Source organism: Salipaludibacillus keqinensis (assembly GCF_003226325.1).
GTDB classification, from domain to species: domain Bacteria; phylum Bacillota; class Bacilli; order Bacillales; family Salisediminibacteriaceae; genus Salipaludibacillus; species Salipaludibacillus keqinensis.
The window spans coordinates 1-461,373 of the sequence record NZ_PDOD01000001.1 but is presented as its reverse complement, the minus strand read 5'-3'; the positions used below and the strand labels follow the sequence as shown (position 1 = coordinate 461,373).

At 38.4% G+C, this 461,373-nt stretch carries 463 protein-coding genes, 21 tRNA genes, 1 rRNA gene, 2 other RNA genes, 3 riboswitches and 2 other annotated features; of the genes, 128 read left to right on the top strand and 359 right to left on the bottom strand.

Annotation, left to right across the window (positions count from 1 at the left end; all coding sequences use genetic code 11):
• Positions 1 to 107: 107 nt before the first annotated feature.
• The 3 genes from CR194_RS02395 to CR194_RS02385 all read left to right on the top strand — a co-directional run bounded on the left by CR194_RS02395 (position 108) and on the right by CR194_RS02385 (position 2,380).
• Positions 108 to 923, top strand: a complete 816-nt coding sequence (locus tag CR194_RS02395; RefSeq protein WP_110608034.1) for an ion transporter — start codon at positions 108 to 110, stop codon at positions 921 to 923.
• A gap of 159 nt (positions 924 to 1,082) precedes the next feature.
• Positions 1,083 to 1,382, top strand: a complete 300-nt coding sequence (locus CR194_RS02390; protein ID WP_110608033.1) for a MerR family transcriptional regulator — start codon at positions 1,083 to 1,085, stop codon at positions 1,380 to 1,382.
• 167 nt (positions 1,383 to 1,549) lie between these two features.
• A complete protein-coding gene (locus CR194_RS02385) occupies positions 1,550 to 2,380 on the top strand; it encodes a divergent polysaccharide deacetylase family protein (protein ID WP_233254197.1) in 831 nt (276 codons plus the stop codon).
• A 112-nt stretch (positions 2,381 to 2,492) separates the two neighbouring features.
• Here CR194_RS02385 and CR194_RS02380 read toward each other — a convergent pair whose 3' ends face one another.
• Together CR194_RS02380 and CR194_RS02375 are read right to left on the bottom strand one after the other, a co-directional pair.
• On the bottom strand, positions 2,493 to 4,112 hold the full coding sequence (locus CR194_RS02380; RefSeq protein WP_110608032.1) for a M20/M25/M40 family metallo-hydrolase: 1,620 nt from the start codon (positions 4,110 to 4,112) through the stop codon (positions 2,493 to 2,495).
• A gap of 135 nt (positions 4,113 to 4,247) precedes the next feature.
• Complete coding sequence (locus CR194_RS02375) at positions 4,248 to 4,487, bottom strand: hypothetical protein (RefSeq protein ID WP_110608031.1); 240 nt, start codon at positions 4,485 to 4,487, stop codon at positions 4,248 to 4,250.
• 228 nt (positions 4,488 to 4,715) lie between these two features.
• Here CR194_RS02375 and cbpB point away from each other — a divergent pair, with 228 nt between their 5' ends.
• Both cbpB and namA read left to right on the top strand, forming a co-directional pair.
• Positions 4,716 to 5,171 carry a cyclic-di-AMP-binding protein CbpB gene (gene cbpB / locus CR194_RS02370; RefSeq protein WP_110608030.1) on the top strand — a complete coding sequence of 152 codons (456 nt, stop codon included), beginning with the start codon at positions 4,716 to 4,718 and terminating at the stop codon, positions 5,169 to 5,171.
• A 148-nt stretch (positions 5,172 to 5,319) separates the two neighbouring features.
• Entirely contained in the window at positions 5,320 to 6,336 is a 1,017-nt protein-coding gene (gene namA, locus CR194_RS02365; protein WP_110608029.1) for an NADPH dehydrogenase NamA, read from the top strand.
• Between the two features lie 85 nt (positions 6,337 to 6,421).
• On the opposite strand, the gene CR194_RS02360 is transcribed toward namA, so the two are convergent.
• The gene (locus tag CR194_RS02360) at positions 6,422 to 6,853 is read right to left on the bottom strand and encodes an SRPBCC family protein (RefSeq protein WP_110608028.1); all 432 of its coding nucleotides are present in this window, start codon (positions 6,851 to 6,853) and stop codon (positions 6,422 to 6,424) included.
• A 99-nt stretch (positions 6,854 to 6,952) separates the two neighbouring features.
• Here CR194_RS02360 and CR194_RS02355 point away from each other — a divergent pair, with 99 nt between their 5' ends.
• Positions 6,953 to 8,176 (top strand): DUF4236 domain-containing protein, encoded by a 1,224-nt coding sequence (locus CR194_RS02355; protein ID WP_110608027.1) that lies wholly within the window; start codon positions 6,953 to 6,955, stop codon positions 8,174 to 8,176.
• Here CR194_RS02355 and CR194_RS02350 read toward each other — a convergent pair.
• The 8 genes from CR194_RS02350 to CR194_RS02315 form a co-directional block, all read right to left on the bottom strand.
• Positions 8,173 to 9,150, bottom strand: coding sequence for a LacI family DNA-binding transcriptional regulator (locus CR194_RS02350; RefSeq protein ID WP_110608026.1), 978 nt, complete (start codon positions 9,148 to 9,150; stop codon positions 8,173 to 8,175). The genes CR194_RS02355 and CR194_RS02350 overlap by 4 nt on opposite strands.
• 86 nt (positions 9,151 to 9,236) lie before the next feature.
• Positions 9,237 to 10,697: a sucrose phosphorylase gene (gtfA, locus tag CR194_RS02345; RefSeq protein ID WP_110608025.1), complete on the bottom strand. Its 1,461-nt coding sequence runs from the start codon at positions 10,695 to 10,697 to the stop codon at positions 9,237 to 9,239.
• 186 nt (positions 10,698 to 10,883) lie between these two features.
• The gene (locus tag CR194_RS02340; RefSeq protein WP_110608024.1) at positions 10,884 to 11,324 is read right to left on the bottom strand and encodes a YaaR family protein; all 441 of its coding nucleotides are present in this window, start codon (positions 11,322 to 11,324) and stop codon (positions 10,884 to 10,886) included.
• A gap of 130 nt (positions 11,325 to 11,454) precedes the next feature.
• Positions 11,455 to 12,270, bottom strand: coding sequence for a flagellin N-terminal helical domain-containing protein (locus CR194_RS02335; protein WP_110608023.1), 816 nt, complete (start codon positions 12,268 to 12,270; stop codon positions 11,455 to 11,457).
• A 15-nt stretch (positions 12,271 to 12,285) separates the two neighbouring features.
• Positions 12,286 to 12,702, bottom strand: coding sequence for a flagellar export chaperone FliS (gene fliS, locus CR194_RS02330; protein ID WP_110608022.1), 417 nt, complete (start codon positions 12,700 to 12,702; stop codon positions 12,286 to 12,288).
• Between the two features lie 95 nt (positions 12,703 to 12,797).
• The gene (locus tag CR194_RS02325; RefSeq protein ID WP_110608021.1) at positions 12,798 to 13,097 is read right to left on the bottom strand and encodes an EscU/YscU/HrcU family type III secretion system export apparatus switch protein; all 300 of its coding nucleotides are present in this window, start codon (positions 13,095 to 13,097) and stop codon (positions 12,798 to 12,800) included.
• A complete protein-coding gene (locus CR194_RS02320; protein WP_110608020.1) occupies positions 13,094 to 15,508 on the bottom strand; it encodes a hypothetical protein in 2,415 nt (804 codons plus the stop codon). The genes CR194_RS02325 and CR194_RS02320 overlap by 4 nt, the downstream gene beginning before the upstream one ends.
• Before the next feature lie 111 nt (positions 15,509 to 15,619).
• Entirely contained in the window at positions 15,620 to 16,888 is a 1,269-nt protein-coding gene (locus CR194_RS02315; RefSeq protein WP_110608019.1) for a DNA polymerase IV, read from the bottom strand.
• A gap of 204 nt (positions 16,889 to 17,092) precedes the next feature.
• Between CR194_RS02315 and CR194_RS02310 the strand changes: the two genes are divergently transcribed.
• Complete coding sequence (locus tag CR194_RS02310) at positions 17,093 to 17,290, top strand: hypothetical protein (protein ID WP_110608018.1); 198 nt, start codon at positions 17,093 to 17,095, stop codon at positions 17,288 to 17,290.
• Between the two features lie 236 nt (positions 17,291 to 17,526).
• Here the strand turns inward: CR194_RS02310 and CR194_RS02305 are convergent, their stop codons facing one another.
• The 4 genes from CR194_RS02305 to CR194_RS02290 form a co-directional block, all read right to left on the bottom strand.
• Positions 17,527 to 18,645, bottom strand: coding sequence for a M20/M25/M40 family metallo-hydrolase (locus tag CR194_RS02305; RefSeq protein WP_110608017.1), 1,119 nt, complete (start codon positions 18,643 to 18,645; stop codon positions 17,527 to 17,529).
• Between the two features lie 93 nt (positions 18,646 to 18,738).
• Positions 18,739 to 20,286: an acyl-CoA carboxylase subunit beta gene (locus tag CR194_RS02300; protein ID WP_110608016.1), complete on the bottom strand. Its 1,548-nt coding sequence runs from the start codon at positions 20,284 to 20,286 to the stop codon at positions 18,739 to 18,741.
• 2 nt (positions 20,287 to 20,288) lie between these two features.
• Entirely contained in the window at positions 20,289 to 21,140 is an 852-nt protein-coding gene (mce, locus tag CR194_RS02295; protein WP_110608015.1) for a methylmalonyl-CoA epimerase, read from the bottom strand.
• A 26-nt stretch (positions 21,141 to 21,166) separates the two neighbouring features.
• On the bottom strand, positions 21,167 to 22,804 hold the full coding sequence (locus CR194_RS02290; protein WP_110608014.1) for an acyl-CoA mutase large subunit family protein: 1,638 nt from the start codon (positions 22,802 to 22,804) through the stop codon (positions 21,167 to 21,169).
• Between the two features lie 229 nt (positions 22,805 to 23,033).
• Here CR194_RS02290 and prli42 point away from each other — a divergent pair, with 229 nt between their 5' ends.
• The gene (prli42, locus tag CR194_RS20155) at positions 23,034 to 23,123 is read left to right on the top strand and encodes a stressosome-associated protein Prli42 (RefSeq protein ID WP_158282148.1); all 90 of its coding nucleotides are present in this window, start codon (positions 23,034 to 23,036) and stop codon (positions 23,121 to 23,123) included.
• Positions 23,124 to 23,192: 69 nt separating this feature from the next.
• Here prli42 and CR194_RS02285 read toward each other — a convergent pair whose 3' ends face one another.
• The 15 genes from CR194_RS02285 to CR194_RS02215 form a co-directional block, all read right to left on the bottom strand.
• Positions 23,193 to 23,699 (bottom strand): L,D-transpeptidase, encoded by a 507-nt coding sequence (locus tag CR194_RS02285; RefSeq protein WP_110608013.1) that lies wholly within the window; start codon positions 23,697 to 23,699, stop codon positions 23,193 to 23,195.
• 54 nt (positions 23,700 to 23,753) lie between these two features.
• Positions 23,754 to 24,722, bottom strand: coding sequence for an aromatic acid exporter family protein (locus tag CR194_RS02280; RefSeq protein ID WP_110608012.1), 969 nt, complete (start codon positions 24,720 to 24,722; stop codon positions 23,754 to 23,756).
• A gap of 246 nt (positions 24,723 to 24,968) precedes the next feature.
• A tRNA-Arg gene (locus tag CR194_RS02275) sits at positions 24,969 to 25,043 on the bottom strand.
• 90 nt (positions 25,044 to 25,133) lie between these two features.
• The gene (locus CR194_RS02270; protein ID WP_110608011.1) at positions 25,134 to 25,484 is read right to left on the bottom strand and encodes a hypothetical protein; all 351 of its coding nucleotides are present in this window, start codon (positions 25,482 to 25,484) and stop codon (positions 25,134 to 25,136) included.
• Positions 25,485 to 25,601: 117 nt separating this feature from the next.
• The gene (locus CR194_RS02265; RefSeq protein WP_269845701.1) at positions 25,602 to 26,015 is read right to left on the bottom strand and encodes a BrxA/BrxB family bacilliredoxin; all 414 of its coding nucleotides are present in this window, start codon (positions 26,013 to 26,015) and stop codon (positions 25,602 to 25,604) included.
• Between the two features lie 128 nt (positions 26,016 to 26,143).
• On the bottom strand, positions 26,144 to 27,352 hold the full coding sequence (locus CR194_RS02260; protein ID WP_110608009.1) for a metal ABC transporter solute-binding protein, Zn/Mn family: 1,209 nt from the start codon (positions 27,350 to 27,352) through the stop codon (positions 26,144 to 26,146).
• Positions 27,353 to 27,635: 283 nt separating this feature from the next.
• The gene (locus tag CR194_RS02255; RefSeq protein ID WP_110608008.1) at positions 27,636 to 28,088 is read right to left on the bottom strand and encodes a hypothetical protein; all 453 of its coding nucleotides are present in this window, start codon (positions 28,086 to 28,088) and stop codon (positions 27,636 to 27,638) included.
• Between the two features lie 146 nt (positions 28,089 to 28,234).
• Positions 28,235 to 29,536 (bottom strand): dihydrolipoamide acetyltransferase family protein, encoded by a 1,302-nt coding sequence (locus tag CR194_RS02250; protein ID WP_110608007.1) that lies wholly within the window; start codon positions 29,534 to 29,536, stop codon positions 28,235 to 28,237.
• A 20-nt stretch (positions 29,537 to 29,556) separates the two neighbouring features.
• A complete protein-coding gene (locus CR194_RS02245) occupies positions 29,557 to 30,540 on the bottom strand; it encodes an alpha-ketoacid dehydrogenase subunit beta (RefSeq protein ID WP_110608006.1) in 984 nt (327 codons plus the stop codon).
• Between the two features lie 4 nt (positions 30,541 to 30,544).
• Complete coding sequence (locus CR194_RS02240; protein WP_110608005.1) at positions 30,545 to 31,540, bottom strand: thiamine pyrophosphate-dependent dehydrogenase E1 component subunit alpha; 996 nt, start codon at positions 31,538 to 31,540, stop codon at positions 30,545 to 30,547.
• Between the two features lie 47 nt (positions 31,541 to 31,587).
• Entirely contained in the window at positions 31,588 to 33,012 is a 1,425-nt protein-coding gene (gene lpdA / locus CR194_RS02235; protein ID WP_110608004.1) for a dihydrolipoyl dehydrogenase, read from the bottom strand.
• A 35-nt stretch (positions 33,013 to 33,047) separates the two neighbouring features.
• Positions 33,048 to 34,148 carry a butyrate kinase gene (gene buk / locus CR194_RS02230; protein WP_110608003.1) on the bottom strand — a complete coding sequence of 367 codons (1,101 nt, stop codon included), beginning with the start codon at positions 34,146 to 34,148 and terminating at the stop codon, positions 33,048 to 33,050.
• A gap of 115 nt (positions 34,149 to 34,263) precedes the next feature.
• Complete coding sequence (gene bcd, locus CR194_RS02225; protein WP_110608002.1) at positions 34,264 to 35,364, bottom strand: branched-chain amino acid dehydrogenase; 1,101 nt, start codon at positions 35,362 to 35,364, stop codon at positions 34,264 to 34,266.
• A gap of 40 nt (positions 35,365 to 35,404) precedes the next feature.
• Positions 35,405 to 36,310 (bottom strand): bifunctional enoyl-CoA hydratase/phosphate acetyltransferase, encoded by a 906-nt coding sequence (locus CR194_RS02220; RefSeq protein WP_110608001.1) that lies wholly within the window; start codon positions 36,308 to 36,310, stop codon positions 35,405 to 35,407.
• A 263-nt stretch (positions 36,311 to 36,573) separates the two neighbouring features.
• The gene (locus tag CR194_RS02215) at positions 36,574 to 38,634 is read right to left on the bottom strand and encodes a sigma-54 interaction domain-containing protein (protein WP_110608000.1); all 2,061 of its coding nucleotides are present in this window, start codon (positions 38,632 to 38,634) and stop codon (positions 36,574 to 36,576) included.
• A gap of 167 nt (positions 38,635 to 38,801) precedes the next feature.
• Here CR194_RS02215 and CR194_RS02210 point away from each other — a divergent pair, with 167 nt between their 5' ends.
• The gene (locus tag CR194_RS02210; RefSeq protein ID WP_110607999.1) at positions 38,802 to 39,041 is read left to right on the top strand and encodes a DUF2627 domain-containing protein; all 240 of its coding nucleotides are present in this window, start codon (positions 38,802 to 38,804) and stop codon (positions 39,039 to 39,041) included.
• A 247-nt stretch (positions 39,042 to 39,288) separates the two neighbouring features.
• On the opposite strand, the gene spo0A is transcribed toward CR194_RS02210, so the two are convergent.
• The 7 genes from spo0A to CR194_RS02175 all read right to left on the bottom strand — a co-directional run bounded on the left by spo0A (position 39,289) and on the right by CR194_RS02175 (position 47,541).
• Complete coding sequence (gene spo0A, locus CR194_RS02205) at positions 39,289 to 40,080, bottom strand: sporulation transcription factor Spo0A (protein WP_110607998.1); 792 nt, start codon at positions 40,078 to 40,080, stop codon at positions 39,289 to 39,291.
• 300 nt (positions 40,081 to 40,380) lie between these two features.
• Positions 40,381 to 41,664 carry a SpoIVB peptidase gene (spoIVB, locus tag CR194_RS02200; RefSeq protein ID WP_332888653.1) on the bottom strand — a complete coding sequence of 428 codons (1,284 nt, stop codon included), beginning with the start codon at positions 41,662 to 41,664 and terminating at the stop codon, positions 40,381 to 40,383.
• 138 nt (positions 41,665 to 41,802) lie between these two features.
• Positions 41,803 to 43,530: a DNA repair protein RecN gene (recN, locus tag CR194_RS02195; protein WP_110607996.1), complete on the bottom strand. Its 1,728-nt coding sequence runs from the start codon at positions 43,528 to 43,530 to the stop codon at positions 41,803 to 41,805.
• Between the two features lie 41 nt (positions 43,531 to 43,571).
• Positions 43,572 to 44,021 (bottom strand): transcriptional regulator AhrC/ArgR, encoded by a 450-nt coding sequence (gene ahrC / locus CR194_RS02190; RefSeq protein ID WP_110607995.1) that lies wholly within the window; start codon positions 44,019 to 44,021, stop codon positions 43,572 to 43,574.
• Positions 44,022 to 44,220: 199 nt separating this feature from the next.
• Positions 44,221 to 45,024, bottom strand: a complete 804-nt coding sequence (locus tag CR194_RS02185; protein ID WP_110607994.1) for a TlyA family RNA methyltransferase — start codon at positions 45,022 to 45,024, stop codon at positions 44,221 to 44,223.
• Positions 45,025 to 45,027: 3 nt separating this feature from the next.
• The gene (dxs, locus tag CR194_RS02180) at positions 45,028 to 46,917 is read right to left on the bottom strand and encodes a 1-deoxy-D-xylulose-5-phosphate synthase (protein ID WP_110607993.1); all 1,890 of its coding nucleotides are present in this window, start codon (positions 46,915 to 46,917) and stop codon (positions 45,028 to 45,030) included.
• A gap of 9 nt (positions 46,918 to 46,926) precedes the next feature.
• On the bottom strand, positions 46,927 to 47,541 hold the full coding sequence (locus CR194_RS02175) for a hypothetical protein (protein WP_110607992.1): 615 nt from the start codon (positions 47,539 to 47,541) through the stop codon (positions 46,927 to 46,929).
• A 522-nt stretch (positions 47,542 to 48,063) separates the two neighbouring features.
• Here CR194_RS02175 and CR194_RS02170 point away from each other — a divergent pair.
• A complete protein-coding gene (locus tag CR194_RS02170) occupies positions 48,064 to 48,273 on the top strand; it encodes a hypothetical protein (RefSeq protein ID WP_110607991.1) in 210 nt (69 codons plus the stop codon).
• A 134-nt stretch (positions 48,274 to 48,407) separates the two neighbouring features.
• On the opposite strand, the gene CR194_RS02165 is transcribed toward CR194_RS02170, so the two are convergent.
• The 22 genes from CR194_RS02165 to CR194_RS02060 form a co-directional block, all read right to left on the bottom strand.
• On the bottom strand, positions 48,408 to 49,298 hold the full coding sequence (locus CR194_RS02165; protein WP_233254196.1) for a polyprenyl synthetase family protein: 891 nt from the start codon (positions 49,296 to 49,298) through the stop codon (positions 48,408 to 48,410).
• A gap of 2 nt (positions 49,299 to 49,300) precedes the next feature.
• A complete protein-coding gene (locus tag CR194_RS02160; protein ID WP_110608948.1) occupies positions 49,301 to 49,543 on the bottom strand; it encodes an exodeoxyribonuclease VII small subunit in 243 nt (80 codons plus the stop codon).
• A 13-nt stretch (positions 49,544 to 49,556) separates the two neighbouring features.
• Entirely contained in the window at positions 49,557 to 50,903 is a 1,347-nt protein-coding gene (xseA, locus tag CR194_RS02155; protein ID WP_110607990.1) for an exodeoxyribonuclease VII large subunit, read from the bottom strand.
• A gap of 12 nt (positions 50,904 to 50,915) precedes the next feature.
• Complete coding sequence (folD, locus tag CR194_RS02150) at positions 50,916 to 51,770, bottom strand: bifunctional methylenetetrahydrofolate dehydrogenase/methenyltetrahydrofolate cyclohydrolase FolD (RefSeq protein ID WP_110607989.1); 855 nt, start codon at positions 51,768 to 51,770, stop codon at positions 50,916 to 50,918.
• A 49-nt stretch (positions 51,771 to 51,819) separates the two neighbouring features.
• Positions 51,820 to 52,218 carry a transcription antitermination factor NusB gene (gene nusB, locus CR194_RS02145; RefSeq protein ID WP_110607988.1) on the bottom strand — a complete coding sequence of 133 codons (399 nt, stop codon included), beginning with the start codon at positions 52,216 to 52,218 and terminating at the stop codon, positions 51,820 to 51,822.
• A 192-nt stretch (positions 52,219 to 52,410) separates the two neighbouring features.
• Positions 52,411 to 52,827: an Asp23/Gls24 family envelope stress response protein gene (locus CR194_RS02140; protein ID WP_110607987.1), complete on the bottom strand. Its 417-nt coding sequence runs from the start codon at positions 52,825 to 52,827 to the stop codon at positions 52,411 to 52,413.
• A 22-nt stretch (positions 52,828 to 52,849) separates the two neighbouring features.
• Positions 52,850 to 54,208 carry an acetyl-CoA carboxylase biotin carboxylase subunit gene (gene accC / locus CR194_RS02135; protein WP_110607986.1) on the bottom strand — a complete coding sequence of 453 codons (1,359 nt, stop codon included), beginning with the start codon at positions 54,206 to 54,208 and terminating at the stop codon, positions 52,850 to 52,852.
• A gap of 12 nt (positions 54,209 to 54,220) precedes the next feature.
• Positions 54,221 to 54,733 carry an acetyl-CoA carboxylase biotin carboxyl carrier protein gene (gene accB / locus CR194_RS02130; protein WP_110607985.1) on the bottom strand — a complete coding sequence of 171 codons (513 nt, stop codon included), beginning with the start codon at positions 54,731 to 54,733 and terminating at the stop codon, positions 54,221 to 54,223.
• A gap of 266 nt (positions 54,734 to 54,999) precedes the next feature.
• A complete protein-coding gene (locus CR194_RS02125) occupies positions 55,000 to 55,323 on the bottom strand; it encodes a hypothetical protein (protein WP_110607984.1) in 324 nt (107 codons plus the stop codon).
• A 270-nt stretch (positions 55,324 to 55,593) separates the two neighbouring features.
• Positions 55,594 to 56,193: a SpoIIIAH-like family protein gene (locus tag CR194_RS02120; RefSeq protein WP_110607983.1), complete on the bottom strand. Its 600-nt coding sequence runs from the start codon at positions 56,191 to 56,193 to the stop codon at positions 55,594 to 55,596.
• A complete protein-coding gene (gene spoIIIAG / locus CR194_RS02115) occupies positions 56,190 to 56,852 on the bottom strand; it encodes a stage III sporulation protein AG (RefSeq protein WP_233254195.1) in 663 nt (220 codons plus the stop codon). The genes CR194_RS02120 and spoIIIAG overlap by 4 nt, the downstream gene beginning before the upstream one ends.
• Positions 56,845 to 57,489: a stage III sporulation protein AF gene (spoIIIAF, locus tag CR194_RS02110; protein WP_158282147.1), complete on the bottom strand. Its 645-nt coding sequence runs from the start codon at positions 57,487 to 57,489 to the stop codon at positions 56,845 to 56,847. Before spoIIIAF ends, spoIIIAG begins: the two co-directional genes overlap by 8 nt.
• A 24-nt stretch (positions 57,490 to 57,513) precedes the next feature.
• Positions 57,514 to 58,698 (bottom strand): stage III sporulation protein AE, encoded by a 1,185-nt coding sequence (gene spoIIIAE, locus CR194_RS02105; protein WP_146035900.1) that lies wholly within the window; start codon positions 58,696 to 58,698, stop codon positions 57,514 to 57,516.
• Positions 58,692 to 59,099 (bottom strand): stage III sporulation protein AD, encoded by a 408-nt coding sequence (gene spoIIIAD / locus CR194_RS02100; protein WP_110607980.1) that lies wholly within the window; start codon positions 59,097 to 59,099, stop codon positions 58,692 to 58,694. The genes spoIIIAE and spoIIIAD overlap by 7 nt, the downstream gene beginning before the upstream one ends.
• Positions 59,100 to 59,114: 15 nt before the next feature.
• Positions 59,115 to 59,321 (bottom strand): stage III sporulation protein AC, encoded by a 207-nt coding sequence (gene spoIIIAC, locus CR194_RS02095; RefSeq protein WP_013488303.1) that lies wholly within the window; start codon positions 59,319 to 59,321, stop codon positions 59,115 to 59,117.
• Between the two features lie 28 nt (positions 59,322 to 59,349).
• Positions 59,350 to 59,862, bottom strand: coding sequence for a stage III sporulation protein SpoIIIAB (gene spoIIIAB / locus CR194_RS02090; RefSeq protein ID WP_158282146.1), 513 nt, complete (start codon positions 59,860 to 59,862; stop codon positions 59,350 to 59,352).
• Positions 59,859 to 60,791, bottom strand: a complete 933-nt coding sequence (spoIIIAA, locus tag CR194_RS02085; RefSeq protein WP_110607978.1) for a stage III sporulation protein AA — start codon at positions 60,789 to 60,791, stop codon at positions 59,859 to 59,861. Before spoIIIAA ends, spoIIIAB begins: the two co-directional genes overlap by 4 nt.
• A gap of 227 nt (positions 60,792 to 61,018) precedes the next feature.
• On the bottom strand, positions 61,019 to 61,426 hold the full coding sequence (locus tag CR194_RS02080) for a hypothetical protein (protein ID WP_110607977.1): 408 nt from the start codon (positions 61,424 to 61,426) through the stop codon (positions 61,019 to 61,021).
• Between the two features lie 220 nt (positions 61,427 to 61,646).
• Entirely contained in the window at positions 61,647 to 62,204 is a 558-nt protein-coding gene (efp, locus tag CR194_RS02075; RefSeq protein ID WP_110607976.1) for an elongation factor P, read from the bottom strand.
• A 32-nt stretch (positions 62,205 to 62,236) separates the two neighbouring features.
• Positions 62,237 to 63,307: a M24 family metallopeptidase gene (locus CR194_RS02070; RefSeq protein ID WP_110607975.1), complete on the bottom strand. Its 1,071-nt coding sequence runs from the start codon at positions 63,305 to 63,307 to the stop codon at positions 62,237 to 62,239.
• Positions 63,304 to 63,738: a type II 3-dehydroquinate dehydratase gene (aroQ, locus tag CR194_RS02065; protein ID WP_233254193.1), complete on the bottom strand. Its 435-nt coding sequence runs from the start codon at positions 63,736 to 63,738 to the stop codon at positions 63,304 to 63,306. Before aroQ ends, CR194_RS02070 begins: the two co-directional genes overlap by 4 nt.
• A gap of 102 nt (positions 63,739 to 63,840) precedes the next feature.
• A complete protein-coding gene (locus CR194_RS02060; RefSeq protein ID WP_199228112.1) occupies positions 63,841 to 64,368 on the bottom strand; it encodes a YqhR family membrane protein in 528 nt (175 codons plus the stop codon).
• 354 nt (positions 64,369 to 64,722) lie between these two features.
• Here CR194_RS02060 and CR194_RS02055 point away from each other — a divergent pair, with 354 nt between their 5' ends.
• Both CR194_RS02055 and CR194_RS02050 read left to right on the top strand, forming a co-directional pair.
• The gene (locus tag CR194_RS02055) at positions 64,723 to 65,103 is read left to right on the top strand and encodes an SA1362 family protein (RefSeq protein ID WP_110607972.1); all 381 of its coding nucleotides are present in this window, start codon (positions 64,723 to 64,725) and stop codon (positions 65,101 to 65,103) included.
• 120 nt (positions 65,104 to 65,223) lie between these two features.
• Complete coding sequence (locus CR194_RS02050; protein WP_110607971.1) at positions 65,224 to 66,030, top strand: hypothetical protein; 807 nt, start codon at positions 65,224 to 65,226, stop codon at positions 66,028 to 66,030.
• Positions 66,031 to 66,045: 15 nt separating this feature from the next.
• On the opposite strand, the gene CR194_RS02045 is transcribed toward CR194_RS02050, so the two are convergent.
• From CR194_RS02045 to CR194_RS02030, 4 genes are all read right to left on the bottom strand, one after another.
• Positions 66,046 to 66,936 carry a patatin-like phospholipase family protein gene (locus CR194_RS02045; RefSeq protein WP_110607970.1) on the bottom strand — a complete coding sequence of 297 codons (891 nt, stop codon included), beginning with the start codon at positions 66,934 to 66,936 and terminating at the stop codon, positions 66,046 to 66,048.
• Between the two features lie 212 nt (positions 66,937 to 67,148).
• Positions 67,149 to 67,577 carry a transcriptional regulator MntR gene (gene mntR, locus CR194_RS02040; RefSeq protein WP_110607969.1) on the bottom strand — a complete coding sequence of 143 codons (429 nt, stop codon included), beginning with the start codon at positions 67,575 to 67,577 and terminating at the stop codon, positions 67,149 to 67,151.
• A 146-nt stretch (positions 67,578 to 67,723) separates the two neighbouring features.
• A complete protein-coding gene (locus CR194_RS02035; RefSeq protein WP_408640733.1) occupies positions 67,724 to 70,279 on the bottom strand; it encodes a vitamin B12-dependent ribonucleotide reductase in 2,556 nt (851 codons plus the stop codon).
• A 483-nt stretch (positions 70,280 to 70,762) separates the two neighbouring features.
• On the bottom strand, positions 70,763 to 71,593 hold the full coding sequence (locus tag CR194_RS02030; RefSeq protein ID WP_110607967.1) for a lipoate--protein ligase family protein: 831 nt from the start codon (positions 71,591 to 71,593) through the stop codon (positions 70,763 to 70,765).
• A 189-nt stretch (positions 71,594 to 71,782) separates the two neighbouring features.
• On the opposite strand from CR194_RS02030, the gene CR194_RS02025 reads away from it, so the two are divergent.
• On the top strand, positions 71,783 to 72,157 hold the full coding sequence (locus tag CR194_RS02025; RefSeq protein WP_110607966.1) for a rhodanese-like domain-containing protein: 375 nt from the start codon (positions 71,783 to 71,785) through the stop codon (positions 72,155 to 72,157).
• Positions 72,158 to 72,379: 222 nt separating this feature from the next.
• Here CR194_RS02025 and gcvPB read toward each other — a convergent pair whose 3' ends face one another.
• The 3 genes from gcvPB to gcvT are packed head-to-tail and all read right to left on the bottom strand — an operon-like array spanning position 72,380 to position 76,304.
• Positions 72,380 to 73,843 carry an aminomethyl-transferring glycine dehydrogenase subunit GcvPB gene (gene gcvPB / locus CR194_RS02020; RefSeq protein WP_110607965.1) on the bottom strand — a complete coding sequence of 488 codons (1,464 nt, stop codon included), beginning with the start codon at positions 73,841 to 73,843 and terminating at the stop codon, positions 72,380 to 72,382.
• Complete coding sequence (gene gcvPA, locus CR194_RS02015; RefSeq protein WP_110607964.1) at positions 73,840 to 75,186, bottom strand: aminomethyl-transferring glycine dehydrogenase subunit GcvPA; 1,347 nt, start codon at positions 75,184 to 75,186, stop codon at positions 73,840 to 73,842. Before gcvPA ends, gcvPB begins: the two co-directional genes overlap by 4 nt.
• Positions 75,187 to 75,209: 23 nt before the next feature.
• Positions 75,210 to 76,304: a glycine cleavage system aminomethyltransferase GcvT gene (gcvT, locus tag CR194_RS02010; RefSeq protein ID WP_408640716.1), complete on the bottom strand. Its 1,095-nt coding sequence runs from the start codon at positions 76,302 to 76,304 to the stop codon at positions 75,210 to 75,212.
• Between the two features lie 312 nt (positions 76,305 to 76,616).
• A riboswitch (glycine riboswitch) is annotated at positions 76,617 to 76,732 on the bottom strand.
• A gap of 302 nt (positions 76,733 to 77,034) precedes the next feature.
• On the opposite strand from gcvT, the gene CR194_RS02005 reads away from it, so the two are divergent.
• Both CR194_RS02005 and CR194_RS02000 read left to right on the top strand, forming a co-directional pair.
• Positions 77,035 to 78,711 carry a DEAD/DEAH box helicase gene (locus CR194_RS02005; RefSeq protein WP_110607962.1) on the top strand — a complete coding sequence of 559 codons (1,677 nt, stop codon included), beginning with the start codon at positions 77,035 to 77,037 and terminating at the stop codon, positions 78,709 to 78,711.
• The gene (locus CR194_RS02000; protein WP_158282145.1) at positions 78,698 to 79,510 is read left to right on the top strand and encodes a YqhG family protein; all 813 of its coding nucleotides are present in this window, start codon (positions 78,698 to 78,700) and stop codon (positions 79,508 to 79,510) included. Before CR194_RS02005 ends, CR194_RS02000 begins: the two co-directional genes overlap by 14 nt.
• Positions 79,511 to 79,512: 2 nt before the next feature.
• On the opposite strand, the gene CR194_RS01995 is transcribed toward CR194_RS02000, so the two are convergent.
• The 7 genes from CR194_RS01995 to comGC are packed head-to-tail and all read right to left on the bottom strand — an operon-like array spanning position 79,513 to position 82,192.
• Positions 79,513 to 79,698, bottom strand: coding sequence for a YqzE family protein (locus CR194_RS01995; RefSeq protein ID WP_110607960.1), 186 nt, complete (start codon positions 79,696 to 79,698; stop codon positions 79,513 to 79,515).
• A 47-nt stretch (positions 79,699 to 79,745) separates the two neighbouring features.
• Positions 79,746 to 80,264: a shikimate kinase gene (locus CR194_RS01990; RefSeq protein ID WP_110607959.1), complete on the bottom strand. Its 519-nt coding sequence runs from the start codon at positions 80,262 to 80,264 to the stop codon at positions 79,746 to 79,748.
• Positions 80,255 to 80,641, bottom strand: a complete 387-nt coding sequence (comGG, locus tag CR194_RS01985) for a competence type IV pilus minor pilin ComGG (RefSeq protein WP_110607958.1) — start codon at positions 80,639 to 80,641, stop codon at positions 80,255 to 80,257. Before comGG ends, CR194_RS01990 begins: the two co-directional genes overlap by 10 nt.
• The gene (locus CR194_RS01980; RefSeq protein ID WP_158282144.1) at positions 80,638 to 81,141 is read right to left on the bottom strand and encodes a ComGF family competence protein; all 504 of its coding nucleotides are present in this window, start codon (positions 81,139 to 81,141) and stop codon (positions 80,638 to 80,640) included. Before CR194_RS01980 ends, comGG begins: the two co-directional genes overlap by 4 nt.
• Entirely contained in the window at positions 81,104 to 81,436 is a 333-nt protein-coding gene (locus tag CR194_RS20150; protein ID WP_158282143.1) for a hypothetical protein, read from the bottom strand. Before CR194_RS20150 ends, CR194_RS01980 begins: the two co-directional genes overlap by 38 nt.
• The gene (gene comGD, locus CR194_RS01975; RefSeq protein ID WP_110607956.1) at positions 81,423 to 81,875 is read right to left on the bottom strand and encodes a competence type IV pilus minor pilin ComGD; all 453 of its coding nucleotides are present in this window, start codon (positions 81,873 to 81,875) and stop codon (positions 81,423 to 81,425) included. The genes CR194_RS20150 and comGD overlap by 14 nt, the downstream gene beginning before the upstream one ends.
• Positions 81,876 to 81,877: 2 nt before the next feature.
• A complete protein-coding gene (gene comGC, locus CR194_RS01970) occupies positions 81,878 to 82,192 on the bottom strand; it encodes a competence type IV pilus major pilin ComGC (protein WP_332888652.1) in 315 nt (104 codons plus the stop codon).
• A gap of 129 nt (positions 82,193 to 82,321) precedes the next feature.
• Here comGC and CR194_RS20145 point away from each other — a divergent pair, with 129 nt between their 5' ends.
• A complete protein-coding gene (locus CR194_RS20145; RefSeq protein ID WP_158282141.1) occupies positions 82,322 to 82,462 on the top strand; it encodes a hypothetical protein in 141 nt (46 codons plus the stop codon).
• Positions 82,463 to 82,501: 39 nt separating this feature from the next.
• Here CR194_RS20145 and comGB read toward each other — a convergent pair whose 3' ends face one another.
• The 3 genes from comGB to CR194_RS01955 form a co-directional block, all read right to left on the bottom strand.
• Positions 82,502 to 83,524, bottom strand: a complete 1,023-nt coding sequence (comGB, locus tag CR194_RS01965) for a competence type IV pilus assembly protein ComGB (protein ID WP_110607955.1) — start codon at positions 83,522 to 83,524, stop codon at positions 82,502 to 82,504.
• 3 nt (positions 83,525 to 83,527) lie between these two features.
• Positions 83,528 to 84,598, bottom strand: a complete 1,071-nt coding sequence (gene comGA / locus CR194_RS01960; RefSeq protein WP_233254192.1) for a competence type IV pilus ATPase ComGA — start codon at positions 84,596 to 84,598, stop codon at positions 83,528 to 83,530.
• A gap of 205 nt (positions 84,599 to 84,803) precedes the next feature.
• Positions 84,804 to 85,256 (bottom strand): YtxH domain-containing protein, encoded by a 453-nt coding sequence (locus tag CR194_RS01955; protein WP_110607954.1) that lies wholly within the window; start codon positions 85,254 to 85,256, stop codon positions 84,804 to 84,806.
• Positions 85,257 to 85,545: 289 nt separating this feature from the next.
• Here CR194_RS01955 and CR194_RS01950 point away from each other — a divergent pair, with 289 nt between their 5' ends.
• Together CR194_RS01950 and CR194_RS01945 are read left to right on the top strand one after the other, a co-directional pair.
• Positions 85,546 to 86,253: a helix-turn-helix transcriptional regulator gene (locus tag CR194_RS01950; RefSeq protein WP_110607953.1), complete on the top strand. Its 708-nt coding sequence runs from the start codon at positions 85,546 to 85,548 to the stop codon at positions 86,251 to 86,253.
• Positions 86,254 to 86,410: 157 nt separating this feature from the next.
• Positions 86,411 to 86,656 (top strand): DUF2626 domain-containing protein, encoded by a 246-nt coding sequence (locus CR194_RS01945; protein ID WP_093047725.1) that lies wholly within the window; start codon positions 86,411 to 86,413, stop codon positions 86,654 to 86,656.
• 181 nt (positions 86,657 to 86,837) lie between these two features.
• Here the strand turns inward: CR194_RS01945 and CR194_RS01940 are convergent, their stop codons facing one another.
• The gene (locus CR194_RS01940; RefSeq protein WP_110607952.1) at positions 86,838 to 87,995 is read right to left on the bottom strand and encodes a class I SAM-dependent methyltransferase; all 1,158 of its coding nucleotides are present in this window, start codon (positions 87,993 to 87,995) and stop codon (positions 86,838 to 86,840) included.
• A gap of 211 nt (positions 87,996 to 88,206) precedes the next feature.
• Complete coding sequence (locus tag CR194_RS01935) at positions 88,207 to 88,848, bottom strand: MBL fold metallo-hydrolase (protein WP_110607951.1); 642 nt, start codon at positions 88,846 to 88,848, stop codon at positions 88,207 to 88,209.
• Between the two features lie 238 nt (positions 88,849 to 89,086).
• On the opposite strand from CR194_RS01935, the gene CR194_RS01930 reads away from it, so the two are divergent.
• Complete coding sequence (locus tag CR194_RS01930; protein ID WP_110607950.1) at positions 89,087 to 89,269, top strand: DUF2759 domain-containing protein; 183 nt, start codon at positions 89,087 to 89,089, stop codon at positions 89,267 to 89,269.
• A gap of 70 nt (positions 89,270 to 89,339) precedes the next feature.
• Here the strand turns inward: CR194_RS01930 and CR194_RS01925 are convergent, their stop codons facing one another.
• The 7 genes from CR194_RS01925 to CR194_RS01895 all read right to left on the bottom strand — a co-directional run bounded on the left by CR194_RS01925 (position 89,340) and on the right by CR194_RS01895 (position 94,511).
• Positions 89,340 to 90,416, bottom strand: coding sequence for an MTH1187 family thiamine-binding protein (locus CR194_RS01925; protein WP_110607949.1), 1,077 nt, complete (start codon positions 90,414 to 90,416; stop codon positions 89,340 to 89,342).
• A gap of 15 nt (positions 90,417 to 90,431) precedes the next feature.
• Positions 90,432 to 91,007 carry a hypothetical protein gene (locus CR194_RS01920; protein ID WP_110607948.1) on the bottom strand — a complete coding sequence of 192 codons (576 nt, stop codon included), beginning with the start codon at positions 91,005 to 91,007 and terminating at the stop codon, positions 90,432 to 90,434.
• A 13-nt stretch (positions 91,008 to 91,020) separates the two neighbouring features.
• A complete protein-coding gene (locus CR194_RS01915) occupies positions 91,021 to 91,791 on the bottom strand; it encodes an ABC transporter permease (protein ID WP_110607947.1) in 771 nt (256 codons plus the stop codon).
• Between the two features lie 6 nt (positions 91,792 to 91,797).
• Positions 91,798 to 92,502, bottom strand: a complete 705-nt coding sequence (locus CR194_RS01910; protein ID WP_110607946.1) for an ABC transporter ATP-binding protein — start codon at positions 92,500 to 92,502, stop codon at positions 91,798 to 91,800.
• Between the two features lie 181 nt (positions 92,503 to 92,683).
• Positions 92,684 to 93,655 carry an ROK family glucokinase gene (locus tag CR194_RS01905; protein WP_110607945.1) on the bottom strand — a complete coding sequence of 324 codons (972 nt, stop codon included), beginning with the start codon at positions 93,653 to 93,655 and terminating at the stop codon, positions 92,684 to 92,686.
• A gap of 86 nt (positions 93,656 to 93,741) precedes the next feature.
• Complete coding sequence (locus CR194_RS01900) at positions 93,742 to 93,942, bottom strand: YqgQ family protein (protein ID WP_233254191.1); 201 nt, start codon at positions 93,940 to 93,942, stop codon at positions 93,742 to 93,744.
• 56 nt (positions 93,943 to 93,998) lie between these two features.
• Positions 93,999 to 94,511 (bottom strand): hypothetical protein, encoded by a 513-nt coding sequence (locus tag CR194_RS01895; RefSeq protein ID WP_110607944.1) that lies wholly within the window; start codon positions 94,509 to 94,511, stop codon positions 93,999 to 94,001.
• A gap of 134 nt (positions 94,512 to 94,645) precedes the next feature.
• Here CR194_RS01895 and CR194_RS01890 point away from each other — a divergent pair, with 134 nt between their 5' ends.
• Positions 94,646 to 95,038 carry a YueI family protein gene (locus tag CR194_RS01890; protein ID WP_110607943.1) on the top strand — a complete coding sequence of 131 codons (393 nt, stop codon included), beginning with the start codon at positions 94,646 to 94,648 and terminating at the stop codon, positions 95,036 to 95,038.
• A gap of 84 nt (positions 95,039 to 95,122) precedes the next feature.
• On the opposite strand, the gene CR194_RS01885 is transcribed toward CR194_RS01890, so the two are convergent.
• A complete protein-coding gene (locus CR194_RS01885; RefSeq protein WP_110607942.1) occupies positions 95,123 to 96,583 on the bottom strand; it encodes a spore germination protein in 1,461 nt (486 codons plus the stop codon).
• Positions 96,584 to 96,750: 167 nt separating this feature from the next.
• On the opposite strand from CR194_RS01885, the gene CR194_RS01880 reads away from it, so the two are divergent.
• Entirely contained in the window at positions 96,751 to 97,674 is a 924-nt protein-coding gene (locus CR194_RS01880; protein WP_110607941.1) for a hypothetical protein, read from the top strand.
• Here the strand turns inward: CR194_RS01880 and CR194_RS01875 are convergent.
• The 9 genes from CR194_RS01875 to CR194_RS01840 form a co-directional block, all read right to left on the bottom strand.
• Entirely contained in the window at positions 97,656 to 99,242 is a 1,587-nt protein-coding gene (locus tag CR194_RS01875) for a rhomboid family intramembrane serine protease (RefSeq protein WP_110607940.1), read from the bottom strand. The genes CR194_RS01880 and CR194_RS01875 overlap by 19 nt on opposite strands.
• 2 nt (positions 99,243 to 99,244) lie before the next feature.
• On the bottom strand, positions 99,245 to 99,991 hold the full coding sequence (locus CR194_RS01870) for an HAD family hydrolase (protein ID WP_158282140.1): 747 nt from the start codon (positions 99,989 to 99,991) through the stop codon (positions 99,245 to 99,247).
• A 107-nt stretch (positions 99,992 to 100,098) separates the two neighbouring features.
• A complete protein-coding gene (locus tag CR194_RS20365) occupies positions 100,099 to 100,275 on the bottom strand; it encodes a hypothetical protein (protein ID WP_199228111.1) in 177 nt (58 codons plus the stop codon).
• A gap of 212 nt (positions 100,276 to 100,487) precedes the next feature.
• Positions 100,488 to 101,444 carry an L-lactate dehydrogenase gene (locus CR194_RS01865; protein ID WP_110607938.1) on the bottom strand — a complete coding sequence of 319 codons (957 nt, stop codon included), beginning with the start codon at positions 101,442 to 101,444 and terminating at the stop codon, positions 100,488 to 100,490.
• 144 nt (positions 101,445 to 101,588) lie between these two features.
• On the bottom strand, positions 101,589 to 102,611 hold the full coding sequence (locus CR194_RS01860) for a ThiF family adenylyltransferase (protein WP_110607937.1): 1,023 nt from the start codon (positions 102,609 to 102,611) through the stop codon (positions 101,589 to 101,591).
• A gap of 15 nt (positions 102,612 to 102,626) precedes the next feature.
• A complete protein-coding gene (locus tag CR194_RS01855; RefSeq protein ID WP_158282139.1) occupies positions 102,627 to 103,451 on the bottom strand; it encodes a DUF92 domain-containing protein in 825 nt (274 codons plus the stop codon).
• Positions 103,452 to 103,467: 16 nt separating this feature from the next.
• Positions 103,468 to 104,061, bottom strand: coding sequence for a 5-formyltetrahydrofolate cyclo-ligase (locus CR194_RS01850; RefSeq protein ID WP_110607935.1), 594 nt, complete (start codon positions 104,059 to 104,061; stop codon positions 103,468 to 103,470).
• A 266-nt stretch (positions 104,062 to 104,327) separates the two neighbouring features.
• Positions 104,328 to 104,477, bottom strand: coding sequence for a 50S ribosomal protein L33 (rpmG, locus tag CR194_RS01845; protein WP_026696706.1), 150 nt, complete (start codon positions 104,475 to 104,477; stop codon positions 104,328 to 104,330).
• Between the two features lie 88 nt (positions 104,478 to 104,565).
• Positions 104,566 to 105,189, bottom strand: a complete 624-nt coding sequence (locus CR194_RS01840; protein ID WP_110607934.1) for a hypothetical protein — start codon at positions 105,187 to 105,189, stop codon at positions 104,566 to 104,568.
• 311 nt (positions 105,190 to 105,500) lie between these two features.
• Between CR194_RS01840 and CR194_RS01835 the strand changes: the two genes are divergently transcribed.
• Positions 105,501 to 105,827 (top strand): hypothetical protein, encoded by a 327-nt coding sequence (locus CR194_RS01835; RefSeq protein ID WP_110607933.1) that lies wholly within the window; start codon positions 105,501 to 105,503, stop codon positions 105,825 to 105,827.
• 54 nt (positions 105,828 to 105,881) lie between these two features.
• The gene (locus tag CR194_RS01830; RefSeq protein ID WP_110607932.1) at positions 105,882 to 106,373 is read left to right on the top strand and encodes an MltG/YceG/YrrL family protein; all 492 of its coding nucleotides are present in this window, start codon (positions 105,882 to 105,884) and stop codon (positions 106,371 to 106,373) included.
• Positions 106,374 to 106,473: 100 nt separating this feature from the next.
• Here the strand turns inward: CR194_RS01830 and CR194_RS01825 are convergent, their stop codons facing one another.
• From CR194_RS01825 to CR194_RS01785, 9 genes are all read right to left on the bottom strand, one after another.
• Positions 106,474 to 108,525, bottom strand: coding sequence for a peptidoglycan D,D-transpeptidase FtsI family protein (locus CR194_RS01825; RefSeq protein ID WP_110607931.1), 2,052 nt, complete (start codon positions 108,523 to 108,525; stop codon positions 106,474 to 106,476).
• 91 nt (positions 108,526 to 108,616) lie between these two features.
• Positions 108,617 to 108,804: non-coding RNA, 6S RNA (gene ssrS, locus CR194_RS01820), on the bottom strand.
• A gap of 76 nt (positions 108,805 to 108,880) precedes the next feature.
• Positions 108,881 to 110,119, bottom strand: a complete 1,239-nt coding sequence (locus CR194_RS01815) for an MFS transporter (protein WP_110607930.1) — start codon at positions 110,117 to 110,119, stop codon at positions 108,881 to 108,883.
• A gap of 191 nt (positions 110,120 to 110,310) precedes the next feature.
• On the bottom strand, positions 110,311 to 110,919 hold the full coding sequence (locus CR194_RS01810) for a superoxide dismutase (protein WP_110607929.1): 609 nt from the start codon (positions 110,917 to 110,919) through the stop codon (positions 110,311 to 110,313).
• 183 nt (positions 110,920 to 111,102) lie between these two features.
• Positions 111,103 to 111,444: an iron-sulfur cluster biosynthesis family protein gene (locus CR194_RS01805; protein WP_110607928.1), complete on the bottom strand. Its 342-nt coding sequence runs from the start codon at positions 111,442 to 111,444 to the stop codon at positions 111,103 to 111,105.
• A gap of 149 nt (positions 111,445 to 111,593) precedes the next feature.
• Positions 111,594 to 111,686, bottom strand: a tRNA-Ser gene (locus tag CR194_RS01800).
• A 12-nt stretch (positions 111,687 to 111,698) separates the two neighbouring features.
• Positions 111,699 to 111,775 (bottom strand) — tRNA-Ile (locus tag CR194_RS01795).
• A 28-nt stretch (positions 111,776 to 111,803) separates the two neighbouring features.
• A tRNA-Met gene (locus tag CR194_RS01790) sits at positions 111,804 to 111,880 on the bottom strand.
• A 204-nt stretch (positions 111,881 to 112,084) separates the two neighbouring features.
• Positions 112,085 to 113,683: a Na/Pi cotransporter family protein gene (locus CR194_RS01785; protein WP_199228133.1), complete on the bottom strand. Its 1,599-nt coding sequence runs from the start codon at positions 113,681 to 113,683 to the stop codon at positions 112,085 to 112,087.
• A gap of 281 nt (positions 113,684 to 113,964) precedes the next feature.
• Here CR194_RS01785 and CR194_RS01780 point away from each other — a divergent pair, with 281 nt between their 5' ends.
• From CR194_RS01780 to CR194_RS01770, 3 genes are all read left to right on the top strand, one after another.
• Positions 113,965 to 114,750 carry a DUF1189 domain-containing protein gene (locus CR194_RS01780; protein ID WP_110607927.1) on the top strand — a complete coding sequence of 262 codons (786 nt, stop codon included), beginning with the start codon at positions 113,965 to 113,967 and terminating at the stop codon, positions 114,748 to 114,750.
• A gap of 216 nt (positions 114,751 to 114,966) precedes the next feature.
• Positions 114,967 to 115,302, top strand: coding sequence for a helix-turn-helix domain-containing protein (locus CR194_RS01775; protein ID WP_110607926.1), 336 nt, complete (start codon positions 114,967 to 114,969; stop codon positions 115,300 to 115,302).
• 334 nt (positions 115,303 to 115,636) lie between these two features.
• Positions 115,637 to 115,879 carry a helix-turn-helix domain-containing protein gene (locus CR194_RS01770; protein ID WP_110607925.1) on the top strand — a complete coding sequence of 81 codons (243 nt, stop codon included), beginning with the start codon at positions 115,637 to 115,639 and terminating at the stop codon, positions 115,877 to 115,879.
• A gap of 156 nt (positions 115,880 to 116,035) precedes the next feature.
• Here the strand turns inward: CR194_RS01770 and sinI are convergent, their stop codons facing one another.
• From sinI to CR194_RS01750, 4 genes are all read right to left on the bottom strand, one after another.
• Positions 116,036 to 116,170, bottom strand: coding sequence for a DNA-binding anti-repressor SinI (gene sinI, locus CR194_RS01765; RefSeq protein WP_110607924.1), 135 nt, complete (start codon positions 116,168 to 116,170; stop codon positions 116,036 to 116,038).
• A 39-nt stretch (positions 116,171 to 116,209) separates the two neighbouring features.
• Positions 116,210 to 116,316: riboswitch (cyclic di-GMP riboswitch) on the bottom strand.
• Positions 116,317 to 116,569: 253 nt separating this feature from the next.
• Positions 116,570 to 117,199 carry an NfeD family protein gene (locus CR194_RS01760; RefSeq protein ID WP_110607923.1) on the bottom strand — a complete coding sequence of 210 codons (630 nt, stop codon included), beginning with the start codon at positions 117,197 to 117,199 and terminating at the stop codon, positions 116,570 to 116,572.
• A 122-nt stretch (positions 117,200 to 117,321) separates the two neighbouring features.
• Entirely contained in the window at positions 117,322 to 118,233 is a 912-nt protein-coding gene (locus tag CR194_RS01755) for a DUF1002 domain-containing protein (RefSeq protein WP_110607922.1), read from the bottom strand.
• A gap of 80 nt (positions 118,234 to 118,313) precedes the next feature.
• Complete coding sequence (locus CR194_RS01750) at positions 118,314 to 119,531, bottom strand: MFS transporter (RefSeq protein WP_110607921.1); 1,218 nt, start codon at positions 119,529 to 119,531, stop codon at positions 118,314 to 118,316.
• A gap of 98 nt (positions 119,532 to 119,629) precedes the next feature.
• Between CR194_RS01750 and CR194_RS01745 the strand changes: the two genes are divergently transcribed.
• Entirely contained in the window at positions 119,630 to 119,989 is a 360-nt protein-coding gene (locus CR194_RS01745; RefSeq protein WP_110607920.1) for a hypothetical protein, read from the top strand.
• A 94-nt stretch (positions 119,990 to 120,083) separates the two neighbouring features.
• On the top strand, positions 120,084 to 121,184 hold the full coding sequence (ispG, locus tag CR194_RS01740; RefSeq protein WP_110607919.1) for a flavodoxin-dependent (E)-4-hydroxy-3-methylbut-2-enyl-diphosphate synthase: 1,101 nt from the start codon (positions 120,084 to 120,086) through the stop codon (positions 121,182 to 121,184).
• A 108-nt stretch (positions 121,185 to 121,292) separates the two neighbouring features.
• On the opposite strand, the gene CR194_RS01735 is transcribed toward ispG, so the two are convergent.
• Positions 121,293 to 121,712, bottom strand: coding sequence for a DUF4190 domain-containing protein (locus tag CR194_RS01735; protein WP_110607918.1), 420 nt, complete (start codon positions 121,710 to 121,712; stop codon positions 121,293 to 121,295).
• A 106-nt stretch (positions 121,713 to 121,818) separates the two neighbouring features.
• Between CR194_RS01735 and CR194_RS01730 the strand changes: the two genes are divergently transcribed.
• A complete protein-coding gene (locus CR194_RS01730; RefSeq protein ID WP_110607917.1) occupies positions 121,819 to 122,382 on the top strand; it encodes a 5' nucleotidase, NT5C type in 564 nt (187 codons plus the stop codon).
• 30 nt (positions 122,383 to 122,412) lie between these two features.
• On the opposite strand, the gene CR194_RS01725 is transcribed toward CR194_RS01730, so the two are convergent.
• Genes CR194_RS01725 through CR194_RS01710 form a run of 4 tightly spaced genes read right to left on the bottom strand, consistent with a single transcriptional unit; the run spans position 122,413 to position 125,427 of the window.
• Positions 122,413 to 122,862 (bottom strand): Fur family transcriptional regulator, encoded by a 450-nt coding sequence (locus CR194_RS01725; protein ID WP_110607916.1) that lies wholly within the window; start codon positions 122,860 to 122,862, stop codon positions 122,413 to 122,415.
• 33 nt (positions 122,863 to 122,895) lie between these two features.
• Positions 122,896 to 123,741, bottom strand: a complete 846-nt coding sequence (locus CR194_RS01720) for a metal ABC transporter permease (RefSeq protein ID WP_233254190.1) — start codon at positions 123,739 to 123,741, stop codon at positions 122,896 to 122,898.
• Between the two features lie 22 nt (positions 123,742 to 123,763).
• Complete coding sequence (locus tag CR194_RS01715) at positions 123,764 to 124,597, bottom strand: metal ABC transporter permease (RefSeq protein ID WP_110607915.1); 834 nt, start codon at positions 124,595 to 124,597, stop codon at positions 123,764 to 123,766.
• Complete coding sequence (locus CR194_RS01710; protein WP_110607914.1) at positions 124,594 to 125,427, bottom strand: metal ABC transporter ATP-binding protein; 834 nt, start codon at positions 125,425 to 125,427, stop codon at positions 124,594 to 124,596. The genes CR194_RS01715 and CR194_RS01710 overlap by 4 nt, the downstream gene beginning before the upstream one ends.
• 157 nt (positions 125,428 to 125,584) lie before the next feature.
• On the opposite strand from CR194_RS01710, the gene ppx reads away from it, so the two are divergent.
• Positions 125,585 to 127,123, top strand: coding sequence for an exopolyphosphatase (gene ppx, locus CR194_RS01705; protein ID WP_110607913.1), 1,539 nt, complete (start codon positions 125,585 to 125,587; stop codon positions 127,121 to 127,123).
• Between the two features lie 104 nt (positions 127,124 to 127,227).
• Positions 127,228 to 129,339 carry an RNA degradosome polyphosphate kinase gene (locus CR194_RS01700; protein ID WP_233254189.1) on the top strand — a complete coding sequence of 704 codons (2,112 nt, stop codon included), beginning with the start codon at positions 127,228 to 127,230 and terminating at the stop codon, positions 129,337 to 129,339.
• A 302-nt stretch (positions 129,340 to 129,641) separates the two neighbouring features.
• On the opposite strand, the gene CR194_RS01695 is transcribed toward CR194_RS01700, so the two are convergent.
• The 4 genes from CR194_RS01695 to CR194_RS01680 all read right to left on the bottom strand — a co-directional run bounded on the left by CR194_RS01695 (position 129,642) and on the right by CR194_RS01680 (position 133,773).
• A complete protein-coding gene (locus CR194_RS01695; protein ID WP_110607912.1) occupies positions 129,642 to 130,358 on the bottom strand; it encodes a lytic transglycosylase domain-containing protein in 717 nt (238 codons plus the stop codon).
• 210 nt (positions 130,359 to 130,568) lie between these two features.
• Complete coding sequence (locus tag CR194_RS01690) at positions 130,569 to 131,408, bottom strand: metal ABC transporter permease (RefSeq protein WP_110608940.1); 840 nt, start codon at positions 131,406 to 131,408, stop codon at positions 130,569 to 130,571.
• A gap of 32 nt (positions 131,409 to 131,440) precedes the next feature.
• On the bottom strand, positions 131,441 to 132,196 hold the full coding sequence (locus CR194_RS01685; protein ID WP_110607911.1) for a metal ABC transporter ATP-binding protein: 756 nt from the start codon (positions 132,194 to 132,196) through the stop codon (positions 131,441 to 131,443).
• A gap of 245 nt (positions 132,197 to 132,441) precedes the next feature.
• Positions 132,442 to 133,773, bottom strand: coding sequence for a two-component system sensor histidine kinase NtrB (locus tag CR194_RS01680; RefSeq protein ID WP_158282138.1), 1,332 nt, complete (start codon positions 133,771 to 133,773; stop codon positions 132,442 to 132,444).
• A 133-nt stretch (positions 133,774 to 133,906) separates the two neighbouring features.
• On the opposite strand from CR194_RS01680, the gene CR194_RS01675 reads away from it, so the two are divergent.
• The gene (locus CR194_RS01675) at positions 133,907 to 134,170 is read left to right on the top strand and encodes a DUF2624 family protein (RefSeq protein ID WP_110607909.1); all 264 of its coding nucleotides are present in this window, start codon (positions 133,907 to 133,909) and stop codon (positions 134,168 to 134,170) included.
• 225 nt (positions 134,171 to 134,395) lie between these two features.
• Here the strand turns inward: CR194_RS01675 and CR194_RS01670 are convergent, their stop codons facing one another.
• Together CR194_RS01670 and CR194_RS01665 are read right to left on the bottom strand one after the other, a co-directional pair.
• Positions 134,396 to 135,292 carry a deoxyribonuclease IV gene (locus CR194_RS01670; protein ID WP_110607908.1) on the bottom strand — a complete coding sequence of 299 codons (897 nt, stop codon included), beginning with the start codon at positions 135,290 to 135,292 and terminating at the stop codon, positions 134,396 to 134,398.
• Positions 135,293 to 135,327: 35 nt separating this feature from the next.
• On the bottom strand, positions 135,328 to 136,632 hold the full coding sequence (locus CR194_RS01665) for a DEAD/DEAH box helicase (protein WP_110607907.1): 1,305 nt from the start codon (positions 136,630 to 136,632) through the stop codon (positions 135,328 to 135,330).
• A gap of 191 nt (positions 136,633 to 136,823) precedes the next feature.
• On the opposite strand from CR194_RS01665, the gene vrrA reads away from it, so the two are divergent.
• The 3 genes from vrrA (at position 136,824) to CR194_RS01650 (ending at position 139,134) form a co-directional block, all read left to right on the top strand.
• Positions 136,824 to 137,357 (top strand): VrrA/YqfQ family protein, encoded by a 534-nt coding sequence (vrrA, locus tag CR194_RS01660; RefSeq protein WP_110607906.1) that lies wholly within the window; start codon positions 136,824 to 136,826, stop codon positions 137,355 to 137,357.
• A 131-nt stretch (positions 137,358 to 137,488) separates the two neighbouring features.
• Entirely contained in the window at positions 137,489 to 137,980 is a 492-nt protein-coding gene (locus CR194_RS01655; protein ID WP_110607905.1) for a CarD family transcriptional regulator, read from the top strand.
• A 197-nt stretch (positions 137,981 to 138,177) separates the two neighbouring features.
• Complete coding sequence (locus tag CR194_RS01650; RefSeq protein ID WP_110607904.1) at positions 138,178 to 139,134, top strand: 4-hydroxy-3-methylbut-2-enyl diphosphate reductase; 957 nt, start codon at positions 138,178 to 138,180, stop codon at positions 139,132 to 139,134.
• An 84-nt stretch (positions 139,135 to 139,218) separates the two neighbouring features.
• Here the strand turns inward: CR194_RS01650 and CR194_RS01645 are convergent, their stop codons facing one another.
• The 27 genes from CR194_RS01645 to rpsU all read right to left on the bottom strand — a co-directional run bounded on the left by CR194_RS01645 (position 139,219) and on the right by rpsU (position 164,223).
• A complete protein-coding gene (locus CR194_RS01645; RefSeq protein ID WP_110607903.1) occupies positions 139,219 to 140,340 on the bottom strand; it encodes a Nif3-like dinuclear metal center hexameric protein in 1,122 nt (373 codons plus the stop codon).
• The gene (locus CR194_RS01640) at positions 140,334 to 141,041 is read right to left on the bottom strand and encodes a tRNA (adenine(22)-N(1))-methyltransferase (RefSeq protein ID WP_110607902.1); all 708 of its coding nucleotides are present in this window, start codon (positions 141,039 to 141,041) and stop codon (positions 140,334 to 140,336) included. Before CR194_RS01640 ends, CR194_RS01645 begins: the two co-directional genes overlap by 7 nt.
• A gap of 68 nt (positions 141,042 to 141,109) precedes the next feature.
• Complete coding sequence (locus tag CR194_RS01635) at positions 141,110 to 141,478, bottom strand: c-type cytochrome (RefSeq protein ID WP_110607901.1); 369 nt, start codon at positions 141,476 to 141,478, stop codon at positions 141,110 to 141,112.
• Between the two features lie 133 nt (positions 141,479 to 141,611).
• On the bottom strand, positions 141,612 to 142,334 hold the full coding sequence (locus CR194_RS01630; RefSeq protein ID WP_110607900.1) for a glycerophosphodiester phosphodiesterase: 723 nt from the start codon (positions 142,332 to 142,334) through the stop codon (positions 141,612 to 141,614).
• A gap of 78 nt (positions 142,335 to 142,412) precedes the next feature.
• Positions 142,413 to 143,054 carry a DUF2157 domain-containing protein gene (locus CR194_RS01625; RefSeq protein ID WP_110607899.1) on the bottom strand — a complete coding sequence of 214 codons (642 nt, stop codon included), beginning with the start codon at positions 143,052 to 143,054 and terminating at the stop codon, positions 142,413 to 142,415.
• Between the two features lie 125 nt (positions 143,055 to 143,179).
• Positions 143,180 to 144,295 carry an RNA polymerase sigma factor RpoD gene (rpoD, locus tag CR194_RS01620; RefSeq protein ID WP_110607898.1) on the bottom strand — a complete coding sequence of 372 codons (1,116 nt, stop codon included), beginning with the start codon at positions 144,293 to 144,295 and terminating at the stop codon, positions 143,180 to 143,182.
• A 47-nt stretch (positions 144,296 to 144,342) separates the two neighbouring features.
• Positions 144,343 to 146,154 (bottom strand): DNA primase, encoded by a 1,812-nt coding sequence (dnaG, locus tag CR194_RS01615; RefSeq protein ID WP_110608939.1) that lies wholly within the window; start codon positions 146,152 to 146,154, stop codon positions 144,343 to 144,345.
• Positions 146,155 to 146,610: 456 nt separating this feature from the next.
• On the bottom strand, positions 146,611 to 147,429 hold the full coding sequence (locus tag CR194_RS01610) for a pyruvate, water dikinase regulatory protein (protein ID WP_110607897.1): 819 nt from the start codon (positions 147,427 to 147,429) through the stop codon (positions 146,611 to 146,613).
• Positions 147,430 to 147,444: 15 nt separating this feature from the next.
• Positions 147,445 to 148,089: a helix-turn-helix transcriptional regulator gene (locus CR194_RS01605; RefSeq protein WP_110607896.1), complete on the bottom strand. Its 645-nt coding sequence runs from the start codon at positions 148,087 to 148,089 to the stop codon at positions 147,445 to 147,447.
• Positions 148,090 to 148,363: 274 nt separating this feature from the next.
• A complete protein-coding gene (gene glyS, locus CR194_RS01600; RefSeq protein WP_110607895.1) occupies positions 148,364 to 150,451 on the bottom strand; it encodes a glycine--tRNA ligase subunit beta in 2,088 nt (695 codons plus the stop codon).
• Positions 150,444 to 151,334, bottom strand: a complete 891-nt coding sequence (gene glyQ / locus CR194_RS01595; RefSeq protein ID WP_110607894.1) for a glycine--tRNA ligase subunit alpha — start codon at positions 151,332 to 151,334, stop codon at positions 150,444 to 150,446. Before glyQ ends, glyS begins: the two co-directional genes overlap by 8 nt.
• A gap of 142 nt (positions 151,335 to 151,476) precedes the next feature.
• Positions 151,477 to 151,655 (bottom strand) — a binding site (T-box leader).
• Positions 151,656 to 151,717: 62 nt separating this feature from the next.
• Positions 151,718 to 152,461 carry a DNA repair protein RecO gene (gene recO / locus CR194_RS01590; protein ID WP_110607893.1) on the bottom strand — a complete coding sequence of 248 codons (744 nt, stop codon included), beginning with the start codon at positions 152,459 to 152,461 and terminating at the stop codon, positions 151,718 to 151,720.
• Between the two features lie 35 nt (positions 152,462 to 152,496).
• Entirely contained in the window at positions 152,497 to 152,646 is a 150-nt protein-coding gene (locus CR194_RS01585; protein ID WP_110607892.1) for a YqzL family protein, read from the bottom strand.
• A gap of 112 nt (positions 152,647 to 152,758) precedes the next feature.
• Positions 152,759 to 153,670, bottom strand: a complete 912-nt coding sequence (gene era, locus CR194_RS01580; protein WP_110607891.1) for a GTPase Era — start codon at positions 153,668 to 153,670, stop codon at positions 152,759 to 152,761.
• Complete coding sequence (locus CR194_RS01575; protein WP_110607890.1) at positions 153,663 to 154,061, bottom strand: cytidine deaminase; 399 nt, start codon at positions 154,059 to 154,061, stop codon at positions 153,663 to 153,665. Before CR194_RS01575 ends, era begins: the two co-directional genes overlap by 8 nt.
• A 34-nt stretch (positions 154,062 to 154,095) precedes the next feature.
• On the bottom strand, positions 154,096 to 154,488 hold the full coding sequence (locus tag CR194_RS01570) for a diacylglycerol kinase family protein (protein WP_110607889.1): 393 nt from the start codon (positions 154,486 to 154,488) through the stop codon (positions 154,096 to 154,098).
• A complete protein-coding gene (ybeY, locus tag CR194_RS01565; RefSeq protein ID WP_110607888.1) occupies positions 154,472 to 154,936 on the bottom strand; it encodes an rRNA maturation RNase YbeY in 465 nt (154 codons plus the stop codon). The genes CR194_RS01570 and ybeY overlap by 17 nt, the downstream gene beginning before the upstream one ends.
• Positions 154,933 to 157,149, bottom strand: a complete 2,217-nt coding sequence (locus CR194_RS01560) for an HD family phosphohydrolase (RefSeq protein ID WP_110607887.1) — start codon at positions 157,147 to 157,149, stop codon at positions 154,933 to 154,935. Before CR194_RS01560 ends, ybeY begins: the two co-directional genes overlap by 4 nt.
• A 77-nt stretch (positions 157,150 to 157,226) precedes the next feature.
• Positions 157,227 to 158,198 (bottom strand): PhoH family protein, encoded by a 972-nt coding sequence (locus tag CR194_RS01555; protein WP_110607886.1) that lies wholly within the window; start codon positions 158,196 to 158,198, stop codon positions 157,227 to 157,229.
• Between the two features lie 5 nt (positions 158,199 to 158,203).
• A complete protein-coding gene (yqfD, locus tag CR194_RS01550; RefSeq protein ID WP_110607885.1) occupies positions 158,204 to 159,391 on the bottom strand; it encodes a sporulation protein YqfD in 1,188 nt (395 codons plus the stop codon).
• 22 nt (positions 159,392 to 159,413) lie between these two features.
• Positions 159,414 to 159,713, bottom strand: a complete 300-nt coding sequence (gene yqfC / locus CR194_RS01545) for a sporulation protein YqfC (protein ID WP_110607884.1) — start codon at positions 159,711 to 159,713, stop codon at positions 159,414 to 159,416.
• A 177-nt stretch (positions 159,714 to 159,890) separates the two neighbouring features.
• The gene (locus CR194_RS01540) at positions 159,891 to 160,463 is read right to left on the bottom strand and encodes a hypothetical protein (RefSeq protein WP_110607883.1); all 573 of its coding nucleotides are present in this window, start codon (positions 160,461 to 160,463) and stop codon (positions 159,891 to 159,893) included.
• Positions 160,464 to 160,516: 53 nt separating this feature from the next.
• Positions 160,517 to 161,527 carry a flotillin-like protein FloA gene (gene floA / locus CR194_RS01535; RefSeq protein ID WP_110607882.1) on the bottom strand — a complete coding sequence of 337 codons (1,011 nt, stop codon included), beginning with the start codon at positions 161,525 to 161,527 and terminating at the stop codon, positions 160,517 to 160,519.
• Complete coding sequence (locus CR194_RS01530; protein WP_110608938.1) at positions 161,524 to 162,876, bottom strand: NfeD family protein; 1,353 nt, start codon at positions 162,874 to 162,876, stop codon at positions 161,524 to 161,526. Before CR194_RS01530 ends, floA begins: the two co-directional genes overlap by 4 nt.
• 199 nt (positions 162,877 to 163,075) lie before the next feature.
• A complete protein-coding gene (locus tag CR194_RS01525) occupies positions 163,076 to 163,396 on the bottom strand; it encodes a hypothetical protein (protein WP_110607881.1) in 321 nt (106 codons plus the stop codon).
• 190 nt (positions 163,397 to 163,586) lie between these two features.
• On the bottom strand, positions 163,587 to 164,030 hold the full coding sequence (locus CR194_RS01520; RefSeq protein WP_110607880.1) for a GatB/YqeY domain-containing protein: 444 nt from the start codon (positions 164,028 to 164,030) through the stop codon (positions 163,587 to 163,589).
• 19 nt (positions 164,031 to 164,049) lie between these two features.
• Positions 164,050 to 164,223, bottom strand: coding sequence for a 30S ribosomal protein S21 (rpsU, locus tag CR194_RS01515; RefSeq protein WP_110607879.1), 174 nt, complete (start codon positions 164,221 to 164,223; stop codon positions 164,050 to 164,052).
• A gap of 205 nt (positions 164,224 to 164,428) precedes the next feature.
• On the opposite strand from rpsU, the gene CR194_RS01510 reads away from it, so the two are divergent.
• Positions 164,429 to 165,358 carry a Na/Pi symporter gene (locus CR194_RS01510; protein ID WP_110607878.1) on the top strand — a complete coding sequence of 310 codons (930 nt, stop codon included), beginning with the start codon at positions 164,429 to 164,431 and terminating at the stop codon, positions 165,356 to 165,358.
• Between the two features lie 28 nt (positions 165,359 to 165,386).
• On the opposite strand, the gene mtaB is transcribed toward CR194_RS01510, so the two are convergent.
• From mtaB to gpr, 12 genes are all read right to left on the bottom strand, one after another.
• Positions 165,387 to 166,727 carry a tRNA (N(6)-L-threonylcarbamoyladenosine(37)-C(2))-methylthiotransferase MtaB gene (gene mtaB, locus CR194_RS01505; protein WP_110607877.1) on the bottom strand — a complete coding sequence of 447 codons (1,341 nt, stop codon included), beginning with the start codon at positions 166,725 to 166,727 and terminating at the stop codon, positions 165,387 to 165,389.
• 5 nt (positions 166,728 to 166,732) lie between these two features.
• Positions 166,733 to 167,485, bottom strand: coding sequence for a 16S rRNA (uracil(1498)-N(3))-methyltransferase (locus CR194_RS01500; protein ID WP_110607876.1), 753 nt, complete (start codon positions 167,483 to 167,485; stop codon positions 166,733 to 166,735).
• Between the two features lie 8 nt (positions 167,486 to 167,493).
• Complete coding sequence (gene prmA, locus CR194_RS01495; RefSeq protein WP_110607875.1) at positions 167,494 to 168,435, bottom strand: 50S ribosomal protein L11 methyltransferase; 942 nt, start codon at positions 168,433 to 168,435, stop codon at positions 167,494 to 167,496.
• A 26-nt stretch (positions 168,436 to 168,461) separates the two neighbouring features.
• The gene (gene dnaJ / locus CR194_RS01490) at positions 168,462 to 169,580 is read right to left on the bottom strand and encodes a molecular chaperone DnaJ (protein ID WP_110607874.1); all 1,119 of its coding nucleotides are present in this window, start codon (positions 169,578 to 169,580) and stop codon (positions 168,462 to 168,464) included.
• Between the two features lie 156 nt (positions 169,581 to 169,736).
• A complete protein-coding gene (dnaK, locus tag CR194_RS01485; protein ID WP_110607873.1) occupies positions 169,737 to 171,578 on the bottom strand; it encodes a molecular chaperone DnaK in 1,842 nt (613 codons plus the stop codon).
• Positions 171,579 to 171,609: 31 nt separating this feature from the next.
• Positions 171,610 to 172,224, bottom strand: a complete 615-nt coding sequence (grpE, locus tag CR194_RS01480; RefSeq protein WP_110607872.1) for a nucleotide exchange factor GrpE — start codon at positions 172,222 to 172,224, stop codon at positions 171,610 to 171,612.
• 107 nt (positions 172,225 to 172,331) lie between these two features.
• On the bottom strand, positions 172,332 to 173,366 hold the full coding sequence (hrcA, locus tag CR194_RS01475; RefSeq protein WP_110607871.1) for a heat-inducible transcriptional repressor HrcA: 1,035 nt from the start codon (positions 173,364 to 173,366) through the stop codon (positions 172,332 to 172,334).
• A 117-nt stretch (positions 173,367 to 173,483) separates the two neighbouring features.
• Positions 173,484 to 174,626: a radical SAM family heme chaperone HemW gene (gene hemW, locus CR194_RS01470; RefSeq protein WP_110607870.1), complete on the bottom strand. Its 1,143-nt coding sequence runs from the start codon at positions 174,624 to 174,626 to the stop codon at positions 173,484 to 173,486.
• A 59-nt stretch (positions 174,627 to 174,685) separates the two neighbouring features.
• Positions 174,686 to 176,512, bottom strand: coding sequence for a translation elongation factor 4 (gene lepA, locus CR194_RS01465; RefSeq protein ID WP_110607869.1), 1,827 nt, complete (start codon positions 176,510 to 176,512; stop codon positions 174,686 to 174,688).
• A gap of 105 nt (positions 176,513 to 176,617) precedes the next feature.
• Positions 176,618 to 177,013 carry a hypothetical protein gene (locus tag CR194_RS01460; RefSeq protein ID WP_110607868.1) on the bottom strand — a complete coding sequence of 132 codons (396 nt, stop codon included), beginning with the start codon at positions 177,011 to 177,013 and terminating at the stop codon, positions 176,618 to 176,620.
• A gap of 14 nt (positions 177,014 to 177,027) precedes the next feature.
• Positions 177,028 to 178,140, bottom strand: a complete 1,113-nt coding sequence (gene spoIIP, locus CR194_RS01455) for a stage II sporulation protein P (protein WP_233254187.1) — start codon at positions 178,138 to 178,140, stop codon at positions 177,028 to 177,030.
• A 136-nt stretch (positions 178,141 to 178,276) separates the two neighbouring features.
• Positions 178,277 to 179,395 (bottom strand): GPR endopeptidase, encoded by a 1,119-nt coding sequence (gpr, locus tag CR194_RS01450; RefSeq protein ID WP_110607866.1) that lies wholly within the window; start codon positions 179,393 to 179,395, stop codon positions 178,277 to 178,279.
• A 143-nt stretch (positions 179,396 to 179,538) separates the two neighbouring features.
• Here gpr and rpsT point away from each other — a divergent pair, with 143 nt between their 5' ends.
• Positions 179,539 to 179,805 carry a 30S ribosomal protein S20 gene (gene rpsT / locus CR194_RS01445; protein ID WP_110607865.1) on the top strand — a complete coding sequence of 89 codons (267 nt, stop codon included), beginning with the start codon at positions 179,539 to 179,541 and terminating at the stop codon, positions 179,803 to 179,805.
• Positions 179,806 to 179,880: 75 nt separating this feature from the next.
• Here the strand turns inward: rpsT and holA are convergent, their stop codons facing one another.
• Positions 179,881 to 180,906, bottom strand: a complete 1,026-nt coding sequence (gene holA, locus CR194_RS01440) for a DNA polymerase III subunit delta (protein ID WP_110607864.1) — start codon at positions 180,904 to 180,906, stop codon at positions 179,881 to 179,883.
• 284 nt (positions 180,907 to 181,190) lie between these two features.
• Here holA and CR194_RS01435 point away from each other — a divergent pair, with 284 nt between their 5' ends.
• Positions 181,191 to 181,322 (top strand): YqzM family protein, encoded by a 132-nt coding sequence (locus CR194_RS01435; RefSeq protein WP_110607863.1) that lies wholly within the window; start codon positions 181,191 to 181,193, stop codon positions 181,320 to 181,322.
• 74 nt (positions 181,323 to 181,396) lie between these two features.
• On the opposite strand, the gene CR194_RS01430 is transcribed toward CR194_RS01435, so the two are convergent.
• The 3 genes from CR194_RS01430 to CR194_RS01420 form a co-directional block, all read right to left on the bottom strand.
• Positions 181,397 to 183,682 carry a DNA internalization-related competence protein ComEC/Rec2 gene (locus CR194_RS01430; protein WP_110607862.1) on the bottom strand — a complete coding sequence of 762 codons (2,286 nt, stop codon included), beginning with the start codon at positions 183,680 to 183,682 and terminating at the stop codon, positions 181,397 to 181,399.
• Between the two features lie 129 nt (positions 183,683 to 183,811).
• Positions 183,812 to 184,381: a ComE operon protein 2 gene (locus tag CR194_RS01425; RefSeq protein ID WP_110607861.1), complete on the bottom strand. Its 570-nt coding sequence runs from the start codon at positions 184,379 to 184,381 to the stop codon at positions 183,812 to 183,814.
• 112 nt (positions 184,382 to 184,493) lie between these two features.
• Entirely contained in the window at positions 184,494 to 185,120 is a 627-nt protein-coding gene (locus CR194_RS01420; protein WP_110607860.1) for a helix-hairpin-helix domain-containing protein, read from the bottom strand.
• A gap of 108 nt (positions 185,121 to 185,228) precedes the next feature.
• Here CR194_RS01420 and comER point away from each other — a divergent pair, with 108 nt between their 5' ends.
• Positions 185,229 to 186,065, top strand: a complete 837-nt coding sequence (gene comER, locus CR194_RS01415) for a late competence protein ComER (RefSeq protein ID WP_110607859.1) — start codon at positions 185,229 to 185,231, stop codon at positions 186,063 to 186,065.
• 46 nt (positions 186,066 to 186,111) lie between these two features.
• Here the strand turns inward: comER and CR194_RS01410 are convergent, their stop codons facing one another.
• The 8 genes from CR194_RS01410 to CR194_RS01375 all read right to left on the bottom strand — a co-directional run bounded on the left by CR194_RS01410 (position 186,112) and on the right by CR194_RS01375 (position 191,293).
• Positions 186,112 to 186,843 carry a class I SAM-dependent DNA methyltransferase gene (locus tag CR194_RS01410; protein WP_110607858.1) on the bottom strand — a complete coding sequence of 244 codons (732 nt, stop codon included), beginning with the start codon at positions 186,841 to 186,843 and terminating at the stop codon, positions 186,112 to 186,114.
• 15 nt (positions 186,844 to 186,858) lie between these two features.
• On the bottom strand, positions 186,859 to 187,215 hold the full coding sequence (rsfS, locus tag CR194_RS01405; RefSeq protein WP_110607857.1) for a ribosome silencing factor: 357 nt from the start codon (positions 187,213 to 187,215) through the stop codon (positions 186,859 to 186,861).
• Between the two features lie 25 nt (positions 187,216 to 187,240).
• Positions 187,241 to 187,801, bottom strand: a complete 561-nt coding sequence (yqeK, locus tag CR194_RS01400; protein WP_110607856.1) for a bis(5'-nucleosyl)-tetraphosphatase (symmetrical) YqeK — start codon at positions 187,799 to 187,801, stop codon at positions 187,241 to 187,243.
• On the bottom strand, positions 187,794 to 188,369 hold the full coding sequence (nadD, locus tag CR194_RS01395; RefSeq protein ID WP_110607855.1) for a nicotinate-nucleotide adenylyltransferase: 576 nt from the start codon (positions 188,367 to 188,369) through the stop codon (positions 187,794 to 187,796). The genes yqeK and nadD overlap by 8 nt, the downstream gene beginning before the upstream one ends.
• A gap of 31 nt (positions 188,370 to 188,400) precedes the next feature.
• Positions 188,401 to 188,691, bottom strand: coding sequence for a ribosome assembly RNA-binding protein YhbY (gene yhbY, locus CR194_RS01390; RefSeq protein WP_110607854.1), 291 nt, complete (start codon positions 188,689 to 188,691; stop codon positions 188,401 to 188,403).
• 2 nt (positions 188,692 to 188,693) lie between these two features.
• On the bottom strand, positions 188,694 to 189,527 hold the full coding sequence (aroE, locus tag CR194_RS01385; RefSeq protein ID WP_110607853.1) for a shikimate dehydrogenase: 834 nt from the start codon (positions 189,525 to 189,527) through the stop codon (positions 188,694 to 188,696).
• A 144-nt stretch (positions 189,528 to 189,671) separates the two neighbouring features.
• Positions 189,672 to 190,790, bottom strand: a complete 1,119-nt coding sequence (gene yqeH, locus CR194_RS01380) for a ribosome biogenesis GTPase YqeH (protein ID WP_199228110.1) — start codon at positions 190,788 to 190,790, stop codon at positions 189,672 to 189,674.
• Positions 190,763 to 191,293 carry a YqeG family HAD IIIA-type phosphatase gene (locus CR194_RS01375; protein WP_110607852.1) on the bottom strand — a complete coding sequence of 177 codons (531 nt, stop codon included), beginning with the start codon at positions 191,291 to 191,293 and terminating at the stop codon, positions 190,763 to 190,765. Before CR194_RS01375 ends, yqeH begins: the two co-directional genes overlap by 28 nt.
• 482 nt (positions 191,294 to 191,775) lie before the next feature.
• Between CR194_RS01375 and sda the strand changes: the two genes are divergently transcribed.
• The gene (sda, locus tag CR194_RS01370; RefSeq protein ID WP_408640715.1) at positions 191,776 to 191,931 is read left to right on the top strand and encodes a sporulation histidine kinase inhibitor Sda; all 156 of its coding nucleotides are present in this window, start codon (positions 191,776 to 191,778) and stop codon (positions 191,929 to 191,931) included.
• 20 nt (positions 191,932 to 191,951) lie between these two features.
• Here the strand turns inward: sda and CR194_RS01365 are convergent, their stop codons facing one another.
• Entirely contained in the window at positions 191,952 to 192,179 is a 228-nt protein-coding gene (locus tag CR194_RS01365; RefSeq protein WP_110607851.1) for a hypothetical protein, read from the bottom strand.
• Positions 192,180 to 192,498: 319 nt separating this feature from the next.
• Between CR194_RS01365 and CR194_RS01360 the strand changes: the two genes are divergently transcribed.
• The 7 genes from CR194_RS01360 to mnhG are packed head-to-tail and all read left to right on the top strand — an operon-like array spanning position 192,499 to position 198,253.
• The gene (locus CR194_RS01360; protein ID WP_110607850.1) at positions 192,499 to 194,922 is read left to right on the top strand and encodes a Na+/H+ antiporter subunit A; all 2,424 of its coding nucleotides are present in this window, start codon (positions 192,499 to 192,501) and stop codon (positions 194,920 to 194,922) included.
• On the top strand, positions 194,919 to 195,344 hold the full coding sequence (locus CR194_RS01355; RefSeq protein ID WP_110607849.1) for a Na(+)/H(+) antiporter subunit B: 426 nt from the start codon (positions 194,919 to 194,921) through the stop codon (positions 195,342 to 195,344). The genes CR194_RS01360 and CR194_RS01355 overlap by 4 nt, the downstream gene beginning before the upstream one ends.
• Positions 195,344 to 195,682, top strand: coding sequence for a Na(+)/H(+) antiporter subunit C (locus tag CR194_RS01350; RefSeq protein WP_110607848.1), 339 nt, complete (start codon positions 195,344 to 195,346; stop codon positions 195,680 to 195,682). Before CR194_RS01355 ends, CR194_RS01350 begins: the two co-directional genes overlap by 1 nt.
• Positions 195,675 to 197,156 carry a Na+/H+ antiporter subunit D gene (locus CR194_RS01345; protein ID WP_110607847.1) on the top strand — a complete coding sequence of 494 codons (1,482 nt, stop codon included), beginning with the start codon at positions 195,675 to 195,677 and terminating at the stop codon, positions 197,154 to 197,156. Before CR194_RS01350 ends, CR194_RS01345 begins: the two co-directional genes overlap by 8 nt.
• Before the next feature lie 5 nt (positions 197,157 to 197,161).
• Positions 197,162 to 197,638: a Na+/H+ antiporter subunit E gene (locus CR194_RS01340; RefSeq protein ID WP_110607846.1), complete on the top strand. Its 477-nt coding sequence runs from the start codon at positions 197,162 to 197,164 to the stop codon at positions 197,636 to 197,638.
• Positions 197,638 to 197,919 (top strand): Na(+)/H(+) antiporter subunit F1, encoded by a 282-nt coding sequence (locus tag CR194_RS01335; RefSeq protein ID WP_110607845.1) that lies wholly within the window; start codon positions 197,638 to 197,640, stop codon positions 197,917 to 197,919. The genes CR194_RS01340 and CR194_RS01335 overlap by 1 nt, the downstream gene beginning before the upstream one ends.
• Positions 197,900 to 198,253, top strand: coding sequence for a monovalent cation/H(+) antiporter subunit G (gene mnhG / locus CR194_RS01330; protein ID WP_110607844.1), 354 nt, complete (start codon positions 197,900 to 197,902; stop codon positions 198,251 to 198,253). The genes CR194_RS01335 and mnhG overlap by 20 nt, the downstream gene beginning before the upstream one ends.
• Before the next feature lie 118 nt (positions 198,254 to 198,371).
• Here the strand turns inward: mnhG and CR194_RS01325 are convergent, their stop codons facing one another.
• From CR194_RS01325 to CR194_RS01310, 4 genes are all read right to left on the bottom strand, one after another.
• Complete coding sequence (locus CR194_RS01325; RefSeq protein ID WP_110607843.1) at positions 198,372 to 199,718, bottom strand: (Fe-S)-binding protein; 1,347 nt, start codon at positions 199,716 to 199,718, stop codon at positions 198,372 to 198,374.
• Positions 199,715 to 201,127 (bottom strand): glycolate oxidase subunit GlcD, encoded by a 1,413-nt coding sequence (glcD, locus tag CR194_RS01320; protein ID WP_110607842.1) that lies wholly within the window; start codon positions 201,125 to 201,127, stop codon positions 199,715 to 199,717. The genes CR194_RS01325 and glcD overlap by 4 nt, the downstream gene beginning before the upstream one ends.
• 132 nt (positions 201,128 to 201,259) lie before the next feature.
• Positions 201,260 to 202,393 (bottom strand): CdaR family transcriptional regulator, encoded by a 1,134-nt coding sequence (locus CR194_RS01315; RefSeq protein ID WP_110607841.1) that lies wholly within the window; start codon positions 202,391 to 202,393, stop codon positions 201,260 to 201,262.
• Positions 202,394 to 202,399: 6 nt separating this feature from the next.
• Positions 202,400 to 203,185, bottom strand: coding sequence for a phosphatidylserine decarboxylase (locus CR194_RS01310; RefSeq protein ID WP_110607840.1), 786 nt, complete (start codon positions 203,183 to 203,185; stop codon positions 202,400 to 202,402).
• A gap of 113 nt (positions 203,186 to 203,298) precedes the next feature.
• Here CR194_RS01310 and pssA point away from each other — a divergent pair, with 113 nt between their 5' ends.
• The 4 genes from pssA (at position 203,299) to CR194_RS01290 (ending at position 207,950) form a co-directional block, all read left to right on the top strand.
• On the top strand, positions 203,299 to 203,841 hold the full coding sequence (gene pssA, locus CR194_RS01305; protein WP_110607839.1) for a CDP-diacylglycerol--serine O-phosphatidyltransferase: 543 nt from the start codon (positions 203,299 to 203,301) through the stop codon (positions 203,839 to 203,841).
• Positions 203,842 to 203,959: 118 nt separating this feature from the next.
• The gene (locus CR194_RS01300) at positions 203,960 to 206,554 is read left to right on the top strand and encodes a CBS domain-containing protein (protein WP_110607838.1); all 2,595 of its coding nucleotides are present in this window, start codon (positions 203,960 to 203,962) and stop codon (positions 206,552 to 206,554) included.
• Positions 206,555 to 206,842: 288 nt separating this feature from the next.
• The gene (locus tag CR194_RS01295) at positions 206,843 to 207,388 is read left to right on the top strand and encodes a peroxiredoxin (protein WP_110607837.1); all 546 of its coding nucleotides are present in this window, start codon (positions 206,843 to 206,845) and stop codon (positions 207,386 to 207,388) included.
• A 109-nt stretch (positions 207,389 to 207,497) separates the two neighbouring features.
• A complete protein-coding gene (locus CR194_RS01290) occupies positions 207,498 to 207,950 on the top strand; it encodes a TlpA disulfide reductase family protein (RefSeq protein WP_110607836.1) in 453 nt (150 codons plus the stop codon).
• Positions 207,951 to 208,046: 96 nt separating this feature from the next.
• On the opposite strand, the gene CR194_RS01285 is transcribed toward CR194_RS01290, so the two are convergent.
• Complete coding sequence (locus CR194_RS01285) at positions 208,047 to 209,132, bottom strand: HD-GYP domain-containing protein (RefSeq protein WP_158282136.1); 1,086 nt, start codon at positions 209,130 to 209,132, stop codon at positions 208,047 to 208,049.
• Between the two features lie 244 nt (positions 209,133 to 209,376).
• Between CR194_RS01285 and deoD the strand changes: the two genes are divergently transcribed.
• Positions 209,377 to 210,084 (top strand): purine-nucleoside phosphorylase, encoded by a 708-nt coding sequence (deoD, locus tag CR194_RS01280; RefSeq protein ID WP_110607834.1) that lies wholly within the window; start codon positions 209,377 to 209,379, stop codon positions 210,082 to 210,084.
• A gap of 75 nt (positions 210,085 to 210,159) precedes the next feature.
• Here the strand turns inward: deoD and CR194_RS01275 are convergent, their stop codons facing one another.
• Positions 210,160 to 211,146, bottom strand: a complete 987-nt coding sequence (locus CR194_RS01275; protein WP_110607833.1) for a lipoate--protein ligase — start codon at positions 211,144 to 211,146, stop codon at positions 210,160 to 210,162.
• 143 nt (positions 211,147 to 211,289) lie between these two features.
• Between CR194_RS01275 and CR194_RS01270 the strand changes: the two genes are divergently transcribed.
• Genes CR194_RS01270 through CR194_RS01260 form a run of 3 tightly spaced genes read left to right on the top strand, consistent with a single transcriptional unit; the run spans position 211,290 to position 215,028 of the window.
• Positions 211,290 to 212,804, top strand: a complete 1,515-nt coding sequence (locus CR194_RS01270; protein WP_110607832.1) for a spore germination protein — start codon at positions 211,290 to 211,292, stop codon at positions 212,802 to 212,804.
• Between the two features lie 12 nt (positions 212,805 to 212,816).
• Positions 212,817 to 213,914, top strand: a complete 1,098-nt coding sequence (locus tag CR194_RS01265) for a GerAB/ArcD/ProY family transporter (RefSeq protein ID WP_110607831.1) — start codon at positions 212,817 to 212,819, stop codon at positions 213,912 to 213,914.
• Positions 213,915 to 213,918: 4 nt separating this feature from the next.
• Positions 213,919 to 215,028, top strand: a complete 1,110-nt coding sequence (locus CR194_RS01260; RefSeq protein ID WP_110607830.1) for a Ger(x)C family spore germination protein — start codon at positions 213,919 to 213,921, stop codon at positions 215,026 to 215,028.
• A 120-nt stretch (positions 215,029 to 215,148) separates the two neighbouring features.
• On the opposite strand, the gene sigK is transcribed toward CR194_RS01260, so the two are convergent.
• The 3 genes from sigK to CR194_RS01245 form a co-directional block, all read right to left on the bottom strand.
• A complete protein-coding gene (gene sigK, locus CR194_RS01255; protein WP_110607829.1) occupies positions 215,149 to 215,874 on the bottom strand; it encodes an RNA polymerase sporulation sigma factor SigK in 726 nt (241 codons plus the stop codon).
• A 126-nt stretch (positions 215,875 to 216,000) separates the two neighbouring features.
• Complete coding sequence (locus tag CR194_RS01250; protein WP_110607828.1) at positions 216,001 to 216,213, bottom strand: hypothetical protein; 213 nt, start codon at positions 216,211 to 216,213, stop codon at positions 216,001 to 216,003.
• Positions 216,214 to 216,238: 25 nt separating this feature from the next.
• A complete protein-coding gene (locus tag CR194_RS01245; protein WP_146035897.1) occupies positions 216,239 to 216,514 on the bottom strand; it encodes a hypothetical protein in 276 nt (91 codons plus the stop codon).
• A gap of 433 nt (positions 216,515 to 216,947) precedes the next feature.
• Between CR194_RS01245 and CR194_RS01240 the strand changes: the two genes are divergently transcribed.
• A complete protein-coding gene (locus CR194_RS01240) occupies positions 216,948 to 217,772 on the top strand; it encodes an aldo/keto reductase (protein WP_110607826.1) in 825 nt (274 codons plus the stop codon).
• 59 nt (positions 217,773 to 217,831) lie between these two features.
• Here the strand turns inward: CR194_RS01240 and CR194_RS01235 are convergent, their stop codons facing one another.
• The gene (locus tag CR194_RS01235; protein ID WP_110607825.1) at positions 217,832 to 218,671 is read right to left on the bottom strand and encodes an STAS domain-containing protein; all 840 of its coding nucleotides are present in this window, start codon (positions 218,669 to 218,671) and stop codon (positions 217,832 to 217,834) included.
• Between the two features lie 116 nt (positions 218,672 to 218,787).
• On the opposite strand from CR194_RS01235, the gene CR194_RS01230 reads away from it, so the two are divergent.
• The gene (locus tag CR194_RS01230) at positions 218,788 to 219,168 is read left to right on the top strand and encodes a winged helix-turn-helix transcriptional regulator (RefSeq protein WP_110607824.1); all 381 of its coding nucleotides are present in this window, start codon (positions 218,788 to 218,790) and stop codon (positions 219,166 to 219,168) included.
• 46 nt (positions 219,169 to 219,214) lie between these two features.
• Here CR194_RS01230 and dapF read toward each other — a convergent pair whose 3' ends face one another.
• From dapF to CR194_RS01200, 7 genes are all read right to left on the bottom strand, one after another.
• Positions 219,215 to 220,183 (bottom strand): diaminopimelate epimerase, encoded by a 969-nt coding sequence (dapF, locus tag CR194_RS01225; RefSeq protein WP_110607823.1) that lies wholly within the window; start codon positions 220,181 to 220,183, stop codon positions 219,215 to 219,217.
• A 170-nt stretch (positions 220,184 to 220,353) separates the two neighbouring features.
• Entirely contained in the window at positions 220,354 to 220,530 is a 177-nt protein-coding gene (locus tag CR194_RS20140; protein WP_158282135.1) for a hypothetical protein, read from the bottom strand.
• Positions 220,531 to 220,709: 179 nt separating this feature from the next.
• Complete coding sequence (locus tag CR194_RS01220; protein WP_110607822.1) at positions 220,710 to 221,630, bottom strand: metal ABC transporter substrate-binding protein; 921 nt, start codon at positions 221,628 to 221,630, stop codon at positions 220,710 to 220,712.
• Positions 221,631 to 221,954: 324 nt separating this feature from the next.
• Positions 221,955 to 222,683, bottom strand: coding sequence for a PRC-barrel domain-containing protein (locus tag CR194_RS01215; RefSeq protein WP_110607821.1), 729 nt, complete (start codon positions 222,681 to 222,683; stop codon positions 221,955 to 221,957).
• A 77-nt stretch (positions 222,684 to 222,760) separates the two neighbouring features.
• On the bottom strand, positions 222,761 to 223,573 hold the full coding sequence (locus tag CR194_RS01210; RefSeq protein WP_110607820.1) for a flagellin N-terminal helical domain-containing protein: 813 nt from the start codon (positions 223,571 to 223,573) through the stop codon (positions 222,761 to 222,763).
• Positions 223,574 to 223,718: 145 nt separating this feature from the next.
• Positions 223,719 to 225,407, bottom strand: a complete 1,689-nt coding sequence (locus tag CR194_RS01205; protein ID WP_110607819.1) for a glycoside hydrolase family 13 protein — start codon at positions 225,405 to 225,407, stop codon at positions 223,719 to 223,721.
• Between the two features lie 16 nt (positions 225,408 to 225,423).
• Positions 225,424 to 226,452, bottom strand: a complete 1,029-nt coding sequence (locus tag CR194_RS01200; RefSeq protein WP_110607818.1) for a substrate-binding domain-containing protein — start codon at positions 226,450 to 226,452, stop codon at positions 225,424 to 225,426.
• Positions 226,453 to 226,589: 137 nt separating this feature from the next.
• Between CR194_RS01200 and CR194_RS01195 the strand changes: the two genes are divergently transcribed.
• Entirely contained in the window at positions 226,590 to 228,581 is a 1,992-nt protein-coding gene (locus CR194_RS01195; RefSeq protein WP_110607817.1) for a S9 family peptidase, read from the top strand.
• Positions 228,582 to 228,711: 130 nt separating this feature from the next.
• Here CR194_RS01195 and CR194_RS01190 read toward each other — a convergent pair whose 3' ends face one another.
• Positions 228,712 to 228,957, bottom strand: a complete 246-nt coding sequence (locus tag CR194_RS01190; protein ID WP_110607816.1) for an HPr family phosphocarrier protein — start codon at positions 228,955 to 228,957, stop codon at positions 228,712 to 228,714.
• A gap of 258 nt (positions 228,958 to 229,215) precedes the next feature.
• Here CR194_RS01190 and CR194_RS01185 point away from each other — a divergent pair, with 258 nt between their 5' ends.
• On the top strand, positions 229,216 to 229,869 hold the full coding sequence (locus CR194_RS01185; protein WP_233254185.1) for an NUDIX hydrolase: 654 nt from the start codon (positions 229,216 to 229,218) through the stop codon (positions 229,867 to 229,869).
• Between the two features lie 46 nt (positions 229,870 to 229,915).
• Here CR194_RS01185 and CR194_RS01180 read toward each other — a convergent pair whose 3' ends face one another.
• Both CR194_RS01180 and mtnN read right to left on the bottom strand, forming a co-directional pair.
• On the bottom strand, positions 229,916 to 230,260 hold the full coding sequence (locus CR194_RS01180; RefSeq protein ID WP_110607815.1) for a YrhC family protein: 345 nt from the start codon (positions 230,258 to 230,260) through the stop codon (positions 229,916 to 229,918).
• On the bottom strand, positions 230,261 to 230,962 hold the full coding sequence (mtnN, locus tag CR194_RS01175) for a 5'-methylthioadenosine/S-adenosylhomocysteine nucleosidase (protein WP_110607814.1): 702 nt from the start codon (positions 230,960 to 230,962) through the stop codon (positions 230,261 to 230,263). It abuts the gene before it with no gap.
• A gap of 129 nt (positions 230,963 to 231,091) precedes the next feature.
• Here mtnN and CR194_RS01170 point away from each other — a divergent pair, with 129 nt between their 5' ends.
• Complete coding sequence (locus CR194_RS01170) at positions 231,092 to 231,310, top strand: DUF2536 family protein (protein ID WP_408640714.1); 219 nt, start codon at positions 231,092 to 231,094, stop codon at positions 231,308 to 231,310.
• Between the two features lie 268 nt (positions 231,311 to 231,578).
• Here CR194_RS01170 and CR194_RS01165 read toward each other — a convergent pair whose 3' ends face one another.
• The 21 genes from CR194_RS01165 to CR194_RS01065 form a co-directional block, all read right to left on the bottom strand.
• Positions 231,579 to 232,448, bottom strand: a complete 870-nt coding sequence (locus CR194_RS01165) for a DUF1510 family protein (protein WP_158282134.1) — start codon at positions 232,446 to 232,448, stop codon at positions 231,579 to 231,581.
• 282 nt (positions 232,449 to 232,730) lie between these two features.
• Complete coding sequence (gene greA / locus CR194_RS01160; protein WP_146035920.1) at positions 232,731 to 233,204, bottom strand: transcription elongation factor GreA; 474 nt, start codon at positions 233,202 to 233,204, stop codon at positions 232,731 to 232,733.
• Positions 233,205 to 233,640: 436 nt separating this feature from the next.
• Positions 233,641 to 234,276, bottom strand: a complete 636-nt coding sequence (gene udk, locus CR194_RS01155; protein ID WP_110607810.1) for a uridine kinase — start codon at positions 234,274 to 234,276, stop codon at positions 233,641 to 233,643.
• On the bottom strand, positions 234,276 to 235,556 hold the full coding sequence (locus CR194_RS01150; protein WP_110607809.1) for a peptidase U32 family protein: 1,281 nt from the start codon (positions 235,554 to 235,556) through the stop codon (positions 234,276 to 234,278). Before CR194_RS01150 ends, udk begins: the two co-directional genes overlap by 1 nt.
• A gap of 52 nt (positions 235,557 to 235,608) precedes the next feature.
• Positions 235,609 to 236,538 (bottom strand): peptidase U32 family protein, encoded by a 930-nt coding sequence (locus tag CR194_RS01145; protein WP_110608934.1) that lies wholly within the window; start codon positions 236,536 to 236,538, stop codon positions 235,609 to 235,611.
• Positions 236,539 to 236,567: 29 nt separating this feature from the next.
• A complete protein-coding gene (locus tag CR194_RS01140; protein WP_110607808.1) occupies positions 236,568 to 237,215 on the bottom strand; it encodes an O-methyltransferase in 648 nt (215 codons plus the stop codon).
• A gap of 126 nt (positions 237,216 to 237,341) precedes the next feature.
• Positions 237,342 to 238,472 (bottom strand): endolytic transglycosylase MltG, encoded by a 1,131-nt coding sequence (gene mltG, locus CR194_RS01135; RefSeq protein WP_110607807.1) that lies wholly within the window; start codon positions 238,470 to 238,472, stop codon positions 237,342 to 237,344.
• 224 nt (positions 238,473 to 238,696) lie between these two features.
• On the bottom strand, positions 238,697 to 239,008 hold the full coding sequence (locus CR194_RS01130; RefSeq protein ID WP_110607806.1) for a DUF1292 domain-containing protein: 312 nt from the start codon (positions 239,006 to 239,008) through the stop codon (positions 238,697 to 238,699).
• 16 nt (positions 239,009 to 239,024) lie between these two features.
• Entirely contained in the window at positions 239,025 to 239,441 is a 417-nt protein-coding gene (ruvX, locus tag CR194_RS01125; RefSeq protein WP_110607805.1) for a Holliday junction resolvase RuvX, read from the bottom strand.
• A complete protein-coding gene (locus tag CR194_RS01120) occupies positions 239,438 to 239,710 on the bottom strand; it encodes an IreB family regulatory phosphoprotein (RefSeq protein WP_110607804.1) in 273 nt (90 codons plus the stop codon). Before CR194_RS01120 ends, ruvX begins: the two co-directional genes overlap by 4 nt.
• 98 nt (positions 239,711 to 239,808) lie before the next feature.
• Positions 239,809 to 242,445 carry an alanine--tRNA ligase gene (gene alaS / locus CR194_RS01115; protein ID WP_110607803.1) on the bottom strand — a complete coding sequence of 879 codons (2,637 nt, stop codon included), beginning with the start codon at positions 242,443 to 242,445 and terminating at the stop codon, positions 239,809 to 239,811.
• Between the two features lie 343 nt (positions 242,446 to 242,788).
• Complete coding sequence (locus CR194_RS01110) at positions 242,789 to 243,877, bottom strand: AI-2E family transporter (protein ID WP_158282133.1); 1,089 nt, start codon at positions 243,875 to 243,877, stop codon at positions 242,789 to 242,791.
• A 139-nt stretch (positions 243,878 to 244,016) separates the two neighbouring features.
• Positions 244,017 to 244,208, bottom strand: a complete 192-nt coding sequence (locus tag CR194_RS01105; protein ID WP_110607801.1) for a hypothetical protein — start codon at positions 244,206 to 244,208, stop codon at positions 244,017 to 244,019.
• A gap of 27 nt (positions 244,209 to 244,235) precedes the next feature.
• A complete protein-coding gene (locus tag CR194_RS01100) occupies positions 244,236 to 244,424 on the bottom strand; it encodes a hypothetical protein (protein ID WP_110607800.1) in 189 nt (62 codons plus the stop codon).
• A 58-nt stretch (positions 244,425 to 244,482) separates the two neighbouring features.
• Positions 244,483 to 244,953, bottom strand: a complete 471-nt coding sequence (locus CR194_RS01095; RefSeq protein ID WP_110607799.1) for a PRC-barrel domain-containing protein — start codon at positions 244,951 to 244,953, stop codon at positions 244,483 to 244,485.
• Between the two features lie 24 nt (positions 244,954 to 244,977).
• Positions 244,978 to 247,293 (bottom strand): SF1B family DNA helicase RecD2, encoded by a 2,316-nt coding sequence (gene recD2, locus CR194_RS01090; protein ID WP_110607798.1) that lies wholly within the window; start codon positions 247,291 to 247,293, stop codon positions 244,978 to 244,980.
• Between the two features lie 13 nt (positions 247,294 to 247,306).
• Positions 247,307 to 247,972: a tetratricopeptide repeat protein gene (locus tag CR194_RS01085; protein WP_110607797.1), complete on the bottom strand. Its 666-nt coding sequence runs from the start codon at positions 247,970 to 247,972 to the stop codon at positions 247,307 to 247,309.
• A gap of 78 nt (positions 247,973 to 248,050) precedes the next feature.
• The gene (mnmA, locus tag CR194_RS01080) at positions 248,051 to 249,157 is read right to left on the bottom strand and encodes a tRNA 2-thiouridine(34) synthase MnmA (protein WP_269845689.1); all 1,107 of its coding nucleotides are present in this window, start codon (positions 249,155 to 249,157) and stop codon (positions 248,051 to 248,053) included.
• A gap of 24 nt (positions 249,158 to 249,181) precedes the next feature.
• The gene (locus CR194_RS01075) at positions 249,182 to 250,324 is read right to left on the bottom strand and encodes a cysteine desulfurase family protein (RefSeq protein WP_110607796.1); all 1,143 of its coding nucleotides are present in this window, start codon (positions 250,322 to 250,324) and stop codon (positions 249,182 to 249,184) included.
• A 21-nt stretch (positions 250,325 to 250,345) separates the two neighbouring features.
• Positions 250,346 to 250,765, bottom strand: coding sequence for a cysteine metabolism transcriptional regulator CymR (cymR, locus tag CR194_RS01070; protein ID WP_110608931.1), 420 nt, complete (start codon positions 250,763 to 250,765; stop codon positions 250,346 to 250,348).
• Positions 250,749 to 251,405, bottom strand: a complete 657-nt coding sequence (locus CR194_RS01065) for a YczE/YyaS/YitT family protein (protein WP_233254184.1) — start codon at positions 251,403 to 251,405, stop codon at positions 250,749 to 250,751. Before CR194_RS01065 ends, cymR begins: the two co-directional genes overlap by 17 nt.
• A 208-nt stretch (positions 251,406 to 251,613) precedes the next feature.
• Here CR194_RS01065 and CR194_RS01060 point away from each other — a divergent pair, with 208 nt between their 5' ends.
• Together CR194_RS01060 and CR194_RS01055 are read left to right on the top strand one after the other, a co-directional pair.
• Positions 251,614 to 252,945, top strand: coding sequence for an AAA family ATPase (locus tag CR194_RS01060; protein WP_110607795.1), 1,332 nt, complete (start codon positions 251,614 to 251,616; stop codon positions 252,943 to 252,945).
• A 101-nt stretch (positions 252,946 to 253,046) separates the two neighbouring features.
• On the top strand, positions 253,047 to 253,691 hold the full coding sequence (locus tag CR194_RS01055) for an RsfA family transcriptional regulator (protein WP_110607794.1): 645 nt from the start codon (positions 253,047 to 253,049) through the stop codon (positions 253,689 to 253,691).
• A 77-nt stretch (positions 253,692 to 253,768) separates the two neighbouring features.
• Here the strand turns inward: CR194_RS01055 and CR194_RS01050 are convergent, their stop codons facing one another.
• From CR194_RS01050 to CR194_RS00965, 19 genes are all read right to left on the bottom strand, one after another.
• Complete coding sequence (locus tag CR194_RS01050) at positions 253,769 to 254,488, bottom strand: LutC/YkgG family protein (protein ID WP_110607793.1); 720 nt, start codon at positions 254,486 to 254,488, stop codon at positions 253,769 to 253,771.
• Positions 254,485 to 255,918 carry a LutB/LldF family L-lactate oxidation iron-sulfur protein gene (locus CR194_RS01045; protein ID WP_110607792.1) on the bottom strand — a complete coding sequence of 478 codons (1,434 nt, stop codon included), beginning with the start codon at positions 255,916 to 255,918 and terminating at the stop codon, positions 254,485 to 254,487. The genes CR194_RS01050 and CR194_RS01045 overlap by 4 nt, the downstream gene beginning before the upstream one ends.
• A complete protein-coding gene (locus tag CR194_RS01040) occupies positions 255,909 to 256,649 on the bottom strand; it encodes a (Fe-S)-binding protein (protein ID WP_110607791.1) in 741 nt (246 codons plus the stop codon). The genes CR194_RS01045 and CR194_RS01040 overlap by 10 nt, the downstream gene beginning before the upstream one ends.
• Positions 256,650 to 256,889: 240 nt before the next feature.
• Positions 256,890 to 258,476 carry an L-lactate permease gene (locus CR194_RS01035; RefSeq protein WP_110607790.1) on the bottom strand — a complete coding sequence of 529 codons (1,587 nt, stop codon included), beginning with the start codon at positions 258,474 to 258,476 and terminating at the stop codon, positions 256,890 to 256,892.
• 479 nt (positions 258,477 to 258,955) lie between these two features.
• Entirely contained in the window at positions 258,956 to 259,723 is a 768-nt protein-coding gene (locus CR194_RS01030) for a tRNA threonylcarbamoyladenosine dehydratase (protein WP_110607789.1), read from the bottom strand.
• Positions 259,724 to 259,923: 200 nt separating this feature from the next.
• A non-coding RNA gene (gene ssrS / locus CR194_RS01025) (6S RNA) lies at positions 259,924 to 260,110 on the bottom strand.
• Positions 260,111 to 260,482: 372 nt separating this feature from the next.
• On the bottom strand, positions 260,483 to 262,270 hold the full coding sequence (gene aspS, locus CR194_RS01020) for an aspartate--tRNA ligase (RefSeq protein WP_110607788.1): 1,788 nt from the start codon (positions 262,268 to 262,270) through the stop codon (positions 260,483 to 260,485).
• 29 nt (positions 262,271 to 262,299) lie between these two features.
• Entirely contained in the window at positions 262,300 to 263,562 is a 1,263-nt protein-coding gene (hisS, locus tag CR194_RS01015; RefSeq protein WP_110607787.1) for a histidine--tRNA ligase, read from the bottom strand.
• 139 nt (positions 263,563 to 263,701) lie between these two features.
• Positions 263,702 to 263,933, bottom strand: a binding site (T-box leader).
• 72 nt (positions 263,934 to 264,005) lie between these two features.
• Positions 264,006 to 264,176 (bottom strand): hypothetical protein, encoded by a 171-nt coding sequence (locus CR194_RS20135; protein ID WP_158282132.1) that lies wholly within the window; start codon positions 264,174 to 264,176, stop codon positions 264,006 to 264,008.
• Positions 264,177 to 264,243: 67 nt separating this feature from the next.
• Complete coding sequence (gene dtd, locus CR194_RS01010) at positions 264,244 to 264,687, bottom strand: D-aminoacyl-tRNA deacylase (RefSeq protein WP_110607786.1); 444 nt, start codon at positions 264,685 to 264,687, stop codon at positions 264,244 to 264,246.
• A 21-nt stretch (positions 264,688 to 264,708) separates the two neighbouring features.
• The gene (locus tag CR194_RS01005; protein ID WP_110607785.1) at positions 264,709 to 266,892 is read right to left on the bottom strand and encodes a RelA/SpoT family protein; all 2,184 of its coding nucleotides are present in this window, start codon (positions 266,890 to 266,892) and stop codon (positions 264,709 to 264,711) included.
• Positions 266,893 to 267,250: 358 nt separating this feature from the next.
• On the bottom strand, positions 267,251 to 267,763 hold the full coding sequence (locus tag CR194_RS01000) for an adenine phosphoribosyltransferase (RefSeq protein ID WP_110607784.1): 513 nt from the start codon (positions 267,761 to 267,763) through the stop codon (positions 267,251 to 267,253).
• 99 nt (positions 267,764 to 267,862) lie between these two features.
• Positions 267,863 to 270,214: a single-stranded-DNA-specific exonuclease RecJ gene (gene recJ, locus CR194_RS00995; RefSeq protein WP_110607783.1), complete on the bottom strand. Its 2,352-nt coding sequence runs from the start codon at positions 270,212 to 270,214 to the stop codon at positions 267,863 to 267,865.
• A 70-nt stretch (positions 270,215 to 270,284) separates the two neighbouring features.
• Positions 270,285 to 270,614, bottom strand: coding sequence for a LapA family protein (locus tag CR194_RS00990; protein ID WP_110607782.1), 330 nt, complete (start codon positions 270,612 to 270,614; stop codon positions 270,285 to 270,287).
• Complete coding sequence (locus CR194_RS00985) at positions 270,611 to 271,528, bottom strand: cation diffusion facilitator family transporter (protein ID WP_110607781.1); 918 nt, start codon at positions 271,526 to 271,528, stop codon at positions 270,611 to 270,613. Before CR194_RS00985 ends, CR194_RS00990 begins: the two co-directional genes overlap by 4 nt.
• A gap of 266 nt (positions 271,529 to 271,794) precedes the next feature.
• A complete protein-coding gene (gene secF, locus CR194_RS00980) occupies positions 271,795 to 272,727 on the bottom strand; it encodes a protein translocase subunit SecF (RefSeq protein ID WP_110607780.1) in 933 nt (310 codons plus the stop codon).
• Positions 272,717 to 274,042 carry a protein translocase subunit SecD gene (secD, locus tag CR194_RS00975; RefSeq protein ID WP_110607779.1) on the bottom strand — a complete coding sequence of 442 codons (1,326 nt, stop codon included), beginning with the start codon at positions 274,040 to 274,042 and terminating at the stop codon, positions 272,717 to 272,719. Before secD ends, secF begins: the two co-directional genes overlap by 11 nt.
• 153 nt (positions 274,043 to 274,195) lie before the next feature.
• The gene (locus tag CR194_RS00970; protein ID WP_110607778.1) at positions 274,196 to 274,513 is read right to left on the bottom strand and encodes a post-transcriptional regulator; all 318 of its coding nucleotides are present in this window, start codon (positions 274,511 to 274,513) and stop codon (positions 274,196 to 274,198) included.
• 33 nt (positions 274,514 to 274,546) lie between these two features.
• On the bottom strand, positions 274,547 to 275,362 hold the full coding sequence (locus tag CR194_RS00965) for a DUF368 domain-containing protein (RefSeq protein ID WP_146035895.1): 816 nt from the start codon (positions 275,360 to 275,362) through the stop codon (positions 274,547 to 274,549).
• Positions 275,363 to 275,515: 153 nt separating this feature from the next.
• On the opposite strand from CR194_RS00965, the gene spoVB reads away from it, so the two are divergent.
• Positions 275,516 to 277,069, top strand: coding sequence for a stage V sporulation protein B (gene spoVB / locus CR194_RS00960; RefSeq protein ID WP_110607776.1), 1,554 nt, complete (start codon positions 275,516 to 275,518; stop codon positions 277,067 to 277,069).
• Positions 277,070 to 277,140: 71 nt separating this feature from the next.
• Here the strand turns inward: spoVB and CR194_RS00955 are convergent, their stop codons facing one another.
• Together CR194_RS00955 and CR194_RS00950 are read right to left on the bottom strand one after the other, a co-directional pair.
• Complete coding sequence (locus tag CR194_RS00955) at positions 277,141 to 277,800, bottom strand: DUF421 domain-containing protein (protein ID WP_110607775.1); 660 nt, start codon at positions 277,798 to 277,800, stop codon at positions 277,141 to 277,143.
• Positions 277,801 to 277,885: 85 nt separating this feature from the next.
• Entirely contained in the window at positions 277,886 to 279,175 is a 1,290-nt protein-coding gene (locus CR194_RS00950) for an ArsB/NhaD family transporter (protein ID WP_110607774.1), read from the bottom strand.
• 164 nt (positions 279,176 to 279,339) lie between these two features.
• On the opposite strand from CR194_RS00950, the gene CR194_RS00945 reads away from it, so the two are divergent.
• Positions 279,340 to 279,729, top strand: coding sequence for a TIGR04086 family membrane protein (locus CR194_RS00945; protein WP_110607773.1), 390 nt, complete (start codon positions 279,340 to 279,342; stop codon positions 279,727 to 279,729).
• Positions 279,730 to 279,795: 66 nt separating this feature from the next.
• Here CR194_RS00945 and yajC read toward each other — a convergent pair whose 3' ends face one another.
• The 14 genes from yajC to CR194_RS00875 all read right to left on the bottom strand — a co-directional run bounded on the left by yajC (position 279,796) and on the right by CR194_RS00875 (position 292,669).
• On the bottom strand, positions 279,796 to 280,059 hold the full coding sequence (gene yajC, locus CR194_RS00940; protein ID WP_110607772.1) for a preprotein translocase subunit YajC: 264 nt from the start codon (positions 280,057 to 280,059) through the stop codon (positions 279,796 to 279,798).
• Positions 280,060 to 280,265: 206 nt separating this feature from the next.
• A complete protein-coding gene (gene tgt / locus CR194_RS00935; protein ID WP_110607771.1) occupies positions 280,266 to 281,405 on the bottom strand; it encodes a tRNA guanosine(34) transglycosylase Tgt in 1,140 nt (379 codons plus the stop codon).
• 64 nt (positions 281,406 to 281,469) lie between these two features.
• Positions 281,470 to 282,498: a tRNA preQ1(34) S-adenosylmethionine ribosyltransferase-isomerase QueA gene (gene queA, locus CR194_RS00930; RefSeq protein ID WP_110607770.1), complete on the bottom strand. Its 1,029-nt coding sequence runs from the start codon at positions 282,496 to 282,498 to the stop codon at positions 281,470 to 281,472.
• A 19-nt stretch (positions 282,499 to 282,517) separates the two neighbouring features.
• On the bottom strand, positions 282,518 to 282,736 hold the full coding sequence (locus CR194_RS00925; RefSeq protein ID WP_199228109.1) for a DUF2905 domain-containing protein: 219 nt from the start codon (positions 282,734 to 282,736) through the stop codon (positions 282,518 to 282,520).
• Positions 282,733 to 283,734, bottom strand: a complete 1,002-nt coding sequence (ruvB, locus tag CR194_RS00920) for a Holliday junction branch migration DNA helicase RuvB (RefSeq protein WP_110607769.1) — start codon at positions 283,732 to 283,734, stop codon at positions 282,733 to 282,735. Before ruvB ends, CR194_RS00925 begins: the two co-directional genes overlap by 4 nt.
• Before the next feature lie 27 nt (positions 283,735 to 283,761).
• A complete protein-coding gene (ruvA, locus tag CR194_RS00915; protein WP_110607768.1) occupies positions 283,762 to 284,379 on the bottom strand; it encodes a Holliday junction branch migration protein RuvA in 618 nt (205 codons plus the stop codon).
• A gap of 243 nt (positions 284,380 to 284,622) precedes the next feature.
• The gene (locus CR194_RS00910; protein ID WP_233254183.1) at positions 284,623 to 285,195 is read right to left on the bottom strand and encodes a BofC C-terminal domain-containing protein; all 573 of its coding nucleotides are present in this window, start codon (positions 285,193 to 285,195) and stop codon (positions 284,623 to 284,625) included.
• A gap of 259 nt (positions 285,196 to 285,454) precedes the next feature.
• A complete protein-coding gene (locus tag CR194_RS00905) occupies positions 285,455 to 286,270 on the bottom strand; it encodes a YhcN/YlaJ family sporulation lipoprotein (protein ID WP_158282131.1) in 816 nt (271 codons plus the stop codon).
• Between the two features lie 167 nt (positions 286,271 to 286,437).
• Entirely contained in the window at positions 286,438 to 287,553 is a 1,116-nt protein-coding gene (gene safA / locus CR194_RS20095) for a SafA/ExsA family spore coat assembly protein (protein WP_158282130.1), read from the bottom strand.
• A gap of 341 nt (positions 287,554 to 287,894) precedes the next feature.
• Positions 287,895 to 288,797, bottom strand: coding sequence for a prephenate dehydratase (gene pheA / locus CR194_RS00895; protein WP_110607766.1), 903 nt, complete (start codon positions 288,795 to 288,797; stop codon positions 287,895 to 287,897).
• A 50-nt stretch (positions 288,798 to 288,847) separates the two neighbouring features.
• Entirely contained in the window at positions 288,848 to 289,297 is a 450-nt protein-coding gene (locus tag CR194_RS00890; protein WP_110607765.1) for an ACT domain-containing protein, read from the bottom strand.
• A gap of 233 nt (positions 289,298 to 289,530) precedes the next feature.
• Complete coding sequence (gene obgE, locus CR194_RS00885; protein ID WP_110607764.1) at positions 289,531 to 290,814, bottom strand: GTPase ObgE; 1,284 nt, start codon at positions 290,812 to 290,814, stop codon at positions 289,531 to 289,533.
• 24 nt (positions 290,815 to 290,838) lie between these two features.
• Positions 290,839 to 291,399, bottom strand: coding sequence for a Spo0B domain-containing protein (locus tag CR194_RS00880; RefSeq protein ID WP_158282129.1), 561 nt, complete (start codon positions 291,397 to 291,399; stop codon positions 290,839 to 290,841).
• A gap of 118 nt (positions 291,400 to 291,517) precedes the next feature.
• Complete coding sequence (locus CR194_RS00875) at positions 291,518 to 292,669, bottom strand: sensor histidine kinase (protein WP_110607762.1); 1,152 nt, start codon at positions 292,667 to 292,669, stop codon at positions 291,518 to 291,520.
• A gap of 364 nt (positions 292,670 to 293,033) precedes the next feature.
• Here CR194_RS00875 and CR194_RS00870 point away from each other — a divergent pair, with 364 nt between their 5' ends.
• On the top strand, positions 293,034 to 293,993 hold the full coding sequence (locus CR194_RS00870) for an agmatinase family protein (protein ID WP_110607761.1): 960 nt from the start codon (positions 293,034 to 293,036) through the stop codon (positions 293,991 to 293,993).
• Positions 293,994 to 294,342: 349 nt separating this feature from the next.
• Here CR194_RS00870 and hemY read toward each other — a convergent pair whose 3' ends face one another.
• The 4 genes from hemY to CR194_RS00850 all read right to left on the bottom strand — a co-directional run bounded on the left by hemY (position 294,343) and on the right by CR194_RS00850 (position 300,246).
• Positions 294,343 to 295,755 carry a protoporphyrinogen oxidase gene (hemY, locus tag CR194_RS00865; protein ID WP_110607760.1) on the bottom strand — a complete coding sequence of 471 codons (1,413 nt, stop codon included), beginning with the start codon at positions 295,753 to 295,755 and terminating at the stop codon, positions 294,343 to 294,345.
• A gap of 3 nt (positions 295,756 to 295,758) precedes the next feature.
• A complete protein-coding gene (hemH, locus tag CR194_RS00860) occupies positions 295,759 to 296,691 on the bottom strand; it encodes a ferrochelatase (protein WP_269845688.1) in 933 nt (310 codons plus the stop codon).
• Between the two features lie 12 nt (positions 296,692 to 296,703).
• On the bottom strand, positions 296,704 to 297,756 hold the full coding sequence (hemE, locus tag CR194_RS00855) for a uroporphyrinogen decarboxylase (RefSeq protein WP_110607758.1): 1,053 nt from the start codon (positions 297,754 to 297,756) through the stop codon (positions 296,704 to 296,706).
• 321 nt (positions 297,757 to 298,077) lie between these two features.
• Entirely contained in the window at positions 298,078 to 300,246 is a 2,169-nt protein-coding gene (locus CR194_RS00850; RefSeq protein ID WP_110607757.1) for a transglycosylase domain-containing protein, read from the bottom strand.
• Between the two features lie 197 nt (positions 300,247 to 300,443).
• Between CR194_RS00850 and CR194_RS00845 the strand changes: the two genes are divergently transcribed.
• The 4 genes from CR194_RS00845 to CR194_RS00830 all read left to right on the top strand — a co-directional run bounded on the left by CR194_RS00845 (position 300,444) and on the right by CR194_RS00830 (position 304,062).
• A complete protein-coding gene (locus CR194_RS00845) occupies positions 300,444 to 301,190 on the top strand; it encodes a cytochrome c biogenesis CcdA family protein (protein WP_110607756.1) in 747 nt (248 codons plus the stop codon).
• Positions 301,191 to 301,345: 155 nt separating this feature from the next.
• On the top strand, positions 301,346 to 302,530 hold the full coding sequence (locus tag CR194_RS00840; protein WP_110607755.1) for a M20 family metallopeptidase: 1,185 nt from the start codon (positions 301,346 to 301,348) through the stop codon (positions 302,528 to 302,530).
• A gap of 166 nt (positions 302,531 to 302,696) precedes the next feature.
• Complete coding sequence (locus CR194_RS00835) at positions 302,697 to 303,527, top strand: DUF4397 domain-containing protein (RefSeq protein WP_233254182.1); 831 nt, start codon at positions 302,697 to 302,699, stop codon at positions 303,525 to 303,527.
• Between the two features lie 76 nt (positions 303,528 to 303,603).
• On the top strand, positions 303,604 to 304,062 hold the full coding sequence (locus CR194_RS00830) for a class F sortase (protein WP_158282128.1): 459 nt from the start codon (positions 303,604 to 303,606) through the stop codon (positions 304,060 to 304,062).
• Between the two features lie 44 nt (positions 304,063 to 304,106).
• Here the strand turns inward: CR194_RS00830 and CR194_RS00825 are convergent, their stop codons facing one another.
• From CR194_RS00825 to CR194_RS00815, 3 genes are read right to left on the bottom strand one after another with little or no spacing between them, the layout of a single operon-like run.
• Positions 304,107 to 304,835: an EcsC family protein gene (locus CR194_RS00825; protein ID WP_110607753.1), complete on the bottom strand. Its 729-nt coding sequence runs from the start codon at positions 304,833 to 304,835 to the stop codon at positions 304,107 to 304,109.
• Positions 304,836 to 304,872: 37 nt separating this feature from the next.
• Positions 304,873 to 306,093 carry an ABC transporter permease gene (locus CR194_RS00820; protein ID WP_110607752.1) on the bottom strand — a complete coding sequence of 407 codons (1,221 nt, stop codon included), beginning with the start codon at positions 306,091 to 306,093 and terminating at the stop codon, positions 304,873 to 304,875.
• Positions 306,086 to 306,832 (bottom strand): ABC transporter ATP-binding protein, encoded by a 747-nt coding sequence (locus CR194_RS00815; protein WP_110607751.1) that lies wholly within the window; start codon positions 306,830 to 306,832, stop codon positions 306,086 to 306,088. Before CR194_RS00815 ends, CR194_RS00820 begins: the two co-directional genes overlap by 8 nt.
• Positions 306,833 to 306,995: 163 nt before the next feature.
• On the opposite strand from CR194_RS00815, the gene CR194_RS00810 reads away from it, so the two are divergent.
• From CR194_RS00810 to CR194_RS00795, 4 genes are all read left to right on the top strand, one after another.
• Positions 306,996 to 307,424 carry an HIT family protein gene (locus CR194_RS00810; protein WP_110607750.1) on the top strand — a complete coding sequence of 143 codons (429 nt, stop codon included), beginning with the start codon at positions 306,996 to 306,998 and terminating at the stop codon, positions 307,422 to 307,424.
• A 115-nt stretch (positions 307,425 to 307,539) separates the two neighbouring features.
• Positions 307,540 to 308,625 carry a 3-phosphoserine/phosphohydroxythreonine transaminase gene (gene serC, locus CR194_RS00805; protein ID WP_110607749.1) on the top strand — a complete coding sequence of 362 codons (1,086 nt, stop codon included), beginning with the start codon at positions 307,540 to 307,542 and terminating at the stop codon, positions 308,623 to 308,625.
• A 402-nt stretch (positions 308,626 to 309,027) separates the two neighbouring features.
• Positions 309,028 to 309,630, top strand: coding sequence for an HTH-type transcriptional regulator Hpr (locus tag CR194_RS00800; RefSeq protein WP_110607748.1), 603 nt, complete (start codon positions 309,028 to 309,030; stop codon positions 309,628 to 309,630).
• A gap of 355 nt (positions 309,631 to 309,985) precedes the next feature.
• Entirely contained in the window at positions 309,986 to 310,537 is a 552-nt protein-coding gene (locus CR194_RS00795; protein ID WP_110607747.1) for a DUF3267 domain-containing protein, read from the top strand.
• A 51-nt stretch (positions 310,538 to 310,588) separates the two neighbouring features.
• On the opposite strand, the gene CR194_RS00790 is transcribed toward CR194_RS00795, so the two are convergent.
• A complete protein-coding gene (locus CR194_RS00790) occupies positions 310,589 to 311,176 on the bottom strand; it encodes a YpmS family protein (protein WP_110607746.1) in 588 nt (195 codons plus the stop codon).
• A 562-nt stretch (positions 311,177 to 311,738) separates the two neighbouring features.
• Here CR194_RS00790 and CR194_RS20455 point away from each other — a divergent pair.
• Positions 311,739 to 311,918 carry a hypothetical protein gene (locus CR194_RS20455; RefSeq protein WP_110608927.1) on the top strand — a complete coding sequence of 60 codons (180 nt, stop codon included), beginning with the start codon at positions 311,739 to 311,741 and terminating at the stop codon, positions 311,916 to 311,918.
• 208 nt (positions 311,919 to 312,126) lie between these two features.
• Here CR194_RS20455 and CR194_RS00780 read toward each other — a convergent pair whose 3' ends face one another.
• Positions 312,127 to 312,213 carry a YjcZ family sporulation protein gene (locus tag CR194_RS00780; protein ID WP_110607745.1) on the bottom strand — a complete coding sequence of 29 codons (87 nt, stop codon included), beginning with the start codon at positions 312,211 to 312,213 and terminating at the stop codon, positions 312,127 to 312,129.
• Between the two features lie 200 nt (positions 312,214 to 312,413).
• Between CR194_RS00780 and CR194_RS00775 the strand changes: the two genes are divergently transcribed.
• The gene (locus CR194_RS00775) at positions 312,414 to 313,325 is read left to right on the top strand and encodes a peptidylprolyl isomerase (RefSeq protein WP_110607744.1); all 912 of its coding nucleotides are present in this window, start codon (positions 312,414 to 312,416) and stop codon (positions 313,323 to 313,325) included.
• Positions 313,326 to 313,598: 273 nt separating this feature from the next.
• A complete protein-coding gene (locus tag CR194_RS00770; protein ID WP_110607743.1) occupies positions 313,599 to 313,697 on the top strand; it encodes a type II secretion system protein in 99 nt (32 codons plus the stop codon).
• Between the two features lie 3 nt (positions 313,698 to 313,700).
• On the opposite strand, the gene CR194_RS00765 is transcribed toward CR194_RS00770, so the two are convergent.
• Complete coding sequence (locus CR194_RS00765; RefSeq protein ID WP_110607742.1) at positions 313,701 to 313,940, bottom strand: sporulation YhaL family protein; 240 nt, start codon at positions 313,938 to 313,940, stop codon at positions 313,701 to 313,703.
• Between the two features lie 126 nt (positions 313,941 to 314,066).
• Here CR194_RS00765 and CR194_RS00760 point away from each other — a divergent pair, with 126 nt between their 5' ends.
• A complete protein-coding gene (locus CR194_RS00760; RefSeq protein ID WP_110607741.1) occupies positions 314,067 to 314,381 on the top strand; it encodes a hypothetical protein in 315 nt (104 codons plus the stop codon).
• A gap of 153 nt (positions 314,382 to 314,534) precedes the next feature.
• Here the strand turns inward: CR194_RS00760 and yhaM are convergent, their stop codons facing one another.
• The 6 genes from yhaM to CR194_RS00730 form a co-directional block, all read right to left on the bottom strand.
• Positions 314,535 to 315,494, bottom strand: coding sequence for a 3'-5' exoribonuclease YhaM (yhaM, locus tag CR194_RS00755; protein ID WP_110607740.1), 960 nt, complete (start codon positions 315,492 to 315,494; stop codon positions 314,535 to 314,537).
• Between the two features lie 88 nt (positions 315,495 to 315,582).
• Entirely contained in the window at positions 315,583 to 316,965 is a 1,383-nt protein-coding gene (locus tag CR194_RS00750) for a sensor histidine kinase (protein WP_110607739.1), read from the bottom strand.
• Positions 316,962 to 317,633 (bottom strand): response regulator transcription factor, encoded by a 672-nt coding sequence (locus CR194_RS00745; protein WP_110607738.1) that lies wholly within the window; start codon positions 317,631 to 317,633, stop codon positions 316,962 to 316,964. The genes CR194_RS00750 and CR194_RS00745 overlap by 4 nt, the downstream gene beginning before the upstream one ends.
• 231 nt (positions 317,634 to 317,864) lie before the next feature.
• Positions 317,865 to 320,870, bottom strand: coding sequence for an ATP-binding protein (locus tag CR194_RS00740; RefSeq protein ID WP_110607737.1), 3,006 nt, complete (start codon positions 320,868 to 320,870; stop codon positions 317,865 to 317,867).
• Positions 320,867 to 322,102, bottom strand: a complete 1,236-nt coding sequence (locus CR194_RS00735) for a metallophosphoesterase family protein (protein WP_158282127.1) — start codon at positions 322,100 to 322,102, stop codon at positions 320,867 to 320,869. The genes CR194_RS00740 and CR194_RS00735 overlap by 4 nt, the downstream gene beginning before the upstream one ends.
• 111 nt (positions 322,103 to 322,213) lie before the next feature.
• Positions 322,214 to 322,591 (bottom strand): hypothetical protein, encoded by a 378-nt coding sequence (locus CR194_RS00730; protein WP_110607735.1) that lies wholly within the window; start codon positions 322,589 to 322,591, stop codon positions 322,214 to 322,216.
• A gap of 141 nt (positions 322,592 to 322,732) precedes the next feature.
• Between CR194_RS00730 and CR194_RS00725 the strand changes: the two genes are divergently transcribed.
• Positions 322,733 to 322,918, top strand: coding sequence for a YhzD family protein (locus CR194_RS00725; protein WP_110607734.1), 186 nt, complete (start codon positions 322,733 to 322,735; stop codon positions 322,916 to 322,918).
• Between the two features lie 88 nt (positions 322,919 to 323,006).
• Here CR194_RS00725 and CR194_RS00720 read toward each other — a convergent pair whose 3' ends face one another.
• The 4 genes from CR194_RS00720 to CR194_RS00705 all read right to left on the bottom strand — a co-directional run bounded on the left by CR194_RS00720 (position 323,007) and on the right by CR194_RS00705 (position 326,246).
• Positions 323,007 to 323,432, bottom strand: coding sequence for a PaaI family thioesterase (locus tag CR194_RS00720; protein ID WP_110607733.1), 426 nt, complete (start codon positions 323,430 to 323,432; stop codon positions 323,007 to 323,009).
• A gap of 236 nt (positions 323,433 to 323,668) precedes the next feature.
• Positions 323,669 to 324,523, bottom strand: coding sequence for a Cof-type HAD-IIB family hydrolase (locus CR194_RS00715; RefSeq protein ID WP_110607732.1), 855 nt, complete (start codon positions 324,521 to 324,523; stop codon positions 323,669 to 323,671).
• Between the two features lie 113 nt (positions 324,524 to 324,636).
• The gene (locus CR194_RS00710; RefSeq protein WP_110607731.1) at positions 324,637 to 324,996 is read right to left on the bottom strand and encodes a YlbF family regulator; all 360 of its coding nucleotides are present in this window, start codon (positions 324,994 to 324,996) and stop codon (positions 324,637 to 324,639) included.
• Positions 324,997 to 325,130: 134 nt separating this feature from the next.
• On the bottom strand, positions 325,131 to 326,246 hold the full coding sequence (locus CR194_RS00705) for a DUF445 domain-containing protein (protein ID WP_158282126.1): 1,116 nt from the start codon (positions 326,244 to 326,246) through the stop codon (positions 325,131 to 325,133).
• Positions 326,247 to 326,509: 263 nt separating this feature from the next.
• Between CR194_RS00705 and CR194_RS00700 the strand changes: the two genes are divergently transcribed.
• From CR194_RS00700 to CR194_RS00690, 3 genes are all read left to right on the top strand, one after another.
• On the top strand, positions 326,510 to 326,728 hold the full coding sequence (locus CR194_RS00700; protein WP_110607729.1) for a DUF5342 family protein: 219 nt from the start codon (positions 326,510 to 326,512) through the stop codon (positions 326,726 to 326,728).
• A gap of 41 nt (positions 326,729 to 326,769) precedes the next feature.
• Positions 326,770 to 327,663 (top strand): PucR family transcriptional regulator, encoded by an 894-nt coding sequence (locus CR194_RS00695; RefSeq protein ID WP_110607728.1) that lies wholly within the window; start codon positions 326,770 to 326,772, stop codon positions 327,661 to 327,663.
• A 156-nt stretch (positions 327,664 to 327,819) separates the two neighbouring features.
• Positions 327,820 to 328,911: an ABC transporter ATP-binding protein gene (locus CR194_RS00690; protein WP_110607727.1), complete on the top strand. Its 1,092-nt coding sequence runs from the start codon at positions 327,820 to 327,822 to the stop codon at positions 328,909 to 328,911.
• Positions 328,912 to 329,044: 133 nt separating this feature from the next.
• On the opposite strand, the gene CR194_RS00685 is transcribed toward CR194_RS00690, so the two are convergent.
• The 13 genes from CR194_RS00685 to nadB all read right to left on the bottom strand — a co-directional run bounded on the left by CR194_RS00685 (position 329,045) and on the right by nadB (position 342,108).
• Positions 329,045 to 329,248: an alpha/beta-type small acid-soluble spore protein gene (locus CR194_RS00685; protein WP_110607726.1), complete on the bottom strand. Its 204-nt coding sequence runs from the start codon at positions 329,246 to 329,248 to the stop codon at positions 329,045 to 329,047.
• 201 nt (positions 329,249 to 329,449) lie between these two features.
• Positions 329,450 to 330,769 (bottom strand): globin-coupled sensor protein, encoded by a 1,320-nt coding sequence (locus CR194_RS00680; RefSeq protein ID WP_110607725.1) that lies wholly within the window; start codon positions 330,767 to 330,769, stop codon positions 329,450 to 329,452.
• Positions 330,770 to 331,082: 313 nt separating this feature from the next.
• Entirely contained in the window at positions 331,083 to 331,730 is a 648-nt protein-coding gene (locus tag CR194_RS00675) for a 3-oxoacid CoA-transferase subunit B (RefSeq protein ID WP_110607724.1), read from the bottom strand.
• 16 nt (positions 331,731 to 331,746) lie between these two features.
• A complete protein-coding gene (locus tag CR194_RS00670; protein WP_110607723.1) occupies positions 331,747 to 332,439 on the bottom strand; it encodes a CoA transferase subunit A in 693 nt (230 codons plus the stop codon).
• Positions 332,440 to 332,453: 14 nt separating this feature from the next.
• The gene (locus CR194_RS00665) at positions 332,454 to 333,983 is read right to left on the bottom strand and encodes an acyl-CoA carboxylase subunit beta (RefSeq protein WP_110607722.1); all 1,530 of its coding nucleotides are present in this window, start codon (positions 333,981 to 333,983) and stop codon (positions 332,454 to 332,456) included.
• A 30-nt stretch (positions 333,984 to 334,013) separates the two neighbouring features.
• Positions 334,014 to 334,790, bottom strand: coding sequence for an enoyl-CoA hydratase (locus CR194_RS00660; protein ID WP_110607721.1), 777 nt, complete (start codon positions 334,788 to 334,790; stop codon positions 334,014 to 334,016).
• Positions 334,791 to 334,792: 2 nt separating this feature from the next.
• Positions 334,793 to 335,695 carry a hydroxymethylglutaryl-CoA lyase gene (locus CR194_RS00655; protein WP_110607720.1) on the bottom strand — a complete coding sequence of 301 codons (903 nt, stop codon included), beginning with the start codon at positions 335,693 to 335,695 and terminating at the stop codon, positions 334,793 to 334,795.
• A gap of 15 nt (positions 335,696 to 335,710) precedes the next feature.
• Positions 335,711 to 335,923, bottom strand: a complete 213-nt coding sequence (locus CR194_RS00650; protein WP_110607719.1) for an acetyl-CoA carboxylase biotin carboxyl carrier protein subunit — start codon at positions 335,921 to 335,923, stop codon at positions 335,711 to 335,713.
• A 27-nt stretch (positions 335,924 to 335,950) separates the two neighbouring features.
• A complete protein-coding gene (locus CR194_RS00645) occupies positions 335,951 to 337,282 on the bottom strand; it encodes an acetyl-CoA carboxylase biotin carboxylase subunit (RefSeq protein ID WP_110607718.1) in 1,332 nt (443 codons plus the stop codon).
• A gap of 43 nt (positions 337,283 to 337,325) precedes the next feature.
• The gene (locus tag CR194_RS00640; RefSeq protein ID WP_110607717.1) at positions 337,326 to 338,477 is read right to left on the bottom strand and encodes an acyl-CoA dehydrogenase; all 1,152 of its coding nucleotides are present in this window, start codon (positions 338,475 to 338,477) and stop codon (positions 337,326 to 337,328) included.
• Between the two features lie 191 nt (positions 338,478 to 338,668).
• Positions 338,669 to 339,772, bottom strand: a complete 1,104-nt coding sequence (gene nadA, locus CR194_RS00635) for a quinolinate synthase NadA (RefSeq protein ID WP_110607716.1) — start codon at positions 339,770 to 339,772, stop codon at positions 338,669 to 338,671.
• Positions 339,765 to 340,616, bottom strand: coding sequence for a carboxylating nicotinate-nucleotide diphosphorylase (gene nadC / locus CR194_RS00630; protein WP_110608926.1), 852 nt, complete (start codon positions 340,614 to 340,616; stop codon positions 339,765 to 339,767). Before nadC ends, nadA begins: the two co-directional genes overlap by 8 nt.
• A complete protein-coding gene (nadB, locus tag CR194_RS00625; RefSeq protein ID WP_110607715.1) occupies positions 340,582 to 342,108 on the bottom strand; it encodes an L-aspartate oxidase in 1,527 nt (508 codons plus the stop codon). The genes nadC and nadB overlap by 35 nt, the downstream gene beginning before the upstream one ends.
• 90 nt (positions 342,109 to 342,198) lie before the next feature.
• Between nadB and CR194_RS00620 the strand changes: the two genes are divergently transcribed.
• Both CR194_RS00620 and CR194_RS00615 read left to right on the top strand, forming a co-directional pair.
• Entirely contained in the window at positions 342,199 to 343,329 is a 1,131-nt protein-coding gene (locus CR194_RS00620; protein WP_110607714.1) for an IscS subfamily cysteine desulfurase, read from the top strand.
• 11 nt (positions 343,330 to 343,340) lie between these two features.
• Entirely contained in the window at positions 343,341 to 343,892 is a 552-nt protein-coding gene (locus CR194_RS00615; protein WP_110607713.1) for a transcription repressor NadR, read from the top strand.
• 1 nt (position 343,893) lies between these two features.
• Here CR194_RS00615 and CR194_RS00610 read toward each other — a convergent pair whose 3' ends face one another.
• Positions 343,894 to 344,622: an urease accessory protein UreH domain-containing protein gene (locus CR194_RS00610; protein ID WP_110607712.1), complete on the bottom strand. Its 729-nt coding sequence runs from the start codon at positions 344,620 to 344,622 to the stop codon at positions 343,894 to 343,896.
• 190 nt (positions 344,623 to 344,812) lie between these two features.
• Between CR194_RS00610 and CR194_RS00605 the strand changes: the two genes are divergently transcribed.
• The gene (locus CR194_RS00605) at positions 344,813 to 345,451 is read left to right on the top strand and encodes an NAD(P)-dependent oxidoreductase (protein ID WP_110607711.1); all 639 of its coding nucleotides are present in this window, start codon (positions 344,813 to 344,815) and stop codon (positions 345,449 to 345,451) included.
• A 78-nt stretch (positions 345,452 to 345,529) separates the two neighbouring features.
• Here the strand turns inward: CR194_RS00605 and CR194_RS00600 are convergent, their stop codons facing one another.
• The 3 genes from CR194_RS00600 to CR194_RS00590 form a co-directional block, all read right to left on the bottom strand.
• Positions 345,530 to 347,545 carry an ABC transporter ATP-binding protein gene (locus tag CR194_RS00600; RefSeq protein WP_110607710.1) on the bottom strand — a complete coding sequence of 672 codons (2,016 nt, stop codon included), beginning with the start codon at positions 347,543 to 347,545 and terminating at the stop codon, positions 345,530 to 345,532.
• Positions 347,542 to 349,308, bottom strand: a complete 1,767-nt coding sequence (locus tag CR194_RS00595) for an ABC transporter ATP-binding protein (RefSeq protein WP_110607709.1) — start codon at positions 349,306 to 349,308, stop codon at positions 347,542 to 347,544. The genes CR194_RS00600 and CR194_RS00595 overlap by 4 nt, the downstream gene beginning before the upstream one ends.
• A 465-nt stretch (positions 349,309 to 349,773) precedes the next feature.
• Positions 349,774 to 350,376 carry a response regulator transcription factor gene (locus CR194_RS00590; RefSeq protein WP_110607708.1) on the bottom strand — a complete coding sequence of 201 codons (603 nt, stop codon included), beginning with the start codon at positions 350,374 to 350,376 and terminating at the stop codon, positions 349,774 to 349,776.
• Between the two features lie 512 nt (positions 350,377 to 350,888).
• Here CR194_RS00590 and CR194_RS00585 point away from each other — a divergent pair.
• Genes CR194_RS00585 through cydS form a run of 3 tightly spaced genes read left to right on the top strand, consistent with a single transcriptional unit; the run spans position 350,889 to position 353,432 of the window.
• Positions 350,889 to 352,235: a cytochrome ubiquinol oxidase subunit I gene (locus CR194_RS00585; protein WP_110607707.1), complete on the top strand. Its 1,347-nt coding sequence runs from the start codon at positions 350,889 to 350,891 to the stop codon at positions 352,233 to 352,235.
• An 18-nt stretch (positions 352,236 to 352,253) separates the two neighbouring features.
• On the top strand, positions 352,254 to 353,267 hold the full coding sequence (locus CR194_RS00580) for a cytochrome d ubiquinol oxidase subunit II (RefSeq protein WP_110607706.1): 1,014 nt from the start codon (positions 352,254 to 352,256) through the stop codon (positions 353,265 to 353,267).
• Between the two features lie 27 nt (positions 353,268 to 353,294).
• Positions 353,295 to 353,432, top strand: coding sequence for a cytochrome bd oxidase small subunit CydS (gene cydS / locus CR194_RS20130; protein WP_158282125.1), 138 nt, complete (start codon positions 353,295 to 353,297; stop codon positions 353,430 to 353,432).
• A gap of 169 nt (positions 353,433 to 353,601) precedes the next feature.
• Here cydS and CR194_RS00575 read toward each other — a convergent pair whose 3' ends face one another.
• On the bottom strand, positions 353,602 to 355,302 hold the full coding sequence (locus tag CR194_RS00575; protein WP_110607705.1) for a glycoside hydrolase family 13 protein: 1,701 nt from the start codon (positions 355,300 to 355,302) through the stop codon (positions 353,602 to 353,604).
• Between the two features lie 154 nt (positions 355,303 to 355,456).
• On the bottom strand, positions 355,457 to 356,344 hold the full coding sequence (locus CR194_RS00570) for an NAD-dependent epimerase/dehydratase family protein (protein WP_110607704.1): 888 nt from the start codon (positions 356,342 to 356,344) through the stop codon (positions 355,457 to 355,459).
• Between the two features lie 232 nt (positions 356,345 to 356,576).
• On the opposite strand from CR194_RS00570, the gene CR194_RS00565 reads away from it, so the two are divergent.
• The 11 genes from CR194_RS00565 to splB all read left to right on the top strand — a co-directional run bounded on the left by CR194_RS00565 (position 356,577) and on the right by splB (position 366,863).
• Positions 356,577 to 357,413 carry a substrate-binding domain-containing protein gene (locus CR194_RS00565; protein WP_110607703.1) on the top strand — a complete coding sequence of 279 codons (837 nt, stop codon included), beginning with the start codon at positions 356,577 to 356,579 and terminating at the stop codon, positions 357,411 to 357,413.
• An 18-nt stretch (positions 357,414 to 357,431) separates the two neighbouring features.
• Positions 357,432 to 358,130, top strand: coding sequence for an ABC transporter permease (locus CR194_RS00560; RefSeq protein ID WP_110607702.1), 699 nt, complete (start codon positions 357,432 to 357,434; stop codon positions 358,128 to 358,130).
• Positions 358,127 to 358,906, top strand: coding sequence for an ATP-binding cassette domain-containing protein (locus CR194_RS00555; RefSeq protein ID WP_110607701.1), 780 nt, complete (start codon positions 358,127 to 358,129; stop codon positions 358,904 to 358,906). The genes CR194_RS00560 and CR194_RS00555 overlap by 4 nt, the downstream gene beginning before the upstream one ends.
• 128 nt (positions 358,907 to 359,034) lie before the next feature.
• The gene (locus CR194_RS00550; RefSeq protein ID WP_110607700.1) at positions 359,035 to 359,430 is read left to right on the top strand and encodes a GntR family transcriptional regulator; all 396 of its coding nucleotides are present in this window, start codon (positions 359,035 to 359,037) and stop codon (positions 359,428 to 359,430) included.
• Positions 359,420 to 360,295 carry an ABC transporter ATP-binding protein gene (locus tag CR194_RS00545; RefSeq protein ID WP_110607699.1) on the top strand — a complete coding sequence of 292 codons (876 nt, stop codon included), beginning with the start codon at positions 359,420 to 359,422 and terminating at the stop codon, positions 360,293 to 360,295. Before CR194_RS00550 ends, CR194_RS00545 begins: the two co-directional genes overlap by 11 nt.
• Positions 360,285 to 361,295, top strand: a complete 1,011-nt coding sequence (locus CR194_RS00540) for a hypothetical protein (RefSeq protein ID WP_110607698.1) — start codon at positions 360,285 to 360,287, stop codon at positions 361,293 to 361,295. Before CR194_RS00545 ends, CR194_RS00540 begins: the two co-directional genes overlap by 11 nt.
• Before the next feature lie 460 nt (positions 361,296 to 361,755).
• Entirely contained in the window at positions 361,756 to 363,171 is a 1,416-nt protein-coding gene (gene treP / locus CR194_RS00535; RefSeq protein ID WP_110607697.1) for a PTS system trehalose-specific EIIBC component, read from the top strand.
• Between the two features lie 172 nt (positions 363,172 to 363,343).
• Complete coding sequence (locus CR194_RS00530; protein WP_158282124.1) at positions 363,344 to 364,981, top strand: ABC1 kinase family protein; 1,638 nt, start codon at positions 363,344 to 363,346, stop codon at positions 364,979 to 364,981.
• 22 nt (positions 364,982 to 365,003) lie between these two features.
• A complete protein-coding gene (locus CR194_RS00525) occupies positions 365,004 to 365,339 on the top strand; it encodes a phasin family protein (RefSeq protein WP_110607695.1) in 336 nt (111 codons plus the stop codon).
• Positions 365,340 to 365,553: 214 nt separating this feature from the next.
• Complete coding sequence (locus CR194_RS00520) at positions 365,554 to 365,835, top strand: transcriptional regulator SplA domain-containing protein (protein ID WP_110607694.1); 282 nt, start codon at positions 365,554 to 365,556, stop codon at positions 365,833 to 365,835.
• On the top strand, positions 365,835 to 366,863 hold the full coding sequence (gene splB, locus CR194_RS00515) for a spore photoproduct lyase (protein ID WP_110608925.1): 1,029 nt from the start codon (positions 365,835 to 365,837) through the stop codon (positions 366,861 to 366,863). Before CR194_RS00520 ends, splB begins: the two co-directional genes overlap by 1 nt.
• Positions 366,864 to 366,945: 82 nt before the next feature.
• Here the strand turns inward: splB and CR194_RS00510 are convergent, their stop codons facing one another.
• The 9 genes from CR194_RS00510 to CR194_RS20125 all read right to left on the bottom strand — a co-directional run bounded on the left by CR194_RS00510 (position 366,946) and on the right by CR194_RS20125 (position 373,222).
• The gene (locus tag CR194_RS00510) at positions 366,946 to 367,278 is read right to left on the bottom strand and encodes a hypothetical protein (RefSeq protein ID WP_110607693.1); all 333 of its coding nucleotides are present in this window, start codon (positions 367,276 to 367,278) and stop codon (positions 366,946 to 366,948) included.
• Positions 367,279 to 367,588: 310 nt separating this feature from the next.
• On the bottom strand, positions 367,589 to 368,446 hold the full coding sequence (locus CR194_RS00505; RefSeq protein ID WP_158282123.1) for a GNAT family N-acetyltransferase: 858 nt from the start codon (positions 368,444 to 368,446) through the stop codon (positions 367,589 to 367,591).
• A 76-nt stretch (positions 368,447 to 368,522) separates the two neighbouring features.
• Positions 368,523 to 368,984, bottom strand: a complete 462-nt coding sequence (locus CR194_RS00500; RefSeq protein ID WP_158282122.1) for a GNAT family N-acetyltransferase — start codon at positions 368,982 to 368,984, stop codon at positions 368,523 to 368,525.
• Positions 368,985 to 369,196: 212 nt separating this feature from the next.
• Positions 369,197 to 369,868: a CAP domain-containing protein gene (locus CR194_RS00495; RefSeq protein WP_332888651.1), complete on the bottom strand. Its 672-nt coding sequence runs from the start codon at positions 369,866 to 369,868 to the stop codon at positions 369,197 to 369,199.
• Between the two features lie 115 nt (positions 369,869 to 369,983).
• Entirely contained in the window at positions 369,984 to 370,826 is an 843-nt protein-coding gene (locus CR194_RS00490) for an STAS domain-containing protein (protein WP_110607690.1), read from the bottom strand.
• A gap of 204 nt (positions 370,827 to 371,030) precedes the next feature.
• Positions 371,031 to 371,528 carry a hypothetical protein gene (locus tag CR194_RS00485; protein WP_110607689.1) on the bottom strand — a complete coding sequence of 166 codons (498 nt, stop codon included), beginning with the start codon at positions 371,526 to 371,528 and terminating at the stop codon, positions 371,031 to 371,033.
• A gap of 184 nt (positions 371,529 to 371,712) precedes the next feature.
• On the bottom strand, positions 371,713 to 372,483 hold the full coding sequence (gene map / locus CR194_RS00480) for a type I methionyl aminopeptidase (RefSeq protein ID WP_110607688.1): 771 nt from the start codon (positions 372,481 to 372,483) through the stop codon (positions 371,713 to 371,715).
• A 97-nt stretch (positions 372,484 to 372,580) separates the two neighbouring features.
• A complete protein-coding gene (locus tag CR194_RS20820) occupies positions 372,581 to 372,754 on the bottom strand; it encodes an ATP-binding domain-containing protein (RefSeq protein WP_408640732.1) in 174 nt (57 codons plus the stop codon).
• A gap of 306 nt (positions 372,755 to 373,060) precedes the next feature.
• Positions 373,061 to 373,222 (bottom strand): hypothetical protein, encoded by a 162-nt coding sequence (locus CR194_RS20125; RefSeq protein ID WP_158282121.1) that lies wholly within the window; start codon positions 373,220 to 373,222, stop codon positions 373,061 to 373,063.
• Positions 373,223 to 373,386: 164 nt separating this feature from the next.
• Here CR194_RS20125 and CR194_RS00470 point away from each other — a divergent pair, with 164 nt between their 5' ends.
• Both CR194_RS00470 and CR194_RS00465 read left to right on the top strand, forming a co-directional pair.
• Positions 373,387 to 373,983 (top strand): GNAT family N-acetyltransferase, encoded by a 597-nt coding sequence (locus CR194_RS00470; RefSeq protein WP_110607687.1) that lies wholly within the window; start codon positions 373,387 to 373,389, stop codon positions 373,981 to 373,983.
• Between the two features lie 112 nt (positions 373,984 to 374,095).
• A complete protein-coding gene (locus tag CR194_RS00465; RefSeq protein WP_110607686.1) occupies positions 374,096 to 375,202 on the top strand; it encodes a peptidoglycan-binding protein in 1,107 nt (368 codons plus the stop codon).
• A gap of 51 nt (positions 375,203 to 375,253) precedes the next feature.
• Here CR194_RS00465 and CR194_RS00460 read toward each other — a convergent pair whose 3' ends face one another.
• Both CR194_RS00460 and CR194_RS00455 read right to left on the bottom strand, forming a co-directional pair.
• Positions 375,254 to 376,174: a ketopantoate reductase family protein gene (locus tag CR194_RS00460; protein ID WP_110607685.1), complete on the bottom strand. Its 921-nt coding sequence runs from the start codon at positions 376,172 to 376,174 to the stop codon at positions 375,254 to 375,256.
• Positions 376,175 to 376,266: 92 nt separating this feature from the next.
• On the bottom strand, positions 376,267 to 377,454 hold the full coding sequence (locus CR194_RS00455; protein ID WP_110607684.1) for an MFS transporter: 1,188 nt from the start codon (positions 377,452 to 377,454) through the stop codon (positions 376,267 to 376,269).
• 151 nt (positions 377,455 to 377,605) lie between these two features.
• Here CR194_RS00455 and CR194_RS00450 point away from each other — a divergent pair, with 151 nt between their 5' ends.
• A complete protein-coding gene (locus CR194_RS00450) occupies positions 377,606 to 379,297 on the top strand; it encodes a M3 family oligoendopeptidase (RefSeq protein ID WP_110607683.1) in 1,692 nt (563 codons plus the stop codon).
• A gap of 72 nt (positions 379,298 to 379,369) precedes the next feature.
• Here the strand turns inward: CR194_RS00450 and CR194_RS00445 are convergent, their stop codons facing one another.
• On the bottom strand, positions 379,370 to 380,353 hold the full coding sequence (locus CR194_RS00445; RefSeq protein WP_110607682.1) for an aldo/keto reductase: 984 nt from the start codon (positions 380,351 to 380,353) through the stop codon (positions 379,370 to 379,372).
• 225 nt (positions 380,354 to 380,578) lie between these two features.
• Complete coding sequence (locus CR194_RS00440; protein WP_110607681.1) at positions 380,579 to 380,881, bottom strand: hypothetical protein; 303 nt, start codon at positions 380,879 to 380,881, stop codon at positions 380,579 to 380,581.
• Between the two features lie 566 nt (positions 380,882 to 381,447).
• Between CR194_RS00440 and CR194_RS00435 the strand changes: the two genes are divergently transcribed.
• The 3 genes from CR194_RS00435 to pgeF all read left to right on the top strand — a co-directional run bounded on the left by CR194_RS00435 (position 381,448) and on the right by pgeF (position 383,927).
• On the top strand, positions 381,448 to 382,710 hold the full coding sequence (locus CR194_RS00435; RefSeq protein ID WP_110607680.1) for an MFS transporter: 1,263 nt from the start codon (positions 381,448 to 381,450) through the stop codon (positions 382,708 to 382,710).
• Between the two features lie 88 nt (positions 382,711 to 382,798).
• Positions 382,799 to 382,987 (top strand): hypothetical protein, encoded by a 189-nt coding sequence (locus CR194_RS00430; protein ID WP_110607679.1) that lies wholly within the window; start codon positions 382,799 to 382,801, stop codon positions 382,985 to 382,987.
• Positions 382,988 to 383,096: 109 nt separating this feature from the next.
• Complete coding sequence (gene pgeF / locus CR194_RS00425; RefSeq protein WP_110607678.1) at positions 383,097 to 383,927, top strand: peptidoglycan editing factor PgeF; 831 nt, start codon at positions 383,097 to 383,099, stop codon at positions 383,925 to 383,927.
• Positions 383,928 to 383,988: 61 nt separating this feature from the next.
• On the opposite strand, the gene CR194_RS00420 is transcribed toward pgeF, so the two are convergent.
• The 3 genes from CR194_RS00420 to CR194_RS00410 form a co-directional block, all read right to left on the bottom strand.
• Positions 383,989 to 385,416 carry a dihydrolipoyl dehydrogenase family protein gene (locus tag CR194_RS00420; protein ID WP_110607677.1) on the bottom strand — a complete coding sequence of 476 codons (1,428 nt, stop codon included), beginning with the start codon at positions 385,414 to 385,416 and terminating at the stop codon, positions 383,989 to 383,991.
• Between the two features lie 49 nt (positions 385,417 to 385,465).
• Positions 385,466 to 386,119 (bottom strand): TVP38/TMEM64 family protein, encoded by a 654-nt coding sequence (locus tag CR194_RS00415; RefSeq protein ID WP_233254181.1) that lies wholly within the window; start codon positions 386,117 to 386,119, stop codon positions 385,466 to 385,468.
• Positions 386,120 to 386,321: 202 nt separating this feature from the next.
• The gene (locus CR194_RS00410) at positions 386,322 to 387,743 is read right to left on the bottom strand and encodes a SpoVR family protein (protein ID WP_110607676.1); all 1,422 of its coding nucleotides are present in this window, start codon (positions 387,741 to 387,743) and stop codon (positions 386,322 to 386,324) included.
• Positions 387,744 to 388,283: 540 nt separating this feature from the next.
• Between CR194_RS00410 and ilvE the strand changes: the two genes are divergently transcribed.
• From ilvE to CR194_RS00345, 13 genes are all read left to right on the top strand, one after another.
• Positions 388,284 to 389,195 (top strand): branched-chain-amino-acid transaminase, encoded by a 912-nt coding sequence (ilvE, locus tag CR194_RS00405; RefSeq protein ID WP_110607675.1) that lies wholly within the window; start codon positions 388,284 to 388,286, stop codon positions 389,193 to 389,195.
• A gap of 442 nt (positions 389,196 to 389,637) precedes the next feature.
• On the top strand, positions 389,638 to 391,356 hold the full coding sequence (ilvB, locus tag CR194_RS00400) for a biosynthetic-type acetolactate synthase large subunit (RefSeq protein ID WP_110607674.1): 1,719 nt from the start codon (positions 389,638 to 389,640) through the stop codon (positions 391,354 to 391,356).
• Positions 391,353 to 391,874 carry an acetolactate synthase small subunit gene (ilvN, locus tag CR194_RS00395; protein ID WP_110607673.1) on the top strand — a complete coding sequence of 174 codons (522 nt, stop codon included), beginning with the start codon at positions 391,353 to 391,355 and terminating at the stop codon, positions 391,872 to 391,874. The genes ilvB and ilvN overlap by 4 nt, the downstream gene beginning before the upstream one ends.
• Before the next feature lie 50 nt (positions 391,875 to 391,924).
• Positions 391,925 to 392,953 (top strand): ketol-acid reductoisomerase, encoded by a 1,029-nt coding sequence (gene ilvC, locus CR194_RS00390; RefSeq protein ID WP_110607672.1) that lies wholly within the window; start codon positions 391,925 to 391,927, stop codon positions 392,951 to 392,953.
• Complete coding sequence (locus tag CR194_RS00385; protein ID WP_110607671.1) at positions 392,940 to 394,493, top strand: 2-isopropylmalate synthase; 1,554 nt, start codon at positions 392,940 to 392,942, stop codon at positions 394,491 to 394,493. Before ilvC ends, CR194_RS00385 begins: the two co-directional genes overlap by 14 nt.
• 11 nt (positions 394,494 to 394,504) lie before the next feature.
• Positions 394,505 to 395,611, top strand: coding sequence for a 3-isopropylmalate dehydrogenase (leuB, locus tag CR194_RS00380; protein ID WP_110607670.1), 1,107 nt, complete (start codon positions 394,505 to 394,507; stop codon positions 395,609 to 395,611).
• Between the two features lie 47 nt (positions 395,612 to 395,658).
• Complete coding sequence (gene leuC, locus CR194_RS00375) at positions 395,659 to 397,074, top strand: 3-isopropylmalate dehydratase large subunit (RefSeq protein ID WP_110607669.1); 1,416 nt, start codon at positions 395,659 to 395,661, stop codon at positions 397,072 to 397,074.
• A 26-nt stretch (positions 397,075 to 397,100) separates the two neighbouring features.
• Positions 397,101 to 397,685 carry a 3-isopropylmalate dehydratase small subunit gene (gene leuD, locus CR194_RS00370; protein WP_110607668.1) on the top strand — a complete coding sequence of 195 codons (585 nt, stop codon included), beginning with the start codon at positions 397,101 to 397,103 and terminating at the stop codon, positions 397,683 to 397,685.
• Positions 397,686 to 397,901: 216 nt separating this feature from the next.
• Positions 397,902 to 399,446 carry a peptide chain release factor 3 gene (locus tag CR194_RS00365; RefSeq protein WP_110607667.1) on the top strand — a complete coding sequence of 515 codons (1,545 nt, stop codon included), beginning with the start codon at positions 397,902 to 397,904 and terminating at the stop codon, positions 399,444 to 399,446.
• A gap of 569 nt (positions 399,447 to 400,015) precedes the next feature.
• Positions 400,016 to 400,708, top strand: coding sequence for a DUF1538 domain-containing protein (locus CR194_RS00360; protein WP_110607666.1), 693 nt, complete (start codon positions 400,016 to 400,018; stop codon positions 400,706 to 400,708).
• The gene (locus tag CR194_RS00355) at positions 400,705 to 401,436 is read left to right on the top strand and encodes a DUF1538 domain-containing protein (protein WP_110607665.1); all 732 of its coding nucleotides are present in this window, start codon (positions 400,705 to 400,707) and stop codon (positions 401,434 to 401,436) included. Before CR194_RS00360 ends, CR194_RS00355 begins: the two co-directional genes overlap by 4 nt.
• Complete coding sequence (locus tag CR194_RS00350) at positions 401,433 to 402,143, top strand: P-II family nitrogen regulator (RefSeq protein WP_110607664.1); 711 nt, start codon at positions 401,433 to 401,435, stop codon at positions 402,141 to 402,143. Before CR194_RS00355 ends, CR194_RS00350 begins: the two co-directional genes overlap by 4 nt.
• A 110-nt stretch (positions 402,144 to 402,253) precedes the next feature.
• Positions 402,254 to 403,153, top strand: a complete 900-nt coding sequence (locus CR194_RS00345) for a DMT family transporter (RefSeq protein ID WP_110607663.1) — start codon at positions 402,254 to 402,256, stop codon at positions 403,151 to 403,153.
• Between the two features lie 72 nt (positions 403,154 to 403,225).
• On the opposite strand, the gene CR194_RS00340 is transcribed toward CR194_RS00345, so the two are convergent.
• The 13 genes from CR194_RS00340 to CR194_RS00280 form a co-directional block, all read right to left on the bottom strand.
• Positions 403,226 to 403,429: an aspartyl-phosphate phosphatase Spo0E family protein gene (locus CR194_RS00340; RefSeq protein WP_110607662.1), complete on the bottom strand. Its 204-nt coding sequence runs from the start codon at positions 403,427 to 403,429 to the stop codon at positions 403,226 to 403,228.
• A 526-nt stretch (positions 403,430 to 403,955) separates the two neighbouring features.
• Positions 403,956 to 405,689 carry a phospho-sugar mutase gene (locus CR194_RS00335; protein ID WP_110607661.1) on the bottom strand — a complete coding sequence of 578 codons (1,734 nt, stop codon included), beginning with the start codon at positions 405,687 to 405,689 and terminating at the stop codon, positions 403,956 to 403,958.
• An 80-nt stretch (positions 405,690 to 405,769) separates the two neighbouring features.
• Positions 405,770 to 407,434: a glycerol-3-phosphate dehydrogenase/oxidase gene (locus CR194_RS00330; protein WP_110607660.1), complete on the bottom strand. Its 1,665-nt coding sequence runs from the start codon at positions 407,432 to 407,434 to the stop codon at positions 405,770 to 405,772.
• Positions 407,435 to 407,819: 385 nt separating this feature from the next.
• Entirely contained in the window at positions 407,820 to 409,319 is a 1,500-nt protein-coding gene (glpK, locus tag CR194_RS00325) for a glycerol kinase GlpK (protein ID WP_110607659.1), read from the bottom strand.
• Positions 409,320 to 409,332: 13 nt separating this feature from the next.
• A complete protein-coding gene (locus CR194_RS00320; protein WP_110608921.1) occupies positions 409,333 to 410,178 on the bottom strand; it encodes an MIP/aquaporin family protein in 846 nt (281 codons plus the stop codon).
• Positions 410,179 to 410,371: 193 nt separating this feature from the next.
• Positions 410,372 to 410,929, bottom strand: coding sequence for a glycerol-3-phosphate responsive antiterminator (locus tag CR194_RS00315; RefSeq protein WP_110607658.1), 558 nt, complete (start codon positions 410,927 to 410,929; stop codon positions 410,372 to 410,374).
• Positions 410,930 to 411,062: 133 nt separating this feature from the next.
• Positions 411,063 to 412,064 carry an aldose epimerase family protein gene (locus tag CR194_RS00310; RefSeq protein WP_158282120.1) on the bottom strand — a complete coding sequence of 334 codons (1,002 nt, stop codon included), beginning with the start codon at positions 412,062 to 412,064 and terminating at the stop codon, positions 411,063 to 411,065.
• Positions 412,065 to 412,165: 101 nt separating this feature from the next.
• Entirely contained in the window at positions 412,166 to 413,701 is a 1,536-nt protein-coding gene (locus tag CR194_RS00305; RefSeq protein ID WP_110607656.1) for a GNAT family N-acetyltransferase, read from the bottom strand.
• A gap of 180 nt (positions 413,702 to 413,881) precedes the next feature.
• Positions 413,882 to 414,346, bottom strand: coding sequence for a chemotaxis protein CheX (locus CR194_RS00300; RefSeq protein ID WP_110607655.1), 465 nt, complete (start codon positions 414,344 to 414,346; stop codon positions 413,882 to 413,884).
• Between the two features lie 348 nt (positions 414,347 to 414,694).
• Positions 414,695 to 415,666 carry an ABC transporter permease gene (locus CR194_RS00295; protein ID WP_110607654.1) on the bottom strand — a complete coding sequence of 324 codons (972 nt, stop codon included), beginning with the start codon at positions 415,664 to 415,666 and terminating at the stop codon, positions 414,695 to 414,697.
• Positions 415,667 to 416,728, bottom strand: coding sequence for an ABC transporter permease (locus CR194_RS00290; RefSeq protein WP_110607653.1), 1,062 nt, complete (start codon positions 416,726 to 416,728; stop codon positions 415,667 to 415,669).
• Positions 416,728 to 418,254: an ABC transporter ATP-binding protein gene (locus CR194_RS00285; RefSeq protein WP_110607652.1), complete on the bottom strand. Its 1,527-nt coding sequence runs from the start codon at positions 418,252 to 418,254 to the stop codon at positions 416,728 to 416,730. The genes CR194_RS00290 and CR194_RS00285 overlap by 1 nt, the downstream gene beginning before the upstream one ends.
• 224 nt (positions 418,255 to 418,478) lie before the next feature.
• On the bottom strand, positions 418,479 to 419,636 hold the full coding sequence (locus tag CR194_RS00280; protein WP_110607651.1) for a BMP family lipoprotein: 1,158 nt from the start codon (positions 419,634 to 419,636) through the stop codon (positions 418,479 to 418,481).
• A gap of 409 nt (positions 419,637 to 420,045) precedes the next feature.
• Between CR194_RS00280 and CR194_RS00275 the strand changes: the two genes are divergently transcribed.
• Positions 420,046 to 420,438 carry a response regulator gene (locus CR194_RS00275; protein ID WP_199228106.1) on the top strand — a complete coding sequence of 131 codons (393 nt, stop codon included), beginning with the start codon at positions 420,046 to 420,048 and terminating at the stop codon, positions 420,436 to 420,438.
• Between the two features lie 187 nt (positions 420,439 to 420,625).
• Complete coding sequence (locus tag CR194_RS00270) at positions 420,626 to 420,886, top strand: hypothetical protein (protein WP_110607649.1); 261 nt, start codon at positions 420,626 to 420,628, stop codon at positions 420,884 to 420,886.
• On the opposite strand, the gene eutH is transcribed toward CR194_RS00270, so the two are convergent.
• The 6 genes from eutH to CR194_RS00240 all read right to left on the bottom strand — a co-directional run bounded on the left by eutH (position 420,860) and on the right by CR194_RS00240 (position 427,091).
• A complete protein-coding gene (gene eutH / locus CR194_RS00265) occupies positions 420,860 to 421,978 on the bottom strand; it encodes an ethanolamine utilization protein EutH (RefSeq protein ID WP_110607648.1) in 1,119 nt (372 codons plus the stop codon). The genes CR194_RS00270 and eutH overlap by 27 nt on opposite strands.
• Before the next feature lie 111 nt (positions 421,979 to 422,089).
• Positions 422,090 to 422,518 (bottom strand): hypothetical protein, encoded by a 429-nt coding sequence (locus CR194_RS00260; protein WP_146035893.1) that lies wholly within the window; start codon positions 422,516 to 422,518, stop codon positions 422,090 to 422,092.
• Between the two features lie 123 nt (positions 422,519 to 422,641).
• Positions 422,642 to 424,468, bottom strand: a complete 1,827-nt coding sequence (locus tag CR194_RS00255) for a PAS domain-containing sensor histidine kinase (protein ID WP_110607646.1) — start codon at positions 424,466 to 424,468, stop codon at positions 422,642 to 422,644.
• A gap of 172 nt (positions 424,469 to 424,640) precedes the next feature.
• The gene (locus CR194_RS00250; protein WP_110607645.1) at positions 424,641 to 425,537 is read right to left on the bottom strand and encodes a manganese catalase family protein; all 897 of its coding nucleotides are present in this window, start codon (positions 425,535 to 425,537) and stop codon (positions 424,641 to 424,643) included.
• 236 nt (positions 425,538 to 425,773) lie between these two features.
• On the bottom strand, positions 425,774 to 426,499 hold the full coding sequence (sfsA, locus tag CR194_RS00245; RefSeq protein WP_110607644.1) for a DNA/RNA nuclease SfsA: 726 nt from the start codon (positions 426,497 to 426,499) through the stop codon (positions 425,774 to 425,776).
• A 22-nt stretch (positions 426,500 to 426,521) separates the two neighbouring features.
• Entirely contained in the window at positions 426,522 to 427,091 is a 570-nt protein-coding gene (locus CR194_RS00240; RefSeq protein ID WP_110607643.1) for a hypothetical protein, read from the bottom strand.
• Between the two features lie 415 nt (positions 427,092 to 427,506).
• On the opposite strand from CR194_RS00240, the gene CR194_RS00235 reads away from it, so the two are divergent.
• Positions 427,507 to 428,154, top strand: coding sequence for an SDR family oxidoreductase (locus CR194_RS00235; protein ID WP_110607642.1), 648 nt, complete (start codon positions 427,507 to 427,509; stop codon positions 428,152 to 428,154).
• 177 nt (positions 428,155 to 428,331) lie between these two features.
• Positions 428,332 to 428,571 (top strand): hypothetical protein, encoded by a 240-nt coding sequence (locus CR194_RS00230; protein ID WP_110607641.1) that lies wholly within the window; start codon positions 428,332 to 428,334, stop codon positions 428,569 to 428,571.
• Positions 428,572 to 428,628: 57 nt separating this feature from the next.
• Here CR194_RS00230 and CR194_RS00225 read toward each other — a convergent pair whose 3' ends face one another.
• From CR194_RS00225 to CR194_RS00215, 3 genes are all read right to left on the bottom strand, one after another.
• A complete protein-coding gene (locus tag CR194_RS00225; RefSeq protein ID WP_110607640.1) occupies positions 428,629 to 429,363 on the bottom strand; it encodes a peptidoglycan recognition protein family protein in 735 nt (244 codons plus the stop codon).
• Positions 429,364 to 429,516: 153 nt separating this feature from the next.
• Positions 429,517 to 431,112, bottom strand: coding sequence for a PTS transporter subunit EIIC (locus CR194_RS00220; RefSeq protein ID WP_233254180.1), 1,596 nt, complete (start codon positions 431,110 to 431,112; stop codon positions 429,517 to 429,519).
• 123 nt (positions 431,113 to 431,235) lie between these two features.
• A complete protein-coding gene (locus tag CR194_RS00215) occupies positions 431,236 to 432,582 on the bottom strand; it encodes a 6-phospho-alpha-glucosidase (RefSeq protein WP_110607638.1) in 1,347 nt (448 codons plus the stop codon).
• A 175-nt stretch (positions 432,583 to 432,757) separates the two neighbouring features.
• On the opposite strand from CR194_RS00215, the gene CR194_RS00210 reads away from it, so the two are divergent.
• Positions 432,758 to 433,477 carry a GntR family transcriptional regulator gene (locus CR194_RS00210; RefSeq protein ID WP_110607637.1) on the top strand — a complete coding sequence of 240 codons (720 nt, stop codon included), beginning with the start codon at positions 432,758 to 432,760 and terminating at the stop codon, positions 433,475 to 433,477.
• Positions 433,478 to 433,573: 96 nt separating this feature from the next.
• Here CR194_RS00210 and CR194_RS00205 read toward each other — a convergent pair whose 3' ends face one another.
• From CR194_RS00205 to yhbH, 7 genes are all read right to left on the bottom strand, one after another.
• A complete protein-coding gene (locus tag CR194_RS00205) occupies positions 433,574 to 434,404 on the bottom strand; it encodes a carbohydrate ABC transporter permease (RefSeq protein ID WP_110607636.1) in 831 nt (276 codons plus the stop codon).
• A gap of 24 nt (positions 434,405 to 434,428) precedes the next feature.
• The gene (locus CR194_RS00200; RefSeq protein WP_110607635.1) at positions 434,429 to 435,325 is read right to left on the bottom strand and encodes a carbohydrate ABC transporter permease; all 897 of its coding nucleotides are present in this window, start codon (positions 435,323 to 435,325) and stop codon (positions 434,429 to 434,431) included.
• Between the two features lie 95 nt (positions 435,326 to 435,420).
• Entirely contained in the window at positions 435,421 to 436,734 is a 1,314-nt protein-coding gene (locus tag CR194_RS00195) for an ABC transporter substrate-binding protein (protein ID WP_110607634.1), read from the bottom strand.
• Between the two features lie 60 nt (positions 436,735 to 436,794).
• Positions 436,795 to 438,879 (bottom strand): amylo-alpha-1,6-glucosidase, encoded by a 2,085-nt coding sequence (locus CR194_RS00190; protein WP_110607633.1) that lies wholly within the window; start codon positions 438,877 to 438,879, stop codon positions 436,795 to 436,797.
• Between the two features lie 83 nt (positions 438,880 to 438,962).
• On the bottom strand, positions 438,963 to 439,982 hold the full coding sequence (locus CR194_RS00185) for a LacI family DNA-binding transcriptional regulator (protein WP_110607632.1): 1,020 nt from the start codon (positions 439,980 to 439,982) through the stop codon (positions 438,963 to 438,965).
• Positions 439,983 to 440,162: 180 nt separating this feature from the next.
• Complete coding sequence (locus CR194_RS00180; protein WP_110607631.1) at positions 440,163 to 440,291, bottom strand: anti-repressor SinI family protein; 129 nt, start codon at positions 440,289 to 440,291, stop codon at positions 440,163 to 440,165.
• A gap of 27 nt (positions 440,292 to 440,318) precedes the next feature.
• A riboswitch (cyclic di-GMP riboswitch) is annotated at positions 440,319 to 440,415 on the bottom strand.
• A gap of 425 nt (positions 440,416 to 440,840) precedes the next feature.
• Entirely contained in the window at positions 440,841 to 442,007 is a 1,167-nt protein-coding gene (yhbH, locus tag CR194_RS00175) for a sporulation protein YhbH (RefSeq protein ID WP_110607630.1), read from the bottom strand.
• 556 nt (positions 442,008 to 442,563) lie between these two features.
• On the opposite strand from yhbH, the gene CR194_RS00170 reads away from it, so the two are divergent.
• Positions 442,564 to 444,051 (top strand): glycine betaine uptake BCCT transporter, encoded by a 1,488-nt coding sequence (locus CR194_RS00170; protein ID WP_110607629.1) that lies wholly within the window; start codon positions 442,564 to 442,566, stop codon positions 444,049 to 444,051.
• Between the two features lie 83 nt (positions 444,052 to 444,134).
• Here the strand turns inward: CR194_RS00170 and lepB are convergent, their stop codons facing one another.
• Together lepB and CR194_RS00160 are read right to left on the bottom strand one after the other, a co-directional pair.
• Positions 444,135 to 444,728: a signal peptidase I gene (gene lepB / locus CR194_RS00165; RefSeq protein WP_110607628.1), complete on the bottom strand. Its 594-nt coding sequence runs from the start codon at positions 444,726 to 444,728 to the stop codon at positions 444,135 to 444,137.
• Between the two features lie 253 nt (positions 444,729 to 444,981).
• Positions 444,982 to 446,877, bottom strand: coding sequence for a PrkA family serine protein kinase (locus CR194_RS00160; RefSeq protein WP_110607627.1), 1,896 nt, complete (start codon positions 446,875 to 446,877; stop codon positions 444,982 to 444,984).
• A gap of 298 nt (positions 446,878 to 447,175) precedes the next feature.
• On the opposite strand from CR194_RS00160, the gene CR194_RS00155 reads away from it, so the two are divergent.
• Positions 447,176 to 449,044, top strand: coding sequence for a transglycosylase domain-containing protein (locus CR194_RS00155; RefSeq protein WP_110607626.1), 1,869 nt, complete (start codon positions 447,176 to 447,178; stop codon positions 449,042 to 449,044).
• Between the two features lie 29 nt (positions 449,045 to 449,073).
• Here the strand turns inward: CR194_RS00155 and CR194_RS00150 are convergent, their stop codons facing one another.
• From CR194_RS00150 to CR194_RS00115, 8 genes are all read right to left on the bottom strand, one after another.
• The gene (locus CR194_RS00150) at positions 449,074 to 449,631 is read right to left on the bottom strand and encodes a DUF5366 family protein (protein WP_110607625.1); all 558 of its coding nucleotides are present in this window, start codon (positions 449,629 to 449,631) and stop codon (positions 449,074 to 449,076) included.
• 108 nt (positions 449,632 to 449,739) lie between these two features.
• Positions 449,740 to 450,033 carry an antibiotic biosynthesis monooxygenase family protein gene (locus tag CR194_RS00145; protein WP_233254179.1) on the bottom strand — a complete coding sequence of 98 codons (294 nt, stop codon included), beginning with the start codon at positions 450,031 to 450,033 and terminating at the stop codon, positions 449,740 to 449,742.
• A gap of 345 nt (positions 450,034 to 450,378) precedes the next feature.
• The gene (gene trmL / locus CR194_RS00140; protein WP_110607623.1) at positions 450,379 to 450,852 is read right to left on the bottom strand and encodes a tRNA (uridine(34)/cytosine(34)/5-carboxymethylaminomethyluridine(34)-2'-O)-methyltransferase TrmL; all 474 of its coding nucleotides are present in this window, start codon (positions 450,850 to 450,852) and stop codon (positions 450,379 to 450,381) included.
• 83 nt (positions 450,853 to 450,935) lie between these two features.
• Positions 450,936 to 451,463, bottom strand: coding sequence for a hypothetical protein (locus tag CR194_RS00135; RefSeq protein WP_146035891.1), 528 nt, complete (start codon positions 451,461 to 451,463; stop codon positions 450,936 to 450,938).
• Positions 451,464 to 451,601: 138 nt separating this feature from the next.
• The gene (locus CR194_RS00130) at positions 451,602 to 452,549 is read right to left on the bottom strand and encodes an amidase domain-containing protein (protein WP_233254178.1); all 948 of its coding nucleotides are present in this window, start codon (positions 452,547 to 452,549) and stop codon (positions 451,602 to 451,604) included.
• Between the two features lie 175 nt (positions 452,550 to 452,724).
• Positions 452,725 to 453,258, bottom strand: coding sequence for a methylated-DNA--[protein]-cysteine S-methyltransferase (locus CR194_RS00125; protein WP_233254177.1), 534 nt, complete (start codon positions 453,256 to 453,258; stop codon positions 452,725 to 452,727).
• Positions 453,259 to 453,296: 38 nt separating this feature from the next.
• Positions 453,297 to 454,448 carry a tRNA epoxyqueuosine(34) reductase QueG gene (gene queG / locus CR194_RS00120; protein ID WP_110607621.1) on the bottom strand — a complete coding sequence of 384 codons (1,152 nt, stop codon included), beginning with the start codon at positions 454,446 to 454,448 and terminating at the stop codon, positions 453,297 to 453,299.
• Positions 454,449 to 454,578: 130 nt separating this feature from the next.
• A tRNA-Gly gene (locus CR194_RS00115) sits at positions 454,579 to 454,652 on the bottom strand.
• A 537-nt stretch (positions 454,653 to 455,189) separates the two neighbouring features.
• On the opposite strand from CR194_RS00115, the gene CR194_RS00110 reads away from it, so the two are divergent.
• The 3 genes from CR194_RS00110 (at position 455,190) to CR194_RS00100 (ending at position 457,533) form a co-directional block, all read left to right on the top strand.
• Positions 455,190 to 455,576 (top strand): DUF302 domain-containing protein, encoded by a 387-nt coding sequence (locus CR194_RS00110; protein WP_110607620.1) that lies wholly within the window; start codon positions 455,190 to 455,192, stop codon positions 455,574 to 455,576.
• Positions 455,577 to 455,610: 34 nt separating this feature from the next.
• Positions 455,611 to 456,489, top strand: a complete 879-nt coding sequence (locus CR194_RS00105; RefSeq protein ID WP_110607619.1) for an SDR family oxidoreductase — start codon at positions 455,611 to 455,613, stop codon at positions 456,487 to 456,489.
• Between the two features lie 234 nt (positions 456,490 to 456,723).
• Positions 456,724 to 457,533: a CAP domain-containing protein gene (locus tag CR194_RS00100; RefSeq protein WP_110607618.1), complete on the top strand. Its 810-nt coding sequence runs from the start codon at positions 456,724 to 456,726 to the stop codon at positions 457,531 to 457,533.
• A gap of 90 nt (positions 457,534 to 457,623) precedes the next feature.
• Here CR194_RS00100 and CR194_RS00095 read toward each other — a convergent pair whose 3' ends face one another.
• Entirely contained in the window at positions 457,624 to 457,968 is a 345-nt protein-coding gene (locus CR194_RS00095) for a hypothetical protein (RefSeq protein WP_199228105.1), read from the bottom strand.
• 209 nt (positions 457,969 to 458,177) lie between these two features.
• On the opposite strand from CR194_RS00095, the gene CR194_RS00090 reads away from it, so the two are divergent.
• Positions 458,178 to 459,185: an NADP-dependent oxidoreductase gene (locus CR194_RS00090; RefSeq protein WP_110607617.1), complete on the top strand. Its 1,008-nt coding sequence runs from the start codon at positions 458,178 to 458,180 to the stop codon at positions 459,183 to 459,185.
• 256 nt (positions 459,186 to 459,441) lie between these two features.
• Here the strand turns inward: CR194_RS00090 and CR194_RS00085 are convergent.
• The 17 genes from CR194_RS00085 to rrf all read right to left on the bottom strand — a co-directional run bounded on the left by CR194_RS00085 (position 459,442) and on the right by rrf (position 461,248).
• Positions 459,442 to 459,527 (bottom strand) — tRNA-Leu (locus CR194_RS00085).
• A gap of 28 nt (positions 459,528 to 459,555) precedes the next feature.
• Positions 459,556 to 459,644: transfer RNA gene (locus CR194_RS00080), tRNA-Leu, on the bottom strand.
• A gap of 28 nt (positions 459,645 to 459,672) precedes the next feature.
• Positions 459,673 to 459,746 (bottom strand) — tRNA-Cys (locus CR194_RS00075).
• Positions 459,747 to 459,749: 3 nt separating this feature from the next.
• A tRNA-Gly gene (locus CR194_RS00070) sits at positions 459,750 to 459,824 on the bottom strand.
• 52 nt (positions 459,825 to 459,876) lie between these two features.
• A tRNA-Gln gene (locus CR194_RS00065) sits at positions 459,877 to 459,951 on the bottom strand.
• A gap of 14 nt (positions 459,952 to 459,965) precedes the next feature.
• Positions 459,966 to 460,041: transfer RNA gene (locus tag CR194_RS00060), tRNA-His, on the bottom strand.
• 14 nt (positions 460,042 to 460,055) lie between these two features.
• Positions 460,056 to 460,129, bottom strand: a tRNA-Trp gene (locus CR194_RS00055).
• Positions 460,130 to 460,161: 32 nt separating this feature from the next.
• Positions 460,162 to 460,245, bottom strand: a tRNA-Tyr gene (locus CR194_RS00050).
• Between the two features lie 60 nt (positions 460,246 to 460,305).
• A tRNA-Thr gene (locus tag CR194_RS00045) sits at positions 460,306 to 460,381 on the bottom strand.
• Between the two features lie 10 nt (positions 460,382 to 460,391).
• Positions 460,392 to 460,467: transfer RNA gene (locus tag CR194_RS00040), tRNA-Phe, on the bottom strand.
• A 39-nt stretch (positions 460,468 to 460,506) separates the two neighbouring features.
• Positions 460,507 to 460,582 (bottom strand) — tRNA-Asp (locus tag CR194_RS00035).
• A gap of 50 nt (positions 460,583 to 460,632) precedes the next feature.
• A tRNA-Met gene (locus CR194_RS00030) sits at positions 460,633 to 460,709 on the bottom strand.
• A gap of 18 nt (positions 460,710 to 460,727) precedes the next feature.
• Positions 460,728 to 460,803 (bottom strand) — tRNA-Val (locus CR194_RS00025).
• Between the two features lie 58 nt (positions 460,804 to 460,861).
• Positions 460,862 to 460,936: transfer RNA gene (locus CR194_RS00020), tRNA-Glu, on the bottom strand.
• Positions 460,937 to 460,945: 9 nt separating this feature from the next.
• Positions 460,946 to 461,038 (bottom strand) — tRNA-Ser (locus CR194_RS00015).
• 6 nt (positions 461,039 to 461,044) lie between these two features.
• Positions 461,045 to 461,119, bottom strand: a tRNA-Asn gene (locus tag CR194_RS00010).
• 12 nt (positions 461,120 to 461,131) lie between these two features.
• Positions 461,132 to 461,248: ribosomal RNA gene (gene rrf / locus CR194_RS00005) — 5S ribosomal RNA — on the bottom strand.
• Positions 461,249 to 461,373 lie beyond the last annotated feature (125 nt).

Below are 461,373 nucleotides of genomic sequence, written 5' to 3'. Positions count from 1 at the left end.
GGGCAGCTCTTTCTAATGTCTGCAATTTTTAGTAGACTAATAGAGTATTTGTCACAGATCCTTGTGAAACTTAAGCGCAACTTAGGACAACGTTGGAGGACTTTATCATGAAAACAACGAGGAAACCACGAAAATGGAAACGTCAATTAAGCAACCTTGTAGAAAATAAATGGTTCACCACTTCGATCATCAGTTTAATTATGATTAATGCAATTATCGTCGGGATGGAAACTTATCCTTCCCTTTACAATGAATACCGGTCTGCATTTTGGACTGCCGATCGAGTATTATTATGGATCTTCACGATTGAAATTATCCTTCGTATCGCTGCCGCAAAAAACTTGAAACATTTCTTTAAAGATAGTTGGAACTGGTTTGACTTTATCATAGTGGCAGCAGGTCACATATTCGTAGGTGCTCACTTCGTGACTGTCTTACGTATTTTACGAGTACTCCGTGTCTTCAGAGCAATATCCGTGATTCCATCTTTAAGAAGGCTGGTAGACGCATTGTTGATGACGATTCCAGCTTTGGGTAATATCATGCTATTGATGGGCATTGTCTTTTATATCTTTGCTGTCATCGGTACAATGTTATTCCAACAAGTTTCACCTGAATATTTTGGAAATTTACAATTGTCATTGCTAACTCTTTTCCAAGTTGTCACGCTTGAATCTTGGGCAAGTGAAGTGATGCGGCCAATCTTTCAGGAGTTGCCATGGGCTTGGATTTATTTCGTCTCTTTTGTATTAGTAGGCACGTTCGTTGTCTTTAATTTGTTTATAGGGGTCATTGTCAACAACGTAGAAAAAGCCGATACAGCAGACGAAGAAATAGAAAATACGCACGAAGAAGTCGTTGAGCTTCGTAAAGAGGTCCATGAATTGAAGCAACTTATCAAAGATGAAGTAATTAAGAAATAATGATTGTACACTCAATAAACGTCTATGATGGTCTCCATAGTAGATGATCGACCGAAATCCCGATCCATGTAAGATAATCTCACAAAAATTCCAACGTGGCTTCTTTTCCGTGATATAGTATGTAAAAAGCGAAAAAGATTGAGAAGGAAGGGGTTTCGTTTGTCATCTACTTACAAAGATAAAAAAGTCATTAGCATAGGTATTACAAGCGAGCTAACAGGGTTATCTGAACGTCAGATCCGTTATTATGAGGAAAGAAAATTAATTTTTCCTGAACGGAGTAAAGGTGGAACACGCAAGTATTCATTCGCTGACGTAGAAAGGCTAGTGGATATTGCAAATAAAATGGAAGATGGAATGCAAACCTTTGAGATTCGGAAAGAAGAAATGAAAAAATCAGACGTTCGTGACAAAATGCTACGTGGTCAGTTGAATGCTGCTTTTAAAATGAGAAAATAAAAAGGAAAGCCATCAAGGAGTAATGAACCGTTAAGTTATACTAAACACTCCATACAAAGCCACTAAATTAAAAAATCCACCGGAAATTTTCCGGTGGATTTTTCATTTATTGATCAATTTGTCGCATACTAAGACAATAAGTCATTTGACGAAAAGGATGGTTTTCATTGACAAAGAGTAAATTCTTTTCAATCAGAATTCTTTATTTAACAGTTGCTCTCTCCCTCTTTATTTCTCCTTGTTCAGAAGTAAGTGCGTATTCCAAAATGGAAAATACGGAAAGCAAAGCGGCAATCATTATCGATGACTTTGGAGGGATCGGAAAAGGAACGGATGAATTTTTAAAGGGGAGCCTACCAATTACTGTCGCCATCATGCCCTTTATGGAAAATTCAACAGCCATTGCTGAAGAAGCACATGAGCAAGGGTTTGAAATTATGATTCATATGCCAATGGAACCGAAAAAAGGAAAGCGGTCATGGCTTGGACCTCAGCCAATCACTTCAGATCTCAGTTTAGAAGAGGTTCGCTTCAGGGTGGAACAAGCAATTGAGAATGTCCCTCATGCAAAAGGGTTAAATCAGCATATGGGATCAAAAATTGTTGAGAACAAGTCAATGATTTATACCATATTGAAAGTGGCTAAAGAACATGATTTGTATGTGATCGATAGTGGAACCAATCCTGCTTCTTGCATAGGTACTCTAGCAGAAAAAATGAAGATCCCTTATGCAGAGCGACATTTATTTCTCGATGACACCCACTCTTCACAAGATTATGTCTATAACATGACACGGAGACTTGTTGACTTAGCAGACGAAAATGGACAAGCGATTGGAATTGGCCACGTAGGCATTAAAGGGGTAGAAACCTATAAGGCTATAGAACGAGCTGAAGCATATTTTAGAGAAAAAGACGTTGAGCTCGTTCCAGCCTCTTATTTATTAGAAACAGACATTGATCAAGACCCCGTGCATTTTTGGGAACAGATAGAGTAATGTTAACTTATAGCTCTGAACGGAGTGGTTTATACTACCTAAACCTTCTCCTCTCCTTAACTTAACTCATAGTGAAAAAGAATAAGGATTTTTTCCCTTACTCTTTTTCAATCTAGCTAAAAACTTCTTGTATTCCCTGCTTCATCAATTTAGGTAGTTTATCAAACGATTTTGTCACATTCAAACGTTCCGTCCAGCTATGGGGGTCTTTTCCTACGGGCCCAAAATTAAAGATGGGCATAGTCAATTTGTCCATGGATGATAAAGGAAGATCGTAGCCTTTTCCCCAGATAGGCATATTCTCTATCATCCCTTGTAATCTCGATGCTGGTTCTTCTAATGCCGTGTAACTTAGATCTGATAGACCTGGAAAATAGTTGACAATTTCTAAGCTCATATCGCCCTCTTCCTTACCTTTTTTCAATATCGATTCAGACAAACTCTGCACTAACGTGTTTTCTGAAGATGACACTGGCGGATAATAAGGAGGTGCATAGAATAATACGATCATAGGAGTTAAATCTTTACATAATGTGGCTATTTCATTCACTGTTAAGATTGTTTTTTCTCGATCATCCCCTTTTAATTCGTGAGCATGAATAAACGAGATTCTTCGTTCAACCTCTTCCTTGCCTACCAATTTAACTGCATGACGACAAAGGTCTATAAACGTCATCACTCGAATCTCTCTATGTTGAGGCTCATAATCAAGAGAAGAAGAGAAGGTTTTTTCTCTTTCTTGATAAATCGATGAGATCTTTTTTGCGGCAGCTCTTGCCGTTTTAAGCAAATCTTCCGTCACTTGGTCAACTGACTTTTTCATTGTTAATAAATTATAAATGGCTACGGCAGTGTGAGGAATTTGCACTGAATAATCCAATTTTAAGTCTTTTTGTATGAGTGTGCTAGGCGGAGGTGTCCTTTCACCTGACACATTCTCTGAGAAAATAGGATTCAATTCAATCATCTCTGTTAGTACAGAAGTCATAAGATTCCCATTTAACCCTGAAAATGGTTCAGCGACGTGAGCTTCTTCTCCATAACAATAAAATCCAGGAAGCATTTTCCCTACTGACCCTTGATATATATATAGATTGTTGTCTCTTGGGTATTTAGCAAACATGGGCTCTGTATTCCAACAAAGCTGGTAATCCAGGCCATGCTTTTCTTGAAACTCCACTAAAACAGGCGTAGCTGTACGCATTCCCAGAGAATCTACCTCTTCATCAGGAACTCCAAGAAAGAGGAGGTTGCCGTCAAATTCATTGTTAGTTGCCGCTTCGATCATTGACATACATAACGCTATTCCTGCCTTCATATCCATAACCCCACGTCCGAAAAGCCACTCATCATTCTTGATATCTTCCTTAACGTCATTAGGTAAATGATTTTGTTGCCTCACCATTTGTTCTGTTAGCTCTTTCGGTCTAAAAGCAAGGTGTTTCCATTCTCCGTAATCATCTACATCTACAACATCTAAGTGACCCATAATAATGATTGTTTTAGCAGTGGGTTTCTTGCTTTTTACCAACGCAGTCACAAACTTTCTTCCATCGTTTGTAAAGTGATTATGTAAGTATTCGGGATTTTCCTTGAAATACGGCAGCAAAGAAAGTTCATACTCAACAAATTCCATTATACCTATCTCTTCTTCACTGCCCGTAACACTTGCATACTCTACCAAAGATATTGTTAAATCTCTGAGTTGATCCATCGTTTGCCATTTGCTCATTATAACCCCTCACTTCTATGGATATCACCATTATTCCCTCGTGGTCTTAATAATGATTTCGACGATTAATGACAAACTCCTTCTAATATCATTCATCTTTATTTGTTTACGAAGCTTTCCTAAGTATTCATTGTTTCACCCTTTTGCAAAGGGGATCACTAACGCAGGACTTTGCTTGATTTTTTCAATTTTACACTTGTATCCTTGTTTTTTTCGCATCCAGAAAGTTTTCTCTGTGATTGGACGCTCTGCTCCCCAGTATAATGAATCCAGATCTTCCCATGAGTCGAACGCAATAATTTCCTGTTTGAAGTAATAACAATTTCCAGATAAATATTTCTTACAGATATAACGAACCGTTTGTTTACTATGCATACCCTTTGCCTCCTTTTTTTCATTATGGCTTTTCTATTGCTAACTTAAACAAAATCCAGACACTATAAAAGAAGAAATGACATAACATGGAATGAAAGCGTTTTCATTTTAGTTGACTTTTTACTTATAACTAGCTACCATTAATAGTAAGGTATATGTTGGTTTGATTTGTTGTGAAAAGTGGTATTTGAATAAAGTTAAAATCTAAAACAGAAAGTGTGCATAATAATGCTTAAATTAAAAGATGACGATGTGTTGAATCGTTCTATTACTTCTTTTATTATTCCATCCGATGAAGTGGCTCACGTTCAACCTGATAACAACTTAGAACACGCGTTACTTGTCTTAGTTAAGTCAGGATATACAGCTATTCCCGTGCTTGATCACTCCTATAAACTTCAGGGATTAATCAGTAAAGCGCAAATTCTTGACTCCATTCTAGGAATTGAACGGATCGAACCAGAGAAACTTAGTCATTGGCAAGTTAAAGAAGTCATGACTAATGACATCGCCTGTGTAAGCGATGAAATCCCCTTCGAAAAAGTAATTTCTTTATCTATTAATCATCCCTTTGTTTGTGTACAAGATAATCGAGGAGCATTTCTTGGAATTATTCCTAGAAGTAAGATCCTTGCTTATTTAAATGGTTTTTTACATGAGCAAAGAAAACAGGATCGTTCTTAATTTCATAACTAACTTGAACGTCGGTTAAAACTGACGTTCTTTTTATTGATCAATTTAGAGCTACGCCTTCCTTTCTGACAAATGATCTTTCATGTGATAGAGTAATAAAGAAATTGTCAAAACATTTTAGTTTAAAGGGGTCCTTAATATGACAGCAATGCTATTTTCACCATATAAAGTAAAAGGTGTAACGATTAAAAATCGGATTACTATGTCTCCTATGTGCATGTATTCTGCAGAAAATGAAGACGGTAAAGTTCACGACTGGCATTATACTCACTACATTAGCCGAGCGGTCGGGCAAGTAGGTCTCATCATGCTAGAGGCTACGACAGTTACAAAACAAGGTCAAATTTCTCCAAAAGATTTAGGCATATGGAGTGATGATCATGTGACGGGATTGAAGAAACTCGTTGATGGTATCAAAGTGCATGGGGCAAAGACGGCAATACAATTGGGACACGCTGGCCGAAAAGCCATTTATGATGGAGAAATTATTGCTCCTTCCCCTGTCCCTTTCGACCGTGAAATGAAAGTCCCGAAAGAAATGACTGACATAAGTATTAGGGAAACGATCAAAGCCTTTAAAGATGGAGCTAGCCGTGCGAAGGAAGCTGGATTTGATATTATCGAAATTCATGGTGCTCATGGATATTTAATCAGCCAATTTTTGTCTCCATTATCTAATAAGCGAACAGATTCCTATGGAGGAACTAAAGAGAACCGTTTTCGTTTCTTACAGGAAGTTTTAGAAGCCGTAGGAGAAGAATGGGATGGCCCGATCTTCGTGAGGATTTCTGCTGATGAATACTCTCCTGAGGGCAATCAAATGGAGGATTTCGTTTATTATGCTAAAGAAATGAAGAAGCTGGGTGTCCAATTAATTGATTGCAGTACGGGGGGAATTATTCGGACGCCCATTCAAGTTTATCCTGGTTACCAGCTAACCCATGCTGAAACGATCAAGCGTGAAGCTGACATTGATACTGGCGCAGTTGGGATGATCACTTCCGGGTTACAGGCCGAAGAAATCCTGCAAAACAATCGTGCCGACTTGATATTCGTAGCAAGAGAGTTGCTTCGAGATCCCTACTGGGCAAGAACAGCCGCTAAAGAATTAGGCGAAGACATTGAACCACCCGTTCAGTACGACCGATCATGGTAGCAGTGTTCTATTGAAAGCCACGTGAAAAATGAACATCCAGTCTTGAAACAACCCCGGCTAATCATATATTAGCCGGGGTTCTAAGTTATGCAAATTTTTTCTTTAATTGCCTTTTTCGATCCGTAAACATCCCTTTAAGCATGATGTTAATTAAAAAAGGAGGAAAAAAAGATTCATATTCGACCTTATCGATCATTCTTGTCTCATTGTCATTTATTTTTTTGAACGCATGAACATGCTCCCATGACTTAAATGGAAATGGAAGTTTCACTCCTTTATCAATGAAATACGCCTCATGAACTACTTTTGTAATTTCCCCTTGCCACGTTAATTTTATAATGAAAAAATTTAATTTCAAATGCACGTTCGATCCTTCAAACACATCTTTATCACCTAAAATTTCTATTTTAGGAAATCCTGTAATTTTAGCCAAATTCTCATTCGTTTGAAAAAAAGACCAAACCGTTTCCATCGTCTGGGGGAGTTGAGTTTTGTAATAAAACGTTCCTCTGAACATAGTACATCACCCTTTCCATCTAATTCCTTCTATTTTAGAATGAAGGGAGTCATCTTACAATAAATGAAGCTTACAATAATGATAAATGAGGGATAATGAATGAGTTTTCGCTTTCAAAAAAGGGTAAGAATTGCTCCAGGTGTCCGAATTAACTTTAGTAAACGAGGAGTAAGTACTTCAGTAGGACCTCAAGGTGCCTCTCTTACAGCCGGCAAGAGAGGCTTATACGGAAACACTGGAATTCCTGGAACCGGTTTATCATATCGAACGAAATTGAATAAAAAGGGTGATCGTTCCACAAATCGTTCAACTCCGACTAATAAAGACATGCAGCAAAATGTGGAAGTTATTTGGGATGACAGTCTTCAAGATGTAAGGTTTGAAAAGAACGGTGGACATGCACTTACAGAGCATGAAGAAAAACAAGTGCGCAAACACTATAAGAACGATCTATCTAATATCTATCGGGAAAAAGCTTCTGAAATCAATTCAAAAACAGACAGGCTTTTAGTCCTTCACCACCACCTTTTCAAACCTAGTACGTCTTTAGCTAAAGCAGCTGAAGATATTCAGCAAGTGGCTATTGAAAAACCAGATAAGGAGAGAATCTATCTCCGTCTTCAGCAAAATTACAAAGCAAATCTGTCTCTTTTAGAAAAATTAAAGCTATGGTTACCTAAAAATAGAAAGAATTTTAATCAAACAGTCGAATCGAAATCTAACGAACAGTTTAATGAGGAAAACGTCCTTTACAATGAAGAAATACAGGCTCTCCTAGAAGAAACAGAATACCGTAAACAACTGGCACTCCAAGTTAAAGACGGTAATACCGACGCAATGGAGAAATGGATCAGTCTCTTCTTAGAAGAATTGGATTTCCCTTTGGAAACAGATTTGGACTTTAAGTTTCAGTCTGAAACCAATTTGTATGTAGATCTAGATCTCCCAAAGCCAGAGGAAGTACCCATAACAAAAGCCACCCTGTTGAAATCAGGCAGGTTAAAAATTGTAAACAAAACGCAACGGGACCACCGGGAACACTATGCTTTGATGGTTGGGGGCAGTGCTCTTTATTTAGCTAGTTTCTTCTTTTGTTATTTACCGACCCTGCAATCCGTTACTCTTTCCGGCTACAACCAAGTAGTCAATCGTTCTACAGGACACGAAGAAGATCAGTATATATATAGTGTAATGATTGATCGTGAAACGTTGTATTCACTAAATATGAAGAATGTTCATCCTATAGAAGCTTTTCATCATTTTCAACCCAATATAAATGTGACGAAAACCTATATTTTTAAAGAAATCATTCCTTATCATTAAGTTGTCTGTCGTTTAACTAAGCTAACAGGAAAAATGGTTTCCTTTGAAATCTCTTTCTCTTTCACTTGGTCAATAATTAGCTCCACTGACTTTTGTGCCAACAGTGAAATCGGCTGCCGAACGGTGGTTAGCTCTGGTGTGACTATGCTACTCATATTCACATCATCATACCCTATAATTTTCACATGGTTAGGAACGAGTTTATTCAGACGATGACACTCTTTCAAAATGAAGGCGGCAATGAGGTCACTGCTGGCAAAAACACCATCAATTTCTGAATAAGTAGAAAATAGATTTTCGGCTAATTGCTTATATTCATTAAGGTCAAATCCATTTGTGTTCGTCTGCATACATGTATGCCAGACATCTTTTTTTGCAAGAACATCGCGAAAGCCGTCATACCTTTTTTTGGCAAGAAGATCCAACTCTGTATTTCCTCCAATATAAGCAAGGCGTAGGCACCCTTTCTCGACTAGTTCATTAGCAGCCAATCCTCCTCCAAGATAATTGTCCGAACAAATGTATGGAATATCATCTGAGATTTTCCGATCGATTGTAACGAGAGGTTGTTTTACTAGAAGGTATTCCTTCACATCCATGGTATGGCTGCCCATAATTATTCCATCCACTTGGCTTGCTCTAAGCATATGGAGATACTCTATTTCTTTCGCCGAATCGAGCTTTGAATTGCATACTAGTAATTTATATCCTTGGCTAAATGCATACGTTTCAATCGCTGCAGTCAACTCTCCAAAAAAAGGGTGCGCCACATCAGGAACAATTAGTCCAATAATTTGAGATTGTTTTTTTTGCAGCGAACGTGCTACTTCATTTGGTTGATAATTCAGTTCTTCCATAGCTTGAAAAACTTTACTCTTTAGCTCTTCACTTAAATACCCTCGGTTATTTAACACTCTCGAAACACTTGTCACCGATGTTCCTGCTATTTTAGCTATATCTTTTATCGTCGGCACAACATTTCCCTCTCTTCATCTCTTACTTTATTCATCCGCTCTAGAAAACGCACCTGCCTTTATGGTAAAGGAGGTGCGAGTTTTCATTACTTTGATATGTTTTCTAAGTTTCTCATTTCACCTGTTTCTAGATCTTTATAAATGATTTCGTAGGCATACGTTTTAAGGTTGGCTGTTAAAACCGCCTGATAGTTCCCATGGGTCCTGATAATTTCCATAACAGAGGAATTTTCATTCTCGATCACTTCGATCTCCCCATCAAAAGCGGGATAGTTATTTCTAAACCTCATCAAATTCGAAAGATGTGTCATAATTGGTCGTGTCATATTTTCATCGATTTCCTCTTTTGTATAATAATGACGATTAATGTTACGTCCTACTTTCGTCTTCTCAAGAAGCTCAATATCATTTTCTCCAGCTAGGAGACCGACATAATATACTTGAGGAATACCTGGAGTGAAAAATTGGATCGCCCGAGCCAAAATATAAGCATCATCTCTGTTCCCTAGAGCTGAATAGTACGTACAGTTTAATTGATAAATATCTAAATTGTTATATTCCATCGTATTGTAAACGCGTTTTACGTTCGCACCTTTTGTAAAAAGATCATCTCGTGTTTCTTCCATTTCTTCGCTGCTCAGTAGATCAACCACATCGACTACACCAATGCCATCGTGAGTATCAAGAGTTGTAAACTGCTTTTTTGGGCAAGTTTTCAACCAGTGGGATAGTCGGTCAGATCGTCCACTGTATAGAGCATGGAGCACAAGCATTGGTAAAGCAAAATCATATACCCAATATCCACGCTCAGCAAGCTTTAACTGAATCGAATAATGCTCATGAATCTCAGGGAGAATCTCTACACCGTGTGGGTCTAATATCTCTTTGATTTCATCAAGCATTTCCCACGTATCAGGTTCAATAAAGAAGCAATTGGTCCCAGGTTGTTTCGTAGCGTATGCGAAAGCATCTAATCGGATAATAGAGGCTCCTTTTTTGGATAAATACTGCAAATTATCTTGGATGAACCGCTTCGTTCGTTCATGATAAACATTCAGATCTATTTGTTCTTCATCAAACGTACACCAAATTTTTTCTTTCGATCCATCGTTAAATGTCACATCAATATAGGGCGCTCTCGGCTTTCTTTTATAAATTTTATCTATATCTTCTTGAGTTGGCTCCCCGTTCGGCCAAAAGTCTTTATATTGAATAAATAACTTAGCATAATCTGATTCATCTTTCTTTTCAACGAAATCTTGAAAGTATTCTGAGCTTTTTGATATATGATTCACCATAAAATCGAACATAAGATAGAAGTTGTTTGATAACGCCTGAATATCCTCCCACGTTCCAAATGGTTCATCAACTTCCTTGTAAGTCATTGGTGCAAATCCGCGATCGGCAGACGATGGATAGAAAGGCAAAAGGTGAACCCCACCAATCGTATCTCGAAAGTGTTTCGTCAGAACATCGTTTAACTCTTGTAAATTCTTCCCCATGCTATCAGCATATGTAATCAGCATAACTTGATTTTTAATAGTCATATAGTAATTTCCCCCTCATTTATTGAAACTATCTAGTTATGATAACGTTCTCATAATATGACATAAGTATAAGATGTGTTTTATTTTATGTCAATCGTTTAACATATAATTTTTTCCAGTCTTTTTATTTCTTAAATCTGCAATCATACTAAAAACCCCACAAGGCAAATTACCCTGTGAGGTCGATCATGCATAAATATTGACGAGCAATCCGCGAATTTCCCCAACCATATTGAGAATATCCAACCCTTTCTTTTGCTCTTTAAGTACTGCATCTGTTAAATCTAAAAGTTTCCGATCCACTTCATGGACAATTTTATATACTTTCGTTCGTCCACGCCGGTTAAATCCTTTTCTTTCTTCAAGGCTTAGTCCAAGTTTAACCGCGTCATCCATGAACTCTTTGACAAGTTCTTTGTATCTGCGAAGTTCATCTACCGTACGTGATTCAGATAAAGTCTTTCCTTGATCATCAATCTTTTGCAACAACTGGCCAAGCTTTTCGTATTGAGAGTTATCCCTTCCCCGTTGCATGATTTCCTGGAATGACACTTTAGCTTCGGTACCAGTTTGTTTTTTCTGATTTAAATTATTTAACCCAGCTCTACCAACTTTATGAACGTCCATAGTCATTTCCCCTTTTCTTACCAATCCTCTATTCATTATAGTGAAATTACCTTTGGAATGAAAGGTAAGAAATTCTTTTTTATTCTCAACCGATCATAAGAAAAAGCCGCTTAAAGCGGCTTCTCTGCTTTTATTGAAGGAGCTGAAGAACTCCTTGCGGAAGCTGGTTTGCCTGAGCAAGCATCGCTGTTGCTGACTGATTTAAAATGTTATTTCGGGTAAATTCAGTCATCTCAAGGGCCATATCAGCATCACGAATTCGAGACTCCGCACTCGTTAAGTTTTCGTGCGTTACTTGAAGATTGTTGATCGTATGTTCCATGCGGTTTTGCATAGCTCCTAATTCTGAACGAGCGTCAGATACTTTTTTAATCGCTTCATCAAGACTTGTTATTGCATTATTCGCACCTGCCTGAGTTTCTACATCTATATCATTTATTCCTAACTCGTCAGTATCCATTTCCGGAATATCTACTTTAACATTTTGTTCTGCATTGGCACCAATTTGAAAGGAGAAGCCGTCATCATTCTCACCATTTAATAGTTTCTTCGTGTTAAATTCCGTTCGTTCTGCAATTTGATCGATCTCCTCTATTAACGCATCGATCTCTTTTTGAACTTGTTGTCGATCCTCTTCTGTATTTGTATCATTAGAAGCCTGTACAGCTAACTCACGCATTCTTTGCAACATAGAATGTACTTCTGTAAGGGCACCTTCTGCAGTTTGAATAAGTGATATTCCGTCCATTGCGTTTCGTTCCGCCTGCTTAAGTCCACGGATTTGTGACCTCATTTTTTCTGAGATAGCAAGTCCCGCTGCATCGTCCGCAGCACGGTTAATCCGTAGTCCAGAAGATAATTTTTCTAGATTTTTTGAGGTTTGAAATTGATTTTGATTTAAATTACGGTAAGCATTTAACGCTTGAATGTTGTTATTGATCTTCAAGTTATAGCACCCCTTTTAATGTTCGAACATTTGATTTTTTTCGTACGCATTCTTTTTTAATTTCAACATTTTTTGCTCTTGATCCACGTTTTTCTTCATAGCGTCCGACCACGCAGCATAAATGATACTTATATGGTTCACGACTTCATCGATGATCGCTGGGTCTTTTTTGTAATTAGCCTGCACAATTCGGTCAGCTAAATAATTATATAGCGAATCGAGCTGGTCAGCGACGATCCCTGCCTCATAATTTAACCCCGCACCTAATCGGTATAATATATCACTGGATTTTTGGAGTTTTTCATTAGCTACAGTGTGATTAAGTTCATTGATGGCCATTTTAGCCTCTTCTAGATGATCGAGACAAGCTTCATATAAAAGTGCTGTAATTTCTTGAGCAGTTTTTTTATGTAGCGCTTCATTTGAGATCATTTCTTCCACCTCCAGTGAAAACATGTCATATTCCTTAATGTTTTCATATTACATTGTTGTTTCTACTTGTTTTATCGGCAATCAGGCTGGAGATGTTAATAACTTCTTTCCATTTCCTCAATTAATAACAACATTTCGGCAATAACAGCGTACAGTTGTGGAGGAATATCATCTCCTAGATCCATATCTAACAGATTCTCAAGTAATCCAGCATCCTCTTCCATATGAATGTTATTTTCTTTCGCTAACTCTAGGATCTTTTCGGCGACATAACCCTTCCCTTGGGCCACAACTTTAGGTTCTTCTCCGGTTGTGTCATCGTAACGAATAACAGCCGCTGAAGGTCCATTTATTTTCCGTCTGTTCATTTGATTAAAATGTTTAGAAATCATCATATTTTATAGTCAAACCCTTCATCTGTCATGATCGGAACAATTGATTCTACTGCTTTTGAATCAGGGTTCTCGTTCGCTATCGGTTTTTCTGAAGGTGTCATCGGCGCAATTTGTATTCCCCTGATATTAAATCCTACTTCGTTTAGATTATCCAAGTATTTTTCTGTTAAAGGCTCTATTTTGTTTGAAAATTGAGGAGTGTCATTTTTCAATGTGACACTTAAGGATCGTTCAACTACATTTAACGCGATCCCTAATGGGCCTAATTTTTTAGTGTCGATATAGAAGTATAAATTGCAATTTTCCCAATCAATTTGCTGTCCTTCGTTTCTAGAACTTAGATATACCTGTAAATTCTCCGTTTCACCTTTTAACATCACAGGAATTTGAAATTGCATCATTTGCTGGTTTTGCTGAGGTTCTGTCCGGCTAAGGAGTTGTTGACCGGTTAAATTTTGAAGTGCTTGTTGAGCTTGTTGCTGTTGCCTGTTTCCCTCATCATCGCCGCCTCGAGCTAGGTTCATGAGAATAGACTTTATATTTCTTTGCTGTTGCTCTTGCTGACTTAGGTCTTTCCCGGAGGCAATCATCTGAGCCAATTCTGATTCTCGTGTTAGTCCCATTCCTCTTATTCCTTCAAAAACTTGACGGGGAGAACCTTCATGATTCACCATCGATCGGGCTGTGTGATCAAATTGATGGGACAGCCTATGAACCTGGGGTTTCGGTTGTCTCCACTCCTGTTCCTGCGATAGGAAGTGTTGCACCCTTTGATTAGATGGCTTGAATTGAATCCGGTCTATCGTCTGTTGTACTTCTCTAACGATTTGACGGGCTTCCTGATATTTTCCATTGTCTAATAATTTTTTTGCCTCAGCCAATTGACTACTGGCTCCTAACATCTTTCGCTCTGTTTTCATATCTGCAAATAACATCCAATTACTCTTCATAATTATTCTATCCATTTGTTTGATGACATTCTCAAGCATTGGCTTTGTTTGCTGTACTGCCTGATTACGAAACTGCTGAATCATTGTATCTATGCGAGTTAATTGTTTTGATGTCTCTCGTTGAAATGATTTGAATTGATCAGTTGCCTGGGCTAGTCTTTCAGTAACCTCTGTGATGAGAACATTTTTTGCAGACATCCCTGAAGTTTGAATGACTTCATTTCTCACGTACTGCTGCATTTCACTTCTTGATTCCAGAAGTGGAGTCGCCAGCTGATCTCTCGATACCACTTGTTCTAGCTGACTAAAAGCGTTTAGCAACACTTGTCTTGCTTTTAATTCTCTTCCTGTGTCCAAACGGTTCAATGACTCCTCTATCCGTTCGTTTAACTGCTGAATCACACCATTCTTCAGATTCAATTGAGAAAGTTCAGTACGAATAGTATCAATTGAAGAGGAGAGATTTGGTTCATTTTGCACCATGTTTGACCAATTAGACAGAACTGTGGCCGAAAGTCCAGATGCCTGTTGTCCCCTTTGTGCCACATTAGTATCATTAGTAGAGACGAATGAAGATTTTATTGTGGAGTTACTTTGTTGATGGAATTGCTGTGTCATATGCATTAATTTTTCAGCTGCAGCCACTCTTCCATGACTTGCTTGCGTTTGTATCATTTCTCTTAACGCTTGATTCACTTGTTGGCGAAGAGTTTCATCGCCACTTCTTTGGGCTACTTGTTGCAACTGCTCTATAGACCGCCTGACATTTTGACCAGATTGCAGACTATGACGGACTTGATCGATGGCACGAATGATTTCTGAACGGACATCTTGTCTTGAATGATGATTATTATTTGAAACGGAAGCTGATCTTGAAAGATTGGTTATTTCTTTTATTTGGTCGCTTGTTCCACGCCCATGCAATGCTTCATGCACCGCTCTTAGTTGTACTGAACTTGGCTCTAATCGTTTTTGCGCCATCATTTGAACTGTCTGAGCCCGCTGACGTTCTGTTCCTCTTCCAGACTCTATATACCGATTTAAGTCGTTAGCCGTTTCTCTTGTTAATGGCACCCCTCTATCGATCATTCGTTGCGAATGTTGAATAAGTTCCCGGCTTGGCTCTCGATGGCCTAGCTCACGTAGTACCCGTTCTGCTGAGTGAGAATTTCTCCCGGTAGTTTCGCTACCCCTCTGTTGAGATTGTTGGTTGTCGCCTTTAACTTCACGGACGCGAATTCCATCTCCTTTCCGTTCCTGCACTTCGATTTGGATCCGTTCTCTGTCAGGAACTTTCCCATCAAATTTCGCTTTGACTTCTTGTCCGCGAATGGAAAGAATTACTTCTCGATCAGATATTCTGGATTCAACTTTTGCTTTATATACTTCGCCCTCTCTTAATTGTAAATGACGATCATTGGATCTGTTTTGTACGTTCAATTGCTGTCCTTGGATCTCCATGGGTAAAGTCTCCTCCCATTGTTACGTTCATGTTCTTTATCGGCATCATGAGACGCATTGTTGAGAGATTTAACTTACTTCTTTATATACAAATAAAAAAAGCAGCCTCTGCTACTTTTTTCTAAATAATTCATCTCTAAGAAAATCTTTCTCCAGACTGGTGCCTCGTCTCTGCTTGTCCCTTAGTTCATCACTTCGATCTGAGTTCCCTGCCTGTGTTCCTTTAAGTAAAGCATTCTCGCCATACTTATTACGCAAATCGTCAACAACGCCACTTAATCGGTGTTCTTTGTCATCTTTTTCATAAGCGAATAAATCAAGTTGCTTATAAGCCGTCCCTTTTTCAACTAAATCCATGCCGGTGACTCCCAGTAAGCGAACAGGGTCTCCATTCCAATACTTTTCCCATAGCCGCCAAGCTGCTGCTAAGATATCTTCATGAGTAAATACAGGATGAGACAATTTGCTTGATCTAGTCACTGTCTTTCGATCATGATATCGGATAGTCAACTGGATATTACCTGCATACACATCTTTGCGCCGAAGTCTTCGTCCAACTGAATCGCTTAAGTTGGTGATTATTTTACGAACTTTCACTGCATCGGTTGTATCCTCAGGCAATGTTGTGGAGTTTCCAATACTTTTAAATTCGTTAACAGCATCAGGGTCTACCATGCGTAAATCAATCCCGTTTGCCCGCTCATGAATTTTCAGTCCTCCTACACCCAGTTTACGGTGTAATAAATCTTTCGATGCGTTTGCTACATCACCGATTGTTTTGATGCCCATTTTTTCAAGTTTATCTGCAGTTTTTCCGCCGATCCCGTGCATTTCTATCGAATTCATTGGCCAAAGTTTATCAGCTATTTCTCTTTTCCTTAAGACAGTAATCCCCATCGGCTTTTTCATATCACTGGCCATTTTAGCCAAGAATTTATTTGGTGCGATTCCGATACTCGAGGGGAGGTTCAGCTCTCTTTTAATTCGTTTTTGAATCTCACGGGCCATCTCTATAGGCGACATCTGTGAAGTGGCATCTGTCACATCCATATATCCTTCATCTATAGAAACAGGCTCAACTAAAGGGGTGTATTCATACAATAGTTGAAACATTTGCGTAGAAGCTAAACGGTACCTGTCAAAATTAGGCTGACGAACCACTAACTCGGGGCAGGCTTTCATTGCTTCCCACAATGGCATAGGTGGTTTAACTCCTCTTGCCCGTGCTTCATAGCTAGCAGTCACAACGATTCCTCGTCTCTCTTTTGCATTTCCAGCAATAGCAAGGGGCTTCCCTTGAAGCTCAGGTTCATAGGCTGCCTCAACCGATGCATAAAAACTGTTCATGTCTACATGAAATAATATTCGGGCTTTCCCCATGATTTGACACCCTTTACGAAAAACTCTTTCTATTAATAATGACTGTTTCTATCTTGAAAATCAATGAAAGTTACATAACGACAAAAAACCATCTTATAAAGGGGAATTAAACAAAAATTCACAATTTTTCACAGCGTGAATAAAACATAATAATTTTGAATATGTTATAATATACTGTAATCAAGTTGAAAGGTGGTCGAAATAATGACGCAATTAGTCCGAGAAGAAGAGAACCACCATTTTATTTTATTTTTAGTTGAGGAAGTTTTAACAGTCCATGCAAAAAACGAATGGCCTTCACCTACGATTAAGCAAATTTCATATAAAATTGGTTGTTCTGAAGAATCGATCCTTGAATCATTAGAATTTGGAACCTTTGAACCTGTAACCTTGCTACAATAAGCGGGGAACAGGTTCTTTTTTTATATCTATCCTACAAATAAAAAATGATCGCTTTGATAATTAATTTTGATCAAGTTGAGATGACCACTGAAACTTAATATCAAAAATGAGCGACGTATTTCCATGCCACTATGACCGCTTTACAGTATTTAACCATATATTCTGCGGTTTCTTTTGAATTGGATACTAATAGAAAACACCCTGCCTAAGGCAAGGTGTGAGAATGTCTATTTATATTATGATTTGGCTGCTTGTTTGATAATAGATACGACCAGTTCTGCTGTCTTTGTTAATTCTTCTACAGGAATCTTTTCGTTTGTAGTGTGAATATTTTCGTAACCTACTCCTAAGTTGATCGAAGGTATTCCATGACCTGCGATGATGTTAGCGTCACTACCTCCGCCACTCTGTTTAAGAGTAACCTCACGTCCAATCGCTTTGACAGCTTCTTTCGCTACTTCAACAAGATGATCCCCATCTTCATGCTTAAATCCAGGGTACGCTACTTGAATATCCACCTCGACAGATCCACCCATTTCTGTTGCGGCAGACTCAAATGCTTCTTTCATAGCTTTTGTCTGTGCTTCCATCTTTTCAGGAATAAGCGAGCGAGCTTCTGCTAAAATATCAACCCGATCGCAAACAATGTTCGTTTGACTGCCTCCCTCAAAACGACCAATATTAGCTGTCGTTTCTTCATCAATTCGTCCTAAAGGCATGTTTGCAACCGCTTTTGAGGCAATGGTTATGGCGGAGACTCCTTTTTCAGGTGCTACACCTGCGTGGGCGGTTTTACCGTACACAGTCGCTCTAACTTTGGATTGATTAGGAGCAGCTACAATAATATTTCCTACTTTTCCGTCACTATCGAGGGCAAATCCATACTTAGCTTTGATATCTTTTGGATCGAGCGATTTTGCTCCTACCAGGCCTGACTCTTCCCCCGCTGTGATGACAAATTGAATCGTTCCATGTTCAATTTTTTGCTCCTTTAAAACCTTTATGCCTTCAAACATTGCGGCTAAACCCGCTTTATCGTCTGCACCTAAAATCGTAGATCCATCCGTTTTTATGTATCCCCCTTCTATAAAAGGGCTTACTCCTTTACCAGGAACAACGGTATCCATATGAGAAGTAAAGTAAATCGGGTCTGTTTTAGATGTTCCTTGGAGAGTACAGATTAAGTTACCCGCTCCATGGCCAGTCACTTTGGCACTCTCGTCTTCTTTTACTTCAACACCTAATTCCTTAAATTTCTTCGTTAATACATCTGCGATCGTTCGTTCATAACGTGTTTCTGAATCTACTCTCGCTAATTCCATAAACTCATCAATAAGTCGTTGTTGATTTATCATGTGGACGGTTCCTCCATTGCAATTTTTCATACTTCATCATTGTAGCAAACAATTACTCCTTGTCCCAGTCAGACCTATTTTGAAATGTTTACATTATAACGGAATGTTGCCGTGTTTTTTAGCGGGACGATGTTCCTCTTTCTTTGAGAGCATATGCAAGCTTTGAATCAATTTTATTCTTGTCTCCCTTGGATCAATCACATCATCAACCATTCCATTTGCAGCTGCTATATAAGGATTGGCAAATTTCTCACGGTACAACTCAATTTTCTCCTGCCTAGTTTCTTCTGGGTGTTCACTTTCGTTTATTTCTCTAGCAAATATGACATTGGCTGCACCATGAGGACCCATCACAGCAATTTCAGCATTAGGCCATGCGAAAACAAGATCGGCTCCAATTGCCTTACTATTTAAGGCGACATAAGCACCGCCGTATGCTTTTCGAGTTATCACGGTAATTTTGGGCACAGTCGCCTCTGAATAAGCATATAAGATCTTCGCACCGTGTCGAATAATTCCTCCATGTTCTTGTTGAACACCAGGTAAAAACCCTGTTACATCTTCAAATGTAATTAAGGGAATGTTGAAGCTGTCACAGAACCTTATAAAGCGGGATATTTTATCAGAAGAATCAATGTCTAATCCTCCAGCCATCACCTTGGGCTGATTCGCAATAATCCCGACAGAATAACCATCGATCCTTGCGAAACCAACGACAGCATTTTTTGCGAACTTCTTATGAACTTCCATAAAGCTTCCCTCATCAGACACTTGCTGAATTACTTTTCGAACATCATAAGGCCTAGTTGGATCTACGGGAATATGATCTAATAAATTGTAAAGAAAATCATCTTGTTTTTCTACAGGGTGCCTCGGCGGCGTCTCCTCTTGATGTTGCGGTAAATAACTCAGTAAGTGCCTAACTTGCTCAAGAGCTTCCTCTTCAGATTCACATGAGAAATGAGCATTCCCACTCTTTGCACTATGTATGGAAGCACCTCCAAGCTGTTCAGATGATATAGATTCGCCTGTAACTGTTTCTATTACTTTCGGTCCAGTAATAAACATTTGGCTTGTTTTCTCAACCATGAAGACAAAGTCAGTAATAGCTGGCGAATAAACTGCACCACCGGCACAAGGTCCCATAATCACCGATATTTGAGGAATCACCCCTGAATAAATGGCGTTACGATAAAATACATGGCCGTATCCGTCTAGAGATAACACTCCTTCTTGAATTCTAGCTCCCCCTGAATCGTTTAACCCGACGAAAGGCGCTTTGTTTTTCACAGCTAAGTCCATTGCGTAGGAGATTTTTTTTGCATGCATTTCTCCAAGCGCCCCTCCGTAAACCGTGAAATCTTGCGCAAACAGAAAAATAGTTTTTCCATTCACTTTTCCATACCCTGTTACGACTCCTTCACCAGGGGCAGATCCTTTCGTCATACCCGGTTCATCAAACCTATGTTCTATAAAGGCATTTAATTCAACAAACGTTCCTTCATCTACTAAAATATCAATCCTTTCTCTCGCTGTTAACTTCCCTTTATCGTGTTGTTTATCTATTCGGTGATCTCCGCCACCCATTTCTATTTTTCTTCTACGATCATAGAGCTCATTAATCTTATCGTACATATCCACGTTTACTGACCTCCCTTATCATTATTGGTATGATCTAATTCCTCGCATAGTTCAAGCAACGTGCCGTGCGTACTTTTTGGATGCAAAAAGGCTATTGGATTTCCGTTAGCACCTTGCTTTGGCTGTTCGTCAATCAATCTAATACCTTCCGTTTTGAGCTGGTCCAATCTTTGTTGGACATTATCCACTTCAAAGGCTAAATGATGAAGCCCTTCTCCACGCTTCTTTATAAATGAATGAATTGAACTGGACTCATCTATCGCTTCTAGTAATTCAATTTTACAATTTCCTAGCGGCAAGAAAGCAACTCGAACCCCTTGATCAGGAACTTCAGCTATTTTCTCTACATTAATATGGAAATGGTTTGCATAAAAAGCGGCTGTTTTTTCAATGGACTCTACAGCGATACCAATATGATCTACTTTTTTAGGCGGATGAAGAAGATTCATTTTTTCTCCGCGATGTTCAGCTACTGCCTGCTTAATATAAGAAGAAACCACTTTCGTAGGTGTACCTGGAGTAAAGATTTTTAATATTCCTTTGGATTCCAATTCTTTAATGTCTACTAAAGGAATAACCCCTCCACCGAACACCAATATATCGCCTGCACCTTTTTCATTTAATTCATTTAATACTGCTGGGAAAAGCACATTATGAGCACCTGATAAACTTGATAAACCGATGACATCTACATCTTCTTGTATTGCCGCTCTAACGATTTGTTTAGGTGATTGACGTAGTCCTGTATAAATGACTTCCATTCCAGCATCTCTTAATGCTTGAGAAATAACCAGTGCTCCACGATCGTGCCCATCTAATCCTGGTTTTGCTATTAATACTCGTATTTTATCCATTTTTAGCACCCCGCCTGTTCACTATTCTAATATTCTCCGTAAACATCTCTTAACGCGTGACATATTTCTCCTACCGTAGCGTATTGTTTCACTGCTTCGATAATGAGATACATGAGATTATCGGTCCCTTTCGCTGCTGTCTTCAGTTGAGTGAGAATGTAGTCTACCTTTTCGTTATCCCTATGTTCTCGAATTTGCTGTAGTCTTTCAATTTGTGATTCAACAAATGCTTCATCCACTTTTAATAGGTCTGGCTGTTGTTCTTCTCCTACTTGGAACTTATTTACCCCAACCACGATGTCATCTTTATTTTCCAAGCGCTTCTGGGCATCATAAGCTGCTCGATGAATTTCCCGCTGCATGTATTGTTTCTCTACAGCCGATACTGCCCCACCCATTTCGTCAATCTGATTCATGTATTTCAATGCTTCTTCTTCTAATTGATCCGTTAACGTTTCAATATAATATGAACCACCGAGTGGATCCACTGTATCTGAAACCCCTGTTTCGTGAGCAATGATTTGTTGGGTGCGTAAAGCAATCCTCGCAGAGTCTTCAGTTGGTAGTGACAGTGCTTCATCTTTAGCATTCGTATGAAGACTTTGAGTTCCTCCTAAAACAGCCGCAAGGGCTTGTAAAGCAACTCTAACGACATTATTTTCAGGCTGTTGCGCAGTTAACGTAGATCCAGCTACTTGAGTATGGAAGCGAAGTTGCCAGCTTTTTGGATTTTTCGCATCGAATCGTTCCTTCATAATGTTTGCCCACATGCGCCTAGCAGCACGGAATTTAGCAATTTCTTCAAAAAATTCATTATGACCGTTGAAAAAGAAAGCCAATCTCGGAGCAAAGCTGTCTATATCCAACCCAGCTGCTAAGGCTGCTTCTACATATGCAACAGCGTTAGACATCGTAAAAGCCAATTCTTGGACTGCGGTGGATCCCGCCTCACGAATATGATAACCACTAATACTAATTGTATTGAAAGAAGGAACATGGTCTGAACAGTAGGCGAAAATATCAGTAATCAGTCTCATAGATGGCTTTGGAGGATAAATATAAGTGCCTCTTGCAATATATTCCTTCAGGATGTCATTTTGTATCGTCCCACGTATGTCTTCTTTCGCTACTCCTTGCTTTTCAGCTACGGCTATGTACATAGCAAGCAGGACTGCCGCTGGAGCATTAATGGTCATGGAAGTACTAACCTGATTAAGAGAAATCTGATCGAATAAAATTTCCATGTCTTCTAACGAATCAATCGCTACTCCTACTTTACCAACTTCTCCTAAAGCCATGGGATCGTCAGAGTCATAACCAATTTGAGTTGGTAAATCAAAGGCAACAGATAATCCTGTCTGTCCTTGATCTAATAAATAGCGAAAACGCTCATTGGTTTCTTGAGCCGAACCAAACCCTGCATATTGCCGCATCGTCCAATATTTTCCTCTGTACATCGTTCCTCTAATCCCTCTTGTGTATGGATACTCTCCCGGGAACCCTAAAGAGTCGATGTAAGCGTTGTCAATTTTGTCCGGAAAATATGTTCGCTCAATGGGAATACTCGAAGAAGTTTGAAATTCTTCTTTTCTCTCTGGACGTTTCTTAATTTGTTCTTTTATTTGTTCTTGCCATTTCAGGAAATCTTGCTTAAATTCATCCATGACTTTACCCCTTTCTTTTATCTATTCAAAAGAAATGATTTAGAATATAACCAAACAAAATATAAATAAATTACAATTTGCTCTTAATATAATATAACACATTCATGAATTAATCAGGGGTTTTGCCTTTTGTTTACGTACTTTTAACGTTCACTTATTCGATGCCTCTTGAAATGAACCCAATAACCTATTAAAATAGATATTAGTATTGTAAGAGGAGGGAAATCAAGTGCCCCGTAAATTTCGTAAAGCTATTGTTTATATGATGATCGTTGTCATGTTTTTAGGTACCGTATTAGCTGGTGTATCATATTTCTAGAATGTAAAATAAATTAAAGAAGCAGTCACTAAGCATTAGTGACTGCTTCTTTTTATACTATAGCTTTCTCTACTTAATTGCCCCATAATTTTTTCCTAACTCCTCAAACGTCTCCTCGCTGGATGTAACGAGCACTTTCGTTCCTAAAGGGACTTCATCAAACAAAATTTCTACGTCTGAATTTTTGAGGCGGATGCACCCATTTGATACACTATAGCCAATAGAAGAAGGTCGGTTCGTACCGTGAAGGCCATAAACGCGACCATCTGTGTTCTCAGCATCAAAGCCTATCCACCTTGTACCTAATGGATTCTTTACATCTCCACCTTGAATGTCTAGCTTTCGATAATAGGGATTCACCGCTTTTACAACAATCGTAAATTCACCTTCTGGAGTCTCATGGCCTCGTTTGCCTGTAGCCACTTGATACTGCTGTTTCACTTCCCCATCTTGGATATAAGCCACTTCATGAGTTGACAAATTGACAATTACATATGGATCTCCAATTAGAGGGTTCTCGCCTAAAGGCCAAATAGGGGAAATGACAGATAAAATAGATAGCAAAATCGCAATCATGGATGACCACTCCGTCTCTTTTCCCCTATCATGTGTCAGCTACCCGTTGCTTATTCAACGAAAAATTTTATATTCCTTTGTTGGTTTAAACTGTTGCTTAATCATTAAATATTGCTCTAACTCCCTAACTAAATGAGCTAAAGATGCTCTCGCTTCAAATTCTTCTCTCGTCTCAGGTAAAGGCATGTTCTTGTATGAAGTTTGTAATTCCTCCAATTTGTCGATATAAATGTAGGCTGTGTTTTTCGGATGAACCCCTTCGCTTAACTCATCCATGAAATCAGCCAACATATCTGCTTGCTCCACATGATGATCAATCGATGTTAACAATGGCATCATTCGTTCAATAATATCCAATTGTTTCTCACGCATTTTAAAATAATGATAATAAACATCTTCATACCTTAAAATATGATTTTCTAAATTTTGCAATGAATGGTTTTTAGCGTGTTGAAGAAGTTCAGTGGCTTCACTAATCTCTATACCATCCCAGTTATTGTCACCATAGCGAACGTAATAGGCGAATTCACTGAAAATTTTAGCAAAATATTGTTCGATCTCCTGTTGCATATTATCTAGTTGACTCTCATGACTAGGCATATAAATATTCATTAACAGAGCTATCCCAATTCCTATCGTAATGAGCGCAAGTTCATTCACTAATAAAGGAATGGTCAAATCTGCCACAGTATAAATATGAAAGATGATCACTGTACTTGTAACAATCCCTGATTGAAGTTTCAGTACTAATGTTGTGGGAATGAAAAGTAATAACAATATCCCGATGGAAATGGGATGATAACCGATTGTTTCGAACAAGACGATGGCATAAACAATTCCAATGATACAAGCTAAAAAGCGTACCCAAGAACTATGAAATGATTTTTTTCGAGTCTTTTGGACGCACAGGACAGTTAATATTCCTGCTGATGCAAAGAAATCTAATTGAAGGGCCTGAGCAATAGCCACTGCTAACGTTGCACCAACTGCTGTTTTTAGCGTTCTGTAACCTATTTTAAACAATGCTGTTCACCTTATTTCATTTTCTTGTATTTGAGACCCTTGTTACCCTGAAAAAAACATATAATTGCTTGTTTTTTGTGCAGCTTAAGACTTAAGATTATTATATTTTATCACATCTTGTGAAGAGTTGATCAACTCTGTAAAAATTATTGGACGCAATTTAAGTCCTTTTTATCTATAGCAGAAGAGAAGGTTTGTAAGAATACAAAAAACCTCCAAGAAAATTGGAGGTTAAATTATGTATATTGGCGCGCCTGCCAGGATTCGAACCCGGAACGCGAGAGCCGAAATCTCGTATGATATCCATTTCACTACAGGCGCAAAGAAATGCGGAATGCTGCTGTCATCCGCACTATCGTAGTATAACAACCCTACTAATATAAATCAAGACTTTCTTTTGAAATTTTGTTGTTAATTAACTTCGTCTTCAAACATCTTTTCAAATCGTTCATTCATTTGATCTTTGTTATAGCCCATTTCGCCAAGACGACTAGCAAAATTTTGCGCCCACAATGTAAGTCGTGCTGACATTTTCCCGTATTTTTTTGCTTTAGTACCCTTTTCCTCTTTAGAACGACCTTCAGCATTAGACATCACATTCTCAGAAATGAATAAGGCTTTCCATAAATCATCCTCTTCAAACTTGTCAGCTTGATCATTGAAATAGGCAATGACTTTTTTATAATATTTTTCAAATTCATCAAATGGGATTTCTTCTTCCATGTTTAAATAAACATGAATTTGTTTATAAAGTTCATTCACTTTCCAACACTCCTTTTCATCTATGTATATAAAAATAAGACCTTGAAAATTATAGCATAAAGAAGAGAAGGCTTCCACCTTCTCTTCATCTTCTTCGTTAAATACTAAGATCTTGATTTACTTGAAGTAAGTATCCACACCTTTTTCAAGCTTTTGAACAACTTCAATAGGCTCATGACCTTCAATTTCATGACGTTCTAACATCATTTTAATTTCCCCATCTTTTAACAAGGCAAAAGACGGTGAAGAAGGAGCATAACCTTTAAAGTACGATCTAGCCTTTTCAGTGGCTTCTTTGTCTTGTCCAGCAAACACCGTCAAATAGTTATCGGCTTGAACTTCGTAATTTTTCATATACGCTGCCGACGGGCGGGCGATTCCTCCAGCACAACCGCATACAGAGTTTATTAAAACAAGAGAAGATCCTGGCTTACTAAATACTTCTTCTACTTCTTCTGGAGTTGTTAATTGCTGATATCCAGCTTCAACCATATCGTTACGAGCAGCTTGCACCACATCATTCATAAACATTTGAAATTCCACTAACAGACACCCTTTCTACTTAGACTGTAGTTCTATTTTACATCTTAAGCACCATGTTTACCAACATAAAGATTAATAAGAGCACTTATTCCACAGAATAAGTGCTCAAAAGCTTTTTATTGAAGGGCTTCTTCTAACGTTTCTATATTTTGTCTCATTAGACTAAAGTAATCTTCTTCATTTTCTACATCATCTTCAGTTAATGCTTCAAGGTTGTGGATCCACAATTCTTCTGCACCAGCTTCTTCACGAACTGTCTCTGCTATATTTGTAGGTATATTTTGTTCGAACATAACGTAATTAATTTCATTCTCTTCCATATGACTAATCACTTCTTGAATTTGCTGGATCGATGGCTCATTAGTAGGGGACAAGCCAGCAATTCCGATTTGATGAATATTGTAACGGTCTTCCCAGTAACCGTAACCTGCATGGGAAACAATAATTGTATCCTTTACTTTTTCATCGGCCATATTTTGGAATTCTTCATCTAATTCTTCCAGTTCTGATTTTAACTGTTCAAAATTACTATTGAATTCTTCTTCAGCTTCTGGACGCACATCAATTAATGCATTTTTAATATTTTCTGCATATTCAATAGAGCGGATAGGGTCTAACCAAACGTGCGGGTCATAGTCCCCGTGATCATGATCGTGATTGTTCTCATCGTTATGATCATGGTTGTGGTTATTGTCATCATGATTGTGCTCATTGTTATGATCATTGTCTTCGTGGTTATGCTCGTCGTTATGATCATGGTTTTGCTCATTGTCTTCGTGGTTATGCTCGTCGTTATGATCATGGTTGTGCTCATTGTCTTCGTGGCTATGCTCGTCGTTATGATCATGGTTGTGCTCATTGTCTTCGTGGCTATGCTCGTCGTTATGATCATGGTTGTGCTCATACTCTAGAAGGTCTAATCCTTCTGTTGCTTCTAGCGTTTGGACATCGTGATCTGAAACCGCATCTTTCACGCTATCGGCAAATCCTTCAAAGTCCGCACCATTATAAATAAATAAGTCCGCATCTGCTACTTCGATCATTTGATTAGCTGTAGGCTCGAATGTGTGAGCATCCGCTCCTACTGGAACCATATTCTCTACGTTTACGTGTTCTCCACCAATTCGATTAGCAAAATCTTCGATAGGGAAAAGAGTGGTCATGATATTTACCTTTTCAATATCTTCAATTGCCTCTGAGTTACCATTATTATTTTCGTTTTCAGCTGAGTTAAGGTCTTCATTGTTATTCTCATTACCACAAGCTGCTAAAAAAGTGCTGAATGCCAATATGACAGCAAAGGTAATGGATGATTTTTTATACATATAGCTTCCCCTTTCGTAATCATTACGTTTTATTTTTGTTACAAAAGGGATTATATCGTAAAAGTGACTTTTTGTAAATCATAATCATTACGATTGTACATTTTTTTGTCTCATTTTTTATAAATGGAGTGGTTATCTGAGATAAAAGGTTTCTAATCTAGATATTTGCATCAACTTTAGGCACTTCCGAAATTGCTTTGCTTTGCTCTACTCCTTTGAAAAAGGAGCAAATCCATTTTAAAATGATTAAAATTCAGATAACCTTATTGATCAGATAAAACAATCACTCTTTTAATGCTTCCTTCATTTCAATATTCCAGCTTTTTTTCAACGACAATAGATGTGATAAACTTATTTTAATTTTTTCTGATTCCCGCTCTTTCACTGCGCTCAAAAATTGCTGTTGGACGATGGCATGCTTTGTATACCAGTTATTTGAAATACCCTCATAGACATCATCTCTTTTTTCTTTGTTGTATTCTCTAATCTTTTTATCAATCGCTTCTCTGTCTCTATCTACTTGTTTCCATTCTTCTAACAAATCAGGTCGGTGTTTTTCGATAATCAGTTCATGATAATACTTAAAGTGTGGTTGTAATTGCGCTGTATTATCCAGTTCTTCTAAGCAATACATACTTTCTATCGCCAAGTCTTTATCAATATTATTTACTTCTTCAGCATAAATTGGCGAGGCGATGATCTGAACTCCTACTAGAATTGATAAAATCATTTTCATACTGAAATTCTCCTCCTTTTAAAATTAGTATGCACAAATTATGTTAGCTCATGAGCATCATTTGCCGGTTTTAATCTTTTGTCTAAACTAAAAAAACCGATTCAACGAGATCCCCTTTTCAGGAAATAGTTGAATCGGCTTTGCAATTAGTAAACTGATATAGTCTTTTCATTCATATTCTCTAATGACTCTTTAATTTGCGCCATGAATTTGCCGCAAATTAAACCGTCTAATACACGGTGATCAAGTGACATACATAGGTTTACCATGTGGCGAACAGCTATAGCATCATTTTCAAGGACAACAGGACGCTTCACAATCGATTCTACAGACAATATTGCTGCCTGTGGCGTATTGATGATTGGTTGCGATTGAATCGATCCGAATGAACCCGTATTGTTTAATGTAAATGTGCCGCCTTGCATATCCTCTTGCTTCAATGAATTAGATCGAACTTTTTTTGAAATATCTTGAAGCTCTCGAGCTAGACCTTTAATGTTCTTTTCATCTGCGTTTTTGATAACAGGTACAAACAACTCTTTTTCCGTAGCCACGGCCATAGACAAATGAACGTCTTTGTGACGAATAATTTTATCTCCAGCCCACTTCGCATTCACTTCAGGGTACTTCTTTAATGCATCGATAGTTGCTTTCATAAAAAACGGAAGAAACGTCAATTTTAGTCCTTCTTTTTCTAGGAAGTCATTTTTTATTTTCTCCCGATAGTTGACGAGATCCGTCACATCCACTTCAATCATCATCCATGCATGAGGGGCTTCGTGCTTAGATTTAACCATATTTTGAGCAATTGCTCTTCTTACACCACTAACTGGGATTTGTTCCGTTCGATCATCAGAAGTAACTTCGTCTGAGCTCCCCTCATCATTTCGAGAAGGTTGTTTAGAAGCCGCTGGTTTCGCTTCTTGAGAAGGCGCTTTAGGAACTTCATTACCTGTTGCTTTAGGTAGGTTTCCTCCATCTATCATAGACTGTAAATCTTTTCTCGTAATTCGACCACCACGACCAGAACCTTCTACTTGATTAAGGTCAATATCATTTTCTTGAGCAAGTCGTAATACTGCTGGAGAATAGCGCTTTTTGTTTGATGTATCAGAAGAATTTGTAGCAGCATCACTTTTTTCTTCTTTTACATCATCCTTCGTGCCTTGGGTTTGCTCTGATTGATCGCTAGATTCTTGAGACTCTTCCCCTTCAACCTCTATTACACAAATCACTTTACCAACCTCAATCGTTTCATCAACCTCAGCAACGAGTTCTTTAATCGTTCCTGCAAATGAGGAGGGGACTTCAGCGTTAACCTTATCTGTCATCACTTCTGCAAGTGGATCATATTTATTTACTTGGTCACCAGGTTTCACGAGCCAGTTCGTAATCGTTCCTTCTGTGACACTTTCGCCTAATTGAGGCATGGTAATTTCGGTCGCCATTCATTAAACCTCCTTTATGATTAATACTCTGCTAACTCACGCATAGCATCTTCAACTTTATCTGGGTTTACCATGAAATTTTTCTCCATTGGTTGTGCGTAAGGCATAGCTGGGATATCTGGACCTGCTAAACGCTTTACTGGAGCATCTAAATCAAATAAACAATGCTCAGCGATGATTGCTGATACTTCACTAATAATGCTTCCTTCTAAATTATCTTCTGTCAGTAATAGGACCTTCCCTGTTTTCTTGGCAGCTTCGATAATGGATTCTTTATCTAATGGGTAAACAGTACGCAAATCTAGAACATGAGCTTGATACCCATCTTTCGCTAAGTTTTCTGCCGCTTGGAGAGCGAAATGGACACATAATCCGTAGGTGATGACTGTAATATCCTCTCCTTCTCGCTTCACTTCCGCTTTACCGATAGGAAGTGTGTAATCCTCATCAGGTACTTCACCTTTAATGAGTCGGTAAGCCCGTTTATGTTCAAAGAATAACACTGGATCATCTGATCGAATCGCCGCTTTCAACAACCCTTTAGCATCGTATGGTGTGGATGGCATCACAATTTTCAACCCTGGAACATTGGCAAATAAAGCTTCCACAGACTGAGAGTGGTAAAGTGCACCGTGAACACCGCCTCCATATGGTGCTCTGAAAGTAATTGGACAGATCCAATCATTATTAGACCTATAGCGTATCTTAGCCGCTTCTGAAACAATTTGATTCACAGCAGGCATGATGAAGTCTGCAAATTGCATTTCTGCAATTGGACGCATACCATACATCGCAGCCCCGATTCCAACCCCTGCAATAGCTGATTCCGCAAGAGGTGTGTCAATCACTCGATCTTCACCAAATTGATCATATAAGCCATTCGTAGCTCGGAACACCCCTCCACGTTTTCCAACATCTTCACCTAGAACAAATACATTATCGTCTCGTTCCATTTCTTCTTTCATAGCACGAGTAATAGATTCAATATAAGACATTACTGGCATAAGATCACTCCTCTCCGTATACGTGATTCATCATAGATTCTGGTTCTGCATATGGCGCTTTTTCTGCATAATCAGTCGCCTCGTCAATCTCACGGCGGAGTTTCGCACGGATTTCTTCTTCTTTTTCCTCAGATAAAATCCCGGTTTCCTTTAAATAAGAACCAAACGTATGAATAGAATCAATTTTCTTTGCTGCTTCTACTTCTTCTCTTGCTCTGTATGTGCTGTCGTCGTCGTCACTAGAGTGCGGAGTTAAACGATATGATACTGTCTCTATGAGAGATGGACCTTCCCCAATACGAGCTCGCTCTCTTGCATGAGAAATGGCTTCGTAAACTGCTAGAGGATCATTTCCATCAACAGAGTCTCCATAAATACCATACCCGACTGCTCGATCAGAAACTTTTTCGATATTCAACTGTTTATCGAGCGGAACAGAGATGGCATATTTATTGTTTTCACACATGAAAATAACCGGTAAATCATGAACGCTTGCAAAGTTAATTCCTTCATGAAAATCTCCTTGATTAGAAGACCCTTCTCCGAAAGTAGTGAAAGCGACGAAATCTTCATTTTTCATTTTTGCAGCAAGTCCAAATCCAACTGCATGAGGGACTTGTGTCGTCACAGGGGAAGACCCTGTGACAATTCTGTTTTTCTTTTGACCGAAATGCCCTGGCATTTGTCGACCACCGGAATTAGGATCTTCCGCTTTAGCAAAAGCTGAAAGCATAATATCTTTGGCTGTCATGCCAAAATGAAGAACAACCCCAAGATCACGATAATAAGGCAATACGTAATCTATCTCGTTATTCAAGGCCATAGCAGCACCAACTTGGGCCGCTTCCTGACCTTGACATGAAATTACAAACGGGATTTTCCCTGCTCGATTTAATAACCACATTCTTTCATCAATCATTCGTGCCATCAGCATAGTTTCATACATGCTCAGTACATCTTCATCTTTCAATCCTATCTTGTGATGACGAAGTTCACTCATTAATAAGCCTCCTTAATTCCTGATCATTCTTTGACCTGCTATATTTTTTATCCGTGGATTTCTTGACCATCAACAGCTAATGCTGCTTCACCAATGGCTTCTGATAGACTTGGATGAGGATGAATCGTTTGTGCCACTTCCCAATGGGTTGCGTCTAATACTTTCGCTAGAGCTGCTTCTGAGATCATATCGGTGACATGGGGACCGATCATATGAACACCTAGTAAATCGTCTGTGTCTGCGTCTGATACGAACTTAACAAATCCTGATGTATCACCGTAAACCAGTGCTTTACCAATCGCTTTGAACGGGAATTTTCCTGTCCTAACTTTGTAACCTTTTTCTTTCGCTGCCTTTTCAGTCAATCCAACGCTCGCTACTTCAGGAGAAGAATAGGTACACTTTGCAACCATTTCTTCTTCTACAGGGTGAGGATTATTTCCTTTAATATGTTCTACAGCAGCAATGCCTTCATGAGATGCAACATGTGCCAACTGAAGTCCGCCGATTACATCCCCAATTGCGTAAATGTGGGATTCTTTTGTTTGATAATATTCATTAACGGAAATGGTGTTGTTCTTCACTTGAATATCAGTGTTTTCAATTCCAATGTCCTGAACATTTGCTGCTCTTCCAACAGAAACTAATGCTTTACTTGTGACAGATTGTTTCGTTTCACCTTTATGTTCATAAGAAACGACCACTTGTCCATTTTCTTTTTTAACTGACTCTGCGAGAACCTTTGCGCTGGTGACCACTTTCACACCTTTTTTCTTTAATTCACGCTGAATTTCCTTTGATATTTCTTCGTCCTCTAAAGGTAAAATACGATCCAAGTACTCTAATACCGTTACATCTACTCCAAAATCAGCAAACATAGAGGCCCATTCAATACCAATCACTCCGCCACCAATGATGGTGATAGAATCCGGTAATTCTTCTAAATCGAGAGCTCCTTCTGATGAAAGAATCATTTCTTCATCAAGATCCAACCCTGGCAAGGACTTAGGACGACTTCCTGTTGCAATAATGACGTTTTTAGGAACAAGCATCTCATTGTCTGTGCCATCCAAATTCTCAACTGAAATCGTTCCAGAAGTAGGCGAAAATATAGAAGGGCCTAAAATTCGACCAAACCCTTTGTAAACATCGATTTTGCCTTTTTTCATTAAGTGCTGAACGCCTTTATATAGTTGGTCAACAATCCCGTTTTTTCTCTCTTGAACTTTCGTAAAGTTTAATGATGCTTTTTCTATACCAACGCCGAATTGATCTGCTTGGTTGACTGTCTTATATACTTCGGCACTTCGTAGAAACGCTTTGCTAGGAATACACCCTTTATGTAGACAAGTTCCCCCAAGCTTTTCCTTCTCCACGACCGCTACTTTTAAACCAAGCTGTGAAGCACGGATCGCTGCAACGTATCCTCCTGTACCAGCTCCTAATATGACCAGATCATACTCTGTAGCCATAAAACACCCTCCTGTCTGCTTGTATCCGTAATTCGTTAGCTATTAGCCATCTCATTTACATGATACAACTTCGCTTTTTCTTCTCCCCGTAATACACGTAAAGCTCCTTCAGATAAAGCCTGCATTTCATTTTCACCAGGTTTAATAATTACTTTTGATATCCATTTTACACGAGAAACGATTTTATTAACAAATTCTTTTCCGTAAGCTAAACCGCCTGTTAAAACAATCGCGTCAATCTCACCTGCTAATACAGCAGCATTGCTGCCAATTTCTTTAGCAATTTGATAAGCCATCGCTTCATATACTAGTTCTGCTTGGTCATCACCTTTAGAAATTCGATTCTCAACTTCAACCGCATCATTCGTTCCTAAATATCCAACTAGCCCGCCTTGACCGACAATCTTTTTCATAATATCACTAGCGTAATGTTCACCTGAAAAGCACATGGATACAAGATCACCAGCAGGAACAGTTCCGGCTCGTTCAGGTGAAAAAGGTCCTTCTCCGTGAAGACCATTATTCACGTCAATAACTTTCCCATTTTTATGGGCGCCAACGGTCACACCTCCACCCATATGAACGACGATAAGCTTTAACTGCTCGTAAGGTTTGCCTAACTCAACCGAAACCTTTCTAGCCACTGCTTTTTGATTTAACGCATGAAAGATACTTTTTCTTTCAAAATCCGCAAAGCCTGAAATCTTTGCAATTGGGTCTAACTCATCTACCACAACAGGATCAACAATGTAAGCATCTATGTTTAATTGACCTGCAATTTCATTAGCAATAATTCCACCTAAATTAGAAGCATGCTGACCAGAATAACCAGTGCGTAAATCTTCCAACATTTGATCGTTTACTTTGTAGGTACCACCTTCAATAGGTCTTAGCAAACCACCTCTCCCTACAACAGCAGATAACTTAGACAAATTAATTCCGCTTTCATCCAACGTCTTTAGAATCATTTCTTTACGGAAAACATATTGATCTATAATTGAATCAAACTTGCTAATCGTCTCACGATCATGTCGAATCGTTTGCTCTAAGACTTCACGCTCATTATCGAATACCCCAATTTTAGTTGAGGTTGATCCAGGGTTAATTGATAAAATTCGAAATACTTGGTGTTCCACTTTATTCCCTCCAAATTAAAGGAAATCACTTAACTAAAGTTGGTCCCCTTTTCTGCCAAATCCGCTCTCTAAAGCTTAAGTAATAGATAAAGGGACCTGGATATTAATCCACTGGTTAAGATCTTCCACGACTTAAAATATTCATTCCATTTGATAAAAATTGTCTTCTTGATTTTCTCATTGTGGCAATTCTTTCTTCAGCCATCCTATTAGCAGCAACATACGTAGGGATTTGATCTCTCTTTGAAATTTCAAATATTTTAGAAATGCTATCGTAAATCGTTTCTACTTTTTTCATAGCACGATCTCGGTTATAACCAATGAGTTCATCAGCTACGTTGATAACTCCACCTGAATTTATTACGTAATCAGGTGCATAAACGATTTCCTTCTCTTGAATAATATCTCCGTGTGTTGTTTCTTTTAATTGGTTATTCGCAGCACCAGCAATCACTTTCGCTTTCAATTGCGGAATTGTCTCATCATTAATAATGGCCCCTAAAGCACATGGAGAAAAGATGTCACATTCAACAGAATAGATATCATTAATGTCTACTGCTTTTGCCCCAAATTCTTCAACCGCTCTTCGGACTGTATCTTTATTAATATCTGTCACAATTAACTTTGCTCCTTCTTCATGAAGATGACGACACATTTGATAGGCCACATTCCCAATGCCTTGCACCGCAACAGTTTTTCCAGCTAGAGAATCATCACCAAATGCTTCTTTAGCTGCGGCCTTCATACCTACATAAACTCCATAAGCTGTAACAGGAGAAGGGTTTCCTGAAGAACCAAATGCTGGCGAAATCCCCGTAACAAACTCTGTTTCAGAATAAACTAAATCCATATCTTCAACTGTTGTTCCAACATCTTCAGCTGTAATATAGCGACCATTCAGTCCTTGAATAAATCTTCCAAACGCTCTGAACATTGCTTCGTTTTTATCTTTACGAGGATCACCAATAATAACGGTTTTTCCTCCACCTAAGTTCAATCCTGCGGCAGCATTTTTATAAGTCATCCCTTTCGCCAAACGTAAGGCATCTTCAAAAGCTGCTTCTTCTGTATCATACGTCCACATTCTTGTTCCACCTAAAGCAGGACCTAGTGTTGTATCATGAATCGCAATGATCGCTTTTAGACCTGACTCTTTGTCTTGACAAACTACCGTTTGCTCATAATCATACATTTCCATATACTTGAATAATTCCATCTCGCATTCCCCCTAATGTTTTTGTAATCATCTATATTCATTATTTAGTTGAACTTAAAGCCATCGCCATCGAGAATAACTTACTTTCAACTGAATCTGAACGTGAAGTTAAGACTATCGGTGCCTTTGCCCCTACGATCATACCCCCAACCGTCGCTTGACCAAAATAAGTTAATGATTTGTAAAGAACATTCCCGGTTTCAATAGCCGGTACCATAAGAATGTCAGCATGACCCGCCACATTTGATTTGATACCTTTTTGATCTGCTGCTTCTATGGATATTGCATTATCAAAACCTAACGGACCATCCACTTCGCAGTGAGATAATTGGTTTCTTCGATTCATTTGAGTCAATACAGCTGCATCCAAGGTTGCTTGCATCGCCGGATTCACGGTTTCAACTGCGGCAAGTACCGCTACTTTTGGAAGTGTTATTCCCATTTTTTGAACTGCTTTAGCGGCGTTCTCGATAATTTGCACCTTTTCTTTTAGTTCCGGTGAAATATTCATAGCTGCATCAGTTACAAATAATAAAGAAGAGCGCCCTGGGAAAGAAAAACCTGCTAAATGAGAAAGAATGTTGCCAGTTCTTAAGCCATATTCTTTATTCAAAACAGCTTTTAAGAGAGAAGAAGTTTCAATCATCCCTTTCATTAATACTTCTGCCTTCCCATCTTTAACTAGCTTTACAGCCAGACGAGCGGAGTCTACTTCATTTAATGTATAAAACCAATCTACGCGGTTGTCCAGATCAAAAGAAAATGAAGCTTTTTGTTTCGCTTCGATCATGGCAGCTTCTGGTCCAATGAAAATAAAAGATGCTAAATTTTGTTGCAGCGCTTTTTCTGCCGATTTAAACACTGAAGGATCGGTAGCGTGAGCAATCGCAATCGTTTGTTGTTCTCGTTGTTGTTGGATTTTCTCTAACAGAGTATCTAGATTCATGCTGTTCCACCTTTCCTAGTTCCACAGTGGGTCTCACGTTAAAATAGATGCAATAAACATGCCAACTTTTTTATTTCCGATAACGCTTCCATCAAAGGGATATCATTTGTATGAGTCTGCAAAAAACTTCATATCGCGCAATATTTTGCATGCAATTTTATTCTGGTATTTGTCTGTACTTCAAAAATTAACTGGCCCTTCTTTCTTAACCAAAGTTGAAAAGTTAGAAAGATGGAAGAATAAACTCTAATAAGGCCTAGCTCTTAAAGTCCGTACTTATCAAGTTTGTAGTATAGATTTCTAACAGAAACACTTAGCATTTGAGCCGTTTTCGTTTTATTGCCTTTATTTTGCTCTAAGGCTTGAGTTAATATTTTCTTTTCTTGATCTTCCATCATTTCTTGTAACGTTTTTTCTGTTAGCTGATGCTCAGTTTGTGGCAAAACGGTTTTATTAGCTACCTCTTTATCTGACAATAATGGAAGGTGGGTGGTCTTGATTACTTTATCAGTGTAATTCATATGTATCATCGCTCGACCTAAAATGTTTTCAAGCTCTCTAACGTTTCCTGGCCAATCATATTTCACAAGTTTGGATAACGCGTCATTAGCGACACCTTCAACATTTCGTCCATAGTCTTGATTTAATTTACTAATAAGATGTAGCGATAAATCTAATAGGTCTTCCTTTCTTTCACGCAAAGAAGGTATGTAGATAGGCATTCGATTCAATCGGTAATAAAGGTCAGACCGGAATTCTTTTTCAGCTATTCTATTCTCCATATCCACATTCGTGGCTGCAATGACTCTAACATCTATCTCTACAGGTTTCGCTCCCCCTACTCGGACAATCTCATGTTCTTGCAACACTCTCAGGAGTTTCGCCTGCATATTGGGTGATAGTTCACCAATTTCATCTAAGAAAATACTACCGTTATTCGCTTCTTCAAAAAATCCTTTCTTTCCACCTCGTTTCGCTCCAGAAAAGGCCCCTTCTTCGTAGCCAAATAGTTCACTTTCTAACAAGGTCTCTGAAATCGCCGCACAATTTACTCGAATAAACTTATTGTACTTTCGGTTGCTTTCATTATGTATAGCGTGAGCAAAAAGTTCTTTTCCAGTACCTGATTCTCCTCTAAGGAAAATAGAGGCGGGCGTCCCTGCAGCAACTTTAGCTTGTTGAATAGCGAACGTTAATTCTGTAGATCCACCGATAATATCTTCAAAATGATATTTGGCTTCTAGGGTCCGGATGATTTGTTTCGCTCGTTCTAATTCATGCGTCAACTCTTCCATCTCAGACATATCGTGAATGACGCCAACGCTCCCCTTCAACGTATCATCAACAATGACCGGAGCCACATTCACAATAACGTCCTTCCGATAGGGGCCTACTTTCATTTTAGCTCCTCGCACAGCTCTCTTAGTCTGGAGTACTTGCATATGCATACTCTCGCCTTCAGAAATATCTGTCGTGGCTGGCTTACCGATCACTTGATCTTCCGTTAATCCCGTAATTCTTGTATAAGCTGGATTAATTAATAACCCTATCCCCTTCTCATCTACGACAGATATGGCATCATCTGATGAATAGATGATTGCTTCTAACATCGTTTGAATACTTTTTAAGTTGGTTACTTCCTCTGCCATCTTAACAATTTCAGTGATATCCCTGAAAACTCCCAATGCACCAATAAGCTGACCATTGCTAAACATCGGAACGCGGGTTGTTATGATCGCCCGGTTGGAGGATAGGGTCTGCTTTCGATTCCGTTCAATCGTTTTTGTTCGTAACACTCTCGGTAATTTACTCGTAGCCATGACATCCCTGATCTTTTGGCCAATCACGTCTTTGGCGGAAAGAGAGGTCATTTCTTCCGCCCTCTTATTAATTAGGGTAATTTTCTCATCTCCATCGATAGCTATCATTCCATCATGAGTAGAGTTTAAAATATTATTCATTTTATCGTTATGGTTTTTTACTTCCTCAATTAGAATTTCTTTCTCTTCCATCAAATAAAACATGATAGAAGCAATTGAACTAGGAATGACAGTGATAGGATCGTTTTTTAAATAGTGTCTTAAATCATCGTAGACCTGTTGATCTCCAGTAACTTCAATAATGACATCTATAGGAGCCAACTTATTGACCGCCGTATGCCAGTCTTTATATAAGGGAATATTTAATTCGATACATTTCAATTTCCCCACACTATTAGGATCTTTGTCTACTACTCCCAATACCTCTAGCTGGTCGGTTTCTGAAAGAACCTCTAATAAAGCAGAACCGCCTTCACCTGCCCCGATAATGATTACTCTCTTCAATGGACAACCCCCTATACATTAAAAAAACATGCAATTTTTTTCACACTTCTAGTTTTACTATACACTTTTTTTCAAGGATTCAAAAGAGTTCACAAAATCTCTACCTCGACTTCATATTTCATATAGTATAGAATAGGGTTGCAGATTAACGAGAGAGGAATGGAAGTATGACTGTTCAACGTTTCATCGCTCTAGTCATTTTACTTATCCCTGTATTTATTGCGGGATATGGAATTAAGTTGATGAGAGACACGCTATTTCAAATATTAAATTGGCCTTACGGTTCACACTATTTTCAATTTCTTGCTGGGATTATTTGTCTTGTCGTCGGCGTATGGTTTGTTGGAGGATTTATTTTGCACCGGGATCGTAAAAACAATAAAGTGGCCCCTCGCTTTCAAAAATAAATTGTAAAGCTTAAAAAGCTATCATTGTTTGGAGCCCCCTCAACTATTTGTTAGACAGAGAACCATAAAAAAGATTGGACTTGAAAAGAGTATTCAAGGACAATCCTTTTTTTGATATATTGACCTACGGTGTCTGAACGATGTAATAAATCCCCCCATTCTGAGAAAACCACAATCACCTTTTATATTTTATCTTTTAAAAAAGAACCTGACTTTGAGCACGTTCATCAAGTCAGGTTCTTTTTATTTAGCTTACTTTATGTTCTATTCGTAATTTATCGGCGACCATCGCAATAAACTCTGAGTTTGTCGGTTTAGCCTTTGAAACGTTGACTGTGTATCCAAACATTTTTGAGATGGATTCAATATTTCCTCTGCTCCATGCGACTTCAATGGCATGACGAATCGCTCTTTCCACTCGGCTTGCAGTCGTGTTAAATTTCTTCGCAATATCTGGGTACAACACTTTAGTAATCGACCCTAGAAGCTCGATATCATTATAAACCATAGTAATTGCTTCCCTTAAGTACATGTAACCTTTAATATGAGCAGGAACCCCAATTTCATGGATGATACTAGTAATACTAGCATCAAGGTTCATCGGCTTGTTTTCCCGTCTAATTTCAGCAGCTGACATAGCTGGTCGGCGAGTATATGCAACACCTTGGCCTGCTACATCCCTAATTTTATTCATGAGCGTATCCATATCGAACGGTTTTAACACATAATAAGCCGCACCTAAATCCACAGCTTTTTTAGTCACATCTTCTTGACCAAATGCAGTTAGCATAATGATATTAGGACGCTTTTCCAGCTGAATGTCGTTTAATTTTTCCAAGACTGCTAAGCCATCTAAATGCGGCATAATAATATCTAGTATCAATACATCCGGCAGTACCTCTTCAACTACGTTCAAACATTCCTGACCGTTGTAGGCTTTAGCTACCACTTCCATATCTTCTTGAGAATGAATATAATCCTCTAACAAATGAACTAATTCTCGGTTATCGTCAGCTACACATACTTTTAATTTTTCCACGCTTCGTTCCTCCCCAATGTTATGTTAAATACTATCTTAACCTTCTTATTCGACATAGCCTATTGTAATCCTTCTATTTTTTGGATTTTTTATAAATAATCTAATGTTTCCTCTTGTTTATTCACTCATACTCGTTAATTCGACTTCATTCGATTAATAATGCAGGGATCGTGTGTATTTGTCGAATAATCTTTATGTATAAGTATAGCATAGAAATAACTATCATTCACACAAGTTCTTTGCACATACGTAGTTCAGCACCTGTAAAAATTCCACAGGTGCTGATCGTCATAAGTTTTATTAACCGGTTTTTTTCCACTCTTCGTTTTCTATATTTATACCTGCATCTTGCAACATCCATTCAATATGGCATCCATATCCTGATGATGGGTCGTTAACAAACACATGAGTGACCGCACCGATAAGACGACCATTCTGAATAATAGGGCTTCCGCTCATCCCTTGAACAATTCCTCCTGTTTTATCAAGTAACTCTTCATCTGTTACCTTGATAACCATTCCTTTTGTTGCTGGAAACTTCTGTGGAGTACTACTGACAATTTCAATATCAAACCGCTTGACCTCTTCTCCTTCAACAACGGTTAAAATTTCAGCAGGGCCTTCTTTTATTTGATGGGCCAAACCAATTTCCATAGGCTCCATCGATTCATCTACATCAATTCCTTTGTTCATTTTTCCAAAAATGCCAAAGTCGGTATTTTTCGTAATATTTCCTAGTACTGTTCGATCATTGGAAAAACGAGCTAATTTTTCGCCTGGCTCTCCTGTCAATCCCTTTTCAATAGAGGTGACATCAGATTTAATGATTTCACCATTGCCAACCTCAATTGGTTCTTTCGTTTCCATATCAGAAATGACATGTCCTAAAGCTCCGTATTTTCTTGATTGAGGTTCATAAAACGTTAAAGTACCAACTCCTGCGGCTGAATCACGTATATATAACCCTAAATGAAATCGGTGATCATTTTTAGCCTTCACTGGGGTTAACTCTTTATGGTACGTTTTTCCACGACGTCTTATTTCAATTTTTATAGGTGTCTCATTCTCTCCTGCTTCTTGCACTAGCGGCTGAATTTCACTCATTTCTCGAATGTTAATTCCGTTCATTTCAACGATCATATCTCCAACTTGAATATCCGAAACTTCTCCGGGAGATACTTTACCTGCACCTGTATCCATCAAATGATGACCTACTACTAATACTCCATCTGTTTGAACGCGCACTCCTATTGATTGGCCCCCAGGGATTACCTTTAGTTCGGGATGAATGGTTACATCAACCGCTCGAATAGGAAATCCTTTTATACCCATTACAATAGAGCTTTTCGATTGATTTATTCCCGTCAAGTTGTTGTTCAAATCTGTATCAGAATCCAATTCAACGGCCGATTCATCGTAGTTGAGAACTGATACAGTTTCTGGGAACTGAAAAGTTTGCCCTTCAAATATTGCAATTTCATGAGGAATTTGGAAATACTTTTGTATAGGTGGATAAAATGCAGCTGAGAACAGAATAACAAGGAGTAGTAATCCTATTGCTTTATGAACGCGTCTATCTCTCACTATTTCACTCTCCTCGTGTTTAACCTTCACCTCCACCATGGCTGTAATACTAATTTTGCCTTGAAGCAGATCATTTATAACCTTAACTCAAGAAAAAAACTAACCTCATTTGGTTAGTTTTTTCAAGAGAAACGACGATTAATTTTTCATTTGTTGGGCTTGCTCTAATAATTCGGTCGCATGTTGCCTTGTTAAATCAGTAATTTCTACTCCAGAAATCATTCGGCTAATTTCTTCGGCTTTCTCATCTACTGTTAAAGGTCTAACCTTCGTTCTTGTTCTTCCTTTTTTTTCATCTTTTGAAATAAACAAGTGAGTATCTGCCATGGCAGCCACTTGCGGTAAATGAGTAATGCATAATACTTGTGAGCCAACAGAAATATGTTGGATTTTTTCTGCAATCGCTTGGGCTACACGACCACTGACACCGGTATCTACTTCGTCAAATATCAACGATGTCACACCTTCATGGCGAGCCAAAATAGATTTCAAGGCCAAGATCATCCGGGAAATTTCACCACCTGAGGCAACTTTAGCTAACGGTTTTAATGGTTCCCCTTTATTTGTAGCCACCATAAAGGATACATGATCTATTCCTGAACGACGAAATGGAGATGTCTTCATTAGTTGATTGGCGGAAAAATCTGAGACTGTCTTGGAATCAAATTCAACATCAAATACGGTATCTTTCATATATAAATCATTTAACTGTTTTTGAATAGACGTAATTAATTTTTTTGCTTGATCTTTCCGTAATTTTGTTAAATGATTTGCTTCTACAAACAAATCATTAGCCACAGCTTCTAACTCTTGTTCCCACTGAACAAGCCTTTGTTCACGATTTTTCAGCATATCCATTTCTTCTTGGATAGAAGAAGCATATTCTAAAATATCATTCACTGATTCGCCATATTTTCTCTTTAATTGACTGATTTCACTTAAACGGGCTTCAATCGTGTTTAACCTTTCTGGATCAAATTCAATGCTTTCGTAATAATCCCTTAAAGAAAAAGACGACTCTTCTAGAAGGTAATAACAATTAGCAATGGTTTCTTGAAGCTTATGTAAATCTTGGTCCATGGATGCCGCCTCTTCTATTTGATTCATGGCAGCCATAACCCATTCTAAGCCTTTTCCATCTCCATATAGTGATTCATATGTCCCATGTACAGTCCGATAAAGACCTTCACTATTCGCAAGTTTTTTTCTTTCTTCATACAATTCTTCATCTTCATTTGGCTGCAATTCAGCTTCTTCAAGTTCTTTGAATTGGTATTGAATAAGATCCAGACGCTGGGCCATTTGTTGCTCACTTTCACTTAATTGCATCAGTTGTTCGCGTTTTTTTAAAAATTGCTGATACAATTTATCGTATTCGTTTCTGGTCTTTAAAAGGGAAGATTCCGCAAACCTGTCCAAAAACAACAAATGTTTGTCTGTTTGTAATAATTTTTGATGCTCATGTTGACCGTGTATATCCACGAGCAATTGACCTACCTCACGTAAAACGGCTAATGTGGTTAACTTTTCATTAACACGGCAAATGCTTTTCCCTTGCGTAGTTATGTCTCTTCTCAGAACAATTGTTTCTTCTTCATCTAAAGAGATGCCTAAATCTTCTAATAGGCGAATCAACTCTTTTGACATGTTAGGGTCTATCGAAAATAGCCCTTGAATTTCAGCTCGTTTACTTCCATGTCTAACATAGTCCACAGAACCCCGCCCACCAATAAGCAGTCCAATGGCATCAATGATAATCGACTTTCCAGCTCCGGTTTCGCCAGTTAACACAGTTAGTCCCTCTTCAAAAGAGACCGAAACTTCGTCTATGATCGCAAAATTGCGAATGGTTAATTCCATTAACAAACGTCGCACCCCCTATGATCATTATCAACTCAGCTCAATTGTTATAGCATATTTAAAAACCGTTCACTTATCGTGTTAGTATCTTCTTCGCTCCGACAAATAATAAGAATTGTATCATCTCCACAAATGTTCCCCATAATCTCTGACCAATCTAAATTATCTATCAACGCTCCAACGGCATTTGCATTACCTGGGAAGGTCTTCATAACAATCATGTTTCCCGTTTGATCAATAGAAACGAAACTGTCCATTAAAGCCCTTTTGAGCTTTTGAAGTGGGTTAAATCGTTGATCTGATGGCAAGCTATATTTATAACGACCATCCATCATCGGTACTTTTACTAAATGTAATTCTTTGATGTCCCGACTAACCGTCGCTTGAGTCACATTAAACCCTGCTCCTCTTAGCTGATCGACTAAATCGTCTTGTGTTTCAATTTCCTGATTTGCAATAATATCTCTTATTTTTATATGTCTTTGGCCTTTATTCATGTCATTTCCTCCAATAATCTCGAATAGTAACTTCTATATATTATAAACGATGACTTATAATTATACAATTCATGAATAAATTCTGTTGCTAAGGCCAATTAGATGTCTAGGGCAACACCTCTTTCAAACATCATTTTCCCTAACTTTATACAAATGAAAAAGAAAAAAGAGACATTTTCTAGAAATGTCTCTTAAGTAGTTATAGATGGTGAGCTTGGTCTACCGTTTTAATCATGTCCTCTAACGAATAAGGAGCGGATTCTTCAGGCTTTATTTGAAGATGAAGAAGAAATTCAATATTCCCTTCACCACCCCGGATTGGGGAGGGAGCAAGCCCATGAACAGTGTAGCCTAACTGTTCACTAAATTGTATAATTGTTTTTACAACTTTTAAATGAATTTTCTTGTCCCTAATAATCCCTTTCTTTCCTACTTCTTCTCGTCCCGCTTCAAATTGCGGTTTGATTAAGGCTGAAACATTGCCACCTTCAGTTAAAATTGTTTTTAAAACTGGAAGAATTAACTTTAAGGAAATAAATGAAACATCAATCGTTGCAAAATCAGGCTGTCCCTGAGTAAAGTCTTCTTTTGAACAATACCTAAAATTCACTCTTTCCATTACCACAACTCTGTCGTCTTGCCTTAATTTCCAAGCTAATTGATTGTATCCTACATCTAGAGCATAAACGAGTTTCGCTCCTTCTTGAAGGGCACAATCAGTGAATCCTCCAGTGGACGAACCGATATCTAATACGATCTTATTTTGTAAATCGAATTGGAAAACATCGATTGCCCGCTTTAATTTCAAGCCACCTCTGCTGACGTAAGGGGATATGTGACCCTTTAAAGATAAGTCTGAATCTACAGCAATTTTTTGCCCAGGCTTGTCCACCCGTTCTCCATTTGCAAGAACTAGCCCGGCCATAATGGTCCTTTTGGCCTTTTCTCTTGTTTCAATCAGCCCTTGTTCAACTAGTAATATATCTACGCGTTCTTTTTTCATCCTTTACGCTCGTTTCCTCTTTCTAGGTATGATTTGCTCCACTTGCGCCGCCACATTTTGGGAAGTAAGCCCAATTTCCTCTAACAATTCAGGTACACTGCCATGTTCAATATAACGGTCAGGAATTCCCATTCTTTCTATGACCACTGAATGATAGTGATTCTCATGGAAGAATTCCAGAACAGCGCTTCCGAAGCCACCTAACAGCGCTGTTTCTTCTAAAGTTAGTATCGGCCGCTGATTTTCCGCCAAGTCCACTAATTTATCTTGATCTAACGGTTTAATTGATCTAGCGTTCACTACTTCTACATGTATTCCTCTTTTTCCCAATTCTTCCGCAGCTTCCATAGCTACAGGAATCATTGTACCAAACGTCAATATAGTAAAATCAGATCCTTGCTTTAATACGTCCCACTCTCCAAGGGGAATTTGTTTCAAATCTTCGTCCATTTTAATACCGTACCCACCGCCTCTAGGATACCTAACCGCAATCGGCCCATCATCATGACATGTTGCCGTATAAATCATATGCTGAAGTTCGTTTTCATCTTTTGGATTAAGAATCTTCATGTTTGGTAAATGACGTAAGTAAGAGATATCAAATACTCCTTGGTGTGTTTCACCGTCTGCACCTACTAAACCTGCACGGTCAATCGCGAAAAAAACATTTAGGTTTTGCCTGCAAACATCGTGGACCAGCTGGTCATACCCTCGTTGCAAAAAGGTCGAATATACCGCAAAGACAGGTTTCATTCCTTGCGTAGCTAACCCTGCAGACATCGTTGTCGCATGTTGTTCAGCAATACCAACATCAAACATACGGTCAGGGAATTCTTTAGCAAACTTGTCAAGTCCTGTGCCACCAGGCATCGCTGCTGTTATCGCTACGATCCGTTCATCTTGCCTTGCAATTCGTTTCAGCGTCTCTGCAAATACACCGCTGTAGCTAGGAGGTCCTGGCTTTTTAACAACTTCACCTGATTCAATCTTATAAGGTCCTAATCCATGCCAAGTGCCTTTAGCATCATTCTCGGCTGGAGCATAACCCTTTCCTTTTTTCGTAATAACATGGACAAGTACAGGGCCTTTCGTCTTCTTTGCATAGTTCATATTCTTTTTTAAATCTTCTAAATCATGACCATCCACAGGACCTAAATACGTAAAGCCCATTTCCTCGAAGAACATTCCTGAAACTAGAAGATACTTTAAGCTGTCTTTAACACGCTCAGCGGTTGCAGCCAATCTCCCTCCGAAAGCGGGAATCTTTTTAATAAGCATTTCCAGTTCGTCTTTTGCTTTTTGGTATTTACCTGCTGTTCTCATTCGACCGAGCATTGAATGAAGAGCCCCTACATTCGGCGCAATCGACATTTCATTGTCGTTTAACACAACAATAACATCCGTTTGCTCATGGCCAATATGGTTAAGCGCTTCCAAAGCCATTCCTCCCGTAAGTGCACCATCACCTATCACAGGAATAACTGAATTGCTTCCACCTTTAATATCGCGAGCTAAGGCCATACCCATCGCGGCAGATAACGAGGTAGAACTATGTCCTGTTTCCCAAACATCATGTTTACTTTCGGAACGCTTCGGAAATCCACATAATCCTTTATATTGTCGAAGTTGATCAAATTGATCTGCTCTACCTGTTAAAATTTTATGGACATAAGCTTGATGACCTACATCCCATAAAAATTTATCTTTTGGGCTTTCAAAAAGCTGGTGTAGGACAAGGGTTAACTCTACTACCCCTAAATTAGGACCTAAATGTCCTCCCGTAACGGATAAGTTTTCAATTAGAAATTCTCTTATGTCTTTAGCAAGGTCTTCTAGATCTTTGTTGCTGAATCCTTTTAAAAACGTAGGTTCTTTTATGCTCTGCAAATCCAAGAAAAACCCTCACTTTCTTTTTAAATTCTTGTTGTTCTTCTTTTTACGTTTATTATCTTTGAATATGGTTATTTTTAATTTTACCTCTAATAAGTAAAATAATCTACCTACATGGTAAATGATCTCAGTAGAATACTGAATCGCCACCGTTTTTCCGACAGATTTCCCACCAACGGTGAGTGCTGCAACTATACTTGTAAATAGAACAGAAATTGCAAATTGAACCGTTGTCCCCTCAGAATACCCCATTTGAACTGCCAGTTGCAAGACGACATAGGCAGATGCAGTCCCACTAATAACACCGGCAATGTCTCCAATCACGTCGTTAGTAAAATTGGAAAAGCGGTCTGCATTCCTGGTTATTAAAACGGCATGTTTAGCGCCTGGTAATTTCTCAGCAGCCATCGCATTAAACGGTTTTTCATTTGCGGCCGTTGCAGCAACACCGATTGTATCGGATATGACCCCTAATAACACAATCAGTAAGACAATGACCATGCCAATTCCCCAAGAAACACCGCTTAATATAGCCGTTGATACAATGGAAAAAATGGCGGCCAGAACTAGAGTGATCACGGCCACGATCATGCTCCAATTTAATGATTTTTTCATGGAGTTCTTCATCTATTGATCACCTTCTTTTAAACAGATAGTAGCACCTACATACATTCCGTAGGTGCTACTTCTTGTTCTACTCATAAACTATAAATTTAATATGTAAGTGGCGAGTGGTCATTAAAAGAGTAAAAACTGCGTCTTAGGTCCAGTAGGTTTTCCCAAGTGAGTACCTCAGCGTCGCCGCTGTGACGGTTTCCCTTTAAACTCACCTTGACGCTGTCACCATACGTCAGACTGGATTGCCACTTAGAACGCACTATAATCCTCTTAAAATGTCCTGTGGAACAGTCTAGGGGTTTTCCCCAACAGTTCCTATCCATTCTCTATCCTCTTTTGCAGAGAAGATTTCATATGGAAGAGTGCTTTCACAACCTAGCATCCATAATCCCCTCTATCTCCACTCAAGGCAGGCTACGCTGCTCACAAATTCCCAAATTTGCAAAAACAGGTTCATACCCTTACACGTAATAACCGCTGGTTAACGGAACCACATGCAAGGGCCTCCGCGGCTGGAGGGTCATCGCCCACATGCCATTGTGGATCGCCCCCCAACCTTTACTCCCAGTAACGACCCAAGGCTGGGCGCCTCAAGCCATTACTAGGAACTTCATCGATGTGCCCTTTAGCGGATTTTTAGGCCCGCTTTCGAAAATGGAGAACCGACTAGAATACTGCACCACTCACCTTGACTATTATACCATGTATGAAATACGTCAGACAACATACAACGACTTGTAATTTCACCATGAATTACTAAATGACAGTGCCTTTATTCTTTAAATAAGATTTCTTTACTCAAGAGGAAGCTCATGAATTGTCGGAGAAAAAGATTTGTTGATCTTGCAAGTCTACTTATTTTCAAAGTAGCTTAACTAATTTGTTCTAGATCCGATGTAGTCTGCTAGGGACAACAGCAATTCTCGATCAATCTCTACATTATTCAAGTCGGCTTTCGCTTGTTCTAGATGAAAATCTAACTTTTCTTTTGCTTGATCTAATCCAAGAATTCTTGGATAGGTATTTTTATCATTTGATACATCGCTGCCGATTGGTTTACCTATAAGATCCTGATCTCCTTCTACATCTAAAAGATCATCCTTTATTTGAAACGCAATGCCAATATGTTTACCAAAGGACCTAAGATCCCAGATTTCCTGTGGAGATGCTGAGGATAAAATCGCACCGCACTCTAATGCCACTGACAGTAAATCTCCAGTTTTCCGATGATGAATATGCTGTAATTGTTCCACTTCTAAGCGTTTGCCTTCAGCTTCCATATCTTCTACTTGTCCTGCGACCATTCCTTCAGGCCCTGCTGCTTCAGCTATTTTACTAATCAAGGCTACTTTTACTTCTGCTGATAAATAATTCAATGAAGCAATTACCTGGAAGCTATGGGTTAACAATCCGTCTCCAGCTAAGATAGCAAGTGCTTCTCCATAGACTTTATGATTTGTAGGCTTTCCTCGACGAAGGTCATCGTCATCCATCGCTGGTAGATCATCGTGTATGAGTGAATAAGTATGAATCATTTCCAAAGCACAGGCCACATCATACCCTAATGTAAGCGGCTTGCTAAAACCTTTTAGCGTAGCTAAAAGGAGGATAGGACGTATTCTCTTTCCACCTGCTTCTAAAGAATAGATCATCGCTTCTTTTAATGTATCCGGGGCATACATTTGCTTAATACGTGATGGAAGCAAGTCATCAAGTTTATGTTTCTGCTCATTGATAAATTCATTTAATGTCGGCTGGACATCCACTATTACTGCTCCTCTTCGACCTGGAAAGAACTAATCTCTCCATCTTCAGATAGAACTTCCGTCATCTGCTTTTCTACTTTTTGTAATCGATCCTGGCATTCTTTTGAAAGCTTCATACCTTCTTGAAACATGGATATTGCTTCTTCTAAAGGAACATCCCCTTGTTCTAACTTCTCTACAAGTGTTTCTAAACTTTTCATGGATTCTTCAAATGTTTCTGATTGATTTTCTTTAGTCATTTCCATTCCTCCATCATGATTATTCTGATCTCTCAACATGTTCTTTCACTTCACAATGAAGCTGCCCATTTTGCAATTGTACGGAAATCATTGATTGAACGGGCGCCTGATGGGTTTGCTTTATCAAATTGTTATCTTTATCATAGACAAGACTATAACCACGATCCATCATTTTTAATGGGCTTAACAGGTCCAATTTGGACATTTGCAATGATAGGTGGTGCCGCTGATCTTTCACTAACTGAGTCATCGCTCTTTTTAACGCCATTTCATTTTGATTTGACCGCGTCGCTTCTTGGCTTATTCTCTCTTTAGGGTGCAGGCTATGTAATCTTTGTTTCATTGTATGCAAATGATCTTTTTTCCTGTCAACCAAACGTGCTGTCTCTTTTAAAAGACGTTCATGCAGACGATCTAGATCCTGCTCTTTTTGTTCTACAAGTTGCTTTGGGTATCTGAAAGCATAGGACTTTACTAAAAAAGCTAATCGTTCTTGCTCTTGGGCTAATTTTGTCTCTGTCGCCCTTGTAAGACGAGCTTTCCTCTCATAAACAGCAGTTAACAAGTCTGCAGTATTTGGAACAGCTAGTTCTGCAGCTGCCGTTGGAGTTGGTGCTCTAAGATCAGCAATAAAGTCGCTAATTGTCACATCTGTTTCATGTCCAACAGCCGAAATGATTGGCACCTCTGATCGAAAAATCGCTTCTGCGACGATTTCTTCATTAAAAGCCCATAACTCTTCCAAAGAGCCTCCACCCCTGCCTGAGATAATAACATCAAACCTATTAGCCTCATTTGCTTGTTTGATCGCTCTCGAAATGGAGTGAGGGGCATCTGGTCCTTGGACTAACACTGGCAAGAGTGTGACTTTCGCTAAAGGATATCGCCGTGTGATCGTCGTGATAATATCACGCACTGCCGCACCTGTTGGAGAAGTAATAACCGCAATTTGTTGAGGCATGACTGGAATTTGTTTTTTTCTGTCTTGGGAGAAATAGCCGGCGATTTCAAGCTTCTTTTTAAGGTTTTCGAAAGCTAAGTATAAATTCCCAATCCCGTCAGGTTGCATTTCTTTCACGTAGAATTGATACGCTCCGTATGGTTCATAAACGGAAATATCCCCTCTAACAAGAACTCTCATTCCGTCTTCAGGTAAAAACTTTAAAGAACGGTTATTTCCAGCAAACATGACAGACTGAACTCTTGATTTTGGATCTTTGAGTGTAAAATACATATGACCCCGGCTATGCTTTTTAAAATTAGATATTTCCGCCCTCATCCATACGTTTTGCAAATGGGAATCTCGGTCTAATAACTGTTTAATTTGCTTAGTCAGGTCGCTGACTGTTAGAAACTGTTGATTCATAGGATAAACTCCTTACTCTCTGCTTCTTTTGGCCGCTGACACCACTGTATTATGTAAAAGCATTGTTATTGTCATCGGACCCACGCCTCCGGGTACTGGTGTAATATACGATGCGACTTCTTTTGCTCGATCGTAAACGACATCGCCAATTAACTTTCCTTCATCATTGCGGTTTACACCTACATCAATAACAACTGCCCCGTCTTTAATATGAGTTTCATCTATAAAATGAGGTTTTCCAACAGCAACGACAAGAATATCCGCCGATCTTGTGTATTCAGCCATGTTTTTTGTTCTTGAATGACAATAAGTCACTGTCGCGTTCTCATTTAACAAAAGTTGTCCCACTGGTTTACCGACAATGTTACTTCTACCTACAATCACCACATGTTTTCCTTCTATATCTATGTTTTTTGATTTAATCATTTCAACAATTCCAAATGGTGTACAAGGTAAAAAAGCCTCTTGACCAGTCATCATCCTGCCAATATTAATTGGGTGGAAGCCGTCCACGTCTTTGTCTGGATCAATTGTTTCGATGACTTTTTTTTCAGAAATATGCTCAGGCAAAGGTAACTGAACAAGGATTCCATGAATATGATCCGATTTATTTAACTTGATGATCTTATCAAGCAGCTCTTTTTCGGATATGGATGAGGGTACTTCGTCTAAATCTGAATGGATACCCGTTTCTTCACAAGCTCTTTTCTTTGCTCGTACATACGATTGAGAAGCTGGATCCTCCCCCACAAGAATGACTGCAAGACCAGGTGTCACTCCTTTTTGTTTGAGGATATCCACCTGTTGTTTCATCTTTAATCTTTTTTCTTTAGCGAGCTCTTTTCCAGAAATGACTATCGCTGACATAAAAAAATCCCCCTTGAAATCTTCTCGTAATTACTTAAAAGAACACAGATTAATGATCTATTTTCTTAGCCAACTTTGATAGGACGCCGTTCGCAAACTTACCAGGTTCTTCTTCGCCAGTAAAACCTTTTGCCAAATCAATGGCTTCATTAATACTGACCGTGACGGGAATATCTTTAACGTACTTCATCTCATATACGGCCATGCGTAAAATTGCTCGGTCTACTCTTGAAATTCGTGCCAAAGACCAATGTTCAAGGACCGCTTCGATCAGTGAGTCAATTTCGTTTATATGGTCTAGCGTTCCGTTTACCAACAATTCCAAAAAGGAATCGATCACTTCCCCTTCTTCCAAAACTGAACGGATCGCCTCAATAGGTTCAACTTCAGTCATTTCAATTTGATATAATGCTTGTACAGTTTTAATTCTTGCTAATCTGCGGTTCATGATTAAATCTCCTTATTTTGTACTGGCAAAAAATTTATCTTAATTAAGGAAAGTTGTGAAATCTCAAGTTCTTTCTAATTTGAAAGCCTTTTGTTCCTCCATCTTTTAAACTCTCCCTATAAATGATAGCATATCTTTCCTACTGAATATACTTTCATATCTGCTAAAAAAAAGCCAAAGAAATTCTTTGGCTTAGACTTCTTGATCTTTTTTTGTAGAGTCTGATTCATTTTTCTCTTCAAAATGAACCCCTACTACATGAACATCAACTGACAATACATGAATAGCTGTCATGTTTTTCAACGTTTGCACGATGTTTTCTTGAATTTTCTTACATACCTCCGGGATAGCTACGCCATAATTCGTAATCACATACACTTCAATTTTCAGGCCGTTATCTCCTAGATCTACTTTGACACCTTTTCCATGAGAACTCTTTCGGCCTAAACGTTCTGCTACTCCAGACGCAAAATTTCCTCTAAGCATTCCTACACCATCGATTTCAGATGCAGCGATCCCAGCGATAATCTCGATCACCTCAGGGGATATTTCGACTTTCCCAAATTGACTATGATCTTCAAACATTTGGACGGAGTTATTTTCTGACATGTTCTTCCTCCTTTGATTCAATTTAATCCTGTTCAGGAAGTAACGAATACGTTTCTAAAAATTTCGTATTAAAATCGCCACCTACAAATACCTCATGGTTAAATAACCTTAAATGAAATGGAATAGTAGTATGAACGCCTTCAATCACAAATTCATCTAGAGCCCGTTTCATTTTGGCCATCGCTTCTTCTCGGTCTTTGCCGTACGTAATGACTTTTGCAATCATGGAGTCGTAATAAGGTGTAATCGTGTAACCTGGAAAGGCTGCACTATCGATACGAACTCCGTATCCTCCAGGAGGCAAGTACATCTCAATTTTCCCTGGAGATGGCATGAAATTCTTATCAGGATTTTCAGCATTAATCCGACATTCAATTGCCCATCCAGTAAAGGTGACTTCATCTTGAGTATAAGTAAGCTTTTCCCCTGAAGCAACTAAAAGTTGTTCTTTTATTAAGTCAATACCTGTTACCATCTCAGTGACTGGATGTTCCACTTGGATCCTCGTATTCATTTCCATAAAGTAAAACTTTTTTTGATTGTGGTCATAAATAAATTCAATGGTTCCTGCACCAGTATAATCTACTGCTTCTGCTGCTTTAACAGCTGCTTGGCCCATTTCTTCTCTAATGGAACTGTCTAAGGCAGGAGAAGGGGATTCCTCTACTAATTTTTGCAACCTCCGCTGAATTGTACAGTCTCTTTCCCCGAGATGTATTACATTTCCATAGTTATCTGCAAGAACTTGAATTTCTACGTGGCGGAAATCTTCAATGTATTTTTCTAAATATACACCTGGGTTTCCAAAGTTAGCTTGAGCTTCTTTTTGTGTAATCGAAATTCCTTTTCGAAGTTCACTTTCACTATGAGCCACGCGAATTCCTTTACCTCCACCACCAGCAGTAGCTTTGATAATGACAGGGTATCCTATTCCTTCAGCAATCTCTACCCCTTCTTCCACTGTCTCAATAACTCCTTTAGAACCTGGAACAACAGGCACGCCTGCCTTTTCCATGGTGGTACGGGCCACATCTTTTGTTCCCATTTGACTGATTGCCCATGGACTAGGTCCAATAAATGCAATATTACAAGCATCACATATTTCTGCAAAGTCAGCATTTTCAGCTAAGAAACCATATCCAGGATGGATACCGTCAACTTCTGTTAATGTAGCTACGCTCATAATATTTGTGAAATTTAAATAGCTTTCACGGGATGAAACCGGCCCAATACAATAAGCTTCATCTGCCAAACGTACATGTAAGGCATCAGAATCTGCCTCGGAGTATATCGCTACAGTTTCAATGTTTAATTCTTTACATGCCCGAATAATTCGAACGGCAATTTCACCTCTGTTTGCAACAAGAACTTTTTTTAACATTGACGTCATCTCCTACTCTGGCTTCACTAAGAAAAGTTCCTGACCATATTCTACTAGCTGTCCATTTTCAACAAGGACTTCAACTACTTCACCTTTGATCTCAGCTTCAATCTCATTCATAAGCTTCATCGCTTCGACGATGCAAACGACACTATCTTGCTTCACTTCATCACCTTTTTTCACATAAGGTGGAGAGTCTGGGGATGGAGATTCGTAATATGTTCCAACCATTGGTGAAGTTATTGTATGTAAATCTTCATCTCTTTTATCTATTTTTTGCTCTAGGTTCGATACATTTTTCACTTGTTCAGTCTCATTTTTTTCTTCTGCCGGTTGAGAAAATGCCGGTTCTGAAGTGCCTTGCACCGAATGAGTCGTTTTTTCAGCTGTATCAACTTTTGTAGTTGACTGATCAGATTGTTTTTTCATTGTTACTTTTGATCCATTTTGTTCGAACTTGAATTCATCAATACTTGATTCATCGATTAATTTGATTAGTTCACGAATTTCTTGAATTTTCAACATACCCGTCACTCCATTCATAGTTTCATCATAGATTATTCATCCATATGTTCAGAACCGATATACTTCTTTTCACTTACCTATTCTGAAAAAAAGGATTAAGAGAGATTACTAATTTTAAGCACATTTTATGACGTAGTCCTAAAAATATGCTACCTTATATTAGCTCAAATAGAAACCTTTTTTTAAAGGAAAAAGGAGAATTTTTCTCGATATTATGATAAAAGCCTTCCCAAAGAGTCGGACTCGTATAAGGAAGGCTGCGAATTTTATTCTTCTTTATTTTTATATTCTCTAAACACTGGAAACTCTGACAAGTTGTCAGGAATTTTACCTTTATCTAACAAGATAATTTTTACTACGTTTTTATTCCGGGCCATGTGATACTTTTCGTCGTATTCATTTTCTTCAGTGAATTTCTTCAGGCTAGTATAGTCCTCTTCTTGGATTGATACAGGCTCACCTTCTCCTGCTTCTTCAGCCGTTTGTTCAAAGCCGACTTCAAACTCCACAATCTGGATTTTATCATTTTTAATATTTCTCGTCTGTTCTAAAACGGCTTTCGCGCCTTCTGTTAATTCTGACCATTCCATTGATTATCGCTCCCTTAATGAAACATATAGTGCTTCTAATGTGAAAAAAGCTTTTCCAATAGGGTATTATACCACCAAACAATATAAAAATCATTGTTTACAATCGTTTTATATTGAGTATAACTCGTTTTCTCATAAATTGGGGAAGATGTATGTAAAAACTTTAAATAATTATTATATGTTAATGACAAAAGATCCTCCAGATCTGACGTAATCACCTCAATTACTGTCTATCATAGAAAACAAAAAAGAGGCCTATGGCCCCTTCCTTTATTCTGTACCGGCTTGATAACCAACTCGAATATTTTCAATTCCTAAATGTTCATATGCTAGTTGGTTCAGCTCCACGGCTTGTTCTTTCGTTAAATCACTTGCTTTCACATAGATATTCACTTGATTATTATCTGACATCACTAGAGCGTCTTCATATCCTTTAGAACGAATGATAGTTTCAATCATCTCCTCTTTTTGGGAAACAACTTGAAGAGATTCGATTTTTTCTAAAGCGTCAACTTGAATTTCGGGATCTGTTTCCGTAGAAGCTATGACGCTCTTGTATTCTTCATTTAATCTTCCGCGGGCATCTTGCCTTTGTAAACGAATCGTTTCAAACATTTCTTCGGCATCTACTTGTGATGAAAAGGCTACATCTCCTAATACTTCTTCTACATTTTCAAGCTCGACAAATGTAATATCTTCTCCCTCAATCCATTCAAATTCTACATCCTCGTCTAATGATGCCTCCTCACCCATATCAGAACCAGCTGTTTGCTGATCTTGGAACCGATCCATCGTCATGTAATAAACGGAAAGTACTACAATTAAACTCAGCATTGTTAACAACCAAACAGTTTGTCTTTTTAAAATCATGATGCATCCTCCTTTAATTTTCTTGGCATAACTGAAACACGGTGAGTTGGAATATCTAATACACGGCTTACAGCTTCAACAACCCAAGTTTTCACTTGAATATTGTCCACCCCGTTAGCAACAACCAACACCCCACTAATATCCGGTTTTTGAGAATGAATAACTAACGGCTCTTCTTTTTCTCCACTTCTTATAATAACCACTTGCTCATCTTTCGACGTATCCGAAACGTTGCGAGTACCTCCTTCACGGTCCGTTTCTTCCGTTTGCTGCTCTTTCATCTGTACATTTTTTTCATATATGTTCTTTTCGGTCCCTGCTACATTCACCATGACTGTCACATTTGAAACCCCCACCATTTGCTCTAACGCTTGTTTTAATTGCGTTTCATAATAGTATTCATAGTTATCTGTTAACTCTGTTTCCTTTTCCTTTGTTTCTGATTTGAACACGGTTGCTTCCTCTTCATCCTCCTTTTCCTCCGTTGTTAAAGTCATAGCCGGTTCAGGAATTTCATCTTCTTTCAGAATATTTCCTATCAGCATTAGACTCACTCCAACTACTACCAATATAAGAATATAGCTCAATCTAACCTTTTTCCCTTTGCTTTTTAATGAAAAGGAGTGAAACAACGACTGGTATTTCCGCTCATTATTCACTTGTCCCCCCTCCTTCTTCTCTTATAAATATCACTTCTTCAGGTACTTCCCATAGTTCTGATAAGCGACTTCTCATAAGACTATTACCCTCCGTATTCTCCTCCTGGCTACCAGGCGTTGTATTTGTCTCTATAACGATAGGCTCGATGTGAATTTCTTCCTCAGGTGGATCTGTCTCATTTCTCTGCAAAGAAGCGTCAGAAATGATTACCTCAATGCTATCTAAATTATCAAGGTCGTCTTGTTCATGAAGCGAGAGAAAAGACACAGTTAAGTCTGTTATTTCTTTTTCAAATTCATTGATAAGAACAGTTTGAGCTTTTCCTCTTAGTTGGACAGCCACTTGTTCAGAAATATATGCAAGGGATTCCGATTCTATATCTGTTTTTTCAAGTTCATTTATATTCATCTCAGTTTCATACGAATCTCCGCCCCAGGAATCCATTTGTTTTAATAACTCCTCTGGATCTTCCTGGAAAATCGATAAAACTGGTTGAAGCATCGCAACTAAAAGCATAAGGCCTACAACAAGTTTGACATACCGGTGGGTAGACGAATTGGGGAGAATGAGTTCAAGAATCGTTGCGAATAAAATAAGTAAAATAATGTTTGTTATCCAACTGCTTACGATTCCCACTATCATTCACTCCTCTTGGTCTGCTTATCTAAGCATGAGAGATAAATTACCTGAGATTACAATAATCGTTATTGATAGAAAAAACATGAGTGATACTGCTGCTAACGCAGCAAATATAAACAAAATGTTTTTACCAATAATAGATAAACACTCAATAATCGGTCCGCCGCCTAGTGGTTGAAGAACAGCGGAAGCAAAAGAGTAAATGACCGAAATTGCCAACACTTTCAAAGCTGGGAATGTGCATATAAGAAGTAAAATGAACAGTCCGAGCACGCCAATTGTGTTTTTTAACAACAATGAAGCACCCATGACAGTATCAGCCGCATCAGTGAACATTCTTCCAACAACAGGAATGAAATTACCTGTTACAAATTTAGCAGTTTTAATAGCTATACCATCCGCAACAGCGGCTGTTGCACCTTGAACAGATAGAACTCCTAAGAAAACAGTTAGAAACACCCCGAGACTACCAACAGCTATATTCCTCAATAAACTAGCTAATTTCGATACTTTGTAATGTTCTGTCATCGTACTTACAATAGATAGCAACGTGGACAATAGTAAGAGAGGAAGGATAAAATATTGAACAAATAGTCCGCTCGTATGTACGATAAACATGACCATTGGATGAAAAAGAGCTACAGATGTCAAACTTCCAACGGAAGCCATCAATACAAGCAGGAGCGGTACTAACGCTACCATAAAGTGATTCATGATCTGGATCGTCGACTCAGCTAATTGCATGGCGACGTAGAAACTATTCAAGGCAATAATAATCAAAACCATATACGTAATTGCGTAAGCTACTTTACTTACTTGATGTTTTTCAAATGCCTGTTGAAGATGAACCAACACCATGCTGAAAACAGTTAATAATATCAATGTTCCAAGGAGTTTTCCTTGTGCGAAAATTTCATGAAAAAAAAATTTCAGGAAACCTAAACCGATACTCTTGAAAGAGAACTCTTGTTCATTTTTCAATAAATCCATGAAATTATCTCTCTGCATTTCAGGTAAAAATCCATCATAGTCGTGGCGGATTCGATCCCAGAATTGCGAGATTTCATCTATATTCAATTGGTTTATCTGCCTACTCATTAGTTCTTCTTCAGTCTCAACAGGTGGATCTTCTGCCCATACGATGCTCGTCCCATCTAAACTCATGAACATTGCAAACAGAAAAATAACAATGAACTTTTTCATGATAGATCTCCCATCGCAGCTGGAATCAACGTTAAGATCGTTTCGATAATAACAGAAATGATAGGGATCGCCATGATCATAATTAATACTTTACCTGCCAATTCAATTTTTGTTGCGATGGCCCCTTGACCAGCATCACGAGCTATTTGCGCACCGAACTCAGCAATGTACGCAATTCCAATAATTTTAAAAATTGTCTGAACATAAATCAGATTGACATTTGCGTTGATCGCTAGCTCTTCAATCATTTCGATCATGATCGCGATTTTGTCTATCAGAAACAAAAATATGATGACACCAGTAAAGACCGTCAATAAAAAAGCAAAAATAGGTTTATGCTCTTTTACTACTAATGCCAGGAAGGTGGCAATCATTCCTAAACCGACAATTTGAATGATTTCCATGCGACACCCCTCCCTTTAGCTTTGAAATAGAAATACGCTTCTTATTTTTTGAAATAAATCGTCTACTACAGTAGCTACCATATATAGAACTACGACAAAAGCGATTAACGTCACCCAATTAGCGATTTCCTCTTTACCCATCTGTTTTAATACGGTATGAATCATGGCAACGACGATGCCAACTCCTGCTATTTGAAAAATCAAACTCACATCATAATTCAATTGGTCTCCTCCTTACGTCACACTTGAATTAAAGCAACATAATAACAAGCAGTATACCTCCTAATAATCCGAGACTTCGATACATTGATTGATATTTTTTCTGAGCATCGATGGCCGTTTTTTCCATGTGATCTAAATAAGATTGAGTAAGTTTTATTTGTTTTCTTTGCCCTTGTATATCCTGTTTACCGAGCGTTTGCCCGAATTGTCTTAATATTTCAATGTCTTTCTCCTCTAAATCCACATCTTCCATCCATTTAACCAATACCTCTTCCCATGCTTGAAAAGCTGACGTTTCTTCGTTTTTCAATTTCAAAGCTACTTCATAAAAAAATTCTCTTACAGGTGGAGGAAGTTGTCTCGACACTTGATCAAAAGCTTCAGCTAAGGGCATCATAGCGAATGCAATTTCAGTATCCAAGGTCTCTAAAGCAACCTTGATGTGTCTCAATAAATTTGTTCTTCGTTCAAGCCGTTTAGCAAACTCCATGCCACTAAAAGCAGAAGCAAAAATAATGAAAGAAGCTCCTAGCCAAATCATAACCGTATCCCCTGATTGGTTTTTAACGAAGATGGTAATAAGTTTTTGCATTTCCCTTTTTTTGCTACCTCTGTTAATTCAATGACAAGATGAAATGCGCAATGATCAATTAATTGTCTTATCATTGGTCTTTGCTTTACTTCACTGAGAGATGTACCATGAACCGTGGCGATCACAGCTACTCCAGCATATACCGCTTCCATCAATGCTTTCCCATCATCCTCCCGTCCAATTTCATCTACAACAAGAACATCAGGACTCATAGAACGGATCATCATCATCATTCCTTCAGCTTTAGGACAAGCATCTAAGACGTCTACTTTCATTCCGAATTGATGCTGTGGAACTCCATGTATGCATCCGGCAATTTCAGACCTTTCATCCACTATGGCAACATTTTGAGCAGCTATATTTTTTTCCAGTACTCCTTCGCTAATGTGACGCGCTACATCTCGTAATAAAGTGGTTTTCCCTGTTTTAGGAGGACCAACGATGAGCGTATTTAACCATTTTCCATTTTTATAGATTTCTTTAATATAAGGAGCACAGACACCCTTTTTTTCTTTAGCCACTCGGATATTAAATGAGCCGATCTCTCGAAGTCCTTTTACCTCACCATGCTCAACAACGACACGACCGGCTATTCCGACACGGTGTCCTCCTGCAATGGTGATATAGCCTCGTCTTAACTCTTCTTCAAGTCTGTACAAAGAGTGCTGACTCAAAAGCCCCATCATGAGCGATGCATCGTTTTTTGAAAACACGGGTGGCTGTATTCGCTTAGCAAGCTGGTTTCGGCCAGTTCGTACAATTTCTACAGGTCGACCAACTCTTAATCGTATTTCCTCAATACTAGTTGTTTCGTTGATACAATCCCTTTCTACAAATTCTCGAATTGATTTAGGCACGATGCGGAGAATTTCATCCATTGCGAGTAACCTCTTTTCGTCTTGAGACTTGATTAACAAAGGTTGTCTACAAAAAATATATGTGATCATGTCCTATTTATGACTAAAGAGCTTACAATAAGATTAGGACAGAACGGCTGAGCTTAATAAAAGCATAAAAAATCCGCCAGATCGATTCCTTCACCGATCTGGCGGATTTTTTAGTGGCTTTCCTTATTTAGTTTACCAAGACACACTCGTCATACAGTTCAAGATTTCAGCTGTGATTTAATCACTTCCGTAAGTTGTTGATCATCTTCCATCCATTCTTCAAAAGAAGACCTGTCTGCACAAAAAGAACCGATCTCCTTCCCTTGATCAAAAACTTCTACACAATAAAAATCTTCCCAATGCTTATGATACTTGATTTGCAACCCATTTTCTAAATGCTGTTCATAATCATTAGCATGGCTTTGAGAATTTTCTACTTGGACAATGTGGGTCTTTACAAGTTGGATAACTTCATCTTCGTCCCACTCCTCGAACTGCCTGAGATCTGAACAGAATGAACCTAAAGATTGATTTTTCTTCGTTACTTCTACACAAACAACATACTCGGAAAAGTTATAGTAACTGGCCGACACATCTTCAGAAATGGTTATCTGCTTCTTTTCCAACCAAACCACCCTTTCGCTTGTTGTTATCCATTACTTTACAGGAATTTAGAAAATTGCGAAAGTTTTATGCCTAAAGATTTAGCTTTTCTTATTATTCATTCACTTTAGATTATGAATGAATAAATTCATATAGGGGCCACCCTGAAAATAAAAGTTGATTTTCTTTTGCCAACTAAAAACACACGCATAGATGATGATCTATACGTGTGTTTCCAATAATTTATCCTCTTGACACATATTTTCCTTCGCGAGTATCAATAATTAATACATCACCTTCGTTTACAAAGAACGGGACTTGTACTGTAAGACCTGTTTCAACCGTTGCTGGCTTTGTACCACCAGAAGCTGTATCCCCTTTTATTCCAGGCTCAGTTTCTGTTACGGTTAATTTTACTGATTGAGGAACTTCCACTCCCAAAATCTCATCTTGATACTGCAACACTTGAACTTCCATATTTTCTTTTAAATACTTTAGTTGATCACGAATCTGATCACCAGTTAATTCCAATTGTTCATAAGAGCTTGTATCCATAAAAGAGTGGACATCGCCGCTTGAAAATAAGTAAGTCATTTTACTATTTTCCATATGGGCTTTTTCTACTTTTTCACCGGCACGGAAAGTTTTTTCCTGTATGTTAGAATTTCGCATATTCCTTAATTTAGTTCGAACAAAAGCCGCTCCCTTGCCTGGCTTTACGTGTTGGAAATCAATAACCTGGTAAATATCGTTGTCTACTTTCACCGTTAAACCTGTCTTTAAATCGTTAACAGAAATCATGTTTTTTCCTCCTTGTTTTTCAAATCAAATTCTTATTTTTCGCCGAGAATTAACAACTCTTTTGTCGATTTGGACATAATTCTATTTCCATCTTGAGTAATAACGATATCGTCTTCTATTCTAGTACCACCAACACCTGCCACATAAATGCCTGGTTCTACAGTGACCACCATTCCAGGCTCTAGTTTTCGGTCAGATTTATACGACAATCCTGGTCCTTCATGAACTTCTAGTCCCATTCCGTGTCCAGTGGAATGACCAAAATACTTGCCATACCCTTTATCAGTAATGTAGTCTCTCGTCAAAGCATCAGCCTCTTTTCCAGTCATTCCGGGTTTAATCCCTTCAACGCCTTTCAACTGAGCTTCTAATACTGTATTGTAGATAGCTTTTAATTCTTCGTTTGGAACGCCTACTGCAACCGTTCTAGTAATATCAGAACAATACCCTTTGTAGTATGCTCCGAAATCTAAAGTCACCAATTCTCCACTTTCAATCACTTTATCAGTAGCTACCCCATGAGGTAGGGCAGATCGGTAACCAGAAGCGACGATGATATCAAATGATGATGAAACAGCTCCTTGTTTTCTCATGAAGAATTCAAGTTCATTAGAAACATCTATCTCTTTCACTCCTGGGCGTATGTAAGACTGGATATGGTGGAATGCTGCATCTGCAATATCCACTGCCTCTTGAATAATCGTAAGTTCCTCAGAAGTCTTAATCAGACGCATATTTTCCACCAATCCACTGACAGGAATCAAAGCGCCTTCTAAAACTTTATTATATGTATCATATTGGCCATAAGTCATATGATCTTTTTCAAATCCTAGACGCTTAATGCCCATTTCTATAGCTTGTTTTGCCACTTCTTCATGGATCGGTGCGGTATGCTGAATGATATCAAAGCCTTCCGTTTCAGTCTGAGCTTGATCGACGTAACGAAAGTCTGTAATAAATTTCGCTTCCTTAGCGGACACGAGAGCAACACCTGCTGTTCCAGTAAATCCTGTTAAATATCTGCGATTATAATTACTAGTAATTAACATTCCATCAATACCGTTTGTTTCAAATTGCTCTGTTAATTTGGTTAGACGATTCATGATTTATGCCTCCTCAAAAAATAATCAATGGCCATTTCATAACCTGAAAAGCCGAAACCGCTAATTTGTCCTTTGCATACAGGAGCTATCACTGAAGTTTTTCGAAAGTCCTCACGAGCATGAACGTTGGAAATATGAACTTCAATAACCGGAATATCAATACTTGCAACCGCGTCCCTTATTGCATAACTATAATGAGTAAAGGCTCCAGGGTTTATCACGATGCCATCTGCTTTTTTTTCCGCCTCGTGCAGCCAATCAATGATCTGACCTTCCCAATTTGATTGTTTACTTTCTATTGTCACACCATGTTGGTTTCCGAATGTTTTCAAACCTTTTTCAAGATCTGTCAAAGTATTTGAACCATAGACATCTGGCTCTCTTTGGCCTAAACGGTTCAAATTGGGTCCATTTAGTATAAGAATGTTCAATTTTTTCTCCTCCTTTTCTTTCCCAAAGAAAACGTTAAGCAACTTCGTCTTCTTTTTGAGCAAAAAAAGAGAATGCTCCATAGAACATTCTACCACATGACCCTAATCTTGAATAGTTTCCCCTTCATGAACCGTTCTTTCGTGGTATTCATACGATACAGAATACCCTATAAATAACCCGTAAATAATGTATAGTGACAGCGTGGTTACGAGTGAATTCAAGTCTAAACGCAAAATAGGTTCCATCTCTTCAAACAGAGGGTGCAAGAATCCAAATACAATCAACCATAAGGCGATTCCGAAAAGAATTCCTGGCCAAACTTGATTTACTTTCGCAAAAATCAGTCGATACATAAAAGCGATCCCGATCGACAATATTCCGATAACTAATATTCCAATCCATTGTCCCAGTAGATCGTGTTTCCAATCTCCTAACGCCCAAGGCATTAAAATAATGGAAGGTCCGAACTTCGTAAAGCTGAAATAATATGCAAGATATCCTATAAAACTCCATAAGGTCCCACCAACAAACCCTATTAATGCTACAGTTGATTGAAACGACACACTCTCTTCTTTTTGGTCCTGTTCTAAATTCCCCATGTTAATCACCTCGGATGTTATTTTTACCATAATCCAAGTTTTTATGACTCATTCTTCTATGATTGTTATGTGTAAACTCATGTTAAATAGGGAATATTAATAGCATAAATCTATGGACATATAGAGGGAATGCTACTATTCGTGTAGAATAGTATACACATAGAAGCATTTTCTGGGAGTAAAAGTTTATGTAACAGTGTAGAGAGATTCTTTATATTAACTTTTAGCTGGAATACCTTTCATTTCAATTATAGAAAGTTAGAATCCGACGCCGAATTTCGAATAGGATATAGAAAAGCTTCACGAAACCTTTTTCAGATACATGTTTTATGAGATGATCCTACTTATTAGATTAACTAAAACTAAGAATGGAGGTGTGTAAACATGTTTCGTCATTCTTTTCACCCTGTTGTCGTGACTCTCCTTAGTTTGGCAGTCATTGGAATTGGTTATCAATTATTCTCAAACCCCGTTGGTTTTGCCACTCAAATTTTGGTCACAATCGGAGTTGTTGCAGTCATCCTTCTCGCATTTAAGCATTTTATTATGCCAAGGTTGATGCGTAATCAAACATCTTACCCGCCACAAAAAGGTGTTTACGCGCAAAAAGCTTCTCCTAAAAGAAAAAAGCCCGCCTCCTTCTCATCTAAACAAAAAGAAAAAAAGAAACACACTACAAGACCTTTAGTTAAACGACAGTCTGATGTGAAACTGACAGTGATCGAAGGAAAAAAGAACAAGAAAAAGAGCCGAGCATTATTTTAAACGCTTGGTTTTTTTCTTTATCTTCAGGAAATCTTCTCATTTTTTATACTTTCAGGTGACAACGAATATTCTAATTCAAACTAGTCGGTTGATCCTTATTACTGGAGAGGAGTGAGAGAATTGAACGACATACAGAATCCTTATTTAACACATGGTATTTGGTCAGAGTGGTTATTGCTCAGTTTTTTAATCATTGCTGGAATGATCTATTGGACCATTAGTAAGCGCATTGGTTTCCAAATTCTCTATTTAACTATTCTCTCTCTTTCCTTCGGCTTTGTTATAACCATGTATTTTCCTTACTTGAATACAGAAGATCAACTTCTACCGTTAACCCATCCGCATATTCAAGCATCCATGACATTATTTTCTTTTTTCATTCCACTAGTCCAGCGAAAGAGAGAAGTGGTTCTTTGTTTATTTCCACCAATGGTTATTAGTATAAGTTATTTATTTATCCAAGGGAGTCCCGTTTTTTCGATTGTAGGAGGTATTTTAATCGGCGGATTTATTAGCTATATGTTCTACCGAAGTTTGGATTGGATGGGGGCTATGCCTGAACCTTATTTATTTACTTTTGCCATCATATTACCTTTGTTTATTGCAGGATTAATATTTCCGGATACAGCTTTCCTTGTACTCCCAGGGATCTTACTAGGTGTTGGTATTGGGGTGACAAGTGAACAGTTCAAGGTCAGGTTAAGTATCAAGGGCAGTTCAGTCACAACCAAATTATTGTCTTTAATGGTTGGAGCTTTTGGGTTAATTATGGGCTACTTGATCTTTATCATGCTCTCAATCTCTTTTCCGTTCATGTTTCTAATCATAGGTACTCTTGCAGGTTTATGGATCTCCTTCATTGTCCCTGCATTGCTCGTGTTCATGAAAATAGCAGATCAACAAGGAAAGAGTCGCGAAATTTTTTAACGACTTCGTATATTGTTAATAAGTCCATTTAGCTAAAAAAGATTCTGTGGAAGCTCTTCCTAACTGGATAAGCTTCTCTTTTTCTTTTTTGGACATATGAAATTCTGTGGCACCTAAACCTTCGACAGGGATAAATATAATATTTTTCGCGTGAATTTTTGCCACATAACGCTGATCATGGGCAGAGCTCATCGTGTGGAACATCGATTGTAGAAACGATAATCCATTTTTTATCTCTCTAGGTGGGATTTTGTCGTATTCCGGAGACAGACGCAATCCTAAGACAGGCCTCTGCCTTTTTAATTGACCTTTTCTCATAAAGAGCCATATAGGGAAGTTACTTAATACACCCCCGTCAACAATAAGTGATACTTGCCCTTGTTGATTTTTTAACTTTACCGGTTCAAAGAAGAATGGCAAACTGGCACTCATTCGCACCGCCTTAGCAACAGAGAAAGACCGCTGCTCTATACCGTAACGAGAAAGATCATCAGGTAGTACGATTAACCTTCCATTTGTAATATCTGATGCGACCATTTTCAAACTTCCTTCTGGCAAATCACCGAATGTTTGAATCCCTTTTTTCTTTAATGCATTCTTTAACCAGCTTTCAAACGCATCACCTCTATAAAGACCCATACGCCTATATAAAGCCATCCATTTCAAAAAAGGAAATACGTCAACAATAGCTCTTGGATCTAGAAATTGTTTTAAGTCTGTGTCGTTGAATAACTGAAAGATTTCATCTGCACGATACCCTGCTTTGAGAAATGCCGCTGTTACTGCTCCTGCGCTCGTACCAGCCAGTCTTTCAAGTTCGATATTTCGCTCATTTAATGCTTGCAAGGCTCCTAAGAAAGCGAGAGCCTTCACTCCTCCTCCAGCAAAAACTGCGTCTACTTTCATCAAATGATTCCCCCTCTTCGTTCATGTTTATTTAACAACAGCTTATTTCATACCCACAGTACTACTGAATTTAAGTAGGTGAAGAATGATACGTCGGGGATTCAGATCATTACGAAATATCATGTGAAAGAGGTTTAGAAAGAAGTTCCTTTTGAATATGCTCCCATTAAAACAAAAGGGTGGATTGGATTTAAAAACCCAATTCACCCTTTTTACTGATTTATATCATCGTTTCGTTTTTGAACTTGTTTTAGATCTTTTACCCGTTTAGGATTTTCTTCAAAGTACTGAACAAGATCGCCAATTCTATCAATCGCATCCCAACTTAAATGATGCTCAATTCCTTCAACATCTTGATAAATACCGTCTTCGTTCACTCCAATAATTCTCATGAATTCCTCTAAAAGATCATGACGGTAAACTAATCGTTTACCTATCTTCTTTCCTTTCGCCGTCAAGATTAATCCACGATATTTTTCATAAACTAAATATTCTTGGGTATCTAATTTTTGAACCATTTTTGTCACAGATGATGGATGGACCTCGAGTGCATCGGCAATATCAGAAACTCTAGCATAACCTTTTTCTTCAATGAGTATATATATTCGTTCTAAATAGTCTTCCATGCTTGGTGTCGGCATTAGGGTCCCCTCCAAATTTGTTTCAACTGTCTGCTCGTTTTGGGAATATAATTCAAATTATACTATAAAAACAAAAGACACTCTACAGGCTGACATAAAAAAACCTTAAGCATTGAACTGCTTAAGGCTTTCTTCATTTTGGATAATTATAATCCACACTTTAGTTGGGCGCTGCAATTCGTGCATGTATTACATCCACCAATATCTTCAACTGTTCCTTTTCGACAAACAGGACACGTATCGCCCACTTCACTTCCATATGTTACGGAAGTAGAACGAAGATCTGCAATTGTGTCTATAAGAACCACTTGCTTCTTCTGTTCGTCTTTAGCTTCTCCACCAGTAAGGTCAACGGTATATTCGTCGTTGTCTTCGGCTTTCAGTGTTAATACTTGAGAATCTCGACTACCATCCACATAGACGGTACCACCTTTGGCACCACCTTTATAGAGGCGTTCATACACGCTCTTGACTTGATCCACCGTATAACCTTTAGGAGCATTAACGGTCTTACTTAAAGAACTGTCTACCCATCTCTGAATCACACATTGAACATCTGCATGGGCTTCTGGAGCGAGATCCATACTGGAAATAAACCATTCTGGTAAGACATTAGGATCAACTTCAGGATGCTTGTCCAAATATTCCTGAAGAATTTGTGCTTTTACTTCGATAAACTTTCCTAAGCGGCCACTACGATAATATGAAAAGGAAAAATAGGGCTCAAGACCAGTGGAAACTCCTACCATCGTGCCAGTAGACCCTGTAGGTGCTACTGTTAATAGGTGAGAGTTTCGAACGCCGTAATCTTTAACGCCTTCAATAATATCTTCTGGCATTTTCTTCATATAACCTGTTTCAACGAACTTTTCCCGAAGATGTTCTGTTTCTTTCTCATTGGCCCCCACTAGATAGGGAAAGCTTCCTTTTTCTTTAGCTAATTCGATACTTGTGCGATAAGCAGTCGTTGCGATAGTTTCAAATACTTTGTCCACAAGGTCATTGCCTTCCTCAGAACCATAGACGGTTTCTGTATAAATAAGCAAGTCATGAAGTCCCATGACACCAAGCCCTACACGACGCTCACCTTTAGCCTGCTTCGTATTATCCTCTAAGAAATACGGAGTGGCATCTATGACGTTGTCTTGCATACGGACACCTGTTGCGACAGTTTGCTTCAGCTTTTCGAAATCGACGACTTTATTCTCTTTATTGGCCATTTCGGCTAAATTTACCGCTGCTAAATTACAGACACTATATGGTGCAAGTGGTTGCTCGCCACATGGATTTGTCGCTACGACTTTTTGACCATAAGCTGAAGCATTGGTCATTTCATTAGCATTATCAATAAAGAAGATTCCAGGTTCAGCAGAGTATGTTGCACAAATATTAATCAGATTCCATAATTCTTGAGCTTTGATCTTCCGGTACGTTCTAATGCCGAAACCTAATGCTTCCCATTGTCGAACATCTCCATACTTTTGCCAATCACGGTTATAAGCTTCCATTTCTTCTTTCGTATAGTTCTCAACATCTGGGAATCTCAATGTATAATCAGCATCATTTTCAACAGCTTCCATGAATTCTTTTGTGATGCAAACTGAAATGTTTGCCCCTGTTAAGAACTCAGAATTATTGACAGAGTATGTGCCGCCAGTTCTTAATTTCTCCTGTGCTTCAGCGATAATCTTCGGATCAAATCCACCTTGACCTTCGATACTCTTGTAATTGACGATGCTTTGATACATCGCTTCTTCAAGTTCAGTTAAAGGTGTGAATTTTAATTTTTCTTGAATTAATCGCTTGATTTGGGGGTCTTCACTGTTTTCAGATAAGTACCGCAGAATTCTTGGGTTCTGCATTTTAGAAATGATGAATTCGAGTATATCTGGATGCCAGTCCGCTAACATGATCATTTGGGCTCCTCTTCTAGAGCCGCCTTGTTCTACTAAATGCGTCAATTTAGCAATATCATCAAGCCAAGAAACCGATCCCGACGATTTTCCGTTAACCCCTCGAGCCAAAGTGTTACGAGGACGTAAAGTAGAACCGTTCGTTCCTACGCCACCTCCGCGACTCATAATTTCCATCACCTGCTTACGGTGTTCGGAAATTCCTTCTCTTGAATCTTCAATATAAGGCATAACATAACAGTTGAAGTAGGTTACATCCGTTTCAGCCCCCGCTCCGTAGAGAACTCTTCCTGCAGGAACAAAATTCATATTCACTAATTCGTGATAGAACTTCTCAAACGACTCTTCTCGTTTAACCGGATCTGTTTCAACTTCTGCCAACCCTCGGGCATTACGTTTGGCAATTTGTTCGTAGTACACTTCTAAAGGCTTGTCTATCGTATCCAGTGAACGTTCTACAATTCCTGTTTTCTTTTCTTCAGGATCATCTAAAACTCCAAGGAATTCATCCTCTACAGCAATCTTGGCACGGCTTTCATCCTTATTTAGCTCAACGACATAGCCATATCCTCTCGCTGGAAATTTAGGATCTGCTTTTACTGTAAGAACGACAAAATCTCCTACTTTTAGCGTCTTTTTTTCAGTGTCTTTAAAAGTGTATCGGTCTAGCATAACTAAACGGGACACACCGCTTTGCTTCCGATTCATGTCTGGTGTTATTGGAAATACTTGTGAGAACTGCTCAATATCGCTATTAAGCTGATCCACATTAATCCCCTTTTCGGACATAAATGTTGTCACAGGCTTTCGCTCCTTTATATAAATTTCCTATGATGAACGACATCTAGTTGTCAAATGACTCAAAGAACGAAGCTTTACATCTTGCCGTAAAGCTTCGTTCTGTGCTTGCTTCAATATATCACAGCTATCTATTTTTATCAATATATAGTGTAGTAGTTTATGAATGTAGTACTATATATTGATTTTCAGTCAAAAATAAAGAAATTTGTCAACTCCAAAAGAGGCTGAGAATCAAAGAAAAAATGAGTTATAAGGATAAAGATTATCATTATTCACAGAAGACGACTATTTTTGTCACTTGCCTCTTTTTTAGCGGTGAATAGTTGAAACTGTGGGCTTTCTTGAACTTAAATAATTATCGACAAAACTCGCCAAACCTACCCGTCAATAATAATCTACCAAGAAGAAATAATACCACAAAAGGAGGCATCTTGGAACGGAAGTGAATATAGAGATCGTAACGTTATCTTTCTACCATTTATAATTCCAGCGATCCTGTCCATATTTTTCTTGTACCAACTGTTGAACTTGAGCTTCTTGGGTATCTGTAAGCGTATAATTTTGCAGTTCAATGTTTAAACCTGATTCGAACCCTTTTTTAAATGCTTCCTTTACCTCGTTCATTGAGACTGTTTCAGTTAAAAGCTCATTGATTGCTACTGCTTTCTTATGAAAACCTTGTTGCATTCGTCTCCTTACTTTTTCGCTAGGAAAAACAAAGAGATCAAATAGTTTTTCTTCATCTATTGATAGAATAATTGATCCATGCTGTAGAATAATTCCTTTTTGTCTCGTTTGGGCACTACCTGATACTTTCCGGCCTTCTACGACCATCTCATACCAAGATGGTGCATCAAAACATACCGAAGATCTAGGGTTCTTTAATCGCTGCTTCTCCTCCACTGATCTTGGAATAGAAAACTCTGCGTGTAAGTTTAGATGGCGAAACCCTTGTAACAAGCCTTCTGAAATCACTCTGTACGCTTCTGTGACCGTCTCAGGCATTGCTGAGTGATCTTCTGAGACAATGACGCTATAGGTTAGTTCATCGTCATGTAAGACACCTCTCCCACCTGTCGGCCTTCGCACGAATCCCAAATCATAGGACTTCACTGCATTTAAATTCACTTCTTTTTCAACATGTTGGAAGTAACCAACAGACAGTGTAGCTGGATCCCATCCGTAAAACCGGATAACCGGAGGAATTTCTCCATTTCGATGCCATTCCATTAACTTTTCATCTAATGCCATATTGTAAGCTGGATGCTGTTCTTTAGAATCAATAAAATACCACGTTTCCATTAGACTTCCCCCCTGCTTTGTTATTCCATTTACATATCATAACGAAATCACTAGTTAAATACAAAATGATTTTTTTCAACCGTTGCCAATTATCAATTTTACGTTTATCATTTATAGAGGATGGACAAGACTTAGCGAACAGCTGAGTGAATACTCATTAATATATTAGAGAGATAAAGGAGTGACATCATGGAGATTTGGCTGTTAATTGTTGTAACTGTTGCGCTTGTTGCCATTCTTCTTTTAAGGATGAAGAAACCAAAATACTTGAAATCCTTGGATCAAGAAGAATTTAAACAAAATTACCGAAAAGCGCAGCTGATTGACGTAAGAGAAGAGAAGGAATTTAAAACGGGACATATTTTAGGGGCAAGAAATATTCCTTTATCGCAGTTAAGACAGCGGCAATCAGAAATTCGCCCTGATAAACCCATTTACCTTTATTGTCAAAATGGTTCCAGAACTGTTCAAGCTGCAAGAATCTTGCGTAAAAAAAGAGGCGCAGAAGACTTGAATCAACTTAAGGGTGGATTCCGTAAATGGTCAGGAAAAATTAAAAAGTAACCTTTTTTACCTAAATAATCATAAATCATAAAACCTGCGTACTCACCTTGATCAAGGTAAGTACGCAGGTTTTTTAAATTCCACAAATCATGTTACTTTATATTGTAGAGGAAGAAGCAGGGGAGCGAAGTCTTTCTCTTCTTCTATAATAATGGATCATCACACGCTTCATTTTCAGTCATTATGGTTGCATGACTAAACGAAAAGAGCTCTCATAATGATTTACGACTCTTTCTGATAGCGCAATACCGGTTTACGAGCAGCAGTCGTTTCGTCTAGACGGTCAATGACGGTATTATGTGGTGCTTCTTGAACCACTTCTGGCGTTTCTTCCACTTCTTTCGCAATTTGAATCATCGCATCGCAAAATTCGTCTAGTGTTTCTTTCGATTCCGTTTCTGTTGGCTCAATCATCATGCACTCTTCTACATTAATTGGGAAATATATTGTAGGCGGATGATAGCCGAAGTCTAATAACCTCTTTGCCATATCCAGTGTTCTCACACCCAATTTCTTTTGACGCTTTCCAGATAGAACAAATTCGTGCTTACAATGTTGCTTGTATGGAGCATCGAAGTATGGTTCCAGTCTCCTTAGCATATAGTTCGCGTTCAATACTGCAAATTGTGAGACCATTCTTAAGCCAACTGGCCCCATGGTTCTGATATACGTATAAGCTCGAACATTAATACCAAAGTTTCCATAGTAAGGCTTAACTCTTCCAATTGACTCAGGAATATCATAATCCAAGCGGTAAGTATCTCCGTCTTTTTGCACCAATGGTGCCGGTAGATAAGGAACTAAATCTTGCTTTACACCAACAGGTCCGGAACCGGGTCCTCCACCGCCATGAGGTGTTGTAAACGTCTTATGGAGATTTAAATGAACCACGTCAAACCCCATATCACCTGGTCTGGTAATACCTAATATGGCATTGGAGTTGGCACCGTCGTAATATAGCTTTCCGCCAGCCTCATGAATAATTTCAGCCATCTCAACAATTTGTTCTTCAAATAAACCAAGAGTATTTGGATTAGTTAACATAAGGGCTGCAGTATCATTGCCTACAAGCTCGCGAAGGTGGTCTAAATCAACCAACCCTTGTTCGTTCGATTTTACAGTTACTGATTCAAAGCCAGCAACAACGGCCGAAGCTGGGTTCGTGCCATGGGCTGAGTCAGGTACTATGACTTTCGTTCGTTGATGATCGCCATTAGCTTCATGATAAGCTCGAATCAGCATGAGACCAGTCCATTCTCCATGAGCACCAGCAGCTGGTTGCAGTGTCACTTGATCCATACCAGTAATTTCTTCAAGAGATCTTTGCAGCTTATACATTAATTCTAATGCACCTTGAATTGTCGTTTCATCTTGGTAAGGATGCAAATGGGCAAAACCAGGATATCGGGCAACGTCTTCATTTATTTTAGGATTATATTTCATCGTGCAAGAACCTAATGGATAAAAGCCTGAGTCCACGCCGTGGTTTCTTCGGGATAAAGCAGTATAGTGTCGAACAATTTGCAATTCGGATACTTCGGGCAGTTCTGGATTTTCTTTCCGTTGGAACTGAGTTGGAATCAAGTCGTTTATATCCATTTCTTCAATGTCCATCTCTGGCAAACTATGACCAATTCGCCCTTCTTTACTTAATTCAAAAATCAATGCCTGGTTGTTTTCACTCATTTTATTCCCCCCAATACTAAAGCAAATTGATCGATTTCTTCTTTCGTGCGAAGTTCTGTAACTGCAACGAGCATTAAATGTTGTTTATCATCATAAAACCTCGCAAGATCTAATCCGCCAATAATCCCTTGCTCTAGAAGTTCTTTGTTCACTTCTTTCACAGATTTAGGTAGACGTATGACGAATTCATTGAAGAATGGCTGTTTAGACACGACTTCAATACCTTGTTGTTCTAATTGTTTTTTTGCATAATGAGATTTTTGCACATTTTGAGTCGCCATCTCTTTTAATCCTTGCTTTCCAATGGAACTCATAGCGATCGATGCTCCAAGGGCATTTAATGCTTGGTTCGAACAGATGTTACTTGTCGCCTTGTCTCGGCGAATATGCTGTTCCCTAGCTTGCAACGTTAGGACAAACCCACGTTGACCGTGATCGTCGGTTGTTTGTCCTACCAGCCGTCCTGGCACTTTTCTCATCAGTTTCTTGGTGACAGCGAAATATCCGCAGTGAGGTCCACCTAGCTGAGTTGGAATACCAAATGGTTGTGCATCTCCTACAACAACATCTGCCCCGTATACACCTGGGGGCTGCAACACTCCTAAACTTAATGGATTTGACGATACAACAAACAATGATTTCCCTTGGTGTGCAATTTTTTCAATTGCCTCCAAGTCCTCAATATGGCCGAAAAAATTAGGATATTGGACGATCACGCTAGCTGTGTCATCGTTGTATTCTGTTTCTAAGTGAGACAAATCGGTCATACCGTCTTTTTCATCTATTTCTACAACGGTTAAATTTTGTCCCTTAGCACTAGATTTCAATACTTGACGTGCTTCAGGATGAACAGTTTTAGATACAAGAATTGTTTTCTTCTTCGTTTGCCCAGCACTCATCATTGCCGCTTCTGCTAATGCAGTTGGTCCGTCATACATAGATGAATTAGCTAAATCCATCCCTGTTAACTCGCAGATCATCGTTTGGAATTCGAAAATCCCCTGTAATTCTCCTTGAGAAATTTCAGGTTGATAGGGAGTATAGGCTGTAAAAAACTCTGATCGAAGTAACATATGGTTTACGACAGAGGGAATGTAGTGTTCATACACACCAGCGCCTAAAAATGAAGGATAATCTTTCACATTGCGATTTTTATTCGCTAATCTAGTCATTTCCTTTACAAGCTTTGTTTCATCTAGCGCTTCTTCAATGTTTAAATCTCCTTGAAATCGAACGTCCTTCGGAATATCTTGAAATAAATCTTCTAATTGATCTACACCAATTTGTTCTAGCATGTCTTGCTGGTCTTTCTCCGTCATAGGTAAATATCGGAATTTTTCCATACTACTTCCCCCTTAGCTTTCTGCTATCCTCTTTTGTAAAACGGTGTTTTTACTACTTTCGCTTTTAATCGTCGTTTTCGCACTTGAACTTCCACTTCCGTATCTAACTCTTTATATTTTGCATCAATAAGGGCTAGGCCAACATTTTTTTGTAGAGTAGGAGATTGCGTCCCTGTCGTTACAAATCCAATTTTATCGCCTTCTTTAAATACTTCGTAATCTGTTCGTGGAATACCCTTGTCAATCATTTCTAATCCGACCAATTTCCTGCTTGGCCCTTCTTCTCGTTGCTCTTTTAACACTTTTTTTCCTATGAAATCTTCTGACTTATCCGTTTTAACCGCAAATCCAATCCCCGCTTCAATGGGAGAGATATCTTTAGAGAGCTCTTGACCATAAAGGCAAAGCTTTGCTTCAAAACGAAGCGTATCGCGCGCACCAAGGCCACACGGCTTTAAACCTTCAGCAGCGCCCTCTTTTAAAAGTGTTTGCCATAATTGAACCGCGTGCTCTGGTTGACAATAAATTTCGAAACCATCTTCACCTGTGTATCCAGTTCTAGAGATCAGTACTGGTTTATCAGCAAATGTAACGCCTTCTTTGAATTTAAAGAAAGTAATTTCAGATAAGTCCACTGTCGTTAGTCGCTGAGCAATTTGTTCTGCTAATGGGCCTTGAAGAGCAATTTGTGCATATGAATTAGATACATTCGTTACGACTGTATCCTCTCCAGCATGCTGTTGAAGCCACTGATAATCTTTATCAATATTAGAAGCATTCACAACTAGTAAGAAGTCTTCCTCTGAACGCTTATAAAGAACTAAGTCATCGATCGTTCCACCATCTTCATAACACATAGCAGTATATTGACAAGCTCCTGACTTAGCTTTGGAGACATCATTCGTCAATACTTTCTGCAAAAAAGCAAGGGCCCCGCTCCCTTTAACTTCGATTTCTCCCATATGAGAAACATCGAATAGGCCAGCTTTTGTTCGAACCACTTCATGTTCTTCTTTAATCCCTGTGAATTGAACAGGAAGATCCCATCCTCCGAAGTCAATCGTTTTTCCGCCTGATTCTTTATAAACAGGAAATAATGGCGTTCTTTGTCCTGACAATACTTCCACCTCCATTTAATTTGAACCTTTTTTAACTCAAAGCCTTCAGAAAGATTCCGTTAAACCCATCTACCTCTCACAGATACTAGAACCGATGAAGTTCTCACTTTTGATTTTATAATACCTAGAAACACTAGACAGCTGAAAATCGGAACCTAAAAAAAGACAGAGACATGCCTGTATATAGGCGTGTCTCTGTCTTGAGTACCTGAGAGTTTCCTCTAATAAAATGGTTTATTGATCATTTGGACAGCCACTTTATTAAAGTTTCCCCATGGGTGTTCTGCAACATGCAGATGCTTTCCAGAGCTGCGTCCAATAAGAGTCTATTTTGCCTGAGAGATTCACGAACTGGTCGTTTGCTCCTTCGGCGATGGGCACAATCTTTCTTTCAATTAAGATAACCCATTCTCTCCCCTTATTGTCATTCGCATCTTATTGGGATATCCATTCATTCATGAAAACTTATGAATTTGCTCATACTAAAGAGCAGACATCCTTCATTACTCTTATGTTACCACTTTTCTTTTTTTCAAAGCAATATTGAGTTTTCATTTTTGCTACTTTACTGAAAATTTTTTAACTTAAAGCTTTATCAGAGCGAAGGAATATGAATAAAAGGATGATAATAGAAAGTAATGGAAATTAATCAGCTATAGGTACATTTATTCGTCAGGCCGGATGACCGTTATTCAATACACAAGTTTAAAGATTAGAAAGGAAGAGTTCGATGCTACCTAAAATTCAGATTGATCAACAATGGGAAAGGGATTTTTTACAAACTTTGGAACAACCGCTTTCTTGCTCCACATGGCAACAGTATTGTATGGCTGTTCGAATTGGCCGAGAGAATATCATTTCTGAATTTCAAGGTCTGGAATCTCCTAACCACCTTCCGAATTTGACCTTTCACTCTTACCAATATGAAACTGCCCAGAAAGCCATTGAAGAAATGAACGGAAAAGCGATTTTAGCAGATGAAGTAGGTCTCGGGAAAACAATTGAAGCAGGACTCATTTTGAAAGAGTATATGATTCGCGGTCTCGTTCAGAAAGTATTAATCCTAGCTCCTGCTTCATTAGTCACTCAATGGTGTATGGAGTTAAATGAAAAATTTTATATTCCCGCCATTGAACAGCGTAAAAATCCGCAATGGGAAGCGATCGATGTCATGGTTACCTCCATTGATACCGCAAAAAGAGAAAACCATTCTGAAGTTATTAAGCAGATTAATTACGATATGGTCATTATTGATGAAGCCCACCGATTAAAAAATAAAAAGACGAAAAATTATCAATTCGTTCGAGATATTAAAAGAAAATTTTGTCTACTTCTCACCGCCACACCTGTTCAAAATAAACTATCTGAATTGTTTCATCTTATTTCTTTATTGAAACCTGGTTACTTAGGCGATGAAGAAACATTTTCACGATATTATGGCGAGGTGGAGAAACATGAAGAATTAAAAGAACTCATTCAAAAAGTGATGATCCGAAATCGCCGCCACGAAACAAAAATGAAATGGCCAAAAAGGATAGTGGAAACCATTCCCGTCCGTTTCAAAGAAGACCAGAAAAAAGTCTACGAGAACATTTGTTTATTAAAAGAACAGCTTAAACATGATTCTTCATCCATGCAAGCAGGCTTTCTCGTCCTTACTCTCCAACGGGAAATGTGTTCAAGCAGAGAAGCTGTATTTGTAACGCTGAAAAACACGTTAGAAAAACAATCAATTGCTTCTACCGATTTGTCTCAGGAGATCTCACAAATCGTCTCATCACTTAACGACCTATCTTCTCACCCTAAAGCTGAAAAAGTACTTGAACTTATTCAACAGTGGAAGGAAGATGAAAAAGTAGTGATTTTCACAGAATACAGGGCTACTCAGCTTTACTTACAGTGGTTTTTAGCACAAAATGGCATTCGATCGGTGCCATTTCGAGGTGGATTTAAACGAAGTAAAAAAGACTGGATGAAGCAACTCTTCAAAAACCAGGTTCAAGTATTAATAGCGACGGAAGCAGGCGGTGAAGGTATTAATCTACAATTCTGCCACCGGATCATTAATTACGATTTACCGTGGAATCCTATGCGGATTGAACAACGAATCGGGAGAATTCATCGCCTTGGTCAAGAGAGCGATGTATATATTTATCACCTTGCTGTGGAAGATACAATTGAAGATCATATCATTCAATTGCTCTATAAGAAGATCGGTCTGTTTGAAGGGGTTGTAGGGGAGCTAGACCAAATTTTAGAAAAATTTGGAGACCGCAGTATCCAAGAACACATCTCCTCTATTTTTTCACAATCAGATTCCAAAGGAGAAATGAAAGTAAAGATGGATCACTTAACTTCAATTATGTTTGATCAAGAAAAGGATGGATCATCCCATGCAGCAAACTGACATTCATCAATTCTTAAATGAATTCTTCACGGAATATCAATGTCCAGTAACAAATATATCGGCTACATCGATGGTTGTCCAATTAACACCCGAAATGGATAAAGCATTAATGAACCGCCCATTTTATTGGCACTATATTGAAAAAATGGGTGGTTTACCTTCACCCATGCAACTAACATTTGAAACATCATTTGAAGAAACTCAAAAATCCAAAACATCAGAAATGGTTCATTATGGATCTCCCAGACTTCATCAATTATTTTCCTTTGCTTTAAAACAGGGAAAGTTTGGTCACTATTATGAGGACATTCATTTGAAAACGGGGGCCATTCCTTTAAAGCCATGGATATGTCTCAATGGTAAATTAACCTACCAATGTCATAGAAAAAAAGAGCATTTCTTTTCTATAGCTCTAAGTCTCATTACTGGAGAAATGCTTAATAACTTTCACTCTCTCGTCGAACATTGGCCTATGAAACAAACCATTTCAAGTCTTTGCTTTCCGTTAAGTCCTTTAATAAAGCCTGCATCTGGCATCCAGAGAATTAAGAATCATCTCTTAACAACCCTTCACCAAGAAAACCACTCGTGGGCTGAAGAAGCAAACTTGAAAATAAAAGAAGAAATACGCCTCTTGGAACAATTTTATATAGATGTAGATCCTAAGCCTGATTCTTATGAAAGAGAAAAAGAGGCTATTCAGACGCAATATGATCCTGTTATTCAGTTGAATATCATTAATGGCGGATTATTCTATTTAAACAGCCACCCTTTAAACACCAACGAAAAAACGCCATGACATCATTCATGGCGTTTTCTATTCCACATTAATCTTAAGGCAAAAGGGATCATACCAAAAAGTCGAAACGACATTGGTTGTCTATGCTCTTTCTTTTCTTCTCTCTTAGCTTGTTTTACCTCTTTAGGCTGGTCAACATACGTAACAAATTGTTCTGTCATAAATTTCACATAATCATTTGTTTTCACTCATCATCACCCTCACTAAGGTTCGTTATTCCTTAGTTTAGACGCATTTACAAATTTCTATCCTTTGTTAGTAATTTAAAAATCTCAACCACCACTTCGTCTACACTTTTTCCATCAGTGTCGATGATCACTTCTGCTTGAGTGTACATGGACTTTCGATTTTCAAACCGAAGTGAAAGTGCTTCTCTCCCTTGATTGGATAGAGGACGATTGCGATCATCTTGAATTCGTTTATACATCACTTCAAATGGAGCTTTCAAATAAATGGATGTGCCATTTTCATTCATCCAAGACAAGACTCCTTCATTTTCAACTACTCCTCCTCCCGTGGCTATAACACAATGGGGTTCATTTAATTCTTTTAACATTTTCTTTTCAATTTTCCTGAAACCCGCTTCTCCAACATTTTCAAAAATAGCAGGTATGGTTATGCCCGTGTTCTTGACTATTTCTTGATCTAAATCTTTAAAAGAGTACCCAAGCTCTTCCGACAATTGTAATCCAACAGTTGTCTTTCCCGATCCCATAAAACCTATTAAATAAATACATTGATTGTTTAATTCCATATCATCATTTCTCTCCAATTCTCCATTTTTTTCGTCTCCCTATTATACGAGAATGTAGCTCGTTTCGCATAATTATCATCCGTTTCTCCTTCTAATGCCACGACATCAGCTTGCTCTGAGGAGGTAACAAAATAAAAGACTACTCCGTCATCATAAACGAGTTCACCTGAAGTTATATTATGGTCTTCATCTAATTTCAATAGATGGATGACTTCATCTTTCCCGTTTACGATTAGCCAATCTAGTTTTTGCATGCTTTTTTCTAGCCCTAAGAACTCTTTTTCTTGCTGATAAAGGACGAGGGTATGTAACGTTAACATGGACATCATAGCTAAAATAACTAACACAAGCAACAAAGCCATTCCCTTCTCATTCAACCTCCCAACCTCCCCTGCCTATCAGATGAAGAATATTCTGTTGAAGTTGAAGGATGATGAATAGACCAGTTAAGTGTTCCCTTAGGGTAGGTCAATTCAATTTCAATACCATAAGACCTTTCATAGACGCGGAAGTTTGTGACCCTCTGCATAAAAACTTCGTGGCCCACTCCTCTAACTTGCCTTCGTATTTTATCTTGATAATGTTCAAAATGTACAAGGTACTCGTCATCTGACCTCACCATGTAGAGCTTATCGTTTTTTTCACTCACCCAATAGTCGTCACTTTTTCTGAATTCCGTTTGAAGTTGCATGAGAAACAGGCTATATTCTTCATAAGTAAACTGATCCATATCGGGAGAAGAATAAGTCCAATGAAGAAGCATCGGAGGAAAGATGGTAACAATAATTAAAAGTGTAGAGAATCCAACTAAAACTTCTAATAAGCTCATTCCTTTCTGATTAAGGATTGTAACTGGATAAACACCAGGATTGGTCACGACCATTTCTCCCTTCCCATAAGAGACAATGACGAGTCTGATCATCTTGATTCTTTGTTATATACCTATAAGAATTCATTCGTCCGTTAACGATTTCTTCTTCAACCGTCATTTTTGGATCATGGGTTAATACCTTTGTTTGTATCATTGACATGGCTTCTCTCTCTTCTCTAATGCTCACTCTTTCATACTGGATTTGAACAAGAATGGGAAATAACGTGATCAAGATAATGGTTAAGAGAAGAAGGGCTAACATCCCTTCATAGAAAAGGAAGCCTCTGTTACAACTCAGCAAAATAAAACCTCCCCCTGACTAAATGAAAAATAAGCTGATAATTCTCGTCTTTAGTATAAATTTCTATTTTCCCTGCTTTTTGGACTCCTCCAGTCCCAAGGAATCTTAATTCATTTAAACTAAGGGTAGATCGACTAAACCTAATTCCGTCCGGCCCTTCTTTATGATGAATCGTTCGTACTCCTTCTACTACGGTATACCTAGGACTCGTTGCTGAAAAAACAAAGCGAACACTTCGCCCGTTACTCATTGCATACATTTGATAATAATAAAGATCATGCTCTAATTCTTTTAGAAAATAAGCTGTCTCCATTTTTGTCATTTGATGGTTCACTGATGGGATCGCAATCAATAAAATGATAGAAATGAGAAATAACACAATGACTAATTCAATCAAGGAAAAACCCTCACTAGTTCGGAGAGATTTTAGTTCTATCATACTTAATCGGCCTTTTTCACTTCAGATCCTGCTAAAATTAATTTAGATCCGTCTGGACATGTTGTCGATTGAACATAGTCGCCTTCTAGTTCGCTAATGGAAGAAGGGAGCTTATTATGTTCAATTTGATAAGCTACTACTTGTGTTTTTATTAATTCGATTGTGGCTTCACAGCCCTTATCACTAGCTAATTCTTGGTTTTTTGTTAAGTTCGGCACGACAATTAATAGTAATATTGAAATAATAACTAACACAATCATCATTTCAATAAGAGTAAACCCCTTTGATGATCGAATTATTTTTTTTATATTTTTCACTAGTCTTCACTCCTAGTTAATTTGGTTTATATACGACAAGCAGCAAAATTTTCTGTTATATTTATTGTTCATCCGTTATAATTTAGCATAGGGTTAATCCAATCCACACTCTGTCTGGGAGGTATCATATTGTCTTCTTTGATTACATGCTTATCAGAATCCCGTAAAAAAGAGATTAGTCTTGAATTAGGAAGAATATTAACCAAAAATGAAAAAGATCTCATTCAATGGTTAAGTAAACATCAGGCTTTTGAATTAACTAAAAAATAACCTCACTTAGCTTATTTTCTTTTATTGTTTCACTTACTTTTACCATCCATCTAGCATTGAAAAAATAGGAAGCATCATGGATAAAAATAACACGAGAATAAAAAATCCAATGATACAGAAGAAAACTGGTTGAAACAACTGGATAGTCCGGTACGTTTTCTCATACATTTGTTCAAATAGGAAAGTGGAAAACCTGTCCAGTTCAGCTCCTAGATTTCCTTTTCTTTCACCTAACATAATAATGGAGGATAACTGGGGTAAGTAATACTTTCTCTTTTTGATTAATTCTGTTAATGATTCACCTTCCTGTAAACTATAAGAAAGACTTTGTGCATCGTTTTGGAAAAAAGAAAGTAATGAATCTTTTTCTATCATCTTGAATGTATCGTATAAGGAAAATCCAGTTTTAAGTAACGGGGCTAGTTGTGCTGTGAAATAATACGTGAGTAAGTTTCTGAGGTAGTTCTTTACAAGAGGAACTCTTAATAATAAATGTACCTGTTCTAAAATTGGTTTACGTTTGAACCAAAAGATACTTACGGTGATCAGAAAGATGGAACTGAGGAATATTGGCAGTTGAAACCACCTGGTAAATGCTAACATCCCCTTTGTAATCATAGGGAGTTCTTGATCCATCGATTGAAAAAAATGTTCAAACTGCGGTAATACTCCTTCAATCATCACTGATCCTATGACTAACAAACCTAAAAATAGAAACAGAGGATATTGTACGATTTTTCTAATTTTTTGTTTTAATTCGTTACGTTTATTTAATATAACTGAGGCTTGAAGTAACCCTTCTTGAAAGTCTCCAAACCTTTCAACAAACGATAAATAACTAATTAATTCCTTAGGATAACCTCCAGATATGAGCTGTTCAGAAAAAAGTTCTCCTTCGAGTAAATCTTCATAAATGGTTTCCAACCAGTTTCTTTTTTTTCCTTCTGTAAACTCTATATAAAGTTGAAGCGCTTCTGAAAAAGTATATCCTTCTTTTAGAAGTGATGACAATTGAAATAGAAAATCACTGCGTGAACGATCATCTCGAAATAAACGCCCCAACTTTTAGAATCCCCCTTTCCCAAACCTTGTCCATTCTTTTTCTGAAATATAACCTAAAGCGATTCCTTTTTTAACCCAATCATTTAATTTCTTAGAAGGGTACGAAACATCGGCAATTCCCTCTAAGTTCTTGATACATTCTCTTAATTCAATTCCTGATAAAATTTCATATACAGCACCTCTTCTTCTTGACCTTCTTTTTCTGCAATGTAAGGAACATGTTTCACCGCAATATGGACAATAGAGATCCACAAGTTTTTGAGCTACTACTCCTTCCACAACTTCTTCTAGGTCTACCGTCGACACTCCTAAATCAACTAATCGTTTAAGAGCCCCCTTACTAGAGCTACTATGCAATGTAGTGAGGACAATGTGCCCCGTTAAAGCAGCCCTAACAGCCATTTGGGCCGTTTCTGCATCGCGCACCTCTCCTAACATAATTAAATCTGGGTCGTGACGGAGTAAACTTTTAAGCCCGGCTGCATAAGTAACTCCAGCTCTTTCGTTAATCTCCATTTGTAAGAACCCGGACTGTCTTTGTTCGACCGGATCTTCTAGAGTAATAATATTTTCATTTATTTCTTCTGCTCGTTTTTGTAATAGAGAATATAGGGTGGTTGTTTTCCCGGCTCCAGTTGGTCCGCATATAATAATTAATCCGTGGGGTTTTCGTATAAGCTTAAGAAGTTCTGAGGTTTGATATGGGAATAAAGAAAGTTGGTCTAAACTTTTGGAGCGATCTTGTGGGAATAATCTGATTACGAGGGTTTCAATTGAAGATGAAGGAAAAGTGGATAATCTCATGAAAACACGTTGATGATGAATGATCATTTCTAACCCTCGGTTTTGAGGTCTTCTTCGATCACCAATATCCATACCTGAAACAAATTTCAAATGGGCTAACAGTTTTTTGATCAACGGAAAGGACAACCTTTCAACGTCCAGTAATTTCCCGTCCACTCTAAACCGAACCAGAGAATCTTTTTCTCGAGGAATAAAATGAACGTCTGAAGCTCCCAACTCAATGGCTTCAGTTAGTATTAATTTTGTCTTCCGTTCGATGTCCATGTTCATAGACCACCACCTATAGAAGTATTTTAACTCTTTCAGAACATACATTCGACATATCTTCCTAAATACCTTCTTTTTTTTAAAAAAAATTTGATTTTTTTTATAGTCAACAAATTTCATTTCAAATCTGAAATGACTTCTCTTCATTTTACTGGCTAACTTTACTTTTATAATGCAAAAAAACTAGCCGGAGCGGCTAGTTTTTGTATTATTTTTCTTGTTTTTCTTTTAGTTCTTCAACGTCCTCATTTAAACGTTGCTTCGTTTCTTCAATCTCTTTGACGACTTGCTTTGCTAGTTTTTTTCCTTCTGCTTTTTCGCCTTCCATGACTTCCTTCACATCAGAAGCAAGCTCTTCACCCATTTCAGATGCTTTGTTAGTCACACTGGCAGTCTTATCAGCTACACGCCCCCATTGATCTTTAGCAATCTGGGACCATTCATCAGATTTTTCTTTTGCCAGTTGGGAGTATTCAGTTCCCTTTTCTTTAGCTGCAGTAGTTATTTCTACCGTTTTATCTTTCGCTTCTGTTGCTCTTTCATTGATGTCAGAGCGAAGTTCTCTCCCTGATTTTGGAGCTAATAGCATTGCAGATGAAGCACCTACAATTCCACCGACAACTGCACCTATAATAAAGTCTTTAGTATCCATTTTACTCATATTAAACATCCTCCTCTATTTTGTGTATATGTATTCATTCTAAGGCTATTCTACTTATTCCTCCTTTTTAATTAATTTAAACATAAAATAATAAATTTAGTACTTTGGCAGGTGAAATTCACAGAAGCGTAAATCACAATATACGTTTGTTTTATTGAAAATGGCAGTCTTTTATCTGACTAGTCTTTAGATTTTACTAGTTTAGTCACATTATTATATTGAAAAGACATTTAATTAAAAAATGATCTGTAATATAATAAAGATAGCCTGAAATTGGGAGTGAATTGCCATGGAACAGCAAACATTAAAAATAACTGGAGTTTTATCTGATCCTACCCGTTTTTCTATTTATCAATATGTTGGACGTCAGCATCGTGATGTCACCGTTCAGGAAATTGCTGATACATTTAAAATTCATGCAAATGTAGCCCGGCTCCATTTAACAAAATTAGAAGATGTTAACATGCTCGTTTCAGATACGAAAAAAACAGGCAAAGGAGGCAGACCTAGCCGTTTTTATCGATTATCAGACGAAGTTGTCAGTTTGCAATTTCCTTATCGTGACTACCAACGTCTTTCTGAAATCGCTATTGAAACATTAAGCTCGTTAGGGGAAGCTGGTGAAGAAGCTCTAATCAAAACAGGCGACCGTTTTGGCTACGAGTCAGCCAAAGCATTTGTTCAATCATTAAATCAAGACCCCAGTGAAATGGTAACCGCAGAAAAAGTGAAGTTCATCGAAAAAATCGCCCTAAATCAAGGGCTAAATCCTGAGATTCATTACAACGAAGAGCAAAAAGAAATATTATTCCGGATTTATAATTGCACATTTAAGGAAGTAGCACCAACAAGTACAGGAATCTGTCATATGCATCATGCCCTTATTAATGGAATCTTCCGGTATTTTTTTGATGAAGTCGTACTAAAAGAACAGACAAATATGTTTCAAAAAAATGAACTAGCTTGCACGTATACAACCGTAGCATTGAATCAATAATACAACTATAATTTCAAGTAAGTATAGCTAGCTGATAAATAACCATTGTTTACAAAGTAAGAAGTTAGATTTATAATAAGGTGAACTAGCTTTCATAACATGGGTTTTATAATGAACCATGTCTATTTTCATGTTACATATAAAGGAGGGGTGAGTCGTGGATCGCATGTTTCGAGTATTAGGTTTCTGGACTGGAATTTTCGCTGTATTGTTTATGGTTGGGGATATGCATGCAGCAGCCATCTTGTTCTTCGGACAAACGGGGATGTTTATTGCACTTAGTTACTTAAAACTTTCAGAACGAGTTTATGTATATATTTTCGGAGCATATTTAACTCTGTTCTTTGTTGGATTTACGTACTACACAACATTTATTATGGTTCCTGAAATTGGGGGACATTAAAAACCTTGACTTTACCGTCAAGGTTTTTTTATTTAGCTTGCTTTATTCATTGTTATGGATAATTTTATTGTTTAAGTACCATAGGAATTCATTTGAAATCGAGCTTGACCTGGCTAAGTACCTTTTCCGAGGGATTATACGCTTCAACGAAATTCTTCGTCACTAGATAATACTCGCTTAATCAATTTCCGGTTTTAGTTTCAGAGGTACTTATTTGATAAGGGTCTTCATGAAAAAAAATGTATTCATTCGTTTTATTCAATCCTTTTCCGTGAATATTCACTTGGAAAGATGTACTTATTCCACCAGGTTGAACAAATGATTGGATTGCCCTATTTTTCTTGAATTCTTCAGAGAAAGGATTCATATTAACTGCTGGTTGCAAAAAAGTGAAAAGCCCCGCTTTCAGAAGAAATTGATCTTGGCGTTCTCGACAGACCATTTCTAGCCCTTCATTCATGGCAAGCTGATTATATGCATCCCACTGGATATGAGAAGTAAGATCCATTTCCCCTGGATAACATAAAGGATTTTTCACCATTTTATGGTTCCGGTATCCTCGAATGGACCCTTCTTTTCTTTCAGGAAGAATCAATTCTTCATTGGTATAACCATAATCAACGGTAACGAGCATTCCTTTTTTAAGCCATGAAGAGACCTTAGTCAACCAATTTTTCATCTCCAAGTTCACTTCCATGCGGTGCCCCTCTGGCAACTGAGGTCCAAACTGTTCCATCCAGCGTTTTATTTCCTTGTTTTCACAAAACTTCACTGTTTCAATTAACTTCTTACCTGACTCTTCAATGAGAACTTCTTTCAAGCCATCTTTATGTTGTTCCACTACGTGAACTGGAAAAGCATCAAGTAGTTCGTTGGAAAAAAGAATGCCTTGATAATCAGGAAAATCCTCTTTCAATTCTTCAAAGCAATCATATATCTTCACTTGATGCTTGAACTCAGCTAAATGATCGCGAAGAACAGCTCGGTGATGCGGGCTTGCTTCAACAATGAGATACGTCAGATTTAAAGCTATTGTCGAATCCTGTCTTCTCAAATAAGACAGAGTGTGATAGGCAAAAGTTCCATCTCCTGCCCCCCATTCACAAAGGAAAGGTGGTAACTGCTCCTTCTCTAACACATCCGTGAAGAATCGGGCAAACGTTTCTGCGAAGACAGCGTGGACGTGGTTGCTTGTATAAAAATCGCCTTCCGTTCCTAGTTTCTGTCGTTCATTCGTATAATAGCCTATTTCAGAGTCGTAAAGGGCCGTTTCCATATAGGATGAAAAATCCCACGGAGGGTTAGATTTCTTGTTTAATTTATCAATAATGTTAGACATTTATGTCGCTCCCAGGAAAAATTTTAACACTGTTGACATAGTGTTAATGTCGAATTATAATGAAAATGTCAGTAGAACAATGAATTAGGGAGTTCCCCCTCCCCCTCAAAGTTCATTGATACTTGATTAACTCCCCAAACGACCTTCTATGTTCCCCATGGAAGGTCATTTTTTTTACTCTTTTTCATTCCTCAAGCACTAAGGCGAATATTTACCAGCCAAATCCATTTATAAAGGGATTCGTTTCTTTCTCTTCCCCAATGGTTGTTTCTGGACCGTGGCCATTAGCCACAATTGTATCGTCGGGCAGACTAAGCATTTTATCATGAATTGTATTCATGAGTGTATCTTGGTCCCCTCCAGGTAGATCTGTCCTTCCAACACCACCACGAAATAGCACATCTCCAGAAAAGATCACTTTTTCGGTTGGGAAATAAAATGAGACACTCCCTGGTGAATGCCCTGGTGTCTCGTATAATTCACACTCAAACCCACCTAGAACAACCTTTCCTTCCTTATCATAAAAATGATCAGCTTGATTTCCTTTTATTGGTTGAATACCTTGAAATAGCCCTGATCCATTAAGATTAGGATCTGTTAGCCAAGTACTTTCATTTTTATGTACATACACAGGACATTGATATTTATTTCTAACTGCTTCAACCGCACCGATATGATCAAAATGGGCATGTGTTAGAATAACAGCCGAAAGAGTTAATTGTTCCTGATTTAACCAATCAAAAAGTTTTTCTTCCTCCCCTCCTGGATCAATCATTAATGCTTCCTTGTTCTTGTTATAGATAATAAATCCATTCGTTTGTAAAGGTCCTAAAGAAATTCTTTTCCATTCCATTTAATATTCCCTCCTTGAAATAAGCACTCCTCCATATTGTACTATGGAAATCGTTGCTTTTTCAAAGACAGTTCAACTGAGACTAAAGTAATTCTTACATTTACTCGACAAATCTGAAAAAAAAAAGTAAAATAAATGATGAACTTATGATCAATGAAACGGGCATCATACATGATTGTTAATCTGTTTCAAAACTACATAGACGAAGTCATGTTTATTATGTAAAGGAGGAAGAAAGATGGTATTCGGGATTATCACTCTTTTAGTAGCAATTTTATCTTTATTAGGAGGACTCGTAGAACTTAAGCGTAAAAACTTCTTTGGCGTTGGCTTTGCTGCCATTTCTGTCCTTTTATTCGGATGGTTTTCTATTCGAACACTTATTTCAATTATTTTCATGGGTGGCGGAGGAACCGTTTAATCACTCAATAAAATAAATTATTAAAGAAGGCTTTCTCTCGTTAGTTGCGAGAGAAAGCCTTCTTTAATTTTTATTCTTTTTCAACTTTACTTGCCATTTTCTTATGGACTGAGTCTACCTTACCTTTTATAGAAGAGGGACGATCCCTTCGGTCATCAATTCGGATATTGGTTGCCACTCTCATATGGCCCATCTTAAAAGGAACCTCTTGGATCTCCTGTAAAATCTTATAAAGGTCTGTTATTTGTCCTTCAATAATTGTACTCATGGATGTGAGTTCATATTGGATGGGCAATGTTGTTTGATCTAACATGTGATGAATCTCAGCTACCACCTCAGAAACGCTCGTAGAATCTGAGCCTAGAGGCATAATAGTCACATCGGCTATAGCCATGAATGTCTCCTCCTTCTTTTTTCTTGTCTTTATCACTCTACTTGGGAATTCTTTTAAAGCTAATTTCCTGAATGATCGAATCGCGATCTTCATATGAAGTTCTTCTGGCTCCGATGTAGTGATATGTCGTTGAAGCCAATAAGATAAGTTTAGCAACACTTTATGGACTTTGGTCGGTTTCATTCGATTAAGCCAGAAAACTGTTACAGGCCATAGAACCAAAGAGATATAAGTAGCTCTTTCGAGTAAGTAAACAAATGGTCTATCAATAAACGAGAAGAACATAAATGTTGTCAAAATTAGTAATAAAAAATACACCATCACAGCATTCGTTGAACAATATCGATTCGTAATGTCTGCTTCTTTGATTGCTGTTCGATTTCTTGCTGAGATCAGGCCTTTGTAACTGAACACTTTGTGTTCCGCTCCATGATATTTTTTTAATTCTTTCGGAAACCAGAAATGAGTACCAAAGAAAAAATAGATAATCGAAAATATAGGAAGACCGCTAAAACCTTCTATCCCTGCAAACAAAAAGAAATATGGAACGATAATTAGAAGTAACCAACCTATCAGGAATAAATGAAACCATAACGGCATAGAGAGGAAGACAAGTTTTCCAGCCATGACCATCGTTTTCGGTGTGATCGGTTTTAACCAAGTTTTCATTCTGCCGTCTTCATGATAAGAGCACGCTATGTGTTTTCGGCCGAGAAACATAACCCCTTTTTGAAAAGACAAACCTTTCACCATAGACGACTCACCTTTCTAATCCTGTGAATCTACCAACCAATAGCTTTGTATATGAGCGTTAGTCAATGCAGAGTCTATATCGATCCCAGACTCTAGAGATACCGGGTGCTCTGCCCAAGTATGAAAGTAGCGAATAAAAATTTCATTTTCTTCAAGAACAGGCTCAGAGAGATGTAGCGTAACCTCTCCTCTAGGACCGACTATTTTATCATCCTGAACCTCATTAGGAAAAGCAACTGCAATTCCCCCACTGTTTGTAATAGCTGCTTCGTTGCTCTCATAGACAACTTCATTTCCTTGAGTAAGAATTGTCTTCACTTCAACCGTTTCTGCTCCACCTTCACTCCCTGTCCATGCTGGCAGTGTTATTTCGATAAAATCGTCACCACGGATTCCATCTTCCGGGAACTCTCCCCATTCCCATTCGATTTGCATGGTGTACTCATCCTTCAACTCTTCTTGAATCATCAGTGCTCCAGCAAGATCTTCATTTGAGGTCTCTTCTGTTTGCGTTAAACTGATATAACCAAAAAAGAATAGACCGATCATGACGACTGCTGGCAATAATAGGACAATGGCATTTCCTTTCATGATAAAAACTCCTTTAACTTTCTTTCATTTGAATCATTTGTTGATTTTTATTAAAAAAGAACCGGTAAAAAATGACAGTCACAAGCATCGCGCTTAATGAAACTGAAGCGAATATACTTAATGAAATGACAATTTGATAGCGAATGGCTTCAATGGGGGCTACGCCACCAAGAATTAATCCTGTCATCATTCCAGGCAACTGAACAAGACCTATCGTTTTTAATCCATCTACGTTCGGAATCATTGATGCCTTTACAATTTTCCTTACTAGTATTTTAGATGCTTGTTCTGGTTTAGCCCCTAAAGCGAGGGCTGCAATGATCTTACCTTTTCCTTCTTTAAACTCGCTTTTCATTCTTTCTAAAGCTAACCCAATAGCTACCATGCTATTCCCTATAACCATTCCACTCATAGGAATAACCTGATCTGGCTGAAAGCTGATCATATCAAATCCTAGCCACATAACTAATACGAAAATTTCGATGAGAACGATGACCAAAAATGTGATGCTACGCACAAAGGGAATTCCTTGTCCTTTTTTGCTGGCATGCAAGGCTGCTACAACAATCATTACCGTTAACATGATTGAAATACCAGTTAGGGGCTCTAGAGAAAACAAATAGGTTAGCACATAACCAATAAGAAATAGCTGTGTCACACCTCTGAACGAAGACCAAAAGATTGATTTACTTAATCCTAATGCGTAAAAATAAGACAGAGACACAGGGATCAGTACAAAGAATACTAGAAAAAACATGGAAACATTTGATATTTCAGGTGCCATGATTGATCACTCCTTTAAGAAAGCTTGTAGCGTGTTTGTTTTTGGAGCTTCAAGCACCTGGCTTGTCCTACCTTGTTCTACAATCTCTTCATTATTCATGAAAAACGTTCGATTCCCAAGTCGCTTTGCCTGTTCTATATCATGGGTGACCATCATCATTGCTTTTACTTGATTTGGAACGATTTCTTTTAAGAATCGTTCAATTAATTCTACATTCTTCACATCTAATGCACTAGTGACTTCATCTAAAAGCAGAATTTCTGGTTTATTTGCTAACGTTCTAGCAAAAGCAATGCGCTGCTGTTCCCCACCAGATAACTCTTCTACATTTTTATCAAGATATTCCTTAGGTAATTGTACAACCTCAAGCAATTCTTTGCCTCTTTCCGGTTTCCACTCGTCAAATAAGGACGGACCGAACTTCAAATTATCCTCTACCGATCCTTCAAATAATGATGAAGATTGAAACACCATACCTATTCGTTTTCTTAGTTGCTCCAAAGGATATTCATTAATATCCTTTCCTAAGTAATGAATGGTTCCTTCATTGGGGTCTTCTAACCTGTTCAGCAGCATAAGAAGACTGCTTTTTCCAGCTCCAGAAGGACCAATTAAGGTAATAATTTCACCTTCATGCAAAGTGAAATTTATGTTTTTTAATCGATCTGACTGAATATTTTTCGCTTCTAATATGACTTTTTCAATACTCATGCTGTCTCCTCCAACGAGATTTAAATACCGGAAATCCAAGCCTGCTTCTAGTTGATTAGTCTGTGAGCCATGTTTCTTGGATTTCTTTACAATGACTTGTTAGTTTCAATCAATCCTTTGATAAGTATAAATCAACAATATGGAGGATTGAAGTGTCACTTCAATCCCCCCACGCGAATAATCATACTGATGTTCTTTTTTGTTTTGCTAACCAGGCTGCTCCAATGACTCCCGCATCATTTTCCAACGTTGCAATATTAAGTATCGTTTCTTTTGCAATCTTCGGTATTGCGAAGCGGTTAAACGATTCTCTTATGTAATCAACTAAAAATGGCCCTGCTTTTGAAACTCCCCCACCTATAACGATAATTTCTGGATTTAAAGCATTCGCTAAATTAGCCAAGGCGAATCCTAAGTGCTCAGAAGATTCTTTCACAACCTCAATTGCAATTGGATCTCCTGTTTTGGCACCGTCAAATATATCTTTTGCAGATACCACCCCAAACTCATCTAACACTCTTTTAAGGTATCCATCAGGATTTCGCTGGACTGCTTCTAATCCTAAACGAGCAATTCCTGTGGCAGAAGCGACTGTCTCTAAACAACCAAATTTACCACAATTGCAAGGAGCTCCGCCAGATTTAACTGAAGTGATATGGCCAATTTCGCCTGCTAATCCTGCTTGTCCGTGAATAATTTCTCCGCCAGCAATGATTCCTCCACCAACACCAGTACCTAGAGTGACAGCCAGAAGGTTAGCTGCACCTTCTCCAGCCCCCTTCCACTTTTCACCTCCAGCAGCTAAGTTAGCATCATTATCCACAACTACGGGGATGTTCAAAAGATTTTCAAGCTCGTCCTGAATAGAATAATCCTTCCACCCTAAATTTACAGCTTCGACAATAATACCGTTTTCCACATCTATGTATCCTGGTGCACCGACGCCCGCTGCCACCACTTGACTCATTGGTATATTTAACTCTGCTGTTTTAAGAACAATAGCTTTAGCTACATCTCGCATAATAAACTTACCCTGTTCTTCACGATTTGTTACGATCTCCCATTTTTCTTGCAGAACACCCTCTTCCGTTACGAGGGCTAGTTTTACTGTTGTCCCACCTACATCAATTCCTACATACAAAGGTTTATTCATCGTATCATCCTTCACTTACTTTTTTTCTATGATCTATATTGTAACATGGCTTCAAGACATGCTAATAATGGAACTTGAACAATTCGTTAATTTTTGTCACTAAGCACTTGTCTTTCTTTTATAATGGTAAGTTTGGCATCACGAAAAAAACGAACGTCTATCATACCTAATCGAAATAGTTCTTGAATTTCTTCTTCCATTAAGTCCAAATCAGCTTCTCGGTTCCCTGTGTAAATATACGTTTGAAATGTCTTCATAAATTGGCTTAACTCAAAATACGTCATCATTATTAATCTCCTTGAAAAGCTTCTCATTTACCAAATACCCACAATGTTCATTCATATTATATCAGTTTTAAGATCCCTACGAATAAAAAAAGTCCGATCGGAACAAAATGAATCACAGATAAATATCTAAAATAGATAATCATACGAGTCATAAATATAAATCCTAACAATAACCCTACCACACTAATGGGAATCACTAGCAGTAAGAACCAAGCTGAGAAGCCGTAGCTAGCAAACTCTATCCCTAATAAGAAAAAGAAAAATGAAAGAATAAACAAATACCCTTTGCTATTATGAGGAATATAGCCATAAGAAGGGTGGTACAATTGCAAGAAATAGGCAACCATAAACAAAGATAAAATAAACAAAGCTACCTTGAACAAAAATGCAGGCAGCCAAAATAGAAATGCTGCACCTAGAACGATTCCAACAATCACCGGGACAACGGACACCAACGCAAAATAAATGAGAATGAATGGAAATGGATACCTTCCTTTCAGAGCAGGCATGGTTCCTACAGCAGTACTAGCTAGAAAAATAATAAAAATGACACCGATAAAGTTGAACATTTATCCTTCCCCCCCTCACTTAATCTATGTAGGAAAAGATAAATTAAGGACAAACAATTTATTTGTTAGAAAAGGCTTTCAATTGATATACTTGTCCATAATACGAAGCTGTACAGCTTGAAAAGAGGGAAAAAATGTCTAAACAGAAATTAGAGGATATCTTAAAACAAGGGATTTACGGGAAACCAGAAATCCGCCCAGAAGAGCGTAAGTTATTTCTGAGCACTATAGCAGAAAGGGTTTATCTCTGCTTAACGGATTCACAAGTGAGACACCGTGGGATTTACCCTGAGATGGAAAAGGCTATGAAAGAGAGAAAAAGTGCTCACCTTTATATAGATGGCAACTTGAATTATCCTGCATACAGCAATTATATCAAGGCTGCAAATAAATATTCCATCCCCTTCACCATTGTAAATGATGGTCAAGACTCACCTATCGGTATTGTTCTCGCAGCAGATACTGCTGTGAATATGGAATCTCACATGTTTGTTAAAGACGAATTATATGAAGACGATATGGCTTAAGAAAACATTTGGGTTATTATAACCCGAGCTTGCTATCAGCTAAAAGTGAGACGACTTCCTCAGAACGAAGTCGTCTCACCTTTTTTATCTATCAGGATCTGCGGGATGGATCGCCCGTGGTCTACGATTTTTCAATGGCATAGGAGCACGCAACAGAACATCTCTAGCTCCTCTCCAATTAAATGGTATAAACGGCCAAAAGTAGGGAGTTTCGTACACTTTCATGGAAGATAGTAAGATGATTAACACTAATAAACCAATCATATAGCCTGGGACATGAAATACGGAAACAGTAATCAGAAATAAAACACGTATAAAACGATTCGCTAAACTCATTTCATAACTAGGTGTAGCAAATGACCCCACCGCAGCTATAGCCAAATATAAAACGACTTCATGTGAGAACAAACCAACCTCAATAGCCACTTCACCGATAAGAATGGCGGCCACTAATCCTAATGCGGTAGCTAAAGCAGAAGGAGTATGAATTGCCGCCATTCTAAGCATTTCTATTCCCGCCTCCGCCAACAAAAATTGACCGAGTAAAGGGACACTTCCTGATTCATTAGGGCCGATGTATTCCAATGTTTCAGGAAGCAGCGCTTGATTTTCAGCAAATAAAAACCAGAGAGGGAGAAGAAAAATAGACATCCAAACAGCTAAAAATCTTACCAGCCTCAAGCCACTACCAATGATCGGTTTTTGTCTGTATTCTTCAGCGTGTTGCAGGTGATGCCAAAACGTAGTTGGAGTAATAATCACACTAGGAGAGCCATCAACTAACAAAAGAATATGTCCTTCAAACAAATGACTGGCTGCCACATCTGGCCTTTCAGTATACCTTACCAAAGGGTAAGGATTATAATGCTGTCCAAAAAGGAACTCCTCAATGGTTTTATCTCCCATTGGTAATCCATCTGTATCGATTTTTTTCAAGGATGATCGAATGTGATTTACTAGCTTTTCATCCGCAATGTCTTCTAAATAGGTTATACACATGTCTGTGTAAGAACGTTTACCTACTCTTAAGTATTCATTACGTAAAGTACGATCACGTACACGTCTCCGAATGAGTCCGGCATTGAATACGAGAGTTTCAACGAAACCGTCTTTTGCCCCCCGCACCACTTGTTCTGTATCTGGCTCTTCTGGGCCACGGACAGGATATTCTCTTGAATCAATAAGAATGATTTCATCATATCCATCTACCAGTAAAGCTGCAGGTCCCGATAAGATTTGAATAACTACTTCTTCTAAATCTTTCTCCTTTTCTAATTCTACATAAGGTATCCGCGATTGGACCAATCCATTTATAAGATTTTCATTTACATCCTCAGGAGTTAAATGATCCAATTCCCTCTGAATTTGCGTTAGTGCATCGTCTTTCGCAAAGGCATCAACAACAAATAATGCCATCTCAACACCATGATATACAAGATCTAATTGAATTAAATCAAAGCTTTTGTCCACAGCCAGTTGATCTTTCAAAAATGCTATATTCGTTGCTAAGTTCTTAGAAGCAGGTCGCTCAACTAAATCTTTCATGATGTACTCCTCCTCATAGAATAGCTTTTTCTTTTCATCAAAGAAACATACATCACCTCTACATATTAAAGAGGAGAACTCAAAGAAATATTTTATTTCCGTGGTATATATCCTCGTTTTAAAACATAAGAAAAAATAGACCGGCTTGTCTGAATGGAGGAGCATAAATGCTTAGATTAATTAATGACCATTTTTTTAAAATAGCTATAACTGCCTTGGCATTAGCTATTATTCTTTCTTTCACTTCCTTGTCTTCTTGGAAATCAATGGATGAAGTATTCATTTTTTTCCCAGAAGATGAGCATATCTTTTTCAGAGAAGCAAAAACTAATTTGGACTTATTAAGTAAAAAAGATAATGATGAGTATATTCTCCAATGGTCTTTTGCGTCAGAAACGAATGAACCAGCTTTTTTACGAAGCGATTTGTCTATTATGTTTGAAAATGGAGCGTTTGCCGCTGCTAAAAAGCAGTCTTTAAAAGACCAACTGTTTATTGAAGGAGTAGAGTCATACGATGGGGAAGATAGTGGAAGGTTTGACGTTATTACTTTCCATCATGCGGAAACTCATTATGAGGAGGACATTTACAGAAGTAAACATGCATGGAGCCAAGATCAGCTTTATGTCGTGGATTCACCTTTTAGTCAACTTCATGCTTTTAAAGAACCTTCTTCAGATGACGAAAGCCGGAGTAAACAAGTGTTAGATTCCATTATTGATCAACAGCTGTCATATGAGCTAGATGAATTAGTAGAGGAGTTTCAAATCGATGTGGATGAATATCACTTATTTACATTATTGGACTTACCTCAATACATGCATCTACCGTTACCTGGTATGACTGAAAAAGAATCCTTTGCTACTGTAGGGCAACTTTGGGAAGGGTTTTACCGATATTATGTACTTGGAATTAATACTTTCACTGAGGAGACTTACTCTCCACGTGGGAACAGTATCCCTCATATTCTGCTTCATAAAGATGGAACCCATCTTCTACTTCTTTACAAAACAAAAGACGGGTCCAAACAACAACTTTTCCAAATGATTAATAAAGATGAGGATATGACTTATCAAGACTCAATCAATTGATGAATCTCGTCACGTAGAGCTTGATAATCTTCATTTCCAGCATCAATTTCCAGTGCACTCTCAACCAGCTCTAATGCCTCGTGCAGTTCTTGATTTTCATAATAGATTAACGCCAAGTTATAATAAGCTTGATGAAAGGAAGGAGATATTTCAATAGTTATCAGGAGGTTTTCCTCTGCTTCTTCAAGTTCCTCTAAGCTCATTTGAGTATATGAAAGAAGAAAATAGGCGTTAGACAGCAATTCATCACTCAACTGTTCAGAACTGTCTATGACGTTTGCTAAATAAGTCTTTGCATCATCAAATTCTTCTTCTTCAATAGACTCGCGAGCCAACTGATAATAAATGGTACTAATTTGTTCACTATCGCTGTCCTGATCATATCCAAACCATAGAAGGATCCCTGCAATCAACACGGCAAGTGTGAGGGCTATTAATTTTAGTACGCTACCTTTTTGTTTCGGAAGGCCGACAATGGCTGAGGCCACAAACCCACCTAGTAAACCTCCTATATGGGCGCCATTATCAACCATGGGTACAATGAATCCGAACGAAAGATTTATCACGAGAATCACGATGACATTCATCCCCATCGTCCGAAAAAATAACCGACGATGAATCATACCAAAATATAAAAGAGCACCAAAACAACCAAAAATAGCTCCACTGGCGCCAGCGGATACATTATCATTAAATACAAAACTTGAAACGGAACCAAAAAAACCTGCAATAAAATAAATTAGAACGAATCGGCTCGTACCGAATATTCTTTCTACTGCTCCACCTAAATAAAAGAGGGCAAGTGAGTTCATAAATAAATGCAAAAATCCAATGTGAAGAAACATCGCACTGAAAAAACGCCACCACTCACCTTGTAATATAAGTGGATCAAATTTTGCTCCAAATTCAATGAGCGTTAATGTACTGGTAGTAGATCCTTCCATTTCTACCAAAGCGAAAATGGACAAAACCATACCTAAAAGGATGAGCGTGAAATATGGCTTACCGTAAAGGAAAATTTTCCGCTCTTTTTCCTGGCGATTTCTCATAGAGCGATTTACGTTCTTTTTTAATGTCTGAAGAAATTGTTCTTCTTGACCACTCTCTTCTAAATAGGACTCTGATAAAAATGGCGGCATTTCAGTTAATTTCCATTCAGTAGCTAAAGGAAATAACTTTTTTTTCATATCTTCTAGCGGAATAATGATCGTTCGAAAATGATTTTTTCCTCCTGCAGTAAAAGGCAGAGCTTGGGATGTTAACCGTTCATAATCATCCACGGGCATAAAGGCTGATAATATGACGCTTGTAACATTGGCTTTCTTTAAACCTAATTTTTTTCGGATTTTCTTAGCTTGATCATAATGTTGATCGATGTCTTTCTTTAATTGATTACTCCAATCATAATTTTTGTGAGCGAGACGGATAATTTGATTGGAATCTCTCCGATCATCTTCAATCCAAGCCACTTCTTCTCGTTCATTCAGATGAACAAGTCGCATTCCTTCCCGATTCACTAAGTGATCTAAAGTCTCCCAAAATCGGATAGATTCCGTGAATGCATTCATGATTAACTCCCTTCTATCATTAAGTTGATTATTTCCTTTTTCATGTCTTGAAAATGGGTGTATTCACATACAGGTTGATGAGAAGATGACCTATCTTCACGACGTGAATTAAGAAATGCTGCATCCCATCCTGCTTCAATCGCTCCTATAACATCATGCTTCCAAGAATCACCTATAAACAAGATATCTTTACTAGTGACACCTAAGGCCCGTTCTGCTGCTAAAAATATTTCTTTCCTTGGCTTGGCAAAGCCTACTTCTTCAGATACCAATATAGCGCTCCGTTCAATCCATTTGTCCACTCCGATTTTTTCAACTTTTTTATATTGAGTATCCACTGTTCCATTTGTTATTATTGCCATTTTTACATGGTGGTCATTAACCGTTTGTAACAATTCATGTACTCCTTCAAACGGTACACTAAATTCATCTACTACTCTATAATAGTGACTGTGAAAACGATCAGCCATTTCATTATTGTAAGGTAAATTTAATTCCTTCATCGTTTCATTAAAGCGCATACGGCGGTATTCATTCCCTGTCACTTCGCCATGCTCAAATTTGTCCCAAAAATAATCACTATAATATTTAAATACTGAAAAAAATTTCTGGTCATCTATTTGTTTATTTTCTGGCACATGTTTTTGCTGATATGTATGAAAACATTCTTTTATTGCCTTTTTAAACGCTTTTTCATGACTAAATAGCGTATTATCTAGATCAAATACAATCGCTTTCCACTTTGTCATATGATTATTCCCCCCGAAATTAAGTATACCAAATGAACGGTTGTTACCTCTATGTAAACCCAATTCCCTAATCATTGCATAACAAACAAAAGACCCTGATTCTGGGCCTATTTGAACGTTTCATACATCATCTTTTCTCTAACAGACGGGATTCTCATGACAAAAGAAACTGTAAGCCTCCTCATCCATTTTACAGATAGGATTTTGTTTATTACTCTGTAACGCTTTTTATAAATCATTGTAATCAGAATCATGATTGTAGCATAGATCATCCACTTCAACATGTCATCACTCTCCTTTATTTATTAGAGTGAGACAAAATGCGATTTCTTATCCTATAAGAAAAACTTGACTTATTGCAAAAACCTAAAGTAGATAGCCCCATTTAAGTAAAAATAAAGTCATTTAAAGCTATTGGAAAGAAACATTTTTAAAGTGCTCGATATAAAAAAAGAGCTGTATTGTTCAGTATACAGCCCTTGGTCGTCCGTTTATTTTATTTGACTTCAAATATTGGTTTCATAGCCTCTTTCAACACGTCCGCTGAATGATGGAGCTTGTCCATTTCTACATCAGTTAAGTCAATTTCCACTGATTTTTCTACCCCGTGCTGGCTAACAATGGCCGGAACTCCGATATATAGATCATCTAGACCATATTCACCTTTCATCAAAGTAGAAACGGTTAAAATAGAATGCTCATTACGAAGAATCGCTTTCGTTAAACGTGCTAGCCCCATAGCGATCGCATAATGTGTCGCTCCTTTACGTTCTATAATATGATAGGCTGCATCCCGAACATTAATGAAAATGTTATCCAAATCTTCTTGCTTTCCTTCTTTTTTATACTTAGACATGTAGCGATCAATCGGTTCAGAACCAATCCGTGTCTGACTCCAGACAGGAAGTTCTGTGTCTCCGTGTTCCCCCATAATATAACCGTGTATATTCCTGACATCAATGTCAAAGTACTCACTTAAAAGAAAACGAAAACGAGCTGTGTCCAAAATTGTTCCTGATCCAATGACCCGTTCCATTGGTAATCCTGAGAATTTCCACGTTGCATAGGAAAGGACATCAACAGGATTCGTAGCCACAATGAAAATACCGTTAAATCCACTTTCCATCACTGACCCGACAATTCCTTTGAAAATCTTGACATTCTTTTCGATTAAATCTAACCTCGTCTCACCTGGTTTCTGATTTGCACCTGCCGTAATAACGACAATATCTGCATCTTTACAGTCAGAATACTCTCCTGCCCAAATTTTTGTTGGTGCTCCGAAAGGAATTCCATGGTTTAAATCCATTGCGTCCCCTTCCGTCTTTTCTTTATTTAGATCAATGAGGACCATTTCGTCCGTGATATTTTGATTGATGAGAGAGAAAGCATAACTTGATCCAACATTTCCTGTTCCAATGACTACTACTCTAGAAGTTTTTGTTCCGTACATATTAATTTCCACCTTTCAAGTGATAATTTGAGGCATTTATTTACATGAATACCGTCTTCCTAATTACATTGTACATCATTTCACAATTGTTTAAAGTCATGAAAGCGATTACGAAATGTCTATTTTGTTACATTGTCACAGTATTTACATTCCAATATATTTAGAAAACAATGATTTAGCCCTTGAAACATCTTCTGTTCCTTGAATCAACGTGCGCCCGTCGGGGAACATGACAATTTTTTCTCCTTCATGTAAATACACTCTTAATAAAAAAGGAGTTCTTTTTACAGCTCTAACAATTGGGTTTAGCTTGCTTTCCCACACCACTAAATCAAATTCATTTGGTCCTACTATCTGAACCGTGTCTCGTCCACACAAGGTAGTGACATCGTTTTGTGTTGATTGAGTTAGTGAAGGAAACTCTTTTAATTGACACGTAGGACAAGCTTCATGAGCCTTGCCTAATTTCATGGAGAAATGATGATTGTTCCATACATCAAAAGTTGATAGCTCAGGAGAAATCTCATCCTCATTCCCCGATAATAGCTTCAAGCAAGCAAGAGCCTCAAGACTGGCTACAATATCAACTACAGGTGAAAGAACGCCAATCGTATCGCACGTCTGTCCTGTGGAGTCGTGCGTGGGAAAAAGACACCGCAAGCAGGACGTTTTTCCTGGAATGAATACAGCTTCCATTCCTCTTGAACTGACCGCTCCACCATAGATGAAAGGAACCTCGTATTTATACGCCACATCATTTAATAAATACCGTGTTTGGAAATTATCCGTCCCATCAATGATAACGTCGACCCCGTTCATGAATTCTTCCACATTTTCGGATGTAATATCAGTTACATGCCCCTCAATGTTAATACTACTATTTAACTTTCGGAGCTTTTGTTCAGCTGCCACCGCCTTAGGCAGGAAGCGAGCTACATCATCTTCATCAAAAAGGGTTTGCCTCTGTAAATTACTCATTTCAACGTAGTCACGATCGCAAAAAACGAGATTTCCCACTCCTGCTCTAGCAAGATGGTTAGCCACTACTGTACCTAACGCGCCCATTCCGACAATAAGCACCTTTCCATTTAGTAGATGTTCTTGTCCTTCTTTGCCAATGGGATGAAATAGCATTTGTCTAGAATAACGTCCCCAAAGTTCCTCCATCTTAAATCTTCCTCTCTAGATGTTGAAATAAACACCAATCATTGCACCTAAAATAAAGCCAAAAACTGTACACAAATGGTTAACGAAGTCATTATCCATCCACATTCTTCCTTTTACTATGGTGGTCGACTTTTTGCAATGGATATTTCTCTCTGTAAAGCGCCCACATTTGTTACATTGATACAAAGCTTGTAGAAAATCGCCACTTAAAGCATCAATCCATTGGGATATAAAACCGACCATAATTATGAGGCACCAAACAAACCAAGGAACAGGAACAGAACCAAAATCTTGCATGTTAATAAGTAAGTATCCAATGAGAACGACGAACGCGCTCCCCATTAGGGCCCCTAAATTTCCAAGCCTCGTCGTCCCGCCGGACTGTCCAACGGGAACGACTTCTTTCGTTAACAGTCTGCGAGGAGGAGAATGGCTCTGCTTTCCAATTGCAGAGGCCCAAGTGTCGCTATTAGCCGAGGCTAGAGATGAAATAAAGGCGAGGAGCCAAATCATGTCATCCGTCAGGATAAATAACAACGAAGCTGCAGCTGCCCAACCGCCGTTTGCCAACACTTGTTTCGCATCTCTCTTTTCTCCTTTTTCTTCAAAGGTCTCGTGTCTCCCTTGAGTACCATCTAACTTCCTTCCTAATATACTTGAGGAAAGAAAAAAAGAGGCTAATATTAGCAGTCCATATAGTGAAAAAGCAAAAGTGATGATTCCTCCTATAACAATACTTGCCGCCATTCCCGTTTTCGTTAATGCTTCTTTTTTGAATGAAATATATGCTATTAATACAACGCCAACTAATAATACGTATTCATTTGTAAGTAGTGTCATTGTTATAGCTCTTTCCCTATTGAAACCTATTGTTTTCAGATTTCTTACGCGATTCGATCCATTTATCAGATGTAATGATGACTCCAACTGGTATATCGTGTCTTTCATGAGGTAGATTTTCTACAAGCTGCATCTCGAAACAGAGTGCAGCTGTTAGTAAATCATTTTCTTTTGATAAGAAGCGATCATAGTACCCGCCACCATGACCAACTCGATAACCTGAGTGATCAAACACAAGGCCCGGCACAAGGAGTAAATCCATATCAGAAACATGTATTTTTTCGCAAAGGTCAGGGTTAGGTTCCTTCAGCCCAAAATAATGACTTTCCAGTTGATCATCATCGTTGAATTGATAAAAAGACAAACTCTTATTTATCGGATTACATTTAGGTATAGCAACGACTTTCCCTTCTTTCCATGCTTGCTCAATGATTGGTCGCGTATCAATTTCATTCCCAATTGAAACTGTCACACCAATGATTTGGCTACTCGTCCAATATTCATGGGAAAATAACTTGTCATACATCTGATGTAACCATTCATTCCTTTTTTCTTCACTCAATGAAGAAAGTCTTCGTTTCCATTCTTTCCGGAGAGCATCTTTATCCATACAACTCCACCCTTTCAACTCTACTATAATTTTACCATTTTTTATAAATCCTCTGTTGGAGAATACTGTCGATTTTAACAATTCTTCATTGCTATTCCAAACAAATGGAGCAATAATCTTTTTCTTAACAAGATCTTATAACAAGCTATTCAACTTTTATGTGCTAGATGATCATTCAGATAAGGATGAATAATTTAGATAAATGAGAAGGTAAACTATGTAGTTCGTAAAAAAAGACAAAAAAAAGCAGAAGAAAAATCTTCTGCTTACTTTGTCTCACGGTGTAACGTGTGACGGCCTAGACGCGGGCTGAATTTCTTAAGCTCCATACGATCTGGGTTCGTACGTTTATTTTTTGTCGTAATGTAGTTACGGTCGCCTGTCTCAGTGCAAGCTAAAGTGACTTGTACACGCATGTTTTTCCCCTCCAAACTCTATACTTACTCATACTTTAAAAATAATAGCAGAGTTTGTTGAGACATTCAAGTGAAACAACGAGATCTTCTAAGATCTTTTTAAAAGCTTTACTCGTTTAGGCACTTTATTTCCTAATAATTCCTTGTATTGTTCATGAATCGTTTCCAGTTTGTATAATTGTTCATGAGCGATTTCCCAATCGTACAAGTGAGCAATGCTATTAGGTTCAATCAACACATCATAAACCATTCCCCATGCAGAACTTTCTTGAGAAAGGGGTTGATACATAGAACGATTAGAGTCAGTGGTTGAACTAGATGCAAGATCTATTTCATTCGTTTGATATTGAGTTGGCCCTCCTAGAGGACCAAGCCCCCCTATTAAATAATACATGCTACTGTTACATACCATGATTGCTTCGTTGTTAGGAGAATAGTACACAAATGGGATAGAACGTTTGGAATTCACTCTGTAATGAATCAATAACTGCAGTTGTACCGATGTTTGAGTATTATTCTCAATCATTAATTTATTTAATGTTGTAAATTCATTATCGCTAGGGAGGTTTATCCACTTCATGTTCAGATTCCCAGTAGAACTTTCCATATAATGCATATTCTCTGTTAATCTCATAAATGGAATAACGGTATTTTTCATTTTTATTAGATATTCTTTATAGAATTGACTTACTTCATTTTTAGGTTTTTTCATTATTGTATTCTCTCCTTTAGTGTTCACCTTTGTAAACTCATCGTACCGAGGTTTGTCCATTTCAACAAGGAGGTATTTTTGTCATTTTGTGTCATTGTCTACTACTCACTAATCTATCAACACTATTTTTCATTTTAATATTGCTTGCGTGAAAAACACGTAGAAATTCCGTCACCAATCTTTTAAATCCGTCAATTCCTGCCTGTCATCTCTTAATATTTGAAAGTTTGGATAAAACTCCCCTCCAAACACTCGCTATTTCTGATATTATTAGAAAGATGAACAGCTAATTTTTGTAAGGAGGTTTGAAAATGGAATGGATATTGATCGGTTTATTTAGTCTATCTGCCATTTTATTGTTATTATCATTTTTCCAAAAAAATCCTCATCAAGATGTAGAAAAACAGCTTGAAAATCTCTCCATTCAGATGATGCAGGAAATTTATTATTTAAAAAAGAAAGTAACCATTCTCGAAGAAGAGTATGTCATTGGAGATGCCGGGCTGTCTTCTGATACCCGATCAACACTCACTCGAGACGACGTACTTGCTATGCACGAAGACGGTCATTCTGTTGAAGAAATTGCTTCAATAACGGAAAACTCTATAGAGAAGATCGAACAGCTATTAGCTCAATAGCACCTTTTAAAGGAATTTGTGAAGACTATCTTGTTTTAGTTAAGGAGGGCACCTATGAGTGCGAAAGATTCATTTCGTGGGGCTGCTGCAGGCCTGTTCTTAGCCGGTACAGTTTTAGCTGCTACATATTACATGCAACCTGAAGTACTTAGTTATGATGAAACAGCCGTCTTAGAAGAACAAAGTGAAACCACCTTGTCAAAAGGTGAATATGAACAGCTAGAGCAATTAGAAGTTGAAAACGAAGCATTACGGAAACAATTAGAGGGAGTGGAAGATTCCTCTCAAGAAAATGATGATTCAGAAGAACCAGAAACAAACACCGAAGAGAGCGATCCCGTTTATTTCAGCATACTATCAATTGAACCAGGGATGACATCACAAGATATTTCAGAAAAACTTGTAAGACTTAATATTATTCATGATAGTGAGTCCTTAGCGCAAGAGCTTGCAGCCCAAGGTGTTGAAGATCGTATTCAGCTTGGTGAATACACTCTGAATAGTGACATGTCTGTAGAGGAAATTGTAACTATTATTACATCGTAAATGTAGACCTTCTTTACTGGCTTGAGGGAAGAAAACCAAACTTAAAAAAAGGCGTATGAAAGGGAAACCTCTCATACGCCTTTTGAATATATCAATACGGTTATTCCGAAATTTCGTTTTCAACTTCCTCTACTTCTGGTCCATCGTCTGGCATCTGAGGACCATTTCGCTCTTCTTTCAATTCAAAGTATGCGTCTAGGGACCCTTCTACGATACGATTGGCCACCCCTGCGCTGTCTTCATTGGCTGTTCCCGGAACGATGACCGCAATCGAAACTTCCGGTTCATCGTAAGGAGCAAAACCAGCAAATGTTTGGTTGTTTGCATCTTCTCCATTTATCCTCACCTGAGATGTCCCGGTTTTTCCAGCTGGATTGTAGTCTCTATCTTCAAAATAGGTCCGAGCTGTCCCCTCTGGCCCGTGAATCACCCGGTGAAAGCCTTCCTTAATTCTATCGAGGTGATACTCATCTACGTCAAGGTAATTCAAAATTTTCGGTTCAAGCTGCTGGGATAGAGCTCCCAATTCACCTTTAGTCGTACTAGGTTCACGGATCTCTTTTACTACTCTCGGTGCAATTCTATAGCCGTCATTTGCAATTGTTGACGCATATTGAGCTAACTGCATAGTTGTATACGTATCAAATTGTCCGAAACTGAAGAAGAGAAGACTCCCTTGAGATCCAGGACCTGTAGGATTTCCTCCACTGACACCTGCGAATTCTCCTGGCAAATCTATACCTGTTTCTACACCTAAACCAAACTGGTTGTAGTATGAACGAAGTGTATCAAATCCAGGATTGATATCTGGCCAATTTGTTCCAGAAACGCCATACATATATCCAACCATCCTCATAGCGATTTCTACCATATAAATGTTTGATGAACGCTCTAAGGCAGTCAAATCATTCACATATCCTAAATTTCTAATAGAGGAGATGTCAGGTGAACCACTGAATTTTAAAGTGCGATCGTAAACCCCATCGCCAGGAGAAATCGCCCCTGTATCAAATCCGGCTAAGACTGTCGCACCTTTCATTGATGACCCTACTTCGTATCCTTGAGTGAACGTGCCTAGGTCACTATCGTGTCCAGCCATAGCTAGCACTTCACCAGTGTGAGGGTCCATCATGACAACATAGGCGTCCTCTTCCTCGACAAACCTAGCTGATGAACTGGTCACTTCCTCCTCTATCACTTCTTTCACTCGTTGTTGCAGTTCCATGTCAAAGGTTAAAACAAGGTCATTTCCTCTGCTACCTAATCTTTGTTCAGGGTTATTCAAGAAATTCCCATTAGGGTCCATATAGTTTTCAAGCTCCCCTTGTCTTCCTTTTAAGACAGATTCATACTGAGCTTCCAAGTAGCTTCGACCCACTTCTTCGTTTCTTTCATAGCCTTTGGCTAAAAATGAGTTCAAATCATTTCTCGGAATAGAACCTACTCTTCCAAAAATCGAACTTAGCGTGTCGCCGTAAGTATATCTCCTTGCCGAATCCCGAATAATGTCTACTCCAGGCAAATATTCCATGTGCTCCATGATTTTCGCTGCTTCTTCGTATTCAATCGGACGCTTTACTTTATGAGGAAGGTTGTTATAACCCGTATTAAATTCTCTCCAAATAAGAAAGATTTCTAATTCCTCATCAGTTAGTTGATTAAGCTCTTCTTCTGAGATTAAGTCTAGTCTTTCTAGGTGAGCTTCACTATCTGATAGGTTTTGCTCATTTGCTTCTTGGACAGAAAGTTTTTCTAAGTACTCTTCTTCATTAATTAAAGCCCAAAATTCTTTTCGATCTCGCTCAAAGCGGTCTTCAATTCCTTCAATGTCCATAGTAATGAATTCATTTAGCCGAGTAGCTGTTTCAATCATTTCGTCTTGTGATGTATTTCTATTCGTATAAGTAACCGTAAATAGTAGCTCATTATCCACTAACACATTTCCGTGGCGGTCATACATTAACCCTCGGGGGGCTTCAACCGGCTGGCTAATATTGACCGTTCGCTCCAATTCCTCCTGATACCCTTCCCCTTGTACAATTTGAACGACCCCTAATCGTAAAATGAGGGCAGAAAAAAGTAAAAATACGACAAAAAACAGAATATTTAAACGAATCGGTATGTGAGGCTTGAGTTGTTTTTTTTCACTCATTACATCGTCCCTTTCTATATGTAAAGACATCTCAACTATGTAAATTTATTTTCAGTCAAAATAGACACCTTATGTTCATAAGGTGTCTAAAAGCAAGCCCGCATGTGCGGTTATCTTCCAGATTTCACGAACCCGCCCTAGGCAGGTGGGTGCCCGCAAAAACACTTTCAGCTTCCTGAATAAATCAGGCATGCTGTCGGCGTTTTAATATAAAGCTCCCAATGTGAATTGGTGTTCGGTTCGAATTAAACTCGAAGTTCACCAACACCGCAGGCAAAATGATTGTAAGGAAATTATATCACAAATGATACGATTTTCAATAGGAGTCTATTGATACAGAATCATTTTTTACTTCTTAAAATTTCTCTTTGTCTACATTTAAAGGTAAGTGAATAGACCTAATCCATCCATATATACATAAATGACCAGCCCCTAAGACAATTAAAGCAAGAGGTATACCTTTTTCTTCGCCTAATTGATAAATAGCAAAGAGTAAAACAAGGATAGATACGATTCTCCCAGCATTTAAATAGAGTTCTCGGATGACAATATATTCTATTCGCATTTCACGTGCTTTCCACGCACTCCCTATCACGTCATATGTTAATGAAAGATAAGGAACTAATAAAAGAGGATAAGCAACCGATATAACCACCCCATATGTAATGAGACGGGCAAAACTCAGTTCAAATACAATCAAAAATACAGCTGCATAAAGGATAGCCCCTCCGATGAGGATCGCTTTTTTTCGATATTTCTTGGATAAGAACCTCCCTACAATATAATAAGTAATAAAAGAAGTAGTTGAAGCAATTAGTCCAAACGTTCCTAGAGCTAATTCACTTCCCGTTGTTACGAAAACCCAGACGACAATGACAAATATAAAGCTTCCTTCTCTCAAACCTTGAAAGAAATTGGCCCATAAAATACTTTTCCATGGGAGATAGTCTTTCTTAACTTGAAACACATCGTACAAATGATAGTCCCCTTGTGCAGATCGCCGTTTAAGAAAAAAACTTAACACCACCGCTACAACAAACAGGACAAGTGAAAATGAAAATATCACTTTGTATCCTGTTAGTTTCTCCATATAGGTGATGACCACGCCTGCAAAGATCGGCCCAACCATTCCTGCTAAAGACGTTAGAAGCCCTAAAAAACCATTGAAAAAATCCCGCGTTTCAGGTTCAGTGATTTCGAATGTAAGGACATTGAATGATAGCCAGTAAAATCCATACCCTATCCCTAGTAATACACCTAACACCACTATGTATTTCCCGGCATTTTCTCCTAACATTAAGACAGTCGTAAAGAACACTGACAGGAATATCACCCCAAGGCGAAGGACAATCACCCTGTCTATTTTTTTGGCCCAACGACCTGCCAAAATAAATGTTAAAGGTTGCATGATGACAACAAACAAATTGTAAACCGCAAGATTCATAAAATCTTCTGACTGCTTCCAAAGGTAAACATTTACAAATGTGTTAGACAGGGCAATACTTAAGGCGTATAACCCACCGATGATTAAAAGTAATTCAATGTCTCTGTTTAACTCTATATCGCCTACCATTGTTTTAACCCATTTTTTCATCTGACAACGCTCCTTTTCACCTCACACAACTTAGTTTGTCACGAGGATAAAAGGATATTCCATGAAATTACGCTTTAGGTGAGAAGTCACAACATAGGAAAGGTATACATCAAAGAAATAAAGGAATTTAGATAGTTTTGACCACTAAAAAAACCGCAAAACCAAATGGCTTTGCGGTAACTGACGTAAATTTATTTAGCAGCTGCGTAACGCTTTGCTACTTCATTCCAGTTAATAACATTGAAGAAAGCATCAACGTAATCTGGACGTTTGTTTTGATATTTCAAATAGTATGCATGCTCCCAAACATCTACACCTAAAATTCCAGTTTTACCTTCCATAATAGGTGTATCTTGATTTGGAGTGCTAGTTACTTCAAGCTCACCGTTATTCACAGCTAGCCAAGCCCAACCTGAACCAAAACGAGTCAATGCTGCATTTTTGAATTCCTCTTTGAATTTGTCAAAGCTGCCAAACTTCTTATCAATCGCCTCGGCAAGTTCGCCTGTTGGAGTTCCGCCACCTTCAGGTGACATAATTTCCCAAAATAGAGTGTGATTAAAATGTCCTCCACCGTTGTTTCGGACAGCACCTCGTACGCTTTCAGGAAGCGCATCAAGATTCGTAAGCAAGTCTTCTAAGCTTTTACCCTCAAGATCGCTATGACCTTCAAGAGCACCGTTTAGCTTTGTTACATACGTGTTATGGTGCTTACCGTGGTGAATTTTCATTGTCTCTTCATCAATGTGTGGTGTTAATGCGTCGTGTGCGTATGGTAGTTCTGGTAAAGAAAATGACATTCTATCTCCTCCTTAGTAAATTGTATGTAGGAAAAAAATTTTCTAAGTGAAAATCCTCCCACACAGATAACGCCTTTTTCAAAAATTGAAGAGGTTTCATCTGTTCAATTTTTACATTAACAAATATACCCTTTGCTTTCAAACAATAAACCTTCACATTTTTCAAAAAAATCATTCAGGTCATCATATTGCCGACGGTTTGAAAGTCATCCTTGGATTTAACATTTCATTTAGACTTTTTAATTGAAACATATTCGCCCCATCAGAAAAATCTATTTTCAAGTTGTTGTCGTAGATCCACTCTACTCTTTTTTTTATAGCTACTCGAAAAGGAGCAGGCGTTGTTTCTATGATTAAATCTTGATCAGTAAGTTCTATTTCCGGTAATTCAACAAGTTGACTTACACCATTTACGACACAACCACAGCCATCAGTCTCATATTCTAATAGTAAAATATTCTTTTCGCTTTTCAAACCTAACTCATTTAACATGTCTTTCGCTTTATTCGTAATTTGAATGTTCATTGTAAGTTATCCCACCTTTTTATAAACCTTAAGTGACTTCCCTTTATTATGAAGGATGCAGCTCATCCCCACAAGAAATCTTCATCCATCATGGTCTTTAAAAATTAAAAAACTCATTAGCTTTAGACTAATGAGTGTGTGTTAATAAATGGAGGAGGAAGAGGGATTCGAACCCCCGCGGGCTTTGACACCCCTGTCGGTTTTCAAGACCGATCCCTTCAGCCAGACTTGGGTATTCCTCCGTACAAAAAATATGGTGGACCCTGTAGGACTCGAACCTACGACCGGACGGTTATGAGCCGTCTGCTCTAACCAACTGAGCTAAGGGTCCTAAAGAAATGATACTAATATGTATATTATGGTAGCGGCGGAGGGGATCGAACCCCCGACCTCACGGGTATGAACCGTACGCTCTAGCCAGCTGAGCTACACCGCCATTACAATTTATCTTTAATCAAAGACAAGTAACATCATACCATGATCTTAAAGTTACAGTCAATACTCTTTTTTATTTTTCTCGAAAAATATATTTGCGCCGAGGAGACTATTCAGTTTCCTCGACGCTTTGGATAAGAGAATTAGGATCCTACATCACTACAGAAAGTTTATTTACTTCAGTTTACAATAAACTGAAACGCTACTATTCTTCGTCAAGAACTGCCTCTGCAATATTAACTGAATGGTCGCCTATACGTTCTAAGTTACTAATCATATCAACAAATACGATTCCAGCAGAGCCATCACAGCTGCCTTCATTGAGACGGATAATATGCTTTTTACGAAGTTGACGTTCCATTTTGTCAATCTGCTCTTCTTTAAGGACAACGGATCTTGCTGCTAGGAAATCATCATCTTCCAATGCTTTGATTGCCTCGTTAAGTGTATCTATTGTTAAACTAAACATCTCTCTCAAATCTTCCATAGCTAGATCAGACATTTTTACTTTATTCGTAATTTGATATTCGGTCAATTCAACAATATTCTCCATATGATCGCCTACCCGTTCAATATCTCGAACCGTGTCCATCAACATGGAGTGAAGACGTGAATCTGCTGAGGTAAGGGAATTAGTTGAAATTTTCACGAGATAATCCGTGATTTTTCGATCCAAGTTATTTACTGCATCTTCGAACTGATAAGTTAGTTCTGCATGCCTTTTATGCTTTGTTTCTGTAAACGCTGACGCTTCAACAAGACCTTGTTTAGAAAGTTCTGCCATGCGCAACGTTTCTTTCTTAGCTTGTCCTAAGGCAATCGATGAGGACTGTGAGATCAACACCGGATCTAAATGTTGAGCTTTGTATTCAATAACTGTTTCTTTACCAGGAATGATCTTCGTAACAATTAATGCTAGTACCGCGACAAATGGAAGCTGAATGAGTACATTCGAGAAGTTAAAAATCCCGTGTGCCACCGCAATCGTCATCTCTGGATTTAAAGAGAACGCTTGTTGTAAGTAAGCAACCATTGCAATATAAGGCTGAATAATGATTAATACAAGTATTGTACCTACTACATTAAATATTACGTGTGTTAAAGCAGCTCTCTTCGCTGCGATCGACGCACCTAATGCTGCTAAAACTGCTGTAATTGTAGTTCCTATATTATCTCCAAATAATACCGGTAGAGCTGCATCTAAATCCATGGCACCTTGAGCAAATAATTGCTGTAATAGTCCTATAGCTGCAGAGGAACTTTGCACACTCACAGTGAAAATTGTACCTATAAGTACTCCTAATAAAGGGTTTTGACTCATACTAACGGTTAATTCTGCGAAAGCCTCTAATTCTCTTAACGGTCGTAAACCATCTCCCATTAAGTTAAGTCCATAGAATAAGGCACCAAAACCGAAAAATACTTGACCGATATTATTCGCCTTTTTATTTTTCAGGAAAAAAATCAAAAACGTTCCGATCGCAATAATCGGCAATGCGTAATCAGATATTTTCAGTCCGATAATGAACGCTGTTATAGTGGTACCTATGTTCGCTCCCATAATAACACCAATTGACTGTCGTAACGTCATAAATCCTGCATTTACCAGTCCAATCGCCAATACGGTTGTACCTGTACTCGTTTGTAACAACACCGTTACTACGACACCTGCTATGACGCCCATGACTGGATTACTCGTAAATTTATCTAAAATATCTCTTAGTTTATCTCCAGCAACTTTTTGCAACCCGTCTCCCATGTACTTAATACCAAATAGAAAGATCGCCAGTCCACCGAAAAACATGAACAATAAATCCCTTAATTCCAGTTCCAAATCCTCATCCCCTTGAATTCGTTTTGTTTCGACGTTTTTATCTTTCAACGTTTCTCATCGTACGCTTCTTTTGTAAATTGTTTATTAACGAATTGTAAAGATTATATTAAGTTTCTCAATCTTCGTTCATAAAGAGGATAAATCAAGGAGATCTAAGAAGATTTATTTCATTTTCCTGTTCATTTTCTGCTAAAAATGTCATAGTATTCATAAGAGTGATCCCTAATCTTATTTATATAAGGAGTGAAGAAATGAATATTATTCAACAGTTTATTAAAAGTTTATATTCTCCTGAAACGATAGCAAAATTCCGTTTTCAAAAAATAGGAAAAACGATCCTATATGTTTTTTTCCTAATGTTTATTGTATCCATTCCTATGGCGGTGTTGCTAGGGAGTAGCATCAACAATCTTTATAATGATGTAGAAGTTCATATGGACGAGTCTTTCCCCGATTTTTCGATTGAAAATGGTGTCCTGCAATCTGATTTAGAAGAACCTTACATATCCGAAGATGGTGACACTACCGTTATTTTCGATCCGACTGGAGAATATACTGCAAATGATGTGGCTGAGTTTGACAATGCCTTCGCTCTTTTAGAAAGAGAAGCAGCTATCAGTACTGATGGGATGCCACAAACGATTGGCTACCAAGAGTTTGGTATAAATATCGCTAAGGACGAACTTCTTGATTTAGTCAATAGTGTAGGAGATTTATTACCATTAATCATTTCAATCTTTATTTTGTTTATGTACTTATTTACAACCGCAATGAAGTTTCTTGGGATCTTTATGCTATCAGTTATTACCCTGCTACTTAAGAGAAAAGTAGCCGATCAAGTGTCTTATCGACAAGGATGGGTATTGTCTGCTTATGCTGTCACCCTTCCAACGGTGATATTCGCTGTGTTTGACACAATTGGTCTCCATATTCCATTTTCACTAGCTATTTATTGGGTGATTGCTATTGTCATTATGAACCTCGTTCTTAGAAACATTCCTTCACCTAAACAAGAAGAACCGAGAGAAATTAAATAATAAATATAATCAATACTAACCCTTAATCAACCTAAAAAACGGCATTCTTTTAACAAAAAATGTCGTTTTTTTATTATTTTTTCTAAAATAATATTGTATTGAAAGCTATATATAAAAAAATATGATATATTAATCTTATCATTTATATAACGAACAAAAAAATTAAAATCCAACAATATAACAAACAACAATATTTTTAGATCAAGGAGGGTGTCCATGGTTGGCGAACGCGTACAGAAATTCAGAAAGGAAGCCGGGATGTCTTTGACCGAACTGGCCGAAAGAGCTGGAGTTGCTAAATCTTATCTAAGTGCTCTAGAAAGAAATATTCAAACGAACCCATCTATACAATTTCTGGAAAAAATTGCTGATGTGTTAAAAGTTAATATAAATCAATTATTAAAGGATAATACGGAAGAAGAAAGTGAATTGTATACTAATCTAGACAACGAATGGCAAAGTCTTGTTAAAGAAGCAATGAATTCCGGAGTTTCAAAGGAAGAATTCAAAGAATTTCTAGAATTTAATAAGTGGAAAATCAAGCAAAAATAAAAAGAGGCGGGGTAACTCGCCTCTTTTTATTTTTGACGCTTCACGCCAAGTTAATTACTAACCTAAACCACCGTTATTTTTCCCCTCAATGACATCCTCCTCAACGAAATATTTATCTTTTGCATACGCTATTAAGAATATCCTTTTGAAGTGGAGACGATATTACTAGATAGTGAAAAGTTTCAAATATCAGCAATACACCCAATAAAAAAACTCATATCGTTCTTTATATCGTACTATCTTTCATTTACTCTCGTTTTCATTTTTTACAAAATAAATTTGTGCGTTATAATGAACATAATCAGTTTATTTTTGTTATGAAGGGAGAGTGTCTATGATTGGAGATATGATTCGTTATAGAAGGAAAGAAAAAGGGCTCACGTTGTCTGAGTTATCTAGACAAACTGGAGTTTCAAAATCTTATTTAAGTTACTTAGAGAGGAATATGAAACGCAATCCATCTATTGAAATTGTAAAACGGATCTTTTTAATACTGGATCTTCCATTGTCCTCTTTAATGACTCAAGATCGAGTCATCAATCATGTTCAATTTAAGCACAAACAAAATTCACATTAAACATTATTAAACAAAGGTATGAGGATCTTGCTAGTTAAGATCCTTTTTATCATTTTAATCTTCCTGATTACTTTCAAGGGTTGTTCTCGAATATATATCTTTCTTCAAAAGTAAAAAGGAACCCAAAAGTTTATCCAGGATTCCTTTCTTCTTGTATCAAACTTCATTCACCGCACTTTTTTTCACAAGAAATTTTCGAACCTGCTCAACCGTCAACCCCAATGCTTTCGCCTCTTCCATTAGTTTTCCCCATTCTTTGTGCTCGCTCTCATCATAATGACTTACATTCATCTCTCATGATCCCCCTCCCACACAAACCGTCAAAACTCACTAGGCAGCCCAGCCATCATAGGATTTTATCTGAAAAATCATATGTACATTCCCTTAGACCTGAAACTTTGCGACTCCATTTTTCAATAGATTTGCCTTTGACTAGAAGAAGACATAGGTTCGAAAATAATTATTTTATTTTCCTAGGACAATTTGATTATAAACAATCTCTATCTTGAATTTGTGGAGAAACTTGTCGTATATGGAAAATTAATTCCATCGACCTATGTTTTTTAGTATCTTCGACAAATTCTATCAAAGATAAGAGCCCTAATTACCATCTGGGATGGATTAACCTTGGAAAAGTGAGGTTAAAGATAAGCTAAAAAACAGCCTGCTACACTGCAGGCTGTTAAATGTTTAATTTTCAGGGACGATGACTATTCTCGTTCCATCCACCGATATGATCTTCACTTTCTCTTCTTCTTTGATCCACTGATTGTCTGACGTTGCGCTGTATAATTTTCCTTCAATTTCAATCGTTCCAGTAGGTCGAAACGGTGTCTTCGTGATACCAGTCTTTCCAACGAGATCAACATAATCTTCATTCATGGAATTATAACCATGCTCTGAGGACAATTGATCCTTCAAAGTCATTTTCTCCCACATATTTCGCTTCGGGAAAACTTTCGTGAATAGATAAGATGATGGAGCTGCAATGACAAAGGCCATTCCCACAAGGATGCCATAAGTAAGACCTGGGGCCGGCAATGCTAAACCAAGAATCATAAATAGGATTCCAATACCGGCAATCGTTCCATCCGTCGTCACTTTCCCATCAAAAATAATTAAGGACAATCCTATCAAATACAAAATCACGACCCAAAAGCTGTCTCCAGTAGTTAAGTGATAAGAAAAATAAATGGCCATAATCACGATGCCGATCACGCCGAATAAGCCCTTCGTACGAACCATCACCTCACCAAAAATAAACAACGTCGCTATAAACACGACCATAAAGCCAAAGACTGCTTGATCCAAAAATTCCATGAGATTTCCTCTCCTCTCAACACCTGCTATTCCATTAAATTCATTGTACCAAATTTGAGCTAATAAGTTCTAATACGAACTTGCTGCCAGAAAAGTTTCAGAAAAAAACGCCTTAGAAAATTCTAAGACGTCTGGTTCATTTCGGGAGATGAGGAATCAGAAGTGCTAAACCAACCTCTAACTGCGTCAATTAAACTGCTAAAGAAATCGAGTATAGACTGGATGAAACTTTGACCTTGCTCACTTTCAAGGAAATCACCTATATTGTCCCTGATATGATTAATTTGATTTTGAACCTGATCCCAATCAATATTTAAATTTTTCATTCTTTCAAACAATGATACAAGACCATTTAATTCTTCGTCGGTTAAAGTCATTCCTAATTCATTAGCAACACGCTGAATTAAGTTTCTCAAATCTTCTTCCGTTTCCACGTCTTCTTCTGCCAACGCCTCTTTTATTCGCGTCATTAACTCCGTTGCCTGCTCTACACCATATTCCTCACCTAGTTCGGCCGTCTTTACTAATTCCTCATTCGCTACTTCTTTTTGCTCCTCAGGAATGACTTCGTCCGTTGATGCTTCATATGCTTTAATCAGTCCAGTTAAAGCTCCTGTACCTGAAACATCAAACGGGGCAGTCACATAAATATCTGCATCCTTGACCCCTGCAGTAATTAGAGCATTGGCATACATTCCTTCAGAGACCCAAGTTATCCTGTTCGCTTCCACATCAATTCCTTCACCTTCTTCTAAAATTGTTATTTTAGAAGAAGAAAGAGCGTTACTGCCTATGATCGAAGCGCTAATATGTTCACCTAAATATTGATGCTCTTCTTCATTTGTAACAGTTACAACCATTACATCATCTTCATTTACACCCATTTCATTTATTAAGTCTTCACGTTGCTGTGGACTTAAGTCTTCTCCTAATGTGATAATTTCATCTCCTGGAGCTGCATCTGCAAAACTCACTGAAGTAAGAAGCATCCACACAGCCAGTGTCGAAATCATCCATTTGTATCCCTTTTTCATGTTTCATTCCCCTTTTCGTCTAATCCATATCGTACCATATTTTTATTCAATTAAAATAAAAACAGTCCATGACAACACCTTTATCCGTCCGTTGCTGTGACCACGTGAATACAGGTAGCTAACTTATTTATATGATAATACCCCCATACAGCTATTAAGAGCAATAGAGAGAAGCTAAACATCAAAGCTTCTTCGTACATCCACAAACTATATAACGGAGGGCCACAAGCTACACCGACAAAACGAGTCATACTATAAAAAGACATTATCGTGGTCCTGTCTTCTAATAAGACGTTTCTAGTCAATAAAAGGTTACAACAAACGAGAGATATTCCTGCTGAAATGGCAAAAAAACTCATGATAAATACAATAGAAATGAACGTATTTAATAAGATCCCTAGAATAAACACACCAGCCATTATACTAAAGCTTATATACAACAATTGATGCGACTTCAATGTATTTCGTTTTAAATATTTTCCGGTCCACCATGAGGAGAGTGTCATCAATAAAAGGGGTACAGTGAAGTACAGAGCCTTTTCTATCCCCGTTTTTCCTAACATCCATTCTAATTCATACGAAAAATACGTCAAATAGCCAAATAAAAGTAACATTGTCATTCCACTCATAAGTAAAATGTGGAAGATTCCTTTTACATTTGATTTTATATTCTTTCTATAGTAAGTAAGATAACTACTAAGAGAAGTTGTCGGATCAACATCCTTGGTTCTTGTGATTTGCCGCTGAGTGAGAAACAGAGAAAGCAAACTAACAAAGATATAAGCAACAAATAACCACTCCCCACCTAACGTGATGGCATAAATACCAATAAAAGGACTGGTCACTTTCCCTATACCATTAAAAACCTCTACCATACTTAGAGCGACGGGTTGATCGTTTTTGGCAAATAACTCTCCTGCAAAAATGTAAGGAAGCGGGGATAAAATTCCTGCACCTAACCCCTGACATGCCCTTCCTAACATAAGAACGAGAAATGAAATACTTGTTGAATGTATACTAAGAGACGACAATGCAATGACACATCCTATGATAACCGCTAACAAAGCCAAGGATGTTAGAATTTTCTTTTCGAATCTTAATGCTAAGTACCCTACTAATGGAATCATGACTGCTGCTACGAACGAAAAGATACTTAACGTTAATCCAGCTTGAGTTGAAGTCATGCTCCATTCTTGTTCCATATGTGGCAACACCGGGATAAACATGGAATTTCCTATAATCATGACGACCGTCATTGAACCTATTGTCCATATTTTTCGTTGGTCCTGACTATTCAAAAAAACTCTCCTCCTATTATTAATGAACTGGTATTGATCATATTTTTACTAGACGTTCATATAGTGTAGTAGAAGCCGATAGAGATGGAGGGGTTATGATGCGACCAATTATTTTATTAATCATTTTAGGTATTGTCCTGTTTAGTATCCGTATAGATTTAACTTCAGGAACTATTCCTTCTAATCAAATGGAAGAGCCTTTTAATCAACAAATCCACATCGAAGACAATGAGGAAGAATCGCTTGCAAATTCGTTAAATTATCAGGAAGTGATTGTCGAACCAGGACAAACTGTCTATGGCATTGTCCAACAGTTGCATGAGTCACAATCTTTTAACGTTTCCCTTCATGATGTTTTATATGATTTTGAAAAATTAAATCCAGAAGTTTCTGCCCACTATTTAATTGCCGGAGAAGCTTATAAGTTTCCAATTTACGTGATGCCCTCAACGGAGTGATCGTTTGCTCTTGCCACAATTGTCCCCTCATTGTTACAATGTAATACGATAGGTGATAATATATTTATAGCGCAAATAAAAGGGGCGATGAAGAGTGACCCAAAGAACTCATAGAAAAGATACAAGACCTGTTAAAGTAGGACCACTGACAATCGGAGGGAATAATGAGGTCATTATGCAAAGCATGACCATGTCAAAAACCCACGATGTAGATGCAACGGTAGCTGAAATAAATCGGCTTGAAGAAGCTGGATGCCAAATAGTGCGAGTAGCGTGTCCTGAAATGAAAGATGCCGAAGCTATTGCTGAAATAAAAAAAAGAATTAACATTCCACTCGTTGTGGATATTCACTTTGATTACAAACTCGCTTTAAAGGCCATTGAAGGCGGGGCTGATAAAATACGAATTAACCCCGGAAATATCGGACGCCGTCATAAGGTTGAAGCCGTGGTTAATGCAGCTAAAGAGAAAGGAATTCCGATTCGTATCGGAGTAAATGCGGGATCATTGGAAAAGCGAATTCTCGATAAGTATGGTTACCCTACTGCAGAGGGAATGGTAGAAAGCGCATTACACCATATTAAAATATTAGAGGATCTTGATTTTTACGATATTATTGTCTCTATGAAGGCTTCTGATGTTGGTCTTGCTGTCGAAGCATATGAGAAAGCAGCGGAAGCATTTGATTATCCTTTGCATTTAGGAATTACTGAGTCTGGAACCTTGTTTGCAGGTACAATTAAAAGTTCTGCTGGTTTAGGCATATTGTTAGATAAAGGTATTGGGAATACGATGCGGATTTCACTAAGTGCAGATCCTGTGGAGGAAATAAAAGTTTCAAAAGAACTTCTTAAAACATTCGGCTTAGCGGCGAATGCTGCTACACTCATTTCTTGTCCTACATGTGGAAGAATTGAAATTGATTTAATTAGTATTGCAAACGAAGTAGAAGAATATCTCCAAAATATCCATGCTCCTATCAAAGTCTCTGTCCTCGGCTGTGCAGTTAACGGCCCTGGTGAAGCAAAAGAAGCAGACATTGGTATTGCAGGTGCTAGAGGAGAAGGACTTCTCTTCAGAAAAGGAAAGACCATTAGGAAAGTACCTGAGGAAATCATGGTAGAAGAATTAAAGAAAGAAATCGACATATTAGCTAAAGAACATGAGGAAAAACAAAAGAAACAACATATTTAATCAATAGGTTCATGCTTGTTTTAGCCATTTAAAAACGAAGGGGTTGCTCCCTTCGTTTTCTTTATGTTCAACCAAGAAACTGGTTCCCATAATTTAGCATTCTCACATTTATATAACAAATGGTGCAAAGAAAAAACTCATGACAATAGAGAAAGCACTAATAGAAATGGCTGTATAACCTAAAGCCCTTTGCTCGTTCTTGATTGCAATAGCTCCTAAGACGATTCCTGCAACTGCAAAAATAACCGGCAAGAAAAACAATGATATAAAAGAAAAAGCAATACCTAAAGCACCAGATCCTTTCCCTGTGGTGTCTTCTCGTTCCCGGTCTGTTTCTCTCGTTTTATCAGAGGAGATCTCAATAGGGCCTCTTCCTCCAACTAAACCAGGATTAGGTGTATATTCAGAAGCTGTTTCTTCATCATATTCCTTTGAAAGAAGCCTTTCATCGCTTTCGTGAGGAGCAAGATGCTGATTTTCTATTTTTTCGTAATCACTATTTTCTGGCGTATGTCTATGTTCACTCATGACTAATCGTTCCTCCTTAATATCAAGGCTGTACAAATAGTATGAGTATGAGACAATAAAAAGATAAGAGGAAACTTTAAACATTGTTAAGGAGAAGGTGAAGGATATGTCAAAATACCGTTTGGGAATCGATATCGATGGAACAGTAACTGATCCAGCAACATTTATTCCTTATTTAAATGAGCATTTCAAGAAAAATTTAACAATAGATGATATTATCGAGTATGATCTCACTGTTGCGCTAGGTATCAGCCAAGAAGAATTTTGGAAATGGATGCAAGTGCACGAACCATCCATCTATAAACAAGCCATTTTAGCAGATAACGCTAAAGACATTTTGCTAGAATGGAAAAAGCAATATGAACTTTTTTATATTAGTGCAAGACCAAAGCATACTCATGATGTGACCGTTGATTGGTTTCATCGCTTAACTGTGCCGTACGACCATATTGAATTACTTGGTCAACATGATAAATTAGACGCGGTCAAAAAACACAAATTAGATGTATTTTTTGAAGACAAACACGATAATGCGTGTAATATAGCTGAAGAATGTAACATCCCTGTAGTTCTTATGGATACTCCTTACAATCAATCACCTGTGCCCAACAACGTTTACCGGGCAGCCCATTGGAACGAAGCAAAAAAAATTGTCGACAGGCTCCTATAAATAACCACAAAAAAGCTATCCTGTATCGATTTAGGATAGCTTTTCATATTCATTCAATTTTCTTTTTGTCTCACCGCACTTCTCACAGTACCCGTAGACTTCAAACTTATGACCAACGACTTGGAACCCTTCATCAGAAATTGGAGAAGTAACCATTGGACATTCGTCGATATGCTTTGTCTTTCCACAGTCAAGACAAATTAAATGATGATGATGGTGATCGGTAGAACAAGAAAACCGAAATTTTTTTTCACCATCTAATTCAGTCGTCTCCAGTATACCTAATTGAGAAAATAAAGATAAATTACGGTAGATCGTATCAAAACTTAACCCTTTATATTTATCTTGTAATGATTCTAATACATCTTTAGCAGCTATATATCGGCTTTCGTCAGAGAACAATTGCAGCATATCCAACCGCTTATCGGTGTGCTTATAACCTTCCTCTTTCAGTTTATTCATTGCTTCCTCAACATTCATTTAGAGACCTCCTTTTAGAACAAGCTCAGCTCATTACGAAGGATTGATGTTCGTCTTCAGCTGTTTAATTAATACAGCAACAATCATCAATACCACGCCTGTAACAACAACCATCCCTCCAGTAGCAATATTAAAGAAGTAAGATAACATAATTCCTCCAATAATTGCTGTTTCCCCAAAAAGAATTCCCCCAACGACTACTTGACGAAAACTCTTGGCGAATTGCATACTAGCTGCTACCGGCAAAGTTACCATCGCTCCCACGAGAAGGATCCCTATAACTTTCATAGACATGGAAATGACGAGAGCAATTAATACTGCAAAAAGAAAATTCATCTTCTTTACAGAGATTCCCGACGTTGATGCGAATTCCTGATCAAAAGAAATAGACAGTAACTCTTTATAGAACGCTGCAATAAGAAGCATAGCCACAATTCCAGTAATTAAAATAAATAACAAATCATTTAATGAAACAGTAACAATACTTCCAAATAAATAATTATACCATTCTGTATAGCTACTAGAAGATAAACTGATAATAATTGCACTTAAACCAATCCCAGATGAGAGGATAATCGGGATCGCCAGCTCTTGAAAATGCTTATAGATCTGCCTTAGTTTTTCAACTAGTAAAGAGCCTACTAATGAAAAAATTAATCCTGTATACAATGGGTTGATAAACCCCAAAAAAGCGGTGCTTTGACTCATAAAAACACCAGCCGCAATTCCTGTCAAAGTAATATGAGAAAGACCTTCAGATATAATTGTCATTCTTCGAACAAGAAGGAAAGCCCCTACGACTGGACAAATAAAGCCAATAATCAGTCCAGCTAAAATACCTCGTTCAAGAAAAGTCAGTTGTTGCAATAAATCCATCATCTTCATTCACCTTATTCTTCTATTATAAAGAACGCTTTCTTGTTAATGCAATAGATCCAATTAATAAAAACACATTGGCCATCACAATCGTTCCCCCTGGAGCTAAATCCAAATGAAAAGCACTAAATAAACCTATCACAATCGAGACCTCTCCAAATATGACTGCATAGAGAAACATTTGTTTAAATCCTTTTGCCCATTTCATTGCAGAAGCAACGGGAAGCGTCATTAAAGCTGAGACCAGCAAAATTCCTACGATCTGCATGGATATTCCTATCACCAAAGCGACTAGCACCATAAATAATACATGTAATGATCGCTTAGGTATCCCGGAAATAACCGCTTGCTCTTCATCAAAACTGAGAAAAAATAATTCTTTGTAGAACAAAAATAAAAGAGCTGTTACAACAATCGTCAGCGTGACGACTACTTGGAAATCTGATTGACTAATTGCTACAACGCTGCCAAATAAATAATTAAACAAATCATTGTTAAAGCCATCGGCCAAAGAGATAAATACAACTCCAACTCCAATGCCAGCTGATAAAATAATTGGAATGGCTAACTCTTTATAATAGCGATACACATGTCTTAACCTTTCGATTAATAAAGATCCAGTGATTGAAAATGCCATTCCCATATAGACCGGATTTAACCCCGCAAACATGGTGATATGTCTCCCAAGTAACAAACTGAAGGCTATACCTGTGAGTGTAATATGTGAGAGTGCATCAGCCATCAAGGACAAACGGCGCACAACAAGAAACACGCCTAATATTGGGGCTAAAAAGCCAATCATTAAGCCTGTATAGAGTGAGTACCTTAAAAAGTCGAATTGAAAAAAAACCTCGATCATCCTTCTTCTCTCCTCACACCATCTTGATCGTCGTGATCATGGTGATGATGATGGTGGTCATGATCGTGATTGTGCTCGAGCAAGTTGACCTCGTGGCCATACATAGCTGTCATCATTTCTTCTTTATTCTCTTCAAAAGTATTCGTGTTTCCATGGAAGTGCAAACATTTATTCAAACAAGCCACATCGGTAACATATTCAGACATCGCTCCGATATCGTGGGTAACCAAAATTAATGTGATTCCTTGTTCATCGTTCAGCTTTTTTAACATCGTATAGAAATTTTTGACTGATTTTGCATCCACACCCACTGTAGGTTCATCTAGAATAAGCAAACTTGGATTACTGACTAACGCTCTGGCGATAAATACTCGTTGTTGTTGACCGCCTGAAAGTTGCCCAATATTATCATCGATATAATCTTCCATTCCCACTTGCTCAATGGCTTCTCTCACCTGTTGTTTATGCTTTTTCTTTAAGAAGCGGAATAATCCGATCTTCCCATACAACCCCATAGAGACGACTTCAAAAACAGTGGCTGGAAAACCACTGTTAAAGCTGTTTGCCTTTTGTGAAACAAATCCGATATCACTCCATCGATTAAATTTTTTCACATCAACTCCAAAAAGTTGTACTGACCCTGCATTAGGAGAGAGAAGTCCAAGCAAACATTTAACTAGCGTGGATTTGCCTGATCCATTTGGCCCTACTAGGCCTAAAAATGAGCCCTTAGGAATTTGCATATTGATATCTTCTAATACATTTTGATTATGATACGAAAATGAAAGGTGTTGAATATTCAATGCTAATGGTTGCTTTTTAATGTCCATCTCGATCCCTCTTTACATTCATAAGAATCATTCCGATTTATTTCCTCATCGTAGTATACATGAGCTCTTATCGTTTGTAAATGAATTGAGTTGGCCTCTTCTCGCATCTTATTGCCTTTGACTATATAATAAGGGTAAGGACAAAAGGAGGCTAATTATGGAAGCACAACAAATTGCCATCATAGATATGGGTTCCAACTCCATTCGGTTTGTTATTTACGACGTGAACGAACACGCTTGCTTTAAGGAAATTCAAAATTTAAAAGTAGTAGCGAGGTTAAGTACATATATTTCAGATGAGGGGAAGATGACGAGAGAAGGTATTGAAGTGATTTTAAGTACACTTCGAAAGTTCGAGACGGTCATGAATGATTATCTAATTACGGAAATTCGTGGAGTGGCTACCGCTGCCATTCGAAATGCAACAAACCAAGTTGAAATCTTAGAGGCCATACAAAAAGAATCTTGTTTTGATATCACTGTTTTAAATGAGGAAGAAGAGGCATATTATGGCTATTTAGCGATTACGAACTCAACAAATATTTCTGAAGGTGTTACCATCGACATTGGTGGTGGCAGCACGGAAGTTACCTTTTACGAAAATCGGATTTTAAAGCATTCACACAGTTTTCCATTCGGAGCTATCACGTTGAAGAAACGCTTCGTTAAAAACGATAACCCAACGAAACAGGAATGGAAGAACCTTCGCCAGTTCCTTAAAGATCAATTTGTCAGCCTTCCTTGGCTAAAAGAAAAAAATGTTCCAGTAATCGGTATTGGAGGTACCGCCAGAAACATCGCCTTAGTCCATCAAAATCATATTTCCTACCCTCTTTCAGGCCTGCACCAATATGAAATGAGCGGGATTGCTGTTTCAACCATTCTAGAGAAATTAGCGTCTGTTTCATTAGCGAGAAGAGAGAAAATAGATGGCCTTTCTAAAGATCGTGCAGATATCATCGTACCGGCGGTTGCTGCCATTGAAGAGCTCATTCAGGAAGTGGGAACGAATCAATTTATCGTCAGCAATAAAGGCCTTCGTGATGGGTTATTTTATGAAATGTTTTTGAAATCTATCGAAGTGACACATTTTCCTCACGTGACTCATGAAAGTTTTTATCAACTAGCCGAAAATTTCGGTTTAAATCAAGAACATCAGAAGAAAATATCTGTCTTGTCATCTTTCCTTGCACAAGAATTAATTCATTGTAATGAAATAGAATTAACAAAAGCAGATTTAAAGCAACTTCATTGGGGAGCGAATGTATTTTATATTGGTCACGCCATCCATCCTGAATCCCAAAGTCAACATTCTTTCTACCTTTTAACGAATCAATCCATCGATGGATTATCTCATATGGATCGTCTCGCTATCGCCTTTTTATCATCATTTAAGTCCCGTTCACAATTGAAACAATATGCCTCTCCTTTCAGACATTGGATCACGAAAGAGGAATTAAAAAAATACGAACTTTTAGGAGCTATTTTAAAATTGTGTTACGGGTTAGACGCATCTAACCGAAACGTAGTTACAGAAATAAAAATAAGCAAATGTTTGAAAAAATCTTTGGAAATATCCGTATTATACAATGGAGAACCTTATTTCGAATCCTTTCATGCCACAAAATATAAAAAGCACTTAGAACGAGCATTAAAAAAAGAAATTACACTCTCATTTATCAAAGACCAACCTTGAATCTTTACATGAATTTAACATTCATCTGCTACTCTAGAGAAGAAGATCTCACATCTTTCATCAAAGATCATCTTCATAAATATATAGAGATGGAGGGTTAGCTTTTGACAAACGATTCCACCTACAACGAGATTGATTTAAATAATCCTGAATTTTATAACAATCGTGAGTTAAGCTGGTTAAGTTTTAATGAGAGGGTTTTACAAGAGGCCTTAGACAAAAGAAATCCATTGCTTGAGAGATTGAAGTTTATTGCCATCTTTAGTTCAAATCTCGACGAATTTTTTATGGTCCGCGTAGCCGGCTTGAAAGATCAAGTAAAAGCGGGGTTTAACAAGCCGGAAAACAAAGCCGGTCTCACTCCAAAACAACAATTAAAAAAAATTGCTGATGAGAGTCATCGGTTAATTAAGTTACAAGACCAGTTGTATAATTTCACTTTACTTCCTTCTTTAAAAGAAAAAGGAATTACCTTTGTACCTGTTGATGAATTGACAAAGGAACAAAAAGAGGAACTTTCCCTCCATTTTAAGAATTATATATTGCCTGTCTTAACACCGATGGCAATCGATGCTTATCGTCCCTTTCCTATGTTATTAAATAAAAGTCTGAATTTAGCTGCAGTGCTAAACGATGATAAAGATGATGGGACACATAAATTAGCCATCGTTCAAGTTCCCGCTGTATTAAAACGTTACCTGCCTATTCCTATTTCTAAAGGTGAGCACTCGTCCACTTTTGTCTTATTAGAAGATGTCATCAGCCACTTTATAAATCATCTTTTTACTGGAAATAAAGTTAGGTCTGTTTCTCCTTTTCGGATTACAAGAAATGCAGATTTAACGATTCATGAAGAAGGAGCCCGTGATTTACTTAGAGAGATTGAGAAGGAGCTAAAAAAACGAAAATGGGGAGCCGCTGTTCGATTAGAAATGCAAAAAGGGAAAATGGATGAAAAAGTGATTTCATTCTTGACGAATGTTCTCGAATTACAAGAAGAAGATTTGTTTGAAGTATCTGGGCCTATTGATTTGTCGTTTTTATCTTCTTTTTACGGGGATCTTGCTCCTGATTATGACTCTCTCGTCCATGAAGCTGTGATCCCACAACCTCCTGTTGATTTATCAGAAGAAGAAGACTTATTTCAAGTTGCCCTTGAAAAAGATATTTTTTTCCATCATCCTTACGAATCATTTCAGCCTATTGTCGATTTCATTGCGAAAGCTGCCGAAGATCCAGATGTACTAGCTATTAAACAAACTCTATATCGTGTCAGCGGGGATTCTCCAATCATAGAAGCGTTATCCACAGCAGCTGAAATGGGCAAACAAGTGACCGTTCTCGTCGAATTAAAAGCAAGGTTTGATGAGGAGAAAAATATTCAGTGGGCAAAAAAATTAGAAAAATCCGGGGTACATGTGATTTATGGGATTACTGGTTTAAAAACTCACAGTAAAATTACACTGGTTATCCGACATCACAAAGAAAAAATACAACGCTTTGTACATTTAGGCACAGGAAATTATAATGATTCAACCGCTAAGCTTTATACAGATATGGGAATTTTAACGACGAAAGACTCCTTCGGAAAAGATGCGACGAATTTCTTTAATCATTTAAGTGGTTTCAGTCAAAAACCTAAATGGAAAGAACTTTCTACTTCTCCGTTCGATATGAGAGAAACATTCCTCCAATTAATTGAAGAAGAGATACGTTACCAGAAAAAATATAAAGACGGTCACATTATGGCTAAGATGAATTCATTAACCGATAAGCCGATTATCCTAAAACTATATGAAGCGAGTCGAGCCGGTGTGAAAATAGATTTAATCGTCAGGGGGATTTGCTGTTTAAGGCCAGGAATTCCCCATGTCAGTGAAAACATTTCCGTAAGAAGTATTGTTGATCGCTTCTTGGAGCACAGCAGAATCTTTTATTTTCACCACCATGGTGCTGAAAAATTGTACTTATCTTCTGCAGATTGGATGACACGCAATATGGAAAAAAGAATCGAAATTTTATTTCCAGTGTATTCTGCAGAAATTAAAAAAAGAATTAAAGACGTACTCCATATTACTTTAGAAGATAACGTGAAAGCTCGCGTTCAATATCGTGATGGCAATTATCATTATGTCTTACGGTCTGCCGATACGCCAACTATTCAAAGTCAAAAAATCTTTTATGAACAAGCAGCAATGTTCTTTGAAGATAATTAAGATCTACTTAAGGAAAAAACTGGACTTGAGTACTCTAGTCCAGTTTTTTTATAATCTATTCGCTCGCTTGAAATTAAATAATTCCTGACATCTCAGGTTAGATCGTCTCTCATAATGGTGTCGCTCAATCAATGGTGATTGAAAATGAATGTGCACTAGTCCTTATATTTAGTAGAAGGAGATTTATTTTATGAGGTTTATTATATAAAAAAAGAATGAAAAGAAACCTTGTGGCCTCTCTTCATCCTTTCAAGCTAAGGAGTTTATCTTATTATAACTAATGAAAAAGCTTGCTAAACACATTATTGATCATAGGCAACTAAACCAGTTGTTTCAGCATTTTCCTGAATTTCAACCGCATACCAGCTTTTCGCGTCCCCGTTATCTTCAATATACTGTTCAAGTCCATATATCCCTCTATGGTAAGCAGTTAATGCATAATCCCAATCCTCGTATTGTTGATAAAGAAAGTCCAAATAAACAACAGATAATTGAATAGAATAGTGCGGGTCAAATAACATTTCATCATCATACGGAAGATCAGCCATTTCTGCTATCCACGGTCCTGTATTCTTCATAAACTGAGCCATACCATAAGCATGTCCATATTGAGTTTCGGGTCCGACCAATTCCGGATCAAATTTACCTCCGGTTTCTACCTTTAACAATTCATAAACTAGAAAGGGATCAATTTCCCGTTTCTGTGCCTCAAGGGTTAAAAATAACCCCCAGTCTTTTTTAAATAGCCCATCACTTTCTTCATACAAGTGATTTGATACTTGCTTAGCTTCTTGCCATCCGACGTATCCTGTTCCTTCATAATCATCCGGCAAATGATCAATATATCCTTTCATCCGTTCAATTTCCAAATCTATTTCCTGTTGAGCTCTTTGTTCTTGTTTGGCAATTTCTAACTTCTCTATTTTTTCTTGCGTTTGAGCATATTCATTACCTAAAACAAATGAGACTCCTACTAGGACAGCAATGACGACAATCATTATGAGCGTTTGTATACGCATAAGTCGCTCCTCCTTATCCAAATTGTGAACCTTATTTGTCTACAAGATAGCATAATAACTGTTCTTGATAAAAATTGCAACTTTAGACATATGAAACAAATTCAAAAGGCACTTGCACACTTTATGCAAGTACCCTAATTTATTCATCGCTAAACGACAAAATTCAATATTATGTTTTTACAGCTCTATGATGCGTCATCATTTTCATTTCTAAGAAATTTTAGACTCTCTTTTTGGTGTTCTAAGCCACTTGAATACTAACCCTTGTTTCGGAGCAAAAAAGAAGAAGAAAATGAAAATAGCAGAGGCCACTAACACGATACTTGCACCTGATGATACATCGTAAATGACAGACCAAAAAAGACCGGATACTGCAGAAATGATGCCGAACAAGGCTGAAAGAAATAGCATGACTGAAAATCTTTCGGTCAATAAGTAAGCCGTAGCGCCAGGAGTTATTAACATAGCTACCACTAAAATGATCCCTACGGTTTGAAGAGAAGCTACTGTTACAAATGAAAGTAAAAGCATAAGCATGTAGTGAATCCACTTAACAGGCAAGCCCGTAGCTTTAGCCATCGTCTCATCAAATGAACTTAATAAAAGAGGTCTATAGAAAACGAAGATGGTAAGTAAAACAAATATTCCGATACCCATAGTAATATACAAGTCTGTCTGAGAAACAGCCAATACATTTCCGAAGAGGATATGCCATAAATCTACACTAGTCCCTTGCAAGGCGGTAATCATTACGACCCCTAATGCAAACATAGCAGTAAACATGATTCCGATAGCAGAGTCCTCTTTGATACGACTGTTTTGGGAAATAAACCCGATCGCAAGAGCTGTAAGAACTCCTGTTATCACAGCACCAATAAAGAAGCTAGCTCCTACCATATAAGCGATAACAACCCCTGGAAGAACTGCGTGAGAGATTGCATCACCCATTAATGCCATTCCCCTTAAGATAATAAAACAGCCAATCACACCACAGATGATCCCGACTAGTATGGCTGCCAATAAAGCATTTTGTAGATAAGGATAATTCATTAATTGAAAAATAAACGATTCAATGTTTGCTATCACGGCCCTACCACCACCATCTCATTACCCTCTTTGAGAATAGCTGCATTTCCTTGATAGGCTTCTTTTAAGAAACTCGGTTGATAAACATCTTCTACTGCGCCTGCTTGAATCAGAACTTGATTTAAAAGGACAAGTTGATCAAAGTACTTTTCTACCTTGCTTAAGTCATGGTGGATGATGAACATCGTTTTCCCTTCATTTCGAAGCTGATGCAGAATATTCACAATGATTTCCTCAGATCTTACATCAATTCCTACAAAAGGTTCATCAAGAAAAAATAAATCAGCATCTTGAGCCAGTGCCCTAGCTAAAAACACCCGTTGCTGTTGGCCACCTGACAGCTCTCCAATTTGACGATTTGAATAACTTTCCATACCAACTTTTACTAAAGCCGCCTTCGCTCGTTCTCGGTCTTTTTTGCTCGCTCTTTTATACCAAGGGATATGCATAAACCTCCCCATCAATACTACATCGTCTACCCGAACAGGAAAATCCCAATCAATTGAATTTCTCTGGGGAACATAAGCAATTTTTTTTCTCATATTATTGATGTTATTCCCAAAAAAAGAAACGCGTCCTCCGAATTTCTCCAGTCCGAGCATGGCCTTCATTAAAGTTGACTTACCTGCTCCGTTGGGACCAATTACCCCTACAATTGTTCCTTTCTTCATACTAAACGATATATCCCGAATGGCTGTTTGGCCATAATAATGAACAGATAAATTATCTACGTTAACAAATTGTTCTGCCATTTCTAGAACACCCCTTCCTTTTCTAGATTGTACTTCCATCACTTATTCGTGCTGTATCATATGCGCCTGCACAATGATTGTGCTCACACTATAAAAAGTTGTATTATATTCAAAAAGTTTACTTAGGGAAACTTTTTATTTCACTTATTATTATAATGCATCTGTTTCAAACTTTCAATCATTAGAAAGTCCATTCATAAGTGTAAATAACTAAAAAAAAAGCCCATGAGTTCATGGACTTTTGATTACAATGGAGGCTTATTTTCCAGCGGCAATTGGATTGAAATAAGTGTGCCTTTTCCGTAAGTACTATCAATGATAAATTTGCCTTTATGCTCTTCTATAATTTGCCTTGCTAATGGAATTCCTATACCCGTTCCTTTCTCCTTGGTGGTAAAGAAAGGCTCATTTATTTTTTCGAACAATTCCGGTGCAATTCCAGGACCATTATCTTTTAATTGAATGACATAAAATCCATCTTCAATAAACGTCTGCAGATTAAAGGTTCGATTTCGTTTCTGACCTTCATAAGCTTCAATTGAATTTCGCATGATATTTATTAATACTTGCTTTAGCATTTGCTCGTTTACATATAAATAACCTTCGCAATTGCCTAGCTTATAAATAAATTCAACGTCATGAAGAATACACTCCGACCGAAAAATAACCAACATTGATTCAACCAATTCAGCTGGATGAATGTAGCGTTTGTCTATTTTTTTCCTTGATATTGATAGAAAATCTTCAATAATCTTATTCATCCTGTCGATTTCAGAATAAATTGTATCATAGTATTTATCTAGGTTGTTTGAATACTTCGAAAGTTGAACAAATCCCTTGATCACTGATAAAGGATTTCTTAATTCATGGGCAACGCCTGCCGCAATTTGAGAGACAGCTTGCATTTGTTGCTGATAAGACAATAGTTGCTCAAATCTTCTTTGAAAGCTTTCATCTTTCATCATGATTACATAATGATTCCCGTCAACGACCCCTTGTAATTTTAGTCGAACCTCTTCAGTCCGATACTCTCTAGTTACGGTTTGTTTGCTTTCAAGTAATTGTTGGAATACGTGAAAATATTCTTTGAAAACAGGGTGACTCCACTGGGAGGTAACTAACGGATCCAATAAATTCTCGGGAATATCAAGTCGTGAATGTAGATTTTGCAGATGACTATTAAATTTTACAATCTTGCCGTCTATGTCGATTAACATAGCAGGGATGGGCAAGTTATCAAGGATACCGTCTCTTTTTTGGATAACTGAAGCACACTTTTTTCCTAATATTACGATCTTATCTTCAACTTTTTTGCCTTTACATTGGTATGAATTGTGCTTCTCAATAGTGAAGATTTGTTTAGTTGTTGATATCGAATTCTTTACGATTGAATAAATAAAATTTTCAAACGCTGGATTAGGAGCAAACGATTGAAATGGATGTTCAAGTGCCATTCTTAATTGTTGATCTTCAGTGATGACTTCCTCGATCTCTAAATCTTCATTTAGAACCATACAGAAGTCAGATGATAAGTAAATCATTTCTAGATAAATTGGCCATTCGTTTACTTTCTTCATATGAAAGGTCTCCTTAATCATCTTCAAATTTCGTTTAGAAATGAATCACCTAGTCCATCCATTAGTATACACTACATTGACACATTTTTCATAATTTCACATATATTAAAACATCGTTGAAAGGAGGAAAAAAATGAATCCGGTCATACGAGAACTTATTAACCAAAAAGTTCGCCAACTCACGTTGAAAGAACTAATTAAACTAAGTCATAAAGAAGGCATGTCCTTGACCGTTAAAGAAGCTCGGCATATTCTATCGATTATCCAAGAGAAGCCTTTTGACATTGCTGATAAAAAAAGAGTAACCGAAATAAAAAAACAATTAGAATTAGAGTTTCCGTCTCATTATGATAAAGCTTTTCAGTTATTAAAACCGTACGAATCTTATTTAGAATAATCGAATAGATATACCTTGAGTAAGAATGAGTGAATCAAGACAAGGTCCTCCAAGTCGATTTTGTCGACTAAGCTTGAGGATTCATTAGCATGAATGGAGAGAAAGTCTTCCTTATTACTCGATCAAGGAACAAGCTATCAACGTTTTTTGGGGGTAGCCATCACATAATAAAAAGGGCTGCCCATAAGTCGATTCTTTATCGACTTATGAGACAGCCCCTATCAATTAATATTGATCACTTAAAAGCTCGTCTTTTAGTGACTCATTGAAAACTCGCTTCTTAAGCATAGCAATCTCTTTTCCATAAGGTGGTTTTTTATTTTTCTTATCTGTTCCAACATAAGGTGTCTCTAAAATTTTAGGTATTTTTGAAAAGGTTTCATGATATAAGATCCGATCGATCGCTTCAAATCCAATGTGACCGAAGCCGATATTTTCATGCCGATCTTTTTTTGCCCCACATTCATTCTTGCTGTCATTGACGTGTAGAACTTTAATTTTATCTAAACCAACAATTTTATCAAACTCTTCCAATACATCATCTAGCTTTTCCACAATGTCATACCCTGAATCATGAACGTGACACGTATCAAAACAAACCGACAATTTTTGGTTATGTTTCACCCCTGAAATAATCTCAGCTAACTCTTCAAAAGAACGTCCACATTCAGAACCTTTACCTGCCATTGTTTCCAAAGCAATTTGAACGTCCTGACTGGGATCGATTACTTCATTTAGCCCTTCTACAATTTTGGCAATCCCTTTTTCAACACCCGCTCCTACATGAGCGCCTGGGTGTAGGACAATCTGTTTAGCACCAAGGGCTTCTGTCCGATCGATTTCACTTTTCAGGAAATCCACCCCTAATTGGAAAGTTTCTGGTTTTGTCGTATTAGCAATATTGATGATATATGGTGCATGTACCACAACATTAGAAATGTTATTCGACACCATATGCGATTGCCCATCGGTGATATTTAAATCTTCAATCGCTTTTCGTCTAGTGTTTTGCGGAGCACCCGTGTAAATCATAAATGTAGTTGCCCCGTATGATGCCGCTTCTTCACTAGCTGCTAATAACATCTTTTTTCCACTCATTGAGACATGGGACCCTAATAACATGAATCGTTCCTCCCCCTATTTCTTCTTTAGCAGATCTACCCTTTTCTTTTATTTAACCTTCGTTGGCGGGTAGCTTTTTGTTCCATTTCTCTCTTAGCTTTCTTTTTATAACCAGGCTTGACCTTTTTAGGTTTTTTTGTTTTATTAGTCATACCTTCTGGCAACTGGTTTGTTTTAAATGATTGGGAAGTGCGCTTATCAATCGTCACCCAATCTCCTTTTTTCAGCTCTTTATATTGAAAGGAAACCCCTTGCTTTTCCAATTTTTCAATACTTTGCTGATCAGAACGGCCATAAAGGGTCATCGCTATTCCATCCCAGCCTGCACGGGCTGTCCGTCCAACCCGGTGAATATAATACTCTAATTCTCTTGGTATCTCGAAATTAATGATGTGACTGATCCCTTTCACATCAATTCCCCGGGCAACTAAATCTGTTGCAACTAAATACTGGAGCTCTGCCTCTTGAAGTTTTTTCAAGACTTTTTTCCGATGTCGCGGAGACATCCCGCCATGAATACAGTCTACATTTAATCCTTCTTCTTGTAACACTCGAAACACTTCATCAGCTGATTCTTTCGTGTTTGTGAAGACAATCGCTAAGAAAGGATTCAGCACTTTTGTCATGTTTACAAGGATGTCTTTTCGATTCCGATCCCGGTCAGGAATAAGCCAATGGTGCATATTTTTCGGTGAGGCCCCTTTAGCTTCAACTTCTACTTGTTTAGGGTTCTTCATGTACTTGCGTAAAAAAGGTTTTAATTTCTCTGGGATTGTAGCTGAGAAAACAAGCATTTGCAAGTCATCATTCATCCTTGCAGCAATCTTATCTACTTCTTCAAGAAATCCCATATCAAGCATTTGATCCGCTTCATCCACTACAAACGCTTCTACTGAAGCAGGCTTTAACGCCTGTTGGTTTAACATGTCTAAAATTCTACCAGGTGTTCCAATAATAATATTCGGTTGATGCTGAACTCTCTCAATCATTCTTAACCGATCGGTTCCGCCCGTAACTAACTGAGCCGTGATGGCATCTTCACCTTCGTGATGAACGATGTATGATTTACATACTTCAAAAAGTTGTGAGGCTAGTTCCCTTGTAGGTGCTGTAATTATAAATTGTGTCGCTTTACGCTCAGGTTCTACTCGATTAAGTATGGGAAGCAAGAATGCTAGCGTTTTTCCCGTTCCAGTTTGAGATCGGCCAATCACATCTTGTCCATTTTTAATAGCTGGTATTAACCTTTCTTGAATATCCGTAGGTAATGAGATTCCTTCTTTTGTTAATGAATCAATTAAAAAGGGTTTTAATTGAAATCGATCGAAATTATGCTTCATATTTTTTCCTTCTTTCTGTTAGACGAATCATTGGACTCTAATGTTATATTTTATCATGAATGTAGAAGCCAACGCTAGTTGATCTTAATATTCCCTGCAATTATCGTAAAAACCACTCATAAGCCCATACACCTTCCATATTGCTTGCATATAATTAATGAGAAGATCATGTATGAAAGGATGATCACACTATGTTCGGACCACGCCCTTTCCCATCACATTATCCACCTCCTCCAGCGAATAGCTATTTTCACGGTGTCCCACCTACAACTCAGATGGCCCAGTCTTTTCAGTCACCAGGAGGGCAAGGTGTTGGATTTCTGTCTAGATTATTTGGTGGTAATGCAGCTGTTGCAAATACTGCAAATTCCATGAGTTCGATCGCTTCCGGACAGGGGCTTAACATGGGCCAAGTATTCGGAATGGTCCAAAATGCGCAGAAAGTTATCCAAACGGTGCAAACAGTCGGTCCAATTGTTCAACAATACGGACCATTATTAAAATCACTTCCGCAAATTCTTCAGATTTTAAAAACCTCTTCTGCTAATGAGGAGGAAGAAGAAAAGACTGTCACAGAGCAACCTCCTGAAAAACAAACAGAGCAACCCAAGACTAAAACTAGTCCTGCGCCCTCTGTTAAAAAGAAATCGGCTCAACCTCAAAAAAAGCGTATCAAAAAGAAAAACATTCCAAATACTGTTCCTAAACCGAAATTATATATATAGTCCATTAAAACCTCTAATAATAAAGAGGTTTTCTCTTATTTCCATTGACTATTCACTCATAACATAGTAAAATTTTAAATTTATTTACATTTGTGTTATACTAGAGATACTATTGCATTGGAGGAATGTCTATGTTTAATGTGGGAGACAGTGTCGTTTACCCTTATCATGGGGCTGGAACAATTAAAGATATGGAAGAAAAGGATATATTGGGAGAAAAACTTATCTATTATGTCGTTTACTTTCCGCTAAACCACGTCACACTTATGCTTCCTGAAAACAGGATCAAAGAGTCTGGGTTACGAAAGATTATAGAAAGTAACCAGCTTGAAGAGGTAGCCAATGCACTTAAAACAAGTGAAGTTCCTGAGAAAAAAGAAGCAGCTCGACCTTACTCCAAAGAGAACGAGACATTACTTAAATCAGGTTGTATCTTGGACGCAGCCAGTGTTATTGCCAATTTAACTTCAAAACAAGGCGAACGGAATAATGGACTGCATATGGAAGACAGAAAAAATTTAGATAGAGCTAAACAGTTTATTATCAGTGAACTTGTTCTCGTTAACGAAATGAGTGAAGAGGAAGCGATGAGCTTTATTGAAGAAAACGCTCACGGAGCATAAATATTTCTTACGGCGGGTTCCTAACACAGGAATCCGCCTTTCTGTATGGGTCATGTGCAAATTCTTTTATGACTATCTCCTTTGATTGTCATTCCGTTCCACAACCTTTATAATAAATTTGTATTCATATTTCTGTATTAATGATTTTTTAGCGTGCAAGGTTTAATAAGAATGTGTTATTCGTTAGGAGGATCACAATGGAAGTAATTAAAATATCCCCAAGAGGTTATTGTTACGGGGTGGTTGATGCGATGGTACTAGCCAAGCAGGCAGCGGCTAACTTGGAACTGCCTCGCCCTATATATATACTTGGCATGATTGTTCATAATAAACATGTTACCGAAGCTTTTGAAGAAGATGGTATTATCACCCTAGATGGACCTAACCGCTTGGAAATATTGAAACAAGTCGATAAAGGAACGGTTATTTTCACTGCTCACGGAGTTTCACCGGAAGTAAGAAATTTAGCAAAGCAAAAAGGGCTGACAACTGTAGATGCTACATGTCCCGATGTAACCGTCACCCACGATCTTATTCGTGATAAGAAAGACGAAGGTTATGAGTTTATCTATATAGGAAAAAAAGGGCATCCGGAACCTGAAGGAGCGATTGGAGTAGCCCCTGACGTTGTTCATCTTGTAGAGTCGGAGAAAGATGTAGCAGCACTTACCTTACAAAGCGACAAAATTCTGATCACGAACCAAACAACAATGAGTCAGTGGGATGTTTCCACGATTATTAATAAAGCATTGAAAAAATACCCACAAGCAGAAGTTCATAATGAAATTTGCATGGCTACACAAGTGCGTCAAGAAGCTGTAGCTGAACAAGCAGGGAAAGCTGATCTCCTTATAGTGGTGGGTGATCCTAAAAGTAATAACTCGAACCGTCTAACACAAGTATCCCAAGAAATTGCAGGAACACCATCTTACAGAATTAGTAATGTAAATGAACTAAATTTAGAATGGCTCAAAGGTATTACTAAAGTTGCCGTCACCTCTGGAGCTAGTACGCCAACACCTATAACAAAAGAAGTGATCGCCTTTTTAGATAAATTTGATGAAGACGATCCTCATAGTTGGGATACGACGAGCACAGTAAAGCTAACAAAGATTCTTCCTAAAATCAACAAGAAAAAAACGATCAAGACCTAAGTAAAAGAACAACCTTTGACTAGAGCAAAGAGGGCCCTGATTTTATAAAATCAGGGCCCTCTTTTTTTAACTTATGATCCATTTCTACAAGAACCTAAACGGATCCGTGTGAACTTCAGAAACAATCACTTCTGTCGAATATTTTTTATCCTCGACAAAGGATTTCATTTTCCGTCGAACTCCTTCTTTCATAATCTTTTCAACATTGTGTCCAGGGTCAATCATGGACAATCCTTCCATCATGGCATCATGGGCTACGTGATAGTAGAGATCTCCTGTCACATAAACGTCAGCTCCTTTATGAAGCGCAGTAAATGCATATTTATTCCCATCCCCACCAAGTAGCGCTACTTTTCTGATTATACGTTTCCCGTCCCCTACGACACGTACACCTTTTACGTCGAAAGCTTGTTTCACTTTGTTCGCAAATTGGTCCAAGGTCAGTTCTTCTTTAACATAACCAATTCTACCGAGACCAAAAGGCTTTCCTGATGATGCCATCTCATATAAATCATAAGCCACTTCTTCATATGGATGAGCATCCATCATAGCACGAATCACTTGCTTTTCTATTGATTCATGAAACACCGTTTCAACTTTCACTTCATCTACGTATTCCATTTCACCTTGCTTTCCAATAAACGGATCTGTTCCTTCTTCAGGTTTGAATGCTCCCATCCCTTGTGAAGTAAAGCTACAATGGCTGTAATTCCCTATGAATCCCGCACCAACAGAACCAATTGCTTCTCTCACATCACTGGCCTGTTCTTCCGGCACAAAAACCACGAGCTTTTTCAAAGGATCTTGTCCCGTTTCTACTAATATGTCTACTTCTTCTAATTCAAGTGCTTCTGCCATCATGTCGTTCACTCCACCAGAGGCTACATCTAAATTTGTATGAGCAGCATAAACAGTAATATCGTGTTTAATTAATTTTTCAATCGTTCTCCCATAGGTTTGATCTGTTCGAAGGGCTTTGATCGGTTTGAAAATAATCGGGTGGTGAGCAATAATCAAGTCCACACCTTTTTCAATCGCCTCATCTACTACGGGCTCCAATACGTCTAAGGCAATCATTACTTTGTTGATTTTTTTGTTTAGCGTACCAACCTGTAAACCTACTTTATCACCTTCTACTGCCAAAGACTTTGGAGAAAATTGTTCAAAAGCTTGAATAATCGCTTGTCCGTTTGCCTGTTTCAAGATAGTTCCTCCTTAAGCCAAGATAACTTTTGCTGAATGTCCTTTGTTTTTTTTGAAAGCTTCTTTTGATCGTTTGCTTGCTTTAATTGGTCATATACTTTCTCTAATTGATTCCATTCCCTATTCCATTTTTTATTAAAAGCCGAATTTTTGTTTCTTAATAAGTGAGGTCCCATCCAAAGTTCTTTCTCAAGATCATCGCTATAGCTTTCCTTTGCATCGCCACTTTCAGCAACGAGGATTTCATAGACATGATCCCCTTCGTCAAGAATAGCTTCATCAATCAACGACCAGCCATTATTAAATAACCAACGTCTGACATGATCTGCCGCAACATTAGGTTGTAAAATTAGTCGCTCTACTCCTTCGAGTTGAGGTTTTCCATTTTCTAAAATGTCGGCAATGAGTGGACCACCCATCCCTGCAATGACGACGGTATTTACACTTTCATCTTGTATTACAGCTAAACCATTACCAAGTTTGGCTGTTATCACATGATTTAAGTCATTGTATTTAATTTGTTCTTTAGCAGATGAAAGAGGACCTTCATTTACTTCACCAGCAATAGCACGGGGGACTATTCCCTTCTTAACTAAATAGATCGGTAAATAAGCATGGTCCGATCCGATATCCGCCACTACAGATCCACTTCTAACAAATGTTGCAACTTTTTCTAATCTCATAGATAATTTTTCATCATTCATTTCGTTCACCTATATTTCTTTTCTATATTAGAAAAAGAAGGATACATAGATCCTTCTCTCACTTAAGTTTATTCATTTTCTGCTAAAATAAATTCAGCGACAGCTTCTGCTTCTTCTCCACTGACTAACCCTGCAGGCATATTTCCAGGACCTTCTGAAATAGCCGTTAAAATGTCTTCTTCAGAATAATTGCCGCCATCTAAAGCCGGGCCAGAACCGCCATCTAAGTCGCCTCCGTGACAAGATGCACATTGTCCTTCATAAATGTGCTCACCAAGTTCAATTGGATCGTCAAATTCTTGCTCTTCGCCATTTTCTTCACCGTTTTCTGATGCTGAATCAGGACCAATATTGATCCCAACAAAGGATAAAACGATAATTAAGCCAATCCCCAAGATGGCTGTCAGAGCAAAAGGGTAAAGGGGTTTCCCTCTCATAAATATGTACCTCCCTTATTGTTTCTCTAAGATAATAAATCCCCAACGCTTTCACATTGCAAAGCTCTATTATATTGTATATTAAAATGATTCAATAGAAAAGTATTAATATGCTATAACCGCCTTTAAAATGTTAAGAAGAACGGAAAGTGTCCGTCATTAAACGTGGATCATTTGTAATGATCGAGTCTACGTTTAAACGTTCGCATGTCTTTGCATCTCTTATTCGATGAACACGGTAAACCCGAACAGGTACACCTTCCTTGCTCCATTTGCGATAGTATCTTGTCGCTTGAAAACTATGCCTAATATGGATCCCATCTGCTTGAACTTTATTTGCATATTTTGTGCCCCTAAACATAGGCGTCTTAGTAAGCAAAGCGGTTTTTATTGCAGAGTTTTGTCTCTTAATTTCCGAAATGTATGGATGATAAAATGTTGATATAACAATTCGATCTGCTAAACCATGCTTCTCTATCTCATATAGACAGCTTTCCACAAACAAGGAGGCTTGATTCATTTGCTGCTTTAATTCCACGTGAAGATCCAAGTTTAATGGTTTAGCCCAATGAAGAACTTCAGAAAAGGATGGAATCTTTTCCCCTCTAAAAGAAGGATCAAATGAACTGCCGGCATCAAATTGTTTAAGTTCTTGTAATGTAAACGAACTTACCTTTCCCCGGCCATTCGTCGTTCTGTCAATTGTTGGGTCATGGATGACCACAGGAATCTGATCCTTTGTCCATTGTAAATCAAACTCAATCCCATCTATAGGGTAAGTCGCTGCTGACATAAACGCAGCCATCGTGTTCTCCGGAGTATAACGTTTGTTTCCTCTATGAGCAATAATATTCACCAGTATATCTCCTTTCTTAATAGCTACCTCGAAAATAAACGTTGATAGCCTGTTAGTTTATCTTGTTTTTTAAGAGAGCTAATAATAAAATAATATTCGATCAACCAAGAATAGTCCGATGAAAAGAAGAATCCCCGTTCCCCCTGCAATATATAAATAATGATACCGATATCGCCAACCACTGACAATCCAACTCAAGCATAACAGAACAATGGCCACAGCTAAATAAGAGCTTTCATCGGGAAAAAACAGATCGGCTGCTGCAATCGTAATGATAAATGAGATAAAGGATGACAAAATGACATAGACATGAGCGAAAGGAGACTTATGACGGTTATAATAAAATGCTGCAATAAGACTTATTCCTAGAAAGCCCACTAGCACTCCAACCTGTGAAGCTGGTGAGAACTGTGTAAAATATATAACAAATAAAATGGTAATAAACAGGATCAAAATCATAGCAAAACTTACTATTGCTTTTTTTATGTGAGGAGAATATGAATTCCCTTTGAAGTTTTCTCCTCTTCCTTCATTATTTCCTTCTGAATATAAGCTCAGCAGAAATTGACAGTATGTTTCAGGCAGTAATTTGTTTTTCTGCCATTTCTTTATCTCATTAACGATGATCCTCTTACGCTCGTCCATAAAATCACCTTTCATGATAAAATCATTTCCTAGTACAGATTTATTAACCAAAACCTTTCTTATTATATCGTACATACCTTATACATTGTGAAGTCTCTCTTTTATTAAGGCTTAAAAATATACCTGCAAAAACAAATAAAAAGCCATAAAGATAGGAGATGTGACTTTTCTCCCTTCTTTATGGCTTCTTGCAAACTTCTTTATTCAAGGAAGTCTTTCAGACGTTTACTTCGGCTTGGGTGACGCAACTTGCGTAATGCCTTTGCCTCAATCTGACGAATTCTTTCTCTTGTTACTCCGAACACTTTCCCTACTTCTTCTAATGTCCGTGTTCGACCATCATCTAATCCAAAGCGAAGACGTAATACATTTTCTTCACGGTCAGTTAACGTATCCAATACGTCTTCAAGCTGCTCTTTTAAAAGTTCATAAGCGGCAGCATCTGAAGGCGCTAATGCTTCTTGGTCTTCGATAAAGTCACCTAAATGAGAGTCATCTTCTTCACCGATTGGCGTTTCCAACGATACTGGCTCTTGAGCAATCTTCAAGATTTCTCTTACTTTGTCAGGTGTGAGCTCCATCTCTTTCGACACTTCTTCAGGTGTCGGTTCTCGACCAAGGTCTTGTAATAGTTGGCGCTGAACACGGATTAATTTATTTATCGTTTCAACCATATGAACCGGAATACGAATCGTTCTTGCTTGGTCAGCAATGGCACGAGTGATCGCTTGGCGAATCCACCATGTGGCGTAGGTGCTGAATTTATATCCTTTGTTGTAATCAAATTTCTCAACGGCTTTAATTAGACCCATATTTCCTTCTTGAATCAAGTCAAGAAATAGCATACCGCGTCCTACATAGCGTTTCGCAATACTTACAACTAGTCGAAGATTGGCTTCAGCTAAACGACGTTTAGCTTCTTCGTCTCCATCTTCGATCTTTTTAGCAAGATCTATCTCTTCTGTAGCAGAAAGTAAAGGGACACGACCGATCTCTTTAAGATACATCCGAACAGGGTCATTGATCTTAATACCTGGAGGTACACTTAAATCATTGAGATCGAACGAAGATTCCTTTTCCACTTGTTGAATGCTAGGAACAGCCTCATTATCATTTAATATTTCTACACCTTGTTCACCAAGATATTCAAAGAACTCATCCATTTGATCGGAGTCTTGATCGAACGCACCTAACCTCTCTGTAATTTCTGCATAGGTTAATGTGCCTCTTTTCTTCCCCGCCTCAACTAACTGTTCTTTCACCTGATCGATGGTTAAATCACCTTCCGCCATTGGGCGAATTGGTTTCTCAGCCATACGACCCCTCCTTCCTATAGTTCACAACAATATCCGAATCGTTGGTTTTACTGTTTTTTCAACTCTAGGTTCAACTTAAGTACAAGCTTTGCAATTTTCGCTGCCTCATTAAAATCAGAAGCTTCTTCTGCTTGTTTTTGCTTTATCTTCAATTGCTCAATTTCTTTTCTTTTCGGAAATTGACGTATTTGTTTTAAATAGTCGTTCAACACTTGCTCAGAAAGGTCTGAATTCACCTTCTTCATTGCAAGCTCAGTAGCTTTCTTTCTAAGTTGACTATCATCAATCCGTTCAATAAAATGAGAAGGATTAGGCTCAAACCCTTCTCCATAAAAACTATAGATAAGTGCCGCTATCGCCTGGTAATCATCATAATGAAAGTCACCGCCAAGTTCCTTTTGAACTTGTTCTGCCACTTGCCTAGATTGTAGCATCAGAGCAATCAGTTCTCTTTCTGCATTCTCGTGGGCTGTAAGCATCTTTTTTGTTTCTTTCAACGTTTTTGCTTGAACCGCTTGATGGATTTGACGCTTTTGCTTTTTTTGTTGTGCTTGCAGTAGAGTGGACTGTTCTTGCTTCAATGCTTCTAATGATAATGAAAACTCTTCAGCTAATTGTCTAAGATAGTAGTCTCTTTCAATGGCTCTATTTAACTGACTTATTTCCTTAAGTATTTGGTCGATATAATTTAATCGATCCCCTTCGTGTTGAAGATTTTTACCTCTTCGAAAATAATCAAACTTGAAAGCCATGAAAGTAATATGTTGTGAAATCACTTCATGGACAAATTGATCTGCTCCATGTCGTTGAATATAATCATGAGGGTCGTCACCTTCAGGAAGTTTTCCAATGACAACTTGCGCACCGATGCTCTCTAGAATTTGAGCATTTTTATACGTTGCATTGAGACCTGCATTATCTGAGTCGTAACATAAAATAATCTTATCAGCATTTCTTCGAATCATTTTGGCTTGCGATTCGGTTAAGGCAGTACCTAAACTAGCCACTCCGTTCTCTATACCCGCTCGCCACGCTGATATAACATCTACATAACCTTCAAAGAGAACAGCTTCATTTTTCTTTCTCATTACTGACCTTGCTTTGTGAAAAAAATACAACACATCGCTCTTATTAAAAACTTCTGATTCCGGACTATTTAAATATTTAGGGTGGCCATCACTTATCACTCGCCCTCCAAATGCAATCATATTTCCCCGTCGATCCCATATAGGAAACATAATCCGACCACGAAAGCGGTCATAGGGCTTGTTGTCGAAGTCACGCAATCCTAATAATCCACATTCAGACATTTCTTCAGCAGAGAAAGATCTTTTATCTAAGAAACTGGATAAGAAATCCCAGGAATTTGGTGCATATCCAATTTGGAATTTATCGATCATTTCTTTCGTGAATCCTCTTTTACGCAGGTACTCCCTTGCCTCTCTACCTTCATCGGAAACAGTGAGCACATGATGATAAAGTTTCGCTGCCAACTCATGGCCTTGAAACCAACGCTTCATTTGATCACTAACTTCAGGTTTTCCGTTAGCTTTGGAATCTAATTCAGGTAATGAGACATTGGTTCTTTCGGCTAACTTCTCAACCGATTCGATAAAACTAATACCTTCTGATTCCATGACGAAAGAAAACACATTGCCGCCTGCTCCACAACCAAAACAATGGTAAAGTTGTTTGTCAGGCGAAACTGAGAAAGAGGGTGTTTTCTCTCCATGAAATGGACACAAGCCAACGAAATTCCTTCCTTGCTTTTTCAATTGAACATATTCGCTTATCACGTCAACAATGTCTAGTGCTTGTCTAACCTTTTCAATTGTTTCTTCGGGAATACGTTGACTCAAGCCTCTCACCAACCTTTTTCCCTCTATCTAAAGGATCGTGGCATCTTTCCTTTAAATCACTAATTAATAAGACAAAACCTTTTCAAGTTGTTCGAAAAATAGCAGCTCCGTCGACAAAAATCCTGTTATTTTTAATTTGCATATGTTGTTTATTCTACATCCTTTTGAAGAATCCTTTTTTTTCTTCATATTTTGTTCGTTTCCATAGTATTTTAGGAAGAAATACGAAAGTGACAAATGAACTCTTACTATCTTTACCAAAAAAACGAGAAAAAACCTTGACATTTGTATTTTATTTGTTCTAACTGTGTTTATGCATGAATTTATTGAAATAATTCAAGTCACAATATTTCATTATAAAGGATAATCACCATTTCCGCTATATATTTACCTCATAAATTAAAAAAGATTCAAAAGACTTGTTGAAAGCCTTTTGAATCACTTGTATTAGATAAGTTACCCTTTGTTCCCTTTAACCATTTGGAATATCAAATTCGCCGTTTCTTCTACTGCTTTCGTAGAAACATCTATGACGTTGCAGCCAATCCGTTCCATTACTTTTTCAGAGTAAATTAATTCTTCTTCAATCCGGTCCAACTTTGCGTAATTCGCTTCTTCTTTTAAACCGAGCGCTTTTAGTCGTTCAGCTCGAATACCGTTCAGTTTCTCCGGACTAATTTTCAATCCAATAACCTTCTCTGGAGGAACAGAAAATAATTCTTCCGGCGGATCAACTTCCGGAACAAGGGGGACGTTTGCTACTTTCAAACTTTTATGAGCTAAGTATTGTGACAGCGGAGTCTTAGATGTTCTTGAAACACCCACAAGAACAACATCTGCTCGCAATACTCCCCGTGGATCTCGGCCATCATCATACTTTACTGCAAATTCTATTGCTTCAACTTTACGAAAATACTCTTCATCTAACGTATGCATTAATCCTGATTCATTTCTTGATGCAACATTCAAACGGTCTTCCATAATAGAAATGAGTGGAGTTAAAATATCATAGACAGGAATGTTATTTGTACGAGCTTCCTGTAGTAAGTAATTCTTAACCTTAGGCAGCACAACAGTAAACGCAATAATTCCATTATTCTCTTTCGCTTGAACAATCACATCATCCACCGTCTCTGTATCATCTACATATGGAACGCGGCGAATAATTGTTTTGTCTTCATCGAATTGACTTAGCGCAGCTTTAACGACTAATTCCGCCGTTTCCCCTACGGAATCTGAAAGGACATATACAATTGAAAAATTTTTTGAGGCCATTATCCAATCCTCCTATTATTTGTGCATATCATCGTTTGCTAAATAAACAAATGCTTTTGTGATGTTTGTCTTTGTTAGTCGGCCAATCACTTCATGATAAACCGCTCCATTTTCCTCTACTTCTTTCACAACGGGTAGCCCATCAATTTGTTTTGTTATCAGTTTATTAGCCACTTCTAACATGGAATCACTTGGACTGCATGTCGTCACATTAGGCATTCTCGTCATAATAATGCTAATAGGAACACTTTCAAGGTCTTGTTTCCCCATACTCGCCCGTAATAAATCTTTCCTAGATAAAATGCCTACTAAGTGAGCTTGTTTGTTGACGACAAACAACGTCCCAACATCCTCTAGGAACATAGTGCAGATTGCATCATAAACAGATGCTGATTCATTTACTACGACTGGGATGGATTGAAATTCTTTTACTGTCAACTTTTTCATACGTTCGTTGAATAGCTGACCTCCCGTTTTCCCTGTGTAATAGTAGCCAACTCGCGGCCTGGCATCTAGAAACCCGGACATGGTTAAGATCGCCAAGTCCGGGCGAAGGGTTGCTCTTGTTAATGAGAGTTTTTCTGCTATTTGCTCACCAGTAATGGGACCGCTCTCTTTGACTATTTCGATGATTCGTTCCTGTCTTACATTCAGTTCCATGTCTTCACCCTCCGTACTTCAGCCTCAAACTATATCTATTATGTTCACTCTTCTAATCGTTCCTGTAAAATCAACAATAGACTTTAACACAATCTTGCACATAACCTTACGGATAAGCTACAAGTTGCCTCAACGAATACCGGTTTAAAACCTGAGTGGCAGAGGAAGAGACAAAAGGTTTTTAAGATTTGGCACCAAATACCATTGAACTCTAAAAGAGCTATTTAATGATCCCTATTATACATTAAAAATCATTCTCGAAACGGATCTATCCCTAGGAATGGAATACAATAGTCTGAAAATCAGCAAACGAAGTGATCGTTTTAGCGACCAATACCATTTGGGATAATCGATTTTGCTTAACCTTAGGATCATCAGCCATAACCATAACATGATCAAAATAATCATGGATCGCTGGTTCTAAACTTTTCAATTCATCGTAAGCTTCTTCAATACGACTTTCATTTAGTAACGTAAGTAGCTTGTCCTGTTTTTCCTCCGCAAGAGTTTGCAATTCCTTCTCTTGCTTTTCTTGGAACAGGCCTTTATCAACCATCGCTTTCTTATCTTCAGCTTTCTTTGCAATATTTGTCACTCGGCTGAATGCTTCTACATCATTTTTAAACGAAGGTGTTGAGAGCTGTTCCATTAGGAACTTCCCTTTTCTCACTACGATTGTTACACGCCCTAATTGTGTCTTTAATATTGCGTCAACAACATCATAACGAATTCCTTGATCTTGCAATATGCTCTTATAACGCAGTTTTACAAAATCAGTTAAATCACGGATGATTTCTTGTTTGCTTCTTTTCAAAAGATCTCGTTCTGCCGCTAGGTCGATTGCTTCTTCTATGCATGTGAACAAATCAAAACTCCAAGCTTCAGATAAAAATATTTGCAGAATACCTGCTGTTTGTCGACGCAGTCCGTGAGGATCTTGGGAACCTGTAGGAATGTTTCCAATCCCAAAACTGGTGACAAGTGTATCAAGCTTATCGGCAACCGCTACATAAGCACTAATAGATGATTGAGGTAAAGGATCACCTGACTGTTTAGGTAAATAATGCTCACGAATCGCTTGGGCAACGTTCACATGTTCACCTGCTTTGAGAGCATACTCTTCGCCCATTCGACCTTCTAGCTCTGGAAACTCATTTACCATGTGCGTAACAAGATCTACTTTAGAGAGCCTAGCCGCTCTTTCCGTCTGCTGTTTCTCCACTTCCGTTGCGCCTGCTTTATCAGCTAATTTCACAGCCAAGTCTTTGACGCGCCTGACTTTATCCGCAACAGAGCCCAATTCTTCGTGATAAACAATCGCCTCTAACCGGTCAAAAAGAGATGCAAAATTCTTCCGTAAATCTTCTTGATAGAAAAACTCTGAGTCAGCTAAACGTGCTCGTAACACTTTCTCATTTCCTTTTTGGACATTCTCCAAATGGCGGTGATCTCCATTTCTTACTGTTACGAAATAGGGCAATAATTCTCCTGCACCGTTTTTAACAGGAAAGTAACGTTGATGCTCGCGCATTGAAGTAATCAGCACGTCGTCAGGGACAGTTAAAAAACGCTCATCGAAACTTCCGTAAAGTGCTGTAGGATATTCTACTAAATTATTCACTTCTTCTAACAAATCTTCATCAATAAAAATAGACCAATTCTCTTCTTCAGCCATTCGCTCTATTTGCGTACGAATCGCTTTCTTTCTTTCTAGGGGATCAACAATGACAAACTCTTTTAATAGTGTTTGAACATAATGATCCGCTTCTTTTACTTCAACTTTTGACCCAAGGAAACGATGACCGTAAGTCACTCGATTCGTATGGATACCAGCTATATCAAATGGAACAACTTCTTCTCCAAATAATGCTACAATCCACTTTACAGGTCTTACAAAACGAAGGTCATTTGTACCCCACTTCATGTTTTTTGGAAAAGGGATACTTAAAATTACTTCCTTCAATTCCGGAAGCAAAGATTGAACAGCTTCACCTGAGGTATGCTTTTTTAGAAATACATATTCTTCGCCTTTTAATTCTTTGAAATAAAGGTCATTGACTGTGGCACCTTGCCCTCTTGCGAACCCCTGAGCTGCCTTGGACCACTCACCAGCGTCATCAATAGCAATTTTCTTAGAAGGCCCTTTCGCTTCTTCTTCCATATCCTCTTGTTTTTCTACTAGACCATCAACAACGACGGCTAGTCTACGAGGTGTAGAATAAGCTTCTACTTTCGAATAAGATAATCGGTGACTTTCAAACCACTTCTCGACTCTTTGCTTCAACTGATTCATGGCATTTGTCACAAATCTTGCCGGCATTTCTTCTAATCCTATTTCTAATAAAAGCGTACGATTACTCATGATTCGTATCCTCCTTCACCTTTAACATCGGAAACCCTAGCTCTTCTCTAATGTGATAATACTGTTTAGCACAACCTCGGGCAAGGTTTCTCACCCGGCTAATGTAGCCTGCTCTTTCTGTCACAGAAATGGCCCCTTGGGCATCTAATAAGTTAAATACGTGAGAACATTTTAATACGTAGTCATACGATGGAATGACAAGATTCTCTTTCAAGGCTCTACCCGCTTCCTTCTCATACGTAGCGAATAAATCAAATAACATTTTAGGATCCGCAACTTCAAATGCATATTTAGATTGCTCATACTCATTTTGCAAAAACACGTCGCCATACGTAAATCCATTTACCCATTCAAGATCATATACATTTTCTTTGTCTTGAATATATGAAGCTAACCTCTCAATTCCATAGGTAATCTCTACAGAAACTGGGCTTGCATCCAATCCCCCCACTTGTTGGAAATAAGTGAACTGAGTAATTTCCATTCCGTCAAGCCATACTTCCCAACCTAGACCCCAAGCTGCGAGAGTCGGAGCTTCCCAGTTATCTTCTACAAATCGAATATCATGTTCTTCCGGTTTAATTCCTAACTCCTGTAAACTTTTCAAATACAATTCTTGAATGTTGTCTGGAGAAGGTTTCATTACTACTTGGAACTGATGATGCTGATACAGCCGGTTAGGATTTTCACCATATCGTCCATCTGACGGTCTTCTAGAAGGTTCAACATAAGCTACATTCCAAGGTTCTGGACCTATGCTTCGCAAGAACGTCATAGGATTCATCGTCCCCGCTCCTTTTTCCACATCATACGGTTGTAAAATCAAACAATTTTGTTCTCCCCAAAACTTCTGTAAAGTTAAGATCATTTCTTGAACATTCATTCTTATCCCTCCATTTATTTTCTATGTAGCTATGACCTTTTACAATGCATTGAATAGTACCTCAGTAACGTAAACGACGATGTAAAAGTAAGAAAATGGATAACAAATAAAAAACTCTCGTCTCTATGTCCATTTCCTTGGACATAGGGACGAGAGTTACCCGCGGTTCCACCCTACTTGCACAGCTAATACAATGCCGTACCTCTTTAATAATGATGCTCCAGAACGCCTTCCTTACCGTAAATACACTTAGCTTCCACCACCCTAAGCTCGCTCTACTGTATTAAGAGGATAAGTACTACTTTCCTTCTACGCATTATACATTAATAACATTTACTTATTTTCAAATATTACTTAAAAACTAGGAACATGTCAATGGATCGTCATAGATATTTATCCATTTGATCTAAAAACCGTTTAGATTTCAAATAAACACCTACATGTTCTTGATAATAAGTTTCCAAAACTTCCTTCAATTGCGCTTTTGTTTCTTTCTTAACAGAGATCTGGCCAATACGAGTAGGATTTAATTGTTGGAAAAGACGCAATAACTTCATCACTGCGGGTGAGACCTTCAGATGGTAGGTGTCTTCTACTAAACACCTTCGACAGATTGCACCACCAAATTTCAAGGAAAAATTAAACGGTAACTCTGTACTTCCACATCTAGCACATTGGTGAAGTGTAGGGGCCGAACCTGAGAACGTCAACATTTTTGTCTCCATGATTCTAAGTAAGATTTCTCCGTCCTCTCCTTCATTTAAATGATGAAGAAGTTGGTACAGCAATTCAAATAAATAAGGGTTGCTTGACCTATCTTCCGTTAGTTTATCAAGCAATTCTACTATATAAGCAGCGTAAGCCGTTAACATAAGATCGCTTCTAACTTCTCTAAAAGAATCAATAATGTCTGCTTGATTCAGCGTACCTATACCGCTCGACTTTTGGTAGACGAACGTGCCAAAAATAAACAGTTGAGAACTGGAAGCAAAGCGGCTTTTTGGTCGCCTTGCTCCTCTAGCCATTAAAGCTATTTTTCCATGTTCTCGAGAATAAATGGTTAATACTTTATTTGTTTCAGCGTAGTTCGTCGTGCGTATAATTATTCCTTCAAATTTCTCTAACAACTCATCACCCGCATTCTAAGGTGATCTAGAGGTCATTAATGAACGATTGAATCGTGGTCTTTAAGAGGATTTTCTTCCTCCTCTTCGGAAGCTTCATCCACTCGATCACGATCTAGTTCTTTAAATAACAAATAAGATTCAACATTGCCTGTCATGGAGAATACTTGCCAAGATAACTGCCGCATCCCGTTACTCCACCTTTCCTTAAACAGACGTAATTACTTAATTCATTATCTGTTATGATGACCTCGATCAGCATTTTCATGTCAAGGAAAAATTGACATTTATGAGCATATTTTAATACTCGTCTTTATCGTAACCAAGTTCACGTAAATATTTTGGTTTGTTACGCCAGTCCTTCTCTACTTTTACCCATATCTCCAAGAAAATTTTTGAACCGAGAATTTTTTGGATGTCTTCACGAGCCAATTTGCCAATTTCTTTTAGCATCTTGCCTTGTTTCCCAATAATAATTCCTTTTTGGGAATTACGCTCCACCACAACAACTGCCCCGACATAAACCGTATCCGTATGATCACGACGTTTAATTTGCTCAATTTCTACAGCAATCGAATGAGGTACTTCTTCATGTGTTAAATGGAGCACCTTCTCCCGGATCATCTCAGACATTAAAAAACGTTCAGGATGATCAGTTACTTGGTCCTCTGGATAAAATTGCGGTCCTTCTTCTAAATATTTATAAACCTGTTCCAATAACGTAGGTACATTATTTCCTTGCAAAGCTGATAAAGGAATGACTTCAGTAAAAGATAATAATTTACTGTATTGTTCAATAAGTGGTAACAGTTGATCTGGATGAACTTCGTCAATTTTATTTAAAATAAGAAAGACTGGAGTATTAATGTTTTTTAGCCGTTCAATGATAAATTCATCGCCTCGTCCTTTTCCTTCTTTAGCATCAACAACAAATAAAATGACATCCACTTCTCTTAATGTTGTTTGGGCAATACTGGTCATAAAATCACCAAGCCGGTGCTTAGGTTTATGAATACCAGGTGTATCAATAAAAACAACTTGCCCTCGTTCTTCTGTATAAACCCCTTGAATTCGATTTCTTGTTGTTTGTGGCTTATCACTCATAATTGCAATTTTTTGTCCCAAGATTTGATTTAATAACGTAGATTTCCCTACGTTTGGCCGACCAATCAATGCAACAAACCCCGACTTCTTTAACTGATCATTATTCATGTAAATCCTCCGGTGAAAAAGCTCCCGGGAGCAACTCAGCTACCGTCCACTCTGAAATATCTCCCTTAAGGTTGGTTAAATAAACTTTTGTTTCAGGTTGTAAGAGCTCTGACATCACTTGTCTGCATGCACCACATGGCGAAACAGGACCCTCTGTATCAGCAACAACACCGATCGCACTAAATTCACGAACCCCTTCTGAAACAGCTTTGAAAATTGCCGTTCTTTCAGCACAATTACACATACTGTAAGCGGCATTTTCAATATTGCAACCTTGGTACACAGTCCCATCAGTTGATAATAAAGCCGCACCTACTTGAAATTTCGAATAAGGTACATAAGCTTTTTGTCTGGCTTCTTTTGCTTGGTCTAATAGTTCTTCCATTTTCATGTTTCATCATCCTTATCAAAGATAAACTTTTGTTTTATAAAAATATTTCTAGTACTCTCGGGATAAAAATCATGCTTCCTACTAAAACAGCAGTCAATGCAAATACAAACACTGCTCCTGCTGCAGCATCTTTTATTATTTTTGCTCGTTCATCATACGTTTGAACGACTAAATCAACCATGTGTTCTAGCGCTGTATTAATTAATTCCATCCCAATTACCGCACCAATAACAACAGCCAAAATAGCTTGTTCAACAATGGGCACCTGAAGGATCTGAGCAGCAATAAATACGAAGAAAGCTACAACGATGTGAATACGAAAGTTTTGTTCAGATCTCCACGTGTGGTAAATTCCTTTTGATGCATAGTAAAAGCTCTTTTTCAAGCGGGTCCACGAGACAAAGGGACTTTTACTTTTCAAGTCCATGTTTAGTTAAAATTTCCTCTTGTTTTGTAAACATAGCTGTTTCGTTTTTTTCAGATTCGTGATCATAGCCTATTAAATGAAGAAATCCGTGGACCGCTAGAAAGCATAGTTCCCTCTTGAAATCATGTCCATAGTCCTTAGCTTGTTCCTTCGCTCGTGGAATGGAAATGACAATGTCTCCGATGAGATTAGGCATACCCTCATTTAGTATTTCTCCCTCATCCTCATTTAACGCAAACGATAATACGTCTGTCGGTTGATCTTTATCCCTATAATCCCTATTAAGTTCTCTAATTCGCTCGTCACTTACAAACGTTACGCTAAGTTCAGATTCTTCTCTCACTTTTTCTTCAACAAGAGCCGATTCCAAAACAGTGGACACTAATGTTTTTTCCTCCGCTGATAGGGCTTCCGTCTCGTCTATAATATCAATTGTATAGTTACTCATTTTGTTTCCTCCTTCACTTTAGGTAGGTCGTCTTCAGGATACTCAATTCGAGAATGAAACGTCCCTTGCAACGTTTCACACATAGACGTTGAAATCATATTAAGTTCTTTCAATGTTAAATCACATTCATCAAACTGGCCATCCTCTAATCGGTCTGTAACAATCTTACGCACGAGCATTTCTATTTTCTCATTTGTCGGATGCTGCATAGACCTTACTGCCGCTTCTACACAATCAGCAATTCCTACAATTGCTGATTCTTTGTTTGTTGCTTTTGGTCCAGGATATCTGAAATCCTTCTCTGAAATAACCTCATCAGATTCTTGCTTTGCTTTGTGATAAAAATACTTCAATAACGTAGTACCATGATGTTGTTCCGCTATATCAATTAGTTCTTTTGGGATTTTATAGGATTTTAACATTTCTGCACCATCGTAAGGATGGGCAATAATGATTGTTTTGCTTAATTTAGGCGAAATAGTGTCGTGAGGATTCTCTATTTTCATTTGATTTTCAATGAAGAAATGAGGCCGCCTCGTTTTACCTATATCATGGTAATAGGCTCCCACTCTCGCTAATAATCCATTCGCTCCAACGGATTCACATGCCGCTTCAGCTAAATTAGCTACGATCACACTATGATGATACGTGCCTGGTGCCTCTAATAATATTTTTCTTAAAAGAGGATGATTAGGATTGGATAATTCAATTAATTTCGTTGTGGACAATATGCCAAAGCCGGCTTCAAAAAATGGCAAAAGTCCGACCGTTAACACAACAGCTATAAACCCTGCTATAGCTGCGAAAGCTAAGTTCAATCCAATTTCAATCCAGCCAAACTGAGCATTTTTCAATAAGATGATCGCCAATACAACTAAGACATTAATGAGCGATACAAACATTCCTGTTTGTAGCATTCTTATTATACGGTGGGATTTATTTAAAAAGAAAACCCCGGCAACACCACTGAAAAATACATAAATCCCATGAGAATAGTCTACTACACCAGGAGCTTGATTATTAAACATTATACTAGCCACGATGGCAAACACCATACTTGTAAATAAAGCGACTCTGGACTGAAGCAGCGTTGTGATCAAAATTGTTCCCATAGCAACAGGTGCTATATAAGTAATCCCGTCAACATCGATCACGTGCATCATACTAACCAACTTTAACAATACCAACGTAACGGAGTAAATCACTCCATACATTAATAAATGTGTATTATTAGTCTGAAGCGTCGTTTTAGCATCATTTAAATAATAGCTTAGCATCCCCATTAATAACATAACTATAATCGCTAACCCAAGGTAAGGATAGACGACATTAATATCTTCAGTTAAGCCTACTAAAGCTAGCTGCTGATATACATCCGATGTGATAACTTGTCCTTCTTCAACAATAAGGTGTCCTTCACGGAGCATGACCGGCTCAACCATTTCAACTGCTTGCTCTCTTGCTTCCACTGTAGCTTCTTCATCGATCATATAGTTTGCCATAATACCAAATCTTGAAATTTCCTTCATCGCTCTAGTCAATGTTGGACTTACCGACTGTATGTCCACTTGTCGTTCGACTTCATCTTTAGCTTGATCCACTTGTGCCATTTCAATTTCTTCAGTCATCACATCATAGACAGCACTAGTCGTCGTTTCCTGAGCTATTTGTAAATCCTCAGGAGACACTCTTAATAACGTTTCCAACGTTTCATCCGCTAGGTGATCATTTGTTTGTTCCGTTAACAACTCGCGCGTTCGATCGATTTTTTCTTCGAGAGTGAATTCTTCGATTAATTCTTCTTGATTGTTCGTTTCCTCTTCCTCTTCGCTTCCTTCTGTTATCGTATCAATTTCTTCTTCACGTTCCGCCACTTCAGCACGAACTTGTTTAATTGAATGAAAGATATCTTGAATTCGTTCAATTTGATTTTGGGAATAGCGGGATCTCATCGAATATACCGGTTCCACTGCATCAAAAGCTTCTTGCTCTAATCGCTCCGTTTCAGCTTTATTTTCAATCGTTAATGGCGAACGTATATCATTATCTGAAACGGTTCCCTGTTCCACTTCTAGAGTATCAGGGATAATATTTGAAACTAACAAGCTGTATGTAATGATTCCTAATAATAAAAAGAAAAACAACCGAATATATCGATGATTTTGCAGTTTCTTCCACCACGACTGATGATCAATCGATGACCGCTTTGCCACCATTCCCCCACCTCATTAAATTTCTTATCTGTCCTATGAAGAATAAAAAAAGTGTCTCGATCTTAAAGAAGATGAAGTTATTTACCTTGACTGTCTTCAACCTCATAAGCATCAATAATACGTTGAACAAGAGTATGGCGCACCACATCGGCTGATTCAAGGTGGATAAAAGCCATCCCCTCCACTTTATTAAGAATATTCAAAGCGACTTTCAATCCGGACATCTTCCCCCGTGGTAAGTCTATTTGGGTCAAGTCGCCTGTAACAACCATTTTCGAACCAAATCCCAGCCTCGTTAGAAACATTTTTATCTGTTCAGATGTGGTATTTTGTGCTTCGTCTAATATAACAAACGAATCATCAAGAGTCCTTCCGCGCATATAAGCTAGCGGTGCAATTTCAATCGTCCCTCGTTCCATCAAACGTGCAGTATGCTCTACACCTAATACATCATGAAGGGCATCGTAAAGGGGACGTAAATAAGGGTCAACCTTTTCCTTTAAATCGCCTGGCAAAAATCCTAAACTCTCACCGGCCTCAACGGCAGGTCTAGTAAGAACAATTCGTTTTACTTGGCCTTCTTTTAGAGCATGTACTGCTAGAACTACCGCTAAATAAGTCTTACCAGTACCCGCAGGACCTATCCCAAAAACAATATCATTTTTTCTGATAGCAGAAACATAGTGTCTTTGCCCTAAAGTTTTAGCGAGTATTGGTTTACCCTTAGCAGTAACCGTAATTTTATCTTCATATAAATCAGTCATCTCATCCAATAATCCACGATTAGCAAGTTGGGCAGCATAAAGAACATCTCTTTCTTTTACTGAAATTCCATTTCGAATAAGTTTCAAAAGCATTTCTAAGATATCTCGAATTTTGTGGTTCGTCTCATCTTCACCGAAAATCGTTATTTCCTCACCTCTAGTCAGGATTTTCGTAGAAAATGTTTCTTCAAGTCTTTGTAAATGTTTATCATTTGGACCAAATAATGCTTGTACTTCATTAGACCCTTGAATTGGTAACGCAATCGTTAATTTATTTTCTATCAATCGTCTCAGTCTCCTTGGATAATCGGTTGTTTTAACGCGATTTCATCAATAATCCGTAAGTGTAAGGATACCTTTACTTTACCACCGTCTACGATCTGGTGCAAAACTTTTTCGTCTACAACTTCAGCGCTGCTGGAAAATTGTTGTAGTAGCCTTTTTTCGCTTTCTTTTACAGCTATGGAAACTGCCTCCTCTTTCATTCTTTCTTCCTTTACTGCATTCATTTCATATTCATTTACATAGCGATAGCCAAATGGAAGAGCAAAGCCGAAGGGCACCCACCTCTTTGTGAATGTTTCTTCCACTATATGTTCTGATTCAATGCCGTTGAGTCCCCATATTGGAACAAACAGTTTTCCAATCATAATCCCGTGCTTCCGATTCACTTCCCCTGTAAGGGTTTCAATGATAACGTTTAGTGGGACGTCCATGTTCACTTCATACCAAAATTCTCCTACGACACTTCCCTCCGCCGATATTTGCCTAGCGTTGTCTTCTTTACCAATTAAACCAGAGACCAGAATATCTCCTTTCTCAACAACCTGATTTGGGGTAACCATAGGCTTTCCTTTTTCAACAAATAAATCGTGGATCACAGCTTTTCTTGCGGCTACTAAATGTCCTGATATGTTTGAAGGCTTTTCCTCGACAATTTCCTTCTCAACAATTTGAAAGTGATAGGCAGATCCCTGTTTCGTTACTCCCACCCATGTGATTTCATCTATTTCATTGGTCAATTTTTGCTGTATCTCTTCAGGAGAAGGAAGGAAATATTGCAGTTTCCCTTTGGTAATTCCCATCTCATGAATGGCATTCGTTAAGTCATGTTCCAAGGCAGGCGAGGCTCCTTCTATTTCAATATCCCAAACCATGTGAGATAGAACAAATAAAAACAACAAAAACGCTGCAAAACCTGTAATCATTCCCTTCCGGCGAGATAATTTATTTAGTACAAAGGGAATTCCTCTTTTTTCAATAAACACGATACGGCAAGGGAGGTGCTTGGCCATTTTCTTAAGTTTTGAAAGGTCGGTTAATAATATATGAGCAGTGAACATTTTCTCTTCTTCGTAAGTAATTCCCCAAACAACTACACCTCTTTTGGCGCAGTCATTTATAAAATCTTCAGCCGAAGCTTCTGTCACTCGTATTTTCACATGCCCTGTTGATCTTTGTAACCATTGATTTTTCATAAGTAATTCTCACCATCCCTGTTTATTTCAACTCTTTATTGTTTTCATCGTAATAGGATATGTGTCTAATCATTCCCTCAAGAAGAATTTCCTCAGGTAAAATGGTTTTGAGTATGAAATCTTCTCCCTTGATAACTAACTGACCTTCTCTTAATGAAAGCCTAAGCTCTTCGTTAGTAAAACGGAGGACCCCTTGGTGATTTTCAATGTATAAGTGAAATTGTCCGATCATTGTTAACCTAGGTAAATCCATGACCACATCTGCCGGCAGGTCCATATGATCTACCATCCATTTCTTCATCCATGCTTGGACTCGTTTCATATCGAACCCCCTCTCCACTCATATGTATGAATGATTTCGGAAAGCTATCACTGGAAAAAAAACTTCAGGCTCGCGAATTACTGTAATGTAGCTACATGATCCATCTTCTTCCACCTTTTCGGCTAAGCAAATAAAAAAAGACATGCACTGAGTCCAGTGCATGTCTGTAAAATAGTATTATTTTCTGCGTGATTTAGGCTTCCCGAGAATCTCAGACCAAATCACACCTTTAACCGCTTCATCCCTGGATATATTACTAAAGTCCAGGCGGATTTTAGGTTTTCTTTGCATAGTTAGATCTTTTTGAGCAATTGGAGATCCAGCTATTTCTCCAGATAAATCCATTGCTTGTTTCTTACGTTCTTGGATCCGCTCATATCGTTCGTGAAGCTCACGATTAGATTTATTGAGCTCTTTTTCAGCATCTCTCGGAAGTGATTCAACAGCAGCCTCTGCCTTTTCTCTTGCTTCTTCAGAACGCTCTGTTCTGTATACCGTAGGTTGGGGCTGCGTCGGACGTTCTTCCTGACGAAAAATATCTCTCCAGTCCACCTCTTGCTCTCGGTCTTGATCTGTCCTGCTTCTTTGTTGAGGCTGTCTCTGCTGAGAAGGTCTGCCTTGATTGCTAGGTTTCCCTGACTGTTTTTCCTGGTCGTCTCCACCACGGCTTCGAACGAAACTCAAAATGGCAGCGATGATGAAAAAGATAAGGAGCGGAGATTCAATTAACAAGTTGAATAAACCTTCCATTACAGGTCGCTCCTTTCTTTAGATGGAACAGGTTCATGTTCCAGTCTTATCTCTTATCGACGAGATCCGCCTGGGTTCGTCCCATCATCTTCACCGTCATCTGTTGCTTTTCCAATGGAATCGCGCATATCCGTATCTGCTTTTACATTGTTAAAGTTCATGTAATCCATAACACCCAAGTTCCCTGAACGCAATGCTTCAGACATAGCCATTGGAACTTCCGCTTCGGCTTCAACAACTTTCGCACGCATCTCTTCTACTCTTGCCTTCATTTCTTGCTCTTGAGCTACGGCCATTGCACGACGTTCTTCGGCTTTTGCTTGTGCAATTTTCTTATCTGCTTCCGCTTGATCTGTTTGAAGTCCAGCACCGATGTTCTTACCAATATCAATATCGGCAATATCGATAGATAAGATTTCAAATGCCGTTCCTGCATCTAATCCTTTTTTCAAAACAGTTTGAGAAATCATATCAGGATTTTCTAATACTTCTGCGTGATTTTTAGCAGAACCAATCGTTGATACAATCCCTTCACCTACACGAGCGATGATTGTTTCTTCACCTGCACCACCGACTAAACGGTCAATGTTAGCACGAACAGTAATTCTAGCTTTCGCTTTCACTTCAATACCATCCATGGCAACACCTGCAATAAAAGGTGTTTCAATTACTTTAGGGTTTACACTCATTTGAACAGCTTCAAGTACGTCACGACCAGCTAAGTCAATGGCTGCACAACGTTCAAATGTTAAATCAATGTTAGCTCGTTGAGCGGCGATTAACGCGTTAACCACACGGTCTACGTTACCACCTGCTAAGTAATGCCCTTCAAGTTTGTTCGTATTCAGTTCAAGACCTGCTTTTACTGCTTTAATTAACGGGTTAACGACACGATGTGGAATTACCCGACGAAGTCTCATCCCTACTAATTGGAAAATCCCTACTTTTACTCCTGCAGCCCATGCTGAAATCCATAATGCTACGGGAACAAATGTGAATAGTACTGCTACTGCTACAATGATAAGTCCTATGACTATCAGTAACCCAATTTCTTCTGTAATCATTCGTTTTCCTCCTTCTTCTGATTCAACTGGTCTTCTGCCTCTTTCAATTCACGAACGACAATTCGTGAACCTGCGACAGAAATAACCTTAACTTTCCTTCCTTGTTCAATATATCCTCCCTCAGACACAACGTCAAGTCGTTCGTTGTTTAAAATCGCTGTTCCTGAAGGTCTAAGGATCGTTAATGATTCCCCAATTTGTCCAATAAATTCGCTTCTGTTAGCGTTAGAAACGTATCCTTGCTCCGTTTTCGTCTGATCTGTTAAGATTACTCGTTTCAAGGGCCCTGAGTAACCAATATATTTAAAAAATAATACAGAAGCTACCGCTGTTACAAGCGCTGCTATCAAAACAGATACTAAAATATTCACTGTTGAGTATGAACTCATCACCAAGCTTCCCACCATCGCCCCGATCCCAATGATACCAAAGACGCCAAAACTTGGTGAGAAGACCTCTACCAGAAGCAGAATCGCTCCTACTCCAAACAAGATCATTGTTTCCCATCCAGCAAACCCCGCAACTAAATGGCCAAAAAAGTATAAAAATAACGCTGAGGCTCCCATGATTCCCGGAATACCAAAGCCTGGGGAATACAATTCAAGCACTAGTCCTAAACTTCCAATAGAAAGAAGAATCGGTATGACTATAGGATGGGTGACAAAACGCGCAATTTGTTCTGCAAAACTTACTTCCATCTCTCTTTCTGTCGCGTTTTCTAAGTTTAGGAATTCAAGCAATTCTGCTCGGTTATCCACAACCGCTTCGGCATAGCCTACTTCAAGAGCTTCAGAACTAGTCAAAGTTAATAAAGACCCTTGACCCGCTCCGTATTCAGGAAGATCGATCCTTTCATCCGCCATAGCTAGAGCATATTGAGGATCTCTGTCATTTAGATTAGCAGCACTTCTCAAACTTGCTAACCAAGCAGACTGCGCTTTGTCTTCCGCAGCATTTCCCGACCCATCGATGACTGCCGCAGACCCCATTTCAGTCCCAGGCGTCATAACGATCTGATTAGCGTTCAATGCTATATAGGCCCCTGCTGATAAGGCATCGCCTACTATAAATGCCGTTGTAGGTACCTCAGCGTCTCTCACAAGCTTAGCAATGTTTCCAGCGGCATCTACAAAACCGCCTGGTGTATTTACTTCAAGAACAATGTGATCTGCGCCCTCTTCTTCTGCCGCCTCAATCGACCTTGCTAAAAACGCTTCTAATCCTCTCTCCACTGCCTGCTCAACAGGAATATAATAGACGAGTTCACCTGAACCATCACTGTTGGCCTGTTGTGGTGGCATGGAAATAAATAATATAAATGCCAAGGCAAGTAAAGAAGAGTAAAGCATTATCCGAATGTTTTTCTTCAAACCCGCGACCCCCTTTCAAGATGCATTCAACATTTGCTGTAATTAGATTACGATTCAATAAAAGCAAAGTTTCATTTTTAATAATAAAATTATCTTGTATGATTATTTTACCTTTAATTTCTATTAAAAAACAGTAAAAAGAGCTCCCCTTAATAACATGGGGTAGCTCTTTCAATTATTATTCCTGTTCTCTCATATCATCGAAGTACTTTTTAGTTTTTTCTGTGCCCAACTCATAAATGAGTTGAAACAATTCACTCACTTCACCTTTTAACTGTTCTTTATCCATATCATCAGCCGTCTCGTCAAAAGGACGAACGAAAATGTGTTCTTGCATCACATCTTTTTTATTTACAGCTAAAATTAAATGTTCCAGTTTGTGTTGTTCTTTTTCATCAACTTCTACTTCATACTGAATTGTTCTTGAATCTACGTTTACTGGCATTAATTCAAGTTCGCTCCCTGTTTTCCAGGTTACATAAAATAATTTTTTATCCATTGTTTTCCTCCTTTTAACTTCATACACCTTCCCTTACCCTTTGTATAAACATTTTATTCTTCGATGTCACACACAATGGAAATTAACTGTATAATTCCCAATTGAATATCCTTATTTCCCTGCATACATTAGAAATGCCTTCAAAAGACAACAATAAAAACGCCTTGTCTAGGACAAGGCGTTCAATTGATTAAGATAATGACTGATGGACAAGCTGTTTTACTTCTGATCCATCGGCGCGACCTTTAACCTTAGGCATGATCGCTCCCATCACTTTCCCCATATCTGACTTGGATTGTGCTCCCACTTGTTCAATCGTTTCATGCACGATTTGCCGGAGTTCTTCATCAGATAGTTGTGATGGCATATATTCAGACAATACCTGAATTTCTGCATTAGTTTTTATAACAAGGTCTTGGCGATCTGCTTGTTCAAATTCATGGAGGGATTCTTTACGCTGTTTCATCTCACGGTTTAATACCGTCAAGATTTCATCATCGGTAAGCTCCTGACCCTTATTGATCGATTCATTCTGCAATGAAGACTTCACTGATCGAATGACCGAGAGGCGTTGCTTATCTCTGCTACGCATTGCATCCTTCATATCTTGATTAAGTTGATCAAGAATGTTCAAGGAATTTCCACCCTCTCAATTAGAACTTACGCTTACGAGCCGCTTCTGACTTCTTCTTACGCTTAATGCTAGGTTTCTCATAATGCTTCCGCTTCTTAACTTCTGCTATCGTACCTTCTTTAGACATAGTTTTCTTGAAGCGACGAAGAGCAGCATCGATGGATTCATTTTTACGTACACGTGTTTCTGCCATTCTGTATCCCTCCCTCCGAACAACCAATCAAAACATGCTAAACAAGACTTTGGTCTTTCTAAACATAAAAAGTTCTCAAAGTACAAAAAGCATGTCTTTATTGATTATATATGAATGGGAGGTTATGGTCAACTTTTCTTTTGAAATTAATGAATTTGTCATCCTTGTCCCACTCTCTCCATATAGTGTTTATAGGGGGGAGCATATGAGCGATTGGATGACGTTATTTGCTATATATCTGGCTTTGTTTTTATTTGGGATGACAGTGATGAGACATGGGTTGCTTATTCGTGTCCATACTTCTATGCCTCAACTTATTACTAGATTGGTAGATCGGCCATGGAAAGGATTATTAATAGGGACTTTCGCAGCTACTTTGCTTCAGAGTAGTTCAGCAGTCATGGTTATTACCGTCGGTTTAGTATCTGTAAAACTGATTCCTTTTTATTCATCCGTCGGTATTATGCTTGGGGCTAACATTGGAACTGTAGCGACGTTAGAAATACTGGCTTTTGATTTATCTTCATTTATTCTTCCTTTCTTGGTCTTAGGGGTCCTTTTTCTCTTTTCAAAAAAAGAAAAGGCTTTTTCTGTAGGTTGTCTTTTATTTGGATTAGCGATGATGATCTTAGCTATGCATGGGTTTGAAATGTTAGCTTATCCTCTCTCATCAATACCAACGGTTTATGACTGGTTTACGTTTACAAATGATAGCAATATGGTTGGTATTGGTGTAGGAATCATACTTACTAGTATCATTCAATCTAGCTCAGCGGTATCAGCGATGACTATGAGCTTTATGAACGAAAATATGTTCACATTACAAGCTGCTATTTCGATTATCCTTGGGGCTAACATTGGAACATGTATTACAGCTTGGATTGCTAGTTTCGGCGGTTCAAGTGAAGCTAAACTTACTGCTTATGCTCACATTTGGCTAAATATAGCTGGGGTCCTCTTACTGTATCCTTTTATCCCACAGTTTTCAGAATTTATTTCTGCAACGAGTACGACTCCAGCCCAGCAATTAGCACATGCTGCTTTACTATTTAACATCTTATGCTCTATTATCGTCCTCCCGTTCGCACGACCTTTCGCTCATTTTATTGAAAAAATTCATAAAAAAACAGAGTAGCGCCTACTAGGTGCTACTCTGTCGCTGATTATTCGTGAACCAGTTGACGTTTTTGATCCGTTACTACTTTAACAAACGATCCTCTATTATAAGGATATCCAGCCTGATCAATTTTCACTTTAACAATCTCACCGATCATGGATGAATTCAAACGAACTTTAACTTTCATATAATTATCAGTATATCCAATCAACTGTTCCCTATCTTCTTGATCTTCTTCTTCAGGAATCATTTCTAACACTTCTCCTTCAAATAGAGAAGCATATTCTTTCGCTTGTTGATTTGAAAGCTCAATCAATCGGTGTACTCGCTCATTTTTCAAGGAATCATCCACCTGATCTTCCATTCGAGCGGCAGGTGTGCCTGTTCGTTTCGAAAAGGGAAATACATGTAATTCTGAAAAGCCGATCTCACGAATGAAGTCAAAGGTTTCTTGGAATTCTTCATTTGTCTCCCCAGGAAAGCCAACAATGACGTCAGAGGTAACCGCAAGGCCCGATAAAGTTTGTTTCAATCGATCGACTCTCTCTTTATAGAAATCTGTCGTGTACTTACGTCTCATTCGCTTTAAAACCGTATCAGAACCTGATTGTAAAGGAACATGCAAATGACGGACAACCTTCTCAGACTGATTGATGGCATCGATCACTTCATCGGTAATTTGGCTTGCTTCAATGGAAGAAATGCGAATCCTTTTCAACCCATCAATTTTTTCCAAGTCTATTAAGAGATCTGCCAAACTGTAGTCTTTCATATCTTCACCGTATCCACCTGTGTGAATGCCAGTTAAAACGATTTCCTTATACCCTGCTTCGACCAGTTGATCTGCTTGCTGTAATACATCAGAAGGTTTTCTGGATCGCATTAATCCTCTGGCCCAAGGGATAATACAGAACGTACAGAAATTATTACATCCTTCTTGAATCTTCAACGACGCCCTCGTCCGATCTGTGAATGAAGGAACATCTAATTCTTCATACACTCGTGCTTTCATGATGTTTCCTACACCATTTATAGGTTCTCTTTCTTTCTGAAATTCTTCAATAAAAGGCAATAATTTATGACGATCTTGAGTCCCAACTACGATATCAACTCCCGGGATGGCCATTACTTCTGCAGGAGAAGTCTGGGCATAACATCCTGTTACACATACAACCGCCTCAGGATTTTTACGAATCGCTCTGCGAATCACTTGGCGGCTTTTTTTATCTCCTGTGTTTGTTACTGTACATGTATTAATGACATAGACATCTGAGATCTGATCGTAATCTGTTTTTTCATAACCTTCCTGTTGAAACAACTGCCAAATAGCTTCTGTTTCGTAATGGTTAACTTTACATCCTAACGTATGAAAAGCGACCGTTGGCATTATTCTCACCCCAACAATTCAAAATGATATGATATAGCTGCTAACGCATATAGTGGAGCCGTTTCACTCCTCAAAATTCTAGGTCCTAGCGCGCAACTGATTGCTCCTGCCTTAACCATCATTTCCACTTCCCGATCAGAAAAACCTCCTTCAGGCCCTACTAAAATAAGGAGAGTATCGCTTTCCTTCATTTGTGAAAGAGTTTGATGAAACCGACTTTTCTCATCATTCTTCGCATCCTCTTCATAGGCAAGGATGACATAAGAATAGGAGTGGAAATGTTGTATCAACTGTTTTATCGTCTGGGCTCCATAAACACGAGGTACATAATGACGATGTGATTGTTCACTTGCTTCTTTAGAAATTTTATTCCATCGATCCAATTTTTTCTTTTCTTTTTTCGTATCCCATTTGACAATCGAACGTTCCGCTTGAAATGGAATAAATGAAGCGGCACCTAGTTCAGTTCCTTTTTGAATGACAAGTTCAAACTTATCTCCTTTTGGTAAACCGTGAGCAATCGTAACCTGAATAGGGAGTTCCGAATCTTTATCTAACGACTTAACTACCTTCGCTTCCACAGAATCAGTCAACACATTACGAATTTCACAGAGATAACAAGCTGTCTCATTATCACAACATATGATGTGGTCTCCAGTGCTCATTCTCATCACACGGGTAATATGCTTTGAATCCTCACCTTCAATTATTACATCATTATCTTTGAAACTTTCTTTACTCAAAAAATATCGCTGCATGATTTCGACTACTCCGGTTTCGTGGCTACGACGGCTAACCAGTCTTCCATCTCAACCACTTCTGTAATCATAAAACCTGCCGAGAGCAAAGCTTCCTTGACCATCTCTCTCTTCGTTTGAATAATACCAGATGTAATAATCTTGCCCCCTGGCTTCAACGAATGAAAAGCATCTTCTGTCATCTGAATGATAACTTCAGCTAAGATATTTGCTACAATTAAATCTGGCGAACCATCAAGGTTCTCCAACAGATTATTTTCACGAACCGTCACTACGTCTTGAACTTTGTTTAGCTTCACATTCAATTTCGCAGAATTAACTGCGACTTCGTCCAAGTCTAATGCATCAACTTGAGAGGCCCCCAATTTGGCGGCAGCAATACTTAGTACGCCAGACCCCGTCCCAACATCTACAACGGTTTTACCTTTTTCTAAATGGCGCTCTAATGATTGAATACATAGAACAGTGGTGGGGTGTGTACCTGTACCAAAAGCCATTCCTGGGTCAAGCTCAATGATCATTTCCCCTTCTTGCACTGCTTCATATTCTTCCCACGTTGGTGTAATTGTAATATGATCGGAAACCTTTACTGGCTTGTAGTATTTCTTCCAAGCTGTCGCCCATTCTTCTTCGTTTACTTCACTTACCGTTACTTGATTATGACCGATATCAATATTATAAACAAGGAGTTGGTTAATGGCCTCTTTCACTTCTTCAACCGCTTCACCTAAGAAACTGTTCACAGGAAGGTACGCCTTTAATAAGACACCTTCATCAGGATAATCGTCTGGAGAAAGATCATAAATTTCACCGAATTTCGTTTCCCAATCGCGATGCAAATCGTCTGGATCTTCAATGACAACCCCGCTAGCTCCTGCTTCGTGCAAAATATGACTGACAGGTTCTACCGCTTCCTGTGTTGTATGAATACAAATTTCCGACCATTTCATATAACCAACTCCTCATCTCTCATTGATTAACCAAAACTTTTAAAGGCTCTTTTCACTTTTTCAAAAAAGTTATCGCTTTGCTCATCAGGAGCTTCGTTTCCGCTTATATCAGCGAATTCGCGCAATAGCTCTTTTTGACGCTCAGATAAGTTTTTAGGTGTGATGACTTTCATTTGGATATGCTGATCACCTTGACCCATTCCACGAACATTTGGTACCCCTTTTCCACGAAGACGGAAATGAGTTCCTGTCTGAGTTCCTGCAGGTACTTTCAGCTTCACTTTACCTTCTAAGGTCGGCACTTCAATTTCATCACCTAATGCAGACTGGACAAAAGTAATCGGCATCTCACAAAAGATATCGTCGCCATCTCGTTTAAAGAATTCATGAGAGGCCACGTTAAACACAACAAACAAGTCTCCAGAAGGACCGCCGTTCACACCTGGTTCACCTTGACCTGCAACGCGAATTTGCTGTCCTGTATCAACACCTGCTGGAATTTTGATATGAATTTTTTTGCGCTTTTTCACTTTTCCTTGGCCGCCACATGTTCGACACTTATTCTTAATATACTGTCCGGTACCGTCACAATGGTGACAGACTCGACGGTTTACTACGCGACCAAACGGAGTATTTTGCTCTACATTCAGTTGCCCAGCACCGCCACAATGTTGACAAGTCTCTGCATGAGTCCCTTTTTTAGCTCCAGAACCATCACACGTGTCGCACGTTTCTTCTCTTGGAATTTCAATGTCTGTCTCTTTTCCAAAAACAGCTTCTTTGAATTCAAGAGTCATTGTGTATTGCATATCTGAACCTTGACGTGGAGCATTCGGATCTCGTCTACCACCACCGCCAAAGAACATATCAAAGATATCACTAAAGCCACCGAAATCACCGGCACCTTGACCGCCAAAGCCTTGGTTTGGATCTGCATGGCCAAATTGATCATAGTGAGCACGCTTCTGTGAATCACTTAACGTGTCATACGCTTCTTTAACTTCTTTGAATTTAGACTCTGCATCCGCCTCTTTATTGACGTCCGGATGATATTTACGAGCCAGTTTACGGTAAGCTTTTTTTATTTCAGGTTCAGATGCACCTTTTTCTACACCAAGTACATCGTAAAAGTCTCTCTTGCTCATTTTTTCTCACTCCCGAGTTTAATCCATAACGAATATCTTATCATTCACAAGTCAAACAGGCAAGATAAGAGAAGTGATTCTCTCTTACCTGTATCGACCTGAAAAAAGTCAAAGCCAAGAAAATCCTGACTTTGACTTTTCAGTTACGCGATTAGTTTATTGTTGCTTTTTATCGTCATCATTCACTTCTTCATATTCAGCATCTACCACATCGTCGTCTTGATTACCTTCTTCACCTTGCTCACCTTGAGCAGCTTGCGCTTGCTGAGCCGCCTGCTCGTAAAGTTTTGTAGAAAGTTGAGTTACTACTTCTTGAAGCTCATCTTTTGCCGTGCGAATCGCTTCGATATCTTCCCCTTCAAGAGCAGTTTTCACTTTTTCTTTTGCAGTTTCTGCTTTTTCTTTATCTTCAGCATCAACGTTATCTTCACCTAAGTCTTTTAGAGTCTTTTCAGTAGTAAAGACAAGTTGGTCAGCTTCGTTACGAAGATCTACTTCTTCACGGCGCTTCTTGTCTGCCTCAGCATTTTCTTCAGCATCTTTCACCATTTGTTCTACTTCTTCGTCAGAAAGACCAGATGAGGAAGTAATTGTAATTGACTGCTCCTTATTTGTGCCTAAATCTTTCGCACGGACATTTACAATCCCGTTAGCATCTAAATCAAACGTTACTTCAATTTGCGGTACCCCTCGTGGTGCTGGAGGAATATCTGTTAATTGGAAACGACCTAATGTTTTGTTGTTAGCAGCCATTTCCCGCTCACCTTGAAGAACATGAATATCTACAGACGGTTGATTATCCGCTGCTGTGGAAAACGTTTGTGACTTGCTTGTTGGAATTGTTGTATTTCGCTCAATGAGCTTAGTGAATACGCCGCCCATTGTTTCAATACCTAAAGAAAGTGGCGTTACGTCAAGTAATACAACGTCTTTCACATCACCAGTTAAGACACCAGCTTGAATCGCAGCACCTAAAGCAACCACTTCATCTGGATTAACCCCTTTATGAGGGTCTTTCCCTGCAACTTTCTTAATTGCTTCTTGTACAGCTGGAATACGCGTAGATCCACCAACTAATACAACTTTATCTACTTCACCTGCTGATAAACCAGCATCTTGTAAAGCACGACGAGTAGGTCCCATTGTTCTTTCAACAAGTTGAGATGAAAGATCTTCGAATTTAGCTCTTGATAAAGTTAATTCCAAGTGCTTAGGACCTGATTGATCTGCTGTAATAAATGGCAGGCTGATTTGTGTTTGTGATACCCCAGATAAGTCTTTCTTCGCTTTTTCTGCTGCATCCTTCAAACGTTGCAATGCCATTTTGTCTTGAGAAAGATCAATCCCGTTATCTTTTTTGAACTGGTCAACAAGGTGGTCGATAATTACTTGGTCAAAGTCGTCTCCACCTAATTTGTTATCCCCAGAAGTCGCTTTAACTTCAAAGAATCCATCTCCAAGTTCAAGGATAGAAACGTCAAACGTTCCACCACCAAGGTCATAAACAAGAATTGTCTGATCTTCTTCTTTATCTAATCCATAGGCTAATGCAGCTGCAGTTGGTTCGTTTACGATACGTTCAACTTCTAACCCTGCAATTTTCCCAGCATCTTTTGTTGCTTGACGTTGAGAGTCATTAAAGTATGCTGGGACTGTGATGACAGCCTTGGATACTGATTCACCTAAGTAAGACTCAGCATCTGCTTTTAATTTTTGCAAAATGATTGCAGAAATTTCTTGAGGTGTGTACTCTTTACCTTCTGCTTCTACTTTGTAATCTGTACCCATATGGCGCTTGATGGACGTGATTGTATTTGGATTTGTAATCATTTGACGCTTGGCTACTTCCCCAACTTGTCGCTCTCCATCCTTAAATGAAACGACAGATGGTGAAGTTCTTGCCCCTTCTGCGTTAGCAATAACTGTAGCTTCTCCGCCTTCCATTACGGCAACACAAGAATTTGTTGTTCCTAAATCGATTCCAATAACTTTACTCATGAAAAATTCCTCCTATTCATTGCATATGTAGTTATGCATTAACTTTAACCATTGCTGGGCGAATCACACGATCTTTTAATTGGTACCCTTTTTGCATTTCTTCAACCACAATGTTTGCATCGTATTCTTCTGATTCAACTTGCATCACCGCTTGATGAACGTGTGGATCAAAAGGTTGCCCTACTGACTCAATCGGTTCAATACCTTCGTTAGCCAAAGCTTCCTTCAATTGACGATAAACCATCTCCATACCTTGTAACAAGCTCTTCGTTTCATCGCTTTGAGCATCAATCATCATGGCTCTTTCAAAGTTATCTAAAGCAGGTATCAAACTTTCTGCTAAGCTTTGGGATCTATATTTAGCCGCTGACTCTTTCTCTTGCTTTGAACGGCGTCGGAAATTATCATAATCTGCTTGAAGTCGCAGCATTCGGTTCGTTGTTTCTTCAAGCTTAGTTTCTAGCTCTTTTAACTGGTCGGAAGTTGCATCGTTTGAACCATCTGTTGCTTCTTCCTCTTCCCCTGCTTCTGTAGATTGCTTCACTTCTTCAACCTCTTCAAGAGAACTTTCGTCTGTTACAATTTCTTCGTTTTTCTTCGTTTCATTTTTCACGTTTCTCACCTCCTTAAAAAAATCAAAAATCATTTTCTTTAAACTTTTTAAGCTTCAGCTCTGTCCGATGTCATCATGCTTTCCTGATATCATCTGTGAACTTATTTTCCTCAACATTGCAAAAAAACAGAGCCTTGTTTTTAACTGTTCTTTTGGTGCCATGCTGTTAATATCTTCGTCATATCTTTAGATAAATAATCCATGATACTAATCACACGGGGGTATTCCATTCGCGTTGGACCTAATATCCCTACGGTTCCCATATGATTCCCGTCAAGAGAATAAGTGGCAGTGATGATTGTACAATCATCAAACGGTTCAAAGCGATTTTCTTCACCAATTTTAATTGTTAAGCCATTACCTTCAGATCTAAAAAGCTTAGAAACGAGTGTGTCTTCTTCAAAAATATTTAAAATGTTACGAACTCGTTCCACATTATTAAATTCAGGCTGAGCTAAAATGTTTGTCTTACCACCGTAAAACACTTTTTCGTTTTGGTGAGTTTGAAACACTTCTCCTAGCATTTTCAGCATTGATTCGTATTGATTCACATACTGTTTCAGCAAAGTAGAGATCTCAACCGACAGTTTATCCTGTAGTCTAGCCAATGGAACTCCTCGTAAACGATCATTTAAAATGTTCACGACTTTTTCAAGCTCGGCCCCTTCTAAATCTCCTGGAAATTGAACCGTCTGACTCTCTACATGCCCGGTGTCCGTAACAATAATCACAACCGCTTGGCTAGATGATATTGGTATTAGTTGAATTTGCCTTAATGTAGATTCGAATACTTCCGGCCCAAGTACGATAGACGTATAACTTGTTAAACTGGAAAGAACTTTTGCTGATTGTTTAATCAATTGTTCAAATTCATTAAAACGATGATCCAACACCGACTCTATATCTGATACTTCACCTTTCGTTAGTTTCGTGGGCGAGAGCAAATGATCCACGTAATAACGATAACCTTTTTGTGAAGGAATTCTTCCTGCAGAACTATGAGGCTTCTCTAAAAACCCTAGCTCTTCAAGGTCAGACATCTCATTTCGGATAGTCGCAGGACTGTAACTTACTTCATCTCTCTTTGAAACACTCCTTGAGCCTACGGGTTCCGCATTCGTAATATAATCATCTACGATCGCTTTTAGGATCAATAACTGACGCTCTGTCAACATGTAAATCCCCCCTGTTAGCACTCTCGATCTGCGAGTGCTAAATCTATATAATAAGTTACCAAAGAAGGATTCCAGTTGTCAACGGACAGAATTGATCTTCTGAAAAAAAATTTGTTTTTAATCTCCGATCAAGAACTTTTCGAACACTTCGTTCCCTAGTAAAAGGCCTTTTTCCGACAGTTTCACACGATCTTCTGCCTCTATTAATAATTGCTCGTTTTTCAAGTTTTCAATCACTTGAGGAAACACTGTATAAACACTTTTCCCAAATCTTTCTTCAAATTTGGAAAGAGAAATGCCATTAAGTTTACGAAGCCCCATAAACATTTGTTCTTCCATTTTTTCCTTTAAAGTGACCTCATGCTCTTCAAAGTAAGGTAATTGATTATTTTTCAATGCCTTCATATACTTGGGCAATGGACCATGATTTGCGCGACGAACGCCTTGGATATAACTGTGTGCACCTGCACCAATTCCATAGTACTCCTCATTATCCCAATACGTCAGGTTATGCCGACTTTCGAAACCGCTTTTAGCAAAATTACTAATTTCATAGTGATGAAATCCCTTTAGGTTTAACTCTTTAAGCATATATTCATACATTCTTGCTTCATCTTCTTGATCCGGCAAAGGAAGTTTACCCTTTCTAAGTAGCTGATAAAACACCGTTTTTTCTTCCACTTTAAGCGAATAGGCACTAATATGTTGAATCGGTAGGTTACAGACGGCTTTTAATGAGTCTTTCCACTGTGCCATCGTTTGTCTCGGCAGACCGAACATCATGTCAACTGAAAGGTTTGTAATTCCTGCCTGGCGACTTAGCTGTACCGTTCTTTCCACATCTTCAGGATGATGATCACGGTTGATCGCTTTTAACAACTTTTCATCAAACGTTTGTGCCCCAATACTCAACCGATTGACTCCCATTTCAAATAACATAGACATCTTTTCTTCTTCTGCACTTCCTGGATTTACTTCTACTGTAAATTCTACATCGTGGTTGATTTGGAAGTTTCGCTTAATATCCTTTAACAGTCTCTCCAATTGTCGTGTAGATAGAGACGTTGGTGTCCCTCCACCAACATAAATTGTTGACACTTTTTCATTTGCTGGAAAGGATTCAATAGTTTTTTTCATCTCTTCGTTGCAAAGATCGATATATTCATCCACAGGTTGGTTTTGCAGAAAGAATTTATTGAAATCGCAATAATGACATATTTGTTCACAAAAAGGAACATGAACATAAAGGGATTTTGTCACGTTAGCACTCTCCTTCTAAACAGTGAAAGACCGCAGGAATCCTGCGGTCTGACTGTAATTTACTTACTCTCATCCATACTAAGTACGGACATAAATGCTTCTTGAGGAACTTCAACATTCCCAACATTCTTCATACGTTTCTTACCTTCTTTTTGTTTCTCTAATAGTTTTCGTTTGCGTGAGATATCTCCACCGTAACACTTTGCCAGTACATTTTTTCGCATCGCTTTGATTGTCGATCTGGAAATAATCTTCTGACCGATACTTGCTTGAACTGGAACTTCGAATTGTTGCCGAGGAATAAGCTTTTTCAGTTTTTCTACGATAACTTTTCCTCTTTCATATGCCGTATCACGATGAACGACGACAGAAAGAGCATCTATTCTTTCTCCGTTTAAAAGAATGTCCATTTTTACTAATCGGCTCTCTTTGTAATCGATTAATTCATAATCAAACGAGGCGTACCCTTTCGTCGTCGATTTCAATGTATCAAAGAAGTCATAAACAATTTCTGACAATGGTAGTTCATATATAATATTTACCCTGTTCTCGTCAAAGTATTTCATGTCGATGTAGTCGCCACGTTTTTTCTGACAAAGTTCCATAACAGGGCCGACATAATCGTTTGGCACCATGACTTCTGCTTTTACATATGGTTCCTGAACATATTCAATACTTTGTGCGTCTGGCATATCAGATGGATTATCGATTCTTACAATTTCACCGTCTGTCTTTTTAACTTCGTAAATAACACTTGGTGCTGTCGTTATAAGGTCAATATTAAATTCCCGTTCAATACGTTCTTGAATAATTTCCATATGGAGCAAACCTAAAAATCCACAGCGGAAACCAAATCCTAGTGCTTGCGATGTTTCTGCTTCAAATTGTAAAGCAGCATCGTTTAATTCAAGCTTCTCCAATGCTTCTCTTAAGTCATTATAGTCATTTGTATCGACAGGATACAGGCCACAAAAGACCATTGGATTCAACTTTCTGTAACCTGGGAGCGCCTCTGAAGTCGGTTTGTTAGCATGAGTAACTGTGTCTCCTACTCGGCTGTCAGCGACGTTTTTGATTGAGGCGATCATGAATCCTACATCACCAACAGTCAATTCTTTTTGAGCGACCGGTTTAGGTGTAAATACGCCTACTTCTTGAACTTCAAATTCTTTTTCAGTAGCCATCATTTTCACTTTTTCTCCTGGCTTGACGGTCCCTTCCATCACTCTTATATAAACAATGACTCCTCGATACGGATCAAAAAGAGAATCGAAAATCATTGCTTTCAGAGGTGCTTCTGGGTCCCCTGCTGGTGCTGGGACATTTTTCACTACTGACTCTAATATTTCTTCAATTCCAATTCCATTTTTAGCTGACGCTAATAAACAATCATCCATTGGAAGTCCGATGACATCTTCTACTTCTTGCTTAACCCTGTCAGGTTCAGCACTAGGTAAGTCAATTTTGTTAATAACTGGAAGTATTTCCAGGTCATTATCCAAAGCTAAGTATACATTTGCCAATGTCTGCGCTTCTATTCCTTGTGCAGCATCAACAATCAATAACGCCCCTTCACAAGCAGCCAAGCTTCGAGAAACTTCATAAGCGAAGTCGACGTGTCCTGGTGTGTCAATAAGATGGAAAATATATTCCTCCCCATCATTTGCTTTGTAAGTCAGTTGAACAGCATTTAATTTAATCGTAATACCCCGCTCGCGCTCTAAGTCCATCGCATCAAGCATCTGATCTTTCATTTCCCGCTGAGACAGCGCACTCGTTTTCTCTAAAATCCGATCTGCTAAAGTAGATTTACCATGGTCGATATGGGCTATAATCGAAAAGTTTCTAATTTTATCTCGTCTTGTAATACGTTCCTCAGGTTTCATTACACTATCACTCCTACAGACTCCGTTAAATACACTATGAATCATTATAGCAAGAATAACAGCGAACGTTCAAACATTAGTTTTATTTAAAAGAGTTGTCTCTGATCAATTGCCGTCTAAGACTGAGAACATTTTCTGAAAAACATGCTCAAACGCCCCTGCTGTTTTCAATCCCAATTCTGAAAAAAGAGGGCTTGCTTCCTCATTGGTCAATGGTTCTGCTTTTTCAACGAAAGAAGGCAATTCTTCTTGAAGGGAATCGTGAAGTTCACCTTTTCCTTCTTCATAAACCACGATGCCATCTTCCCCCATTTTAATTTCATTCGTATCCAGATCTTTTAATTCGTATTTAGGTAATGCTTGATCATTAGTGGATTCTTCTTTCACATGAAACTTAGAATTGGTAAAATCAAATTCTTGATCTGAGTATATTATCCCTAGAATAAATCCGAACATCAGAACTGAAATGAGTGCTCCTGCTCGTAATAACAACTGCCCCATCTGATGATCCCCCTTTACATTTCATCTTCCCGATATTCCCAGTAATACTCACTAAATACTTCTGCAAACAATTCTACCGATCGATAAACTTCTTCTAAACTATTTTCAACTCCTCCAAATTCCACAAGAAGTGAATTATAGGATAAATCCTGATTATACACCCCGTTGCGGCCGCTACCTGTGACAGGAGGCGCAAAAATCCCGCGGCTCAACCCATAATAATGCTCATCCATGCGCTGGTGAAGTTCTCTAGCCAATGCCTCGTTCTCGTTGTAATTAGGATTATTCTCTCCAATAACAAACAAAGTTTGAGCATACTTTACTCCGTTTATCTCAACGGTTGTCATTTCTCTTGGCTGAGAATCACGGTGAAGATCAAAAAAGAATTCAATGTCAGCATTTTCTTCTGCAGCGTCTTTGACTATTTCCCGGGACATATCATATGACTGGCTGTACTGCCAGTTTCTTTCATTTAATTTCGAACCGATATCCGTAGTGTCAACATCAGCACGAATGCCGTGCTTTGCTAACTCTAATCCTAATTTCTCACCAGCTAAAGTGATATTCACTGTATCGTGGAATGCTTCAGTTGTATTTTGCAATTCAGGTAGAAACGATTCTCTGTTATGAGTATGCACAATATGAACTGTGACAGGTAAATCGTCAATGTTTTCATTTTCAGAGAAAGATTGTTTTAGTTCATCAAGCTCATCTAACCTTTCAGTTGATGCCTCTCTTTCTGCTAAGAGGACTTCCATCGGTGGTGCTGATTCCATTGGCATATTAGTATAATCGGCTCCTTCTCCAGCCGTTATAATCCTCCCATCAAATAAAGAGAATCCAGGCAACTCCCTCCCTAAAAGGCTTCTGGGATCGTCTGGATTTATATTTGTTGTTAATTCAAAAGCTAACGGTGTTAAAGAAGGCGGCTCATGCCCAGAAGGTAAAGATTGCTGAAAGTAACGATTCTCATTACCTAATATGTAAACAAGGGACTCAACGGTCAACTGATCACTTAGATTATGAACTGAAGCTGAAGTAAGACTGTAACCAGGTCCAAAAGCTGTTAATGTAGCTGTAAAGAAAAAAATAAGCATGACACCCATCACTAATGACATCACTTTCATATGAAGGCTTGTCCTTTTTTTCCTCCCATAATTAGGCCTTTTTCCAAATGTACGATTAGGTATCATCTGTTCTACATCCTCTCTTTAGCTTTTCCATACTTTATCTGTATGCATAAAAAGAGGATATAGAACCTGTCTAATGAGTATAAGCCCCAACATTGTCTTGATTAATTTTCGAATGCAGCGCCGCATTCAAACCTTGAGCTAATATAGTAGCCATATCTTCAATAAAATCATCGACCTCTTTTGGAGTAACCATTAAATTATGGCCAAGTGGAGCTAACACTTCTTGAATTAACTGTCGCTTTTCCATCTCTTCTAGATTACCAACGATCCCCATGTAAAGTTCCCGCTCTTTTTCAGCAGGCATATCGTCCTCTGTTAATTTACGCTTTTCACCAAAAGTCATTCCTGCTGGTGTCAGTGCTCGCTTTGGCTCTTGACCTGTTCTTGTTTCTCTTCCGAAATGTTTTAGTAAGTAATCTATCGTATCACTTACAATTGAAACGGCATCCACGACCGTAGGCACACCAATTGCGATAACAGGAATACCAAGAACTTCCTGAGATAATTCTTTCCGTTTATTTCCAACTCCTGATCCAGGATGAATACCCGTGTTTGAGATTTGAATCGTCGTATTCACTCGTTCTACTGACCTTGCTGCCAAAGCATCTATGGCGATAATAAAGTCTGGCTTTATTTTTTCTACTACTCCTAATATAATGTCACTTGTCTCAATCCCCGTTAACCCCATGACCCCAGGTGTGATCGCACTTACAGGACGAAATCCTTCGCTCACATTCTCAGGTTGAAGTTCAAAAAGGTGTTTCGTGATCATCAAGTTATCTGTCACTAATGGACCTAAGGAGTCTGGCGTGACATTCCAGTTACCCAATCCTACAACTAAACATGTTTGATCAGGTTGAATACCTAACGATACTAAAAATTGCTGAAATTCCTTAGCGAAGGTTTTTTCAGCTTTTATTTGCAATTCAGTATCTTTTTGTCTAATTCCGTCGATTTGCAACGTCAAATATTTACCAGGTTTCTTGCCAAGCTGTTCTGCTGCCTTGCCTTCAATAGAGACATGAGTGATCGTGATGCCCTCCTGATCTGTTTCTTTTACATCCACCCCTTCTATAGTATTTTTAGTCTCGCTTGCGTCAAGCTTATCTTTTTTTTCTTGTGCCATGGCATGTGCTTCAATAGCTAAATCAGTTCTTACCTCGTATTTACTTAAATCTAAATTACTCATGAACGAATCCCTCCATTTTTCATGAAAATCTCTACGACTGTTGTTGGAAAATGTTATTGCATTTTAAATATCATTTTGGTACAATCCTTATTGTTGCACGCAAAACCAAACGTTATTACGGTTGCATCGAGGAGGTGAATCAGGTGGCAAACATTAAATCTGCTATCAAACGTGGTCGAACTATTGAAAAGCGTCGCGCTCAGAATGCTTCATTTAAATCCGACCTTCGTAGATCAATCAAAGTTTTTAACACAAAAGCTGAAGAAAAGGATGTAGAGGGTGCTAAAGAAGCATTCCTTATAGCTACCAAGAAATTGGACAAAGCAGCTAACAGAGGTATTTTCCATAAAAACGCAGCTAATCGTCAAAAGTCTCGCTTACAAAAGCGCTTAAACGAAGTATCTGCATAATTCAAAAAGGCATTCACTTTTTATCAGTGAAATGCCTTTTTAATTTGTTACAAATCGTATGTATTTATTCCCTCTTTAATTTACCTTCTTACGATGAAGCAAAAATAGCTCTACTCCTAACTCATCACCTATCTTCCCCGTTTTTATACGGTAGTCCAAATCAGCCAATTGATCAATTAAACTTAGCAGCTCTTCATCACGAAAATTCCTTACTTGCCTTGCAGCAAGCTTCACCACATATGGGTGGAGCTTTAATTGAGAAGCAATCATTTTTTCGCCATATCCCAACTGTGTAAGCTGCTTCACTTGGAATAGTATTCGAAATTGCCGAACCATTAGTGCAATGATTTTAATCGGTGCTTCTTTTTGTTTTAATAAATCTTTATATATTTTCAATGCTTGATGAACATTCGCTTTCACCACTCCATCCACTAAAGCGAAAATATCTTGCTCTAGTGATCTAGCAACGAGATCATCTACATGTTGTTCCGTGATTTCATTGTCTTCACCTACGTGTACTGCCAACTTATTCAGTTCAGAAGCCATAATCATCAGATCTGCCCCCGTTAAGGATAGCAGACGTTCTTGAGCTAAAGGAGCTACACGAACGCCAAATTCCGCCGCTTTCTCATTTATCCATCTTTTTATTTCTTTTTCTTCCAAAGGTTTTGCTTCTAATACTGTAGCTTGTTTTTTCATGCCTTTGACTAATTTTTTCCTTTCGTCCAATTTTTCATAAGGAGCATGAACGATAAAGATGGTCTCTTGAGCAGGGTTATCTATGTATGCCATTAATTTACTTAGATCGTGTTCTACTTTACTTGAGTCTTTCTGAGATGAAAGGAAATAAACGTCTTTAAGAAACACGACTCGACGTCCTCCCATAAATGGAAAGGTGTAAGCTTCCTCTACTGCCAACTCTACTGGATGCTCATTCATGTCAAATTTGGACAAGTTAAATTCTTGTTCATCTTCCGTTAAAGCCAAGGCCATAATTCGTTGAATAATATCTTCAATCAAATATGTTTCCGAGCCATATAATAAATACAAAGGTGACAATTTCTCCTGTTTTAGTTCTTTTAAAACATTTATGTAGGACAAGGTTCTCTCTCCTTCAAACGTGGTCTATGTATTTTACCATATGTATAATTATAAAGGAAAAAGGGAAATGGCATAATACCACTCCCCATTTATGATAAACGTCTCCAGTTAAGTACCTAGGATCTTACCCGGTGACGATAATCAAATAAGAATCAGTTTGTATTGATATCTTATCCTATGCACCTGCTTTCTATAGGTGACAACTAAAGGAAATACTTCAATATCAAATGTGGATTTTTTTTTAGGAATGTCTTATACTAATAATGTGACAGGAGGGATATAAAATGAACGAATTTGAAAAAGAGGTTCAAACAAAACGAAACGACTTTATTGACAGCGCCGTAGGGTTCGTTGTTGTATTTGGCTTTTTTGCAACGATATTCACTATCGCCCAAGTGATTGATCTTTTAATTTAATTTTTCCGCACCAACAGAATTATAAACTTCAACGAGCACGCTTTCTCATTATAGATTGCGTGTTTTTACTAATGTTATTTTTGTGTCTTTACGACTATATCACCACTTTTCTTCACTTCTATCGTTACCGCCCCTTGCTCATCCGTTCTGAACACCTCTATTTCCATGTTCTCTAATTTCTGAAGAGTTTCCATATGAGGGTGACCAAACCGATTATTTTCGCCTGCAGAAATCAAGCCAATTGCAGGAGTGACTTGACCAATAAAAGGATCATGAGTCGATGTATTACTCCCATGATGGGCAACCTTCAATACGTCTACTTTCAAGTTAGGGAAGTTGTTTAACACCTTCTTTTCCCCCGCTTCTTCAAGATCCCCGGTAAATAAGAAAGTAACTTCATTCAAAGAAGCAAGCAAAACAATGGACTGATCATTTTCTTTATCTTCTTGACCTTCAGGGTGGAGCACATAAAACCAATCATCGCCTTCTTGCCATGACATCCCTTTTTCAGAAAAAACCAAAGGAACACCGTCATTTATAAGGCATTGAATCCTTGACTTCGCCTCATCAGGATACATTTCTCCTTTAGGATAGAGAGCTTTTTTTATACGAAATTTGGAAGATATATAACACGTCTCTCCAATATGGTCGATGTGCCCGTGAGACAAAATTAATCGATCAATGGACCGAATTCCTTTTCCTTTCAAAAAAGGTTCGAGGACATTCTTCCCTGGTCCTGTCGATTCTCTGATGTCTTGCTCGAATCTTTCACCCCATTGAATAACCCCTCCAGTATCAATGACATAAACTCCTCTCCTGTATGGTAACTCAATCACGTGCGCATCCCCTTGTCCCACATCAAGCATCGTAACCGTTGCGTTTTCGTTGAGATACGGGGAAAGCCACTGGAGGGAAAAGACTAACGAAATCAATAGGCCAGATTGTAATTTTCGTTTTTTTTCAAATAAAATCATACTAGCTATCACTGAACCAACCATTAGCATCATCATTCTGCTCGATGGTTGTCCAAATGTTAACACACTCCAAGAAGGGCTCGATGCCAATGATAATAGCTCTCCAACTAATACTAAACTCTTCGAAGCGATCCAATAAGTCAAATTAGATAACATAGGAGGAAGAAGAACAGTTAAGAAAGCTAACGGGAGGATCCAAAAAGAGATAAAAGGGATAAAGAACAGATTCATTGGTAAGGTGAATAAAGAGAGTTCATAAAAATGATACAGGGTAAGAGGCAATGTTACGAATTGAGCAATGCCAGTTACAGTCAATATCACTTGTATGGCGGACACTCGTTGAAACAAGGAGCTTGATAATAAAAGGGCAAAACTTGTTAGAAAAGAAAGTTGAAATCCGAGGTGATAAAGATAAAGAGGGTTAACAAGTAGTAAAAATAGTGCAATGGCTGCGACCACATCGACCGCCCTTACTTTCCATTTGAATCGGACGACTAAAAGGAAAATCATACACATAAATGATGCACGTATTACGGAAGGAGCACCACCGGCAATGATCATATATACAGGCAACAGACAAAATACAATGAGGCTTGAGATCTCTCTCGTAAAACCAATTCGGTACAACAGAGCAAAACAAGCAGCAGTAATCAACCCTACATGTAATCCTGAGACCGCTAGCAAGTGAAGGATACCTAATTGTTGATATTGATCCACTCTCTCTTCGTTCATAAAAGATCGATCTCCAAACACAAGGGCTGTCATTAATGCAGATGTTTCAGGATCGTTTTTTTGAGCGAGTTTATCCATTCCCTGCTCTCGTAAGCTGGTTATTTTTACTAATAAAGAATCATTAGCCTGTTCACAATATAAAAATCCAGGGGGGATTCGAGCTATCCAATGGATGTTTTGTGTAGATAAGTAGTGTTTATAATCAAAAGAATAAGGGTTTTTAGAAGAAGGAGGTTGGTCTAAAGAGGCTTTGAAGTGGCACGTATCAAAAAGATTTACGGGTTGATCTGTTACTTTATCATATGGGTAAAAGACTTGAATTTTCTCGCCTTTATCTAATAATAATTGGAATGACCAATCCCTTTGAGAAGCAGTTAATTTAGGAAGAGTTTCTACACTCCCTTGAAACGTTGTTTCTGATCCAGTTAACATTGTTTGATGCTGTTGGATAAAGTAACTTCCAAACAGAAAAAATAAGAATCCTATAAGTACGTGAGAAAGCATATTTATCCATGATTTGTGATAAATGAGACTTTTAATATGAGGGAATAACCCTACGACAAGAAATAGTAGAGGCCATATCCACTCATGATTGAAAGCAAATAACAAACCACTTATCGCTAGAAAAGCAGCGCAATATAACCTTGATCCCATGAATACCTCCTTTAAAATATGTATAAGCTTTTTCTAGTTTTAAACGGACCATGATTCACTAAACCTTACTAAAGATGAAGTTGATGAGAGAACATTAAAGGGAGAAGAAAGATCATGGCTCCCTTGCTATTATGAAGTCGCGGTATAAAGTCGATTTGCTTTTTCTTTTAATTGTTCAATTTCAGTTCCTTCCAAGCCTTGTGCTTCTAATTTAGATAACAATTGAGCTGTAAACATTAGTTTTTCTTTGTTATTAGTGTCTAAAATCATCTCTTCTAACTCTACTTGTTTTACTTCTACTCCGGCCTGTTGGAACAAATCAATAGCAAACTCATGATTTTTATAATCTTGGGCATAAAATACTTTCTTCAAGCCCGCTTGAATTAGTGATTTACAGCAATTCAAACACGGAAAATGGGTAACATAAATCTCAGCTCCTTCCGTTGGCACACCGAACTTCGCACATTGCAAAAGCGCATTGATCTCAGCATGTACTGTTCTTACGCAGTGGTCGTCAATTAAATAGCACCCATCATCTATACAATGCTTTCCTCCTGAGATAGAGCCGTTATAACCACCTGCAATGATTCGTTTATCCCTTACAATTGTCGCACCCACCATCAGTCTAGTACACGTACTTCTTAAGGCGAGCAAATGACTTTGTGCCATGAAATATTGGTGCCATGATATTCTTTCCATGATATGTAGTACCTCCTAGTAATTTAGCTTCTTTTACCTTTCTCTTTCTTCCTCTGTTCATTTTGACAACTTCGCTTCTGTTCGTCAACGAGCAATTTGAATCAAAGAGGACTCACTTTCTAATTACAAGATGGTCCCGAATGGATTCTAACGTCTTTTCACCAATCCCAGGTACGTTAGTGAGATCTTCTAACGTTTGAAACGGTCCATTTTCTTCTCTAAAAGAGATGATTGCGTCCGCTTTCGCCGGTCCTATGCCTGGAAGGGTAGTTAATTCATTAGCATCAGCTTGGTTGATTAAAATTCCCTCATGTTTTGCTCCACTAGCTATGACATCATAACCCGAGGGGGCATCTTCATCCCCTTCAGATGGGACGAAAATAACCATCTCATCAAAACATCTTTCAGCTAAATTAATAGCCGACTGATTGGCTTCAGAATTGAATCCACCTGCTTTTTCAATCACATCAATAACTCTCTCGCCTTCCATAACATGATAAACGCCTGGGTTGAACACTTCGCCTTTAATATCAACCATGAGTATGATCTCTGATTCTTTTTCTTCTTCATGGCTGATCCTATCCGTTAGTTGCTCATTCTCCCATGGTAAAACAGTTGCATCTGCCTCTTCAACTTCTCCCGTATGCTGCCAGAAAAAAATCACTGAAATTAAACAAACTCCCCCTATTATAGAGAGAAATAATCCTTTTTCTTGGACATATTCTTTCATGAATTGCATAAGATCATCTCCTTAAAAAACATGAATTCCATTTCATTTCATACATATATAAAGTGAACTTTTGAATGACAAAAGGTATTTTAAGCTCAGGAAAAAAGGAGTGAAGATATGAAAAAATTAGGTTTTATCGGTACTGGTAGCATGGGGGGTTTGATTATAGAAGCTTTTATTAAAGGGGGACAAATCAAGGCTGAGCATATTCATATGACAAACCGAACTTTGGAGAAAGCGAAACAGCTTCAGCTAAGGCATAAAAAAACAGTGGTCCATCATGACATCTATTCGGTTATTAATCATGCCGACTGGATTTTCATTTGTACCAAACCGATGGAAATGGTTCATGTCCTTAAAGACATATCCAACCTTCTAAGACCTGATCAAGTGGTCATAACTATTACAAGCCCCCTTCAGGTGGAAGAGTCTGAACAAATCTTAAATAAACAAGCCGTAGTACGTTTTATTCCGAGCATTGTTAACCTTAGTCTCGAAGGCCCTTCATTAATAACATACAGCAATCGGTGCTCCTCGGATCTAAGAGATGAATTAACGAGCCTATTTTCAAGTATATCTAACCCCGTTACGATTGATCCATCAATCACAAGGGTAGCCTCGGATATTGCAAGCTGTGGCCCTGCATTCATTAGTTTTCTAATTGAAAGAATGATTAAAGGGGCTGTAGATGAAACGAAAATTGACGAAAAAACAGCCACAATTATAGCTGAATCAATGCTAATTGGGTTTGGGGAGTTGTTAAAGCAAAAGCATTTTGACTTAGCAACCCTGCGCAAAAGGGTAACCGTGCCCGGAGGAGTTACAGGGGTTGGACTAAAAGTGCTTCAAAATGAAACTGGGTGGATGTTTCACGAACTGTTTAGAGAAACAGAAAAGAAATATGTGGAGGATCGCCAGGGGATATCAAAGCAACTAAATAATAAAGGAAGCTAGGTTCACTAGCTTCCTTTATTATACAAGAGCTTTCATAGATAGAAAACTATTTTTTTACCGCTTTGAAAAAAATTCTATCGTCCTCTTCTTCCAATTCTTTGTTTCCGAAGTCAGCCGATATAGAAATACGATGAAATCCTGCTTCTTCTAGCCATTGGTGATACGTACTAGGAAGAAACGTTCGTTGAAACTGTTCTTCATCCATCCTTTCATAGAGGTCTTCGTCTTTTTTTATGAAAAACGTCAACGAATGATGAACACTCAGTGATTCCTTATTAGGTTCACAAAACCACATGTATGAGAGCGATTCACTGTTTTCTCCATAAAGTTGGTGATCAAAGATATGTTCCATTTTAAAAGGGGAATGAACATCAAACAGCAAAACACCACCAGGTTTAAGAGATGAAGCAATCCGTCGGAAGGTTTGAATTACCTCTTCCTCTTTTGTGAGGTAATTCAAACCATCGCAAAAAATAGTGACCCCGTCTAATTGGTTAAACCCCTCCAACTCACGCATATCTTGTAAAATAAAACGAACGTCGGCATTCGACTTTCTAGCCTTTCGCTCTGCTACTGTCAGCATATCTTGAGAAACATCTACTCCTGTCACTTCATAGCCTCGATTAGCGAGCATCATCGTCAAGGTACCTGTACCACAAGCTAAGTCCAAAATACTCCCTTCCTTATGAACATACTTTTCAGCATATTCCAACCATGAGTCGTACGGAGCATCTTCCATAAGTACGTCATATAGGGAAGCAAAGTGATCATGGGTCATATTATCACTCTCTTTCTATGCTTGTAAAATCTCTTCTACATCTAACGTTGGCGCATCGCCCCAAAGCTTTTCTAAGTTATAGTAGTTTCGGTCATCTTTATGAAACACGTGGACAATGACATCATTAAGGTCGATTAGCACCCAGCGAGAATGTTCAATTCCTTCCAATCTCTTTAAATCTAAACCTGCAAGAGAAGCTCTGTCTTTCACTTCTCTTGCAATCGCCTCTACTTGTGTCTCTGAATTACCATGACAAATAACAAAATAATCGGCAACCAATGAGACACCTCTCATATCTAGTGTAGTTATTTGGTGAGCATTCTTATCATCAGCAGCACGAACTGCTAAGTCCAACTTTTCTTTAGGTTCCATGTTTTACATTTCCTCCAATTAATTTTCATTTATTAACGAAATCATTATAAGCTTCAAATGTATCTGGATAAATCGCCAGGGATTTATTACTTAAATGAATGATCGTGTTCTTTAGTGATGCTAAACATGCAAGGTCAAGATCATCTTCTGCCAATTTGCGGGCTTCAGCAGCTTCTGGAAACGTTCGACCCGGTTCAATATAATCGGCTAAAAAGACAATTTTTTCTTCCAATGTCATGCCGGCCCTTCCTGTCGTGTGGTAGCGAATTGCAGATAATATGACTTCATCTTTTATGTCTAATTCTTCCTTTACGTATACTGCACCTACGAAAGAATGTAATAACTCGTCTCCATAATCTAAAAGCCGCATAGGAAGGGTTGAATTTTTCATTACTTTTTGTCTCATTTCCTCCGTCGGTCGGTATTTTGCATAATCGTGTAAAATGGCTGCCATGCGAATTTTTTTAAAATCACCGCCATATTTCTCAGCCAGCTTCGTTGCTTGTTCCACGACTCTCTCCGTGTGCTCAAATCGACGGGGTTTCAAAGAATGGCGAACCGTTTCAAAAGCTTTTTTTTCATTCATATAAACGATTCTCCCTTATATACTCATAAACCTCTTTTATTAATAAAAACTGATTTAAAGAATTGTTCTTCACTTTTTCCCTGATATAACTGGAGGATAATTCCAAGCTGATTTCATCTAATATTGTTAAATCGAGAAATTTAGTAGCTTCAGGGATAGCAAAACCTGGACGAATGAGTACTATAAATGGCAGCATCTTTTGCAATTCGTCACTTCTGTCCCACATTGAAAAATGTTTTAAGCTATCTCCACCCATGATAAAAGAAAATTGTACATCAGGGTGGTCATTTTGTAACTTTTTTATTGTATCTACCGTATATGAGGGCCCGGATCGTTCCATTTCTACCTTGCTGAGCTTATAAGATGGATGTAAATCAACCATTTTCGAAACAAGAGTGACCCTTTGGTTTTCAGTAGTATTTGAAGAAAGTTGCTTATGTGGTGGGATGCGATTGGGCATCCACCAGATTTCATCTAACTCTGTTTTTAGCCTAGCCTCCTCAGCCATCATTAAATGGCCTAAATGAGGAGGATCAAATGTTCCACCTAGTAACCCTACTTTTTTCATTTGTAACGCCTCACATTTGATTGTTCCAGTTTTAAGGAAGTTCGATTTTCTTGTTTTCTTTTGATTCTTTATAGAAAATGATCGTTTTACCAATAACCTGCACAACTTCGGCTTTTGCACCTTTTGCTACTCTCAAAGCCACATCTTCTCGATCTTCATCACAATTTTGCAAGATACTTACTTTGATGAGCTCTCTTGCTTCAAGTGCTTCAGCTACTTGCTTGACTAGATTTTCATTAACTCCAGCTTTTCCTACTTGGAAAATAGGTTTAATATGATGTGCCTCTCCTCGCAAGAAACGCTTTTGTTTATTTGTTAACATTTTTATCCTCCTAAATTTTCAACAACCGTTTTTTTCATTAGTTCTCTCGGTGCATCTTGACCGGTCCACTTTTCAAATGCTAAAGCACCTTGGTTAATAAACATGCCAAGACCATTTTGAATCGTCGCTCCTTTACGCTCTGCTTCTCTAAGCCATCTTGTTTTAGATGGCGTGTAGATTAAGTCACTAACTACGACTCCTCTAGCAATCATCTCAAGTGAAAGAGGCATCTGATCAACATGGGGAGTCATGCCGATCGACGTCGTATTAACGATTAAATCAAATTCAGTTAATCGGGCCTGAGCCAATTGAATGGATATGGCAGCTGCATTTGTTAAAGACGAGCATTCTTCAGCTAATTGCTCAGCTCTTTGAATGGTTCGATTAGCGATGTATAGTTCTTTTGCTCCGGTCATTCCCAACGTCATGGCTACGCCTTTAGCCGCTCCACCCGCTCCTAAAATGAGAACTCTCATCTTATTTAACGTCTTCGGCAATACCGGTAACAAGGCTTGAATATATCCTTCACCGTCAGTATTATATCCAGTCAACTTCCCGTCACGATTCACGACCGTGTTAACCGCTCCGATTCGTTGTGCCAAAGGATCTATGTTATCTAAATATTCCATCACGTTAACTTTGTGTGGGATTGTTACATTCAGACCACTGATGCCTAGTCCCCTAACTCCGTCCATGGCTTCCTTTAACCGATTTTCATGAACGTCAAAAGCTAAATAAGAAGCGTCAATATTCAATTCATTAAACGCAGCTTGATGCATCAATGGAGAAAGACTATGACTAATAGGATGACCAATGACTCCATAAACTTGCTTCATGATCTTCTCCCTCCTTAGTATAGATATTTAAGCTTCCCTAAAAATAATAAAGTGGTAACAGCGCTGCAGTTTGGCTTAAGCCTTACAGGTAATTTGGCGACCGGTTTTCCCGAGATGTACAGGGTGATCTTAAAGAGTTGTAAATTAAAAAATAGATGGCCTGACACTCACATGCACGCCTTTAGGTGCATAGGTACGAATGACGCCTCCATCTCCACTAATCGTTACCCATCCTAATCCGGAGAATACTAAGTCCGTTTTACCAGGTTGTATTTTCCAATCTTTTTCAATAAGCTTCGGAAAAGATTCTTGATTTTCTTTATTTGGTGGCGACAGCATCTCACCTAAGTGCTGCTCATACAACGTGTCTGCTTTCTCTGTTTTCGTCCGATGAATAGTTAATTCATTAGACAAATACACTACGAAAGATTGGGGATCTCCACTGATAAAATCCAACCTCGATAATCCTCCAAAAAACAACGTCTGTTCTTGATTAAGTTGAAATACTTTCGGTTTAATTTCTTTTTTCGGTGTAATCATTTTTAATTCATTCTTATCTAGTAAATGGGCCATTTGATGGTGATTAATAATTCCTGGCGTATCATACAGAACAGACCCGTCATCTAATGGTACATCAATCATATCCAAGGTCGTTCCCGGTATATTAGATGTGGTGATGAGCATGTCATCTTCTGCTCCAAATTCCTTCAATAGCCTATTGATAAACGTAGATTTTCCAACATTGGTACATCCGACAACATAGACATCTTTGCCATTACGCAAATTTTCAATGAGATTAGCCGCTTCCATGATCGCTTCTCCTGACTGAGCACTCATTAAATGAACGTCAGTTGGTTTTAGACCATATTCCTTGGCTGCTTTTTTCATCCATTGAATAACTTTTGGACGCTTAACAGATTTAGGTAATAAATCCACTTTATTTCCTATTAATAATACCGGATTCTTACCAATAAAACGGTGAAGTCCTGGAAGCCAACTACCATCAAAGTCGAAAATGTCGACGATCTTAACAATGAGGGCCTCTTTATTTCCTAACTCATTTAGTATTTTCAGGAAGTCATCATCTGTTAAGGAGACGTCTTGAACTTCGTTGTAATGCTTTAGTCTAAAACACCTCTGACAAATAATCACTTCTCTTTTCAGAGCCGATGGTGGCGTATACCCTAACTGATCTTTGTGTTCCGTTTGGATTTTAACTCCACAGCCTGAACATACTACTTGTTGTCTTTCGATTTCTCCCATTCAATTAACCCCTTTCGTTTCATTGCTCGGAAAACACGTTGTTCGATACGACGATTGAATTTAGTCAAAATCCCGTCCGTTTTCGTAACTGGTACAACTAAAATTGTTTGAAATCCCCCGCGGTTTCCTCCGAGAATATCTGTCAATAATTGATCGCCAATGACAACTGTTTCTTCCCTCTTCAAGTTCATCAAGTCACACGCTGTTTTGAAAGCACGGCTCAGTGGTTTCCTAGCACTATGAATAAATGTAATCTTATGGGGATCAGCGAAATGTTTGACTCTTTTTTCGTTATTATTTGATACAATCACAATTTGAAAGCCACTATCTCTCAATTTTTCAAACCAGGCAACTAACTCTTCTGTCGCATCGGCCCGGTCCCACTCAACCAATGTATTATCAAGGTCTGTTATGACACCTTTTATACCTTGCTCTTTCAGTTCTTCAATCGATAAGTCGAATATTGATTGAACGTACTGATCTGGGATAAATTTTTTTAACACTTATTTCCTCCATTTCTTCATACCACAAACTTCTTCAAGCGAAGCTAGGGTACTAGCAAATATTTCTGTCATCACCGCATGAACATTTATAAGCTACTCACCTATAATACCTATATTTTAGCAGTGATTTCAAACGGAACAAACATATTCATGAATAAATCGTCGATTTCCTAAAAATTTTTCGACATCATTTTACAAATAGAGAAATCTGTGGATAAGTTTTCACACAAGCTACCCCATTCTTGCCCAACCAATTATAAAAGATACAAACAGGCTATCCACACATCTATCCACCGAAAATGTGGATAACCCCCTGTTTGAGCAACTTTACATTTCATGGTAATATCAACTCAACCAAACGAACGGACGACTGCGTGAGTACAAAATTAATAATGAATGGACAAGCTTATACGACTATCTAAGCGAGAAAAATATGTTATTTCATTTCTTTATACGAAGTTATAAAATGGGGAGGGCCTTAAATGAAAAAGCAGGGGGCATTGCGTGACATATCAGACGAGTTGTTGCTGGAAACATACAAGAAAGCGATAGAACTAGATTTATCCGAGGATTTTTTACTATTAATTTTAGATGAGATCGATCGCCGTTCTAATTTCACAAGAAAGATTGATCTTTAATACGTTTAATACGCTGATCATCAGTTACCTTCCTTTTGTTTTTTCTCTGGAATGACTTTTATATATTGTCGCGGTTGAAACCTATGGAATTCTGTAAATGAACCGTCCAATTGAAAGCCTCCATAGTTTTGTTGGTCGTGCTCAGCTTCAATTATTGATTTGGTCAAGGCCACATGTCCAAAAGCCCCAGCTGTAAAAATAACTAAAAAGATAATAAGGGAAATCACGTATTTGATTTGATTGCTCATCCGTACCGCCTCCTTACTGACAGGTTGGTACGGTTTTTCTATTTTTATACAATCTAAAAAGTAGAATATCAAAATCGCAGCTGAAATCAGCGCACGACATATTCCAACAAAATTTTTTTCGGAGTTTTTTTTTGAGTTTCTTCATATTTAAGTAAAAAGGGAAAACACTTTACTATGCAGTTGAAAAGGATGCAACAGGCTTCGTTTTATATTATAATTTTATTTGCGCTGTTACATAGGACTAGCTGAATAATTTGCCAGTCATAAAAAATTACAATGATTATTCTAAAAAAAACGTATGAAAAGGGAGGTTAATCACTTGTCAACGCTTCATTTTGTAGCTCTAGCACCGTTTATCATGGCGATCTTTGTTCCTTTCCTCTATCACAAATTTCGTCATATTCATACAGGGTGGTTTATTTTACCTATCCCATTACTGTTATTTATTTACTTGATTCAATACCTACCTCTAGGCGGCGCTGCCATGGAAACAGTCGAGCGCTCTGTGCCTTGGGTACCATCATTAAACATTCATTTCACCGTGTTTTTAGATGGATTGAGTCTTTTATTTGCTCTATTAATTACCGGGATCGGTACATTAGTTGTTCTTTATTCTATTTACTACATTGCAAATAAAAAAGAAGAACCTTTAAATAATTTTTATGTGTACTTGATGATGTTTATGGGGGCAATGTTAGGAGTTGTCTTATCTGATAACTTAATTGTCATTTATGTCTTTTGGGAATTAACAAGTCTTGCTTCTTCTCTTTTAATTGCTTATTGGTTTCATAAAGAGAAGTCCCGATATGGCGCACAAAAATCGATGCTTATTACCGTTACAGGCGGTTTCGCCATGCTTGCTGGTTTCACATTGTTATACATGATGACTGGTACATTTAGCATTAGGGAAATCATTTCCTATGGTGATGTGATTGTTTCAAGTCCGCTATTTTTACCAGCAATGATCTTGATTTTACTTGGGGCATTCACGAAATCAGCCCAATTCCCCTTCCATATCTGGTTGCCAGATGCAATGGAAGCTCCGACGCCTGTAAGTGCCTATTTACATTCAGCAACAATGGTTAAAGCAGGTATTTACTTAGTAGCTCGCTTTACTCCTGTCTTTGGTGGACAGCCGGAGTGGTTCTGGATCATTACCAGTTTTGGTTTATTTACTTTACTGTGGGGCTCTGTTTCTGCTGTAAGGCAAAAAGATTTAAAAGGGATCTTAGCTTTCTCTACAATCAGTCAACTTGGTTTAATTATGAGTCTTTTAGGCTTAGGTTCTGCTGCTTTTCATTACGAAGTGGTGGACGGCCAGTCTCTTTATACTGTAGCAGTGCTGGCAGCTGTTCTCCACCTCATTAATCACGCTACCTTTAAAGGCAGTTTATTTATGGTGGTAGGGATTATTGATCACGAGACAGGCACAAGAGATATAAGAAAGTTAGGCGGTCTCATGACCATTATGCCGATTACGTTCACTATTTCTTTAATTGGTGTTGCTTCAATGGCTGGTTTGCCACCATTCAATGGCTTTCTTAGTAAAGAGATGTTCTTTACAGGAACGTTGAACAGCGCCACCCTTGACGTGTTTAACGTTCAGACGATCGGATTTATTTTCCCAATCGTAGCATGGATCGCAAGCATCTTTACCTTTGTGTATTGTATGATCATGTTGTTTCGCACATTTACTGGGAATCATCAACCAGAAAAACTTGAAAAAGAAGCTCATGAAGCACCAATGGGAATGCTTATTTCTCCGATTGTGCTCGCTTCATTAGTGATTGTTTTCGGTTTCTTCCCTAACTTGCTAGCTTATACAATCATAGCTCCAACTATGCAATCCATTTTACCTGGTCTTCTCGAGCCTGGTGAACAATTTTATGTAAATGTTTATCACTGGCATGGGTTAAATACAGAACTATTTATGACGATGGGTGTTGTTTTCTTTGGAGCAATGATTTTCCTAAATGCTCGCAAATGGCAAGAAACAGCCTTTTATTTGAAAGAAAGAGATCCTCTCAACTGGTTTTATGACAATGGTCTTGTTGGATTAATTAAAGGTTCAACTGCTGTGAACAATGTTCAAATGACAGGTAAACTTCGAGATTATTTCTCATTTATGTTCATCTTTCTCGTGGTTGTCACAGGATATATGCTTTGGCAAAGAGATGCCATAGCTATTGATTTTGCTAATACGGCGGAAATTTCACCCTATATGTATCTCATTTCATTATCATTGATTCTCTCAACACTTGTCGTGCCATTTCTTTCAAAAAGGATTTCGGCAATAATCGTTGTGGGTGTCATTGGATTTCTTGTTGCTTTGCTATTTGTAGTATTTAGAGCACCTGACTTAGCTCTTACTCAATTACTAGTTGAAACTGTGATGGTTGTTCTGTTTTTACTTGTGTTTTACCATTTACCCGAATTGAGGAAGGAAAGCTTCAAACCTGCATTTAAAATATCTAACTTAATTATTTCAATAGGTGTCGGCCTTGTTGTCACTTTAACAGCACTTAGCGCTCACGCTTTCAGTGCGGCAAACCCAATTAGTCCTATTTCAGATTATTTCGTTGAGAATGCTTACGCTCTTGCTGGTGGAAATAACATCGTAAACGTGATTTTAGTTGATTTCCGTGGCCTTGACACGTTGCTTGAAGTTTTAGTATTAGGAATTGTTGGTTTAGCCGTGGTTGTTCTAATTAAGTTCAAGTCGCAAAAGGGGGAAGACGTATGAGAAATACTCCGGTTCAGCTTCATGTCATTACAAGAATCGTGGCGTTTATCATTCTTGCCTTCTCCGTGTTCTTATTCTTTGCCGGGCACAACAACCCCGGCGGAGGATTTATTGGAGGATTAATGTCCGCTTCGGCCTTAGTATTACTTTATTTGAGCTTTGATTTAAAAACGATTAAACGGGTGATCCCTTTCAATTATGCAAAGGTTATTGCTTCTGGTTTATTGCTAGCAATACTTACAGGAATTGTTGGTATGTTTTTCGGGTTCCCGTTTTTGACACAATTTTTTGATTATTTCCCATTACCTATTTTAGGAGAAACCGAGTTGACGACTGCTTTGCCATTTGATTTAGGTATCTATTTAGTCGTTGTCGGGTTTACTCTTCTCGTCATACTAACTGTAGCGGAGGATGATAACTGATGGAAATCTTAATGATACTAACCGTTGGCGTCCTCGTTACTGTCGCAACGTATATGATTCTGACAAAAAGTTTGCTTCGTGTAATTTTAGGGGTCGTTCTTCTTTCTCATGGAGCTCATTTACTATTCTTAACCATGGCTAATTTAAAGCAAGGTTCTCCTCCGTTATTAGGAGAAGAAGCTTCATCTTATGCCGATCCATTGCCTCAGGCACTCATATTGACTGCCATCGTTATCGGCTTTGGGATCACCGCTTTTATGCTCGTATTGGCCTACCGCACATATAAAGCGCACGGAACAGATAACTTCGACGAATTAAGGGGAACTGAAGATGAATAACTTAATCATTCTGCCAATATTAATACCAATGCTTATGGGTGTCATCTTAATCTTCTTCAAGGACTCCAAGACCATCCAGCGTGTTGTCAGTGTGATCAGCGTTGGACTTATGCTATTATTGTCCGTATACCTCAGCTACATTGTATATGTAGATGGGATTCAGACAATTGAACTGGGAGACTGGCCAGCTCCGTTTGGAATTGTTCTTGTTGCAGATTTACTTTCTAGTTCACTCGTTGCCTTATCCAGTTTGCTAGCTCTTGTATGCTTGTTCTTTGCCTTTCAGACTTTTTCTGCTGAAAGAGAGAGAAACTATTTTCACCCGTTCTTTTTATTTTTAATGGTCGGGGTGAACGGATCGTTTTTAACGGGTGATATATTTAATTTATTCGTATTTTTTGAAGTGATGTTAATTTCATCCTTTATATTAATATCAATGGGAAGTAAGAAATATCAGCTACGGGAATCACTGAAATACGTCATTATCAACACTGTATCTTCAATGTTTTTCATCATCGCAATAGCTTATTTGTACGGTGTTACTGGAACACTAAATATGGCTGATCTTTCTGTTAAAATCTCTGAGCTCGAACAGACAGGTGTTATTTCAGTCATCGCCGTCGTATTCTTGTTCGTATTCGGAACAAAAAGTGCGATATTCCCACTTTATTATTGGTTACCTCATTCGTACTATGCACCTCCAGCAGCGATCGCTGCATTGTTTGGTGGATTGTTGACTAAAGTTGGGGTTTATACGCTCATGAGAACATACACATTGATTTTCCCTCATGACCCACTGGTTTTTCAAATCCTGTTAATTGTCGGTGGATTAACGATGTTTATTGGAGTTCTGGGAGCCGTTTCACAATTTGATTTCAAACGAATCTTAGCCGTTCATATCGTCAGCCAGGTAGGTTATATGATCATGGGGATAGGGATCTTTACTCCTTTAGCCATTGCCGGAACCTTTTTCTTCTTGGCCCATAACATCATCGTAAAGTCAGCTTTATTCCTTTTCGCAGGGGTTGCTGAGAAAATTACAGGTACCTCTCATTTAAAAGAGATGAGCGGTTTATTGAAAACACATCCGTACTTTGCTTGGCTTTTCTTTATTGCAGCTATTTCATTAGCAGGTATTCCTCCTCTAAGTGGTTTCTTTGGAAAATTTGCTCTTGTTGTTGCCGGTTTCGAAGCTGGAAATTACTTCGTTATTGCCGTAAGTTTAGCTACCGGAGTACTGACACTCTTTTCTATGATGAAGATCTTTATGACGTCGTTCTGGGGTGAAGTGAAATTTCCAGATCCTCAGGCGAAGGACAAAAAAGTTGGAAAACTGTTAATTCCGATTTTGCCATTAGTCGCTTTAACAATCCTATTAGGGGTAGCGGCTGAACCGTTTATGCAGTTCTCTCTAGAACTTGCTGAGCAGCTCATGGATCCTTCCGAATATATAAATTCTGTCCTTAAGGAGTAGTTGCCATGGCTTTTCAAATTTTACTTAATATTGGTTTAGCATTCATTTGGATGTTGCTCAGAAATGAGTACACGATGATTGAGTTTGCTCTTGGATATATAGTAGGGCTTGCTCTACTATATGTATTGAGAAGATTTTTACATTTTGACTTTTATTTCCGTCGTGTCATAGCTGTATTTAAACTGTTAATTTTGTTTTTATACAAACTCATCTTGTCTAACGTTGATATGATTAAGATTGTATTAAGTCCAAAAATGGACATACAACCTGGAATTATTGCTGTCCCAACAAAACTGAGAACGGATTGGGAAGTAACCTTGTTAGCTAATTTAATCTCGTTAACTCCAGGTACGTTAACAATGAATTTCTCTGAAAATGGCCGAACACTTTATGTTCATTCGATTCATGTTCCAGATAAAGAAGAAGCCATAAAAGAAATTCACGACTCTTTTGAAAAGGCGATTATGGAGGTGACGCATTAATGTTATCGACTGTAGCGACGATTGTTCTCATATTAATGTCTCTCTCTGTTCTAGTCTGTACTATTCGAGCCATCATAGGTCCAAGTATGTCTGACCGTTTAGTTGCCCTTGATACGATAGGTATTAACCTAATTGGCTTTACAGCGATCTTGCTACTTATTCAAGATACCCTTGCCTACGCTGAAGTTGTCCTAGTCCTAGCCATCCTTGCGTTTATTGGCTCCGTTGCCATCGCTAAATTTATTGAAGGGGGTGTGGTCCTTGATAGAGATCGTCATTAGTATTCTCTTGCTTATGGGTGGTGGTTTAAGCGTATTAGGTTCCATCGGTATTGTTCGTTTTCCCGATGTCTATGGAAGACTTCATGCTGCCACTAAAAGTGCCACACTAGGAGTAATCAGTGTTATTTTAGGAGTATTCATTTATTTCTTGACTACCCATGGAATGTTTGTCGGGAAGCTTCTTTTAACAATCGTCTTTGTATTTTTGACTGCTCCTGTAGCTGCATTTATGATTGCTCGTTCCGCTTATAACGTCAACGTTAAAATGTGGGATAAAAGTATTCAAGATGACTTAGCTGAAGCTGTTAAAAAGCATGAATCTCAAAATAAATAAGATGTTTGTGAGAAACCTCAAGGTATTAGAAAACTCAAAAATTTGATATTTCCTCTAATAAAAAAGCTACTGGCATTTTTCATTTGCCGGTAGCTTTTTGAATAAGTTAAAGAATGTATTAGACGGTCTGTTTCTCTTCTTCTTTTTTTCTCACAGCTTCTGCTAAAAGATCTACGATGTGGACGGCCCTCATGTTGTCTTTCTTTCCTTCTCTTTCGATCCCTAACTTCATCTGCAACAAACATCCCGGGTTAGCGGTAACAATCGTTGCCGCTTTTGTTGACTCAACATTTCTCATTTTATGATCCAAAATCTGCATAGACATTTCTTGTTCAATAATATTGTACGTACCTGCGGACCCACAACATTGATCTGCATCCTTCATCTCCATATATGATACACCTTTAATTAATTGTAATAATTTTCTAGGTGCAGCTGCAGTTCTCATCACGTTTCGCAAGTGACACGAATCCTGATAGGTGACTATTTGAGAATTAAGCTCCATGTCAGGCAATCCTACTTCATAAAGTATTTCTGTAATATCACGCACTTTGTTAGAGAATGCTTGGGCCCTTTCTTTCCACTCGGACTCATCTTTTAGTAAGTGATCATACTCCACGAGCAAAGCTCCGCATCCACCAGCGTTTGAAATAATATAATCGAACTCTCCATCTTCGAATGCTTCAATGTTCTTCTTTGCTAATTCCTTGGCCGTGTCTTTCTCTCCACTGTGAGCATGTAAGGCACCACAGCAGTTTTGTGTTTGTGGAATAACTACTTCACAGTTTGCTTTTTTTAGTAAATACAACGTGGCGTCATTTGTTTGCATGAACATCGTATCCATTAAACACCCTGAGAAAAAGGCTACTTTCTTTTTCACGGCTCCTTCTGCTTTTACAAAAGAGGGCCGATTTTTCAATCTAGCAGGTGATGGAATAGGTGGTAATACCTTCTCCATCGTACTCATATTCTTTCCAGCTATTTTCGTCATGTTCGTTGCTCTAGCTACTTTTTGAATCCCGCTCTTTTGGTAAAACCACATGAGTCCACTTAGTTTTCTCATCCGGTTTTGATGAGGAAACAATTGGTCAAAGACAACTCTTCTCAATAGTTTCACTGGAGGAGAATGTTTCTTCTTTGATTCTAAAATATCTCTTGCTTCCTCTAATAGATGGCCATATTTTACTCCTGATGGACAGGCCGGTTCACATGCCCGGCAACCTAAGCACAAACTTAACTGATCTTCAAAATCTTTGTCTGGCTCCATTTTACCATCCACAACAGCTTTCATCAGGGCAATCCGTCCCCTAGGAGAAGCTGCTTCATTTCCATCTGTCTCAATATACGTTGGACAAGATGGCAGGCAAAAACCACATCTCATGCAGTTTAACAATTCATCATAGTCCATTTTCGTTTGGAAATCGTTTACGATTTGCTTTTTTCTCTTCCGATTCATCACAGTCATTGTTGAACCACCACCCGTTTACGTGTATCTTTAGCAAAAATCTTCCCTGGATTCATGATGTTGTTGGGGTCAAATGCCTGCTTAATTCCATACATAGCATCTACTCCCGCCTCGCCCACTTTCCAAGACAGATAAGGGGATTTCATTACTCCAACTCCGTGTTCACCAGTAATAGTACCGCCTAGTTCTATAGCTTTCGCAAAGATCTCTTCAAAAGCCGTTTCCACACGATGCATCTCTTCTTTATCTCTAGCATCTGTCATACAAGTAGGATGTAAATTTCCGTCTCCAGCATGTCCAAATGTACAAATGCGAACGTTGTTTCTCTCTGCAATTGTTTCAATTTCTCTTACCATCTCAGCAATTTTAGACCTAGGAACGGTGGCATCTTCTAATATGGTAGTCGGTTTCAGACGGGCCAGAGCAGATAATGCTGAACGCCGGGCTGAAGTTAACGACTCTCCCTCTTCAGGTGTTGCGGCGACTTGCACAGAAAGGGCTCCCGTTTCGTTGCAAATCTCCGCCATTCGTTCGATATCCCTTTCAACTACTTCAGCAGGACCATCTTGTTCGATCAATAGAATAGCACCGGCTTCAGTAGGCAGACCAATTTTTGCGAAATCTTCAACAACTTGAATTGTTGGTTGATCAAGAAACTCAAGCGTAGCAGGAATAATCCGATTAGAGATTATCTTTGAAACTGTGTTTCCAGCTGCTTCTAAGCTATCGTATAATGCAAGCATTGTTTTTTTGGTCTCCGGAATAGGAATAAGTTTTAACGTTGCTTCAGTGATGATTCCAAGGGTTCCTTCTGAGCCAACCATTAATCTCGTCAAATCATAACCTGCTACATCTTTCGCTAGTTTCCCTCCAGTCTTGACAACGTCACCGTTTGGCATAACAAACTCCAATCCAATGACATAATCACGAGTTACGCCGTACTTCAGACCTCTCAAGCCTCCGGAGCACTCATTAATATTTCCTGCTATCGTTGAAATCTTCATTGATGAAGGGTCGGGTGGATAGAAAAGACCTTTTTCTTCAACGGCTTTGATCATATCTAATGTAATCAATCCAGGCTGAACAGTGACCGTTAAGTTTTCTTCGTCAATTTCCAAGATATCTTTCATATGGTTAAATACCATGACTAACCCGCCCTCCAGCGGAGTTGTACCTGCGCAAAGATTTGTTGCTGAGCCTCTAGGAACAATAGGCACTTTGTATTCATTACAGACTTTTACAATCTCTGAAACATCTTGTGTATCTTTTGGTTTTATGACCGCATCAGGAATAGCTTGATAATCAGGAGTGGCATCGTATGAATAAACGATCAGATCTTGTTGAGAATCAAGAAAATTCTCAGATCCGACAATTTTTTCTAGTTTTTTCTTCACTTTTTTCTTTAACATATCTTTATCCCCCTTGAACGTCGCTTTAGCTACATTTGAAATATGATAGTTTCATTATAAATAAAAAAAGCACCTCCCATCTATGTATAGACATACAAATTAAATAGATGAAAGCGCTTAATTATTGTGGGATTATCTAAATTCATACCAAAAGGACAGGGCTATAAAAAAAGAAACTAATTGTTCTGTATCTTTTAGCGATCGTCCAGTAAGCTCACTAATCCTTTTTAAACGATAATGAAGAGTATTGATATGTATATGAAGTGCTTTTGCTGTCTCTTTTAAACTTAATTGACACTGCATGTAAGTTTGTAACGTGTGTAATAATTCTTTGTCGTGCAACATGCCGCCTAAAATACTTTGAATCAATTCTTTTCTTGTTTGGTCAGTAATTTCAGCTAAGGCAATATTCAATGACAAATCTTCATAATACATAATTTGATGTTGCTTTTTAGATGCTCTTAACGCTTTCTTTGCGTCTGAGTAAGACTTGTTTAATGCGTGAGGACGACCAGCTAATTTTCCTACCCCTATAAATAATTCCAAATTTTGTTCACGAGCCACCTCAGTTTGGCACAAGACTAGTTTTCTTTTTAGTAGTTTTATATGGTCCTCTTTGTCTATTCGTTTTAATAACACGAATCTCCCGTTTCCCCATCGGACAATCAAATCTTCGGGGTCATCTTCAAACTGGCTGCGAATTTGATCTATGATTTCTTTTTCAATAAGCCTGTCTTTACCGGCGTCGAGGTCTGAAGGCTTAATTTCAAACAAAACACACATTCTAGGAAGAGCCATGGATATCCCAAGAATTCCTCCTCGTTCAATCACATCCTGGTCCAATTCCGTGGAATGAATCCACTCATAAACAAACGTTTCAAGTCCTCGATATCGCGATTCCAGTCTTTCGCTCGTATAAGCTTCTTGAATAATTAATTCTGTCATCCGCTGGATTAATTGACCAAACTGAACAACTTGGTCTGGTTCTCCTGTGATCCCAATAACCCCGATCACATTTTTGTTAATCATGATTGGTAAATTGAGTCCTGGTTTTACCCCTTTAAGTCTTTCTATATCTTCTTTTTTAATAACAAATTTCTCTTTATTATTTATGGAAATATACGCACCTTCATGAAAATTTCCCATTCGACCTGCATCACTTGCCGCTATGATCACACCTTGATCATCAACAACGATCACTTCTTCATTAACAATGTGGGTGACTTCCTTTACAATACGCTGAGCTAGTGACGAAAGTAATTTCATTCATAATCACTCCATCCATGTCCCAATTGTCTCTCCTTGTTTTACTGTGAGCTCGCCTTGCAAGACACGCTCGTGAAAGCGGACAGAATTTCGTTCAAACACTAATACGACCGTAGACCCAAATGAGAAGTATGCCATGTCGTCCCCTTTATCTATGCTTTCTTCTACGTGGACAGGGTGAACACTGTTCACGTTTAATGCGCCTACTTTAACTAAAGCCACGTGTTTCTCATCGTGTTTCAGCTCCGTAATTAAGCGATAATTTGTTGCTAATGGCTCTTTCCCAAACCGAAATCCAAGAGCATTCACAGGGTGTGAATATTTACCTAATGCCCAGCGTCCTGTTATTTTCCCCTTACAAGGGCTATGAATTCTATGATAATCTTTAGGAGATAAGTACAATACGCAATAGTCTCCCTCCGCAAAACGTTTTACTGAAGTATCCAGACCTAACATCGTTTTCAATGAATGACGATGCCCTTTAACGAAGAAGCTTTTATCTTTCGTTATTTTCCCTGCTTCCGTGAGCACCCCATCTACAGGACTTACGATATCTCTTGCTGATTCAGAAATTTCGCGACTTCCTTCTTTTAATTTCCGACTGAAAAAGTCACTTAGCGATTCGAATTGGGAAACGTGTTTTTCAATCTCTTCCTCATTTATATTAAACGCTTTTGAAAAGGATGGAATCACCCTTCGGCTTAGTTTCCCTTGTGAAAAACGTTTAAGCAAAACTGTATATAAGGGATTGTGTGTTAATTCTAACATGAGTCTGTACAAAGATTTTTTCATTTGACTTCTCCTTCTTTTTCATTCGTTTAAACTAAGTAGTTCCAGCGTACTAATTATGGTATAATTAACATTTATTATGAACTTTTTATTTTATATTATGGGGAGTGGTGTGATTGATCTTATTTCAACACCTCGTCGACAATACTGTTAAGCGCTTTCGCAGCCAAATTGCTAACCTTCTAACGATTATGAACCTCAGTTTAGGTGGATTTGCCATCCTTTCTGTGTTACAAGGGCAATTAGGTATAACTGTTGCTCTGATATCTGCGGCTGCTATTTTTGATAGCCTGGACGGCAAAATCGCCAGAAGTTTGAACATTGAATCAGAGCTAGGAAAACAACTGGACTCTTTATGTGATATCATTTCCTTTGGTGTAGCCCCCGCTTTACTTATTTATCAATCAACTATTCAACATTTCGGCATTGCAGGGTCGTTGACTGTGATCCTTTTTATTGCTTGCGGAGCCATACGACTGGCAAGGTTTAATGTAACAGAATCAGAAGGTTTCTTTATTGGCCTTCCTATTACAGCAGCAGGTTGTATATTAACAGCTAGTCACCTTTTTAATGAAATCATTCCACTCCCAGCATTTATGTTTCTTATTTTAACACTTTCTTTTCTCATGATCAGTCATTTTCAAATAAGAAAAATGTGACCTTGTTCTTCGTCTTCCTCTTTGGGAGACGTTTTTTACACTTATACTTTACCATTTTTCCTTAACAACCCTAAATCATGTTAAGAAAATTCATTCATAATCGGAGGCATGGAATACGATGCAAATTATTTTATCACACACGAATTTAGATTTTGACGGTTTGGCTTCAATGATCGCCGCGAAAAAAATCTTTCCCCAAGCTGTTGTGGTTTTACCTTCGAAACTGTCTCCTGAAGTGAATCACTTCCTTGCTATCTACAAAGATACATTCCCATTTCAAAGAAAAAAAACGGTGCAGTGGCATCATGTAGAAGAAGTGATATTAGTTGATACAAATACTCCAGATAGAATAGGCGATATAAAAGAATTGTTAACTGAAGAGGTGCGATACATCGTCTATGATCACCATCCTTTAACAGAAGATACCGTTCCATTTGTGGAAGGGAACATGGAAAATGTCGGTGCTACGATCACGTTGCTTTCAGAAAGGTTACAAGCTGATAATATTCCAGTTACTCCCTTTGAAGCAACCGTTTTTTCGTTAGGCCTATACTCAGATACTGGAGCTTTTACCTACCAACATACTACAGCGAGAGATTTAGAAGCTGGTGCATTCTTTCTAAAACAAGGGGCTAACTTGCGAGTTGTTGATCAATTCAGAGAACCCCCCCTTGATGATGATCAGCAACAGCTATTTCAACAACTATTAGAGAATAGCGAATTGATTTCACTGGACGGAGTCGACATTCTCCTTGCTAGTCATCAGCAATCTCACTATACAGGACATTTAGCACAAATTACGCGTAAACTTCTTCAAGTGACAGGAGCAGATAGTGCCTTTTCCATCGCTGAAATGGGAAAGAAAACGTTCATTACTGCAAGGGCAACTTCAGATAGAATCAATGTGCTTCCACTCATCCGTTCTCTTGATGGAGGAGGACATGAAAAGGCTGCCTCTGCCATGGTTAAAAATAGTACTGCCAAGCATGTTCTTTTAACAGTGAAAGACAATCTATCCTCGATTGTCAGCCCATCTCTTACTGCAAAGGATATGATGTCCAGTCCTGTCAGAGTCATTGCACCGCAAACGACCATTGAAACCGCCTCGAAAATGCTTTATCGCTACGGTCATACTGGTTTCCCGGTTGTAGAAAACGAGCAATTGATCGGTGTCATTTCCAGAAGAGATGTTGACAAAGCCCTTCATCACAAACTTGGACATGCTCCTGTGAAAGGCTTTATGAGTCACAAACCTATCACTGTCGGTCTTTATGAAAAAATAGAACAAATTCGGGAGTTGATGATTGAGGATCACGTAGGAAGGTTACCTGTTTTGCATCACGATCAATTAGTCGGCATTGTTTCTAGAACAGATGTCATTCAAGCCATGCATGGAAAAAAAGGGGTTAATATCTCTTATTCTCCTTCATCTGCCGCTCCATTAAAACGTCAATTGACAGAAACGATGAGAAAACACCTTTCACCAACTATCTTTCAACTGTTAGCCATGATAGGCGAAGAGGCCGGTCAATTATCTATGCGAGCCTATCTTATAGGCGGGATGGTTCGAGATTTGTTATTAGAGAAGGAAAACGAGGATATGGATATCGTAGTTGAAGGGGATGGTATCTCTCTTGCGCTGCGATTACAAGAGAAATATGGAGGAAAAGTGCGCCGGCACGATGAGTTTCGCACGGCTACCTGGACCCATCCCTCTGAATTTAAAATCGATTTAACCAGTGCCAGAACCGAGTATTATGATTTCCCTGCTGCCTTACCTAAAGTAGAGTTGTCAACAATTAAAGAAGATTTATTCCGTCGAGATTTTACACTAAATGCGATGGGAATCAGCCTTCATATTGATGAATTCGGTGAATTACTGGATTATTTCCATGGTTTTGAAGATTTACGAAAAGGCAAACTTCGGATCTTATATAATTTAAGCTTCGTAGAAGATCCTACAAGGATCCTTCGAGCGATCCGATTTGAAAGTCGCTTGAACTTCGAGATGGATTCTCAAACGGAACGATTAGCCATTCAATCGGCCAACAACCTTTTATCTGTTTCGAAACCTCGTCTGGCAAGCGAACTAGTTAAATTATTTTATGAAGAAAATCCTTGTATCGGATTGAAAAAACTTCAAAAACTCTCTCTCACTCCATTTATTATCGACACACCTGCTGAAGAGCTTCTGGCAGAGAAGAGATTCGATCTCCTTTATCAATGGCAACAAGATTTAAATAAGGACGATATAACAACTCACCGAAGCATTTGGTTATGTTATATGTTTTTATTAACCACAGGAAGGGTAAAAGACTTATCGAGTCTTGACGCATATACTCTAACGAAACAAGATAAAGAAGTATTAAGCGACTTGTCTAGTCTTTTATTCAGTGAGGCATCACTAAATTTAAGCAATTCTTTGTCTCAAACTGACATGCACATCAAGTTTGCTTCTTATCAAATAGAGCCACTGCTCGGGTTTTTCACCCTGATTAAGGTAGGAAATAAGAATTCCCTTTTTCAATATTTATTAAAACGCTCCAAATTAAAACGAAAGCTTGATGGCAAAGATTTAAAAGAATTAGGATTAAGTCCAAGTCCTATATTTAGAAAGATTCTTTTCTACACTGAAACATGTCAGTTGGAGTCTCCATCTCTTACAAAAACAGAGCTGATAGAAAAAGTTAAAATGAAATTCTCACTTAATTGAAAATAGTAAGGGCATAATGATAATTTTGCTGTGTTTGTAACAAGCAAATCAGTTGATGTCTCGTTTTCCATTGATTATAATACAATGTAGGCTCAGAAATTCACATAAAGCCTAATGAGATGATTCTCAAGACTTTTTCATTAGTAAAACCTTGTTTCACATAATGTTCAAACATTTTTCATTAAGTAGTTAGAGCGAAAGTCTTTTTCTTGACATCTCATTTTCATAATGTAAAATGTAAATAGTATTAGATGATAATTATTATTAATAAAGAGGAGAGATTTTTGCATGTCTGAAAAACGAATGGTAGCAAAACAAGCACCAAGATTTGAAATGGACGCAGTAATGCCTAACAAAGATTTTAATAAGGTTTCTTTAGAAGAAAATATGAAAAATGATAAATGGACGGTCCTTTATTTCTATCCAATGGATTTCACATTTGTTTGTCCAACTGAGATTACTTCTTTAAGTGACAGATACGATGAGTTTGAGGATTTAGATGCAGAAGTGATTGGTGTCTCTACAGATACAATTCACACTCATCTTGCTTGGATTAACACGAATCGAGACGACAATGGACTGGGACAATTAAATTATCCTCTCGCAGCAGATACTAACCACCAAGTGGCACGTGATTACGGTGTACTCATTGAAGATGAAGGTGTCGCTCTACGGGGACTATTTATCATCAGCCCTGAAGGTGAATTAATGTACTCTGTCGTCAATCATAATAACATTGGACGAGATGTAGAAGAGACATTACGTGTCTTGCAAGCTCTTCAAACTGGTGGACTTTGCCCTGCAAACTGGAAACCAGGACAAGCAACACTTTAAATGGTACTATCATGGTTGAATTAACTCTATCATGAGAATTCAATCTGTATAATATAGCGAATGAAGAATCAAAATAGAATGGAAAGAAGATAAGGAGTGTCTATAATAAATGAAACTTCGTGAACAAATGCCTGAATTAACTGGTGCTACAGCATGGTTAAATGATGAAGTATCAAAAGAAGAATTAACCGGAGACAAACCCACACTTATTCATTTCTGGTCTGTTAGTTGTGGTTTATGCAAAGATGCTATGCCAGAAGTCAATGAGTTTAGAGATGAGTACTCAGACGAATTGAACGTTATTGCTGTTCATATGCCTCGCTCAGAGAAAGATTTAGATATGAGCGTCATTGAAGCAACTGCACAAGGCCATGACATTACTCAACCAATCTTCGTAGATAGTGAACATAAACTAACTGATGCATTCGAAAATCAATATGTGCCTGCTTACTATGTTTTTGACGAAGAAGGTCAACTGCGTCATTTCCAAGCTGGTGGAGGCGGTATGAAAATGCTTCGTAAACGTGTAAACCGCGTTTTAGGAATTGAGACAAAAAAATAATACTAAATAAGTGAAGAGACCGGACTTGATCGTCCGGTCTCTTTTCCCCATTAAATAATCTCTTAACGATTCAATCATACTTATTTCTTTCTTTGCTCAGAAAACTAAATGATTGGCCGTTAACAAAACTTCCTTAATTTGAATTTGGCGGTCTTTCCTTAAATCAACAAATTGGTCTGATATTTTTATTAGTGGACGGTAAATTTCTTCTATATACAATTGAACAATGACCCCTCTTCTTCCATCAGTCAACATAACTTCTTTTCCTATGTAACCATCTAAAATGTGTTTAACAAAAGGAAAAACAATTTCCCCGTTTAACTTTCCTCTATAAACGTCTTTGATTAGTTCATTAAGAGCCTCAAACGGAGAGAATTTATCACGGTATACACGCTCAGAAGATATGGCATCATAAGTGTCAGCTACTGAAAGTATTTGCACAAAAAATGGAATCTGTTCTTTGACCAATTTCAAAGGATAGCCAGAGCCATCCAATCTTTCATGATGCAAAAGTGCTCCCTCAATAATTTTCTGATCCGCTCTTTGCATATCCTCCAACATTTGTTTACCGTAAATGGTATGATTCTTTACTTCTTCAAACTCTTTAATCGATAAACTCTCTTGTTTATTAAGAATTTGCAATGAAATCTTCATCTTCCCAATATCATGAAGAAATCCTATTTCCCCTAGTTTGATTGTATTCTCATGAGTAAAATGTAGTATTTTCCCAATTGTAGCAGCCATTAACCCCACATTAATACTGTGGCGATACGTATATTCATCATGTCCTTTTATGTGACGGAGCTCTAGAAAAATATTGGGTCCCTTTAAAACTTTATGGAGTAAAGGACTAAAGGGTTTCATGAATTGTTGAAGTGTGGGTACCTCTCTTGAGATCGCTTCGTGAAACATTTTTTTAATTTCTATTAAACTTTCTTGGTAGCTCTCTAAAATATCCCTTTTATTAGAAAAGATCTTTTCCAATTGCTTATGAACAGGAGCTTCCATTTTTTCTTCTATTAAAACCTCTTCTATTAAATGGTTTTCTAATATTGGAAAATGCCAATGAGTTAAAATAACTCCTTTCCTTAATAGAATATATCCCGAGGAAGATATGATATCGTCAGCTAGGATTCTCCCTACAATAGATTGTCCCCAATTCTTTCTCTCTACCAGTTCCATTTTACCGCCCCATTTTACTCTTATACATGTCATTTATTTCTATATATAGTTAATATATCATAACTAAGGACGCATTTAACAGCTTATTGGAACTATAATAATTAGTCCTAGTTCTATTGTCTGCACATTGCTCGAACCGCTTTGATCATGGAACATTTACTAACAACTTTTGCTTTCCTTTTGCATCTGCACAACCTGTATGGTACGTTTAAATTGATGCTATTTATTCGAAAGGATGATCATGATGAGCGTACATATTGGAGCAAAACAAGGGGATATTGCAGAATCAATTTTATTACCAGGGGATCCACTGCGCGCAAAGTATATTGCGGAGAATTTTTTAGAAGACGTAACTTGTTACAATGAAGTGCGAGGCATGCTTGGATTTACAGGTACTTATAAAGGAAAGCGAGTTTCTGTTCAAGGAACAGGGATGGGAGTCCCTTCCATTTCAATTTATGTGCATGAGTTGATTAACAGTTATGACGTAAAGAACTTGATTCGAGTTGGAACATGCGGAGCGATTCAGAAGGATGTAAAAGTTCGAGATGTCATCCTCGCAATGAGCGCCACGACGAATTCAGGTGTAAACAAACATCATTTTAAAGGAATGGATTTTGCTCCTACTGCAAATTTTGACTTGTTGAAAAAAGCTTATGATGGTGCTAAAGAACATAACCTAAGTGTTAATGTTGGAAGTGTATTTACGAGCGACGTTTTCTATAACGATGATAAAGAAATTATTCCATTGCTTGCTGACCATCAAGTTCTTGCTGTAGAGATGGAAACATCAGCCCTATATACAATTGCTGCCCGTTTTGGTGTGAATGCTTTATCTGTGCTAACAGTAAGTGATCATATTCTAACTGGTGAAGAAACAAGCTCTCAAGAACGCCAGGAAACGTTTAACGAGATGGTAGAAGTAGCTTTAGCTGCAGCGATTGCGGACTAAAAATTAAAGACTCATACGAAAAGCCGTCCCCTTTCGTAAAAAAGAGGACGGCTTTTTGATTTGAGTGCTTTCGTTTCAGTAAATTAATTCAATAAATCCTTCACGGGAAATTCTTCCGAAATAATAAGTCATATCTAAGTCAGATAATGCCACATGAATCGCATTTTTTTCGTACATCGTTCCTACAAGCATTTCCTCAACTTCTGACACATCTCCAACTCCAAAGAAGTCACCAAAAATTTTGCATTCAGTTATTTTCCCTTTAGACACATTAAGTCGAACGTCAATCGTTCCCGCATCAAACCGTTTAGTTCTTTGTAAATCGAATCTAGGAGACTTCCCAAAGTTCCATTCCCATTTTTTATATCTGTTTTGCGAAATTTCTTCGATCCCTTTCCAATCTTCTTCGGTTAGTTTGTACGTCTCCACTTCTCCATTGGAAAAAATAAAATCTAGCAGGACTTTTTTCAATTCGTCTACGGTTAATTTTTGCTCTAAAAACTCATTGATGTTCGCAACCCTGCTTCGAATGGATTTAATACCTTTGGAGCGGATTTTTTCTTCATTCACATTCAAAGCATCTACTACATTTTCTATATTTAAATCTAACATCAACGTCCCGTGACTAAACATACGGCCTTTTGTCGTGTATTGGGCGTTCCCTGAAATTTTCCTCTCACCCACGTGAATGTCATTTCGACCACTCAATTTTGCTTCTACTCCAAGCTTTGCCAGTGCTCGGATTACTGGCTCAGTGAATTTTTGATAATTAGAGAAGCTGTTTCCGTCATCTTTTGTAATAAAGCTGAAGCTTAAGTTACCTAAGTCTTGGTACACCGCTCCTCCGCCAGACAGTCGGCGAACAACATTTACTCCGTTCTTATCTACAAAATCTTTGTTGATTTCTTCATGCGTATTTTGATTCTTTCCAATAATAATTGATGGTTTATTTACATAAAAAAGCAAGTACGTGTCATCAATTGGAAGATTTTTCAATGCGTATTCCTCAATAGCTAAATTAATGGTTGGATCTGTAATATTTTCGTTATCAATAAATTTCATCAGATATCCTCCTTTTCCTCGTTCATTCGTCACTATTTTATCATACCTTGCTATTAAAAATTAAATGCTATCCCATCAAGTGATGAATAAATCTCTCTTAAAACACAGACATTATAGATACTTTAGGATAAGGAGGAAGAAAAATGAAATTCATGCAGCTATTTAATAAGAAAAAAAGACAAAAAAATTATGAAGAACCGAATCCTACTATAGCTGATTATGAAATCCCTCCTAAGCCAACTAATTCCGTCCTTAACACAAATCGAGTTTTTATAAAAGAAACGTTAAACTACACCGAAGATTTAACAGAAAATGAGTTACAGATCAATCAAGATACTGATTGCCTGTTAATGTTTATAGAATCTTTATCAGACGAAGAGAAGTTAGAAAAAAATTTCTATAGCAAATGGGAGAATGTTTATTCCACATGGGATTTAGAAAAGGTTCTTAAAAATATGGATGCCATAAAATTATTGCATGTATCTGATGCGATTCCTCATCTTCTTGAAGGGAAAAGCATTCTTTTTATTGATGGATTTGAATATTGCTATAGCTTGAATTCTACCAAAGTCATTCAAAGGGAAATTGGTCAACCTGACAATGAACAAGTCATCCGCGGGGGACATCAAGGTTTCGTCGAAAAAATGATCGTGAATATTTATCTGTTGCGCCAATTGGTTCATCACCCACAATTAACTGTCCGTTATGAGCATATAGGAGAAAAAAAGAACACGAAATTATCCCTTTTATTCATTGAAGGAATTGCCGATAAAGAGCAGATTAACGAAATAGGACGAAGGCTGGCTAAAATAAAAACAAATAAATTAATAAGTTCAGGACTGATCGAAGAATATTTAGAAGATTCTCCCTACTCACCTTTTCCACAATATATGAGTACAGAAAGACCCGATCGCTGTGCGCTAAATTTATTAGATGGTAAAATCATCATATTTATAGATGGTGAATCTACTGCTTTGATCTTACCAATCACCTTTTTTTCTTTCTATCAGTCTAATGATGACTATAACAGTCGATGGTACGCTGGATCTTTTTACCGGTTACTTCGCTTATTTAGTTTCATCACTGCCGTCACATTACCAGGGGTCTATATTGCGATTATTAGCTTCCATTTCGAAATTATCCCTTATGGAATGACCTATGTCATTAAAGATGCCGTAGAACTTATTCCATATCCTCCTATTATTGAGGCATTCTTTATGGAGCTAACGTTAGAACTGATTCGAGAAGCAGGGATTCGGTTACCGAGTCCTATTGGACAAACGATAGGTATCGTTGGAGGACTTGTTATTGGAGATGCCGTGGTCAATGCAGGATTTGTTTCAAGTATTATGATTATTGTCGTAGCATTGACTGCAATTTCATCTTTTGTTGTGCCCGCAAATGAAATGAATATGTCTATCAGGCTTCTCCGATTCCCGATTATGATTATGGCGTCTTTGCTCGGCTTTGTCGGGATCATCTTTTGTTTGAATTTATACTTGATTCATTTATGTAAATTAACTAGCTTGGGACAACCTTATTTTTACCCCCTTGCCCCATTTAGTTTCAAAGGTTTACTAAAGGATATTGTTCGTATTCCACACACGAAGATGAACATGCTCGAAGCAAACAAAAAGAGTAAAAACAAAGAAAGTTGAGGAAACTGTCTTATGGAAACGTCTCTCAACAATCGTATTTCCACAACTCAAGTATTCTTTGTCATCGTTCAGACCCAAATTGGCATCTCTATATTAACCTTACCTAGAGATGTTTACGGGGCTGTAGAATGGGAAGGTTGGATTTCAATTGCCATAGCTGGTGCAGTGATTCAACTTGTTTTACTAATTTATGTCCCCTTGGTCTTTCGATTTAAACATCATACATTCTTTACATTGACTAAAATCACTTTAGGTACGCCAATTTCTGTCTTCATTAATCTCGGATATTTTTTTTACTTTATTTCGGTGTCCATTCTTATTTTGATCTTATACTACCGGACGATCGCTGCTTGGCTACTCCCGGTGACGCCGAAGTGGATGATCATGCTTCTTATTATCAGCGCGGCTGTTTATCTAGTTAGAGAAGATATTCACATCATTGGTCGCTTTTATGCCCTAGTATCCGGTTTGCTCGTTATCGTAATAGCTGTTCAATTTACAGGCTACACTTCAGCGAATCCCCTGTATTTGTTACCGATAGGTCATGTAGGTATTAAAGATTATATTGAGGGGGCACAATCCTCTTTGCAAGCGATGTTAGGCTTCGAGGTTCTCTTATTCATTTATCCTTTCATACAAGGAGCAAAGAAGAAAGTTATCCAATCAGTTTCGCTAGCGATATGGTTCACGGTAAGTTTATATATTTTTACAACCGTCTCTGTCTTTTTATTTTTCAGTCCGGACGAAATAGAATTAGTACCTCACCCTGTTCTGTATATGTTAAAAGCCTATTCTTCTCCATTTATTGACAGATTGGACCTGATCTTTATTTCAATATGGATTGTATCTGTAACGACATCTTTAATCATGTATTTATACTTGGTCTCTCTATTTACTCAAGTCATTCTACCAATAAAAAAAAGAAAGACGGGTGTGCTTTTTGGCGGGACACTTATTTTCGCAATTTCCATGTTTTTCGAATCGAATGAGTCGATCGATGCTTTTGGAGAGTTTGTTAGCAAGATTAGCTACTCTTTCATCTTTTATATACCTGCTGTTTTACTCATCGTAGCGCTAATCAGGAAGAAACCTGAAAGGGGGAAGGAGTAATTGAATGAAGATTATGCTCGTTTTTCTTATTATATTCACAGCAATCTTTTGTTCTGGATGCTGGGATGCGCGACAACTTCGTGATTTAACTGTTTTAAAATCCGTCGGTGTGGATCTTACCGAAGATGATAAAATTGAATTGACTGTGTCTTCTCCCATCTCTGAAAAACACCGAACAGCAGCTAGATCGCAAATTTTCTCGACTATTGGAGACACTCCGAGAAATGCTCGAATTAATTTGGAATCTGAAGTGTCTGAGTCGATTGATGCTTCTAAACTAAGAGCAGTACTAATCAATGAAGAAATCGCTAAAGAAGATATTTATCCACCTCTAGACGTCTTTTATCGTGACCCTCGGTCCGCTCTAGCAGCCAAATTACTAATCTCGAAAGTCAATGCTAAAGAAATTGTTCAACTAACTCCAGAGGATCGAGAAAGAACAAGTGAAATTCTTGGAGATATTATTCAGGCAGCTGAGAATCAAACGATGGTACCGATTACCAACATTCAGTTAATTTGCCCAGATCTATTCGATCTTGGAAAAGATGCAGTGATTCCTTACGTCACCATAAAGGAGGACGCCCCTAAATTGGTAGGTGTTGCATTATTTAATAACCTGAAGATGACTGGAACGTTATCTTTAAAAGAATCGAGCGCCCTTCTCCTCATGCAGAATCAATTAAACAAAAAAGCATCATTAACAGAGCAAGTTCATTCAGATGAAGATATACAAATGGAAAACTTCATTAGTTTTAATATTGAGGAAGTAAAACGAGATATGGAAGTTATCGTGAACAAACACACGGGAACCGTTGATGTACCTTTGAACCTTCAAATAGAAGTGAACGTCTTGGAATATCCTTTAGACGATCTAGATACTCAAGAAAAATTGAATGCATTAAATGACAAACTGTCCGCTCGTTTAACAGAACAGTTTGGCAATGTCATAAATAAACTTCAAGAGAGTAATTGTGATGCACTAGGGATCGGTAGAAGAGTTCATGCTTTTGAATACTCCTTTTGGAAAGAGCACGATTGGCAAGAAATCTATCCTAAAGTCAACTTTCAGATATCCGTTGAAGTAGAAATTGTTCGGCACGGAATTTTGTTTTAAAGCAGGTTAACATAGCCTTACCTCTGTGTAATTCCATTAACTATATGTAAATATAAGTATTTATGCTCAAAACTTATTAAAAGAAAAAAGGAGAAAACGAACTTCGTTTCTCCTTTGGCTTTATTTGTCGTTATCCGGTTTAAGAGCCGCTTTCTGGTTACGGTAAAATTCATGAAACAATTTCATTAATGCTCTTTTCTCGATGCGGGAAACGTAACTTCTAGAAATACCTAGGTCTTTTGCAATTTCTCTCTGTGTTTTTTCTTTTTGCATATCAAGACCAAAGCGCCCTACGATCACTTCTTTTTCACGATTATTCAAGACATGAATGTATTGATAAATTTGTTTTTTCTCCATTTTCAGCTGAATTTGATCTACCAGGTCTTCTGTTTCTGCTTGAAGGACATCAATGAGGCTGATTTCATTGCCTTCTTTATCTTGACCAATTGGATCATGGAGCGAGATATCTTTGCGTACTTTTTTAAGCGCTCTTAGGTGCATAAGGATTTCATTCTCAATACATCTAGCTGCGTATGTGGCAAGCTTCGTTCCTTTCCCGGATGAATAACTTTCGATTGCTTTAATGAGCCCGATCGTTCCAATGGAAATAAGATCTTCCGTGTCTTCTCTCGTATTTTCAAATTTCTTGACGATGTGTGCTACCAGTCGAAGGTTATGTTCAATTAGTAAATGCCGAGCCTCTTCGTCACCTTCTTTCATTCGTTCGATGTATTTCTTTTCATCTTGTTGACTAAGCGGCTGGGGAAACGCATTGTTTCTAACGAACGAAACAAACACGAGGAGTTCTTTAACAAAATGAGTGACTGCTAGGAGAATACTGGACATAAGACCACACCTCTCTTTTAAACCTCGTGGTCTATGTATATGCCTACTTAATGATCTTTGTGTCTGTCTCATGTGTTGAAAAATAAATATGAAAAACCTCTCTAAATCAGAGAGGCTCATCGTTTTTTATTTGATTTTGAATCTGCTCACCACTTGTTCTAACTCCTTCATCGTAAATTCAAGATTCTCAGATAATGCACCTAATTCTTCCGCTGCTGAATGTTGCTCTTGAGTGGTAGCAGTAACTTGTTCTGTGGCAGCGGACGTAACTTCCGTAATGCCCGCCATATCAGAAATGGCTTTCTCCACTTGGCTCTTCAGCTGATCCATTTGACTCATAGAAGACTCCATGGATGTAATAGCGTTAAATATGGCATCCGTATCGTTTAAAATATGAAGATGATATTTGATAACCCACATCTTGACTTAGATCCTGAACTTTTTGCTCCAATGTATCTTTGGACACATTATAAACCAGCAGAGCAATGAGCGTAGCTGGAAGGACGCTTAGAAGAATAAATGCCGTGATCAACTTTGCTTTTATTGTCACATTTCCTGCTCCTGCATGCCCCGCACCTTTTTTCCTGAAATGCATCCTCCTAAAAATACTTCCCGTTTTTTTACCATTTACTTTTTTCATGCCCTGTCCCCCGCCTCTCCCCATCATTCCTTCTCATTACTTACGTTGCTTCTAAATAGTAAAATCACTAAAACTAAAGAATCAAATTTGTAGATAAATATGTTAATTTAGTATTAATAAAATGATAACGCCATTGTTTTATAAAATTTTTAGTAATAAGAGACTAGTATATTAGACACCCTTTTCAATAGTTTACCAAAGAAACTTTTTTATGTATATGTGAATTTTATTCAAACGAAAGTTGGCTAAAAAGCTAATGCGTTCCTTATTAAGCCACTGCAAAGTGCTTATTATTGGATGAGTTGATTTTTATTATAAAAACACAGTCTCGCTTGCTCTAATCTCATCATCACAAAAGAGTATTTCACTTCATTTTCTCATGCCGTGTGCTATACTTTTCTTGTACACAATCATATTAAACAGGAGTGATTCGATGAATTTTGTTACACTCAATAACGGTCTGAAAATGCCTCAGCTTGGCTTTGGAGTTTGGCAAGTTGAAGACGAGAAAGCAACACCTGCAGTGATTAAAGCACTTGAAACCGGCTATCGTTCGATTGATACGGCGATGATTTATAAAAACGAGCGAGGTGTAGGAGAAGCTATTCGTCAAAGTGATGTTTCTCGCGAAGAAATGTTCATCACGACGAAAGTTTGGAACACGGATCAAGGATATGAAAATACAATCAAAGCATTTGAAGACAGTTTAGAAAGATTAGGACTGGATTACGTAGATTTATACTTGATTCACTGGCCAACGCCTGAATTTGATGACTATGTAGATACATACAAAGCGATGGAGAAGTTATACAAAGACGGTCGTGTGAAAGCGATTGGTGTCTGTAACTTCGATATGGATCATTTGCAGCGTTTATTAGATGAGTGCGAGGTGAAACCTGTATTAAATCAAGTAGAATGTCATCCGTTCTTAGCTCAAAATGAATTAAAAACGTTTTGCAAAAAGCATGATATTTTTGTAGAAGCTTGGAGCCCTCTAATGCAAGGTGGAGAAGTACTGAACCATCCTTTAGTTCAAGGAATTGCCCGCGACCATAATAAAACAGGTGCTCAAGTCATTATCCGTTGGCACTTGCAAAATGACTCCATTGTCATTCCAAAGTCCGTAACACCTTCAAGAATCGAAGAAAACTTTGATGTATTTACCTTTGAATTATCAGACGATGAAATGGAACTGATTAACAATTTAGACCGTGGCGAACGTAAAGGACCGAAACCGAGCGAAATGAACGTAAGATAACGTATAAAAAGAGCCAAGCGCTGTGCTTGGCTCTTTCTCTATAATCACTAATGAACGTTCTAAATTTGTTGACTACTTATAATCCCGGCTTTTTGAAGAGCTTGTTGCACGTTTGAGGTGATGTTCACTTTGTCGAAGTGTATTTCCTGTTGAATGACTGTTAATGCAATGTTTGATCGTACCCCAGTGAGGGTAATATTAACACCAATAAGAGCTAATGACTGGATCACAGAATTCAAATAAGAGGCAACGATATTGTCGATCGTAGGAACACCTGACATATCGAAAATTAGCTGAGTAATTTTGCGGTCTCTACATTGATGAAGGGTGTGATTCATTAAATGCTGACCTCTGCGCTCATCAATTTTTCCAATAATCGGACAAATAGCCGTTTTTTCTGTAATATTTATAATTGGGACTGATATTTCATCTAACTTCTCATGAAACTGATCCTCACGCCGATTTGTCGCCTCAACATGTGCAGATAAGACTTCTTTAATTCCTTGTTTAATTTCTTTATTCAATAAATCATGAACGTGCAATAATTCATCTGAAGTCAGGTTGAAACGGTCTTGAACTTCTTGTTGAAACATTGTCCAGATCGTCTTTGACATTTCATAGAGGCCGTCTATGATGGCCGTGACTGAGACACTTTGAGCTAATTCTGCTCGGTCGGTGTCAGAATCAATCAGTGGCATATTTTTATGTTCTATCATGGAGTCCGATACTAAGTGGGCTTGAAATCGTTGAATAAACCGAAAGAATATCTCTCGAAGATCATGAGTGTCATGATGATGAGACATTTCATCGTGCCTCATTACTTTATTAACAAGTTCTTCTTCGTTATCTACGACGTAATTTACAATGGTTTTGGAAATTTCTTTCATACTTCGTGTCATGAACTGATTGGTCTCCTTTAAAGTTGGGTCATGAACTCATTTTTCTTAATATTATTGTGTCACAGTATTGGAGAATATGTAAGAAGTATATTTTAATGTACCTAGGAGGAGAGAAGATGAAAGTCAAGCAAATCAGAGCGATCAAAGCAACTCTTGATATTGTTTGCGGGAAGTGGAAAGCGGCAATTTTGTTGGTTTTAGTAGGGAAAACACTGAGGTTTAGTGAAATCAAAGCAAGTCTCCCTAAGATTAATCATCAGACTTTAATTAAACAATTAAAAGAGCTTGAGAGGGATGGGTTACTTGAGCGTACATCCTATGATGAAGCCCCGCCAAGAGTAGAGTATACTTTAACCGAATACGGAGAAGATCTAGAAGAACTACTTACCCATATGATGAGCTGGGGGGAAAAACACCTCGAGTTAAAAAAACAACCTCTGGAGGAAGATGAAGTTATTATAGATAATTTTGAGGAAGAAAGAGTAACCTCTCAATAAAGACCATGAAAAAGAAGCGGTTTCCTAACCGCTTCTTTTGTTAATATTAAGCCATTTCTTTAGCAGCTTGAGCTAATTTATCATATAACGCTATTTCTTCTTCAAATACCGTCTGATCAACCATCTCTGCTTGGTCTGGGTTAGAGAAATCTAACGTTATCGTCGCCTCAAACTCATACGTTGCATTACCTCGCAGGGCTATACTGTATCGATCATGGTCATCTTTTTCAACCAAGCATTGAACCATACCACCTGGGTTCAGAACGAGGATCTTTTCATGAAATGTATTCATTCCTAACAAACAAGAGACGAGACTAGAGGCAGACATCGCCGTTCCACATGCATTAGTTAACCCCACTCCACGTTCAAACGTTTGAACAAAAATCCGACCGTCGTCCACTTGTCTTAAAAAACTTACATTTACTCCATTTGGAAAAGTCATCTTTAACTGATTCGCTTTTTCTCCTATCTGTCTCATTTCGTCTTCATCTACGTTATCTACAACTGTCACAATGTGAGGGTTAGGTACACTTAATGCGGTAAATTTCATTGTAGGGTGAAGTGCCTTTATCACTTGATCAATATGCTCAGGTTGCTCAGAAATGAGCGGAAGAGACTCAGTACGTAGTGAGACAGGTTTAATAGCTACTTCAAACGTTGGAATCTCTTCGTAAATCTCTTGAACTTGAGCTACTTTCAGATTGGCTTTCATCGTTTCGATGATCACTTGTTCTTCACCAAGCCGTTCTATTACATATCGCGCTACACACCTTAACCCATTTCCGCACATTTCTGCTTCAGTTCCATCTGTGTTGAACATACGCATCTTTGCATGGGCCTGATGACTATCTTGAATAAATAGAATGCCGTCTGATCCGATTGTTTTATCTCGACCTGCAAGCTGTTTAGACAGAATTACACGCTCTTCTTCTGTGAATGAGTATCTACCATTCATTTCATCAATAATAATAAAATCATTTCCAGAACCATGACATTTTAATATATCAATTTTCATTTTATACTCTCCTATAACTATTTTTATTATATCCCTTTATCTTAAGAGGTTCTTCTCTAGATGACAAATGATTTAACTAATTTAAATAACAATGAATTGAAAACTCCATTTCAAATCAAATGCTAAAAAACAACTTTTCACTAGAAAAGTTGTTTTTTAGCTAACTTATATTAACAGCAATCACTTTCGTTACCCGTCATGACTAAACCGCCGCCATCTTGCGTTTCCTGATAATCCAAGGCCATGTCGTTTGTCTGACCGTGAATCGCTTTATCAAAGGCGACTTGAATGCCGTTTACTTCTTCTACAACATCATTATCTGTTGGCTCATCCAGAGCCAATCCCAATTGGGGTCCGCCTCAACCCATGCCTGCGATAAAGATTTTGATGTTCTTCACACCATGTTCGTTCATCACTTCTTGAATATAACCTTTAGCTTTGTCTGTAATATTCATTATTTCACCTCAATTAATTTTACGATCAATCGTATTTTAACAAGACCAGAGGTGAATTTCAATGAGCTTGCTCAATTTGTACCGCTTAGTCCGTTTACAAATGTCTCAGCATTGTGCTTAATCATATCTATATAAGTTTCTGCACCAGATCCTTCTTCACCTACTGCATCTGTAAAGACTTCTCCAGCAATATCAACCCCTGAATTGTCAGAAACTGTTTCCATGTACCTTTGATCTACTGTCGATTCAACGAAAAGTGCAGGAAGGTCTTTCTCTTGAATAATATCAATCAAACGATTGATTTGCCCTGATGTCCCTTCTTCATGAGAATTAATTTCCCATATCCCTTCTGTTTCAAAACCGTAGTCTTCCCCAAAGTATTTGAAGGCATTCTCACTTATGACGATTGTTCTTTTATCTTCCGGTACATCCTGAACTTTTTCCTCAATCCACTGGTCTAATTCTTTAATTTCCTCAAGGTATGCTTCTGCATTTGCTCGATATTCATCTTCACCATCAGGATCACGTTCGGATAGGTCAGTGACAATATTCTCAATATAATAAGATGCATTTTTCGGGCTAAGCCATGCATGAGGATCCGGTGCCTCTTCTCCCTCAAGTGGAATTTCTGTAATTCCTTCAGATACAGTAACGACTGGTGTGTCTGAAGCGTTATCGACCACTTTTTCAAGCCACTCTTCCAGTCCCATCCCATTTACATAAAATACGTCTGAATCGCTCACATTTCTAAAGTCGCTAGGTACTGGTTCATATTCATGTGGTTCTTCACCGATTGGAACGATATAGTCAACCTGTCCTCGGTCACCTACAACTTGCTCAATCATATCACCTAAAATAGAGAAGCTAGTGGTAACATGTACTCCTTCACTTTCCTCTTCATTACCCTGTTCATTACCTTCTCCACATCCGCTTATTAGAAGAGCAACACATATTCCCGCTAGTGTAATAAAATTTCTTTTAAATGTTTTCATCTTTTAACAACTCCCTATAAATTAATAATTATTTCATTGACCATAACATATGATCCAAAACTTAAGTTGTGCACTAAACAAATTAAGTTTACAAAGTTTTAATATTTTAGTTATAGCTATAAAAGTTGCACTAAGGAAACTTTTTCATTATAAGCTGAATTATACATTTTCTTTTTTCATCTGTAAAGAAAAATGTATAAAGTGTTCTGAGAAATTAGATTGTAAGAATGTTGTTGAATAAAGGACCGTTTAAGGGAGACATTACACATCAAAAAACCTTCCTTGGAGGGACTGCATCCAAGGAAGGTTTAATCTCGTTATTGTTTATTTGTTGTAATGAAACCAAAGCTCACGTTCCCTCTCGTCTGTTAAATCAATCTTAGAAAGGTATTCAGGAGCACTTTCGATTTGTTCTCGAGTAACATCAATATTGATTTGAGCTTTGCCCCAATCAATGGCCTCCACCCATTCTGGCGAAATCAATACTTTCTTACCCCCTGGGAGCCATTTCTTTGTATCAGCCACAAAATATTTAATTCTAAATGAAGACTCATCCAGAAGCATGTCTTCGATTTTTCCGAACGTATCATCTTTGACGGAAAGTTCATAACCAGTCACAAGCTTGGCTTGGTGAACATGTGACTGGTTATCTTCCAATTCTTCTGCTCGGACAGGAACTTCTTCATAAACCATCTCTCTAGCAGAAGCTGCATTACCCCACACACCAGTTCCTAACCAGTAAGGGCTCATTCTGTAATAGTGACTAAAATCCTTTTCATACTTTCTCGTTACCGCTTCCTCTCCAGGGTCGGGAGCTTTTTGAGCTTCATCTTGTGTGATTCCTACTCGAATGACTTCTTCATTAATATCCATTTTCTCAATCGATACTGGAGAGATAAATACCTTTTCTGAAAGAAATGTCTTCCCCGTTTTCGCAACGATATAACGGATCGTCCACATATTTTCATCAAAGTAAACATCATCTACTTTCCCAATTTCTCCATCATTCCCAAAAACGGTATAAGATTGTAACCAGTTATAATGCAATAACATTTGAATTCACCTTTCCTTTTAGAATGGCTTTATTGATTTCATTTCCCATCTTTTTAACAGTAAAAACATTTGATTGATCATTTCCCATTTAATAATGTCAGAATCATCGATTGCTGTTGGTTTGCCTGCATCATCATGGACACGGACACTTGTTGCAACAACTGATGTTTCACAAGTCCCATCATCTCCCTAGCCATGTCTACATCTCGAATTCTCGATTCTGAAGATGTCAGTTGAACTCGATAGTTCGTCAAATGATTATACGTATGTTCTAACCGATTCTCGTAAGCACCAAGTCTAGAACGGTGTGAAGAAATTGATTGGATTGCTCCATCCACTAGCTCAAGGGCACCACTCGCCCCCTCCCTTGTTGAGATGTCGAGACCGTCGATCGCTAGCTTGGACAATTCCGTATCTGGAAGATTAATCGTCATGAATTGACCTGCATTGGCTCCTGTTTGAAGACGAAGTTCCCCACCTTGATAAAGGGGATTGTTGTTGAACATCGTATTGTTTCTAACTTGAATCATTTCTTGTAATATTTGATCAACTTCTTGTTGAAGGAACGCTCTATCTTCTGAAGAATAAATATCATTTGCCGATTGAACACTCAATTCACGTACACGTTGCAGCATGGAGTGTTGTTCGCTCAATCCACCTTCTGCTGTCCTAATTAAAGAAACTCCATCTAGCACATTTCGTTTCGCTTGTTCAATTCCACGGATTTGCGCTCTCATTCGTTCAGAAATAGCTAAGCCTGCAGGATCATCCGCTGCCCGATTGATTCGTTGGCCTGAAGATAATCGTTCCATATGCTTCATCATTTGTTTTTGGTGAAGTCCAGCATGCCTTAATGCAAATTGCTGTACCATTCCGATGTTACGTAGCATAAGCTCTCGCCCTTTCCATTTATCTACTCTTTATATCGGTAAGTTGTGAGAGAAATCGGACTGTTTCTTTAAAAATATTTAAATTCCCCATTTTTTTCAGAGTATAAAGAAAGAGCTCAGGATTCGCTTCCTGAGCTCCTAAAAACTAATTTTTAAAATGATATACTCTCGTTTCATAGGGCTTTAACGTGATTTCATTACTTTTCAAGTCTTCAACCTCGTAATTAGAAATGAACAGGTGGCGGTCCCGATCTCGATAATCCCTGAGGATTTCCACGGTAGGGGTTCTATCATAAAAATTACAATAGACAACCAGCGTCTCATCTCCTAATTCACGTTTATAAGCAAACACTTCTTCGTGATCATTCAATATCACATCAAAGCTGCCATACACTACTATATCGTACTGGTGTCTTAATTGAATCAGTTGCTGATAGTAATAGAAAATGGATTTTCCGTCTTCTAAAGCTTGTTTCGCATTAATCTGCATATAATTCGGATTCAAGCGGATCCATGGAGTACCTGAAGTGAACCCTGCATGGTCTGAGTCGTCCCATTGTACAGGTGTTCTCGCATTATCTCGTCCTTTAACATAAATTCGTTTCATTAACTCATCGTGAGCAATGCCTTCTGCACGTTTCTCGTTGTACATATTTAATGTCTCAATATCTTTATAATCATCGATATTCTCAAATTTCACGTTTGTCATCCCTAATTCTTCACCTTGATAAATGTAAGGAGTCCCCCTCATCATATGAAGAAGCGTAGCCAACATTTTTGCCGACTCTTCCCGGTACTTACCGTCATTAGCAAACCGTGAAACCATCCGAGGTTGGTCGTGATTATTCATATACAAACTATTCCAGCCGTCTTTCTCTAAAGCTTTTTGCCATTTCACTAAATTATCCCGAAGGGCACTTAACTTTAACGGTCGAAGATCCCACTTTCCTTCTGGACCAGAGTCAAGATCAACGTGCTCGAATTGAAAGACCATGTTTACTTCTTCTCGGTCTTCTTGTGTGTAGCGAACAGCTTCTTGAGGACCTACGCCAGGCATTTCCCCAACTGTCATCATATCGTAATCTTTCATTACTTCATTATGCATTTCATGTAAAAATTCATGAATACGAGGACCGTTCATAAAGTAATCTCCGCCGGGAACGTATTTTTTCCCTTGAGGATTTGGTGCATCAGGTAACCCTGGAACCTTAGAAATGAAATTAATCACATCCATGCGAAAACCATCAATGCCTTTATCCAACCACCAACGCATCATATCGTAAACCTCGCGACGCACCGAAGGGTTTTCCCAATTTAGATCAGGTTGTTTTTTAGAGAACAAGTGTAAAAAATACTCTTCAGTCGCCTCATCATATTCCCAAGCTGAACCACTAAATGCCGATTCCCAATTGTTAGGCTCAGATCCATCTTCTTTACCAGGACGCCATATGTAATAATCACGATAAGGATGATCTTTTGACTTTCGTGATTCGGCAAACCAGGCGTGTTCATCAGAAGAATGATTCACAACTAGGTCCATGATTAATCTTAAGCCTCTACTATGCGCTTCCTTTAATAACTCATCCCAATCATCCATCGTCCCAAACTCATCCATAATCTCTTGATAGTCACTGATATCATACCCATTATCGTCGTTAGGAGATTTATAAACTGGCGATAACCATATCACGTCTACTCCAAGTTTCTTTAAATAATCAAGTTTTTCAATAATTCCTTTAATATCTCCTATTCCATCTCCATTACTGTCGTTGAAACTACGAGGGTAAATTTGGTATACAACGCTTTCTTTCCACCATTTTTTTGTTTGTTGCATAAGATTTTTCCTCCCTTTAATAAAATAACCCTTTTGTATTTTTCCGAAGTAGCACCGTTTTTCTTTCTACAATTTCATGTTCCGCTTCAATATTTGAAATTGCTTTTCCTCTGTTTTCACGTATCGTTAATAATAATGTTACAGCTTGTTTTCCCATATCATCTAGCGGTTGAGCTATAGTCGTCAAAGGTGGGATCGCCATTTCCGCTGCCATCGTATTATCGTAGCCTAGGACTGCTAAATCCTTAGGAACAGAAATCCCTTTATCGTAAGCTTCTGATAGCACCCCGACAGCCATTTCATCACTGCTTGCAAAGACGGCACTAAATGGAGTTTTGGCTGCTAATAACTGACGCAACCCTTTTTTTCCAGATTGGAATCGGAAATCTCCATAAACCATTAGAGCCTCATTAATGGGCATCCCGTGATCTTTCATAGCCTGTCGGAATCCTTTATCTCTTGGTTTACCTGCGATCAAATCATCCTGTTCTCCTCCTATGAAGGCAATTTGTTCGTGACCTTTAGTTAATAAATAACTTGTTCCATCATAGGCTGCCTGATAGTCATCAACTTTCACATAAGGAAACGGATGAGTTAAAGATTGAGTTGATACAAACACAATTGGACAAGTCATGGCTTCTAATAATTGGCCTTGAGCCAATGATAATTGATCACTAGCGTAGATCATGCCATCCACTTGTTTTTCTTTAAGCACTTGAAGGTCCTGAATAGATCGATCTTCTTTCGAGTCTGTGTGACATACGAAAACACTATACCCTTCTTTTCGCGCCGTCGTTTCAATACCTTCTAATAATTTTGACGCAAATAAACCTGACACTTTCGGAAGTAATACACCGATCGTTCTTGTTTCCCTTCCTACAAGTCCCCGAGCAATCGCATTGGGTGTGTAGCCTAGTTCTTCAATACTTTTTAGAACCTTTTCTTTCGTTTTCTTTCCAAAGCCTGGTTGGTTGTTCACAATTCTCGAAACCGTAGCAATAGACACGCCTGCATGCTTAGCTACATCTTTAATTGTAATACTCACTATGCTAACCCCATTTACGTAAACGTTTACTCACTAAATTTACCATAGGACGGAAGCGTTTTCAAATAGAAAGTTATTTCGGAATCCGAATTTTTTTGTTAAAATTGAAAGAAGATTCAGATGAAAGGGGATTTACTATGTCTAAGCAACCTATCACGTCGCAAGATTTACGGAAGTTGAATGTATTAAATGATCCGCAACTATCTCCGGATGGAGGTACATGTGCATTTGTTCGTCAATATATAACAGACGAAGATGAATACACTTCCCACCTTTTTCTACAAAAAATTCAAGACGACACGCCAGAACAATGGACTTTTGGAGAAGGAACCGTCTCGTCTCCCCGATTTTCACCTGATGGGCAATGGCTCACCTTCGTTTCTAAAAGAGGGACTCAAAAGACACCACAACTCTATTTACTTTCTTTAAATGGGGGAGAAGCTAAGTCCGTTACACATTTAGAAAACGGAGCTGGACAGCCAATTTGGTCTCCTGATTCGTCTAGAATATTATTTACTACATCGTTTGAGAAAGGGGATCTGCCTTCCACATCAATTGATGATAAAAAGGAAAAACAAACGGAGAAATCTCAACCATTGATTGTGGAAAGATTAAAGTATAAGTCTGATGCGGCAGGATTCTTAGATCAAAAAAATAAGCAGTTAGCTATTTACCATGTAGACAATGAAACGACCGAGTTTATCACTGACGAGGAGTTTGATCATGAACCTTCTTCTTGGTCTCCGGATGGTGAAAAGGTTTGTTATTTTTCTAACAAACAAGGTGACGACAAACTCGTTTCTGACATCTACCTTCTGGATGTGCATTCGAAAAAGGACAAACAGTTAACAAATGGGAAAGGAATGTTTTCACATGGAACTTTCTCTCCTGACGGGAAAACGGTTGCTTGCTTAGGACACATGAAAGAGTTTGCCGGCGCCACCCATAGTAAAATTTGGACGATTGATTTATCCACTAACGAGACCTCTTGTATTACAGAGGGTTGGGATATGAATGTTAGCGATTCATGTATTGGTGATATTCGCTCAGGTCAAGCAAACCCTGGCCCAGTATGGACTGAAGATAGTACTTCAATCTTTGCGTTAGCAAGTGCCTGGGGGAATACAGAGCTCTATCAAGTTCATTTAAATGGAGAAGTCCAGCCGATGACTAACGGACAACATCATGTTTTTGGATTTAGCATTCATGAAGAGACGAAGACTGCGATCATAGGTGTTAGTTCACCTACTAATCCTGGTGAACTTTACGCTCTCTCTTTAGAAACGAAGAAGTCTAAACAACTTACATTCATGAATGAACAGCTACTAAAGGACGTTCAATTACAAGAACCAGAAGAAATTCTCTTTAAGGGAAAAGATGGTCTAGAGATCCAAGGCTGGATTCTAAAGCCCGTTGGATTTAAAGAAGGAGAATCTTATCCTGGTATACTTGAAATACACGGTGGTCCTCATGCCATGTATGGAAATACATTTTTCCACGAGCTTCAGTTATTTGCCGCAAACGGTTATGCTGTTTTCTATTCAAATCCTAGGGGAAGCCATGGATACGGACAATCCTTTGTAGATGCTTGTCGCGGTGATTACGGAGGCATGGATTATGAGGATATTCTTTCATTTACAGATGCTGTCCTTGACCATTGTCCTTGGATTGATGAAAAGCGCTTAGGTGTGACAGGAGGCAGTTATGGAGGATTCATGACAAATTGGATTATTGGTCATACAAACCGGTTCAAGGCCGCAGCAACGTTACGTTGTATATCCAATTGGATAAGTTTTTACGGTGTCAGTGACATCGGATACTTCTTTACAGAATGGGAAGTTGGAACGGATTTGTTAAAAGATCCAGACAAACTTTGGAATCACTCCCCATTAAAATATGTAAATAAAATGGAAACTCCTTTGCTTATCATGCACGGAGAAAAAGATTACCGTTGCCCAGTTGAGCAAGCTGAACAATTATATGTAGCTTTACACCAACGTGGCCAAGAACCTAGATTCGTCAGGTTTCCCGACTCCAACCACGAGCTTTCGAGAAGCGGAGCCCCACATTTACGCCAAGCTAGGTTAAAAGAACTAACAGACTGGTTTGAAAAACATCTTCAAAATTAACCTTTGTCAACAGCCGAATTTTTTACTTTCGGCTGTTTTTCTGTCGCAACCAAATATTTGAATCGTGAACATAAAGAGCTTTAAAAAGAGTCTGCTACCTTTCCCTAAAGGAGGTCCAGACTCTTTTGAGTTATTTGATTTCGAATAATCCTGCTTCTACGATGGCATTAATAAATTCTTTGTCTGGCTCACCTTCAAAGTCCAGTTCAACGTCCTGGCCTGGCTGTAAAGATAATGCAAGTAGTCCTAATAAGCTCTTAGCGTCGATTACCCAATGGTCTTTCTTAATTAAAATCTTTCCTGGATATTCACTTGCACGGTTTACAAACATACTCGCTGATTCCGCGAATATAGGTTTCTTTACAGTGAGTTTCATCCCTACACCTCCGACTAAGTTATTCCATCATTATAACTAATTATTCCTTATCCGCCAAGCGATGTTTATGATTTATAGTTTAAGAAGCTTTTAATGATATTAACTATTTAAAAACAAGGCTTGTCGAGACTATTCATATTCCACCTTTAAACCTGCTTTTATGTCTAGATTTTTGGAATCGTTTAAAGCAAAAAAACCGTATTTAGTCTTTACATTTGATATTATAATAAAAAGATAGATAATGGAGGATGACTGCAAATGGATAAAATGACTGACGAAATGATACAGTATTTTAAACACAAAAAAGCGAAGGTGCTTGATTACGACAAGTACACACGTTTTGCTATTTTTGTGCCGCTTATTGAAAAAGACGGCGAGCTTCATATTATTTTTCAAATCCGATCTCGACACGTTCGTCAGCCAGGAGAAATTTGCTTTCCTGGAGGTAAAGTAGAGAAGTCTGACCCTTCTTTTGAATTTGCTGCCATTCGTGAATTAAGTGAGGAATTAGGCGTGTCTTCAGAAGAAGTGGAACTCTTAGGGGAACTTGATTATATGGTGACCCCTTTTCGATTTATGTTGTTCCCATTTATAGGAACTCTTCCAAAGAACACAAACTTTCAATTAAACCATGGTGAAGTGGAAGACATATTCTTTGCACCTCTTTCTAAATTGGTGAAAATGACACCAAAAGAGCATCAAGTTTATCTAGAAATGGAACCTGAGAAAAACTTCCCTTACCACCTTATTCCAAATGGTGAAGATTACCATTGGCGAACTGGCTTAGTCAACGAACAGTTTTACGAATACAATGGCTATGTGATTTGGGGACTAACTGCAAGAATATTGACTCACGTACTAGATGAAATCCAATCTGTGTCTCCTCTTTCATCTACCAAAGATTCAAACTAAAAAAATACCGCGTCCTCTAGGGGATGCGGTATCGTTATATACGTTCCTATTCGTCGTCTTGATATAGTACTTTTTCTGTTTTAATAGAACTTGCATGTAATGAAACGGCCGCCACTACAAGGACCCCTGTCATTACGATTAATAACGTATAGTCACTTGCCTGCACCGTTTCATTTGGTAATACCATACCTAATAGTAAGAAACCAGACAGGGCTAACAAGATAAAAGCAAAACGACGATAGTCTTCTATTTTATGTTTTAATTTCGTTTCTTTTTGTTCCGTCATAAGAATCACCTCGCAGAAGTACTGATCAATGAAACTATGAACAGTATAACATGAGGTTCCCGGTCGTTGAGCTAGCAATTTCTTCCCATTTATCCATCGATCCATTTACTTTTGTTTACGAATTTCCTCTAACATTAGCATCACCATTTTGGCAGAATGGACAGAGGCTGTTTCCAAAAATTGATCGTATGAAATTTTGGCATCTGTCCCTGCAATGTCTGATAGCGAACGAATAATTACAAAAGGTGTCTGAAATTGATGACAAACTTGTGCAATGGCTCCCGCTTCCATTTCGGAACAAGAAGGATCGTTAAATCTTCTACGTATATCAGAAACTCTGTCATGATCACTCATAAAGGAGTCACCTGATATGACCAATCCTTTTACAGCTCGCACACCTACCTCAGTCGCACATTCCTCAGCTAGACTTATCAACATGCTGTTAGGACTATAGAAAGCTGGCATTCTAGGTACCTGTCCAAATTCGTAGCCGAAAACTGTTGCGTCAACATCATTATAACGAACTTCGGTAGAGATAACGATGTCTCCTACTGCGAGATCGTGATGAAACCCTCCGGCAGACCCTGTATTAATAATAAAATCAGGAAAATATAACTGATTCATCAGTGTTGTACTTATTGCAGCATTTACTTTGCCTATACCTGATTTGGACAATATCACGTCCACTCCGTTTAATCGACCGAGAAAAAACTCACAACCCGCAATAATCGCTTCCTCAGAAACCTCCATTTCAGACTTTAATAATTCTACTTCTTCTTCCATAGCTCCAATAACACCAATCCGCATAATAACATCCTTTCTATCGCATTTTCACTCTCTCTATCATAGCGAATCTCAGTTGGTGGAACAACAACGATTTTCTTCCAAAGAGATTGTGACAAATATTCTTTTCCGGTAAAATAGAATCGAAATGGAGTGATTTTAAAAATGATTATCCAGCCAGACAAACTTAAAGACAAAGTTGAGATGTTCGAAGCTTCTAGTTTAGCGGAACTTGAAGAAAGAATAAGCAGAAAGATTGAGGATAACCAAGCGATTTTGCTTGAAGTTTATCATGTGTCTCACCAGCTAACGATTGACCAAAACACCGGTAGGAAATATTACACAGCGGTCGTACATTTTAAAAAAATGTAAACAGTTGAAGTGAATGTGCACGATAATTATATGACATGGTCTTTGGGTAAGGGAAGTGCGACGATTTCTTCGTCTAGTGACAGACATTATTGACACGACCTTGCTAATCACTTGATAAGAAATAGGCTAACGAATTTTTCACCTTCAAATTTATCATGTGTGTTTACAGAGTATAGAAAAGGTCAGGAACGATTGAACGTCCTGACCTTCATCACAAAGGGAGCTGGAGTTCACGATGGCTCAGTTAGTCTCCTAGCTACTTTATTAATTAATGACTCACGTACGGGTTAGAAGATAACCTTTCTACGCTTACTGGCATCCACCCTTCATTCTCTACCCATTCAATCCTTACTTTGTACGGTTCAAAGCGGTCCTCGTGCGTACTGACGGTCCCGACCGCCGACTCTTGATCTCCACCATTTCTGATTTGCCATACGACCATTTCATCTGCACTCAATCCAGTTGCATATTGCAGAGCTCGGTCCATTTCTTCACGATTAACGGTACCATCGCCGTAATCAGGTGAGAAACGCTCCCCTTGTTCTGTTCCAATTGGTCCCCACTCGCCATCTTCTGATTCCGGAAACTCTTCGTTTCCTTCATTTTCCTCGTTTGCTTCGTTTCCTTCATTTGATTCGTTGTTGTCGTTGTTCTCGTTGTTCTCGTTGTTTTCGTTGTTTTCGTTGTTTTCGTTGTTTTCGTTGTTTTCGTTGTTTTCGTTGTTTTCGTTGTTTTCGTTGTTTTCGTTTTCTTCATTGGTCTCATTGTTATTTTCTTGCTCTTCATTATTCTCGTTATTGTTATTATTCACTTCATTAAGGTCTTCCTCAGATTCCAAAGAATTCGTATTGGATTCATTCTCATTTTCGGATTGAGAACTGTCAATAGAGATATCTCCAGCTTCCCCGTTGGTATTATTATTCGAGTCGTTACCAGTTCCATTATTCCCAGATGTCTCATTTATCTCAGCCTCATTCGTCGTAGCGGTATCATCTGAACTTCCTCCGAAAATAAGCGTACCACCAATAAAGACAATAAGTAGTGCTACAACACCTATGGATAGATTTAATATGGTGTTTAACTTTTTCTTCTTTCTCATATCTGTGCGTTGAGGGGGGTAATTCCCATAATTACTCATGAATTGTACTTCCTCCTTTTTCCTGCTGATCATTACTAATATTATAATCCATTTAAGATAGATTTTCGATATAAGTGGACCATCTTTGACCGTATTTGAGAATTCAACCATTTTTCAGGTATGCCAATGACTTAATGCATGAAGATCCTCATAAACCAAGAATATCTTCAAAAAATCGGTGAGTAAACTTACACCATGACCTTGTCCCACATTTAAATACTTATCTTCAAAATAAATAAAAAACACCCTGGTTCATTCAAGCAAGACCAGGGTGAAGACTAGCTATTGAACTTGAGTAATTTCTACTTTCATATCTCCACCTGGCGTAGAGACCACGACTTGTTCACCAATCCCTTTACCAAAAAGGCTTTGTGCCATTGGCGAGTCGTTAGAAATTTTCCCTTCAATTGGATCCGCTTCTGCACGTCCAACTATTGTGTACACTTCTTCATCTCCATCGGGCAATTCTTTGAAAGTAACCGTTTTTCCTAATGAAACAACAGAGCTATCAGAATCCTCTTCAATAATTTCAGAATTTCTGATCATGCCTTCGATTTGTTGGATTCGTCCCTCAACGAAAGCTTGTTCTTCTTTAGCTGAATCATATTCGGAGTTCTCAGAAAGATCCCCAAAGCTTCGTGCTACTTTAATTCGCTCAACAACTTCTTTACGTTTTTCCGTTTTTAAATATTCAAGTTCTTTCGTTAATTTTTCTTTACCTTCTAATGTCATATAGTGTTTTTCTTCTGTCATTATTTCCACTCCTTAAAATATAAATCAGTAGTTAGTGAACGCTTACATCATTCATTAATGATCAAATTTTCATCTATTTTCTAAAACGGTTTGATTTACCATATGAAGTTCATAAAAAAAAATGAACAAGATTTGACTATTCATGGTGGCAAGATCACAAAAATAATTACAGTCTCATCTATATCGAAACTTCCTTTGACTCTAATGTCCCGGTTATAGTGATCATGTGTGTTATAAATAAACCGTCAGCGCCCAACCCGTTCAATACAAACACTTCTTCGAACAAGTCAGGGCGCTGGGGAGGCTCTATTATATGTTTTATCCGTTTCTAGAAATCTTTTCCTGCGTTCCTGTGTGTTATTATAAACAAAAGTTAGCTTTTAGCCAAGGGTTTATCCATAAAAGTTAACAATAATTCTTTTTTATGACAATATTTCTCTTAAATCATCGCTTTTTCTTCAAGAATGGTTTTTATTTTAGTCACCATTAAATCTATAGCTACATGATTGTGACCACCTTCAGGTACAATAATGTCTGCGTATCGTTTAGTAGGTTCAATAAACTGGAGATGCATCGGTCTCACAACTGACGTATATTGATCGATAACAGAGTCAATCGTACGACCTCTCTCTTGAATATCCCTCATAAGCCGACGAATAATACGTAAGTCTGAATCAGTATCGACAAATAATTTAATATCCATTAAATCACGAAGTCGCTCGTCTTCAAGTATAAGAATCCCCTCTAAAATAATGACATCTCTTGGCTCTACATGAATAACGTCTTCAGATCTCGTGTGATTTGCATAATCATAAACCGGCTTTTCAATCGCTTTTCTTTCAAGTAACTTCGTTAAATGATCGATAATTAAATCATTATCAAAGGCTAGAGGATGATCGTAATTTGTTTTTAATCTCTCTTCCATTGGTAAATGGGATTGATTTTTGTAGTATGCATCTTGTTCTAACATCAATATAGAGTGTGCTGGAAATTGGCTGTACACTTCATTTGCTACGGTTGTTTTACCAGACCCAGACCCTCCGGCTACACCAATGATGACAGGTTTTCTATTCATTATGTTAATTCCTTTCTCATCATATTATGAGGGTTTACCGGTTTTTCAACCTTAAACCTTACAATTTGCAGGGGGTGGCGAGCTGCATCAAGCTCTTTGCCATCTTCATCCCATATTTTACCTACTCTTTGATTGAAATTCATTATTTCAGGACCAAAAAACTCAATCTGATCTCCAGGTTTAAAGTAATTTCTTTGTTGAAGAGTGACTATTCCTGAGCCTTCATCATAATCTAACACAACTCCAGCAAAATCAAAAGTCGTTTTCTGACTATGATTACGAAACAATTGTTCTTCATGCCCTGGCGTATTTTCAAAAAATGCCGGGGCTGTAGGTCTGTTCGCACATTTAGCTAACTCGTTCACCCATTCAGGATTAATCTTGAAGTTGTCTGGGTCTGCACAGTACGCATCAATCACTTTGCGATAAACACTCACAACAGTTGCGACATAATGTATGGATTTCATTCGCCCTTCAACCTTCAAGCTGTCAATGCCCGCTTCTACCAGTTTAGGGATCGCTTCAATTAAATTTAGATCCTTCGGTGACATGGCAAATGGCGCATCTTCTTCATCGAACAAGGCATTTTCTTCAACGTTTTTCCCATCATTAGACTTTTCTTCATATAAGAAATAATCCCAACGGCATGATTGGCAGCACCCACCTCGATTAGAGTCTCGAGCAGTCATGTGATTACTTAACACGCACCTACCTGAATAGGAGATACACATAGCACCGTGAATAAACGTTTCGATTTCTATGTCTACATTTCTCTTCATTTCTAACATTTCTTGAAGACCGACTTCTCGAGCCAATACGACCCGATCCAACCCTTCTTCTTTCCAAAACTTCACCGCCTGCCAGTTAGAAAGAGATTGCTGAGTTGACAAGTGAACTTCGAGCTTAGGGGCTGCTTGTTTACATGTTTCAATAATCATTGGATCAGCCACAATGATTCCTTTTACACCAACACGTTCTAAATCAGCAAGATATTCTTCTAAACCGTCCATGTTTTCATTATGAGCAAAGATATTCGTTGTTACATAAATATGTGCTCCGTAATTGTTAGCAAATTGTACGCCCTCAGCCATTTCTTCAGTTGAGAAATTATCGGCATTAGACCGTAATCCAAAATCCCGTCCACCAATAAATACAGCATCTGCACCGTACCGTACAGCTATCTTTAGTTTTTCTAAATTCCCTGCAGGTGCTAACAGTTCAGGCTTTTTGGTGATGACGCGTTTACCATCAGAGCGAGATTGTATTGTTTGTTCTACCATTTGCGATCACTCCTTCAATCATCATTGGCTTCTAGCCAAAGAACGCTCTCAATTAATAAACTGTCTCTTTGAAAAAGAATCCAGTATCTAGTTCTCGGTTTGACGGCTGAATTGATTTTACTTTTTCAAAAAATTGATCTTTCTTCTCCTGATATAACTCTGGATTTTCAACATATAAATCAATGGCTTCTCGGTAGAGTCCTGTAATTTCAGTTAAATACTGAATATCTTTTTGGATTCCTTCGATTTTAAACGAATCGACGCCTGTATCGATCATTTCTTCTAACTCATCAATAATGCACATATCTTTAGGACTCATGATATGAGTACCATTTTTATCCTCCCAAATAGGATACTTAGCATTCCTCTCAGGATCATGAAGGATCAACGTCCGGTCTTTTCTTTTCCCCTGAACCTTCAAGTCTTTTCCTTGAAAAGCCATGTAGTTTCCGATCAGCATCCGTTTAGATTGAAACATGCACGTCATTCCGTGAACCTGGACTTCGATTTCAACTTCTGCTGCTTCTTTAATCTCAACGATGGCATCCATATTCAACTCACGAGCTAATACCGCCCTTGTAGCACCTTTTCTTCCCCAATAATTAGCTGTATACCAATTTGTTGCAGTCGTTTCTGTATTCCAGTGTAAGGACATGTTCGGAGCGTGTTCTTTTACATTCAGTAACACTGCCGGATCACCAAAGACAATGGCGTCCACACTAATTTGTTTTAAAAATTTAATGTAATCAGGCAACAAAGGAAGCGTGTCGTTATGAAACAATGCATTCATAGCTACATAAACCTTTGCCCCTCTCTCATGGGCTAGAGCTGTTGCTTTCTCTACGTCTTCACGGTTAAATTCACCAGCAAGCCTCAATCCATACGTTTCTTCCCCAATCATAATCGCTGTAGCACCAGCATCCAGAAGAGGTGAAACATCTGAAACGCTAGTCGGAGTGACTAATAATTCAGGTTTATTCATCATTGATTCACCTTCCTAATTAACAATCTTCACTTTATTTTTCTGCTTACCAAAATCCCATCACCGATTGGGAGCAGTATTGAATGGAATCGTTGATCGGACATGAGTTTTTCATTGTACTTCGTTAATTTATTTACCATTGCTTTGACCCCACGGCTTTCTGGTTTTCTCTCAGAGGCCACCATCCCTTTGAAAAGGACATTATCGGAAAAGATCAACCCATTTTCTTTTACCATAGGCTCGTACAAAGCAAAGAAACGTTCATACTGTCCTTTTGCTGCATCGATAAATAAGGCATCAAAAGGTCCATTCGTTTGAACTATTTCTGAAACTTCCAAAGCATCCCCTTCAATGATTTGAAACCTGTTGTTTACTTTAGCCTTCAACCCATTTTCTTTTGCCAACGCAGCTCGCTGTATATCTCTTTCAATAGATGTGACTTGAGCTTGTGGCAAGGTTAGTAACATTCTAATGGCAGAATAACCGATAGCCGTCCCAATTTCCAATATGTGGTCAGGTTGTTGAATGCGCAAGAACTGCAATAAGGTTTCCATACCATCTAGCTCCATGATTGGAACCTGGTGTTCTTCCGCATAAGCTTCCATCTCTTTAATTAACGGAGACCTTTCTTGAATGAGCGATCGTATATATTCATCTGTTTTCCCAACTGTTTCCATAAAAAAAGCGCCTCCTTTAGGTGCTTTTTACTTACTTATTATTTTTGACACTATCTTTGACCGATATATTTTAACATAAATAGAAAGAGAATGCGACAAGAACATCCTCTTTCTATTTCAATCATTCTATTCACGATATTGTTGAACAACTTCATTATGACCAGAAAGATTTTCGTTAAAGAAAACTTCCCCGTCTGGAGAATGGAAAAAATACAGGTAATTATGTGATTCTGGTTCCATCGCCGCAACAATCGATGCTTCCCCTGGATTATTTATAGGGCCTATAGGAAGACCATTACGATTATACGTATTATATGGCGACTCAATTTCCAAATGTTCGTTCAAAGTTCTAGATAAATGTTCCCCGTGAGCATAAGCAATGGTCGGATCCATTTGCAAAGGCATGGAGATATTCAACCGATTATCAATAACCCCTGAAATCGTTGGACGTTCTTCATCTGTTCTTGATTCGCCTTCTATTATAGAAGCTTTTGTCAGTAATTCATGGAATGTATCATCAGCGCTTTCTGCACCAATTCTTTCCATAACTTCTGCTGTACGATCCAACATAGATTCGATCACTTGTTCAGCTGTCAATTCTTCATCAACGAAGTCATATCTTGCTGGGAACATATATCCCTCAAGTGGCTCACGGATTTCTTCATCCATGATCTCATCTTCAAGCATGTCATATTCACCAATTAATTCTTCTAAGTATTCTTCATCTCGAGCGAGCTCTTGTAACTCTTCCGCCTCTAAATTGGTCCCTTCTGCAATTCTTTCAAAGATATCTTCGAGCCATAAACCTTCTGGAACGGTAAAAGAATTTGCGTAATCCTCATACACACGTCCTTCTTTAAGCTCTTCAATAATTTCGTCCATACTCATTGCAGGTGATAGACGATAATCTCCCGCTTGAAATCCTGCTTCATTTTGAAAGCGTATGTAATATCGGAACATCGTAGAGCTATTTATAACACCTTCTTCTTCAAGAATCTCTCCAATAGAAGTTGGCGTTGAACCTATAGGAATCGTTACTTCTACATCTTCATTGTTTTCCTCATCAACTGGTCCTAATGCACCGGTAACATATCGAAATGTCCCAAAACCTACCGCTAAGACAATCACGATAATCGCTATTAAGAAAAAGAAGACAATTTTTCGTACAATACTAGCTTCCTTTTTCTTTTCTTCTATTTTCTGATGATGCTTTTCTTTTAATTCACGTTTTGAATCTTTGTTTACCTCGTCTGACACAACCGCCACTCCTTTCACCTTCCCTATTATACTACACCTTTTCGAAAATTCGATGGTTAGTTAATAAAAACTTAGTCAATCATTGTACGGCGTATACATCGCTCCTCATCTCCATACTTGATAAGTTAAATGAGCCGCTTAGGTACCTTTGTATAAATACGTTGATATAACCTAAAATACCCCGTCAGCACATTCCGCGCTGACAGGGTATCATGTCATTTTGATTAATTTTCTTCTTCCATCTCTTCATCTGAAAAGGTATTTAATAATTCTTCAACCATCGCCCACTCTTCTTCCGTTTCAATAGCGAAAAGAGATAACTCTTCTCCTTCAGGCTCTTCAAAGCGAAAAGCGTGAACTTCAATTTCATCGTCATCCGTTTCACTTGATCCTTCTGGCGCTAACACCATGTAGGAATTGCCGGTTGAATCTACATCAAATGTAAATAACACTTGGAACAAATGTTCATCTCCATTTTCATCTGGAATGACGATGCGATCATCTTCACTTGAATGATTAATTTTTAAGTCTGACATTCTGCTTCCTCCTTCTTTATGACTGTCGATCGAGATATCCTTGCAAGATCAAGACAGCTGCCATTTTATCAATGACTTTTTTTCTTTTCTTACGGCTGACATCAGCCGACACAAGCATCCGCTCCGCTGCGACGGTTGTCAGTCTTTCATCCCACAAATCAATGGTAAGACTTGTCCTGTCTTCTAGTTCTTTAGCAAAAGACTGGCAAGCTTCTCCACTAGGACCAATGGTTCCATTCATATTTTTTGGTAACCCTACAACAATTTTTGATACATCATTTTCTTTTATTAATTTATCGATTCTTTCTAAATCTTCTTCTGGATTATTGGGATTTCTTTTAATTGTTTCAATCCCTTGAGCTGTCCAGCCTAAGGCGTCGCTCAAAGCGACACCGATTGTTTTAGTTCCTACATCTAAACCTAGAACTTTCATGAATTCTCCTTTTGATGCTGAGCTAAATATGAGCGAACTAACTCTTCAATCAGCTCATCTCGTTCGATTCTTCTAATGAGGGAGCGTGCATCATTATGACGGGGGATATAAGCAGGATCCCCTGACAAAAGATAGCCGACAATTTGATTAATTGGGTTGTATCCTTTGTCTTCAAGGGAAGAGTAAACCTTTAGCAGGACATCTTTTACGTCCTCATCCATTGAATCGTCGTCTAAATTAAACTTCATTGTATTGTCCATCGAACTCATAATACCCACACCTCTCTTCTACTTTGAAAGAAAAGGTTCTCAGACCGTTCCAATTTCAATTTCATACTTGTCTACTATTGTACACGATTCTCGGTCAATTAGACATTTCTTTTTAGTAATTCAGGAACAACTTTTAGAGCTTCATCCACTTGACCCGGGTTCTTTCCACCAGCCTGAGCCATATCTGGACGACCTCCCCCTCCGCCACCACATATTGAGGCGACTTCTTTTACAATGTTACCGGCATGATGCCCTGCTTGTACTAAATCTTTTGAAACACTTGCTACAATGCTTACTTTTTCGCCATTTACAGAGGCTAACACAAGAATACCTGAGTCTTGCTTCTCTTTTAATGAATCAACCATCTTACGAAGAGCATTCATATCGGAAGCGTTCACTTTTTTCACGAGTAATTTAACCCCGTCTACTTCTTGAACATCATCAAGTAAATTGCCAGCTTGCAATTGACTTAATTTAGCAGATAGTGATTCGTTTTCCTTTTCCGACTCTTTCAGTTGTTTCTGAAGTTGTTCTGCTCGATAAGGAACGTCAGTCAGGTTTGTCTTCAAGAGCGTAGCCGCTTCACGAAGTTTATCCACTTGGCCATTCATAAATTCATATGCTTTTTTACCTGTCACAGCTTCTATTCGACGAATCCCTGCACCAATTCCTGCTTCTGAGACAATTTTAAACAGTCCGATTTCCGCTGTGTTTTGAACGTGACAACCTCCACAAAGCTCTAAACTGTAATCAGATACTTTCACCACGCGAACATCGTCACCATACTTCTCACCGAATAAAGCCATAGCTCCCATTTCTTTCGCTTCTGTTAGAGATTTATTCATCGTTTGAACGGCAATTCCGGCCCAGATTTTTTCATTTACAATTTCTTCAATTTGCTCCGTTTCATCTTCAGACAATTGGCCGAAGTGGGAGAAGTCAAATCGAAGACGATCTTGTTGAACTAAAGATCCAGCCTGGTTCACGTGGTCACCTAGAACATCTTTTAATGCTTGATGCAACAAATGTGTAGCGGTGTGATTTTTAACAATAGCTGTTCGAGCGATATTTTCTACTTTGGCATGAAGGACGGCCTCCAATTTCAATGCCCCCGACACCACTTTTGCTGTATGAAGATTTTGCCCGTTTGGTGCTTTTTTTACATCGGATACTTCTAGAACAACTTCTTCATTCGATAACTGTCCTTTATCGGCAACCTGTCCTCCGCTTTCAGCATAAAAAGGTGTATAGTCTAACACGATTTGGACGTCATCCCCGGCAATTGCCTGATTCACAAGAGATTTATCTTTTACAATAGCTTTGACAGTTGCCTCCGATTCAAGTTGATTGTAACCGACGAAATGACTTTCCTCTTGAATGCTTCCTAACACTTCATCTTGTAATTGCATAGACCCTGAATCTTGTCTCGCTGCTCTAGCTCTATCTCGTTGCTTTCCCATCTCTGTTTCGAACGCTTTCCTGTCTAGTTTTAATCCTGCTTCTTCCACATACTCTTCCGTTAAATCAACCGGAAATCCGTAAGTATCGTATAAACGGAAACTGTCTGCACCAGATATTGTCTCTTCACGGTTCGTTTTCGCTTTTTCAATGAGTTTGTTCAACATTGTTAAACCGTCATTTAACGTTTCGTGGAATCGTTCTTCTTCTGTACGAACAACTTTTTGGATGAATTCTTGCTTTTCAACCACTTCAGGATAGAAATCTTTCATGATTGTTCCCACAACAGAAACAAGTTTATACATAAACGGTTCATGGATATCCAAGTGTTTAGCATAACGGACGGCTCTGCGCAGCAAACGACGCAAAACATACCCTCGACCTTCATTGGATGGAAGAGCACCATCTGACACCGCAAACGTCACCGTTCGAATATGATCTGCTACGACTTTAAATGCCGTATCTTGTTCAGCGGACTTACCATAAGACTTTCCTGAAATTTCTTCTGTTAAACCAATAATGGGTGTAAATAAATCTGTATCAAAATTAGTCTTCGCATCTTGAATGACAGAAACCATTCGCTCAAGCCCCATACCTGTATCAATGTTTTTCTTAGGTAGAGGAGTATAACTTCCATCAGGGTTATGATTAAATTGAGAAAAAACAAGGTTCCAAATTTCTAAATGGCGTTCGTTTTCTCCCCCAGGAAACATTTCCGGATCATCTGGATCATTTCCGTACGCTTCTCCGCGATCATAGAAGATTTCTGTATTAGGTCCACAAGGGCCTTCGCCGATGTCCCAGAAGTTTTCTTCCAATCGGATGATGCGATCTTCAGGTAAACCAATTTCTTCATGCCAAATGTTGAACGCTTCATCATCATTTGGATAGATCGTTACAGCTAATTTTTCAGGATCGAACCCTATCCACTTCTCACTTGTAAGAAACTCCCACGCCCAATGAATCGCTTCTTTCTTGAAGTACTCACCGATCGAAAAATTTCCCAGCATCTCAAAAAAAGTATGGTGTCTTGCCGTCTTTCCTACGTTTTCAATGTCATTCGTACGAATGGATTTCTGAGCGTTTGCGATTCTCGGATTTGACGGAATGACACGACCGTCAAAGTATTTTTTTAGCGTTGCAACCCCACTGTTAATCCACAGTAATGAAGGATCTTCATGTGGAACAAGGGGAGCACTCGGTTCTATGCTATGTCCTTTTTCCTTGAAAAAATCAAGAAACATTTGCCGTACTTCTGCTGAATTTAATGCTTTCATCTTTCTTCCTCCTCTTTATTTTTAGCATAAAAAAACTCCTCCCTCAGAAAAAGGGACGAGAATGTATTCACGCGTTACCACCCTAGTTACAAGATAAAATATACTATCTTGTCACCTCAATCACGAATAACGATCGCGCAACCGGCAGATTTTAGTCTGCTTTCAGGAGTAGCAAATAATCCCTCTTCATTCTGAATTTCTTTCAGCCTAGGAAATTCTTCTCTGCAGCCAAGTCTTTCCATTAAAAGGAGGTAAACTTCACTTGAATGGGCTTTGATTATTCTTCTCCGTCATCAAATTCACATATGTATATCAGTTATTATAGAAATCTGTCTTGAATTTGTCAATCATAGATCCCTTTACGGTTTCGGATCACTTTCCTCCAATGAAGTGCAAAAACTTTTATCACTGCCAAAATAGGGACAGCAAGAATGAGCCCTATAACCCCGGCCATTTCGTTTCCTATTATTAATGCAAAGATAATTAATAGTGGATGTGTATGAATACTTTTTCCCACTATAACAGGAGCTAAAACATTCCCCTCAATGATTTGAACAACAAAAACGACGACCAATCCTAGAATTAAAAGTTGGAAAGATTCTGTAAGTGATAATAAGATCACAGGAACAGACCCTATAATTGGTCCAAAATAAGGGATAATATTAGTCAGGCCAATCAGAATTGCAAGCAATGCTCCATAAGGCATGTCAATAATCCAAAAACCAATCCATGATAACAGACCTACAATGACACAAATTAAAATTTGTCCTCGAATATATGCACCTAGCGCCTGATCTAATTCTTTTGCTAATTCCTTTCCTTGTTTTCTCATTCGTTTCGGTGTTAAATACCATGATGCCTTCTTAAGAAGAGGAAAGTCTTTCAATCCGTAAAAAACGATGAACGGAATCACAATTAATAAAAGGGTCCAATCCACTAATTTCATAAGAAAAGAACCCATCTCTTCAATAGCCTCAGCAATCCATGCTTCTCCACGATGTACCCACTGATCCAGTTGTTGTTGAAAAGCTTCAGGGAGAAAGGTTACACGTTGATAGACGGTTTCGATGAATTCTCGGTATGTTTTGGCCATCATGGGCAACTGATCTAAGAATGATTCTACTTCTTCCACTACATATGGTGTTCCTTTTAATATAACTACAATAAACAAGACAAGAAAAATTGAAAAGAACAATAGAATTGACAGAGGTCTAGGGACTTTTTTTGATTCTAGCGTTTCCACCAATGGATGGAATAAGTATACAATGAAGGCAGAGATAATAAAAGGACTTAACACTTTAAATACAGGCTTTAACAAAGGAAGTATATATTGAACAAGTAAAATTAGGGCAACAATGATCAAGCCAGTTAAAAGGATGAGAATCATACCATATATCCAACGCTTTAACTGTTCTGAGTTACTGTTTTCCACTGAATTCCCTCCTTCATCGTGCGCTTCCAAAGCCATAGCCTCTTTTGCACTGGTATATCGCTACTGAAAAATCATAAACACAACCAAGAAATAAAAGACAGACGTATTCTTTCCCGTCTGCCTCTCCGCAGTTAAACTATCAAGAAAAAGCCTTGTTCATTTGTTTTCTCATTCGTTTCATTGTTCGTTTTTCAGGCATTAAATCTTCGAACATGGACAAATCCACTGAGGAAATTCTTTTTTTCCAGCGTTTTTTTGTTTTACGATCCATTGAAGCTGTGAATGCATAGGCACCAGCTCCAATTGCAACTATGGATGCCAGGGTTCTCATGGCGATCACCCCCGATCTTTTCACAATTTACAAATCAACTTGACGTTCGTCTTCGGCAAATAAATCGTCAAGGGAGCTTAACGATCCATCCGGTTCCACTTGGTGGAGGTGGAATTGGCCATCAGAAATGGACAGTTCAATAAAGCACGTCCAACAATAGTATTGATTTGTTCCAATCTTGCCAATATCTTTGCCGAGACAATTCGGGCACCTCATGTGACACCACTCCCAGGATAGAATTGATCTGCTGTGAAAGACCTTGACTTGCAGATAGTTAAGACAGAACTAACGCCTGATCTTTGTGATCAATGGAAAAATGTTCAGTCTTTACTACCTTAATTCCAAGTTTAACGTCTTCGAACAAACCTTCTGTTAGTTCATACCCTAAGATTTTGCCCGAATCTGGCAAAAAATATACGTCCTCAACGATTCCAATCATCCCCCCATCATGCTGCCTCACTGATCGACCAATGAGTCTGTTCTTACCATGAAGGAATCGTTTCTCTGAAGACCTTATTGGTAAAAGAGGATCAACATTTCCAACAAAATAGCTTTGTTTCTCCTCTATTGACAAGTTTGAAATTGGCAGAACATGTTTTTTCGACCACCATTTATGATTTTCAATCCAATAGCCTGTAATTTTTCCCTCCAACATACAATATGTCAGATCGGCTATTGTCCCGATGAATCGATGATTTTTCCAATGAAAAATGGGTGCTCCCTTGACCTTTTCAAATGTTCTCAAGGACCTCTCCCCCTTCGAACATTCTTAGTCTTTGGTAGCACCCTTTGATTCATTCATGTATTCCATTTCCAATCGTGAATCTTTAATTTTTTCTTGCAAGGTTGTATTTCGCCTCAAATCGCGATTTGCTTCTACAGCTAGCTCAAGAGCTTTCCAATCACCACACAGTAAGAGGAATTCCTTTGCTCTTGTAATGCCTGTGTAAATTAACTTTTTCCTTAACATGCGATAATATCCTTTAACTACGGGCATGATTACAATGGGGAATTCACTCCCTTGCGACTTATGAATAGAACAGCAATAAGCATGAGTAATTTGAGTTAAGTCAGGCTTTGTATATACGACCTCTTCCCCGTCAAAAGAAATAACAATTTGCAATTGCTTTTCAACATTTTCTTTTTCAGTAAAGATCGAAACAATTTCTCCTCTATCACCGTTATACACGTTATCTTCAGGGTTATTCACCAGTTGCAATACCATATCGCCTACGCGATACACTACCTCTCCAAAAGGGACTTCTCTTCTTTGATCAGTTTTAGGATTAAAAAGAGTCTGCAGCATATCATTTAAGTTTTCAACACCTGCCACCCCCCGATACATTGGGGCAAGAACTTGAATATCCTTTGCTCTAAATCCTTTTGCAACAGCTCGTTCACATATTTGCTTAATAGCCTCAGGAACTTTTTCTTGATCGCACGGAAAAAACCGTAGATCTTTACTATTTTGATCAATATTTTCTGGTAATTCTCCATGTTTAATTTGGTGAGAGAACTCGATTATTTTAGATCCTTCTGACTGGCGATAAATATCAACTAGCTGTACTGATGGGATCAAACCAGAGTCTAATAAGTCTGCTAATACTTGGCCCGGTCCTACTGAAGGCAATTGGTCTTCGTCTCCCACGAAAATGACTTGCATATCATTTGGCACTGCTTTTAATAATTGATTAGCTAACCAAGTATCCACCATAGACATCTCATCTAAAATGAGCAATTCCCCTTCTAGTTGATCCTCTTCATCTTTTTCAAAGTATTCCCCATCGACTCCTTTGTAGCCAAGCATTCGATGAATCGTCGAAGCAGGGAGCCCCGTTGACTCTGTCATTCTTTTTGCTGCCCGGCCAGTCGGGGCGGCCATGAGGATTGGAAATGTTTTTTTCTTATCACGATATTCGGTAGGATCTACTGAGATCCCCTTTAACTGACCGATTACTTCAATCAGCCCTTTTATCACCGTGGTTTTACCTGTACCAGGCCCACCAGTCAAAATCATCAAAGGTGAATGCAACGCTTGTTGTATCCCTTCCTTTTGAGAAGGTGCATAGCTGATACCCAGATCTTCTTCAACTTTACCAAGTTCTTTTAGAAACTCTGACTCAGGAAATTCATCCATTTCTTTTTTATTTGAAAGTAACCGTTGCAGATTTGATGCAATCCCCTTTTCGGCAAAATAAAGCGACGGCATATACATGCGATTGTCTTCCACAATAATTTTACTTTCTTCTCCTAAAGCAATCACTTGTTCGGCAATATCAGCTGGTGATATGTTGTCGTAAGAACCTTTTTCCAACAAATCTTTTGCTTCTTGCACAATCGTTTCATTCAGAGCATACACATGTCCTTCGCTAAGGGATTGATCTTGAAGAACAAACAGAATCGCCGCTTTTAAACGGTCTGGATGACTCCCTGTTAACCCTTGTTTTCGACCAATCAGATCCGCTTTAGTAAATCCAATCCCTTGGACATCCTCTACCATTCGATACGGATTGGCCTGAATGATTTTCAATGCTTCAATTTGGTAAGCTTGATAAACTTTCATGGCAAGTTGAACACCAAAACCGAATTCATATAGTTTTAATAAGACTTGTTCAATTCCTTGATCTTCAAGTAATGTTTCGTATATTTCTGTAGCTTTCTCAGGCTTTATTTTTTCAACTGTGTCTAAAACAGACGGATTTTCTAGAATCATTGAAATGCAATGGACGCCCAAGCTTCCTACGATAGCTTCAGCTGTTTTCCGACCGATTCCTGGAAAACGGTCACTAGACAAGTACAAAATAATACCCTGTTTCGTTTCAGGCATCACTTTTTGGAATTGATCGAACTTGTACTGACGTCCAAAACGGGGATGATCGGTAAATGTACCGTGAAATAAATAGGTGAGATCTCTCTCAGGTTCAGACATCATCCCAACCACTGTCACTTCTTTATCATCAAGCTTGACAGCCGCTTCATTTACACGCATTTTAGCTACAGTATAGAGAGTATCCTCGTTATGAAAAATCAAATGAAGAAGCTCTCCTTTTATATAATCTTTGTTTTCTTCATTCGATTGATCCATCTCTTCCCTACTTTCATGATTCTTCGCTAAGGATTCCTTGCATTTGTTTTTTTCCGTTGGCAGCTAAGGCATGGTCTGGTTGAATAGCCAAAGCCTTTTCAAACATAGCTAATGCTGTAACTGCATCATCTTTGAATGCGTAGCCTACACCTAGATTAAAGACACAGTCGGCATGCTGATCATCCTGTTCGATCACTTTTTCAAATTGAATGATCGCCTCTTCTACTTGTTCCATTTGAGCTAAACTCATCCCATAATGAAACCGGGCATCGATATCTTCTTCGTTCAGTTCTACCGCGCGGCTCAAACTAGGAAGAGCTCTTAAGAAATCTCCCAGCTGGTAAAAACTCATACCAAGCATGTAATAAACATCACCCTCATGTAGACCGTGGTTAATTCCTTCCTGATACAAATCAATCGCATCTTTATACTTTTCTTGATTAAAATAAACATTTCCCTTGCCATAATAGGCAGCAGCCAGTTCCTCATTTAATTCAATCGCTTTTTCATAAAAAACAATCGACCGATCTTCTTCCCCGACAGCCGATAATAAATTCCCAAAGTTAGTATAGGCAATAGCATCTGTTGGATTTTCTTCTATCGCTTCATTCAACAATTTCGCTGCTTCTTCGATATTTCCTTCTTGCATTTCTTTTACGGCTTGTTCATTTTTATCCATATCGTCCTCACTCCTCCATTCGATTCTCAAAAAATCATTTGTTTAGGTGACACAGAAAAGGACTGACCCACTGTCTCATCAGTCCTTGATTACTACATCAATCGTTCCACCGCCTAAACAAATATCTCCATCATAAAATACAACAGACTGCCCAGGTGTGACAGCACGTTCAGGTTCATCAAACCAAACTTTCACATGACCACTTTCTAATGGCTCAACTTTCACACCGTGATCTTGTTGGCGATAACGGAATTTCGCTGTGCATGTAAATGACTCCTTTGGCGCATTTCCGGAAACCCAGTTAAGTCCTTCAGCCACTAGCCCTTCGGAGTATAATGCTGGGTGATGAAATCCTTGACCAACAAGAAGGACATTTTTCTTTAAGTCTTTTCCAACTACAAACCAAGGTTCTCCAGCTCCGCCGATGCCAAGACCTTGTCTTTGTCCAAGGGTATAGTACATCAAACCATCGTGCTTTCCTTTTACTTCGCCATCGAGTGTTTCCATATTACCTGGCTGCGCTGGTAAGTACTGGCTTAGAAACTCTTTAAAATTTCGTTCTCCAATGAAACAAATTCCCGTGCTATCCTTTTTTGTTGCGGTTGCAAGTTCTGCTTCTCGAGCAATTTCTCTCACTCTTGGCTTTTCTATTTCACCTAATGGAAACAATACGTGCTGCAACTGATCTTGACTGAGAGCATTTAAGAAATACGTTTGATCTTTGTTTTGATCGATTCCTCTTAATAATTCGACCTTTTCGCCGGTACGTCTTACCCTTGCGTAATGTCCCGTAGCCACATAATCAGCACCTAAAGACATCGCATGATCTAAGAAAGCTTTGAACTTGATTTCTTTGTTACACATCACGTCAGGATTTGGTGTTCGCCCCGATTTATATTCATCTAAAAAGTACGTAAATACTTTATCCCAATACTGCTTTTCAAAATTTACCGCATAATAAGGAATGTCCAACTGATTACACACGCGAATAACGTCATTGTAATCTTCTGTAGCCGTACATACACCATTTTCATCTGTATCATCCCAATTTTTCATGAAGATGCCAATGACTTGGTATCCTTCCTCTTTTAATAAATGTGCGGTGACCGAGGAATCTACTCCTCCTGACATACCGACAATAATGCGAGTGTCTTTTTTTTCTTTCTGATTCATGTGAGTGTCCATATCACTCACCTCCTAAATGTATCATCATAGCCTTGCCAACCTGCGAATAACTTTTGCAGTCGTTGTGGCGGCTTTCTTCACTTGTTCATCGTCATTTCCATAACCAAAGCTAAATCTGACAGCAGAATGACTTCTGTTCACGTCATCAAACATAGCCGTTAAAACGTGGGAAGGATCAATGGAACCGGCTGTGCAGGCAGAACCACTTGAAACAGCAATTCCTTCTAAATCAAGGTTCATCAGAATAGATTCAATATTGATTCCTGGGAAACTCACATTTAAAATATGAGATAAACCATTCTCATCCGCCCCATTAACATGATAATCGATCTTTTCTTCGTTAAAAACAGAAAGGATGATCTGTTTATAATGTCGGTATTGTTCTTTCCGCTGGTCTCTCTCATTGATAGTTATCTCAAGGGCTTTTCTCATCCCAGCGATCGCAGGAACATTTTCAGTACCAGCGCGACGCTTTCTTTCTTGTTCTCCTCCGTACAGAAGAGGCGACAGGGTCATACCTTGTCTCGCGTATAGGAATCCCATACCGTTTGGCCCATTCAATTTATGACTTGAAGCTGCCATGAGATCAATACCCTGAGATTTTACGTCGATGTCTTCCATACCCACCGCCTGAACAGCGTCGCTATGAAAAACAGCTTGGTGGTTTTTTAATGCTTGGCCTATTTTTGCTACTGGTTGAATGGTTCCCACTTCGTTGTTGCCAAACATGACAGAAACGAGAATTGTCTCTTCTCTAAGAGTTGCCAACAAATCATTGACTGCAACTTCCCCTTTATCGTTAACATCTAAATAGGAGACCGTAAAACCTTGTTTCTCAAGATACTCAAAGGCATGGAGAACGCCATGGTGTTCTACTTTTGTCGTGATTAGGTGCTTTCCTTTATGTTGATTAGCTTTTGAATAGCCAATAATCGCCAGGTTATCTGCTTCAGTTCCGCCACTTGTGAAAATGATTTCATCAAAAGAAGCGTTTATCGCACGTGCAATAAACTCTCTTGCTTCATCCAGCCCTCGTCTTGATTCTCTTCCGTAATGATGGATACTAGACGGGTTACCAAAAAACGTCTCAAAATATGGCTGCATACTTTTTAATACTTCTGGATGGATCGGCGATGTAGCCGCATGATCCAAATAAATTCTTTCCATTTTGCTTCACACCTTTAGATCTTAAATATAAAACATGTAATTTTCTTGACCCGCATCACCTTTATAGTTCGCTAAATCGTCCAATGTTGTGGAATCTAGAACGTCCTTTACAGCATCACGTATTTTAATCCACAAATCTCGCTTTGCCGGCTCTTCGTCATCAATAATTTCAACTGGTGTAATCGGTCCTTCTAACACACGTATGATATCACCCGCTGTAATCTCTTCTGGATTCTTAGACAGCATATAGCCACCATAGGCTCCACGCACACTTTTAACTAACGTAGCATTTCGAAGAGGCGCAATAAGTTGCTCTAAATAATGCTCTGATAAGTTATGGTCTTGGGCAATCGACTTCAATGAGGTAGGCCCTTCTCCGTGTTTTTTAGCTAGTGCAATCATAATTGTTAATCCATATCGACCTTTAGTTGATATTTTCAACATTCATCCCTCTTTCCATTCTTCTATCTATCCAATGCTGACAAAAGTTCAAGGATATTCCTGTAATGTGACCAATCAATAAACTAAATAAGATCGTGCCAATAAATACTGGCCCTCCTAAAGTCCATCCGAGGGCTAATACAAGTATCTCCATAAAAATTCTTACTTTTGCTACTGATGCTCCTGTTTTATGGGAAATGGCAAGCATCACACTGTCTCTAGGCCCAGCTCCACACCTCGGCGAAATATACACTCCGATACCAAAGCCCATTATGATAATGCCTAGAATCAGCATAAATCCTTTTGCCATGAGAGACGGAGGAGTTTGCAATAAAATTAAAAATATGTCAACAAACATCCCAACGAAAATCATATTTAAATAAGCGCCTAACTTTGGCCACTCTTTTGAGATAAATGTAGAAAGCAACAGGAGTAAAGATCCCATAATCACCGTCCAAGTTCCGATCGTCAATCCGAAATGATTGGTCAGACCGATGTGTAAAACATCCCAAGGTGCGCTACCTAATTCAGCAGTAATCATTAAAGCAATTCCGAAGCTCATAATAATAATACCAATGAGAAAAACGCCCCACCGAAACCAAGGCGTTTCTGAGTTAAAATAATCATTTATTAAAGACACGAAGCGTCAATCCTCTCGCAAATCTATTCAATGTAAGAACGTAAATCTTGTTCATATCTAAATTTCATTATAGCATAGAAATAGAAATTCTGTTCCATATAGAACCGAGTGATACCAAGGAAAGACGCATAAGCAATTGCATTTTACCGATGATGAACGAAAATTGCAAACAACTTATACAACTTCACAATAAAAAGGTGGTCATTACGTGGATTTATTTAATTACTCGAGCAATCAGCAACCAAAAGGACCTTTAGCTTCTCGGATGAGACCGCGAACATTAGAAGAAGTCATCGGTCAAGAACACATTATTGGCCAAGGTACACTATTAAGACGAGCTATTGAAGCAGATCGGCTGACACCGATGATTTTCCATGGTCCTCCAGGCACTGGGAAAACAACGCTAGCCCGCGTAATCGCAAACACCACGTCAGCTCGGTTTGATCAACTAAACGCAGTCACAGCTGGGATCAAAGATGTGAGAGAAATCGTTCAAAAAGCAAAAGACCGATTAAAGTTTGATCAAGAAAAAACCGTGTTGTTTATTGACGAGATTCACCGATTTAACAAAGGTCAACAAGATGCCTTGTTGCCTTACGTAGAAGATGGGACAGTCGTCTTAATTGGAGCAACGACAGAGAATCCGATGTTTGAGGTAAATCCTGCCTTGATCTCCCGCTCCCGACTTTTTCGTTTACAGTCACTCACAGACAATGAAGTTATTCGCGTGATCAAACAAGCCATAGCTGACAAAGATCGAGGGTTCGGCGATTACTCCATTCAAATTACGGATGAGGCATATGATCATATTGTTAACATTTCAAATGGCGATGCAAGAACGGCATTAAATGCTATTGAGTTGGCTGTTTTAACGACAGACCCTGATGATCATGATGTGATTCACATCGACTTAGAGACAGCCGAGGCTTCTATCCAAAAGAGAATGATTCGTTACGACAAAGCAGGTGATAATCATTATGATACGATCTCAGCTTTTATTAAAAGTATTCGCGGCTCAGACCCGGACGCGACCCTATACTGGCTTGCTAAAATGATTTATGCAGGAGAAGATGCACGATTTATAGCCAGAAGGCTATACGTTCACGCTGCAGAAGATGTAGGTTTGGCAGACCCAAATGCCCTTCTGATCGCTCAGGCGGCTTTCCAAGCAGTGGAATTTATTGGAATGCCTGAAGCCCGAATTCCGTTAGCGGAAGCCGCTCTTTATTTGGCCACTGCCCCTAAAAGCAATGCCGTGATTAAAGGTATTGACGAAGCTTTGCAAACCGTAGAAAAAGAGAAATCAGGTGAGGTTCCTGTTCACCTTCGAGATGCTCATTACAAAGGGGCTTCCAAACTTGGTCACGGAGAAGGATATTTATATCCTCACCACTATGAGAACCATTACGTTGTTCAACAATACCTTCCTGACCATTTAAAGAGGAGGACGTTCTATCATCCTTCTGGAAGTGGTTATGAAAAGACTGTCCAAAAACGTTTGGATTATTTTTCTGATAGGAAAACGAAGGATAAACACTAGTTTTTTCGGCTACGCAGGTTAGTTTAGTATATTTTCTAGATTCTTTGTCCATCTTAATAGAAACGATACAGATTAAGATTAGTATGAAAGGAATGGACAAAATGAAAGTGAGACAAGATGCATGGTCGCATGAAGACGACCTGTTACTAGCCGAAACGGTGTTACGTCATATTCGCGAAGGAAGTACGCAGTTAAATGCTTTCGATGAGGTAGGAGATGCTTTGAATCGCACGTCAGCTGCATGTGGCTTTCGTTGGAATGCTGTTGTGAGAGATAAATATGATGAAGCAATCAAACTAGCAAAGAAACATAGGAAACAAAGGAAGCGACAGCAAGCACATGATTCTAAACCGCAAATGTACCAGCCACCATTATCGAAAGTTGAACCGACTTCATTTATGGAAGATTCACCAGTTTTCGTTTCAACTCAGGCTACGACCAAGCCAAATCAAGAGCTTACGTTGGACGAAGTGATTTCGTTCTTGAAATCCATGCAAGGAACTGGGTCGAAAGCAAGTCTATTGGAGCAGGAAAATAATGAATTAAAGCAAAAATTGGCTGATTTGAAAGATTCCTACTCTCATTTAAAACAACAGTATCAGGGAATAGAAGAGGATTACCAATCAATCATTCAAATCATGGATCGTGCTAGAAGAATGACCATTTTAGAAGAAGACCCAGATAGTAGACAAGCAGCAGCTTTCAGAATGGATAAAAACGGAAACTTAGAGAAAGTTGCCAAATAACAGAAGGTTTCAACAATCCTTCAATAGACAAAGTGCACGCCTCAAGGCATGCACTTTTTTTAGTATCCTACTAGATATTACCTATCATCCACTACAATATACGTTGCTTTAACAGGCCCATGAACTCCAACAACCAAACGCAATTCAATGTCTGCAGAGTTACTTGGTCCAGAAATAAAATTGATGCAAGAAGGCATTCTTCCATTCTCTTTTGCTATATCATGGATTTTATCTGTCGCTTGCGTCATCCGTGGAACAAGCGTACTTTTAGGAATAATCGCTAAATATTTCTCTGGTAGAAGACTGACAGACCTACCTTTTCCATTATCACTATGCAATACCACTGTTCCCGACTCAGCTAAGGTCACATCTGAAAAAGTAATGCCAATGTTCGCTTGTTCAGCTTTGTCGATATTACGCTGGCCAAGATCAGGATTCCACTCATAAATCGAGCATCCTTCTTCTTTTTCTTTATTTAGAGCCTCTAGCAATCCATATTCTTGAAACCTGGGATCTTTCCAATGAACAATAGATTTACCGCCTAAATCTTCAATCACTTCGGGAAAAATTTTCCCTAACTCTTCGAAAGAGGTTACGACTACGTTTGTATGAATACTATCACATTGCAACACAAATTGAGCGAGAAGTTCATCTTGTGATAACCCGTCAAACACTTCATATTGAGGAAGTTTACTCCACTTTGGAAGTTCTACTCCTTCCTTTCTTCTTTTACGGCCAAGGCGATTAGCTACATTATTAAGAAATTTATCTTTATTATGAATGGATCCTGTGGTCATGATTGATCCCTCTCTTTCTCGCGATTCGCGTACCATTTCCTGAACGTCTCTCCGGTAGGTTCAGGTAAATCACGAATATCCGTCCACATTTTCACCGGTCCAGGTCCTTTTCCATGACCATCTTTTCCTTTAGCTACAGAGCTAATAAAAGAGGGTGCTGAACTGGAACCAACTTTATAAACGCCAGGGTTACTCGCTGCAAAGGCATACCCTTTCATAGCTAGCTTTTCTCCAAAACTGGACTTGCCTGATTGCTCCACAATGACTTTCCGATGTTCTACAAGCAATTCATGCAATGGGATTTTCACTGGACATGCCTCTGTACATGCCGCGCATAAAGTAGAAGCATAAGGCAACTCTTTATGGTCATCGTATCCTTCTAATAGTGGTGTAAGAACCGCTCCAATGGGCCCTGGATAAATTGACCCGTAAGAATGCCCACCTACATGTCGATACACAGGACACACATTAATACACGCAGCACAGCGGATACATTGTAATGCTGACTGAAATTTCGTACCTAAAATTTTCGAGCGTCCATTATCTACAATCACTACATGAAATTCTTCAGGGCCATCAATATCTCCTTCTTCTTTTGAAGCAGTAAGTCCAGTAATATAACTGGTTAGTTTCTGACCAACAGCACTTCGACATAGCATACTCACTAGGATATCAAGCTCTTTCCATGTAGGCACGATTCTTTCCATCCCCATCACGGTAATTTGTGTTTTAGGTAAAGTTGTGGCCATTCGCGCATTTCCTTCATTCGTGACTAAGGAAACTGTACCTGACTCTGCTACAGCGAAGTTACAGCCTGTAATGCCCACTTCTGCTGACAAGAAGTCTTTTCTTAACTCTTTACGAGCAAACTGCGCTAGTTCATTCGGGTCAGAAGATTTATCATATTTTCTTTTCTCTTGAAAAGTATCTCTAATTTGCTCTTTGTTTTTGTGCAATGCAGGTACGACGATATGAGAAGGTGGATCGTGGTCGTCTAATTGTAAAATCCATTCTCCTAAGTCAGACTCCACAACATTACATCCAAGTTCTTCTAATGCTTCGTTCATCCCTATTTCTTCTGTGACCATCGATTTTGACTTGATGATATTCTTAGCTTCCTTCTTTTTTACAATTGATGTAATATAATCATTGGCTTCCGCCGCATCTTCTGCGAAAAACACATGACCACCCTGCTTTGCCACATTTTCTACAAACTGATCTAAATAATAATCAAGATTTTCCAAAGTGTGTTGCCGAATTTCTTCAGAGAGATCGCGCCAGTCTTCCCAGTTCCCCATCTCTTCAGTCGTTTGAGTTTTTCTTCCTTCTAAACGAGATTGCGCTTCTACCACTGCTTTGCGCATAAATTTATCGTTAATTCCTTTATCTACCCGCTCAAAGAATTTATCATTCCCTATTTTTATTCCCATGTTTTCACCTCCGCTCGGCTATTTAATACTTCTGCAATATGCATCACTTTAACTGGTTTTCCTTGACGTTCAATTCTTCCACCTATGTTCATCAAACACCCTAAATCAGAGCCAATTAATATGTCTGCATCTGTTTCTTCTATATGTTGAACCTTCTCATTTACCATCTGTTCAGAAATGGGTACCATCTTCACACTGAATGTACCGCCGAAACCACAACATTGTTGTTTATTCGGTAATTCAGTGAAATGTAATCCCTTCACATTTTCCAATAGTTTCATTGGAGCTTCCTTCACACCAAGTAAACGGGTCATATGACAGGATGTGTGATACGTCACATTTGCATTCAATTCTGCTCCTACATCCTCTACTTTTAGAACATCAACGATGAATTGTGTTAATTCAAATGATTTGTTTGCTAATTCCTCTGCTCGATCCTGCCAGTCAGTATCATCTTCAAATAAATGAGGGTACTCTTTTAACATAGCTACACATGAGCCTGAAGGGGAAACGACATATTCTGCTTCTTCAAAAGTTTTAATCATATGTTTTGCTACATCTCGAGATTCCCGGTGAAAGCCACTGTTAAATGCCGGTTGCCCACAACACGTCTGCTTTTTAGGAAAATCCACCTCGCAACCAAGTCGTTCAAGGATTTCTACAGTACTCTTCCCTACGGCCGCTGGATAAACTACATCAGCCAAACACGTTAAAAACAATGAAACGTTCATTTTATATCCTCCTTACACCTAAGTGGTACGGTCATCTGATGACTTAGGCGAAATAAAATACTTTATTTGCTATTTTATATCAAAAATTACTAGGAACATAGTCAAATTCCTAAATTACTGAACCCATGAAGGTTAGTTGTGGTAATGTCCATATAAAATAGTGGACACTGTTCAAATCTATTAAAGAAAGGGGAACCTGTTCTCCAATAACACAGTAGTTCCCTCAGTGCTCTCACCTCATTACATCAACCAAATCATGATCATTCCTGCGATCCCAACTAACGCCCCATAGAGAAGAGCTGGTCCTAATGTCTTACGTATGATATCTCCCTCTTTTCCAACTAATCCTACTACCGCTGATGCTGCAACAACATTGTGGACACAGATCATATTTCCAGCGGCAGCTCCAGCTACTTGCTGAGCTAGAATAACGTCACTATATAACCCTGTCTCCATTGCCACATTATACTGAATCGGCGCAAATGTCAGTGTTGAAACAGTCGCACTTCCTGTTATAAATGATCCGAGAATCCCTAAATACGGTGCTACAAACACCCACACTCCTCCAAGCGTAGAAGCCATCGATAAAGCTATGTATTCCGGCATAGCTACTAAGTCGTTTGTATTAATTCCTGAGTTTGTAAATACTTGAACGAGAGCAAGTGTTGGAATTAAAGCTAAAGCGGCGCCTTTAATCGAACTTAACGATTCCTTGGACGCTTTCACAAAACTGCTCAGTGATTTCTTCTGTGTAAATACTGAGATTAATGCTGCAAGCACCAATACAGCCCCTGGTGAGTACAATACTTGCCAGGCCGAACTTACACCTTCAAATCCGAGAATGTTGTTCCAACTTAAATCAATAGCCGTTTGAGCAAACTCTTGCACAGCAGGAACGATTCTCGTTAATAGAAGCAAGGCAACAACAATAAAGTATGGGCTCCATGCAGATACTAGACTCATTTCAGATTTCTTTTCTTCTGGCTTGAACCCTTTTGCGAGGGCATCTTGCCAAGGTACTTTAGGAAGTAAGAAACTCTTTTTTGCCGTACCAGTTGCTACTGCCATTGCTGTAATTGAAGCAAGAATGGCTACAAATTCTGGTCCAAATAAAGCCGCATACAACGCCGCTGAACCACTGTAGACCGCTCCAACAAGTAAAGCCCATGGAAGCAATGTTAACGCACTGCTTAAACCTTTTTTCTTTCCGAACGCAATGGTTAAAACGAGAATAATAATAAATGGCATTAATGTTCCAACTAACAAATCCATTAATGTAATTCTAATTCCAATTTCTTTAAAAAATTCGATCCCCGCTCCTTCAATGTTACTTAATCCAACAACAATAGGTGTCCCAACCGCCCCAAAAGAAACAGCCGTACTATCTGCAACTAAAGCAGTCGTGGCTGCAGCTAAAGGCGTAAAACCTAATGCTACAAGCAATGGTCCCGTAACAGCAGCAGGAGTCCCAAATCCAGCAGCCCCTTCAATTAAGCTTCCAAATAAAAATGCAACAATCACTACTTGAACACGCATGTCAGGGGATATGTTTCGGAAACCTTCGTTAATTCTATCCACAGCTCCTGTGTGCTTTAACGTGTTTAATAAAACGATGGCCCCAAACAGAATAAACAGAATAGTTATGGCTCTATGTGACCCTTGCAAGATAGATGCTGATAAAATGTCAACTTCCAAACCCCAAACCGTGAAAGCTAGTAAAATCACAATCAATGCACTGTAAAGCATCCCTTTCTTTGCAGGCATTCGTAACAGGACTAAAAAAATAAAAGGTGCGATAATGGCGCTAAATGCCGTTAATAATTGCATAAACTTTTCCTCCAAACTCTTCTTGATTAATCTAGTACTAAACGATTCACACAACGGATGACCTTTCAAAAACCTCCATTTCTCTACACAGATCTTGTCAACAGGTCATCAGATGACCTTATGTAAGTGCTTTCATTATAAAAAAAGCTCGTGATTTATTCAATATATTTCGTTAATATAATTAAAAATAAATATTTGTACATACAAGTTTGACGGCATGTCCCAAATGATTGCTCATTTTATTAAAACACTAAATCTATAATGTTAATTCATTCACATGTTAATTTTGATTAGGCTGACTCTTTTGCTCAATGATGAACAAAAAAAGTGTGTTTATGCCCTCAGCGCTGATCTTATTCTAAGCTACAATTACCTCCAAACCGGCTACCAACCTTCTCAAACCAGCCACCATTCTTCATGCGGGCTACAACTCCTCTTAAACCAGCGCAAAAAAAAGAGCGAGGAAATTTACCCGCTCTTTAAATCCGTCGCTCTATGTGAATACCTTCTAATAAATTCGTTACGACGTGTCCTGCCATAATAAGTCCAGATACAGATGGGACAAAGGCGTTTGAAGATGGTGGCATTTTAGCTTTTCGAATCGATCCACTTTGCTGCTTCTCAGACACGATCTCTTGTCGAATTTCTTCTCGAATTTGAATCGGAGCCTCTTCTGAAAAAACAACGTCAATTCCCTTGTAGATTCCTTCTTTTCTAAGGTTTCTTCGAATCACTTTCGCCAATGGATCATACTTCGTTTTAGAAATATCAGCTATTTTTAATTGTGTTGGATCCATTTTATTTGCAACACCCATACTTGAAATTACTGGAATTCCTCTGTTCAAACATTCTTTCATTAAATGAATTTTATAACTTACTGTATCAGAGGCATCCACGACAAAATCTAAATCATATTCAAAAAACATTTCATAAGTCTCTTCTGTATAGAACATTTTTAATGCTACTACTTCACAATCTGGATTAATATCTGCAATCCGCTCTTTCATAAGATCAACTTTCGGCTGACCAACTGTTGATACTAATGCGTGAATTTGACGATTCACGTTTGTAATATCAACATCATCTTTATCGACTAAAACTATTTTGCCAACACCCGTTCTTGCCAAAGCTTCTGCGGAAAAGGAACCGACTCCTCCAATACCTAGAATAGCTACAGTACTATCTTTTAATTTCTTTACTCCATCTTTACCAATGGCTAATTCGTTTCTAGAAAATTGATGTAACATCATTTTGAACTCCTTTATCTAAAGTAACAAGTAGAAACTATATCATTATTTTCGAAGGAATACCAGTCCACATCTTATGCTTAAACAGAATAGGTGTTGAAATCTTTCTGTTCAGAATTGAATGTGTTTACTAGTGAACCTTGAACGATCTTCACACTAAAAAAACACCCACTTAGGTGTTTTTGTACTATAATAATATTAAGAGTCCCGTGTATGCCGTTGATGTACCTTTGCTTTGAACCTGCCATGGCAGGTGGGTGCTCAGTCCAACCATCCTAACTTCCCTAATTATCTTACTAGGGCATGTTAATCAGATTGAAACAGGTAGCTCCCAATGTTGAAGTGTTGGCTCAAAACGTTAAGTTATGACGTGCATCATAGGACCCTTAAATGTGTAATCGTACTATACCTATATACTACTAAAAAACTTATTAAAATGCAACCGTTAATTTATCTGAAATTTTCGTCTATTTAAGTTTTTACCCTTATTTTTCCTTCTATTCATGTCTACCCTGAGTTATAAAAGCTTAAACATGGATTTATAATATTCCGATTATTATTCTTTACTTATATTCAAAGAGAACAAATTTAATACTTTTTCTTTTAAGTTCGTATAAAAAACATGACTATAAGTAGAAACAAGCTGTTTACCATTTCCTTCTCAAATTCGTTGGGTCAGACAGTTCAAAAAACTATTCAATTACAAAGCAGCAATCAAAAACGCGGTAAATAGGGGATCACCTATCTACCGCGTTTAATTTAATTTGTTTTTTCTTTTTCTTTAGGCTTAATAGAGAGATTCAGATCATTAAGCTGGGCTTCACTTACCCCACTTGGAGCATTTGTTAACAAGCAGCTGGCGCTTGCTGTCTTTGGAAAAGCAATCGTTTCTCGTAGGTTGTTTCTTCCTGCAAGAATCATTACGAGGCGATCCAACCCAAGAGCAATTCCACCATGAGGAGGTGTACCATATTCAAAAGCATCTAAGAGAAAACCAAATTGACTCTTCGCTTCTTCCTCTGTAAATCCTAAAGCTGAAAACATTTTCTCTTGGAGCTCCCGTTCATAAATACGCTGAGAACCTCCACCGAGTTCATAGCCGTTCAATACAAGGTCATAGGCTTCTGCTCGAATGTTTTCTGGAGCTGTTTCTAGAAGTTCTTCATCCTCTGCTACAGGACGTGTGAACGGATGATGTTCAGCGACATATCGGTCTGCATCTTCATCGTAGGATAAGAGCGGGAATTCAGTCACCCATAAGAAATTAAATTCCTCATGATTGACAAGCTCTAAATCTTTAGCAAACTTAATACGTAACGCTCCAAGTGCATCCCATGCTACACGCTGTTTGTCAGCAACGAAAAAGAGAATATCTCCCGCTTCCGCTCCAAAGCTATCAATCAACTCAGCTGCTTTCGCTTCATCGAAAAATTTCGCTATAGGACCTTTTAACGCTTTGTCTTTTTCAACTTTAAGCCACGCTAAACCTTTGGCACCATAGATTTCCACAACCGAACCAAGTCCATCTAAATCCTTGCGTGAATATTGGTCAGCCACGCCTTTTACACAAATTCCTTTAACTACTCCACCGTTTTTAACCGTATTGGCGAATACTTTGAAATCGCTCGTTTGAACTTGTTCAGAAACGTCTACTAGCTCCATGCCATATCGCGTATCTGGTTTATCAGAACCAAACCGGTTCATTGCTTCATAATAAGTTAATCTTGGAAACGGCTTTGTAATCTCAATACCTTTAAGTTCTCTCATAATTCTTGCCATCATATCTTCCATCATCGCTAACAAGTTTTCTTTCCCCATGAAAGAGGCTTCAATGTCAACTTGCGTAAATTCAGGCTGTCGGTCTGCTCGCAAATCTTCGTCACGGAAACAGCGGGCAATTTGGTAGTAACGTTCAAAGCCTGAAACCATTAATAGCTGTTTAAATAGCTGTGGTGACTGTGGTAACGCATAGAATTCACCATGGTGCACACGAGAAGGGACGAGATAATCACGCGCTCCTTCTGGTGTACTTTTCGTAAGCATTGGTGTTTCCACTTCCATGAATTGCTCTTCATCTAGAATGTCTCGAATGAGTTTCGTTGTCCGATGACGAAGATACATAGAGTCGTACATTTTTGGCCTGCGTAAATCCAAGTAGCGATACTTTAGACGAACATCTTCTGACACTTCTACATCATCTTCAATCATAAATGGTAAGCCTTTAGATGCGTTTAAAATCGTCAATTCTTCGACCATGACTTCTACTTTACCGGTGGGAATAAGCTCGTTAAAATTTTCTTCGTCTCGTGCCACGACTTGACCCGTAATTTCGATGACATATTCATTTCTTACTTTCTCTGCTAGTTCAAGAGCTTGTGGTACCTTTTCTCCATTACATACCACTTGAACATGACCTGAACGATCTCGTAAGTCGATAAAAATCACTTGCCCTAGGTCACGTCGTTTCTTAACCCATCCTTGTAAAGTTACTTTTTCACCTATATATTTTTCTAATATCTCACCACAAACATGTGTACGTTGTTTCACAGTATAACCCCTTCCTTTTCTCCTCGTGACTATTTGCCGATCTTTTCCATAATTTCATTCAATTTGATCAATTCTTGTTCTCCTGTAGCCATGGTCTTTACCATCACGCTGTTCTGAGCCAGCTCATCTTCTCCTAAAATCAGGACATATTCAGCTTGTTGGCGATCGGCCGCTTTCATTTGACCCTTCATTTTCCTACCTAAATAATCACCATCTACAGTCAATCCCTTTTTACGAAGCTGATGAAGAAGTTTCGGAGCCGCTTCTTTCGCTTGATCACCCATCGTTACGAGATAGGCATCCAGACCTTGTTCCACTGGAAGCTCGACACCTTGAGTATCTAATGCCATCAGAAGTCGTTCAAGGCTTAAAGCAAACCCGATTCCTGGTGTTGTCGGTCCACCAATTTCTTCTACTAAGCCATTATAACGGCCTCCGCCAGTTAACGTTGTGATCGCTCCAAATCCTTCGCCATCTATCATTATTTCAAAAGCTGTATTGTTGTAGTAATCGAGACCACGGACAAGAGTGGCATCCACTTCATATGGTATCTCCATATCATTTAAAAATTGTTGAACTTTCTTAAAGTAATCCAATGATTCTTCGTTTAAATAATCGAGAATGGAAGGCGCGCTACTCATTAATTCGTGATCACGATCCACTTTACAATCTAAAATGCGCAATGGATTTTTTTCCAGCCTAGACTGACAGTCCCCGCAAAACTCAGATATTCGCGGTTTGAAGTGGTCAATTAATGCATTTCGGTGGTTATTTCTACTTTCTTTATCACCTAGACTATTAACCACCAACTTCAAATTCTTCAAACCTAATTCTCGATAAAAATCCATCGCCAACCCAATCACCTCTGCATCAATCGCAGGATCAGCACTTCCCATTGCTTCTACACCTAATTGAACAAATTGACGCATTCGTCCTGATTGCGGTCTCTCATATCGAAACATCGGCCCGATATAATAAAGTTTGACTGGTTGATCGGCCCAACCGTGCATTTTATTTTCTACAAATGCCCGAACGGTTGATGCGGTACCCTCAGGCCTAAGGGTGAGACTTCGTCCTCCACGGTCTTCAAATGTATACATTTCCTTTTGAACAATATCGGTTGTGTCTCCAACCCCTCTAGCAAACAATTCTGTTTGTTCGAACATAGGCGTTCGGATTTCTTGATAATTGTATCTTTTACATAAATCATGAGCCTTTTGCTCAATATACTGCCATTTCTTTGATTGAGCCGGCAAGATATCTTGAGTTCCTCTTGGTATTTTATACTTCATACAAACTCCTCCTTGCATCTACACGATATATTTTCCCTATCTACTAAACGAACAGACAATAGGTAGCTTACGCATTTTACTTTAGTGCTTTAGCGCGATCAATTATTAAGAAATATAAAAAACCCCCACCCCTGAACTTGTCAGGGACGAGAGTTTATTCCCGTGGTACCACCCTAGTTGAAGCAAGATCTGCTTCCTCTTAAATCAGTTAACGCCTGATAGACGACTTTTCCTAATGCGGAAGATCCTTTTCAGAAAAATACCTAAGGAGTGTTCATTCATAAAGGTTCAAATAGAAATGCTTCCAGCCAATGACATTTCTTCTCTGGTTTTGAAGATTCTTTATTACTCTGCTCCCTCAAAGGTGTTGTAAGTATTAACGTGAATTTTAGTCTATCATACGAATTGTTCCTAGTTGTGTCAACCTTTAATTAAGAAAAAAACTAATTTCGTTCTACTTGTCTTTTAAGACTACGTACTTCACGCGTAGACAAACCTATTTCCGGACTAGATCCGTAAGTGCTTCTTTCTGCTTCTACAAAACGGTGTAGATCAGGTTGTAACAAAGGGTTACCTGAAAGACCTTTCTGTTCATGATTATATCCAGCTCTCATTGGTTATCTGCCGCCTTTTAGCTTCAGTGTAACCAACAAATGAACGTTTTACACAAGTTGATCTGGACTATTTGCTTTCAACGATGAGCGTAACAGGACCCTGGTTGGTAAATGATACGTCCATCATCTCTCCAAATGCTCCTGTTTCTACCGTAATGCCATGACTCTTACTTAAAATGTCATTAAACTGATCATATAGCTTGCCTGCTTGATCAGGCTTCGCTGCAGCCATGAAATTAGGCCGTCTGCCTTTTCGACAATCCCCATAGAGAGTGAATTGCGATATAGATAGAATTTGCCCTTTGACATCTTGAACAGATAAGTTCAGTTTTTCTTGATCATCTTCAAACATACGAAGATTGGCGATTTTGTCTGCCACATATTTCACATCTTCTTCTGTATCTTCATGAGTAATCCCCACAAGAAGCACAAGACCATGATCTATTTTTCCTTCAACTTTATCATTCACTGTTACTTTTGCTTCCAATGAACGTTGAACAACAACGCGCATAGTTTATCTTCCTTTCTCGCTTTAATGCATAATCCTCCGTACGGAATAAATATCAGAAATTCGTTTGATCCGTTCCACTACCCGCTGCAAATGCGAGATATTTTGAATGGATATACTCATATTAATCGTAGCCATCTTATTTTTATCCGATTTGCCAGAAACAGCATTGATATTTGTTTTCGTTTCAGCCACAGCTTGTAAAACATCGTTTAATAAAGCTCTGCGATCATAACCTGAGATTTCAATATCTACATTGTAGTTTTTAGGCTTTTGGTGATTTCCTTCCCATTCAACAGGAAGCAAGCGCGTGTTCGACTCATCGTTATCGATGTTCGGACAGTCCTTACGATGAATCGAGACCCCTCGCCCCTTCGTAATATAACCCACAATATTATCTCCAGGAACAGGATTACAGCATCGAGATAGACGAATCAATAAATTATCTACTCCTTTTACACTAACTCCTGTACTTGTTTTTGACACAGACTTTTCCTGTGGCTTGAGTTCTTCAACAGCTTCTGAAATCGTTAGCGACTCTTGTTCTTCATCTTGCTTTTTTCGAAGATCATCCGTTAACCTTGTGACAATTTGAGCTGCAGTAATACCACTGTAACCAACAGCAGCGTACATATCTTCATCTGTTGTGAAACTGAATTTATCAGCTACACGATCAATGTTTTCATTCGTTAAAACTTCTTTTGTAGTAAAGCCTTTTCGTTCTATTTCTTTCTCAACCATTTCCCGGCCTTTTTCCACATTTTCTTCACGTCGTTCTTTTTTAAACCACTGGCGAATTTTGTTTTTCGCGTGCGAACTTTGAGTAATCTTTATCCAGTCTTGACTTGGTCCATAAGAATGTTTGGATGTGAGAACTTCAATGATATCTCCCGTTTTCAGCTGATGATCCAATGGAACCATTTTGCCGTTAACTTTAGCGCCAATACAGCGATTACCCACTTCTGTGTGGATACGATAAGCAAAATCAAGCGGTACGGAACCTTTAGGAAGCTCAATCACATCTCCCTTTGGCGTAAAGACAAACACCATATCAGAGAATAAATCAATTTTCAGTGATTCCATAAACTCTTGTGCATCATTTGCATCATTCTGCCATTCGAGAATTTCCCTGAACCATGACATTTTAGTTTCAAGCGATTCAGAGTCATTCACTGTTTTTCCTTCTTTATATGCCCAGTGAGCAGCAACACCGAATTCGGCTACTTTATGCATATCCTCAGAGCGAATTTGTACTTCTAAAGGATCTCCTTTAGGCCCTATAACCGTCGTATGAAGCGACTGATACATATTCGCTTTAGGCATGGCAATATAATCTTTGAATCTTCCGGGCATTGGCTTCCAATGGGTGTGAATCGTCCCTAAGACGGCATAGCAGTCTTTGATGCTGCTGACAATAATTCGGACTGCTAAAAGGTCATAAATTTCATTAAATTGTTTGTTTTGCAAGACCATTTTACGGTAAATGCTGTAAATATGTTTCGCACGTCCATTGATTTCTGCGTGTACATTCATATTGGCCAAGCGTTCTTGAATTTGATCTGTCACTTCTTGAACATAATCTTCTCTCTCTGCTCGTTTCTTCTTCATCAAATTAACTATTCGGTAATATTGCTGAGGATTCAAATATCGCAGGGCTGTATCTTCCAACTCCCATTTGATGGCGGATATCCCTAATCGATGAGCAAGAGGTGCAAATATTTCCAATGTTTCATTTGCTATTCTCCGCTGTTTCTCAGGCGGTAAGTGCTTTAATGTGCGCATATTGTGGAGTCTGTCGGCCAATTTGATTAGAATGACCCGAATATCTCTTGCCATCGCAACGAACATTTTTCGATGATTCTCCGCTTGCTGTTCTTCTTTTGACTTATATTTTATCTTTCCGAGCTTTGTGACACCATCAACAAGCATGGCCACTTCATCACCAAAATCTTTGGCCAATTCTTCTAAAGTGACATTCGTATCCTCTACAACATCATGAAGAAAAGCTGCTGCAATAGTATTAGGATCCATTCCTAATTCTACAAGGATGCCTGCTACTTGGACAGGGTGCCAAATGTACGGCTCGCCTGATTTACGATATTGCTCTCTGTGAGCATACTCCGCCATTTCATAGGCTTTTCGTAACAGAGCTACATCCTTTTCAGGTAAATATTCACTTGCTTTTTGAAGAACTTGTTCGCTTGTCATGGGATCACCTTGAATTTCTTTGGATTAGTAGAGAACCATCGATCTGTTTGTTGTTGCTATGTCAACACTTGCGCTCTCTATGTTGGGACACTTTTCATTGACGTGTCGGTGTAAATTATGTATTAACAAATGATTAATTAATGAGAAAGTTAGAACATTTTCTCACCTTGCTACTGCTAGCCTTCCATTTAATTATTTATAAAAAAAGCGTCTCTTCCGCGGAAAAGACTTGCAATCATCATAACATAATTATTAGACAAATAGCATGTAATAATGAGGTATTTCACCTAGCCCCTTCATCATGTTCTAAAAAAGGGAAGACAAGGAGTGCCAATTGACACCCCGAGTCTTGTTGCCTTTAATAAGTCATTAATGTAAAAACATCATATTTACCAAGTTTACTGCGACCATCTAAGTAGCTCAATTCGATCATAAAAGCAATTCCAGCTACAACCCCACCAAGCTCTTCTACCATTTGAATGGTTGCTTCAATTGTTCCTCCAGTAGCTAAAAGATCATCTGTTATCAGTACTCTTTGGCCAGGTTTGATTGAGTCCTTATGGATATTCAATGAATCTTTCCCGTATTCTAATCCGTAGTCCACCCCAAGAACTTCTCTTGGTAATTTACCTGATTTTCTTACAGGAACAAACCCAAGCCCAAGACAATAAGAAATAGGGCATCCTACGACAAAACCTCTTGCTTCAGGTCCTACAACCACATCTACATCTTTATCCTTTGCAAATTCGGCCATTTCATCAATTGCTTTTTTGTAAGCTTCGCCGTTCTCCATTAATGTAGTAATATCCTTGAACCGAATACCTTCTTTCGGAAAATTCTCTACAACCGTAATGTACTGCTTGAAATCCATTGATTCTTCCTCCTAGTTTTCCTTTGGCCCTTTAAAGCCTTTCTAATCATCCAGTCTCTCTTAAGTCCAAAACCCTTTAAAGCTTAACTCTACAATTAGCTAAACAGAAGTTAATTGTTTGTCCTTCATGCCTTTATCCATCCAGTGTTTCAATGCTCGGTAAGAAGAATAGAATAGTTCATTCTCAATGTCACTCTGTTCAATATGTTTTTGGTACGTAAAAGATTCAGCAAGATCTTTTTTAACTGGTTGGTTCTGTATTTGTACCACACCGTTATTTATTTTAACAAATTCAAGCTCAAAAAACACCTTACACATAAATTGAATAGATGTTTCTTGCCAGCCTTTGTGCTTGGCCAACTCTTTCGAATTTTTTTGAGCATCAAATTGCTGACGTTTTAATAAAAACGCATAAAACCATTTGAACTGATCTCTTGAAGGAATCGCTTTGAAAAAGTGATCTTCTTCAATTAAAAACAATGCATAGATTCTATGAACATCTTGACACGTGTGAAGAAGCTCTTTCATTTGACCCATCGTGGCAGGTAGATCCAATAGCAACAGGTTCTTTGCTTCGCTCAACTGCCTTCTATTTGAAGAAGTATCAAACATCTCTATCGTTTTCCACTGAGTCGGCAAACTATTTAGCCATTTCCTCGATTCTTGATGAAACAAAACAACCGAGCACTCTTCTACACCCATCAGCTGCTTATTTTGAAGCCATCTCTTGTCTCCCCTAAGGTCAAATAACTGCCATTCGTTTACTTTCAAGTCTTCAATCACAAATTGAGGTTTGCTTTGCCCATTCCACTCGTTAACAGAAAGTTTACCAACTGTAGATATTTTTGAAAGGGGGGAGATATGTTGATGCGATTCTCCCATTCGAAAAGCAATCCCGTCTAACTCTGTGCTATTCTCCTTATCAGTAAAAGTCATCTTCAAATGGTCTTCGTTTGCTCCGATTTTTTTGATCATACGAAGATTTACATCTTCCAATAATACCTTTGGAGCTGGATTCCCCATACCAAATGGCGCCATTTGCTGAAGATCGTAGATGGCCTGTAACGTCACTTCATTTAAAGACACTGGTAAATCTACGGAAAGGGATTTTTTCCAATCTGATTCTTTTAACGTGTCTAAAGCAATTGCTGTTAGTTTTTCACGTAACTGATCTATATGCTCCATCTTCATTGTGAGCCCTGCAGCCATAGGATGCCCACCAAAATGTGGCAACCAATCTCTGCATTGAGATAATGATTGAAACATATCAAATCCTTGAATGCTTCGAGCGGAGCCTTTTGCAAGTCCAGTATCTTCATCAAAACTCAATACAATTGTAGGTCGATAATATTTCTCAACTAGGCGACTAGCAACAATACCAATGACACCAGCATTCCAGCCGTAATTACCGACAATAATGACAGGAGGAATACCCGCTTTTTCAACTTGGTCTTCCGCTTCTTTGGCAATCTCTTTGACGATTGTTTGACGTTCTTTATTTAAATCATCAATCATTTGCGCTAATTCATCAGCTTCCATTTGATCTTCAGTGATGAGTAACTCAATAGCTGGATCTGCTGAATCAAGCCTGCCTGCCGCATTTAATCTCGGTCCGATTAAAAAGCCAATTTGCTCCTCAGTCAATTCTTGTACATTAGAACCTGATCTTTCAATAAGAGCTTTCAACCCAGGTCTTTGAATTCTAGACAGGGATTGCACTCCTTTAATAGCTAGAAAACGGTTCTCTCCTTGTAATGACACTAAGTCTGCAATGGTTCCAATTGCAACTAAATCATAGTATTCTTCAGGAATTCTTTCTAATAACGCTTGTGAAACTTTGAAAGCCACTCCCACACCAGCTAAATGTTTGTTAGGATACTCACACATTGCCTGCTTCGGATTAATTACTGCATAACCTTCAGGGATCGTTGGCGGCGGTTCATGATGATCGGTAATAATTAAATCGATATTCAATTCTTTAGCTACTTCAGCTTCGTGAACTGCGGAAATTCCCGTATCCACTGTGATAATTAAAGAAACATCTTCTTCTGCAGCATGTCGAAAGGCTTTTTCATTTGGCCCATAGCCTTCGGTGAATCGATTAGGAACATAAAAACCGACATTAGCGCCTAATTGTTTTAGTGTCATATACATAAGTGAGGTACTTGTGACACCATCTGCGTCATAATCACCAAATATTAGAATTCGTTCACTCGTGCGAATTGCTTCATGTATGCGGTTCACCGCTTTTTCCATATCTTTCAACTGAAATGGATCATGGAGTGAACTCTCGTCCATATGTAAAAAAGCATCTACTTCTTCTTTTGTCTTCATTCCTCTTTGCACTAAAAAACGCGTGGCAATTTTCGATAAACCTATTTCTTCTGAAAGTTGTTGAACCATCGATTCTTCAATTTCAGTCACTTTCCATTCCGATTTCGAGTAAAGCATAAAAACCACCCCTGACCTGTTTATTATACATAAGGTCAAGGGTGGTATCAATGAATCTATTAGGTTACTGCTATCCCTTTTTTCTTGCTTTTCTAGTTGTTCGAATTTGTTGATCAGGATAGTCATCGTCATGTACTAGTTCCTCATCTGAATCTGAAACTTCTGGAATCTGATTGCGTAATTGTTTCACTTGTTGTTGTAAACGATAAATTTTGTACATCCCTACACTTCCAACAATCAGTCCCCCCATCAACACAGAACCAATAATGACTAAAACAAGTGGCCAGTCACTTTGACCGAATAAATAATTAACCTCTACAGGATCAACATTAATGACGGCAAAAATGGAAATGACTAAAACGATAATAAGTCCTGTTATTAACCCCCATTGTCCTTTCATGTTCCTTCAATCTCCTCTCTAGAATATGGATTAATATGGACACGGACATCTTGAACATACCCGTCTTCCATAAGAATTCTTTTAACACTTTTTCCAATTGAGTGACCTTCTTCTACAGAGATATCAGGATTGACGGAGATTTTAAGATCAACAATGACATAATGTCCATGCTCCCTTGCAAGAAATTCATCCACCTTCAACACTCCTTCGACTGCTTTCACTTTGCGAAGCATGTCTTCAGTATCTTCTTCGTGGAGGACATGGTCTAAAGTATTATGTATCGCTTCTCCACCTAGTTTCCAGCTCATTTTCATAATTAAGAGCGAAACGAAGATTCCTGCTGCTGGATCCATATAGACAAGCCAGTCAATGTTCATCGCCCCACCAAAAATTGAAGCACCAATCCCTACTAAGGCTGCGAGAGATGAAAAGACATCGGAGCGATGGTGCCATGCATCCGTGACTAAAGCATCACTCCTATACTTTTTACCCAAAAAGATTTTATATCGAAACATCATTTCTTTAATAATGATTGAAAAAATCACTGCGTAGATCGCAATCATACCTGGGACAGCAATAGGCTCAAAAAACGAACGAACGGCACCAATAGCGATTTCAACACCTACAATAAACAACAATACAGCTACGATAATTGCTGTCACTGTTTCAGCCTTCCCATGTCCGTATGGATGATCCCGATCAGGAGGTAGCTTGGCAGCTCTTATACCGATTAAAACGGCTACAGAACCTACCACATCAGAAGCGGAATGAACTGCATCAGCAACTAAAGCACGACTGTCTGCAATCACACCAATAACCCCCTTCAACACGGCTAGAACGATATTACCAATAATGCCTATCCAAGCTCCGAAACGAACTTTTTTATATCTTATATCTTGCTCTTGTGAAGTCATGCTTGACACTTCCTTCATGATAACCAGTATTTAACTACATGATTGGTATTATCATACCTTTTTTATACGTATTCGCCAAATTATACTACTTCTTGTCTGCGGTCTACAGAGCAGGTGGAACTGACTACAAGAAGGGGCAAAACATCTACAACTTATCTCAAACTAACTACAAAATGGTCTGCGGGATACAAAAGAAGCTAACTCAATATTTTTATTTTTCAGGATAGATAAAATAAAAAAGTGGCGCACAAGGCACCACTTTTTTATTATGCTTCTGGCTGTTCCGTCTGCACTTTACGTGAGCGAACCTTTTTCAACTGACGGGATTTTAGTACTAGCCATACTTGAGCGGCAATAAATAAAGAAGAATATGTCCCTGCAACTAGTCCTATGACGAGGGCGAACGAAAATGTACGTAATCCTTCACCACCAAGAATAAACAATGCCCCCGCTGCAAAGACCACGGTAAGAACAGTATTTATTGACCTAGCTAGCGTTTGTACTAAACTTTTATTTACTACACGAGCCACATCTTCAAAATCTTTCACTTTCTTCTCAAATTTCATATTCTCACGTATCCGGTCAAAGGTGACGATCGTATCATTGATCGAATAACCCACGATAGTGAGAACAGCAGCTATGAAAGGAATGTTTACTTCCATTTGAACGATACTAAATACGACTAAAATAAATAACGCATCATGGAATAATGCAACGATTGCGGATATTCCATATAGAAATTCAAAACGAACTGTCACATATAAGATAATTCCTACAGCAGCGATTAGAACTGATATAATCGCATTTTTCGCTAGTTCTTCACCAACAATTGGCGTCACCGTACTGACCGCTGGAGTATTTCCATATGCTTCTTCAAAGTGACTTTGAACCTCTAACGTTTCTTCTTGAGTTAGACCCCCTATAAAAGACGCTCGCCCTATTTCATTATTGTCCCCTGCTAAGGTGAGATCGTCAGGACTATAACCTATTTCCTCAAACTCTCCAATGACCTCATCAGCTGTTACAGTCTCATCTGCTAACACATCAATGGTCGTCCCGCTACGGAAGTCAATTCCTAAGTTTAAACCTAATGTAGCTAAAAGAATTACCCCTACAATAAGGAATATTCCAGAGATTGCGAAAAATTTATTCCGGTGTTTAACAAAATCCAACTTAGTTTCTTCGTGTTCAAAGTTCACTTATTTCACGCTCCTTCACACCGAACATTCGAGGCTTTTTATTTAAGACCCGACTGTTCACCCATAAACCGAGTAACAACCTTGCCCCGAACACTGCTGTGATAAAGCTTGTTAAAATGCTAACGATCAGCATGACAGCAAAGCCTTGTACGGCACTTGTTCCATATACATACATTACAGAAGCTGCGAGAATCGTCGTGATATTGGCATCTAATATCGTTGAAAGTGAACGGCGACTCCCTGCCCGGAAAGAACTCATTGTTGTCTTTCCAGAGCGCAATTCATCTTTAATCCGTTCAAAGGTTATAATATTGGCGTCTACAGCCATACCCACACCAAGAATTAAGGCTGCGATTCCAGGTAATGTTAATACCGCATTCATCCAATTAAATACGACAAGAACCATGTATATATAAGCAGTCAGGGTCAATACAGCGATAACACCCATGAAACGGTAATAGACAAGCATGTATCCAAAAATAAGAGCAACCCCGACTATTCCAGCGTTAATCGCCATCTCCATTGAACGTTCACCTAAAGAGGCTCCAACAGAGTTAGAATAAATTTCATCTAGTTCCACTGGCAACGCACCAGCGTTTAAAATACCAGCTAACTCTTGCGCCGATTGAACTGTGAAATTACCTGATATAACTACGTCACGAGATGGGATCGTCTCCCAAACTCTTGGATCGGAAATGATTTTTGATTCGGCTTCAGGCTTTAAAATCTCCTCTTCATACGAATCTCCTTCATCAAAATCGAGCCAAATGGCTAAGATGTTCTCACCCGTAGGTTGACGTTCGCTAATTTCTCTCGAGATTTCTTCAAATAATGTGGGATCATCTACGGTAACTTGGACAATTGGTTCATTTGTATCAGGATCGAAATTTTGTCTCGCTCCACCTTGAACAAGATCGGACCCATCCATCATCACAACATCATTTGTATCACGGAAGGACAGTCTTGCTTCTGTAGAGAGCAGTTCTCTTGCTGACTGTTGATCTGTAACTCCTGCTAACTGCACCCGGATCCTGTCCTCACCTTCAATTGTAATATTCGGCTCTGACACTCCGAGAACATCTATCCGAGCATTTAAAGCACTAACTGTATCGGTGAGCAACTCCCGATTCACTTCACTGTCACCATCAACAGGTTCAACTTCGTACAGTACTTCAAAGCCACCTTGCAAATCCAATCCCAAACTAATATCATTTGCGTGGTCTGAGACATTCATTGTAATCAATGCCCCTACAGCAATAACAATGGCAAAGAAAACAACAATAAGACTCTTTTTGACCCCTTTTCTCTTCTTCATGAACGAATGATCCTCCTTCGTAAATCCACATGACGAGACGACCCTAAACATCAACGCAGGGTCGTATTTTATATGTAAAACAAATAACTTTACAAACCAATAGTACTATTATAGCGAGATTAAAAAACCCGTGTCAATACGAGGAATGACAACTTACTGGTTTTTATCATCAAACGAGTTTAAGCGAAAGTCAATCGGGTCTTCATTGTTAAACCAACCCGGTCCTTTGTAAGCTTCTATTGTAAGACTCGTCATATAATCATTCGCTTTCAGACGGAAGAGTTCAGCAACCATCCAATGAGAACGAATCTTTTCAGGCCGCTCTTTGTTCTTTTCCAACTTAACAATGAAACATTCCCAAATATCTTTTGCAGTCGCTGTGTCATATCCTAATATGTGAAATTCCTCAACCTTGCTTTGAATCACTGGCTCCAACTTCAATCTCCAATAGCTCCATTGTTCCTTGGTCACCCGCTTCCCCTCCCATTTATTCGTTCCTTTTTATTATACGTTAGTGTTTCTTGCACCTAACAAGATCGCCGTAGCAGTACCAGCAATAAATGTGATAATACTTGGAAAGATCGCTGCCGGCCCTGCAGAAAATCCAGGATAAACAATAATGAGCGATCCAAGTAAAAGTCCGATAATAGCAGCGTATGTCATGTAGGGAAAGTGATTCAACAAATACTTGATAAATTTACTACTGACAACGAACCCTACAACGACTCCTGCCCCAATAACGGAGATGACTGCAAAATCCAATGTGGAGATAGCACTCATCGCTGTGTAATAAACACCGAACAGAATCAAAACAAGCGCTCCACTTATGCCTGGCAATAATAATGACATGCTGGCAATCCATCCAGCAACAAAAAACCAGACCCCGTTCAATAACGTAAGTTCGTGAACGACAGCGGCTGCATCAGGATTCATAAATCCAAGAAAACCAATCAATATACCAGTTACACCCAGAACACTATAGTGAGCAATAGTAAATTTCTCTTTCATGTCTGATTGTTTAAACAGTAAAGGGATCACCCCAATGATTAAACCTAAGAAAAAAAACTGTGTAGGTTGTTCATGATTAGTCAAGAGCCAAGTGATCAGTCCACCAAATGCCACAATGGCTCCCACTATCCCAATCCCAAGAGGAACAAGAAAGCCTAAAGTTTGACGCCATTTAGCGCTAAAAAAATCACTAATTGAAACAATCAATTGATCATAGATCCCCAATACTAAAGCGATTGTCCCTGCACTTACTCCAGGGATGATATTACTTACTCCCATTAAAACTCCCCTGTAAATATTTCGCCATTCCAAAACGTTCCACTTCTCCTTTATTTCATCCATTTTCTCTATTTCTATTGCCCATATTTAATTTAATTTTGAAATTTTGTCATGCTTGGCCACTTATACAGCATATACATCTTTAGCGAAAAAATCTATGATTTTTCAAAGAAAGTAGGGGCCTAAATGACGAAACAAACTTTTCTAAAAGGTGCTGCGATTCTCATTATAGCCGGATTCATTACGAGAATACTAGGCTTCATCAATAAAATCGTCGTAGCAAGAATCATGGGAGCAGAAGGTGTCGGGCTCTATATGATGGCCGTTCCTACGCTTTTATTAGTAATAACTTTAACCCAACTCGGGTTACCTGTGGCCATTTCCAAGCTTGTTGCTGAAGCTGATGCAGAAGGTGACCGAACACGCATTAAACGTATACTAATCGTGTCCATGACGATCACAGGTTTACTCAGCATCATTTTCACTACCTTAATGGTGTTATTTGCTCCTATCGTCTCAGCTACTTTTTTAACAGATGGACGTGCCTTTTATCCTCTCATTGCCATATCACCCATTGTTCCCATCGTCGCTTTATCCTCTGTGATCAGAGGATATTTCCAAGGGTTGCAAAACATGAAACCAACTGCTTATTCCCAAGTGATTGAACAATTAGTCCGGATTACTTTTGTTGCAGCGTTAACGTCGATGTTTCTCCCTTACGGAATTGAGTACGCTGCCGCAGGCGCAATGGCCTCTGTTGTTCTTGGGGAACTAGCTTCACTAGTCTTTATGGTGACCATGTTCAAACGAAGAAAAACTTTTCGGATTCGCAAGCAATTTGTCAATCATGTGAAAGAGGGGAAAAGGACCTTTAACGACTTAATGACCATCGCTCTTCCAACGACCGGCAGTCGCCTCATCGGTTCTTTATCATTTTTCTTCGAACCGATTGTGGTGGCTCAAAGTCTCGCAGTCGCAGGCGTAGCTACAGTAATGGCTACTACTCAATATGGTGAACTTGCGGGATATGTCATTCCCATGCTACTACTACCTACGTTTATTACTTATTCTTTATCAGTATCTCTTGTTCCTGCTATAAGTGAGGCTGCAATCGTAAAAAATTATCAGATGATTCATCACCGGCTTGGTCAGGCCCTTCGATTTGCCCTTTTATCGGGCGGTGGTGCAGTAGTCATTTTATATGTATTTGCAATTCCAATTATGGAGCTGGTATATAACGCCCCTACGGTCGCTAGCTACTTGAAGATCATGGCCCCGTTTAGTCTAATGCTCTATTTACAAGGCCCTCTCCAAGCCACACTTCAAGCCTTGAATTTAGCAAAAGCTGCTATGATCAATAGTATGATCGGAGCCATTGTCAAAACAGCTGCCATTTTCATTTTAGCATCGAGACCTGAATTAGGCATTATGGGGGCCGCTCTAGCCATTGTCATCGGCTTTATCCTTGTGACTCTTTTACATTTTGCAACACTTGTGAAGACAATCAGTTTCACCATTCATATAAGGGATTTTATTAAAATCATTGTCGCCATGTTTGTAAGCGGCTTCGTAGGAACTGCAGTGTGGAATTCTCTGAGTTCTGACTATCCCCTATTATGGCAGACTCTAATTAGTATCTTGTTTACAACAATTGTTTATTGCATCCTTGTTCTTGCCATGAAACTGGTCTATGCGAACGAGCTAAAGAGATTACCTTTCTTTCGCAAATGGTTTAGTTAGTCAAAACTAATGTTACTGTTTGATTATAAAATTCGACTCGAACAAAAAACTGGGGGAAATCCCCCAGTTTTTTAGTCGTCTTTTAAATCTACAAACAAAGTTTGATCCCTATTAAGGGAACAAAATGATATTTTCTTTACTTCCATGTACCCTAATTTCCTTAGTTCTGCCCTTAACCATCGTTCATCTTGTCCTATATCATTTAAATGATCTCTCTGAATTTTCCCGTCTAAAATCAGTGGTAAAGGCAAAAAAGATGGTTTTCCACTTATAGCCGGATCAGAGTCTTTACGAATGACAGATAAATCACCTGATGGTTCTAGAATAGCAAATTCTACATCAGACATATACTGGACATCCTTTTGTCTCAATTGAAGCATCAGATCATCAAAATTATACCGTTGTTTACTCATTTCTTTCTCATCAATCTTCCCTTGGCGAATAATTACTGATGGCTTTCCGTCAATTAATTTTCTCAGCTCCTGACTTTTCAAAGATATGTAAGCAAGTGAGATTTGAATAGTCATTAACAGAAACATAGGAACAAGCTGATGAGAGATTGGTACTTGAACATTTTCAACAGTCATGACAGCTAACTCTGCAATCATCAGAGAAATGACAAAGTCTACAATAGACAGCTGGCCAATTTCTCGTTTTCCCATTAATCGAAAAACAACTAAAATGACAAAATAAATAACCAATGTTCGAATACTGATTGTATATAATTCCATGGTTAACTCCCTCAATGTCAAGTGTCTGTTTAGTTTTACCAATATTACCTTAGTCATTCTTGACAGTATGGAGTGGAGTTAGCCATTAATGGAAATTAATTAAGTAACGAAAGTACAAATAAAAACTAGAAATAATAAATGATATCAATGCAGTAGGAACGCCGACTTTAAGAAAATCAACATACGTAAAAGGCTGCTTTGCTTTCATTGCAAGACCTGCAACAATGACATTTGAGCTTGCTCCTATGATCGTACCATTCCCACCTAAACAAGCCCCTAAAGCTAGAGCCCACCATAATGGATCCAGATTAGTCATGCCGTATTCCTGAAACTCTAAAATCACCGGAATCATTGCCGCTACAAACGGAATATTATCCACAAACCCTGAGATAATTCCTGAAGTCCAGAGGATAAGCAGGGAAGTTTTTGGGACGTCTCCTTCCGTGTAATAAATAATTGATTTTGCAATTTCATCAATAAGTCCTACTTCCTTAAGACCTCCTACTAGCATAAATAACCCAACGAAAAAGAAAATCGTTACCCATTCTATCGTTTGAAATACTTCCTCTGTTGCATCATGATCATTTGTAAGCAACATTAATAGAACTGCTCCCGCCATAGCAATACTCGTTAATTCTACATGTAACAGGGGCTGGAGAACGAAACCTAACGTAGTTAAGATCAAAACAGTGCAGGACTTAAATAACAATGATTTTCTCGTTAAGTACCGAGAAGGATTTACTTTCATCAGGTTTATTCTTTCATGATCTTCAACTCTCAACCTTTTACGATACAGCATCGAGACTCCCGTGATAACAATGACATAAATGAAAATAACAACTGGTCCTAAATGAATTAAAAAAGCATTGAAATTCAAATGGGACACCGCTTGACCAATCATTAAATTAGGCGGATCCCCAATAAGCGTAGCTGTTCCTCCTATATTAGAAGCGAGAATAACTGAGAGCAAATAAGGGATGGCCGTAATTTTAAGCATGTTCGTTAGCGTAAGTACTATCGGTACAATTAGCAAGACTGTTGTAACATTATTCAACATCGCTGATCCAACAGCGGTCAATGTAGATATCACAATCAATAGTGGAATAGGCCTTCCTTTGACCAATTTAGCTAAAGAAATGGCAATGTATTCAAACAATCCACTTTTACTTGTAATCGATACAAGAATCATCATTGATAAAAGCAATACGATTGTATGCCAATCGATGTGACGAAGAAAGGCATTATCTAAATTCAATACGCCGGTTAACAACATTAGTGTTCCACCGAGACAGGCGACTAGTGCCCGATTGATTTTTTCCGTGATAATCAACACATAACTCACAACGAAAATAACCAGTGCTAACATCCATTCCATTCTACGATGCCCCTCCCCGTTTCATCGATACATTGTATGAAAAAAGGTGGACAATCATGTCTCAGAAATAGGGAGATTTAGATTCGTTTCTTTTAAGAAAGCTCGTCTATTTCTTCTATTCATAGAATAGATATAAATAAATGAAACAGAAAGGGGGATTAGAGATGGCATCACATCGGTTAATAAGCAGTGTGTTATACGGAGTTTTGACTATATTTATTCTAGTTATCGCAGCCAGTTTCCTTAGTTCACTCGTTCTTCGATTTACAAATGTAACAGAAGCAACATTTCTGTGGATTCTCATTGGATTTTCGTTCGTAGCTCTGTTTATAGGAGGATTTATTTCTGGTGGGCGTTCTGGAGAAAAAGGTTGGTTTGCTGGCACTCTTACCGCTCTTTTGTATTCACTTGTTGTTTTTTTGACTCAATACTTAAGTTTTAATCAAGGATTTGATATGCAACAAATTCTCATGCATGGAGGTTATTTATTAGCTGCTATTCTAGGAGGGATGGTTGGAGTAAACGTTAGAGGGGATTCCTTAAGAGAAAGTTAACGATGATCTTCTCTATCAGGACAAAGGCTTGCTGTCATAATGACAGCAAGCCTTTGAGCATGGTTATTAGTCTTGATTGATGACCTCACGAATTGCTTGACGGTCGAACGTTAACTTGTTGCTTCCGTCCACATCAATGACGATACGGTTCTCATCAATAGCGTCAATTGTCCCGTGAAGACCGCCTATTGTAATTACTTTATCTCCTTTTTGAAGGGAGGAATGCATCTGTTGAACTTTCTTTTGACGTTTTTGTTGCGGACGAATCAAAAGGAAGTAGAAGATTGCAAACATAAGTAGTAGCGGTATTAAAGCTCCAAATAAATCCATTCATTTCACCCCTTTCAGTGATCAACACTGTTGCCCTCACCATTTATCAACGTTGCTTAATAGCCATTTATTAAACAACCCTTTTATTGGAAAAAGCATGTTTATTCATTCGTTTTCCTCGAATGGCACAAAATAACTCTCCCGTACTATTGTAGACAAACTTCTCTTTAAAAATCAATGGAAATCAATCTAAAACTCGTTTTTCATTAAAAGTTTTTAGCGTTGGGCTTATTGAACCCATATGCCTCAAAAAATTCTTCTCTGAAATCCAGTAATCGATCTTCCCGAATTGCTTGCCTAACATTTTCCATTAACGTCAATAAGAAATACAAATTATGGTATGAACACAGTCTGAGTCCTAGTGTTTCATTACATTTAATGAGATGACGAATATAAGCTCTTGAGTAGTTTTTACAAACGTTACAATCACAATTTTCATCCAATGGTTTGAAATCTCTGGCGTACTTAGCATTCCGAACAACAAGACGTCCTGAGCTTGTCATGATTGTTCCATTACGAGCAATTCGAGTTGGTAATACACAATCAAACATATCCACTCCGCGAATCGCGCCATCAATCAATGAGTCTGCAGAGCCCACTCCCATAAGATAGCGGGGCTTGTCATGAGGAAGTAGCGGAGTCGTATAATCGAGTACCTTATTCATCACGTCTTTTGGTTCCCCTACCGACAACCCACCAATGGCATAACCTGGAAAGTCTAAGGAGACTAGATCTTTTGCACTTTGACGGCGCAAGTCTTCATACTCTCCACCTTGAATGATTCCAAACAAACCTTGATCATTCTTACGACTATGTGCTTCAAGACACCTTTCAGCCCAGCGACTCGTTCTCTCCACAGAAGCTTTCATATACTTATGTTCTGCAGGGTAAGGTGGACATTCATCAAAAGCCATCATGATATCAGGTCCCAATGCATTTTGAACTTGCATAGACTTTTCAGGAGTTAAGAATAACTTTTCTCCGCTTAAATGATTGCGAAAATGCACTCCTTCTTCAGTGATATTACGAAGATCACTGAGACTGAACACTTGGAATCCCCCTGAATCCGTTAAAATCGGTCGGTCCCAGTTCATAAATTTGTGCAGACCACCAGCTTCTTCGATGATGTCTTCTCCAGGCCGAAGCCAAAGGTGATAAGTATTACTTAAAATGATTTGGGCATTCATGCTTTTTAAATCCTCTGGACTCATAGTCTTAACTGTAGCTAATGTCCCAACAGGCATGAAAATAGGTGTTTCAAAGGAACCGTGGGGCGTGTGGACGATGCCGAGCCTGGCTCCTGATTGCTTACAAGTCTTGATATGTTCATACGAAATGGCCGTCATTTTCTCATCCTTCTTTCATTACATTTCCTTAAATTTCTCCCCGCTCATTTAATGGTACAACCCGTTAAATGAGCAGCATCGCATCTCCAAAACTAAAAAATCGATATTTCTTGCTTACAGCTTCTTTGTATGCTGAAAGAATCGCTTCTTTACCAGCGAAAGCGCTGACCAACATGACAAGTGTTGATTTAGGTAAATGAAAATTCGTTAATAGACCATCGATGGCTCGGAACGTGTACCCTGGATAAATAAATATATCCGTCCATCCACTAGCAGATACAAATTGCCCGTGGTGATCTCGGGCAATAGTTTCTAATGTTCGCGCAGACGTGGTTCCGACAGCAACAATGCGCCCTCCTTGTCTCTTCGTTTCATTCAACAATTTGGCCGTTATTTCATCAAGCTGATAATATTCTGAATGCATGGTATGTTCTTGAACATTTTCAACGGCCACAGGACGGAATGTCCCAAGCCCTACATGCAACGTCACATAAGCCAATCGAATCCCTCTGTTTGTTACCTCTTTAAGCATGTCTTCAGTGAAATGAAGACCTGCTGTAGGAGCTGCTGCAGAACCACGATGCTCTGCGTAAACGGTTTGATAACGATCTTTCTCCTCAAGTTGTTCTTGAATATAAGGGGGTAACGGCATTTCACCTAATTGGTCAAGAATCTCATGAAAAATTCCGCTGAATGAAAACTTAATTTTCCTGCGACCTTCAGCTAGCTCTTCTTCACATACGCCTGTGAGCAAACCTTCTCCAAAATCTATTTCTGTTCCAACCTTTATTCGTTTTGCAGGTTTAACTAAAGCTTCCCAAGTATGATTTCCATTTTCTTTTAATAACAATAATTCAATTTTTGCTCCGGTTTCTTTTTTCATACCGAAGAGACGGGCTGGGATCACTTTTGTGTTATTCAGAACTAACGTGTCTCCTGACTTTAAATATTCAAGCAAGGCAGGAAATTGTTTGTGCTGGATTTCTCCTGAGTGTCTGTCCATCACTAATAATTTCGACGAATCTCTGTTCTTCAAAGGAGTTTGCGCGATTAATTCTTCTGGTAACTCATAATCAAATTGTGATACATCCATTTACCTTTTCCTTTCTTTGTTAACGAAATCGACCGACTAAATAAAAAATAACAGATAAAACAATACTAATGACAATGGAAGTCATAAGAGGAAAATAAAAAGTTGAGTTTTCCCGCCTTATCAAAATATCTCCCGGTAATCTTCCTAGAGAGAGAAATCTACCACCCACTTGCCAAACCAAACCTGCAATAATCAGGATCACGCCTAATGAGATAAGCAGCTTAGGAATCTGACTCAACGTTTAGGCACCTCCATATTAAAATGTTCATACACTAGCGGAGTGACCATTCTTCCTCTTGGGGTCCGCTGAAGAAACCCAATTTGAAGCAGATAAGGTTCATAAACATCCTCAATTGTGTGCGATTCTTCCCCGATTGTTGCAGCGATCGTATCTAATCCTACCGGACCTCCACGAAATTTATCAATGATATTCCTCAACAACGTATGATCTATATGATCAAGTCCAAGTTGATCTACCTGCAAAAGGTTCAAAGCTTCTTTTGTAATCGATAAATCAATTGTGCCATCTCCTCTGACTTGAGCAAAGTCCCTCACTCTTCGCAAAATCCGATTAGCAATTCGCGGCGTCCCCCGCGATCGCCTTGAAATTTCTTCAGCAGCCTTCTTTTCTGCTGATATTTCCATCACATCTGCTGTTCGTTCTACAATTTCTTGCAGTTCATCATGTGTATAATATTCTAACCGACTGACTACTCCAAATCGATCTCTTAACGGCGCCGATAACATCCCTGCTCTCGTTGTTGCGCCCACTAAGGTGAACGGAGGAAGGTCAAGTCGGACAGATCTTGCCGAAGGACCTTTCCCTATGACAATATCAAGAAAATAATCTTCCATAGCTGGGTATAATACTTCTTCCACTGATCGGTTTAAGCGGTGAATTTCATCAATAAACAATACATCACCAGGTTCTAAACCACTTAAAACAGCTGCCAAATCTCCTGGACGTTCGATCGCAGGTCCTGATGTCGTTCTTAAATTCACACCCATCTCATTGGCAATAATCATGGATAATGTCGTCTTACCAAGTCCAGGAGGACCATATAATAACACATGATCCAAACATTCTTCTCTCATTTTTGCCGCTTGAATAAAGACAGTGAGATTTTCTTTGACCGCCTTTTGTCCAATATATTGTGACAGAGTTTGTGGACGAAGACTTCTCTCTTCCCACTCTTCATGGCTCTGTGATTCTCCACTAACAATACGTTCGTCCATGGTATCTTCCTCCGATAATCTCACATTCTAGGCCCTGTTAAGCATTTCTTTGAGAGCTAATTTAATATATTGATCCGTCGTTAATTCGTCTTTTCTTAAGGTAGGAAGGACCTTCTTTATTTCTCGTTCAACGTAACCAAGAGCTTTCAAAGCTTCCACAGCCTCTTCTAATTCGCCATTTTCAGAAGGATGCTGAGGCAAAAGTGTTGTTGAATTTGTTGGAACTTGAATTAAGTTCGGCACGAGTTCTTGAACTTTACCTTTTAAATCAAGGATCATTTGACGAGCAGTCTTTTTACCTACACCAGGAAACTTAACTAAAAACTTTTCATCCTCATTCTCAATAGCTTCAACGACAAGTTGCGGTTGCTCTGAAGCAACAATAGCTAACGCCCCTTTAGGCCCGATTCCTGATACTTGAAGTAATTTTTCGAATAAACGTCTTTCTTCTCGATATAGAAACCCATACAGCCGAATGGCATCTTCCCGAACATGTTGATATGTATAAACAGTTACAGTTTCGTTTAACCACTCTTCATATCGATATGGGTTCCCACAATACACAAGATAACCTACTTGGTGAACATCTATAACAATCGTTTCAGGTTCAATATTTATCACAGTTCCTTTTAAACATTCAATCAAAGTCTTTCCCCCGCTCACTAATTTACTTATACGAACACATATTTCTATTTTATCATAGTTCAAAGTGTTTTTGATTATGAATCAATTTCATTCTTTCTTTATCTCTGCGAATGGCAACATACAAAATTCGATATTAGGATGGTAGTCCCTTTTGTTGGTTTTAAAGCCTTGTATTACTTGATGATTGAATCGGCATAATTAACAGAAAAAAAGCCGCCATTTGGCAGCTATTCACTCAAAAACCTACAATCCATTAATGGCATACTTTTGATAAATTTTCAATACCTCTAAATATTCATCCTTCGTAGAAACAGGTATACCTTCTAGTAATGACTCGTGCAAATGACTCTTTAATTGTTTCGTATTAATTTGAAAAAAAGACTGAATAACCTCGTTTTCCGTTGGTTTGCCATTGTATATGCTTAATGTGCCATCATCTTCAATCCCAAAATATCCGTGCATTTTCATTAACGGGGAAATATCATTAATCTCTTTTCGAAAAACAATTTGATCCTTGTTTTGATCTACCAATTCCCATTCATCATAATATGACCAAAAGTCTTCCATCGACCAAATCGTTTCCTCTAGCTCTTCTTCACTCATTTCTCCATCTAAGTACTGCCTCTGCAATAATACTTCTACTTCATGGGGCTGATCAGATACCAGTGATTCAGATGCAGATACTTTCATTTTCCCAATTAAAACTGGACTTGTAAACATGATTAAGAAAATAATGAGAGTACATGCACACAACGTCATCCTCTTATAAGAAAGTAACTGTGGCTTTAATTTATTACTTTGCATTTCATTTATCACGGCTGTCGCCTCCTATAGTAAATGAATGGACTCACGACATTCATAATTAGGTTAGCCAAGGAAGAGGGAAATCATTCCTTTTGTTGACAATTTTGAAGTTATTTTCTATCCTCCATACAGTCGACTAATATTTATATAAAATTATGTATTCGTTTTCTTCAAAATAATACTCTGTAAAAATGTGCTAGTTAACATCCGAAAATTAGAAAAAGCAGCACCATTAATGGCACTGCTCCTAACCTAATTCCAATGAAATGAGCTACCTGCTTCTTTCAAATGGTCTTTGTAAAGCATCTCCTAAATCATCCAACATCTCATTGAATGTTGCCCCAACTTCTTCAAATGGTGCTCCATCGCGAAGCTGATTTTCCATTCCATTGATTCGATCCATACCTGATTGATCCGTTACGATATGAACTTGCTTATTGTCGTCTAGTTTAGAGGCAAGTGAGCGAACTTTACGTTCAACTCGATCTTCATTTCCGCTTGCGTCTATACCAATAACAACGTCGTCTCCATTAATCAGCACGTCACAATCACGAACTCCATCAATGTTTTCAATTCGATTCTCAAGTTTTCGGGCAGTTTGTCCATCCTTACTGTCATAATAACCTGTTACGTTACTCCCTTGCTTGTTACCGGTATTTGACGTTCCTCTGAACATGCCATCGCCCATACCCCTGTTAAGATTATTATCTGTCTGATTACGATTAGAAGCACGCAATCGTCCATTTAATAACCCATTTTCGTCAACCATTCCTTGTCTGTCATTCCCAGTGATCCCTCTTGTGAACCCTCTAGGCCTTCCTTGACCTGTTTGATAACCAGTCATTCGGTCGCGCCCAGCTTGGTTCCGATTACCATAGCGTTCTGTTTCTCTTCCCATCATCCCACGCTGACCATAATTAGAACTACCCATGCCTGTTCCATCTATACGGTCATTGCCATAGCCTGTTTGATCACGTTGTTGATATGAATAACCTTGACCTTCTGTATTATTAGGCTCCATATCCCCACACGCAACACCTGAAAGTAATATTGTTACTACTGATAAACCTAATGCAATTTTTTTCATTAATCCTCCTCCTTTCAACATTAGGGTGATCGAAAAAGGATTAAATAATGCTGTTAAATAACGGAAAACTCCACTGTTTTTTGATCAACAGTGGAGCTTTATATAAGGCATTATATAAAGAAACAAATGGGAATAACTCCTTAGCTAAAAAAATGATTTGATCGAGATTAATCTTTTTCTTCTTTTTTATTGTTAGGCTTGGATTGATAATACTCTTGCGTCATAGGATATGTCCATGGCATCATGCCGTAAAATGCGTCGTGATGACTTTGTACGGCCAGGTTCTGAGCTTCATGCAGCCTTGCCTGGTTCATTGTTAGATCGCCAAATTGGTTGTGATCAGTTTGCTCATCAAGAGCATTCAAGTTGTCTTCTTCACTACGTTCATACTTGCTCTCTTCATCATTGCTTCTCTGGTTAGAACTTACTGGATAACCTAGTGGATAGGTCCTATTACCACCTTGAGAAAATTGTGGCATATGATTAACATAGTGTTGTTGAGGATAAGCCATGTGGTTCATGGGCATTAAAGGCTGATGATGGTGATGAGCCATCGGGACATATCCCTTTTGACAATAGCAAGGTTGCATAACTGGCATATGTGCCTGTGGATACATATGACCTGGTTGCATGTGCATATAAGGATACGCACACAGTGCAGCCATTGACAAACACCCTTCACTTACATGGCCCTGATATTTTGGGAATTCTGGCTGCATTGGCTTCTTTTGAACCGGCATAGGAGCAGGCATTTTTTTCGAAGGTAATTTCTCAACAGGTTTTGGCTTTGCCATAGCCTTTGGCTTTGGCTTAGGTGCTGGTTTAGGTGGGGCCTTTGGTGCTTCTTTCGGTTGTTCTTTGACCTCTTTCACAGGTGGTTTAGGAGCTTTTGGTGCTGGCGGTGGTGTTGGCATCTTAGGATAACTTGGCTGTTTATAAACATTTACATTCACCTTAGCCTGTTGCACATGATATGAAGGTTTAGGTTGTGGCGGCGGAACAGGCGCAGGGGCCGGCACTTCCTTCTTTACTTCTTTTTTCACAGGCATCTTTGGTTTCGGCGCTTCTTTTACTGGAGTTTCCTTCTTGATCGGATATTCTTTCTTAACGACTTCTTTTTTCTTCACTCCCCCTGAAGAGGGAATATTAATCTTCATTCCCGGCATAATTAAATCAGGATTAGCTAATTGTGTATTAGCCGACTTTAATTTTTCGAAATCTACACCGTATTTTTTTGATAACTTCCAAAGAGTGTCTCCTTTTTGGACAATATGAATTTTCACTTTGTGGATCCCTCCCATACAATATCACTTTATCTTATGCACTTTTGGGCGAACTGTCACAAATATATAAAACGCTGTTCTTCACAAAAATATATGTAAGAGTAATCTAATTCATTCTTCTTTCATTAAGAGAGCAACCACATTTTAGCCAAAATGAAAAAAGCACCTATGCAAGATGCTTTTTTCACAGTTAACTTTAAATTTATTTTTCTTGAACCTCAGTTAAACAATCATGTGATTTTCTGAAATGTATTGCGGAGTTGCACGTCACCCAGCACACGTCAGAACGGCTATTAATTCCACACGTATTTATTCTCAAAGTGTGTAGTTTCAAAAATAATTTAAGTAGTTTCTTCTTCGACTACTTCTAATTTGGGATCTGTTAACTCCTCCCAAGAGAAGCAAGGATAGCTTCCTAGCACTTGGACTCCACAACCTAAGGCTTTCAATTCTTCACAAACTGCCGGAACTAAAATATCATCTTTTTTCATGGCCACATCAATAATAAAGAAATAATTCCCCAGACCTGTTTTGGTTGGACGAGACTCTATTTTAGACAAATTAATTTTTCTCCAGGCAAAGGCTGAGAGCACTTGATGCAGAGCACCAGAATAGTCTGAAGACAAAGTAATCATCATAGTCGTTTTATAGTCAGTTGAAGGTGTTATTACTTTGTTTTCAAAAGATGCGTCACTATTTGTCAAAAGTAAAAACCTGGTTCTGTTGTTTTCATAATCGTTGATTTTTTTCTGAGCTATTTCAAGTCCATACGCTTCTGCTGCAATATCATTGGCGATGGCCGCAGCGTTCTCTGATTCATTTTCTTGAATATGCTTAGCCGCAGCAGCCGTTGAATTCACGTATGAAATTTCCGCATCAGGCAGATATTTACGTAGAAAATGGTGACACTGGGCAATAGCATGAGGATGCGAATAGACCGTTTCTACTTGATCCCAAGATGAAATTCTAGAAGGTGGAACAAGCAAGTGTTGTTCAATTGGTGCAACAATTTCAGCCGACATATTCATGCGCTGATGGTGAATGAAATAATCTAACGTGATGTTAACTGATCCTTCAATAGCATTTTCCATTGGTACAACTGCTTTATTTACAAGTCCTTCTTTTACAGCATCCATCGTATCTGGTATAGAACGAAACGGAACACGCTCATCTTTCGGGACAAGTGCTTTCGCTGCCGCTTCTGTAAATGATCCTTTAGGACCTAGGTATCCTACTTTCTCCACGTCCCTTTCACTCCTTCATATAGACTAAACTCGCATGACTTATCTTATGATTAGGCACCAGAACCAATAAGCTCAACTTTCACTACCGAATCCATGCTTTCTATTTTATTTAATAATACGGTGACATCTGAATTCATTGCTGCTGTTTCAATCGTCAATGTAATCGTTGCTCTCCCTTGAAGTGGGATTGTCTGATTAATCGTTAAGACGTTAGCACCTGTTTGAGCAACCATAGACAGAAGCTTAGATAAAGTACCTGATTGATCCTCTAAATGAATTGATAATGTAATAATTTTCTCTTTAACCATCGTATGAAATGGAAAAATCCCATCTTTATATTTATAGAAAGCACTGCGGCTGAGATCCACTTTTTGAACCACTTCATTAATTTTGTATGCTTTCCCACTATCAAGAAGTTTTTTAGCCTCAACTGTTTTCAACATTGCGTCAGGTAACATATCCTCCCTGACCAAATAAAACTGATCTGTTCTTTTTTTCAATACTTTCACCACCTGATAATCAACCTATTTCATCATTATAAAGATCGTACTCGAAATTGACAACTTTGTTTTTTATTTTTTTCTGAATTTTCGAACCTATCAATAAACCAAGTTCTTGAAAAATGTCCATGACGGTCCTTTTTATGAGTTGTTCAGAATCAAAACGCCAAGAGGATCAACCTATGATATCTAAAAAATAGTCCAGAACAGATATCTGTTCTGGACTGAACGGTTTACTCAATAAATTCAAATTCGTAATTTAATATACGGACCGTATCACCGTGCTCTGCACCTAAATCACGCAATGCTTGATCGATACCCATCCTACGCATCTTCCTTGAGAAACGTTGAACCGAATCATGGCGGTTGAAATCCGTCATCTTAAAGAGTGTTTCAATTTCATGCCCTTCGATTGTATATCCACCATCATCGTCTTTGTGTACTTTAAATGGATCTTCCTTCTTCGTATACTTATAAATAACACGTTGATCCAACTCTTCTTCCTCGTATAGAGGAAATTCAGGAGTAGAATCCACTTTATCAGCCACACTACGCAACAATCCTGTTAACCCATGCTTCGTTACAGCGGATATTGGGTGAATTTCAACCTCTTCTCCTACCTTTTCTCTGAAAGTAGCGAGGTTCTCTTCCGCTCCTGGCAAATCCATTTTGTTCGCAACGACTACTTGTGGCCGTTCCGTTAATCGTAAATTATATTGTTTTAACTCTTCGTTAATCGTTTCATAATCTTCGTAAGGGTCTCTTCCTTCAATCCCACTCATATCAATAACGTGAACAATGACTCTCGTTCGTTCAATATGACGTAAAAATTGATGTCCTAAGCCAACTCCTGAATGAGCTCCTTCAATCAACCCTGGTAAGTCAGCCATGACGAAGCTTCTATGGTCTTCTGTTTCAACCATCCCTAAATTCGGAGCCAAAGTCGTAAAGTGATAATCGGCAATTTTAGGTTTCGCTGCTGAAACAATAGAAAGAAGCGTTGATTTCCCCACACTCGGAAAGCCTACAAGACCTACATCTGCAAGAAGCTTTAATTCCAACACAAGATCTTTATCTTGACCTGGCTCCCCATTTTCAGCGATCTCTGGAGCAGGGTTCGAAGGAGTAGCAAATCGGGAGTTCCCTCTTCCGCCACGCCCTCCACGTACGACTGTCGCTCTTTGACCGTGCTCTGTTAAGTCAGCAACAATCTCACCTGTTTCTTCAACAGTAACCGTAGTGCCAGGTGGAACCTTGACTACCATAGCATCTCTGCTTTTTCCGTGTTGATTTTTAGGTCGGCCATTTTCTCCACGAGGAGCTTTAAAATGGCGCTGATATCGGAAGTCCATCAACGTTCTTAGACCTTCTTCTACTTCAAATACCACATCTGCCCCTTTCCCACCGTCTCCGCCAGCGGGACCGCCATCTGGAATATACTTCTCACGACGATAAGCGACGACTCCGTTTCCTCCGTCACCAGCTTTTACATATATCTTTACTTTATCTACAAACATGTTCTTCACTCCATTCATCCATTGCTAGGTCATCGTTATATGCTCATCTTCAATATCAGCAACGAATTTCACATAGCATTCGGATTCATTCCATTCTATTTGATCAATATGGTTTCCATATCGGCGTTCTATACGCTTTATATTTTCAATCCATTCCTTATTTATTCGGAGCGACCCTTGAAAATCAATCTCCACTGTGATGCTTTCAATATCATTCATCATTAATACCGCTTGTTGCTCTTCTCCATATTTCGTAGACAGATCTAGTATTTTCATGAACTCCCTAAAAAACGAAAGAAGCAATTCTTCCCAATTCGACCAGTCTTTCGATTCTGATATGACTTCGAAGTTCAACGAAAAAGAATGGCCATTCCAATTAAACGTAAGAATTTCTTCTGCTAGTTGATTCATATTTAAATTTGATAAATGGCTTTCATTTTTTGCCTGATTTACGATATCATCAATTAAGGTTTCTACTTTTTCAGTTCGTCCCATTGCAATATACCCATTAATCAACTGCATATGATTCAGCCAATCATGACGATAATGACGCAAAGCATTTAGGACGTCCCATTCTTTTGCCATATTAACACTCCTAGAAAACAAACAGCACGACAAATTCATTCTGCATTCATTAGCATATTTTTACGTTCAATTAATCATAACCTTTATCATATCATAACTTTAACAGAAAACGAAGCCATTATTTATGGTCATCGTCAGTAAGCTGTTTTATCGGAAACCGCAGCTTAAATATCGTCCACTCTTCACTTGTTACATAATCAATGTCGCCTTTGTGTTTATTCATCAGCTGCTTTGAAACTGCTAATCCTAAACCTTTTCCTAATTCTTTCGTTCCTACGAAAGGCTCAAACATCGAGTGTCTAATGAGTCTCGGAACTGGAGGTCCATTGTTCGCAAAAGTAATGATCGCATCTGTCTGATCTTTCTTAAGACATATTTTTAATTTTCTTCCGTTCTCTTTTAACATTAATGCATCATGAGCATTTTGCATTAACTTATATAGGACTAGTTTTATCTGGTCTTGAAGACCCCATGTGCTAACGTTTTCACACAAGTGTAAATGCACACAAATATTTCCTTGAGAAATGATCGGTTGGAAAGAGTCAACTACTTCATAGAGTAATTCTTTCAACGAAATGGCAGTGACACACAAATCCTGATGATTCTTTTCCGTTGATAACATTAGAAATTGGTTCACTTGCTGTTCTAGTTCTTCCATATCTTGATAAATGAAGTGAAAGTATTTTTCTTCCTCTTTTTCGCTTACTAACCTTTTTTCAAGTAATTGCACAAATCCTTTAATTGATGTGAGTGGATTTCTAATCTCATGAGCGAAACTAGTAGACAGCTTAGAGAGTATTTCTGCTCGATCTTTCTTTAATTGAGATAATTGTACTTCTTTTGTTAATAATTGATTATTTATTTGCTTTTCCGTCTCAATATAAGCTTCTTTTTGAAGCTCTAAAAAAAACTTATTTAGCTGAGCAATTGTCTCATTCTTTTCAGTATCTACTGTTGGAATTCTTGCAATACTTTTTTCCATCGTTAATCGAACTTGTTCAAATTTATACAAAAATTCCTCGAGACTGATTTCCTTGCGATTCCTGTATCCTTCCACTACTTGTCCAAACATCTCCATATGTAATCGTTCATTTGTTGAAATGTTTAGCAAAAACAGGTCAAATAACGTTTCTAATGTTTGAAAAAACTTCTCAACATCACCTTTTTCTTTCAACGTCTCTTGGAAGACTTCTATCATATTAATTAATATTTCTCTTTTATTTAGTTTCAAATGTTCAATGATCTCTTTCTTTTCATATGTATATACCATTTGAATCGAGCCTCCTATTTTCTTTCCCTATTTAGTATAAATCACATTTACCATAAAAAGGTTAAGAATCTTTAGACACTTTCCTTAACAAAATTTTTTATTTCGACTAATTTCGCGCAATTCATTAAATTATTTTATTAATCACTTGTTTATTCAATAACTATCGACATTTTTTTATTAAGCGTCTCCCCACATAATAAAATTTGTTGTATAGTCCATATTCTACCTAGTTTTGAGTAAGATGACGTCTAAAGAAAGAATGAGGTTGCAAACCGTCTGCACAGCAACATTAAATTGTTTATGGAAAAATGAAGAAGGGAATTAATAAGAAATGTTGACCAATTCATTCGAGGAGGCTAAAGAGATGTCAAATTCATTTATTTATGGAAATACCCCTTGTTTTTTAGGAGCTGAGAATTTAGTTAAAAACCCTGATAAAGAAAAAGATGTGGATGTAACCGTATATGGAGTACCATGGGAAGGGGCTGTCACCTGGGGGGATTATACAGGGTGTGAACTAGGTCCTAAAGTCATCCGGTTAAGCTCTGGAAGGTACAGTGGATATCTCCCTGAATTAAATCATCTTGATGTGTTTGAACACTTAACATTAGGGGATAAAGGAGATGTTGCTGTAACTCCTGCCGAGCCGGAAGATACAATGAAAAAGATTCGGGAGTTCTCCAAAGATATTTGGCAGAAAAAAACGTTCCCCATTGCTTTCGGTGGCGACCACGGCATCACTTATCCAATAATAGAAGGACTGATTGAAGCATCAACTAAAAAAGTTGGCATTATCCACTTAGACGCACATTACGATAACAATGAGCATTCCAATGGAGACCCTTATGGTCGCGGTGCTCCGTTTGCCCGTCTCTATGAAACAGAAGGGGTCGTTAATGAAGCCATGGTTCACTTAGGTATACATGGACCAAGAAACAAACCGGAAAATGGCCGACTAGCACAAAAAGTTGGCGCAACAACGTTAACGATCGAAGACATTCGTCAAGCTGATCATGTAAGAGATATTGCCAAAAAATCTTATGAAATCGCTTCTAAGAATACAGATGTCGTTTATTTAAGTATTTGTAGTGATGTGTTGGATCATGCTTTTAATCCTGGGGGACCCGTTGATGGAAATGGACTGAATTCACATGAGCTCCTTAGTATCGTCCATGAAGTATGTAAACTAGGGGTCGTAGGGATGGATTACGTGGAAGTTTATCCTCAACAGGATGGAAATGACTTTAGTTCTCACTTTGCCTCTTTTGTTGCATTGTATGCACTGGCAGGAGAAATCGAGCACAGAAAACAGAAAGAAAACTAACCATAATTTGTTGTCTCTAAACCAATTCCAGAGAACGATCTAGCCAGTACGGAAAAAGAGTCAAAATTTTTTATTTATTTTGAAAAATAGGTTTAAACTATTTAGATGGTGGTATCTATAATTATATAACTCCCCCACTTTCTCATATTTCCTCTCCCTGTGGAAGCCGTGCGCAAAAGCGTACGGTTATTTTTTTAAAAAATCAGGAAACCATTTGCAAGGGGAGGCTAACTTGAATCAAAAAAAGAGTGTGGAAGACATTCGCACAGCCAGTTAGTATCATTGAGCTTTCATTTTAAACCTGGCATGGACTGAAGTACCTTTCCATGCCAGGTTTAAAATTTACGACTCATTCATTAACTAATTCTTTCACTGCTGTTTTAGCTTGATCAATACAATCTGGTAATCCAATCCCATTGTAGCTAGCTCCTACTAACCTCACGCCAGGGTATTTAGATGCTAAGTTTTGTCTAACAACTTTTAGTCTCTCTAAATGGCCTACTTCATACTGTGGCATGGATTCTTTCCATCGTTTAATCCGATAGAACAAGGGATCTCCATCAATTTTCATGATATGATCCAAATCCTGCTTCACCTTATCTAAGATTACTTCGTCAGGCTCGCCTACAATCTTATCGTCCCCTGCTTTCCCAATATACGCCCTCAATAAAGCGTAACCTTCCGGGGCAGAGTGCTTCCACTTTTTATGAGTCCATGTGCAAGCTGTAATCGAATAATTTGTTTTTTTCGATACAACGAATCCCGTTCCGTCGATATCTTTCTTTATCGCTTCTTTCGGATAAGCAAGAGCCACAGTTGCAACAGAGGTTGCAGGAATTTCTTTTATAGGTTTCATAAAGGTTTCAGACTGAAAAACTGAACTAGCATGTTGGTGCGGGGTCGTTAAGAGGACTCGGTCTACCAAATCCTCTGACCCATCCTCGAAAAACAGACGATAACGCTCAGACTCTTTTTCAATTTTTATCAGCGCCATATTCTTTTTCACACTATCATCATCTAACTTCTCTTCTACTCGGTCAACCATCGTTTGCAAGCCGCCTTGAAAAGTAAGGAACATGCCTTTCTTTTTCCCTTTAGGTTCTTTGGAAGAAGCCTGACCCCCTTGGTTTTTAGCCATGGAAGTCTTCATCCCGAGAATAAGACTTCGGTATTTAGCTTCCATTTGCTGAAACTGTGGAAAAGTAGCTTGCAAGCTTAACCGATCAATGTTCCCAGCATAAATTCCAGACAGAAGGGGCTCAATTAAATGATCCACCACTTCATTACCTAAACGATTTCTGAAGAAATGGCCCAGAGACAAGTCTACGCCTTCTTCTGTTGTTTTCGGCAAAACGAGGTCAAACGCAGCTCTCGCCTTGCCTTTAGGAGAAAACAACCCTGTTTTAATGAAAGGCAACCATTGAGTAGGTATTCCCATTACGGCGCCTTCTGGCATAGGGAAAAGTTTATTTTGATGAAGGATAAAAGCTCCTGATGCATTGTCTACTAACTCATCGGCCATTCCTATATCTTTAGCTAATTCGGTCATGCTTGTTTTTCTAGCTAAGAATGAATCGGGTCCTTGCTCAATAATAAACCCATCCGTGTAGTCGGTTTGAATACGACCACCTAAACGGTCGTTCGCTTCGTACAAAACATATTCGGCATCTATTCGCTGCGCTTTAATCTCTTCTTGGAGATAAAAAGCAGCAGAAATCCCTGTCATTCCGCCACCTATGACGGCTATTCTTTGTTTAGGCATCCGTTATACATCCTTTAATGTTTTTTGAATAACAGTCGCTAACGTATCGATGAACTCACTTTTAGCATTTGGCATCTCGGGCCGATAATACCCTGCACCTACTTCATCAGTTACCACTTTGCACTCATAGTCATTGTCGTACAATACTTCTAAGTGATCAGCGACAAATCCTACCGGGCAGTACATATAAGCTTTGTATTCTAGCTTTTCGTGTAAATCTCTCGTTAAATCTTGAACATCGGGACCGATCCATGGATCTGGTGTATTCCCCTCACTTTGCCAGCCGATTTCATAATTTTTAACTTCCGCTTTTTCAGCAATCAACTTGGCTGTTTCCTTCAATTGATCCGGATAAGGATCACCGTTCTGAAGAATTTTTTCCGGTAAACTATGAGCAGAAAAAATCACTACATGATGATCTTTTTCTTCTTCAGTCATCGTTTCTCTCGTGATTCGGATTTGCTTCGCCCAATAATCAATAAATCCTGGCTCATCATACCAGCTTTCAACACTTGTTAGCGTAGGACCTTGTATAGATTCGGACTCTTCTTTAGCTCGTCCATTATAGGCTTTTACGCTAAATGTAGAATAATGAGGAGCTAATACAATGCTCACGGCTTCTTCTATACCATCTTCTTTCATTTTATGGATGGCATCTTCAATAAAAGGATCTATATGCTTCAATCCTTGATATGCTATGAATTCTTTATCTGTATAGCGACGATTTAACTCATCCTGTAAATGAGTAGCTTGATCCGTTGTGATCTTAGCAAGAGGAGAGATTCCACCTATCGCCTCATATCGTTCTGTTAAATCATCTAACTGTTCTTGTGAAGGTTTTCTTCCTCGGCGGATATGAGTATAAAATGGCTCAATCTCATCCATCGTTCGGGGAGTTCCATAAGCCATGACTAATAATCCTACTTTCTTTTTCACATTGATCATCCTTTATCGGTTAATTTGAGCAAGTTTTTCGGCTGAATATTCATGAACAAACGCTGTAAGCCTTTTTAAAGTTGCCGGATCTACTTCTGGAAAGACACCGTGACCTAAATTAAAGATAAAACCTGGCTGCGCCATTCCTTGATCCAGAATGTCTTTCGTTTTTGCTTCAATTACCGGCCAAGGGGCCATTAAAACACAAGGATCTAAATTCCCTTGAACAGTCTTTGTAATTCCTTCTGCTCTAGCTTCTTTAATCGGATAGCGCCAGTCAAGACCTACCACATCTAATGGTAGTTCATGCCAATCTAACGTTAAATGACGACCACCGACACCAAACATGATTAGGGGAACTCCTTCACCCTTCAATTCAGAAAAGATTCGGTTCATCACAGGTTTGACAAACGTTTGATAATCTTGCTGATTTAAAGCGCCTACCCAAGAGTCAAAAATTTGAATAGCTTGAGACCCTGCTCGGATTTGAGATTTGACATATGTAACCACCATATCGCCTAGTTTTTCCATTAATAAGTTCCAAGCTTCAGGTTGGGAGTACATCATGCCTTTCGTTTTATTGTAATTCTTTGAAGGGCCGCCTTCAATCATATAGCTCGCTAACGTAAATGGAGCACCACTAAAGCTAATAAGAGGCACAGTTAACTGGCTACGTAAGATTTTGATGGTTTCTAACACAAAATCCACGTCTTTTTCAGGGTTTAACTGACCTAAACGTTCTACATCTTTCAAAGATTGAATCGGATTAGAAATAACTGGTCCAATCCCTTTTTTAATCTCAACGTCTACACCCATTGCTGGTAATGGGGTCATAATATCTTTATATAATATCGCTGCGTCGTTATTGTATTGATCCACTGGAAGTTTAGTCACCCACGCACACGTCTCTGGACGGTGAGTGATTTCTTCTAGACTGTATTTTTTCTTTAACTCTCTGTATTCAGGCTGTGATCTTCCTGCCTGTCTCATATACCATACCGGCACATGACTGATTGGTTCCTGTCTACATGCTTTCAAAAATTGATCGTTAAACTTTCCTGTCAATGTCTACACCCCAAATCTAATATATATGATTCTTTATATAGATCGAACCATAAAACGTACTAAAATAAATTATACTCTTTTTCATTCAGATTTTACACCACTAGGGTCTCAAGAGATAGTCGTTCACATTATGTTCACATTTAAGTTCTTATTAAGGGGTTTTTAACTTCGTACTTTATCATGATTACAACATGCTGATAGAACGTTGGTTTTCGCTGATAGAGGCATTGTTTTCGCCAATAGACCACTGTTTTTCCCAATCCACACCTATAAAAGCCCCTAAAAAACACCTGCTTCATAAAAAGCAGGTGTTCCAAGTAATTAAGAAGCATCCCCATGAGAGAATAGCTGGAACTTCGCTTCTACCATATTAGAAGTGTTTCCTTCCCGGTCAATTTGCGGATTATAAGGTGTAACTACATAGTTCGTTGATGAAAATAAGCTAGCACCTTTTACTAAATACTCACTTTCCCCTACGACCTCGTCAATGAATTCTAATTCTTCTCCTTTTTTCTGATAAACACGATAGTGTAAACGGTCATCTTCACTAGCAGTCCAATCTAATTGAACTTGGGCTCCGGTGAAACCAAAAGTAACTTCTGCGGATAAATCACTAATGTCTACAAAATGAATAGGTTCTTGTAGCTCATCAACACCACTAGGCTTTTCAAAAGCATAGAGTCGGTCCGCTTCATTCTGATTCACATCAGTTAAGACTGACTTGAAGGCCCGCGTAGGAACTGCACTTGATTCTGTCAAAGTATGGTTCAAATCATTCCTATCATAGCCCATCCAAATCGCCCCGGATACTTCAGGAGTAAACCCTGCAAACCATAAGTCTCTTGATCCTCCATGTTGTCCATCAAGGGAAGTTGTCCCCGTTTTTCCTGCGAGAGGACCGTTGTATTCCCCGCTTCTCCCTGTCCCATCTTCCACTACACCCTCTAGCATTCGCGTCATATACCAAGCCGTTTGAGAAGAAACCACTTCTGTCTGTTCAACGCTTCTTTCCGATACCAGTTCTCCATTTCGATCATAGATTCCTTCTATGAAATAAGGTTCTGAATACATCCCTTCATTTGCAAACGTCCGATAGGAAGCAGCGATTTGTAAGGGTGAAACTCCGTGGTCTAATCCTCCTAAAGCGATCCCTAGACCTTCGTCATCGAAATAAATATTTTGTTTTTGCAAATAACTCTTTGAGGTCTCTACTCCCAGTTGCTCGAGCGTCCATACAGCCGGTACATTTACAGAATCTCTCAATGCGTCATACATCGTTATTTCCCCTGAATACTGTTGAGACAAGTTTTGCGGTATATAACCGTCAAAATCAGTTTCTTCATCCGTTAGTAACGAGTAAGGATGGAATAACCCTTCTTCCATTGCCGGTGCATAAACAGCTGTAGGCTTAAATACTGATCCTGGCTGCCTCATTGCGTTAGCTCGATTGAATCCTTTTCTTACGTAATCGCGTCCTCCTTGCACAGCGACTACTCCTCCGGTCTCGTTATCTAATAAGACAATACTCCCTTCGACCTTGTCCTCTCCGGTGGAACTTGGGAATGTTTCGCTTTTTTGGAAATGATCATATGTTGTTTGTTGCATGGCAGGATCCATAGCCACAACAATTTCATACCCACCTCTAAGAATTTCTTCTTCACTGATCTGATGTTTCTCTTCTGCTTCAAGTAACAAGAGATCGACATATGAAAGATAAGCTGGATTTTCTGTTATTTTCATTTGTTCCGTTGGTAACGTCCTACCCTGAAGAGGTACGACCTCCTCTGCTGTCAAATAGCCTCGTCGCTGCATCATACTTAATACTAAATTACGCCTCTCCTTGCTTCTCTCATAATCTAAAAATGGAGAATAATGGCTAGGTGCCTTTGGTAAGGCGGCAAGCAAAGCTCCCTCTTCCACAGATAGTTCTGAAGTGCTTTTATCAAAATACAGTTTTGAAGCCGCTTCAATACCATGAGCTCCATGTCCAAAGTAAATTTGGTTTAAATACATCTCTAAAATTTCATCTTTTGAATATCTTCTCTCTAAATTAATTGAAATAAGAACCTCTTTCGTCTTACGCATCCATGATTTCTCATGGGTCAAAAAAGCATTTTTAGCTAACTGTTGAGTAATCGTGCTGCCACCTTCTGCCTTTGAACGGGTAGCGATATCGCGATAAATCGCTCTACCTATGGCTCTGAAATCAATTCCTGTATGTTGAAAAAAACGGTGGTCTTCTATGGATATAAATGCATCCTGCACATGCTCAGGTACTTCCTCTATTGTTATCATTTCTCGATTTTCCTCGAATAGTTTTGTAATCGTTTGACCGTTTTGATCTACAACGGTCGATGTTTCATTCATTACTAGATCTGTTTCATCAATTGTATAATTACCGAATAATATAATGGCTAAATATCCAAGAACTCCAACAATAGAAATGGAAAGGATAAAGATTATCATAAATAAAATTTTTCTTAAAAACATGATTTTCACCTCCATGAAAACTATTATACTTCAGGTCAAAAAAATTGACGAACAAACTTTTCTCATTCTATCAATACGATAAATACTTGATTAAGTTTCAATAAGTGTAAAGAATGATTCAAATCCATTCTAACTTAAAAGAATTTCGTGTATATTAATAGGGGACATGGAAGTTTGAACGATTTGGAGGAGTTTTAATGGAATTAATGAGTGTGTTTGTTATAAACGAAGTAACGTTTTTGTCCTTATGGATTGCCCTATTTGCCGGGGTTGTGTCTTTCTTGTCTCCCTGTGTCTTTCCGCTAGTTCCTGCTTATATTGCACAATTGACGGGTAGCGGAATTTCAGACAATGCTGTCGCTGCCGACCGAAAACTAATCTTCACAAGAAGTATTGGTTTCATCTTGGGGTTCACTTCCATTTTTTTAATTTTAGGTGCTTCATCTTCCTTTATTGGAGGCTTCTTTTTTCAAAATCAAGCCCTGCTAGAACAGTTAGGTGGCATCATCATTGTTTTGTTCGGTTTACAATTAATCGGTATTTTCAATCTTAATTTCTTGATGAGTGAAAAAAGACTGATGAAACCATCTAAATCAACGAGCTTTGGACGTTCTGTTTTATTCGGCCTTGTGTTTGCGGCAGGTTGGTCACCTTGTATTGGATTAGTATTAGGATCGATTCTTACCTTAGCTGCTCAAAATACAAATCCATACGGAGCGATGTTACTATTGTTTTTCTATTCTATTGGGATCGGGATTCCTTTTTTAATAGTGGCAATGGTTTATTCAAAATCTATCAACAAAGTGCGTAACTTGAATCGTTACCTGCCTATAATCCAAAAAACAAGCGGTGGGATCATGATCGTATTAGGTGTGATGCTTTTCACCGGGATTTTTTCCAGAATGGCCGCTTACTTGTCTCAGTACATTCCATTTAGTATTTAACACTTTTCTCTTCCCACAATTACATGGGAAGAGATTTTTTATATAGTGAAAATTTATAGTGACCAATAAATAATATTAGAGGATTTCAGATTTTTTTCTAGAAGGTTTAGTCTAAGAACGGGGATAAAGAATTCACATCAAGGAGAGATAAACTTATGATAAAACAACTGCATGAAAAATTAACGGAGTATTTCGATGAAATGGTCGACATTCGACGCTATTTACACCAACACCCAGAGCTGTCTTTCCACGAGGTGAAAACGCCAGCTTATATAGCAGACTACCACAAACAACTTGGTCACGATGTCCGTGAAAAAGTAGGTGGCAGAGGCGTCGTCGCAAAATTAATCGGCGGCCAGTCAGGACCTACAGTGGCATTAAGAGCAGATTTCGACGCCCTACCTATTCAAGATATGAAAGATGTTCCGTATAAATCAACAGTGCCTGGAGTAATGCATGCTTGTGGACATGATGGCCATACCTCACTTCTCCTCGTGTTAGCTAAAGTATTAAATGAGATGAAAGACCACCTTAAAGGAAATGTCGTATTTATTCATCAATTCGCAGAAGAACTGGCACCAGGTGGAGCGAAACCAATGATTGAAGATGGCTGCTTAGACGGCGTGGATGTTATCTATGGCACCCATTTATGGGCAACCACTCCATTAGGAAAAGTAGATTATAACGAAGGTCCATTAATGGCAGCGGCTGACCGGTTTAAGATTACAGTTCAAGGAAAAGGCGGACACGGGGCCCAACCTCACCTTACGAAGGACGCTGTTTTGATTGGTTCCCAAATTGTTCAATCGTTACAAAACATAGTAAGCAGAAGAGTTGATCCAATGGAGTCTGCCGTAATTAGTATAGGGTCCTTCAAAGCTTTAAATGCTTTCAACGTCATTTCGGATTCAGCAGAATTAGAAGGTACAGTAAGAACATTTAATGAAGAAGTGCAAGATCAAATTCAAAAGGATATGGTTGAAGTAGTTCAAGGTGTAGCTTCAAGCTTTGGAGCGAAGGCTGACTTTGAGTTTTTCAAAGGATATCCTGCATTGATTAACCATAAAGTAGAAGCTGAGTTCCTAAGAGAGGTAGCCGAGAATACACCGGGAGTAAAGGTAGTTGAGCATGCCAAACCACAAATGGGCGGAGAAGATTTCAGTTACTATCTTCGAAACTTAAAAGGCGCGTTCTTTTTTACTGGAGCTATGAATCCTGAATGGGAGACTGTCTATCCCCATCATCATCCTCACTTTGATATTGACGAACGGGCCATGCTTCATGGAGCGACAATTCTGGGGAACTTAGTCCTCAGCACCTTCGATTCTTCTAAAAAATAGAAGACTATTGAAAATACGGTAGACGAAATATAATAAAACGAGTATTAAGGTTGTGTCCAATTTTCTCCACTGGATCACAACCTTTTTTTATATTGTTATACATAATTATCCAACAGATAGCTCATGCTACTTGTTGAATGCAACTATCAATCAAGGAGATGAGAAGATGAAGAAAAAAAAGGTTATGCTAAGGATTGTTACTGTACTATTTGTCCTTTTCACGTTCACACGCTTCGTTCAGGCAGATGGGCAGGAGGATGCGATGGTAAGACTGCTTCACGCTTCACCTGATGCACCTCAAGTGGATATTGCGGTAGATGGTGATCTCGTTGTTGAAAGCTTTGATTTCAAAGAAGCTACTGACTACTTGTACCTTGCTCCTGGTGAGTATACGGTAGAAATTTTCCCTGCCGGTGATCAGAATAGTGCTGTATTATCACAAAATTTGACAGTTGATTCAGGACAGGCGTATACAGTGGCCGCCATTAATAAATTAGAAAACCTTGATCTAAAAGTCATTGAAGACGCTTCGTCTACTACTGAAGGAAAGGCTTGGGTTCGAGTGGGACACCTCTCACCTGATGCTCCAAATGTAGATGTTGCAGCCAATGGTGACATTGTATTTAGCGACGCACCCTATCCCGCGGTAACAGATTATGAAGAATTCGATCCAACCACAGTGGATCTCGATGTGAGAGTAGCTGGAACTGAAGACGTCGTCCTTACTCTTCCAGATACGGAACTACAGGCAGATACTCTTTATACAGTTATCGCTGTAGGATTAGTCGAAGGAGATCCAGAACTTGACGCCATCGTGTTAGCAGATCCGTCCATGGATCAGATGCCTTCTGAAATGCCTGCAACAGGTATGGGAGGCGCTTCTCCCTCCACTTCTGACTTTACCACAGCAGGGGGAATCTTAATGATCCTCATTTCTCTTGGTGCCATTTTCTTTCTGTTTCAAAACCAACCTTGGAATCGCCAGTCTGAAAATTAGTTTCGTCGTTTTAACTGTATGCTCTCTCTTCATCAATGGAGAAGTTATTGCAAGTGATATTAACGGGGCTAAAACTGTGTCCATCCAGTCTGGATTCATTCCAACTGCGATCCACATTCCCAGCCTTGATATTTCAACGTCGGTACTACCTAGTGGAATAAGTAACGAAGGCGAATTTGAAGTTCCATCCACGGGAGACACGACTGTTTGGTTTACGAACAGTTTTAAACCCGGTGCCAACGGAAATGCAGTTATTGCCGGGCACGTAGATGACTTTACAGGGCCTGCTATTTTCTTCACACTAAAACATGCTTCTATCGGTGATCTCGTTATTGTGGAAGGTGAAAAAAACGAGTCATTCACATTTCAAGTCGTTTCAATTGAATCCTATCCGCGACGTTCAGCTCCTATTCAACAAATTTTCGGGTATTCAAGCAAGCCGAAACTAAATTTGATTACTTGTCACGGTGCATACAATCGTAACAAGAGAACTCATGAAGAACGCCTTGTCATTTATACTGAGCTAGTCGAGTAAAAAAACTGCCCTTCAGTCAGAACTGAAAGGCAGTTTTTCTTTCGTTAACGCACAAAGCGGTGACGATAACTATTTTTCGCATGGTAGGCTAAGATGTCCAAGTAATGATAATTCGCTGTAGCCCCCACAATCGCTCCAAAGCCAGGTATGAGCTGCATCGTCTTTGGTAAATCAATGAAATCACGATACTCTAGCTGAAACGCTTTCCAATCCAACTGGTTTAAATGAACGGTCTTTCCTTCCCATTCCTTCTTCGTATTCTCCCAATCAGTGACTCGGTGGAATACCTCTTTTTTTCTTTCTTCTTTAGAGAAAGCCAATTGAAAGATATGCAGTAAAAATAATCTTTCTTCCATATCGTCAGAATCAAATCCGTAAATTTTTGCTGTCTCAAACAGAAACTTCATCTTTATATTCAGTAACAATGGAAAATCAGCTATACCTAAAAAAATACCTCCAAAGCCTGTACCTGCTCCTTCAATGGCTGCCGTCCGTTTGTACAAATGGACTCGCTTCTCAAACAGCGTTTCCCGTTCTTCCAATGTTTGGTCAGTAATAATCTCTTGATCAGAAAGGTAATCACTACTAGCTAAAGTTCCTCTGACCATCTGCTTCACACTCGCTGTTATTACACGGTGAACCTTTTCAGGGATTTTATCATTCACTTTTTTTTGCCACCGTCTACTTACTTTCGCAGGCATAGATGGGGAACGATTCGTCTTATACTCCCAGCGTTCAAGTTCCCGTTCCACTTTAGACAAGAAGTCACTCATGAGTCCGTTCCTCCCTTCTCTATATCCTACGGCATGATTAGGTGGAGGTTTCGTATTTTTTCTTTAATCTTAGTTGAACATGATAAAGATAGGTTGCCATCGCCAAGATAAATACAACGAGCGCCCCTGATATCCCATAAGAAATAAAAGCTGTAATCGAGAAAATAAATGCTTGGATCGTACCTAACACCGCCATCCAAAATTGGTGTCCAGCCCGTTTACTATCTAGTCCTACAGGATACAATTCAATCATTTGACTCGTATCATAATGGTTTTTCAACGTTTCAATTTGAATGGCAGTCATATACGCAAATAAGACGGTAACGAACCAGCGTCCCCATTCAATATTCACAATCGAAATAAAAAGTGCGCCGAGAAAGGTCAATCGGATGAAAATTCCGAAATAATCATTCGCCCTCATAAAAGACCTGGCAAACAAATAATGGTAAACCTTCTTTCGTTCAAACTTAACAAGTCCATAAAGTGGGTTGAGCCAACGTCTAAATTTCACTTTTGACTTCAGGCTCGGTACATCTGTAAAGCTATTGGCAATTCGATAAAAGGTCATCACTGTTTGATTTTCAATGTCTACAAGTCGCTCCCATTTTAAACTATAAGACCGAGCAAGTCGGCGATAGTAACCAACATAAAAAACTGTTAAAGCTACCGAAATTAATCCGATAACCCATAAAGGCTGTTGGGTAAACAATCCATAGATGGCAACACCATTTAAGCCTGTCCTCAACAATGTATGGACTAAATAGTGATTTTTATCTAAAATTCGTTGCTCTTCAAACCCTGAAAGTAAATTCCAAAGTTTCAAACCGCTCAATAATAAGAATACTGAGATTAACGTACTCCCTGCCCCATCAATTCGATCAAAAAACAAAGGAGCCAACACTAAGATGCTCAACAAAAGCCAGAACGTCTCCATGATCCAACTATAAATAATGGATGAACGTATGTAAGAGCTCATTTTCCCTTCTAGAGGGGTCAAGAAAATCAAATCGCCTTGCTTCATAAATGTCCTGACTCGCCCTCTTGTGATAAACCACGTAAATACAACTGTAAAGAATACTACTGCCGGGAACGTTTCAGGTAACCATTGGAGAAATTGTCCGTAATAATAACTTCCGAAAACGAACAGCAAATAGATCGTAAACAAGAAGCCACTGTTACCAATTAATCGTAAATACTTCACAGCCATCGTCCAGTAATCTGCTCGACGTTTTTGCCATAGTTCAGTTACATTAGTCATGGCGATCTTCCTTTGTCATTTCAACGTAAATATCATCCAAATCTGAACCTGGCATATTCGCTTGCTCTTGCAATTCCTTAAGAGTACCTTTCAAGATAATTTTACCTTGATGAAGAAATAAAAAACGATCGCAATACTTTTCCGCTGTAGCTAAAATATGTGTAGACATTAATATACCGCAGCCTTCTGAACGGAGAATGAGCATACGATCGAGAAAAGATTTTATTCCAATAGGATCAAGACCAACGAATGGTTCGTCTGCAATATAAAGAGACGGTTTAATTAAGAAAGCACTCATGATCATGACTTTTTGTCGCATCCCTTTTGAGAAATGACTCGGAAACCATTTTGCCATCTTTGTCATTCTAAATTCTTTTAAAAGAGCATTTGCTCTTTCTTCAAACTGACTCTTAGAAAGACCATAAGCCATAGCTGTTAGTTCTAAGTGCTCCCATAAGGTCATTTCTTCATAAAGTAGCGGTGTTTCAGGGATGTAAGCCAAGTTCTGTCGATATCCGTCTTTATCATCTGCCATCGTTCGACCATTGAGAAGTACTTCACCGTTATGAGGTTCCATTAAACCAAGGATATGTTTGATCGTTGTACTTTTTCCTGCTCCATTTAAACCAATCAAGCCTACCATTTCTCCGGGATGAACGGTAAAGGATACGTCGTGTAAAACGGGCTTGCTTTTTTGGTAACCCCCTGTAATTTTGCACACTTCTAATAATTCGCTCATGATTTACTTCCCTCCACAATTCAAGCTATTCCATTCTTTACTATATCGAAAAGTCGTATACTTGAAAAGCAAGGACATATGAAATGTGGTAAGATATTAAAAAGGATTTTCTCTATACGTACATATGATTCGAAAGACCATTCAAACTAATGAGGTGATATGAATGAATCGAAAAGAAGATTGTATCTTTTGTAAGATTGTCAATGGTGAGATCCCTGTATCAAAAGTGTATGAAAATGAACACGTATTAGCCTTTCTCGATTTAAGCCAAGTCACTAAAGGGCACACATTAGTCATTCCTAAAAACCACGAAGAAAACATTTTCGAACTCTCAGAAACAACGATTGAACATGTCTTTAAAGCTGTTCCAAAAGTCGCTAATGCGATCAATTCAGCTTTCGATCCTGTTGGTTTAAATATGCTAAATAACAACGGTGAAGCTGCTGGACAATCTGTCTTTCATTATCATGTCCATTTGATCCCCCGTTACGGTAAAGGTGACGGATTCGGTGCCGTTTGGCATGATCATAGCAGCGAATATTCTACTGACGATTTGCAACTAGTTGCTGAACAAATTCAATCTAAGCTTTAAAATCAAGTAATTTCTATTGATTGTGCGGGATTTTTCTCGTACAATTTTATTTTTAAACACTCTTTTCTGAAATTTTAGAGAATTTTCCACTATTCTTCCCAGGAGGTTTTGTAAGATGACAACTGTTTACAACTTCAATGCTGGACCAAGTCCAATTCCGGCTCCAGTATTGGAAAAAGCGAAAGAAGAAATGTTCAATTTTGAACAATCTAACATGGCAGTGATGGAGATGAGCCATCGCAGTCCACTCTATGAAAAAATCCATTTTCATGCGATGGATCAGCTAAGAGAGATCTTCCACATACCTGAAGATTTTGACATTCTATTCTTACAAGGAGGGGCTTCTCTTCAATTCTCTATGGTTCCTCTCAATTTCTTAACAGAAGGTAAGTCTGCGAGCTACGTGTTAACTGGTTCATGGTCAGAAAAAGCTCAGAAAGAAGCCGCTGCTCTCGGAAATGTTCATACTTTAGCCAGTTCAAAAGATCAAGATTATAAATGGATCCCTCACGTTGATTATACTGAGTTACCAGAGAATTCTGCTTACGTCCATATCACTTCAAATAACACGATATACGGAACACAATGGCCTGATTTCCCAAATAATGTTAATATCCCAGTCATTGCAGATATGTCTAGTGATATTTTAAGCAGAGAGATCCCTTGGGAAAAGTTAGATATGGTGTATGCAGGCGCACAAAAAAATGCAGGTATGTCTGGAGTAACCATCGTTATCATGAGAAAGTCTCTTTTGGAGTCAGCAAATAGCAAAGTTCCACCTTCATTATCTTATAAACAACATGCAAGTAAGGACTCTTTATATAACACCCCCCCGACTGCAGCGATCTATATTACAGGATTAGTGGCAGATTGGATAAACGAACAAGGCGGAGTCGAAGAAATGGAGCGACTAGCTAAGGAAAAAGCGAAGTTAGTTTATGACATTATCGATGATTCTAATGGCTTCTATACTGGGCATGCAGCAGTATCCTCTCGTTCTCTTATGAACATCACTTTCCGTCTCCAAACAGAGGAACTTGAAAAAGCATTTCTAACTGAAGCAAAAGAAGCTGGATTTGTAGGTTTAAATGGTCATCGATCTGTAGGCGGGTGCAGGGTATCGAATTACAATGCAGTGCCCATTGAACATGTGGAAGTTCTTCGTGACTTTATGATATCGTTTATGAAAAGAAATAAATAATTATTTGGTATATCGCTTTAACGCTTTAACTTAACTTTAGTCCTCTATAATATTGATACTCTCCATTCATAAAATTAAAAGAACTTTACTCTGTTTCAGACCTAGGTATCTAAGCTATATGAGCTACCTAGGTTTGTTTAATTTGAGTTATTAATTCCTTTGTTACTATTATTACTAGCGTCCTCCTCCCTTTCCAAAAATTCAATCATGAGTTTTCAGAAAATACAGAAAGGATATTGAGATTCATTCATTTACTATGTTATGATGTTAATATCATTTTTCTAATAAAATAATGAATTTTCTAAAAAATCAATTTCGAGTCTCTATGGCATCTGTTCAAAAAACGAATGACTTCGTTTCTAGAACATAACCTTTCTACTAAAATATGAATGGAGGGAAAATATGAATCAACAGCCTATACAGTCTTTGAAACAATCCATCATGTTTAGTCATAAAATTGCTCAATTAAGCAAAGCATTATGGAAATCGATTGAAAAAGATTGGCAAACGTGGATTAAACCTTTTGATTTAAATATTAATGAACATCACATTCTTTGGATTGCTTATCACTTAGAAGGGGCATCCATCTCTGATATTGCTAAATTTGGCGTAATGCACGTCTCAACCGCTTTCAACTTTTCTAAAAAACTAGAAGAACGAGAATTATTAACTTTTTCGAAACGTCAAACGGATAAACGGAATACGTATGTGTATTTGACTCCTAAAGGAGAGAAACTTCTCCTTGAAACATTCGAATGTTATAACCCAAACACATATGGTGTCTATAGTGGGTCTCTTCCGATTAAAGATTTATACGGGAAATTTCCTGAATTCTCTGAGTTAATTAGCATTGTTAAGCATGTGTACGGTCCTGATTTTATATCTATATTTGAGACATCATTGTCTAAATTCGAAGAGGACTTTACTGAAGAAGACGGAAAGCTTATTCCAGTTTCAAAAAACAAGGAAGCAACAAGCACGAATATAGACAAACAAGAAATATAAAATTAATTCTATAAACCAGTTCATGTTCATTCTGAACTGGTTTATTTTTTTACGTTCAATTGTCTGTTCATTTAACTATCGTTTGAACAATTCACTTATTATTTGGACATCGACGCCTATAAAAGTTCAAAAAAGAAAAAGTGGCTATAAATCGAGTAATTAAGAGATATATCGAGATATTTGATTCTAAGATCTTTTCAATCCCGCAGTAAAAAAAATTTTATATTTTTTTTGCTCAAAACCATTGATTTATTCGCCGATTCATCGTAAGTTACTATAGTGCTTGATTGATTGAAGTTCTTAGAAAAAAATTAACTATCATCATAGAAGCAACAACTCAAGGAGGTGGAAGCAGATGAACTGCTTAAAAACGATTTCAGTAGAAAGTCAATTTGGAAAAGTGCGTCTTTGGTTTTTATCGTCTATCATCATGATCGGATATTTCTTAGTATTCTTCATGGTTTTCAGAACCTTTTTGCCTAAAGCACCACTTGTAGATTTTGGGGCAGGGTTTCTGCTTCTATCTTTAGCGATGGTTCTACCTATACATTTAATGTTACACTGCTTACCCATTTGGCTCGTCGGAAAAAAAGCGACGTTCGGTATCAGAAAAAAACAATGGCCATATTTTTATTACTCAACGAAACAGCCTTTATCAAAACATTTAAGTTTATTATCTACTAGTTCTCCTGCTTTCTTATTAACTGGCGTTTCAGTGGTGACAGCATTAATGCTGCCACAATTCGTCCATTATATTGCGATGATGTCAGCTCTAAATGTAGGAATCTGCGTATATGACTTTATGAACTTCAAACAAATAAAAACAGCTCCGAAAGAGTGTTTAATTGAAGAAAATCGTGATGGATTTTATGTCCTTTATCCTGCATTGAAAAAAGAACCCTTTTAGAGGGTTCTTTTTTGTAGATAATCTTATTTCTAAATAGTGTCATTACCTATTTTAGTCGAGAAATGTGATCTGAAATTCAATGTCGTCATTTTCTAAGTCAAATGATTGAACTCTTACATCGATGTCCTCAGAAACGCCTTCTCTAACATTAACATAAAATTTTCTATCTTCTGCTAAGACATAAATCCATTCTGGTAAATCAACATTAGCAGCGATCATTTGAAATACACGTTCTGATGGTAAATTGATATTCGATACTTGGAAATATTCCTCTTCTAGCTCTATATTACCTTCTTCTGTTACATGAGGAGTTAGCTTCATTTCTAATGGTACTTCAAATCCAAATGCTGATAATCTCGTTTCTAAATAAACTGCGTCGTCAATATACATATCATACATATCTGATTCTTCCTCTTCTTCCAATTCTTGCTGCAACCACAAGTTCAGATCTTCTCGACTAGTTGAAATGGAAAAAGAAGGTCTTTCTTGTTCTCCTGTTTCCCTAATGGAAAAATCCTCATTTTGCGGTTCTGGAAATGTCTGATAAAACCAAATGAATCCTGACATGATCACAATCCCTATTACAGCTAATAATATGAAAAATGCAACTTTCCATTTGTTCACTTCTCTATTGGCCATAGCAACCCCCTACATGTTTCTTGTATCTTTCTATAAATAAAAATTCTTCGTTTGTTAATTATTCTTTTTAAGAGGAAGATGAACGCTCCCTTTCGGCAATTGCCCAGTAGTCTTGCCCTCTGAAAGAGAATATGTTCAGAGATCATCATCAACCTTTTGATACAATGAATCTCACCATTAAATATCATTCTACTAAATCTTAAGATTACTGTATATCACATTCTCACCCAACATCGTGCGGGGTGTCCATCCTGAAGATAAAAACGTGTTATACTAATAGCAAGCGACGACGAATGATCATCTTTTTTAGCAGTTGAGCTTCGAGCAAACGATGTGATAGAGACTCCTTTTCATTTTTTAATCCAGTAATCAAAGTCGTTCATTTCACGCAGAGAGAAATCTTTGTTACAATATAAGGAGTATTATTGGCAACCGAAATTAAAAACTTGCAAGTATATCTGTTTTATTCATGTTCCCTTCTTCTAATTCTTAAAAACTTTGATCTCACCTTATCTTTGATAAAGTTAAGATAAGAGTCTACCTTACTGGAGGTTACTAGATGTTGTATTTACCTTTTTTGCTTTTTGCAACACTCTACTTGTTTATAATTAATTCTATGACCAATTCATTATGTATACAGAAAGAAATCCCTGAAGAGCGACAAGCGAAGGTTTTTCGCACCATTAATGTACTGATTACCATTCTCATTACGTCATCTTTCTTCAGAATCTTTTTAACTTGATTTTCAATCAGAACTTCTTATCTGTCATTTAAATGAAAAAACTAAGAACAAGCAGGTTATTCTGCTTGTTCTTTTTAATGGATTTATTCTGGCTCTCAAATGTCTATCTTACACCTCTTTATCTTTCTACAGACTTATAAGTGACACGGAAGGATCCCTTAGATCATCAATTGCCGTGAGCTGGTACCTCAGTCCTACTTAAAGACCCTTAGTATCCCCAAGATGCACCGATGATCACTAATAAAATAAATAACACTACGAGTAAAGCAAAACCAGATTGGTATGAGTGAGACATGTTTACATTCCTCCTTGTTTTAACGTTCATTACATCTTATTAGAATGAAAAAGAATTGTATGGACGTTTGTCACGGTTCCGGTAATTGAACTAAGCCCAAAATCACTTTGTCATAATTGATTCCAAACATTCCATGATTATGCTATAGTAATACGAAGTTATAAACACTATTAGGAAACGAATATGCGGGAGTGGAAAAATTGAAAAAACTTATACTCATCTTATCTTTAACAAGTTCAGTTGCATTAACAGCATGCACAAACGACTCTGAAGCAAATAATAATCAAAATGAAAATGAGCTTCAAAATAATGATAATAATCATTCTGAAAATGTGATTGTAGAAACAAGTGTTGGAGATATTACTGAAGAAGAATTTATTCAAACCCTCAAAGATCAATATGGGGAACAAGTACTTATAGAACTTGTACAAAATAAAGTTATTGTTGCAGAAGCAGAAGAAATAGGAATTGAAGAAACAGAAATACAAGAAGAAATCGAATTTTTGATGGAGAATCTCGGCGTTTCAAATGAAGAACAATTCTATGAATTAATGCAAAGACAAGGAATTTCAGGCGAAGAAGATTTACGTGAACGAGTTATTAATCACCTCGTTATGCAGCACCGTATTGGCCAGGTAGGCGAAGTGACTGAAACGGAACTTTTAGAAGAATACGAAATGGGAGAGGAAGTTGAAGCGAGACACATTCTTGTAAGTGATGAAGACACTGCTCTTGAAGTACTTAACCAGCTTAACGAAGGTGAGGAGTTTTCAGAACTTGCTAAAGAATATTCTAGTGATCCTGGTTCTAAAGATGACGGAGGTGAACTAGGTACTTTCAGGAGAGGAACGATGGCACCGCCATTTGAGGAAGCGGCATTTAGCTTGGAAATTGGTGAGCTAAGTGATCCTGTCCACAGTCAATTTGGATACCATATTATCGAAGTTACAGACCGCACTCATTTTGAAGATGATTTTGAAGAAGTCATGGAACAGTTACGATCAGCTTATAATGACCGAAAAATTTCTAAAATGAACTCAGAACAAGAAAAAATGATGAATAATATAGATATTAATGTACTTGACGAAGATTTTAGTCACCTATTTGAATAAGCAGGATACAATGAAGAGGGTGCCCCAAAAGTAAAAACCTTTTGGGGCACCTTCTAATGTAGCAATTTTATTTCCTCTGGATTCCTCTCATTTTCGTCCTGATCTGTCGGGTCTTGCTAAGTAGCTGCTACGCATCTCAACCGCAAGAACCGTCCCCCTGATCTCACCCCCTGATCTCATTTCCATGTTCGCCTATGAACGGATACACTCTTTTGAACATAACTTAAATACGGGACGTCTTCCCAACATCGACAATAGAAAGGGTGAAATATCATGTCAGGTTATACACCGTCTTCTAATTGCAACGGATTTACTCTCATCGTTGTGTTGTTTATTCTATTAATTATTGTAGGTTCCGCTTACGTTTGTTAATGTCTACCGAAAGATTTTGGCTCCCAAAGAAATTGACTTTGGCGAGCCATTTTCTTGTTGTTTATCTTTAATCCAGTGTATGGCTGTAAAGAAACCACTAGCCACTATGCCTATCATAACAAGATATACCCACCATGGGTGGCTGTGTACATATTCACTAATACTCGTTAAAGAGAGTAGCCTTATCACAAAAGCTAAAAAAACAGCTCCTATTAATGTTAGCACGACAGTTACAGCATTCATTCACTCACTCCTCGTTATAATTCATTTACTAGTAATATATGAAAAAGCTATTAAAATATGATAGATGTTTGAAATGGGTGATAGAGGGAAAAGAAGTATCAAATTACTAAAATTGGTGGTGCTTTCATGAAAGATTTACGTTTAAACGAAATGACGTACGGTGAATTCCAACAAAAACTTGTTCAACATGTTATGGAGAGACTAGATAAAAACACAGCAACTTCTTCGCTTGTATATTTTCCCATTGTTCACGAGAGAGTAGAGACATTTTTACTAGCTCATTGGCAGTCAGCATGGCAAGACTGCGAGTCACTTACTTTTAACGAATGGCTTACTTCAAGTTGCAACGAAGTATTTGAAAGTGAAGTGGTTATGGATTTATTAATTTTGAGTAGAGATGGAGGAATAACTGAATCCGAAGAGCAAATCAAACCAGTATAATAATGATAAGCAAAATGTTTCAGGAGTTGGATGGACTCGATGAAAATAAAGGGCACTTCTAATACGAACTATGGCCACAAATAAACAAACACATCTCCATGTGAATGTTTATTTGTGGCTTTAGCTATGCATCAAAAGCACCCTACGATGAATTTATAAATCTATCGGCTTTTCATGAAACGTCGGTTTGTAAAAAGATCGATTATCCATTGCAAAGACACGTTCTGAAAATTCTCCTGGAAGAACACGGTCCAATGTACGATCCAACATATTCATTTTTGCATCAATATTATCTATCATATGTAACATCTCCGCTTCTCTAATTAACGGTGGCTTTGGACTACCCCACTCTCCTTTGGAATGGTGTGAAAGAACAAGATGTTGCAAAACTAACACTTCTTCACCTTCAATCCCCAGTTCATTAGCCGCTTCTTCAATTTCATTTACCATGATGGTAATATGTCCAAGAAGCTTCCCCTCAATCGTATACTGCGTAGCCATAGGCCCTGAAAGTTCTTTCACTTTCGCCATGTCATGTAAAATGACACCAGCATACAAGAGATCTTTATCTAGGGTAGGATACAACGAAGAAATGTTTTTAGCTAATTGCAACATAGAAACCACATGATAAAGGAGGCCAGAAACAAATTCATGATGGTTTTTCGTCGCAGCAGGTGAAACAGAAAAAGCTTTTTGATGTTTTTTAAATAAATGTCTAGTAATTCGTTGTATTTTAGCATTCTGCATATCGAAAATGTATTGAGTTACTTCTTCTAACATTTCATCTTTATTTCTTGGAGCGGACGGCAAGAAGTCATCCGGTTTCACTTGATCCATACTTGAAGTAGGACGGATTGCTTTGATCTTAAGTTGCCTCATGCCTCGAAAGTCTTGGACTTCTCCTTGAATATGAGAAACCGTGCCACTTAAAAAAGTTGCTTCATCTTCAGGAGAGATTCCCCAAAGCTTTGCTTCTATTTCTCCCGTTTTATCAGAAAGATGCAATGTTAGGAATGGTTTTCCATTGCTTGCTATTCCTCTTTTGGCATTTTTAATTAGCAAATACGTGTCCACGCCTTCTCCAATTTGATGATGGTGTATCCCTTTCTTCATACAATTTATACCTCCCCAAGCTTTTCTGGTTATTATTATATCATAATCTTACCTTTTGAAAGTGAATAGGAGAACAGCTCGAACTCCCTTATAGAGAAGATTTCGAGCTGTTCTTTGCTTGTTTATTCACTTTAGGGATCATCATTGTAAAGGTAACACCCGTCTCCGTATTTTTCACTTTCGGATAGCCTCCGTGAAGCTCACAAATTCTTTTTACAATGGCTAAGCCCAAACCAAACTGACCCTTGTTCCCTTTTCTAAACGGAATAAATAAATGATCCAGTTCATCTTCAGGTATATTTTCGCCATCATTCTTAACATGCAGGCAAACGTAGTCCCCCTCTATCTCTTCTGCTTCCATATCAATCGTGTGGATAGCGTATCTTAAAGCATTTTCCACTAAATTCTCTAAAAGGACACTCATTTGTTCTTTATCACCATAGAACATCGTTTGATCTCCTTTAACAGAGATCTTCACATCGTCTCTAGCTAAACGGAATCGTTCTTCAACGTGGTAAGCAATGGAACCAAAAGGAAAATCAACCATATCCATCGGTGTCTCTTTGAGTGAATCAAGTTTCGTATAATAGAGCATGTCTTTTACTCTTTTTTCCATCCGATTAGATTCTTCAATAATGACATCCATCGTTTGCTCCATATTATCTTTTGGAAGGATTCCATCTTTCACTGATTGAGCATAGCTTTTCACGACCATAATCGGTGTTTTCAGCTCATGAGAAGCATGTTGAATAAACGTTTTTTGAGCCGAATCAAATTTAATAAGGTTTTGCCTCATCGATTCAAATTGGTTTGAAAGCTTCTCGAAGTCCTCATCGCCTTCCCAATGGAATGGTTCTTGCCAGTTCCGCTCAGCAATTTGCTCAAAGTGGTTACCTAAACTTGTCAAAGGTTGTTTCAAGTAATGCTTTAACCAAAAAGCCGGGACTAAACTCATTAAACTGGCAAACAGCATGATGTAACTTAATCTCCCCCAAAGTCTGTTAACCATTTGGTCACGATAAGTATCCCACATATATGAAATATGATAAGCTTCTCCCCCCGTCGTATATACCTTATACACAACATAAAACAAAGTAGCCTCATTGTATGTTAACTCGTAACGTCCTCGACGGGTCATTTGCTCTTGCGCTCTGTCCCCCATCTCTCTTAATACTTCACTGGGAACAGGGTCACCTTCAATCGTCCCGAACTGGTTCATTAAAAACACATTTCCTACGGAACGCTCAGCTTCACGTCTTTCAATAAAATCAAGTTCAGAATGTGGCGGAATTAAATACTCTCCGTAGGGATTGGTATGACGATTTTGTTCCTGTTCTATAATTCGGTAAGTTTCTTCCGTAAGAGTCCCTTTAAGCGATATGGGATAGATTACCCCAATTAAAAGAGCCACCATTAACAGGATTGATATAAACGAGAACCAGATTCGTTGCGTTAAATTCAGTCGAATCATGAAGAGAGAATCCTGTACCCGTAACCATATAAAGTTTCTACATGAATACGTGATAATTTCTTCCTCACCCTTCGCACCACATCATCAACCGCTCGTTCAGAACCAAAATAGTCACTGCCCCATACATATTCAATAATGGTTTCTCGGGAAAGGGCCTTCCCTAAGTTTGAGGCTAAGAGAATAATTAAGTCCATTTCTTTTGTCGTTAATTCGATTGGCGTATTTTCATCTTGAACCGTTCTTGATTTTGGATCAATAATATAACCGTTTAATTCGATCGTTTCTTCATCCTGTACTTCTGGTGGATAAACACGGTTTAACAGCTTCTTCGCACGAATTAGCAATTCCTCCGGTAAAAACGGCTTCGCTAAATAATCATCACTACCCAATTCAAGTCCTAACACACGATCTAAGTCTTTGTCCCGTGCAGAAATAAATATAACAGGCGTATCAGCTTCACTTTTAATTGATTTCAACAATTGATAGCCGTCCATTCCTGGCAGCATTATATCAAGAATCCATAAATGAGGCGGCTCTTGAATGTTTTCATGAGCATCTTTTCCATCAGTGAAATGCTTTACTTTCCAACCCTCTTTTTCCATATAGGCCTTGATGACTTGTCCTAAATTTTCTTCATCTTCAACTAAGTACACTTGAAATTCACTCATGGTCATCATCCTTTGTTTAACCTTATTATTTGTAATTATCGTGTTTTATCTGAGGTATTCCCTAACTATGTTGTTAGTAAAAGTATACTTGAACAAGAGCCCTTCATTCAAAGATGTTAGTTTGTACCTCTTTAACAATCAAAGTTTATCAAATTTAGTTTAATACAAAATCATTAAAATTTGAAATACAACAACACTTTTACATAAATTTAAGAAAAGACAAGACCGCTCCTATGGAGTGATTACATGAGTGATGACTCCTAGTTTTGTTCGATCCACTTCATCTTTTATATGATCATGACACGTGAAGAAGAGGATTTGTCTTTTTCTCGATACTTCATGTAAATAGTCAAGCACCGCTCCTCTTCTTTGTTTATCCATATTTACCAATGTTTCATCCATAAATAATGGAAAGTTCCATTTAGTAGAATCTTCAATAGCTAAGGAGAGGCGAATGGATAAATAGAGCAGTTCACAGGTCCCTCTGCTTAATTTATTAGGCTCAAACCGTTGTCCATCATTTCTTTCGACTAAAAATCGTTCTTCTCCAAGAGGAGCAAACAAGTAAGGATATTTAGCTTCAGTTAATTTAGAAAATATCTCTTGTGCTTTCTTCATCACTTTTGGTTGTCGCTCTTTTTCGTAGATCGCTTTTACTTTCTGGATCATATATTCACTTGTTTTAAATACAGCCCATTGTTTCACCAAGTTATTCAATTTTTCTTTCCGCGTCATAAACCGTTGGAGCTGTTCTTCATAGGTTCCTTCTTCTTCAAGCTGCTTTAGCTCTAATTTCTCGTGAGAAAGGCTGGTCAAAAGCTCATTTTTTTGTTGCTCTATCTGATTGAGCCTTTCGTTTAATTGATCCTGTTCCAATTCTTCATCCATTTCACGGGAGAAGATTTCTTGAATCATTTTGTCTCGTTCCATCTTATCTGGAATAATAGCCATCATTTGAAGATCCCATTCCCGCAAACGCCCAGTCATTCTTTGTTGCTCAGCAAATTGCTCAGCTTTACTTCGAAAAGTCTCTTCATGCTCAACTTCAGCATACGCAAGAAGTTCTTGTTTCTGTCTTTTGATTTGTTTAAGCTCTTGTTCTGTTTGCAACAGTACATCCTCACTTAAAGCCACCTGATCATTCAAACGACGTTTTTCCTCTTCCATTTCCATTTTTGACTTCATAAGCTGCTTTAATGCTCTCACCTGTTCTTCAACAGTCGCCTCAATCGGAACATTTACTTGGCACTTAGTTGATAAGGAATAAACACTGTTTTCGTATTCGGTCATCTTTTTCTGTAATGCACTTCGTTTTTCAATAATAGTAAGGCACTCTCGATTTATTTGCTTCCATTCTTTAATTGACGATAAAAATCGCCCATAAAACATCACTTCTTTATCAGAAGGTAATGAAGCTTCTTCCGTCCATGCAGCCATGTGATCATGAAATGACGTCCATTCTTTTAGTAATTGATTCCTATCTTCTTCCCATTGTGCCATTTGCTGCCGAATAGAAGTGATTTTTTGAGTTTTCACGTCTACTTGTATTTTTCTTTCCTGATTTTGTCTTAATATTTGTTCCAATTGAACTACATTTACGGTACCAGCTTCCTCCATGCTAAACTCTCTTATTCGATCTTTTTTTTCTTTATCTTCTGCCTCCAACTTTTCTGTTTCTCGTTTGTGATCTACCCTAGTTTTTCTTATGAAAAAAAGAAGAATAACACTGGAAATAAAAAGAAATATTAGAAGAGCATAATCAGAAACTAAGATCTGGTAAACAGCAAGCATAGCAATCACGAGCATGAAACTATATAAACCGTTCATTTTAGATTTTATACTAGACTCTAATCGTTCCTTGTCTTTTTTTATCCAAGCCTGTTGTTCAATCAGCATCTCTTTTTCTTTTTTTATGATTTTTTCATTTCCATGGTGCAAAAGGCTCTGTTCATACTCTCGTTCATCTTCCGCAGACAAGAGATGTTCTTTCTCATATTCAAGTTGTTGTTCTATCACTGTTTTTTCTCGATTGTACCGATTTTTCTCTTCAGTTAAGCTCTCTTCTTGTCTGCAGAGTAGCTGCCACTTTTCTTTTAACTGTTCATATTTATCAATAATAAAACCATGAATATTTGCTTTATGAAACTCATTCTTCGTATATGGAACCCATTCTTCTTCAATAAATTTTTGCTGTTTTACGAGTTCACCCTCTTTGAAGGAAAGTTGAATCTCTTCATCCTGCCAATTTTTATATAAAGGTAACTGTTCAACTGTCATATTGAGATTCATTGCTGTTTGTTCATCCAAGAATTCGGTCACCAAAAGTTCTAACTCATTATACTTTTCTTGAATCTTTTCTTTCTCGTGTAATCTTTTAGCTCCTTTTTCTGCTAATAATTCATTTAGTTGGTCTAATCGGTCCACACCGTTCAATGGAAAGCGTTCTATATTTTCTTGAGAATCTATCTGTTGCTTTAAAGCATTCCAATCATTAGCAACTTTTGATAAAGACATTCGCTTATCCAGTTTTCGTAGCTGTTGTTGAATCTTTTTTTGCTCGTGATTCATATGTACCAATGTCTGTTCTATTTCTCTTACAGACGCTTGAATCTCCCCATAATTGTTTAACTGATCTTCCCATTTTTGCAAACTTTGCTTTAATTCATTTAATTGATTAGCCAAGTCATTAATTTCTGTCTTTTTTCCTCTCGGTTTAAATAATCGGTCACTCATTTGCTCAATACTTTTTTCTAGTGAAGCCAATTTACTGGCTCCGGTCATACCGGCGTCGTATAAATACCGATTCAATTCTTTAGGTGTCATCCCTTTCATCTCTTGAAGGCCATCTAAGTCAAAATGGAAGATCCCCTTGAATGTGTTTACATCCAATCCCTTCAATAGGGTGTGGAGATCTTGTTCATCTCCTGTCCGACCATCTGGGTAATGAATGGTAACATGTCCTTTTTGTCTTCTACCACCAACTCGTTGAATAGATAAATTCTCATAAGGATAAAGATCGATGATTAAGGTACCTCCATACTTGTTTGAGTCTCTAGGTAAATATTGATTTTCCCTCTTGGAAGGGAAACCAAAGAAGATGGCATGTATAAAGGCCATTAACGTCGATTTCCCTGATTCATTATGTCCAACAAAGAGAGATAATGGCTCTTCACTTAAATCCCAAGACTGATCTATCCATTTCCCAAATCCATATATTTGTATCTTTTTCAGCTTCAACCTTCATCTCTCCCTTCATCTAGTAAAGACGTGAGAATCATACCTTCCGCCGATTCTATTACTTGTTTCCACTCCTCTTCGTCCATCTCATTTATATACTTACGGATTTTCCTGTGTTCAAACAAAGGTGATACCACTTCTTTTAACATTCCATCAGCTTCCAGTTCATCACGCAGTCGCACCACATCCCCTAAGAGGTGGTCTTGGATCCTCCAAGCATCTCTGTCTAGTTCGGGTTGAGTATGGATCTCCATGCGATCAATCCAAAGATGTTCGCCACCTATGTCTTCTTCCATTAAATGGAATAATTCATCCAATACTTTTTTATCGGCAAGTTTTTCATGAAGAATACCTTGTCCTTTTATTGTTAACATCACGATCCAGTTATAACTCGGGCTCATCATTTCTATTTGCTCGTGATATTCGTCAAGAAGTTCATCGATTGTATGTAATTCAGAAATTGATATGCTCACCTGCTCCCAGCGAACTGGTGCTGTTTCGATAAATTGTAAGCGAACTTCAGAATGGGTTAATTCTACGAAATAAGCTCCTTTACCCCCAGTTTCTTTCCGGTGGCAGCCTTGTATGTTGCCAGGATAAACAATAGGAGGGTTTTCTTTTAACAGTTGTCGTTTATGGATATGACCTAATGCCCAATAATCAAACTCCTTTTCTTCGAGTGAGGACAGGGTAAAAGGTGCATAAGGGTCATGTCCTACTTGTCCTTTCTCTTGGCCATGAAGAAGAGCGATATGAAAAGCCAATTCATCTTTTACTTTATGATAAGCGGGTACTGGATTTTCTGTATAGGCTGACTGAGGATAACTAAATCCATAAAGAATTACTTTCTCTCCTTGCAAGGTTTTTAGTTCTTTATGAGTAACTTCAGTCGGAAAAATATGAACATTTTCAGGCATGTCAATCAGGTCATGTCCACCTACTTCTGGATCGTGGTTGCCATGAATAATAAACAAAGGTATATGATGGTTTAATAATTTTTCTGCTTGCTTTTTTACAAACCATTGTGCTCTAACAGAGCGTTTCTTCTGATCATACACGTCACCGCTTATGACCACGAAGTCTACGTTTCTAGAAATGGCTTCTTGGATAATTGCTTCGAAGGATCGATAAGAAGACTGCACAGCTTGGTGAATAAAAGCTTCACTCATGTCTGCTGATGTTTGAAAAGTACGGCCTAAATGTAAATCTGCGCAATGAATAAATCGAATCATGTTCATTCCCCTTTCTATTAAAATTATACCACACAAGCGAATAGACGTTCGTAGAATGACGAAATCGTAACAAAAAAAACGACCCATACCGCTGGGTCGATGTCGTTCTATTTAAAAGTAAGGTAAAGTAGACAAGGCAACTAACGCTGCTAGTGGTAACACTAGCCGTTGGAAACGCCGAGGCCGGTAGTACGGATATGGTGGATATAGCGGATATGGTGGATAGTATGAATAAGGTTGATAGCCATAATAAGGATTGAACTGCCTCTGCTCAAATTCATTATTATATCCATAGCCAAAGCCTCCATTCGTAGATGTTGGCATCATGGTTTCCTGCATCATATGCCCGCCTAAAGGTACTGCAAATGAAACATTCTCATCATCCACGCTCTCAAGAATCGCATCAAATTGCTGTTGATCTTTCGTAGTGACAAGAACATACCTATGCATATGTTCCTCGCAATGTTTTTTCATTTCTTGTTTGTTCATCTTATCTCCTCCCTTTCTGCCCAGTCTATTCAAACGTATGCCTACTTGTTCGTGAAACATTAAATTAAGACTATACGTTTTTAAGCGAGTAAGAAGGGAATAGGATAACTAGTACAAATTTCTATAAAGGTGGCGATTTTCATGGCGAAATATTATTTAACAGCATTCAGTAAAGCTGGAGAGAACCTTTTAAACGAAGTGATCGAAGCAGGGGATGATAAAGAAGCTTCTGAAAAAGGAGTGGAGAGATTGCAAGCTGAAAATCTAATGGATTACCCTAGTCGGGTCACTAAATCTTCGGGAGGACTTGTCCACTTCCATCCGTAACTAACAACTTTCAATAAAGGATTCATCGACCAAAAAGAGGTTTCTTCAACGGCTTTTAGTTGAAGGAACCTTTTTCTGTATCGTTTATTTAAATCGTGTAAAACGTTCCCGTAACTTTACTTAAGAGTTGATTCTGTTCATCATGAATCATACACTCTACGAATTGGACTTGTTTCCCTTTTTTAATGAAATAAGCTTTTGCTTTAAGTTCTCCTGTCTTTGCTGTCTTGATAAATTGCGTCTTCAATTCCAAAGACACTGAAGGACGTTCACCAAAAGCCGCGCACAAATGCCCCATTGCTGTATCAGCCATATATGTAATGATTCCTCCATGTATAAACCCGACAGGATTATACATCACTTCAGATATTGGAGCGCTCAACTCAACTATTTCTTCTTCTTCAAGGTAATCGAAAGAAAAATCCATTAAAGAATATAAAAATAGTTGAGGTGTTCCATCTTTATGGTCCTTTAAAGCTTGTTCAAAACGTTTCGTTAATTTTTGTTCGTCCATCTGATCCTCTCCTTCCACTACTGTACTCTTATTATAACTGCTCTTTCGTATATTAGCACAATTGTCTTACGAGCTTATTAAACAGAAGTCGCGCTGTTGTTTTTTATGAGATTTATTTGATGTGAAGAGTGAAATCAATCTCATTATCCTAATTAATAATTGAATTTTAGCTGATACACGAATTAGGACACTACTAATAAAAGTAAGCTGTCTGCTTAAAAGCAGACAGCTTACTTTTATACTTGCTCCACCTCAATACGAAGCTGTTTTCTAAAGCCTTCTTTTATCATATAAGCAACCCCGCTTTGATCATTGGAACGTGTCACCCAGTCGGCTATTTTTTTCACTGAGGCAGGTGCATGCCCCATAGCAACTCCTAATCCCGCAAATGCGATCATATCTTGATCACGTTCATCTGCTCCGATCGCAACACATTCTTCAGCCTTTATTCCTAATCGGTCAGCCAAACTCTGAAGAGCAATCGCTTTGGAAGTACTTTCATGAGTGATATGAATTTCTCCGTCGATACTAGAAAATAGTCTTACACCTGTCAAAGCTTCCTGAAGTTCTTCCAAAGCATCCGTTTGCTCACGTTTATTCCAAAATTGAACTCGAATATTCAATACGCTTAGTGGTTGATCAATCAAGCGATTGCTAACAGATTCTACATAATGCGTTGGATAAAACAGCGGATCTGTCATTTGCAAATTCACCCTTGAAATCAACTGGCTTTTTTGTTTAGTTTTATTGGCTATGACGTATTTTTCGTGGAAGAGTCGAAAGTGACAATGATAATTCTCAAGAATATCTACCACTTGATAAACCTTTTCTGCATTCAATCTCCTTTCAAAAACGGGAGAACTAACATCTTCAGCCAAAAACGTTCCATCGTGGGTGATTAAAAATGGTGAAGAAAGCTTCAATGATTTAGCTACTTTTCTTGCTGAAAAAAATGACCTTCCAGTTGCTAAAGTAATGTAAACACCTTTATCCTTTACATAATCAATGGCTTCTTTTGTCTCCTTTGTTAACCGATGATTCGATTTTAAAAGGGTTCCATCGATGTCTAAGGCGAGTAAGCGATATGCCATAGTTGTTCCTCCCCCTCAATTACAATGATTGATACTATATATGAGTAAGGACAAAGTATTAGAACAAAAAAGGGCCAGGAACCAACAGGCTCCTGACCATTTCTAATCCTATATTAACCTTCTTGTTGTTGGTCAACTCCGTAGAGTTCTTCAAGAGGCTCAGTGATAATTTTATTTAATTCGCCAACTAATTGGCTCATGCGTTGCTCTTCTTCCATAAGCTTTGAAATCACTTCGTGCTGTTGAACAAGTTCAAATTGCTTCTGTGCATTTTGAATTTCTTCTTCAGTGATTTGTTCACCTTGCATTTGCTTTTGTTGAAGTTCCATTTGCACTTGGCGGAAATTGTCCAGCATGCGCTTTGCTACTTCATCTCCATTTACTTCGTTGTGAAGATCACGTAACTTCGTGAATTCTTCACTTTCTTTTACTTCTTTTGCTAGTTCGTGTGCCTTATCGTATGGGTTTGCCATTACAATTGTCCTCCTTCAATTTTATACGTACGTTTGAGTCAAGTAATCAGTTTTACAAATCTAAATTCGCACGTATGTGGACTCTTAAACGACTATAACATGAATTAAATATGAATTCATCCCGTACAGACTTATTAAATGAAAAAAAGTATCACAATACCTTGAAAAAAGCCTACGAGAGCTCCTATCAACGCTCCTAAAAAAGCAATCATCTTTAATTCTCTCTTAGCAATCATCAATAACATGTACTCCAAACGAGCGAGAGGAAATTGGTTCACTTCCGCAACGACGATTTCACGAATACCAATCTTTCGTATCATAGATTTTATATAACGCGACAAAATCGTTGATGCGGATGCCATGATTGATGGTAAAATCGTTTCTTGTATCACCTTTTCATATTTTATACTCCACGCTCGCATAGGTTGCCCCCATTCGCCTACAAACGGAGCTTGACCTACTATTGCCATCGTCAGTTTGTGCACTTTCTCTTCCATCCATTGGTCTTCTATAAATTGCGAAGGCGATTTCTCAACTACCGCTTCCCATTCGTTGATCAATAATTTGGTTAAAAGTTGTTTCGTATGACGCTCATTTAAAAATCGAATGATTTCTCTGGAAATTGTTGAAGATAATGAGAAACGGTTAGCCATTCTGCCAAACATACTTGTCACGCTACCTTTTGATTGAAAGAAGCGTGCGACCATCTCATCCATTTGCCTTTTTCCGTCTTCAGACTGAAGATAATCTTCTGCCTTTTTTAAAATGTTGTTAGAAACATCCGGAATTTTCGTTTTTATTTGCTCTTGTAACGTGAGAGGCATCCATTCCTTTAATGGACGGACTTTATAATCTGCAAACACCGACATTAATTTCGCTTCTATCCCTTTTTCAACCGAGGCTCTTAGCTGAACCATTCGATCTTTTTTCTCTAAATGATGATCTAACCATTCATCTAACGTACGTTCATCTTGTAAGAGATCATGAACAGCTAAAGATAGTCGCTCTTCTATTTCTTTTAGTAACACACCATCATTAAGTTTTTCCTGGATCCCTTCAGGTGTAACTAAATGATCTTCCACTGTTTTACCTAAACTTTCTGCTATTTCTCCTCTTCTTTTTGGAATCAATCCAGGTGTAAATGGGAGACGGAAAGATCCTATCATTATAGGCTGATAAGGTCTGAAAAGCATACGAATGGCGATCACATTCGTTCCGCCACCAATAATAGCTCCGATTATCATAAGCATGAAAAGTATCATTAGTTCATTTAACATGTCATACCCTCTCTTTTTACAACTGTTGTTCATTATCATTTAGAAGTAACTATCTTGTTTCATTTTATGGTGTATCATATTTCCCATTCCCAAATTAAATCATAATCAATCCTTGCTTTTCAAATCAATGACTAGCGTGTTTATTTCTCCCTACTGAACTTTTCTTTTAACTATATCTCCTTCATGGTACGATAAAAATATTCCTACAATTACGATACCCCTTAGGAGGATAAACGATGATTACTCATTTTCAATTAAAAGAAATTAAAAACAATATGATCAATCAAGAGTGGGAATTTTCATTCTATTACCAGCGGTCATTATTTCGGGGAAAGTACTATAAAGATGGTCAAATTAACTGGCTCTCTCCACCTTCTATCGAAGAAAAAGATAAAGACTTTTTAGCTTCTTGTGTTCATGACTTAATGCTGTATCACGTATATGAAGACCATTAGACCGTGGTTCAACTATTATTTTCAGAAAGGAAGTACCACCCATGTATGATCGATTACAACGGTATTATGCCCACGCAATTTCAGATAATCATTTACACGATGCTAACCGTTTATCGTTGCATCTCTCAGAGAATCGTGAGTTAATTCTTGATAAAACAAAGCTCACTGAGGAGGAAATTGTCTTACTGAAAACCTTGTTTGATGGGAAAGAAATTCAGTTGGTACCAGAAGACAGTCAAGACCGACTTATTTATGAATGGCTGATCGATGAGAAACAAATCGATATTGGTGAAATAGAGAAAATTATCTCAACACCTGTCCGGTTCATTCATCTACATATTAATGGAGAATTACCTGAAAGAGAAGAGTTTGCTGAAGCAGTGCAAGGACTTTTTCCATCAGCAAAGACTCTTCTATGGAAAACCATTAAAGAGGCTGTAATCATACAACAGATTAATTCTGAGTTCGATGAAGATCTTTCGGTGCAGTCAATTATTGATACGATTACGGCTGACTTTTTTGTTAAAGTATCGTTATATATTGGTTCACCTATTCTAGCCTGCGCTGATATTTTCGAAAGGTATGAATGGGAAACCACTTTATTTTCAAATGTCATTAAAAGTTTTCCGAGAAAGTCTTTCTTTATCGAACAAGATATTACCAATTATTTTTTGTTGCACAATTTACCACCGTCCAGTTTGCAAATGATGAATAAAATGATTAAGCCTGTAATGAATGACAAGACGTTGTTAGAATCAGTGAAAACGTATTTGGAGTGCAATATGAATGCTTCGCTAGCTGCCAAAAAATTGTACATGCATCGAAACACCTTACAATACAGAGTAGATAAATTCATTGAGAAGACTTCGATTGATATCAAACAGTTCCCTAATGCTGTTGCAGTTTACCTGATGCTCGTCTCATTTGAGTCATAATTCATGCATATCTCGTCCACCATTGAAATCGTTTGCACATTGCACAAAAACGGTTTCTTTTTTTTGTGCACTTCGTCAATAGATTTGAAAGCCCTTTCAATATACACTGTAATCAGTGCTTAACTAATAAGTTAAATGACTCAGGAGGTTTTTTTCATGGCAGATATTAAGTTTGAAAATCTTTACAAAATTTATGACGGTGATGTACAAGCAGTAACAGACTTCAACCTTGACATTGAAGACAAAGAATTTATCGTATTCGTTGGTCCGTCTGGTTGCGGGAAATCAACGACACTTCGAATGGTAGCAGGTCTTGAAGATATTTCTAAAGGGTCTTTATATATCGGAGAAAACAAAGTAAATGATGTAGCGCCAAAAGATCGTGACATCGCAATGGTATTCCAAAACTATGCTCTTTATCCTCATATGAACGTTTATGAGAACATGGCCTTTGGATTAAAACTTCGCAAATTCAAAAAGGAAGATATTGACAAGCGTGTTCGAGATGCAGCCCGAATTTTAGGCTTAACTGAAATGCTTGATCGTAAACCAAAAGCTATGTCTGGTGGTCAACGTCAACGTGTGGCACTAGGCCGAGCAATTGTGCGTAATCCAAAAGTATTCTTAATGGATGAGCCATTATCTAACTTGGATGCAAAGCTTCGTGTAGCCATGCGTGCTGAAATTATTAAACTTCACCATCGTTTACAAACAACGACTATTTACGTAACGCATGACCAAACAGAAGCGATGACAATGGCATCACGAATTGTTGTTATGAAAGACGGATTCATTCAGCAAGTTGGCGCGCCAAAAGACATTTATGATTTCCCTGAGAACGTATTCGTGGGTGGATTTATCGGATCTCCAGCGATGAACTTCTTAAATGGAACGTTAAAAGATGGCAATTTCTACTTAGGCGAATTCCCAGTGAAAGTTCCTCAAGGAAAAATGAAAATGCTTGAAAAATATAACAATAAAGAACTTATTTTAGGTATTCGTCCAGAAGATATTCATGATGAACCCGTATTCTTAGATGCATCTGAGAATTCTAAGTTTGAAGCCACAATCGACGTAGCTGAACTTATGGGTGCAGAATCTTACCTTTACTCTAAAGTAGAGGATCAAGATTTCATTGCTCGTGTAGATTCACGTACAGACGTAACGAGCGGCAATAAATTAGAATTAGCTTTTGACATGAACAAATGCCACTTCTTCGATCCAGAAGATGAGCAGCGTATTCGTTAATTAAGATTTAACTCTGTGTTCTTTCATTACCAAAGCCCCTTTCCACGAGGGGCCTTTTTTATTTGTAATCCTTTTTAAACATAGTAAAAAGGAATGGATTTCTCCATTCCTTACAGCCATGTATTCAGTTGTGTTATTTTTGTTGACCGTTGAATTGCTGTTCAGCCATTTGTACTAAACGCTTTGTGATTTCTCCTCCAACAGACCCGTTAGAGCGAGCAGTTGAGTCAGGACCTAGTTGTACTCCAAATTCTTGAGCAATCTCATACTTCATTTGGTCCAATGCTTGTTGTACTCCAGGTACAACTAATTGATTTGAACTGTTGTTGTTCGCCATGTTTCTCACCTCCTGTCGTAAGCATAGTTTGTATCATTCGACAGGAGCTATGTACAAGAACTTCTAGTAATATTTAGTAGCGGGATGAAAAGCTGATAATCGAACCTTGGTACTAAAGGGTTTTAGTACAAACAAAGCCCAAATTACCAATAAGATCTTCATTATACTTAAAAAGGAATAAACAATGCAGTGGTGTACTTATCAGGCGTCTCTTGCAGTTTCATTTAATTTTTCAGCAGACGAGGCCACCTTGCTTGAAGCTTCTCCAATTTCTTTTATAACAGACACAAGTGAATGAAACTCCTCTTCTACTTGATTTACTACTTGGATGCTCTCTTGCAGGGAATCTGATATGCTTTCAAACGATTCACTCATTTGCTCACTTTCCTCCACACCCACTTCTACGAGGCTGCTCACATCACCAATAGACTCATTGGCTTGTACAATATAGGAGGATGAAGTTTTCACTAAAGATTCGATTGTTTCTACAGACTGTTTGGTTTGTTCGGACAACTTTCGAACTTCATTTGCCACCACGGCAAAGCCTCGACCATGCTCGCCAGCTCTAGCTGCTTCAATCGCTGAGTTCAACGCTAATAAATTTGTCTGATCTGCAATATTTTTAACAATTCCAATAACTCGCTCAATTTCCCCAGAGGATTCTGTTAGCTTTATTGTCAATAATCCCATAGTTGAAGAGCTCTCTCGTAATTTTGATATTTGCTTAGAAAATCGGTCCATTTTTTCTTGACCTTTGATTGCTTCTAGTTTCGTTTGTTTCGATTTGGTTGAACTTTCCGCCACTATACCGCTCACTTCTGTACTGTTAAATATAAGTTCTCCTACAGACGCTGTAGTTTGTTGAGATAAAGCTGCTAATTCTTCTGTTACTTCCGTGATTTTATTTTTTAACTCATTTTTAATTTGATCATGACTCTTTTCTTTATCTTTTAACGTTTCTTGATCATAACTTTCCAAGACTAACTGTTGTTCAAAATTCAATATACGAGTGACCACTTCAATAGCTCTTAGCTGATCCTCATCATGCGGATAAATTTCTTTTATCATTTTAATTAATGATATAAGCAAGCTTTGAAAGGAGCCCATATACCATTTGGAGGTTAACCCTATATAAAAATGCATTTTCGCAATTTTTTCTCGTTTCAAGAAAAAATCCGCATCCATCTTCCCGGTAAACATTTCTATAATGTGCACACTCAATGTTTGTTTTAAACGTTCTGTGGAACTATAAGTATGAATTTTCTCTTTTAATGAGGGGATATTTAACACGTAGGAATAAAAATCTTCTACAAGGTCATTAATACGTTCTTCCACATGCGGGTGTAATTGTTGGGCAACAATTAAATCACCTTTTGTGAGATTAATTAAACTTAGTTGTTGTCGAATTGTTTCATTCGGTGGGCTTAATTCTACATTTGCCTCTTCTGAAGATGGTATAATTTTTCGACCATTCTTACTTTCCCCTGATTTCTTTTGAAACATAGATAAAAACGTTGTCATAATGCTTTCCTCCTACGCCATTAATATCATTTATTATACTTCTAATAAAAATATAAGTCGATAAAAATCGACATAAATAAACGCAGTTTTACAATTTCCTTTTCAAAAAAATAAAAAAGAACCTATTCATGAGGTTCTTTTAAGATTGGTTACTTAAAAACGTTGACGTTGGATAGCACCCGTTTTCTATCTAGTTGAGAGAAAGACACATTCTCCCTTTATGGCCTTTAAAGTAAGGAAGTAAAGCCCCGCGAAAGGAAGTTTTCGCAGAGCCCATTAATCTCAATATAAAGTGAACCTGATAATTAAATAATTAAAGGGCATTTTCTAATGTCGCGCCCGTGATGGATTGGATGTCTTCGAATGAACTGCCATCTAAAATTTCTACTAAGGCTAACCCCTTCTTCGTTACATCTATGACTGCCCTATCCGTGATAATCCGATCAACGACTTGCTTTCCTGTGAGAGGGAGTTGACATTCTTTCAATATTTTCGGCTCCCCTGCGCGATTGACGTGTTCCATGATGATCACAACTTTTTTTGCGCCATGAACAAGATCCATCGCTCCACCCATCCCTTTTATCATCTTTCCGGGTATCATCCAATTCGCTAAGTCTCCATTTTCTGCTACTTCCATGGCCCCAAGGATAGCCACATCAATATGCCCCCCGCGGATCATAGCGAATGATTCTGCACTGCTGAAGTATGCTGAGCCGTCAATGGCTGTAACAGTTTCTTTCCCAGCGTTGATTAGATCAGCATCCAAATCAGCTTCCTTTGGATAAGGACCAATCCCGAGTAACCCATTTTCTGATTGAAGCATCACTTGTTTATTATCGGTAATATAGTTTGCTACCATGGTAGGCATACCAATCCCTAAATTTACATAATCTCCATCATGAATTTCTTTTTCAGCTCGCATTGCAATTTTTTCACGCATCGCTGTTCGATCGACACTCATGGAGTTCACCCCTCCTTTAGTTTTGCTTGACCGTTTTTCGTTCAATCCTGTTTTCTTGATCACCTTGAATAAGCTTATTGACATAAATACTAGGCGTATGAACTTGTTCCGGATTCAACTGGCCTGGGTTAACTAAGTGCTCTACTTCAGCAATGGTTATTTTACCTGCCGCAGCGATCATTGGGTTGAAGTTCTGTGCTGTCTTCCGATAAATTAAATTGCCATAACTATCACCTTTGTGGGCTCGAACAAGACTAAAGTCTCCTTTAATCGCCTTTTCCAACACGTATTCTTTACCATCGAATACTCTTGTTTCTTTTCCCTCAGCAATTTTCGTTCCCACTCCTGCTGGAGTGTAGAATGCAGGAATGCCTGCGCCTCCAGCGCGAAGCCGTTCAGCCAATGTTCCTTGAGGAATTAATTCAACTTCTAATTCACCAGCCAACACTTGCCTTTCGAATTCTTTATTTTCGCCAACGTACGAAGCATATATTTTATCAATTTGTTTATTTTTCAGTAAAAGACCGAGTCCCCAGTCATCTACTCCACAATTGTTTGATACAATCGTTAAATTTTTAACGTCTTTTTTTCTAAGTGCTTTAATTAAGTTTTCAGGAATGCCGCATAACCCAAATCCTCCTACTAATAGGGTAGCTCCGTCATGAATTTCCTCTACTGCATCTTCAAACGATTCATACACTTGTTTCAATGTGCTTCCCCCTTCTAAACAGGATAAACAGGATGTTTTCCATCAGAAAAGATCTGTTTTTTGGAACCGTACATATCAAATCGATTTACTAATTCTTCTCTTAATTCATCAGCTGGCACGATTGCATCAACAATTAACTCCGAAGCTAAACGATAGATATCAATATTTTCCTGATACTCCTTTCGTTTTTCTTGAATAAATGCCGGACGTTCTTCTTCTGGAAGGGATTGAATTTTATTTGCATACACTGCATTTACTGCAGCTTCAGGTCCCATAACAGCAATTTGGGCGGACGGAAGCGCAATACAGCAGTCTGGTTCAAAAGCTGGACCTGCCATAGCATAAAGTCCGGCACCATAAGCTTTTCTAACAACGACAGAAATTTTAGGTACAGTCGCTTCAGACATGGCCGATATCATTTTGGCTCCGTGTCTTATAATACCTGCTTTTTCCACCCTTGTTCCGATCATGAAACCAGGGACATCTGCTAAGAATAATAGTGGAATATGGTAAGCATCACACAAGGTGATGAATCTCGCTGCTTTATCAGCTGAATCATGAAATAATACGCCACCTTTTTGTTTCGGCTGATTAGCGATGATTCCTACTGGCTTTCCATCGATTCTTGCAAATCCAGTGATGAGTTCCTTTGCGAATAATGCTTTCATTTCAAAGAAACTGTTCTCATCAATTAACCCTTTTATAAACTGGTGCATATCAAAAGGTGCATTTTGATTTTCGGGGATTAAGTCACTTAGAGACTTTTCAAGCACCATAGGTTCACGGGAGTCTTGATTATCGGTTTTTTGTTCAAAATTAGACGGAAAATAAGAAATGTATTTTTTGGCCTGCTCAATGGCTTCTTCTTCTGATTTTACCAGAACGTCGCCACACCCAGAAATGGAACAATGCATTTTAGCACCACCCATTTCTTCTAATGAAACTTTTTCACCAATAACCATCTCTGCCATTCGTGGAGAACCTAAGTACATGGACGCGTTTCCGTCTACCATCATTACCACATCGCAAAAAGCTGGGATATAAGCTCCTCCTGCAGCGGAAGGTCCGAATAACAAACAAATTTGTGGGATCATCCCTGACAGTTTGACTTGATTATAAAATATTTTCCCAGCCCCTCGCCGTCCTGGAAACATCTCAATCTGGTCTGTAATTCTAGCACCAGCAGAATCCACTAAATAAAACAGAGGCACTTTTAATTTTTCCGCTGTCTCTTGGATCCGGATAATCTTTTCGACCGTTTTTGCTCCCCAAGATCCTGCTTTAACGGTGGAGTCATTTGCCATCACGCACGCGGTTTTCCCTTGAATCTTTCCAATAGCTGTGATGACTCCATCTGCAGGTAGTCCTTCCGCATCGCCATTTGCAAATTTCCCGTCCTCTCGCCACTCTCCGTGATCAAAGAGCAAAGCTAATCGATTTCTAACAAAAAGCTTCCCTTTTGCTTCATTCGCTTCATGATATTTATCTGGTCCTCCTTTTTCAATCGTATTTACCCGTTCTTCCCAGCTCCGGTTTAAAATCATTTATGTCACTCCTTCATCGAATAGCTCAAACTACTCACCTGTAAATTTAGGCGATCTCTTTTCTTTGAAAGCTGCTAACCCTTCTAACCGATCTTTCGTTGGAATGATTTTTTCGTAAGCTTCTGCTTCTATTTCCATCCCATGTTCTAAATCCGTCTCTATTCCTTGGTTAATAGCCTGCTTCGCCAAGCTATTAGCTAGAGGAGCCCTCTGACTAACATCATAAGCCAAGTCCATTCCCACATCCTGCAATTCTTTTCGATAAGTGACTTTTAAGAGAAGACCTTCTTGTAATGCTTCTGTTGCTGTTAAACGCCTGCCAGTATAAATCATTTCTTTCGCTTTATGCACCCCAATTAGCCGTGGTAACCTTTGAGTTCCTCCAGCACCAGGTATGATTCCAAGACCTGTTTCTGATAGAGCAAAACTGGCATTTTCAGAGGCGATTCTTAAGTCACAGGCTAACGCCAATTCTAAACCTCCACCAATAGCTGCTCCATTAATCGCACAAATGACAGGTTTAGGAAATTCATGCACACTTTGAACCACTTTACGAATAAGGCCCACTGCTTCACGGACTTCATCTTCATTCATGTTTGCTCTTTCTTTCAGATCGGCTCCTGCTGAAAAGACCTTTTCACCTGCCCCTGTTAAAAGAAGCACACGTATATCCCGCTCATTTTTCCATTCTTGTAAATGGTTCATAAGTTCGCGAAGCATCTCAAGGGAAAAGGCATTTGCTGCTTCAGGACGATTTAAAGTCAGCTTTCCTACATGATCTTCAACGTGGCTTAACACGACTGCCATAGTTAAGACATCCCCTCTGCTATTTTTAATTGATGACTTGGGAGAGTTTTCTGTAATACGTCTTCAATGAATGTAGCCGCTTTCAAAAATGATTTTGCATCGACACCTGTTTCGATCCCCATCTCATGGAGCATAAATAATAAATCTTCACTAGCAACATTCCCACTGGCCCCTTTTGCATAGGGACAGCCCCCCAGACCGCCAATGGACCCATCAAATATCTTCACTCCTAATTGAAGGCCCACTAAAGTATTCGCCAATGCCATGCCCCGCGTGTCATGAAAGTGAAGAGCGAACCGGTCTACACCGAACTCTTTTTTTACTTCCTTGATCACTTCTTCTACTTGTTGAGGATTTGCAACACCAATGGTATCTCCTAAAGAGATCTCATAAACCCCGATAGAAAAGAGTTTATCGCAGATTTTCTTCACTTCTTCTAAAGATACGTGACCGTCGTAGGGACAGCCAAATACCGTCGAGACATATCCTCTAACGTTCTTTCTAGCTGATTTCCCTTCATTCGCCACTTCTTTTAATACTGAATAAGTGTCTTCAATCGACTTATTAATGTTCTTTCGATTATGAGTTTCACTAGCAGACATGAAGACAGCAAACTCGTCTACTCCTACTTGAAGTGCCCGCTCTGCTCCTTTAATATTTGGAATGAGCGCTGAATAGGTCACACCTGAATGACGATGAATTTGCTGGAATACTTGCTCAGCATCAGATAAAGCTGGAATCCATTTTGGATGAACAAACGAACTAACTTCAATGTGCGAGAGGCCACTTTCACTCAATTGATTGATCCATTCCACTTTTTGTTCTGTGGTGACAAATTTTTTTTCATTTTGTAATCCGTCTCTCGGGCCTACTTCTTTTAATGTCACTCGTTTAGGAAGATTCATCTGGACCACTCTCAATCATTTTAAAGTTAATAAAACATCCTCTTCATTAACAAAGGTTCCTTCTTCCACAATGATTTCATCTACAATTCCTTCTTCTTCGGCTGAAATAGGAATTTCCATTTTCATTGATTCTAAAATGACGACCTCATCTCCCATTTTAACTTCATCACCTACAGAAACTTGAATTTTCCAAACGTTCCCTGCCATTGTTGTTTGTACTTTCTTCATTGTTAATCTCTCCTCCATTGATATCATCTACAGTTGTTGTACAAAGTGAGTTGTCACATTACCTTCTTTAAATCGGTGGTCTTCCAATGACTTCAACAGCATTGGTATATTCGTTTTAATTCCTTCTACAGTAGCATTGGATAAGCATTTATTCATAAGTTCGATACAGGCACCACGAGATCCTGCATAAGCAATGACTTTTCCAATCATAGGATCGTAATATGGTGTAACGACAGTTCCGGAGCGCACACCGAAATCATATCTTATCCCTTCCATTTCAGGGAAGATCCATTCACTAATTGTTCCTGGTGACGGAAAAAATGTTTTCGGATCTTCAGCATAGATCCTTACTTCTATAGCATGTACAGCTTTCGATTCTCTTCGATTTAAAGTCGATATCATTTGCTTTTCTGATAATCTTATTTGCCACTCAACCAAGTCAATCCCTGTCGTTTCCTCTGTTACCGGATGCTCTACTTGTAATCTTGTGTTCATTTCAAGAAAATAAATATTCTCTTTATCATCTACTAAAAATTCAACAGTACCTACATTTGTATATCCTAAAGCCTCACCAGCTTTCACTGCTTCATTCAGTAATTGATGATTAGCCTGTTCGGAAAAATGCGGGGCAGGAGCTTCTTCAATAATCTTTTGGTGTCTTCGCTGAATCGAACAATCACGGCTCCCTAAAGAGATAATATTTCCATGGTCATCTCCGGCAATTTGCGCTTCAATATGTCGTGGCTTCTCTATATATTTTTCAAGAAAAATTTGTGACGATCCAAAGAAAGTCTCTGATTTCTTCACCACTGATTGGACCGCTCGCATCACTTCATCCTCATGATCCACTTTTTGCATTCCTATTCCTCCACCACCAGAAGCGGCTTTGACCATAATGGGAAACCCGATTTCTCGGCATGCTTTTATGACCGTATTCTCTTCTATATCAGTCAGGGTAACACCAGGAACAACCGGCACGTTGGCTTGTTTCATCACTTCTCGTGATTGAACTTTATCACCCATTTGCTCAATCGCTTCAGGAGTTGGCCCGATAAAGACCATTCCCTCTTCAATCACTCTTCTTGCAAACCCTGCATGTTCAGATAAAAACCCATAACCAGGATGAATAGCGTCAGCCCCTGATTTTTTTGCAATATTCAAAATGTTATCTTGGTTCAAGTAGCTTTCATTCACTCGGGCTCCCCCGACTAAATAACTTTCAGATGCCAGTTCTACATGCATGCTATACTGATCTGCTTCTGAATAAATGGCCACAGATTGAATGCCTAGTTTTTCACACGTTTTAATAATTCGACAGGCAATCTCGCCCCGATTAGCTATAAGTATTTTCTTGATCATACAAAACCTCCTCAAATAATTATAAGCAATAACTTAGCTGAGACTAATTTCTAGGACAACCTATTTCCCGGGCAATCACTAAACGTTGAATTTCCGAGGTACCTTCACCTATTTCCATCAGCTTCGCATCACGTAAATAGCGCTCAATGTGATACTCTCGCATATATCCGTATCCCCCGTGTATTTGCAAAGATTGATTACACGCTCTAGTGGCTGTCTCGGAAGCGAATAACTTAGCCATAGCCGCTTCTTTTTTAAAAGGTTTGTTGTGATCTTTTAACCAAGCAGCTTTATAGATCATATTGCTTGCTAGTTCCAGCTCCATTGCCATATCTGCCAGTTTGAATTGGATTGCTTGAAAGCTGCCTATCAGCTTTCCAAATTGTTTTCGCTCTTTACTATATTTTAAAGCTGAATCATAAGCTGCCCTTCCAATACCTAAAGCGAGGGCTGCAATAGAGATTCTACCTCCGTCTAACGTATAAAGAAATTGATGAAACCCTTTGTTAGGGTCTCCTAAAATATTTTCTTCAGGGACTTCCACATCCTCCAGTACTAATTCGGTCGTATTTGATCCTCTGACTCCCATTTTTTCGTATTCACTTCGAATAGTCAGGCCCCGCGCATCTGTAGGGACGATAAATGCAGAAATCTTCTTCTTACCTCTATCGTCCACTCCATTTATAGCAGTGACAATAACTGTGCGGGCAAAACTGGCATTAGTAATCCAACATTTCTCTCCATTAATCACATACCTGTCACCTTTCAATACTGCTTTCGTTCTCGTTCCTCCAGCATCTGATCCTGCATTAGGCTCTGTAAGACCAAAGGCACCAAGACTCTCTCCTTTAGCTAAAGGAACGAGGTGCTCCCGTTTTTGCTCTTCCGTTCCAAAGGCGTAAATAGGTGACGCACCGAGCGATACCGCTGCGGCATAGCTCAAACCTGTACTTCCACAGGCTTTTCCTATTTCTTCTACTGCTAAAATATAAGAAGTTGTATCGCCACCCGATCCGCCATATTCTTCAGGAAAAGGTATGCCTAAAAGACCTAACTCTCCCATTTTTTTAAAATTTTCTACCGGAAATCGTTCCGTTCGATCTACTTCCTCTGCAATAGGGGCAATTTCTTTTTGGGCGAAATCACGCACCATATCCCGAATCATCGTTTGCTCTTTCGTCAATGTAAAATCCATCTCTCCACTCCTCTAATTAAATGTAAGGGCTTACACAAATGAGCAAAAATAAAACCTGACTGAGCAATCGTTCAGATTTTAATCAGACTAACTAAGTTAATTATAAGGAATAGATTTTGAATTGTAAATATATTTATAATATTATAAAATTTGTGAAGACATGCACAACAGGATGCTGTGCATGTCTGTTCTTATACACCCAGCATTCGATCAATCGCCAGCTTAGCATGTTTCGCTATAGATTCTTCTACTTTAATTTGATTTGTTAATCTGCCAGCAAAGATTTCATCCAAAGCCCAAACAAAGTGAGGTAAGTCAATTCGATTCATCGTTAAACACGGACACATTTCAGGATTTAGTGATGTAATTGATTGTTCCGGGTGATTTGATTGTAATCTTTTCACTAAATTCATTTCTGTTCCAATAGACCATTTGGAACCTATTGCTGCCTTTTCTACTTGCTCAATAATAAATCTGGTTGAACCGGCTAAATCAGCGGCTTGGGTCACTTCCCAAGTGCACTCGGGGTGCACAAGAATTTTCCTGTCTGGTTCGTTTTCGCGAAGGTGTCTAATATGATCTATCCTGAAGTTTTCGTGTACTGAGCAGTGTCCTTTCCATAAAATCATCTTTACTTGGTTTAGGTCCGCCCCTTGTTCTATTCGGTCATGAATAGGATCCCACACAACCATTTCTTCTAGAGAAATACCTAAATCATATGCTGTATTTCTGCCTAGGTGCTGATCTGGTAAAAATAAGATTCTTTTTTTCTGTGCAAAGGCCCACTGAAGCATTTTTTTGGCATTAGAAGAAGTGACCGTTGCGCCTCCGTGCCGACCTACAAAGGCTTTAATTTCTGCTGATGAATTTACATAAGTAAGCGGGATGATCGTATCACCAAAGAGATCAATCAGGTGATTCCAAGCTCGTTCAGTCTGGTCTTTGTCAGCCATGTCTGCCATGGAACAACCTGCACGCATATCAGGTAAAATCACAGATTGGTGGGGACTAGTGAGGATATCTGCCGTTTCAGCCATGAAGTGAACGCCACAAAATACAATGAAAGGAGCTCGTTGATTGTTAGCCGATACTTGAGCCAATTGAAGAGAATCTCCTGTTTCATCAGCAAATCGTATTACATCATCCTTTTGATAATGGTGTCCAGGGACAAAAAGGTCTTCTCCTAATAAATGCTTTCTTTCGTAGGCTCGAGAAATAAGTTCTTCATCACTTGCTCTTTTATAAGAATCTGGTAACTGAGGTTGTACTGACTGAAATAAATCTGTATTAAACATGGCTGGCTCCTTCCTTGACAAGTATGTCTAAACTAATATCCATGGCTTTAGCTGAATGAGTTAATCCCCCCATGGAAATGATATGAACTCCTGAATTGGCATAGTTATTAAGCTGATCGACCGTAATTCCTCCTGAAATTTCTACTAAGACATGTGGTGGAATCATCTTGCACCACTCCGCTGTTTGCTCTACAGAACAATTATCTAGCATAATGACGTCAGGAGTCTCTTTAATTGCTTCCATTAATTGATCGAACGTTTCCACTTCAATCTCTACTTTCATCATATGTCCAACTTTTTTTCTGACTTTTCGAATGGCAGCAGTCACTGAACCTGCTTGAGCAATGTGATTATCTTTGATTAAGATCGCGTCATCTAGTCTCAATCGATGATTTGATCCTCCACCGCACTGAACCGCATATTTTTCTAGCATCCGAAGTCCAGGCGTCGTTTTTCTTGTATCGCTGATCTTCACTCCCGTTCCTTTAACTTCATGCACTGCCTCTGCTGTCAGAGTTGCTATTCCTGACAAGCGTTGAATGAGGTTCAAGGTCACTCTCTCACCACTTAACAGATCGGTCACAGGCCCTGATACCTTAGCAATCACATCACCGACCTCTACCGATTCACCATCTCGCTTGAAGATATCTACCAAGATGTCTTGAGAAAAAAGATGATACGCTGTTGAAATAATCTGTTCGCCACAAAAGATACCCGGTGCTTTCGCAACGAATACCGCTTCTCCTAACTCATTATCAAATATAGCTTGTGACGTCATATCTCCAAAACCTAAATCTTCTTGAAAAAAATTAGCCAACTGTTGTTTCAGCAAAAGTTTGTTCATCATTGTTCGTCCCCTTTACTTCTTCTATATAATGAGCACCACAGCTCTGTTTATTTGATAGTGCAGATTGTGCAGTTAAATAAGCCGTAATCATCATATTCTCCGTTTCTATATCTTCCCTGTTTCTAGCCGATCGAGTTTGGTCAATCCATTTGCATACGCCATATTTATTTAACCAGGTGATGAATCCGGTTAATTTCTGTTCGTTCCTCACGACACCCAATGCATCCGAGACACGTTGGCGGATTTCTTCTTTAAGTGGCAGTTGCATTGGGTGAGCATAAGATGAGTGCAGTCGTTTTAAGCTTCTAAAATTATTAGGATGAAGTTCATTTCTCAAAATGGACTCCCCTGCTCGTTCCCCAAATACAATCGCTTCCAAAAGTGAATTACTCGCTAGTCGGTTTGCCCCGTGAACACCATTACATGCGGCTTCACCAACAGCAAATAATCCTGGCACTTTTGTTTGACCGTGTTCATTGGTCTCAATCCCCCCCATATGAAAGTGAGCACCTGGACAAATAGGAATCCTTCCGTTCTTCCAATCGATTCCGCCTTGCTTACATAAAGCAGTGATCTGGGGGAAACGTCTAGAGAAAAGATCAACAGGAGTAATATCAAGGTACAATCGTTCTCCTTCTTGAATCCGCTTGTAAAGAGTTCTGGCCACAATATCCCTTGGAGCCAAATCACCTAGTGGATGAATACCCTTCATCACTGGTAAACCCTCTTGATTAACTATCACCGCCCCTTCTCCACGTAATGCTTCTGAAGCTAAACCAACAGTTCTCCCTTGTGAAAAAATGAGCGTAGGATGAAATTGGATATACTCTAAATGACGAACGTTTGCCCCTGCACGATATGCCATAGCTATCCCATCACCTACAAGATCACATTCATTACTTGTTTCAAGAAAAAGGCCCCCTATTCCACCTGTAGCTAACACTGTCTGTTGAGCATATATCGTGGTTATTTCTCCTTTATCATTCATAAAGGAAGCCCCTATACAAGAATTATGATCGGTAATAAGATCCACTGCTGTCAGATTCTCAATCAATTCTACTCGATTATTCAAAGCGTTCATGAAGAATTCCATCGTCTTTTTTCCCGTTTGGTCTCCCCCAGCATGAATAATTCTTCTTTTAGTATGAGCTCCTTCTTGTCCAAAAATCATTTTACCTGTCTGGTCTCTGTCAAAAGATAGTCCTTTACGCATCCAATGATGAAGTCTTTCAGGACCTTCCTGCACAAGGATATGAACTATTTTTCGGTTATTTATGTAACACCCCGCTTGAAGAGTATCCATTTCGTGAAGATCAGACGAATCATTTCGATTCAGGGCAGCCGCAATGCCTCCTTGGGCTTTCCAAGAGTTGCCTGACTCTTTAACACCTTTCGTAATTATTGTCACTTTCTTATCTTCTACCAGTTTCAAGGCCGTCATAAGCGCAGCAAGGCCTCCGCCAATAATTAATACGTCTGTTGTATGCATTTAAATTCTCATATCCTTTACATCTGTCTTGACACCTATATTTACATATATTTAAAATAAAGACAAGACATTTATGAAAGTAGGTATTTCATGATATATTTGGATCATGCCGCAACCACTCCTATCTCATCTTCTGCAATGAAAACGTGGATTAAAGCAAATGAAGATTACTTCGCAAATGCTAGTAGTCTTCATGAAGCTGGTGAACAAGCTTCACAGCTGTTCATCACTTGTAAAAAACAACTGGCTAAGTTTGTAGGGATGGACTATGGAGACGTCTTTTTTACAAGTGGCGGATCAGAGTCAAATGATCTCGCATTACAAAGTCTTTATTTATCTCATAAACATCGTGGAAATCACGTAATAACATCATCTATCGAACATCCCACTGTCCATTCTTTTTTTCGGACATTAGAAGAAAACGGAGTAGAAGTTACTTATTTGCCTGTTAATACGAATGGGCTTGTATCATTAGAAGATATAAAAAGCGCCACTCGTCCCGATACTTTTTTAGCTTCTATTCAACACGTCAATTCTGAAATTGGAGTTATACAGCCCCTTGCCAGTTTTGGTGAATGGTTTATAGAGAACGGAATCGTTTTCCATAGTGATTGTGTGCAGTCATTTGGAAAGATTCCCATTCATATGGGAAACTCTTACTTAGATGCTTTGTCTATTTCTAGTCATAAAATTCGTGGTCCAAAAGGAGTTGGTGCGGTGGTTATGTCTAAGAATGTGGACTGGTCTCCCGTTCACCCTTTAACCTCTCATCAAGAAGGGTTCCGACCAGGGACATTAAATGTACCGGGGATTGCCGCCTTTACTCAAGCAGCTATTGATATGTATGAACACCTTGAAGAAAAAAGAGCTAATGCGTGGCAGCTCCGAAAGAACTTTATTGATTCGTTAACACCTATTCGTGACCGGTTACATATCGAAGGGCTTTCTGATGATTCTATGCAACTTCCCAATATTCTTGGGTTATCTATCAAAGGAGTCCAAGGACAATATATGTTACTCTCATTAGACCGATTTCAAATTTGCATATCAACTGGAAGTGCTTGCCAATCAAATAAATTAGATTCTTCATCTGCTATGAATGCGATTTACTCTACTGAACAAGAGCGATTACGTTTTTTCCGGATATCTTTTGGTTATGATACTACGTCAGAGGAGCTAGCATATGTCGCGGAAAAAATAATAGACATTGCGAAAGAATAGGAGGACGTTACATGAGGAACAAAAAGAAATGGTTTGGCGATGAACGACGAAGCGAAATTATCTTGCTCCTGACTAACCACGAAGAACCCCTCACAGGAGGACAATTAGCTGAACATTTAAATGTAAGCCGCCAAGTCATCGTTCAAGACATCTCATTGTTAAAAGCTAAAAACATTCCTATTATGGCAACAAGCCAAGGTTACGTGATGAAGGACGCAAATCCACTAAATGAACCATTCTCGCGAATTGTCGCCTGTCACCATAAGCCTGAACAAACGGAAGAAGAACTATTAATATTAGTAGATCAAGGCGTGCGGGTTAAAGACGTGAAAGTAGAGCATCCTATTTACGGGGATATTACTGCCAGTATTATGGTAAATAATAGAAAGGAAGTATTTCAATTTATTCGAAAAGTACAACAAACAAAGGCCAGCTACTTATCTGAGCTGACCGATGGGGTTCATTTACACACAATAGAAGCCTTGTCTGAACGTGATTTAGATGATGCTGTTCAGGCATTGCATGAGGCTGGTTTCCTATTAACAGACGAAACAAGACATTAATTTACCAAAACGTGAGAATATCCATTATGCCAAGAAAGATCATGAATATCCCCGCGGTTCTTTGCACATACAGACCGAGCCGCCGGCCTTTTTTCATCACTTTGCCACCTAAACCTAAATACCAAATAACAAAAATAACAAACAAAAACGGGACAGAGGTTCCTATAGCAAATACACTAGGTAAGACTGCACCATATCCTGTGGCTAAGGTTAAAGGCATGAGTAACACAAAAAAGAGAATAAACATTGTAGGACAAAATCCAAGGGAAAAGCTGAAGCCAAGCATGAATGCACCCCATTTACCACGACGGGTGTTCTTTTTTGCTGGCTTCCAAAGATGAAGATTCCATCTCATAGAGAACAGGCCAAGCATATATATACCAATGATAATAAGGATCGGACCGAGTACCTTTCTCATAGGCTCGAAGAATAACGGAAGCTGCCTCTGAAATTCTTGACCTAAGAGGAATACAATGAATCCTAGACTTGAAAAAGCGACGACTTTCCCTAGCACGTAGAATACAGTATCCGTCCAAGAGATTCCTTTTTTTAATGAGTTCGTTCCATAAAGGGTGATCGCGCTTATATTTCCAGAAAACTGGCACGGCGCTAGAGCCCCGACTAATCCTAGTAGAAAGGCAAACAATAAAGGGATCGACTCTACACTGTTTGCTGCGTTCATAAATGGTTCCCTTAGGAATTGACTAACAGCTTCAACATATTCAAACATAGCAAAATCTCCTTTACATTATACAGTGATTTTAGCATATCCCTTCAATTATATCAGGTTAATGATCCCACATTCAGGGAAAGAAAAGCGTAAATATCTACGACGTCAGACTATAAAATATATCATTTTATTAGAACTGAAATAAATCCATTTATTTTTGAGGTAAATCTACGTGAAAGGAGAAACATCTATGAAAATTCTCTTGTTTGGTGCTACAGGGCGCGTCGGAAAAGAAGTCTTAGCACTTGCTTTAAATGACGGGCATGAAGTAACAGCCTTTGTTCGGTCTCCAGAAAAACTACCGCCATCCATCAAGAGTCATAAGAAATTACAAATATTCACTGGCAATATATTAAATCACCAAAACGTTCAGAACGTAATATCTAATGATTTTGACCTTATTTTCAGTGCACTGTCTACGGATAAAAACAACACCCTCTCCAAAGGTATTCCGATCATTATACAAGCGATGGAAAAAGCAAATGTGGATAGGATTGTGTCTATCGGAACAGCCGGAATATTGCAAGCTCGTTCCCAACCTGATGTTTATCGCTTCCTGTCCAATGAATCGCGTCGAAAAAGCACGACAGCAGCGGAAGACCATCTGTCAGCTTATTTATCTTTGAAAAAAAGCCAGCTAAACTGGACGATATTCTGTCCTACCTATTTACCAGATGGAATAGCCACAGAAAAAGTAGTTTACGACTTGAATATGCTCCCAGAAAACACATCAAAAATTACGGTAGGAAATACAGCTTGGTTTACGTATAATGAGTTGTTCAATGAAAAGTTTTTTAAATACCGTGTTGGGATTGGAGAATATGAATAGTCAAATGCGATAGAAACATAGTTTTAAACAAAGGGCACCCCGTCTTCTATCAGGGTGCCCAATAATTTTGATTTAAGATTAACTAGCTGGATCTCTCATGGCTCCTTTTTGAAGCTGATACATATGGTAATAACGTCCTTGAACATCCATCAATTGCTGATGATCTCCTTGCTCAGCAATTTCTCCACGGTTAAGGACAAGAATTTGATCGGCTTCACGGATGGTCGATAATCTATGAGCAATGATGAATGTTGTCCGACCTTCTTTTACAACTTCCAGCGCTCGTTGGATGACTTCTTCTGTCTCCGTATCGATATTCGCTGTTGCTTCATCTAATATCAAGATAGGTGGGTTAAAGACAAGTGCACGGGCAAACGAGATTAATTGCCTTTGACCTGACGACAACGTGCTTCCTTTTTCATTCACCTCTTCATCGATACCATTAGGCAGTGTCCTAAGCAAATCGGATGCTCCTACTTTTTCAAGTGCCTCGATGATTTGCTGTCTGCTTATTTTAGGATCATTCATACTCACATTACTGGCAATCGTACCTGTGAATAGAAAAGGATCTTGCAGAACAATGGCCATATGCTCTCTTAATTCCTGCTTGGTCATCGTGTGAATGTCTATTCCGTCCACAGTTATTTTTCCAGTTTGATGATCATAGAAACGAAAGAGAATATTCATAATCGAGCTTTTTCCTGAACCTGTATGGCCGACGAAAGCCACTGTCTCTCCTTTTTTCGCAGAAAACGTAATATGTTTCAGTACAAGCTGATCTTCTTCATATGCAAATGACACGTCCTCAAACGCTACATCTCCGTGAAAACGGGAGCGTTGGCCTCCAGTTAACGGAATCCCAGGTTCATCCATTAATGTAAAAACACGCTCACCCGCAATTCTCGCTTCCTCTAATTGTGCTAGCTGGTTTACGATTCCATTTACCGGTTCAAACAACCGGTTCAAATAATCCACAAAGGCGTACACAACACCTAAGCTAAATACCATTCCAACGCCAATTGACCCTCCTCCAAAATACCAAATCAATGCAACGAAGCCGATGTTTCTGAACAAGTTAAGCAAATTAAACGAGGTCATAGCATTGAGGGTAAGCAATTTATTATTATACTTGAAGTGCTCTTGATTTAGCTGTTCAAATTCTTCGCTGACTTCTTTTTCTCGTCCAAATGCCTGAACAATCGACATACCTTGAATATTTTCATTAATACGTCCATTAATGTCACTTAATTTCTCACGAATAATTCGATTGTATTTTCCTGCAAACTTTCGATATACGATCATCCAAATAATTAATATTGGTACTAAAATTAACGTCGCCAAGGCAAGTCTTGAATCCAAAAAGAATAATGCAGTGAAGATCCCTATCATATAAATGATACTGGTGAAAAAGGTCGCCAAAACTCGTACGTAAAGCTCTCTTATCGCCTCTGTATCATTTGTAATTTTTGAAACGATCTTTCCGGTGGGCTGTCCGTCAAAATATTGAATAGGCAATTCATGAATCTTTGCAAACACATCTTCTCGCATTTTTTTGATGATACGGTTCGCGGATGTTTGCAGCCAAAAGCTTTGATAATAATGAAAAATAGCTGAGATGATGATTAGAATGAAGTACCCACCCATAAGCATAAGAAGAAATGGGATTTCCTGTTGGAAAAATTGATAAATCTCTGTCTGAGACATGGGGACAGCAGGATAAATGGCTTCTTCTTCGCCTCTGGTAATCGTTAACTCTCCATCTTCGAAAGATCTTTCACCATCAAATGCCACCGCTCCTTCAATAAAGTAATACGTGAGACCAATTTGCAAGAGATTGACTTCTTCCTCATCCGACCACTCTCCATCCATACGATCAGCGCGTACATATTCCCTTCCTCCGTAAGAAACGTCGCCATCCTCTTGCTCTATCCATGGCTGTTCAATACCGATAATGTGGTTATCGATCATCGTTTTCGCTATAAATGGTCCTGTTAGTTCTGCCGCTGCAGCGATCGTTAGAAAAAACAGTGATAATAAGATCGTCCGTTTAAACTGCGTAGCATATTGGTAAAGTCGTTTCCCTACATCGTTCATGAGGTATGCACCTCCTTGGTCTCTTCTGTCCCTTTTTCTAATTGCTGCTTCGTATATTGTTCACTGTACCAACCCTGCTGGTTCATTAATTGTTCGTGCGTTCCTGCTTCTGTAACATTCCCCTCATCCATTACCAAGATCAGATCAGCATGTCGAACAGCAGACATTCGATGAGCGGCTATGAAAGTCGTTTTTCCAGCTCGTTCTTGTCGAATATTCTTCACGATCGTCGATTCTGTTTTTGCATCTACGGCTGATAACGCATCATCTAACAACATGATTTCTGGTTTTTTAATTAGTGCTCTGGCAATGGCTATTCGCTGTTTTTGGCCCCCAGATAGTGAAACACCTTTTTCTCCTACCATCGTTTCCATTCCATGAGCGAAGGTTTCAATATCGGCAGTAATAGATGCCTGATCCATGACTCGTTGAAGAGCATGTTCATCCGCATTTGGCCTTCCAAACAGAATATTTTCCCGGATCGTTTTCGAGAACAAGAACTGATCTTGTGGAACATAACCAATCCACTGTTTAAGCTCGCTCAATGTTATTTGTTCAATTGGAATATTTGATATGAGTAACCGATTTTTTTCGATCGGGTACTCTCTTAATAACTGTTTAAATAACGTGGTCTTTCCGCTTCCTGTCTTTCCAACTACCCCTACATTAAATCCTTTTGGAATAGCTACACTGACATTCTTTAAGGCCTGGTCATTTGCTGACGGGTATTGAAATGACAAGTTCCTAATCTCAATTGTCTCCGGGAGAAAATCACTGTACGCATTTAGCTCACTCTGAACATCTTCTTCATAGTCAAAAGTTTGATTTAGGCGATCCATCGAGGCGTTTCCACGCTGCATCACATTCATCAACTCACCGAAAGCAAACATCGGCCAAATTAACATCCCTAAATAAATGTTAAAGGAGACTAATTGACCGAGCGTGATTTCATTACGAAAAACAAGAAATGCTCCATATCCAAGACCGATCATATAACTCATACCGACTAAAATTTTGATTGTCGGCTCAAATAAGGCATCAATTTTCGCCACTTGAATGTTCTTATCAAGAACGTTTTGTGTGATTGAATTAAAACGTGACTGATCATCGTTTTCTTTGACGAAGGCCCGAATCACTCTCACACCTGATATTGACTCAAGAACTTGATCATTGAGGTCTCCAAAGGCATTTTGTGCATTCATGAACCGTTCATGAATGATTTTTCCGTACTTTTTCATTAACCAGGCCATGATTGGTAAAGGGAGAAAGGCGGCTAGTGTCAGTTTCCAACTCACGAGAAATCCCATCATAAATAAAATAATAATTAAAAACACTGTTGCATCTACAAGTGTTAATACACCAAATCCCGTAGTAAGAGAAATCGCTTTTAGATCGTTGGTTGCCTTTGCCATTAAGTCCCCTGTTTTGTTTTTTTCATAAAATGTGGGCGTCATTTTCATTAAATGAGTCATGTATTTAGATCTCAACGTGCGTTCGATGATAAAGGCCCCACCAAACAGCTGTCTCATCCAAACATAGGTAATTAAATAAATGGCTACCATGAGACCAAAAAACAATAAAATATAGTTTGCTAACATGTCCTCAGTCAGTCTTCCTTGATGCACATCATCTATAACAATTCCAAGTAATCTTGGAGGAAGCACCTCTAAGAAACTAGCAACAATTAATAAACTGATGGCGATCATATATCGTTTCTTATGCTCCTTAAAAAACCATGTTAATTTTTTTAAAACTGAAAACATTTTTCTTCACTTCCTATTCGATTTTATCTACACTACCCGCTCCCTGGCGTCTCTCCCTCCATCTTTCTCATGCTTCTAAAATATTTCATACGTAACATGTTCATCCCTCCAAAAAAGAATTTATGTGAACGGAGTTAGTCCGCAAACAATAAAAGAAGCGCATGAGTTCGATACTCATGCGCAACATCAAAAGTAATTTTTTTCCATTTATAGATAAATGAAAACACATGGTATATAGATCCATGTGTGTTGAGTGATTTATTGTTGTCAATCGACGGTCGTCACCTAAGGAGATGTGATAAACACAGCATGAATAAAAGGTCCATATTCGGTTGTTTGGGTAAGCTTGTGTTTCTTTTCCATGCTGTTCTCCTCCTTTCAAAATGTTTTGACAACTTCCATTTTTTATCATACCATCAACTCTTTCAAAGCGTCAACACTAATTTATTGAGCTAAGAAATACCGTCAAATGACTCCTAGACGCTTTCCCCACTCGAACCATTCATGATTTTTTCTGATGTTTAATTTTTTTCGAATGTTTCGCCGATGATTTTCCACCGTCTTTGGAGAAATATTTAATAATCTAGCTGTATCCACCACAGAATACCCTCTTACCTTCATATTGAATATTTCTTCTTCTCGCTTGGATAAGTCGTTAGGGATTATCTCTACATTTTCTTTATCTCCATACATGCGTAAGATTGCTCTCTCGCCTTGAATGACTTTTTGAAAAAAGACCATTAAGTCGTTTAATGGTGCATGCTCATAAAAAAGGCCATCGACTATATTGTCATCAATCAACTTTTCTAATTCCCGAACCGGATGACTAAACATGAAAACCTTCTTACTTGGCTGATTTTCTAATAAAGAGAGAATGTTCGTTAACCCTCCTGCTTTAATTAAACGATCATCGATGACGATGAAATCAAATTGATATTTTTTCAATGCGTGGACAAGCTCTTCTACAGTCTGGGTCATCACCATCGATTCAATCAAATGAACATCTTTGATTAATTGAATTAATCCGTATCGAAGAAGTTCATGTCCCACTCCTGTTAATACCCTCATTGTTTATTCTCCTTTGAAAATAGGTTCTTAATTCAGATAAAATAATCTAAAAAGACAACAGGGCCATAATTTAAAATTGATAGGCTATTCTGAAACAAAACAAAGAGAAAGATACTTACTTTGTTCTCACACCTTAATCAAAACGTGAACGTACCTAAACTGGCAAGTTAGTCTGAATTTCAAGAGTGAAGGACACTTGTATAATAGCATCCAAGCTATTTCATCTATGTCGATTCCTTGTTAGGATAATGTAGCATCTTCGCCACATAGAATCAATTTTCAGCTTTTTTCACCAATTCTTCACATTAAAATTACCTTCGTTCAAAAAATGCTCACAAATTCACAATAATATAAGGGAAAACCCCTATCAACCTTTTTCGAATTATTAATTACTATATAAACAGTGTTAACTATTGAGCAAGTTAAGAATGAACGATGAAATTTATGGGTAAAGAAATGAAGTAGATATTTAATACTCACTTTGAAATGATTTAAAGAAGGGAATGTGTCCTATGTTTGAATACGATCCGGTCATGTACAGCCGTATCTTAACTTATGTTACATTGGGATTCCATGTGATTTTTGCCACTATTGGCGTTGGGATCCCGTTAATGATTGCCATCGCAGAATGGATGGGCATTAAACGAAATGACCCCCATTATACCTTGTTAGCTAGACGTTGGGCTCGTGGATTTGTCATCACCGTTGCTGTTGGTGTTGTTACAGGCACTGCGATTGGTCTGCAGCTTAGCTTATTATGGCCTAATTTCATGCAAGCAGCTGGTCATACGATCGGGTTGCCTATGTTTATGGAAGTATTTGCGTTTTTCTTCGAGGCTATCTTTCTAGGAATCTACCTTTATACGTGGGACCGCTTCAAAAGTAAAATGAAACACTTTCTACTTATTATTCCAGTTGTTATTGGGGCTACTGCTAGTGCGTTTTTCATTACATCCGTCAATGCTTTTATGAATGTGCCTCAAGGATTTGACTTGGTAGACGGTGTACTACAAGACGTTAACCCGTTAGCAGCGATGTTTAATCCAGCAACACCGACTAAAATTTCTCACGTAATCATCACTTGTTATTTAACGTCAGCATTTGTTTTAGGAGCCATTGCAGCATTCAATATTTTAAAAGGGAACAAGCATGTTTATCATAAGAAAGCTCTTCACCTTACCATGGTAGCAGGTGCTATATTCGCTATAGGAACAGCTGTGATTGGAGATTTTTCAGGAAAGTATTTACACGAATATCAGCCGGAAAAATTAGCAGCTGCCGAATGGCACTTTGAAACAGAGTCAGAAGCTCCACTTATTCTCGGAGGTATACTAACTGAAGACAATGAAGTGAAATATGCATTAGAAATCCCTTATGCTTTAAGTATTTTAGCTGGAGGGTCACCGGATACAGAAGTGATAGGATTAAATGAATACGATCCAGACTTACTTCCACCTTTATGGGTCCATTACTTTTTTGATTTAATGGTGTTTATCGGAATGTTTTTAGCCGCTGTATCAGTCTTGTTTGTGTTTATGAGTTGGAAAAAAGGTTGGAATCCATTTAACAGACCGTTAGCATGGATGATTGTTGCAGGCGGACCACTTGCCATGTTAGCTATTCAATCAGGATGGATCTTTGCAGAGGTAGGAAGGCAGCCGTGGATCTTGAATGGGGTCATGCTCACTGAAGAAGGAGCAACCACTTCTCCTCATGTTGACCTTATGTTGATTCTGTTTTCCATTTTATATGCCGTTTTAGGGATCACATGTGTGACTGTATTGAGAAAAATGTTTAAATCAAACCCTGTAGAACACGAATTAGAGGAGCGGGGATTGAGCCACAAAACTGCGCAATAACAAGGAAGGTGTGAGAGGATGACTTATGAAGTCATAGGCATTACGGTGCTATGGTTCTTCTTATACGGCTATTTGATCGTGGCGTCGGTTGATTTCGGCGCCGGGTTCTTTAGTTACTATACGAAACGGACAAATAAAAATCATATGATTCACAAAATTATTCAACGTTATTTATCTCCAGTCTGGGAAGTAACAAACGTCTTTCTCGTCTTCTTTTTCATCGGGATTGTCGGCTTCTTTCCATCTACAGCTTATTATTACGGAACTGCGCTTTTGATTCCCGGAAGTGTAGCCATTGTTCTACTTGCTCTTAGGGGCTCTTATTATGCCTTTGCTACTTATGGGGCGGAAGACAGTAAGTTTTATTCTTTTTTATATGGTGCAACAGGATTGCTCATTCCTGCATCATTAACGACAGTGCTGACCATTTCTGAAGGTGGATACATCTTAAACGAAAACGGGAATGTTCAACTTCTTTATGGCGAACTGTTCGGAAGTCTATATTCTTGGGGTGTAGTCATATTAGCAATAGTGAGTGTGTTGTTTATTTCAGCCAGCTTTTTAACTTACTACGCCTCTAGAGCTAAAGACGCGAAGGCATTGGAACTATTAAGAAAATACGCTCTCACTTGGGCGATCCCAGCTATAGGAATGGGAATTATTGTATTCTTTTTATTAAGTCAACGAAATGCAGAGCATTTTCATAACATGCTCGATATTTGGTGGGTATTCGGTTTATCTTTCGTAAGTTTTGCAGCGGCAACTTTCCTGATTTGGAAACGAAAAAATTATGGTCTAGCTTTCGTTTTTGTGATGATACAATACTTCACAGCGTTCTTTGGCTATGGTGCTGCTCATCTACCTTATTTATTGTATCCTTACTTAACGATTTATGATGGATTTACAAATGAAACCATGGCTATCTCGTTAATTGTCGCATTTATTGCGGGATTATTAATGCTTATCCCATCATTATATTTGTTAATGAAACTATTTTTATTTGATGCAGATTATGTAGAAGGTAAAAGATAACCTTGTCATATAAGGAGGTATAAAAAGATGGATTTAACATGGTTTTTAATCATGGTGGCTTCTCCTATTGTGGTCATCGCAAGTGTTCTAGGATTTTTCGTATGGGGTGCAAAAGCAAAACCACCATCCTTTGTACTAGAGGATCAAGAGAATAATAACAAATGATATAATGAAAAAGGGAGTCCCTAACGATTAGGACTCCCTTTACATTTTTAATTATCTGTTTCTACGGATTGTTTTGGTGGTTTGGCTGGACAGACTCTTTGTTTGGCTGAAAGCACCTGTAACTTGCTGAACAAAAACAATGTGTGGCTCATCACCTATATTGCAAATTCTAATAGGTTAATTTGTACACTCTTGCTTCATAGGGTCGAAGCTTCACTTTTAAAATAGCTTCATTATCATTTACCTCATAGTTACTAATCAGTAGGGACTTCTCAGCAAATGTGATCCCTTCTGGAAGTTCAAATACCGGCTCACCAGCAAAAAAGTTCAATATGACTAATATCTTTTCCTCGTTCAATGTTCTTGTGTACACATAGAGCTCTTCATGATCAGCAAGATATAAATCGTATTTTCCATACACAATGACATCTTCTTGTTTTCGCAGCTCGATCAACTCTTTATAATAGTTGAATATAGAGTCAGGATCCTTTAATTGTTGCTTTGCATTGATCTGTTTGTAATTAGGATTTACCTTGATCCATGGAGTTCCCTCTGTAAAGCCACCATGGACTGTATCATCCCATTGCACAGGTGTTCTAGCGTTGTCCCGTCCAGTTGTCCATATTTTTCTCATAACTTCTTCTACTGAATATCCCCGTTCTTCAGTGAATTCTTTGTACATATTGTGAATTTCCACGTCTCTATAATCATTAATAGATGGAAATTGAACGTTTGTCATCCCCAATTCTTCCCCTTGGTAAATATAAGGCGTTCCTTTCATCGTATGGAGATACGTAGCTAATAGTTTTGCAGATTGTTTATGAAATTCTTTATCATTTCCAAACCGTGACACTTGGCGGGGCTGATCGTGGTTATTGAAGTATAAACTGTTCCAGCCAACACCTTCCATTTCTTTGTCCCATTTCGTCATGATTTGTTTCAATTCTGGCAACTCCCACTGTCTCGTTTCCCATTTACCTGCGTGAGTTCCCGGTTTTGCATCCACAGCCATATGCTCAAATTGAAACACCATGTTTAGATAGCCATTTTCCTCATCCGTCATATTTCTAGCAGCTTCAATTGGTAAAAAAGCCGTTTCTCCTACGGTGATTGTGTCGTAATGATTTAGAACTTTCTCTTTCATTTCACTTAAGAATTCCATCAGTCTCGGTCCGTTAGCAAAATGCTCAGCTGCAAATTGATAGGGAGATTGAGGGTCCTTGATAGAGGCATCAGGTAACCCAGGTGTTTTTGAAATGTTATTAATCACGTCCATTCTAAATCCGTCCACACCTCGATCAAGCCACCAAGTCATCAGATTAAACACTTCTTCTCTCACATCTGGATTTTCCCAATTCAGGTCAGGCTGACGTTTCGTAAACAAATGCAAGAAGTATTGCTCTGTCTTTTCATCATACTCCCAAGCCGACCCGCTAAAAAAAGATACCCAATTGTTTGGTTCACTTCCGTCGGCCTTTGGATCTTGCCATATATAGTAATCACGATAAGGATTGTCTTTCGATTGACGGGACTCTATGAACCATGAATGCTCGTCCGAGGTATGGTTCACTACGAGATCCATCATTAGTTTTATTCCACGGTCATGAAGAGCATCCAGTAACTCGTCCCAATCTTCCATTGTCCCAAATTCGTCCATGATGGCTCTATAATCGCTAATGTCATAGCCATTATCATCGTTAGGAGATTTGTACACTGGTGAAAGCCAAATGACGTCAATACCTAATTCCTGTAAATAATCTGCTTTTTCAATAATACCTTGAAGATCACCAATTCCATCACCATTGGAATCGTTGAAACTGCGGGGATATATTTGATAAACTACTGCTTCTTTCCACCATTGCCTTTTCATAAACCCACCTCCGTCATCATTAATTTAAGTAAAACTATGTATAAAGTTTTGCTACTTACATTTTCCCACAGTCCTTCTTTTTCGTAAAGTAAGCGTTTACGTCTGTAAATAAGAAAAACACTCCTATCTATAGATAAGAGTGAAGTAAATTATTTCATCCATTTTCTTCTTTCAGAATCTCACAGATCAATGGCTCAAACCATTCAGATAATCTTTTAAACTTGTAACCATGGGCTTCTGCTAATGTAACATCCTGATAAGCTGATACAGGGAAATTAATTGGTGAACGCCCTGTCTCTTCACTTGCCGGACCCACAATCGCTTTTTTCTTCGAATTTTTTTCAATGATTTCGATCATGCCACCGAGGCTTATTTGATCTGGCGACGATGCGTTAATTGGACCTGTAAAATCTTGAAATCCCGTCCAGAATAAAAACTCCGCTAAATCATCTGAATCTACGAAGGAAACATTTGCCTCTGGATGATCTATTCCAATCGTTTCACCATTTACTACTTTACGAACATGATAATGAAGGCGCTCCGTGTAGTCATCTATCCCAAAAACCACTGGAGGTCTTGGGGCAATAACGGGAAAACGAGCTTTCTGGAAAAATACTGCTTCTGCTAATCGCTTCCCTTCGCCGTAGTCAAATTGCTCTTTGCGGCCCCACGCTAATTCTTTAGTGTACGGATCATAATCCTTTTCTATCTTCTCTGATTTGTCGTTAAATTCATAAACAGACAGAGTCGATGTAAATATATACTTGCCTACTCTCCCCTCAAAAATTTCACAAGCATCCATTGCATCATCTGGGGAAAAACAAATTTGGTCATAGATCACGTCCCATTCCCCATCTTGAAAGGTCTTTTCCATTGAACCTCGGTCAAACCGGTCTAATTTTAAGTGATGAACTTTTTGCCCGAAAGAGACGGCCGTTTCTCCACGAGTAGCCACTGTAACTTCATCTCCGTTTGCCAATAATTTATTCACAAGTCTCTTCCCAAAAAATCTCGTTCCGCCTAATACAAGAACTTTTCTCATCTAACCCCTCCATACCTATTTTTTTCTAACATTCTGTCATTTCTTATTGCTTCATTCTAGTATATATTTAACTTAAAAGACAGTATCAAGTGAATTCACAATCTTTTGCTGGTTACTTTCCATTTTACAAATGATAGCACTTTTGCAAATATTATGAGAAAATTATACAAAGTTCTTATCGTAATAAGGTCTAAAGACATCTTTGATTCTATGGTAAAAGAGGGATCTTCTAATGTTTAAATCGCTCATATTCATCTTAACTCTTTTTTCTTTAACAGCCTGTATATTTGAAACACGCAGTTCTGAAGCGATTCCGCAACCTAGTCAACAGTTAATACTCGCTACAACGACAAGCACTTATGACAGTGGTCTATTAGATGAACTAATCCCCCTTTATCAAGACGAAACCGGTATAGAAGTGAAAATCATCTCTGTAGGTTCCGGTCAAGCTCTAGCTATGGCTGAGAGTGGTGAAGCGGATGTTCTCCTTGTTCATGCTCCCTCTGAAGAAGAAAACCTTGAGAAGGAAGGCATAGTGATTAATCGACATCGAGTAATGCATAATGATTATGTTCTATTAGGACCTACTACCGACCCTGCCGAAACGAAAGATTCGTCCATAGAAGACGCCCTAATCTCCATCATTGAGTCAGATGCACCTTTTTACTCGAGAGCAGATGATTCAGGTACCCATTTAAAAGAATTAGAGTTGTGGAAGGACACGGGGATAACAACTTTTCCTGATGCGTATCAGGAAACAGGCCAAGGCATGGGAAACACACTTAGAATAACTGCCGAGAAGAATGGCTACACCTTAACAGATCGTGGAACTTTCCTCTATTTACAAGACAGTTTAGATCCTCTGGGCATCCTTGTACAAGGTGATGAATCCCTTGAGAATATTTATCACGTGATGCAAGTCCATCCAGACCAATCTGACCAGATAAATACTGAAGCTGCCGAAACATTTATCAATTTTTTTATAAGAAAAGACATTCAACTTCTAATAAAATCATACGGTTTTGAAGAATGGGGCGAACCATTGTTTTTCCCTTATTTGGTCGATTAGTTCGCTGGAGGTGCTGAAATGGAATTAATTTGGACAGGTTTATTGGAAGCCTTACGTATGATAATATCTGCAGATTCAGAAGTCTTTCAAATTACTTGGCTCACTGTCCAAGTTTGTATCTTCTCTACTTTTATCAGTACAGTCCTCGGTGTACCGATTGGTATGTTACTTGCCTTCAAACATTTCGCCGGAAAAAAAATTATATTACTTGTGAGTCATGCAGGAATGGGGCTTCCTCCGGTAGTTGCCGGATTATGGGTCACAATGTTCTTATGGAGGTCAGGTCCCTTTGGAGAATGGCAATGGCTATTTACTGTCAATGCTATTGTAATCGCGCAAATTATAGTATCATTACCCATTCTCATTTCCCTATCCTACTCAGCTTTTAAGAAGATAGACGACGGAACCAGACTCCAAATTAAAGCACTGGCCCCAACTAAACCACAAAGTCTCTTACTTTATTTAAAACAGGCACAATTTGGTCTCTGTGCAGCAATTATGGCCGGGTTAGGCAGAGTGCTCGCTGAAGTAGGTGCGGCCATGATGGTCGGTGGAAACTTACAAGGTCAAACAAGAATCTTAACAACAGCTATGGTCATGGAAGTCTCTCGTGGTAATTTCCACATAGCTCTTGCTCTTTCGTTCATCCTCATGGCGATTGCGTTTATGCTTACTTTTATTCTTCTTAGGTTTCAACAAAAGGATGTGACAACATGACGAATTGGATGGAATTTCATCATTTCACATGCAAGAAGTCTGTGACAACTATTGTCACTCTTGACCACCTCTCTATCAGTAAAGGACAAATCATTGGCATTATGGGTGAAAACGGTACAGGAAAATCAACGCTGTTAAAAGCCATGAGCCTTCTTGAGCCTCCAGCAGCTGGAACAATGATTTACAAAGGAAAATCTATTAATATAACCACACCTCCTTTAAGTATAAGGCGGGAGTGGGCGTGTGTCTTTCAACATTCTTATAGATTTGTCGGCACAGTTTTCGAAAACGTTGAAATCGGTCTTAAGATTAGAAAGGTCCGAAAAAAAGATCGATATAAGCGCGTTATGATGTGGCTCGACAAATTTAAAATACCTCACTTAGCCAACGTGCAAGCTCATAAGCTATCCGGGGGCGAAGCTCAACGTATGAACCTGGCTAGAGCGTTTGTTCTTGAACCGAGTGTCTTATTTTTAGATGAACCTTTCTCAGCTCTCGATTTCCCCATCAAAATGGTATTACTTGAAGAGCTCCAGCAAGTCCTAACAGAAACTTGTACAACAACTTTTTTAATTAGTCACGATTTAACGGATATCGAGTTCCTTGCCAGTCATCTTCTATATTTATATAATGGAAAAGTCACAGATAAAGGAAGAATCCACGATGTCCTTCTATCGCCATCGCCTCAGTTGAAATCGTTTCTTCACCCGTGGCATAAAGCCCGTTCAAGTCAATCCCTTATACCTTCATCACAATCCCTAAGCTCAGAGTTCTAAAGCTTAGGGATTGTTGACGTTCCAGTCAAACCCATATACACTAAAAGTGTACTAATACATGTAATACAAATAAGACAATCAATGATTAAACGAGCAACAATCGTTCAATTTTCAAAGGCGGTGAACCCATGTACTTTCAAATTGATCCGAAGAAAAACATTCCATTGTATGAACAAGTGATTCATCAAGTGAAGGAAATGTGTGCTAAAGGAATATTGAAGCCAAATGAAAAACTTCCCTCTGTCCGTGAGCTCTCATCCCAAATGGTGATAAACCCGAACACCGTCAGTAAAGCCTATCAGGAACTAGAGCGTCAAGGAGTTATTGTTACACTGAGAGGCAAAGGTACATTTATTTCAGAAGCTTTAACCCAATCGTTCGATCCAAAAAAAGTAGAAAGTTTAAAGCATTCTTTTAACCAAGTAATTATCGACAGCTATTATGCTGGTTTATCTAAAAATGAACTTCTCCAGTGGTTAAATGACGCTTATGATGACATGGGGGGACACAGCGATGAAAGTTAACCATATATCAAAATTGATTCACGGCAAACAAATTTTATCAGATATCGACTTTCAGGTAAAAACAGGTAGTATCGTCGGAATCGTTGGACGAAATGGCGCAGGAAAAACGACTTTACTCCGCACGATGGTCGGTATTTTAGATCCAACTCAAGGGGATGTTCTTATAGATGAACATAGTGTTTTTAAACACCCTCAATTAAAAGAACAAGTCATCTTTGTTCCAGATTCTTCGGAAGCGCTGAAGAATTACAGTACAAAGGAAATGCTTACTTTATATAAAAGTATTTATCCGAAATTTGATGAAGACTATTTTCATAAATTAATGAGGCGATTCTCATTATCACCCATAAATAAAATCGGTAATTATTCGAAAGGTATGAAAGCACTCTTCTCACTCGTTGTGGCATTCTCAACGAAAGCGAAATATATTCTCTTGGATGAGCCGACCGATGGCCTTGATGTGATCGTAAAGAAACAAATCTTAAAAATACTTGTAGAAGAAGTTTCAACCAATGAAGTATCTGTCATTATTTCCTCTCACCGACTCGATGAGCTTGAATTCATGGCCAATGATATTATTATGATCAAAGATGGAAAAGTAGATAGTCACTATGAATTGGATGAAATGAAGGAAATGTACAGAAAAGTTCAAATTGTTTTCAATGGAGACATGCCCGATTACATTTCTCAACACGTGGATATATTAAGTCAAACAGGCAGGGTTTACACAATCATGATCGACCAACAAGATAAAGATATTTATCAGAAACTGCAAGAGGCTTCTCCCCTTCTTTACGAAGAACTTCCTTTGTCTTTAGAAGATTTATTTGTGGCTAAATTAGGTGGTGATGAAGATGTTTCGTAAAGCTCTTTGGTATCAGAATTACAAACAAACGAGAATGATCATTTGGATGATTCTTGCTTTATTTGTTCTTCACATGCCTTTTCAATCTATTCTTTCTTTAGAAACATGGCAAGAACGAGAAGAACAAGCACAGCAAATAGAAGACTATGTTTATGAAGTCCAAGCATGGGATGTACTGCAGATCTTTTCCCAAGGCCTGTTACCTCTCATATTATCTATTTCTATCATTACATTAGCTTGTTTGCTCATCGGCCTTGAACGGAATACGAGAAGAAACGACTTTACATTCTCATTGCCTTTTACGAGAAAGCATCTGTTTTTAGCTAAGTGGTGCTACGGGGTTGTAGCAATCTCTCTTTTCCATTTAATTAATTTTTTCATTGCTTATTTTATCATTTACCAATCAGAGTATCGTTCATCATTATACCTTGTTTCATGGATAGAATTGCTGTGGGGACCTTTACTTGGATTTATCATGTTCTTTACCTTTGCATTATTGATCGGAACCTTTTCCGGAGAAATGATTTCTCAAGTAGTACTCACGATTAGTTTAGGGATACTACCTTTAGGCGTATTTTTATTAATACAAGAAATGATTAATGTCCATTTCCGAGTACATCTTAGTTCTCACATTTGGATCGAATATTTAACACCGTTTATGTATGTATTTAGCATCACAACAAGTGTTCAAGCCATTCTAATGCCTATTATATTAACTGGACTATTTTTATGGTTAGCTGTTTATTTGTATGAACGTAACAAAATCGAACATAATGGTGATTTTTTAATCTTCAAAGTATTGAATCCGATTTTTTTAGTGATCATTACCTTTTGTTTTTCGTTATTAGGCGGGATGATTGTCTCTTCCTTGGCTCCGTGGAATGCAGATGCATTAAGAATACTTTCCTATTGGATCGGTTTTACAACTTTCTTATTATTTTCTCTCCTCCTTGCCAACAAACTTCTTTCTATGAATATCATGTTCAAAGGAAAAGCTTAGTTTACCCGTAAACGCCTGAAAATTTTCAGGCGTTTTTATATTCACTTTATAAACCATCTTCTAGACAAGGTTTAGAAACAATTAGTAAGGGCTATTTGTAAGGTATATGTTTTTAAAACGTAGACCTACCTAGCCACACTTCAATAATTTCCGGGCTCCCCTTCACCTAAATTCGGTATAAAAATTTCTATTTCAAATTAATAGGTTGTGTTTTTGTAAATAATCTTCCCTTTGTGAACCAATTGAAAAGAGACTACAAAGATGAGTTTCTAGGAAAAATTAGGATTGTTATCAGGATGCAAGCGGTTAAACGAAACAAATATTCGTCGACCACAGTCTCGTAAAAATAATAAAATAAAACGGTTGCATAACCTGTATATACAAATTATAATATGGTTATTGACTTGTTTGTATGTATATACAAGTAGAAATGTAAACGATTTATTTAGGAGGTAATCCAATGCCAAAATATGAACAACAAGTTCGTGATATTTTAGAGGCACTGGGTGGAGAAGAAAACATCGAAAAAGCCACTCACTGTGTGACTCGTCTTAGATTGGCACTAAAAGACGAATCGAAAGTAGATTCAGAAAAATTAGAAGCGGTTGATATCGTCAAAGGTTCTTTTTCAACCAATGGTCAATTTCAAGTCATTATTGGACAAGGAACGGTCGATCAAGTTTTTCGTGACATGATGGAAATGACAGACATTGGAGAGGCATCGAAACAAGATGTGAAAGATGCTGGATCGCAGAAATTAAATCCATTCCAAAGAGCTGTCAAAACGTTAGCGGACATTTTTATTCCTATCCTGCCAGCGATCGTTACTGCCGGGTTACTATTAGGTTTAAATAACATTCTAACCGGCGAAGGAATTTTCTTTGATGAAGCGCTCATAGAGGTTTATCCACAATGGGCAGATTTAGCTGAAATTATTAATATTATTGCCAGTGCTGCCTTTACCTTTTTACCTGCGCTCATAGGTTGGTCCGCTGTCCGAAGATTCGGTGGTAGTGACTTACTAGGTATAGTACTTGGTTTGATCATGGTTCATCCTGATTTATTAAATGCTTGGGCATATGCCGACGCTCAAGAAGCAGGCGAAGTTCCAATTTGGAATTTACTCGGTTTAGAAGTAGAAGCCATTGGTTACCAAGGTCAAGTCTTGCCTGTATTATTTGCTTCTTACCTCTTATCCAAAATTGAGTTAGGTTTGAGAAAAGTGGTTCCCGATTCGATTCAATTATTAATTGTTGCACCTGTCGCTCTTTTAGTTACAGGATTCATTACATTTATTGCAATTGGACCAATTACCTTTGCATTAGGTAATGGAATTACCGGTTTATTCATATGGTTATTCGATGTAGTACCAGCAGTAGGTGGATTTGTTTATGGTGTCCTTTATGCGCCTCTTGTTGTCACAGGGATGCACCATGCGTTCTTAGCAGTTGACTTACAACTAACAGGTAGCGGGGATGGAACATTCTTATGGCCGATCCTTGCCTTATCAAATATTGCTCAAGGTTCTGCTGCTTTAGCAATGATTTTCGTTACACGGAACGAAAACTTAAAAGGTCTTTCAGGGACATCAGCTGTTTCTGCTTATTTAGGTGTAACAGAACCAGCTATGTTCGGGGTAAATATCCGGTACAAATTCCCATTCGTTTGTGCCATTATTGGCTCAGCCATCGCTGGGACATTTATTTCAATCAATGCTGTTCTCGCTTCTGCCATTGGCGTCGGGGGTATCCCAGCATTCTTATCAATCTTCCCACAAGATTGGGTGCCGTTCATTATCGGGATGATCATTAGTATCGTCGTTCCATTCACATTAACTTTCCTTTACGGGAAATTTGTTTCAAAAGAAAAGATATAATTATTAAGCCGTCCTTTTAGTGTAAAGGACGGCTTTTTTAATCATCGATGAACTGAATAATAGCTCTAATCATAATTGCTGACATACAATTGTTTTGTAACGGGTATAAGAAATGGTATAAAATTGTTTAAACACCATACATATGGATCTGTTGACTGACAGGAGGATCATTGTGAAGAACTTCTCATTATATCGAATCATTGTGATCGTAACAATGTTTGTTAAATTTGTGTTCCAACTTTATTATTTTAATAAGCGGAACAAAACATGGGATGCCAATACTCATGAAAAATGGGAGGCTATGTTAAAAAAACAAGCTTCAGAATATAGAGAAAAGGCGATAAAGCTCGAGGGTTTAATGATTAAAGTGGGTCAGTTTTTAAGTACGAGAGCTGATATCATGCCCGAAGTATTTCTTAGAGAACTTGCTGATCTCATTGACCAGGTACCCCCTGTTCCTTCTCACATTTCAAAAAAAATATTGGAAGAAGAATGGGGACAAGATATTCATAACAACTTATCAGAAATTAGCGATAAGCCTGTCGCATCTGCTTCCATTGGAGAAGTGTATAAGGGAAAACTTCATAACGGTCAAGAAGTCGCTATTAAAATACAACGGCATAATATTGATAAAATAATTGACACAGACTTCAAGGCGTTAAGAATCGTTCTATGGATTACTCGAGTATTTACGAAGTTCGGAAAAGAAACAGATACAAAAGCTCTCTATAAAGAAGTCGTATCTATAATCGGAAATGAATTAAACTATCAAAAAGAGTTAAAAAATGGACAATACTTCCAAAAACGATTCCATGATAGTGAGCATTATTATATCCCACAGTTCTATGAAGAATATTGCACGCGACGAGTACTGTGTATGGAATGGATAGAAGGAAGAAAGGTAACCGATTTATCGTATTTAAAAAAACATCATATCGATCGTAAAGATGCGGCACAGAGGCTATTTCAGTTTTTCGTAGACCAGTTATTAGATTATGGGATGTTTCATGCTGACCCACATCAGGGTAATATCTTAATTACAAAAGAAGGTATGATCGTCATTCTCGATTTTGGCATGGTCGGCGAGATATCTAGGCAAGAAGCATCCAAAATTAGAAGAATGATTCAAGGATTTGTATTAGACGATTATCAACTGGCTGTGGACCAATTACAGGAACTTGGGTTTCTATTACCTCACGCTAATAAATATAAGTTACAGTCATTATTAAAGACATATGTGGATATGTACTTAGATAAAGGAATAAACAAACTGGATCAAGAAGTGGTAGAAGAAATCTTTTATGATCTTCAAGAAATTGTTCATGAACAACCGATTCAGTTACCTGCAGAATTTGCCTTCTTAGGACGTGCCGCTTCCATTGGACTTGGTGTCTTGACAATTATTGACCCTGATATCGATTTTATCGCATTAGGAAAACCAGTCGTTACGGAGTGGCTAGAAGAGAATGAAGATGATGCAGCCAGCATTAAAATGCAAGTTTTAAAAGATACTGCGAAACCTTTATTGTCCATTCCACGTAATCTAAATGAGTGGCTAGAAGCACCTGCTTATCAACGAAGATCAGAAGAACGAAAACAGTGGAGACAATTTGATCATCATCGGTATGTACTCATGATGATCAGTACATCTATCGCTTTTTTCTTTTCACTAAGTTTTCTATTTGTTTCCGTTTTAATGGAACATTTCATTTTACAAGTGGGAAGTCTAAGTCTAACGATATTCACTCTAATTGTTAGTCTAGTCACGTATAGGCTTCATAAGCGGTGGGTAGATCAATATAGACAATAAATCTACACAGGAGGAATTTCACATGAGTAATATTTTAAAAACAGGATTTCTATTAGGGCTAGGAGCAGCAGTAACAAGCAAGGAGAAAGTAGACAAATATATTGATGATTTATTGGCAAAAGGCAAGGTTACACCGAAGGAAGCTGACGAGTTGTACCAAACTTTTCTTAAAAAAGGAGAAGAGACCGAAGAACAGTGGAACCAACGTACGAAAGAAAAAATGAGGACCACGATGGAAGACTTAAATATCGTATCTAGAGAAGAGTTTTTAAACCTTCATCTTAAAGTGGAGGAACTTGAAAGGAAAATAGCTGAACTTGAAAATAAAGAAACAAATCGTGAAGACCAAGAGTTGTAATTATTTATTAAAGCGGCAGTCCATGCGACTGCTGCTTTTTTTTGTATAGAGATTATACACGACTGTATCTTGCTCCAATCGTGTTTACTTCTATAAATAAAAATTACCATGCATAGCTTGATCGCTTACGTGATAATCCTAACATTATAAGCTCTAAGATGTACCTAAACGATCGATGGTTTGTGCACTAATATAGATTAAAAGGAGGAGAAAAATGTACTCAAAAGAATTACACGCAGGCGATCAAGTTTACATCATTCAGCGTAATCCCCATACCCAGTCTGTTGCCCACATCCAAGAAGCATCTATTGTTGAAAATCCATATCACCCAGGAGAATTATCTCTTTTCTTTATGGAAGAATATTATCCACTAACTGATGATTTTGCCCTGTATACAAGTTACCAAGAGGCTGAAGATGAATATACTTCTTCCTTTTCATCTGATAGTAGTGACGACACTGTTCATCATAATCCTATTCAAGAGGCTTACGAATGATGATAAAACCGTTTTTTCCTCAATTAGTTTATATAGAGCCCGGGGCTTTAGATTACCCTTTAGGTGAAAAATTAAAGAAGAAGTTTACCGATTTAGGTGTAGAAATCAGACAAACAACTTCTCACAACCAAGTAAGAAATATACCAGGAGAAAATCATCTGCAAAAATATCGCAATGCAAAATCCACTCTTGTTGTCGGTGTTAGAAAAACGTTGAAATTTGATACTTCAAAACCATCAGCAGAATATGCCATTCCATTAGCTACAGGCTGTATGGGACATTGCCAATACTGTTACTTACAAACCACTATGGGAAGCAAACCGTATATTCGAACCTATGTAAACGTCGAGGAAATATTGAACGCCGCTGAATCATATATGAAAGAGCGCGCCCCTGAATTAACAAGATTTGAAGCTGCTTGTACATCTGACATTGTTGGCATTGACCATTTAACCCACTCTCTTAAGCATGCCATAGAATATTTCGGTAAATCTGACTATGGAAAACTACGTTTTGTCACAAAATACCACCATGTTGATCATTTATTGGATGCAGACCATCAAGGAAAAACCAGGTTTCGTTTTAGCATCAACGCTGATTATGTGATTCGAAACTTCGAACATGGTACTTCGCCACTCAAGGAGAGGATCAAAGCTGCAACAAAAGTGGCTGAGGCCGGTTATCCGATTGGTTTTATCATTGCACCCATTTATCTACACGAAGGCTGGAAAGAAGGTTATTTAAACATGTTTCACTTGCTTGATGAATATTTACCCCCCTCTCTCCGTGATGACATTACTTTCGAGTTGATTCAGCATCGATTTACAAAGCCCGCAAAAAGAGTCATTCAGAAAAATTACCCCATGACGAAGTTGGAATTAGATGAAGAAAAAAGAAAATATAAATGGGGGAAATATGGAATAGGAAAATACGTTTATCAAAAAGATGAACAAGAAGATATTCAAACCACGCTCCACCATTATCAAGAACAATTCTTCCCAGAAGCTAAGGTCGAATATTTCACTTAAGAAAGCAACTCTGAACACATTTCGTTCTGAGAGCCCAAAGAGGGAACCTCAATTTCTGACAATGGAGGTTCCCTCTTCTATGTTACTTTTGAGTTTTTCGTTTGTTTTTCTGTGCATCTTTTTGTTGTTTCTTTCGTTCTTCTTCCTCTCTCTTCTTCTCAGTAGTATGTACTTGATACCAAATGAACCCCCAGTAAGCTCCTATAGCGAAGAATACGAGAAGGTACAGCGCACTACGAATAAGCTCACCAGGAGTTAAAAACATAGAAAAATCGAATCGATACGTAATAATAAATGTTACAAGCATATACAATAACCAAAGTTTTAAACCAAAATGATACAAGCCTTCTTTAAGAATAAAAGCTGTTCTTCCTTCTTCAATTCCAGCTCTCATCCGTTCTTTTCTTTTAGACAATGATGTTGTCACTCCTTTTTTAACTATTCCTTTTATAAACGAGCCCAATAATCAGTTGTAAAAAGAGCTGAGAGATCTCGTTCAATTTGACCACAAGGCTTGTTAATCGAATGAATATGAATAAAAGACCAGAAGTAATTATAACATAGCCTACGAACAAAGCCACGCTGGTGTTTTCGGATACGAAGTCCACAATAAAGTCTGACGTCGCAATCCATAAAACCCTTAAAAAAAGATAGAAAATAATAATTTTGAAAGCTGCCTGAATATTTATTTTACAGAAAAAAACATTCACCTTAGAAGGTGAATGTCATACATAGTGAAAGCGATATTCAACTGCATCTCCTACAGGTTCATAACCGATGCTCATATAAATCGAATTTGACGTAGGATTTTCAGCGTTCGTGTTTAAGCTACAAAACTTAAAGCCTTCATTTAACAATCTTTCGCTTAATGCTCCTACACAAGTCGTAGCATAGCCTTTCCGTTGATACTCATCTGGAGTGTAAACGAAATTGACAACCACTCCGTTTTTCAACTCTCGAGCTCGCTTAGCCATGGATACAGGTGTACAATCTGTGTCTCTCCAAAAAAATACGCGATTATTGCGTATTTCTTGTAATACATCTCTTTCCAACGTTGGATGCTCTGTTAATCCTAATGCCTCTTTCTCAAATTCTTCAGTCCATGACATGACCAAAGCAATATCATCTTCTGTGGCATAGGTTAACTTCCCAGGATTCCTCTGAAATTGACGGAGTTTTTCTAGTTGGTAAATATTTTGTTTCATCGTAGCTTCGGTTTTACAAGTTGTCACCTTCGACCATTCATCAGCAAAAGCTTTTGCTGTATCTGTGCATCCAACTACACCAGGAAGTTGGACACCCTTCTTATTTAACCAATGGGCTGCTTTTTTCACAGCAGAAAGGTGACCGCAAATAATGAGATTCCTAGATGCCGTTCTTATTAGTACAACTTCCACTTCGTTTTGTTCATTTTCTCCTATTGCCAAGAAAAGATCCTCTGCCATAGCATAATTTGATTTTTCATCTTTTGCTTTTTGCTTTAAAATCCCAAGTGGGAGGTTGTGCCTTGCTTCTTTTCTCATTAAGAAATGTTCCACTTTTTCCAGCATCTCCGAGGCTGATTCGTAACAAGTGAAATGCATGATCATTCCCCCTCAAATATCTATTGGCTCATACATGTCTAAGAATCCACCTATTGCAATAACATCGTACAACTGTTCAGCTACTTAATTCCTTTTCCATCCGGATAAAACTGTATTCATCTCCATTTGTTTCTTGCAAAAATTCGACCGTTTTCTTGAACCCATTTTTTTCATAGACCTTAATAGCTCTTGCATTAAACTTGGCCACATTAACAATTAGTTTCTTTGGTTCATACCACTTGTCTGCTAATTCCATTGCGTATGCAGTAAAAGCCTTTCCTTTACCTCTGCCAATTAAATCAGGATGCAATCCTAAACCGATTTCAACTTCCTCCAAATTCAACGGATCAAAAGTGAAGTAACCAACCAATTTTTCATTCTCATAGACAGCAGCATAGTGATTCCACTTAAACGGATTTAAGAATTCATCCAAATCATCCATATCATTTTGAATATTATAGAAGGAAAACTCATCAGGATATTCCCATTCTACGATTTCAAGAGCAGCCTCGTTCGTCATAAATTCCCACGTAAACATAGAATCCTCCCACCAGTAATCCGATTCCATTTCTTAATCTCATTATACCTTTTTATCATAGACGTATCATCACTTTTTATCTCAATATTTAACATTCCACGAGAGAAAAATAGTTTTGATAAGAGAACTCACGTCCGGACTATCCAATCAAAATGTATCTTATCCACAAACAAAAAACCGATTCTATAAAATCAGAACCGGTTCATCTATGATTATTTACTTATAAACATTTGTGTCCAGTAGTGTCTGTAAGAACCACCTTCAACATGACCTACACCTATGTGTGTATAATGACTATTTAATATATTTTCTCGGTGTCCTTGAGAATTCATCCAACCTTGAACAACTTGAGCAGGGGTAGACTGTCCAGCCGCAATGTTTTCGCCGGCTCTTTGATATGACACTCCTTCACTTCTTAACATATCAAATGGACTACCGTACCTTGGGCTTTGGTGAGAGAAGTACCCTTGATCAGCCATATCTTGAGACTTCAGTCTCGCAACCTGTGAAACTTGTTCATCAAGTTGTAATGGGGACAACCCACGACTTTGTCTTTCTACATTTGTTAGTCTGACAACTTCTCGCTCAAATTGTGACACTTGACTCTGACTCACTTGTTGCTCTGTGTTACCTTGAGATGAAGAACTTTGACCACCGCTAGAAGGAATCGTTATCTGTTGTCCTGGATAAATCAATGCAGGGTTTGCAATACTTCCATTTGCATTTAACAAATCTCTGAATGATACACCATTCTCAACAGAAATAAGCCATAGTGTATCGCCACGTTCAACTTGATAAGTAGTATTGGCATGTCCAGAAGATATGAATAAAGGAAAAGCCATACCTATAACAAAGATTGATGCTAAGATTTTTTTCAACATCATGAAACACCTCCATGCCGACCATTATGCCATAAAAAAAACCCCTTTGGAGGAAGGGGAAATTATTACCAGTGAACAATATATGGACTCTTTAGAAATATTTTCAATAATCAAACATTCATTCATTTACTTCAATCACAAGTCCGGTCATTTTCAATGCCTGGTCTAAACTTCTTACAACTTTCATTTGATCAAAAGTAATACCAAGGTTCACAATGGTCTGGGCAAGTTCAGGTCTTAATCCAGAAAATATAGCTGTGACACCGATCACACGTAAAGCATCATTCAACTGGAAAAGGTTGTGAGCGATCGCTGTGTCAATCATATGAACACCAGAAAGATCCACAATAAGATATGATAATTCCAATTCTCTTCCTCTGTTAAGAGATTGATCGAGCATCTCCTTTGACCGATAAGTGTCTATAGTTCCAATGATTGGTAAGATTGCCACTTCTTTTGTTAGAGGCACAACGGGAACGGACAACTCCATTAATTCACTTTTTGCTTGTCGAAAAGTCTCAGCATTGTACTCAACGTAAGCTTGAGTAAATGCATAAACCGTTTGATCGATGAAAGGATTAACTGTATCTGCCACTTTGAAATAATCATCAAAAGTAGCCGAGCTGTTTCTGAAGTGAGAACGAATAAATTCAAATAATACTTTTCGTAAATAAGGGAGAGCACGCATCGTCCGATCTGCAGGAATACCAGATTCAACTGAAATTTTTCCGAATTGTTTGCCCCATTGAACCATCGATTTTAGGTCGTTCTGATGTTCCTCTACTAATGATTGTCCTATCTTATGTATAAATTCAACAGTGTACCGGTCTGATTCTTCTTCCGAGAGGCCTTGGCCTTGTGCGTGGCTCGGATTCTCCGCATAATATAATTCTTTAATCTCGTTTGCTAACTTATGTTTATTTTTAATTAGGCTTTCACCAATAGTAATGAGATAATCCATTTTTTACCCTCCAAAATCATTAATTATATTTTCACGTTCTCATACCACGAATCCCTCATTGGTAAACCTACTTTTTATAAAAATATGAATTATTTTTGATACACTTGCAAATGTACTTATCGAGGTGAAGGAAAATATATTCTTATATTGCGAAAAACCATCCTTCTTTATAAGTAAAAGGATGGTTCATTTTAGTTATTTTATCTATCGGCACTGAAAGGAACGAATCGTACTCGTATCAATGCCCATATACACCCATCTGAATTGCCGTGGTCTCCAGCGATAGCCTGCTACGGATGTGCGCCCAATAAAAGTAGGCCAGAACCAAAAACGACGGCCATCGTTTAATCGAACATACGTATAACGATATAAACACCCTCTAAAAGCCCCAGGATCTACAGCAAATGTACCTATACCTTCCGGGCCGCCATAGGCCGAAAGAGGGGGCGAACTAGGTGGTGGTCCCGGTGGCGGACCTTGTTGGCCTCCTGGGGGTCCTCCAGGTGGCCCTCCGGGTGGTCCGAATCCTCCTGGGCCAGATCCTGGAGGAAATCCAGGTTGACCAGGTGGCCCTGGTGGCGGACCACCTGGGCCAGGTCCAGGACCAAAACCGAATAATGATCCAAACCCTCCATAACCTTGTGGTGGCTGATTAGGTTGTGAAGGAAGTAACCAGTTTAGTATTCGTTGATTATCATGCACAACGTTCTCTCCTTTCTACTCTTCTCTCTACAGCCTATGATTGTCTAAAAACCATGGTGCTTGCCTATTTTAGAAACCGGTGTTTTTTCGATCTTCCATCTTTATTACAACCGATTTATTAAAGCGGTGTTTCATGAATGGAAACAAAAAAACACCCTATAATTAGGGTGTTTTTGAGCCTATGCTAAAGATCTAAAAGGCCTTCTTGATTTTGATCTGTTGTGATAATTGGTTTCCCTTTTGTAATAACAAGCGTGTGTTCATATTGACTGGAAATGGAGCCATCTTGTGTGCGAGCCGTCCAGCCATTGTCATCCATTTTAGATTGCCACACTCCTAAATTGATCATGGGTTCGATCGTAATGACCATGCCTTCTTTTAGACGCTGCCCTTTTCCTGCTTTTCCAAAATGGGGAATATTTGGTTCTTCATGTATGGTCGGTCCAATTCCATGACCAGCAAAATCACGAACAATCCCATATCCGTAAGGTTCAACAAAGGATTGAATGGCTGCACCAATGTCTCCCACTCTGTTACCAGCGACTGCTTGCTCAATCCCCTTGTATAGAGATTGTTCTGTAACAGTGTTTAATTCCTTAATGTCTTCAGATATTTCTCCTACAGCGTAAGTCCAGGCTGAATCCGCTAAACCACCGTTTAAATCCACGACGAAATCCATCGTCACAAGATCTCCTTCTTTTAACGGTTCTTTTCGGGGAAAGCCGTGGCATATCTCATCATTAATGGATGCGCACGTAGCAAAGGCATAGCCATGGTAGCCTTTTTGAGCAGGTTTTGCTCCATGCTTTTTAAGCGTTTTTTCTACAAAGTCATTAAGTTCCTGCGTGGTCACTCCCGGTTTTACCATTGATGCTAATTTTCGGTGAATGCTGGCAACCAACTTACCTGCTTCTTTCATTAGCTCAATTTCTCGTTCAGATTTTCGTTGAATCATATTGCAGTCTCCTTTTTATTAGGCTTTATCGTTAATATGGTGATTTTAAAAAAGTCCGTTCACGACTTTCAGCCTCTTTTTATAGCTGCACTCAATTTTATTCACAGGCTATCTTTTCTACAAGCTCGTGATGGTTTTTCTCTGAAAACATAAACAATCGATGCAAAGCCCTTGTCATTGAAACGTATAGTAACTTCACATCTATTTCGTTAAATGTATATTCTTCCACTATCATTGCGATGAATACAACATCAAACTCTAGCCCTTTCAATAAATGGAACAATCACTAAGCGGGACTCATATACTGCATCTGCATCACTTAACCTTTGAACAAATAACCCCGTTTCCTTCAACAGTTCTTTCTCAAATGATCCAGTTCCTCTATATTATCTCAAATTGGTAATCTTGATGCAATTTTGCATCCACAAACTACCACGAAAATGTCCTATAACAAGAATGATCATATCAATATTTCCTTCCACTGTTCAACTGTTGGAAGGTGTGAATCAATCTTTTCTACATAATAATTGTTAAAAGAGTATCCCTATTAGAAATCGATAATCTTCTATATTGTCTCTCAATTCTTGGATCGCCTGTCTAGCACGATTAATCCCGCTAATCCTAAAAAGCTCACGAGATAAAACCATAGCGAACCATAGCCAGCCCCTCTCGCAACAGGTCCTGCGAAGATAAGTAAAAAACAAATAGTGCTTAATACAATTCTTCCCTTTATTTTCATTTATACCTCCTCTTTCTTTATTCAGTCTCTGTCTGCTTACTTTAGTTCCTACTATGTAATCATTCGTTTATAATCGTAGTATACTACGATGTTATGAAAGATAGAAAAAAGTACTCAAATTAGAAACAGCATTTGTTTACTACGAATGAATACGAGGTGTGGTCATGATCCAACTTATCCCTTTTACAAAAGAACAATTTCCTATACTTAAAAAATGGTTAAACCAAACGTCTCCCGTCTTTTTAATGAAATGGGGCGGAGTGACATTCGAATATCCATTAACAGATAAGCAGTTAGAAAAATACATACTTGGAGCCAACCGTAAAGACAGTGAGTCGTATATTTTTACAGTTATAGAATCGAACAGCAAACGTCCTATAGGTCATGTCGCTTTAAGAAAAGTAGATTACAACCACCGTTCTGCCAGATTGGGGAAATTATTGATTGGGGAAGAGAGAGACAGGGGAAAGAGATTAACCCCTCTCATCATTAATCAAGTTCTCCAATATGCGTTTGAAACACTTCACTTACATCGTGTTACATTAGGTGTCTTTGATAATAACACTCATGCTAAACAGATTTATGAGACTTATGGATTTAAAGAAGAAGGGTATTTCAGAGACTTCAGACGTGTAGATGCCCACTATTGGGGAATGTATGAAATGAGTATCCTTGAACATGAATGGCGTAACATTCAAAATACAACAGATGAGCCCAATCATGAAAGAATCTCTAATAAATTACAAAAAGATTTCAGATAATGACAATCTCTTTTCCTAACATTAAATAAAATCTAAATGGTTGATCCTTTGTGTTTTGGTTGATACGATTGGTCACGTTGAACTAAGGAATCACAAAGGAGGTTTTCATTTTATGAAAACAAACAAATCAAACAGATCGCTTCAGCGATTCGGTGTATCAGCAATTGTTGCAGGTGCTATTTTATTTTCAGGCTCACAAGTAGGTGCGGCAGAAAAAGACAAAGAATTTGGTGAGAAGCTACTATATAATGGAAAAACAGATCAACACGTCGTCGAGCTTAAGGAATTATTAGAAGAAAATGATTTCCTTAGTCAAGAAGCTGGCGAGTGGAGCCAAGAGTATGATCAAGCAACAACTGATGCCGTGACTGAGTTCCAAGAAGAGTACGACTTATTAGTTGATGGACTTGCCGGAATTCAAACTGTTGGAGCTTTAACAGGACTTGAAAGAGGAGATGAAAGTGAACTAGTGTTAGCTCTTCAAGAAGATCTAGCTGAGCTAGGCTATTATAATTACGACCTAGACAGCAAATTTGGTCCTATAACGGAAGAAGCGTTAATCAACTTCCAAAACGACGAATCCGTTGAAGACGAAGAAGGGGTTGCCGGACCACATACTTACTCTGCTTTACATGATATGACAAGCAGATACAACCCAAATATTTCAGCTCCAGAAGCTCAAGTAGAATCTTCTACTGAACAAGCTAGTGAACCAGCTGAAGAATCAAATGAGTCTACTGACAGCTCTGAACCAGCTGAAGAATCAAGCAGTTCAGAACCAGCTGAAGAATCAAGCAGTTCAGAACCAGCCGAAGAATCTAGTGAAGCAGATCAATCAGCTGAAGAGTCATCTCAAGAAGAATCTTCTTCAAGCGAGAGCAATGAAACTGAAGAACAAGCTTCCTCTTCCAGTAATGATGCAGAAACTACAATGACTTTAGAAGCGACTGCTTATACAGCTTATTGTGACGGTTGTTCTGGAATCACTTATACAGGAATTGACCTAAGAAATAACCCTAACAAGAAAGTTGTTGCTGTTGACCCAGATGTTATTCCTTTAGGATCTATCGTTGAAGTTGAAGGATACGGACGTGCTATTGCAGGAGACATCGGTGGCGCTATTCAAGGAAACCGTATTGACTTGCACGTTGCTACAAAAGACGAAGCATTTGAATTTGGTCGAAAAGATGTAGAGGTAACAGTAGTAGAAACACCATAATTAAGCAAACAAGGTATCTCATGGGATGAGATACCTTGTTTTTATTGATTGTTAAGCAAGATTTTTTTCATATACTTTTAGATGATGATATATTAACTTTAATAAAGGAGTCTCCACTCCTGATTTTTCTGCTAATCGTATTAAATATCCTTGCAAATGATCCACTTCAATTCGATCACCCTTTTCAATATCACGGAGCATGGAAGATTTCATTTGAAAATCTGATCGTTCTATTAGCTCCATCTGTTTTTCAACTATGCCTGCACCAATTGGAGCCCCCGCCTGAACCATAGTTAATCTTACTTCTTCAAATAATTGCTGTATATACGTTCTCCCTTCTAACGTGTCTCTAATAGGACCAATAGATGATCGCATTAGCGAAGTGATCCCTGATAACGTAGTGATGAACAAATATTTGTGCCACATATCTTGTTGAATTTGACCACTAAGCCGAAACGTCGCTTTCGTCCCTGATAAACATTCTTTTAACTGGTTCATTCTGTTTGTATCTTTCCCTGCCCACTCACCATACACTAGTTCATGAGTTGGACTCGTTTGAATAATATCACCGTGTTCATTCAATGTTGATTCAATAAAACATAGGCCACCAATTACTTGCTCTTTTGAAAAGTAAGAATACAATTGTTCTATATGTTCCATTCCGTTTAATATAGGGATTACTAAAGTATAGTCACGAACGTAAGGTAACACTGTTTCCATCGCCTCTGTGAGATGATAGGATTTCGTTGCGATAAACACGACATCAAAAGGATCATCTTCTCCCCTGCCTGCTCTTAACGTTTTAGGATTTAAGGTTACATCCCCATGAACACTTTTAATGATAAGTCCGCGCTTCTTTAGCTGTTGCTCACGTTTTTCCCGAACGAGAAACGTCACATCTTCTCCCTTTTCCAATAGCCTTCCTCCAAAGTATCCTCCTGTGGCACCAGCACCTAACACTAACATTCTCATACCATGAATCCTCCTTTAGGTTCGTACGTATGATTAGTTCAACAAAAAAGGGAAAACTCCTTTAATAAAGTTTTCCCTTTCTTCAAGTAAAACTATGATTCTTGCTTAATTTTAGGTTCTTGTAAAGAACTAACTCTTAACTTGTGCGCGTTGAGAACCATAAATAAGACAAACAACATGGAAACTCCAAAGGCGATATAGAACAATTGTCCACCTTGAAGATCATAAAGAAAAGCAAATATAAGCGGCCCTAAAATCCTTCCCATACTGTCTGCTGAAAATTGCAATCCAGATGCGTACCCAGATCGATTACCACTGGCACGTGTTATTAAAGAAAGAGATAACGTACGAATGACCGCATTACCTACCACGAACAAGATAATATACAGCGTCGCTAAAGCAAGATTAAATATAATTGCCATAAACAAGAAAGCAAGACCTGATGCTATTTGACCTACAATAATCCAACGATATTCCGTCCCAGTCTTGACTTTTCTCAGCAATCCTCCTTGAACAAGCGCTAAAATAATCCCGCTAATGAAGAAGAGTGTTCCCATTTCAGTTGGTGTCATATTAATCGTATCGATTCCGTATATTTGAAAGACACTCTCAAGCCCCGCTAGTAAAAATGAAGCACTAAAACTCATAACGAGTAATATTTTCAAAGTGCTTCCTGAAGGAATGGACAGAGAAGGAAACCAACGTCGATGGGGGTCTGCTTCTACCCTCACCCAGTGATGATCATCTAAATTTTTCCAAGCAAAAGGTACAAGAGCTAGCATTATCCCACCAGCCAAAAAGAATGGTACTTCGTATCCGAACACACTTAGAAGACCACCAGAAGCTGGACCGAAAATGAAACCAACACCTATTGCCATTCCTACCAAACCTAAATTACGATTTCTAGTTTTATCATCAGATATATCTGAAATCGTTGACATGGCGGCTGCATATAAAGCGCCAGCAAACACACCACTCAAAGCTCTTGATATGTACATCATCGTTAATGAATCTAAATAAATTCCGAATAAAATAAAACCAATTGCATATCCAAATAACCCAAACATAAGGATCTTACGTCTTCCATAGCGATCTGCCCAATGTCCCCAAGTAGGGGAAGTTAAGAAAGAAACCAATGAATAAATAGCAAGTAAGCCTCCGATATGCCCGGCGCGGCCACTTACATCTGTTACCACTTCAGGCAAAACAGGTATAACCATTCCGAACCCTGCATATACAAGAAATTGAATAATTAATATAATGATTAATGTTTTTTTCATGTTCTTTCTCCATTTCCTCCTTACATTTCTACCATTAACATAGTTGAATCATACCATAGTCTCGGCTATGCACATACCCATTATTGTTCGACGTTTTTATAAGATTGTATTATGATTATAGAAGACTTGTACGAATCCAAGGAGGATGACAATGACAACATTCTATGAAGAAAAATTAGATTTCCAAAACCCTTCATCTATTGAAGAAGCTTTTAAAAGTTTACTTAATGAAGAACTCACGTCTGTTACTCAACTTGAAGACTGGTTAAAGCGTGAATCTGAATTATTTGATGCAATTGAAGAAGGTTTGACAGGACATTACATAGACTTCCAATGTCAGAGCGATTCACTATCTGCGAAACAAGCTTTTGAACATGATCAGCAAGTGATTGAACCTTTGGTGAAGCGATACGAAGCTCTATTAGATGAAAAATTTCTAGCTACACCTATGAAAGACTCCTTAGACTATAATTATTACGAACGATTTATCATAAGCAAAATAAATTCAAAAGAATTATTTCGAGATGAAAATATCAAGCTTGAAATAGAAGAAGATCGACTGTCTACAAATTATTTTGAACATACAGGTAGCCTTACAGTAGATTGGAATGGAGAAGAAAAAACATTAAGTGAAATTTCATCGTATATGCAAGATTCTGAGCGAGACACGAGAAAAAAAGCGATGCAACTTTCTGCGGAAGCTTTCTTATCAAAAGAAACCGAGTTACAGGAAATTATGGATGAACTCATTCAACTTCGCCAAAAGAAAGCCCGTAACGCCAATTTAGAGAACTATCGCGATTACATGTTCAAAAAATATGAACGATTCGACTATACTCCTGAAGATTGCAAACGGTTAGCTGAGTCGATTCGTAAGCATGTTACCCCGTTAAAAGAGAAAATTCAACAAGAGCATCAAAAAGAGTTGGGTGTAAAATCGTACCGACCTTGGGATACGAAAGGTGTCGCAAAAGGCTTAAAACCATTAAAGCCTTTTAGTGAAAGAGATCAGCTAGTGGAACGGTCAGCGACCATCTTTTCCAGTCTCGATCACCGTTTTGAGGAGTTACTGACAACAATGGATCAACGTGCAATGCTCGATTTAACGACTCGAAAGGGAAAAGCTCCTGGGGGATTCTGTGCGCCATTACCTGTTTCAGGACTGTCGTTTATCTTTATGAATGCGTCCAAAACACACGACGACATGATTACATTGCTTCATGAGATGGGGCATTGTATCCATAATGATTTCAAAAAAGATATTCCCCTAAGTAAATATCGTGATACACCGATGGAATCTTCTGAACTTGCGAGCATGTCAATGGAGTTGCTAACGATGGACCAATGGGATGTCTTCTATGAAACTAAAGAAGATCTCATTCGAGCGAAACAGGATCAATTGAAAGGCATCATTGAATTTTTACCTATGGGCATGGTTGTCGACCAGTTTCAACATTGGATGTACGAAAATCCTAACCATACAGCTGAAGAGCGCAATAAAAAATTCAGTGAGTTGCAACAACAATTAAATTCTTCTGTGGTTGATTGGAGTGAATATGAGAAGTGGTCAGAAACTTCTTGGTTACGTATTCTTCATATTTTTGAAGTACCATTTTATTTTATTGAATACGTGATTGCACAACTTGGTGCAGTTCAAATGTATAAGCACTACCGTGAAAACTCCGAGAAAGCTCTATCAAACTATAAAAAAGCTCTTTCTCTAGGTGCTTCGAAATCTTTAACAGAAGTGTATGAAGCTGCGGGGATTAAATTTGATTTCTCTGAGGGAATGATCAAAGACCTGATGACGTTTGTGGAGAAAGAACTTGACGCGTTAAAATAAACGTTGAATTGAAAGAATAAAATAAAAATCCGGTTCCTTGCTTTCAGTTAGCAAGAGGAACCGGATTTTTAATTAATACGCTCCACGAATATGGTCATGGACTTCCTCATCATAAAAAGCCTTTAAACAATTCAGTTCTTTTTGACTGAACTTCTTTACTTCAATAGCTTTAAGATTATCTTTGATTTGTTTTACATTTCTAAATCCAGGAATAACAGAAGAAATAGCATCATGCTGGAGTATCCACTTCAATGCCCCCTGAGACATTTTTCCTCTTCCCTCTGCAATCCAAGAAACTTCATTACTTAATTCAACACCCTTTTCAAATGGAAGACCCCCAAAAGTTTCACCGACATTGAACTGCTGTCCGTCACTGTTAAACTTTCGGTGATCATCATCTTCAAATGTATGAGTTTTTGCAAATTTACCTGTTAATAATCCACTTGCTAACGGGACTCTTGCCAAAATCCCAACGCCTCTATCAATCGCCGCCGGAAAAAGTTCAGCTTCAGGCTTTTGCCGAAACAAATTAAAAATGACCTGAAGCGCTCGGACATTTTCATTCTCCATACTTAGCAGTCCTTCTTCAACGGTTTCTACGCTTACACCATAATAGCGGATCTTTCCTTCTGCTTGCATCTTATCCAACACTTCAAAAACTTTCCCATCTTTTAATATTTCAATAGGGGGACAATGAATTTGGTATAAGTCTAGTCTTTCACGGTTCAACCTGCGTAGGGTAGACTCCAGGTATTCTCTCACTGATTCTTCAGAGTAGGTATTTGGGTCGTGAATATCTCCTGCTCTGCAAAACTTACTAGCAAGATAGATATCGTCTTCTTTACCTTTTGTCGCTTTTGCTAGTAATTCCTCACTATGACCATCACCATAAACATCTGCAGTATCAAAAAAATTCACTCCATGATCTATTGCATGTTCTAAACCTGCCAGAGCGTCTTTGTCGTTCGTTTTTCCCCACGAACCCCCAATAGCCCATGTGCCAAAACTCACTTCACTGATTTTCAGATCGGTATTACCTAGTCTTCGGTAATTCATGAGAACCTCCCTTTTGCTCTTGTTATGATTAACTATAATTGATAGTTGCCCATCCTTTCAAATGATTTACTTTGATTGAGTAAACCACAAGTTCTTCTAGGCATAAACATGGTCTATTACATTCCTTGTTCCAGCAGCAATCCAGGGTGATTACAACTTGTCTTATCATACTCTCGATCTCTTTTGATCAAATCGCCTCATCCTAAATTTGGGCTTTTAACACGCCTACTCTTTTTCTTGAAGAATCTTTTGTTCCAACTCTTTGAATGCGTCAATAAATTCACAAGGGTCTGACTTTACCATGTAAGAGAAAACTCCCTGGCTTGTATGAACAAATAAGAGGCCTTCTCCACTACTCATTTCTCTAAATGACATATCGAAAACTTTATCTGATGGAAATTCCCGATATTTAGTCTTTAATTTATCTTTATATAAATAAAGAGTTCGCTCGTATTCAATATCTTTTTGCTCGATACTGTTAACTTCCCGCTGTACTTTGAAATAAGTCTGCGTTGCCAAGGGTTTCATGAGCAATCTCCCTTCTTCTATTTAGAAATGATCAATACATACTATACGAACAACAATTGTATACGTTTCAGCACATTAAATCCATCCATTTTTTTCTGCAAAAATTATCGAAAGTTTTTCGGAAAACCTCTTCACACACTTCGTTATATGGTTTAAAATTGCGATATAATTAGATAAACAACGTTATACACCATCTAATTAGATGATAAACAACTATATGAGCTCTATTTTCATTATAACGCTTTTTTAGACCTATTTATCCTTACAAGGAGGAGTTAACCATGAAAAAAACAATGTTCGGACTCAGTCTCGTATTTCTTTTTGCAATCATCGGCCATTATATCGCATAATTAGTTTCATTTATGATATTCACTTTTTAGCACTCCTTTAAACGAGTGCTTTTTTTGATTTTATGTAGCAATGATCTAGTTGTCTTTAATGAAAGTCCAATGCTATCAAAAAATAAGCGTACGTAATAAATGTCCACATAAATTTTTCTTACGGAAATCGAAATATCTGTTAAAATAAACTTTAGAGAATTCTATACATACTGAAAGGATCTAACAATGACTAACAAAAATGATAATCATGCTAAGCCATCAATTTTCTACGGTTGGTATATCGTATTAATTGGTGCTATGAGCTTATTCTTCTCCGGTCCTGGTCAAACCTATTCCAATGCTGTATTTATCGATTATTATATTTTAGACTTTAATTGGGAACGATCCCTTGTTTCTGGAATCTATTCAGCTGCCACACTCGCTGCAGGATTTTTACTTTACCTTGTGGGATCTAGTATTGACCGGTTTGGTCAAAGAAAAGTTTCTCTCACAGTAAGTATTCTATTAGCCATTGCTTGTTTCTGGAATAGTATCGTTATGAATCCATTTATGCTTTTCGTAGGTTTCTTTCTCATTCGTTTGCTCGGTCAAGGTTCAATGACCCTCGTACCTAATACACTTATTCCTCAGTGGTTCATTGAAAAACGGGGACGAGCCTTTAGTTTAATGATGATTGGCGGGTTTATTAGCTCCACTCTCTTTCCACCTTTTAACGCATGGCTTATATCTAATTTTGGATGGGAGAATGCTTGGCGAGTATTAGGACTAATCATTCTTGTATTTTTTGTTCCTATCGTCTATTTCTTCATGAAAAACAAACCTGAAGATATGGGGCTTTTACCAGACAATAAGAAACACCAAGATCTAGAAGATGATGAGCACTCTTCTAAATTACCTAAAGATATCTCTTGGACACTAAAAGAGGCCATGGGAACACGTCAGTTTTGGCTATTACTACTTTGTGTTGGTATTCCTTCTATGATTAACACCGGTTTGACTTTCCATCTCGTTTCAATCTTAAGTGGGAGCGGGTTGAGCATTGGTGCCGCTGCCTTTATTTTAAGTTTAATGGCTATGGTCGGGTTTCCTGTCACATTGCTAGCAGGCTTCCTCCTTGAGAAAGTAAAAGTCCATTATATGTTTGCCTTCGTATTTTTAGGACAATTTGTATTTATCATGACACTGTACTTTACTGATTCATTTATGTGGGCTATCGCCTTTGGATTAATTTGGGGTTTTGTTGGTGGTTTAGAAAGGATTGTCATTTCAATGGTTTTTCCTGATTACTTTGGCCGACGCCACATAGGGAGCATTAAAGGTGTTGCTACGACGATAACTGTAGCCGGTTCAGCGTTTGGCCCTTTGCCATTTGGAATTGCTTATGATTTATTTGGAGGGTATCAAGAAATATTGCTATTCATGATGCTTTTCCCTGCGCTAGGTATTACCGCAAGCCTTTTGTCTCCTAAACCAATAAAGCAACAATAATTCTCTGAATCCTGTTTCAAGAACTTTTGCTGAAAAATTGGTATAATGAAACTTACTGAAACAATCTAGCGAAAGGCTGTGAAACAACATGGATATTTTCACGGTACCCGATCCGTCTGACAGCGGGATGGGCTACGCCTATATTATTATGATTTTTGTTTTCCTCGCTGCATCATTTACTGTCTATAAGCTGAAAAAATCAAATAAACAAGTCAAACAAAAAGAAACACCGAAAGCATACGAAATGTATGATCCAAACGATAACAAAAGATCCTAACGTGAAAGGGCCTCAATAAAAGAGGCTCTTTTTTCGACAATCTTTTCTATAACTGTCATAGTTTAAATGTATACGATCTATTAGAATATTTATAATGGAGGGACGACCGATGCAAGAACCATTTATTAAAGAAACCACTTCTACTTTATTACTTAATAACTGGGCAGATCAGACGAATCGACTAGTGGCTGGATTCACAACAAAAAATGGCGGTACGAGCCAAGCCCCTTATCAAACAAATAACTTAGGTCTGCATGTAAAGGATGATCCAAGAAAAGTCGTAACGAACCGTATGAGTCTTGCAAATCACTTAGGTTTTCCTACTACTAACTGGGCTTGCGCTGACCAAGTTCACGCAGATCAAATTGTAAAAATCTCAAAACCACTGGCAGGTTCAGGAGCTGTAGACTATCAAGATAGCATTAAAGGGACGGACGGACTCTATACACAAGAGAAAGATCTATTACTAGCTTTGTGTTATGCCGATTGTGTCCCAGTTTATTTTTTTGCACCAGACCACCAAATGATTGGCGTAGCCCATGCAGGGTGGAAAGGAACGGTGAAAAACATTTCTGGTAAAATGATCGAACTGTGGGATTTGATGGAAAATATTCCTCCTAAAGATATTCATGCTGCTATCGGTCCTTCTATTGATTCTTGCTGTTATGTCGTGGATGATCATGTAATTAATGAGGTCAATGACGTGCTAAAATCTATCTCTTCTGACTACGCCCCATACAAAGAAATAAGTGAAGGTCAGTATCAACTGGATTTAAAAATGTTAAACAAACTACTTCTCCTACATGCTGGAGTTGAAGAAAAAAATATTCTTGTGTCAAATTATTGTACTAGTTGCCAAGATGACTTGTTCTTTTCTCACCGAAGAGATGAAGGAAAAACGGGCAGAATGCTTAGTTTTATCGGAATGAAAAAGGAATAGCAAAAAAACAAGAGTGCCGCTGCTCTTGTTTTTTGTTTATTCATATTTAATGTTGACTCTTTTATCTGAAAATCGAAACGTATTTATTCATTAGAGTGGAGAGTTTACTACCGAATAACCTCTCTCTCCAATATAAATCACCAGCATGTTTAACTATCTCTCCACGAGATGGATATGGATAGACACTGTTGGATATTTTCTTTACTGAATCACCATTGGTCTTCATATATACGAGTTGCTGCATCCAATCACCGGCAGAATTACCGACACCGTGTGCTCCTAGAATGATCCCTTTATTGTCAGTAATGATTTTGATAAGGGAACTTTTATCATTTTCTGCAATCATTCGATCAACACTTTTACTATCCATACGGTACACCTTGTAATCTTCATTATGTTGGTAGCGAACTTCTTCTTCCGTCATACCTAAATGAAATATTTCCGGATCGGTATAAAACGCCCAAGGAACATGATCATAAGACACTTTTCGCCGCAAACCAAAGACAGCATTAGCTACAACTACCTTGCCTTCATGTCCCGCCCCATGAGTAAAAGGAAATTGTCCATTCACATCGCCTACTGCATAGATATGAGGTTGAGAAGTTTGAAGCGTCTCTTTGACTATAATCGCTCCTTTATCGTCTACTTTTACTTCGGCTTTGTCCAATCGAAGCTTGTCCGTATTAGGCTTCCTGCCTGAAGCGAAGAACAGAGCGTCTGCTACTACTTCTTGACTATGATTTCCTTTCAATGTTACGAAAGTCTTATTATCTCTCTTCGTCACCTTTTCAACAGTGGTAGAAGGAAAAAAAGTGATTTCTTTCTCAATCTGTTTTCTTACCACTTCTGCAATGTCTTCATCTTCTTTTTGGAGAAGTCGATCTCCAGAGTCCACTACAATCACCTCAGCTCCTAAACGACTTAAAGCTTGGGATAACTCTAGTCCAACTGGGCCTCCTCCAATCATGACAATTCGCTTCGGTAATTCATCCATGCTAAAAACCGTTTCATTGGTAAGTTGAGTAATCTGTTCCGCCCCTTCTACAGGAGGAACAATAGGACTTGATCCTGTTGCAATTACAATTCTTTTCCCTTTTATCGTCGTACCTGATGATAGTTTGATGGAATGTTCATCTTGGAATGTTGCACTGGCAAATATGACATCCACCCCTAAATCTCGAAATCGTTGGGCTCCATCATGATCTTGAATAGTTCCTACCGCCTGCTCGACTCGCCGCTTTGCGTCTTGCCATTTAAGTGTACCTGACACAGATAGACCAAACGCTTGTGCCGATTGATGAAGGTGATAAACTTCTTTAGCGACAGCTATCAACGATTTAGAAGGCACACATCCAAAGTGAAGACAGTCTCCACCTAACTCGTTTCTCTTCTCAACCAAAGCTACTTTTGCTCCGAATTGTGCGGCCCCTGCTGCAACGGTCAATCCTCCTGAACCCCCGCCAATAACAATAACATCATATGTTTTCAATTATTTTCCTCCTTTGATAAATCAATTTCATCTTTTGTTTATTTAACTCTCACTTCTCAATCTTCTTGTTTAGTCTTTTTCTAAATAGAAAAGGTACGGTACTAACAAGAATAAATATGGAAACAGCGGTAAGAATTAAAAAAGCATCCCCCTCAACAAAGCTCGCTCCCAAAAAGCTATAAGCAAATGAACCCGGGATCATTCCAACTACTGTACCTACCATAAAGTGACGAAACTTTACTTTAGATATGCCTGATAAATAACTGATCATATCAAAATTAAATAGTGGTATAAGCCTAAGCGTCAACACATAGAAAAAACCGTTTTCTTCTAACTGACTTTGAATTTTTTCTCCCTTGCCTGTCCACTTTTTAGCGGCAATATTTTTGCCTAGCTTTCTTGCAACCCAAAAAGAAAGAATCGCTCCACTAGATGCCCCTACCACAATCGCTACGGTTCCGAGAATTGGACCGAACAACAAGCCTCCTGCCAGTGACAAAATAGACGCTGGAAAAAGTACTAATGGACGAATCGTATAAATGAGCACATAAATGAGCGGAGCGAGCCAGCCAAATGGAAGAATCGCTTCTCGTATATCTTCCGGAGTTAGCTGAACATACTGTATATTTATCCATAAAAGAAAACCAACAATAAAAAGAACAATCGCTCCTTTCATAAGTGTCTTCTTTCCGATTTTATCCAATGAAAATCATCCTCTCATATTAAGTATCAAGTTTAGCGTAAAGGAAGACGAAGATCACGTGATACCAACTCTTCTTCATAGTAATCTTAGCTTATAACATCTTAAGTAAAAGTAATGCTACTTACGAAGAACAAAAACGTATACATCATTTCAACCATTTTAAAGAGCGCCTAGTCTATGCTAGACGCTCTCAATTTTCGATTTAAACATATCTTTTATTAATTTTTCTTCCGTCGTAACAAAACACAATCTTTCTATCTGCAAGCATCGTTTCCATATGAACGGGCCTTCCCCATAATTGATGCAAGTATGGCAATGTTTTCTCTAAGTATGATGTGTCTAATTCGACATCTTCATACTCATGCGTAATATAAAGCTCTCCTGCTTTTAAATAGTCGCCATTTTTCACTCTTAAAAATGGAAATCCTCCATTGACTCGACTAATAATAATTTGATCCCGAACATTCTCCCATTCTTTATCAATGATCTTGTAATCACGGCCATGTTTTTGGAACAAGTACATATCTTCTTTTAAGATCAATTCTTTCGTTAAATAGTTTCTTATAAATGAAATATCTGATTCTATCTCACGAACTTCGAAGATTTTTTCCCTTCCACTGTTTGCTTTGATTCCCTGCTGGTTCTTCATCTCATCGGTCGGATGGTCGTAGCGTGCTTCAATATCTTCAAAAATCTTTAACCCTAAATAATAAGGGTTTATTTGTGTTTTTGAAGGTTGAACCACTCCTGCATTTAATTTAGCAAACTCTATGGCCTCCCCTGACGTCAAATCCATCTCTCGAATAATTTTCTGATGCCAGTAACTAGCCCATCCCTCATTCATAATCTTCGTTTCTAACTGTGGCCAGAAATAGAGCATCTCTTCACGCATCATGGTCAAAATGTCTCGTTGCCAATCTTCGAGCTCTTTACTGTACTGTTCAATAAATAGCAGTAAATCTTTCTCAGGCTCAGGAGGAAATATTTTTTTCTTTTTTCCAGGCAACGTTTCTTTCTTCTTGTTGCCATCTAATCCCCATAGATCATCATAAGGACTTGATTTCGTTTCATTCTCTTCTTCCTCATCTATCCAAACATCATTCATAGACCAGCTTAATTTAGGTCGTTGAAGACTTGGGTCAATATGCTCCTGAATAGCAAGAACTGCATCAAGGAACTTTTCCACTTCCCTCCTGCCATGGACCATTTCATAATGATTAATTCTTTCTGCCGTTGCCGTCATACTTTCTACCATATCTCGTCTAGTATTAGAGAAACGAGCATTATTTTTGAAAAAATCGCAGTGTGCTAACACGTGAGCAATAATTAACTTATTCTGAATTAACGAATTCGTATCTAACAAAAAGGCATAACATGGATTTGAATTAATAACTAATTCATAAATCTTGCTTAATCCTAGATCATATTGCAGCTTCATCTTATGAAATTGCTTTCCAAAACTCCAGTGGTTAAAACGTGTGGGCATACCATAAGCTCCAAAAGTATAAATAATATCTGCGGGACAGACTTCATAGCGCATAGGGTAAAAGTCCAAGCCGAATCCTTCTGCAATCTCCGTAATTTCTTTTATAGCATATGATAATTTTTGGTCTTCAGAGTTCATGTCATTTCCTCCTTGTACTCTCTCTTACTTCAATTTATGAGTGGACCTAGAAAATGATGAACAAGGATTTATGATGAGTTGCTTGATCACCCTTATGTAGAACATAAATAGCGCGCATTAATTAATAAAGTTGAAGATATCTTTTTCCTCAGAATCAAAATGAAAACTCGTCCCCACGATATATGTAAACGCTTTAAAAAAATTTACAATTTATCAGAAAATTTAATTTATTCCCTTTCACTATGCCCATGTAAGCGTTTTCTTATTATCGGATTGTTTTGAAATGTTAGAATTTTTAACAAATAGATGTTGACCTTCCCTGTTTAAGGCTGTATTATTGGCGTCAATATCATATTTGTTAGTTATTAAATTAATTTTTCAGTCAATTGAATAAATTGACTACTTAAGAGCCTCTAATCATTGTTGTTTAGAGAAAGAAGACGCTCTCCAAACTAAATGAAAATGACGTGAGGTTATTGTTTGATCTAAGCATTTTAATACAATACAGCGTCTAAACTTCAAAGAAAGGAGTGGATCGGTATGAGCAGCCAGTGGATTTTTCTGGGAGGCGAATTCGTTAAGAAAGAAGATGCCGTCGTTTCTGTTTATGATCATGGTTTTTTATATGGTGACGGGGTGTTTGAAGGAATTCGCGTTTACAGTGGTAATGTCTTTAAATTAGAAGAACACTTGAATCGTCTCTATGAATCCGCACAGTCTATTATGTTACACATCCCATACGACAAGGAGGAAATGGAACGAATTATTGTGGACACTGTACGTAAGAATAAACTGGACACTGCTTATATTCGAGTTGTTGTCTCCCGAGGACCCGGTAACTTAGGATTAGATCCAACATTCTGTTCCCAACCTAAAGTTATTGTTATTGCAGAGACACTCGCTCTTTTCCCAAAGGAATTGTATCAAAGGGGGTTACGTTTAGGATCGGTCTCAACCAGACGTAATCGGCCGGATGTATTAAGTCCTCAAGTAAAGTCGCTGAATTATTTAAATAATATACTTGTAAAATTAGAAGCAAACCAAGCTGGTGTGGACGAAGCCCTGATGCTCAACGATCAAGGCTATGTCACAGAAGGTTCAGCAGATAATATCTTTATTGTAAAAAACAACACCATCTATACTCCACCGGTTTATTTAGGAGCTTTAGAAGGAATTACCCGCAATGCCATCATTGATTTAGCAAAGAAACATGGTTATACCATGAAGGAAACTCCTTTTACTAGACATGATGTGTATGTTGCAGATGAAGTATTCTTGACAGGAACTGCTGTAGAGGTCATTGCAGTTGTTGAAGTTGATGGTCGCAAAATTAATGGAGGGAACCCTGGTAAAGTTACATCACACCTGTTAACTGAATTTAGGAAAGTGGTTCGAACAGATGGAGTCGCTTGCTATGAGTCCTCTCCTACAACTAAAGCAATTGTCAGTTAATTTTTTGAAATTTAATAACAACTTCATATCACTAAAACGATGAAGGGAAAAAAGGTTTAAGGGTCTGTATTTACAGAGAGCCGGGGTTGCTGGAAGCCCGGAAATACAGCTTAATCCGACATCCTCCCTGAGTGTTATGCTGAAACGCTAAGGTTAGTAGGCATACACAGGTGTTGGTTAACACCTGTTATCAAAAAAGAAGCGTACTCTATTTATTTGAGGAAGCTTCACGAGGCAATATTCGTAAGAGTATTGTAAATCCGGGTGGTACCGTGAAAAGCAAAGGCCTTTTCTCCCCGCTGAACTTATCGAGCTACATTTTTTTCATGTGGCCACATATGTTCATGGGAAGAAACAGGTCTTTTTATTTTTCCACCAATCGTTGGTCGACGGAAAATCAATCGTTTATAGTAATGAACACCATTCTAGGAGGGATGAGAAGGTGAAACTTGAAACACAACAAACAAAGCCTGTTACAACAACAAAGACCGGAGCGGATGTTCTTGTACAATCACTGATAGAACAAAATGTTAAAACGATGTTCGGCTATCCTGGAGGTGCCGTACTCCCCATTTACGACGCGCTGTACAGATCAGACGGGGATTTCGATCATATCCTAACGCGTCACGAACAAGGAGCGATTCATGCAGCTGAAGGATACGCTCGTGTATCTGGAAAGCCTGGAGTTGTCATTGCAACCTCTGGTCCAGGTGCCACGAACCTTGTAACAGGAATTGCCGATGCGATGATGGATTCCCTACCTCTTGTCATTATTACAGGACAAGTGGCAACGGCCGTAACTGGTACAGATGCTTTTCAAGAAGCTGACGTCATGGGAATTACCACACCGATTACTAAACACAATTATCAAATACAATCAAGCTATGAAATTCCGAAAATCATTAAAGAGGCTTTCCATATAGCTTCTACAGGTCGACCTGGACCAGTCGTGGTTGATATTCCGAAAGATATCTCAGCAAATCCATGTTTGGAAACTGATGAGTCTGATTTCTATTTACCAGGATATCAGCCAACCATTAAACCGAATCCATTGCAAATTAAAAAGTTAACAGAAGCTTTGAGAAAATCTCAGAAACCATTAATTTTAACAGGAGCTGGTGTCCTTCATGGCAAGGCATCTGAAACACTTTTATCTATAGCAGAGGAATATCAAATCCCTGTCACATCCACGTTACTAGGGCTTGGAGCCTTTCCTGGTGATCACGAACTATTCCTTGGAATGGCAGGAATGCACGGGACGTATACGTCGAATATCGCTATTACTGAATGTGATTTACTAATAAACGTTGGAGCTAGGTTTGATGATCGACTAACAGGAAATCTTCAGCATTTTGCACCAAATGCAACGGTCGCTCATATTGACATCGATCCTGCTGAAATTGGTAAAAATGTGCCTACTCATATTCCCATTGTATCTGATTCGAACGCAGCCCTTAAAGAACTTGCCAAACAACTGACGACAGGGCCAGATCATGGAGAGTGGATGAACAAACTTAATGAAAATAAAAGAAACTTTCCATATTGGTACAACAATCCACCTACGGAAATGATTCCGCAGTGGCTCATAAAATCCATTCACGATATTACTAATGGAAGAGCAATAGTGACTACAGATGTGGGTCAACACCAAATGTGGGCTGCCCAGTACTATCCTTTTTCCAAGCCAGACAAATGGGTGACATCTGGTGGATTGGGAACTATGGGCTTTGGTTTCCCAGCAGCGATTGGCGCTCAATTAGCTAAACCTGAAGAACCAGTTATAGCCGTTGTTGGTGACGGAGGATTTCAAATGACTCTGCAAGAATTATCAGTTCTTCAAGAACGAGGCCTCCCGGTTAAAATTGTCATCGTAAATAATGGCGCACTTGGAATGGTTAGACAATGGCAAGAAGCTTTCTATGACAAACGCTACTCTGAATCGATTATAGGTGTTCAACCTGATTTTGTGAAACTTGCAGAGAGCTATAGTATTCGCGGGATAAAAGTCGAAACGCAACAAGAGTTTCTTGATATCATGCCTGAGGTGATGGCTTATGATGGTCCAGTCCTGATGGATTGCCGCGTGCTTCAGCAGGAGAACGTTTATCCGATGGTCGCTCCCGGAAAGGGAATTGACGACATGGTAGGGGTGAAACCATGAAAAGAATAATTACAGCAGTCGTTCAAAATAGAAGTGGTGTATTAAACCGTGTCACAGGGTTGATGCATAAGCGACAGTTTAACATTGAGAGCATTTCAGTCGGTCGCACGGAAACAGAAGGTATTTCGAAAATGACCTTTGTCGTGGATGTGGCAGACCACCAGAAGCTTGAACAATTAACGAAACAATTAAACAAACAAATTGATGTATTAAAAGTGACTGACTTATCCGATAAAGCCATCGTAGCTAGAGAGCTAGCTTTAATCAAAGTGGTGAGTAATGCCCAACTAAGAAATGAAATTCAAGGGATTATCGAGCCATTCAGAGCTTCAATTATTGACGTAAGTAAAGATAGCCTTTCCGTTCAAGTAACGGGTAAGCCGGATAAAATTGAAGCATTAATTGACCTATTGCGTCCCTATGGAATTAAAGACATTGCAAGAACAGGACTCACTGCCTTTTCCAGAGGCCATCAACCGCAAGTCGCTGAGCTTACCTCTTATTCATTATTAAAATAATGATTTAAGTCAATAAAAACTAAAACTAAAATTCGAAAGGATGTATTCAAATGACAAAAGTACTTTACAATCACAATATTCAAGACGAGGTATTAAAAACTAAGAAAATCGCCGTGATCGGATATGGTTCACAAGGTCATGCACATGCTCTAAACCTGAAAGAAAGCGGATTTGACGTCGTCGTCGGCCTTAGAAAAGGAAAATCCTGGGATAAGGCAGTAGAAGATGGTGTTCAAGTAGAATCGGTTGCTGATGCAACCAAACAGGCGGATGTTGTTATGGTTCTTCTTCCAGATGAGCTACAACCTAAAATTTATGAAGAGAGCATTAAACCGAACCTTGAAGCTGGAAATGCTTTAGCTTTTGCTCATGGATTTAATATTCACTTCAGTCAAGTTGTTCCTCCTGAAGATGTTGATGTCTTCTTGGTTGCTCCAAAAGGACCTGGTCACCTCGTTCGCAGAACGTTCGAGGACGGCGCAGGGGTTCCAGCTCTATACGGCATCTATCAAGACCCTACAGGTCAAGCTGTAGACATTGCTCTTGCCTATGCAAAAGGTGTCGGTGCAGGACGTGCCGGTATTCTTGAAACTTCTTTCCAAGAAGAGACAGAAACGGATCTATTTGGTGAGCAAGCCGTCCTTTGTGGAGGCATCACAAGCTTGATCAAAGCTGGGTTTGAAACTCTTACAGAAGCTGGTTATCAGCCGGAAGTTGCCTATTTCGAATGTTTACACGAAACTAAATTAATTGTTGACCTTCTTTATGAAGGAGGACTTGCGGGTATGCGCTACTCTATCTCAGACACTGCACAATGGGGAGATTTTGTATCAGGACCACGTGTTGTTGATGCAGATACAAAAGCACGTATGAAAGATATTCTAACTGATATTCAAACAGGAAAGTTTGCTAAAGAATGGATCTTAGAGAATCAAGCAAATCGTCCTCAGTTTAATGCAATTAATGCGAAAGAAAACCAACATCAAATTGAGAAGGTTGGTGCAGAACTTCGTGAGTTGATGCCATTTGTTAAACAGCATCAAAAGAAAAAGGATGTGGTCTCTCATGGCTCGCGTTAACGTCTTTGACACCACCCTTCGAGACGGTGAACAGTCCCCAGGCGTAAACTTAAATCAATTAGAAAAGTTAGAAATCGCAAAACAACTGGAACGTTTTGGCGTCGATGTGATGGAAGCAGGCTTCCCTGCTTCCTCACAAGGCGACTTTGAAGGTGTTAGAGAAATCGCTCGTAAAGTTCGTGGTGTGTCAGTTACCGGACTAGCCAGAGCCAAGAAATCAGACATTGATGTAGCGTGGGAAGCTTTGAAAGAAGGAGCTGATCCTAGACTTCATATCTTCTTAGCCACTTCCCCCATTCACATGACATACAAATTAAAGAAAACTCCTGAAGAAGTCATTCAAACCGCAGTTGAAATGGTTCGTTACGCTAGAGAAAAATTCCCTAAAGTAGAATGGTCTGCCGAAGATGCCTCAAGATCCGACCCGGATTTCCTAGTGAAAATCATTGAAAAAGTCATTGATGCAGGTGCAACTGTCATAAATCTGCCGGACACTGTTGGATACACAACTCCCGCCGAATATGGTCAGCTATTCAAGTACATTAGCGAAAATGTAAGCAACATCGATAAGGCTATTTTATCAGCTCACTGCCACGACGATTTAGGCATGGCAGTAGCCAATTCCATTGCAGCCATTGAAAACGGGGCAACACAGATTGAAGGCACCATAAATGGCATCGGAGAACGAGCAGGAAATGCGGCTCTCGAAGAACTTGCCGTCGCTTTAAATATTCGGAAAGATTTTTATCCTTATGAAACCAATCTCGTATTGAAAGAAATTAAACGGACCAGCGATCTAGTTAGTAACTTAACTGGGATGGCAGTCCCAAGAAATAAAGCTGTAGTAGGTCAGAATGCCTTTGCCCATGAATCAGGCATTCACCAGGATGGCGTCTTAAAAAATGCTTCAACGTATGAAATTATTACACCTGAATTAGTTGGTGTTCAATCCAACAGCCTCGTTATGGGGAAACATTCAGGAAAACATGCATTTAAAGACAAAGTAAAGCAATTAGGTTATGAACTTTCTGAAGAGAAATTACTAGAAGCTTTCACCGCTTTTAAACAATTAACTGATCGCAAAAAAGAAGTTACAGATGAAGACTTATTCACGATTTTGATGGAAATTCAAACAGATTCGGATGACGTAAAGAAATACGTATTAAAAGCCTTTCAAGTTCAATACGGTTCGTCCAATCTTCCAACAGCAACCGTCGCTCTTATCGCCCCGGATGGAACGAAGTTAGAAACGGCCTCAACAGGTCAAGGAAGTGTTGAAGCTCTTTATAATACACTCGACTCCATGATTAAAGAAAAAATTCATTTGTCCGATTTTCAATTAAGTTCGATTGGACGGGGGCGTGACGCATTGGCTCAAGCAAATGTCGAGATGACCGTTAACGGAGTTTTTGTCAGTGGACGGGGATCATCACAGGATGTTCTTGAAGCATCAGCGAAAGCCTTTTTAAACGCCGTGAACCGTGCATTCTATCATAGAGAACCCGTGAAAGATAAAGTAATTCATGCTCAATCGAATTAAGGAGGCTTAAGATGAAGAAGAACATTGTACTATTACCAGGAGATGGAATTGGTCAAGAGGTCATTCAGTCAGCCAAACAAGTGTTAGAAGCTCTTTCAGAAGAGTATCAACATACTTTCACCTATGAAACCCATTCAATTGGAGGATCGGCCATTGATGAACATGGTACTCCCCTACCAGAAGAAACAATAAGTGCCTGTCATAAAGCAGATGCGGTATTACTAGGGGCTGTCGGTGGACCTAAATGGGATCAAAACCCTTCCCATCTCCGTCCTGAAAAAGGATTGCTAGGCATTCGAAAGTCCCTTGGATTGTTCGCTAACTTACGCCCAGTCCAAGGTTTCGATAACTTACTTCATGCGTCCCCTTTAAAGGAGGAAGTCGTGAAAGATAGTGATTTGCTCATCGTTCGTGAACTCACGGGAGGATTATATTTCGGGACTCCAAGTGAACGAAGCGAAGACGGTGAATCCGTTGTAGACACTCTCGCTTATGAACGCTCTGAAATCGAACGCATTGTCGAGAAAGCTTTTCAAGCAGCCAACATCCGTCGCAAGCACCTTACTTCAGTAGATAAAGCAAATGTACTCGAGTCTAGTAAATTATGGCGTGAAGTCGTTGAAGAGAAAAAAGCCGATTATCCTGAAGTAACCGTTGAACATATGCTCGTTGATGCCACCGCAATGAAGCTTATTACAAACCCTACCTATTTCGATGTGATAGTCACAGAAAATATGTTTGGCGACATTTTAAGTGATGAAGCTTCTGTTTTAACTGGTTCACTTGGCATGCTCCCTTCAGCAAGTGTGAGAGAAGACAGTTTCGGGTTATACGAACCCGTCCATGGCTCAGCTCCTGACATCGCAGGGAAAGGTGTGGCTAACCCTCTAGCTATGATTCTATCAGCAGCATTGTTGCTTCGTCACTCCTTCCACTTGGAAAGCGAAGCCTGTTTAATAGAGTCAGCTGTTCAACATGTTCTTGACGAAGGCTATCACACAGCAGACCTAAATATAAAAGACGGACAACAAGTAGGCACAGAAAAAATGACGAACCTGGTCATTGACTATATCAAGTCAAATAGTGCTACCAACAGTATAATGAGTTGCTACGCATAAACTTTTAGCACAATCCATTATCGAAAGTGAATCAAGGAGTGAAAAGCATGGGAAAGCCAAAAACAATTATTGAAAAGATTTGGGATCGACACGTGGTCCACCAAGAACCAAACAAACCAGATTTAATTTATATTGATTTACAACTGGTCCATGAGGTCACTTCTCCACAAGCTTTTGAAGGACTTCGCATGAAAGGACGCAGTGTACGAAGGCCAGACCGGACGTTTGCCACGATGGATCATAACGTCCCCACAATTGCCAGGCATATTATTAATGACCCTGTTTCTAAGAAGCAGATGGAAACTTTGAAAGAAAATTGTAAAGAATTCAATGTTCCTTTAGCAGATATTGATCACCCGGATCAAGGAATCGTCCACGTTATTGGTCCTGAATTAGGATTGACTCAACCTGGAAAGACAATTGTTTGCGGCGATAGTCATACATCAACCCATGGCGCTTTCGGAGCTCTCGCTTTTGGCATCGGTACGAGTGAAGTAGAACACGTCTTAGCAACACAAACATTATGGCAAGCTCCTCCAAAGACAATGAACGTGCAAGTAACGGGTAAATTAAGCCCCGCCGTTACCGCAAAAGATTTAATTCTAGCGATTATTGCGAAGTTCGGTGTTCGTTTCGGCACTGGTTACGTCATTGAATATACTGGCGAGGCCATTCGTAATCTATCCATGGAAGAACGTATGACTGTTTGTAATATGTCTATCGAGGCTGGAGCTCGCGCAGGGTTAATCAGTCCTGATCAGACCACCTTTGATTACTTGGAAAACCGTAGGCACGTCCCTAAAGGAGAAGCCTTCGATAAAGTAGTAAAAGATTGGTCTTCCCTTGCAACAGATGATGGAGCTCATTACGACGCTACAGTAGAAATTGACGCTGATGAAGTGGAACCACAAGTCACTTGGGGCACAAACCCAAGCATGTGTATTCCCGTAAGCGGTCAGATTCCAGCACCAGAATCCGCTAAATCAGAGGCTGCAAAAGAAGAGATTGAGAGAGCGTTGGAATACATGGGTCTTGAAGCAAATCAACCTATCTCTTCTGTAAACATTGACCACGTCTTTATTGGCTCTTGCACGAACTCAAGAATCAGCGATTTAAGACGAGCAGCCAAAGTAGTTGAAGGAAAAACTGTACATTCAGCCGTTCATGCTATGGTTGTCCCTGGCTCTCAAACAGTGAAACTGGCTGCTGAAGCTGAGGGGCTTGATAAAATATTTACAGCTGCAGGGTTTGAATGGCGAGAAGCTGGGTGTAGCATGTGTCTTGCTATGAATGACGATATTGTGCCACCTGGCGAGCGGTGCGCCTCTACATCTAACCGTAACTTTGAAGGACGACAAGGAAATGGTGCTAGAACACATCTAGTTAGCCCTGAAATGGCCGCAGCTGCTGCCGTTGAAGGACGTTTTGTTGATGTGAGAAACTATTTAGCAACACCTGTATAAACATCTAGTCAAAGGAGAGAGAAGTAATGGAGCCGATCCGCAAACATTCCGGTCTTGTGTACCCAATTAATCGATCCAACATCGATACGGACCAAATCATTCCAAAGCAATTCCTAAAGCGAATTGAACGGCAAGGCTTTGGACAATTTTTATTTTACAACTGGCGCTTTGACAATGAAGGAAATAAACGTAAAGATTTTTCATTAAATGACGCTAAATATGATGGAGCATCCATTCTTGTAGCTGGCGAAAACTTTGGCTGCGGTTCTTCTAGAGAACATGCTCCGTGGGCTCTTCAAGATTTTGGGTTCAAAGTCATTATCGCATCAAGTTTTGCGGATATTTTTTATAATAATTGTGTTAAAAATGGGATCTTACCCGTTCAATTGTCTGAACAGCAAACAAAAGAATTAGTTGAAAAATCAGAAGGTAAATCTTATACACTCTCTGTCGATTTAGAAAAACAAATCGTATTTGACAGTGAAGGATTCAAAGCTGACTTTGAACTAAAAAACTACTTGAGAGAAATGCTGTTAAACGGATGGGATGAAATTGCTGTTACATTAACCCATGAAGATAGAATTGACGCATATGAAAAAGCAAATGCCTAATTTTTTCAATTTAATTAAATAACAACCAGCGCTTTATTGAAAAGCGTTGGTTTTTTCATGTTTTTTATACTTTCTATAAAAGAAAATACTCATCTACTTGGATTTTATCTTACAAAGGGTGCTTCTTGTATCATTTTTGTTTATAATAGAATATTGGAACCTATCATTTCATGCCAATGCGTTTAATTTATTTTTTATATAGAAAGGGTTATGTATATGCCTAATGAAACACCGAGACGAACGTTTGCAATTATATCCCACCCCGATGCAGGTAAGACGACACTTACAGAAAAAGTTCTCCTTCTAGGCGGAGGAATTCGCAGCGCCGGAACAGTAAAAGGGAAAAAATCAGGGAAATACGCTACTTCTGACTGGATGGAAATTGAGAAACAGCGTGGAATCTCTGTAACATCCAGTGTCATGCAGTTACTCTACAAGGATATTCAAATTAATATCCTCGACACTCCTGGTCACCAAGACTTCAGTGAAGATACTTACCGGACACTAACAGCAGTCGACACCGCTGTCATGGTCATTGATAGTGTAAAGGGTATTGAAGCTCAGACACTGAAGCTGTTTAAAGTATGTCGAATGCGTGGAATACCAATTTTAACTTTCATTAACAAATTAGACCGCGAAGGAAAAGAACCTTTAGACCTTCTTTCTGAAATTGAAGAAACATTAGAGATGGATACTTTCCCGATGAACTGGCCTATTGGCACAGGTAAACGATTAAAAGGAATTTACAGTATTCCAGATGATACGGTTGAATTTTATAATGAATCTCACGAACGAGAAATCCTCCCTTACAAAGAAGTAACGAAGCTAGAAGATTACGAACAAGAAGCATTAGAAGAAGAAATAATGCTTCTTGAAGAGGCGGGAAATGACTTCACCATGGAGAAGGTTCTTAATGGAACCCTTACTCCTGTATTTTTCGGTAGCGCGTTGTCAAACTTCGGAGTTCAGTCCTTTCTTGATCAATTCGTTAAGTTAGCAGCAGAACCCCAAGCAAGAAAAGCCTCTGGAGAATTAGTGCCACCAACGAGCCCTGACTTTTCAGGATTTATCTTTAAAATCCAAGCGAACATGAATCCAAATCATCGTGACAGAATTGCCTTCTTACGAGTTTGTTCCGGGTCTTTTGAAAGGGGTATGGAAGTGACCCTCTCACGATCCGGAAAAAAAATGAAGCTAAATCAATCTCACTCTTTCTTTGCCTCTGACAGAGAAACTGTGGAAAAAGCTTATCCTGGCGATATCGTCGGTTTATATGATTCAGGGAATTTCCAAGTGGGAGATACCATTGTAGGTGGAAACACACGAATTCAATACGAGGAGATGCCTCAGTTCCCTCCAGAGAAATTTGCGAAGGTGACCGCTAAAAATGCATTGAAGCATAAGCAGTATCATAAAGGCATTGAACAGCTCGTCCAAGAAGGAACAATCCAATTATACAAAACTCCTTATTTTGAGGATTACATTATTGGTGCAGTTGGTGAACTTCAGTTCCAAGTATTTGAGTATCGTATGAAAAATGAATACAAAGTGGATATTGAATTTAATCACATGACCCATGAACTCGCTCGATGGGTGACTAAAGGTAAAGTGACTGAAGATATGACTGACAGCAGAAAAATGCTTGTTAATGATCAACAAGGTCGATCCGTCCTATTATTTCAAAACGAATTCGCCCTTCGGTGGTTCCAGGACAAGCACCCTGATATGGAATTATCCACAGGTTGGGAGATATTAGAGTAAATATAAAATATTAGTCAAGCCTTGGAATGGATTTTTCTCATTCCGAGGCTTTTTCTGTGCTGTAATGTGGCAGAGCCAAAATCATCAAGCCGCAAGCTGCTACTGCAACCCCTCAAGTTAGCGACGTTGAGACGCCCCCTTCTCTGTTCGTCGCCAACCTCTCAAGTGAGGACGTCCCTTCTCATTCTAACAAATCATAAATTAATCAATAAAACAAAAAATCCGCACCTCTTATTTAAGGGCACGAATCAAACTACTTTCTTTTTAACATATTTTTTCTTTCCTTCTCCATTGCAATAGCGACAATAAACTTTGGTAGTCACAAACCAGATCTTCCTGTCTACACGCCCAGCTCCTCTGCACTGCTTACAAATGTACACAATGGCCATGTGATCACCACTCTCTTCAGCTATTAAGCATAAATTATAAGTTAATTATAATCTATATTATTTAAATATTCAAACAATTATTCTTTGTGCGTAAAATTAACTATTTTAGGGTAAAGGAATTATAGCAATGAATGTCCAAATCATATGTAAATCAATTATTAAACAGACAGGGGGAAGAAAATGAGAGATATTATTGATCAATTAAAAGAAGTTGTTATGGCCATTCTTCCTATGGCTGTATTAATAATCATTCTCCAATATACGGTGATTGGATTACCACCGGAAACATTTTTTCGATTTCTTGCAGGGGTTGTTATGGTTGGGCTCGGCTTATTTTTATTTTTAGTGGGAGTACATATTGGTTTGTTACCTATTGGGGAACTAATCGGTTCGAGCCTACCCAAAACGAAAAAGCCTTGGTTAATTATCGGAGTTGGATTTATATTAGGGGTCGTAGTGACCATCGCAGAACCGGATGTCCGCGTACTCGCTTCGCAAATCGATCAGGTTTCTGAAGGAGAGATATCAAATTTAATGCTCATTTATTCTGTAGCTATTGGCGTTGGCTTTTTTGTAGCTGTAGCTATGGTTCGAACGATTTTTAATATCCCATTAAAATATATATTAATGGTTGGATACGGTGCGGTATTTACATTAGCGATGTTTACACCGGAATCATACGTCCCTATCTCCTTTGATGCTGGAGGTGTGACAACAGGGCCTATGACAGTTCCATTTATACTCGCTCTTGGCGTTGGGGTTGCCTCTGTATTAAGAGGTAAATCTTCTACCAGTGACGGTTTTGGGCTAGTTGCCTTAGCATCTATCGGACCGATCTTATCTGTAATGGTGCTAGGGGTGATTTTTGGATGATAATGGCATTATTCGAAGGAATTGATCACGTTGTATTAGAAGTAACAATGGCTATTGTGCCTTTACTCATTTTCTTTTTAGTATTTCAGTTCATATTTCTAAAACTAGACAAGGAAAAAATTAAAAATATTATTGTCGGATTATTATTTACTTTTGCTGGACTCGTCTTGTTTTTACAAGGTGTCGAAGTTGGTTTCTTTCCAGCAGGCGAAGCTATCGGTGAATTACTTGGAGAAAGAGAGAACACAATGCTGCTTCTCCCTGCTTTAGGATTTTTGTTCGGGCTTGTCGCCACATTTGCTGAGCCTGCCATTCGCATATTAAATTACGAAGTTGAAAAGGTAACAGCAGGTTCCATCTCAAAGAATGTCATGCTAATTACATTATCCCTAGGTGTCGGAGTCTCCATTGCTTTATCGATGTTTCGAATTTTAGCAGGGATTCCACTTTGGTGGTTCATTGCGCCTGGCTATGGCCTCGTTATGATCTTAGTATTCATTTCTAAAGACAGGTTTATCTCTATTGCTTTCGATGCGGGAGGCGTTGCTACAGGTCCTATGACGGTTACATTTATCATGGCTATCGCTGTGGGTGTTGCTTCTGTCACAGAAGGAAGAGATCCGTTAATGGATGGTTTTGGTATGATTGCTCTAGTAGCCTTGACACCTATCCTCTCAGTGCTCATACTAGGATTGATTTATAAACAGAAGGAGCGGATGGAACAATGACTAAATTACGTAGAGACCATAAGCTCTTAGTCACCATTGTCAAAAAAGGAAAAGCAAAAAAAGTAATGAAAGCAGCTAAGCAAGCTGGGTCAGAGGGCGGAACTATTCTCTTTGGATCTGGCCGAGGTATACATGAGAAAAAGAAAGTCTTTGGTATTGATGCTCTGTACGAGAAAGAACTAGTGTTAAACCTTGTTCCAGAAGATATTATGCCCTCAATGTTAGAAGCAGTCATAGAGGAAGCGCAGCTGAACAGAGAAGGAAAAGGTATCGGATTTATCATTGACATAAAAAAAACGATCGGTATTGCTCATATGGATTACGAGGAAGAAGAAAAGGAGGAGCTTGAAGAAATGACTGATGATATCAAACACAAAGGCTTCGATTTGATCATGACCATCGTGAATAAGGGAGAAGCAGGTAAAGTCATTGATGCTTCCAACCGCGGTGGCGCTGAAGGTGGTACGGTGATAAATGGCCGTGGAAGCGGCATACATGAAAAAGCGAAACTGTTCTCTATTGCTATTGAACCTGAAAAAGACATCGTCTTAACTTTGATTAAAAAAGATCTTACTAAAGGGGTTCTTAAGGCGATCGAAGAGGACGTCAAAATTAACGAACCGGGTAGAGGAATCTCATTTGTGTTACCTGTAGAGCAAACAGTTGGCATTCATCACTTGATGCATGAAACCAAAAATGATCAATAATTAATTAGATATCTCTAAAGGAGCTCATTAAAATTGAGCTCCTTTTTCATCTGGTCCCCCTCTCTATTTTTCTATGTTATACTGGCTTAATTGGAAGGAGATCAACGCACATGCATCCATATATTTTATTAACGATGGCCATGCTTTTTTTCTCTGGTAACTTCATCGTTGGAAAATCGTTTGAAGGAACTATTCCTCCTTTTACATTAGCTTTTTTCCGTTTTGCTTCAGGCGCTCTCATTCTTTTACCATTATGTTATAAAACGTTGTATCAGCAGCGTCTACTCTGGAAAAAGGAATGGAAGCCCTTATTAGGTCTATCAATATCTGGAATCGTTCTATTTAATGCTAGCCTTTACTTAGCAGTCAACTACACTAGTTCCATCAATGCATCCATAGTTGATGCATTGACTCCAGCTGTGGCAGCTGTACTAGGATTTCTCATATTACGTGAATCTTTAACAAAAATTCAACTGTTCGGGATCGTTTTATCTTTCAGCGGAATTTTATGGATCATATCTAAAGGTTCTTGGCAGGTTTTCGCATCCTTGTCCTTTAATATTGGAGATATAATTATGCTATTTGGAATTATTTGCTGGGCTGTGTACTCCATTATTATTAAACGTCATAGTTTTAAGTTTCCTCCGATTGCGGGCCTTGTCGTAACGATGGTCATCGGAACAACGATACTAGTACCTGTAGCTATAATCGAAACCATCTATTTAGGAATTCCTCATCTATTCCAATGGAAGGTATTGCTTGGTATCGCTTACATTGGGATTTTCCCTTCAGCTATTTCCTTGCTGCTATGGTATCGAGGAGTCGGAGAAATTGGCCCTGCAAAAGCTTCTGTTTTTTTTAATCTAGTACCGATATTTACTACGATCATGGCCATCACTTTATTAGGTGAAACTTTTACATATCATCAGTTACTTGGTGGGGTTATCGTTATATTTGGGGTCTATTTATCAACTAAAGCACCAGTAAAAATAAAAGAAGTACCCTCATGATTGACTTGCCATGAGAGTACTTTATGCACGTCAATTATCGTAGAAAGAAGATCAGTTCTCAGCTGCAATAATTTAATTCATACAGCTGACATCATTGACGGAAACTGTATGGTCTTCACCAGATTGAGCAACTTGACGATATACATTCATTAGTTGATCCAACTCTTGACTGTAACGAATCGTTTCTGAAGAAGTCAATCCATATTTATTTGCAGAAACAATCATTAACTGTCTCTTAGCTTCCATTTGCACTTTTAGTTTATTTTTTAAGCCCATTGTTTATAACCGCCTCACCTTAAACAACTTTCGTATCTTATTACAATCACTAGTTTGAAATTAAATAGGCTATGTTAAAGTTTGATGCAGATTCCAACCATAATTACTTACCGTAGTTCATGGCTTAAGCTTCCTCTAAAAGATCTCCTGCCCAAAGGTATGATCTTCCAAAATTCCTTTTCCCACGAAAGCCTCATGAATTTCTAAAATCTGCATAATTCTTTAACAAAACTAGAAAATGAAACATTAAAACTTCTTTTGTTCAAATACAACTAAATTCAATATGTTTTCTTTATTTTATCATAGCCACCCTGTGCATTTCTATAAATTAAAACCTTTTTATGTAAAATACACAAAATTTTTTAATATTTATGTTCATTAATGTCATTTTAGATATAAACTTTTGCAAATAGCTGCTTTTTCGTCTCATATTAGTACATATTTTTCTATATTATCTAATGTTTACCATTTTTAACGAAAAAGTGCAGACCTGTTTTTATACTGGTCTGCACTTTTGCTCTAAAAATTAAATAGATTCAATTTTTTCTACGACTTCTCTTTTAATTAGCTCTAACTTTTGTGTAGCTTTTTCATCTGATTGTTCTTTCACGCCGATGTAACATTTTACTTTCGGTTCTGTTCCGGAAGGTCTCAAGCAGTACCATGAGCCATCCTTTAAAAATATTTTTAACACATTTGATGTCGGTAAATCTATTTTTTCTACTCGCTTCTCATGAATAAGGTGGCGTTCTCCCGTTTGATAATCTTCAACATACTGAACATCTTCGGCAACTTTTCCTTGTGAGATTTCATCTCGGAAAGAAGTCATAATACGTTGAATTTTTTCTGCCCCTTCTTTCCCTTTGAAAACAAACGAAGCTAAATCTTCGAAATAATAGCTATACTTTTCATAAATGTTCGATAAGCCTTCGTATAATGTCATTCCTTGATTATTATAATAGGCACACATTTCAGCCGCTAGAAGTCCTGCCTGAATGGCATCTTTATCTCGCACAAAAGGTTTAATTAAATAACCAAAGCTCTCTTCATATCCAAATAGAAACGTTTTTTCATTTGTTGTTTCGAATTGGCCAATTTTCTCTCCAATAAATTTGAAACCAGTCAATACATCCAGCGTTTCCAAGCCATAGGAACTGGATATAGCTCTTCCTAATTCAGATGTAACTATGGTTTTAATCACGACCCCGTTGGCTGGCAGTCCTTCTTTCTCTTTTTTCTTCTTTAATAGATAGTCCAATAAAAGAGCACCTGTTTGATTTCCTGATAAAACTTGGTACTTACCGTCAGAATTTTTGGCGGCAAGACCAACACGATCACCATCTGGATCCGTGGCAATTAATACATCTGCGTTGGTTTCTTCCCCTAGTTTAATTGATAACTCAAATGCATCATTTTCTTCTGGATTAGGAGAACGTACAGTTGAGAATTCTGTGTCAGGCTCCGCCTGTTCCTTCACAATGTTCACATTCGTAAAGCCAGCTTGATCAAATGCTCTCATCATTGGCACAGTAGCCGCTCCATGAAGTGGTGAAAAGACAATGGATAAATCACTACCTACTTCATTTATGAGTTCGTGATCTAATATGACTCCCTGCAATTCTTTTTCATAGGCGGCATCAAGGTCTTCTAAAATCCATTCGAGTAATCCTGCCTGCACTAGTTTATCCTCATTCTCAGTCTTTACATCTAATTCATTCTCAACAGCGTCAACCATTGTAATTAATCGATCGGCATCGGCTGGAACGAGTTGTCCCCCATCATCACCATATACTTTAAACCCATTGTACTCCGGTGGGTTATGGCTGGCTGTGATCATGATACCAGAATAAGTCTGTAATTTTCTTACGGCGAAGGATAACTCCGGTGTTGGGCGGAGCTCTTTAAACAAATATGTTTTAATTCCATTTGCACCAAAAGTACAAGCGGCCTCCAGAGCAAATTCTTTAGACATCCTTCTATTATCATAGGCAATAACGACACCTTTTTTAATGGCATCTTCTCCAGCTTGCTTGATAAATTGAGATAGCCCTTGAGCCGCTTTACGAATGGTGTATATATTCATCCGATTCGTACCGGGTCCGATTTCCCCGCGCATCCCGCCAGTTCCGAATTCTAAATTTTTGTAAAAACTATCTTCTAAATATTTTTCGTCATTCTCAAATTCAATTAACTGATTTTTAACATCTTGATTTAAACCAACTTTTGATTTCCATTTTTCAAATTGACTTTTCCAATCCATATAACATCCTCCTTAAAATAGGCACTCATCCTTACCTTTAGTTATACTCATTTTAACACCTATAGTAAAGAGGTTTCATATTAATTTTTCTCTCGTGTTTCAATAGGATTCGTCGCATAGTAAAGTTCCTGTTCCAACACTTCAATATGCTTATTCAATTCCTCTTCAGACCAATGAAAGCGTTCAGACATATACTTCAACACACCTGTTTTCCATTCCCGCACATAGTCAATATCAAAGAACAAGGCACTTGTTCGGCGGTTAAAGAAGTCGATTGGTGCTACGACCATTTCTTCTTCTATGCCATATACAAGAGAACCGAATACACTAGCCGGTAATCCATAAAATTTACTTTCATCTCCTACCGTTTCAATGATTTCGTATACTCTTTTGACATTTGAACCGTACAGAGTAGAAAGCCTTTTAGCTTCACCTTCTGATAGGCCTAATTGCTTTCCTTTTTTAGTCCATTCTTTAATAAAAGATTCTAATTGATCCGATCCGCCTACATCCCCACCCGAGAGAGTGATTTTTTCCGTGGTACATTTCTTTTTAACACCTAAGTCTTTGCCAACCATATCGACAATTCGTTCTGCCATTTTCCTATATCCAGTTAATTTTCCACCGGCAATCGATAGTAATCCACTATCAGAAAGAAAAATTTCATCTTTTCTAGAGATTTCCGAAGCACTCTTTCCTTCCTCATGAATAAGTGGACGAAGCCCCGCCCAACTAGATTCTACGTCGTTGCGAGTGAGGTTCACTGATGGAAACATATAATTAGCTGCATCAATTAAATAGCTCATATCTTTTTCTGTCATTTGAGGGGAAGCGATATCCTCTAAATAATGAGTATCTGTCGTACCTATATAAGCTTTGTTTCCTCTTGGAATAGCAAAAATCATTCTACCGTCGCCTTCTGTGTCAAAATAAACGGCTTGTTTTAATGGGAAGCGCGATTGGTCAATGACAATATGAACACCCTTAGTCAAATGTAAGTATTTACCTTTTTTAGAGTGATCTTTTTCTCTTAATTCATCCACCCAAGGACCTGCAGCATTTATGACTTTTTTTGCTTTTATTTGATAAGTTTCTCCAGAAATGAGGTCAGTGACATGGACACCTGCAACTTTCCCATTTTCATATATAAGCGATTCTGCTTTTGTGTAATTCACTGCAGAAGTTCCTCGATGAACCGCTTCTTTCAATATTTCTAACGTAAGTCTAGCATCGTCTGTTTTATATTCAACATAGACACCGCCTCCTTTTAGACCATCCTGACGAAGAAGTGGTTCTTTTTGAAGAGTTTCTTTTCTACTAAGCATGTTTCTTCTTTCATGGCGTTTTACACCAGCTAAAAAATCATATACTTTCAATCCTAATGAAGTTGCATACTTGCCAAAAGTGCCCCCTTGAATAATAGGTAACATCATCCATTCTGGATTTGTTACATGAGGTGCGTTTTCATAAACAATCGCTCTTTCTTTTCCTACTTCAGCGACAATTTTAAATTCGAATTGTTTTAAATAGCGTAATCCTCCGTGCACTAATTTAGTTGATCGACTCGAAGTCCCAGCAGCAAAGTCTTGCATCTCAACAAGTCCATTGCTTATTCCTCTTGTGGAAGCATCTAAAGCAATCCCTGCTCCTGTAATTCCTCCACCTATAACGAGTAAGTCAAGCTCCTGCTCACTCATTTGTTTTAAATATGATTTACGTTGTACAGCTGAAAATGGTTTTACCATAGTAAACATCCTCTCTAATCTAAATGTGATTTTTTTGTTCTATTATTATTAGATTACCCTGAAAATAAACTTGATAGCTTGTTTCTTAAATCAAAGCTCTGAAAATACTCCTGATCTCTTATTGCAAGCCTTACTTCGCATCAGTCTCATAGGTTTCTACTAATCTTAAAAAATAAAATTTGTAATAAAGTGCTGATCTTATAAACTTAAATTAAAGGGCTTAGAGAACTATGAAAGAGCAAAAAAGAGACCACAACAACTCTCACATAAAAAATATCTTTTATGCTCAAGTGCTGTGGTCTCTCCATATCTCCAGACCTAAACTATTAATTTAAACTCATTATATCATATATTCTATGAAATGAATATATGATGAGTTTATCAATTACTTTTTCTTGAACTTCATCGTTGCCTCAATGGCTGTTTTCCAACCGTCGTACAATTCCTCTCTAGTGTCTTTGCTCATTTCCGGTTTAAAGGTGCGGTCAATATGCCATTGAGAAGCAATCTCTTCTTTATTATCCCAAAAGCCAACTGCTAATCCTGCTAAATAAGCTGCACCTAAAGCCGTCGTCTCTTGAACTTCAGGACGATCGACAGGAACATTCAGAATGTCACTTTGGAATTGCATCAAGAAATCGTTAGCTACCGCTCCTCCGTCGACTCGAAGCGTTTTCACGTCAATTCCTGAGTCGGTCACCATTGCTTCTAAGACGTCTCTTGTTTGATAAGCTAAAGATTCTAGAGTTGCTCGAACAAAATGTTCTTTTTCTGTTCCGCGAGTCAATCCGAACATTGCTCCCCGAACATTACTGTCCCAATAAGGAGTACCTAAACCGACAAAAGCAGGAACCATATAGACACCGTCTGTTGATTCCACTCTCTCCGCATAAGCTTGGCTGTCTGACGCCGACTTAAGCATCCTTAATCCATCCCTAAGCCATTGAATTGCAGACCCTGCTACAAAGATACTTCCTTCAAGTGCATATTCTACCTTGCCATCTATGCCCCAAGCTATCGTTGTTAATAGTCCATGATCAGACTTCACAGCTTCTTCTCCTGTATTCATTAGCATGAAGCAACCTGTACCGTAAGTATTCTTAGCCATTCCTTTCTCAAAGCATGCTTGACCAAATAAGGCAGCTTGCTGATCTCCGGCTGCGCCAGCAATAGGCACCTCTTGACCAAAGAAATGGTAATCAACCGTCTTTGCATATTCTCCTGATGAAGGCTTTACTTCAGGAAGCATGGATTTAGGAACTCCTAAAATATCTAGTAACTCTTCATCCCATTTTAATTCGTGGATATTGTACATCAATGTTCTAGAAGCATTTGTGTAATCGGTGACGTGAGCTTTCCCGCCTGATAGCTTCCAAATGAGCCAAGTGTCAATGGTTCCAAACAACAATTTACCTTCTTCTGCTTTTTCACGAGCACCTTCGACATTATCAAGTAACCATTTTACTTTTGTACCAGAAAAATACGCATCGATCAGCAATCCGGTTTTATCTCTAAAAACATCATTAAGTCCCTTTTCTTTTAATTCTTCACATATCGGGTCTGTTTGTCGAGATTGCCAAACTAGCGCATTGTAGATTGGTCTTCCGGTTTCCTTGTCCCAAACGACAGTTGTTTCCCGTTGGTTGGTAATCCCAATAGAGGCAATTTCTTTCGGTGAAACATCTTGACTGCTTAATACGTCTGCTATGACTCCTAGAATAGACGACCATATTTCATTTGCATTATGCTCTACCCAGCCCGGTTTCGGGAAAATTTGTCTAAATTCTTTCTGGGCTACATCAACAATCTTTCCCTCTTTGTTAAATAAAATCGCTCTTGAACTAGTTGTTCCTTGGTCTAATGCTAATACATACTTCTTTTCCATGTTAATCTCCCCTTTAAGCTTGTTTTTCTTTCGGATTATGATAAACATTTTTGTTACCTATCATTTTAAGGTCTTTCTTGTGAATTTGAAAGGAAATAAACAGCACGACAATAAATAAAGCGATGAATACCCAAAGAGCAATATACACTACCCCTTCAAACAATGCTGCATAGGTCAATGCACCTAAACCACCTCCAATAATCGGTCCTACAACAGGAATCCAAGAATAACCCCAGTTAGACTTCCCTTTTCCTGGTATCGGTAAAACAGCATGGGCGATTCGGGGACCTAAATCTCTCGCTGGGTTAATCGCATATCCTGTTGTTCCACCGAGTGATAGGCCTATTGCTACGATAAGAAATCCAACGATAAGTGGATTCAGTCCTTCAGTAAACTCATTTGCTCCTATGAATAACAATCCTATCACTAAAACAAACGTACCGAGAACTTCACTAAAATAATTCGATGGGGTGTGCTTTATTGCTGGATCAGTGCTAAAGACAGCCAGTTTCGGTCCTTGCTCTTCCGTCTTTTTAAAATGTGCATAGTATTGGAAGAATACTAAACTTGAACCTATAAATGCACCTATTAATTGAGCTACTATATAGAGAGGGACATCGTTCCAAGGAAAATCTCCTATGAGAGCAAATCCAACGGTTACTGCCGGATTCAAATGCGCTCCACTTATTTCTCCAACTGCATACACACCTAAAGCTACACCAAGGCCCCATGCCAGTGATATAACGATCCAACCTCCTCCTTCAGATTTTGTACCCTTTAAAGCGACTCCAGCAACAACCCCTGCACCAAAAATAATTAAGATCATCGTTCCAAAAACTTCCCCCAAAAACGGTGTCATGTTCATTTTCCCCCTTTTAAAATGTTGAAGATCAAAAAAGACCAACGGAAATACACCTAATGCTTCAGCACTAATAGGTGAATTTCCGTTGGTCTCCATGGTCTCCATCGAAAAGTGTATTAACTTGTTTACAATTAAAACATGCATTGAAAGCGTTGTCAATAACACCCAGATAATTAAAATATTTAATTATCTATTTTGTTTCCTTTTGCCATAGTTGTTTATTTGATGTCGTCACTGCTGAAGCACCTGCTTCTAGAGCCGCACGGACTTCTTCGTCCGAGCGAATCAATCCACCAGCAATAATAGGAATCTTCGTCTTCTCATAAATTTCTTTTATAATATGAGGAATAATACCAGGAAGAACTTCAATACAATCTGGTTGAGTTGTTTCTATCATATTATAACTGGATTCAAGTGCAATGGAATCTAATAGAAACAAGCGTTGAACGGTTAATAAATTAGCTTTCTTAGCAGTCAATAACACGTTTTTCCTAGTTGAAATTAGCCCTTCAGGACGAATATCCCTGCATAAAAACTGAGCAGCATATTCATCACTTTTCAATCCTTGAACGAGGTCTGCATGAAGTAAGACTTTCTTATCGTGTTCCTTTAACATTTTGACTAAGCTTTTTAACTGACCAATATGCGTATTTAATAGAACAATATATTCGTAATCAGATTTAGCTACTTTATCGAGATCTTTTAAATCACGAATCGCTGGTAAAATCTTTGAGTTAGATAAATCCATCTTTTTCCTCTCCTTAATTAAGATCAAGTACAGCAAATAATTGCTTTTTAGACTTTTCGGAAAATGTCTAACTCTTTCTTAGCCATCATTCGTCTCCTTAATATTAGATCCTCTGGTTTATTTTCAAGACAGCTTAATAAAAAGAAAAAATCGTTTGCTTTTGATAAATGGCACCTGCGTCCACCAAATAACTTTCCGTTTCATTTGGTGGCATTTGCGTTTCTATACATATTCCATCATACTTTTCTGCTGTCCCTCCATTTAGGGCTGGCTGTTCTTTGATTTGATTCCCTGAATAAATAACAACTGCCGGGTCATCCGTCTTAACCCCTAAAGACCTACCTGAAGTGGGATCTGATAAGACAATCTTTTCCTGTTGAGAGTCGTCTAGTAAAAACGGGTGATCTATTCCCCCGCCTACTATTTTTATTTGTTCATAATCGTTCGAAACAACCTCGCTTAATGTTTTTGAATGTCTAAAATCAAATACGGGCTTTTCATCAGCAAGTTTCTTTGACAATGGAATCGACTCAGCATTTAATTCATAGAAGGTTGAACTATTGATTTTCAATCGGTGTCCTAGAACATCTCTTTTCTTATCGCCAGTTAAATTGAAATAAGAATGGTTAGTCAAGTTAATCGGTGTTCTTTTATTTGGTTTTGCCCAATAGTGAATAATCAATTGATTCTGATCTGAAAGATGATAACTGACTTTGAACTGGACTTCTCCTGGGTAACCATCTTCTCCATCAGGGCTTATATAAGTAAACGTTAGCGTTCCATCTTCTTGTGTCACATCCCATATACTTTTAGCTAGACCTTTTTTACCTCCGTGTAGATGGTTATTTCCATCATTCTTTTCTAACTGGTACGTCTCTTGCCCAATATTTAACACACCGTCTTCTGTCCTGCCAGCCGTTCGTCCTACGATCACACCCAAATAGTGTGGGTTCTCTTCATAAAACGATACATCATCATAACGAATCACAACATTTTCACTCTTGCCTTGATTATTGGGAACATTGAGTTCGGTGATTGCTGCCCCATAGGTCAATGCCGTTAATGACATTCCCGAATTATTAGAGATCGTATAAGAATAAATATCTTGTCCACCAAAAGTTGCTACTTTTTTCATAAAAATCCTTCCTTTCTTGTCTTTTATTGTTATTTCACAACATACGCCTAGCATGAAGGACCTCAGCGTCAGCTGAAGCCCTTATTTCTTCTACCTAGAAATCAACAATCATATTGGACTTTGTATAAATCCTTGCGTCGATCGCGCCATTGTGTCACGTTTCCAGACTTTCGGTGTCTTCTTAATAATTCTAAGTCAACATCACCTACAACGACTGTTTCAATATTAGGGTGACACTCCCCAACGATCCCATCACGTGGGAAAGCAAAGTCAGATGGGGTGAATATCCCTGACTGAGCATATTGGATATCCATATTCTCAACGTGGGTTAAGTTCCCAACTGTTCCTGCGATCATCGTGTAGACTTGATTTTCCACGGCTCTCGCTTGTGCACAGTAACGAACTCGAAGATAGCCTTGCCTTTCATCCGTACAGAAAGGAGTGAAAATAATGTTGGCCCCTTTTTCAGTGGCGATGCGAGCAAGTTCAGGAAACTCAATATCATAACAAATTTGGATCGCTATTTTTCCGCAATCTGTATCAAATACTTCTACTTTATCTCCACCATGGATCCCCCAATATCTTCGTTCATTAGGAGTGATATGAATTTTATATTGCTTTTCCGTTGTCCCGTCTCTTCTAAACAAATAGGCAATATTAAATATCTTTCCGTCTTCTTCAACAAAATGAGAACCACCGATTATGTTGATATTGTATTTTATAGCAAGGTCAATGAATAAATTAAGGTAGTCTTCTGTAAAATCTGTTAGGCGTCGAATCGCTTGACTAGGACTTTTCTCTTCAATGAAGGATAAAAGCTGAGTTGTAAATATTTCTGGGAACACAACAAAGTCAGATGTATAGCTCGCACCAACGTCCGCATAGTATTCACACTGTTGAGCGAACTCTTCAAAAGAATTGATTTTCTTCATCATATATTGGATCGCACATATTCTAACTGGAAAGGATGTTTTAAAATGACGTTTCGTTGTTGGGCGATAATCCACGTTGTTCCATTCCATTAGGGTAGCGTAACGCATGGACGCTTGGTCATCCTCGAGATAATTTCTATTCACTCGTTTTAAAGTAAAACCATTCATCACCTGAAAAGTAAGGACAGGATCAAAAAGATTGTGATTCATCACTTCATCCACATATTGTCTTGGGGTTAATTCCGCTGCATATTTCCGGTAGTTAGGAATGCGCCCTCCTATAATGATACTTTTCAAATTCATTTCTCTCGCTAGTTCTTTTCTTGCTTCATATAACCGACGGCCTATTTTCATCCGGCGATAGTCAGGATGGACAGCGACTTCTATGCCGTAAAGGTTGTACCCTTCTGAATCATGATTTGTAATATACCCTTCATCAGTAATTTCATCCCACGTATGCTGGTCATCATATTCATCGAAATTAATGATTAGGCTTGCGCATGACCCGATGATTTCTCCATCTACCTCAACACAAAATTGTCCCTCAGGAAACAATTCTAGATGACTCATTAAGTGAGAACGTCTCCATGGATCCATATTTGGAAAGCAGACTTTCGATAGTTCTATTATATTTTCAATATCTTCATGACGGATGTTTCGGATAATGACTTTTTTCTCAAATTTAGACATATCTAGCGGGCTCATTTTATTCATCCTTCCTCAGCACGATGCCTAGCATCATGATCAACAGTACACTTTCTTCATTTAATCTAATTGAAATGTGTCTAAAAAGCAAACGAAAATCTCTTATTTAGTCACAGAATAGCAAAAAAAAAAGATAGGGAGTTCCCCCACCTCATCTTTTGTCTTTTAGTAAACTCAAAATCAGCTGGCTTTTTCACTTAAAGAAATATGGATACCGATCTCCCCTAATGTTGTGTCCATGGGCACTGAAATAAACATTTTAGAAGACCTAAACTTCGACATCCCGTCATTGACTACAGGAGGTGTCACATCAATTGTACAGTCCTCTTTTGAAAGCTCTGTAGCAGTAGACCCTGCTACCCAGTTTCCAAATTCCTGAATTGCGCTCCAGCTCATTTCATCCAATTGTTCGATAATCATTCCACCCATCATCGTACCAACTAGCTTTTTAGCTGTGTCTGTATTCAGAGTACAGATAATCTGCCCTGATAATTGTCCATTTACTCCTAAGACAACCGACACATCATTTGAAGGAACAACTCCCTGACCAGAACTCGGTTTATTTGGAACAACCTCCACACCAAAGTGATTATTCATAATTGATTTTGTTGCTCTACAAACGGCATTTATATGTATAACATTCATATGCTCCATCTCCCTCTTTAACAATAACTTAAATAAAACAACGTACGCAGAATGAAATTAATAGAACGAAAGAAATGATTCTTTTATCCCGTAAAATACTTATACCTTACTAATAAGTCATCATTAGTATAATTTACCTCGACTAAAGAAGGAAGAAAAAGATGTCTAAACATATTCAATCAGTATAATAGTCCTACTATAACGAATGTTTTCCACCTCACTTTATGATCCTATTTCGAAGAGATTTTGCTCAATAAGCTTTGTAAAAAAAGAGGGAAAGTTTATCAAAAAAAGATTGTCCCCCAACATACTAAAGGGACAATCTTTTTTCGCTTACTATAGATAGTATTAACGACTGCCTTTTTCGTAAGGCTGATTCAAAGCTTTTGGTGGCTCTGCTTTACCAACAAACCCTGCTAAAGCTAATATTGTTAACACGTATGGCAAAATCAACATATACACTTGCGGCACATTAGCTAACCCCGGGATCTGTTGTGCGGAAATACTTAATGCTTGCGCAAATCCGAAGAAGACCGCTGCACCCATGGCTCCAAATGGGTGCCATTTCCCGAATATGAGGGCAGCTAATGCCATAAATCCTTGACCTACGATCGTTCCACCAGCGAAGTTTCCTGCCGTTGTAATAGCATATACAGCACCACCACTACCTGCGAACGCTCCACTAAGCATCACACCAATATAACGCATGCGGTTAACTTTAATCCCCATCGTATCTGCTGCCATCGGATGTTCACCAACAGAGCGAAGACGAAGTCCAAATGGAGTTTTAAATACGACATACCAAACTAAAACAGCTAACGCAAATGCAACATAGGTAGTGACATAAATTCTCGAGAAAAACATGGGACCGAGAATAGGAATATCGCTTAAAAACGGGACATTGATTCTAAAGAGACGCGCCCCAGAAGAAATGGTGTCTGTCTGCCCTCTTTCAAAAACTTCACGAACGATAAAGACAGTTAAACCAACCGCTAAAAAGTTCAGGGCCACACCACTTACAATCTGGTCTGCTTTTAACGTGATTGACGCTACAGCATGAAATAAAGAGAACAAGGCGCCTAATACGATGGCAACTAATATTCCCATCCACGCTGACGCAGCGCCAAACCCTAACGAATCAAAATAAAGTGTACCGACAATACCGCCAAAAGCACCCATAACCATGAGTCCTTCTAAACCGATGTTTACAACACCTGATCGTTCAGAAAACAAACCGCCCATAGCAGTTAGAAGTAAAGGGGTTGCTGCGATGAGCGCAGCCGGTACAATAGTGTAAAGGATTGGTAATAGCAAATCCATTTATTTCCCCTCCTTCTTGCTTTGCAAACGGCTATAGATCCAACGAATCAAATAGCTTGATGCTACAAAGAAAATAATTAATGCAATGATAATTTCAACAAGCTCAGGTGCTACACCTGCTTGACTTTGCATATTGTTTGCCCCTTCTTTTAACCCACCAAATAAGAAGGCGGATAAGAAGATACCTATCGATGTGCTTGAACCTAATAGAGCTACGGCAATCCCATCAAATCCTAGGTTCGTAAATGATGGTAAGATGTTAGCGTAATTATACGTCCCTAAACCAACCATTGCTCCACCGATACCAGCAAAAGCACCTGAAACGGACATGGAGAGAATAATATTCATATTCACATTCATACCTGCATAGGAAGATGCGTGCTTATTATAACCAACAGACCGAAGTTCAAAGCCTTTCTTCGTTTTCCAAAGAATAAACCACATAACAAAACATGCAGCTACAGCTATCAAGAACCCCCAGTGAAGCCTTGAAAAATCAGTTATCGATGTTAAAAAATCCGAAGATAAAGACGCACTATCATTAATAAAAGCAGTTCTTTGACCAGATTCTAGCATGAAGTTTCGAATAAAGTGATTGACCACATGCATGGCTATGTAGTTCATCATAATGGTTACAATAACTTCATGTACTTGAAACTTCGCTTTTAGAATACCTGGGACAAATCCCCATAATGCTCCAGCTAAGGCTCCAGCCAGAATAGCTAATGGAAGATGTATGATCATCGGAGCTTCAATAACGATTCCAACAAAAACTGATACAAACCAGCCAACAATAAGCTGACCTTCCACACCAATGTTTAACAGGCCGGTTCTAAAAGCAAAGGCTACTGCGAGGCCCGAGAAAATAAGCGGGGTCATTCTCTGTAAAGTTTCACCAAAGTAATAAACCTCTCCAAAGACCCCTTGCATAAGAGCAACATAACCATCAATTGGATTGTTTCCGCTCAAAAGCATGATTACCCCACCGGCTAGGAATCCGAAGCCGATGGCAATAAGTGGGACGACAAGTCCAAACAATTTATCTTTAAAAATGTTTCCCATCACTTAGTCTCACCTACTCCCTTTTTACCGCCAGCCATAAGGAGACCTAACTCTTTCTCGTTTGTATCTTTTGCATCGACCAATGCAACGATCTTACCTTCGTAAATGACAGCAATTTTGTCACTAACATTCAAAACCTCATCTAGCTCTAATGAAACGAGAAGAACGGCACGTCCTTTATCCCTTTCTTCAACAAGCTTTCTATGAATAAATTCAATTGCCCCAACGTCAAGACCTCTTGTTGGTTGAGCGGCAATAAGTAAATCAGGTGAACGATCAACTTCACGAGCAATAATTGCTTTTTGTTGATTACCTCCGGATAAGGAACGAGCAAGTGTTTTCTCATTCGGAGTGCGAACATCATATTCTTCAATTAATTGGCGAGCTTTTTCATACATTTTAGGATAATTAAGTACACCATTTTTAGTGAAGGGCTTCTGATAATATGTTTGCAAGAGGATATTTTCTCCTACTGTAAATTCTAGCACCAAACCATGTTTATGACGGTCCTGAGGAATGTGTCCTACGCCAGCTTCTGTTACTTTTCTAGGTTTGTAACTAGTGATATCTTGACCTGACACATGAATTGTTCCGCCTTTGGGTTGTCTCAAGCCCGTAATCGCTTCTATTAACTCCGTTTGACCATTTCCATCGACACCTGCCACCCCGATAATCTCACCGGCTCGAACATCAAGATTTAATCCATCTACTACCTCTATACCTCTTGCATCCTCAACGATTAAATCTTTAATAGAGAGAACTTGGTCTTTAGGAATGGCTGCCGTTTTCTCCACTTCGAAGCTTACTTCTCGTCCTACCATCATTTCAGCCAAACTGTTTTCTGTAGAATCAGCTACATTGACTGTTCCGATACCTTTTCCTCGACGAATGACCGTACAGCGATCACACACTTGCATAATTTCTTTTAACTTATGTGTGATTAAGATGATTGACTTGCCCTCGCTTATTAAATTTTTCATAATTTGGATAAGTTCTTTAATCTCTTGAGGGGTCAAAGCTGCTGTTGGTTCGTCAAAAATAAGAATCTCAGCACCACGATAAAGAGTTTTTAATATTTCTACTCTCTGTTGCATCCCTACAGAAATATCCTCAATCTTAGCAGTTGGATCAACACGCAAGCCGTATTGATCTGAGATATCGGCTACATCTTTAGCCGCTTTCCGCAGGTCAATAGAACCCCTCTTCGTAGGTTCACTACCTAAAATAATGTTTTCAGTTACTGAGAAATTTTGTACTAGCATAAAGTGCTGATGAACCATGCCAATTCCTAATTTACTTGCAACATTAGGATCTGTTACATCGACTTTTTCGCCTCGAACTTTAATCTCACCTTTTTCAGGTTGATACAAGCCGAACAAGACGTTCATCAATGTTGATTTCCCCGCTCCATTTTCACCTAATAACGCATGAATTTCGCCTTGTTTGACTTGCAGCGTAATATTGTCATTGGCAACGATACCGGGAAATTCTTTTCTTATATTGTTCATCTCGATTACGTATTCCAATGTAAACACTCCTATCGGACTCATTAGAAAAACTTTGCATACCGCCTGCACAAGGAATGTGTTTCAGAACGTTTTATCATGTGAAAGGATAATACTTCTGACACCTGAAAAGCGGCTCTAAACTTCTCTAATTTGAATACCTTGCATGTTTTTAGGTATAAACAAAGGCTAGTACAAGACTAGCCTCTTTTTTAACTTATTATTAAAGAATGTGATCTGTAAAATTAAAGAGAACTTTCAAATTCTTCATATTCGTCATCTGTTTGCGGCACTTCAATTTCACCGTTTAAAATCATAGCTTCATACTCTTCAACAGCTTCAATAGCTTCGTCAGAAACATTATCTCTAGTTTCTGCAATACCAACGCCATCGTCCTCAAGACCAAATTCAAGAACTTCTCCACCAGGGAAGTTGCCGTTCATTGTATCTTCAGAAACTTGATAAACCGCTTGGTCCACGCGTTTTACCATAGAAGTTAAGATAACATTTCCTTCGTCCCACTCACCTTCAGTTAATGCTTGGTCTTGGTCTACTCCAATGGCCCAAACATTTTCACCGTTACGAGCACGGTCAATAGCTTCAGTAAATAATCCGTTTCCAGTCCCACCTGCAGCGTGATAAATAATATCTACGCCATTACCATACATTGTATCTGCAATTTGCTGTCCACGAGAAGCATCATTAAAGTCTTGTGCGTATTGAACAGTAACTTCCATGTCAGGGTCTACATATTTCACACCAGCTTTAAATCCACTCTCAAACTTTTTAATAAGATCGCTTTCGACACCACCGATAAATCCAACATGGTCCGTTTCACTGTGCATAGCTGCAACTGCACCTACTAAGAAAGAACCTTCATGCTCAGCAAAAGTGATATTAGCAATATTTGAAATCGTTTCATCGTCTTCCATTACAACTGTGTCAACAATTGCAAAGTTTTGATCTTCGTTTTGTTGAGCTACTGTACGAATGTCATCTTCCATTAAGAATCCAATGGCAAAAGTAATATCCGTACCGTCACGTGCTAAACGATTTAAGTTCGGTGCATAATCAGATGCATCATTTGATTGGATATATTCAACTTCTGCTTCTGGATAATCGTCACCAAACATTTGTAATCCAGCCCAAGCAGATTCGTTAAATGATCGATCATCTACGCCACCAGTATCTGTTACCATTTTAGAAGAAAAGCCTTCTCCGTCACCAGTAGCTTCGTTGTTACCATCGTTGTTGTTATTCTCTTCATTTTCTGTAATTTCATTCCCGCCGTTTGCATCATTGTTTACTGGAGTTGTGTCCTCATTGTTTCCTTCTCCACATGCGGCAAGCAATGTACCTGCTGCTACTACTGAAGAAACAAGCATCATAAAACGCTTTTTCATCTTGTAAATCCCCCTTGGTAAAATGTTTTTTTGTGCTATAACCTTGTAAATTGTTACATGGTGACAGCTATGCCACTATTATGACATATAATAATGAAAAATATAATCTTTAAAACGTTTGCAAAAAAGAACTTTTTACATGTACGATGTCTGACATCTTATATTCGCAAAACGCTCTCCTTGAAATCGTTCTCTGATTCGAATTAACTATACCACTAATTGAAAAGATTAGAAACAATTTTTTTAAGAAAAATAGAAATTTATAAACCGTTTACATTTTGTCGAAAAAACATTAATTAAGTATATTTTCCAAAAATAACGGGTTATTTACAATAATCAAAATATTCCTTGTCTAAATTATGGTAAAATAAGAGAGACTCTTAGAGGGGAATGAATGGAGGGGGAAGTATTGAGAGATCTGTCAGTCCTTGTTTGCGATGATTCTGAACTCGTTCGAACACAATTAAAAGAAACCTTGACGACCATTGGAGTGGAGGAAATCATCGAAGCGAAAGATGGTGAGGAAGCTGTAGCAGTTTGCTTGGAAAAACAACCAGATTTAGTGTTTATGGACATTATAATGCCAAAAAAAGATGGCATTGCTGCACTTAAAGAAATCAACCAGCAAGATCCAATGATTAAAGTGATTATGGCATCTTCTTCTTCAGGACAATCTCATTTAAGAAACTCATTGTTATTAGGAGCCTATAAATTCATACAAAAGCCGATAAGTGAAATTGTGATAAGGGATATTTTATACAATTTCCTTGATGAACACCCTGCTCGAAAATCAAAAGTATAAAGTTGAAAACAGCCGCTGAAATACAATACTTCAGCGGCTGTTTTTTTTACAATTCCTCATGTTAAAAGCAGTATGTAACAGAGACAAATGATTGAGGACTAGAAAGGAAAAATTTGTTTCTATTTTTTAAAATCGGGAATGCATATCATATAGTAAAGATCATATTTATTCGCAAGGGGGCTAAACCATGGCAAATAAAAATCACTCATTTAAATATTACTGGCACCAATTTTGGATCATGTGGCACGAAACAAAGGCTCATTATTACGGGAGTTCTTGGCATGAAAAAAGAAAGACGAAACATGAAGATAAAATTCAGTACTTATTATCAAACGCTGACAATAAAATAAGTTCCACTACTGATAAAACTGAAACTGCTACTACCTCATCCCCAAGCGATTCCCAGCGTTCTTTAGACAAATTAACTGAGACGCCTTCTGCCAAGTAATCGTTTGGAATATAAATACGCCAAAACAACAGATAGGACACCTGCCGTCAATTTTCCGGCCATCATTGGCATGACCATTTGGGGTTCTAAAGCTGCAGTAAAACCTAAATGTCCTCCTAATACAAACGCTCCACTCACAGAGAAGGCAATGTTCATTAATTTGCTTTGTTCATCCATCTGATTGAGATTTTTATACATGGGGATGCTATGGGCTAGGGAGGAAATAAACCCTACCCAAGCCACATCCGTTATCCCGCTCTTTCTAATAATTGGACTCATGAGAGGGAGAATTTTTTCTTTTAAGAAATACACTAATGGGAAAGCGCCAGTCAATGCTAAGACAATAAGTCCTACAATTTCCATCGATTCACTGAAAGGTGTTAATCCCTGCACAACTTCAAAAGGAGTTAGCTCATTGATTGCCACGATCCCTATAACAAGACAGACCAATGCCATTATTCCTTTTCCTATAAAAGTAAAAACCTTAATTAACCACTGGTCCATCCAAATAAGTCCACAAATAATAACGCCCACAAATAACAAGACAGGGAACAATTGACGCAAGAGAAAATCTATAGGAAACCCTGCAATCATTCCAGCAAGCATAGCGCCCAATGGAATAGGAATAAGACCTATCATAATACCTTTTGCTAAAACAGGGTAATCGTTCTTGTTAATGAATCCTAATGCAACAGGAACTGTGAACACGAAAGTAGGTCCAAGCAACGTTGATAAAATGATCCCTGAAAACAAGGCAGCTTCAGTGCTTTCAGATAACTCAATGGCAAGTGGATAGCCTCCCATATCAATAGCCAAAAGCATCCCAGGAAACATCGAAGGATCGGCTCCTAAGAAGATGAAAAAAGGAGTAATGACAGGTCTTAATACGTTCGCAATAACTGGTGCCACTGAAATCATGCCAATCATCACGAGAGCAAGCGGTCCCATTGCTTGAAATCCTTCCTCAAATGCCTTCCCATATCCTCTTCGATTCCCCATGATTTTATCAACAATGCCCACAAACATAAATAATATTAATACGAAAATAATCATTGTATGAATCCACATATAGTCCACCACCACTTTATCCATTGCTGAGATTGGCTCTGTCTATTTTAAGTGATCTTAAAACACCTTTCCCACAGGTTTTTTATAAAATACAGAAAAACCACCAGTTCTTAATGAACTGTGGCTTGTTTAGAGCTAAAAATTAATTTCTGATAAACCAATAATCATTAGTGCTTCGATTTCTTCTGGTGTTAAACGCTCCATGACCTTCGTTTCCAAATCTAATTGTTCTTCTTTCGAAAGACCACGAGATGCTTTTGATGAAATTTCTCTGATTTCTGTTATTGAAAACTTACTTACTACGAGCTTTGTTGCTTCTTCCTTTGTCTTAAATGGTAAAGATTCTCTTGAAACTTCAGCAGTTGATAAAGATTTGTCACTTTGATAACTTTCAATGAGAGAAGCCACCTGTGGGTCATCTAAAAGTTGGTGCATAGCGTCATCTGTAAAAACTTCATTAGCTACTTGACCTACTAATTGATCTGAAGCATAGCCTAAAATAAATTGGTACCCTCCGTAAATTAAACCAATCATAATAATGAGCGAGACGATTGCTTTTTTCATGGTTCTATTCCTTTCTAATAAGAGAAAATCGTAATAAATTTGCATGATTCCTCTTCATTATAAGGCGAAAGGGAGTAATAGCAAGGGTCCATTGACTGATTATTAATTTCCTTTTTTATCCAATTACAAGGGAATCTTTACAGTAAATCGAGTTCCTACTCCTTCTTTGCTTTCTACTTCAATCTCCCCGCCATGATCTTCTATTATTTGATAGGATACCATTAGCCCAAGTCCCGTTCCTTTTTCTTTCGTTGTGAAGAAAGGTTCTCCAACTCTTGCTAACATAGATTCTGGAATCCCACAGCCCTCATCAATAACCTCTACAATTGCATAAGTATCATCTTTATTTACATTTACGATGATTTCACCGCAATCCATTGCTTCTATTGCATTCTTAATAAAGTTCATGAAAACTTGTTTAATTTGATTGCTAATACAACTCACATATACATCCTTTGATTTTTCATGTTTTTGGATATAGATATTTTTTATGATGGCTTGAGTATTGAGAAGTGTCACAATATGATCTAATAGAGAATTGAGGGAGCAAACCTCTTTTTCTAATGTTTGAGGTTTCGATAATATCAAAAGTTCATTTAGGATTTGCTCTATTCTACCAAATTCAGATTTCATAATTTCAAAATATTCCGGCTTCCCCTCTCCACTCATTTCAATTAATTGAAGGAATCCTTTAAGCGATGTAAGAGGGTTTCGGATCTCGTGAGCAATTCCTGCTGCTAATTGACCGACTGCTGACAATTTCTCTGATTGGTATAAAAGCTCTTCAGATTTCTTCTTTTCGGTAATATCTCTAAAAGTAAATACTTTACCTACAATCTTTTCAGGGAGAACCATAGGCGTCATAATGAATTCGATAAGGATTGGTTTCCCGTCTTTTCGAATAAACGATACGGCATTTTTACGAACAATTGATTCTTTTACTTTATCTGGACTTAAGGGGATGTCTACTTTACTGTCAGTTTCAGAAGATGGCAATTCGCCTTTAAACATCTCACTAATCAATTCCGGCGTTAATTCTTCTTTCTTGTATCCTGTCATTTTCTCGGCTGCACGATTCCACATAACAACGTCATATTCATTATTAAATCCTGCGATACCATCTTCTACAGAATCCAATATTAACTCGTTTCTGCGAGATATTTCCAAGTATTTTTTTAGACTATCACGTTCAGTAGAAATATCTTTGATGATTCCGTATACACCAATAATATTTGATTGGACAATGATCGGTAATGCCGTAATTAATAAATAATGAGACTGATTGATATCTTTCGTTAAATCCACTTCAAGTGCTTGTGGATTGCCATTTTTAGCATATTTAAATAGTTCATCTAATACGTCTTTCTTTGATTTAGGAACAAACTCTGAATAATGGCTTCCTAAAAACAATTTTTCATCCATAGGAAATAACGTCTTAAATGCTTTATTGACTGCTAAGAAATTCCCATCAAGATCTAGAGAGCAAACAGCGTCCGGATGCTTTTGAAACAGAGTTCGATAACTTTCCTCAATAACCTCCATTGCCACATGTTTTTCAGTTATATCTTGCATTATTACTAACAGGCCTGTTTGTTTAGGGTAAGCTTTGACGTGGAACCACGTATCTAAATTAGAATCGTATTCATCAAATTCAAGAGGCGTATTTTTCATGAGGGCATGATAATAAGCTTCGTAAAATAATGTTCTGACCAAATAAGGATATTCACTCCATATTTGCTTACCAATGAGCTCTAAACGATCGTTGCGCAGCATGGTTTCTGCCGATTCATTTATGTACTCAAATTCCCAATTCCTATTTAAAAACAGAACACCATCAGAAAGAAGATCCATTGTAGAGTAAAATGAGTCAACCAACGTTTCATCAGTCTCGTTTTTTCCTACAATTGAACGTATATTGTTTTTTATATGATTTGTTTTCCCCATTTTCATTATGTTCACCTCTACATCTATTAAGCAGTTGGCAACTTAACCTTATCTTACCAAAAAAACAATCAATTTTCGGAACTTTTTCAAACTTCTGTAGTTTTTTTATCTTCTTCCCTCCTCAAATTTCGCTAAAAAACACGACCATTCGTTCATGGTCGTGTCATTTTTTGTAGAATTATAACCCAGCCGACCTTTGAAGCCTTTTCGCTATTTCTTTGAAATCCTCCTCTGAAACACCCGGTGCAAACTCTTCTGGAATTTCTTCCAAGTCAGGAATTGGTCCTCCTTGAGGCGTTCCCTGAATCACTTCAAGTTGACCTCCATCCATTGGATGCTCTCCTTTCCAGATTTGACTAATTTGTTTATAGTCTTCTGGACTAAACGTGTAGAGTTTTCTCTGTGATCCTTGAGCTTCAAATTTTCTCGTCGTCTCAAATTTACTATTATCTAAGTCCGGGATAGGGAGCATTTTTTTCATATCGACGCCTGTCATAATTTCAAGCGCTTTCGCGTAAGCGAGAACATGAACTCCCCCTCTGACTAAGAGATAACCTATCATTTCTCTGGCTACTGGATTATCTGTCATTTCGTAAACGCGCATCTTATGGGTCCTCGCCCCACACTCGAGGAAGAAATTGTGCAGTAAATCAAGGACGAGGTTCCCGCTGTTAAATACATTGTCTCCCGTCCATGCTCTCCCCATAGAATCTGCGGGAAGAGCCGTTTGTGCCGTTTGGATGAAGTGATGCGTATTTCTTTTGTCTTTAGCATTTTGCATCGGAGTAATGTCTGGATCACCCGGAAACGTCGTCCCTCTGATCATCAAATTAATTGTGTTTGAAACGAGTTCAACATGACCGAACTCTTCTGCAGTAATGCTTGCAATGAGTTCATAGAAAGGTCGAAACTTCTTTTTTTGCCTGAAATTAAACGACTGAAACATGTAATTATTCAAAGTGGACATCTCACCATATTTTCCACCTAATAATTCTTGCACAGCTGCTGCTGCATTTGCGTCGGGACTTTTAGGCATGGGTAATTCTATTTGGAGCTTATCGATTCTCATGAACAATAGGAATCCCTCCTGATTTTCTAGATGATCTCTAGCTTTTAATCATTCAATAACTACATATCATCTATATGACAGGTGAGACTTGACCTATCACCTTGAAAACAAGGAAAGCCTCATAATAAATTATTTGCACTATGCATAATGAAAATATAAAGGATCATTCCATAATTAGAGGAACAGAGGATCTACCAGTTTCGCTCCTCTGGGTAGATAGATTTTTTTAAGACGCTTAAGATCTAGTCTATACACACAGGAATCTCATCTAGCAACCGAATACCCTTTAGCGTCACTTCTGAGCGGCAGGCTATAATCTTCACTCCTGCTATTGAAGCTTCTTTCAATGCCTTTGCAAACTTTGGGTCTATGTGACTCGCTGGTCGTATTTCTGTTAAATCCTCTCTTTGAGCAACAAAGAGCAATGCCGACCTCCATTTTGGTTCCTTATTAATTTCAATGAGTTCCAGGACGTGTTTTGTCCCCCTTGATGTCACAGCATCTGGGAAAAAACCCTTCTGGTTTTCGTCAGCCAAAGTTACTCCTTTTACTTCCACTATCATTTTTTCATCCTTTGTCTTTAGTAAATGATCCCAACGAGAATGTCCTTTTGTAAATTCGGCCCGTTCGTAGTCCCATGACCGAAATGATGGGAGTAAATAGTGAGTAAACGCTAATTGAGCCAATTTATTAGGGATTTGTGAGTTAATTGAGACCCATCCGAGACCATCAGGGCGTTCAACACATACTGCAGAAAATTTTGTTTTTCTATTTGGATTGGCATTAGGTAATAAATAAAGTTCTTTTCCTGAAATAAGAAGCTCTTTCAATCTTCCGGAATCAGGCAGGTGGGCCTCTACTTCCTCTCCATCTCTTACAAGTTTACAGGAAATCATAAATCGATTGAGCCTGTTAACAAACCTTGCAGGTACAAGTGAGTCAGAATATTTAATAGCTGCTTCTAACATCCGTTCAACCCCTCATTAGAGTTTAATTCATGACTTCAATAACGAGTGAAGTAATATAATTATGATTTTGGGATTCCTCTTCAATATTTGTATGGAAATTTGTTCTTAACTCAATTTCATACTCTCCTGGTGGAAAGCCATCATCATCAATAAAAGCATTTTGAAAATCCATATGATTATTATGTTCAATGAATGTTGATTTACCTTTCTCGTATTGCTCTTCATACCATTCATTTTGTTTGAGAACGGTAGTTGCCCCAATTTCTTGTAACGAATATGATAGTTCTGCTCCACTGTTTACTTCTATCATTTCAAAATAAAAAGGGCTTTCGGAGTGTGTAAGTTCTATTTCTTCCTTTCCACCAATGTATTTTATTTTCCCTGTGATCAGGACTTCTTCACCTGACTCATACATTTCTTTCTCTGAAACTAGGCGTAAAACGAAATCACCTGAGTCTGTTTCCGATGCGATTTTCTCACTTTTCTGCTCTTCTTCAGGAGCACTGTTTTCTAGCTCATCATTCTCCTGATTATTGCATGCACTCATGAGGAATAAAATACATAATACCATCGTGAACAATAGGTGTTTCATAGTTCTCCTCCTTCCATTAATAACAATTTAATTTTCATATTTTAACTTCGTTATGGTAGAAACGGTTGTTCATTCATAATAAATTAATGAAAAGAGTCCCTTGCCTTTATTCTAGTCTTCCTTTCCCTTTTTACAACATTTATAGTCTATACTAATACAGAAAAAACTCTTAAAATCACTCTTCAAGTAGGTTTAGCTTCTATATATAGTCTAATTCTTTAACTTTAACGGCCGCACTGTAGATGGTCCAGACTAAAGTACAGATAAGATGCATCAGCCATTGACTTATCGCATCAATCCACGTATTCCAATTCTCAGCTTTATATGGATTACTTTTATATTAATTCATATTTCTCCATTATGTTTAACCTATTTTGATATTGGGAATTGATGACTATCGAAAGGAGAGATTTAAATGAAAGTGTTAATTATTGGAGCAAACGGCCAAATAGGTAAACATACAGTGCGAATGCTAGGCTTAAGTACTGAACATGAAGTGCGTGCTATGATCCGAACCGAAGAGCAACGTTCGACGATGGAAGAGTTAGGTGCAGACGAGATTGTCATAGGCAATCTTGAGGAAGATTTTTCTCATGCATTTTCAGATGTTGATGCCGTCATTTTCACTGCAGGTTCTGGAGCCCATACCGGTAAGGATAAAACAGAATCAATAGATAAAGACGGAGCGATTAAATCTGTTCAAGAGGCTGAGAAAGCCAATGTCTCTCGATTTGTGTTAATTAGTTCTATCCGTGCCGATAAACCTGAAAGTGGACCTGAGCAAATTCAACATTACTTAAGAGCAAAAGGTGCTGCTGATGAAGCGTTACAAAATAGTTCTCTCACTTATACTGTTTTAAGACCTGGGAGCTTATCTAATGATCCAGGTAAAGGGACGATTACTGCTAAAATATCATTAGATGATCTCAATTCCAACATCCCACGTGAAGATGTAGCAAACGTAGCAGTGAATGCTTTGACGATTGAAGAAACCTTTAATAGCACTATAGAGTTATTGACAGGAGATACGGCCATTGGGGAAGCGTTGAAAACATTCAAGTAATATTTGCGCAAGTCATTGGCTACAAAATAGAACAAATAAAACAAAGGAACCCTTGTGCATAACGTTATGCCGAAGGGTTCCTTTAAAATGAACTTTAATGATTTTCTATCCCAAATTGCACAGTTCTTTCTTTGCATATATAATAAAGAAAGAATCAAGCAATAAGGAGGAAATTTTATGGTAGCCTTAAAAGAAATATCCAAACAAGATAAACTGCAATTTATTATTATTAGTTCTATTATAAGCGTATCAATTTTAAGTGGGATCTTCGTCGGGTTAAATGAAGATTGGTTTATTTCTAGAAACTTTACAGCAGGGTACATGGCTGGTTCACTTATGACAGTCATTGTTTTATTTAGTATATACCGTTCCATTGCTTTTTTCTTTGAGAAGAAAAATAACCACAATGAACAGTAACTTTTACCTTTTGAAGGACTCTAATTGAAGTCCTTTTTTATTTTGAATGAATTCAAATCAACTTATTATTTTTTCCCACGTTTTCGGCCCAACGATCCCGTCCATTTTCAAATGGTGATCCCGTTGAAATTTTTTCACCGCTCTCTCCGTTTCAGCCCCAAATATTCCATCCGCTCCAAAACGATGCAGTGAATATCCTTTTAGAGCGAGCGCATTTTGTAAATTCATTACGTCTTGTCCTCTTGCTCCTTTTCTTACAGTTTTAGGAATGGCCGTTGAGGGTGTTAATTGTGTTAGGCTATGGAACAATAATGAGTCAATCTCCTTTCTAAATTGATCTAAGTTCATCGCAGGACACAAGGTCTTCTGACTTGGGTGTTCGCGATGTCCTAAGATTTTTGATGAGGAAAGTTGATAGTGAATGCTGAGTGCATAGACGAGATTCTTCAAAGCATTCCTTTGCCTCTTGGTAAACAAGCCTTCTCCCACCATACAAACACCTATGTTCCTTGTGTTTCGTCCACTCGTATGATAACACCTTACTCGTAAATCATGGCACCACTGAATCGTTCCATTTCGAAGTACCACAAAGTGATACCCAATGCCCGGCCAATCCATTTTACTCACGTGATAGTTAGCAAATGTCTGAGCATGTCCTGTTTCTGTTCCACTATGATGAAGTGTAATAAATTGGGGATTCAACTCTTTTTCCTCCACGTACTTCTTCGTAGGATGAACTTGCAGACTTCCACGAACATCCTCTATTCTTGTCATTAACAATTTTCTCCACATTATTATCTCCTCCTTTACTTGATACTTAATAAGTACACTTATATGGATAAAAAAGAGGAGACTCCATTTAAAAAAAAGAAAGTGTCCCAAAAGTAAGACTTTTGGTGACACCCTCTCTCATTTGTTACCTTTCACTTTTTAATGCACTTTCTATTAAGCTGATCTTTCTAAAATATCATTAATCTCGTTTTTGTAGAGATCTGATTTACCACCGAATACGGCTTGAATATTTTTATCATATTTCATCACACCTGCTGCACCTAAAGCTTTTAACTGAGGTTCATCTATTTGCTTAGCGTCTTTTACCGTTACTCTAAGTCTCGTAAAGCATGCGTCCACATATTCAATATTCTCTTTTCCACCTAATGCTTCTAATATATCTTTCGCTGTTTCACGATAGGCATCTTTAGATTTCTTGCCTTTCTTTGTTGTTGCTGATGCGGTATTCTCTTGACTAGTTTCCTCTTCTTTTTTAGCGTTATAATCTTTTCTTGTATAAAGTTTAGCTTCTTGACCTGCTCGTCCAGGTGTCGCTAAGTCCCATTTTTTAATGGCAAATGAGAACACAAAATAATAGATGACGAAGAAAGCTGCGCCCATAACTAGATTCATCCACCAATTATTTGTACCCGGCAATGCATTCACTAGAATGAAATCTATCAAACCAGAACCGCCAGCCCAGCCTAGTTGAACGTCCATCATAAAGGCTAAAGCGAAGCTAATCCCCGCTAAAATAGCATGAATCACAAACAAGACAGGAGCTACAAATAAGAACGTGAACTCAATAGGCTCAGTGATTCCAGTAAGGAAAGCAGTCCCTGCTGCGGCAATCAACATCCCTTTAACAACGGGACGATTCTTCTTATCCGCTTGACGGTACATAGCTAAAGCAGCACCTAAAAGACCAAACATAATTACTGGGAATTTCCCAGCCATAAAGCGTCCTGCTGTTACGTCTACACCTTCAGCAATTTGCGCGAGGAAGATGTATTGGTCTCCGGAAACCATTTGTCCGCCAACTTCTGTGGTTCCCCCTAAAGAAGTCCATAGAAATGGTGCATACCAAATATGGTGCAAACCAGTTGGAATAAGGACTCTCTCTAAAAATCCATAAAGACCAATATAAAGTGGATTCGTTGCGTCTGAAGCAATCACATTTGCAACGGCATCAATCCCTGATTGAATTGGTGGCCATACGAACATGACGGCGAATGCGAGAAAGATTGAAGTAAATACCATAACAATTCCTACAGAACGATCTCCCGCAAAGAATCCTAAGACTTCGGGAGGTTGGAACCTCTTGAAACGATTGTATACCCAAACTGCCAGAAGTCCGACTACTATTCCACCCAAAACTCCTGTTTCTAGAGTGGGTATCCCTAGAGCCATTCCATACTCTCCTGCTTCTTCAGCCATCTCAGGGGTAATCCCCAAAGCTAAAGAAATGGTCGTATTCATAATGATGTAACCTAACAAGGCACCTAATGCAGCGATACCTGAGCCTCCAGTTAAACCAATGGCTACCCCAAGGGCGAAAATAATCGGTAAGTTCTCAAAGATACTCAGGCCAATCGTGGTCATTCCTGAACTAAAGGCTTCAACAGAATCATTTTGTAAAAAAGTCATATAGTCTGCAAGTGGCCCTGTCAATGCTGCCCCTATCCCTAGTAAAATACCAGCAGCAGGCAATAAAGCAACAGGAACCATCAATGACTTCCCAAACTTTTGTAAGCTTGCAAAATTTAACACATTATTCATCCTCTCGTTATCGCGACGTAATTATTAATTTAAGCGTTATCATTTTTTTAATAATCGAAGGGAGCTTTCAGCCTCTATTTATGGCTTTGCTCCCTCTTTTTATTGAACATGAAATTATCCTTGAACAGGTTGAAGCTGTTTCAGTTCTGGCCAATAATCTTTATTTACTTCGATAAGGTCATCGAGAATTTGTCTAGCTTTCGGTGCGTCCACAACGGCTCGATTTAACGTTAATGCTTGAAGAAGTTTATTGTAATCTCTTTCATACCAAGCATCTACAACTAATTTTTCAAAAGCAAGTTGACCTTCAATAAGTCCTTTTTGAAAAGTTGGAATTTCTCCAACAGCATAAGGCTTAGGTCCTCTGCTTGTTAAGGCAGCTGGAACTTCCACCATTGCATCACTTTGTAAGTTGGAAATTAGACCGTTATTTTCTACAATCACGATAAATGTATCTCCATTGTTGTAAGCAAGGGAAGCCGCCACTCGAATCATGTAACAGCCGTGGATATCTACTTCTAATTCTACATTTTCCGTGGATTGATCTTTAATAATTTGATCGCTCATCGTGTGAACGCGCTTTTCTCGTCCATTAATCACTTGACGAGCTCTTGTATTCGTCATCTCTTCTTTTGCTACCATATCTGACGGGTATAAATAGTATTGAAGATACGTATTTGGTAAATAGTCAGGAAAATCATTCAACATCGTCTCCACTTGTTTGAATGTTTTTATCCATGATGGATCATTGACGATTTCCGAATCCTCAGGGATAAATCCATTATCTGTAATGGCTCGTTTAATATCATCTGTTAAACGATTTCCTTGTTTATCATAAATATTTGTGAACCAGCCAAAGTGATTTAAACCAAAGTATTCCGGCACCAGATCCCAAATTTCTTTACCTAATATTTTTGCATAACTAACCATGATGGCTGCAGGCATGTCACAAATATTTAAAATTTTATCATCATGTGGAAATTCACGACGCAAGGCTTCTGCTACAATTGCTGCGGGGTTTGTATAGTTTAAAATCCAAGCATTTGGAGCATATTCACGAATATCATTGACGACATTGATCATATCCCCTATTGAGCGAAGGCCATAAGCCATGCCTCCCGGACCACACGTCTCTTGTCCAACTGCATCATATTTCAAAGGAATCTGCTCATCTTTTTCACGCATTTGCAAGCCGCCTGTCCGGATTTGGACAAAGGCAAAATCAGCATTTGTATAAGCTTCTTTTTTATCAGTAGTATAGTGAAAAGAATCGAGCTCAGGGTACTTCTCTCTTAAAATCACTTCGGTCGCCTTGGCAATTTTTTCTTGACGTTCTTCATTTATATCGTAAAAAGTAATCGATTTAAGAGGGAAATTCTTCTTTTCTTCGATTAGGCTCATGATCATTCCTAAGGTATACGTACTTCCGCCACCGACAACAACTAAATTTTGACGTTTCATTTAGCATTCCTCCAATAAGTTAATATGTATTATATTTGTATTGTTGTTTGCAATACAAATATAATACATATTAATGAAAGCGTCAACAAATAATTTTATTGCATCCCTAAAAAATGTTCTATATGCTAAAAGAAAGATAAAATGATGGTTAAGAATGTTGTAGTGAGGTGAAAAGATGAGAAATGGATCTCCTTTATATAGGCAAATCGCCAATCAAATGAAAGAAGAAATTACGACAGAAAGATGGACAAAAGGGGAAACCATCCCTACAGAAGCTAAATTATCAGAGTTGTTTAACGCCAGTCGCGTGACCATAAGGCAGGCGATCAAACTTCTCGTTCAAGAAGGGTTGTTATATAAGATTCAAGGAAGCGGTACATATGTCAGTGAGAATAAATTTGAACACAATATTTATTCTTTAAAGGGATTTACTGAAGAAATGCACGCTTTAAATAAGACGACAAAGAATAAAATATTAACTTTTTCGATTATTGAACCAGATGAAAGAATTCAAACTATTTTAGGTTTAGGAGTGGAAGAAAAAGTTTTTTTTGTACGAAGACAACGATGGGTTGAAAATACCCCTTTGGTAGTGGAAGACACCTATTTACCACTGAAGCTTTTTCCAGACTTGTCGTACAAAACGATGGAAGGATCGAAGTACGATTACATCGAACGAGAAAAAGGAATGAAAATTAAAGAAAGCTTTCAAGAAGTGATTCCTCTTCTTCCTGATCGGGAAATCCAATCCTTGTTACAATTGACAGAAGCGATACCTATTATTAAAGTACAGTTATTTTCTCATTTAATGGACGATACTACTTTTGAGTATACTGAGATTTATTTTAAAAGTGACGAATATAAATTTACGATTGTTGCCAGTCGACATTCTTGAATGAGCACTGATAGCTCTTTTATTCATAAAAGTAGACAAAAAACGTACTCAGCATATGAGTACGTTTTTTTCATACTTTCTTAATACATCTGGATTCTACTTGTCTGCGGTAAACGCAAGCCCTTTGAGGAAATAAGTATTAAAGAAAATGTAGAGAAGCAGAACAGGCAAGGTGAATACCATCGATGCGGCCATAATGTAATTCCAATAAGTCGCATAATCTGATTGGAAGGCATTCAAACCAACTGGTAATGTATACATCGAAGCGTCTGTCATGATAATTAAGGGAGCCATGAAATTGTTCCAGAATCCCATAAATACAAAGATTGCCATGGCACCTATGGCTGGTTTCGCCATCGGCATTACAATCCTAAAGAATGTTCCAATTCGACTCAAACCATCGATTGCTGCGGCCTCTTCTACCTCCTTAGGAAAGTTGACGAAGAACTGACGCATCATAAAGATAAATGTTGCATTGATCATCCCAGGGACGATCAAGCCTTGGTAACTGTTTAACCACCCTAATTCTTTCAAAATCAAGAAGTTTGGTACCATCGTTACTTGAGCTGGAATCATTAATACGGCAAGTACGATAATAAACCAAGCCGTTCTTCCTGGAAAACTCACCCTCGCAAGGGCATACCCTGCCATCGAGTTAAATACGATGTTTAACGCCGTACCAACTACTGCAACAATCACACTATTTAACAACCAACGGGGAAACAATTCCTGTTCAGTAAAAATTGTGACATAGTTATCAAACGTAAACGTCTCCGGGAAGATGTTTAAACCAGCAGATAAGATTTCGTTCAAAGGCTTAAATGAAGCTGACAGTGCCCACAAAAACGGAAGTAGTGTAATCACCGCGTAGCTAATTAGAAATATATACAAAAAGGCTTTTAATATATTTGGTTTCTTTTTCTTCATATTATTCTCCTCCTTCCATCACGATTAAAGCTGTTCATCTTTTTGAAGTTTTCGTTGAATGAATGTGGCAACGAGAATAATCAGTGCCAGGGAAACAGCAAGTGCAGCTGCATAGCCCATTTGATTATTAGAGAATGCATACTGGTAAATCAGGAGAACGACGGTTAATGTAGAGTTATTCGGTCCACCAGAACCGCCTGAGAACATGTAAGATTGATCAAATAACTGGAACGTGCCTATCACGCCTATGATTACGACAAATCCAGTGACAGGTCGGAGTAAAGGTACAGTTACATACCAAAACTTTTGGATCGCGCTTGCACCATCAAGATCAGCTGCTTCATACAACGAATCAGAAATCCCTTGAAGGGCTGCTAGATAAATAACCATAAACATCGGAGCTGTCGCCCAAATATTCATAATCATAATTGAAATCAGAGCTACACTTGGATCATTCATCCAGTTGTAAGTTGGAAGGCCGACAGAGCTTAAAATCGTATTAATCAACCCATCAGGACGATACATCCACATGAAAATCATAACTAAAACTGCAGACGAGGTTAATGTAGGGATAAAGTAGATGACTCTAAACCATTTCTCTCCCTTCATTCCTGCGTTCAGTGTAGCAGCAAGAACCAAGGCAAGGATCGTCTGAGTCGGCACAACAATCACAACATAAAAAGCCGTATTTTGTAAGGCAATAATTGCCCGTTCGTCAGAAGCCATTCTCGTAAAATTATCAAACCAAACAAATTCGAAACTCGTTTGGCCAAGCAAATTCACATTATTAAAAGCCAGATATAATGCAAAAAGAATAGGACCAATTAAAAAAACCAAGATTGTGAAAATCGTAGGGGACATAAATAAGTATCCTTGACCTGCATCTCTTAACTGGCTTTTCGTTAATTTCCATTTAGCCATGCTGTTTAAACCCCTTTCCTAACTTGCCTATAAATATGTATGGGAACTTAAAAAGGAGGCGAAGCTCCTTTTTAAGACCCCTATTATTCATTTGTTTAGTCTTGAATCTCGTTATTAGCCACTCGTTCCGCTTCTTCCATCGCTTCTTCAAGCGTCTGATCGCCTAAAAAGGCACTTGAAAATTGGTTCTCAAAGTTAGAATTAATGATTGGTAGATTCGTGTCGTCTGCCCATACAGTTGCATAGCTTGCCCCTTCAATGAATGGTTCATATATAGCATCATCAGCATAATCCATGTTTTCAGCCACAGACTGACGAGAAGGAAGAGCTAAGCCACTTGATGTCCAAATTTCCATTCCTTCTTTTCCTGTTAGGAACTCAACTAGCTTCCATGCTTCATCTTTTTGCTCAGATTGCGCATTCATAGAGTAAGAGACTGTATAAGCCATCGTTTGTCGCTCATCCTCAATCATAGGAATTTCAACTACTCCATAATTAACATCTGGGAAAGCATCTTCCATAAACTCAATCATCCAGTTTCCTTCAATAATCATCGAAGCTCTCTCTGTTCCGAACATGTCGCCGCCCCATTCAGCACCAACATCTGCAGGTGAAGCACCGATTTCCTTCTCATTTCTCATGTCAACGATTGGCTGTAAAGCTTCAATAACAGCTGGATCGGTAAAATTCGCTTGGTTATCAACAACTACGTCACCACCTCGTGACTCTGCGATTGAATAAAGTCTCGCCAAGTCCGTGACAATTCCAAATCCGTAACGATTATCATCCGTTAACGTCTCTGCATATTCTTCCATCTCTTCCCAAGTTTCTGGGGGTGATTCAATTCCGGCCTCTTCAAAGTGATCTTTGTTGTAAAACAACGCTAAGGTTGACGTATCTTTTGGAAGCCCCCATAATTGGCCATCTCTTCTGAATGCATCAATAAGCGGATCTTCAAAATCATCTACATCAAATTCATCCGTAATATAATCATCCATAGGTTCAAGCACACCCGCTTCAATCAATCCCGGTGCTTCAAAGGCATCTAAGAAAAATACATCTGCCGCTTCTCCACCGATTAATCGGGTACGTAAAACATCCATGTATTGATCGGCAATTGTATCTAGTTCAACATTGATATGAGGATACTCCTCTTCAAAAGCCGCAATCGTTTCTTCAAAATAACGTTGTTCTGTAGGTGAAGACTGCCATCCAGTTAACCGGACTGTCACTTCTTCTTGACCCTCATTTTGATTAGCATTGTTCTCAGTTTCATTTGTCCCTGTATCATTTCCATTTGTCGCTTCATCTGTATTGTTATTTCCATCGTCCCCACACGCTGTTAACACCGTTCCTGCCATTACAACGGACATGAAACCTAATCCTTTGATCCATTTTGCTCTTTCCATTTTATAAAACCCCTTTCTAATTTTATTGACAAGGGTCTATGCCCTTAACAATCGTTTAAATTAAGCAATATCGAAACCGGTTGTGTTTTCAAGAACTTCTAGTTCATGATTTCCTTCTGATTTTTTTACACTTAGACTAATCGTCCCTTCACCAATGCGCATGTTTTCGATCTTTATTTCGTTTACACCATTTGGCAGAAAAGGATTGATTGTAATTGTTTTCTCCAACGCATTCGGGAATAATCCGAGCATGGCCTGAACAAATAAAAGGGGAGTACCCGCAGCCCAAGCTTGTGGTGAACACGCGACTGGATAGTTCACTGCTTTCCCTTTTGCTTCATAGCCACAAAACAATTCTGGAAGTCGATCATATTCAAATGAATCTGCTGAGCGGATCAAGCCTTCCATCGCTTTTGCTGCCTGTTCCTGGTTCTTTGTCTTACTCATTCCTAAAATAATGACACTGTTATCATGTGGCCAAACTGTACCGTTGTGGTAACTCATTGGGTTATAACCTGCTTCACCCTCGCCCATCGTTCGGATTCCATAGCCCGAATACATTTTATCCGAGACGAGCATGTCACTTACCGATTTTGCTCTATCCAAGTCAAGCATCCCTGATAATAGTACATGGCCTGGATTCGATGTCACCGTACCAACTTGATTCTTTTCTTTATCAAGGGCCAGTGCGTAAAATTGTTGTTCTTCCATCCAATACGATTCTTCAAACTGAGCCTTTAAGGTTTTAGTATCCGCTGTTAATTGACTAGCTTTATCTCTGTTACCCAGTAATTCATATACTTCCGCCATACTTTTCTTGGCATGATATACATACCCTTGTACCTCTGAAAGGGCAATCGGAGTTTCTCCTAACTCTCCGTTTCGGTGTACAATCGAATCTCCTGAATCTTTCCATCCTTGATTGGCAATTCCTTTCGATGCTTCTTGATGGTATTCTACAAATCCATCCCCATCACGATCTCCATACTCGTCTATCCAATTGAGAGCTGCTTCCACATTTTCTTCAAGCTCGTTAAAAAGAGCTAAGTCACCTGTCCACTTCATGTATTCACTTAATAGCACTAAGAACAGAGGCGTTGCATCGATTGTTCCGTAATAAGGTGTAAAAGGAATTTGCCCCGTATTGGCTAATTCTCCGAATCGAATTTCGTGCATAATCTTTCCTGGTTCTTCATCACGCCAACTGTCTTTCTTCGTTCCTTGTTTACTAGCCATTGTCTTAAGCGTTCCTTTTGCAACTTCTGAATTGAAGGGAAGCATTTGCAATGCAGCTATGAGACTATCTCTTCCAAAAGGAACACCAAACCAAGGTAGACCTGCAACTGGAAATTTACCATATCCCAAATCTGTCAACAGTACCCTAAGGTCACCTAATCCTCGGTCAATTAGTCTTTGTAGTTGTGGATGATTTGTCGTTACCTTTGTAGTTGATTCAGCCCACTCTTTGTATGAGGTCATTAATTGTCTTAATGCATCTTCGTGTTTCAACACTTTTGTTGATTCTTCACCCACAGTAGGGACCATTGTCAATGAGATCGTTTGCTCTTCCTCATGATCAAGAGAACATGCAAAGTATATATCGCCCTTATCAGTCGTCCGGATCGGTGTTAAGTTCCACTTTACGTCTAGGGTTCTATTCACATCGTCTGCCCCTATATAGCGAATCGCCATTCCATTTTCATTCACCGTTGACTCTTCTCTCTTTCCGACCGTTCCATTCTGAAACCCACGTACGATAAACATGTCTTTGAAATCTGCATCAAGATGAATACTAACTTCAAAGCTCGTCTGTTTAGGGTTATAGTTCTTTACAGTAATTTCTTCATAGAGAGCACCATCAAAAATAAAGCGCTTACGTTTCATTTCAACCGACTCTCGCCAAAGTTTCACTTTACCTTCTGCTTCCATATGAGGATTCGTCAGGATCATCTCTGCATAATAACTTTCATCGGCATTCGATGATAAAAGAATCGGTTCCTCGTCGTTAATCTTTAAATCAAATTTACTTAAAAATCGAGTATCTTTTGAATAAAGTCCAGGTCCATAAGGGTGGTCTTCCGGAATATTTCCTTTCTCATCAGTCAGAAAAAATACGTCGTCTTCTTTAATCACTCGATAGTTCATGTCATACCTCCAGAAATTAGTCGTTCATTTATGTAATTAACTCGTACCCGAAACGTTTCGGATTTTATGAAAAAAAGAGGCTCCTATTTTCTCGGTGGAGCAGTCGTTTCTCTTACAATTAAGCGATTATCTAGCACACACATTTTTTGATTAGGGTCGTCATTTTTTAATATTGATGTTAATAGCTTAGCAGCCTCGTATCCCATCTGGTATTTGTCTTGTCCAACTGTTGTCAAAGGAGGGCTTGTATATTCTGATAAGACAATATCATCAAAACCGACAATGGATAAATCTTCCGGAATCCTTAAACCTAAGCGCTTTGCAGCTCTCATAACACCAAGAGCCATTAAGTCACTAGCACAGAACACCGCCGTCACTTCTGGATGTGCCTGTAGAAATGGGAATGCTGCCGCTTCAGCCATTGGTTCTAAAAATTCACCGTTTAAAATATAGGTATCACGAACAGGTAATCCTGCATCGGTCAACTCACGTTCATATCCTTTTCGTCTTTTCGCACTAACATGAGCTTGATCGTGTCCATTCACCATAGCTATTTCAGTATGCCCAAGATTAATTAAATGCTTGACTGCCATTTGTGCACCGAAAACATTGTCCGTTGTCACGTAACCAACATCTTTGCCTTCGACCTCAACATCCACAAAAACACAAGGAATATTACTATCAATAACTTCTTTAATATAAGGATCATCCATTTTTATGCCCTGCATAATCACTCCCTCTACCTGTCTTTCCCTACATAGTTGAGTGTAGCTCTTTTGCTTTTGCATGACCGAATTTGTACTGAATAGTATCAAGTCATATCCTACATCCGAAGCTGAATCATTAATTCCACACATGACTTCGTATGTAAACATGTCTTTCGCACCTGAGCGGTTTAGTTCCGAAACTAGAAGACCAATCGTCTGCGATTTATTCATAACTAAGCTCCGAGCCAATGTATTTGGGCTGTAATTCAACTGCTTTGCTGTATCTTCAATCAACTTTCTCGTTTTATCGTTAACATCTGAATATCCATTTAAAGCTCGAGACACGGTCGTTACCGACACTCCAGCCGACTTGGCAATATCTTTAATCGTCGCCATGATTCACCTCCCGAAACGTTTCGGTTTTTTCGATAGCTTTACTATACAACATCATGAAAGGGTTTGCAAATCTTTTTTTATAGTTATTGCAGCTAAGAATCTTAGAGAAGATCATAAAGCTAAAAAACTCTAACCTACTTCATTTTCAAAAAAAAACTCAACCAAGTAGGTTAAATTTTTCTATACATTATGTTTTCTTTCATCTAAAAAACTCCGAATTTCTTCTGGGGTCATACCTTGTTCTAACGCTGTTTTAATCAATGAGATCCATTCTTGGTCCAATCTTTCTTCTTTTTTCAAAGTGAGCATGAGGTTGTCCTCCTTATGCCACTTCATTGAGGCAACTATGCAATCATAGGATATGTTTTATTTGTATTCCCTTAGATCCATAGCTTTGCGTCCCTATCTTTCAATAGGTTTGCCTTTTCTAATGAGTAGTCTTGTTTTTTATTCATTTATACACTGAGAAAGAAACGACCACCCGTTCAAGATAAAGAACAAAACACCTTTGATATCAACAATTCTTTAAAGGATATGGTTCCGAAAAAAATCCCTCTCCCTCATAAGTCCTCCTTTCCAAATTGTTCTATATTACGAATATTATAGATAAATCATAATATTTATCCTCTTTCAAGTAAATAGATATAAAGACCTAAGTTATCTGAATATTTTATGTGTTTTATAATAATTTTCAGATGACTTCTTTATTGAATGAAAAATAGGAAATACTTTGTTACCAGATTTTAGATTATTAACCTCTATCGAAAGTCCTCCCTAATAAAAAAGATGACCTTCCTTATAAAGGTCATCTTTAGACACGATCTATTGATAGCGATGAGAGATGCTGATCGGTCTTTCTCAGCGAGTGAACAATTCTTGTTCTTTTTGGAAGAACCACTTTAATGAGCGATAAACATCCCCTTTTTCTCGTAAAACGTAGTGTCGGAATTTCGGATTTTGAATATTTTTATACACGCCCATTAGTGTCGATGGTCGATTATACTGATTTACTTCACCATAGCCGAATAGACTGGACATTTCCATGAGTTCTTGCACGTATTTTACACATCGTTGATTATCAGATGTAAGGTTATCACCATCAGAAAAATGGAAGGGATAAATGTTATATCTAGATGGAGGATAATCTTTATCAATCACTTCTAAAGCTTTCCTATATGCGGAAGAACAAATTGTTCCTCCACTTTCTCCTTTCATAAAAAAGTCATCTTCAGTGACTTGTTTAGCTTCTGTGTGATGCGCAATAAACACAATATCAACAGTTTCGTATTTTGTTCGTAAAAACCTCGTCATCCAAAAGAAAAAACTGCGAGCCATATACTTTTCAAATCTTCCCATACTACCTGAAGTATCCATCATTGCAAGCACAACAGCTTTTGATTCGGGTTTTATTTTTTCTTCCCACGTTTTAAATCGCAAATCATCGTTATAAATAGGTGCTACTGCAGCTTTCCCTTTCATTGCGTTTCGTTTCAATGCTTCAATGATCGTTCTTCGTTTATCAACGTTACCCATTAAACCTTTTTTACGAATATCATTGAATTCCACATTTTCAACCACAATTTGATCTTCTTCTTTTTGTTGCAAATTTGGAAGAGCTAATTCGTTAAATAACATACTTTCCAACTCTGTAATAGAAACCTCTGCTTCATAATAATCTTCACCAGCCTGGTCTCCTGCTCCTTCACCTTTTCCTGGAGCTTTTTGAGCATTTCCGTCTCTGGCAACTACGTCACCTACTTTACTTTCACCATCTCCTTGCCCTACATGTTTGTTTTTATCATAATTGAATCGAATCTTATATTCATCTAGGGATCGAATCGGTATTTTAATCACATCGCGACCGTTGGACATCACAATACTTTCTTCACTAACTAAGTCAGGCAAGTTTTTTTGGATGGCATCTTGAACTTTTTCTTGGTGACGTTGCTGATCCTGATAGCCTTTCCGGTGGAGGGACCAATTTTCCTGAGAGACAACATAATTTTTCCCTGATCGGTTTATCATCTGTCTTCCCTCCTTCTTTTTAAAAAGTCGAGTGAACTCCATGTTTTTTAACTTACTCTATCCTATGCAAAGTGGACAGTTAGTTGACAAAAATTCTGAATAATGGACAAGCATTAATCCAAATTTTAAATAAGGATGTACTGAAAAGGCCTAGGCATCCACATATCTGTGACTCCACTAACTACTAATTTTTATCTAGAGGTGATCAATAATATCTAAAGTGATCCTGAGAATAAAACTTGATAGCTTGATTCTTTATCTTGTTTTAAAAAAAACTTCCACTCTTTTTCCGGTTAAAAAAGGAGGGAAGTCATAATCAAATCCCTCAGAATTCAAGGAGGATCGCGGTTCATCCAGAATCCGAGTGCGGTTAAAGTAAATCAACGCCTAACCTACTATCACAATTCAGGACTATTTTTTACGTTTTTTGTGTAAAAAGTATGAATTAAAATAGCTAATTATGAAAAAAAATGTCGATATTTTTGAAAAACACCGTTTTTATTCCGGTGTTAAGGGTATGGGTTTATGTACTTCAACTAAATAGGAGGTTAAACTTGTGAAAAAATTAACGATTGTATTTTGGTCAGCACTAGTTATCTTATTATTGATTGTAGGGTTTGGAGTTATTGCACCTCAAGTTTTTGAGAATGCAACATTCGCCCTTCAGCAAGTGATATCCTCTTCTCTAGGATGGTATTATTTATTAATCGTCACTTCTTTTGTCCTTGTTTGTTTATTTTTTATCGTTAGTCCTTATGGAAAAATCAAATTGGGAAAGCCTGATGATAAACCGGACTTCAATGTCGCTACGTGGTTTGCTATGCTGTTTAGTGCAGGAATGGGAATCGGTCTAGTATTTTGGGGGGCCGCTGAGCCAATCTCTCATTACATGATTGATGCTCCTATAGCTGAAACAGGAACTGATGCAGCTATTTTAGAGTCTATGAGATTCACCTTTTTCCACTGGGGCATCCATGCTTGGGGGATTTACGCGGTGGTCGCCTTATCTTTAGCCTATTTCAAATTTCGTAAAGATGCTCCTGGTTTAATTAGTGCAACATTGACCCCTGTTCTAGGGCGTTATGCAAAAGGGCCCGCTGGTCATACCGTTGATATCATTGGAGTCACAGCTACAGTTATCGGGGTAGCTAGTACATTAGGATTTGGTGCTGTACAAATAAATGGTGGATTAGATTTCTTATTTGGAATCGGAAATAATTTTATTATGCAATTTACCATTATTGCTATTGTAACCGTCCTGTTTATGTTCTCTGCTTGGACAGGCTTAAATAAAGGGATTAAAATATTAAGTAATGTAAATATGATCCTAGCTCTCTTATTATTTACATTTATGTTTGTATTCGGCCCCACACTTTACTCATTAAACCTTTTTACGAATACACTTGGTTCTTATCTCCAGACATTACCTAGTATGAGTTTCCGCATCGCTCCCCTTAATCCTGAGGAACGAGAATGGATCAATGGCTGGACAATTTTCTACTGGGCTTGGTGGATAGCTTGGGCCCCATTCGTCGGTTCATTTATTGCTCGTGTTTCGAAAGGGAGAACGTTAAGAGAATTTGTATTAGGGGTGTTGTTCGTTCCTTCTGTCATTGGCTTCCTTTGGTTTTCTGTTTTTGGAGGATCGGCCATCTTTGTAGAAGAACAAGGAGCAGCAGCTATTTCAGAATTGGCCCCAGAAGAAGCATTATTCGGGGTGTTTGCGCAATTCCCTATGGGAGGAATCATGTCTATTATTGCTATAGTTTTGATTTCAACCTTCTTTATTACATCCGCTGATTCTGGAACATTTATCTTAGGTATGCAGACAACAAATGGTTCATTAACTCCTCCAAGAAATGTAAAACTTATTTGGGGTATTATGTTATCTGCAACATCTTCTATTCTTCTTTATACTGGTGGCCTTCAAGCTATTGAGAACGCATTAATTATTGCCGCTTTACCTTTTTCGATTATTATGATTCTTATGACGGTCTCGTTATTTAAAGCACTTCGAGCCGAAAAAGATTCATTATATAAATAGGCTAACGTCATACGATAAAACTAAAAATAAAGGGCTGTCTCAATAATGATACTTTGAGACAGCCCTTTTATAATTGATTCATTTTATTTAAAAAACCTGATGTTTTTTGGCGGCCAAAAAGCCATGTTCGCTTGTCCCACAATTTCTTCTACAGGAACAAATCCAATATGTCTGCTATCGACACTGTTCTGGCGGTTATCACCAAGAACGAATACATATCCTTCAGGTACAGTCGTTTCTCCTGTCATTTCTTCTAAATTAAAGTTCTCTGTGAACAATCCATGGTCATGGTCCTCTTTATGAACTTTTAAGAAGTGCTCATCATGAGCTTCATCGTTAATGTAAAGTGTATCGTCATCATAGTAAATTTCATCTCCAGGAAGTCCAATGACTCGTTTAATATAATCTGAATCTTCCGTTGCATGAAAGATAATCAGGTCAAATCGATTCGGTTCAGTAATTTCATATCCAATCTTATTAACTATAATTCTTTCTCCGTCGTGGATCGTCGGCATCATAGACTGGCCATAGACAATATAATTCGTAAAAAGAAATCCTCGAACGAGAAAAGAAACAACAAGGACGACTGCGACAAGTTTAGTGAAAACCCACATGTTCTTTTTCCAAAGCGATTTCTTCTTAGGATTGTCTAATTGCGACGTTTCTTGCGTATTCATTTTTTTGTCTCCTCCAATTACATTTTGTAAATAATCTATCACTATAAATATAGCCAATCGACTATTGTTTTAAACTATTATAATTAGAGAATGAAAATTGTTAACAAGCTGTAATAAACAAGACAATATTTGGGGTATCATATTTTCAGTGTTTCCCAGGTATGACTATATATGAAAAAAACCAAACTGATCCATTTAAGAATCAGTCCGGTTCTCAACTATCAACATTTAATTGATAAAATTAATGTAGGAATTATCGATTTAATAAGCTCCCAACATATTTTAATAAATCGTTAGCAGACGTACTGTTATAACCGTGTTCATCTATTAATCTGGCAATGACTTCGTTTACCTTCTTCAGTTGATTTTCATCAGGTGTTTTCGTTGACGTAGTAATTTTGACGACATCTTTTAAATCTGCAAATAATTTCTTTTGAATGGCTTCTCTTAATCTGTCATGTGAATGGTAATCAAACTTTTTACCTTTTCTAGCATACGCGGAGATCCGGATTAAAATTTCTTCTCTGAAAGCCTTCTTCGCATTTTCAGAAATACCAATTTGTTCTTCGATAGAACGCATCAGTTTCTCATCAGGATTCATTTCTTCACCTGTTAGTTGATCTCGTAACTTATTCTTATTACAGTAAGCCTCTACGTTGTCGAGATAATTATCCATCAATGTTTTTGCTGACTCTTCATATGAGTACACGAAGGCTTTCTGGACTTCTTTCTTTGCCATTTCATCATATTCCTTACGAGCTATGGAAATGTAATTCAAATACCGCTCCCGGTCATCTTTGGAAATCGATGCATGTTGATCTAATCCATCTTTGATGGAACGTAACACATCAAGGGCGTTAATGGACGTTAGCTCTTTTCTAATAATGGCAGATGAGATTCGATTGATTACATATCGAGGGTCTATTCCGTTCATCCCTTCATCTGCATATTCTTTTTTTAATTCAATTACGTCTTGTGAATTGAACCCTTCTACATTTTGTCCGTCGTACAATTTCATTTTTTTCAACACATCAACATCGTTTTTCTGAGAATCTTTCAGTCTCGTTAAGATTGTGAACGTTGCAGCAATCTTCAACGCATGAGGGGCGATATGAACGTTTGCGATATCTGATTCTTGAATCATTTTCCGGTAAATTCTTTCTTCTTCGCTTACTTTTAAATTATAAGGTATGGGCATCACGATAATTCTTGAATGTAAGGCCTCATTCTTTTTATTAGAAATAAACGATTTGTACTCGGCTTCATTCGTGTGCGCTATGATCATCTCATCAGCTGAAATGAGGGCGAATCTTCCCGCTTTAAAGTTTCCTTCTTGTGTGAGTGAGAGTAAATGCCATAAGAATTTCTCATCGCATTTAAGCATTTCCTGAAACTCCATCAGCCCACGATTCGCCTTGTTTAATTCACCGTCAAAACGATATGCACGAGGATCGGATTCAGAGCCAAATTCCGCAATTGTCGAGAAATCAATACTTCCCGTTAGATCAGCAATATCTTGAGATTTCGGATCTGAAGGACTGAATGTCCCTACTCCCACCCGACGATCTTCAGATAAAAAGATTCTTTCGACTTTTACATCTTCAATTCTTCCTTCATATTCTTGTTCAAGCCGCATCATATTAAGTGGTGACAGGTTCCCTTCTACTCGAATACCAAATTCATGATGGAAATCTTTTCTCATATGTTGCGGAATCAGATGTAAAGGATCTTCATGCATTGGACAGCCTTTGATTGCGTAAACGGCTCCACGGTCCGTTCGGCTGTATCTTTCAAGACCTCTTTTCAACATCGTAACAATCGTGGACTTCCCTCCACTAACTGGCCCCATTAATAATAATATTCTTTTTTTCACATCCAGCCTCTTCGCTGCTGAGTGGAAGTACTCTTCAACTAACCGTTCCACTGCTTCTTCCAATCCAAAAATTTGATCCTCAAAAAACAAGTACCTCTTTTTGTCTCCTTCTTCAATGACCCCCGCATCTTTAACCATGTTATAAATACGGGAGTGAGCTGTTTGAGCCACCTCTGGACGTTCCCGTAGTATTTCCAAATAATCTGCGAACGTGCCTTCCCATTTCAGACGCTCTTCTTCCTCCCGGTGTCGTTGAATTTTATAAATAATATCCATAATATCCTCCTCTCAACACCTGTCCCTGTTTTTTCAAGGGATCTATGATTCATCTTATGCGTTCACCTAGAAAACGATGTTAAAAGGAGCGTAAAAGATATGTCGAATGAGATAATCATTGGTGAGGTTTCCTAGTTATTCATTCTTTTCTAAAACTTGCTTCAATTGACTTCCAAGCTATACCAATCAAAGGTAAAATAGAATAGCTAACATGTTTATTTCGTTCATATTTCATTCGATCATGGACGATCCCATAAATTATTTAAACATCCTTTGTTATGAAAGAGTTGTGACTTCAATGAGAATTTTAACTGGAAATTTATTTATTCTAATTTTTATTAGCATTTTTACATTCCTATTTATACAAACCACGAAAGAGTTGTCTTCAGCACAATCTCTACATAACGTGTTAGATGAAGCGATTGAATTAGATGAAGTAACGTTGACAAATAATAGTACTATATTAGATCGAGAAGGGCATATCATATCTGATGTTTATGCAGGTGAGAACCGGATTCAATTACCATTTTCAGAAATTCCTACTTATGTGATCGAGGCGTTTATCGCAGCAGAGGATCATTCTTTTTACGAACATCCTGGGTTTGACATGTCAGGCATTGCCAGAGCTCTTTTTATCAACATACAAAGCAGTTCCGTTGAGCAGGGGGGCAGTACTGTTACGCAACAACTGGCACGCAATCTGTACTTGAACCATTCACAAACATACGAGCGAAAATTGACAGAATTACTTTATTCTTATCACTTGGAACGAGTTCTATCTAAACAAGAAATCATGGAAATGTATGTGAATTCAATCTATTTTGCTAATGGTGTTTACGGCATTGAAGCGGCAAGTCAATTTTACTTCAGCAAATCCACATCTGAACTTTCCTTAGCTCAAATAGCCTTTCTAAGTTCAATTCCCAATAGTCCCACTCTCTATAATCCTCTTATGAATGAGGAGCAAACTCATGAGCGGAAGGAATGGATGTTAACGAAGATGCATGAACAACGTTTCATCAATGAAAAACAATTTAATGCAGCCATGTCAGAAAAGATCAGTCTGAAAGTAGTTGAGAAACACGATCAATTTCCAGATTACGTTACATATGTGTTTCATGAATTAGAACAGCTCGTAGCAAAACAAGAAGGATATGCTCAGAGATTACGGGCTGCTACTTCAAACGAGGAAAGAATTGTCATTCATGATAACCTAAAAAAACGAGTGAATGAACTTCTAACCGGGGGGTTGATCATTGAAACAGCCTTGAACCCCCATATTCAACAGCATGCAGTAACAACAATTAACGCCTCCCTAGGAGATGCTCAAATTCAAGGCGCGGCTTCCATCATCGATCATGACCAAGCTGAAATTGTCGCCATTACAGGTGGGACAGATTACCAAAAATTTGATTTCCATCGGGGTTACCAAGCTTTTCGTCAACCAGGTTCAGCCTTTAAACCTCTGCTTGTTTACGGTCCTTTATTTGAAGAAACTAACTTGAGTAACAGCTCGGTCATTGACGCGGGACCAATTAAAAGAGGAAATTATGAACCAGAAAACTTTGGAAATGCCGTTTACGAAAAAGTATCTATTGAGGAGGCTTTTAAAAATTCTTACAATACAGCTGCAGTGAGAATTCTTGATATGGTAGGGATAGAGCCTGCCTTTTCTTATCTTAATCAGTTTGACTTCACTCAAATTAGTGCAGAAGATCATATCCTCCCGGCCGCTTTAGGAGGACTGTCTCATGGAGTGAGTGTGAATGAATTAACTCAGGCTTACTCCGTGTTTTCTACAAGAGGAATTTACAGGTCACCAAGAGCAATCAGGGAAGTATCCGATTTAAATGGGAATGTCTTATATGCTTGGGGAAGCGAAAATAAGGAAATATGGAGTCAGACTACGGTTGATCAGATGAAGAGTTTGCTATCATCTGTAGTATCTGATGGAACAGGGCAACCGGCCAACATTGCGGGGAGTAGTTATGTTGGTGGAAAAACGGGTACAACGAATGATTTTAATGATTTATGGTTTGTCGGTTCGACGGAACGCTATACCTCAGGGATTTGGCTTGGAAGGGATGAACCGTCTTCTATATATGAGTACAGTCAAAGGAATCTTCATACCCATCTGTGGAGAGAGATTATGACAGGCTTGGAATGATTGAAAGGGTGTCCACTTGGAGACACCCTTTACAAAGGCAAACTGGCAATCAAGCTATTATATAGTTTCACTAAGGCATAAGCCACGGCAATACCAAATGCAAACCAAAAGAATAAATGGAAGAAAATCAATCCAATTAATGCTGAAGAAGAAAGAGAATCACTCACCTTATAGATAAAAAAAATAAAGTATGTAAAACAGGAGATTACAAACACTCCAAGCAATACTATAATTTCAACAGATGCAACAACTGCTATGATTCCACTTATTAAAAAAATCCATGCCCCTCTTCTTATATTTCGTAAATCCGCTCCTTCTTCATCTTTCGAAAAAAATAACAAAGAAAGTTCATTTACCGTATTGGCTATTAATTTCAATGCAGCAAAAAGCATGAAAAAGAACAACCACAGGACAAATAATAACGTAAGATGAATCCCTCTCTCCGAAAAAAATTCAATCATCCCACTATACAATCCAATGTTTTCTAAATAATAGATAATCATTCTCTCTGAATAGATGGAAAAAGCTAAACTAAATAACATAATCGATATTAGCGGGAAATGACTTGTTAAATATGTATTTTTCATCACTTGATCTCCTGAATTTGAAGACAAATTGTGTTAATTAGATGGGATTAACTCTAAAATTTACCGAACCAAGTAAGCGCACTCGATTCGGTAAATTTACGCATGTTTTTATAAATGATGACGTGCATGATATTCGTAAATTTTATTTCCTGATGTTGGACTTTTATCAAGGTTTTCTCTTCTTTTCTTGTGTGCATGTTTAAAAGAGTCACTATTTACCCACGCTTCATAATCTTCTTTAGACTCCCACTTGGTTAGTACAATTTGGAAATTATCATCTTCTTCAGGGTTTAAAAACATAAAATCCAAACATCCTGGAACGTGCTTCATCTTTTCGCTACTTTCAGCAAAACGATTTGCTACGTTTTCACGCCCCTCCACGGGTACATGCAATTCATTCATTACAACGTACATCTTTGAAAACCTCCTTTAACTCTTCTTAGTATACGATATAATACACCGTTTTCAAAGATTTCCTTACTCACTGTCCACGCAAAGGTTTTCTTTCTTTCGTATTAGAAAGATGGTATATTTGAGGATAGATATCATCAAAGGGGGCATCGTAATGGGACTACTTTTAATTTTAGGTGTTTGTGTAGCCTTTCTTGTAGCCATTTTCACCGCTGGATATAATTCAAACCCAAATAAGAATTAATCCTAACCGAAATAACGCTACTTAGCTTGAAAAATCTAAATGACTTAAATAGGCAAAAAACGTTTTCCATAAATCGGAAAACGTTTTTTGAGTTAATCTATCGGAGTAAACATTTGCTGTCTTAACGCTTCATAAACAACGATGGCTGCTGTGTTGGAAAGATTTAAAGAACGGATTTTGTCTGTTTGTGGTATCCGGAAACAACGATCTTGAAATTTATCCGTTAAACTTTCAGGCAAACCTTTCGTTTCTTTCCCGAAAACGAAAAAAAACTCTTTATCGTTATCACTATAATCAAATTCATGGTAGTTTTTTGTCCCTATCGTTTCAATAAAGAAATAATCCCCATCGGGAAATTGCTCAAAAAGTTCTTCAATAGATTGGTAATGATTCACTTTCACATTTGGCCAGTAATCACAGCCTGCTCGCTTAAGCATTCTGTCATCCGTTGAAAACCCTAGGGGATGTATCAGATGTAAAGAAGTATTTGTTCCTGCACAAGTACGAGCAATATTTCCTGTATTAGCCGGAATTTCCGGTTCATGTAAAACAATGTGTATTCCCACTCGCTAATCACCTCGATCTTATCTCTAAATGTCCAATCGTTATCTTATCATGTCCCTTTGCGAAAAGAAAGAAGTCACTACATTTAAGTAATGACTTCCAACGTATAAATAAATTTTCGGAGTTCTTCTGTAGAAACTTCCTTTCCAATTAATTGATAATAAGGAATATTACCGTTCACATCAGCGAACAAATCATTCTTAGAGACAAATGTAAATTGGACGGTAGGGATAGGTTCCATGAAGTAAGCCAATTCACCAACATAATCATTGACTTCCATAATTTCTTGTATTTTTGTAAATTCAGTATTGGGAGTGTCATTGGATAACACATAATTTCTAAGTTGTTCTACATCCAACCCTTGAATGTTCTGATCTTGAACAAGCTCAATCCGACCTTCTTCACTATTCTTGAAGGTGGTTACAAGCAATCGATCTTCATAAATGGTTTCTTCAATGGCCCAATCTTCTAACACATTTTCAGGGAATATAACTGGAAAAGGCAGTTCACGCTTTGCCTGAGACAACGTAGCATCCGCTTGTGTACAGGAAACAGTCATAATAAGTAAACTACAAAAAACAGTGAACATTTTTATTAGATATAATTTATTCATACTTCAGCACCGTATCTTTCAAAAATTATTAACATATGCAATTTTTTAATATTGTAAAAAACTATGGAGAATTCTCAAATATTTACTTATACTATATCATATTGTATTTAATCTTTTCAGTGTCTAAAGAATGAGGTTTCATTCATCCGAAGTCCCATCTATGATATGAAAAAACTTATATTTAATGTCTGGTGTCCAAGCTGAGGAGTCCTCATAAGTCCAATATCGCATTCGACTATTCGTTGTATGAGCATTTACTAAAGGCATGTGGTTTGCATCCTTATCTACTACGACAGTTGTATGCTGCCAACGCCCATCTCCATTAAAATCATAACAAATGACATCTCCTCTCATTAAGTTTTCCGCAGAGGAAACTTCTCTTGCTCTTAACCCTTTCCTCGACCCACTTAAAAACCACCTGAGAGAGTGGGCTACCGACCAACTGAAACTCCATTGATGTCCTTTGTACCACCAGCCTTGTTTACGATTAGATGCTCCCTGCATAGGAGCCCCACCTGCCCGTAAACATTGAGAAATAAAATTCGTACAATCATTATCAAACCGCTTATAGTCAGGATTATAGTCATCCCACCAACGCTCAGCATACTTGACTGTGGACATTCGGTCATAATAATAGTTTATTCTTTCAGAGGTGACATCATTATTCACTTTATTCATTAAGTCACTATCCAAATCAACTTCGTTCATCCCCAACTTGTCATATCGTCCATCGGGGTCAATTAAATAATCATCAATTAACTTGCCATGTTCAAAGACAGCTTTACGTCGTTGATATTGAGTTTCCAAGTACACTTTTGTTCTTTGCTTTATTAATTGTTCAATCATTATCATGTAATTTAAAGTTGATCTTGAAGAGAATTGTTCGTGATTAATTATTAATACTTCTACGTTATTTTTTACTACTTTAGCTTCGCGATGATCAAGCTCCTCAACCTTTCGATGAAATGCATTTATATCTTCTTCTCGTATAAATACTGAACACTCCCCTTCGTATACCGACTCGACAAGATAGCCTTCACCATTCGCCAACCAGTAACTTTTTAGCTCGTTTAATTGATCAGTCATGCCGTCCATCCCCCTATCTATTCGTTTTAGTTTATTCATGAATAGAGGCCTTTCATGATAATAAAAACTCAACTATTAGAATAATATCTCTGGGGCTGACATTACCGATAATTAAGAAATAGCACAAAAAATTCCTCCTTTACCAAGGCAAAGGAGGATTTCTATTTGCTATAACTTAAGAAGTCATTTTTTCAAATGAGCCTTCTAATCTCAATAATATTTCTTTTTTATCTAACCCTCCACCGTAACCTACCATCGAACCATTTGATCCAATTACGCGATGACAAGGAATAATGATTGGAACTGGGTTTTTATTATTAGATCCTCCTATCGCTCGAACAGCTTTAGGTGCCCCAATTTCTCGGGCAATTTGTTTATATGATTTTGTAACTCCATAAGGTATTCTGGACACCTGGTCCCAGACCAACTGCTGAAATTTCGTTCCTATTAAATCCAGAGGTAGATCAAACTCCTCTCTCTCCCCTGAAAAATATTCTGTTAATTGATGCTTTGCTTGTTGTAGCGGCTCCTCATCTTCTTTCAATTCGCCCTTGATTTGTAACTTATTCATCTTCATTTTCATGGACGAACAAGTGCTCTTTACTGAACCAAATTCGATAAAGCAAATCCCATAATCTGATGCAGCTAAGGTAATAGCACCAATTGGACTTTCCATTTCTGTGTAGTAAATAAACGGCCGCTTTGACAATTAAAGCCCCTCCTTCAGCGCAGTCACATATAATCTTTCTAAACTAAACCTGATTGAACCTTTAACTTTTGCAAGGATTTATTTATTTCTTCTCTAACTTCTGGTGATCTTTCTCTTTCTTTAGCAGTCATAAGATGCTTTAATACTTCTTCTTCTTGTGATATCTCCGCCACAGCCCAAGCGGCTGTCCCTCGAATTACTGGTCTTGGATCTTCATGCAAGAGGTTGAACAACGTTGGTAGTGACTCGATTTCTTTGTAATGAGCAAGGGCAATAATTGCGTTTCGTTGAATCGGTTTTTTCCCTCTCCATGATCCCGATATTTGTCCAAAGGTTTCTTTGAAATCCCGATTACTCATAGTTAATATCGGTAGAAGTCTAGGTTTTACAACTTCAGGATCTGGCTCCATTTCAGGATGGTGATGGGTATCTTTCCCTTTATTTTCAGGACATACTACTTGACACGTATCACAACCGTATAAACGGTTTCCTAGTTTTTTCCTGTATTTATCCGGTAGTATCTCTTTTGTTTGCGTTAAAAAGGCGATACATTTGTTAGAATCAAGTTGCCCTCCTTGAATGAGAGCTCCTGTAGGACAGGCATCTACACATTTATTGCAAGTCCCGCATTGATCAAACATCGGCTGATCTTCAGGTAAATCTATTGTAGTAATCATTTCACCCAAATAAACATAAGAACCAAATTCGGGAGTAATGATCGCACAGTTTTTACCGCTCCAACCAATACCCGCTCTCTCCGCAACAGCCCGATCAGCCAACTCTCCCGTATCGACCATGCTTTTAGAACGAGCAGTAGGCTCTGCTTGTTGCAAGTATTCTTCTAATAATTTTAATTTTCTTTTTAATATATGGTGATAATCCTCTCCCCAAGATGCTCGACAAAAAATCCCCCGTCGGTCGCCTTTAACTGACTTAGGTGGATTCTTCATTTTCGATGGATAAGCAAGGGCAATAGAAATAATCGTTTTTGCTTCAGGTAACAAATGATCAGGCTCTGTTCGTTCTGTCAACGTCCCCTTCTCGAAACCTGATTGATAAGCAAGCTTTTGCTGATCTTTTAAGCGTGACTTCAAAGTCACAAAAGGATCTGCCGTAGCAAAGCCGATTTTGTCGATGCCTATAAGCTTACTATATGCAATCAAATCTTTTTTCAATTGGGTATTTGCCACGGTTTTTCACTTCTTTCCAAGATTTCTTCTAGCTTCATCTATAAATATGAATAAACAACGAAAAAGTAGCGTTCCTAGTGACAGAAACACTACTTTATTATGAGAAGTTAAGACTGGAATTATGAAAAAATGGAGCGGGTGATGGGAATCGAACCCACATCATCAGCTTGGAAGGCTGAGGTTTTACCACTAAACTACACCCGCACTTTTAAAAATTTTCTTTCAAACTTTGTTCTGTCATGCTTCTTCCTCTACCAGCATCGCTCTGTAGTTCTGTCCGTCGAAGCAACTCACAGCTTATTCGATGATGCTCTGTTCGTGGCTGAGGTTTTACCACTAAACTACACCCGCATTTTTAAAAATTTTCTTTCAAACTTTGTTCTGTCATGCTTCTTCCTCTACTAGCAACGCTCTGTAGTTCTGTCCGTCGAAGCAACTCACAGCTTATTCGATGATGCTCTGTTCGTGGCTGAGGTTTTACCACTAAACTACACCCGCATGTTTCTATCTGCTTACTAGACCCTCTATTTTGATTTTACAGGACGTATATTTTAACCTGTTTTGTATTTTACTACTCCTCTCTTTGAAAGTCAATGCAGTTATATTACCAGCCTCTCTCTGAAGCTGACTGTGTCGATGTAAATTAAAATCTATTCGTGAATTTTGGAAAAGATGTTATTTATTAAGCAATTACGGTAATACATATACCGTAGAGGCTATATAAAAATTGGAGGGATTTACATGAGTTTTGATTACACAGTTGAAAGCAAGAAAACCCCTAATGAATTGATTGAGTCACTGGAAAAAGAGTTAAAAGAAGAAGGTTTCGGAGTATTGTGGTCTTTTAATGTGAAAGATAAGTTAGATGAAAAAGGCTTAGACTATAGTGACAATTTTCATATCCTTGAAGTGTGTAACCCTCACGATGCAAAAGAAATTCTTAGTATGTCAAAACTTGCCGGTTACTTCTTACCCTGCAAAGTCGTTGTTTATGAAGATGATGGCAAAACGTTTGCAGGTATGCCACAACCATCGACTTTGATGGATTTCATTGATGATTCAAAAGTGCATGAAGTAGCAAATAAAGTAGAAAAACAAATGATTTCTTGTTTAGAGAAAGCAAAATAGAAATCAATATTAAATTTTAGATTGAGGTGTAAATGTGAAGTTCTCTGATGTTAGTCAAACACAAAAAAATGGACAACCTGAACAAATGCAACAACGCCAGCCAGGTTTCGAAAGCGAAATGAACCCAGAACCTCTTTATGATGACCCAAATTACGTTGGAACCGGTAAATTAAAAGATAAAGTTGTTTTATTGACTGGAGGAGACAGTGGTATTGGACGAGCTGCTGCAATTGCTTTAGCTAAAGAAGGGGCTAAATTAAGCCTTGTATATCTGGATGAGCATGAAGATGCACAAAAGACCAAATCTATCGTTGAAAGCTACGGAAGTGATTGTCTTCTCCTATCCGGAGATGTTGGCGAAGAAGATTTTTGTTTCAGTGCAGTGAAACAAACAGTCGAACGTTTCGGTGGGTTAAACTGTTTAATTAATAATGCTGCTGAACAGCACTTTCAAGAAAATATTGAAGATATCTCTCTTGAACAGTTGGATCGCACTTTCAAAACAAACATATACTCCGCCTTCCATTTTGTTAAAGCAGCTAAGCCACACCTTAAATCTGGAGACACTATAATAAATACAGTATCCATTGTAGCTTATCAAGGTATGCCTGTTCTGATGGATTATTCAGCAACGAAAGGGGCTTTAGTCGCTCTCACCCGATCGTTATCAGAGAATCTCGTATCTAAAGGCATTCGAGTGAACGCTGTAGCTCCAGGCCCTATTTGGACTCCATTAATTCCTGCTTCATTTCCAGCAAGCAAGGTAGCTAAATTTGGAACGTCCAGTCCTATGGGAAGACCTGGTCAGCCGGCTGAGCTAGCTCCATCGTATGTATATTTAGCGTCTGATGACTCATCTTATATTTCTGGACAAGTCATTCATATTAATGGAGGAACGATTGTAAACGGATAATAAAGGCTTTATATGGAGATGAACGAACAGATCAGATATTTAATATAAGCAATGCACAATCCTAAAATTCCCATAAATTTATTACAAGAGTTTAACACTCCGGAAAAACCAAGAAGCTTCATTTACTTCTTGGTTTTTTTATCATTTACTCTTCCTTGTCTAATTATTTCCATCAATATTTCTGAGGAATTAACATAACCCTAAGGCATATTGTAATGTGAAGGAGAGTATAAAATGATTAAAAAAATGATTTTCTTTACGCTGATTTGCTTCATAGCGATTACAGCCATCGCCTGTAATAATCAGCAAGCTTTAGACAAGAATTTTAATGGAGTAAATGATCAAACCAATAACATGACCTATTTATCCAGTGAGTTCACAGATATTTCAAGTAACAATTTCCCGCACACTAAGCCTTTCCAAGTTCAAGAGGCCAAATTCGAATTTGAAATTGATCCCTCTCAAATCCATGCTGATGAACTTTATAATTTGGATCAATTAGACTTGAACAACATTCAGGACCTATTAAGAAACAATACTCAAACGGAGGAGCCACCGCAACAGCCGGCCAATGAACCTGACCCTCAACAACAGGCGCCCGAGCCAGAACAAAGGGCTACTCCGCAACAAGAAGAACAACCTCAAGAACAACAACAGTCTGCAGGTATAAGGCAAGAAGAGCAACGGGTTATTGAATTAACCAATAATCACCGTCGACAAGCAGGTCTATCTGATTTACAAGCTGATGCTGAATTAAGCGGAGTTGCAAGGAAAAAATCGACGGACATGCAACAGAATAATTATTTTTCACATACAAGCCCTACTTACGGCTCTCCCTTTGATATGATTCGTGATCACGGTATATCCTATAATGCAGCCGGTGAAAATATAGCTCAAGGACAAACTACTCCAGAGCAAGTTGTTCAAGCTTGGATGGACAGTCCAGGCCATCGTGAGAATATACTGAATGGAAACTTTACGCACATCGGTGTGGGATACGATCCAAACGGTCACCATTGGACACAAATGTTTATTAGCCGTTAAGAAAAATTCAAAAGTTACCTTTGACAAAGATTCAGTTAATAACAATAGCAAAAAAAGCACGTGTATCAGTTAATATACACGTGCTTTTCATTATGAGGACCTAGCTTTGTTATCTTTATAGAACCATTTCTTATTACTTATATCACCTTTTACTTCCAAACCTTTAATCAGGCCAGTTGCTTCAATATCTTTTAACAAACGATGAACTAAATTCATATCCTCTTTTCCTCGAAAAACATGTTCGCATAATTCTTCCGTAGTCACTTTTTCGTTTTTGGCCGTCTCTCTAAGATAAAGAAGTAATTTCACTCGTTTCTTTTGTTTAGCTTCTTCTTTATAACCACCGGTAAATAATTTCTTCATAGGATCTGCAGCGATCACACCTATGAAGATTCCTACAGCGACTAAGAAGAAATCATATAAAATCATCTCCATTATACAACCTCCATTAACCACGATTACAATATTACTCCCGAAAAATAATGAATACTTACAAACATCGTTTTTCACCTTTAATTTTAAATGAATTGTCCTTTTTTGCAAATGATAGTTCATTTTAGACCACCGGTAATAAACAAGCAGATGATTGGCAATTCTCCGCAATCATTCACTATAATGAAGGGAGATTCATAAGGAGGGTCTGTATGACAACCATGGAACAAATCATTTTAACTAAAAGACCACAAGGAGCACCTACATTAGAAAATTTCGAGTTCAGAAAAACAAACATTCCTGAACCTTCACACAAAGAAGTTCTTGTTGAAACACACTATGTTTCTGTTGATCCATACATGAGAGGTCGTATGGAAGATACTAAATCTTATGTAGAACCTTTTAAATTGAATGAAGTACTTAATGGAGGGGTTGTAGGAAAAGTCATCGAGTCTAATAGTGACCTATTTAATGAAGGTGATTTTGTTATTGGTCATTTAGGATGGCAAGAATACTCTGTTGCAAAAGAAAATGAATTAAGAAAAGTAGATGAAAACATTGCACCTCTTTCTTCCTACTTAGGTGTTTTAGGAATGCCTGGCTTAACGGCCTATTTTGGTATGAGAGAAATAGGAAAGCCCCAAAAAGGGGAAACTGTTCTCGTCTCAGGCGCCGCCGGAGCTGTCGGTATGATTGCTGGCCAGATTGCCAAACTACAAGGAGCTAAAGTAATTGGTATCGCAGGCTCTGATAAAAAAATCGACTACTTAATAAACAAAGCAGGATTTGATCATGCTATTAACTACAAAACGACTAAAGATATAAATCAATCTTTACTTGAATTATGTCCTGAAGGAATCGATGTATATTTTGATAACGTTGGTGGTCCTATTTCTGAAGCTGTTTATCCTTTATTAAACACCTTTGCTAGAATACCTCAGTGTGGTGCCATTTCTTCTTACAATAAACAAGAAGACGATATTGGCCCACGTATTCATACGTATCTAATCAAGTCCCGAGTCCTTATTCAAGGATTTATCGTTGGTGACTATGCTCCTAAGTTTCAAGAAGCTTCTCAAGAGCTTGGTCGTATGCTTCAAGACGGTCAATTAATTTATGAAGAAACGGTTACTGATGGATTCAAGAAAATTCCAGAGGCTTTTCTGGGCTTATTTAAAGGGGAGAACTTAGGAAAACAATTGATTCGAGTAAAACGATAACAGGATTATTTTATTTCAGAAGATATTGTTTCTATAACAAGCCTAGTTCAGATATTTCTGAATTAGGCTTGAACTTTCTAAAATCATTTAACCACCATTAAAATTATTTTTTTGTGTTCACTCCGCAAAAACGCTCTGATAAGGGCATCCACAACATTTAGTATAAAGCCTTATTTATGCAAAAATCCCGTCAACGTTAATTTTTTAACGTTGACGGGATTAATAATAGTCTGTTTAAATAGTGTCAAAACTTAAGTGGTACCGGTGGCCGGAGTCGAACCGGCACGGGACGAACCCACAGCATTTTGAGTGCTGCGTGTCTACCAATTCCACCACACCGGCAAAATGGTACAAAAATATGGATATATGTTGGTGCCGAAGGCCGGACTTGAACCGGCACGGTAATTACTTACCGCAGGATTTTAAGTCCTGTGCGTCTGCCAATTCCGCCACTCCGGCAATACAAGAACATTAATTTATATTTTTTTGGAGGCGGCAACCGGATTTGAACCGGTGATAGAGGTTTTGCAGACCTCTGCCTTACCACTTGGCTATGCCGCCATATGGAGCGGAAAACGGGATTCGAACCCGCGACCCCCACCTTGGCAAGGTGGTGCTCTACCACTGAGCTATTTCCGCACTTAATATGGTTTGTATTATGAATAATTAATTTAAACATATGATAAAAAAATGGCAGGGCTAGCAGGATTCGAACCTGCGGGTCACGGAATCAAAATCCGATGCCTTACCGCTTGGCTATAGCCCTTTAATACGTAAAAATGGGGCGGCTGATGGGAATTGAACCCACGAGTGCCGGAATCACAATCCGGTGCGTTAACCACTTCGCCACAACCGCCATAATTATTCTATTGGCAGGGGCAGCAGGAATCGAACCCGCATCAAAGGTTTTGGAGACCTTCGTTTTACCATTAAACTATGCCCCTAAGTATAGTTTAATATTAGTAAAAGACATAAATGGTGGAGGGGGGCAGATTCGAACTGCCGAACCCGAAGGAGCGGATTTACAGTCCGCCGCGTTTAGCCACTTCGCTACCCCTCCATAAAAGAGACAATTACTATAATACAAAAAAAAATTTCATTAGTCAATAAGAAAATTCAATGGTGCTGGCCAGAGGACTTGAACCCCCAACCTACTGATTACAAGTCAGTTGCTCTACCAATTGAGCTAGGCCAGCACTAAAAAAATGGTGGCTCGGGACGGAATCGAACCGCCGACACACGGATTTTCAGTCCGTTGCTCTACCGACTGAGCTACCGAGCCATGTTATAAAATTGCGATAATATGTAGAATTAATAAAAGTGGCGGTCCCGACGGGAATCGAACCCGCGATCTCCTGCGTGACAGGCAGGCATGTTAACCGCTACACCACGGGACCTAATTGATAAATAGTTTGCTTAGAAAGAAATGATACTTCGAGGAAAAATTTGGTTGCGGGGGGCGGATTTGAACCACCGACCTTTGGGTTATGAGCCCAACGAGCTACCAGACTGCTCCACCCCGCGATAATATAAACTATATAATGGTGGAGGATGACGGGCTCGAACCGCCGACCCCCTGCTTGTAAGGCAGATGCTCTCCCAACTGAGCTAATCCTCCATTAAAATATCTATTTTAAATATTTATTTTCTATATAGCATTTTGCTATGTATGATAATGGTGACCCGTACGGGATTCGAACCCGTGTTACCGCCGTGAAAGGGCGGTGTCTTAACCACTTGACCAACGGGCCATATATATCTGGCGGAGAGCGAGGGATTCGAACCCTCGAGACGGGTTTAAACCGCCTACACGATTTCCAATCGTGCTCCTTCGACCTCTCGGACAGCTCTCCAAAATATGGCTCCACAGGTAGGATTCGAACCTACGACCGATCGGTTAACAGCCGATAGCTCTACCACTGAGCTACTGTGGAATATTAATAATTGCCCAGCGACGTCCTACTTTCACAGGGGGAGATCCCCCAACTATCATCGGCGCTGGAGAGCTTAACTTCCGTGTTCGGCATGGGAACGGGTGTGACCTCTCCGCGATCGTCACTGGACATATGAAATTGACAGGTCGTTGACCTCTCAAAACTGGATAACGCTTGAATGAATGAATCGTATCTTAAAAGTACCATTGGTTAAGCCCTCGATCGATTAGTATCTCTCAGCTCCGCATGTCGCC

Bases quoted from the DNA above. Each gene is read 5' to 3' on its own strand.
- pgeF (WP_110607678.1), top strand. From the start codon at position 383,097: ATGCAAGAACCATTTATTAAAGAAACCACTTCTACTTTATTACTTAAT.
- CR194_RS00780 (WP_110607745.1), bottom strand. From the start codon at position 312,213: ATGTCTCACTCATACCAATCTGGTTTTGCTTTACTCGTAGTGTTATTT.
- CR194_RS00645 (WP_110607718.1), bottom strand. From the start codon at position 337,282: ATGATCAAGAAAATACTTATAGCTAATCGGGGCGAGATTGCCTGTCGA.
- CR194_RS01710 (WP_110607914.1), bottom strand. From the start codon at position 125,427: ATGGACATTAAAAAGCAACCATTAGCATTGAATATTCAACACCTTTCA.
- CR194_RS01510 (WP_110607878.1), top strand. From the start codon at position 164,429: ATGAGCGATTGGATGACGTTATTTGCTATATATCTGGCTTTGTTTTTA.
- CR194_RS00195 (WP_110607634.1), bottom strand. From the start codon at position 436,734: ATGGAAAGAGCAAAATGGATCAAAGGATTAGGTTTCATGTCCGTTGTA.
- ppx (WP_110607913.1), top strand. From the start codon at position 125,585: ATGGAAGCACAACAAATTGCCATCATAGATATGGGTTCCAACTCCATT.
- CR194_RS01915 (WP_110607947.1), bottom strand. From the start codon at position 91,791: ATGGCACCTGAAATATCAAATGTTTCCATGTTTTTTCTAGTATTCTTT.
- CR194_RS00335 (WP_110607661.1), bottom strand. From the start codon at position 405,689: ATGGATTGGAAAAGTCAATTTGAAAAATGGAAATCAAAAGTTGGTTTA.
- CR194_RS01780 (WP_110607927.1), top strand. From the start codon at position 113,965: ATGAATATTATTCAACAGTTTATTAAAAGTTTATATTCTCCTGAAACG.
- yhbY (WP_110607854.1), bottom strand. From the start codon at position 188,691: ATGTTAACAAATAAACAAAAGCGTTTCTTGCGAGGAGAGGCACATCAT.
- era (WP_110607891.1), bottom strand. From the start codon at position 153,670: ATGAATAATGATCAGTTAAAGAAGTCGGGGTTTGTTGCATTGATTGGT.
- leuC (WP_110607669.1), top strand. From the start codon at position 395,659: ATGGGAAAGCCAAAAACAATTATTGAAAAGATTTGGGATCGACACGTG.
- efp (WP_110607976.1), bottom strand. From the start codon at position 62,204: ATGATTTCTGTTAACGATTTAAAGACAGGTTTAACGGTGAAAGTAGAC.
- CR194_RS00610 (WP_110607712.1), bottom strand. From the start codon at position 344,622: ATGTTTGAATATGTTGAAGCTGTTAGTCAATTCCTAAGGGAACCATTT.
- CR194_RS00235 (WP_110607642.1), top strand. From the start codon at position 427,507: ATGAAAGTGTTAATTATTGGAGCAAACGGCCAAATAGGTAAACATACA.
- CR194_RS01420 (WP_110607860.1), bottom strand. From the start codon at position 185,120: ATGCAATTCATGAAAGAATATGTCCAAGAAAAAGGATTATTTCTCTCT.
- CR194_RS00145 (WP_233254179.1), bottom strand. From the start codon at position 450,033: ATGAATGAATTGCATGTACCCGTGGAGGGGCGTGAAAACGTAGCAAAT.
- CR194_RS00580 (WP_110607706.1), top strand. From the start codon at position 352,254: ATGACTTATGAAGTCATAGGCATTACGGTGCTATGGTTCTTCTTATAC.
- CR194_RS00815 (WP_110607751.1), bottom strand. From the start codon at position 306,832: ATGAGCGAATTATTAGAAGTGTGCAAAATTACAGGGGGTTACCAAAAA.
- CR194_RS01185 (WP_233254185.1), top strand. From the start codon at position 229,216: ATGGATAAAATGACTGACGAAATGATACAGTATTTTAAACACAAAAAA.
- CR194_RS01500 (WP_110607876.1), bottom strand. From the start codon at position 167,485: ATGCAGCGATATTTTTTGAGTAAAGAAAGTTTCAAAGATAATGATGTA.
- CR194_RS01250 (WP_110607828.1), bottom strand. From the start codon at position 216,213: ATGAGTCAAATGGATCAGCTGAAGAGCCAAGTGGAGAAAGCCATTTCT.
- CR194_RS01005 (WP_110607785.1), bottom strand. From the start codon at position 266,892: ATGACAAGCGAACAAGTTCTTCAAAAAGCAAGTGAATATTTACCTGAA.
- CR194_RS00985 (WP_110607781.1), bottom strand. From the start codon at position 271,528: ATGACTTCACAAGAGCAAGATATAAGATATAAAAAAGTTCGTTTCGGA.
- secD (WP_110607779.1), bottom strand. From the start codon at position 274,042: ATGAAGAAGAGAAAAGGGGTCAAAAAGAGTCTTATTGTTGTTTTCTTT.
- CR194_RS02285 (WP_110608013.1), bottom strand. From the start codon at position 23,699: ATGATTGCGATTTTGCTATCTATTTTATCTGTCATTTCCCCTATTTGG.
- CR194_RS02000 (WP_158282145.1), top strand. From the start codon at position 78,698: ATGCAGCAAACTGACATTCATCAATTCTTAAATGAATTCTTCACGGAA.
- grpE (WP_110607872.1), bottom strand. From the start codon at position 172,224: ATGATTTTTGATTTTTTTAAGGAGGTGAGAAACGTGAAAAATGAAACG.
- CR194_RS01425 (WP_110607861.1), bottom strand. From the start codon at position 184,381: ATGGAAAGAATATCATGGCACCAATATTTCATGGCACAAAGTCATTTG.
- folD (WP_110607989.1), bottom strand. From the start codon at position 51,770: ATGTCAGCGATAGTCATTTCTGGAAAAGAGCTCGCTAAAGAAAAAAGA.
- CR194_RS02250 (WP_110608007.1), bottom strand. From the start codon at position 29,536: ATGGCGACCGAAATTACCATGCCTCAATTAGGCGAAAGTGTCACAGAA.
- CR194_RS01755 (WP_110607922.1), bottom strand. From the start codon at position 118,233: ATGAAAAAGGGATACAAATGGATGATTTCGACACTGGCTGTGTGGATG.
- CR194_RS01215 (WP_110607821.1), bottom strand. From the start codon at position 222,683: ATGTTATTGCATTATAACTGGTTACAATCTTATACCGTTTTTGGGAAT.
- CR194_RS01235 (WP_110607825.1), bottom strand. From the start codon at position 218,671: ATGACACGAAGTATGAAAGAAATTTCCAAAACCATTGTAAATTACGTC.
- CR194_RS01920 (WP_110607948.1), bottom strand. From the start codon at position 91,007: ATGAAAGGAAATGCCATTGTCCTATTATTGCCAGCAGTCGTCATGATC.
- CR194_RS02315 (WP_110608019.1), bottom strand. From the start codon at position 16,888: ATGGGGAAAGCCCGAATATTATTTCATGTAGACATGAACAGTTTTTAT.
- CR194_RS00205 (WP_110607636.1), bottom strand. From the start codon at position 434,404: ATGAAGAAAAAGAAACCAAATATATTAAAAGCCTTTTTGTATATATTT.
- CR194_RS02355 (WP_110608027.1), top strand. From the start codon at position 6,953: ATGAGTTTTCGCTTTCAAAAAAGGGTAAGAATTGCTCCAGGTGTCCGA.
- CR194_RS01725 (WP_110607916.1), bottom strand. From the start codon at position 122,862: ATGAATGTTGAGGAAGCAATGAATAAACTGAAAGAGGAAGGTTATAAG.
- CR194_RS00465 (WP_110607686.1), top strand. From the start codon at position 374,096: ATGAAAACAAACAAATCAAACAGATCGCTTCAGCGATTCGGTGTATCA.
- fliS (WP_110608022.1), bottom strand. From the start codon at position 12,702: ATGATCTCAAATGAAGCGCTACATAAAAAAACTGCTCAAGAAATTACA.
- yqfD (WP_110607885.1), bottom strand. From the start codon at position 159,391: ATGAAAAATCAATGGTTACAAAGATCAACAGGGCATGTGAAAATACGA.
- CR194_RS00660 (WP_110607721.1), bottom strand. From the start codon at position 334,790: ATGGCAGTCGTGTTAAGCCACGTTGAAGATCATGTAGGAAAGCTGACT.
- CR194_RS00445 (WP_110607682.1), bottom strand. From the start codon at position 380,353: ATGAATTACCGAAGACTAGGTAATACCGATCTGAAAATCAGTGAAGTG.
- CR194_RS00710 (WP_110607731.1), bottom strand. From the start codon at position 324,996: ATGGCAAACCCATACGATAAGGCACACGAACTAGCAAAAGAAGTAAAA.
- CR194_RS01895 (WP_110607944.1), bottom strand. From the start codon at position 94,511: ATGTTCAACTTTATCGGTGTCATTTTTATTATTTTTCTAGCTAGTACT.
- CR194_RS01690 (WP_110608940.1), bottom strand. From the start codon at position 131,408: ATGAATTATCCTTATCTACAAAATGCTTTATTGGCAGCCATACTAGTC.
- CR194_RS00240 (WP_110607643.1), bottom strand. From the start codon at position 427,091: ATGAAACACCTATTGTTCACGATGGTATTATGTATTTTATTCCTCATG.
- hemY (WP_110607760.1), bottom strand. From the start codon at position 295,755: ATGCCTAAACAAAGAATAGCCGTCATAGGTGGCGGAATGACAGGGATT.
- ilvC (WP_110607672.1), top strand. From the start codon at position 391,925: ATGACAAAAGTACTTTACAATCACAATATTCAAGACGAGGTATTAAAA.
- CR194_RS01870 (WP_158282140.1), bottom strand. From the start codon at position 99,991: ATGACAAAGTGGAAAGCGATTGTATTTGATCTAGATAATACGCTATTT.
- CR194_RS00700 (WP_110607729.1), top strand. From the start codon at position 326,510: ATGATTACTCATTTTCAATTAAAAGAAATTAAAAACAATATGATCAAT.
- CR194_RS00735 (WP_158282127.1), bottom strand. From the start codon at position 322,102: ATGATTCGATTTATTCATTGCGCAGATTTACATTTAGGCCGTACTTTT.
- CR194_RS01940 (WP_110607952.1), bottom strand. From the start codon at position 87,995: ATGTCTAACATTATTGATAAATTAAACAAGAAATCTAACCCTCCGTGG.
- CR194_RS01875 (WP_110607940.1), bottom strand. From the start codon at position 99,242: ATGAATGCATTCACGGAATCTATCCGATTTTGGGAGACTTTAGATCAC.
- CR194_RS02320 (WP_110608020.1), bottom strand. From the start codon at position 15,508: ATGGAGATCCAAGGACAGCAATTGAACGTACAAAACAGATCCAATGAT.
- CR194_RS01635 (WP_110607901.1), bottom strand. From the start codon at position 141,478: ATGAGAGGGAAACCCCTTTACCCTTTTGCTCTGACAGCCATCTTGGGG.
- CR194_RS02140 (WP_110607987.1), bottom strand. From the start codon at position 52,827: ATGTCAGAAAATAACTCCGTCCAAATGTTTGAAGATCATAGTCAATTT.
- CR194_RS01805 (WP_110607928.1), bottom strand. From the start codon at position 111,444: ATGAACATTCAAATTACGAATAAAGCGAAAGACATGTTAAATGAGTTA.
- CR194_RS01810 (WP_110607929.1), bottom strand. From the start codon at position 110,919: ATGTCATTTTCTTTACCAGAACTACCATACGCACACGACGCATTAACA.
- CR194_RS00550 (WP_110607700.1), top strand. From the start codon at position 359,035: ATGTACTTTCAAATTGATCCGAAGAAAAACATTCCATTGTATGAACAA.
- CR194_RS01525 (WP_110607881.1), bottom strand. From the start codon at position 163,396: ATGGATAAAAAATTATTTTATGTAACCTGGAAAACAGGGAGCGAACTT.
- CR194_RS00760 (WP_110607741.1), top strand. From the start codon at position 314,067: ATGAAAGATTTACGTTTAAACGAAATGACGTACGGTGAATTCCAACAA.
- CR194_RS01540 (WP_110607883.1), bottom strand. From the start codon at position 160,463: ATGGAAGGTTTATTCAACTTGTTAATTGAATCTCCGCTCCTTATCTTT.
- recJ (WP_110607783.1), bottom strand. From the start codon at position 270,214: ATGCTTTACTCGAAATCGGAATGGAAAGTGACTGAAATTGAAGAATCG.
- splB (WP_110608925.1), top strand. From the start codon at position 365,835: ATGATAAAACCGTTTTTTCCTCAATTAGTTTATATAGAGCCCGGGGCT.
- CR194_RS00255 (WP_110607646.1), bottom strand. From the start codon at position 424,468: ATGAAAATGGGGAAAACAAATCATATAAAAAACAATATACGTTCAATT.
- CR194_RS01100 (WP_110607800.1), bottom strand. From the start codon at position 244,424: ATGAGGTGCCCGAATTGTCTCGGCAAAGATATTGGCAAGATTGGAACA.
- CR194_RS00825 (WP_110607753.1), bottom strand. From the start codon at position 304,835: ATGAGTGACTTCTTGTCTAAAGTGGAACGGGAACTTGAACGCTGGGAG.
- CR194_RS01675 (WP_110607909.1), top strand. From the start codon at position 133,907: ATGAATCCGGTCATACGAGAACTTATTAACCAAAAAGTTCGCCAACTC.
- CR194_RS01055 (WP_110607794.1), top strand. From the start codon at position 253,047: ATGAAAGTGAGACAAGATGCATGGTCGCATGAAGACGACCTGTTACTA.
- CR194_RS20135 (WP_158282132.1), bottom strand. From the start codon at position 264,176: ATGAGAGCTGGATATAATCATGAACAGAAAGGTCTTTCAGGTAACCCT.
- CR194_RS00595 (WP_110607709.1), bottom strand. From the start codon at position 349,308: ATGTTTTCAGTTTTAAAAAAATTAACATGGTTTTTTAAGGAGCATAAG.
- CR194_RS00410 (WP_110607676.1), bottom strand. From the start codon at position 387,743: ATGAACTCTGAAGACCAAAAATTATCATATGCTATAAAAGAAATTACG.
- CR194_RS00505 (WP_158282123.1), bottom strand. From the start codon at position 368,446: ATGCATTTCACTTGTTACGAATCAGCCTCGGAGATGCTGGAAAAAGTG.
- CR194_RS02380 (WP_110608032.1), bottom strand. From the start codon at position 4,112: ATGAGCAAATGGCAAACGATGGATCAACTCAGAGATTTAACAATATCT.
- CR194_RS00200 (WP_110607635.1), bottom strand. From the start codon at position 435,325: ATGGCTAAATGGAAATTAACGAAAAGCCAGTTAAGAGATGCAGGTCAA.
- CR194_RS01655 (WP_110607905.1), top strand. From the start codon at position 137,489: ATGTTTAATGTGGGAGACAGTGTCGTTTACCCTTATCATGGGGCTGGA.
- CR194_RS02030 (WP_110607967.1), bottom strand. From the start codon at position 71,593: ATGGAAACGTGGTATTTTATTGATTCTAAAGAACAGCATCCAGCTTAC.
- CR194_RS00435 (WP_110607680.1), top strand. From the start codon at position 381,448: ATGACTAACAAAAATGATAATCATGCTAAGCCATCAATTTTCTACGGT.
- CR194_RS01990 (WP_110607959.1), bottom strand. From the start codon at position 80,264: ATGGAATTAAACAATCAATGTATTTATTTAATAGGTTTTATGGGATCG.
- CR194_RS01220 (WP_110607822.1), bottom strand. From the start codon at position 221,630: ATGAAAACATTTAAAAGAAATTTTATTACACTAGCGGGAATATGTGTT.
- CR194_RS02185 (WP_110607994.1), bottom strand. From the start codon at position 45,024: ATGAAAAAAGAACGCGTAGATATATTACTAGTTGAACAAGGGCTGATT.
- CR194_RS02005 (WP_110607962.1), top strand. From the start codon at position 77,035: ATGCTACCTAAAATTCAGATTGATCAACAATGGGAAAGGGATTTTTTA.
- lpdA (WP_110608004.1), bottom strand. From the start codon at position 33,012: ATGGCTACAGAGTATGATCTGGTCATATTAGGAGCTGGTACAGGAGGA.
- CR194_RS01570 (WP_110607889.1), bottom strand. From the start codon at position 154,488: ATGGACTTGAAAAGTAAAAGTCCCTTTGTCTCGTGGACCCGCTTGAAA.
- yhbH (WP_110607630.1), bottom strand. From the start codon at position 442,007: ATGATAAACCGATCAGGGAAAAATTATGTTGTCTCTCAGGAAAATTGG.
- nadC (WP_110608926.1), bottom strand. From the start codon at position 340,616: ATGAACAAACTTTTGCTGAAACAACAGTTGGCTAATTTTTTTCAAGAA.
- CR194_RS01085 (WP_110607797.1), bottom strand. From the start codon at position 247,972: ATGGATAAAAATGAACAAGCCGTAAAAGAAATGCAAGAAGGAAATATC.
- nusB (WP_110607988.1), bottom strand. From the start codon at position 52,218: ATGAACCGCAGATTAGCAAGAATTAAAACTGTACAAGCATTATATCAA.
- CR194_RS02210 (WP_110607999.1), top strand. From the start codon at position 38,802: ATGACTGTTCAACGTTTCATCGCTCTAGTCATTTTACTTATCCCTGTA.
- CR194_RS01345 (WP_110607847.1), top strand. From the start codon at position 195,675: ATGAATAACTTAATCATTCTGCCAATATTAATACCAATGCTTATGGGT.
- CR194_RS00870 (WP_110607761.1), top strand. From the start codon at position 293,034: ATGTCAAATTCATTTATTTATGGAAATACCCCTTGTTTTTTAGGAGCT.
- CR194_RS00810 (WP_110607750.1), top strand. From the start codon at position 306,996: ATGAATCGAAAAGAAGATTGTATCTTTTGTAAGATTGTCAATGGTGAG.
- floA (WP_110607882.1), bottom strand. From the start codon at position 161,527: ATGATTACAGAAGAAATTGGGTTACTGATAGTCATAGGACTTATCATT.
- CR194_RS01340 (WP_110607846.1), top strand. From the start codon at position 197,162: ATGGCTTTTCAAATTTTACTTAATATTGGTTTAGCATTCATTTGGATG.
- CR194_RS01205 (WP_110607819.1), bottom strand. From the start codon at position 225,407: ATGCAACAAACAAAAAAATGGTGGAAAGAAAGCGTTGTATACCAAATT.
- CR194_RS01880 (WP_110607941.1), top strand. From the start codon at position 96,751: ATGCTTAGATTAATTAATGACCATTTTTTTAAAATAGCTATAACTGCC.
- CR194_RS00990 (WP_110607782.1), bottom strand. From the start codon at position 270,614: ATGAAAGGACAATGGGGGTTAATAACAGGACTTATTATCGTTTTAGTC.
- CR194_RS00100 (WP_110607618.1), top strand. From the start codon at position 456,724: ATGATTAAAAAAATGATTTTCTTTACGCTGATTTGCTTCATAGCGATT.
- CR194_RS01785 (WP_199228133.1), bottom strand. From the start codon at position 113,683: ATGTTTTTCGGTGGACTGGCGATCTTTCTATTTGGTATTAAGTACATG.
- queA (WP_110607770.1), bottom strand. From the start codon at position 282,498: ATGGATGTATCACAATTTGATTATGAGTTACCAGAAGAATTAATCGCG.
- CR194_RS02025 (WP_110607966.1), top strand. From the start codon at position 71,783: ATGGAGATTTGGCTGTTAATTGTTGTAACTGTTGCGCTTGTTGCCATT.
- CR194_RS01265 (WP_110607831.1), top strand. From the start codon at position 212,817: ATGGAAACGTCTCTCAACAATCGTATTTCCACAACTCAAGTATTCTTT.
- CR194_RS02265 (WP_269845701.1), bottom strand. From the start codon at position 26,015: ATGTTTATGAATGATGTGGTGCAAGCTGCTCGTAACGATATGGTTGAA.
- CR194_RS00770 (WP_110607743.1), top strand. From the start codon at position 313,599: ATGTCAGGTTATACACCGTCTTCTAATTGCAACGGATTTACTCTCATC.
- glyS (WP_110607895.1), bottom strand. From the start codon at position 150,451: ATGAGTAATCGTACGCTTTTATTAGAAATAGGATTAGAAGAAATGCCG.
- yqeK (WP_110607856.1), bottom strand. From the start codon at position 187,801: ATGAATGAAAAAAAAGCTTTTGAAACGGTTCGCCATTCTTTGAAACCC.
- CR194_RS00570 (WP_110607704.1), bottom strand. From the start codon at position 356,344: ATGAGAAAAGTTCTTGTATTAGGCGGAACGAGATTTTTTGGGAAGAGA.
- CR194_RS01285 (WP_158282136.1), bottom strand. From the start codon at position 209,132: ATGGAACTGGTAGAGAGAAAGAATTGGGGACAATCTATTGTAGGGAGA.
- CR194_RS01680 (WP_158282138.1), bottom strand. From the start codon at position 133,773: ATGAAGAAAGTAAACGAATGGCCAATTTATCTAGAAATGATTTACTTA.
- CR194_RS00585 (WP_110607707.1), top strand. From the start codon at position 350,889: ATGTTTGAATACGATCCGGTCATGTACAGCCGTATCTTAACTTATGTT.
- CR194_RS01460 (WP_110607868.1), bottom strand. From the start codon at position 177,013: ATGGGGCAGTTGTTATTACGAGCAGGAGCACTCATTTCAGTTCTGATG.
- CR194_RS00800 (WP_110607748.1), top strand. From the start codon at position 309,028: ATGAATCAACAGCCTATACAGTCTTTGAAACAATCCATCATGTTTAGT.
- CR194_RS00385 (WP_110607671.1), top strand. From the start codon at position 392,940: ATGGCTCGCGTTAACGTCTTTGACACCACCCTTCGAGACGGTGAACAG.
- CR194_RS01130 (WP_110607806.1), bottom strand. From the start codon at position 239,008: ATGTCAGACTTAAAAATTAATCATTCAAGTGAAGATGATCGCATCGTC.
- CR194_RS00495 (WP_332888651.1), bottom strand. From the start codon at position 369,868: ATGATGTTGAAAAAAATCTTAGCATCAATCTTTGTTATAGGTATGGCT.
- CR194_RS01325 (WP_110607843.1), bottom strand. From the start codon at position 199,718: ATGACTGTGATGAATCGGAAGAGAAAAAAGCAAATCGTAAACGATTTC.
- CR194_RS01950 (WP_110607953.1), top strand. From the start codon at position 85,546: ATGGAACAGCAAACATTAAAAATAACTGGAGTTTTATCTGATCCTACC.
- namA (WP_110608029.1), top strand. From the start codon at position 5,320: ATGACAGCAATGCTATTTTCACCATATAAAGTAAAAGGTGTAACGATT.
- CR194_RS00820 (WP_110607752.1), bottom strand. From the start codon at position 306,093: ATGACTAATGTAACTGAACTATGGCAAAAACGTCGAGCAGATTACTGG.
- CR194_RS00320 (WP_110608921.1), bottom strand. From the start codon at position 410,178: ATGACACCGTTTTTGGGGGAAGTTTTTGGAACGATGATCTTAATTATT.
- CR194_RS02045 (WP_110607970.1), bottom strand. From the start codon at position 66,936: ATGAAAGTAGACGCAGTTTTTGCTGGAGGAGGAGTGAAGGCTCTCGCT.
- CR194_RS01670 (WP_110607908.1), bottom strand. From the start codon at position 135,292: ATGTTATTAGGGTCCCATGTCTCAATGAGTGGAAAAAAGATGTTATTA.
- CR194_RS02305 (WP_110608017.1), bottom strand. From the start codon at position 18,645: ATGATAAATCAACAACGACTTATTGATGAGTTTATGGAATTAGCGAGA.
- leuD (WP_110607668.1), top strand. From the start codon at position 397,101: ATGGAGCCGATCCGCAAACATTCCGGTCTTGTGTACCCAATTAATCGA.
- CR194_RS01165 (WP_158282134.1), bottom strand. From the start codon at position 232,448: ATGAGTAATTATGGGAATTACCCCCCTCAACGCACAGATATGAGAAAG.
- bcd (WP_110608002.1), bottom strand. From the start codon at position 35,364: ATGGAATTATTCAAGTATATGGAAATGTATGATTATGAGCAAACGGTA.
- CR194_RS00555 (WP_110607701.1), top strand. From the start codon at position 358,127: ATGACGAATTGGATGGAATTTCATCATTTCACATGCAAGAAGTCTGTG.
- ruvB (WP_110607769.1), bottom strand. From the start codon at position 283,734: ATGGACGAACGTATTGTTAGTGGAGAATCACAGAGCCATGAAGAGTGG.
- CR194_RS01310 (WP_110607840.1), bottom strand. From the start codon at position 203,185: ATGAAAAAATCTTTGTACAGACTCATGTTAGAATTAACACACAATCCC.
- ilvN (WP_110607673.1), top strand. From the start codon at position 391,353: ATGAAAAGAATAATTACAGCAGTCGTTCAAAATAGAAGTGGTGTATTA.
- CR194_RS00340 (WP_110607662.1), bottom strand. From the start codon at position 403,429: ATGGGCTTAAAAAATAAACTAAAAGTGCAAATGGAAGCTAAGAGACAG.
- CR194_RS00345 (WP_110607663.1), top strand. From the start codon at position 402,254: ATGCATCCATATATTTTATTAACGATGGCCATGCTTTTTTTCTCTGGT.
- CR194_RS00590 (WP_110607708.1), bottom strand. From the start codon at position 350,376: ATGAGGGTATTAACAGGAGTGGGACATGAACTTCTTCGATACGGATTA.
- CR194_RS01910 (WP_110607946.1), bottom strand. From the start codon at position 92,502: ATGAGTATTGAAAAAGTCATATTAGAAGCGAAAAATATTCAGTCAGAT.
- accC (WP_110607986.1), bottom strand. From the start codon at position 54,208: ATGTTAAAAAAAGTTCTTGTTGCAAACAGAGGTGAAATTGCCGTTCGA.
- CR194_RS00640 (WP_110607717.1), bottom strand. From the start codon at position 338,477: ATGGATTTTACATTGACGAAAGAGCAAACGATGATTCGGGATATGGTG.
- CR194_RS01245 (WP_146035897.1), bottom strand. From the start codon at position 216,514: ATGAAAAAAGTAAATGGTAAAAAAACGGGAAGTATTTTTAGGAGGATG.
- CR194_RS00565 (WP_110607703.1), top strand. From the start codon at position 356,577: ATGTTTAAATCGCTCATATTCATCTTAACTCTTTTTTCTTTAACAGCC.
- CR194_RS01865 (WP_110607938.1), bottom strand. From the start codon at position 101,444: ATGTACGGAACAAAAACTTCTAGAGTAGTAGTCATTGGAACAGGAAAT.
- CR194_RS02310 (WP_110608018.1), top strand. From the start codon at position 17,093: ATGACGCAATTAGTCCGAGAAGAAGAGAACCACCATTTTATTTTATTT.
- CR194_RS01105 (WP_110607801.1), bottom strand. From the start codon at position 244,208: ATGAGAACCCTGGCATCCATAGTTGCAATTGGAGCTGGTGCCTATGCA.
- CR194_RS02160 (WP_110608948.1), bottom strand. From the start codon at position 49,543: ATGGAAATGACTAAAGAAAATCAATCAGAAACATTTGAAGAATCCATG.
- rpmG (WP_026696706.1), bottom strand. From the start codon at position 104,477: ATGCGTGTACAAGTCACTTTAGCTTGCACTGAGACAGGCGACCGTAAC.
- CR194_RS00655 (WP_110607720.1), bottom strand. From the start codon at position 335,695: ATGAATCTTCCTAAACGAGTGACATTAAAAGAAGTAGGCCCGAGAGAC.
- obgE (WP_110607764.1), bottom strand. From the start codon at position 290,814: ATGTTTGTAGATAAAGTAAAGATATATGTAAAAGCTGGTGACGGAGGA.
- CR194_RS00715 (WP_110607732.1), bottom strand. From the start codon at position 324,523: ATGGCATATCGCTTACTCGCCTTAGACATCGATGGAACCCTTTTAAAA.
- ilvE (WP_110607675.1), top strand. From the start codon at position 388,284: ATGAGCAGCCAGTGGATTTTTCTGGGAGGCGAATTCGTTAAGAAAGAA.
- CR194_RS02290 (WP_110608014.1), bottom strand. From the start codon at position 22,804: ATGGATGAATTTAAGCAAGATTTCCTGAAATGGCAAGAACAAATAAAA.
- CR194_RS20125 (WP_158282121.1), bottom strand. From the start codon at position 373,222: ATGAAAATAAAGGGAAGAATTGTATTAAGCACTATTTGTTTTTTACTT.
- CR194_RS00730 (WP_110607735.1), bottom strand. From the start codon at position 322,591: ATGAACAAACAAGAAATGAAAAAACATTGCGAGGAACATATGCATAGG.
- CR194_RS00605 (WP_110607711.1), top strand. From the start codon at position 344,813: ATGAAAATTCTCTTGTTTGGTGCTACAGGGCGCGTCGGAAAAGAAGTC.
- CR194_RS02360 (WP_110608028.1), bottom strand. From the start codon at position 6,853: ATGTTCAGAGGAACGTTTTATTACAAAACTCAACTCCCCCAGACGATG.
- CR194_RS01720 (WP_233254190.1), bottom strand. From the start codon at position 123,741: ATGATGGATTTATTGCAACAACTGACTTTTCTTGAACGAGGTATTTTA.
- CR194_RS02070 (WP_110607975.1), bottom strand. From the start codon at position 63,307: ATGAATCGTCTAACCAAATTAACAGAGCAATTTGAAACAAACGGTATT.
- udk (WP_110607810.1), bottom strand. From the start codon at position 234,276: ATGAATAGAAAACCTGTCATCATTGGTGTAGCCGGAGGGTCTGGGTCT.
- CR194_RS02245 (WP_110608006.1), bottom strand. From the start codon at position 30,540: ATGCCAGTAATGTCTTATATTGAATCTATTACTCGTGCTATGAAAGAA.
- CR194_RS00690 (WP_110607727.1), top strand. From the start codon at position 327,820: ATGGCAGATATTAAGTTTGAAAATCTTTACAAAATTTATGACGGTGAT.
- CR194_RS00185 (WP_110607632.1), bottom strand. From the start codon at position 439,982: ATGGCGACGATTAAAGATATTGCCAAGTCGGCTGGAGTGTCGGTAACG.
- CR194_RS00135 (WP_146035891.1), bottom strand. From the start codon at position 451,463: ATGAATAAATTATATCTAATAAAAATGTTCACTGTTTTTTGTAGTTTA.
- CR194_RS00675 (WP_110607724.1), bottom strand. From the start codon at position 331,730: ATGAGTGTCGATCGAACAGCGATGCGTGAAAAAATTGCAATGCGAGCT.
- CR194_RS01770 (WP_110607925.1), top strand. From the start codon at position 115,637: ATGATTGGAGATATGATTCGTTATAGAAGGAAAGAAAAAGGGCTCACG.
- CR194_RS00095 (WP_199228105.1), bottom strand. From the start codon at position 457,968: ATGGAGATGATTTTATATGATTTCTTCTTAGTCGCTGTAGGAATCTTC.
- CR194_RS02340 (WP_110608024.1), bottom strand. From the start codon at position 11,324: ATGGACGTTCATAAAGTTGGTAGAGCTGGGTTAAATAATTTAAATCAG.
- CR194_RS01835 (WP_110607933.1), top strand. From the start codon at position 105,501: ATGGAATGGATATTGATCGGTTTATTTAGTCTATCTGCCATTTTATTG.
- sinI (WP_110607924.1), bottom strand. From the start codon at position 116,170: ATGAATGTAAGTCATTATGATGAGAGCGAGCACAAAGAATGGGGAAAA.
- ruvX (WP_110607805.1), bottom strand. From the start codon at position 239,441: ATGAAAGTTCTAGGTTTAGATGTAGGAACTAAAACAATCGGTGTCGCT.
- CR194_RS01830 (WP_110607932.1), top strand. From the start codon at position 105,882: ATGAGTGCGAAAGATTCATTTCGTGGGGCTGCTGCAGGCCTGTTCTTA.
- cbpB (WP_110608030.1), top strand. From the start codon at position 4,716: ATGCTTAAATTAAAAGATGACGATGTGTTGAATCGTTCTATTACTTCT.
- CR194_RS00540 (WP_110607698.1), top strand. From the start codon at position 360,285: ATGTTTCGTAAAGCTCTTTGGTATCAGAATTACAAACAAACGAGAATG.
- CR194_RS00215 (WP_110607638.1), bottom strand. From the start codon at position 432,582: ATGAAACGTCAAAATTTAGTTGTTGTCGGTGGCGGAAGTACGTATACC.
- CR194_RS00680 (WP_110607725.1), bottom strand. From the start codon at position 330,769: ATGACAACGTTTTTATCTATGTTTCAAAAGAAATCAGGGGAAAGTAAG.
- CR194_RS01150 (WP_110607809.1), bottom strand. From the start codon at position 235,556: ATGGTAGAACAAACAATACAATCTCGCTCTGATGGTAAACGCGTCATC.
- CR194_RS00225 (WP_110607640.1), bottom strand. From the start codon at position 429,363: ATGTGGAGAAAATTGTTAATGACAAGAATAGAGGATGTTCGTGGAAGT.
- dnaK (WP_110607873.1), bottom strand. From the start codon at position 171,578: ATGAGTAAAGTTATTGGAATCGATTTAGGAACAACAAATTCTTGTGTT.
- CR194_RS00310 (WP_158282120.1), bottom strand. From the start codon at position 412,064: ATGAAAAAAGTAGCAACTTTTGGTGGACAAGATATTTATTCTTATACG.
- CR194_RS00500 (WP_158282122.1), bottom strand. From the start codon at position 368,984: ATGTTTACGTGGGAATTTATGACGAACGAGGCTGCTCTTGAAATCGTA.
- CR194_RS02325 (WP_110608021.1), bottom strand. From the start codon at position 13,097: ATGATGATTTCTAAACATTTTAATCAAATGAACAGACGGAAAATAAAT.
- lepB (WP_110607628.1), bottom strand. From the start codon at position 444,728: ATGAATACGCAAGAAACGTCGCAATTAGACAATCCTAAGAAGAAATCG.
- CR194_RS02175 (WP_110607992.1), bottom strand. From the start codon at position 47,541: ATGAAGAACTCCATGAAAAAATCATTAAATTGGAGCATGATCGTGGCC.
- comGD (WP_110607956.1), bottom strand. From the start codon at position 81,875: ATGATAGAACTAAAATCTCTCCGAACTAGTGAGGGTTTTTCCTTGATT.
- accB (WP_110607985.1), bottom strand. From the start codon at position 54,733: ATGTTGAAAATTCAAGAAATTCGTGAACTAATCAAATTAATCGATGAA.
- CR194_RS00750 (WP_110607739.1), bottom strand. From the start codon at position 316,965: ATGATTCGACTGAATTTAACGCAACGAATCTGGTTCTCGTTTATATCA.
- CR194_RS01640 (WP_110607902.1), bottom strand. From the start codon at position 141,041: ATGAATGATGAAAAATTATCTATGAGATTAGAAAAAGTTGCAACATTT.
- CR194_RS01145 (WP_110608934.1), bottom strand. From the start codon at position 236,538: ATGAATAAACCTGAATTATTAGTCACTCCGACTAGCGTTTCAGATGTT.
- CR194_RS00155 (WP_110607626.1), top strand. From the start codon at position 447,176: ATGAGAATTTTAACTGGAAATTTATTTATTCTAATTTTTATTAGCATT.
- CR194_RS01695 (WP_110607912.1), bottom strand. From the start codon at position 130,358: ATGCGTATACAAACGCTCATAATGATTGTCGTCATTGCTGTCCTAGTA.
- gcvPA (WP_110607964.1), bottom strand. From the start codon at position 75,186: ATGGAAAAATTCCGATATTTACCTATGACGGAGAAAGACCAGCAAGAC.
- CR194_RS00305 (WP_110607656.1), bottom strand. From the start codon at position 413,701: ATGAGCCCGCTAGATATGTCTAAATTTGAGAAAAAAGTCATTATCCGA.
- CR194_RS00090 (WP_110607617.1), top strand. From the start codon at position 458,178: ATGACAACCATGGAACAAATCATTTTAACTAAAAGACCACAAGGAGCA.
- CR194_RS01885 (WP_110607942.1), bottom strand. From the start codon at position 96,583: ATGAAAGATTTAGTTGAGCGACCTGCTTCTAAGAACTTAGCAACGAAT.
- ybeY (WP_110607888.1), bottom strand. From the start codon at position 154,936: ATGAGTAACTATACAATTGATATTATAGACGAGACGGAAGCCCTATCA.
- CR194_RS01315 (WP_110607841.1), bottom strand. From the start codon at position 202,393: ATGAAATTACTTTCGTCACTAGCTCAGCGTATTGTAAAGGAAGTCACC.
- CR194_RS01350 (WP_110607848.1), top strand. From the start codon at position 195,344: ATGGAAATCTTAATGATACTAACCGTTGGCGTCCTCGTTACTGTCGCA.
- CR194_RS00300 (WP_110607655.1), bottom strand. From the start codon at position 414,346: ATGAATGTTATACATATAAATGCCGTTTGTAGAGCAACAAAATCAATT.
- CR194_RS00450 (WP_110607683.1), top strand. From the start codon at position 377,606: ATGACAACATTCTATGAAGAAAAATTAGATTTCCAAAACCCTTCATCT.
- CR194_RS00725 (WP_110607734.1), top strand. From the start codon at position 322,733: ATGGCGAAATATTATTTAACAGCATTCAGTAAAGCTGGAGAGAACCTT.
- CR194_RS01625 (WP_110607899.1), bottom strand. From the start codon at position 143,054: ATGTACGATATAATAAGAAAGGTTTTGGTTAATAAATCTGTACTAGGA.
- CR194_RS02260 (WP_110608009.1), bottom strand. From the start codon at position 27,352: ATGTATAAAAAATCATCCATTACCTTTGCTGTCATATTGGCATTCAGC.
- CR194_RS01190 (WP_110607816.1), bottom strand. From the start codon at position 228,957: ATGAAACTCACTGTAAAGAAACCTATATTCGCGGAATCAGCGAGTATG.
- CR194_RS00840 (WP_110607755.1), top strand. From the start codon at position 301,346: ATGATAAAACAACTGCATGAAAAATTAACGGAGTATTTCGATGAAATG.
- cydS (WP_158282125.1), top strand. From the start codon at position 353,295: ATGGATTTAACATGGTTTTTAATCATGGTGGCTTCTCCTATTGTGGTC.
- CR194_RS00880 (WP_158282129.1), bottom strand. From the start codon at position 291,399: ATGGCAAAAGAATGGGACGTCCTAAATGCTTTGCGTCATTATCGTCAT.
- CR194_RS01935 (WP_110607951.1), bottom strand. From the start codon at position 88,848: ATGGAATGGAAAAGAATTTCTTTAGGACCTTTACAAACGAATGGATTT.
- CR194_RS01605 (WP_110607896.1), bottom strand. From the start codon at position 148,089: ATGGAACTGAATGTAAGACAGGAACGAATCATCGAAATAGTCAAAGAG.
- CR194_RS01860 (WP_110607937.1), bottom strand. From the start codon at position 102,611: ATGGAGGAACTTTGGGGACGTTATTCTAGACAAATGCTATTTCATCCC.
- CR194_RS00190 (WP_110607633.1), bottom strand. From the start codon at position 438,879: ATGAACTATCGAGTGATTAAAGAAGACGACGTATTTTTTCTGACTGAT.
- CR194_RS00525 (WP_110607695.1), top strand. From the start codon at position 365,004: ATGAGTAATATTTTAAAAACAGGATTTCTATTAGGGCTAGGAGCAGCA.
- CR194_RS00290 (WP_110607653.1), bottom strand. From the start codon at position 416,728: ATGGGAAACATTTTTAAAGATAAATTGTTTGGACTTGTCGTCCCACTT.
- CR194_RS00835 (WP_233254182.1), top strand. From the start codon at position 302,697: ATGAAGAAAAAAAAGGTTATGCTAAGGATTGTTACTGTACTATTTGTC.
- CR194_RS01855 (WP_158282139.1), bottom strand. From the start codon at position 103,451: ATGACACTACTTACAAATGAATACGTATTATTAGTTGGCGTTGTATTA.
- CR194_RS01040 (WP_110607791.1), bottom strand. From the start codon at position 256,649: ATGAACGTTTCATTGTTTTTAACGTGTTTGGCTGATGTAGTTTATCCA.
- CR194_RS01030 (WP_110607789.1), bottom strand. From the start codon at position 259,723: ATGTTACATCAATTTTCTAGAAACGAATTAGCCATTGGTAAAGATGGA.
- CR194_RS01815 (WP_110607930.1), bottom strand. From the start codon at position 110,119: ATGAAAAAATGGGTTAAAACAATGGTAGGCGATATAGAGTTAAACAGA.
- CR194_RS01650 (WP_110607904.1), top strand. From the start codon at position 138,178: ATGGAAGTAATTAAAATATCCCCAAGAGGTTATTGTTACGGGGTGGTT.
- CR194_RS02240 (WP_110608005.1), bottom strand. From the start codon at position 31,540: ATGAGTGAACTTCGTCATCACAAGATAGGATTGAAAGATGAAGATGTA.
- CR194_RS01890 (WP_110607943.1), top strand. From the start codon at position 94,646: ATGTCTAAACAGAAATTAGAGGATATCTTAAAACAAGGGATTTACGGG.
- CR194_RS01000 (WP_110607784.1), bottom strand. From the start codon at position 267,763: ATGGATTTCAAGCAGTACATTACGGTTGTAGAGAATTTTCCGAAAGAA.
- yajC (WP_110607772.1), bottom strand. From the start codon at position 280,059: ATGGATTTATTTGGAGCTTTAATACCGCTACTACTTATGTTTGCAATC.
- gcvPB (WP_110607965.1), bottom strand. From the start codon at position 73,843: ATGAGTGAAAACAACCAGGCATTGATTTTTGAATTAAGTAAAGAAGGG.
- gpr (WP_110607866.1), bottom strand. From the start codon at position 179,395: ATGAGTAATTTAGATTTAAGTAAATACGAGGTAAGAACTGATTTAGCT.
- CR194_RS01210 (WP_110607820.1), bottom strand. From the start codon at position 223,573: ATGCTACGTAACATCGGAATGGTACAGCAATTTGCATTAAGGCATGCT.
- CR194_RS00575 (WP_110607705.1), bottom strand. From the start codon at position 355,302: ATGAAAAGGCAATGGTGGAAAGAAGCAGTAGTTTATCAAATATATCCC.
- CR194_RS01355 (WP_110607849.1), top strand. From the start codon at position 194,919: ATGAGAAATACTCCGGTTCAGCTTCATGTCATTACAAGAATCGTGGCG.
- CR194_RS00600 (WP_110607710.1), bottom strand. From the start codon at position 347,545: ATGAACGATGTAGGGAAACGACTTTACCAATATGCTACGCAGTTTAAA.
- spoIIP (WP_233254187.1), bottom strand. From the start codon at position 178,140: ATGAAAGTGATGTCATTAGTGATGGGTGTCATGCTTATTTTTTTCTTT.
- CR194_RS01230 (WP_110607824.1), top strand. From the start codon at position 218,788: ATGAAAGTCAAGCAAATCAGAGCGATCAAAGCAACTCTTGATATTGTT.
- CR194_RS01335 (WP_110607845.1), top strand. From the start codon at position 197,638: ATGTTATCGACTGTAGCGACGATTGTTCTCATATTAATGTCTCTCTCT.
- yqeH (WP_199228110.1), bottom strand. From the start codon at position 190,790: ATGGGAGAAATCGAAAGACAACAAGTAGTATGTTCAGGCTGTGGAGTT.
- CR194_RS01735 (WP_110607918.1), bottom strand. From the start codon at position 121,712: ATGAGTGAACATAGACATACGCCAGAAAATAGTGATTACGAAAAAATA.
- CR194_RS20365 (WP_199228111.1), bottom strand. From the start codon at position 100,275: ATGTTGAAGTGGATGATCTATGCTACAATCATGATTCTGATTACAATG.
- CR194_RS02220 (WP_110608001.1), bottom strand. From the start codon at position 36,310: ATGAATCTAGATACTCTGTTAGAGAAAATCCAACAACAACGAGAACAA.
- serC (WP_110607749.1), top strand. From the start codon at position 307,540: ATGACAACTGTTTACAACTTCAATGCTGGACCAAGTCCAATTCCGGCT.
- CR194_RS02035 (WP_408640733.1), bottom strand. From the start codon at position 70,279: ATGTCCGAAAAGGGGATTAATGTGGATCAGCTTAATAGCGATATTGAG.
- rpsU (WP_110607879.1), bottom strand. From the start codon at position 164,223: ATGGCAGAAACACGTGTACGTAAAAATGAATCCATCGATGCTGCTCTT.
- hrcA (WP_110607871.1), bottom strand. From the start codon at position 173,366: ATGTTGACAGAGCGTCAGTTATTGATCCTAAAAGCGATCGTAGATGAT.
- CR194_RS02255 (WP_110608008.1), bottom strand. From the start codon at position 28,088: ATGAAAATGATTTTATCAATTCTAGTAGGAGTTCAGATCATCGCCTCG.
- rpoD (WP_110607898.1), bottom strand. From the start codon at position 144,295: ATGGCTGAGAAACCAATTCGCCCAATGGCGGAAGGTGATTTAACCATC.
- CR194_RS00360 (WP_110607666.1), top strand. From the start codon at position 400,016: ATGAGAGATATTATTGATCAATTAAAAGAAGTTGTTATGGCCATTCTT.
- CR194_RS02375 (WP_110608031.1), bottom strand. From the start codon at position 4,487: ATGCATAGTAAACAAACGGTTCGTTATATCTGTAAGAAATATTTATCT.
- CR194_RS00330 (WP_110607660.1), bottom strand. From the start codon at position 407,434: ATGGTAAAACCATTTTCAGCTGTACAACGTAAATCATATTTAAAACAA.
- yqfC (WP_110607884.1), bottom strand. From the start codon at position 159,713: ATGAAACGAGTCCAAGCATGGATGAAGAAATGGATGGTAGATCATATG.
- CR194_RS02395 (WP_110608034.1), top strand. From the start codon at position 108: ATGAAAACAACGAGGAAACCACGAAAATGGAAACGTCAATTAAGCAAC.
- CR194_RS01575 (WP_110607890.1), bottom strand. From the start codon at position 154,061: ATGAAAATGGAAGAACTATTAGACCAAGCAAAAGAAGCCAGACAAAAA.
- CR194_RS01365 (WP_110607851.1), bottom strand. From the start codon at position 192,179: ATGAGCAATCAAATCAAATACGTGATTTCCCTTATTATCTTTTTAGTT.
- aroE (WP_110607853.1), bottom strand. From the start codon at position 189,527: ATGAAGCAAGTTTATGGAGTCATTGGTCATCCTATTAGTCATAGTCTT.
- prmA (WP_110607875.1), bottom strand. From the start codon at position 168,435: ATGAAATGGTCGGAAATTTGTATTCATACAACACAGGAAGCGGTAGAA.
- CR194_RS00295 (WP_110607654.1), bottom strand. From the start codon at position 415,666: ATGGATTTGCTATTACCAATCCTTTACACTATTGTACCGGCTGCGCTC.
- spoIIIAA (WP_110607978.1), bottom strand. From the start codon at position 60,791: ATGGATGAAATTCTCCGCATCGTGCCTAAATCAATTCGAGAATTTGTA.
- CR194_RS01075 (WP_110607796.1), bottom strand. From the start codon at position 250,324: ATGGAAAGAATTTATTTGGATCATGCGGCTACATCGCCGATCCATCCA.
- CR194_RS02060 (WP_199228112.1), bottom strand. From the start codon at position 64,368: ATGGTAAAAATAACATCCGAGGTGATTAACATGGGGAATTTAGAACAG.
- CR194_RS00455 (WP_110607684.1), bottom strand. From the start codon at position 377,454: ATGAAAAAAACATTAATCATTATATTAATTATTCAATTTCTTGTATAT.
- CR194_RS00280 (WP_110607651.1), bottom strand. From the start codon at position 419,636: ATGAAAAAGCGTTTTATGATGCTTGTTTCTTCAGTAGTAGCAGCAGGT.
- CR194_RS00430 (WP_110607679.1), top strand. From the start codon at position 382,799: ATGGATATTTTCACGGTACCCGATCCGTCTGACAGCGGGATGGGCTAC.
- CR194_RS00460 (WP_110607685.1), bottom strand. From the start codon at position 376,174: ATGAGAATGTTAGTGTTAGGTGCTGGTGCCACAGGAGGATACTTTGGA.
- glyQ (WP_110607894.1), bottom strand. From the start codon at position 151,334: ATGAATGTTCAAGAAATGATCTTAACTTTACAGAAGTTTTGGGGAGAA.
- CR194_RS00560 (WP_110607702.1), top strand. From the start codon at position 357,432: ATGGAATTAATTTGGACAGGTTTATTGGAAGCCTTACGTATGATAATA.
- alaS (WP_110607803.1), bottom strand. From the start codon at position 242,445: ATGAAAGCATTAAATTCAGCAGAAGTACGGCAAATGTTTCTTGATTTT.
- CR194_RS00490 (WP_110607690.1), bottom strand. From the start codon at position 370,826: ATGGATTATCTCATTACTATTGGTGAAAGCCTAATTAAAAATAAACAT.
- CR194_RS01430 (WP_110607862.1), bottom strand. From the start codon at position 183,682: ATGGGATCAAGGTTATATTGCGCTGCTTTTCTAGCGATAAGTGGTTTG.
- CR194_RS00850 (WP_110607757.1), bottom strand. From the start codon at position 300,246: ATGTTTTTAAGAAAAATTTTATTTATGATAATCTTTATCCTTTCCATT.
- CR194_RS00260 (WP_146035893.1), bottom strand. From the start codon at position 422,518: ATGAAAAAAGCAATCGTCTCGCTCATTATTATGATTGGTTTAATTTAC.
- eutH (WP_110607648.1), bottom strand. From the start codon at position 421,978: ATGGATAAAGTGGTGGTGGACTATATGTGGATTCATACAATGATTATT.
- mnmA (WP_269845689.1), bottom strand. From the start codon at position 249,157: ATGGACACTCACATGAATCAGAAAGAAAAAAAAGACACTCGCATTATT.
- CR194_RS00315 (WP_110607658.1), bottom strand. From the start codon at position 410,929: ATGGATTTATCTAACTCAAAGATTTTACCAGCGATTCGTGATTTAAAA.
- CR194_RS01930 (WP_110607950.1), top strand. From the start codon at position 89,087: ATGGTATTCGGGATTATCACTCTTTTAGTAGCAATTTTATCTTTATTA.
- CR194_RS00545 (WP_110607699.1), top strand. From the start codon at position 359,420: ATGAAAGTTAACCATATATCAAAATTGATTCACGGCAAACAAATTTTA.
- mtaB (WP_110607877.1), bottom strand. From the start codon at position 166,727: ATGCCAACGGTCGCTTTTCATACGTTAGGATGTAAAGTTAACCATTAC.
- ahrC (WP_110607995.1), bottom strand. From the start codon at position 44,021: ATGAATAAAGGCCAAAGACATATAAAAATAAGAGATATTATTGCAAAT.
- CR194_RS00130 (WP_233254178.1), bottom strand. From the start codon at position 452,549: ATGACTGATCAATTAAACGAGCTAAAAAGTTACTGGTTGGCGAATGGT.
- CR194_RS00945 (WP_110607773.1), top strand. From the start codon at position 279,340: ATGGCATCACATCGGTTAATAAGCAGTGTGTTATACGGAGTTTTGACT.
- CR194_RS00845 (WP_110607756.1), top strand. From the start codon at position 300,444: ATGGAATTAATGAGTGTGTTTGTTATAAACGAAGTAACGTTTTTGTCC.
- dnaJ (WP_110607874.1), bottom strand. From the start codon at position 169,580: ATGAGCAAGAGAGACTTTTACGATGTACTTGGTGTAGAAAAAGGTGCA.
- CR194_RS00355 (WP_110607665.1), top strand. From the start codon at position 400,705: ATGATAATGGCATTATTCGAAGGAATTGATCACGTTGTATTAGAAGTA.
- CR194_RS00720 (WP_110607733.1), bottom strand. From the start codon at position 323,432: ATGGACGAACAAAAATTAACGAAACGTTTTGAACAAGCTTTAAAGGAC.
- spoIIIAB (WP_158282146.1), bottom strand. From the start codon at position 59,862: ATGATTTGGCTAGGAGCTTCTTTCATTATTTTTGCTTCTGCTTTTAGT.
- glpK (WP_110607659.1), bottom strand. From the start codon at position 409,319: ATGGAAAAGAAGTATGTATTAGCATTAGACCAAGGAACAACTAGTTCA.
- deoD (WP_110607834.1), top strand. From the start codon at position 209,377: ATGAGCGTACATATTGGAGCAAAACAAGGGGATATTGCAGAATCAATT.
- lepA (WP_110607869.1), bottom strand. From the start codon at position 176,512: ATGAAACCTGAGGAACGTATTACAAGACGAGATAAAATTAGAAACTTT.
- recD2 (WP_110607798.1), bottom strand. From the start codon at position 247,293: ATGGATCAATCGAATGAAGAAAACAAAGATTATATAAAAGGAGAGCTT.
- CR194_RS00955 (WP_110607775.1), bottom strand. From the start codon at position 277,800: ATGGAATTATATACAATCAGTATTCGAACATTGGTTATTTATTTTGTC.
- CR194_RS01775 (WP_110607926.1), top strand. From the start codon at position 114,967: ATGGTTGGCGAACGCGTACAGAAATTCAGAAAGGAAGCCGGGATGTCT.
- CR194_RS00180 (WP_110607631.1), bottom strand. From the start codon at position 440,291: ATGCTCACTTTGAAAAAAGAAGAAAGATTGGACCAAGAATGGATCTCA.
- CR194_RS00795 (WP_110607747.1), top strand. From the start codon at position 309,986: ATGAACTGCTTAAAAACGATTTCAGTAGAAAGTCAATTTGGAAAAGTG.
- CR194_RS00685 (WP_110607726.1), bottom strand. From the start codon at position 329,248: ATGGCGAACAACAACAGTTCAAATCAATTAGTTGTACCTGGAGTACAA.
- CR194_RS01825 (WP_110607931.1), bottom strand. From the start codon at position 108,525: ATGAGTGAAAAAAAACAACTCAAGCCTCACATACCGATTCGTTTAAAT.
- nadA (WP_110607716.1), bottom strand. From the start codon at position 339,772: ATGTTTAATACAGATTTATTTCAGTCAGTACAACCTCAGTTACCAGAT.
- CR194_RS00110 (WP_110607620.1), top strand. From the start codon at position 455,190: ATGAGTTTTGATTACACAGTTGAAAGCAAGAAAACCCCTAATGAATTG.
- CR194_RS00950 (WP_110607774.1), bottom strand. From the start codon at position 279,175: ATGGAATGGATGTTAGCACTGGTTATTTTCGTTGTGAGTTATGTGTTG.
- dapF (WP_110607823.1), bottom strand. From the start codon at position 220,183: ATGAAAATTGATATATTAAAATGTCATGGTTCTGGAAATGATTTTATT.
- CR194_RS01730 (WP_110607917.1), top strand. From the start codon at position 121,819: ATGTCAAAATACCGTTTGGGAATCGATATCGATGGAACAGTAACTGAT.
- CR194_RS01035 (WP_110607790.1), bottom strand. From the start codon at position 258,476: ATGCAATTATTAACGGCATTTAGCGCCATTATCGCACCTTTTATTTTT.
- CR194_RS00150 (WP_110607625.1), bottom strand. From the start codon at position 449,631: ATGAAAAATACATATTTAACAAGTCATTTCCCGCTAATATCGATTATG.
- CR194_RS01410 (WP_110607858.1), bottom strand. From the start codon at position 186,843: ATGACCCATGATCACTTTGCTTCCCTATATGACGTACTTATGGAAGAT.
- CR194_RS01585 (WP_110607892.1), bottom strand. From the start codon at position 152,646: ATGCGGCAGTTATCTTGGCAAGTATTCTCCATGACAGGCAATGTTGAA.
- CR194_RS00650 (WP_110607719.1), bottom strand. From the start codon at position 335,923: ATGAAGAAAGTACAAACAACAATGGCAGGGAACGTTTGGAAAATTCAA.
- CR194_RS00160 (WP_110607627.1), bottom strand. From the start codon at position 446,877: ATGGATATTATTTATAAAATTCAACGACACCGGGAGGAAGAAGAGCGT.
- vrrA (WP_110607906.1), top strand. From the start codon at position 136,824: ATGTTCGGACCACGCCCTTTCCCATCACATTATCCACCTCCTCCAGCG.
- CR194_RS01260 (WP_110607830.1), top strand. From the start codon at position 213,919: ATGAAGATTATGCTCGTTTTTCTTATTATATTCACAGCAATCTTTTGT.
- CR194_RS00270 (WP_110607649.1), top strand. From the start codon at position 420,626: ATGGCAAATAAAAATCACTCATTTAAATATTACTGGCACCAATTTTGG.
- comGA (WP_233254192.1), bottom strand. From the start codon at position 84,598: ATGAACATGGACATCGAACGGAAGACAAAATTAATACTAACTGAAGCC.
- CR194_RS01900 (WP_233254191.1), bottom strand. From the start codon at position 93,942: ATGATGACGTATTTTGAGTTAAGCCAATTTATGAAGACATTTCAAACG.
- CR194_RS01760 (WP_110607923.1), bottom strand. From the start codon at position 117,199: ATGGAATTTTTGGATCAAGCAGTCTTTGGCTTTATGGTCGTGTTTATA.
- CR194_RS01925 (WP_110607949.1), bottom strand. From the start codon at position 90,416: ATGGTGAAAGGTTTGTCTTTTCAAAAAGGGGTTATGTTTCTCGGCCGA.
- gtfA (WP_110608025.1), bottom strand. From the start codon at position 10,697: ATGACTATTAAAAATCAAGTTATGCTGATTACATATGCTGATAGCATG.
- CR194_RS01275 (WP_110607833.1), bottom strand. From the start codon at position 211,146: ATGAAATTTATTGATAACGAAAATATTACAGATCCAACCATTAATTTA.
- CR194_RS01195 (WP_110607817.1), top strand. From the start codon at position 226,590: ATGTCTAAGCAACCTATCACGTCGCAAGATTTACGGAAGTTGAATGTA.
- tgt (WP_110607771.1), bottom strand. From the start codon at position 281,405: ATGACGGCCATTTCGTATGAACATATCAAGACTTGTAAGCAATCAGGA.
- CR194_RS01300 (WP_110607838.1), top strand. From the start codon at position 203,960: ATGCAAATTATTTTATCACACACGAATTTAGATTTTGACGGTTTGGCT.
- CR194_RS02170 (WP_110607991.1), top strand. From the start codon at position 48,064: ATGCCATTGTGGATCGCCCCCCAACCTTTACTCCCAGTAACGACCCAA.
- CR194_RS00665 (WP_110607722.1), bottom strand. From the start codon at position 333,983: ATGATTTTAAACCGGAGCTGGGAAGAACGGGTAAATACGATTGAAAAA.
- CR194_RS02120 (WP_110607983.1), bottom strand. From the start codon at position 56,193: ATGATTTTAAAAAGACAAACTGTTTGGTTGTTAACAATGCTGAGTTTA.
- hisS (WP_110607787.1), bottom strand. From the start codon at position 263,562: ATGAAGTATAAAATACCAAGAGGAACTCAAGATATCTTGCCGGCTCAA.
- CR194_RS00615 (WP_110607713.1), top strand. From the start codon at position 343,341: ATGAGGAACAAAAAGAAATGGTTTGGCGATGAACGACGAAGCGAAATT.
- mce (WP_110608015.1), bottom strand. From the start codon at position 21,140: ATGGATAAAATACGAGTATTAATAGCAAAACCAGGATTAGATGGGCAC.
- CR194_RS00230 (WP_110607641.1), top strand. From the start codon at position 428,332: ATGGTAGCCTTAAAAGAAATATCCAAACAAGATAAACTGCAATTTATT.
- sda (WP_408640715.1), top strand. From the start codon at position 191,776: ATGAAAAAGCAGGGGGCATTGCGTGACATATCAGACGAGTTGTTGCTG.
- spoVB (WP_110607776.1), top strand. From the start codon at position 275,516: ATGACGAAACAAACTTTTCTAAAAGGTGCTGCGATTCTCATTATAGCC.
- CR194_RS00790 (WP_110607746.1), bottom strand. From the start codon at position 311,176: ATGGCCAATAGAGAAGTGAACAAATGGAAAGTTGCATTTTTCATATTA.
- CR194_RS01120 (WP_110607804.1), bottom strand. From the start codon at position 239,710: ATGAGTTCGATGGACAATACAATGAAGTTTAATTTAGACGACGATTCA.
- CR194_RS00875 (WP_110607762.1), bottom strand. From the start codon at position 292,669: ATGGTATATACATATGAAAAGAAAGAGATCATTGAACATTTGAAACTA.
- map (WP_110607688.1), bottom strand. From the start codon at position 372,483: ATGATTCAACGAAAATCTGAACGAGAAATTGAGCTAATGAAAGAAGCA.
- comER (WP_110607859.1), top strand. From the start codon at position 185,229: ATGAAAAAATTAGGTTTTATCGGTACTGGTAGCATGGGGGGTTTGATT.
- CR194_RS01715 (WP_110607915.1), bottom strand. From the start codon at position 124,597: ATGATCGAGGTTTTTTTTCAATTCGACTTTTTAAGGTACTCACTCTAT.
- treP (WP_110607697.1), top strand. From the start codon at position 361,756: ATGCCAAAATATGAACAACAAGTTCGTGATATTTTAGAGGCACTGGGT.
- CR194_RS01270 (WP_110607832.1), top strand. From the start codon at position 211,290: ATGAAATTCATGCAGCTATTTAATAAGAAAAAAAGACAAAAAAATTAT.
- CR194_RS01850 (WP_110607935.1), bottom strand. From the start codon at position 104,061: ATGGATAAAGATGCTCTCCGGAAAGAATGGAAACGAAGACTTTCTTCA.
- CR194_RS00365 (WP_110607667.1), top strand. From the start codon at position 397,902: ATGCCTAATGAAACACCGAGACGAACGTTTGCAATTATATCCCACCCC.
- xseA (WP_110607990.1), bottom strand. From the start codon at position 50,903: ATGAATCAACAGTTTCTAACAGTCAGCGACCTGACTAAGCAAATTAAA.
- CR194_RS01745 (WP_110607920.1), top strand. From the start codon at position 119,630: ATGCGACCAATTATTTTATTAATCATTTTAGGTATTGTCCTGTTTAGT.
- CR194_RS00210 (WP_110607637.1), top strand. From the start codon at position 432,758: ATGAGAAATGGATCTCCTTTATATAGGCAAATCGCCAATCAAATGAAA.
- CR194_RS01295 (WP_110607837.1), top strand. From the start codon at position 206,843: ATGTCTGAAAAACGAATGGTAGCAAAACAAGCACCAAGATTTGAAATG.
- CR194_RS01905 (WP_110607945.1), bottom strand. From the start codon at position 93,655: ATGAATAAACCTTTGTATGTAGGAATTGATGTAGGTGGGACAACAGTA.
- CR194_RS00440 (WP_110607681.1), bottom strand. From the start codon at position 380,881: ATGAAACCCTTGGCAACGCAGACTTATTTCAAAGTACAGCGGGAAGTT.
- CR194_RS00705 (WP_158282126.1), bottom strand. From the start codon at position 326,246: ATGCTTATGATAATCGGAGCTATTATTGGTGGCGGAACGAATGTGATC.
- CR194_RS01240 (WP_110607826.1), top strand. From the start codon at position 216,948: ATGAATTTTGTTACACTCAATAACGGTCTGAAAATGCCTCAGCTTGGC.
- yhaM (WP_110607740.1), bottom strand. From the start codon at position 315,494: ATGAAGAAAGGGATACACCATCATCAAATTGGAGAAGGCGTGGACACG.
- CR194_RS01665 (WP_110607907.1), bottom strand. From the start codon at position 136,632: ATGAAGCATAATTTCGATCGATTTCAATTAAAACCCTTTTTAATTGAT.
- rsfS (WP_110607857.1), bottom strand. From the start codon at position 187,215: ATGGAACCTAAAGAAAAGTTGGACTTAGCAGTTCGTGCTGCTGATGAT.
- CR194_RS00745 (WP_110607738.1), bottom strand. From the start codon at position 317,633: ATGAGTGAATTTCAAGTGTACTTAGTTGAAGATGAAGAAAATTTAGGA.
- sfsA (WP_110607644.1), bottom strand. From the start codon at position 426,499: ATGTTAGAAGCAGCTATTAAATATTCTGACTCACTTGTACCTGCAAGG.
- mtnN (WP_110607814.1), bottom strand. From the start codon at position 230,962: ATGCGGATTGGTGTTATTGGAGCTATGGAAGAAGAAGTAGAATTATTA.
- CR194_RS01180 (WP_110607815.1), bottom strand. From the start codon at position 230,260: ATGGATCGATGGATAAATGGGAAGAAATTGCTAGCTCAACGACCGGGA.
- CR194_RS00905 (WP_158282131.1), bottom strand. From the start codon at position 286,270: ATGAAAAAAATTGCATTAGGTTTATCAGTAGTAACAATATTACTTTCA.
- CR194_RS01610 (WP_110607897.1), bottom strand. From the start codon at position 147,429: ATGGCCTCAAAAAATTTTTCAATTGTATATGTCCTTTCAGATTCCGTA.
- CR194_RS01290 (WP_110607836.1), top strand. From the start codon at position 207,498: ATGAAACTTCGTGAACAAATGCCTGAATTAACTGGTGCTACAGCATGG.
- CR194_RS02055 (WP_110607972.1), top strand. From the start codon at position 64,723: ATGTTTCGTCATTCTTTTCACCCTGTTGTCGTGACTCTCCTTAGTTTG.
- CR194_RS01045 (WP_110607792.1), bottom strand. From the start codon at position 255,918: ATGGGAATAAAAATAGGGAATGATAAATTCTTTGAGCGGGTAGATAAA.
- mntR (WP_110607969.1), bottom strand. From the start codon at position 67,577: ATGCCGACACCAAGCATGGAAGACTATTTAGAACGAATATATATACTC.
- nadB (WP_110607715.1), bottom strand. From the start codon at position 342,108: ATGCATACAACAGACGTATTAATTATTGGCGGAGGCCTTGCTGCGCTT.
- CR194_RS01530 (WP_110608938.1), bottom strand. From the start codon at position 162,876: ATGCTTTACTCTTCTTTACTTGCCTTGGCATTTATATTATTTATTTCC.
- spoIIIAD (WP_110607980.1), bottom strand. From the start codon at position 59,099: ATGGAAATCATTCAAATTGTCGGTTTAGGAATGATTGCCACCTTCCTG.
- glcD (WP_110607842.1), bottom strand. From the start codon at position 201,127: ATGTTAAAGAAAAAAGTGAAGAAAAAACTAGAAAAAATTGTCGGATCT.
- CR194_RS00520 (WP_110607694.1), top strand. From the start codon at position 365,554: ATGTACTCAAAAGAATTACACGCAGGCGATCAAGTTTACATCATTCAG.
- CR194_RS00765 (WP_110607742.1), bottom strand. From the start codon at position 313,940: ATGAATGCTGTAACTGTCGTGCTAACATTAATAGGAGCTGTTTTTTTA.
- CR194_RS01955 (WP_110607954.1), bottom strand. From the start codon at position 85,256: ATGAGTAAAATGGATACTAAAGACTTTATTATAGGTGCAGTTGTCGGT.
- CR194_RS01140 (WP_110607808.1), bottom strand. From the start codon at position 237,215: ATGGAAACAGTTGGGAAAACAGATGAATATATACGATCGCTCATTCAA.
- CR194_RS00470 (WP_110607687.1), top strand. From the start codon at position 373,387: ATGATCCAACTTATCCCTTTTACAAAAGAACAATTTCCTATACTTAAA.
- CR194_RS01840 (WP_110607934.1), bottom strand. From the start codon at position 105,189: ATGAAAAAACCTAAAAATGAAGTAAGTCAATTCTATAAAGAATATCTA.
- sigK (WP_110607829.1), bottom strand. From the start codon at position 215,874: ATGTCCAGTATTCTCCTAGCAGTCACTCATTTTGTTAAAGAACTCCTC.
- CR194_RS01050 (WP_110607793.1), bottom strand. From the start codon at position 254,488: ATGACCACAGGATCCATTCATAATAAAGATAAATTTCTTAATAATGTA.
- CR194_RS00620 (WP_110607714.1), top strand. From the start codon at position 342,199: ATGATATATTTGGATCATGCCGCAACCACTCCTATCTCATCTTCTGCA.
- CR194_RS01435 (WP_110607863.1), top strand. From the start codon at position 181,191: ATGAACGAATTTGAAAAAGAGGTTCAAACAAAACGAAACGACTTTATT.
- CR194_RS00695 (WP_110607728.1), top strand. From the start codon at position 326,770: ATGTATGATCGATTACAACGGTATTATGCCCACGCAATTTCAGATAAT.
- CR194_RS01685 (WP_110607911.1), bottom strand. From the start codon at position 132,196: ATGGCAGAACAATTTGTTAACGTAGATAATTTATCTGTTCATTATTAT.
- CR194_RS02125 (WP_110607984.1), bottom strand. From the start codon at position 55,323: ATGGAATGGTCAGAATTAACAGAAGGCGCGAAAGCCGTTTTAGAACAG.
- leuB (WP_110607670.1), top strand. From the start codon at position 394,505: ATGAAGAAGAACATTGTACTATTACCAGGAGATGGAATTGGTCAAGAG.
- CR194_RS00350 (WP_110607664.1), top strand. From the start codon at position 401,433: ATGACTAAATTACGTAGAGACCATAAGCTCTTAGTCACCATTGTCAAA.
- dtd (WP_110607786.1), bottom strand. From the start codon at position 264,687: ATGCGCGTTGTTGTTCAACGTTCATTGGAAGCAAAAGTAACAGTGAAT.
- nadD (WP_110607855.1), bottom strand. From the start codon at position 188,369: ATGAAAAAAGTAGGGTTACTAGGTGGAACATTTGATCCTCCTCATTTA.